The organism is Chitinophaga sp. OAE865 (assembly GCF_040546735.1).
Taxonomy (GTDB): Bacteria; Bacteroidota; Bacteroidia; order Chitinophagales; family Chitinophagaceae; genus Chitinophaga; species Chitinophaga polysaccharea_A.
Map to the genome: position 1 here is coordinate 6474201 of NZ_JBEPOF010000001.1, position 461373 is coordinate 6935573.

Consider the following 461373-nt stretch of genomic DNA (forward strand, 5'->3'; position numbering starts at 1 on the left):
GCAAGATCCCTTGCAGAAGGCGCATTCAGTGGCAGGCCATAGGCGCGTCTTCTCACCTGGTTAAATGCTTCCAGCGCTTCTGCACTTCCGGGGCTCGACATATACAACGCTTCTGCAAACATCAGCAGCACGTCGGCATAACGGACAATGTAATAGTTATTACCACCATCGTTCACATTCAGCGCCGCAGGATCTTTAAACTTGGCCACGTAGTAAGGATTTTTAATCGTGGCAGGCGCTTTGGGATCTGTAGTATAGGAATACTTTATCACGTTTACATCTTTCCTGAGATCCCCTTCAGGGTAAGCATCATAATGATTTTTTGTAACCGGGTTATCGCCGTTGCCGCCAAACCCCGGCCGTTTATCAAATGAAGGACGGTAAAAGCCCGCATAGCTGCTGGGGATATTACCGGAACCGCTGAGGAACTGCACTTCAAAGATGGATTCAGTTTTGTTTTCATTGGCGATCAGGAATACATCCTGGTAGGAAGGCCAGAGCGAATAACGGCCCGGCGCCATCACTTTTCTTGCTTCTTCCACGGCTTTTGTATATTCCTTCCGGGTAAGGTATGTTTTTACGAGCATGGCCATGGCAGCGCCACTGGTGGCCCTTCCCGCATTAACCGCATCATATGTTTCCGGTAAGTTTTCTTCGCCAAACCGGAAGTCGGCAATGATCTGGGCATATATCTCTTCTGCTGAAGATCTTTTTATGGCAAGGTTATCCAGCGAAGTAGTAGGCTGCAGCAACAACGGCACTCCTCCGAAAAGGCGTACCAGGTTGAAATACATCAGCCCCCGCACAAAACGGGCTTCTCCCTGCATGCGTTTCTTTTTTTCAGTGCCAACGGCGGTCATCGCACCAATATTTTCCACCGCTGCATTGGCACGGTTGATCACCTGGTAGGAAGTGCTCCAGAACTGGTAGAACAGGTTGGTGCCGGCATCAAAATTGAATTTATCCAGCGCCGTTTTATCGGTGTTGCTGGTATTGCGGCCAAATCCCCATTCGCAGTCGTCTGTTCCCTGCGACTGTATCACTTCCATAAACTGGTTATACAGGTAAGAGCTGGTCAGGCCGGAATACACAGCATTAACGGCAGATACGGCATCTGCTTCCGTTTTGTAAAAATTGTCTGTGGTGTAAGTGCCTTCCGGAACGCCGTCGAGCTTGGCGCAGCCCACTGCCGCCAGCGTAAAAAATATGATGATGAAATAAACTGCAGATCTCATGACAAATGATTTTGATTAGAAGCTGGCATTGATACCAAAAGAAATCGTGCGCGCATTGGGATAAGCGCCGGAATCGAAGCCGGGACTTACATTGTCCGACCCATAACGGCTTACTTCCGGATCAAGCCCCGAATAGTTCGTGATGGTGAACAGGTTCTGTACATTCACATATACTTTAAGCCCCGCGAGTTTAATGCGGTGCAGTGTTTCCTTCGACAGGTTGTATCCTAACTGTACTGTTTTAACCCGCAGGTAAGAGCCGTCTTCCACCAGCCGGTCCCAGGAACGGGAAGTTGGCTTTACCGTAGTAGCGCGCGGAATATTGGTGTCGGTATGATCAGGCGTCCAGCGGTCGAGCGTAGTAGTGCTCTGGTTTTGCAGGCCGGTAAGATTTTCCAGCGTAGCGGTATTTACGTTATACAGTTTGTTGCCGTAAACGCCCTGGAGCAATACCATCAGGTCAAATCCTTTCATGGAAAAAGTATTACTGAAACCGAAAGAGAATTTCGGCTGGGCATTACCCAACAGCACACGGTCGTCGTCGTTGATCTTTTTATCGCCATTCACATCCCTGAACCGGATATCGCCTGGTTTCGCGGTTTTCTGAGCCGAGGCATCCACTTCTTCCTTCGACTTAAAAATTCCATCGCTGGCAAAACCAAAGAAGGAGCCCAATGGCTGGCCTACCTGCACAACGGTGCTCTGGTTAGGGCCCTGGCCTGCGAAAAGGCGGTCGACACCGGCGAGGTCCAGCACTTTGTTCCTGTTGAAAGAAATATTAAAACCTGTTTCCCAACGTAAGCCCTGCTCTATGGGAGTAGCGTTTACGGTGAACTCTATCCCTTTATTCTCCACCTGTCCCCTGTTCTGCAATGAAGTGGAGAAACCCGATGTAGTAGGAATTTTCACATACAGCAGCAGGTCGCTTGTTTTTTTGTAGTATACATCCGTGATGAAGTTGAGCCTGTTGTCAAAAAATCCCAGCTCAAGACCAATATCCGATTGCGCGGTGGATTCCCAGCGCAGATCAGGATTCCCTACCTGTGAAGGCATAAGCCCTATCACGTTCACCCCGCCGATGGAATAGTTGGCTTTGCCCATCAGATCCAGGGAAGGATAATTGCCTATACCGTCCTGGTTGCCCGTAAGGCCATGGCTCACCCTTAATTTCAGGTTGCTGAAAACATGCAGGCTGCGTATAAACGGCTCCTGGTCCAGCTTCCAGCCAACGGCTACTGAAGGGAAAAAGCCGAAGCGGTTGTTTTTTCCAAAACGGGAAGAGCCGTCGTACCTGCCTGTAAGCGTGAGCAGGTATTTATTTTTGAAGCTATAGTTGGCCCTGCCCAAAAAGCTGAGCAGCGCCCATCTCGCAATGCTGGAAGAAGAAGGCTGTACAGCTGCCGCATTGCCCAGTGCGTTGGTACCCAGGTTATCGTTCAGGAAGCCCTGTGCTTCAGCGCCTAGCGACTGGTACGAAGAGCTCTGCTGGGTAAAACCACCAAGCAGGTTAAGCTGGTGCTCATCTTTGTTCAGGTTGTAGGTCAGCGTATTTTCATTCAGCCAGGTAAAGGTTTGGTTGGTGGATACGGATGCATTTCCGCCCACCTGGGAACCTGAGTATACCGCCTGCGGAAGATAAATATCATTGCGTGCGAAGTTTACATCAGCGCCCCAGAGCGTTTTGAAAGTAAGTCCTTTAACGATGTCTATACTCGCATACACATTTCCCAGCGTGCGGAAAACGTTATTAAAGTTCTTGTAATTCCCGATCAGCGCCACGGGGTTATCAAACGGCGCGCCCTGGTTATTCAGCTCCGTAAAACTTCCGTCCGGCTGGTAGATGGGCAGATTAGGCGCCGTAGTGGCCATGGTGAACAATGACCCGCTGTTCACCCGGTTGGTGCGTACATTACTGATGGTAAGACTGCTACCCAGTTTAATATTATCCCGGATATCTTTATCGAGATTAGCCCGTAACGAATACCGCTTCAGGTCAGACGCCCGCACAATTCCCTGCTGATCGAAATAATTGGCTGTAACGAGAAAACGGGTCTTCGGATCCCCACCGGAAAACGACAGGGAATAACTCTGAATAGGAGCCGTTCTGAAAATGGCATCCTGCCAATCGGTGGTAGCAGGGGTTTTGCTGAGGTCATACAGCTCGGGGCCGTTTTCAGCAATACTCGCCTCGTTGGCCAGCTGCTCAAACTGCGACGCATTCAGCAACGAATATTTTTTAAGGATGTGCTGCGTACCGTAGTAAGAATCAAAAGTAATGCGGGACATGCCACGTTGTCCGCGGGAAGTGGTGATGAGCACCACGCCGTTGCCGCCGCGGGAACCATAGATAGCCGTGGCAGATGCATCTTTCAAAATCTCAATAGATGCTATATCGGTAGGACTGATACTGTTCAAAGGATTAAGCGAAGTACCATCACTGCCCTGGTCAGCAAATACCGGCACTCCATCAATTACGTACAAAGGTTCATTGCTGCCGTTGATGGAGTTGCCGCCGCGCACACGAATAGAAGACCCTGCGCCGGGCATGCCCGAGTTCTGTACAAAGGTAACACCGGCCACCCTGCCCTGCAGGGCCTGGTCCACAGAACGGATAGGCGTTCCATCCAGCGTTTTGGTGTTCACTGAAGCGATGGCGCCGGTTACATCTCCCCGGCGTTGTGTACCATAACCTACTACTATGAAATCCGTCAGCGCCGTGTTTTCCATTACAAGCGTTACCGCTAAGGTTTTCCGGCCGTTCACCGCCACATCCATCGCCTTGTAGCCGATCATGCTGAAATGCAGTATGGCTGTAGGCGGTACCGACAACACAAATTCACCGTTGTCGTTTGTAACAGCTCCTTTTGAAGCGCCGGGCACCGAAACGGTTACACCCGGAAGGGGCTTTCCATCCGCATCTGTTACTCTACCGCGTACCTCAATGGCGGGATCGGCCGCCACGGGCGCTTTTTGCTTTACAACGATAGTTTTTCCCAGGATGGTGTAAGTCAGCTCAAATGGCCTGAAACAAAGCTCTACGGCTTCCTGCAGGGTACCTTCCGAAATATCGACATTTACCCTTTTCGACTGGTCGAGAAGAGCATAGTCGAGGAAAAATACGTAGCCGGATTGCCGTTCGATTTTCCTGATCAGGTTTTCGAGCGATGCGTTTTTTTCATGAAGCGTGACCTTTTGCGCGTAGCTGCTGGCGTGGACCTGGCAAAAGCATGCCAGCAAAAGAAAGTATGTCAGTTTCATAATGAGCCTGATTTTTCTGCCTGGTAACAGGCGGAATCGCCTTGTAAAAGGCAAATGTTTCCCGTTCAGGTTTTTGACGAGACCTGATAATTGCATAAATTCGATTTGTTTAGGTGAGATAATCAATCTTTCATACACGGAATATTGTAATGATAACCTGGACATAACGGAGGTGGTAACGACACCTCCGTTTTTTGGTTATATTACCACTGCTGTCATTTCATAAGTGGAAATAGTTGGTTGTTTTTAATGATGAATAATAATTGTATCGCCTCTCATGGAATATGGAATATTACTTAGTTCAAGTATTTTAAGCGCCTCGCTCAGCTTCACATTCCTCGGTATTTTACCCCAGAACTCCCTTTTAACAATATTGCCTTCATAACGGACCTCCACATTATACCATCGCTGCAACTGCCTCATTACATCGGTTAGCGGCGCCCTGTTAAACTGGAAGTAGCCTTCTTTCCAGGAAACAGCTTCCTCTGTATCTGCCCGGCCTGTAACGATGTTGCCATCTGCCTCCCAGCTGGCCTGCTGCCCCGGGACAAGGCGAACTGTTTGCGACTGATGGGTCACTTTCACCGCGCCCTCCAGCAGGGTGGTTTTTGCATTCGCTTCATTCGGGTAAGCCATCACGTTAAAGTGTGTGCCCAGCACTTCCACCATACCATTGCCTAACTGCACTTTAAAGGGCATATTATCCCTGTGCGCCACTTCAAAGTAGCCTTCGCCGTTAAGTATTACGGTACGTTCTTTACCATTAAAAGCCGTGGGAAAACGAAGGGATGATGCTGCGTTAAGCCATACCAGCGTGCCATCCGGCAGTTCTATTTTGAACTGGCCGCCCCTTGGTGTAGCGAGGGTGTTATATACCACGGCAGCATTGGTTGCCTGGCCTGCATCATACTTTAACTGCCCGTTTATCCGGATCACTTTTGTGGCGCCCTGGCTGGGAATCGCATCATTTACAGTACTGTCCAGTATGATGGTGGCGCCATTGGCCAGCGTAAGACTTGCCTTGTTTCCCCCAGGCAATACATCCCGGTGGGCTTCCACCAGGGTAGGTACCGGCCTTGTATTCTTTGTTGTGTGGTAATATTGCCAGCCGGCAGTAGCAATCGCCAGCAGCAGCACCGCCGCTGCCGCTACAGGTAGCCACTTTTTATAGAAAGAAACCACTTTTACCGGTTGTGTGGCAAGAAGAAGTTTTTCCTTTACCCTCTCCTGCCAGGAACCTGTGTGCCCGGTTGCGGGCCGGCCAAAGGAGGCATTCATTTCTTCCAGCAACACGCGGTTGGAAGCGTCCTGTTGCAGGAAGTCGAGCAGCTCCGCGGTTTCAGCGGGAGTACAGTTGTTATCCAGAAAACGTTGCAGCAGTTGCCGGTAATGATCCTTTTCCTTTGACATGTATCAGTTTTATGCATGCGGTACGTGGCCCCGCTTTTATTATATACTGTTGCCGGAAAAAAAAGGGTGGGTAGGTTGATAAATAAATTTCATCATAATATGTAGCCTCTTAAAAAACGTGCATCAAAAGCAGCACGGCCAGGGAAAGATCCCCATGCCGGTAGAAATAGGCCTTGATATCCTTAAGTGCCATCACCATATGTTCTTTCACGGTATTGCGGGAAATGCCCAGCTCCTTTGCTGCCTCTTCATAACTTTTGCCCTCCTGCCGGCATAATGTAAATACCCTTTGACGCTGGTAAGGCAACTGCGTAACTGCGTTGTTAAGCATCTCCTGGTACTGCGCCCAGAGCGTTTGGTGATAGGGCGATTCCGTTATTTCGCCGATGCGCTGCATGATCCGGAGGCGGGTAGCTTCATCGGAAGCATTCTTTTTAAGGAAAGTAAAGGTTTTGTTACGGCTGATCTTATAGAGATAGGCGGGAAATGATTGCGTAGGATCAATCCGGTCACGAACTTCCCATATTTTCAGGAATACATCCTGCACGATGTCTTCCGCATAGGCAGGCACTTTTACAAAACGCAGCACCCATCCATAGACGTGCGCACTGTATTGGTCGTACAGCTGCATATATGCGGCCACATCCCCTTTCCGGAGCCGCTCCAGGTATTCTGCTTCAGTGTTCGTGGAATCCCCCATTTGGCTATAAATGTAATAAAATTGGCACAAACCCACTTTCTTTTGACACGAATGCCCCCCTTTGCAGAACGTAAAAAATCAGACATTTAGAAAAAAATAAAATGAATACCACCAATAACAAGCAACTCATGCAGTTTATATTCCGGGAACTGTCAGAAGGCAACGATGAGCCCTTTCTTGACGCCATGGCAGACGACATGCAATGGACATGGATGGGCTCAGGTCCATGGTCCCGGACCTTTAAGGGCAAACAATCCGTTCTTGATGAGTTGTGGGCTTCAGTAAGAACTACCCTGAAACCACCCTATAGAACAGTGGCGAACCAGTTTATTGCGGATGGCGATTACGTAGTAGTAGAAGCCATCGGGCAAAATACCACACCTGATGGAAAAGTATACAATAATAAATACTGCTGGGTATGCCGCCTCTCGGCCGGCAAGCTGCATGAGCTGCGGGAATATATGGACACACAATTGGTAACGGAAACATTCCGGGGAAATGGATAAATCTGAAAATTCCGGGACAGGAGCGCAAATTCGTATGATAAGGAGTAAATGAAGGATAAGGAAAGCAATATTTCATTATAAAGTCTATAGCCAACCAGCATCTATCCACGTACTGGTAGCTCTTTGCGACAACAAACACCAGGGAATTGTAAAAGTGCCTGGTGTTTGTTGTCGCCGGAAGCCGATACATTGGTGCCGTGTAGTTTACTGCGCCACCTTAATCTCATAATCATCTGTCAATCCATACTCATACAGATCATACTCATTCCCGGGAGGCTGGGTTTTAATATTATACCATTTACCGGGATCCACCAAACCGGGAGCCGGCTTGTTATAAAAGGGCCCTAAAACATTCTTCAAACTGCCAATTACGGTGACCTCAATCTTATTCGTTCCTTTTCTTACAAATTCCCCGATGGCGAGTGTGTTAGGTTCGGCAGTGATCACACCTGCAAACACATCATTCACTTTTACAGCGGCCACCGTACCTTTCCACTTGCCCAATTCCACGGCATATGATTTAGCCGGCGTATCTGCTGTAAATGTTTTCGTATAGGTAACACCGTTACCATATAAAGGCAGGCCCTGCTTATTCCAGTAATCCAGCTGTAATGGCTGTGGCTTAACAATGCCCCAGCCCTGCGTTGCGGCTTCCAGGTTAAAATCACCTAAGATATACACCGGTTCAATTTCTGCATAAACGCTCATAGGCGAAACTGTAATGGCCAATTCATTATCCCCGGCTTTTACATAACGGCCTATCCGGTATACGCCGAAAGAGCGATCCAGCCACCACTGCCCGGGTTCATTTTTGATGGCTACACCATTAATTTTTACATCATGCCAAAGCCCTGGTTGTTCTGTTACGGCTTTGAACCCGCTGACGTCAACACCATCTTTCACCGTAAAATGATAAACAGCGGTATATCCCGTTCCGGTAGAAAAAGTATCGCGCTTAACGATCGCATCTTTAAACTGGGTGCGGTTATTCCATGGATTGCCTACACCATCTGCAAACCCATGATGTTTAAAGGCAGTATTGGAAGCCAGGCCAACATGCATATGTGTATAAACAATATCCGGCCGCTGCAGATGAAGATCGCAGAAGTCAATTGTAAGACTGTTATCCGACGATCTGCTCACAGTTGTCGTAGAGGCGTTTACGATAGTCCATTTCCCCGGTGATGCAGCCGGTTTATAACCCGATAATTTTTTATCCGCAATAAAGAACATCCGGCTACCTGCAGGCGGAACATCAAAGCTGAAATGCACATCCTGGCTATGTTCTGAATAGCTATAGCGGGAAATATTCCCGGTGTTCAGGTCCATCTGCAGCACATCCCGCCCCCGCATACTAATGGCCCCTGAAGATGTTTCCGTCATGCTGGCATTGGTGAGTAGTAGCAACTCTCCATTGGCCAGCTTACGGCGCTGGTGATAAATATTGCCACCTCTGTTTTCAATGCTAAAGTCCTTATTATGAAACAACGCCTTCAATTCATCCCGGTTTACTTCATGGATCCTCTCCAGCTGTTTGATAGCAGCAAGTTCCTCATTAGCAGCACCGTCTACCAAACGCAATTGCTCAAAACAAATCACTTCTCCCCCACCGGCAACAAATGCTTTCAGTAAACGGAAAGTAGCGCTGTTGATACTTTCCATCCCCGGTGGTATCACTACCGTTTTATATGCCCGTTTTCCAATTACAAAACTATTTCCATCCACACGTCCGTTATCTTTGATGATGTTTTCTGAACCGAGGTCATACTCCAGGTAGGATCGCTGCATCATGGTCACAAAATCGTTAAACCGCTTGGTGATATCGAAGAAACGCTTATGTTCCGCATCCCTGGCGTAGTACATCCAGGCAGAAGTAGTGGGCTCAATCACCAGGATGTTGTTGTATTGCTGCCCCTGGGATAACAGGTAAGAAAGACGTGTAAAGTAATGATTCATGAAACGGTAATAGGGCCACCATGGTTCATGATAAGAGAAGCTTGGCGGATAATCATATTTACGTGCACCCGTTAACGTCATGAACGATAAGTGCTGGTTCAGGAAGTTCACCCCCAATACAAACTCCCAATCAGCCAGGCGTTTCATATCCTTAAAAGTAAGCTCCCAACCGGCGCCCCCATAGGTTTCAGACAGGGTGCGTGTTTTACCCAGTTGGTTAGCTACGCTTCCCAGTTCACGCACCGCGCGGATATTGCCAAACTGCACGGGCTTATCTTCATTAAACTGGTTAAACAACATATCAATACCCGGCATCTGGTGCCATGCATACATGGCCATATTATCCGGGCCATGATAAGGACTTGGCCAGCCATGTTCCCAGTAATGCCCGGTCCATGTAAGCTGATGATCCTTCATATAGGCGTACACGGGTTTAGACCAGCGGTCAACAAACAACTCCAGTAACACCTGGTAGTAATTATGGCGTACCCGTTTCCAGTCGCCCACTTCTTTAAACAACGACGGCAAATGTAACCTTAGGTCATAATGCCAGTCCTGGTAAAACCGTTCGAACAGATCTGGGGTCCAGCGTACACAGTTACGCCCTTCATTAATGATGGTAGGCTCATCAGAAAAAACGCCTTTGATCGTCTTCCCAAATTCTTTACCAACCACTTTTTCATACCCTTTATAAGTAACGTCAATAAATTTATCCGTAACGCCTTTCGCCATCAGGTCTACATAAGACACACCAATGGGGCCTGCTACCGAGCCGCGGTTCGACCTTTGATAATTTACTTTCCTGAACAACTGGTAATGCCCTCTCTTTCCGGCTTCTTCCTGTACATGACCGGTAATATCTTTATAAACTCCTTTTTCTTCTTTCAAACATAAAAAAAACGGGGAAACATCCGCGGGCAACTGCGTGGTATCTTCCATATACAACATTTGCCCCTGGTTGTAAGCTTCAGGCATTTGCTCTCCTACCAATCCACCGGCAAAACCGGTGGGATAAGAGTTCTCATCGTAGATCCAGATATTAAGCCCCAGCTTTTTCCCTTGCTGTACGGAATATTCAAATAAGTTGAACCACTCTTTTGACAAATATTCGGTAATCAGCCCCGGCCGGGGATGAATGATGATGCCACCAAAATCATTTTTCCGGTAGTCATTCAGCATGGAATCGATGTTGCTTTTGGTGATCTTCGTATTCCATACCCAGAATGGTACCGTTCCATAATCCCGGCCAGGACTTTTAAAACCGGCAGCTACCTTTTCAAAGCGTTCTAATGGCTGCTGTGCTTTTACACCGGAACCAACAAATACAGCAACGATAGTTAAAACACGAAACAGGAATTGGCAGATGCTCTTGTGCATAGGTTATTATTTATTTTCAGATTTATGACTGTTATCCAATACGGTGCGTGTAACAATACTTCTGCGGCCGGCAGGAGTAATAACGACGGTTTTAAGGGTAATGGTTTTCCCCTTGGGAACGGTGATAGTTACCGGTGCGGTGTATTCGTGATCATAATCACCCGGAGGCCGGTTGTTCAGCGTGTAATAGATCCTGGCGCCCTGTACCGGCGGCTGCGCTACCTCAAACCGGAAACTGCCGGTTGCAATAGTAGAATCAGTATAATTAAAAACCGTGGGCACACGGTAATTGATACCGGCTTTGTCGAAACGCTCCAGGTGCAATGGTAATGCTGTGCCGGCGAAACGAGGATAGGCCTTTGCCGTTTCATCCGACCATCCTGTTTCGGCCAGCGCCAGCATACGTGGAAGCATCATATATTGGAGCTTGGAAACATCAGGAATGTTTTCTGTCCATATACAGGCTTCCACGCCCATAATATGTTTACGTTCTTTTGCAGACAATGAAGAATATTCGGGGTTATATTGATACGCTTTCCAGGCCGGCGCATCGCCGCCATGACTGGAGGGTTCCTGGTCCGATGTACTTTGGGCATAATCAAAATAAAGCCCGTTGCCGCCCGGCGCCAGCACTATATCAAGCCCTTTCCTGATTTGCGAAATGGCGGCCTTTTCGCCAAACCTGCTCATTATTGTAATACTGTCTTTCACATCACCTTCTGCTACTTCATCCCAGGCAATCAGTTTTTTATGTTTGGACTGAATGATCTTATTCAATCTTAAAATAAAATAGCTTTGCAGTTCATGGGTATTTTTGATATGATGCATTTTCATAAAGGACTGCACAGCGGCATCTTTCTCCCAAAATCCTTTATAACATTCATCTCCACCGATATGAATATACAGGTAGGGAAATAATGCAGCTACCTCTCCGAATACTTTGTCGAGAAATGTATACACCCGTTCATCAGTGGGATTGAGTGAATTGTCCTCATACATTTCATAGCTGCCATTGGGAAACCATTTGGCAAAACTGCTGCCGGGGTTTACTTTAATATCTTTATTACGTGTTACGCACAACTCCGGATATGCGGCAATAGCGGCCATTGAATGGCCCGGCACATCAATTTCCGGCAGTATTTCAATATGTCTTTCGGCCGCATAGCGGATGATATCTTTCACCTGTTCCTGTGTATAGAATCCTCCATCAGTGGCTTTTTCGCCGGGCTGGGGCGGTAATGTATTTCCTCCAAATTCAATACGTGGCACACGCCAGGCGCCCACCTGTGTTAGCTCCGGGCAGCTTTTGATTTCCAGTCGCCAGCCCTGGTCGTCGGTAAGATGCCAGTGAAAACGATTCAGCTTATAATAAGCCATCATGTCCAGCAGGTCTTTGATCTGTTCTACTGTAAAGAAATGCCGGGAAACATCCAGCATCAACCCACGGTAACCAAAACGGGGAGCGTCTTCTATTGTAACGCAGGGAATAGCAACAGCTCCGTTCGCTGGTTCGGGGAATAATTGTAATAAGGTTTGCATACCATAAAACAAGCCCACATTGCGGCCTGTAAGAGTAATGCCGGCAGGTGTTACCGATAACCGGTAGCCTTCATCCGGTAATTGTTCTGCACCATTGGTAGTAATAACCAGCCCTCCATCTCCTGTGGTACCCGTTGCTACTTTGTTGTTAAATTTCCAGCGACTAAAAAGCTGGCCGGTGAAATAATCAACAGCATGCTGCTCTTTCACATCGGTCCGGATCAATGTGCCAGCATTGAAAATAAAACTGCCGGTATCCGTTTTTACGGAGCGCGGCATGGGGATCAGCGCTGGCCCAGCCTGTTGCGCGGCGCTGTTCCCGGCACAAAAGCCAAGTAAAGCCAGGCAGCAGGTATATATCTTTACATATTTGCTAAAGTACATCACTGATAATTGTCGTAAACTATTTTCACTTTATAAAAACAGGCGCCGTTCACTATTCTTGATCCCTGCCATTGGCCACCTGATGTATAGAAATCAACTGTGCTGGACGACCAGTTATTGAGCGAACAACTCACTGCAGGGCGTGGATTTTTATTGGCATCCGGGCGCACCAGTACAATTTGTCCGCTGGGTTGATTTCCCATTCCTTTCACAAAAGTGAGATTATTGGTAGGGGCCATGGAAAAGGTTTTCGTAGTTTTATTGAAGACGTATTCCCCTCCGTTGGTAGTAACCCACAGCAAATTAGTATTGCCGTAATACGCGCTTACTTCATGCCCCCAGGCAGTGGGCAATGTAACCCGGTACTGTTTTAATTCGGTCAGCTCCGGGTTGGCATCAGTGCCACCAACTGCCAGCGCTGTGAGGATATGCGCATTGTTGGTTAAATCCTGACCCGTAACCCATAATCCATTAATCACGGGGTCCCACAGCACGGCATGTGCTGCACCCAAAGTAAACTCCGCATAGGTATTGTTATCCGCACCCTGCGAAGCAGCATACACCCTGATCCAGTTACCATCAGAAGCTGCCAGGGCGATATTGCCGTTGGGCAGCAGTTCTGCCGAATGCAGGTTGCCACTGATCAATTTTGACCACACCCGCTGCCCCGACGGATAAGCTATCAAAGCAGCCATACCGTTATCGCTGATAGCTGCATAAGTGGCGTCCTGCCGGGTTTTCATTTTCCGCACTTTAAAATCGGTACCACCTCCGAAGCTTTTGATTTCATTGGCGCTGAAACCCAACCCTGTGGTGGGCGACCAGGCCCACTTTTTTGCCTCTGTGGTGTTCCAGTCTGTCACCATCGGATCATACAGCTCTATCTGTTTAGAGGCGTCGTTGGTTAATGCCAGTTGTAACCCCGGGTAAGGAACCGGGGTTACAACTGGCGGGTTAGTTGGAGGACCGGGAGTATCTGCTCCCTGTTTTTTACTGCAGGCCATTTGAGAAACAACCAAAGCAACTGCAACACCTGACAGTATTAGTCTTCTTATCATATCAATAATAGTTTGGATCGAATGCTTTCGCTTTATAAATAGCAGCTCCGCTTACGGTACGGGAACCGGCAGCAGCGCCAGTGCTGGCATTATAAAAATTAACCACGGAAGTGCACCAGTTATTGCCAGGAGCCAGCGGGCATCCTGAGCTGGGTTGTGTTTCTATTAATATATTCTGATCCGGCTGACGGCTAACGGATTTTACAAAAGTTCTGAATGCCGCTCCTGGTATGGAGTCGAAGGTACCGGTGGAAATATGGAAAGTATACACACCTCCATTGGTACTAAGCAACAGCTGATCCGGGTTATCAGGGTTAGCAGAAAGGTCGTGGCCCCAGGCGCTTGGCAAACTTGGATAAGTGGTATCTAAACGCAGCTTGGGATTGGTAATGGTCCCGCCGGATCCGGGGGGATTATAGCTATATTTTCTCAGCTGGTTTCCCAATGCCCAAAGCACCTGGTGCGTATTGTCCCAAAGCACCCCATGAGCGGAGGTGAAATAGTACTGCGTATTTACTCCATGATTGGGCGAAGGCTGCGATGATGAATAGATACGGATCCACCCCTGCGGCCATTCTTTGCCCGCACTCGCTACCACGCAATTGCCATCAGGCAATATTTCCATGGCATGCAAACTGGTGGTGTCATTAAAACCCATTACCCACAGTTTTTCTCCCTTTAAACCGGTGCCCGTATAGCGCGCGATAGTAGCCAGCCTGTATGAAGTGGCGGTGATCACCTGCGCGGTATTCGCAAACACTGTATTATTCCTCACCTTAATATCGGTGGGCGCAGTCCAGAGCGGTAATTCACTGGTGGCATTGTAAGACAATGCCGTGCTGGGTTTCCAGCTCCACTTCCTTGTAGTGGAAGTCCAGGAAGCATCAGCAGGATCATATACCTCGATGGTATTTCCTACTTCGTTGGTAAGCGCCACCCAGCAACAGGTAGCCAGTTCTGTTTTGGGCTGTACTTTTCCCGCTGCCTCTTCCGGGTGTTGCAGCTGATCTGCCTGCCGGGAGCAGGAAACTACCGTTAAAGCCAATACAATCGCCATCCAATTCACACAGGTAGATCTTAAGCAGGCGTTACCTGCTTTCATCATAGTGTTTTGCATGAGGGTGAGTTTTTAGTGATTAGTAACCTGGGTTCTGCGTAAGTTTATCGTTTAGTAATATCTCTGCATTTGGTATCGGGAACAGCAAGCGGTCCTGTGTAACATTATAGCTGCCCGGCTGCAGGTAACTGTACTGCGCTTTTTGTTTAACGCCAAAGGCATTCATGATGGTGATGGCGTTACCGGTACGTACCAGGTCCAGCCAGCGCTTATTTTCAAAGGCCAGCTCCACGCGTCTTTCCTTTAAAAGAATGGTTTGTAACGCCACCTGGTTAGTAGCGGTAATGTTATGGGTAGCGTCGCCAAAAGCACGTTCCCTTACGGCGTTCAGGTAAGGCAATGCTTCGCCTGATTTGCCTTGCTGGTTCAGGCTTTCCGCCAGCAACAGCAGCACTTCCGAATAACGGTACACCGGCCAGTCGTCGTTGGTTTGGTTACCGATCGTATGTGCGTGCAGGTATTTCTTTGGAAACGGCCGGCCTACTTTGCCCGGAGGCGCTACATAACCTACTACTGACTTAACAGCGGTTGCGGTAAAATCATCTGTGGCATTGAAGGTGCCTTCAGCTATAGCGATAGACGCATCCAGGCGCTGATCGCCTGCTTCATAGGCATCGATCAGGTCTTGCGTAGGCGTATTAAAACCGCCAACGGTGGTAACACTGTTGAAGTTTACACCGGTTACTACGGTAGTATTCACCATGCGCGGCAGAAAGTTGTAGATAGAAGCTTCCGTGTTGGCCTGCGGTACTGCCAGCCCGGTATTGAACTGGATCTCAAATACAGATTCCCTGCCGTTCTTGTTAGCCAGTTCAAATGCATCCCCATATTTCGGGAACAAGCTATAACCCATGGCTGTTACCTGTTTTAAGGCGCCTTCAGCGAGATCATATTTTTTCAGGGTAAGATATACATCTCCCAGCAGGGTAAGCGCTGCGCCTTTGGTAGCACGGCCGGTTTGCGGGAAAGAAGGCACGCCCAGCTTAGCCACCGCATCGGTAGCATCAGCAATGATCAGGTCATACACCTCCTGTACAGAAGCGCGGGGAATATAGGTTTCCTCACGGCTAAGCGGTGCACGCTTATAAATGGGCACGCCGCCATAAAAACGCACCAGGTCAAAGTACACAAGCGCACGGATAAATTTCGCCTGGCCCAGGATGGAATTACGGCTGGCATCCGATAGTTTGATATCGTCAATATGATCAATGATCACATTGACAGCTGATATCGCATTGAAACCAAGATTCCATTTCGGAGGCGTCTGGTTATTATATTTATCATCCAGGAAATCGGCCACCGCCAATCGGTTCATGGTGGCTACTGCCTGGTCGGATGATTTATAGTCGTAGTGCGTATTGTCCGAACGCATTTCTCCCATTACCCAGGCGCTCCTGTTGTTATACATTCCGCGTAACTGGGCGTAGGCGCCGTTCACGGCCAGGTCATAATCGTTCTGGGTTTTAAAATAACTATTCAGGTTTACATTGTTCGGATTGACTTCATCCAGAAATTTTTTACAGGATATAGCTGCCAAACTCAGTACCACTAATATTATACAAGAGATCTTTTTCATTTTTACAGATTTTTAAAGCCCAAGGTTCAAGCCAAACGTAAATGTTCTTTGCAGTGGATAAGCGCCCAGGTCCTGTCCCTGCTGTGTCACAAATGCGAGTCCGCCGGCGCTCACTTCCGGGTTGCCCGGGTAACTGGTGAAGATGTATACATTTTGTGCAGACGCATATACTCTTAAACTCTTGATAACAGGTGTCCTGAATTTTCTCAGCGTATACCCGAGCGCGATATTGTTGATAGTGAGATGGGAAGCATCGTAAACAAACAGCGTATTATCGGTGCGATAAGCCGCAGTAGTATTAGCCAGTGTACGCGCTACCTTTCCGTTACCCGGATCGGCCTCGGAGCGCCAGCGGCCCAGCAGTTCCGGCGGACCATTGAACACACCATCCAGGTTATAGGTACTTTCCTGCATACCGTTTTTCAGTTTGTTGCCATAGGTGCCCGATACAGCAATGTTCAGATCAAAATTCCGGTACTGGAAGGTGTTGCTAAGGCCAAATATAAATTTGGGATTGGGATCACCTATCACGGTCTGATCATCCGGGAAAGTAATTTTTCCATCGCCGTTCAAATCCTTAAACCTTACTGTTCCTGCCTGAGAGAGCGTAGTAGTACCGGTTCCATAATACTTAGGCCCGGCATCTGCCTCCGCCTGGTTTTTGAAGATGCCATCAAATACATACCCGTAAAACTGGCCAATAGGCTTGCCAACAAGGGTCCGGTAATCGGTGAATTCTGATAACGTAGTCGTCGGATCAGCAGCAAAGGAAATATTATTTAAACCGATCCTTTTAACCAGGTTGCGGTTAAAGGAGATATTAAAGTCGGTGTTCCATTTAAGTTTCCCGGTAAGATTTTTTGTACTTAATGTAAACTCATGTCCCCATTGTTTAATATCGCCCAGGTTATCCTGTACGGTGGAGAAGCCGGATGACTGCGGAACAGGCAGTACAAATAACAATCCGGTGGTCATCTTACTGTAATAGTCGTAAGAGAAATTAATCCTGCCATCAAACAATCCCAGTTCCAGGCCCACATCAAACTGCCGGTTGCGCTCCCAGGCCAGGTTCTGATTACCCAAACTGGTTTGCACTTTACCCGGGGCCAGGCCGCCTGAAAAAGTATAATTGGAAATACCAATATTAGCTATACTGGAATAGTTACTGTTAGGACTGCCACCCATTTCAGAATTACCGGTTAAACCGTAGGAAGCTCTTAATTTCAGGAAGCTCAGGTTGGATACCTGTTTAAGGAAAGGCTCATCACTTACTATCCAGGCGCCGCCTATAGAAGGAAAAGTACCCCATTTGTTGTTGTCGCCGAAACGTGAGGATCCGTCTCTCCTCAGGGTTGCCTGTAAAAGGTAACGTTCCTTAAAGCTATAGTTGATACGTCCCAGGAAGGAGGCCATTGTCCAGGCAGAAAAACTGGATGTATTGGTAGTAAACCTGGTGGCTGCGCTTAAAAGGCTAATGCTGTTATCCGGGTAGTCACGGCCTACCATATCGCTTAAAAAACGGGTTGACCGCTGAGCCGTAAACCCTGCCAATACGCCTAATGAATGATCTTTACCAAACTGCTGCTGGTAGTTCAGCGTATTTTCATTCAGCCAGGTATATTCATTAGTGATCATTGATTCACCCAAAGCAGTATTATTGCCCGGTGGCGGATTTTCTATAGGTATGGCGTTAAAGCCTCCCATGGAAGTGGATGGAATAAACCTGTTGCGGGTCATATTGCCAAGATCGGTGCTACCTGATGTGCGGAAAGTCAGATTATCGGTAAGCTTTATTTCTGCGAACACATTGGCCAGTACGCGTAACCGGTTAGCATCGTCTTTTACTTCAAGTAATTGTCTTAACGGGTTGGCCCATACAAACTGGTTGGTAAACCCTGAAATACCCAGGGCCAGTGACCCATCCGGGTTGTAGGGAGAGCCCATGGTAGGTATCATGGAGGCGGAAGCAAAAATGGCCCGCTGCCCATCCACGTTAAAACCGGTTCCCTGCCTGTTGTTATGATCCATCTGGAAAGACGGCGCAACCCCAAAGCCCACCTTTACGCGTTTGCTGATGTTGAAATCACCATTGGCACGCAGGGAGAAACGCTTATAACCGGTGTTTAACAGGATACCCTGCTGGTTAAAATAACCGCCCACCAGGCTGAAAGCCGCCTTGTCGTTACCCGTATTGATAGCCAGGCTATAGTTCTGCACAGGAGCGTTCCTGGTGAGTACGCTGAACCAGTCGGTTCCCTCTCCGTATTGTTCCGGGTTTTGATACACAGCTGGTATACCACCGGTATATCCTTCGTATTTGATCTTGTCTTCATAAAAACCCTTCATGTAAGTAGCCAGCTGGGTGGCGTTCATTACAGGCGGTATCAGTTCCCGCATCATGGAGGCAGTACCGTAGTAGGAATTGAAATCTATTTGTGTAGCGCCGGCTTTTCCTCTTTTGGTAGTGATGATGATCACTCCGTTGGCGGCACGTGAACCATACAATGCAGTGGCTGCGGCGTCTTTCAGAATGGTAAACGACTCAATTTCGTCGGGGTTAATATTATTGATATTGTCCGGATCTCCTATCATCGGTTGCCCGTCTACTACTACCAGCGGGCGTACGTTGGAGGTAAATGAGGCAGCGCCACGTATGCGTAGGTCCATTCCCTGCCCGGGGCGGCCGGTGGTTTGCGCCACCTGTGCACCTGGCAGTTTGCCCTGTAACCTTTCAGCAAAGGTACCGGTTGGCTGGTCTTTCATATCGCTGGCAGACAGCTTTGACACCGAGCCCACAATTTCACGTGTGCTTTGTTTACCATAAGCTACTACCACTTCGGTCAGCTGTGAAGAGGTTTGTTCCAGCTTTACATTGATAACAGCCTGTCCATTGATGGGCACTTCTTTTGGTGTATAACCAAGATACGAGAATATCAGTACGCCGTTTTCATCCGGCACATTGAGCGTATAGCTACCATCCGCCTGTGTGGCGGTTCCCAGTTTGGAGTTTTTAAGTCGTACCGCCACTCCGATCAATGGCTCACCATTGTTGTCGGTAACGCGGCCTTTGATAGGAAAGGCTACCACCGTTGGCGCGGGGCTACGCGTTACCACAATGGTGTTTTCACGAATCGTATAGGTAAAGGGCTGATTGGCGAAGCTTTTCTTTAGTACTTCTTCCACGGTGGCATCGGTTACCTGCATGGCTACCGGTTTGGCATCCTTTAAAAGGTCCACATCCCACAATACATTATAACCGGTTTGTTTACGGATCTGGCGGAATACTTCCCGGAGAGTGATTTGCTTTGCCGACAGGGTTACCTTCTGGGCATAACTGGCGGCGCTGACTTCCATTAACACTGCGATCATTAAAACAAGGGTCAGTTTCATCATCAACAGGATTTTTTTATACGTGGCGGCGGCTTTTACCGGGCGCACGTCAGGTATGTAAAATTTCATTACATTTGGATGTTTGAGTTTAATAATCAGATAACTGTGGCTACAATGACTTTAGAAACTTGTCTTTCACAGGGTAAGCTCAAACTGTCCGGGGGCGCTGGAACGCTCCCGGTTTTTTATTGCTTCCCTTTTGTGCAGGTGTTTTATGGCATAACGATGATCCTCCTTCCTTCTATTTTAAAGTGAACGGTACCGGTTAATTCAAGCATACTTAATACTTCCGTAACATTTTTTGAGCGCGGTAAACTACCGCCGATTGCTTTTCCTGAAACATCGCCCTGGTAGCTCACTTCCACATTATACCAGCGACTGATCTGTTTCATGATGCTTTCTATTTTTTCATTATCAAATAAGAAATAGCCGTTTTTCCATGCAATAGCCGCCTCTGTATCTCCCTCTTTTACATTGATCTTACCGGAAGCCCTGTTTAATATGGCTTCCTTGCCAGGCGCCAGCAAAGCATCTGCTTTTCCGCAACCTACTTTTACCGAGCCTTCCAGCAACGTAACAATATGCTGCTGCTCATCCGGGTAAGCATTTATATTAAAATGTGTTCCCAATACCCTCACTGTCATTGGCGCGCCCGATGCCCCGTTCACCGTTACATAAAACGGACGGGATTTGTCTTTAGCCACTTCGAAATAGGCTTCACCGGTAAGCGTTACGTTTCTTTCGTTTCCGGGAAATGAGGCAGGGAAACGCAGGGAAGAACCCGCATTGAGCCATATATTGGTGCCATCCTGCAACGTGATCCTGTACTGACCGCCATAAGGCGTAACCAGTGTATTATAAACAACGTCGCCGCCCATATTACCGCTTAGTGTATTATACAACAGGCTTCCGCTGTCGGTTTTATTTACGGCCGCCTTGCCCTGTTGGGATATGACACCGTTCTCCGCGTCTTCCAGCACTACCTTATCACCATTGCCCAACATCAGAATGGCCTTATTACTACCGGGAACAATAGCGTTAACTGCTTTGGCAATAGCGGGTTGCTGTGTGGGCTGCTGTTGCTGCTGATAATAAAAAAATCCGGCAAGCCCCAGTATTACTGCAATACACGCCGCGGCAGTTATATAATACCAGCGTTGCTTTGCAGCATTGCGCCTGGTTACAGGTACATTGATCTGCTGCTGCAAATGCAGTAGCATACGCGCGCGCACCTCCTCTTCTTCATACACATTCTCCGACAACCACTCCACCTCTGTTTCGTTATGATCCTGGTACCAGGCCATTAACGTTTCCTCTTCCTCCGGCGTAATGGTACCGTCCAGGTATTTTTCGATCAGGTGATATATGTTGTTCTTCAACGGACAGATTTTATGGTTATGCAAAGAGGTACCATGAGCAGATCTTTTACCCTTAGTGGACAGATAATTTTTTTTGAAAATTTTATTACACCAGGATCTTACGCTGATAGATCCCGGCAAAAGCGTGGCTAAGGCCAGATTCATTGCTCTTCATAACATGGACATTACATAAACACTATGGCTACATGGATATGTACCACAAGCATATCTGTTACCCTTAGTGGGGGCAATATTTTTTTTGAAATTTTAACGGAGGAATGTATAGGCGAGTATAAGCACCCACAAATAGGGGCGGTTCAACCTGAGCTTCAGTACTTTTAATGCTTTGGTAAGATGCGCTTCCGCCGTTTTCTCGGCAATCCCCATTCTTTGTGCAATCTCGGGAATACTCAATCCTTCTTCCCTGCTCAGTTTAAATACCAGGCGGCATTTTTCGGGTAAAACGTCTACAATACCATTAATATGCTGCTGCAGGAACCTGCTGTAGATCTTTTCTTCATCCCAGCTGGTTAACAGGGGATCGGCGGTCTGTTCTTTTATTTCATTCCTCCGTTTCTGCCGCACATATTGTTTGAAAACAGACAACTTTACGGCAGTGGCGAGATAGGCGCTCACATGATCAATATAAAGCTCATCCCGCCTGTTCCAGAGGCCGATAAAAACTTCCTGTACAATTTCCTCTGCAATGATCTTATCCTTGCTGTGATGATAGGCGATGGCCAGTAATTTCTTCCAGTAACGATGATAAATTTCGGCAAAAGCATGATTGTCGCCCCCGCGTAAGGACGCTATCAATTCTACATCAGTTTGTGCCTGGTACCGATTCATGCGTTTGGGAATGGTCCACAAGAATATAAAAATAAACCGAGCTTTATATCAGTACATCAAAAGATAATAAAAAGGAAATATGATGGCTGATCTTCTTATTCATTCACCGGAAAAATATAATTATCCCTAATATCTTAAAAATACTATCCCGAAAATACATCGATTACTGTAATTCACCACCCAGTTTTTTTCGCTGCCCGATATACAGCCCGGCAACCACCATCAGGGTACCGGCTATAGTGTATAGCGTTATAGGCTCATCCAGCAGCCACCAGGCATAGAAGAAGCCAAAAAGCGGGCAAAGGAAAAGCCATAGGGAAGCCTTTACGGTGTCTATTTTCAATAAGTAGAACCAGCAGATCAGACCGGTCACAGAAACCGCCAGACTTAACCACAATACGGCATAAATAAACCGGTGATCCAGCTGCACGGTGGAGAAATCACTGAAAGCAAGGGTAAACGGCAGCAGGAAAACGCCGCCCAGTGTAACCTGCCAGCCATTGATCAGCAGGTTAGGCAACGCCCATTGAATACGTGCATAATATACACTGGCAAAAGAGATCGCTACCATGCTGGTCATCAGTATGGCCAGCCCTCCCAAGCTGGTTCCTCCGCTGTGGAGCAAAGGATAGGTGGCCAGCCCTATGCCGGCCATCCCGATCACGATGCTCCATAGCTCCGCCTTTTCGGGCCTGCGCCCCATCAGCCAGGAGGAAAGCAACACGATCAGTAATGGATTGGTGGAGGTAGCAAGACTACCAATTCCGGCGGCAATATATTTCATGGCATAAACATACAGGCCCAGGTAAAGCGTAGTATTTAAAAAACCAAATATGGCCAGTTGCCGCCATTCCCGGAGAGTAGGCATACGGTAACTTTTATCCCTGCTCACCAGGTAACAAAAGCCCAGTAAAACAAAGCCTGCAATAAAAAAACGGACATTGCCGAGAACAAGCGGAGGCGCCGAATGGATGCCTATCTTAGTTGCTACAGACGCCGATGCCCATAACATCGCGAACAGTAAGCCGGTAATTATGTTTTTCACGCGGCAAAGATAAGCGGCGGTCTGTTAACTACTCACCTTTTTTCTGATCAGCGCTATCAGCCCTTCGTTTTCAATAACCACCATTCCCTGCCTGTTGGTAGTAATGCCGCTTTTCAGCCGGTAAGTATACTTTGGTACATTTCCTTCCATAACGGTAGGCATGTATAGAAAACGGAAGCTTCCCCCTTTCTGTTTCAGGGCCCTGAATAATGACAATTCATTTATTTATTGTCATACAGACAAATATATTCCGGATTTCCGGAAATTTACAGTAGTGGGATATTAAAAAGAAAAACGGGTCAGTTGCCGCTGCCTTCCAGTAAATCCAGGATTTCACCCTGTAGTTCAGCACCACTTCCCGGGCTGGGTGCATTCTCATCCTTCACCTTCCCGGTCTTATCAATAAGAACGTAGCGGGGTATGCCGGAAAAATTGAATTTTGCTTCCAGCAGTATAGATTCATTCTTATCTGCATAATAATGTGCTCCACTATCAAACATCTTCTTTACAGCCGCTTCCCATAAATTTTTGTCACACTCCACTCCTATGTAAAGAAATACGACGTCTTTGTTTTTAAGCTTTTTTGCCAGCGCTTTGGAAGCCGGTATTTCGCTTACGCAGGGAGCGCACCATGGCGCCCAGAAATCGATGTATACTACCTTTCCGCTGTACGGCGCAACCAGCTTCCTGTAAAGTTGTTCCTGGTGCAGCTTAAATTCGCCATGCTCATTATTATCCGTGGAAGTACCGGCAAGCTTATGTTTTAACTGCTCATTGTCCCGCTTTACCAGGGCACAGATATCCTGGTTACCAATATGGCAGTTCATGAGCTGCATGTTCCGCAAACTAAGGGGTTGCTTAAATTGATTCAGGTAATCGCTGATGATCCTTGCCAGCATAATATCCGTTCCGATACCCGGTGGTAGCTGCTTCGCCAGGGAGTCAAGCATATTTAAGTTATTCCTGAAATTACTATACTTAACCTCGTACAGGGAAAAGAGCTTCGATACCATTGCCTCCTGGCCTGCACTTCTTTTTTTTGCGGGTATTCTAAGCGCCAGTTTCTCTCCCTCTGAAACCGGGCTGGCATCTGCTTCAATAAAAGTATATAGTTGTTCATCCGTAAGCTCCACAGGTATATACCGCCATTGCCGTTGCCACATCCCAAGGTATTCCCTTAAAAAAGCAGCGTACTTTCCTGTTACCAGTGCGTTGGAATTGTTGATGGGAATTTCGTTTAAAAAATCAAGATAGTTTTCCGATAGCCGCTCCGGCTTACCTTGCCGGTGCAACCAGCCATATCTTACCAGGTCCTCAGCAGCCCAGTAATGTATATACTCCAGCATCGCATCGTGGAAATCTTTGCCGGTATTCCATTTCCGGTTAAATTCATGCAGGGTGTCCAACATGGTTTGCATCACTGTAAGGCGATAGGATTTATAAGCTGGTTGCTCCAGTGAATCAATCATCTTCTTTTGATTGTCACTAGGAATAATGGCCATCAGTTTGGGCCAGAGGTCATTAAAATGCATATTAAAACGCGCAAAGCCACCGGAAAAACGAAGCGGGAAGGCGGTTGGAACGGGCAGTTGCTTATGGGCCTGGAATGCGGCCATGTCAAAGCAGACATTGGTGGTATGCCCCGGAGAAGCATACATCATAGCAAAATTCCCGTCTGCCAGCAGCATGATCTCCTGTGGTATTACCAACGGGAAGGTAACGCTGCCTTTCCCGCTGCTGTCTATTCCGCATATTACCGCGGTGCTAACCCCATTATAGAGCGGAAAGCAGATCAGCTTCAGAAACCTGAAAGTGTTCATTTTGGGATTATATCCTTCGAAGAAAATATTAATGGTAACCTCCCGGGAGCTAAGAGGAACATGAGTGCCGGATGAATGCAATGTTTGTCCTGCTGATATAAAAATAAGCAGGAAGATGATGATCATTTTTTTCATAACGGACTTACTTTGCTGGAACAATCCCCTGTTCAGGAAGATCTTACTGAAAGCTACAGAAAATAAGTGTTACTTTAACAATAAAAAATCATCGAAAAAAAACATTGTACTTCATGATCGGTGAGATGTTGATTTATTTTAGCTGCTGCCTACTGTCCATTTAACGCCAGGTGTTTTTTTAAACTTCTTTCGTAGTCTTTCACTGAGCAGACTTCCTGAAAATGGAAATGTTACCCGTGCTGTTCCTGGCGTTTAAATTTAACCTCTGAAATAAGAGTGCCGACGAAAATAAGCAGCCCGCCGATAAATAAACGCCAGGACAGGTTTTCCCCCAACATAAAGATCGCAGCCAGCGCCGCGAAAACCGGTTCAAACATGTAAATGATGGCTACCTTCTCTGCCTGTATGTAACGTTGTGAAAGATTGGATACCGTATACATATAGGCAGTTGAAAACAATGCGCAATATGCAATCCCTATCCAAAAGCCCTGGCCTGCAGGAAGCCAGTTGGCAGTAGTATCTGTTATCGCAATAAAGAACATGATAAGGGCACAGGTTGCAAACATAGGGATGATAGTAGGCAGTATATCATTTGCCATGCTGTACTTTTCAACTTTGATCAGGTATACAGCAAAACCGACTGCACCAATGATCGTATAGAGATCACCTATACCGACAGATAGGTTTTCTTTAACAGAGATAACAAGAAGCCCGGCAAGCGAGAGGAGCGCAGCCGCCCATATATTAAGCGCTACAGATGTTTTATAGATAAACACTTTTAACAGCGGTATGATCACTACGCAGGTACCTGCTACAAATGCGCATTGGGAAGCAGAAGTATGTTTGATACCCAGGGTCTGAAAGTAAATACCCAATATAAGCGGTATAGCGAGCGTGGCTCCGGTAACTATGGCCTGCCGGTTTATTTTCTTCAACTGTTTAGATAAAACCAAAGCCAGGACACCGGTAGCCGCTATAAACCGGTAGAGCAAAAATGTAGACTGGGAAACAGTTCCAACAGCCATTTTTGTAACGGGAAATGAAATTCCCCAGAATGCAGTTCCAAGAATTAATAAGAATAAAAAAAGATATTTCCGCTCCATCGTTGCTTAAAGGTCGTTTGATTATAATTTCTTTCTCATCATTAAATCGGTTTGCTCATCGTTTCCCAATTTGAATATATGTTTATCGAATGTAACAAAACCATTCTTTTCATAGAACCGGATTGCCCTTTGGTTTTCTTCCCACACTCCCAGCCATACATAAACCGCGTTTTGGCTATAAGCAACTTCTATTGCTTTTTCATAAAGGATCTGGCCTGCTTTTTTGCCATGAAATTCCCTGAGCACATAGATCCTTTCAATTTCAAGAGCATTATCATCCTGCAATTCTGTTTGAGATGAGCCGGAGTTTAGTTTTAAATAACCAATGATCTGTTCGTCAAGTACAGCAAAATAAAAAGCTGAATTTTTATTATTGATTTCAGCTGTCAGCTTCTCCAGGGAAAATCCTTCTTCCAGGTATTTCTCCAGGTTTTCTGCCATATTACCTTTTGCAAAGGTTTCAGAAAAAGTTTCTTTGCCTATTTTCTGCAGTTGAACAACATCAGCCGGTACTACTTTTCTTACTATAATATTATCCATTTCAATATTTTATTATCCGTTTCATAATTTAGTCATTCCCGTTTTCTTTCGCTCCTAAATTATTATAAAATCTTTTACCGGCATTACTTCCCGCTGCCATCATATTCTTCTACCTTAATATTAAGGTATCATTATCATTCCCCTCATGATAAAAATATGCTGCAATTATTTCTAATTTCATTCCATGGAAAACAACAATTTGTTAGTCCAGCTAACTAATAAAACCAATGGTATTCTATATTTCAGCGAATCTGAATACCCGTTAACCATTGAGCAATGGGGCGTTTTACCGGCTGCTGAAGTGCCGGGCAAAATAGCCGCATTGAATAATGTTTCACCCGGAGGTTTTAAAATTTGTGGATGAGGAAGTATTTTTTAACCATATCATGGCAGCTGCCGATCCAAATGATGCACTAATTACAGCCAACGCTCAAAAGTTCAATGCACTCCGGCAATTTCTGCAGGACAACCTCACCGGCTTGCAAGTAACCCGCGTAGAAGCAGGCGCCCGCATTCCCATTTATATTACCGGTCACCAGGCTGATGGCAACTGTATTGCCCTGACAACTATCGCAATCGAATCCTAGCGCATTTCCGATAACCCATAAAAAACCTGCATTATGAAACCATTCATCAGGCATATCCTTGCTATATGCTTTGGCGGTGTATTGCTTGCTTCCTGTAAAAAGGAAGCCGCCATCCAACCCGTGGAAACCCAATCCCAGGATCGTAAAGCTACTACAGAACTGACCACCCTGCTAACAGAAAACTTTGAATCCGGCACTAAAACAGCCTATGCCAGCGGAACAGCCACCCTGTCAAGCGGCGCCTGGACACTGGACGACGCCCTGATCGGCAACCTGTCTGCCGACCTGAAAAAAGGCGCCAAATCAGTACGCATCCGGAACACCGGTACACTCACTACCAATTTTAATGTCACCGGTGGCTCAGGCGCCGTTACCGTTACGGTATATCATGGCACTTATGGTACCGACGCTGCCAGCAGCTGGCAATTGTGGACCTCAGGCGATAACGGTCAAACCTGGCAGCAACAGGGCAGTAACGTTACCACTTCCGGCACCCTGCAGGCCGCTACCTTTACTTTCACTGCCACGGCCAGTATGCGCATCAGTATCCGGAAAGTTTCAGGCGGCTCTTCCAGGATCAACATCGATGATATCAGCATTACAGCCGGCGACGGTGGCGGCAATCCTCCACCGGCTGCCGGTGATAACGACAATATGTTACTGGGCAATCCCAGCAATGCACCGGCAGATATCTCCGCAGAGAATAATTACCTGATGGTAAAAACTTACTATGCTTTATCGTATAACCGCAACCGTGGTACCCCCAACTGGGTAAGCTGGCACATACAATCGTCAGACCTCGGTTCCGTATCCCGCAGTGATGACTTCAGGGCTGACAATACATTGCCCGCCGGGTGGTACCAGGTGCAGAGCAGCAGCTACAGCGGCTCAGGATTTGACCGTGGGCATAACTGCCCTTCCGGCGACAGAACCGCCACCACCGACGCCAATTCAGCCACCTTCCTGATGACCAATATGATGCCCCAGGCTCCCAACAACAATCAGCAAACATGGGCCAACCTGGAGAACTATACCCGCAGCCTTGTTAACGCCGGCAATGAAGTGTACGTGATAGATGGCTGTTATGGGCAGGGAGGCACCGGTTCCCTGGGAGGTGTTACCACCACCATTAACAACGGGAATGTAACCGTTCCATCCAATATCTGGAAAGTGGTTGTAGTGCTGCCGGCCGGTAATAACGATTTAAACAGGATTAACGGGTCCACCCGGGTAATTGCTATAAATACCCCTAATGTTAACAGCATAAATTCCGACTGGACCCAGTACAGAACAACAGTACGCAATATTGAAAACGCCACCGGTTATAATTTACTTTCCAATTTGCGGGTAAGCCTGCAGGACAGCCTGGAAACAAAAATGGATAACCAGGAATAAATTAAGGTATAAAGGTTTAACCAGGAAATGACCTGCCATGAGCAGGTCATTTCTTATTATGGACCATGAGTTTTTATTACACGGGCAATATGTTGAAAATTAACACATTACACACTAATATAAATATAAGCATATAAAACTACATCAAAAACAAACGGGAGGCTTATCACTGGCTGCCAGATGCTCCTCCGTTTTGGTTTGATGTTACAGATGACTGGGATACACTTAATGCCCACTTCCTGGCCTATATCAACTTTGGCGGATACCCTGAAGTCATTTTCAATAAAGATATTCAACAGGATCCAGGCAGGTTTATCAGGAGTGATATTATTGACAAAGTCCTGTTGCGGGATCTCCCAAGTTTATATGGAATAAGGGATGTACAGGAACTCAACTCCCTGTTCAATGTTATTGCTTATAATTCAGGTAATGAGTTTAACCTGGAAAGTCTTTCCCAGGAATCGGGCGTTGATAAACAAACTATCAGAAGATACCTGGAATACCTGGAGGCCGCATTCCTGATAAAGATCCTTTACCCGGTGGGCATCAATACAAAAAGGTTTCAACGGGACAGCAGGTTTAAAATTTATCTTACCAATCCGAGCATGCGTTGTGCACTATTTGCCCCGATTACTTTTACGGACGACCATTTTGGACAAATGGTGGAAACAGCCATTGTTGCCCAATGGATGCACAGAGGGGATGTTCCGCTTCACTTTGCTGCATGGGCGGGTGGGGATGTCGATCTTGTGATGGTTGCTCCATCTCAGAAACCATTGTTTGTAGTAGAAATTAAATGGAGCAACCAGTATGTCAGCAATCCCGGCAAACTCAAATCTCTGTTAAAATATGCCAGGGAGAATAAAAAGAAAGTGGTTTGGGTAACAAGTATAGATAAGGTCAGTCGCAAAACTCATGAAAATACTGAGCTTTGTTATATACCCGCAGCATCCTATTGCTTTTCTGTAGGTAAATATAGTTTCACAGGTAAGACTACCGATAATCTGACCCAATTTTCCTAACATACTCATTCGCTTTTTATAAACTGCCAGGGAACAATAAACTAATGGTTGATGTGAAAAAATGCCGGGGGATCAACGCTTACAAACCTTTCCTGCCTGGTATAATTCATGACATTGTTCCTTAATAAATATTCCATTCCCACACGCCTTTAACTCCCCTGGTAATGCGGATCCTTAAATACCTCGCTTTGATGCCGCATATATCTGAATGGGGAGATTGGATCTTAAGATCATCATGTCCACCGCACAACGACCAATGTATACCATCTGCAGAATACTCTAAAACATAAGCCTGCCCCGCCGTGGGCCTCACAAAATAAACTTCGCTCCGCTTTATGCGTTTTATTTTGCCCAGGTCGGCCATTAGCCAGCATGCGGTATCGTCCGGTAAGGCCATCCAGCGCGATCCATTTGATCCGTCAAATGCAAACGATGGTACAAAATATTCTACCCGGTTTAATAAAGGATCTTTTGCCGGTTTAATTTTTCTTTCACTACAAGTACTGGAAGCCAATGCTTCTACTACTTTCAGAGGCTGATCCGTTTTCACCTGGTGAAGCGCTCCTACACCCGTCATTGTAAGGTCTACAGGCCGGATAGACCCATCTTCATTAAACAGGAGCCTGTTAACATACGTTTGCCTGTTGGTGCTACCCCTTCCATACTCAAGGTAGGCGAAATAATAATCATCGGTGCCGGGCACATTGAAAACACATCCATGTCCGGGGCCAAAAATCCCGCGCTGGTGATTTGTGGTAGCAATGATGTCATTCTTTACAGGAAAGCTGAAAGGGCCCAGCGGAGATGCTTTGCCTGAAACATAAGCATACTGGTAGGCTTCGTCTCCGCCAAGTGTATACAAATAATAGTAAATACCCTTGCGCTTAAAAAAAATGGGGCCTTCAGAATATCCGTTCCTGGAAGTAGGAATAGTAACAGTATTGGTATCCACGGTAGTCATATCACTGTTAAGCCTCGCAGCATGCCTTAATTGCCAGAACAAATATGCCTGCTTATCGTCGTCCACAAAAACTTCTGCATCAATACCAACAGGTCCTTTTGGCGTTTTTTTCTTTAACAGCGTATTAGGTGAATAGGGTTTGATAAAAACATCAGGGCCTTCGGCCAGATGAAATGGCCCCTTGGGCGAATCGGAAACGGCGGCATACATGTACCCGTTAACCGTCGGATACAGATAATACTTTCCATTGGCTTTAATAGCTTTACTGGGCGCCCAATACAGCTGGCCCACAGCAGATGGGAAACAGGTTCCCGAAAAGCTCCAGTGCACAAAATCCTTCGAGGTCCAGACTACGGGAGGGCCAGAAGAACTAAGACCGGCATCATACCCATCTGTGGTTACATAGCAATAAAACATGCCGTCTATTTCCTGGATGCTCACATCAGCTACCATATCGGGAATAAGCGCATTCCCAAATGGATTGGCCTGGGATTTTACTGACAATGGGATGTATAGTATTAACAATAATACGGTATATACTTTCCTGGCATACGACATAAGACTGAAGATATTATTATGAAGATGATAATCACTGGTAAACTATGGCGCTTTAAGAAGACGTACCTCCATAATGCGCGGTGTTATTTTCCCGGAAGCAGCCCTGAAAAGCACTTTTACAGTACCGGCTGCTGTTATCGGGCTTGGTATATCCACAATTGTAGTAAGGTCTTCTGTTGGCCCGCCGGCGTTAGCGCACAGCTCCGCAAGGGTTTTGTTCCCTACGATAACGCTGCCACAGTCGCCCGCACCGGTATAACGGTAACGGATATACAATTTATAGTTTCCTGCTGCTGCTGCCTGCAGCGTATAGGCGAACCAGTTACGGGTTACCCTGAAGTGCTGATCGCCTAATGTTCCGGTACTGCTGCCATCGCTCTCCAGCTGATGGTCTGTTTCCGGCTGTTGTTCGCCGGCATACACACGGTCGGTAGTGAGACTATCGAGGCGCTGCACTTCCGCCTCCTCCGGCGCCTGCTGCTTGTTGGATGCCGCTTTACCTGCATAAGGCCAGTAGAGCATATACCGGGTATCATGTATGCGATAAAAAGGTACCAGTTTAAGTGTACGGAAAACCGGCTGGGAGATCAGCTGCCCTGCGGTAAATTCCAGTGGCCTGCCTGTATTTTGTAATGCAACTACACCAGGGCCATCCAGTTGCAGTTCCGGTGCGGCCGACATTGGGCGTAGGTTCCCGCGGGCAATATGGCCCCAGCGGCTGGTGTCTGCATACAAACCAGGCATATTGAGTGTATCCGTAGCGGCGGCCAGTACAACCGGGCCGTACAGGAAAGATACCCAATGGGTGCTGTCGGGTAATCCTTCCGTGCGCACCTCCATGGGAAGATGGATCTTTACAACATCACCATTTTTCCAGGTGCGGCGAATATACATATAGCCGGAGGCGCCACTGGTACTGGCGGCGTGCTGCCCGTTAACAGTAACGGCCATACTATCCTTAACCCATGTGGGGATACGTATGGCAATGGTCAGCAGTTCCGGTTTTTTCAAAGAGAGCTTCAGTACAGATGCGTCCTCTTCAGGAAACCTGGTTTCCTGTGTCAGCTGCAGTGATTTGTTCTTCCACTGCAGCACAGAAGGAATGAAGAGGTTTACATAAAGCGAATCCTTTGACCGGGCATAGATCAGTTCCGCATACTTCCCATGGTTTTCGAGCCCAGTGCCAACGCAACACCAGAAAGCATTTGGAGAGGTGGAATATACCCTGTAGTGCATAGGATGTATGGGAGTGAAATATACAAATCCGCCATTAGGGTGCTGTGATGCCAGGATATGATTATACAATGTACGCTCATAATAATCCATGTATTTATTGCTGGGATCATTCAGGAAAAGCAGCCGGGTAAGTTTCAGCATATTATAGCTGTTACAGGTTTCCGGTCCTTCCGGGCTTTCCAGCATAGCGCGGAAATTATTTTCCGCATGGAAATGTTCGCGTACGCTGTTTCCGCCTATAGAGATGCTTCTGCGCTGAACCACCGTATTCCAGAAGAAAGCGGAAGCATCTTCCAGGGCAGCATCATGGCCAACTATACCGGTTCGCATGAAACCTACCACTTTGGGGATCTGGGTATTGGCATGCAGCCCGGTGAGGGCATCGGTATGCGCGATAAGCGGATCCAGTATTTTTTTATGGGTAAAGCGCCTGGCCATGTAAAGCCAGGAGGTATCACCGGTTTGTTCCGCTACGGCAGCAAAAATTTCGTTCATGCCGCCAAATTCCGTCTGCAACATCAGCTGCATTTGCTCATCGCTGAGATTGGCCGTAACATCCTTGCTCCAGCGGCATAGCCGCAGCAATATATCCCGGGCCTGTGTACTGCCGGTGAGCGTCCAGGCGTCGAGTAAACCATTCAATGTTTTGTGCACGTTGTACCAGGGCACCCATCGTTTTGTAACTGCATCTCCCCTGCCTTCCGCTACCTGTTTCCAGAGTTGCTTCCCGTCAGGAACTCCACCCAGGTATCCGTTACCATTCTTTAGCTGGCACTGTTCCATCTGGTCCAGCATATAATGTAACCGCTGGAGGTACACCTGCTTACCGGTGGCTGTATACATCAGTGATAGGGCCGAGAGGTAATGCCCTGCTATATGTCCGTCCAGGCCCCAGCTCTCCCAGTTCCCATAATTTTCCTTCTTTACAGGAATGCCGGCATCTTTCAGAAATGGCGCCAGCAGGCGGTCCGGATCAAGGGATAAAATATATTTTTCATCCGTATGCTGGGCATCAAGGAAAAGCCCGGGTAGCAGCCTGACTTCGCCGGGAGCAAATGTTTGCAATTGAGTGGGCTGTGCCGCAGCAATAAAAGGGATATATGCCAAAAGGCAAATGAATAACTTTTTCATATACACGTGGAAATAATTGTCAATTTAACAATTAATTTCCAATTGTGCAAGCCCCTATGCAATGGGGCAACTGTAACCTGCTGCTATCGCGGAGACAAATATCCCCGAAATGCTGCCGGAGCAGCTATTTTGCATATTGAAAAACAAGGAAATGCAGAGGCTCCCCTATAGAAGCTATCTCTTCTTCAGAGGGATCAAATATTATACAAAGGCATAAAACGCAGTTAACCCATATCTAAAAGATACGGGATATATACGGCGTAAATACGGCGTAAATATGGGGTATATACGGCTAAACCGGGGAGTATCCATACCGTGGCCCGGGAGTAGCTATACAATATCCTGAAATCCTAATACTCCATGGCAGCACTTAATAAGTGATCACTCCATTTTCAAGCTTTTCACCGGGTCGGCAACTGCTGCTTTTATTGCCTGGTAACCAACAGTAAGCCAGGCGATCAATTGGGAAATAAGAATAGTTAGCAGGAATATTCCGGCACCAATATTTATCCTGTAGGCAAAATGCTCCAACCATTGATGCATTAAATAATAGGCCAGTGGAGCAGCAATTAAAAATGCAACACCAATAAGCAGAGTAAATTCTTTAGACATCAAATGAACAATGTTGATTACTGATGCGCCCAGCACCTTTCTAATGCCTATTTCTTTATTACGCTGCACAGCCATGAATGAAACAAATCCATACAAACCAAGACAGGAAATAAATATGGCAATGCCTGCAGCTATTTTATATAATTGTGAAAGCTGACTTTCCTGCTTGTAAAAGCTGGCAATCTTATCGTCGAGGAACTGGTATTCATAAACAAAATCAGGATTTACCTTGGTCCAGAGCCGTTCTATTGCTGCCAGCGTTTCCTTCATATGTTGCGGTTGCAGTTTTATGTTGATTAACCGGTATACCATTTTGAATGAACCAAGCACTATAGGCGTCCTTTCACTTTTCAGTGAATAGCCGTTAAAGTCTTTTACTACTCCCACAACAGGCGCAGTTATATTTCCATCCCAAAAACTTACTTTTTTACCAATGATGTCTGCGGGATTTTTAAACCCTAATTTCTTTGTCATCATTTCATTTACCACAAACCCGTTTACTGTGTCGGCCGGGTTATACGGTGCTCCTGCGATGAACCGGATACCATACGTTTTAAAGTAATCAGCATCCGCCCATTTAAAATCGGCCTTGAAGCCCGATTTCTTCACCGAGTTCTCAAATTTAAAATCACTGTCCCACCCCGCTTTATCCATAGGGCTAAATGCGCTGAAGCTTACATTTTTCACCCCCGACAGCTGCATCAGTTCCATTTTAAAGGCCTCCATCTTGGACTGGCCCACAGTATCATGCGCGAAAGGCACCATAACAATGGCATCTTTATCAAAACCCATAGGTGCATTCTGAAAATAGTTCATCTGGCTCACAATAATCAATGTGCCCATTATCAACGCCTGTGCAATGGCAAACTGGAAAACAACCAGCGCTCTTCTCATGGAAAGTCCGCCTGTAGTGTTATTGGTAAATTTGCTTTTCAGCACAGTGATTGGATTAAATCCTGATAACACGATGGCAGGATAGAAGCCTGATAAAAACGTAACGATTATAGTAATGCCGCATAGAAATGCCACCAGAGCCAGGTTGAACTGTATTTTCAGCGGTGTTTGTAAAATATTGTTAAGCAACGGCAATGCAATAAATGCAAACAATATTGCTGTAACCACCGAAGCAAGTGTGATGAGAAAGGTTTCACTTAAAAACTGAATAACCAGCTGTTTTTTGCTACTGCCCAACACTTTCCTGATACCTACTTCTTTTGAGCGGTTTACCGACTGTGCAGTAGCAAGATTGATAAAGTTGATACAGGCAATAATTAAAAGAAACGAACCTATTAAACTTAACGCGGTGATCAACACCCTGCTAAAGGTGCTTCCTCTATAAGTTCCAAACTCGCTCTCATAATGTATATTACTTAACGGCTGCAATATATAGCCCTGGTTCGCGTACTCAACAGGGGTATGTTTCTTTACGAAAGTTTCAAGGTTATTATTGAATTGCTGCGCCGACATATTTTCCGGAAGCACCAGGAAAGTGTTTAAAGATCCATCCTGGCCTACCCAATCCGTTAGCATGTCTTCGTGACTGCTAGTTTTAAAGGAAAGCACAATTTGCAGGGGGAAGTCGGTATTGGCAGGCGTATTTTTGAGAATGCCAGTTACCTTGCAAACCACTTCATTATTATACTTAATAAATTTACCTATGGCATTATGCCAATCTCCGAAATACTTATTGGCTATTTCCTGTGTAAGTACTACAGTGTTAGGTTCTGATAATGCAGTTTTAGCATCACCGGCAAGAAAAGGAAAATTGAATATGTCAAAAAATTCAGGCTCAGCAAAAAAAACATTCTCTTTAAATTTCTCCTCCGGTGCATCAGCCTTATCATTTAATACGGTTATCCGCTGAGCATCCCTTCCATATACACGTGCTACATGTTCCAGTTGCGGATAATCCATCCGTAAAGCTTCTGCCACCGGATAGGCACTGGCTTTTGAATAATTCATCCCCTCCGGGGTTTTGGTGGCTGCTACTACTCTATAAATGCGTTCTTTGTTATTATGAAAATTATCAAAGCTTGTTTCATATTGAACCAATAAGAAAATAAGCAGGCAGGCGGCAATTCCTACGGCCAACCCTATAGTATTAATTGCGACATAAGTTTTATTGCCGCGCAGGTTCTGCCATGCGGTTTTCAAATAATTTTTTAACATAGCGGAGTATATTAAACATTGAGTAAGAATGACTTGCCAGGGCGCCAATAAAAATGCCACTTACTTATTATAATGAGAGATAGAAGAATATGGATTTATTAAAATAAATATATGTTCGGTTTTGATACAGTAATTGTTCACTTATAAAATAGGCGCCACATTCTTACAGGCTTAGGAATTTCATGTCTCAATTAATCATACAAAAATCATTTCCCTATAATTTCCCTGCGATGCTTTATCCCCCACTCTGTGAGGTTATTAATAATAGTCTGCAACGTTTTTCCGTGTGCAGTAAGCTCATACTGAACCGTTACCGGCTGTGTATCCAGTACGGTGCGCTTCACCAGTTTGTTTAACTCCAATTCCTTTAATTCTTTACTCAGCATCTTGTTGGAAATGCCGTCTATATCTCCCAGAATATCAGAAAATCTTCTTTTATTATAATAGCAGATAGAAGAGATGATGGATATTTTCCATTTTCCGTTTAATACGTCCATTGAATCCTGGACGGCTCTCATCTCTTTTTTGTGGTCTTTTTCAAAATCTTCGCAGTTCATAATAAGTTACTTTGTTACCCCGAGGTTACTGTTACTTTTGGATACAAAGTAACTAAAATAAATTAACCTGATCTAACTTTGCTGCTCACGAATAAAAAATTAGAAAATGGACAAACTAAAGAATAAAGTAGCCGTAGTAACAGGTGCATCAAAAGGGATAGGAGCATCTATTGCTAAATACTTTGCGGCAGAAGGAGCCAAAGTGGTGGTGAATTACGCCACAAGCAAAGAAGATGCAGACAAAGTTGTTAAGGTGATAACAGATAACGGGGGTACGGCCATCGCAGTGCAGGGCGATGTGGCCAAAGAAGCCGATATAACCAGGCTGTTTGAAGAAACGAAAAATGCTTTCGGCGCATTGGATATCCTGGTAAACAACGCCGGCATATATACTTACGAACCAATTGAGCAGGTATCGGAAAAAACATTTCTACGGCAATTCAACATCAATGTACTGGGGCCTGTGTTCGCTATCCAGGCCGCATTAAAATTGTTTGGAGATAAGGGAGGCAATATTATCAATATCAGCTCAGAGGCGGGTAAAACACCGCTTCCTACAGGATCGGTATACTCTGCTACCAAAGCGGCACTGGATGCCATTACGATTTCTTTGTCGAAGGAATTCAGCGGGAAAAACATCCGTATCAATTCTATTCTGCCCGGCGTTGTGGAAACAGAAGGCTCGCACAGCGCGGGCTTTATTGGTAGTGATGCTGAAAAAAAATTAGTGGCTAATACACCGCTTGGCCGCACCGGGCAACCTGAAGATATTGCAAAAGTAGCTGTCTTTCTTGCCTCCGATGATGCGGCATGGATCACGGGAGAAAAAATTTCCGTTTCAGGAGGTATTTACGGTGTATAAATAATTAATGAACTTAAGAAGATAAAAATGGATAAGCTAAAAAATAAAGTAGCCGTAATTACAGGCGGCAATAGTGGTATCGGGTTCGGCATTGCAGAAGCGTTCAGCAACGAAGGCGCGGTTGGTACCATTACCGGCAGAAATGAGGCCACATTAAACAGTGCTGCAAAAGCATTGGGCGGCGGTTTTATTGGCATTAAAGGAGATGTTACAAACATCAGCGATCTCAATAAAACATTCAGGGAAACCGCTGATAAATTTGGGAAAATTGATGTATTGGTAGTGAATGCAGGCGGCGTTGTGGACGGGTTTCCCCTGGCAGCTATCAACGATGTTACGGAAGAGAACTATGACCGCTACATGGATCTTAATTTAAAGAGTGTTTACTTCACTGTACAAAAGTCACTTCCATATTTAAATGACGGCGCTTCCATCATACTGATCGGATCCAGCGCTGCGCATCGTGCAGTGCCGGGAATGGCCATTTACAGTGCGGCAAAAGCAGCCATCATATCATTGGCGAAAGGATTATCGCTGGATCTGTTATCAAGAAAAATACGGGTGAATACGCTTTCTCCCGGCTCCATTGATACTCCTGTTTTTGGCAAAATTGTACCACAGGAACAGGTGGAACAGGTGAAAAAAGTTTGGATAGATATTACACCTGCGGGCAGGCAGGGACTTCCATCCGATATTGGCAAGGCTGCTGTATTCCTGGCATCGGATGATTCGGCTTTTATAGTGGGCACCGAAATTCTTTCAGATGGTGGTCTTACCAATATCAGCCTGATGAAATAATTATTCAAAAAGCAAAGCCGCCTAAATCCTTTGGTTTAGGCGGCCTTGATACAGCATGCCATAATCATTGCTGCCACTACCCTGCTAAGCATTCATGATCTTTATCCAGGTCTTCACAATATTCTGGATATTCGTTTTGTTATCTTTTATTTCTTTCATAGAGTGAAGCTTCAAATAGGCTTTGCCTTTAGGCGCCGGTTCAAGTAATCCACTTTTATCTTTTATCAATTCACCTTTATGGAAAATGAAAACAACATAATCGGTTATCCTTGGGTTCATTGTGGCCATTGGCTCCTTATAGTCAAAGCTGGGGCCGCCCCATTTTACATCCTCTTCCAGGTTGTTGCTTGCGCCACGGATTACTTTTATTGCTTCTTCAATTTCAGCTTTCAGCGGGTGTTTGAGTTTGGTTACAAACTCGTCTATTTTGTTCGCCATACTCATTTTATTTATCTTGCTAATATTGTGAATATTGTAATGACTGCACTAAAAAGCACACCGGTTATAAGTCCGCCTGCAATGCCTGTAATGATGTAGTTCTTAGTATAGCCCCAGGCTTTTGCCTGTCTGTTCCGGGTTAAAAATTCCTGTTTTAAGTGGTTAATCCTGGGCTGGAATCTGGGTAGGGTCCATGAAAAATATTTCCCAGGTGTGGCCGTCGGGGTCTTCTATTCTCCGTAGTTGCATAAACCCGTAGTCGGTCATAGGCATAGGTTCTGTTCCACCTGCTTTTAATCCATGCTCAACAATTTCATTTACCTGGTCTACGCTTTCCACTGATAAAGCAAACAGGCCGGCAATATTGCTCCTGGTGTCGGCTATTGGTTTTTTCGTAAATGTCTTAAACTTTTCGTGGCTCATAATCATCACGAAAATGGCATCGCTCCAAACCATGCATTTGCCCTGGTCATCCGAAAACTGCGGATTGATTTCAAACCCAAGTTGGGTATAAAAGCCCATTGATTTTTCAACGTCTTTCACTGCGAGATTGATAAATACCTGTTTCATTTTTTTGAAGTTTAGTATTGGTTACAGATGCAAAGATGAAAAGGCAAAAATGAAAAAGCCTTTACAAATGTTGAGAAAGTGAAAATTTATTTGCTGTAACCAAAAATCCGGCTTAGTTGTGTAGGGGTAATACCGAGGTATGCGGCGATCTGATGTTTCTTCAGTCTTTTTACAAGGTCGGGGTATTTTCGTAAAAAATCGGCATAGCGGACTTTAGCCGAATCACTTCGCAGCGAAACTTCATAAGGTTCCTTATCTATCACCCAATGCTGTTCCAGGTAACGGATATAAAACGCTGCTATATCCTGAAATGTTGAAACCAGTCTTTTAAACTCATTATAATTATATTCAAGAACAGTGGTTTCTTCAAGTGCAATAATGTCAAATAAACTTTCTGAGTGTGTTAATGTTGCGGGGATTGAGCCGGCGATTCTGCCTTCCGGGAAAAAGTACTTTATAACTGTTTCTCCGTTATCGTTAAAGTAGTATTGTGCAAAAAGTCCTTTTACAACATATGCAACTTTTTGAGGGGTTTGCCCTATCCGTACAAAGTAATCTCCTTTTTCATAGGTCTTTTCTACGAGCAGGCTCTGCCAGGCATTTTCGGCTCCTTCTGAAAGGTTGGTGTAGGTTCTTATTTTTTTGAAAAATTGCTCGGTTGCCATTTGGTTGTGTTGTATGACGTGTTTACAACTGGTTTCTCAAATATACAAAAGGTTTCAAATACCTGAATGGCATATATTGCTGAAAGGAAAACTACGACTCGGCTCTGGCAGATAAAAACCAGGTAAAGATACAGTTGCCAAAAATGCTGTTGTGTATTACCTTTGCGGCGATATACATAAAATACATGAGTCAATTTCCGCATATAAATCTGCCATTACAGAGTAAACTGACATTTACTGCCAACCCGGTAAACGTAGTGCCATTGCCCAACGGAGAGATCCTGATGAACTTTGCCAGTCAGCCGCTGATTACAAAGCTCAATGCCAACCTCGAAATTGTTTGGGAGAAAATTATCCAGGGACGGAATGCAAACTATGTTAGCAGCAGGCTATCGGCTTCTTCTGATGGGCGCATGATCGCTATTGCGGGTATGACCGATATACGCATTCTTGATGCGGAAGGCAGTATGATATTACATACCGTGGAACATGGCTCCTGGAGCTGGTTCCTGGGTGCTGCCTGTTATTTCGCCAGGGATAATAAAACGATCTGGTATGTATTGCCAGGTGATGAAAACGCCCCAGACGAGCTGCAGGTAATGGATATAGCTACTTTTGAAGTAACAGCTTCTCACCCGCTGCTGGAAAGCCAGCAATACACCTATGCATTTCATGCAACGCCAGGCAATAACACCATCCTCCTGGAAGCAGCTGCCGGCCAGGAGAAATCCATCCTGATGCAGCTACAGCTAAACGACGGTACCATCTCCCTTACTGAACTTCCCCAGTGTGAGGATGTGATCATGGGCAACTTTGCGCCATCAGGAAAAGAGTTTATCATGGCTCCTCATGAAGATGGACCGTTAGTAATTTACTCCTTCCCTGAAATTGCCAGGGTAGCAGAACAGGATCAGGAGAGTATTTTCGATGGCAGTAAAGATTTTCCCGCCGCTGAACCGGATAATATCAACTACAGTGTATTTTTTGTTGATGATAATAATATCCTTGTAGTTTCCCAGTTTGGAAGATTGTTATTACTTGACAGAAAAGATTTACGTTGCAAGGCAGAGGTAATGCCGGAGGGCATTGAATTTACGGCATATAACCTGGATGGAAATCCTACTACCAACCCTGATTACATCTTTGATTACAGCAGTAATATTATCAATGTAATGATTGTGCACGACAAGCTGCTGCTGACCACCGGTGATGGCCAGTTGCGGAGTTATGGATTGCCTGTATGATAATTAGCCAATAGTAGTTTGGCACTGTGAAACAATTTGAACTCCGATCGGCGTAAATTAATTTTTATAATATTCAATCGCATTACATTATCACATTCCCCGGACAAGTGTAACCATAGCGAAGGTTATTGTTTTGAGTAAAGGTCATGGCTTGCGGTAATGCAGGATCTGCACACCTGAAGCCAGCGACCGGCTGTCTACGAATTGAAGCGGTTGTCGCTGAGGCAAACTCTGTCCGGCAAACATACGGCTGTTACCTCCTCCTGCAATCACGGATTGTACTGAAAAATAATATTCATCCACGAGCCCGAGCCGGGTCAGCTCACCAACAAGGCCCGGGCTTCCGATCGTCAGGAGGTTTTTATCCTGGTCTTCTTTCATTTTATCAATGAGCGCAACATCCAGTATTTCAATGGAGGAATTTGCCCAGGTGGTTTCTTTCAATGTTGTTGAAAAGGCAATTTTATTGATATCATTCAACGCCTGTGCCATACGGCTTTGCGATTCGGGGCTATCCGGATTGGCTAGTACCGTTGGCCAGATCTGCTGGAATAATTCAAAGCTGTTGCGGCCAAAACCGACGCTATGCGCACCGGCAAGCAGCATGTGTACGAACTCATGAAATTCGGCATTAGCATTAACATACTGGCTGTCAAAAAAGCCATCAGGAGTAACGTTGATCAGTGAAATAAGCTTTCCCATTGATTTTATTTTTAGATATGAAGATATTTTCCGCGAATGATCCCGCATAATAGCCGGCACTCACCGATATTTCCGGCAGCACCGCTGTTTACCGGGGATAGCAAGAACAGAGGATGGCACCGGGCTGCCCGTCCCATTCATCGTTGGCTAAAGATTGCTGCGTGCTGCTCCGCAAATTGTGAAAAGGTAGTTGGCCTTAAGCCGAACAGCTGATGCGTGCTGGTATCAACGATCGCTTCGGGGTTACGGACCCGCTCAGCAGCTTGTGCTGCAAGCGCATCAAGGAAGTAACCCGGTAAGCCTGCAGCCGATAGCGCTGCTTTCCTTTCATTCCAGCTGACCGGCACATAACGGATCACTTTACCTGTTACACCGGACAGGATGCCGGCGATATCTGACATAGATAAGGCTTCAGGGCCGGTAATACGGAACGAGACTCCGGTATGTCCACCTTCGGCCAGCAGGGCTGCAGCAACCCTTGCCACATCGCGCAGATCCACTGGTGACATACGGATCGCTTCCAGGGGTAAACGCAGTTCATTACTTCTGCCAATAGCTGCTGCCTCACGGAGATATACCTGCATAAACTGGCCAGGGCGAAGGTGTGTCCACTTCAGGCCTGACTGTTCCAGGTAATCCTCGATCTCCTCATGTTCGCGGGTAAAACGGAACCGCTGCGGATCGTAGCCCTGCTGCGCTTCTTCACCGGAAAATTTAATCACATGGTCTACCCCTGCTTCTTTACAGGCATCGATAAAAGCGCATTGGGTTTCTACCATACGATCATTTGCAGATGAGATCAGCAAAGCGCGCTCCACGCCGTCCAGCGCGGCCTTCAAGGTATTTTTCACAAGCATATCGCCGGGATATAGTGCTATACCGGGAAGGGCTGTCAGATCTTTTGCGTTGACCGCATCGCGCACCAGGGCACGAACCGGTTGCTGCCGCGCAGCCAATGCCCGCAGGATCAGGGTACCGCTTTGGCCTGCTGCTCCGCTGACCAGGATGTTAATGTTTTTCATGAAGGCAAAATTAGAACGCCGGCAGCTTTTCAATGGGGTGTACATTTAGCAATTTAAGGGGTCTTTTGTACAAATTTTGAATGCTATCTTAGCCTGATGAAACAGGTAACCTTTTTGATCGCGGACGGTGTTTTAAAACCAAGCAGTCTTTTTAACGCCATCGAGATATTTGAGAAAGCCAATGAGTTCGCGGAACAGCAGACCGGCCGGCCTTATTATGATATCCGGCTTGCAGGAACCAATCTGGAGCAGCCTTTAGTGAACGGAATATTCACTCTCCGGGTGCAGCCGTTAAAGACGGCGGAAAAAGCTGATTTGATTATTCTTCCAAGCTTCGCCGAGCAGGACGACTTTGCCATCCGCAAAAGCCATGAGGCACTGGATTGGGTCATCACGCAATACCAGGCCGGCGCTGAGGTTGCCAGCCTGTGCACCGGAACATTCCTGCTGGCCGCCACGGGTCTGTTGGAAGGGAAACCTTGTGCAACGCACTGGAAAGCGGCGGCCTATTTCCGCCGGTTGTTCCCGGAATTAAAGCTGCATACAAATAAGATCGTAACCGACCAGGAAGGTGTTTATACTGCGGGAGGCGCCATATCAAGCCTGAACCTGGCCCTGCATATCATTGAGAAATATAACGGCCGCGAAACAGCTTTGTACTGCGCCCGGGTTTTGCAGATCGATATTGATCGTAATTCCCAGTCGCCATTTATGATATTTGAAGGCCTGAAAGATCACAAGGATGAAGTAATACGCAGTATCCAGGATTTTATTGAGGAGCATGTTGGCAACCGGCTGACTGTGGAACAACTGGCATCACAAAGCGCAATGGACCGCATTAATTTCACCAGGCGCTTCAAGAAAGCGACCCAATTGTCACCCGCCGATTACGTACAGCGTATCAAAGTGGAAAGCGCCAAGCGGCTTTTTGAGTCGACCGGTATGCAGATAAGCGAAGTAATGTACGAAGTGGGTTATGGCGATGTTAAAGCTTTTCGCGAAACCTTTAAAAAAATTGCAGGAATGACGCCGGGTGACTACCGTAATAAATTCAATAAGATAATCTGAATATAATCACCCAATGGAGTGATGATTATTTAACCTCGTTTAGAACTTTTAGTAATTTATTTAACTTTACCTGTATAGAAATCGAACTATTTATTATATTGTTTGTAAGCATTACCGTCTATAGGTCATTAAATCCCCGGCGCTAATGTTTCGAAGCCCGCCTATTCTTAATCCGACACAAGACTTACCATTCTAATACGCCCAAATGTTATCAGATGGTTAATCCCTTTTTGTTCTGTTGATTGATTCACTTCAACATGTCTGTTCTTTTAACTTATCAGCTCAATGATAAAGGTATAATCACCGTTGTTGAACGACAATAACAAAAAATTTATGAATGAAAAGGCTTACAAAGATTGGCTATTAGAATTAAAGAACAAAGTACGCCAAGCTCAACTAAAGGCGGCTGCGAATTTCAATATTGCTTTGATTGAGCTTTATTGGGAACTAGGATTTGATTCATGATTTGTCTGACGATAATATTCGAATCTTTCATCTGGATGTGCGCCTAACGGATATCCAACATGAGCGTAATATATTTGACCAGCTATCTCGTAACGCCTTCTAATGTTCATTTTTATGATTTTAAAATACTACTTTACTATTATACACATTCGAATCCCGTAAGTACTAAAAAGTCGGTATTGTATCATCCAATCATCTGACCTTCCCATATAACCCTACCTCCAAATTATCATGATAGCAATTTCCAAAGTCCGTAATTACGGTTTACGTAGGACATCGCAATCCATTTCAGAAAGTCAATCAAATTTTGTAAAAATATTTTTTTGATTGACTTTTGTTATATATTTGTACTGTAACGATGCTTTATGGAAGCTTTTGGAATACGTTTAAAAGAATTAAGAGAAAAATATCAGATGACTCTGCAACAACTTGCAGATCAGCTGAACATATCTAAACAGGCAGTACATAGACTCGAAAGTGGTGAAATGAAACCCAGCAGCGAACTGCTCTTAAATGTCTGTGAAATATTCAACAAACCCTATGAATATTTCCGCGACAATATTGATAAGCGTTATCAACTTGAACAAATATGCTTTAGACATAACAGTGAAAAGGAGGTGAAACTGGTAACACTCCTCGAGATCAAACAAGAAATACTTGATGAGGTTACTTATTTTATTAACCTGGAAAATTTGCTAGGAATTGAGCGCACGTTTGAAAACCCTTTGGCAGATTTGGGAATAAATAATAAAAAGGATGTAGAAAAGGCTGCAAAACAGCTACGTAAAAAATGGAGACTCGGTAGCGTTCCAATTGCAGATGTTGTGGAAACACTAGAAAACAAAGGCATATACGTAGTCGAAGTTCAACACAATGAAGAATTCAGCGGATTAAGCACAATGATGAATGATGAAATTCCGGTGATCGTTCTGAACAAAAACGTAAAATCAATTGAGAGAAAGCGTTTGACGGCGATTCACGAACTGGGGCATCTAATTCTAAAGTTTTCCAAGCACCTCAATGAAGAAACAATAGAACGCTATTGTAACCATTTTGCAGGTGCGGTCTTACTTCCCGAAGAGATGCTTTGGGAAGAATTGGGGAAAAAGCGCCTAGGAATATCTTTCAGTGAGTTAAAGCGGATCAAAGAAACTTATGGAATATCTATTCAAGCAATCATTTTTCGGGCTAGTGAAACAGGATATATTTCTTCAAGCGATCTGAGTTCTTGGCTGAATAATTATGAAGACTGGAAGAATAATGAAATGAAGATAATCGGTTCAGGAAATTTTCTTGCACGAGAAAAACCAATACGCAAAGAAAATCTTTTGATACGTGCGTTGGCAGAGAAAAGGATCATGTGGTCTAAAGCCGCCCAAATAATGCATTCCAATATTGATACACTTAAAATGGCGTTCGGTTCAGCCGTACTGGAGATTCGGAATTAAATGTATATCGTCAACGATATGAGCCTATTACTCTGCCTAGCAAAATTCAGGTTACTTGACCTGTTGCCAAGCGGATCTATTGTGATCTCCAAATTCAAAATATTTGACTACGGGGCAACCACTAAGCGGCAACTTTTAAATTATCCACAAATAGAACAACAATCCATAGATGATTTAGAATTGTTTGAAAGCTGGCGTTCGGGGAAAAACCTGCAGCTGAGTGATGGTGATCTAAGTACGATTTACATCGCTATGAAAAATCCGCCACTAATTGTGCTTACATCGGATGACGATCTATTCCTTTCCGACATATGCGACAGGTGTGGTGTACATCATAAGAAATGGGATGAAGTAATGCGAGAAATAGCAGATGAAAGAACTCTTGAATTATATAAATTGATCAAAATATCAAATCTATGATTTAACAAAAAAACCGATAAGCACGCTTACCGGTCAGAGAAACTAAGTTTCTTTTATTCAGGGCCCCAAAGATACATTTTTTGGGTTTAAAAAAACTAAATTTCTCCCGATCAAGTAGGCTTTATATAGTTAGCTAGTACGTAAAAACTGGCAAGGACATGTATTGTCCAATTTAAATCAATAAAGTTTATTTTAATGGGATCAAGAACAACACCGGATCGAAATATAAAAGATTCGGTTATTATCCGCGAGCCGATTGTACCAAATATCGGCCACAGCCAATCAAATCAGGATCAAGTTGCAGATGTCTGTGAAATTTCCTTTGATGTCAAGTTGGAAGAATCGCCCTTGGCGAAAATAGGTGTTCCTATAAACATCAAAAAGTCAGGAACTCATTACCATATATTGGTATTGGCATCAAGTATTGGAAAGTTAAGTACTAGACAATCAAAGATGATTGAAACATGTGCTCTTTTAGGCGTCAACTATGTGGGCAAGATTATTAAAAAATCAAACGGAATGTATGCACGCTTCACAAGGATTGTTTGATAATATCTTTTTGCCTAAATACCACTGTCAGGTACGTAATGGAGTTTACCTGCCGTACATTAAGCCAGCCGAGGCTGATTCCGTGCTTGTTAATTGTACAAATCCTTTAGGCACCAATATAGTGACTTGCCGGGATCAACGCATTCAATCTTTCCTAAATGAGGTAGATGGACTAGCTTTGAATGTTTCTCCGTCCCATACTATTCATCTTCACGATCGATATATTCCCATCTTTGACTATCGCACAATAGATCTCGCTTATGAAGTTAGCTCTAATATTGTAGGCTTAACATTGGTGGATATTCTTGCAATACCTCCGAAGATAGTAGCTGGGCATTACACTATCAAACGTATAGCATTCCGCGATGCCGCAGCTATTCGCCGTTTGTGTTTACATAAGAAAGTTGTGCTGTTTCTAACGGGAAGGGATGTTTTGATTGAAACGATCTGGCATCAACGCTCATCCTGTGAACTATTTCAACAGCTTAGCTTGATGGGCTTTTGGGCGGTTACAGGGTTTAATTTCTCGGTGTTTGGGGGGGAGTGTCCTGTCGCGCAACACTTGAATCAAAAGAAAAGCTTAATTTCTTCGATGTTGATTGAGGAAAACGGCCTTTTTACTATTCCACATGTGTATGCTGTGAACGATTTTCATATTACCAAGTACCGAGAATGGTTAAAATGCAACCCGCATATTCATTTGCTGACCATGAATTGCCAAATGCAACGTAACACAACAGATATTGAGCAAATCGTACGCGCCGTGAAAGCACTTCTTATCGTCAATGAGGAGCTCCACATCATTTTACAGGGGTTTCGATTTTCGGAAATACATCGTCTTGATGGTTTCCTAGATCGTATTCACATTGCTGAATCCAAAGCGGTAAAATATGGGCAGGTTTTCAAAAGTGTAGATCCTACTTTTATCACCCAACCCCAACAATATGCAAAAAACGCGTACATGGATCTCGTAGTTAAGAATGTAGAATTTCGCAATCATAGACTACAAAAGATTCTTAAGGGCGAATTCTGGTAAGTAACGCAGCTGAATCTCAAAACAAATTAATCAATTGATAAACTTACAAACAAAAAATCTATCTTAGTCAAGATAGTTCTGCTTTTGTACTAACATGTAAACTCAATCGCTAAACACGATCTTTATAGAGTAAATTATAGAGCAAAAAAAGAAGACCCGCACCAAGTGCAGGTCTTCAAATCTTCCAGTGATCCCCTTGGGATTTCCGATCTATTTCTTAGTCTTATCTAAGCTTACTTAAAACAACACTAACAAGTTGATTTTAAGCATTCTACAACAGCGATTCGCTTTTCTATTTCTTAATTTTATTAGAGTTGGCCCCACTTTAATAGACTAAAAAATAGACTAGTTATGTTGTTACCATTAAAATTAGTGTGCAAAAGTAGCAAGATTCGCAGGGATGGAACAAGCCTTATTTTCATCCAGTATTGTTTTAATTCCGAAAAAAGGGCATTACTTAATACCGAAATCGCCATTCCCCCCGCCTTTTGGAAAAGATCCCGAGTAGCCGCAAACGTGCCGGAAGCATTTGGCGATTCCGAAGTACTAAACAAAAGGCTTAAAGCCATGCTACGCTTAGTTGAGGACATTATATCCCATGCGGTACAAAAGAAAATAATAGACGTATTGGCCTTCGTTAAAAGCACCTTCAAACCGGACTTAAACCCCGAAACTCTTTCCCCTATTGCGGAGGAAGTTGCAGATAAACAGCCGGAAACAAATCTGGACTTTTATTTTCAAATAGATGATTACATTAGGTGCAAGACCAACAAGGTTACGCCTGGCATGTTGCGGGTATATAAAAACATGAAAGACCACTTACAGGCGTATCAGGATTATCGTAAGGCTACCATTACCTTTAACTGTCTTGATTTTAACTTTTATGAAGGACTGGTTGATTTCCTGACATTTGAGTATACCCAACGCAGGCGAAAAACTGTTGTAAAAGGTCTTAAAACGGCTACAGTAGGAAAAACCATTAAACAGCTGCGTATATTCATCCGGGATAGGGTACGCCGTAAAATCATCCCTCCTATTGATTTGTCGGATTTTAAAATACTGAATGAAGATTCAGACGCCATATACCTATCATGGAAGGAGATAAACCAGATATATAATACTGATCTATCGGATTGCCCCTCTCTCCTGCCCTATCGTGATTTATTTGTCTTGGGATGCCTTACCGGGCTTCGATTCTCGGACTTTTCCAATATAAAACCTGAAGATATACGGGAAGGGATGATCCGGAAAAAGCAGGAAAAATCGGACCACTGGGTAGTAATCCCATTAATGAACGTAGCCAATGAGATCCTTATAAATCGCTTTCAAAAGGTAATCCCCATCGTAAACAATCCGGATTTCAACGTAAATATTAAAGAAATTGGCCGATTGGCAGGCATTTGTGAAACGGTCAAGTTCTCCTATAAAAAAGGGAATCAGGATATTGAGGTAATAAAGCCAAAATATGGATGGATAACCTCCCATACCTGCCGCCGTTCTTTCTGTACCAACGAATTTCTTTCAGGCACACCAGTAGAGTTAATCATGAAAATCAGCGGTCATAAGAGTTTACAGGATTTCTATAAATATATCCGTATCAGTCCCGAAGAAGCAGGGCGAAAAATTAAGGAAATTTGGGAAAGCAGACCTACTTTAGATAAAATGGTTCGGACATAACTTGACTAAATAAACATTACTGATAACAATCATGTGAATAATCGTAATTGTTATCAGTAATATTAAATTAGCATATTTACTATTGCCTATGCTAGATTAACGCATAATCCTCATAGAATAATATTGTTATATTTTGCCCGGTAGCGTTTGAAATAGTAAAACCAGTACTATCATAAAGTAGCCCTACACCATTAGGAGAAGCTGTAGTTCCAACAAAAAAATTAGTTGATCCACTCATTTTTGTTACCTTACCTATTCCAAAAATGGCCGCTGTACCCCATTCGTTAATTGTATTGGAAGCATTGGAAGCAATAATTCGAATAAAGCTCAATGTTCTGCTTACAGATATTGAATTTAAACGATAAGAACCACCTATTCCAAGAATTATTGATTTGGCATTTTTCTTTTGTCCTAAGTAAATTGGTATATTCTCCTGCACATCCATAAGAGGGAAAATATACTCAGCAGTTACTGGAAAATTTGTTCCCTTATAGTATACAACATCAGCTGATCGGATTACCATATTCGCGATAACAGCCGTTGCCTGTTGTTGGGGTATTACATTAAATGTCTTCAGAGTTTCACAGCCATCAATATTAATACCTACTAAAGGAGGAACGGCACTGCCATATGCTATACCAACAGTACTGTCCACAATTGATACATGCCTCACATTCCTCAAAAAAATACCATTTTGGCTACCTAAAACACAGTTCTTCACTGTTACCCTATCTATCATAGTATTACCACCATGTAGGTATAACGCATAGTTATTTGCATTACTACTTTGTTCCACTCTTATATTTTCAAATGAAACATTAGATGCAGATATTGTAGCACTTGAATTCAGCGATCTATCCCATAAGACACCATGTGACCCACCCGCATAGTCATGTGTTCCTTCAAACACAACATTTGAAAGGGACGTACCAGGACGTATATAAACACATGGCCTTCTTAGAGCACCATTAGAAACCAAATATAAATCACGGAAGGTAGTAACGTCTATATCTCCCCCACCATTTGTTATTGTACCAGCAATATCAGATCCTAAAACAAGTGGAAAATCTGCCCAACTTTGTATTTCTCTAAATGTAGAAGTCTCACAGCCATTGATATCAACTCCTATGCAAGTCCCGTTCTGATTGGTAAACTCTGGTAATACATGGATATCATGCATTAAAAATTTGGTGATCCTTTTCCTTGTACTATCAGAATTCCCTAAAAGCTGAACTGCAGTCAATTTCATTGTAGAGCTACCAGAAGTAGCTGTAATAGAAAATCCACAAAACTTATTGGCAACTAATTTTCCAGCACCATCATTCAGAGGTTTGAATAAAAAACAGGGTTTATTATCAGAACTGGGAACAAAGTAAATAATTGTTGAATCAGATCCACTTCCAATGAAGGAAAAACCAGGTACATTCACTTCAATTGTTTCATTAATCGAATAACTACCAGATGGTACAAAAACAGTTCTTGAGCGTGCTATTGACTTCTGAAATCCTGCTGTATCGGACACACTGTCCTTCCCTGTTGCTCCAAACCACCTTACACTAATTAGCTCCGAATACAATCTTATCCACCTACCCGCAGGTAAAGACCCTTTAAATACCAAACCACCATCAAGATTTGCCGAACTCCCGCCATCCCAATAAAACTGCCCGCCACCGCCATCACCAATATCATTATAACCTAGCACCACACAAACATCTCCTTGTTGGGCACCAGAAACCGTCGCTAAATCAGAAATTAATTGAACTATCATAGTATTTTTTTAAGGTTAACAATATTTTCTAAATGTAAACCTTCAATACGCACTCTATTTGCGCCATAGTCAAAAAGACACAAATCTTGCGAAAATTAAAAACGGCGCAAGAGAAATCAAGCGCCGTTGTTATTAAATCATCGTGCCCCAAATGTTTACTTTGCCGCATCTCCCAAAATAGAGGCAGATAGTGCTTTTGTCACCCCCTCCCCGATCTCGCGGATCTTCTGTTTTTCGGCATTGCTCAATGCTGGTATCAACTTACCATCAACACGCCTGTCAATACCTCGCATCTTCCTATAGAACGTAGGGGTGCTATAATTACATTCCTCGCAAACCTGCTCCCTGAAAATTACGGGTAGCTTAGAAAATTCTGAATGCAGTGCGAGCAGCATGTTTGTTGGTTGTTTATTATTACTCATAAATCACATTTTAAAGGTTACTGGACTTTTTACTGTTTTAATCCGATTCTCTATGTCTAAAGAATGAAGCGTCAAGAAAAATGTCTTAAAATAATTGCCGGTAATGGCCGCTATTGTACTATCTATCCCCGTATCGCCGTCAACTAATATTTCGATATACTTATCTAAAGCTTCCTCCAATTCACACAATTCAATCCCAGATGCAAAACTTGACAATTCGTACAAATCACTTTCCAGCTCAGTTATTAGCTCCTTAGTTAAATCCTCAATATTCTCTCGTATCAGTGCATCCCGAACATTAAAAGCCGCGACAGTATTCGCGCTGAACAAAGCATAAAACATCATAAAATCGGCCCGTTGATCTGCTGACCAGCTATCAGCAGCATTACTGCCAATAACAGAAGATAGCTCGTACTCAAGTAGCTCGACAAAGCCGGATGAGGTGCCGCATGGCGTAATTTGGTTCAACGTAATTAGTAGATTCTCCATAACATTCAATTTTTAAGAGTAATTATAAATCGAGTGGTGAAATATTGCCTGATAACTTGCATAACAAGGCATATCCATATATGGATACCAAAAGAATAAGCTGCCTAATCTGATTTTGACAAATGATTCCCGAATCGGTCATTGCAACCGATTAGCCTTGATATAGAAAAATGTTTATTAATGGGAAAACAACGGGAAGTTGCCAGACGTCATTAGTATTATATAAAATACCGTAGGCGTGGCTTACTTGCAGTGTTCTACCCGCGCGCTTTGGAGAGGCCGAATAGATCTTACAAGCAAGCTCACGCCTATGGCATGAGCATTGCTGCACTACATTCTGGCCTCTCCAAAGCACGCAGAAACGTAGTAATCAATGCAGAAAATTTGATCTGCAAAATTATATTTTACGTTGCAGTAATCCAAATACCCTAATAGGGAGCATTTAGATTTATACTTTATCAAAAGTAAGAAATCATTTTCAATGTTGCAAGATCTTGTAACGATTTTTTGAAATAAAAATGCGGAATTTATCCAAAGTTCTGAAAATGAATGAGGAAAGAGATAAAAATAGATTACAGGAAATTGGGGAGCGTTTGCGTAAAATTAGAGAAAAAGAAGTTAAGATAAGCCTTGATGAACTCGCATCAAGATGCGATGTTACTAAAGGAAATATCAGTAATATCGAAAACGGAAAAAAAGATTTTACGTTTACAACATTTCTTGAAATCGCAAAGGGCTTAAATGTCCACCCCAAGCACTTGTTGGATCATAATTTTAAATTTCTGAAAGAGGATTAAAAGGAATGCGCTTTGTTCCAGGATGATTTTTCCTACAAAAGCCCAACAGGGAACTAATGCTGCAAAAATCATCCTGGAACAAAGCGCAAGCCCGCGGCAGCGGAGATCAGACAATTACTATTGTTTGCCCCGCCGGCAGGGGCGCGAGGGATGGTGCGGCGGCTGCGCCCGCCCCGCACAAACCAACCCTACCGAATCTTTCCGGCCTTGTTCCTTAGCCAAATTGCTTCTTCTTCCTTTTCCCTTGCTTCATGTAACATAGCTGCTATGCGCTGCCTTTCCTCCTCCCATTGTACAACGCTATCCCGGAAGGCTTGCGGATGCACATGATACAAGCTATCTATCGTAGACAGGAACGGGCGCAGTGGCTTTCCTGCCTGTAGCTGTATATAACGGTATTTTATATCTCCTGCCTTATAAGCCTGTAATAGGGAACGCATGTTGAATAACCACACAGTCACTAAGACAACTAACAGGAACAGGCAAGCGGAAACAATCAGCCCTGCCCTTACATGATGGTGATGTCTTATTTCCTGTACAGGCGGACGTTTCAATAGATCGTTATTTATTTCAAGATTCTGCGATAGCGCATAAACCGCCGCTGTAGGGAACTTTAGGCGCTCCGGCATTCCTGCTACATCTTCCTTTATCTGCTCTAAAGAAGTATCTACATTCTTTAACTGTTCTATGTAGTCCGGCATTTGTACTACTCCGCTATTCATATGCCGGATACCTTCATCAACTTTATTTAACTTGTCTACAATTGTCTGTAATAGCAACTCATTCATAAAACATAGTTTAATTCATTCTTAAATAGGTTTACTGCTACAAGCCCAAACCACGTTTGTTTGCTTGCTGCTGTTCTAGTGTTATCTGCTGCTGCATTGTCTTTTGCAAGCCCACTACAGAATATTTCCGGTCAATACTGCTACCTTTAAAAGCATACAAACCTTTTTTAAAACTAATGCCCTGTAATTGCTCGCTATCCCCTTTGTACTTATACTGTACATCTATGCCTTTTTTCACCAGCTCCTTTTCCAATGCTGTTAAGGTTTTACAGCGAAGCAATGCTTTTCCTATAGCCTGGAAAATTTCATAACGCGCCGTTTCTTCATGATTAAGGGCTTGTAGATTGGTAAGGGCTATTCTCTTTTCGATGGCTGGAACAAGCTGATATTCTTGGGTAAGCTGCACGGCGGCCTTCTTCCCGCGTAACCCTATCCAGTTATCACGGATTGCCTTACCCCGATTGTTGACCAAATTAGCAATAATATGCAGGTGCAAATGATTGGTATCAGTATGCTTTGTTATCACATATTGAGTGTTAGTTATGCCCAGCTTTTCAAGGTATTCACGCCCTATCTGCATCAATGCTTCATTGGTTAGTTGTTCTCCAGGATAAAAGCTAAGGATGCCATGAAAAACGGCCTTTTGCTTGTTTGGTAATTGTTGCCTGCTCATCTCAAAATCATTGCCCATATGCCGGTAGCTATAATCTCTTACCCCTTCTGACTCCAGTATTTCCGCCCGATGTTCATCTGCGCAAACGTAACGACAGCAGCCATAAAAGGATTTACCGGTAATTACTTTACTTATCACGTCTTAACCAGTTTAATAGGTTATCAATCTGCCCACGATAACTTTCAAAAAGCAGCATAGCATTCAACATGCCCTCTTTGTGGGCTTGTTTCGATACCTGATTGATATTATTTGCCATCCCTATTAACTGTTTGATATATGCCCGTTCCTCATCGTTTAACCGGGCTATAACGCCGCCAAACAATGCCATCTGACGGATATAGCCAGTGTAGCGCAAACCCGCTTTAGTGGCCTTTTCTTTCACGATAAAATACTCGGCTTTGGTAAACCGTACGCCTGTACGTATTTCTTTTCTAACGGCTTTAGGCGGCCTGCCGCCTTTGTTTTTCCTTTTCTCCTGCGTTTGTTCCATATCTGCTACATTTTAATCTTTGAGGGCTGGCAGCTTTGCTGCCCTGCCCGATCTTCCCGTACAGGTGGTAACGCCGCCTGTACTTTCTCCGCAGACGGGTAGCGTAGCTGCCCGTCATTCTCCGCTAAGATCTCCGCACTTCCCCCTTGCGACCAACGGGAGCGAGGGGGCGAGCGGTTTTTGCGCAGCAAAAACACCGCTCGCTAACGGAGCGAAGATCCGTTCGACCTCCGCAACCGGATGGCGAAGCCGCCCGGTTTATCTCCGCATACAGGTAGCGAAGCTGCCTGTATCATCTCCACGAACTGGTGGCAACGCCGCTAGTTCAATCTCCACGGAACAGATAGCGAAGCTGTCTGTTCAATCATCGCAAACGGGCAGCAAAGCTGAACGTTTAATCTTTGCTGTCTTGTTCGGGCTGTAATAGTTTTTGTATGTCATTCCAGAGAAAGAATACACGGGATTCGATTTTGTACCGCTTTAGCCTCCCATGCCTGATCCATTGGTAAATGGTGGGTTTGGTAACCTGGAATAGCTTGCAGACTTCCGCAAGCTTAAAAAGGGGCTTGTAGGTCATTCCGGGAGTTTCATAAAGAGGTTGAGTGGGTTTACTCTTTTCGGCGTTTGTAACTTCCTCCCGGATAATGAGTCTAATCCGTTGCCAATACTGGTCGGGGTCAAAGGGAAACAACATGGGGGTTACAGCTTTTTCAATTTGCACATTTTCTTTCATACACTTACTGTTTAGGCGACAAACATACGTCTACAGGCAAGCTAAAAAAAACTAAGTATACTTAAGACTGGGTATTAATACCCAAAAAGAGGCTTTACTTCTTTCTTTTTGGGGTTTCCAATTCATCCAATAACTTGATGGCCGGTGTATAGCCCAATTTTTCAAAGTAAGTCCTTGCAACTGCCATACCTTTTGCTCTTTCTGCCCGTTCCCTTAGAGTCAAAGTTTCGGGATAAAGAATCCTATGAATATTTTCTTTAATACTATCTGTATCCACACCAGTTATTCTATTGAACATCTGAGCGGAAAAAGCATCGCAAGCGATTCTATTGGCTCCTGCCATCTTGAAAAGTACATAGAGAATAGTGGTTAATGCTGGAATTTTAGATTGGGTTTTAGCACTCTTCGTCTGTGGTATTTCAATCTGCACCTTTTTGCGGTTTGCAATCAATGATTCCAACTGCGGAAGAAAAGCTGACGAAAAGAAAGGTAAATAGATAAAAAAGTAGGCTATCCAAAAACTTATGGCCCCCATCGTGCATAGTACAGATAAGTAAAGTAGATTAAAGTAAGGGCTAAAGGGTAAAATAATAAGTAGGGCAATGCCGAACAATGAAAGGAAGTGATAAAGCACATTCCTATACCAATAATGGGCAATTAGCTTTCTTCGTGTGCCTTCAATATTCCAACGGGGAATAGTCGCTATCTGTTCATTGTGAATTGTACGGAGTAGTAGCTGGTTATAGCCTACATTAAGAGGAAGATCAAAAGTGGCAAAGGATGCCAAACGCTGCAAGTTCTTTTTCATACACAAATCCTTTTTATTAAATTACGACAATGTTTCAATTCAATAAAATACTTTTTTTAACTATATGACACCTATATAACTCCCAAATCCCAGTAATCCGCCTTTCCTTGCTATAAACCCAACCAAATTGACCACACCTAATCAATACATCTCGATAAAATAGTTCAACGTGAATACAGAAAAAGATATTAAGAATTTTCTAAAGGTCGTTTGTGCGCCTGCTGATATGGAAATCGAGTTCATGGAAATCGACAATCTTCGACAATGGAGGGCTACCAATGTTAAAAAAATTATTGGCAAAGCTTTAGATATTTGCGATAATAACGGTATAACTACCAATCTCTCTGTCCATCCGAAAGTTGCATTGTCAATTATGTCCAATGCTAGCAATGAAGGAGAGCCGGAAATTCAAGATTTATGGGCAGGGTTATTTGTATCGTCGATGTCAAATAATCCAATTGAGGAAAACTTAATATATTCAAATCTTTTAAAAGAGATCACTTTACATGAGGCAAGGATAATAAAATTCATGTGTGAGAATTGCAAAGTTTCATTCCCCAATGGCAATCTTCCAATGACAACAGGAAAAAGCTTATATATGAAAGAATTTTTCCAATTTACGGGAGAATGTGATATTACTTATTTAGAATCACTGATCACACATATAAACGGCCTACGACTAAATATAATAAAATGGGGACATACTAATGAGATATTCAGGTATTCTAAATCCGAGGATGACTATGTAATACATTTAATTCCAAGTGTATTTTGCTTAAACCTATATCTCAAATGCAATGGATTTAAAGGAACTATTTCAGACTATTACAAAAAATAAAGTCAGTATGGCATACAGAGACATGATTCAAAACATCGCTAAATCAATTAACGGTAAGTTTGATCAAATATTAGCCAAATACAATTTTGATTTTGGCGACGAATTTGAAATTGCACTATGCAGATTATTGAGGGAAATATTACCTGAAAAATATGGAATTTGCAGGGGATTCGTTATTACAGAGAACGGGAATTTTGCCGGAGATGATGTAATTATTTATGCACGAGATAGATTTCCTACAATTAGAAGTTTGGAATATAGTGGGTTTGCCCAAAAAGAGCATATTCCAATTGAAGCCGTTTATTGTTACATTGAAGCAAAACACACTCTATATTTAGGAGCAGACACAGGGGGGCAAAGTTTGAATAAAGCACTTGAGCAAGTGGGGCAAATAAAATCCCTCCAAAGAGAAAAAAGATCAATTTTTTCAATTGATCCTTATACTACACTGGAAGATCAAGAAGCTTTAAATCGTGAAAATTGGCCAGACCATGATAATCCAATGTTCACTGCAATAATATCGAGATTTGTAGTTGATAATACTGCCGATTGTAATTTTGATACTACCCCTGCTAAATCAGTAGATAATATTGAAATCCCACCTGATTGTCCTCCTGACCTGATCGTTATGGGACAAAACGATATTTTGTTCCCTGGCTTGTCATCGACAAATACAATATCTTATGATTCGCCATTTTTTGTTCCAGGTAAATCAACATTAATTCATAAACGAACAGAAAATTCAGCATTAGCTATAGGCATTATTATGATTTTATATGCTCTGGATACCATTAAACTGGGTAAAATGCCATATAAAAGTATAATCCGAGCAAATCTATAAGAATGGAACGACCTGATATCAAAGCTTTTAAGTTTAACTCTTTTTGGCGTTCTTAAGTTAATGTAAATATTACTTGAAAAAATATTTTTATCCGTGGAAGATAGAGAATACTATAATATAAGGAAAGGGCATGTAAAGTTTGGAGAGGTAAGCTCGGAAATGTTCAAGAAAGCATTTCTTCTAAAGTACCGACAGTTAGATAATGCGGGCTATTTCCAGAAATACTTTGGTTTTGAATGTAGTGACGGAAGTATCATTGGAACACTTGGGGATGACGTTGCAACTGCAATTTTCCTCAAAGTAGGACAAGATAAGCTTTGGCCAATTTTTACTTATTTTGAAAGTTATTCCGATGTAGACTTTTTTACAATAATAGAAGTCCTACATGATTGTTGTTCGAAGCCAACAGAAAGTTTCTATCACAATTGGAATGATTGCGGAACACATGTTACAAAATCTGATGACGCTTTGGGCAGATTGGAATTCAGGAACACATTCAATCCATTATTAAAGCGCTACAAAAATTTAGAACTTTCAGAGAAAGGAGAAATTCTAGAAAGTATAGAAGAGGGGTTCGAGCATTTATTTGCGGCTCCCATACCGACCAGCGATGAAGAGAATATCAAATCAAAAATATCTGCAGCTAGAATTAAATTTAGAAGAGCTACTGCCAGTTTAGATGAAAGACGAGATGCCTTAAGAGACCTTGCAGATGTTTTAGAATACTTAAAACCACAGATCAAAAACCTCTTGATGAATAAGGATACAAATGAACTTTTTGAAATTGCCAATACTTTTGGGATAAGGCATCACAACGTTCGCCAGAAAACCGAATATGATAAACCTTTATGGCACTCCTGGATTTTTTACTGTTATTTATCAACAATACATCTATGCTTAAGATTGATCGAACAAGAGAATCGAAAATAGCTTCATCGAGGGATCACATAATTCGTGAAATAAAATGCTATATTCGTATAGACAAGCCAATCCGCATAAAACCAAGTAAACCGAAACAGCGAATCCGCACTTTGATAGACTAACAAATAGACCAAAAACAAAAAACCCGCGCGGCGCGCAGGTTTCAAGTTTCTCCAGTGATCCCCTTGGGACTCGAACCCAAGACCCATACATTAAAAGTGTATTGCTCTACCAACTGAGCTAGGGAATCTTTTTACCCCGTCTTTTTGTTTAACGGAGTGCAAAGATAGGAATTATTTATTTCCAGCCAAATTTTGTTGAAATTATTTTTATCACTTCCCTGTAAACACAAGCTTGTAGCGGATCACAGGGTCATCTTTTTCCTCTTCACTGAAAATATGCAACAGGTAATATTTACCCGCTACCCAGTCATTTATGCTGTTATCATAAAACGGGCTACCCGGATTTCCACTCTGCCCGCCGGGATAAATACCGTATGCTTCCGTTTTATCCGACAACTGCACCACCATACGCCAGGAAGGACCATGCGTTGATTTCGTTGCATTCACAATATGCTGTCCACCGCCAGTGTTCAAATGCAATGCGCTAAAAGCGGGAATACCGCGGGAAAGATGGTTGATATCGGTACCTCGCGCTTTCCCCAGCTCCAGCCTGCCTGCTTTGTTTAACTCGGACAGCTGTGCTACTGTGGTAGCAAACACACCCTGAACCAGCTGCGATAAAGTTTCTTTTTGCGGGGTGTTGATGTTGTCTATAAAATGGAAAGCAGTATCGCGTTGCAGCAATTGCAGTGTAGTGATAGATTGCGGATAAACCAGGATGGTAGCGTCTTTAGGATGCAGCTCATCCTGCCAGATAGTATCTTCCAGGTGCGCCCACAACGTGTTGAAGATGCTGGCGGCTTTACTGTCGGGCGTAGCCATAAAATCCCAGGATGATAACAGCTGCCAGTAAGGCTGCTGCTGTGCTGTAAGAGCGCTGGTGTCTATATGTTTCCTTATTACAGGCATCGCGGTGGCGGCAAACAGGTTCATATCGTCATTCTGCAGCTGCATCATATCCTGCGTGGTGATAGCGTTCATGGCAGTTAATCTTTCATTGATGCGCTTACCACGGAAAAGATCGTATTCACCGTACAGCGCATACGGATAAGTGCTGTCTGTAGGGCGCTGATTAGCGGAGCTCACAAACCCTCTCTCGGGATTCTTTATATGCGGCAGTTCATCATGAGGGATATATCCCTGCCAGGCATAAGTGCTGTCGCTGCCGGGCATGATCCATTTGCCCTGGTCTTTCCAGCGCAAAGGATACTGACCATTGTGCCAGATGGCTATATCGCCGGCTTTATCGGCGAATATAAAGTTTTGGGCAGGACAGGTATACCCGTTAATAGCGCTTAAATAATCATCGTAATTACGGGCTTTATTCAGCTTGATGAATGTAGCCAGCTCATTGGAAGGGTCCAGCGCCTTCCAGCGCATGGCCAGGAAGTTCTGACCGGTTGTTTTGTCGGGAAACGTATTATCAAACATAACAGGGCCAAACGTGGTGTAGGCAACGGTATCGTATACCGCGGCGCCGTCTCTTACCTTTATTTTCTCCACACGCAGGTCTGCCTTGCGGTAACTGCCGTTATACAGGTATTCAGTGCGGCCGTTGCGGAACTGCATACTGTAGTAATCTTTCACGTCTTCTTCCCCGTTGGTAACGCCCCAGGCGATATGATCATTGAAACCGATGATCACACCGGGCGCACCGGGCAGGGAAGCCCCATACACATTCATAGCAGGTGTATGGATCTGTACTTCATACCAGAGTGAAGGAAGCGACAGGCCCAGATGCGGATCATTGCAAAGGATGGGCGCACCCGAGCGGGTTTTGCTACCGGCTACCGCCCAGTTGTTGCTGCCGTTGTCCGGATCTGGCTTGTCTGTTTTAAACTTCATATATGCTGCTGCAATGGCAAGCACACTATCAGGCGGAGCGGTTGATTTTAATGTAGCTTTAGGATAGGCCGTGCCTTTCGGTATAATCGGGTCTGTAGCCTCATTAAAGTCGGGATACATCAGCTCAAAGTCCTGAAGGGAAAATAAACGGCGCGCATTGGTAGACTCGAGATCGTTAGCGGCTCCGGCAAGATCATGCGCCATGTACTTCAGTAATAAGGCCGACTTGATGATATCCCATCTCTCTGGTTTATAATCCAGGATTTTATATTCTACGGGGTAAGTAGCGGGAGTAAGTGTGGCAATATAGGCGTTAACACCAGCGGCGTAAGCCGTCACCGCCTCTTTGGTAGCCAGGTCTGCCAGCATTTCTTTTACCGTGTATTCTGCCGCATATACCATTCCCAGGCGTCGCTGTTTCCGGTCGTACTGCACCAGCTTAGGGCCGAGTATTTCGGATAAACGGCCGGCTGCAGCATATGTTTGCAGCTCCATTTGCCAGAGGCGGTCGCGCGCGGTTACATACCCCTGCACATAATAGGCATCTCCTTCATTTTCCGCGAAAATATGCGGCACCATGCGGTCGTCGTACCAAACTTCCGTTTTACCTGATAAACCAGGCAATACCAGCTGCTCATGGGGAAACTCACCGATAGGCTCTGCATTTTGCCAGAAGCCGGTTTGTGGGCTTAACAACTTTCCCAGTGGCGGTATCTGTCCCAGTTTATGACTGAAAGCATATGTAAGCGATAAGGTAACTGCTGCGGTGATAACTGCGGGGATGATTCTCATATTACAAGTCGGATGTAATATGTAAAATACATCAAATTTGTATCATAACCAGTTATGCCTGTAATACTTTTATGAGATGGGCCACCTCTGCGGAGGTATTAAAACTGTGCAACACAATGCGGAGTCGTTCTGAGCCCTTTGGCACTGTAGGATGCAGGATAGGCCGCACATCCAGGCCCTCCAGCTGCAAACGCTGCGCGATGCTGCGGGTATATTCATTGCCACGTGTAAGCACTGCCTGGATGGGCGTGGTGCCCGGCAACAGCTCCGTATTTACGATGCCGGCGCGGAACTGTGTAATGAGCGCCAGCAGATGCTCCCGTTCTGCCTGCATATAGGGGAAAGTGGCGTAACCCGCCTCTATGGCGGCCAGGGCAGCGGGTGGTAATGCGGTGGTATAGATAAATGAACGGGAGAAGTTGATAAGGTAGTCGCGCAATATCCGCGAGCCCAGCACCACGGCGCCATGACAACCTACTGCTTTCCCGAAGGTATGAATGCGCGCAAAACAGGCGGCTGTTAGCTGCAGTTGTTGTACCAGCCCTTCTCCCCTGCTGCCGATAACCCCTGTGGCATGGGCCTCATCCACTATCAGATGCGCGCCATACTGTTCGCAGATGGCGGCAATTGCGGCCAGCGGCGCCAGGTCGCCATCCATGGAATAGACGGATTCCACCGCTACAAAAATATTTCCCTGCCCGTGCTTCAGTTTTTTTTCAAGATCGTCCACATCATTATGTGCAAAGGAAAACGACTGCGCAGCCGATAAACGTACCCCATCGCGGACAGACGCATGGATCAGCTGATCGTAAATGATCGTATCACCCTTGCGGCCCAGGCAGGAAAATACGCCCAGGTTGGCATCATAACCGGAGTTATACAGCAACCCGGCTTCAGCCCCGTGAAAACCGGCCAGGTCTTTTTCCACTGATTCAATCCATTCGTAATTGCCCGCCAGCAGCCTGGACCCGGTGCTGCCATGCGCGGGATGCCTTTCTTCCATTAGGGTGTGGATATACTCCCTCACAGCGGCACTCCGGGCAAGACCGAGGTAATCGTTTGAACAAAAATCCACTTTATCTCCAGGGAGCTTCAGCTCGCGGAACGACTGCTGTTCCCGGCGCTCATCAAGCAACCGTGTTAAAAAAGAAGTATTGTCTTTATCCATGGATCTGCGTTTATCAGCGCACAATTTAAACTTTGCTGTTATCTTCGCAAAAAAGCCACAGCCTAAGCGCTGTTTTTTCTATGAGCAAAGTATCAATACTCGGACTAAAACTGCCTACTGATCCACGATGGGTTAACCTGGCCGCCATTTCATTACAGGATATTCTTACCGACCACGCGTATTGCGAGCAAAAAGCGGCATCTTCCGCTATCTCCCTGATCCAGCGCAACCCGGAAAGAACAAAACTGGTAGAAGAACTGGCGCCTATTGTTACAGAAGAATGGGGCCATTTCCGGCAGGTGCTTGCTGAAATGAAGAAACGGGGCCTTTCCTTAGGCAAACAACGGAAAGATGATTATGTAAATGCCCTCATGGATAACAGGGTAAAAGGCGGCCATCCGGACGACAGCTTCCTGGATGCCCTGCTGATCTTTGCCCTGATAGAAGCCCGCAGCTGCGAGCGCTTCCGCCTGCTGAGCGAAGGTTTGGAAGATGAATATATGCGCGATTTCTACCACCGCTTCATGGTATCTGAAGCAGGCCACTACCGCCTTTTTATTGACCTGGCCAACGAATATTTCCCCGAAGAAAGAGTGCGCACCCGCTGGCAGGAATGGCTAAACAAGGAAGCGGAAATACTGCAGAACATCGCCGTTCGCGGCGACAGGATGCACTAGATCGCCTTCGGCGATGAAAATTGTCTTGGAGCAGGATTAAACTGATTAACCGTGATTACCAGGATTTGATCATTATTGATTTTAAAAGATTAAGGGAGATAGAAGCGAATAGATTCATCCGCTTTTATCTCCCTTAATTATTATTAATCATAAAATCACAACACAATCAAATCCTGGTAATCACGGTTAATCAGTTTAATCCTGCTCCAAGACAATTTATCTCGCCGAAGGCGAGCCCTCAAAAGTTAAACCCGAGGTTTACATAGAACTTCAGCCTGCCTGACTTGTCGTTGTACATCATGGTGGCCTCCACTGGGCCGAGACGGCTGCTGTAGGCAGCACCAATGCCGTAACCGGCGAGATATTCGTACTTGTTGCCGTCGGAAATCACGCCATCATATACCGCTCCGCCTATACGGGGAATGGCGAAAAGATTCCGCATGAACTCATATTGCCAGGCTATCTGCATTACGCCTACTTTCGGCGCAATCACTTCTCCCTCGTATATGCCCACCAAAGGCACCTGGTTGCGGGTGATGTTGGTCATACCCCCTACTACAAACGCATTTACCACAGATTCCCTGTAGTTGATAGTATACCCTATGTTACCATCCAGTTCCAGGGCCGATTTACGCCCCATAGGAATATAGTATTTCATGTTCAGCGCCAGGCGTTGATAGTCGTTGAAGTTTACACCCAGCGTGTCATAGTCCTGCTCTACACCCTGTGAACTGACCTTTATGCCCGGGTGCTGGTTATAAATATGCCCGGCTTCCAGGTCCAGCAACAATCCCCTGGTAGGATATATTTTCTGGTTGAGGGAATTGATGCCAAAATTAATATAGGAGTTCAGCTGGTTGGTGCTTCCACGCACCTCCCTGAAGTTCGACAGCTGCGGTTTGTATTTAATATACTCCCAGCGCGTTCCCACTCCTACAAACATATTACGGGAGAAGGTATACTGCACGTCCATATTTATGTTGGCATACTTGCTGCGGTAGGGTTGCTGCTTGTTGAAATTGTTATCATAAAAAGTAAGCCCGTTATTTTCATAATAGGTGCCCAGCCCGAAGCCAAAGTTACGGCTGCGGCCAAGATACTTGAAGTATTCTGCCTCCAGGCGTGGGTTTTCACTGATCACCGCTGTTACAAAGGAGCGGGAGTTGGGCACAATGAAATTCCGCTGTGTTAAATTGATGATCGCATTGGCGCCGGTAAAGGTGTTATAATTGAGCGCAAATTTCACATAGGTGAGCGGGTTTTCCTCCACCTGTATATCCATCCGGCTCTTGCCGTATCCTTCCGGCACCAGGTTATAAGTGATCATTTTATAGAAACGGGTACCATATACATTGAGGATGGCGTTTCTCAGTTGGGCAGACGTATAACATCCGCCAGGTTTGAGATGCAGCCGTTGTAAAAAGAATTTCTGATCGGAATGAACCAGGCCGTTCACATGCACGCTGCTCAGCTCTATGTCGGCGGCGAATGGCAAGCGGTCTGCTGCAAAAGGTGGTTGAGGATATAGTGCATTCAGGGAATCTGCGAGGTGTTTGAAAACCGGGTACATCTCCCTCCCTTTCCGGCGACCGGCTTCAATAATAGAATCCACACTGCCAAAGCTGGCGGCCGAGTAATTTTCCAGCTCCTTGTTCATCGGCACATAAATGTCACACTGTTTTATGGCTTTGGTAAAATCGTCTGCATCTTTATAAAAACCCAGCTGGTAAAGGATATCAATAGGAGTAAGCAATTGATCGGCTTTACGCAGGCCGCCGCTTACGTTGGCGCCAATCACGATATCGGCGCCCATTTCTTTGGCGGTGATCACCGGGAAGTTGCGGACCACGCCCCCATCCACCAACTTGCGGTCGCCGATCTTCACGGCGGTGAAAATAGACGGGATAGCCATGCTGGCGCGCAGGCTGGTCACTATTTCCCCGCTGTCGAGCGTCACAATATCGCCGGTAGCCACATCGGTGGCAATGCATTTAAAAGGGATATTGAAGTCTTCAAAGTTCTTGATATCTTTCACCGGCCAGCAAAGTTTTGCCAGCTCCAGCCACAGCGCTTCGCCGGAAATTACGCCGGAAGCCAGCTTGGGCTTACCATATTCAAAAGGAATTTCGATAATGTATTTATTGTACTCCCGTTTTTCTTCATAAGAAATATCAGTAAGAACGGGCTGGTTGGAGAACAGGCTGTTCCAGTTCAGTTTACGGGCGACTTCTTCAATCTTCTTCCCGGAATACCCCATGGCATATAAAGATCCTACGATGCTTCCCATGCTGGTACCGGTGACCATATCCACCCTCAGACCGGCGCTGTCTATCGCTTCCAGGATACCGATGTGCGCAAGCCCCCTGGCCCCGCCGCCGCTGAGCGTTAATCCTATCTTAGGTTTGTTGCTGATCGTTTGCTGAGCCTTCACGGTATAGTAACACAACATAAAAGCTAACAACAATAAACTGGTACTTCGCCTGATGTGCGCTGTTGATCCCTGCTTCATTTTGAATAATTGGCCCTTATTAAAGATAAGGCTTTATAAACATTCGGGTATGTTAAGCACAAGAGATTTTTAGTTGGACATTTGCTCCCATAGTAAATATTCGTTATCTTATTCCCCACAAAAAGCTAACTAACAAAAGCAAGCGTTTACAATTAACACGTATGAAAAACTCGCTCTCTACGCAAAACATCTGGCAGGTTATAATGGCTTCGTCGGCTGGTACGCTCATTGAATGGTACGACTTTTACATCTTTGGCAGCTTATCGGCCATCATTGCTGAAAAGTTCTTCCCCCCAAGTAATCCGCAGCTGGCCTACATTGCCACGCTGGCCACCTTTGCTGTTGGCTTTATTGTGCGCCCTTTCGGGGCCATTGTATTTGGCCGCATCGGCGATATGGTAGGACGTAAATATACCTTCCTGCTTACATTGCTGATCATGGGCGGATCTACCTTTGCCATCGGTCTTATTCCCAGCTATCATACCATTGGTATACTGGCGCCCATACTGGTATTGATCCTCCGGCTGGCGCAGGGCCTGGCCCTTGGTGGTGAATATGGCGGTGCTGCTACCTATGTAGCGGAACATTCGCCGGACAACCGCCGTGGTTACTACACCAGCTTTATTCAAACTACGGCCACACTGGGGCTGTTTGTATCGCTGGGAGTGATCCTGGTGACACGCATGCTCATGTCGCCGGACGATTTCAACAACTATGGCTGGCGTATCCCCTTCCTCCTGTCGGTGCTGCTGGTAATTATGTCTTATTACATACGGATACGGCTGCACGAATCCCCTCTGTTCGCACAAATGAAGAAAGAGGGCAAAACATCCGCCAATCCCATCAAAGAAAGCTTTGCCAATAAGGAAAACCTGAAACTGGTATTGATTGCGCTGTTTGGCGCCGCCATGGGCCAGGGCGTGGTATGGTATACGGGGCAGTTCTACGCGCTCTCCTTTCTCCAGAAAACCATGAACATAGAATTTGTGCAGTCCAATATCATCATAGCCATTGCACTGCTGCTGGGCACCCCGTTCTTTATTTATTTCGGCTCACTGTCCGACCGTATAGGCCGTAAAAAGATCATGCTCACCGGCATGCTGCTGGCAGCACTTGCCTACTACCCCATCTATAAGGCCATGGACAACATCGGTAATGTAAAGCTGAAACAGGAACAGACCGAACTTTTCAGGATAGAAAGCAATTCTACCCGGAGTGAATCGGGCGAACTGGTGCTCAAATCCTTCCGGGTACACAGCTACACCGATGGCAGCATCCTGAGGGAGGCAGCGGATAAGAAAGAATTAACCGTAAGCCGCACAAATGTTGCCTGGCTGGTGATCCTGATATTTATCCAGGTATTGTTTGTAACCATGGTGTATGCACCTATCGCGGCTTTCCTGGTAGAGTTATTTCCTACCCGCATCCGGTATACGTCTATGTCGCTGCCCTATCATATTGGTAACGGTGTATTCGGCGGGTTGCTGCCCACTATTTCCACCATCCTGGTTACCAATACCGGTAACCACCTGGCCGGGCTCATTTACCCGATCGGTATTGCATTGATCTGTTTTGTAGTTGGTATTATTTATCTGAAAGATAAAAGAGGTATCCCGTTGTAAATGCGATGGAACTGGCTAAAAAGGTACATGAAGCCGTTGTAAACGCGGTTTTATGTACCTTTTTAATTTGCCTGGTTATTGAAAACGTTGCAGCAGGTCATCCAACTGCAGCTGCGGATGCGCCGTCATCAGTTGCTGCACCTTTGCAGCATAGTGATTTAAAAACTGCCGGTGTTGCGGGCTTTCGGGGTTAAAGGGCCGGTGGTTGGCGGCCCGGTTTATTTCAGCGATGCTATGCAGCAGTTCCTGGCTGGCCGCGCCTATTGCGGCTTTTATCACCTGTTCCCATACATAGTTAACCGCCAGTTCATTGGGGTGCACCATGTCTTCCTTATAAAAACGGTAATCCCGCAAATCATCTATCACCAGCTCATATGCCGGGAAATAAAACAGCCTGTTGAACTTATTTACCAGGTGATGAACTGCCTGCAATAAAATGGCTTTACTGAGGTTATTTTCCACTACTCCATCGCGGATATAGCGCACGGGGCTAACGGTGAAGAGTATATTAATTTTCCGGTTACGGAAAAACAGGCGATGCATTACATTATCCAGCGCGGTAACAACTTCATCTACCGTGAGCATGCGTTTGTAGAAGTTGCCGGCAGGCACCTTATGGCAGTTACCCACCAGGCGGTTATTTTCCTTTAAGATGTAAGCATGGGCAGATCCCAGCGTAATAATGAGCCAGTCGGCGCTTTCAATAACCTTTGTGGCGGCGGCCTGCGCCCGGTGAATGTTTTCCAGCGTGGCTTCCGGCGTAAGAGCGGAGAAACGGCTGTGATGATCCCAGCTGTTCCAGAGGTCATTGTGCATGAACAGGTCTTCACGCGTATATACTTTCCCGTCCAGATAAGTGGTGAGGGCCTGTGTGATGCTGAGCGGGTTATATAAAATACCGTGCGGGTTCACCAGGGTATTAAACCGGTGTTCCTGCAGCTTTCCACCTATTTCTTCCGCAAAGCAGGAGCCCATCAGCAACAGCTCATGATCATACCGGATAGGAGCCGGCAACGGCGTTACGGGAAAGCTTAAATGAAATTGCATGTAATTCAGTTAATCTTTAAAAACAGCATCTGCCAGTCGCTGTGCGCCTCTTAATGCGGTCATATCCAGTGTAAGCGGTTCTTTTCGCTGGTGGCAGAAGGCTATCAGGTTTTCGGTGGCCAGGTTGCCCACCAGTTCATCTTTGGCCATGGGGCATCCACCTATGCCTTTAATGGCGCTGTCGAACCGTTTACAGCCCTGTTCATAAGCAGCCTGTACCTTCTCTTCCCACTTATTGGGGGCTGCGTGGAAATGTGCACCGAACTCCACATCAGGATAAGCCGGGATAAGGTGTTTGAACAGGCTGCTGATAGTAGCCGGATCTGCTACACCTACTGTATCAGCGAGGGAGATAACGCCTATTTCCATCTTCACCATTTCAGCTACCCATTGCAGCACAATTTCCGGGCTGTACGGGTCCCCATAAGGATTACCAAATCCCATGGAAATATAGATCACCAGTTCTTTCCTGTTCTTAATGCACAGTTCCTGCATGGAATGTACCTGTTCCAGTGATTCCGCGATGGTTTTATTGGTATTTCTCAGTTGGAAAGTTTCTGATATGGAGAAGGGAAAGCCCAGGTAATTAATTTCATCGAACACCACCGCTTCTTCTGCTCCCCGCAGGTTAGCCACAATGGCCAGCAGCTTGCTTCCGGAGCCCGGCAGCTGCAGCCGGGGAATAACGTCTTTTGTATCTGCCATCTGTGGAATAGCTTTGGGAGATACAAAACTGCCGAAATCGATCGTATCAAAACCAACCTTTAACAGGGCATTCAGGTATTGTACTTTTTCATCCGTACTGATCATCCTGTGCCAGCCCTGCATGGCATCGCGTGGGCATTCAACTAATTTTAGCATAGTAAACTATTTTCGTGGCGGGCGCCCGCGGGTCCGCTAAATATTTACCGTTCTTTGTTTCAGCGCTTCGTATAAAATGATACCGGCGGCCACAGACACATTGAAAGATTCAAAATTGCCGGCCATGGGAATACGGAACAGCACATCGGAAGCCTTGATCAGCGCAGGGTATACGCCTTTATCTTCCGAACCCATGATCACTGCCACCGGTTCTTTCAGGTCGCAATCGTACAGCTTTATTTCCGTTTCCATTTCACTGGCCATTACCTTGATACCATTGAGATGCAGGGTATCAATCGCTTTGTTCAGGCTGTTCACCCGGCACACCGCGATACGCTCCAGTGCACCTGCGGATGATTTCACAGCTTCTTCATTCAGTGCGGCAATGCCTTTATCAGGAATAATGATGGCCTGGGCGCCGCAGCATACGGCGCTGCGGGCAATAGCGCCTATATTACGTACATCGGTAATACCATCCAGTATGAGGAACAGCGGTGTTTCCCCTTTTTCTGTTACATGGGAGATCACATCCTGCAGGTCCAGGTAAGTAACGTTGCCGGCAATGGCTACCACTCCCTGGTGATTGGCCTGGGTAAGCCCGTTGAGCTTTTCCACCGGCACATAGTTAATGGGAATGTTCTGGGTTTGGGCCAGTTCCCTTATTTGCGGGATAATGTCGCCGGTAGCGGTGCGCAACATAAAGATGCGCTCAATAGGCTTCCCGGTGTTCAGGGCTTCCAATAACGGCTGCCGGCCAATAATCATGGTAGATTGCTTTGGCCGCTGCGTTGCATATTTTTTGGGACCTCGCTGCCCCTCTTTTCTTTCACCTTTGAAAGCGTTAAATTTCCTTTCCATTTGCTGCAAAGGTAACGGGTTTATTTGTTTAATAAGCCTTCATAGCCCATTAGCTTTACTTTTTGTATGGCCGCTACCGATAAGGAATCAGTGATCTCAAAGTTGTTCACCATCCGGTAGGCTTCTTCAAAAGGTACTTTTTTAACGATCAGCTGCTCTGTTTCTTCCGGTTCGGCCACCCGCTGTTCCAGTCCACGGGCCAGGAACACTACTCCCTCCTCATCGGAAACGGAATTAGATAGCGCTATGCGCGTAATTTCCTCCCATTGAGATGCTACCAGGCCGGTTTCTTCCAGTAATTCCCTTCTCGCTGTGTCCAGCGCGGTTTCCAGCCCCAGTGGCGCACCTCCTTCGGGGATTTCCCAGGAAAAACGCTTTAAAGGGAAACGGTACTGGCCTACGAGATAAATATTCATATCGTCATCCAGCGCCACCACGCCTACTGCAAGATTTTTGAAATGTACCACCCCGTATATACCGGCGCTGCCGGCAGGGTTTAATCCTTCATGATGCCATACACTGATCCAGTTGTTATCATATCTGAGGTCCCGGGAGTGAATGGTCCAGGGGTTCTTTGTTGTGTCCATGCTCGTTAGCGGAGGGGATCGCCTTCGGCGATTGTCCTGGAACACTGATTACGCTGATTATGATGATTTGTTTGATGGATATGTTTTGATTTTATGTTAAGGAGAGATATAGACAAATTATCAACATCCTTCCCAACTATCAAATAAAAACCAAAAAGATAAAATCAAACAAATCATCATAATCAGCGTAATCAGTGTTCCAGGACAAATTCCGCGAGGGCGATCCGCTTTTTTAAGTACGTTGTATCAAATAAAAACAAAAAAATAAAATCAAACAAATCAGCGTAATCAGCGTTCCAAGACAAATTCCACGTCTTTAAAGTGCTTTATAATAATAGTAGGAGTTCGTGTCTTTCCTGAACCCTTCTTTTTCGTAAAGTTTTTGTGCACCGGTGTTGGCAATATACGTTTGCAACATGAGCCAGGCTGCATTGGTGGATTTACCATACGCGGCGGCTTTATCCAGCAAGGCTTTGCCGGCGCCCCTGCCGCGGTGCTCTTCCAATACATACAGGTCGTTCAGCAGCCAGCCACGTTTCATGCCCAGCGAAGTAAAGATGGGATACAGTTGGGTGAAACCAATAATTTCAGCGTCCAGCAACACTACAAATATTACACTGTCTTTTTGCGCAATCCTTTCTGAAATAAATTCCAGCGCTCCCTTGAAATCAGGCGCCTGGTCGTAATAACTGCGGTAGGCATCAAACAATACCGCCACTTCATTCGTATGTAACTCCGTTGCCTGAATAACATCCATAAAATAACTGGTTTAGTAATCTATCTCAATTTAATTCATTTCCCTTATAAAAGAAAAGATGCTCCTTCCGGTAAACACCGGGGTGAGCATCTGTCTATAAACTTCTACCTTAAAAAATTATAGCTATTACAATTCTGCAGTTGCTGCAAGACTTTTTTTACTTTTATTAACAGCGCTGTTCACCAGGTACACGCCGCCGATAGTGACCAGCGAACAGATACCCGTTAACCAGGTGAGACTTTCATGCAGGATCAGCCATCCCAGCAATACAGCCACCACAGGGTTGATATACGCATAAATGGATACCTGTGCCGGCGGTAGGTTATTCAATGCAAACACATAAGCAGAATAGGAAAACACCGATCCTACCAATACCAGGTACAGCAAACTTTCCCATAACTCCGTAGTGAAGCTTTGTATTTCCACATGCTGCCCCAGGAATAAGGTAGCCACCAGCAACATGATAACGCCGCTGAAAAACATCTGGAACCCCGCTCCATACAGGTAATTCACACCAAGCGACCACTTCGCGGTTAATACCGAACCCAGTGCCCAGAATATACAGGAGATAAAACCAATGATGATCCCGAACTGGAAATCGGGGTTCATGAGACTGGACAAATAATTATAAAAGATCCCTGCTACGCCGCCAAAACCCAGGATCATCCCAATGATGAGCTGTAAACTAAGCCGGGTGCGCTGTACCAGGAAATAACTGGTAATGGTGATCCAGATGGGAATAGTAGCCGCAATGATAGCGCCCAGCCCACTGGGAATATATCGTAATGCCCAGGTGAGCAAACCATTTCCGCCACACAACATCAGCGTACCGATCACGAACAATTTCGACAACACTATTTTTCCCGGTAACTTATATCCTTTCAGTAAAAAGAAGCCGGTGATCAGGAATCCGGCTGTTGCCTGTCTTATGCCTGCCAGCATCACCCCATGCATGTGCCTTACGCCCACACTGGATGCCAGGTAAGTGGTTCCCCAGAAAATACTTACAATGGCAAGCGCGATGTAAGCATTTGTATTTGATTTACGCATAAGTATATTTATTCACTATTTCCTCTCCCAGTACCTTCATGGTATCATAGGCCATCAATACATCTTTACTGCCGGTGCGCCAGTTCACCAACGCTGCGCGTATGGCGGAATGCCCCGCATAGGTAGTAGCCGTCATACATACCACGCCACTATTATTCAGCGCTTCCAGGAATTCCTGCACGGCCTCCTCCTCAGCTTCCGGCGCCACCTGTAATGTGAAGCACACCACGCAAAGCCGTACCGGCGACAATACCACAAAATTGGGATCTGTTTCCAGCAGGCTGCCCAGTTGCCTGGCTAATGAAATATCGTTTTCCACCAGCCAGCGATAGCCTTCTTTCCCATAGGCCATTAAAGAGAACCAGGCGGGTAAAGCGCGCTGCCTGCGCGAGTTTTCCGGTATGTAGTTAATGAAATTGAATTGCGTGGCAGGATCGCCTAAGTAGGCTGCGCCTGCATTCTGGAATACGGCCGACTGTAACTCCGGGTGCCTGCAAAAGATCATAGCGGCATCATAAGGTACATTCAACCACTTATGTGCATCTATGGTAATGCTATCGGCCTGTTCCCATCCGTTCAGCAGGTGTTTCCACTGATCGCTGCAGGCGGCGAAACCACCGAAAGCGGCATCCACATGCAGCCAGAAGCCATATTCCTTTTTCAGCTGCACCAACGCGGCGATATCATCAAAATCAACCGTGTTCACTGTGCCTGCATTGGCTACGTATATAACAGGTTCTCCTTTATGCGCTTCCAGGTATTGCCTCAAAGCAGCAATATCCACGCTTTCACGCCCTGGCAATACCGGCACCCGCACCAGGTTGTTGCGCCCGATTCCCAGCATAGACATCGCTTTACCAATACTGGAATGTGGTACAGCCGACACTACTTTCAGCCCCGGCAATGCGGCCGCGCCATCTGCTGCAATATCTACTCCATGCTGCTGCCCCACCCATTGCCTGCCGGTGGCAAGCCCTGTAAAGTTGGACATGGTAGCGCCGGATACAAAACATCCCAGGAATGCTTCCGGTAGTCCGAACAGCGCTTTCAGTAAAGCAATGGTTTCCGTTTCTATATAAAATGCAGCCGAGCTTTTATCGGATGAATTAAGATCCATGGTGGAAGCAAGCCAGTCGCCCATCAACGCGGCAGGCGTAACACCGCCTGTTACAAATCCCCAGTAGCGCGGCCCTGCGGCGGCAGTAATGCTATTACCATATTGCTGCCGGAAGGCTTCCAGTGTTGCGACCCCGCCTAACCCTGTAACGGGAACGGATGCACGGCTGCTAACCTGCACCTGTTTATCGGCTGCCAGTTTATCTATTGCTGATAAAAACCTGCTGCTGAAATCTTTGGTTAACTGTAATAACTGATCTGTATGTTTCAGGTCTTCCTGCAATTTCAATTCCATGATTACGCGTTGTTGATAGTATTTCGGGTTGTAATTCAGGAACAAAATTGAGATAAATTATTATCTGAAAACAGATGCAGTTTTTAAAATATAGACCATATCAGATGAGATCACATTAAACCGGTAAATAAATCAGTACGTTCGTGTTCCAGCAGCCACCGTTTGCGCCAGAGGCCACCGGCATAGCCCGTGAGCGAGCCATCACTGCCAATTACACGATGACAGGGCACAATGATGGCCAGCCTGTTTTTACCATTGGTGGTACCTACTGCGCGGATACTTTTGGGGTTGTTGATACGGCGCGCCAGTTGCTGGTAGGAAATAGTATGGCCGAATGGAATGGCAGTTAGCTGTTGCCACACCGTTTGCTGGAATGCTGTTCCTTCCTGGAAAATGGGCAGTTCAAATACTTTGCGGTCGCCTGCGAAATACTCATACAACTGTTGTGCACAATCCAGCAACAGCGCCGGTGCCTGGGGAAAATCCACTACGGGTTCATCTGTAAAGGAAACAGCGTTGATAAATTGTGTGGTGCCGCTGATCAGTAGCGGTCCAACGGGGGTGTCTATACGTAAATGATACAATCCGTCTTCCATAAAATAATCTATTGGGGTAATAATGACCTCCACAAATAAAATGTGGCATATGCTGCATGTTCCTTCCATGGCTTTGTATACTCCTGTAACGCTGGCATTGAAGGCTTGGCCTCCAAATTTAACCTGTTTTTTATTGCATTCTGCAAACCAACATCTTCCAGTAAAACAGATTGAGGAAAACGGCGGAACTTCATCAGCGCATAATTGGCCGACCAGTTGCCTATCCCCTTCATGGCCACCAGGCTTTCGCGGGCAGCTTCATAGCTCATGGCATTCAGGCCTGCCTCGCTGAGCGCGCCACTGGCCATTTGTTTGGCGGTTTCCACCAGGTACAGCGCCTTACTGCGGGAAAACTGCATGGGCGTAAGCTGGTCTGGTGTTAAAGCGGCAATCACCCGCGGATGAGGATACAAATAGAAATCGGTATTGTGTATGTTCACATGGTAACCAAAGTGAGTAATAAACCGTTGCCGCAGCGTGTAAGCAAAGGCAAGGTTTATTTGCTGCCCTATTACCGGCCAGGTGATGGCCTCAAAAAGATCGGGCATTCCTATGAGGCGAAGGCCATTGTATTTTTGGGCCAATCCTTTCAGCAGCGGGTCTGTTTGCGTGTAACGGTAGAAAGGCTGCAGGTCGGCATCCAGGTGCCACCAATGGGTGATATACCTTACAATGGGCGCTTCTGCTACTTCCACGCCGGCAGGCGCCAGCACGGTTACTTCGAGGAAGTCCTTTTTTGAGCCGGGCGCAATTTCCACTACCACAGGTTCTCCTCCGGACAACAACATCCTCCTTACTTTTCCTTCATGTATGTAATGCAAACATTCTTTATCCGACCTCCCCAGGAAACGCAGGCATTCTTCAAAGGAAAAATGTGCGGGGTCATTAATGGGGATCATTATTTTCTGCAAAGCCATGTTGCGAAAATACGTAAAGTGGGGATCATTGATTTACGCTTTCTTGCGGATTTGACGGATGATCTTATTATGCGTTGTTTTTTATGACAGGTACACCCAATGGTAAATACCGCCGCCCAGTAACATACCGGTTATGCCGCCAATAATACTGGCCACCGCATCCATAATGTCGTAGTGCCCTCTCCCGGTGATCAGCGACAACAGTTCAAAGCCATAGCTGACAGCTACCACCACAGCCAGTGTCATCAGGGTTGCCGACAGGAGGCGCCCCGGGAATACCAGTTCTCCGGCCACCTGCAGTACTGCTCCCATCAGGATACCCACGAAGAAATGTTTCCATTTATCAGGCATTATTCTTTTAATCATCTCTCTGTAAAAATTACCTCCGGGGAAGATAATATATATTCCCGAAGGCGCCTCCGGCAATAATATCAACCACAGGATAAATTGCTCATAATCATTATCATCCTGTGTCAGATAAAATCCGCCGGAGGCAGCCATTACCCGGTTATCCTCCTGAGTAAATGATCAGTCCCAGTCCGGCAGCAAACAACAGGAACATCCCTGCTATAAGCCCGCCGGTTCCCTTTGGCGCGGCTTTAAATTCCTTCCAGATAAACACGCCCCACAAAGCAGCAACAAGCGTAGCGCCCTGCCCCAGTCCATAGGAAACAGCGGCGCCGGCTTTTCCTGCGGCTATCAAACTGAGGGAATTACCCAATCCCCATATAACGCCACCCAGCACACCTACCATATGCGTGGAAAATTTCCCGGCAAAATAGTCGGCATACCCTGTGGGCGCCCCGGTAAAAGGACGTTTCATCAAAATGGTATTGAACAGGAAGTTGCTGATAAAAATTCCTGCGGAGAAAATGACAACGGCAGTATAAGGCGTCATTTTTCCTGCGGCGGGATGCACAAAATCCTGCAGGTCCATAGAAGCGGCGATGAACCGGTAAAAGAACGACATCAGCACGCCGGCAACTATGGATAGTATAATCCCTGTTGACGACACTTTACGGTTCTCGCCCGATGCCTTGCGATAGGCCACCGCGTTAAGTACAATTGCCACCGTTACCAGCGCCACACCCGCAAAAAGCCATACCGGATTTCCTTTTGCGGCGCCCAGGTAATTGATCACCACACCTAATACCAGGGCTAGTCCTATACCAACAGGAAAAGCTACAGACATACCGGCAATGGCAATAGCTGCTGTTAACAGGATATTGGCGGCGTTGAAAATAACCCCGCCTAACAAGGCACTGGCAATGTTGACACCGGCGGCCTGCGACAAGTCTTCCAGGAAGCTGCGGCCTTCGTTGCCATTACTGCCTATAGTAAAAGCCGACAGCAACGAAAACAGTAAGATACCTATCACATAATCCCAGTAGAATAATTCAAAGCGCCAGGTTTTGCCGGCCAGCTTCTGCGTGTTGGCCCAGGAACCCCAGCACAGCATAGTGATCACGCATAACCAGACGGCCGTTCCATAATCTTGTACAATAAACATGCGTAGTAATTCTTATTGTTTGAAATGATGCGTACCTCTTCTATTACTTAGGCTGATGCGCCATCAGCTGTTCAATCACCGACTGCACCTGTTGTGGCGGCATTTTTTCCACCAGGTAATCCTGTCCGCTGCCGCTGCTATCCCAGGTATTACTGCCATTGGGCGCTACTTTTATTTTGCCGCCCTGTAAAGTGTAGTAAGGCTCATAGCCGCGAACAGCCACCAATACAGCGGTTTCGTCCCAGCTCATTCTGCCCTGCGCATCGTCCGGCGATTGGGGGATACAGATCCTGAACACATCTTTTACAGGGCTGTTCTGAATGCTTTCGTTCGTCGACAAAGGCAGACCGGTTTTAATATTCCATCCTATTTCAAAGCCGGAGTAGATCACTTTTGTAGGCCAGTTTTCAAAGGCTGCAATGGAAGCGGTGGAGTCGCAGTATACATTAAACTCCCTTCCCTCCGGGAATTTGCCGGCCATACTCACCAGCAGCTTTACCTTCTGTGTAACCAGTTCCTTACCGCTGAGCGGGGAAATATCATCGCCTTTTGAATTCAGCAGGTTGGCCAGGTTAGTAAGAAAACCAACAGTAACAATGGTTACGCTTTGATCGGGCTGGCCGGCCAGCACTTTGCGGTACAGGGTAACGGCATCTTCTGCTTCGCTGTTGCTTTTAATGGCGTGGGGATATCTGGCCAGGATGGAATCCGTCCAGTGCTGGCTGTCGCGCATATCCACGCCGGCGCCTTTAGGCACGCCGATGGGAATATCGGGGCGTTTGAAATAAGTGTTGAATACATTCAACACGGCGGCAATACCTTCATACTTGTTACTGGCAATGGTAGCCAGGATCTTTGCTTCCCCGGAATCGGCCAGGGCATGGAGCAGGGCAATAGCGCCTGCATCATCATAGTCGGGGCCAATGTCGGAATCAAAGATAATAGCTGCTTTTTCCCCGGCGGTTTCCTTTGCCTTGTCCGACATAGCGCAGGACGCTAAAAAACCGATCATGGCAAATGACAGCGCCGCTGCTAATGCCTGCTTTTTGTGGAATTTCATATAGGTTGATATTTAATGAACTTAATTGCTGTTACCAGCCATTATTTTGTTTATAGAGCCCGTTGCTCAGATCTATCTGTTGCGTAGGCACCGGTAAATATTCATCGCGGTTCTTTGTAAAATGAGCGATCTGCAGGTAAGTTCTGCGTTTGCTTTCTACCTCAAAATAGTCATTCAGTACTTCTGCTGCAATGCCCCATCGCACCAGGTCAAAAAAGCGGGCGCCTTCCATACCAAATTCCAAACGGCGTTCCCACTGCAAAGCCCTGCGGGCGTTAGCCTGGGTCCAGGCAATGTTTTGCCCTGGCTTATACAGTTCCACATGATAATTCGAGTAGGGGTGACCGTTAGCATCCATCAATCTTGCTGTGCTGTTCTTTGCACGCTGGCGCACCTGGTTAATGATACCCAGGGCTTCATCCTGGCGGCCCAGTTCTATCAACGCCTCTGCCTTCCAGAGCAGCACATCGTCGAATTTAATGATGTCGTTGTTCATGGAACTGGCAGGATAAGCGTATCCTTTGGCTGTAGTAAGACAGGGGCAATCTGCCTGCACCACAGATTTCATCCCGGAGAAAGGCCCGTACAGTTCAGGGCCCCTGGTCCAGGAGCTGGTTTGGTATATGATATTGTTCTGGTATTTGAAAGGATGGCCGGGTAATCCCACGGTATGATCCAGGCGTGGATCAAAGGAATTATTTTTGAAGTCGGCCTCATTTTTCATTTCCACATTGTTGAACGTTTCAAATTTCGGCAGTCCATCCAGGCCGGTTTGAAAAGCATTTACCAGGTTCTGGCTGGGCCGGTGAAAAGAGCAGCAGCCATAAGCCGGGTACATGGGGTAATTCAGGGCGGTAGACATATCTATCCTGCCCACTTCTGATCCGTCGTTCAAAGACCGTTGCACCGCAAAAATGGATTCTTTCCCGTTTTCAAACTGCCACAGGTAATTCTCCGCGTAATCGCCGGAAAGCCTGTACCCGCTGCTGTTGATGATATCACTGGTGAGTGTTACCACTTCGTTCAGGCGTTGGGGGTTGATATGAGTTACGTTGTTCTGTTCGTCCTGTTCATAGGCCTGGTAGAGGCGCACTTTGGCAAGGTATGCCTTTGCGGTGTAACTGTTGGGCCGGCCTATTTGTTCCTGCTGCAGCGGCAGGTCATTCACTCCTGCCTGGAAGTCGTCAGCAATTTTACTCCATTGCTCATCGTTGGTATACTGCACATTGGAAACGGTATTGATGCTGTCCTGTGAGATCAGTTCATCAATAAAAGGTACTTTTTTGAAATGGTTTTTCAGCAGGAAATAAAAGTGCCCGCGGATAAAACGCATTTCCGCCCTGCGTTGTTTCTTTTCGGGGTAACTGCCATCGCTTAACTGGTTGATCCCTTTCAGGGCCAGGTTGGCGCGCTGCACGCCCATGAATAATCTTGTCCATAACAGGTTGCCACGGCTCTGGTTTTCCTGGATGGTGGAGAATACTTCATACTGGGTAAACTCGCCCTGGTCTGCTGTTCCAAGTCCTCCTTTATAGGCGTCGTCTGACCTCACGCTTCCATATACCCATGCGCTGGTGTAGGGCACTTCCCAGTGGTCGTTGCCCAAACTGGCATAAGCGGCTATCACCAGTTTTTCCACGCTTTCAGGCGTATTCAGGTCATCAGCGCCCACTACGCCTTTTGGCGGCACATCCAGGAACCGGCTGCATGCAGTGAGCAAAGATCCCAGGCACATCAACAGTAAACTAAACTTTATATAGTATTTCATAACGCTGCTGTTTTAAAATTCAGAATGATAAATTGAAACCAAAGGTGATCTTGCGCGGGCGTGGAAATCCATAGCCGGAATCTTCAGGGTCTGCAGAAACATAAGCATCCCTGCCTGAATTATCTTTAAAAGACAAGAGGTTCTGACCGGTTACATACACCCTGATGGGGTTCAGGTGTTTGATGTTCTTAATCAGGTATCCCAGGCTTACTTCGCGGAGCTTTACATAAGCGCCGTTTTCTATAAAATAGGATGACAATCTTCCTTCATTGTTATTATCCGCCAGTGTAACGGCGGGGATAGTGGAATTTGGATGCTGTGGCGTCCATGCGTCCAGTGTACGTTTGCCGTAATTGGTGCCAGCCCAGAGATTGGTGAAGTCTGAAAATCTTTTACGTTCGTCATATACGGAAATGCCGGCTACTCCCTGGAAAAAGATGCTCAGGGTAAATCCTTTGTATTCGCCCTGCAGGTTTAACCCGAATGAATATTGCGGGGAAGAAACACCCAGGTACCGCTGATCGAGCGTGTTGATCACACCATCGTTATTCAGGTCTGCATACCTGATCCGGCCTATGCCTTTACCTGGTTGTTCTGCGCTGTTGTCTACTTCTTTTTTGTTCTGGAAGATGCCATCCGCAACATAGCCGAAAATAGAATTCATGGAACGTCCCAGAATAGTTTGTTCAGCGTTCCCCGGATAAGAATGTACTACGTTATCGGGAAGGTCGGTGATCCTGTCGCTGTAATGCCCTACATTTCCTGTCACGGAATAGTTGAAGGCGCCCACCTGGTCTTTATAGCCCAGGGCAATTTCAAAGCCTTTTGTTTTAACAGAAGCGCCGTTTACATAGCGGGTACCGCCTTCGCCCTGCACGGCCAGGTAGGCCGGGGAAATCAGGATATCGTTGGTAGCCCGGTTAAAGTAGTCGAAAGAAGCGGTTAACTTCTGATCCAGCAAACCCACATCCAGTCCTATATTTTTTTCGGTGGTAGATTCCCAGCGAAGGTCGTCGTTTACCTTTTGTATCTGCCGGAAGCCGGATAATAAAGGACCGGAGTCTGCGCCGCCAATATCGTATGCGGTACCGTTATCAGAGGTGAATGGCATAGCGCCCAGGCCATAGTAGGTTTCATACAGTTCATACCTGGCGGTACTGGAAATTTCCTGGTTACCGGTTCTGCCCCATCCTGCTCTTAGTTTCAGGTCGGAGATGATCCGGGTATTGTCTTTAATAAAATTCTCTTCATTAATTCTCCATCCGGCACTGATAGCGGGAAATGTGCCGAAGCGGTTATTTTTCCCGAACCGCGATGACCCGTCGTAGCGCAATGTAGCGGATAGCAGGTACTTGCTGTTGTATGAATAATTGACCTTACCAAAGTAAGAGAGCAGTGAAAAACCATTAGCGCTGCCGCCTACTGTCTGGTTACCGCTACCGGCATTTTCCACGAAGTAATCCAGTGTTTCCAGCGCAAAGTTTTCTTTATAGGTAGAATTGATGGCATATTTATTTCTCACTGCTTCACTTCCCGCCAAAAAGGTAGCGCGGTGCTTTCCGGTCTCCAGGTTATACTGGATAGTGGTGTTGAGGTTCCAGTTGAATTCCTCCGATTTTGAATTTTTCAATGAGTTCACGGTGCGGCTGATGAAACCCGTGGAGAATTTGCGCTGGATATCGCGTATCTCCGTATTGGAATGCTCTACGCCAAGGGAAGCATTTACCGTGAGGTTTTTCAGGACAGATATATTTGCATAGATATTACCAAAAATATTCAGGGAATTTACACGGTCCCATTTATTCAGGTCCAGTGTCATCAGCGGATTGGGATGATCCACGAAGCTGCCTGTTACGGGGCCTGAGTATTCGCCGTTGGGCAGCTTCACCGGCAGTACCGGCTGGATCTGCAGGGCATCGGCGAAGGCCGTCGTACTGCCGTCGCCGTTATCTATCCCGTTGGAGATGGCGAGGTTTTCACCGATCTTGATCTTTCCATCGAGAAAACGGTGATGGGAGTTGACACGGAGCGACAGCTTCTGGAAATCCTTGAACTGTTCCACGTATTTATCTTTCAGGTAACCGACAGACATAAACGCACCACCATTTTTACTGCCTGAAGAAAGCGAGAGGTTGTATTCCTGGATCAGCCCTTTCCGGGTGATAGCATCGAACCAGTTGGTATTGGCAGAAGGCACGCCGGGCGCCAGTTCATCAGGAATAGTGAGCCCGTGCAACACAGCGGTGCCATCGGGGTTGCGGGACCAGTCGTACTTCACAAAAGGAATATCATCGGGGTTCAGTCCATCGTTGATAGTGGCCTGCCACTGTACCCTGGCCCGTTCTTCAGCATTCAGCAACTTTGGCGCAGTTACGAACGCGGAATGTGTAACGCGGGAGCTGAAGTTGAAGATGGTTTTATTGGTGTTCGCCTGCCGGGTGGTGACGATGATCACGCCGTTCGATGACCGGGCGCCATAAATAGCTGCGGATGAAGCGTCTTTCAGCACCTGGATGGATTCAATATCTTCCGCAGTGAGTATCTGGAATGCGCTTGATTTGCTGGGCACCCCGTCAATGATATATAACGGGTCGTTATTATTGAGCGTGCTCACACCGCGGATCCGCACAGTAGAAGCGCCGCTGGGGTTTCCGCTGGTGGTGATGAACAGCCCGGGCACCTGGCCCTGGAGCGACTGGATAGGATTACTGGTGGGGGCATTTTTCAGATTGTCGATCGCTACTACAGACACCGCCCCTGTCAGATCTACCTTACGCTGCGTTTGGTAACCTACCGTTACAATTTCATTTAACTGCGTGGAAGAAGCCAGTAACACTACCGACAGGGTACGCTGGCCTTTGTATTGAATTTCCTGGTTTTGAAAACCGATATAGGAAAACACCAGTACCTGCTGGTCGTTTACCTGGATCGTAAAATTTCCTTTTTCATCTGTGGTGGTACCGGTAGTAGTACCTTTCACCGCCACTGTAACGCCGGGCACAGGTTTGCCCTGGTTGTCCGTTACCTGGCCGGTAACTTTATCTGCCCTGTTTGGTATGATGGTTCCCTGGCCTGTTGGGGGCGTATATTTCCCCCGTGCATACAATTGCAGATGACCAACGAGAAGCAGGCTCATGGCGAGGCTGATAAACCTCCAATGTAGTTTTATTTTCATAACGGAAGAATTGGTTGATTTAAGAGTGGAAATTGATCGGAGCTTTATTTTTTCTTTAGGCCTTCTGTTTTCATGCTACTGGCAATAAATTCATTTCGGTATGGAATAGAGGATTGAGCGCCCATCCTGGTGACAGAAATAGCTGCTGCGATGTTGGCAAACTCCACGGCATCGGAAAACACTTTTCCTTCTGATAAAGCCACTGCCAGCGCGCCGTTAAACACATCTCCTGCTGCGGTGGTGTCTACTGCTTCTACCTGCTGCGCAGGGATCACCAGTGTTTTACCTTCCTGGCAAATAACTGCGCCCATGGCGCCCATAGTAACCACTACATTTTTTACACCCATGTTATAAATAGCTTTGGCGGCCTTCTTCGCGCTTTCAATATTGGTGACTTTAATACCGGAAATCATTTCCGCTTCTTTCTTATTGGGTGTAATAATGTCTGTATTTGCCAGCAGCCCGGGGCTGAGTGTATTGGCCGGTGCAGGGTTCAGGATCACCCGCACTCCTTTGGACGCCGCATAACCGGCCACAAAATGAACGGTTTCCATAGGGATCTCCAGCTGCATAAGCAGGAAACCGGCGCCTGCGATTTCCGTTAATGCGTCTTTCAGATCATCCGGGTATAGATTGCCATTGGCGCCGGAAGCCACTACAATACTGTTTTCCCCGGATTCATCCACCGTGATGAGCGCTACGCCCGAAGGCAATTCATCGTCTGACAATACATGGAAAGTATTGATGCCTTCTTCTTCAAATAACTGGGAAGATTGTTTACCGAATACATCGTTGCCTACCTTGGAAATAAAAAGCACATCCCCTCCCAAACGCGCTACGGTTACAGCCTGGTTAGCTCCCTTACCGCCCGGGTTCATTAAAAACGAGCCTCCCAGCACCGTTTCACCAGGTACGGGTATATGACTTGTTTTTACCACCATGTCCATATTTGTGCTGCCAACAACAACGATTTTTTTTATATCCATACGTGAAATTTTTCTGTTTGTTGAAGTAAAAATATCCGGTTAAGGATTTCTATTTTGACCTTTTTTTATTATTTTCCAGAATTCTACCAGATCATGTGAACAAGCAGCGATTCGCTTAAATAAATGATAATCAACCATTTTACTGTACGCAGATTACAGCTATTCCATTAATTTCAAAATATCCCGTTATGTCGCAGGCAGCAGTAATACGTTTAGTGAAGTCTTTATCAAAATCTGAAAAACGCCGTTTCAAACTTTACTCACGTAAACATGACGGCGATAAAGAATACCTTACCCTGTTTGACCTGATAGATCAGCATGAGATGATCACCAAAGAACTGCTGGATGAAAAATTCAATCATTTTCATACAGGCGTTTCCGTTGATAACACTGCCAGGTATTTACTGCAATTGCTGACCGATTGCCTGATACAATCGCGTGTAAAAGAAGACGACCAGTTCCGGCTGCTGCATGGTATGCTGCGGGTGAATATCCTGAAAGAGCGCAATTTGCCGGAAGAAGGATACAGGGAATTAAAGAAGCTGCAACAGCTGGCCATCGTTTCCCAGGAACAGTTTATAGAATATTTCTTTTACCGGTATGAGCTTAATTACCTGGCAGAATTCAACTTCCCGGGGATGACAGAAAACAAACTGGTGGAAATACAAATGAAAGCCAGGAATGCTATCAAGGATATCCGCAATACGCACGAACATCACTCCTTATATGAATTGCTTAAATACCGGCTGCTGCATACGGGGAAAGCGATATCGGAGGAAGAAAAGAAACAGCTGAACGATCTGCTGTTAAGTGAAATGAGTATCGTTAACGCCAAAACGAAGAACAGCCTGGAATCAAGAAAGCTGCACCTCCTCTTCCAATCGTCTTTCTTTACCAACATCGGCGATTATAAATCTGCCTTAAAAACTTTTTACCAGCTGAACGGGTTGTTTGAAAAGAATAAGGTATTGTGGCATCATCCGCCGCTGGACTATCACTCCGCGCTGGATGGCATCCTCGACAGCCTGCGTACAACCGGCCGTTATGAGGAAATGTCCTTTTATGTGCAGAAACTGGAGCAGCTGGACGATAAAAATTATCCTGAGTACTTCAGGTATATGGTCCGCAAATCGGCGATGATCTACCAGCTGGTGCTGTTAATGGGTACGCGGCAATTAAGCGCTGCAGTAACCTATATTGAAAACAGTGACCCTGCGTTGCTAAAAGCGTATGGCCTGGTAGATGAAGAAAGGCAATGCGAGTTATTCTTCTGCTTCGGGCTGGCGTATTTCAGGAATGGCGATTTTAAGAAGGCGCAAAAGTATATCAATGAAATTGTGCTGATAGGTAAGGCCAGCTACCAGTCGGTCATTTACAGGGTATCGCGGCTGCTGAGCATCCTCATTCATTATGAGGCCAATAACATGGAGTATCTCGATTACGAGATCAGGTCGTTCAAACGCGCGTTCCAGTACAGCGGGGTACGGCTGAAAGTGGAAAATATGATCTTTAAAACAATAAAGGCCTGCCCGAAGATGAATGCTCCAAAGAAGAATGAATTATTGTGGGAGAAAATATCACCTGTATTGATGGCTATTGAAAAAGATAAATTTGAAATGCAGCTCCGGAAATATTTTGATTTTACCGGGTGGATAAAAAGCAAGTTCCTCCCCGTTGCCCGCTAAAACCAGGGCAGCCATAAAACCGCTACCATGGCTGCCTGTAAAATATTACTTTATATTTCTCATCCGGTACGCGGAACTCACTTACCAGGGTTATTGCTTCTGTAAGCGCCAGCGCAGCGCGCTTTCATCTATTCATCGGGCAACAGTTTATAGACATCCATTCTTGCTTCCGTAAGTATATTTTTTTAAGATGATGGTTTAATAGAAGAACTGCTCATGAATAATTTTGCCATCGCGCACTTTATAAACGCAGAGCTCATTTCTTGTACGGCGGCCAATGCCGCTGATCGTAACATCCATCAGCAGCTGTACCGCGAAATAATCGTCGGCCACCACCGGTTCCGAGATCTCCAGCAGATGCCTTTCGGTGAGGCTGTTGAGAAACGCCTCTTCTTTGGCCATGATGGCTGCTAATCCGGTAGTGGTACGGCCATCAGGTTCCTGGTTCACTGCATCTTTATGAAACAGGGTCGCCTGCGCCTCGGGGAACTTCCATGCCCTGCAAAGTTGTACCAGCGTTTGTGCAATTTGTTTAACAACAGTCATGGTTGTGGATTTAGAGGCTACAAAATAACAGCAAAAAACGGCACCAAAGCAGATACAGAATTATCGATATTGAACCATAACAGATTAACTTTGGAAAGATGAAAAAGACTAACGGGTTTATATATCTGCAGCTGGCCGAAAAGATCCAGCATATGATCAGCGAAGGAGTATACAACGTGGGCGATAAGCTTCCTTCGGTAAGGTCGCTGCACCAGGAACACGGCATCAGCATCAGTACTGCCCTGCAGGTGTATACACACCTGGAAAAGAAGGGCTGGGTAGTACCGCGGGAAAAATCGGGATACTTTGTGCATTATTCAAAGAAGCTGCGCCCTGAGCTGCCGCCGGTCACCAATCCGTCCCCTGCCGCATTCAAGGTACAGATCAATGAAAAGCTGGCGATGTTCCGCAAAACCAGCGGGTCGCATAAAACCATTTCACTGATAGGCGCATCGCCGGATACTACGCTGCTCCCTGCGGTAAAACTGAAGAAAGCGCTGCAGCTGGCTGCCCGTGAGCTGGATACTTCGTTTATCCCTTACGGTGATATATATGGTCATGAGCCTTTCCGGAAACATATTGCGAGGCATTGCCTCAACTGGGGCCGGGCCGTATCGCCGCAGGATATTATTGTTACCTATGGGGCCATAGAAGCTGTCAGTCTTTGCCTGCGCGCTGTGGCCAAAGCCGGCGACACTATAGCTATTGAGTCGCCCACCTTTTTCGGGTTGCTGATGGCCATCGAAAGCCAGGGCATGAAAGCCATGGAAATCCCTACCGATCCTGTAACCGGCGTAAGCCTGGAAAAGCTGGAAGATGCCTTTAAGCAAAAGAAAGTGCAGGCCTGTCTTTTTGTTAGCAACTACAACAATCCCATGGGCTGTTGTATTCCTGATCACAGCAAGGAGCAGCTGGCAAAGCTGCTCAAGAAATACCAGGTACCGCTGATTGAGGACGATGTATACGGCGATCTGCATTTTGCACCCGAGCGGCCAAGAACGGTGAAGTCGTACGATGAAGAAGGACTGGTACTTTACTGCTCTTCCTTTTCCAAGTCCATTGCCGCAGGCCTGCGCACCGGCTGGGTTATCGGCGGCCGTTACCATGAAAAGATAGCGCAGCTGAAATTCATTACCTCCGGCAGTACGGGGATGCTGCCGCAGCTGGTGCTGAGCAAATTCCTGGATCGGCAGCGGCTGGACCTTCACCTGAAATCATTGCGGCAATCGCTGAGCGTGCAAACCATGCAGATCACGAAAGCCATACAGGAATACTTCCCGGAAGATACGCAACTGACGCGGCCCAACGGAGGTATCAGCCTGTGGGTGGTGCTTCCTGAAAAGATAAACACCTGGCAACTGCATGAAGAAGCCGTGGAGCAGGGCATCACTTTTACGCCGGGCGCCTTATTCTCCGGCCAGGACCGTTACCACCACTGCATCCGCCTCACTAACGCCAATCCCTGGAACGAGGACCAGGATTGGGCGATCCAAACACTGGGCAGACTGATAGGCGGGCAATTGCATCGCCGGGGGCGATGAGAGCGCCGAAGGCGCACAAACAGATCTAATTTTCGTACTTTTGACCAGATCAGATCATATTGCCATGATAAAAACTGCCGATCACCTGTACCTGCAGGTAGCTGATAATATTGAACAGCTGATAGAAAAAGATGTGATGAAAATCGGGGAGAAACTCCCCTCTGTACGTATGCTGAGCAAGCAGCAGGGGATCAGTTTAACCACGGCGTTCCAGGCTTATTATCACCTGGAAGCCAAAGGGCTGATTGAATCCAGGCCTAAGTCCGGTTATTATATCCGCTTTAATTCCAGGCGTATGCCTGCGATGCCTGGTACCTGTGCGCCGGTAAAGAAAGCCAGCGAAGCAACGGTGAGCGATATGGTGATGGAAGTGTTCAGTCATATGAGAAACCCGAATATCCTGAACTTCTCTGTGGCTACGCCTCCGCCCGGACTGATGCCTGCCGCTAAAATGGCGAAGGCAGTGGTACATGCCCTGCGGGAATTGCCCAACAATGGTATCGGGTATGAAGAATTACAGGGCAACCGGCTGCTGAGGGGGCAGATAGCGCGTATGTCGCTCGCATGGGGCGGCGCTTACACGGAAGACGATGTGATCACTACCAGTGGTTGTATGGATGCGCTCACACTGTGCCTGTCGGCCATCACCTGCCCCGGCGATACGATTGCCATTGAAAGCCCTGCATATTACGGCTCCATGCAGCTGGCCGAAAGCCTGGGGCTAAAAGTGCTGGAAGTGCCTACCCACCCGGTTTCCGGCGTTGACCTGGATTACCTCGACAAAGCCATTCCCCGTCATAAGATCAAGGCATGTTTGTTTGTAACCAATTACAACAACCCCCTGGGTTCCTGTATGCCGGATAAAAATAAAAAGGCATTGGTGGATATGATGGTGAAGTATGATATTGCGCTGATAGAAGATGATATTTACGGTGACCTTTATTTCAGCAAACAACGCCCTGCCAATTGCAAAACGTTTGATAAATACGGTCATGTGCTGTTGTGCAATTCTTTTTCAAAATCGCTGGCGCCGGGCTACCGCGTTGGCTGGACACTGCCTGGCAAATACAAGGAAAAGGTATTGCTGATGAAACAAAACCACTCTATTGCCTGCGCTTCACTGCCACAGGCGGCAGTGGGACATTTCCTGGAGATAGGCCGCTATGAGTTCCACCTGCGCAATTTGCGGAAGGTGCTGCACACGCAGTGTTTACGGTATTCGCAGGCCATCAGTGAGTATTTCCCCGAAAACACACGGATATCGCGGCCACAGGGAGGCTGCGTGCTCTGGGTAGAACTGGATGAATCCATTAACACCTTCGAACTGTTCCAGCAGGCGCTGAAGCATAAGATCAGTTTCTGCCCGGGCCGGATCTTCTCCTTACAAAATAAATACAACAACTGTTTACGCATCAGCTTTGGCCCTGTATGGAGCAGGCAGGTAGATGAAGGATTGAAAACGCTGGGAAAACTGATCAGGAAGATGAGCTAAAAAAGCGAAGACCGGAATAAGACTATTCCGGCCGCTGTTAAACCTACAACTTATATCTTTTTATATCTTTTAAGTTGCCGCCAGGTACCCGTATAGCAAGCGGTACCCGGCAGAACAACCCATGGGGTTTGCAAACATCCTAAACAACCGTTAACTGTAAATCGTGAGTTTTTGTCTTGGAACACTGATTACGCTGATTATAATGATTATGATTACTTTGATTTTTATTAATGGAGATGTAAGTTGAGACGTATATCTCCATTAATTATTTTATAAAAATTCAAAAATAGAATCAAAGTAATCATCATAATCAGCGTAATCAGTGTTCCAAAACAAAATCCGCGTCCTTGCCGCCGGTGCAGCATTTGCACAATGCTGCACACTGCAATGCCAGGATCATTTATTAAGCGATCAACGGGTGCACCATAAGGCCGCCGTCTACATTATATTCTGCACCTGTAATAAATGAGGCATCCGCTGATGCCAGGAAAGTGACGAGGCTGGCAATATCTTCCGGTTGCCCTAACCTGCCCAGGGGCGTGATGTTGCTGAGATGCACCCTTGCCTCATCCGGCAGCCCCGCTTTTTCCAGCAGCGGCGTACTGATAATCCCTGGATTCACTGTGTTCACCCGTATCCTTTTGTACGCCAGTTCCCTCGATAGTGTTCTGCCCAATGAGTTCAGCGCTGCTTTGCTGGCCGATAATACGGTAGCATTGGGTGTTCCTGTGTATGCGTTCAATGCAGACAGCAGTGTGATAGAACCACCATCGTTAATGAGGGGAAGTAATTGCTGTATGGTGAAATAAGCACCTTTGAAGTTAATGTTCATTAATTCATCGTATTGTGCCTCTGTTACCGTTTCAAACGGTGCTAATTTCGCCACACCAGCATTTACAAATAAGGAATCTATTTTCCCGAAACGGCCCTGCAGGTATTCATACAGGCGCCGTATATCATTCATGTCCGACTGATCTGCTTTAAAACCTTCGGCAGGGTGGCCCAGTGCGTGTACGGCCTTTTGTACCGCACCAGGCTGACGACCTGTTATCAAAACCTTTGCTCCCTTTGCCAGAAATGCCTTTGCTGTTGTATATCCTATTCCGCTGTTACCACCAGTGATAACAATTATTTTATCTTTCAGAGATGACATGAATGATGTTTGTTTGAAAAAAGGTTAACCGATTAATGGATGAGTAATGATCCCTCCGTCGATATTATATTCTGCACCTGTGATAAAAGATGCGTCGTCTGATGCCAGGAAGGAAACCAGTTTGGCTATTTCTTCCGGCTGTCCTATCCTGCCTATTGGTAATGCTTTAGCCAGTTGTTCTTCATTGATCGCTTCTTTTGGAATACCTGCCTTTTCAAGAATAGGTGTAGCTACCGGTCCGGGGTTCACAACATTCACCCGGATCTTCCTGGATGCCAGCTCCCTTGATAAGGTTCGTCCCAACGAATTAAGACCGGCTTTGCTGGCGCTGTATACCGATGCACCGGGCATACCTGCGTATGCATTTACAGACGACAGTAAAATGATGGTACCACCGTCGTTGATCAGCGGCAGCAGGTGCTGCACAGTGAAGAAGGCGCCCTTCAGGTTAATGTCCATTACCGTGTCAAATGAAGCTTCCGTTACACTGGCAAATGGCTCCAGTGCCGCCACCCCTGCATTCACAAACAGGATGTCTATTTTACCATAACGGTCGCGTACGTATTCTGCCAGTTTCTGTGAATCCTCTGTCCTGCCCTGGTCTGCAATAAAGCTGTCTGCCTTTCCCAGCGCTGCCGCGGCCTGCTGCACGGCCTCCGGCTTGCGCCCTGTAATTAATACCTTTGCTCCTTTTGCCAAAAAATCTGCTGCTGTTGCGTATCCTATACCGCTGTTACCGCCCGTGATAACAGCTGTTTTGTTTTGTAACTGTCCCATCCTATTGATTTATTTAAGTTTATCAATGTTTAACTTTCAAAAAAAAAGAGAAAACATCTCTTAATCAATCTATTAATTTAAAAGTATCAATATATAAAAGTATAAAAAAAGCTGTTGGTTACCCGCCCGGTAGTACCTCAGCCTCTTTGTACTGTATCTAACTCAACTGTAAAAAGAACATCGATAACTGTTTCATCATCTCTTTATTGAGCGTGAGCTCCAGTGATCTTCCATTTTTTATGGAATGCAGCACTCCGCTATCTACCAGGATCTTTACGTGATGCGACACCGTAGGCTGCGATAAACACGTAAACCCGCACACATCACCACAAACCAGCTTTCCCTTCTTAACAACCTCCATTATAATAGATAATCGATGTTTGTCGGCGATGGCATTTGCTGCTTTTTCTATAACTGCTAAATCCATAGAACAAAAGTAATACTATTTTTGAAATATCGAAATATTTCGATGAATTTTTTTTTCCCTGCCTCATTTTATACCCATGTATGAACATATCACCATAGTTGGACCCGATATATTTTATATTATCTTTATGTACCTGCCCTGCAGTAAAGTGTAAGGGATATGCCAAACAACTATTGCTATGAAAACCATGAAAAAGCACCTTATCTTACCCGTAACGCTCCTCACTTTTGCTGCCTGCCACGAAAGTAAACCACCCGAGGAAAAAGTTTCCACAGACGCCGCACCGCCGGTGCAAACCGTTGCAGGAAGCGCCACCCGGATTACACATCCCTGCGCTATATTGCATACACCCGACAGTATCCAGCTGGAACATCTTAAAAAAGATAACGGGGAAGAAGCCTTTTATACCATCAATGAAGATTACCAGAGCTACATGACAGATGCACGTGCTTTCCTGGAAGAAAAAGGCGTAAAGATCATTGAGCCAGCCGGGGGAAAGATCAGTTTTCATTCTGCCAGAGGAGACGTCACCACATTGAATCTCAGCGATGTAAAATACAATTGGGAAATGTGGTTATTTGACGGCGACAAACTCCATAAAATAGATATAATGGATATTGAAAACGAGTATAAGAAATATATGAAATGATTTTCAGCAGGCAGTTTCATTGTTGAAACTGCCTGCTTTTTTATTTACTCCAGTGATCATATGCCGCTTTAGCAATTTTTGCGATGGCCCCTTCCCGCTCTTCTTCGCTGGCTTTGGAATCAGACACAAATACAGTGATGGCCAAATGATGCCCGTTTGGCAGGGTAATGATACCAACATCATTGGTGGCGCGGGTTAACCCGTTCTTTGTACCGGAGGTTCCTGTTTTATGCGCTACCACTGTGCCTGCAGGCAGTAATCCTTTCAATCTCTTTGCACCCGGCTTCGATGTGATCATAAGATCCATCAAATAGTTTTTGCTGCTGTCTGACAATACCGGTTCCTTGTAAAATATTTTCAGCAGCTGCGTCATGGCCATAGGCGTGGCCCAGTTCTTATACTGGATCATTTCATTGGGCACCTGCACTTGTTCCGTGGTAGCGATAACCATCTGCTTCACACCGAGGCCATGCACATAGGCATCAGCTTTGGCAGTACCACCCAGTAAGCGTAACAATACATCACAGGCGCTGCCATCGCTGGCGCGGATATTATGACTGATCAGCTCCGATAATGTCATGTCAAAATTCCCTTCGGGATGCAGATCCCGGATCAGGCTGGCCCCATTCCGCGGTATCAGGTCGCTTTTGGCAACGTGAATGGATTGATCCAGGCGGAACCGGCGCCGGTCTACCTGGTGAAGTATAGCCATAGCGATCGGAAACTTGTATACGCTCTGCATAGGGAAATGCCCGTCGCGGTTAAACGAAACCGTATCCTTTGTTTCCAGGACTTCCGCATATACCCCAACTTTTCCTGATATATTTCCGGCGATGCCTGTAATTTGCTGACGGAGTGTTTGCTGGCCGCTGGTCATTGGGAGATATAGAACGGAGGCGGCTACTGTGGCCGCTATAAACATGGCAACGTGCTTTATCATATAGCGTGTTTAATCAATACAAAAATCAAATAAAAGGCATTTCCGGCAACCGGGATAAATTATTCATTTAGAATTTCGCCGCCTTAATATTATTTTAGGCGCCAAATAGCGCAGAAATTGAGCAAACCGATATTAGTTATAAAATTTGGAACAGCGTCGATCACCCATCAGAACGGTGACCTCGACGAGACCGTGATTGCCGGTATAGCGCGGCAGGTGGCAGAATTGCATGCAGACTATCATATTGTGCTGGTATCGTCCGGGGCGGTGGCCGCAGGGAAGCAGTTCCTGCGCCAGTACAACGGCACCATCAGCGAGCGGAAAGCCGCAGCCGCAGTGGGTAATCCGCTGCTGCTGAATAAATACAGCCGTTATTTCGCACCATATAGCATTGCTGTAGCGCAAAGTCTTTGTGAGCGCCAGCATTTTTCCGACAGGAACCAGTTCCTCCAGTTAAAACGTACTTATGAAGAGCTATGGGCCAGCAACATCATTCCCATTGCCAATGAAAATGATGTGGTGAGCAGCCTGGAACTGAAATTTTCCGACAACGATGAACTGGCCACACTCATTGCCGTAGGCTTTGGCGCATCATTGCTGCTGTTCAGCACTTCTGTTGCCGGTGTACTGGACAGGGCCGGGCAGGTAGTGCCGCAGATAGATGTGATTGACAAAGCCGCGCTTGGACTGGCCGATAAAGAAAAATCCGCCCTCGGTTTAGGTGGCATGGTATCCAAGCTCACCTTTGCCCGCCTGGCTACCAGGATGGGCATCAGGGTGGTTATTTTCGGCATCCGCACTGAAGACGGGATACTGAATGCCATTGCGGGCAAAACAGGTACCTTGTGCCTGCCACAGCCCTGCAGCATGCCGGCCCGGAAAAAGTGGCTGGCCAGCGGCAGCTTGGTTACCGGCAGGATACAGGTGGATGCAGGCGCGCAACGGGCGCTGGAAAAACGCCATAGCCTGCTTGCGGTAGGCGTGCAGGTAGTGCTGGAGAAATTTGAATGCGGGGAAGTGATTGAAATTGTAAATGAAGAAAATGTTGCCATTGCAGTAGGACGGGCAAAAATTGCTTCAGACCTGCTCGATACCCAGCCTAAGGCACAGAATATTGAAGTGGCCCATGCCGATGATATTGTGCTGTTATAAAGAAAAACAACCATGCAAACTATACAACCTTTACTGGAAAAAGCACAGCAGTCCGGCGTTTCCATCCGTACGCTCCCTGATGCACAGAAGCAGGCATTACTGCGCAAACTGGCATCCGTGATCCTGATCCGTTCGGAAGATATTATAGCGGAGAATAAAAAAGACCTGGACCGCATGGCAGACGATGATCCCAAAAAGGATCGATTGCTGCTCAACGCAGCGCGGATCCGCGACCTGGCCTCCAGCCTGGAAGATATTGCCGGCCTGCCGGATCCGGCGAATGTACTGGTACTGGAAAGAACGCTGGACAACGGCCTGCTGGTACAAAAGAAAACCGTACCTCTCGGCGTGGTGGGCGTGATCTATGAATCAAGACCCAACGTAACGGTAGATGTGGCAGCGCTCTGTATCCGCTCCGGCAACGTATGCGTGCTGCGCGGCGGTACCGATGCTTTTTATACCAATACCATACTTGTATCGCTGATACAGGAAGTATTAAAACAGTATGAGGTAAATGAACATGCCGTGCAGCTGCTGCCTGCAGACCGCAGCCTGGTAATGGAAATGCTCACTGCCGTAAAATATATTGATATTATCATTCCCCGTGGCTCTGAACAGCTGATAGAGTTTGTGCGTACCAACTCCAGGGTACCTGTCATTGAAACCGGTGCAGGAGTATGTCATACCTACGTGGAAAAATCCGCCGATCTGCCGCAGGCGGCCGCTATTGTTACCAATGCAAAAGTATCCCGCCCGTCGGTATGCAATTCGCTGGACACGGTGCTGGTAGACGAAGCAGTGGCTGCTGATTTCCTCGCCCTGCTGGGGCCACAGCTGCAGCACTACGGAGTGGACGTATATGCGGACCCGTTAGCCTTCAGCATCCTGCAGAAAAATAATTACCCGCATCTTTTTGCGGCACAGCCGGAAGATTTCGGAAGGGAATTCCTTTCGCTGAAATGTTCCGTTAAAGTGGTGCCCGGCATCGATGCGGCGCTGGCGCATATCCAGCAATATTCTTCCCGTCACTCTGAAGCGATCGTTTCCGGTAACAATGCCCTCAGCGAACGTTTTCTCAACGAAGTAGATGCCGCAGCCGTATACGTGAACGCCTCTACGCGGTTTACAGACGGCGGCGTGTTTGGCCTGGGCGCGGAAATAGGGATCTCCACGCAGAAACTTCATGCGCGGGGGCCTTTTGCTCTTGAAAAACTGGTAACGGAAAAATGGTTTGTGCGTGGCAATGGCCAGGTAAGGTGAGCGGAGGGCATTTCCCTCCACTCCTCCTGTAGTTAAGCGATCGTTATCTGTTCATTCAGGTATACATCCTGGATGGCGTTCAGCAGCGCTGCTCCTTCCGCCATAGGGCGCTGGAAGGCTTTACGCCCCGAGATCAGATCCCATACCACCGGCCCTTTTATTGATCACGGCGGTGCGCACGGCTTCTGCCAGATCTGCCTCTCCTTCAGAAGCGCCGCCTGAATTAATGAGCCCCATACGTCCCATATAACAGTTAGCCACCTGGTACCGGCACAGGTCAATCGGGTTATCTGAAGTAAGCGTGGTATAAATGCGCTCATCCAGTTTACCATAGGAAGATGAGCCGGTATTCAGCGCTTTGTAGCCGCCATTTACCACCGGCAGTTTCTGTTTGATAATATCTGCCTGTATGGTTACCCCCAGGTGGTTGGCCTGCCCGGTAAGATCCGCGGCGAGATGATAATCCACATCTTTCTTAAAAGCATCATTACGCAGGTAACACCAGAGAATAGTGGCCATTCCCAGTTCATGCGCTCTTGCAAAAGCGCGGGATACTTCCACGATCTGCCGGTCCGACTGATCGGAGCCAAAATAAATAGTGGCGCCCACTGCCACCGCGCCCAGGTTCCAGGCTTCTTCCACAGTGCCATACATCACCTGGTCAGCCCGGTTTGGATAAGTAAGCAGTTCGTTATGATTGATCTTTACAATAAAAGGAATGCGGTGTGCATAGCTGCGCGCTACAGCCGACAACACGCCAAAAGTAGAAGCTACTGCATTGCAACCGCCTTCAATGGCCAGCTTCACGATATTTTCCGGATCGAAATAAGCGGGATATTTGGCAAAAGACGCGCCTGCACTGTGCTCCACGCCCTGGTCTACCGGGAGTATAGACATATAACCGGTGCCCCCCAGCCGGCCATGGCCAAACAGCTGGCCCAAACTGCGCAGCACCTGCGGATTACGGCTGGAAGCCCGGTAAATGCTGTTCACCGTATCCGGTCCCGGCAGATGCAACAGGTCTTTGCTAATGGTTTTGCATTCATGTTGCAGCAGGGTATGGCTTTCTTTGCCCAGCAGTTCGCTGATTTTTTCGAAGGATAACATAAGCATGACTTTTTGATATACCTAATTTAAGGATTTAATACGGCAACGGCTACCCTCCGTTCAATATGGAGTGGGGCCTTTCGGACGGGGTTGTTCTTCCCTTTCCTCTGTGACCATTTCCGTGCCTTCAAATGCGCCTCCTGAACCATCATGGATAACGGGTTCCGGTTTTATTTCGCTTTCTTTCTCAACTGGCTTTTCTTCGTTGGGATCAATATTCATTTCCATAATAACAAAGGTACTGATTACTTGTAAACAGGTATAAATGTGATGAATACGCCCGGGAATTTTTAACTATTAACCCCGCTCCCTTTTATATATATTTGTTCCCCGGAAAGATTAAAAGACCCAATATGACCCAGATCGCTATTATCCGTCATGGTACCACCTCCTGGAATAAAGCCGGCAAACTGCAGGGCCATTCAGACATCCCACTGGATGAGGAAGGCATTACGCAGGCCCTTAAACTGGGACAGCGGCTCAGCGGCGAAACCTGGGACCTTATTTACTCCAGCCACCTGCTCCGCGCCAGGCAAACTGCCGCTATCATTGCGCAGGAGCTCAACATAGAAAGCGTCATTGAAGACAGCCGCATCGGGGAAGCCGGCGGCGGACTCATTGAAGGCACTACGGAAGAAGAACGTCTTCTCCGCTGGGGCCCCAGCTGGAAACTGATGGACCTGGGCATGGAAAGCAATGAAGCTGTAGTAGCAAGAGGGCTCTCCTTTATGCAGGACCTTCTTTCTGAAAACAGCGGCAAAAAGATCCTGCTGGTAAGTCATGGCAGTTTTATCCGCCAGATGCTGGACGCCCTTCTTCCGCAAATGCACCCTACTCCCGCCATGAAAAATACTTCTTTTACGAGGCTTCAGTTTTCCGATGAAAACTGGAAATGTGAGCTGTTTAATTGTGTAAGCCACCTTGAATAGGATTATATTTGTTGTTCATGAAACTATTACTGATAGAAGATGAACCTGCTGTAGTATCTGTTATTACCCGCGGCCTTTCAGAGGCAGGCTACGAAGTGAGCGTGGCTCCTGATGGCAACAGCGGGCTGCAGATGGCCCTTAATAACCCATCATTCCGGTTGATCATACTCGATGTAATGCTGCCCGGCATGAACGGGATAGAAGTATGCCGCTCCATCCGCAAAGCGCAGCTGGAAGTGCCTATATTGATGCTTACCGCATTGGGAACAACAGAAAATATAGTAATGGGCCTCGACAGTGGCGCCGACGACTACCTGGTGAAGCCGTTTAAACTGCAGGAACTGGAAGCCCGTATCCGCAGCCTTATGCGGAGAAAAAATAATACAGATATACCCGTTCCCGTTACCCCGGCTTCCATACTCAGTATGGCCGACCTGGAACTGGATACAGATACCAAATCCGCCAGCAGGAACGGGAAAAATATCCAGCTCACTGCCACAGAGTACAGGTTGCTGGAATATTTACTGAAAAACCCGAGGAAGGTGCTGTCGCGACTGGAAATACTGGAGCAGGTATGGGGCATCGAATTCAATATGAACACCAAGGTGGTAGACGTTTATATCAACTATCTCCGGAAAAAGATCAATAAATATAACCCGGCAGAACTGATACATACCGTGGTGGGACTGGGTTACATGATCAGGGAAAACAAAGCTGATGAAGATACGCACTAAGATATTGCTGTTGTTCGCGGGGTTAACCATTTCCACGATCCTCATGATGAGTGGGCTGGTGTATTATTTCACCAACCAGCACTCTTTCGAGGATTTCTACAAACGGCTGGAAATACGCGCCTATCTTACTGCAAAAGCTACCCTTCCCTATTATGAATCCGATTCCATCATCTATAACGAGATCCGGGAAGAGCACCTGGAAAAACTGCCTGCTGAAAGGGAATACTTTCTCCAGGTAGCTGCCGACGGCACTATACATAAGGATGAACAATTAACGCTCCCTCCTTCTTTTTATCAACAGGTGCTCAATGAAAGCAAGGCCACTCACCGCGAAGGCGACCGTTTCTACGAAGGCGTACTGTATAAAAGCAAACAGGGTCTGTATATCGTTATTGTATCTGCCATCAATAAATACAATGTAGAGTACCTCAGCTGGCTCCGGAAAATCCTCCTTATATGCTCTGTGGCCTCCAGCGTGATCCTGGTGGGCGCCGGTATCTTCTTCTCCAAATATATTTTAAAACCTATCCGGCAAATGATGGTGCAGGTAAAAAGCATCAGCTCCCGCAACCTGCACCTGCGGCTAAACGTAGAAGAAAGCGGCGACGAGATCAATGACCTGGCGGGCACCTTCAATAATATGCTGGATCGCCTGGAAACTGCCTTTGAAACGCAGAACAACTTTGTAAGCAATGCTTCGCATGAACTGAGCACACCGCTTACAGCTATTATTGGTGAAGCAGAACTGGCGCTTAATAAAGAACGCACCCAGGAAAAATATATCTACTCCCTGCAAAATATACTGCATGAAGCCGGGCGGTTGGAACATATCACCAAAAGCCTGCTGCACCTGGCGCAAACCGGTTTCGACGGTAAAAAACAGGAATGGGGACAGATCCGCAGCGATGAGCTTTTATTCACGGTAAAAAACACCATCGATAAACTGCATCCCGGTAATAAAGTAGAAATCGACTACAGCCTTTTTCCTGAAGAAGAAGAAAAACTGGTGATACCGGGCAACGAACAGCTGCTGGAACTGGCCCTCAGCAACATTGTAATGAATGCGGTGAAATATTCCAACAATGAACCTGTATCCATTGCGCTCGCCGCTACAGAAAAGAAAAATATTATTATCGTAAAAGACCAGGGCATCGGTATTCCACCGGAAGATCTGCCCTACATCTTTTCCCCATTCTTCCGCGCTTCCAATACCGGCCGCTTTAAAGGATACGGGATCGGGCTTCCACTGGCCATGAATATTATCCGTATGCACAAGGGAGACATCATTGTAAACAGCCGTGTGAACCAGGGAACCGAGATCAGGGTGGAGCTTCCACTGTAGGGATCGCTTTCTTACCAAATTCTTACCACATTCTTACTACCTTTTAACGCTGCTCTTACTGGTTACTTATTTCACAACAATAATTTTGTTGTTATAAAAGCTACCAGATATGAAAAATATACTCATACCAACAGATTTCTCCATCCGCTCACTCAGTTATGTTCACAACATTGTAGCACAACATCCAGGCGAGCAGGTTAACATTATATTAATGCACGCGCTGGAAATGCCCGACTCTTTATTTGACCTGATGACATACACCCGTAACAGCAGGCATATAGAGCTCATTTCGTCCGACTTCCAGGATGGCTGCGAAATTATCCGTAACAAATATTCTTCTTCCATTAACCAGCTGAAGATTGAATTCTTTCATGGCAATACCCGTGCAGCATTACGCAATTTCCTGCTGGCACAAAATATTGACCTGATCATCCAGCCTGTTGATCATGAATTTAATGCCCCTTCAAAAAGAAGCTACAATCCGGAAAAGCTGATCAGCAAATGTAACTATCCAAAGATGAAGATCCAGCTCCAGAGAAGGAAATACGTGGTAGACAGGTCTACCATCTCAGCGCTATTGCTGCCAACAGAATAAAAGAAAGGTTATGTTACTCAAGAATAATATCCCCTTAAAATATGTTTTTGGTAAAATTAAGGTAGAGATCCTGCTGGTGACCATCTACTCACTGGCCATCAATATACTTTATTACCAATACGATTTCACCAACATGGCGATCCCGATAGCGGTACCCATGGTGCTGGGAACGGTATTATCACTATTGCTCGCATTCAGATCGAACCAGGCCTACGACCGGTGGTGGGAAGCCAGGACCATCTGGGGGGCCATTGTAAATGATTCACGCTCACTGACAAGACAGGTTCTAAGCTTGATGGATGCTACTTATCAGTCGGAAGACCTCACTCTTTTCCAGGAGCGTTTTGTAAAGCGACAGGCAGCATGGTGCCATAGCCTGGGACAATCGTTACGTAAGACAGATCCGCTCAAAGGTGTAGACAGATTATTATCAAGAAGGGAATTAAACTATGTGATGAGATATGACAACGTACCGGCTGCCCTGTTGTTTTTACATGGAAAAGACCTGAAATATGCCATGGAGCAGGGATGGATCAACCAGTACCAGCAAATTGCCCTGGACCAGACCATTACAAAGCTCTGTGACTCCATGGGAAAATGCGAACGTATTAAAAATACCGTGTTCCCGGCCACTTACAGTCTTTATACACACTTTACCGTGATCTTCTTTATACTGTTATTGCCATTTGCCTTAATAGATGTGCTGGGCTTTATGGAAATACCACTAGTGGTAGCCATTGCCTCCTCTTTCCTGCTGATTGAAAAAATGGCGATCAACCTGCAGGACCCGTTTGAAAATAAACCTACAGATACACCGGTAACAACTATTGCCAGGAATATTGAAAAAGACCTCCGGCAAATGTTGCACGAGCAGGAGATCGAAAACACGCAGGAAGAGCAGGTGCCTACACCCTCTTACTACGTACTTTAAAGCTGATTTGTGTTTAAGGCGCCCTCTCCAAAAAGGGCCGTAATTTATAGCGTTAAGACAAAGGCTCCGGTATCAACCGGGGCCTTTTCTTTATAATGTAGCCCACCTTCCTGATCCCACAAGAGCTAAGCAGGCAGCAATAGCCGGCCACATCTACAGCGTAGCTAATTCTTTTTTTGATAACCATACCCATTTGCGGATGGTTCGCCGCACATAACGCGGATGCAGGTCGAGTTCCTGCCCTGTTTTTTCAAACTGAGCCCGCGCTTCACTTTTCCGGCCCTGTTTCTTTAGCAGTAACCCGTAATAATACATCGCCTCCAGTGAATGGTGCACACGGATTATTCTCTGGTATTCTTCTTCCGCCCTGGCTGTTTCCATTGTTGCTTCCAGCGCGCGGGCATACATCAGTTCATCATCTGCCTTACTCATCCGCACGCCCCTGAATGTATTCAGCTTATCGAAACTTACAATACTGGCCGCATACTGCCCGTTCAGGAACTGCCACCGCGCCAGCTGTAAAATAATACCGGGATCCTTGGTGAAGCTGTTGGCGCATTCCAGGGTGAGCTCAATGGCTTTATCGTATTGCTTTTGCTGGGCATAGGCATCTGCCAGCTGCATTTTGTTGGCAACGGTATCGGATATACGCACCCGTTTTTCCCATTCCCTGATCCGCCCGTTGGGCGACAGGAAGCGCATCAGGCTTTCGCCTGTATTGCCGCTGGTTATACCCGGCAGAATTTCCCGGATAAAATATACCACTATCCCTATTACAGGTATAAACAGGATAAAAAATAACCACTCCCTGCTCCTGCCCGATCTGAGAACATGTACAACACATACAATCTGCAGTATAATAACAAGATAATAATAGTCACTCCAAAATGGGAACATAGCGTGTCAGCAACCAGGGTTAAGAAAACTGATTCCCGGCAAAAATAATGAAATAAGATAATTTGTGGTTCGGGGCTTAAAAGGATAATCCTGAAGGAGATGTTAAAAATAAAATACGTCCGCCGCCGGTGAGCCGGTCCGGCTCACACCACACAATGAGACTTTACAATGAAGGAATGAGATGTTTTATCGAAAAAACATCCGCTTAACCTTCTATTTTTGCTCCCACCGGTTTCCCGTCTATGCTAGCCGGCTATTCCATAAATGAGATAAAGATGAGATGTAAACTTCCGGCACTGGCCTTATTCGCTTTTCTGTCAGGTATTCAACCTTCCATAGCCCAGCAGGTGCGGGCCAATATTCCCGGCGACTTTGCAGATCCTTCCATTATCAGGAAGGGAACCAGCTACTATGCCATAGGCACTTCCAGCGAATGGGGGCCTCATTTTCCCATCTTCCGGTCGAACAACCTGCAGCAATGGGAACAAACCGGGTTCTTGTTTGATAAAGCGCCTTCCTGGACTACCGCTTCCTTCTGGGCGCCTGAATATTTCTTTCATAATAATACCTACTATGTTTATTATACCGCGAAAAGAAAATCGGACGGCGTTTCCTGCATAGGCGTAGCCACCTCTTCTTATCCGGATCACGGCTTCAAAGATCATGGCATCATCATAGCACATGGCAAGGAAGCTATTGACGCCTTTGTGTTTAACGACAACGGGCAATTGTACATTAGCTGGAAAGCCTATGGCCTCGATAACCGGCCTATTGAAATACTGGGCAGCAAACTTTCCAATGACGGACTTTCACTTGAAGGCCAACCTTTCACTTTACTGAAAGATGATGCCCGCAACGGCATGGAAGGGCAAAGCATCTTAAAAAAGGATGGCTATTATTATCTCTTCTATTCTGCAGGTAATTGCTGTGGCGTATCCTGCAGTTACCAGGTACGGGTAGCGAGGGCAAAAAACATCACCGGCCCATACCTGGAAGAGGGCGCGGATAATCCTGTGCTCACCGATAGCGGCAACTGGAAATGCCCTGGACATGGCACTTTCGTACAAGACAAGACCGGTAACGATTTTTATATTTATCATGCTTATAACAAAGCCAGCAATGTATTCACCGGCAGGGAGGCGCTGATTGCGTCATTGTCGTGGAAACCAGACCAGTGGCCGGAACTGCACCCTGTTCCTGTTAGCGGCAGCAACAAAGAAAATATTCATCTCCATTACGACTTTTCCAGGACTACCGGGGAAATTTTCTGGCAATGGGATTTTAGGAATATGAGGCCCGTATTCCGGCAAAAGGATGGGGCGCTGCAATTATCCGGGACATACAACAGTGATCATCCTGCCGGGATAGCGCTTACCCTCCGTCCTTATGCAGCGGCTTATGAAATCACTACAGCGGTAACGAACAATAACAAGGCCGGCAAAGGACTGGTTATTTATGGAGATGTATCTGCCGCCGCAGGTATTGCGGTTCGCAATGATACTGTTGAGTTCTGGGTGATAAAAGATGGCAAAAGGAGTATACCCGGCAAACAGAAAATTGCTGCTGCCAATGTTCCTGTATACCTGAAAATGGCAATGCTGCCAGACTTCACCTGCAGGGTATACTGGAAGCAACAGGGCGGATGGGAAGAGCTTACCCCGGGTAAAAAAGCCTATCCCGTTAATTTCCTTCCACCGTGGGACCGTAGTCCACGCCCGGGATTGAACTTCCAGGGCATGCCCGGTGAAAATGCCGCATTCTCCTTTTTTGACATCAGGTACACAGATGAAATACCGCAATAATAAAATTACACTGGAATGAGAAAACAAACTTTAGCCACGTTATTGATGATACTGTTCACTTCCCTTGCAGGTAACAGTCAAACCTATACGAAATATGTGAACACCTTTATAGGCACGGCGCCAATGACGGATCCTAAAATACTCGGCTATGAGTTACCGCAGGGCTGGAGATCATGGGCCGGGCTTACCTTTCCCGGAAGCTCGCTGCCCAATGCCATGGTGCAGTTAAGCCCTATGACTGAATATGGCTCCGGGGCCGGTTATGAGTATGAAGACTCCGTGATTTACGGCTTCACACATACCAATAAGGGGCATTGGAACCTGTGTAATATTCCTGTGCTGCCGGTTTCAAACCCGGGTGAAAAATTCGGTTCCCGCTTCTCCCATAAAAAAGAAAGCGCAGCGCCCGGCTTCTACCAGGTGTACCTGGATGATTATAATGTGAATGTAAACCTTACCTCCACATTAAGATGCGGATATCATCAATACGAATATAAAAATAACGACAACCGCCAGATCCTTTTCGACCTGGCAAAGGCCAATAACAGGGTAAACGGCTGGAGCATTGAGCAGGTGGGCAATTCAGCGGTGCAGGGCTACCAGCAGGCCGGCGGCAGGATCTACTTCTACGCGGTGCTTAACGCCGGTATTGAAAAACTGGAAAAGAAAAATGAGGGAAAAAGCGATGGCTTTGCGCTGGTGCACATAGCCAATAGCAATAAAGGACCGGTAGAACTGAAAATAGGCATATCGTTCGTAAGCTCAGAAAACGCCAGGGAAAACCTGGAAAAAGAAATCGGCAACAGGTCTTTCAATGATATCCGTAAAGCGGCTACGCAGCAATGGGAAAAGCTGTTGTCATCCATCCAGGTAAAGTGCGGCACCAGTAAGCAAAAAGAGATGTTCTATTCCTGTCTTTACCGCTCCTTCCTGTGGCCCGCACTTCGCAGCGATGTAAACGGCCAGTATACAGACGCCAAACGGAACGTGGTAAAAGCTGATTTCAATTATTACACCGAGCCGTCTTTATGGGATACCTACCGCAATAAGGATGTGCTGTTAGGGCTTATATCGCCGCAGGTAACACTGGATGTTATTAAATCGATGAAAGATGTGGGAGATAAAACCGGTTTTATTCCCACTTTCTTCCATGGGGATCATGGTTCCTCCTCTATTGCAGGGGCTTACCTGAGGGGCATTGATGATTTCGATATAAAAGACACTTACAGGATACTGCTGAAAAACGCCACTGTAGAAGGGGGCGCCAGGCCATTTATCAAAGAATATATGGAGAAAGGGTTTATCAGCGATCCGGACGTGACTAACCCCCACGTAGAAACGAAAGGCAGGGCCGGCGTATCCAAAACGCTGGAATATTCCTACGACGATTACTCCGTTGCACAGATCGCAAAAAAACTGGGGGATACGGCCAATTACCGTATGCTGATGGCGAGATCGAAGAATTATAAGAACATGTTTGATCCATCTACCCGGTTTATGAGGGGAAAACTGGAGAACGGAGATTGGATTCAGCCCTTTAATCCACAGTATCCCTATTATGAGTACATGTACCGCGAGGCCAATGCGTGGCAGGTATCCTTTTTTGCCCCACATGATATGCCGGGCCTCATAGCGTTGTATGGCGGCCCCCGGGGCTTCGAATCAAAACTGGATTCCCTGTTCACCGTTCCCTGGAACCCCAGCTATATTGCCAGGAATGTGGAAACGATGATTGGCCAGTACTGCCACGGGAATCAGCCCGATCATGAAGCGCCTTTCGCCTACTATTTTATCGGCAAGCCTGAAAAATCACAAAAAATCATTGACACTATCTTAAATACATTATACGGCATCGGTGATAATGGCCTGGCCCTTTGTGGTATGGACGATGCAGGGGAAATGTCGTCGTGGTATGTATTCAATGCACTGGGGCTGTATACTTTTTCCGCTACCGATCCTGAATACCTGGTTACCGTTCCGTTGTTTGATGAAGTGAAATGGAGAACCAGCAACGGCAAGCTGCTCACTATATCCAAACCGGGTAAAGGCCGGAACTTAACTGCCATCAAAGTAAATGGCAAAGACAACAAAGGGTACTTTGTGCCGCACGACCTGTTTAAACAGGGAGGGAACATAGAAATTATTACGAAATAAGTTACTGCTGCCGGGCCCTCGTTTTACAATCCGGGCCCGGCAGTTTTTTATCAGTAATCCTGCACATCAAATTTCCTGTCTTTATAATAGAAATGTTTGTCCTCCTCCCCGATGGGACGCACTACGCGGCAGGGGTTCCCTACCGCCACCACGTTGGCAGGAATATCCCTGGTTACCACGCTGCCAGCGCCTATCACCGCGTTATCGCCAATGTTAACACCAGGATTTACAACGGTGTTCCCTCCAATCCAGACATTGTTGCCAATAGTGATGCCGATCCCGTATTCATAGCCGGAGTTCCGTGAGTCGGGATGGATAGGATGCCCGGCGGTGAACAATGAAACGTTGGGGCCAAACATAACGTTATCGCCAATACGCACTTTTCCCACATCCAGGATAATGCAGTTATAGTTGGCCATGAAGTTATCTCCTACTTCGATATGTTTGCCATAATCGCAATGAAATGGCGCCAGTATCAATACATTCTTACCGGCTTTGCCGAGAATGTTTCTTATATACTGTTCTATTTTTTCCGTTTCATCCGGCGGACAAAGATTATACTGGTAGATCCTCTTTTTATTTTCCAGCTGTTCTTCCGCCAGTCCATCCATCCAGGCTTTGTAAGGCAGGCCGGCCAACATTCTTTCCTTTTGATTCATAGCTGATTACTTTTTGTGAATTTATATGTTTTGGAGAGAGTTACAAACGCCCTGCAAAAACAGGCCTGATACCGTTAGCAATTTCATCCGGCATTGTTTGATAAGCCCTCTCAATATTGAGGCCCTTCCCTAAGCATGGCCCCGCAATATTTCCCGATTGCGTAAATGAATTTCCTGATCGTGAAAACCAGTAGTATGCGGGCCTCATATCTTTGATCGCCGTAATCCAACCATAAAATATGCACAAACATTTACTATTGCTATTATACATTCTGTTACAGGGGCCATGGCTTTATGCCCAGGATAAAGCAAACATAACAGGGAAGGTAACCACCTCTGACGGCCAGCCTGCTGCTGCTGTAACTGTAGTTCTGAAAAACACCCGGCGCAGCGCCACTACCAATGAAGCCGGCAATTTCATTTTCCGCAATATGGAAGCAGGCCGTTATGAACTGGAAATATCCCTCACGGGCTATCAGCCGGTAACCCGGGAAGTAACAGTGGAAAAAGAACAGCCGGCGTATGTTGTCATTACGCTCAGTATTCCTGTAAAAGCCTTACAATCTGTTACTATCACGGCCAATAAACACCGGCTTACACCGGTTAGCAGTGAATATGTAGCAAAGATGCCATTGAAGAACATAGAAAACCCGCAGGTATATACTGCCGTTACCAAAGAATTACTTCAGGAACAGGTGGTGGTAAGTTATGCAGATGCAATTAAGAATGTACCTGGTGTAGTGATGCAGCTGGAGAACAACAGCGCAGGCGGTACCGTTACTTCCAGGGGATTCTCCACACAATCTTTTCTCCGCAACGGCGTACCTGGTAATATTGGCGGCGGCACTATTGATCCTTCTAACATCGAAACACTGGAAGCCATTAAAGGGCCGTCCGGCACATTGTATGGCAGCAGCTTTGTTTCCTTTGGCGGGTTATTTAACCGGGTTACCAAAAAACCATTCGATTATTTCAAAGGCGAAGTAGGATATACCGCCGGCAGCTATGGGCTCAGCCGCTTTACCACTGATGTAAACACTCCGCTTAACAGGGAAAAAACGCTGCTGTTACGTGTAAATGCCGCCAAACATAATGAAGCCAGTTTCCAGGATGCAGGCTTTAAGAACTATGTTTTCCTGGCGCCTGTGCTCACCTATAAAATGGATGATAAAACTACGCTAACGGTAGATGCAGAATATCGCAATGAAAAAGGCAACAGTTTCTACCGCATGTTCGCAGACGGCTCTTATGCCACAGGTGTACGCAGTCCGAAGGATCTTCAGCTGGATTTCCGCAAACGCTTCAGCGGCGATGATATCACCACTGCCAACACAGCCGCCAACCTTTATCTTACACTGGACAGGCAGCTTTCCACACAATGGAGCAGTCATACCAATTTTACTTACCTCAGCTCCACTGCTAATGGTTTAAGCGGGTACCTGAGCATGAAACCCGGCAACGATTCATTGATCCGTAATATGAGCCACACGGAATACAACAATGCCAATGCTATTGATTTCCAGCAGAATTTTAACGGCGATTTTAGTATTGGCCGTATGCGGAACCGTTTGGTAGCCGGCATTGACATCTACAGCGCAACTACCAGGTCCAGCGGCTCTCCCACACTTGCATTTGATGTGATCAGTGCTGTGAAGCCCGGCGCGGCATACACCAGGCTAACCCGGCTGGCATTACTGGACCGCTTTAAAGAAATGGCCTATACCAAATCAGTAGCCCGGCAAAACATCTACAGCGTGTACATGCAGGATGTATTGAACATCACAGATCGCTTCCTGGCAATGGTTGCTGTGCGCGTTGACCGATTTGATAACCACGGCACCCAAAATATCACCCGCGATACAACTACCGGCAAATATGCACAAACAGCGGTATCGCCGAAGTTTGGGCTGGTGTACCAGGTAATAAAGGATCAACTTTCCCTGTTTGCCAACTATATGAACGGGTTCCAGAATATTGCACCTGTACTGCAGCCCGATGGCACCTTCAGCAGGTTCAAACCCAGTCAGGCGAACCAGTGGGAAGGCGGCGTTAAGGCCGCCCTGCTCGATGGCAACCTGAATGGAAGCATCAGCTACTACCGTATCAATGTAAGCGATATTACCCGTATGGATGTTCCGGAACGCCCCACTTATACTGTACAAAACGGCACCCAGTACAGCAGGGGTATAGAAGCAGAGATAACAGCTACTCCGTTTAGAGGCTTCAATATTGTAGCCGGCTATGCGTATAACGACAGCAAAATACAAAAGAGCAATCCTGCTATGGATGGCTTACGCCCTGTAAGTGCAGGTCCTGCGCATACCGTGAATACATGGCTTAGTTACCGCCTGCATAGTGGTGCGTTAAAAGGAGTTGGCCTGGGCCTGGGCGGAAATTATGCGTCGGACAATAAAGTGATCCTGAGTACTGCCGGTGAGTATGCGTTGCCCGCATATACCGTATTAAATGCCGCACTCTCTTACGACAAGCCACGGTTTTCAGTGGCTTTTAAGATTAATAATATCAGCAACCAGGATTATTGGGTGGGATGGAGCACTACCATTCCGCAAACGCCGCGTAATTTCAGCGGCAATGTTGCAGTGAAGTTTTAATCTGTCGCTAATTATAAGAAGACGTCTCATTCAACAATGAGGCGTCTTTTATTTTAAGGCCGCCGACAGCGTCTTCTGCAGATCGCTCCAGGCGCCGCCATTATACACATGCTTAAAGCCTCTTTCTTTCAGGATATTCTCCGCCTTCACACTTCTGAGCCCATGCGAGCAAACGGTGATATAGGTTTTCGAGGAATCAAGCTCCACATATCTTTCCCGGATAGTACCCAGGGAAATATTTATGGACCCTTTAATGTGCCCCGTTTCAAATTCCTGCGGCGTTCTTACATCCAGGATAACAGCGCCTTCTTTAACGAGCTTATCAAGGCCATTGTCCAGTGTGCTATACCTGTAAACCCGGTAGCTCATGTAGATAACAAGCAATACGCTTCCGGCTATGATTAAATTTCTCATATAAATTATTTAACAGAACAAAGTGCGCCTATCTGAAATAAGGCCTGTTGGCAAAGGGTGAAAACGGCCAGGGAATAACTATGAAAATAACGATCAGCGCAATGGCATACCATACCAGCATTGTTTTAAATTTCCCGTTGTCTGTTGGCTTTCGCTTTGCCAGTGCTGAGCCGATGGTAATAAGTACTATGGAGAAAAGCATCAGCGTGCTATGGATCATACCAAAGAACAACATATCAGATGATTTTCTGGCTGTACTGAAGTTGTTCAGAAAATACCTGATAACGGGACTATGAAAGTAGAACGTAATACCAATGAACAGTTGAATATGTGCAATGGTGGCCGTCCAGTGACGGGTCAGGTTATCTGCTTTTGAAAATGTTGCCCGGTTGAAATACCCTTTAGCTGCTCTGAACACCGCATAGATCAGGCTGATAAGCACCAGCCACCGGAACAGGGAATGCAGGAATGTAAGTGATTGATACATGTTAATGACGGCTTTACCGTTTTTTTAAAAACATTAAATAGCAGGGCCTGGAGAAAAACCAGGAGGCAAAGACCGGATTGCACAGCACATCCGGCTGATGATAAGCGAGCCTGTAGTAATGCCGGTACGGCTTATATACCAGTAGTATAATTATTATGAGAACCGGTGCAATGCGTGTGGCAACAGGGCTGCCGGCCATGCAGATGTTTCCCCGGGATGAATATTTGTATCCATGTTTTTGAATTTTTATCAGTATGCCGCAAAGATAAATCAAAAACATACTAACTAGTATGTTTTTTTAGATAAAAATATTTTGCTGCCTGAGCGGGAAGTTCAGCGGGTTATTTATTTTAATGTTTTAAGGTAGGACTGCAGTTGTTTAAGGTAGATAAGATAAACAGCTTTACTGTTTTCGAGCTTGCCCAGGTTTCGTATTCCCCAGTATCCCGACATGATAAAAATGGCCACTTCTTTGCCACTCACAGTGTTTTTTACAAGCTTTTTCTTTTTGCCATTTTCAATAGTATCAACAATAGCCTGCTCCCATTGGGCTGCCAGGTCATTCAGTGCCTTATTGAAATCCTTATTCCAGGCCATTTCCTGGGTAAAGTTGGATGCAGGGCAGCCGTATTCAACCTTCAGGAATTCGTTTTCCATCAGGATACTGTACATCATTGCATAAATATCATCCAGAGGATTACCTCCCTGCTGAAGCGGGGTAATAAAGGTATTTCTGAAATTGGGCTTCAGTAACTCATTGATGATAGCTACACCCATTTCATCTTTACTTTTAAAATGATGATAGAAGGCGCCCTTAGTAACCTGTGTGGTCGCTAAAATTTCATCAATGCTTGTTGTCTGGTAGCCTTTAACATATATCAGTTCAAAAGCCTTTTGCAGGATATTTAACCGGGTAGCTGCTGCCTTCTTCATAATTACTGAATGATATGTTCAGCAAAAGAACAACATTATTCATTTTCCGGCAACTCCATCTGTAAATTTGAGTATAATGGGCGTAACGGCTTTACCTCCGCCGCTTCACATCCTGCCCCTTCCTGGTATATAATACTATAGCCGGGCACGGAGGGTGCAGATCCTGGAAAACTTTAGCATAGGCAAAGGCAGACAGCGGGCAATTGGCAACATAGCTATAGCTTACCTCCACCTCATCTATAAAATATTGTATACCTCCGGAACAGGAAAGCAAGCTATTGGAGCCCCATCCCCGGGGGAGCTCCTTATTCAGAAAATCTAAAACAAAATATTCCCTTCCGGGATTTACCGGGTCTCTCAGATCAAAGGTGTAATGTTCAATAGGTTTAAACTCATCTTTAACAACATATTGCTTATTTAACGCAAGGTGCCTGTCCTTCCAACGCGCTTTTATAGTTACTTCCTTCAGTTTTTTTGTTTTGGGTATAGTATCTGGCGGATGTTCCTGCGCCATTGCTACCAGGGGTAACAAAAACAGACCAAGCATAAATATTGCACGTGTCATTATATCCAACCGGTTTTTAGGTTAAAAACATATAGCGTTCTTATATAACTACACATAGCAGCCAGATAAAGTACGCTCCTCTATGTAAAAAAGTGGCTGGCGATCAGGCTGTTGACCAAAACGCTCTCATAGTAATATTCCTGGAATCAAAAATTACAGGGCATTTTCACCCCCGTAAAACCGGGCAATAATTTCAAAAAAAATGTTCACCGGTGTACTTTCAGGCGAATACCCCCCGGCAGGCAGCGCAGCATGGAATGGGCAACTGAAGCTGAAAAAAGACGCATTTTCTGTATCTGCCGCTTTTCGCCTTGTTTTTTTACTACCTTAGACAATACAAATATGGGCTTCACCCGGCAGGGAATTGAGTGAAGGCCACTTAGCCCGTATTTTACCAATATTTTTTTGTTACAGAAATGCAGATAACATGAAAGTCATCATAAAAACATCATTAATAATCCTCTTTTCCTTAGCAATATTAAATTGCAGCGCGCAAAAAAGCACTTCATTTAAACCCAGAGTAGTTTACAAAACGGATGATCTGCTTATAACCCAGATTTCCAAAAACTCGTTTGAGCACACTTCGTATTTACAGACCCAGGATTTTGGTAACGTTCCTTGTAACGGTCTGATTGTAAGTAATAGCAATGAAGCAATTATTTTTGACACACCAACCAGCGACAAAGGTTCAGAAGAATTAATTAAATGGTTAAAAGATACACTTCACTACAAAATAAATGCGGTTATTCCAACTCACTTCCACAACGATTGTTTAGGTGGGCTAAAAGTATTTGACAAGTATAATATTCCTTCCTATGCTTATTTTAAAACAATAGATTTCGCCAGGGAAAATAATTTTCCCATTCCCAAAAACAGTTTCAAAGATCCCTTGATCCTCAAAGTGGGTAATCAATCCATTATTGCAAAATTCCTGGGGGAAGGTCATACAAGAGATAATATAGTAGGCTATTTTCCAAGTGAAAATATAATGTTCGGTGGTTGTTTAATAAAAGAGCTCAATGCAAATAAAGGTTATTTGGGAGATTCAAATGTAGACGCCTGGTCCGATACAGTTGAAAAAATTAAAAAGGAATTTCCAAACGTAAAAATTATTATCCCGGGCCACGGAGAATACGGTAACAAAAAATTACTAGACTATACAATTAAGTTATTTAAACCTGAAAAGTAGATTTTCCGTTATACACTTATGGTATAAGATCTTTAAAATCGTAAAGCCTGCTCTAATCAGCAGGCTTTAATTTTTCCCGGCAGTACTCCCGCTTCACATGCTAAAGGATATGCCTACCTGCAATGACTATACGCAGTTGATAACGGGTAGCGGGATACCTCCAGGGGATTGCGTATTAACGAAATTTTTCTATAAAAAAAAGTAAAACAAATTTTTTTAGAATCAATTCGTTTTATACTTTCGCGGCATGGAGAGTTGGCAGAGCGGTCGATTGCGGCAGTCTTGAAAACTGTTGACTGTAACAGGTCCCGGGGTTCGAATCCCTGACTCTCCGCAAGTAGTTAAAGCCTTTGGACGTTGTCTGAAGGCTTTGTTGTTTTAGGAGCTTTCGGCTGTCTTTTCATAAATGATTCTGACTGTAACAGGTCCCGGGGTCTCTCCGCAAGTAGTTAAAACCTTTGGACGTTGTCTGAAGGCTTTGTTTTTTAGGAGCTTCCGGCTGTCTTTTCGTAAATGATTCTGACTGTAACAGGTCCCGGGGTTCGAATCCCTGACTCTCCGCAAGTAGCTAAAGCCTTTGGACGTTGTCTGAAGGCTTTGTTGTTTTAGGAGCTCCCGGCTGTCTTTTCATAAATGATTCTGACTGTAACAGGTCCCTTTCGGCTGTCTCATCCCTGCTCGGCGTCACATTTTTACATGGCTTTTCCGTAAATTTAAATATGAACATATTCTTTGAAGGACCAGTATTATGGTCACAGATAGACGCCAATATGCACCTACGCCACTCAGCTTATGCCGACTTTGCTGCACAGGCGAGGTTAAGCCTCCTGGAGCAGGTAGGACTTACCGCAGTTCAGTTTATACAGCAACAACTTGGGCCTATTCTTTTCCGGGAGGAGCTGTTTTATCACAGGGAAATCAGCCCTAACGACAAAGTGCGGGTGAGCTGTGAAATGACCAAATGCCGGTCAGACGGCTCCCGCTGGTCTATCAGGCATGAAATTTTCCGGGGCGACGGCACAAAATCCGCCACTATCCTGGTAGACGGCGCATGGATTGATACCCGTAAACGCAAGCTTACAGGGCTTCCTCCTGAGCTCATGGAAAAATTCAAAGCCATTCCCCGCAGCGAAGATTTCGTAGAAGAAGCGTAGTTTGTCTAACTCAGGATTATGATGATTTCGGTGACTACGCTGATTTTATTTTAGAGTTTGAATATATTTTTGAGAGATGCTAGCGAATCCGCTCACATTTTCTTTAATTAATTACAAAATTCAAAAAAACAAAATCACCGAAATCATCATAATCCTGAGTCAGACGAAAATCCGCTCCCTTATCTCGCCGTAAGTGGCTTTGCCAGTTTATCAGATTCCAGCGCTTTAATAAACGGCAACTGGTTTTGCAGATACACCCTCGTGGATTGCTCCAGGTAATTGTCCAGCTGGAAGAATTTTGCTGCCCTGGTGGCCCCCAGCAGCTTGTTAAACTTCCGGAAATACCGCATCTGTAACCGACCGAACTCCAGGTCATTATTAATGAACTGCCTGGTAAGTGAGTTCATTTTCTTCTCATCAATAGAGGAAAACTCCTCATTGTACATCTTCAATAACGCAATACGCTCCGTTAACCACGGACTTTTCTCCGTTTCATATTCCAGGAATGCAGATTGAAACGCCCGTTCCTCTAAAGGAGAAATCTTCAAAAAATCATTCAACAACGATTCTTTGTTCTTGCCGAAAATTTGTGTTACAAGATCCTCATTAGGCAAAGTGGCTACTGCGGGCGTAATTTGGGCCGTTAACCGCCAGGCAGCACCCAGGATCATGAACAAACAGATAAGCTTTTTCATGCACTGAAAATTTAGGATTAATGGCAGGTTCAGCCACAAGCCTTTGCATTCAGGTGGTAACGGACACCAGCTCGGAACGGTGTAGTAAAATAAAAAGCAGGTGTGGGTGCCCACTATATTATGGCAGCGAATCTACCGTCTTATATAAACAATACTCGGCTATAAATGGTTGCAGATGATACCAAATAATAAAAAGGCCGCCTGAAAGCGTACTTTCAGGCGGCCCGGTTAAAAAGAATGGATCTAGTTCAGGGACTGCTGGTTGGATTTCATAAATGCATCATATGCTTCTTTTGTCCAATGTTGATAATCTTCCAGATTAATGCCCAGTCGCTCATCCCGCTCTATTTCCTTATACTCCCGGCTGTCCCAATAACCTTTTGCCAATGATTCTATATTACGGGAAACCGTGGCAGATGCTACTTCGTAATCGTCAGGATAACTCTTGTAGTTGCCAATTGCCAATACCTGGATTTCTTGTTTTACTGCTTCCTTGCTTTGCTTTGCCATGGTTAAAATTTTTAGTTCAACCATTTGAAAACAAAAATGGTTCCTGTGTGCTGTCAACCGCAGGCTTTTTAAGATTTCATTAACTTAAAATTATGTTAACAGGGTCATGGCCGGGAATACGTCACCACGTCTATACCCACGCCGTTAGGGTCTTGTATGGCAAAATGCCGGTCGCCCCACGGCTCGTTGCGGATCGATATCTTTATCTCAACTCCTTTGGCCCTGATCGCCTCATATACTTTGTCCACATCATCTACCTCAATGGTCAGGTATACCCCTTTCCCATTAAAGGCCGTTTTAAACAAGGGCTGCTGCGACGCATGCTCCGGCAGTAAAAAACTGATCTCCGCCTGTTTATCCGGTGTATGCAGCAACAGGTAAAATTCGTTTTCGAACGACACGCCAAAGTTTAATATCTCGGTATAAAATTTCCTGCTCTCCGCTAATTTAGCAGTAATAATGCCTGCATTCAGTTTCATTTTGCCGGTTTTTTCCTGTGAATAAATATTGGATATAAAAAAGAAGAAAATAAACGCTAACAGCCCTCTTTTCATATAGGTTTCAGTTTTATGACAGCAAAGTTAGGGCTGCTGCGAAACCATAAATTGTAAAAAACGGACAACTTACTTACGGAACACCTTAGCGGGCGTAAGGCCATAAAGACTTTTAAATTCGCGGATGAAGTGAGCCTGGTCGTAATAACCGGCGTCGAGGTACAGCTTGTTCTTCCGGATATGCAGGGGGGAATGGGTGAATTGCAGGATCTTCTGAAACCTTACCACCTTACTGAACGCTTTTGGCGTATCGCCGATATAGCACTCAAACAGGCGTCTCAACTGGCGGGAACTGATTCCCGGGGGCAGCTCCTTCTCAAGAGTGATCATTCCTGCCTGCTGAACGATCAGGTCCACCGCTTCCAACAGGCGATTATCTGCCGGCAATGCTTTACTGATATGTGCCAGCAGGAAGCTATCCAACAAAGATCTCAACTGAGGCATACCTGTTTCTTCATGAAAACGGTCTGCCAGGAAACGGGCTATCGCCGGCGCTACGCTGTCCAGGGCAGTAGCCTGCCTGCTTAATTCAGCAGCATTTACCGGGAACAAGCGGGGAAACATGCCCGGTAAAAACCTGATGCCAACATAATTAAAATTCCCTTCCAGGGGGAAAGAGGTATAAGCATCGCTGAACCCCATGATAAAACTTTGCCGCGGATCATGTAGTTCAAAAAAGATGTCCATACAGCCATCCGCCACCACCCGGTAATGGAAAGGCGCCGTAAGTGCGCAGGTGGTATTGAGTTGCCAGTAACAGTAAATATACTCCTGCAACCGGAGGTCCGGTAAAAATTCCCGGTACACAACCGTTTCTTCCGGCTGCGCTGCAAACGGCTGCACAGGCGCATATGAAGTACGAATATGGGTAATGGGTGTCATTCTCCGTTCAAATCAATATGCAATTATAACATAATTGCCCTGATATACGCACTTCCATAATTACCCCATTTACCAAGCACTTTTGAAATGGATTCGGAAAGCCCATTATTATCTACGGGCTTCCCTTTTACCGGCGGCTTCAGCGCTTCTTCTCTGATATCATCAACCAACACTTTGGTCGCAAACCAGGTGATATGCTCATGCGGCAAGGCTACCCCCAGGATCATACCAGGAAGACCACTAAACGATTCCGGACCGCCCGGCGTAACAATCGCATCCGTATAAAATGCCACTACATAAATAGAATCCATGATAATGGCATTTGCACGCCGGCAATCAAACCCGGCGATGTTACGGGTTTCATCAGTGATCTTCCAACGGATCTGCCGCATTGAATCCTTTACCAGGTACATCTGCTCAAATACCTGCTTCTGTGAAATACTCTGCATACTGTCCAGCCGGGAATACACCACGTTTATTTCTGCCGGGGCTGATTCCCATATCGGCTTCTTGTTATCAGGATTCTCCCTGCCTGGTTTATACAATGATGTCTGACGTGAAAATGAATAATCGAAATAAGTGACCTGGTATTGCGACATTCCCTTTTTCAACATATCTGTCCATGAACTTTCCTGTCCCTTACTCTGTTCATCCATACGGGCAAACAGGTTCACCCGCTTCTCAAATTCTATCCGGCCCTGCTCTAAAAATGTGGTATGCTGCGCCCGGGCAGGAAAAGCCACGGCTACATATAGTATAACGGTCAGGAGCATACGAATTTTCATACTGGTATTTTTCATAAAACTATTGTTTAGGGGCGCCGGCGCCTAACTTGTTAAAGTTCCAGATAAAAGACAACAGGCCATAACGGCCGATAGTACTGTATGTCCGCTGAACGATAGTATTCGTTTGCATTGATCTGCTGAAACCTATATTCTGGTTGAGGATATCATTCACAGAGAAATTAAGCTGCACCAGTTCCTTCTTTCCAAACTTTTTCGCCACGTAAGCATTCAGGATAGCGACATTATTGTTGGTGGTAAACACAGGTGTTTTCTGGCGGATATTATAGTTCATATCCGCATGCAATACAAATTTAAGCGGCAGGAAGAAGCTCACATTGGGTGAGATACTATAGGTCCAGTATTGGGTACGTAATGCTTTATTCACAGAGGATACGCTGTTGTTAAAATTAGCCTCCGCCTCAAAGGAGTACTCATATTTCTTGTCCTTGTACTTATTCACATTAATACCCAGTCCTGCATTGGAAGAATTTGTGACATTCAGCAACCCATTCACATAATTTACGTTCCTGTTCAGTCCACCGTTGGTATTTGCCCCCACTCTCAGGTCCCATGGGTTTATCTTCCAGCCTACATACAAGTTAAACCGGCCACTCCTGTTTCCATCCACATTCACTGCCTGGCTGGTACTTACACCGGATGTATCCACCACACTCCTGTCGCTGATGGCGTTGGTGGTAGATTCAAACGACACCGACGCCCAGATGCTCCTGCCTGTCATTACCTTAAAATCGGAAAAATTAATATTGAAATTATTATTGAAAGATGGTTTTAATGATGGGTTACCAATCTGCAGGTTAAGCGGATCATCATTCACGCGGATAGGTTGCAGCTGCTCAATGCCAGGCTGACGGGTATAACCGTTATATTCCACGGTAAGGCGGCGCTGCTGCGAAAAACTATACCGGAACATCGCCCGGGGATACCAGTTAACAAAATCGCGCTTCACTTCGTTATTCCGGAACATATCTTTCTGGCTGAAACTGGTAAGTCCCACGTTGCCGCCTATATTAATACGGATCTTATTTTTCGTATAGCCATAACGGATACCACCTTTGTGGGTCAGTATGTTAAAAGCATAGTCGTTACTGTATAAAGAGTCCAGGTCGCTGTATTTACCATCGGTCCGTTTGTTATAGGAGTTCCTGTTGGAATGATTGTTATCTATGTTAATGCCATAGTTAAACAACAGGGAAGACGACACCGACAAAGGCTCTGTATAAGTAAGATTGCTGATAATGCTGATGCTTTCATTATTGGTAGTTTTAAGCTGATCAATATTCTGTACAGAATCCAGCTTCCCCTGCTTATAATATTCTGTATAGGCATCCAGCATTCCTTCCCCGTTGGTCCTGGAATAATTTTCCGCAAGGTCTAGCGACAGGGTGCGTCCTTTCTTCTTCAGTTTCTTACGCCAGAGCAAATTGGCGTTCATGCTTCCAACGTCCGATACATTCGAGGTTTTACGTTCCCCGCGGTTTACCACCATATCATTCAGCTCCATACCGCTGGAGCTGAGCATATTGGATATTTTGTGATCCAGGCCCCCGTCTACCTGTAACTTGATGGAAGAAGTAGAATCAAACTGCCGCTCATAGCTGCCATTCAAACGGTTCCTGAGAATGTTGTTATGAAAATTTTCTTTGGAATGATTGTAATAGATAGTATCCTGTAAGATATTCTGCGACATGTTCTCACTGTTCCCATCTATATACAGCTTCATTATTTTATAGTTGCCATTCACATTCTGCCGGTCCCTGTCCCATTTATCTGAATAGTGCAATCCTCCGGTTTGTACCAACGGGTATCCGTCTCCCCGGTAACGGCCATCCCAGCTATCCAGCTCATCTCCCCGGAAGCTAAACTCCACATCGCCATCATCATTGAAAGAAATCTCCCCGTTGCCGGAGCCGAATTTCTCCCGGTCGCCCCAATCCAGCCCTACCTTACCGGTGTTGGACACAATGCCAAAGGCAGCCAGCTTCTTTTTTCCCCGGAATATATTCAGCATACCCTGGCTGTCGTGAAAGCCATTATCACCAGCACCTGCTGCCACTTTTCCAAAATAGCCGCGCTTCTTATCTTCTTTTAGCTGGATGTTAATGGTTTTCGACCGCTCCCCATCATCAATACCTGTAAATGCAGCCTGGTCACTTTTTTTATCATACAGTTGAACCTTATCCACCATATCCGCCCGCAGGTTCTTGGTAACCAGCGTAGGGTCATCTCCAAAAAATTCTTCTCCATCTACCAATACCTTTTTTACCGTTTCCCCCTGGGCGGTAATTTGTCCTTTACCATTTACCTGTATACCCGGCAGTTTCTTCAGCAATTCTTCCACAGACGCATTGGGGGCGGTTTTGTAGCTGTCGGCGTTGAACTCTGTAGTATCCCCCTTCATTTTTATGGCAGCTACCTTTTGCTGTATCACTACTTCATGCAATAAACGGGATTTCAGCGTCAGCATAATTTTATCCAGTTCTAACGTGGAGGTGTCCGACAACGTTAACGGCTCTACGTAATCCGCAAAAGCAGGGTAAGTGATCATCAGCAGATATTTTCCTGCCCTGAGGTTCTTTAATTCAAAATGCCCTTTCTCATCGCTCCTGGTAAATTTATATAAAATGGAATCTTTTGCCTGTAGCAGCGCTACTACTGATCTGGATAACTGCACGTGATTAAGTGTGTCTGATACATTACCCTTAACGGAGGCATGCTGCGCCAGGCAGCAATGCATAATGACCATACAGAGAATCAGTCCTGATAGTTTCTTCATTTGTGGAGTATACAGGTTATTGGGTACAGATGCTATGAAATTAAAATTCCATAATAAAAATTGAACTTATGTTGCCATGTGTGATAAACATCTGTTAAATGGACACCCTACTTATCATGTAGAGAAAGAATATTAATAAAAAGTTAACCGGTAGTAAGATGGGATAATCATGCAGCTTCATTTTTGAAATCCATATTTTATTGTATCTTTTTGAAATTATCTACTCCCGTTATGAAGCACGAAAACTCACTTAGAAGCGCCAATTGGTTTGGCCGTGAAGGCAAAGATGGTTTTATATACCGCGCCTGGCTGAAAAAGCAGGGCATTCCCCAACACGAGCTGGAAGGCAAGCCTGTTATAGGGATCTGTAACACCTGGTCCGAACTTACGCCCTGCAATTCCCATTTCAGGGAACTGGCAGAATCCGTGAAGCGGGGTGTGATTGAAGCCGGTGGCTACCCCCTGGAGTTCCCGGTGATGTCGTTAGGCGAAACACTGATCAAACCTACAGCCATGTTGTACCGCAACCTGGTGAGCATGGATGTGGAAGAATCTATCCGCGCCAATCCCATCGATGGCGTGGTACTGCTGTGCGGTTGTGATAAAACCACACCGGCATTGGTAATGGGCGCCTGCAGTGTAAACATCCCTACTATTGTGGTATCCGGGGGAGCGATGCTTACAGGCAGGCACCGGGGCAATAGTATTGGCACCAGCGATATCTGGAGGTTCAGTGAAGATGTAAGGGCCGGCAGGATGACCAACGAAGAACTGGCTATGGCTGAAGCCGGCATGTGCCGCAGCGACGGGCATTGCGCCGTAATGGGCACAGCATCTACCATGGCCTGTATGGTGGAATCCCTGGGCTTGTCGCTGCCGCAGAACGCAGCGATCCCCGCACCGGATGCCGCCCGTAAAATACTGGCACACCTGTCGGGAAGCGAGATAGTAAAAATGGTCCGGGAAAACAGGCGCTTAACAGATATCCTTACTAGGGAAGCCTTTGAAAACGCTATCCGTGTAAATGCAGCCATCGGCGGCTCCACTAATTTCGTGCTGCATTTACTGGCCATTGCCGGCCGTATAGGCGTGGAGCTGGACCTGCAGGACATGGATACATTTTCCGCCAACATCCCGCTGATCGCCAACCTCCAGCCCTCCGGCAGTTACTTCATGGAAGATCTTTATTATGCCGGCGGATTACCCGCTGTGATCAATGCCATGCTGGATCATCTTCACAAAGATTGTATCACCGTCAATGGCAAGACCATTGAGGCAAATTATACGAATGCCGTCAGTTATAACAAAGATGTCATTTCATCAATGGATAATCCTTTTAACGCGGTATCAGGCATCGTGGTCCTGAAAGGCAATATCTGCGAACAGGGTGCTGTTATCAAACCATCGGCCGCAAGCCCGCACCTGATGAAGCATACCGGCAAGGCGGTGGTGTTTGAAGATATAGACGATTACAAAAAACGGATCGATGACCCTGCACTGGATGTGGATGAAAACAGTGTGCTGGTGCTAAAAAATGTAGGACCCAAAGGTTACCCGGGAATGCCTGAAGTAGGCAACCTGGGACTGCCGGCGAAATTACTGGCCAAAGGTATTACCGATATGGTGCGCATTTCCGACGGAAGGATGAGCGGCACCGGCTTTGGCACCGTAGTACTGCACGTATCGCCGGAAGCCGCTGCAGGAGGCAATCTCGCCATCCTTCGCGATGGAGATATCATTACGCTGGATGTGCAGCAGCGCAGGTTGGAAGCCGCCGTTTCCCCCGAAGAAATTGCCCGCAGGAAAGCAGCATGGCAACCGGTTTACCCGCAATCAACGAGGGGTTATGTACAGCTGTACCAGCAACATGTGGAGCAGGCACATCTCGGCGCCGACCTCGACTTTCTCAAAGGAAGCTCCGGCAGCGAAGTAACCAGGGATTCACACTAAAAAAACGGGCTTATGACATTTGATAAGAAAGTAGCTATTGTTACCGGCGCGGGCCAGGGCATCGGGTTTGAGATCAGCAAACAACTGGCATTACAGGGAGCTACCGTTATCCTGAATGATATTGATACCGCATTGGCCCAACAGGCAGCAGAGGCCATTACCGCTGCAAAGGGATACTGCATCCCGCTGCCCGGCGATTCCGGCGATATCAGCTTTATACGGCAAATGGTGAGCACCGCTGTTACACAATTCGGCCGGCTGGACATCGTTATTGCCAACGCAGGGATCACCCTCTTCGGTGATTTTTTCACCTACACACCGGAAGCGTTTAACCGTGTGATGCAGGTAAACCTGGGCGGCACTTTTTTCCTGGCGCAGGCTGCCGCCAACCAGATGAAACAACAGGCTGAAGGCGGCTCCATTCTGTTCATGTCTTCCGTAACCGGCCACCAGGCGCATAAAGATCTTGCTGCTTACGGTATGAGCAAAGCAGCGCTGGAAATGCTCGCCAAAAATTTAGTGATTGAATTATCCCCCTACAAAATCACCGTGAACACCATTGCTCCCGGCGCTACGCTCACAGAACGTACGCTGGATGATCCTTCTTACGAAAAAACATGGTCGGGTCTCACCCCTATGGGACGCCCCGCCTATACGCAGGATATTGCCAGCGCCGCATTATTCCTGGTGTGCGGCCAGGCAAGGCATATTACCGGCCAAAGCCTTATTATTGATGGAGGATGGACCAGTATCAGTCCTTCGCCTTTCTGAGCTGCTGCTTTGCGATAAGCCCGGGCCGCCCTACTGGAAAGTGCATTACAGGCGTTCCGGGCTACCGTTCTGCAATAAGTTTCAGCAATTCCTTTGCACTCAGCTTCCCCGACTGATCGCTGCCCTCCAGCAACTGATCGGCCAGATCCCGCTTGCTGTTATGCAGTGCAATGATCTTTTCTTCTATTGTATATTGCGCCACCAGCCGGTAAATGGTTACCGGTCTGGTCTGACCAATGCGGTGCGCCCTGTCGGATGCCTGCTCTTCAATAGCCGGGTTCCACCATGGGTCCATATGGATCACGTAATCTGCTGCCGTTAAATTAAGTCCTAGTCCCCCTGCTTTGAGGCTGATCAGGAACAATTGCCCGCTACCTGCCTGGAACTCCTTTACCAGCTTATCCCGCTGCGGTATAGGCGTGCTGCCATCCAGGTAGAGATAGGTAATTCCCTGCTGATCCAATGCCGACCGCACCAGGTCGAGATGTTTTACAAACTGGCTGAACACCAGCGCGCGGTGATTGTTCGATACCAGTTCTTCTACAATTTCCCGGAACACTGTTAATTTGGAAGATGGAATATCGGCCTCAGCATCCACCAGCTGCGGGTTACAGGCCGCCATCCTCAACCGGCTGATCTCCGCCAGTGCGCGGATATGCTGCTGCGCCATACTACCCTCCTGCGCCTTGATATTTTCCAGCGCTTTCCTGCGCAGGGCTTCGTAAAACGATGCTTCATCCGGCGACAGGCTCACCAGCTTCACGATCTCCGTTTTAGGCGGCAGCTCATCCAGCACGCCCGTTTTGGTACGTCGTAATATAAACGGTGAGATCAGTTTTTTCAGGTGCTGCTTCACCGTGCTTTCCGGGTTTCTCACCGAAGGGAAAACAAATTGTTTATTGAAATGATCCAGTGAGCCCAGCAACCCGGGATTGAGGAAGTTAAACAGGTTCCAGATCTCTGCCATATGGTTTTGTATAGGCGTTCCCGTTAGCATGAGCTTAAATCCTGCCTGTAGCGACATGGCCGCTTTGGAAGTTTTTGTCTGGAAGTTCTTGATCATATGCGCTTCGTCCAGTACAAGTGTGGGCCACTTTACTGCGGCCAGCAACTTTTCTTCTGATTGCAATAAACCATAGGTAGTGATCACCACATCAAAAGGGCCGGCGCCTTTGATCAAAGCAGAACGGCGGCCGTTGTGCAGGAATATTACATTCAGTGTAGGTGCAAAGCGGCTGATCTCATTGCTCCAGTTGTTCACCACAGAGGCCGGGCAAATAACCAATGCAGGACCCTCCGTTGCCCGTTGCAGCAACAATGCAATGGCCTGTATGGTTTTACCCAATCCCATATCATCTGCCAGGCAGGCGCCGGCTCCCCAGGCGGCCAGGTGGGTCATCCAGCGGAAGCCTTCCTCCTGGTAAGGGCGTAAAGTGGTTTGGAGTGTAACCGGCACCGTTATATCCAGCGCCATGGCAGCATCCCTTTTATCTACAAAGGCTTTCCATGCAGCATCTGTAACAACGCTGCCGGCGTGCTCGAGTAGCTCATCCAGCACCGGCAGGGCATATGGCTGAATGCTTATATTATCCCGGTCAATATTAGCCACGCTGGCCATTTCGTTTAGCCGCCGGCGTAAGTCGCCCGTTAATGCCAGGTATTCCCCGTTCTGTAACGCAATAAACCTTTTCTTTACCGTACGGGTAGTATCCAGCAGGTCTTTCAGGGCAAGTACGGTAGCCTCGTCTATTTTTAATTCACCGGTACACATAAACCAGTGATCTTTTTCTTTCAGTGAAATGTGCAATTGCGGGAAGCCGGCCTGCTGTCTTATCTTATACCGTTCTCCTTCGGGCCATTCTGCCCGCACCAGTTCGGGATGCTGGTGAATTATTTCCAGCAACTGCAAACAATCCAGCGGGTCTTCAAAAATGATGGTATCGTCGGAAAGGTCCTGGTCTATAGCGCCCTGGATGAGGTGCAGCAGGGTGGTTACATTGGCTTTTTCCTTAGCCAGGTCCCGCACTGCCTGCCAGCGCTCCCCGTTACTGATACCAATAATATTATATGCTCCTGTGCCGGGTTTACAATACGGCGGATCGCTGGTAAAGGGTTTTACATAAATACCGGCCTTTAGCCCGTCGCCCAGCGGCAAAAGCTGTACAACAATGCGGCTGTCGCCCGGACGTTTGCTGATATTGGCAATATCTCCCATATCAGCGTGAATGGTAAGGTGTGCGCCAATACTTTTCAATACCTGGGTCAGCTTGTCCTTACCCGCTGCCGGCACTACAGGGATCTGTTCCAGTGTTTGTAATAGACGGCGCTGCTGGGCGGTAAGATGGATGATCTTCAGGCGGGTGTTACTTTCCTTTACAAACACCGTTTCGCTGACATAATCGTTTATGTTGGCGCTGAAAGTGTATCCGTGCCCTGACCTGTTCACGCTCAGCTCCGGCTGTGCTTTTATAATTTCTACGGAAACAGAAATATCATCTGCAGAAAATAACAGCGGGTGGCCTGCAATTTCTTCCCATACTGTTTCCGCGAAAGAATAGGATTCGCCGTCGTAGTTATAATAATGATCCTTCTGCACGGTAGCGCCTATCCTGAAATCCTGTTCTGTCATGGCTTCCGCCTTCCCTTCCTTCAGCTTTTTCAGTGCCACATTACGACCGCTGCTCCACGTATTATTGCCCTGGGAGGTTTGTAATACCGGCTGGATCTTATACCGGTCAAAATCTATCAGGTAGATTAACCGGGAAGTTGCTGCATTCTTTTCTTTTTTTGCAAGATAGGTATCAGCGCCCAGCAGGGTGTTTAATAACCGCTCCCAGTCCGGCGTTTGTTCCATCTGTGAAAAAACAGGCGGATGGCTGATCATGTTGGCAGCTTCCTGGTACACGCTTTCATATCCCTGGTAATCATCTCCTTTAAATAAATATAAATACTCGTAGGTCAGTAACCAGTAGTGACGTTCCATGCCGAGCGTCAGCAAACGCGCTGCATTAATACTGAAAGTGCGCAATAATTTACTTTTGGGGTGGAGCAGCTGCAAACACAATACCGACAGGTAACTCAGCAGGTTGCTCTCTCCTCCTTCCAGGATCAGCAGCAGCAATTGTTCTCCCTTCTCCTTCCGGCCTGCATGAAAATGCAACAGGCAAACCGCGGGAGTGATGGCAGGAAACAGCTTTCGCTCATAAGCAGTTATGATTTTAGCGATCAGCGGGTTGGTTTGTTCACCCGGCAATACCGCCAGTGTAAAGGCGTAATAAAAGGCAAACAACGGCGACAGTGGCATGGTATGCTTTTTATCGTACCGCCGTTGACGTTTGATTCCCTTTTCAAAACAGGAAAGCGCCTTTGCAGGTTGCCCGCTATATAACAGCGTCACTGCCTGCGCATACAAATCATCCGCTGTATTATCTGCCGGAGGCAGATCAAGATGCCCCTGCAACAGCAACAGCTCCGGAAAACCGGCGGCATATTGCCGGCGGAAACTTTCCAGTTCCTGCACCGGGGGCATTTTCAGCAGGTTATATTTTAAAGCGAAAGATACTATTCTATCAAGGCTCTCCCGGCTGAAAAAAGGCAACAATCCCTCGTAGGCGGGGTAATACAACAGGTAGGAAAGATAGGGCTGGTATTCATTAAGCTCCAGTTCCAGTTTCCTTACCGGCGGCAACAGCAGGGAGCGGTTACCGGTAAAGTAGGCAGTGAGCAGCTGCTGCAGATCCTGCAGCCGGGCGCTCATGCTGTAAAATGCGTGTACAGCATACCTCGTTCTTTCCAGCAGCGCTGTATAGGCAGGCTGTTTTATAATTACCGGGAAAAGCAAAAATCCCATCTCCGGCACCAGGGAGTAATTACCGGTTACATTTTTAATGGCCAATCCGGCAGCCACCAGGTGTTTCAATATTTCGCCGACCCTGAGCCCCTTCATTTCTTCCACGCAGTTCACCGCGTCGGTAATGGTAAATGTTTCCAGCGGGTACAGGTATAGCGCCATCACATCTATCACCAGCCGGGTATCCCTTTCCTGTAATTCATATTGCCTTAAATAGAAACTTTCATCGACCATAGCAACAAAAATAGCTGAAAATATTTTGGGAGGCAGACAACCTTTTCCCGGTTTTTTCCGAATACGCATAGGTACCGGTTTAGCAAACCAGGTTGTTACTGACCAACAACCCGTAATAGTGTATTATTTCAAATTTCTAAAAATTTTAACTGCATGAACTGCTTTAAAAACACCCTGCTTTCATTGATAGCCTTTAGCGGTATCGTTTCCTTCAGCGCCTGCGGCGGAAATGACGACCACCCCGACACGCCTGCACCTAAGCCCCTGGTGCAACTCAGCGCCGACGCTACTTTGGGAAATCACCTTACAGATGTGGACGGTAATTCCCTCTATTATTTCTCCAATGATTTTGATGGCAAGAACAACTGCAGCGGCGGATGTGCTGCGGTATGGCCTATTTATTACGCCGGCGACAATCTGGCACAGGCTGCGCTGGGAACAGGATTGGACATTAAAGACTTCACTACCATCACCACTATTGATGGTAAAAAACAAACTGCTTACAAAGGATGGCCGCTGTACTACTTCGCACCTGCGGTAGGTGGAGTGAACGTACGTGAAGCGCCCGGCAAAACAACCGGTGAAGGCGTGAATAACGTCTGGTATGTAGCCAAACCCGATTATACCATACAACTGATCAACGCGCAACTGGTAGGCGCCGATGGTAAAAATTACAAGGCAGACCATACCGTTGGCGACGGCAAAACATTGTACTTCACTGATGGTAAAGGCATCACGCTTTATTCTTTCAATAAAGACAGCTTTAACATCAACAAGTTTACCAAAGCTGATTTTTCCAACAATGCTGTTTGGCCTATTTATGAAACAGACCAGATAGTGGTACCTTCTACGCTTGATAAAACATTATTTGGCAGCATCACCGTTGCCGGTAAAAAACAATTGACCTACAAAGGATGGCCGCTGTACTACTTCGGACAGGATGCAGGTGTAAGAGGCTCCAACAAAGGAGTGAGCTTCCCTGCACCAGGCGTATGGCCGGTAGTTACAAAAGATGTGGCGGCTGCTCCTAAGCCATAACCATTGCCTTCAACCGTAAAAACGGAACGGCTCAGTATTCTGTATGAATGCTGAGCCGTTGTATCTGGTGAAATATGTAAACTATTCTCTTCTGCTTTCCACGGTATACACGAAGCTGTCGGCCCGGTAATACCCAAGGTTATACTCTATAGGCCGTTCGCCCTGGTCGTATACAAACCGCTTCCTCAGCAGGATGGGATGCCCGGTTTCAAGCTCCAGTTTGGCGGCAATAAATTTGTCGGCTGATTTTGCGCTGATTTCTTCTTTGGACAATGTAGCCACTGTCATGTAATCCTTTTCCAGGATATCGTATAAAGGGCGTTTGAAATCTTCCTCACCGGTTAAGCCCACCCGGGGATGAAAATACGAAATGAAATATACAAAGGGCCCTTCCGCCTTTCCTCTCAGGCGTTCCAGCTTAAGCACTTTTTTATTTGGGCTGATCTCGAAGAAATTGGCAATGGTTTCATCGGGCAATACCCAGGTGACATGCAATTCAAAATTTTTGATGATGATACCGCGTGCAGTCATCTCCTGGGTAAAGCTCAGCCAGTTCTTTGATTTGGAGCTGATAGCAGCTTCGGCTACTTTGGTGCCCACTCCTTTCTTCCTGGTCAGCAGTCCTTCGTAAACAAGTTTATTCAGGGCATGACGCAAAGTAGATCGGGAAATAGCCAGTTGCTTTGCCAGCTGTACTTCGTTAGGTAAAAATTTTCCACCACTGTACTGTGGATCTTTTATCATGTTCCGCAACAGGTTTTCCGCCTGTATATGAAGTGGTAAAGGATTTTTATGATCTATACTCAAATTCATGCCTGCAAAGCAACTGGAAATAAACAAGAAAAACAATTTTAGCCCCCCTTATTTTGGGAGTATGTATGCCCTGGCCGGAAAAACAGTATCAAAACAAAGTATCCCAACTATACCAGCCGCGCTCACATAAACATCAAATAATCAACATGTTATCCACCCCTCCAACTATTTAGGCCTTGTTAAAAACTTTTCTTGCGTTTATTAAATTATGTTTATATGTTTGTACATAATATCCGGGGCCACATTATGAAAAAATACTTTTCTATAATTCCCTTTATTGCCGGTATCACTGCTCCTGTTTTCCTTCCGGGAAACCTGGCGGCACAGGCGGGCGCCAGCTCCCTGGCGGCAACTGTAATGGCAGACAGCAGGCTGGATACGGTACAGGCCCGGGCACTACGGCTACTCACCGGTTTCTCTGCCGGTACTTCCTATGGGGAAGTATGGATCAGGGACTTCAACACTTTTATTAATGGCTCCTTACAGGTATTACCACATGACCAGGTAAAGGAAATGCTGCTGCTTTTCTTCCGTATGCAGGGGGAAGATGGAAATATTCCCGATGGCGTTATTCCAAAGGAGAAAGCCAATGTGGGCTACAAATACAGGTATTCCGGCCTTGCCCCGCAATGGGCTGCCCATAAGAATACCGTGGAAACCGACCAGGAATCATCCCTGATCCAGGCGGTTAGAAAATATGTTGCTGTTACCGGCGACCAGGACTTTCTTTTTTTGGCTGTAAATGATAAAACGATTTTGCAACGGATGGAAGCCTCTATGGCCTATCTGCTGAAAGAGCGCTGGTCGGAAAAAAACGGGCTTATCAAAGGCGCCACCACTATCGACTGGGGCGATGTGCAGCCGGAAACCGGTTGGGGCGTAGCCATCAATGAGCAAACAAAATGGGCGGTCGATATTTATGACAACGCCATGTTTGTGATGGCTATACAGGATTTCATGGCAATGAAACCTCCGGATTACAAGGCACAGCGGAGCTGGAGCAAAGTAGCAGCCGGTATACGGAGCAATGTGCGCAAATACTTATGGGACGACCGGGCGCAGAAATATATACCACATCTTTATTTGAACGGAAGCCCGTTTTCCCCCTCATTCAACGAAAAGGAGATCCTTTACACAGGAGGCACAGCCTGTGCAATACTGGCAGGATTCCATACATCCAAAGAAATAGCGGCTATCAACAGGCAAATGATGCAGGCCGCCTCTAAAGAAAAATTCGCTACCATAGGTATCACGGTATATCCTCCCTACCCGGCAAAGGAGTTCCCGAATATGCATCCTTATGTATATCAGAACGGGGGCGACTGGACCTGGTTTGGCGGACGGATGATCCAGGCCTTAATTTTAAACGGATTTATACAGGAAGCCGTAGCAGAGCTTAAACCCATGACCGACCGTGTCATTGCTCATAACGGCTTTTTCGAATGGTATGATGTTCAGACAGGCACGCCAAAAGGATCAGGAGATTTTCGCGGGGAAGCAGGCGTTTTACTGGACGCCATCGCACTTCTGAAAAAATGGGCAATTCATCAGCAGGAAGTAAACAATTAAGGCTGCTTATTTATTATTATTTATTCATCAACCGGATCTTATTAAAAAACATATCATTACCATCATCTTAAAAACCAAATTTCGCTTGTTATCAAAGGGGCTTCCACGCAGCATCCCCTTGATCACTATCAACTGAAACATTTACCGGCTATTATTACCTCATCACTAAAGACTTGTTATGAAAGCAAAACTATTTTATGTGCTTGCATGCCTGTTACTCTCCATGCATGCAACGGCCCAGATTAAAATAAGCGGTAAGGTCACCAGCGCCGCTGACGGAACTGCAATTCCCAACACCACGGTGGCCATTAAAGGTACTTCCAGCGGTACCATCGCCAATGTAGATGGCGTTTACTCCTTAACAGTGCCCAACCAAAACTCTGTACTGGTATTTTCCTTCACGGGATTTGGTACCAAAGAGGTGGTTGTAGGCAATCAAACCACTATCAACGTATCACTGGAAGTACAGGTAAACACCCTGAGCGACCTCGTGGTAATTGGTTACGGATCGGTGAAAAAATCTGACCTCACCGGTGCGGTAGCTTCTCTCAAAGGTGAACAGGTGATGGACAAACCCGTTCCTAACATCTCCCAGGCCTTACAGGGTAAAGTGGCGGGTGTAGATGTAAACATCAACAGCAGCGCGCCCGGCCAGGCGGCTAAAGTACGCGTACGTGGTATCGGTTCTATCAACTCTTTTGTGGATCCGTTGTACGTGGTAGATGGTGTGGCGGGTGTAGATGCGAATGCCCTCAACCCTAACGACATCGCCTCCATTGAAGTACTGAAAGATGCCTCCTCTACCGCCATTTATGGTGCGCGCGGCGCCAACGGTGTAATTATGATCACCACCAAACGCGGTAAGGCAGGTCCCACACAGGTAAGCTACCAGGGAGATGTGAACGTAAGCACTCTGGCCAGCCACCTTCCTACATTGAACTCAGAGCAATTTGTAAAAGTATATAACGAAGCTTTTGCCAATGCTACTAAGTTCGACCCGGATCACGGCACCTGGACCCCAACAGCCATACTGGATCATGAACATTTTCCCTTGCTGTTCGATGAAAACGATAAACCATTGTACAACACCAACTGGGAGAAGGAAACCTATAAACCGGCCGTGTCTACCAGCCACCAGGTGAACTTCCAGGGTGGTAATGACAAACTGCTCTATAGCGCCTCCCTCGGTTACCTCGATCAGAATGGTTTAATGATAGAATCCTGGTTCAGAAGATATTCTGCCAGGGCTACTTTTGATGACCAGGTAAAAGACTGGCTGAAAATTGGCGGCGCCCTTAACATCGTATCCAGTACACAAAGATTGGTATCCGATGGTAACGGTTCCTTAAACGTACCCAGGATGGTGACGGAAGAAGTACCTATTGTACCTGTAAGATATCCCGATGGCAGCTGGGCGGGTAACTATGATATACCTGGCCTGGAGGGCGGTCCAAACCCTGTACAGATAGCACAGAACAGGTATACCCTCAATAACCAGATGCATACCCTGGGCAATTTTTACATGCAATTCCAGATCACCAAAGACCTGAATTTCAAAACCGATTTTGGTTACGATCAGATCAGCAACAAAGCCAATTTCTATTCTGCCGGCGATCTTCCCCACCTGTCGCAGGACCAGGGAGGTGTAGCCAGGGTCACCACCGACTATCGCAAGTACTGGCAGTCGGAAAACTATCTTACTTATAACAAACAATTCAAAAATAATAACAGCCTAAACGCGGTAGTAGGTATTTCATTCCTGGAGTTCAGTAATGAAAACGCCCTGGCGGAAACACAGAATTTCCTGTCTGATTACTTCCAGTGGAACTCCCTGGCCGCAGGTTCGGTACGTAACAACATCACTTCAGAAACCCAGCCATGGTCTATGAACTCTTATTATGGCCGTGTTAATTATAACCTGAAGAATAAATACCTCTTTACCGCCACTGCCAGGTACGATGGTTCTTCTAAATTCAGTAAAGACAACCAGTTCGCCTTCTTCCCTTCCGTAGCAGCCGCATGGCGCGTTTCAGAGGAGGACTTCCTGAAGAACAGCAAAACCATCAATAACCTGAAGATCCGCGCCAGCTACGGTACTTCCGGTAACCAGGAAATTGGTCAGTTCCAATACTCTCCACAGTACCGTCCTGATCAAACCGTTATAGGCGGCGCCAACCAGCCTACGCTGGTACCAGGTTATATAGGTAACCCGGATCTGAAATGGGAACGCTCCAACCAGATAGATGCAGGTGTGGAACTGGTAATGGTGGATAACCGCATCAACCTGAATGTGGATTATTACAACCGTAAAACATCCGACCTGCTGCTGGCCACCCCTATTCCATGGTCCGCAGGTATGTATACTCCCAACGTATATAAAAACATTGGCGAGGTAAGAAATACCGGTCTGGAAGTAAACCTCAGTACCGTAAACATTCAGAAACCAAACTTAACCTGGACGACCACCTTCATTTTTGCGACCAATAAAAATGAGATCCTCACCCTCAACGACGGTAATGCAGATATCTTCCCCGGTCCTAACTTCCTGGGTCAAACCAATGTACTGCGTGTAGGTGAGCCTATCGGTTCTTTCTATGGCATGAACAGGCTGGGCATCTGGGGCACCGATGAAGCCGCCGAAGCAGCCAAGTACTCCCTGCTGCCCGGCGACAGGAAGTATGAATATGATGCAAACGGCAATCCGGTATATAATATCATAGGCCGCGCTTATCCGAAATGGACAGGTACTTTCAGCAGCACCCTCAAATACAAAGGATGGGACTTTAGTTTCGATATCCGTTTTGTACAGGGCGTAAATACAGCCGCTGCATTTAAACACTCTACGGAAGACCGCCAGACACTGGCCAACAGTTTGGCTACCGTACTGAATGCCTGGACCCCGGAAAACCAGAACACCCATGTTGCACAGGTACGCAGCTATAAATTTACACAGGACTCCCATTTCGATACCTGGTGGGTAGAAGATGGTTCCTATATCAGGGGACAAAACTTCACGCTCGGCTATACTTTCCCTGAATCATGGATGCAGAAAAGCAAGATCCGCAAGTTCCGCATTTACGGCAGTGTGCAAAACCTTTTCCTCATTACCAAATACACCGGTTATGATCCTGAAGTAGACACCTTCAATTTTGGTTATGGCGCCAACACCGGTTTCTCACAGAACATCGACTTCTTCCCTTATCCCCGCCCACGCGTGTGGAACCTGGGTGTGAATCTTGATTTCTGATGAAATCGTATACCCGTTGATGTGATAATCTTTTTAGTGATTAAAAATTATGAAAATGAAAACGACTAAACATATCATACTTGCGCTGCTGGTGTTATTCGCCTGTTCCTGCAAAAAATTCCTGGAACAAAAACCCACGAATTTTCTTCCGCCGGATGCCGATCTGTCCGATCCCAAAGTGGCGCGTGCGCTGGCAAACGGTTCTTACCAGTACCTCCAGGGATTTTTACAGGGGCAGCCTTCTTCCTATGGCGGTAACGTTTACAACCTGATGGAATTTATGACAGGAAAGGCCAACAGCGATCTTGGTCAAACCGGGTTTGCCACTTTCCAGAACCTTAGCTATAATACCACCTCCTTCTATGTGGATACCTGGTGGCAACGTTTATACATGGGAGTAGGCGCCTGTAACCTGGCCATAGAGAAATTGCCCCAGGCAGCAGTATCAGATGCCGATAAAACCAATATGCTGGCAGAGGCGCATACACTGCGGGCACTTTATTACTTCCATCTTGTACGGCTATACGGCGCAGTTCCCAAAGTGACCGAGGTGCCAAAAGACCTGAACCTGAACCTGCCCCGCACAGCAGCAAAGGCTATTTATGATGAGATCATTATCCCCGATCTGCTAACCGCGGCAAAATCAACGCTGCCCTGGGCAGACAGAACCGGCAAGGTATCTATGGGACTCGTTCAGTCGCTCCTGGCAGATGTATATCTTACTTATGCCGGCGCTGCCATTAACGGAGGTAACCAATACTATGCACTATCGGCCGCCGCATCCAAATCCGTGATTGCGAACGGCGGCTATTTCCTGTTCCCGGAATACACCAATATGATCAACCCCAACAATAAAAATCTCGGGGAGTTCATTTTCCAGGTACAGTATGCAGCCTCCGTACCAAGCATTAACCCGCTTACACCACTTACCATTCCAAACTATGCAGGTATCTCCAAATATTCTGATGAGTATGGATCCGTATATCCTACCCCGCAGTTTATTGCATCATTCCCTGCAGGAGATAAACGTGTACAGGAAAGACAATTCTTCTATACCAAATACAAGAAGAAAGAACCTGCTACTGATACGTTTACATTTAAAGGCCGGTATATTTACAAATGGTTTGATTCGCTTGCTGTTGTAAGCACCGCAAAATCCGATCTCAACTATACACTTTACCGCCTGGCAGATGTATACCTGATGTATGCAGAGGCATCCAACCGTGCAGAAGGCGCTCCGAATGCAGATGCCATCAAATACGTAAATGCCATCCGGGCCCGCGCTAAACTGGCGCCTATAGGCGCCATGTCACAAGCCAATTTTGAACATGAAGTATGGCTGCAACGGTATTTTGAACTATGCTTTGAAAACAAAATGTGGTTTGATATGATCCGGACCCGGAAAGTACACAACGACGTAACGGGCAACTGGGATGATTTTGTTGGACATAAAACGGTATTCGGCGCTACTTTCGCAGCAAAACAATTACTGTTCCCTGTACCTAAACAGGAAAGTGATGTGAACCCGAATTTATTGCCCAATAACCCGGGATTCTAGTAGAGATTTTTTATTTGAAAGATAAGGCTGTCTCTTTTGAGGCAGCCTTATTTATAAGGGCGCAAACATCCGCCCGGAGTCTTTTTTTGTGAGATGCCTGCCATTGTACTTATTACAAACACATCGTTCTTCTCCCGGATATCTGCTGTTATTATTATTTCTCCCAACCGATACTTCGGAATACCAATATTTTTTACCAACAACCCCATTCTTTCCAGTCCTGAAACGTCGGAATGCTAAATTATGTATGTATGTTTGTACATATGAAACATATAGTAGTCAAACTCCTTTTGTCTGCTGGGATCGCAACCAGTGTAAATGCCCTGGGGGCGGGGTTTTCCGCTACATATAACAGGGTATTGCCCTGTTCGTTAAACGCACACACACATAATAAGCACCTGGCTGCAAAGTATCATGTATTGCAACAACAGCCCATACCCTTTACCAGTATTGAGCTACAGCCTACCGTAGCCTACCTCAACCATCACGGCACCCCCGCCCGTATGGTGAGGATGCGCTTTCATGGCGGCAAAAGCTACCAGCCGGCAGTGGTATATATGCATTTTAACGGACAGGAGGACAGCCTGACGCTGGCAGCCAGCCAGGACGGCCTCGGAGAAGTAGAACTGCCCCTGCCGGGCGCGCCGGTAGATAAAGACGCCCAGCTGTTTGTACGTGTCAGCAGCGGCGGGCAAACCTACACTGCCCGCTGTATTGTGTCGCCCACCCGGCAATGGAATGTGTATATCATGCCTCATTCCCACGTAGACGTAGGATATACCAACGTACAGGCAAAAGTGCTGACCATTCACATGAACAATATCGATGAAGCCATTAAGATAGCCGCCCGTACAGCCAACTACCCGGCAGAAGCCCGCTTTAAATGGAATACGGAAGCCCTCTGGGTGGTAGATAAATACCTGGCCGCCGCCAGCGATGAAAAGAAACAGCGGTTCCGCGAAGCCGTTACAAAAGGATGGATCAACCTTGACGGCGCTTATGCTAACACCAATACCAGCGCTACCTCACCCGCACAGCTGCTGCAACTGTTTGCCACCGGCGCCCGTCTTGCAAAAGATTATGGTATTCCTATCAACACCATGTTCCAGGGAGACGTACCCGGGGCCTCCTGGGGATTGATCAGCCAGGCAGCCATTACCAGTATCCGGTATTTCCTCAGCGCTCCCAATGCCAACGACCGCATCGGCAGCTCGGGGCAATGGCGCGATAAGCCCTTCTACTGGCAGGACGCTTCGGGAAAACAACAGGTGCTCTTCTGGCAATCATCTCCCTACTCTATCGGCTATACGCTGAAAGGAAGCAAAATACCCAACTTCTTTACTGTAGAAGATCCAAAGCCTTACTATACCGGTAAGCCAAGTGAAAACTTTCTCAACCCATATCTTTTCGATTATCTGTCCCAGCTGGAACATCAGCAATTTCCCTACAACATGACCCTCCTCACCTGGGCCATGAGCGATAATGCCCCCATAGACCCCGAACTGCCGGACGCAGTAAAGGCATGGAACGAACGTTATACATCTCCCAAACTCATTATCACTTCCGTTAAACAATTTTTCCAGGACTTTGAAGCAGGGTGGAAGGATAAGATCCCGGTATTTGCAGGCGACTATACCGAATACTGGACAGACGGCGTCGCCTCCGGTGCCAAAGAAACCGCCATTAACCGGAATGCATCCGACCGGCTACAGCAGGCAGGCGCCATCTGGGCCATCAGGGGTAAAACCGGCTACCCGGCAGATTCCTTTCAACATACCTGGACCGACCTCATTATGTTCAACGAACATACCTGGGGTGCTTTCAACAGCGTATCCAACCCCCAGGATCCGAAAGCTATCGCTCAGTGGCAGTACAAACAGGCCTTTGCGCTGAACGCCCAAACCCGCTCTGAAACATTGCTGCACAGCAGCACTAACGGTAACGGATATACCAATACGGCAACACAGGCCGTTGATGTATACAATACGCTTGGGCATACCCGGACAGCCCTGGTTCGTGTTCCTGCGGTGCTCAGCACTGCCGGCAACCAGGTGAAAGATATAAACGGCAGGATACTGCCTTCGCAAAGGCTCAGCACGGGCGAACTTGCATTTCTCGCCACATCGCTGCCGCCTTTTTCCAAACAGCGGTTCACCATTCATCCCGGCGCTGCCGGAACACCGGCACAAAAGGCCACCGTTAAGGATAACAGCCTGGACAACGGCCTTTATTCCATCCGGGTAGATCCATATACCGGTAATATCATTCAACTCGTAAAAAAAGGTTATAACGGGAACCTTGCCGATTCCGCCGGGTTGAATCAATACACTTATATGCCTGGCGACTCTGCCGAAAAAATACTATACAGCGGCCCCGCCAACATCCATATCAAAGAGAAAGGACCGCTGGTGGTAAGCCTGTCTGTTACCAGCACAGCGCCGGGCGCCCGCTCCCTCACCCGTGAAATAGAGCTTGCCTCGGGTACCGACCAGGTGGCACTGGTGAATACAATAGATAAAACGGCTGTTGGCAGTAAGGAGAGTGTACACTTTGTATTCCCCTTCCGCATCCCCGGCGCACAGGTACGATACAATATACCCTGGGGAAGTATAACCGCGGAAGCAGACCAGCTGCCACATACTAACAGGAACTGGTATACGCAGCAGCGATGGGTAGATGTGTCAGGAAAAAATACGGGCGTTACCTGGTCGGGCCCCGATGCGCCCCTGTTTGAAATAGGACAATATCCCACAGCGGGGTTACTCGGCGGGCTGCATAACTCTCCCCGCTGGATTTCCTTTATGGAACAGCAGCCGCTTATTTCTTCATGGGTAATGAACAACCTGTGGCATACCAATTTTCGCAGAGACCAGGAAGGGATCACGGTTTTTCATTACTACCTGCAGGTACATGGCGCATTTGATGCCGCCGCAGCGAACAGCAAAGGCCTGGAAAATCATCAGCCACCGGTAGTTGCAGCAGCAGACGGTCCTCCGTCAGAAAGCCTGTTCTTCAACATCAGCGGCGATAATATATATGTGGAAAATCTCTACCCTGCGGCAGACGGTAACGGTGTTATCATGCAACTGGTAAATACAGCCGCTCATACGGCCACGGCTATACTATCTTCAAAAAATAAATCCACCGCTTTAAATATTTCAGAAAGCGACTTACTGGAAACAAACAAGCGCATACTTCCGGATAGTTTCCCTGTTCCCGGTAAAGGAATAATAATGATCCGCGTAGCAAAAAAATAAGATTATGATCTGGCGAGATTCAGCACAGCCCCTGCTGCCGGAACATGCAGCAGCTCCTCTCCCGGGTACCTATAACAGGTACCCGGCTCATCCGCTCGGCAATGGTAAGATACAGACCGGCTACACATCGCTGGCCAACTGGATTGTTCAGCATCCGGTGGTGGTAATAGATGGCTATGCAGGTATTTTCTGGGAAAAGATATACACGTCCCTGAAGCTGGAACTGGCCCGTATGGGCGTTAACGTTAGGTGGTACGATATGCATTGTTGTTTAAAAGACAGCCGGCATATACAAGACCTGGTGGCCCCTTTTATTGGTAACGAAGGCGATGTATGGGGCACAAAAACTTCTTTGCACATCACTGATTTTTTTGATGAAGAGAAGATCGCGGCACTGCTGCCCGAAGGTCCTTATGACCTGCATATCATATACGGAAGCGGGGCGGCACTCGCACATCCTACTGCCCCGGTTATCTACCTGGATCTTCCCAAAAACGAACTGCAGTACCGTATGCGTGCAGGCACTATTACCAACTTTGGCAACAGCACCGCCGGTGGCAGCGCTGAAATGTACAAACGCTTTTATTTCGTAGACTGGGTAGTGCTGAATAATTACAAACAAACCCTGCAGCAGCGCATCCGGATTATGGCAGATACCCAATGGCCAGATCATATAGCGTGGGCATTTAACCATGATCTGCAGGAAGGTATTTCCCGGTTGGCGCGCAGCACTTTCCGGGTAAGGCCCTGGTTTGAAGCAGGCGCCTGGGGCGGGCAGTGGCTGAAAACACATATCAACGGCATTAACACGGAAGAAATAAATTATGCCTGGTCTTTTGAGATGATTGTTCCGGAGAACGGGGTACTTTTTGAGAGCGATGGTTACCTGATGGAAATTCCCTTTGAATGGATGATGTATACACAGCATACTGCCATTCTTGGGGATCATGCAGACATCTTTCAATATGAATTCCCTATCCGGTTCGACTTCCTCGATACATTTGATGGCGGCAACCTTTCCATTCAGTGTCATCCTTCAATGGATTATATCCGGGCGCATTTCGGAGAAACCTTTACACAGGATGAAACCTATTATATCATGGATTGTAAAGACGATGCCGCTGTGTACCTGGGTTTCCGGGAGGGAATTGATCCGGAGGCATTTAAAACCAAACTGGAAAACAGCCGGGATCTTGGTATTCCGGTAGAAATAACGGATTTTGTACAAAAGCATGCGGCAGATAAACATACCCTTTTCCTGATTCCTAATGGTACGGTGCACAGCGCAGGCGCCAACAACCTGGTACTGGAAATCAGCGCCACCCCGTACATTTTCACGTTTAAAATGTACGACTGGCTGCGACCTGGACTGGATGGAAAACCCAGGGCTATCAACATCGACCATGCCTTTCATAACCTGGACTTCAGCAGGCAGGGTAAAGCAGTGAAAGATCAACTGATATCCAAGCCCGCCGTAATAGATAAGGGGGAAAACTACCAGCTGGTACACCTTCCTACACATGCCGAACATTTTTATGATGTACACAGACTGGAATTCAGCGGCAGTGTTAATATTACTACCAATGGCCTATGCCTGGTGATGATGCTGGTGGAAGGCAGTTCCGTAACGGTTACTACCGCTAACGGGCATACGACTACCTATCATTACGCTGAAACTTTTGTAATACCGGCGGCAGCAGTAAGCTGCCGGATCACCTGCAATAATGAAGGCCCGGTGAAACTGATCAAAGCGTTCTTAAAATCATCGCACCCGGTTTTTAACCAAATAGCATCCACCTGATATGCAGCAACAGCGTCAACATCTCAGCTTCATTACACTGGTAGCTTCCCTGGGCGGCTTCCTTTTTGGTTTTGATATGGCGGTGGTATCCGGCATCCTCCCGTTTGTGGAACACCGGTTTTTATTATCGCCGGCACAGCTGGGATGGTTTGTATCATCTGCGCTTGCAGGCTGTATTGCCGGGGTTATTTTTGCCGGCGACCTCAGCGACCGCTTCGGCAGGAAAAAACTATTGTTCCTGTCGGCTGCATTGTTTGTGCTTACTGCATTGGGCTGCACTTTTATACCTGCATTTTCCTGGCTCATTGCTGCACGCATTCTTGGCGGTATGGCCGTAGGCATAGCCTCCAGCGTGGTGCCGCTCTATCTCTCAGAAATTGCCCCGGATCATTTGCGGGGAAGACTGGTTACCTATTACCAGCTGGCCGTTACCATTGGCATCTTCTGCGCTTATGCCAGCAATGCACTGCTGCTGAAGTATACCGCAACGCCTTCCCAAAACGGATGGCCGCTGATCAGCCACCTGGAAGTTTGGCGTAAAATGTTCGGGGTAGGTATTTTTCCTGCACTGCTTTTTTTGCTGGGTATTATTTTTATCCCTGAAAGCCCCCGCTGGACAAAGCAACAGCACGCTACCGTAACAGGTAACGCTGCCGGCTATACGCAACTGCTGGCGCCCCGTTTCCGCCGCGCTTTGCTGATAGCGGTCCTGCTCCCGTTCTTTTCACAGTTCAGCGGTATCAATGCCATTATTTATTACGGGCCTACTATTCTGCACCAATCCGGTCTTACACTGGATAACTCCCTCATCAGCCAGTTATTTTTCGGTGCAGCCAATGTGCTCTTTACCTTCATCGCCATCTGGAAAGTAGACAGCCTTGGCAGGCGCCCCCTGTATCTATGGGGAACAGCCGGAGCAACTATCAGCCTGATGCTTACAGGCTTCTGCTTTTACACCGGCGCCGTTAATGGCATATACCTCCTGCTTTGTGTGCTTGCTTTCCTGGCCTGCTTTGCGTTTTCCATCGGTCCGCTGAAATTTGTGATCGCTGCAGAAATATTTCCCGACAGCATCCGCGCAAAAGCATTGTCGCTCAGCATTATGGTGATGTGGACCGCCGATGCGATTATGGGACAGCTCACGCCGGTTATGCTGGCTTTCGCAGGAACGCCTCAAACATTCTGGTGTTTCGCCTTATGCTGTGTGTTCGCTTTTATAACGGTATTTAAACTGGTACCGGAAACAAAGGGACAGTCGATGGAAGACATCCAGCGTCACTGGATACATTAAACAAAGCAGGCCGTACATTACAACCTGTCCTAAAAACACCTCTCCCCGAATATCAGCCCGTGGCTTTTCATCCACGTTTACAACATCTTTGTACATGAGGTTTACAGCCATCTGTCTTCTACATGCATCAACTCATCCGTCCAAAGGCCATCACAGCCATACTTACAGCAGGTGTTAGTTTCGGATTCAACATTGGTATAAATTTTAATACGCATTCTTATGGGTTATACAACTCATTAACAGTAACAGGTGCAAATGACGCTACTGCTTGAGACAATTTTGTGGACACAGGGAATTTATTTCCTGGCAACCGGTATGTGGCCGCTGGTGCATTATGGCAGCTTTGAAGCAATCACCGGTCACAAAACGGATGTATGGCTGGTCAAAACTGTGGGAATGCTATTGGCGGTTACCGGCGCAGCTCTGCTAATTGCAGTGATGGATAGAAGGCCGGTGGATGCCTTTACTTTTACTATTGGCGCTGGCACTGCCCTGGGATTGTTAACTATTGACATCATATATGTCGTAAAAAAAGTAATATCAAAAATTTATCTGCTGGATGCATGCGTTCAGCTCTTATTAATTGCATTGTGGTGTATAAATATATTCTAACCCTAATTTCACAGATATGGAAGGCGTTTCCCCTCAGGCGGCGGCAATTGACGGCATATTCAATAATCCTGAATTAAAAGAAATTTTTTACCAGCAACTTGGTAACAGCAACTGTTATGTGTATTGCGTGGGAGATGCATTATGGGTAATGACCGAATGGCCTGAAGGCGCACGTATTACCTTCAGGGCGGTATATGCCCCGCATGATAAAATTGAAATAAAAAGTACTACAAAGAAAAGGAACCAGGCCGTTTTCCAGTTGGACACGCTGGCAGCCACATACCAGGTCACCCTGGATCTTTATCACAACGGGTATCCCTGTTTTCGCTGCAGAACTACTGTCACACCAAAAGCTGCACTTGCTTTTCATTACTGGCCGCGTGACATAATGCCGTTGAATCCCGCCGGCAGCAGCGGGTTTCCTGAAGGTGATATTTATGCTTCCCAGAACGGCCCCCGCACCGGGATGATCTATTTTGGTATAAAGGCCCCTCACTCAGGCGCAGTACTGTACCTGCAAAATTTTTCTGCGCTGGGTAACTATTGCGGGCAAACGAAAACGTCTCTCAGCAACACAGTTGGCGGCACCTGGCCGGATATCGGCTTTATGCTGCCATCATCGGATAAGCAATTTTTAAAGGCAGGTAAAACTTACACCATCAGCGACGCCTTTATAGTTATGGATGCCAAAATACCTGCAAATGAAACCGAAATGTCCATACAGTTCATGGACCTGCTGGCGGAGATCTATCTGCGTCTCCCAAAGCCCAACACACAATATCATCACTGGCCGGATATAGCTGAAAAAGCATGGCACGACCTGGAGCACAGTGCGGGCAGCTGGTGCCAGGTAAACGGCCATGCCTTTTTGAATGCCTATGTATGCGATTATAAAACACCTCCCGAGCTAATGGTGCAAATGGCGGTGTTACTTCCACTAACGGAATACCGGAAATGGAGTAAGCGGGAAATGAAGATCATAAATGACCTCATAAACATAATACCGGACTTCTATGACAACAAGCTAAACACCTTCGTGCGATGGCTGCCTGCCGCTGCGCACCGGCTTGATAAATCAGAAGAGCATAAGCATCCGCTGGTTATGGATAGCTGGTATCTCCATCATCCGTTGTTAAACCTTATCCGCCTGGCAAAGCAGGGTCATAAAGGCATTATGGACAAGCTTTCCCATTCGCTGGATTTTGCTATCAGGGTAGCGCATCATTTTAACTATAAGTGGCCGGTATTCTATAATATGGAAACACTGGAAATAATAAAAGCAGAAACAGAACCTGGTAAAGGAGGTGAAAAAGATGTGCCGGGTATTTATGCCAAAACGATGCTGCTGGCATGGGAGGTGACTCAAAAAGAGGAATACCTGGAAGAAGCTAAAACAGCCTGCCTGTCATTACAGGGAGAAGGATTTGAGCTTTTTTACCAGGCCAATAATACTGCTTTCTCTGCATTCACTGCATTGAAACTGTTCACGCTTACCAAAAACGAAGTGTACTTAAATATCAGTTACCTCTGCCTGGCCAATATGTTTAAGCACGTGTGGTTGTGGAATTGCAATTACGGGTTTGCTGAAAACTATGCTACTTTTTTCGCCATGTTTCCGCTGCGGGATGCACCATATATCGCTGTTTATGAGGAAACGGAATGTTTTGCTTCTTTCAGCGATTACCTGTTACTGGCAGAGGATATTTCAATACCAGCTTCTATCCGGCTGCTGCTGGCAGAGTTTATACGCTACTATATCAACCGGGCAAACTATTACTATCCTCCCATGCTACCCGCTGATTGCATTGCAAAAAAAACCAAAACAGGGGAAGTAGCAAAAGAGTTGTGGCTTCCCATAGAAGATCTCCAGGATGGATGGGCTGAGTCCGGAACCGTAGGCCAGGAAGTATACGGGGCAGGGCTGCCTTTTACACTGGTGCCTCATCATTATTACACTATCCCGGGTGAATCACTTCTTGTATACATTGATTACCCCGCTGCGGGTTTCAGCACCAGGGGGAAAACAGCCACCTTCCGGTTGCTCGGACATAAAAAAGGCGCTTGTCATATGCGCATTATGCCCATTAAAAAGCGTAAGGAATTGCCACGTATCACGGTAACAGACGGAAGGGATGTGCTGAATGCCACTGTATGCGATAACGGGCACCTTGAATTTAAACTTAAAGGAAACCAGCAGATCGTCATCAGCTGGAAATAAACCATCTAAAATATATTCTTATGCAGCAATCTTTTTCATCAATCGCCAGGTACGAACCTGAAAGTCTAGCAGGAAAGAATATCCTGATCACCGGTGGCACTACGGGAATCGGAAGGTCTGCCGCGCTGCTGCTCGGAGCATACGGCGCCCGTGTAATGGTGTTTGGCAGGCACCAACCTGAACTGGATGATACCTTAAAGGCATTTAAAGATGCCGGTATGGAAGATAAGGTTTACGGATTCACCACAGACATTGCAGAGAAGAAAGGTATTGAAGAAACCTTCAGACAGGTAGATAAACACTTTGAAAAACTTGATGTGCTAATCAATAACGCGGCGCTACCCTTCAAGGGCATACAGGAAGGTACTTATGAAGACTGGCAGTATGTTCTCAACACTAATTTACTGGCTTACCTGGCCTGCTCAAATGAAGCGGTAAAGCGCATGAAAGAAAAAAATGGCGGGCAGATTGTATTCATTGGCTCTCTCAGCGCAGACGTAAGATCAGCCAACAGTTCGGTATATACGGCCACCAAGGCAGGTATCCAGGCTTTTTCGGAAGCCCTGCGAAAAGAAGTGCAGTCATTGAATATTAAAGTATCTCTGATTGAGCCAGGGCTTGTGGGCACCGATCTGCTGGAAATGCCGGCGGAGAAAAAAGAGGAAATGCAACAGAAGCAGGAAATGCTATTCCCTGAAGATATTGCCGCATTAGTACTGTTCCTCTTACAACAACCCTGGCGCTGCAACCTTATGACCAGCAGCTTACTTCCTGTCAACCAATCTGTTTAAGCGCAAAAAACAGCAGGTAGCCTGAACAGGCGCCTGCTGTTTTCACCTTACATTCACCATGTAACTAATCGTTACCTTCTACCTTAACGATTTTATTGTAGATCCCAAAAAGAAGGAAAGGCACCGCCCACGCTACTTCCCCTTCATCATGTTGCTGGTTCAGTATGTTTTCCATAATACCTGGTTTAAGAATGAGTAAATCTGTTTCATTCCTTTCTTAATCCTTCTTACAAAATCATGCCAGCCAATACCAGCAAACGCAGCAGCAATAAGCACTTCACAAGAAAACACATGGCATAGTTAATGAAGGGATATCAGAAAATTGCTGTTATGTTAGTACCATTTATTGCATTGCTCGTAGTTGTTATAGGAGTTATTGTTTACCTGGTAATGCAGTCCGGCAGGAAAACAAAAGACACCGGTAATAAGTGACCACATTACACCGGCAAACTGTTTCACAATTTCCTCAATAATTTCACGTAAAACCAGGATATAGCAGGTATAAGCATTGGCTTGATTTTGATATAATACCAGTATAATCATTCATCAATTTTCTACGGGTATGAAAACGAATCAAAACAAGCCATCTTACCTGAAGCGTAAAGCATACTTCCTGATAACGCTGGCCCTGTTCCTTGCATCTGTTGTATTACATTGGTATTTCGGCTGGAAAGACTACGTGAATGAGCAAATGGCCCATTCCCAGGCTCCACAGGTACCGGAATACATTGTGCAGATGATGCGTGAAACAATGGAAAACTGGCAATCAGAATTTCTCCAGCTTATCTGGCAGGTTGTGGGATTATCCTTTCTTTGGTATTGCGGTTCTCCTCAATCAAAAGAAGGTGATGACCGGAGAGAAGAAAAACTTGATTTTATTATCAGGCGCCTGGAACCGGGAAAAGCAGAAGAATTACTTGAGCAGTGGAAAATAAAATATCCGGATAAATAATCCGGATATTTTATTTTTATGCCGATAGCAATTGCGCTATACAGGAAGAGATGGACTCAAATGGCCGGTTACCGGTAAGCAGAAGGGTTTTCCCTGTACCTTTCGCCTGCAGCAATAACGAAGGAAACCGGTGAATACCACGGTACTTCGTTTCCTGCATGTCTGCCCTGAAGGCATCAATTGCCTGCTTGCAGGTTAGCTGCTTCCGGAATTTACCGGTATCAAATAATGGATTCTCTGCAGACAGTTCTTCAGCTACCGATATCAATACTTCTTTCTTTGCAATATTCTTTGCTTTCAGCATTACCGCAGTACGCAGCCTGAGAAGATACTGTGCAGCCAGATGTTCCGACTGCAAGGCCGCAGCTTTTACCGCTACACATGCAGGATATGAAGAAGCCGGCGGATCTGTAAACCAGATAGTATCATTCAGCTCTACACCAGACAACTGCCTTGCCTGCATCCATACAGGGCCCATTTGTATCGGGCGGCTTACTGCATGCAGCGTATCATGATAGTTATTCCAGCCCGACAACATTCCTCCCATACAATAGCGCATAGACAACCGCTCACCATACTCATTTACCAGGCGTTGTATAACCGGCTCAAATGCCCAGCTCCAGCAGCAAAGAGGATCAGTATAGTAAACAGCTTCCAGTCGGCAACCACTATCAGCAGGTATACCCTTCTTCCTATTTCTTTTTAGCGTGGCTTGTTTTTCCATTGGTCTTTTTTGATGTCCCGTCGTTTTTGCTGTGCTCACTCCATGATTGCTCCCCTATTTGCACCGCCATATTTATTTCTTCACTCCGCTGCAGGCTCATGCTTCTATCCAGTTCATCCACACCTTCCAGGGTCCTGTTAGTGCCAGTCGGTTCCACCTCCAGCAATCCGTTTGTTTCCAGTACATATTTAACCGGGTCCTCAATAAACTGCCATGTTTCCCCGAGCTGTGAAGATTCGCCCTCATTCCATGCCCCGCGGATATCGGCTCCGCTCGACATATTAAAATACAGGTTGCTGTACCGTGGGTCCGACTGCAATACGCCCGGAGGGAAATTGGGCTGTATGGAATCCAGAGCTGCTTCAAACATCTGGAAATGGGCCACTTCGCGGGTCATCAGGAAATTCAGGGTCTCCTTTACATAAGGATCATCTGTGAACTGCAGCAGGTATTCGTAAGTAATTTTTGCGCGTGACTCAGCGGCCATATCGGACCGGAGATCCACAGTAAGGTCACCATTACAATCTCCATTGATATAGGCGGCCGACCATGGAACGCCCTGGCTGTTCGTATAGGCAGGGCCACCACCGGAGGATACCAGCAGTTGTGGCGCTACAATCGATTTGTGGATGAACTCTTCCTTGGCTTTTTTGCCATCCAGCAATTGCATGATCTCCGATTCATCAGCTGCCTTCTTCAGGTCGCCGTTAATACCTTGTAACAACATCTGGATAGTGGCGCCCACTATCTCAAGATGACTGAACTCTTCCGTGGCAATATCCATCAGGAGATCATACTTATCGGGGAAAGGGTTCCTGGCGCCAAATGCCTGTCCGAAATACCTCAGTGCAGCGGCCAATTCCCCGTTTGCACCTCCAAACTGTTCCAATAACAAAGTAGCGAATGCAGGGTCCGGTTTTGACACCCTTGCATTAAACTGCAGGTCTTTTACATGATAGAACATATTTCATTATTTTGAGTGAAGAATACTTGGATCTGATGATTTTACACGCAAATGAGAATCCATAACTGAATTCAAATACTGCTGAAGCAATCTCAAACAACAAACGGCAGCCGCATACAGTGTCTTCATCTTCTGCCAGCCACAGCAGCAACATGAACCAATTCCTCATTGTGTCCGGGCAATGAGCAAAGTATTACACATTCTTAAGAAATATTTCATCAATCGCGCGCCAGTACCCGATTCCGGATATATATAAAACCCCACCAACAGGACACATGTGACTAACGTTATTGAATACACGTAATGTCCTTTCTCATTTGAAAATGCCGGCGGCATCAGGGAACAGTAATTGCTGTAGAAAAGGAAAACAACCGGTATGGAAAAAATTACATTAATTGATGAAAAAATTTATAAGAAGTGGTTTGCTGTAGCCCCTGGCGTATGGGGGATACATGATGTGTTAGTAAATATGTATCTCATTCATCAGCCAGCCAATAATTCCTGGGTACTGGTAGATGCCGGCCTGAAAACCTCAGCTCATAAAATTATACAGGTAGCCAGGCACCTCTTCTGGCCGCAGGTAACACCATCTGCTATTATTCTTACCCACGGGCATTTTGATCATACTGGTGCGCTCCCCGCTTTGCTGAAAGAATGGGATGTACCTGTGTATGCGCACTACCTGGAGGCCCCCTATCTTACCGGAAGATCCGCTTATCCGCCACCGGATCCGTCTGCCGGAGGTGGGTTAATGACTTTATTGTCGTGGACATTCCCCAGGCAGGGGATCAACCTCAACGGGCACCTGCTCATGCTTCCTGAAGACGGGTCCATACCGGGTCTGGAAGGCTGGAGATATATTCATACGCCCGGGCATACACCGGGGCATATAAGTCTTTACCGCGAACACGACCAGGTGCTGCTGGCCGGGGACGCGTTTGTTACCACGCAATCCGAAGCGCTGTCGCATGTAATCACCCAATCAAAAAAAATATCAGGGCCACCCAAATATTTCACACCCGACTGGATATCTGCTGAAAGCAGCGTAAAAAAACTGGCCGCGCTACAACCCCGTACAGTAGCTACGGGGCATGGTAAACCATTGGCCGGCCAGGCCATGCAACGACAGCTATTATTGCTGGCAGAGAATTTTGAAAAAGCCGCCAGGCCAACATCCGGAAGATATGTTGAAGAAGCAGCCGTTGCAGGCGTTAATGGTGTGGAATATATCCCCCCGGCCAACAACACGCGCTGGTGGCTGCTGGCCGGAGCCTTTGCACTGGCCGTTGCCGGTATCTGGTATGCCCGTAAGCCGGCCAATAATTCATATGATGCTTAAACATCATCATGGCGCTTTTTTTGATATCCGTTCCTAAAACTGTAATGATGAAAACATACCTTGTTCTAAGCGTGGCAGTGGCTGCCCTGCTATCCTGCGGGCAACAAAAAAAACCAGAACAAACAACAGAAAAAGACAGTGTACAGGCGATGAAAGAAAGTATGGACCACCTGCCTTCAGCTACTGTTAATTTTATTACTACCACAGCTGCAGCCAATCTAAAGGAAATAAGACTCGGACAGCTTGCAAAAAAGAAAGCTCAGGACAACCGTATCCGGCAATACGGCGCTATGATGGAGAAAGATCATACTGCTGCCAATGAGCAATTACAGGCTATTGCCAACAGAACAGGGGTAACCATGCCGGCCGGTCTTACAGACGATGCCAAAGCTGCTGAACAAACGCTGACCAACATCAGAAAAGAAGATTTTGACCGGGCATATATTAAGCAGATGATCGATGATCATAAGAAAACAATTTTTGAGTTCAACAATGTAACATCTTCAAAAGACACCGCTATCAGCAACTTTTCCAGGAACATGTTACCGAAGCTCAACACACACCTTGAGGAAGCAAATACCATCCTGGAAGATATGCGCAAACAAATCAACAAAAGAGATATTTCCCATAACTAGTGGATGTTTGAATAAGGCAAAAGCCATCCTTAAGGGATGGCTTCTTTAGTTATATCCGCTATGCAATCAGCCAAGCAGCGGCCGCGGATCAAATACAACCTGGAAAGACTTTATGCGCCCTTCTTCCAGCTGATACCAGCCACAGCTTAATATGGACTTGTTTTCCATAACAATATCATACCAGAGGCACACGTCATCACCGTCGGCAAACATCTTCCTGATGCTATATTTTAATTTCATCCGCTTCATGTCGTTGAAATAGGCATCAGCACCATTACGAACTCCCATCACACCGGTAAACGTAAGGTCATCTGTTACACAGCCGCGCGCTGTTTCAAAATCTTCTTCATTCAACGCATTAATAAAGCGTGATACCGTTTCTGTTGATTGTGTTGCATTCATATACTCTGCTGTTAAATGGTTAAAAACTGATACTGCAAAGGTCGGCAGATCTAACCGTTTCAACCTGTGACAATCGTCACAAAACAGTTGCCTACCTCCTGCTGCGGATACGGCTCAACGTTTCCCTTGCCACCCCAAGATACGATGCCAGCTGCGTGAGTGATACCCGTTGCAACAGGGCAGGATCATGTGTTTCCAGGAATTCATAGCGCTCCTGCGGGCTCATTAGTTTAAACATGGCCGCATGTTTTTCCTGCTTAATGGCGATCTGCTGAAGGCATTTCCTTCCCAGCGTTTCTATAGCAGGATCCCTCAGCGACACTTCCCGCAACTTCTTTTTATCAAACCGGACAACCGTCAACGGCTCCGATGCCTGGATGGTGAATAACGACTTCTCACCGGTGGCAAAACTGTGGATATTGGTGGCAATATCGTTTTCAAAAAAGAAGGCGATGTTGATATCCTGTCCGTCTTTATCCTGGAATGCCCTGCAGTACCCATTGCTTATAAAAAATAACGCATCACATACCTTGCCGGTTTCTAACAGGTACTCATCTTTAGGCAGGGTAACTTCTGTTAATGCCGGCCTCAGTGCCTGCCAGTTTTCCGGCGTAAACGGGGTAAGAGAATGAATATATCTCAATAAATTTTCCATATCCAAACATAGATAAAATCAGCAGTCATCCCCAAAAAAAAGTGCCGCCTTTTGTCCAATTTCCATCTTCCCGATCCTTATAACTGTGAAACAACTTATCCATCAATTAAAACTTGTAAGATGTCAACGCTTTCCGCTTTACTGATGTTACATTTATTGGCGCTCATCCTGATGGCAGGCACTACGTTCATCGATTTTATTAATTATCAGATGTTCTGGAAGCTGTTTAACCATCAAAGAAAACAGGCTGATGGCATCCTGTCGGCCTCAGCGAAGTTTCCAGGACTGATAGGTATTGGTGCAGGGTTCCTTATCATCACAGGGGTGGGAATGATTGCCCTGACGCATGGTGTATGGGCGCAACAATTATGGTTCAGGATCAAGATGATCTTTGTTCTTCTCCTGATCTTCAATAGTATTTTCTATGGAAACAGGCTTAGTGCCAGACTAAGGGCAGTTGTGCGCCTGGATGCGCCGGACCTGGCTCAGCAGCTGATAAATTTAAAGGGCAAACTGCGGACCTTCCACCTGCTGCAGTTGGGTTTTCTTTTGATGATCATTTTCCTGAGCGCTTATAAATTCAATTAAGCCGGTTCAGGGAAAAAGAAAAGCGACCGTTTTCACAGTCGCTTTTCTTCTGTAAAGGAAGCATTACAGCAGGTATTCCCATTGATTGTTACAGTGTTTTGTAACGGAAGTGATAATACGGGAAAGCACCGCCGGTAACCTGGTTCTGGTAAATTGAGATGATCTCAAATGCCACCACGGTAGTACCGGATTTGAACAACAGCGTACGGCCGCTTACAGGCGTAACCGTGTGGCCTGCGCTCCAGTTATAAATATACCAGCCCTTGCCATTGGCGAGCGCTGATACTGCCGGAGGTATGCCTGTTCCTACCACGGCGTTCATGCCAATAGTATTGGCAACAGGCACTGTTGCCGTGGTCCAGTCGGCGGCCACTACGCTTGAAAATGCCTTATCCACAAAACGCAGTTCGTCTGTGCCGCCAGCGGTAATATCGCCGGTAGCAACACCGGAGAATTTGATATTGTAGCTGGCAGGGGTTCCGGCGTCGTTATCTGAAAAACGCCAGAAGAATGTGCCGTTAGCCGGCTGTCCGGGATCGGTTGAATAAACCTGCTTAAAATTTTCAACACGGTAAACACTGCCGCTGCGGTATACTTTACCCTGGCCATTGTTATTGGTAATATTAACGCTGCCGCCATCAGGCACTACAACATCTGCCTGTGTCCGGCCGCCCAGCGACTGAAGATCAGGAGCGGCAACATCATTGTTTTTAGAGCAGGATGCGAGGAACATAGCTCCGGTTCCCAACAACATCCATGATAATTTTGAAAGGTTTCTGGTTAATCTGGTCATTACGATAGGGTTTAAATTAATAATGATAAAAAATGGAATACTGCTATAATAAGTTTGTGACTAATCAGTAATGGTGATCGTTACAGCGCCGGTTATCTCCACATAGTTTTTCCGCGTATTCATCCAGCTCCAGAAAGAAAAGAAATCACTGGTGCGGAGTTGTATGCCCAAGCCTTTATCGTCGAAACCGCCCAGTTCATAGGTTCCCTTCGGGAAATCGGCCGGTACCTTGTAAGTAGCTGTTGTTCCCGTAAAGCCTTCCAGGGTAAATGTGCCGATCTCCCGTTCAGACCAGTCGGCATTGTAGCCATATACCCGGGCATCCTTCATATCTATAAAGCTGGCGCCTGAAAAAGTAATGGTACCATTCCGTTTTATAGTAACAGCGGAAGTTAAAGGAGCAGCCTTTGGACGTTTGCTTTCCGGGTAGATAATGCCTATCACCGCTTCCGCAGTAACAGCCGATACCTGGTCGCTGGTAAACTTCAGTTTATACGCGCCTTCGCTGAAACTGATATTTTCAGGAACGGTCACATCTACATAGTGAATATTATTCCTAACGTTGAAGGATATACTAAGTACTTCTTCCTTGCCGGCCGGATTAACCAGGTATGCTTTTGTGCGGGTTGCATCTTCTACCAGGTATTTTACATCCCTGTTGGTATTAATGGAGAATGTACCGCCTTTTAGCACTGCGTAGGAAACATTTTCATTAAACCGGATACCGGGTTGATTGAGCACCAGCTTCAGGAAGTAGTCCCTGGCAGCACCGCTTTGTGATGTAACGGTAAATTTTGTACCTGTTACCAGCTTTACGGCAGTGCCGGAAGCCGGGGCAACGCTGGCATTATCCGAAACGCGGATCCGGGCCGATACTGTTGCAGGAAGCGTCGCATAAGCGGGCCAGTAAACCAGGATGCTGTCGCCGTTCACCGCTGCATTGATAGTCCCGTTGCCATCGGTAGTTACAGCAAAGCTTTCTATTTTATTATAGGGAGATGGAGCATGCTCTGTTTCCTTTTTACAGGAGGTTATCAGCGCCATGCCGGCGATTGATCCCAAATATATGAGCCTGACAATTTGATTCATTTCGTTGATAATTATTTCTTATTGAGAAGATGAATACGGATCGGGTTTTTCGTGGTGGCCATTTTTGCATAGGAATACACCCTGATCCTGTATAGTCCATCTGCGGGAAGCTTAGCCAGGATAGGGTCCGACTGTTCCTTATACCGTATAACGGTGAAGTCTAAACGGGTGAGATCGGTGGTATTGAATGTACTGATGTTAAGCGGGCCATACTCTTTGTTTTGTTCGTCTACCAGCATCACCCTGATCAGGTCGGGATCGGGTGCAAACCCAGCGCCGTTCAGCCCAAAGGAGAAGGAATCAAAGTCAAGATCCATATTAATGGAATAGGTATTCGGATTGGCAGGATCAGTGCTTACCTCCTCCAGGGTAAGATCCGGTTGCTGTACCTGGATATGCAGCATATAGGTTTTTACTTTCCCGTCTTTCCCTTTCACATTATATTTTATCTCGCGTCCTTTGTGGAAAACTTCCGGCAGGTCTTCTATCATGGTGCCTGAAACTGGTGTAACAGTGGCGCCTTCGCTTACTTTTATCTCCGGTTCCAGCGTGATCAGCTGCAGGTAAAATGGAAGGTACACGGTGATGGAGCTGTCGGGCTGACTGATAGCCCCATAAATAGGGCTTCCCTGCACATTCACAATTTTATATTCCAGTAACTGGTTGCCCGTTTCCGGTGTAAATGGGATGATATCCGTTTTGGTACAGGCCGGCAGTGCAAAAAAAGCTGCCAATAGTATGCAGTAAATTTTTTTCATCTCGGGATTATTGAATGTCCAGGTTTTTGCTGCCATCCATCTGGATAGCGTAACGGAAGGTGACATATCCGGGCTTGTTATCCCTGCTGGGATCCAGCGGATTGTCTTTATAAATATTTTCGATGATGATTTTGGCGTAATGACCTTTGGTGGTTTTTACAACGATCACTCTTGGCATAGCATACACTACATGTGCCTTCCTTGGATTATCCGGGAAAAGACTGCCATAGAAATCATAGTATCCCCAGCCGTCAAAATTATTCTGGAAATGATCCAGGCCTGCATCCCTTACTCCCATTTCCCCATCTGTAACAGGTACTGTTTTAACCGACCTGAATGCGGTTGTCCACAGGTCACGTGCGATGGGCAGTACCTTTGGCTTGAAGTTGATGGTATCATAATACTGTGCATCGAACTTACGGTCGGTAACTACATAGATTTTCGCGTTGCCGGGGCCCCCATATCCCGGGGAACCAACCGAAGCGCCATTATTGGGATAAATGCTGCTGTTGTAGATGCCATAAAAAACAATATCCCATTTGTTCGTCTGCTTCAGAGAAGCAGGGATCACTTTATTCTCTTCCAGGCTGTAGTAGAGCGACTCGGCATTGCCGCCGGAAGTGGCGCTGGTATCGGCTACCAGGTTCACTACCTGGTAAACGCCCGTTTTTACTGAGCCGGGATCTGTGCCCCCGGGATCTACCCTGTCGTTGTTGCCGCTCCCGGAACATGCTGTAAGAAAGCAGGCAGTTAATAGCATAGCAATAGCTGTCCGCCATGAAGTGTGCGAAATCATAATGATTGGAATTTCTGAAAGTGTTTACCTGTTTTTAAGGTTCCGGCTACCGTCTGTTTGTACAAAATAGCGGAAGGTAAGATAAGGCGCCGGCCAGAACAGGTCTGTTACTACCGGTGGATTACCTTTATAGATATTTAATAGTTCCAGTTTTGCAAAATCACCTGTTGCAGTTTTCAGCACAAAAGTCCGGTTTCTCACGGGCACGCATATATGATTATTCAGCGAATAAAAGAACCATCCCAGGCCGTTGCCATTATCCCAGCCAACGCCCGCCAGTCCCTGTTGTTGGAACACTTCATCAGAAGGCGCTGTGGTAACATTATCAAATGGTTGCTCCACTATTACCAGGTTGCCCGCTCCCGGCCCTTTATACCCCGGTGTTCCGGCTATCTTACCATTATTGATCACCACGAAAGAATTGTACTCTTTGGAGAAGGCAATGTCCCAGTCTGCATTCAGGAGATACTTCGCTGAATCAGCTGCATTACGTATCATATGTGTTTGCTGACTTTTAAAACTGAAGGTAACCGTATAAAAAGGCCGCTTCTCTTTCCCATCTACACCTTCTCCCATGGAGGCGGCCGTATCTGCAGGCAGATCGCGTATAGTAACAGCGGCATCAGCCGGTTGCACTGCATCATTGTCTTTGCCCGAGCAGGAAGCCATCAGCCACACAGCAGTAAATGGCAACAACATCTTTCCTAAAAAATTCTTCATCAGCATAGCTGTAATTGATGATGCAAAGGTGAATAATAGCAGTGACCATGACCGGAGAAAAAGCAACCACGAAAGGAAAAAACCGCTACGGCAGTTATTTTCCCGATATGGTAAATGATGTTCCCGAATAGGTGCATGACATAATCGTGACAATATTACTTTTGATGTATCAAAAAAATAAACTGACTATGAACAAGCATTTTGTGGCTATCAATTACATACAATGTAACAGCGATTATGCCGAAAGATTTGAGCAACTCTTTGCCTCAAGAGCGCATGCTATCGACACCATGCCAGGGTTTATCAACATGCATGTATTAAGGCCCGCCAAACCGGAAGATGATTACCTGATCGTAAGCTACTGGGAACATGAACAGGCGTTTAAAGACTGGACCAGATCAGAAGCCTTTATAGCCGGCCATAAGCGAGGCTTTGAAGACCTGGCAAAAGCAAAGGCGGAAGGAAAACCTGCCCCGATGCGCAGCGATTTTAAGATCTACCAGATAATCAGCGAATAATGGAAACAACATCCAGAAAACAACAACTGATCAAATGGCTGAAACGCCTTGGCTTCTGGGGATTTATATTCTTTCTCCTGAAAGGCCTTTTCTGGCTGTACCTGATATACTGGGTTGCCAGGTAAATATGGCAATAAAAGAAAAGGTAAGTCTGTGCGACTTACCTTTTCATTATACCCGGTGAAAATCCGAAATGCTTTTTGAATGCCCTGGTGAAATGGGCTGTATGCTTGTATCCCGAGAGATAAGCCACTTCCGACACACTCTTTCCTTCCGCCAGCAGCTCCCTGGCATGCGTCATTTTTATATTCTGCAGATAGCCGTATACGGTAGTACCAAATACCTGTTTGAAATGGCTTTTAAGATAAGCGTCATTAGTGCCCACCTGGTGGGAAAGGTCGATCAGCGTACATGGGCTGTTAATATTCTTCGTGATAATATCCCTTGCCAGGTACATCCTGTCTATATCCTCTTTCTTTAGTTTCCTGAGAGATGAATCTTTTGCTGAAACACCCGCCATCTGCTCATAATGCGTGAGTTGTATAGCCAGCAGTTCAATGGTTTTGGCTTTTATAAACAACTGCATATAACGCCCTTCCAGCGGGCAATTCAGCATATCGAAAAGAATGGTGCTGATGTTGGCCTGTAAGGGAAAATTATTCTTACTGAGCGGTACCGGCGTATTTTCCTGTACGCTTTTCTGGAAAACATCAAACAATGGATGCTCTTCCGGCATAAAATTGAGTAACAGCCCCGGGCTTACACCCAACTCAAATATTTCCAACTGCTCCTGTGGTTGCCAGCTGAGCTGTATTTCCTGTTCAGGAAAGAAAAGATAATTGTATTGCTGCCTGCCCATACTGGCCAGCATCGTTTTACCACTGTTTATATGATAACTTTTACTGCCGCTGAGCGTATAGCTCAGCTGAAGAAAAGGTTGCTGGTTACTGAAAACTACGCTTCCACCTTTTTCAGATTTCAGGCTGTAATAACCCAGCGTAATACCGTCGGGGCTGTACATTTCCTGGATGGTACCAATATGTCCGTGTTGGCTGAGTGCACGCTTCCGCTGCCTGAGCGTTTCCTCACCGAGGATGTTGAACGGGCAGGGATTGAATAGTTTGTTGTGGGTGTTTGCTGGTGCAGACAATGGTACTGTTATTAATTTCAGAATACAAGAACAGAACAATATTAAATCATTGACCATTCAAAGCATTTGCGCAAACAGGAACTTCTTTTACGAATACGGGAAGACCCTTTGTCATACGATATCTGACAATTCTCTTTTTCCGTTTGTGGTAACTTTTTTTCCTTCCGGGGATGGCCGCGCTCTTCGGACGCTTTCCGTAACGGGTAATACTTTCTCCATCTGTGGAGGATAGAATACTGCATCTTGCGTGATCTTAAAAGCGCCAGAGAACAAATGTGTACCAGATTCATTCTTCCCGCCTTCCTGTTGCTCACAGGAAATACTTATGCTGCCACTCCCGCTGGCGACACAACAGGTTTACAAAGGGTGCAGCAGTTGAATGGCGTTGATGTACACTCCCACTATTATAAAAAAACAGATGATCTTATTGACATAAAAAAAATTGCAGCCCCTACCCTCGTTATAGACGGCAAAACCATCCAGCGGATGGGTAGCCGGCGCCTGGATGAAGTGCTGCGTGAACAGGCCGGGATGGCCGTTGTAAGCGACCTCGGGGCTGGCAACAGGAGCATTGGTATCCAGATGCAGGGCTTCAGCTCGGCCTATGTGCTGGTACTGCTCAATGGCTTACCGCTTTCGGGGCGTTTCAACGAAAACTTCGACATCAGCCGTATCAGCGTGCAGCACATTGAACGCATAGAAATTATTAAAGGCGCTTCCAGCAGTCTTTACGGCAGCGAAGCATTAGGCGGTGTGATCAACATCATTACCCGGCAGCATGTGCACAAGCCGGAAGCCTCTCTGTCGGCCCTGTATGGCACTTATAACACCACAGATATCAGCGCTGCTGCGGAAACCCCTTTCGCACAAAAAAAAGGGTCTGTTCACCTGGCAGCCGATTACTACCGGACGGATGGATTTAATGTGAATACCGAATACCTGAAAGATGGACAAACGGCCCCACCCTATCATAGCTTCAGCGGCCAGACACGTGCGTCCTGGCAATTGAATGACCGCAATACCCTGCAACTGAGTGCAAGAGCGGCCAACCGCCATTCTATCATGACGCGCTCCTATGGCACACAACCCTTCCGCGATCAACTGGATGAAACAGATGTAAACGCAGCATTATCCCTACGTACTAACCTGAACGAATACACGCGGTTACTCACCCGCTATTATTTCACCCATTATGGTGCCAACCAGGATGTGCAGATCATAGAAACCGGGAAGCTGCTCCAGGAAAACAGGTTTTCCCAACAGATCCAGCGCCTGGAAGTTCAGGGCAGCAGGTTGTGGTATGATGGCCGCCTGAGTATAACCGGCGGTATTGGTGGGGAACTGCTGCATATGAACAACAGTACGGTAACCGGCGCTCCGGATCAGCAGAACTATTTCGGGTATATGCAGGCCAACTTTAATTCCAACCGGAAATACGCACTGATAGCGGGCCTGCGCTACGACGGCAACAGCCTATATGGCGGTAAGCTGAATCCCACCGCCGGCGTGGAATATACACCATTCAAATGGTGGCAGATAAAAGGCGCTGTAGGCCAGGGATTTAAAGCGCCCACCTATGCACAGTCATACCAGGTGTTCACCAATATCACACAAGGATACACCGTGGTAGGCGCCAATATTTTCAATACCGCTGCTGAAGATCTGAAGAAAGCGGGCCTGGTACAATCCGTATGGAGCAATGCTGCTTCTGTGAAAGCGCTGGAGGCAGAAACATCTGTATCCTGGAACCTGGGCAACCGGTTCACTATCAGTGAAGGCTATACGTTTTCTGTGAACGGCTTTTACAACAACATCCGTCACCTCATCAATACAGAACAGGTGGGCATTATGCGGAACGGGCAGCAGCTGTTCTCCTATCTCAATCTTGGTAAAGCCTACACCACAGGCCTGGAAGCATCGCTGGAACTAAGCCCGCTGCCGGGATTAAAAGTAACCGGTGGTTACCAGTACCTGGTGGCTAAAAGCCGTGATGTGGAAGACAGCATCCGAAACGGCACAGGCGCCTACGGCAAGGTGCGTTCTGATCATGGCATCCGTACTGCAGCTTCCGGCGATTACTTTGGTCTCCCCAACAGGAGCAGGCATATGGCCACCTTGCAGGTATATTACACTTTCCGCCCCTGGGCGCTGCATACTTCCATGCGTGCCAGCTATCGCAGCAAATACGGTTTCCTGGATATCGATAATAACGGGTACATCGATAACTACGACATCTTTGTAAAAGGATATACACTACTATATCTCTCTGTTCAAAAATCCCTGTTAAAAGAAAAATTGCTGTTTAAATTTTCCGTAGATAACATCGGCAATTATACCAACTACCTGATGCCAGCCCAACCTGGCCGTGTGTTTATGGGAGGCCTGAGCTACCGGTTTGGCGTAAGGGAGAAATCAGCCTACTGACAAAACCGCTTCATTAATCCTACCTGCTCTGATGCCATCTTCGTTTCATCATAAGCCAGGTACAACGTGTTCTCAGTAGCTACCCTGCCACGCCAGATGATCTTTACGTCATCGCTTACCAGGTAATCCGCTGCTATTGTTAAAGCATTGCTGTGCTTAAGTGATTTTACAATAAGGCTCATGTCTGGTATCACGCAGTGTGGTTTCATAACGGGGCGTTTGAAGAAGTTCTTTTTCCAGAACCTGCGTATAATAGCAAGATCCGTGGTATAGGCAAACCAGGGTTGCGACAATAACCAGGCTTCGGCGCTTTCCCAGTTTTCCTTCTTAATGAAATTATCAAACTCCGTGGTGTCAATTGTTTTACTGCCTGCGATAATAAAATGTTCCTGGCGGACAGGCTCAAAAACAAGGTGTCTGTAATCGGCCAGCTTCGTAGCTACCACGAAATCCAGCGCACCTCTGTGCAACTTTCCCAGCAACTCTTTGGTGCGTCCGAAAGACAAAACAAGGCTGGCATCAACGGTGCTTATTCTTTCAGCTAACACCGCCTGGAAATATTCCTGTACAACGCCCAGCCGCACAAGGGAAGGCTGCTTCTTTAAACCGGCCGCATTGAAACCAGACTCCACTTTCTCCAGTTTCTCCAATGGCTCCACTACCTGGGTATAAAACAATTTACCATAATCGGTAGGCAACAGCTTGGGTTTTCGTTCAAACAACGGCTTTCCTACATGGGCTTCCAGTAAAGAAAGATGCTGACTCACATTAGGCTGTGATATAAACAGGATCTTTGATGCAGCTGTTAGCGATCCTGTCTGATAAACGGCTTTAAATGTTCTGTACCATTCCAGATTAACCATGTAATAAAGTTATAATTATTTTTATGAGCGCTCATAAAATAAGCTATTTTACTTATATCGCACTTCTGTGGAAATTTGTTTTCAAAAGATAATAAAATGGAAATATTACCACAGGTACAGGAAGTTTTGGCTTATGTTAAGTCTGTTAATGTTACCCACATCGAAAACAAGCTGCTGGCTTCAAGAGCACTCTATGAAGAGCTGGCGCCGCTTGCCGGGGAAGAGGAAGCAGTGTTTGCAGTTGAGAACAAAACCATTGCGCTTACCGGCCGGGCAATTAATATCAGGATCTACCGGCCTGATGATAAAAAAAGATTACCCGTATTAGTCTTTTTTCATGGCGGAGGTTTCTTCAAAGGCAGTCTTGATTCGCACGACCGCCCCTTGCGGCAATTGGCTAATTTATCAGGAGTAGTGGTTATTTCGGTCGATTACCGGCTTGCTCCCGAATACCCATTTCCCCATGGGTTGAATGATTGTATTGATGCTACGCAATGGATCATGCAACATGCAGCAGAATTGGATATAGACAGCCGTTATATAGCGGTGGCAGGAGACAGTGCGGGAGGTACACTGGCTACTACTGTAGCAGGTAAGTTAAAGGACCTGGCATGCCAGATACTTATCTATCCTCTTACCGGCTGCACGCTTGATACTCCCTCCTGGCGCGCATTTGCGGAAGGCCCTGTTTTAACTTTAGAGAAAGGGATTGAGTTATGGGAATATTATACGGAAGACAGGATCAGGGCGGCGCCTATATTCAACGATGACTTATCAGGCATGCCTGATGCATTTATTATCACCGCAGAGTACGACCCGCTGCGGGACGAAGGGATGGCCTATGCCGAAAAACTTCGCCACGCGAATGTGCAGGTAACGGAAAAACTTTACCCGAAAATGATACACGGGTTCGTACAAATGGGAGGTGTAATAGATCAGGGCAAAGAAGCTATTACAGCCATAGCAGCGTATATCAGGTACAAGTTACTGCCATGAACAGGTAGTAACCTGTACCTGGTCTTAACGCCATCCCAACCCCGGCGCCACATGCTCTAAAATAGAGGAGAGCACATGCACATTGTAATCAACGCCTAAGGTATTGGGTATTGTCAGAAGTATTGTATCTGCTTCCTGGATGGCTTCATCCCCGGCTAATTCCTTTATAAGCTGGTCCGGTTCCGCAGCGTAGCTTCTCCCGAAAATGGCGCGCTTACCCGGTTCTATCACCCCGATCTTATCGGTCCGGTCGGATTCCTGTCCGAAGAAATAGCGATCCTGGTCGGTTACCAATGCGAAAATAGACCGGCTCACAGAAACCCTTGGTTCTCGCTGATGCCCCGCCTTCTTCCATGCTTCTTTGTACAACCTGATCTGTTCGGCCTGCTGTACATGGAAAGGCTTACCACTTTCATCCTGCTTCAGGGTAGAGCTTTGAAGGTACATTCCATTTTCGGCAGCCCAAACGGCAGTTGCATTTGAGGCGGCTCCCCACCAGATACGTTCCCTTAATCCTTCCGAGTGCGGTTCCAGTCGCAGCAAACCCGGTGGATTCGGGAACATCGGGTACGGGTTAGGCTGTGCAAACCCTACACCTTTTAGCTTATCCAGGAATTCCAACGCTTTGCGGCGCCCCATATCTGCGTCTGTTTCTCCTTCGGCCGGTTCATATCCAAAATACCGCCATCCGTCAATTACCTGTTCCGGCGAGCCCCTGCTGATCCCCAATTGTAACCGCCCCTCCGAGATCAGGTCGGCAGCCCCGGCATCTTCCACCATATACAGGGGATTTTCATACCGCATATCAATTACCCCCGTTCCTATCTCTATTTTGCTTGTTTTGGCGCCTATTGCTGAAAGCAATGGAAATGGCGACGCCAGCTGGGCTGCAAAATGATGTACGCGGAAATAGGCGCCGTCTAAACCGATTTCTTCGGCAGCAACAGCCAGGTCAATGGACTGCAGCAAAGTATCACCTGCCGTACGGGTTTTATAGGCAGGATGGTTAGACCAGTGCCCAAACGATAAAAATCCTATCTTCTTCATAAATCTTATTTCAGGTGAAAAGTAACTCATTATTTAATAACTAAAAAGCACCGCTAACTAACAGGTTACTGCTGCACAGGAATTTTTAGCTTTCAACATACCGAAGGGGTCAACCTGGCTATGTCCTGCTGCTCAATTTATGCTCAAATCCGGTTTTTGAGAGGTCTGATAGCTCCCCTTTACAGCTTCGGCTACTGATTTCGCGCTACCTTCACCGGCAAATTATTCATATGGTAAAAGCTTTCTTTTTATTGTTGATCTCTTTGGTATGCCTGGGTATTACACCCGGTCTTGCCCAATCAGCAAGATCTGAAAATCGGGAAAACAGGATCAATAAGTTTGTGAATACGCACCTTTTTACGATTGCTCCGGGGGCGGTAGTACTTGTGGCCCGGGGGAAAGAAATATCATACTATGAAGCCATTGGTAAAGACAACATAACAAAGAATACAAAAATGGCAAAAGACGCTGTGTTCCGGATCGGCTCTCTCACCAAACCATTTACTGCTACCGCCATCCTGATGCTGGCAGAAGAGAACAAGATCCGCCTGGATGATACTATACAGCAATATATACCCGATTTCCCGGTTAAGACCTACCCGGTAACGATAGAACACCTGCTCACCAATACATCCGGGATAAAAAATTATTTCGAAATAAAAAATCCGGCAAAGGAAAGGCAACATTATACCCCACGCGAAGCAATTTCATATTTTGAAGATGAACCATTGGAGTTCGGGCCGGGTACACAATACCGGTACAGCAACTCCAACTACTACCTGCTTGGTTATATTATCGAAAAGGTGAGCGGGTTAACTTATCCTGATTTTATCCGGCAACATATTTTTAATAAGGTAGGCATGCCGCATTCTTATTACGGACAGATTTCAGACCGGCGGTCGCAATTGGCAACCGGCTATTCCAGGTTTAATGGTAAAACAGAGAACGCCGCGTTACAGGAAATCACGTCCATTTATGCAGCCGGCGGACTGCTATCCAACGCAATGGATCTGTTACATTGGCACCAGGCGCTGTTTGACGGAAAATTAATAAGCAAAGAAATGCTAAAAAAAGCAACCAGCCCTTTTACTTTAAAAAATGGCCGCTTATCGGAATACGGTTATGGATGGTTCATATCAGGCCTTGATAGCATGACCACCATTGAGCATAGCGGCTCAACGGACGGGTACCAGGCTGACCTTATTTATATCCCCGAAAAGGATATACGCATCATTACCCTGTTCAATTGCTATAAGGCCGACCGTGAATGGGTGATGGCTACGAATGATATAGCCAGGCTTGCTATGGATAAGCCACTGCAGGAAGATATTCAGCTACCCGAAAAGGTGCTCAGGCAATATGCCGGCACCTATAGGCATAATGAGGAATGGCAGATGATATTTACCATGAAAGGAAGTGATTTGTATGTACGCTGTCCCAAAGCCGGTCTTCCTGATGTCAGGTTATATGCACTGAGAGAGAATTATTTTTATACAAAAGAAACTCCTATAAGATTTGAATTATTGAAGCAGGCAAACGGAGGTATGCTACTGGTTACTTATAACGATTCCGGCAAAGATGCAGAATGGAAACGCATTGATAACGCGAACGGGCATTAGCTCCGGAAGGCGGTTATTTCCCTTTTACAAGCCGCACCAGCCAGATAAGGATCACTGATCCTACCAATGCTACTATAAGGGAACCAATAAAGCCGTTTCCAATATGGATGCCCAGCCTGCCGAATAACCAGCCGCCCAGCCAGCCACCAACAACACCTACCAGGATATCTATGAGCACTCCAAATCCATCGCCACGCATTAATTTACCGGCAAGCCATCCTGCAATGCCGCCAATGAGTAAAGTCCATAACATAAGAAGATCTTTTTAGGAAAATTGAATGTAACAATAAATTGGCATTTGAACTTATTTTTTTAACAGCCCTCTTCCAGAATCCGGAAATATTTATTGAGATAAACAACCGCATCGATCCTTCGATCAATGCGGTTGTTATATCATTTATTTTTTGTGGAAAAACCCGTTTAATATCCCGGGTTGGGCACCAGGTTAGGGTTCAGTGCCAGCTCTATTGCCGGAATAGGGAACACACGGCGGAAAACATCCTTATCAGCCGGTTTGAAGCCCCACTTGCCTTCAAATTTACCAAAGCGGATCAGGTCATTTCTTCTCCAGGCTTCCCAGGCAAATTCGCGGGCACGCTCATCCAGGATCATAGGCAGTGTAGTGCCCACCAATGGGGTGGTGCCTGCACGGCTGCGGATCTTGTTCACCAGTACATCGGCGGTTTGCAACTCTCCTTTTACCACTGTAGGCGCAGCGCCACGGAGAATAGCCTCTGCTTTCATCATGATCACATCTGCCAGGCGCAGCACCGGAAGATCCGTGTTCTGGAAACGGGTGGCGGTATTCAGGTTTTTGTCGGGATAGTATTTGATGGAGCGCACGCCTTTCAGTTGTCCTTTAAGATCGTTACCTACATCAAGTTTGGCTTCTCCGCCCGGTTTCAGCGTTAAAGCAGGGAAAATTTCCACCCACCAGTCGATCGGCGTATCAGCACCGGGAGAAGATGCATCCAGCGTTTTGGTAGTGGTATGAACAATGTTGGGGGTACTATCTTTGTTATACTGTTTACCGGATAGCCAGGTATTGTTACGCACATCGTTCGGCTGGTTAAAATAAGCATAGAAATCAGGAATAGTGCTCAGCGCCACACTTGGCCCGAATGCCGCCGGCAGGTCAAAGCGCTCCTTCAGGAAGGGATGCAGGCAGAAACGGGTAAAGTGACAACCGGGAATGAGATTCGCATCATAAGGAATGGCGAAAATGGTTTCCTTGATCTGCGGGCCATTATCCGGTTTAAAGATAGACGCATAATCGGCATCCAGTGAATAAGGCGCATTCAGGAGGATACTGTCTGCCATCGCTACCGCATCAGTATAACGCGGTGTACCTGTATAATACTCAGCATTGAGATACATTTTTTCCAGCAATGCAAAGGCCAGCCATTTGGTAGCGCGCCCGTAGGTGCTGCCATCCACTTTGGTAGTAAGGTCCGGCAAGGCCGATTTCAGCGTGTTCTCAATAAAGGCAAATACTTCCTTACGCGGCTTGGTGGCCGGGAGCGTGTTTACCGGGAAAGTATCGATTATGGGAATATTTCCATACAGGTCCATCATAAAAAAGTAGAAGAGCGAACGCATAGCCTTCAGTTCCGCAAGAGAAGAGGATTTATAATCCCCGGCGGGTAACCCGTTTACCAGGTTGATGGCATTGTTGGCAATATTAATGCCGCCAAAACCCCATTGCCAGGAACTGATCACGTATGGATGACTGCTGCCCCAGGTATGCAGGTGCATAAAACGGTATTTTCCGCCATCGTCGTAATTACCATCACGGGCCGGGATAATGGCCTCATCGGTAGAGAACTCCTGCAACATCCAGTAGTCCACCCCGTAACTGAAACCGGTACCATTCATCCAGTAGGTAGCATCACCGGATTTGGTATTGGCAAGCTGTGAATACACGGCTCCAATGGCGGCTGCATAGGAAGCGTTATTGGAGGGAAAGTTGGAAGGCGTATATTTCGACTCTACATCTACATCCAGCTTGCTACAGGCGGTAAATGCCATTGCGGCAAGCAGGAAAATGCCAAGGATTCTTTTATAGCTCATATCTTTATTTTTAAACAGTCAGATGGATTAAAAAATAGCATTCAGACCAAAGATGAATGACCGGGTCTTAGGATAATAGTTCCTGGCGTCAATGCCCGGGGTGAGGCCACCGAGATCAATTTCAGGATCTATGCCTGTATAATCGGTAATAATAAATACATTGTTAACGTTACCGTATATACGCAGTTTACTGATGTAGTTACTTCTGATCTTGAAAGTATACCCCAGGGTCAGGTTATCCAAACGCAGGTAGGAACCATTTTCCAGGAACCTGTCGGAAATAAGGAAAGAGTTCTTATCGTTATAGGACTCCCCGGTTGTAAACTTCAGGATGTTGGTCATTTTCGCATCTGTTGGCGTGTTTAGCGCTGCAGTGGTGGCGTTGAGTATCTTGTTGCCGGATACCCCGCGGATAAAGATATTCAGATCAAACCCCTTATAGGTGAAGGTGTTGCTCCACCCGTAAGTGATACTGGGCTGCGCATTGCCGGCCTGCATCAGGTCGCCGATGCTGGGAGAGGTAGTAACCGTACCATCAGCTTTCTGGTAGGTAGACACGCCGTCCTTATCTTTTCCCAGGTAATGAAACAGGGTAAATGTACCAATGGGTTGTCCTTCCAGTATTTTCTGGCTCCAGTTACCGGACTGCCCTTTACCACCCAGGATGGCGGTGGGAATATCTTTCAACGTAAACCTTCCGCTGGAAAGTGCGCTGATGCTGTTGGTATTATGTGATACGTTGATGGAAGTTTTCCACGAGAAGTTTTTATTGCTCACCGGTTCAGCATTCAGCACTACTTCCACGCCCTTGTTACTTACTTTACCAACGTTTGCCAGTAAGGTGGTGGTAATGTATTGAGTGGTAGATACCGGGTAGTTCCAGATAAGATCTGAGGTTTGTTTATCGTAGTAGTCTACCGCACCGCTCAGCCTTCCTTTAAAGATGGCAAAGTCGATACCGGCATTAAACATGGCGGTACGTTCCCATTTCAGGTCGGGGTTAGGGTTTTGTACCGGAGCGATGGCATTGATCAGGTTACCATTATCATAATAACGGCCCGTGTTGCTGTATTGCAGCTGCGCCGCCAGCGGATCAAAGCCCAGCGAGTTACCGGATACTCCATAGCTCACCCTCAGCTTGAGGTCATCAAAAAACTCACTTTTCTGCATAAACGGCTCCTGGCTGATACGCCATCCTGCTGATACTGCCGGGAAGTAACCCCATCGGTTGTTTTTACCAAAGGCAGAAGATCCGTCATTACGCAGCGAGGCCTGGAAATAGTATTTATCGGCATACTGGTAATTGATCCTGCCATAGTAAGAGATCAAACGCAGGGTGGTAAGGGTGCTGGTAGCAGAGTTATCGAATACAACGGTGCCGGGGGGTGGGTTGCTCAGGCTGAGATTATTCCAGGAAAGCGCATCGCTGCCAAAGCCCTGTGTGCTCACGCCAAAGCCGTCGCCGTTGTGGTCTTCCTGCCAGGAATAACCGGCCAACACCTTGAAATTGTGTTTGCCAACCGTTTTATCATAGTTAAAATAAGACTCAATGATATTACGGGTGTTTGTCCAGGCCAGGCGGGTAGCTTTACCGTTAAGCCCTTTTGCGAGCACAGACAAGCTGTTGTAATATACATTTCTCGTTACCTGTTCGCGCTGGGTGGAAAGGCTCAGCGTATAGGTAAGACCGGGGAGTATTTTTACTTCTGCAAGACCATTACCCAGGAACTTGTTGATCTTCGTTTCATCGCTGTTGTTATCGATGAGTGATACCGGGTTATTGGAGCCACGGATATTACCTGCATAGTCTTCTGTATAGCTGCCGTCGGGCCGTTTTACCAGCACCGTGGGCAGGTAGTTCAGCATATTCGACAACACGGCATCCGGCACATTGTTTTGTGTAGTAGATGAGTTGAAGATGTTCACTCCCAACCGCAGGCGGTCGTTGAATGCGCGCTGATCAATGTTGGCACGGATCCCCATTCTTTTCAGCGATGAGCCTACAATGATACCGGGGTTATCGAGATAGTTGATGCTAAATCCATAGGTGGTGCTTTTTGAACCACCCATGAGCGACAGGTTATGATTATGAGAAACGGCATCCCGTTGCACTTCCTTTTGCCAGTCAGTATTTACCGGGGTAGTTGTACCGGGGTACACGTCGTTATTGGCAGCCGCGAGCACCTGGCCATTATCTGCCAGGTATTTGCGTAATTCATCGCCGGTAAGCACTTCAAGCCGTTTGGATACTTTTTCAAGACCAACATAAGCGTTATAGGCAATACGCAGCTGGTCCATTTTAGGGCGGCGGGTGGTTACCATAATTACGCCGTTGGCAGCCCTGGCCCCATAGATAGCGGTGGAAGCACCGTCCTTGAGAACGTCGATGCTTGCGATATCATCCGGCGCCACCATGTCGATAGGCGCTCCCGGCACCCCGTCGATCACGTAAAACGGTTCCTGTGCCCCGCTGCGCAAGGTAGATGGTCCTCTCAGTATTACGCTGGGGTTCTGGTTGGGGTTACCACTTTTTGTGATCGTTAAACCAGGTACTTTACCCTGCAGTAACATCGACGGAGATGCAATAACGCCCTGTGTAAATTCTCCTGATCCAACGGAGCTGATGGCCCCGATCACATTCTTTTTACTGGTTTTACCGTAACCTGTGATCACTACATCGTTCAGTTGTTTGAGCTGCGCCTTCAAAGATACATCCAGGCTATGTGCCCCGTTTATATTTACCTCTTTGCTTTCGTACCCTACAAATGCAATATGCAGGGTACTGTTACCACCGGCAACCTCTAACCGGTAATTTCCCTCCACATCCGACACCACACCGTTGCGTGTGCCAACTTCAGAAATACTTACACCCGGGAGGGGCTGATTCTTGTCGTCTGTGATCCTGCCCTGAACCCTGAATTTGTCCTGCGCCAGCGCCGGTAAGCAGGCGAAGCACAGGCATACTATCCAGCAAGGGACAGCAGTCAGCAATTTCACGGGAAATCGTAATGAAAACCTACAATAATAGATTTTGTTCATAAAGCAATCTTTAAGTGATTTGTTGTTTAATTAGTGATAATTGGTCGTTGCTGTTGATTAAATGACGGGCTACGCTAAGCCTATGGCATAACATTCGTTAAGTGATGTTTTAAAATAAATTTATGGCAGATCCCAAAAGCAAATCAGCCCGTAAAGCTAAAAATGTTGTTATTGAATTAACAGAAGGTAATGTTATCAGATTGTTACATTAGATTTTGGTTGCTTATTACATTGTTCGTAAAAGGTTTTCAAATCGGGCCTTCAGGAATTCCAGGCAAAAGTTGCTAAAACCAGCCGGTAATTAATATACAATAAATATAGGTATTGTGAGGGGAAAATAAGAGGTCAAAACAAAAAAAGAGTGCTCTTAAACCCCAATAGTATATATATTGGGGTTGCAATATTTTAAATCATAAACCCGCATAAAAAACAGCCCAATAAGAAAAGGTATTGGCTGCGAATATTAAATCAACTCTCCAGTTTTTTAGTCAGGGCTTTAATAAATCCGGTCTTATCCTTTTTCACCTCCTTCAGCATCGCTTTTCTATCTTCCGGTATAGAAAAGTATTTTTCAGCCCACAGATTTATTTCAATCATTAAGGGGAGCAAGTCAATCCCTTTGCGGGTTAACCTGTATAACACTTTGGCTTTACTATCCGGATGAGGTAATTTTTCGATGATCCTGTTTTCCTCCAGCGCCAGTAAACGGGCCGCCAGGATATTAGTGGATATTCCTTCCGCCGACTTTAAAAAATCACCATAAGTGCACTCCTTTGCGAACAACAAGTCCCTGACAATCAATAATGACCACTTATCTCCCCATATATCGAGTGAACAACTAACCGGGCAATCTGACCTCTTTTTGGCTTTAGGCATAAAAACATTTTTAGAAATCACTTGCATTTTGAAAGTAATTACTATCTTTACACTTGTAAAATGCAAGTAAAAATACAAAACAACATAAAATGAAACAAACAATTTTAGTAACGGGAGCTTCTTCAGGCTTCGGCCTTCTTATTGCCAACCGCCTGCATGAAAATGGTTACCATGTGATTGGCACCAGCCGCAACCCGGATAAATATAAAGATAAGCTGCCATTTAAATTATTAGCATTGGATATTGCCGACGATCATTCGATTGTATCTTTTGCCAGGCAACTGTTCAGTCAGATCGATCACCTCGATGTGTTGATAAATAATGCAGGGTATTTGGTAAGAGGGCTCGCTGAAGAGACTTCTGTTGAATTGGGGAAACAACAATTTGAAACAAACTTCTGGGGAACGATTAAGCTCACCAATGAACTGCTGCCGTATTTCAGAAAGCAAAAGCAGGGCAAAATAATTACCATTGGCTCTATCCTTGGTTTAATCGGGCTTCCCAATGTTGCTTACTACTCAGCTTCCAAACACGCCCTGGAGGGATATTTCAAATCACTGCGGTTTGAATTAAAGCAATTTAATATCAAAGTAAGTATGGTTGAGCCTATGGGCTTCAAAACCAACATCGGGGAAAATGCAGTTACCTCTCATGGGGAAATTAACGATTACGATATATTCCGGCAAAAAGTCGCAGTGTTCACAAAAAAGGAATTTGATAATGCAGCCGGGCCGGAGCCGGTCATAAATACTGTTCTGAAAATTGTAGATGAAGAAGATCCAAAATTCAATGCTCCTGTGGGCAAAGGCTCCTCCCTTATTCTTACACTGCAACGTTTTGCATACAGCATTTTTGAAAACTCTATTCTGAAAAGAGTTAATGGTGCACTATAATATAACTTAAAACAAGCTTTATAAAATGAAAGCATTTATTATAGATCGTTACGGCAGGAAAGAAAAATTACATATGCAGGAGATTGCGGAACCCGTTATAAAGGAAAATGACGTATTGATCAGGATATATTCCGCCAGCGTGAACTTATTGGATTCAAAGATCAAAAATGGAGAGTTTAAACTTATCCTACCCTACAAAACGCCACTTGTTCTGGGGCACGATGTTGCAGGTGTGATCATAAAAACGGGTGCGAATGTCAGCCGCTTTAAAGCAGGTGATGAGGTGTACGCACGGCCAGCAGATCATCGTATCGGTACTTTTGCCGAGCTGATTGCTGTAGATGAAGCCGACATAGCGCTCAAACCTAAAAAACTTACCATGGAAGAAGCGGCATCTATCCCCCTTGTTGCCCTAACAGCATGGCAGGCGCTTGTTGAAAAAGCAGACCTGAAAAAAGGGCAAAAAGTTTTCATCCAGGCTGGCTCCGGCGGTGTAGGAACTATTGCCATTCAATTGGCTAAATATATCGGCGCTACCGTGGCAACTACAACCGGCACAACAAATGTTGCCTGGGTAAAAGCACTCGGCGCTGATATAGTGATCGATTATAAAAAGGAAGATTTTGAAGCCATCCTGCACGATTATGATGTAGTGCTGAACAGCCAGGATACGAGCACACTCGAAAAGTCACTCCGGGTGCTAAAGCCGGGTGGAAAACTTATCTCTATTTCCGGTCCCCCCGACACCGGTTTTGCCAAAGAGATCGGGCTGGGTTGGCCACTGAAAATGCTCATGGCGCTCCTGAGCCTCGGCATACGCAGGAAAGCAAAACGCAGGGGCGTAGATTATTCCTTCCTCTTTATGCGGGCGGAAGGCAGCCAGTTAAGCAGGATCACTGCGCTTATTGATGCCGGCATCATAAATCCCGTTGTTGATAAGGTCTTCCCATTCGCAAAAACAGAAGAGGCATTGACCTATGTTGAGAGCGGGCGGGCAAAAGGTAAGGTTGTCATCAACATCAGGTAACAGCGCTGCTATTTCCTGATCACACCTGTGAGAATATGCTTCTCTATAATGTAGGGGGTAATTGGTTTCAGCTGGCGACCAAAAACTACCGGATGCTCCCCTCCCGATGTAAAGTATTCTATATTCGTGTTAATTTTAGAATACCAAACCTTTCCTATAGCCTGGTAGGTGATAGTATCGGGCCTGGTAATCTTCCTGAAGCCCTTCAACCTCATGTCATCTAACGCTATGATCATCGTATTGGGTATTTTTTCGTTACAGGGTATAGGCTCGTAATGATCTTCATGCCAATACATACAATCGCCCGAGCCCGGCGTTTTATCTTTCCACCACCACATACTGCCTGTGCCCAGCACCAGCGATAACATAACTGCGGCAGCCAGTGTTTTCGTGGATTTTCTTCCGGTTTTAGGGCTATCACTCTCCTTCTCCCCCGGAACTACCGGGTCCTTTTCAACGCCTCCGGTTAAAGGCGGGCCAACGGTGGTCGTTTCCACACCTCCCGTTTCCGGGGCGGTATTTAACACCGGCCCTGTATCCATATCATCATCACCCGAAATCTCCTTCCCTATTTCCCAGGGCCTGTCACGAAAGTCAATCAGCCATGCCAGTAGCTCAATATTCTTCTCTTCCGTGCTGTCCGACTTCCCTTTCAGGTAATTCACCAGTGGTCTGAACTTATCCGTGTCGCACCGTTGAATGATGGCGTGATAGCTTCTCGATTCGTTTAAATCACCACAGAAATCCCTGATAACCTTTTCATCCCGCCTGCTTACATCTTTGGTACATCTTTTCATACATTCATCTTTGAGCTTCGCAGGTGTGAGATGCATCAGGCCGTGTGGTAACGTATTGTTAGCCTTCTTGCGTTCATACGTGCGCATGACCAGTTGCTGGTAGTCACGAAAAATTGTTGTCATAAATGAGATTGTAGAACTGATTAATCGGAATGAATATTTCCCGCAAGTTAAGTATGGGAACAGACTGCAGAATACGGAAAACCGTATTTAAAAAAAGATGGAAAATATAGATTGGACATCCTTTTTACCAATTAAAAAAGAAAAAAACAGATTACGGTTTCCCGTAAAAAAAGGAGGTTAACGAAATATATTTTTGTTTTTCGAAATTAAAAATAACACTATGAAACAGCTGTATTATGCAAATAATAATGAACAGCCGAATGGCGATCATGAAGTTCACGTCAGCACCTGCTATTACTTTGCCGGAATGCACAACCGCATCTATTTGGGAGAATTTGAAACCTGCCAGGAAGCTATTCGTGAAGCAAAGAAACATCATCAAAAGGCAAATGGTTGTTTAACCTGTTGCAGCACCTGCCATACAAGTTAAACGCTAAACCAGTTGTTCTGTAACCCCTTTCTTTCCCGAATCATCAAGCCATGAAAATCCTATACGCCTGGCTGCTTATAAGTTATATCCACTGTAACCAGGTAACAGTATATATCTGCGACAGCAAAAGTGCTACAAGATATCATTATAATTCAAAATGCCGTGGATTAAGTAATTGTAAGCATCAAATCATCAGTATTAACCTTGAGAAAGCAATGGCAACCAGAACCCTTTGTAAGTGGGAGCAATGAACCGGATGCAATTGTAACTATATTTCAATAAATGCTAACCTGTGTTATTATGACAACTCCAAACGATGTGCCGTACAGATATTTGCAATTTAAGGGAGATCAGTTTTACAGCAGGTATATCCGGGAGGATATTCCTGCTCAATCTCCCCCAGCCAAAACCCCGGAACAGGATTTCCTGAATAGCAAATCCCATGGCAGTTATGGTGCGCTTCTGTTTCATCCCCACTGGAAAATGAAACGAAAGGAGATACTGCACCGCGATATGTATCGCTGTGTACATTGCCATAGCCACAAAGACCTGCAGGTACATCACCGGCAATATCACTTCATAGCAAGCGAGCAAAAATTCCGCCTCCCCTGGGACTACCCCGGTCACCTGCTGATCACGCTTTGCGAATCCTGTCATAATAAAGGACATAATAAATACAAAGTACCAACAATCACCATTTAATAAAATATCTATGAGCTTATTTGATATTTTCAACCGGCAACGCCAAAATGGCCATTCCCACGCCCTGGCGATCGAAAACGCAGTACCCGATATCCCCGAAACTACTTTTATTGAAAAAGAGGCGCCGGAAAAAGAGCAACCTGGCGAAAAAACTGCAGTTCCGTTCAATGGTGGCATCCATCTTCTGTACGATTTTCTCGACAAGAATTATGAATCCAAGGGGTATAACGATGCATTGATAAATCCAGATGCAACTCATCTGAATCAGAATGTGGTTGCGTTGAAAAACGACCTGGAAAGATCTATCAGGAAAGTAAAAACGTTCTACGAAGATTTTATCCGGCAAATCAATTTTCACATCACCAGCAGAAGCAGAAGTGGAATGATAGATACGGTAGAAGAGCTTGTTGTTAAAAAGGAAATTGCCGAGAGCCATATCAGTCAGGTCAAAGAAATCGAAGAGCAGGCAAAGCTAAACGAAGGTGTAGGTCATGGTATTGTTATCAGCTATACCCGCGGATTCAGGAATGGTCTTGCGGCAATTTCAAGTCATATCATCCTTAACAAAAACTTCTAAATCCGGTCTTATGAAACATCTATGGATCCGTTTCGGTTGCTTCATCACCGGGTATAACTACAACATCCTGAAAAACTGCAGTGAAGCTGCTTTTAAATCTGTGAAGAAGTATACTGCCGCTATGCTGATCGTTTGCATCCTGTGGTTTTTTATTGGTTTTACTTTTGCGCACCGTTACCTGTCGCTAAGCATGCCGGGCTGCCTGCTGGCCGGGGCCCTCTCAACTATAATCATTGTACAGGTCGAAAAGCAGATCGTCCTATCCATCCATCCCAGCCGGCTGCTGCTGATTTTCAGGGGTTGCCTGGCTTTCATGATGTCTATCCTGGGCGCGGTGATCATCGATCAGATATTGTTCGAAAAAGATATTGAGACAGAGAAAAATTTTTACATCTCAGAAAAAGTGAACAAGATACTACCCTCGAAAACGGAGGAATTGAGGAAACAGATTACCGCGCTGGATACCGCAATTAGCAAAAAAGAACAGGAGAAAGATAATTACGTGGAAGATATTACTAAACATCCAACTGCAACTGCCACAACTACAACAATGGCAACAAAAAGAATGCCTGTGCAAACAGTAACATCTTCAGGAAAAGATACCATTATCTGGAAAACGATCAGTGATCGCACTGTTGGAACAGTACTGCTGCCGAATCCTAAAATAGCATTACTACCGGCACTTGACTCCATCATTGGGGATATGCGGCAACAAAGAGTTCAAAAGGAAAACGAATTGCTTCATATCAGACCTGCACTTGAAAAAGAAATGAAAGCCAGTACAGGTTTCCTGGATGAGTTAACCATCATGAAGCAGATGTTATCCGCATCGCACGTTGCATTATGCTTCTGGGCCCTGTGGATCCTGTTTTTCCTGTTCATAGAGATGCTGGTGTTATTCAGTAAGTTGGGCGACAGGTCTAACGACTACGAAAAAGTAGTGCTCCATCATATGAACTTACAAATACGACGGCTCGATGCCCTTGGAAAAGGATTTGAATGATAAAATTTCTGACAACATTAATATCAAAAATAAACTCCGATGGATTTTAAAGATGAGATCAAACTCTTCGGCGACAAAGTCGAAAAGCTCAAAAACCAGATTCTGACAGAAGAAGCAACCAAGAATGCTTTTATCATGCCCTTTATTAAAGTACTGGGCTACGATGTATTTGACCCATTTGAAGTAATGCCGGAATTCATTGCGGATATCGGGATCAAGAAGGGTGAGAAAGTGGACTATGCGATCCTGAAAGAAGGCAAGCCTTCCATACTCATCGAATGTAAACACTGGGGAGAAAGCCTGGACCCGCACAATTCCCAGCTTTTCCGCTACTTCCATACAACACGCCGCCAAGTTCGGCCTGTTATCCAACGGGATCATCTACCGGTTTTATACAGATCTTGCAGAACAGAATAAAATGGATGAGAAACCGTTCTTTGAATTTAATGTTACGGATATAAAAGACAACCAGATCGAAGAACTAAAGAAATTCCACAAGTCATACTTCAACCTGGAAAATATTCAAACCACCGCGAGCGAGCTAAAATATATGAATGAGCTCAAAACGCTGATAAACATTGAGTTTCAAAACCCTTCAGAAGGATTGATTAAACTCTTTGCCAAACAGATATACAAGGGTATGTTAACTTCAAAAATGGTTGAGCAGTTCGGCGCTCTTACCAGGAAGTCGATTCAACAATACATTAATGACCTGATCACCGACAGACTTAAATCTGCGCTAAAAAAGGAAAATGAGGCTGAGCCATCTGATCCTGAAAAAGAATTAGCGCCCACAGGTACCGAGGAAAAGAGTGCGGTAATTGAAACTACCGAAGAGGAAAAAGAAGGTTATATGATTGTAAAAACAATTCTCCGCCAATTAATAAAGCCTGCCAGGGTAGCCTACAGGGATGCTCAATCCTATTTTGCCATATTACTGGACGACAATAACCGGAAAACAATATGCAGGCTGTATTTTAATGGTTCGCGAAAATATATAGGCACTTTTGATGAGCAAAAAAAAGAAACAAAGACAGAGATTATGACCCTCGACGACATTTTTAAATTCGAAGAGATACTTCATAAAACTGTTAACTGGTATGATTCAGAAAAAGTACAAGTGAGCTAAACAGCAAAACCACTTTAAATTTATCATGCCTGCATTTCACTTCATTCTCAGCTAAGTGCCGGTATCAATTTCCGATGTTACCATTTCACTTTCAGTTCCGAGCGCCTGTTCTGCTTGTGTTCCTCTTCACGGCAGGGCACTCCATCCTTACAGCCGTTCACCGGTTCGCGTTCGCCCTGGTTGTTGTAATACAGTTTCCTGGGGTCAATGCCTTTATTAACCAGGTAATCTATCACTGCATAACAACGCAGTGCAGAAAGATCCGTATTATACTGGTCAGGTCCGCGGCTGTCAGCAAAGGAAGCGACCATGATCTTCCAGTCTGGATGACGCTTCAGTACCGTGGCTATATGGTCCAGTATCTTGCGTGATTCGGCTAGCAGCGATGCGCTATTATAATCATAGTAGAACTTCAGCTGTTCCAGTTCTTGTTTGTCCTGCTGCTCCTCTGCGGTATGCAGCTTCTCCACAGCATGAGGCTGTTCATCTGTGACGGCGATGGGCGCTGTAGTACGATCTCTTACAGGAGATGAAGGTGTTACATGATTGACCCGGTTAAAGTACCCGGGATCTGTGAAGTAATAGATATCGTCTTTGCCCATGCCTCCCTGTTTATTGGAAGCCAGGTAGCCTTCATAACCATTGCGTTTTAAGATGAGCCCTATATCGTCTGCACCGGAGTTGAAAGGCACTTTCATGTTCTCCGGTATTCCCCAGGCGGCCCGCTCTCCTTTTACGCGGTAAATATCATAACCGCCCATGCCTGCATAACCTTTGCTGGAGAAGTACAGAATACCTTCTTCATTGACAGTGGGAAAGGTTTCTGCCGCCACTGTGTTGATCTTATCACCGCAGTTGACCGGTGCGCCCCAGGTACCATCGGCCTGCTTTTCACAATACCAGAGGTCTGTGCTTCCATAGCCTCCTGGGCGGTCAGATACAAAGTACAGCACATTACCGCCGCTGTTCAGTACTGCATGACTGGAAGAGTAACCCGCGAGATTGATGCCCGGTATAAGCGTGAGCTGCTCCCATTTGCCATTCTTCTTTACAGATTGATAGATCTGTAACTGGCGTACGCCATTTGCCGGGCCTTTGCTGGTAACCGGTATATCGTTGCCCTGTATATTAATAGTGGCGTAAAGCGTATCTTCTGTTCTATTCAGAGATACAGGGCCAATGTGATAGTCATAATCACCCAACAGGGACGGTGTCAGCTCCCGTAGGTACATACTGGTATTGCCCTGGCTGTACTGCTGGTAGGCATATGCTTTATAATAAGGCTGCTCCGTGCGCTTATCGGTGCGGGGATTAGATTCTGAGCGCCCGTTCAACGACAGCGAACGATACCCGTTAGACATCAGCAGCAGGCCTTTATCCATCACTCCGCTCACAAGATCAGAACCCTGAGTGTTCAGCTCTTTAAGAGGTTGGATCTGTATGTTAGCAGGTTGTTTTTTCCATAAAACTGCACTATCACAGCTTTGCATGGCAATATCCTTCAGTTTGAGGCTGTCTGCATTGGAGGTGGAGAACAGGGCGTATTGCTGCTTTGCAATATCATACTGTTCCAGCTGGCGCAGCACTTCTCCGTAGGCGAAATACGCTGACGCAGGCCGATCCGGTCTTGCGATGATCTGCTGATAGTAACCGGCTGCCTCTTTGAAGTTGCCGATCTCCTGGTAGCTGCGCGCCATCTTCATCCACTGGTCTACCGGCATCTTATCTCCTTTGGCGCGCGCTATCCGTTTATAGAGCGCAGCCGCTACGGCATATTCCTGCCTTACATAGGCTTCCCCGGCTGACTGTTGAACGGTTTTCTGTTCCTGGCTGTACGAGCTGGAAGTGATCAGTATTGACAGCAGGACGACAATTATTGTGCGACGTATCATACGCAAAAGAGCTAAGAGTTTAAAAATATCGGGGGTTCTGTACGGCAAACCTTTTAGATGGGAGTAAAAAGCCCAGCGATATTTCATGCGAGCCTCCCTGATAGCCTGCCATTTTATTGATGCTCAGATCATAAGAGTATCCAATGCGCAGTTGTGCTGTAGCATAGAACTCTACCATGACACTGGCGGCATCCAGTTCGCTCAAATCAGCCGGAAGATTATTTTTGCTCCATAGTTTAACGTTCGTGCGATAAGAACCACCTACCCAGAGCTTCTCTCCTATCAGAAGGAAAGCATTGATGTCTACATTGGTAGGTCCTTTAAAATCTTCCTTGATCAGGATGGAGGGTTTGAGCTGAAAATTTTCACCCAGCGGGAACATGGCCCCTGTGGTTACATACAGATGCTGGGTTTTACGGATGGTGGAATAGTTATTGCCTTTCCATGTATAACGCGAAGCATCGGTATAGAGTGAGAACAGATCCATGATGGAGGCTCCTGCGTAAAAGCGGGGGCTAAAGTAATAGATACCGAAACGTGCATCCGGCACCCAAACGCTCTTCTTCCCCAAAGGCAACGCCACATCATCATTATCAGTATACTGCAACGCATTCCCATCTATAGAATACTGGGTAACCCCGCCACCGATACCGAGGCATAACCGGCGCGTACCTTCATCATCCAATGGTATCCGGTATGAATAGGATCCATATAGCGACAAAGCATCCTGCGGCCCCAGCTTATCAAACAGCATTTGCACCCCCAGCCCCACCTTGTTGTCACTGGAGGGCGTGACCCCGTCCAGGGATATCCCGCCGGTGCGGGGCGCACCGGGAAAGCCGGCCCACTGGTGCCGGTAGGTGGCATTCAGGTACAGGTCTTCCTTATACCCTGCATATGCCGGGTTAACACTTAACCCGTTGAACACATACTGACTGAACTGTATATTCTGTTGCGCTATCGCGCGGCTTCCTATGATGAGCAGCAAGACCATAATGCCTGCGTTGCGTAGTGTTTGCATCTTTTTCACTTTTAAGATCAGCAGTTAATAAGGTGTCAATTATCTTATGATGGTTACCCAGCCTTTATACTTTTTGATACCATCGGGTTTCTTCACTTCCAGGATATAGAAATAGGTTCCTTCATTCAGATCCGAACCGTTCCAGTCATTATTGTAATTTTTAGACTGGTACACTCCTCCGCCCCATCGGTTGAAGATATAGAGCGCCGAGCCAGGGTATTTTTCCAGCCCGCCGATAATGAACTTCTCGTTCTTGCCATCTCCGTTCGGAGTGAAAACGTTCGGGAATGAAACATCAGAGCCCTCTATTGCCACACTTAATACTGCCTTATTATTGGTAAGGTCGGCGTCTGTAGTTCCACTCGTTGCAACGGCGCCTGTCACCATCTGGCCGCCTTCTGTTATCCTGCAGGTTACCTCCAGGTATACAGTGGCGCCGGGCGCAATGTCTCCGATCGTCCATATCACTTTCCTGTCTGCCGCAGATACTGACACCGCTCCTCTTTCCGCCGAAGTGCGTGCAGGAACCGCCAGCTGCAGCGGTAGTGAATCTGTTACCACTACGCCGGTTGCCAGGCCCGCACCAATATTAGCTACCCTGATACGGTATGTGATATCCTGTCCCAGCCGGTAAGGTCCTGTTGCCGGTTGCACGATCTCTTTGGTTATCATCAGGTCACCGCTTTCGATATCCTCGCTGGTGATTGTTACTTCCGCCTGGCCGGCCGCTCCCACGGTGTAGGTATAACCGGCAGACTCACCACCGGTGATGCGGAGTATTACTGTCTCCGGAGATTCTACGCTGCTATCATCGATCACTTGTACCGGAACAGTAACCGAGCTTGCGTCGGCCGGTATCGTAACTGACCCTGTAAGCGTCGTATAGTCGGCGCCGGGAGTTGCTGTACCGCTGATGGTATAATGAACAGTAAGTGCTTCTGCAGTCCGTTTACCACCTGCAAGGCTGATCGTGAAAGCGCCGTTTGTGGCAGGTTCCGCAGCAGCAGGTGTAGTGGCCGCTACCTGCAGGTTGAGGTTCGTGTTGTCATCATCCGCAATATTCACCGTTGCACTGCTGGCAGCGCCTATGGTAAAGTTGATGCCGGAAGAAGATGCACCTGTAAGATTCATGATCACTGTTTCAACAGGTTCTATCAGGTCATCATCCAGTGCATGCACCGGCACGCTAACGCTGTTGCTGCCTGCCGGGATCACCACAGTACCAGTCAGGGTCGTGTAGTCCGAACCCGCAGTGGCAGTACCGCTGATAGTATAGGTAACGGTAATATCCGCAACCGGCACCTTACCTCCTGCTACGCTGATAGTAAACGCGCCGTTCGTTCCGTTTTCTGCCGCAGCAGGTATACCCGCGCTAACTATTACATCTGCATTGTTGTCATCATCCTTAATGACCACCGTGCCACTGGTACCTGCTGTGAAGACTAGCCCGGTAGCATCGCTGCCACCCGTAATAGCCAGGACCGCTGTTTCATCCCCTTCTATAATCTTGTCATCTGTTACGGCCACCGGTATACTGATGCCATTCTGGCCTGCCGGTATCAACACGCTACCAGTCAGATTCGTATAATCAGTACCGTTAGTTCCGGTACCGGAGATAGAGTAATTCACTGTAATATCAACTGATGAAGTGATATTGTTGGGCAGGTTGATATTGAAGCTGCCATCAGTACCTGGTTCCGCCGCGTCCCCTCCCTTGCTTGCATTCAGCACAAGGTTGGCGGGTATTGCATCATCATCCATGATGTTCACCGTAGCATTGCCGGTACCGGTGAAGGTAAGGCTGCCGGATGTGCCGCCATTGAGGGTGAGTATCACTGTTTCAGGCGATTCGATCACCTGGTCATTTATTGCGGTAACCGGAACGGATATACTGGTTTGACCAGCCGGAATCACAGCGGTACCGCTGAGGGCCGTGTAATCCGTGCCTGCATTTGCTGTGCCGCTGATGGTGTAATTCACGGTTATGGCTTCAGAAGAAGTGATACCACCCGGCAGGCTGATAGTAAAGCTGCCGTTGGCACCTGATTCGAATGCATCGCCGCCTTTGCTGACTGTCAGCTGAAGATTGGCTGGCACTGTGCTTTCATCATCTGCAATATCCACTGTTGCACTGCCTGTACCCGTAAAGGTATAGCTGGCGCTGCTGCCACCTGCCAGCGTCATGATCACGGTTTCTGTTCCTTCGATCACCTGGTCGTTAACAATCGTCACGGGAACGGTTACACTATTTTGTCCCGCAGGAATTGTAACGGCTGCGGTGATGGCGGCGTAGTCATCGCCTGCAGTAGCAGTACCACTGACAGTATAATTCACCGTTACATCTTCGGCAGAGGATATGCCTGCCGGCAGGCTGATAGTGAAGCTGCCGTTGGTGCCCGGTTCTGCGCCATCAGCGCCTTTGCTGACAGTGAGTAACAGGTTGGTGGTATTGTCATTGTCTGCAATATCCAATGTCGCATTGCCTGTTCCGGTGAAGGTGAAGCTGGCGGAACTGCCGCCGGTGATCGTCATTCTTACTGTTTCTGTCACTTCTATCGTCTGATCATCGGTTACGGTAACGGGAACGCTTACACTGTTCTGGCCTGCGGGGATCACCACGCTGCCGCTCAGTGCTGTGTAATCCGAGCCAGCGGTAGCTGTGCCGTCTATCGTGTAATTCACTGTTATATCTTCAGCAGCCTGAATGCCTGTAGGCAAACTAACCGTAAAGCTGCCGTTGGTACCCGGTTCCGATGCATCCCCTCCTTTGGCTACATTCAGCACAAGGTTGGCGGATGTCGCATCATCATCCACGATGTTCACCACAGCGTTGCCGGTACCAGTGAAGATTAAGCTGCCGGATGTACCGCCATTGAGGGTGAGTATTACTGTTTCAGGCGATTCGATCACCTGGTCATTTATTGCGGTAACCGGAACGGATATACTGGTTTGACCAGCCGGGATCACAGCGGTACCGCTGAGGGTCGCGTAATCCGTGCCTGCATTTGCTGTGCCGCTGATGGTGTAATTCACGGTTATAGCTTCAGCTGCCGTAATACCCGCAGGCAGGCTGATAGTAAAGCTGCCATTGGCACCTGATTCGAAGGCATCGCCGCCTTTGCTGACTGTCAGCTGAAGATTGGCTGGCACTGTGCTTTCATCGTCTGTGATGTTCACTATGGCATTGCCCGTGCCTGCGAAGGTAAAGTTTGCGCTGGCGCCACCGGTGAGGGTGGCTATTACTGTTTCTGTTGATTCAAGAATATTATCGTTCGTCACGGTAACAGGAAGGCTCACGCTGTTCTGGCCTGCAGGAATAGTTACGGTGCCTGTAAGGGTGGTATAGTCCACGCCCGCTGTAGCGTTACCTGATATCATATAATTAACAGTGATATCCTCTGGCACCGTCACGCCTGCAGGAAGACCGATGCTGAAGCTACCGTTAGTGCCAGGTTCTGCTGCATCCGTGGCTTTCTTGATGCTGAGCACCAGGTTTTCCGGTACATTGTCATCGTCCGCAATATCCAGCGTTGCGTTGCTGCCGGCAGTAAAAGTGAAACTGGTGCTGCTGCCGCCGGTAACCCCAATCGTTATTGTTTCTGTGTTCTCGATCAACTGATCATCTATTACTGTCAACAACACATCTACGCTGTTACTTCCTGCGGGGATCACTGCTACGCCGGATAGCGAGCTATAATCCTGGTTGCTAATGGCCGTACCGGTGATGGTATAATTAACCGTGATATCTTCCGGTGCAGTCAAACCTGCCGGCAGTGCGATATTAAATGCTCCATTAGTGGAGGGTTCTGCTGCATCGGTAGTTTTTGTCACATTCAGCACCCGGTTAGCCGGAATATTGTCGTCGTCTGTAACATGAACCAGTGCGCTGCCGGTTCCGGTGAAAGTAAAGCTGGCGCTGTTACCGCCGTTAAGTGATACGACCACGGTCTCCGGGTTTTCTATCAGCTGGTCATCTATTATAGCTACCGGAATGCTCACGCTGCTCCGCCCTGGCAAAATAACCGCTGTACCCGTGAACGCAACGTAGTCTGTGCCTGCAGTGGCCGTGCCTGCCACTGTGTAGTTCACTGTAATGGCTTCAGTTGCCGTAATACCCGCAGGAAGGCTGATGGTAAAGCTGCCGTCTGTGCCAGGTTCCTCCGCATCACCGCTATTGGCAATGCTTAAAGCCAGGTTGGCCGGCGTAGTGCTTTCGTCGTCTGCAATATCTACTGTTGCACTGCCTGTACCCGTAAAGGTATAGCTGGCGCTGCTGCCACCTGCCAGCGTCATGATCACGGTTTCTGTTCCTTCGATCACCTGGTCGTTAACAATGGTCACGGGAACGGTTACACTATTTTGTCCCGCAGGGATTGTAACGGCTGCGGTGATGGCGGCGTAGTCATCGCCCGCAGTAGCAGTACCACTGACAGTATAATTCACCGTTACATCTTCGGCAGAGGATATGCCTGCCGGCAGGCTGATAGTGAAGCTGCCGTTGGCGCCGGGTTCTGCGCCATCAGCACCTTTGCTGACAGCGAGTAACAGGCTGGTGGTATTGTCATTGTCTGCAATATCCAATGTTGCATCGCCTGTACCAGTGAAGGTAAAGCTGGCAGAGCTGCCGCCGGTGACCGTCAGTCTTACTGTTTCTGTCACTTCTATCGTCTGATCATCGGTTACGATAACGGGAACGCTTACACTGTTCTGGCCTGCGGGGATCACCACGCTGCCGCTCAGTGCTGTGTAATCCGTGCCTGCGGTAGCAGTGCCGTCTATCGTGTAATTCACTGTTATATCTTCAGCAGCCTGAATGCCTGTAGGCAAACTAACCGTAAAGCTGCCGTTGGTGCCCGGCTCTGCTGCGTCAGCACCTTTAGTACTGGTGAGGATACGGTTGGCGGCTGTATTATCATCATCATTGATCACTACGGTACCGCTGCCGTTGGTCGTACTGGGTACGAGCGTAAAGCTGGCGGAAGTCGCGCCTGATATTGTCAGCATTACGGTCTCAGCGGGTTCCAGGATGGCGTCATCTGTTACGCTGACTATTACAGGTACGCTGGTTTGCCCGGCGGGTATTACTACCGTACCACTCAGAGCGCTATAATCGCTGCCGGCTGTAGCGGTGCCGCCAACTGTATAAGCTACAGTGATATCTTCTGAAGCGGTATAGCCAAAAGGCAGGCTTACCGTAATTGCTCCGTTGGCGCCTGGTTCTGAGGCATCGGTCGTAGTCGTTACGCTTACAATAAGGTTGCTTCCAACGTTATCATTATCCAGGATGTCCACGGTTGCTTCGCCGTCTGTGCTGCTGGCAGTGAATGCCATACCGGCGGAAGCGCCGTCTGTGATCTTTAATACTACAGTTTCGGTGGTTTCTATCAATTGGTCGTCTATCACCGGAACATCTACCGTTATGCCGTTCTGCCCGGCCGGGATCACCACTGAAGCGCCAATGTCTGTATAATCGGTACCTGCAATGGCTGTTCCGCTCACGGTATAATTCACGGTAATGTCGTCTGCAGCAATTACACCTGCAGGCAGGCTAATGGTGAACGTACCTTTGGTAGCGGTTTCCGCCGCGTCGGTCGTTTTTTCCACGCTTAATACGCGGTTGGCCGGCACATCATCATTGTCCAGAATGTCGGCTGTAGCCGTACCTTCTGAGGGATCAGGGGTAAAGGTAAAGCTGCTGGATGAAGCGCTGGTGATGGTAACGATAATGTTTTCCGTACCTTCTATGATCGCGTCGTCTACAATGTTACCTACAACGGCAGTACCTGAACCACCCGCTGAAATTATTGCTGTGCCGCTGAAATGTGCCGGAGTGATACCATTATAATCCGTGCCTTTTACAGCGGTACCTGTAACCGTATAATTAATCGTTACCGGCTCTGAAGAAACCACTGTTCCCGATGGGAACCCGAAATCAAACCTGACAGAAGTACCATCTTCTGTACCATCACGATTTTTCACCACTCTTACCATACGGTTGGCCGGTATATTGTCATCGTCTGTGATATCAGCTGTGGCCTGGAACGATGTAACATCACGGGTGTAGCTAAAGCTATTGCCATCGGTGCCTGCAGTAGCATTCAGCGTGAGGATGGCAGTTTCCGTATTTTCAATGATCTTGTCATCTGTTACAGCCAGCGGGATGGTCACACTGTTCTGGTAGGCAGGCAGGGTTACCGTTGTTACCTGGTAATCCGTATTACGGATAGCGGTGCCGCTCATCACATAACTGAATGTAATATCCGAACCGGCGGTGTAACCTGCTGGCAGGCTAACAGTGTAACTGCCCTGTGTAGCGGGTTCGGCTGCATCAGATGTCTTTACCACTTTCAGTACCTGGTTGGCGCTGGTAGCGTCGTTATCGGCTATGTTTACTGTGATGCTTCCGTTCGCGGGGTCTGGCGGGAAGATGAAGGCATTTCCTCCTCCATAGGTTCCGCCCGAGAGCAGTTTAAAGGTCATTGTTTCGGTAGGCTCTATCACCTGGTCGTCCAGCACATTGAGATTCACGGTGACGCTGTTGGCGTTGGCCGGGATGGTGATCGTTCCAATATTTTGATAATCTACGCCTGACGTAGCAGTGCCGGAAAGGGTGTAGCCAATGGTAACCGGCCATGCAGATGTAGCAACACCTGCCAGTTTCACGGTGAAGGTACCAGGCACTGAAGGCTCCGCAGCATTGGTGCCGGCAATTACCTGCACTGGTGTGCTGCTGGCGGCGTTGGCATCAATGATGTTTACAGTACCGCCGTTACTGGAAGGATCAATAACGAAAGGATGGCTGGTAGAAGTAGCGCCTGTGAGTGTGAGCACCACATTCTCAGGTCCTTCTACCACGCCGTCATTTGTGGCGTCAATATCAACAAATACTTCATTGGCCCCTGCCGGTATTACAATATTACCGCCGCTGAGCCCAAGTATGTTATAATCTGTGCCGCTCGTTGCACTACCGGCAACACTGAAGCTTACCGTCACATCTTCCGCACTGGTAACACCTGGTTGAAGCGAAACGCGGAATTGCCCTTTGGTATCACCCTCTATGGCATCGGATACTTTTGTGAACAGCACGATGTTGCTGTTACCTGCAAAATCATTGTCTGCAATATTGATAGTTGCGCTAGCGTCTGTAGTGCTCAGGGTATAAGTAACGCTGGCTGATGTAGCGGCAGACAAGGTGGCTATAACCGTTTCGGTGCCTTCTATCACCAGGTTGTCAATAACAGTAACCGCAACGTCTGTACCGTTTGTTCCGGCGGCTATAGTGGCAGTGCCTGATAATGTACTATAGTCTGATCCGGGAGTAGCAGTGCCCGTTACATTGTACGTGACTGTGATATTCTCTGAAGCCATCACGCCTGTGGGAAGGCTAATACGGAATCCACCGGATGTAGCTGGTTCCGCTGCATCGCCGGTTTTGGAGATGCTCAGCACACGATTGGCTGTCGTGTTATCATCGTCCGCAATATTCACCGTGGCGCTGCCAGCCGTAGTACTTGCCGCGAATGCGAAGCTGGCCGAAGTGCCATTGTTTATTGTCAGGATCACTGTTTCATCTGCCTCCACGAGGGCATCGTCCGTAACAGTAACAGGTACCACCACGCTGTTCTGGCCCGCGGGGATCACTGCAGTGCCGGAAATGGTAGTATAATCGGTGCCGTTCAATGCAGTACCGCTTATGGTATAATTCACAGTAACCGGCTCTGTAACGGTAATGGTTGCCGGCAGGCTGATCGTGAACGAGCTGTTGGTAGATGGTTCCGCGGCATTGCCATTGGCCGTAACGCTAAGTGTGCGGTTAGCGACTGTATTATCATTGTCATTGAGAGGCAGGGTAGCGCTGCTCTGTGTGGCCGCCGGTGTAAAATTGCCAAGCGTGGCCGTAGTGCCACCCGTGATCGTTACAACAATGTTTTCAGTTCCTTCTATGATCTTATCGTCTATTGTATTCAACAGGAATTCAGCATAATCCTGACCCGCTGGCATAACAACGGTGCCGCTCAGCGTATTATAGTCTGTGCCGTTGAGCGCAGTACCGCCCAGCGTATAGCTAATGGTTATGTCCTCGGAAGTCTTTACCCCTGCCGACAATCTCATCCGGATCAGGGCCGGGAAAGGACCTTCGGTAACGGAACTTGAGGTGACTACCGTCAACACTCTGCTGGCAGTGGTATTATCGTCATCCGCTATATTTACAATGGCATTGCCATTGGTCGTACTGAGGGTATATGTATAATTGCTGCTTGTGGCGCCGCTCAACGTCACCTGAACGGTTTCTGTTGGCTCAATGAAATAATCGTCGGTAACGGTTACCGGCAGGGCAACACTATTTTGTCCTGCAATGATGGTAGCAGTACCACTTAATGGTGCATAGTCTGATGCGCCGGCGGTGCCGCCAACGGTATAATTGACCGTGATGTTCTCAGCAGCCATTACGCCCGCCGGCAGGCTGATGGTAAAACCACCATTGGAGGAACCTTCCTGTGCATCGGCTGTTTTAGAAACGGACAGCACACGTTTGGCGGGTGTGAACCCGTCTACTGTAACGGTTACTTTACGTGCTGAATCACAACCCTGTGGGCTGGTAACAGTATAAATGATGTCGGCAACGCCGGCGGTTACGCCGGACACTACACCGGTATTGCTTACCGTGGCGATGGCTGTATTGCTACTGCTCCATACGCCGCCGGGTGTAGTATTGCTCAGGGTAGTGGTGCCGCCCTGGAATACTTTCTGCGTACCGGTGATATTATTTACCGCGGGTATTGCATTTACCGTAACGGTGGCTGTCTGGCTGGCACTGCAACCGTTGCTGTTAGTAACAGTATAAGTGATGGTGGCGGTGCCGGGCGTAACGCCGGTCACTACCCCGCTGGCATTCACTGTGGCAATGGCCGCATCGCTGGTGCTCCAGGTGCCGCCGGCGGTAGTGCTCTGCAATGTGGTGGTTTTTCTTTCACATACAGCGGTGGTGCCCGTAACCGGGTTTACCGTTACGGTGCTCTTAGTGATGACAATGGCATCTGAAATGGAGCAGCCGTCAGGATATTTTACGGTTACGCTGTAAGTACCTCCATTGGTAACAGACAGCGTTTTACCAGTGCTGCCACCAGTCCACAGGTAAGTAGCGGAAGGGCCGGCAAAAAAACCATCTGTGTTCAACACGATGGGAAACCCTTCGGCGCAAACTGTACGGTCAGGGCCGAGGCCGGTGATGGTAGCAGAATTGTCATATGGTGAAATATCCCAGTTCACATTGCCACCAAGGTCAACGGAATGTTCCCTTGCCTTGAAGGGCGTAACACCTGCCGCGGTTATGCGGTTCAGGCGGATATAATCGAAATCTACCGTACCGCTGGTTTTGGTGACCGTAGCGTTCGCAGTTGTTGATGAGCTGATGATCTGCGTGGGACTACAGGGTGAGCCGCTGCCATACCATGCCTCGGCGATGGTGGTATTGGTGCCTGCCGCGAACGTGTAGATCTTGCCGGGAGCGAATATCAGCGTATCAATGATATTGCCGGTGGCCTGGATGGCTCCTCTTCCCCTAAACTCCAGCCTGTTGATGATATTGTTGCCGCGGATCCACGCCTGGGAAGCGGTGCTGGTATTACTGAACAACAGGTTGTCTATAGTGGCGTTGCCGATATCCATGTTGGTATCCCCAGCGCCCGTCATCTCAACTTTGTTATATACCCCCTTGTTGACCCTGAATATATCACCGACTATCGTGGAGCCGGCAGCCTGCACAGCAGTGCTGGCGCCTAAAGCATGCCATCCGCCGTTGATGGTGGCATTGGTAATATTTAAATTGACCGGATTCTCGGGTGTACTGGCGCTATTATCCGAGATCCAGTCCATGGTTATTGTACGGCCGCTGAGATCGAGACCACCGCCGCGTACTTCCATGTTCGTATTCGCATTGATATAGTTATCGGTGAGTGTTACCTTAGCGCCATTCGATTTAAAGATGGCAAAATCGAAATTGCCCAGCCCGGCGCCATTGGAAGTAATAGTACTGTTGGTCGTGCCGGTAAAAAGCACCACGGGTCTTTGCGCGGCGGAAATGGGCGTACTCATCGTGACAACTGGGTTCATTACGAGGTTGCCCCAGATCTCCAGGTTAAAGGAGGGATTTTTAGTAAATGTAGGGGCGAAAGCGGCTCCTGTCCAGTCCATATTGCGGCAGTAAGCATTGCCCTGGTTGATCGTTACGGCGCTACTGCCGCTGCTGAAGCTGCTTGCGTTGAAAAACACATCATTGGACACTGTAGGAATACATGCTCCACCCGATCCCCCACTGGTAGTGCTCCAATGCGCCGCGTCGTTCCAGTCGCCGGAACCTCCTACCCAATAGCGGGCGCCGCCGGAAGTAGCGGTGAAATTAAAGCCGGAATTGCCGCCTGCATCCGCGCCGGTTACCGTAACGGGTACACCCGTGCCAGTTGCGGCCATATTTTCCAGCAGCACATTCTGTATATCTTTAGTCGAAGACGGCCCGAAATTGAGCGTAGTACCTGCTCCAAGACCTCTCATTTCTCCCAAGCCGGAACAATCCGGGTTGTTGTACCGGAAAATGCCGTTGATTGTTTGGGTATTCCTGAAATTATAATTGCGGGACGGGGCCAGCAACAAGTTTGTAATGGTATTGTTCCCCCGTATCTCCGCTGCTCCTTTCAATTCGAGTGTACCAATGGTATTACCACCGCTAATCGCAATCATACCGAAAACGAGGCCGGTATTGGTAAATAACAGGTCAGTTATATTGGCGTTAACAATGCTTATATTATTGCCAACTCCGTCAATCTGCACTTTCGGATAAGTGAGGCCATTGGTAACGAACCGGGATTTTGCAATGATAAAAGATCCAGCTCCGTTGTTCACCCAGGTATTGTTACTGGAATTAGTCAGCCATTCATACTCCAACGTGATCGTTGAATTGGAAATATCCAAAGTTCTGACGCCACTGGTTTCAGTACTAAGCTGGGAAATATGCATTGTACGGTTAGGCAGCAGCAACTTACCGGAATTGTGGAAGATCCGGAATCCGGTATGAGTAATATTGTCCGCTAAAGTTATTCCTCCATTAGTGCCGGTTCTTTCAACGCGGAAAACAGGACTACCCAGATTGAAGCCGTTGGCGGTCAATGTACCGGCTTCCGTTCCTTTAAAGGACAAATTGCCATACATGGTAAGCGTAGGATCCAGCGCGAGGGAGCCGTATATATAGAGGAAGGCTCCACGGTTGTCAAATACCGGGGAACCTGTAAGATTGGTCCAGGTCATATTATGGCACCAGGCAGTACCAGTAGTAGCAGTAACCGTATTGTTGCCCGCTGTGAAGCCGCTGTTAGCATCAAATATAACATTATCGCCGGTGAACGGCACGCAATAACCACCAGCGCCGCCGCTGGAGGATGACCAGTGGCCCTTATCATTCCAGTCTCCGGCGCCGCCCACCCAATACAATGTAGTACCTGTTGAGCGCGGCTGGAAATCCCAGCCTGTATTGCCGCCGCCATCTGCGCCGGTTACCGTAATAGGAAGCGTGACGCTACCTGCCGCGGCCAGGTTGGTCATTAATACATTTCTTATATCTACCGTTGCACCGGGGGCGAAGGTAATAGTAGCGCCGGCACCATAACCAAGTATCTGCGACAGGGCGTTACAATCCGGTGTGTTAGCATGCAGGGATCCAGTGATCGTATTATTGCCTACAAATGAAAATCCCGGATTGCTTGGTGCAATGTAAAGGTCTTTAATAGTGTTTCCGCCACCCGCAATCGAGCCCCCGCTTTTATACTCAAGCCGGTCTATCGTATTGCCTGCACCGATCCGCACAGTTTGAGAAGGAGATAGCGTGCTCGTAAACGTGAGCTCGCCAAATGTGGTATTATTGATCACCATCGAGGCATTGCCCGCGGCAGTCACGTCCACTTTAGGAAAACTGAAGCGGTCCGAAAAGAACCGCTGTGCAGTGATGGTGGAATTTGTTGTATTGATAGTGTTATTAGTGCCTCTATAGTCCCAGGTATCCCTCAGAATTATCGTAGCATTACTTATATCCAGGTTTCTTGTGTTAGTGTTGTTACCGGCAAAATCGGTTATTGTGTGCGTAAAATCAGACATATCAAGGGTGCCGGCCGTCAGGGTGACTGTAGTAACCACTAACGCATCCGGAATACCATCCAAAAGGGTAAGGGAAGACCCCGGTTTATTGACCGAAATCGGATTATACCATCCTGCAGCAGGATACCTGCCCGCTCCATTCATTTTCAAAGTCGCCGCACTGCTACCCACAAAGTTTAACCCCTGCGTACCATAATAAACGGAAGCTGCCAGCTCCACGCTACCATAAATGTATAATGGCTGGCCCCGATTAATTAGCCTTGCGGTAACAGTTATCCCTGTCCAGGTCATGTTACGGCAGTAGGCCGGGCTTGAAGTAGGTAGATCTACGTTAGTGGTATTGGTAAACCCGCTATTGGCATCGAAATGCACATCATCGTTCAGGTTGGGAACAATAGACTGATTGGGAACCCCACCCGAGGTGGTAGACCAGTGGTTAAGATCACTCCACGAACCGGCGCCTCCTACCCAATAAAAGTCAGTGGCAAAAGCACGGGAAAATAACAACATCAACAGGATAGAGAACGATATAAATTTTCTCATTATATACAGGATATGAATATGGCAATGAAATCACTATCGCCGGCGTCGCAGCGAAAGAGGAACGTGTTAATTCTCAAAGTTTATAACAGGAATGTAAAAGTTATCACATAGGAATAGTTTTACGGAACAATCTTTATAGTCATGCCGTCAAATCTAAACGAAAAGCATCAAACCACTTGTAGCTATACTACTACAATGATGTAGTGATATTCTACAATTTAGATCCTATAATATTCTACAGAGTGAATTATGTGATACTCTACAGTATTTTAAATCTATTTGTATATAAGTGCAAGTATATCTAAAGTTGTATGCTGACTTTTATCAGGAAACCACTTTCATCAGTCCTGCTTTATAACTTTCACGCAGGAGTTATAGACGTTGAATTTCTTCAACGCACGAAACGCTAAACAAGACGACTGTAAAGTTGTGGCATACCTTGCGAAAAATATGCGATAGCATTTAGAGGCAAATACCATCCCATGTATTTCGTCGGATAAATTCCTGCTGCTTCTTTATGTAATAATTTTATGTTTACGCTGTCATCAACATTTCACCAAAGAAACAGGCGATTTTACAGGGTTCTCCAATCTGATGAAGTACCCCGGTATAGACTGGGGCTACGAGGTACGTTTCTATTGATCAACATAAATACACAGACCAATAATCTGAGATACCATGTAGAAGCGGATTGATGTTCAAAAGTAAAAAGCCGTCCCATTTTGGAGACGGCTTCAGCTTAATTATTATACTTATGGTAAATCTAAAATATCAACCCTATCTTAAACGTTCTTTTGAATGAAGGTTTCTTATGTCTGTGTTTGATATGATCAGGATACCTCGGTGTTTAAAAGATGCTCCCGGATAAAAATCATCACCCAGGAATATATTGAACCCATTGGTTTTCCAATACAATAAATCAAAATCGCCACCGTCGAGACTTTCCTGGTTAACATTTCGCGGCATCCCCAATCCTTTCGTTAAGGAATTCAACCCGGAGCTGCCTGTATTTAAAACCAGATAAAGGCTTGAAACATTTTGACTGTCCACATACGCGTAGACGCGATCTATAGGTAATCCGAAAATGGAATAAGGAACCTTTAAGCTATTTAGGACCCTATTGAATTTATAACCATACAAAGAGTGATTTTGTGCTAACTGATCGGCCAAACTCACGTATGTCTCCGAAAAATTATTCTTTATAAACTCGCGGATATCGATTTCATTGGATATTACTTTTTCTATTTCCATAAAGGTTGTTGTATCAGACTGTGAGTACACATTATAAGCTTGAAAAGTGACGAGAAAAAACAACAACAAGGCTTTTGGCATCATTTTGCTTTTGATTTAAGCAAACTTACGATCATTTTTAGCTAAAATCTACTCGCAATCATATGGGTCAGAATAATCACTTCTAATTTCTTCCATAAAAAGGATAGTCGGTGCGCCGCTACCTGTAACCCCCGCTGTGCCGCCGCTTTGAAGCATATAAGCATTTACCCTCGTTTTGAAATAGGCTATTACGGTTGCGTCACTAGGCACACTAGGGGTTTCGTCAAATTCCAGATAGGTATCGAACTTTGCGGATTGTGTAGCACGGGCGGCTATAACAGCTGCTTTACCTGGCGACACCACCTGCCCATTTGCGTAAGTAATTGGAAGTCCATAAACGATATGATTTACCCAAACAGTCCTCGTTAATCCTCCTGTTGAACCACCTTTCCATACCCATTTTAACCGAATATTATTCATGCCGGATTCCTGCCAATTTGCTGTTGTTGTTTTCAAAAAATTAAACGAACCACAATCAGTTCCGGCGGGCGCATCTGCTTCTCCGGGTTCATATCCCCAAGTTCCACCATCACCTGAACCGCCAGTCCCCCCACCACCGGTCCCCCCACCGCCAGTGCCTCCACCGGGGGCAATATCATTACATCCATAATCTATGTAATTCTCAGTTTGCGTTGACACAACAAAGTCCCACCCATTATTTATTAAGACTGTCTGATTCCATATTTGAGAAATTGCACCAGCTAATGTTGCATAATCCATTTGATAACTGCTGTACTTGATTATATTATAGTTGCCCGCTGAGGTACCATAATAAGGCCCGTTCAAATATGTCCAGCTTCCTGGAAGGTACAGATCAAGAAAATTGTGAAGCTCAGTCATGAATGCAGAATTTACCTGTGCTGAGGTTGGATAAATGGCACTAGCATACAGCAGGTAAGAAATTTGGAAATGCATCGTACAAGTTTGTTCACCTGTTAATGTGCTGAGATTCCTTTTGTTTGATGTTGTATCTGACCCTAGGCGACTGAGTCTCACCATCGGCCTTTGGGATAGTGCTTTACTCGCGTCTTCTAAAAGTTTCTTTGTAGAATCAATCCGAATTTCAGAGGGCAGATGTACCCTGGCTTTAGATAGCATCAGCAAATCCCTAGCGATAGTTGTCTTGATGGATGGGTTATTACTTCGTGTATAATCCTGAGCAAGATTATACAAACCAGCATAAAACAGTGAATCGTTTGGTTTGAGGCTAATATGAATATATTTGCTAACAATGTCCGACGATGCTGTAATTGGAATAAGCAAATGGGTTAAAGTATCCCCGATCGAACCGTACATCACATAATTATCCCATTTCAACTGCTCCGTAGGATCCAATTTACTAAGATCTCTAATGACGTTGTTGGTCGATAGCTGGGCGATAACGTCCTTGATGGATTTGTTTTTTCCGTGATATTTGGTTAACAAAACCAGGCCATCAGGCTGATTTAGGCTGTTTCTTTGGCAAGAATTGACAAGAAACAGGCTCAGAAAAAGGAACAGGTAATGGATTCTCTTCATAGAAATAAGTGTTTAGTGAATAATTGCTACTTGTATTAGGGTAAAAAAGTTTATTAAGAAAAGGGGGTAACCTTCCTCAAATTTTAGATAAATGGTTTTCGTTTTATAAAACAACTAACCCGTCTTTTTATACCGTATAATTATTACCATGATAATTTTGTTATTGGGAAACAATTAGCCAAATGGGGGATTGTGGCGGTTGAACGATAAATTGAAAAGTTTTCTCAAGTACTTTTAAATAATCAAGATTCGAATAAAAAAGCAGCCCCAAACACTATCGGGGTTGCATGTCAAATCTTTTGTAAAAATGAGTGTAACTATAATACCAAATTATTTGGAATTGACCTGCACTCCGGAAGGAAGAGCTCTTAGTAGCCGTTCGCTCTGAAATGGATGTACGGGAGATTTTTGAAGGTCTTAATGTCGACAAACTAATAATAAGCGCCCCGCACTACGCCCCGTTTTCCGGAAGTATATTAAGATCTGCCAAAGTCCTATTGGAGATAAACAGCTGCTCCACTGCTCCATGATATCATTTTCATGTCCTGAATATTCCAGCTTTAAATATTGATAAAACTTCTCTTTGGTTGTAACTGTTTCCCAGTCCATCGCGGTAAATACCGCCGGATATTTCTTTATGTTCACTATAAAACCATACAGTGCAAGATAGGTTGGGGCGTAATATAGTGCATTTTTTATGAGCTTTGCATAAAGATCTGGACTAAGAGCAAGCTCCAGATCACAGATAAACTTACTCGACATTACTGAACTTAAGCCGGACCGTAAAATGGAGGCAAAATCCGGTAGCCCTTCATCTGAAAAAAAGTAAATAAGTCTTCGTTAAACAGTTCTTCTGTCTGATCAACAGATGTCCTTTGTGTAATATTCATAACTCGCCTTGAATCTGGCTAAGGCGAAATCCTCACTCAGATTATCGCTTATCAGCGTAATAACGTTTTCTTCGAAGGCTATACTCTCCGCTACAGTAGAAAATTTAACCATCCCGGCAAAATTGATCTGGTATTTCTTTTTGGAAAAGAGGTCGAAATAATAGCATTTAAATACTGCGTTATATCGCTTAAAAACCACCCTTACATAAATTGGATGGGTAAGTGTACCGTGATAGTCTACCGGCTTTAAGCGGGTGTTCAAAAAATGAACTGGCTTAGAAATCGTTGAAGAAGAAGCTAAAGTCATCCGCTTATTTATGAAATGTATCTAAAAGATTTCCCATTAATAGTAATTAAAAATAAGGTGAAGGCAATGGGCTTTCTGCGCAAAGGTAACATGGCAGTTGAAAGGGTATTGGCGAACCCGTTTATGCAGGCTTAAACTATACCAAGGCATTTAAAGGGTATCCGGGTGGGCTATTTCCAGCACTAAACGAAAGATAATAGACTTTCCAATATGGCAAGCTGCCCAATCGAAAAAGATCCGGGCAGAAAAACCAAGAACATCATTAGATGAAAATCTGCCATTAAGGGGAGTTCTCAAATGTCATTGTGGTAATCCTATTTCCCGCGCTCCTTCCCGTGGGCGGCATGGCGGCTTATTTTACTACTATAAATGTAAACACAGCGGCCACAATAACATTAGCGCCCTAAAATCACATGAGCAGTTTTTAGGTGCATGGCGCTTGATGAGTGTTCCAAAAAAAATCGTGAAAATTATGTTTAAGAATACGGAAGCATTAATTGAAAAAGAATTAAGTGAAACCAACCAAAAGATAAAGATTAAAAAAGTCGAACTTGAAAAAGAGCAATCTAATATGGTATCGCTAGAAGGCAAATACATTGCAAACGAAATAAGCCGTGATACTTATGAGAGATGGAACGCTTCAATAACCAATAACATTAGAAATATAAATGCAGCTATCGAACGGTACAGCCAAGATCCAAACAAGGTATGGAAGATTCTAAATAAAAACATTGAGCTAATAACTGATATGGGATATGTCTATGAAAACATTGATGTTTTAGAGAAGAGAGATCTTGTAAAGATCGTGTTCGACAGCAATTTGTACTATCAAATGGTGTCTATCGAACCCCTGCAATGTTAAATATTTTCGCTCATAACGCACTGGAAATGAAGGAGAAAAACTATCTCATGTATGAAAAAAAAGGGATAACTTTTCAGTTATCCCTCACAGCGGAGAGTCAGGGATTCGAACCCCGGGACCTGTTACAGTCAACAGTTTTCAAGACTGCCGCAATCGACCGCTCTGCCAACTCTCCAGGGACGCAAAAGTATAAAAGAAATTGAAAATAAAAAAAATTTGAGCCATTATTTTTCAAACCCCACACCAGCAAGGCTTTCAGCAATAAAAAATCCCGGTTTACTGACCGTAAACCGGGATGATATGATGAAAATGACGGACCTAAGCGATCTGATGATTCTATTGCTCTGCTGATGGTCTACCCGCTTGGATCCGTCATTTGCAAAGGCTATTTCCAGCCACCGCCCAGGGAGCGGTACAGATCTACCATAGCGCTGAGGCGTTGGCGGTCTATATCTGCCTGGGCCAGTTCAGCCTGCAGGGAGCGTGATTGTGCCGTAATTACTTCCAGGTAATTAGCCATACCGCTGCGGAACAGGAGCTGGGCCTGTTGCACTGCCAGCTGTGAAGTATTTACCTGGCGGATGGCGATTTCCTGCTGCACTTTCACTTTATCCAGTTTCACCAGTGCATCACTTACCTCTCCTACTGCATTCAGGGCCGATTGCTTAAACTGGATCACCGCCTGTTCACGCTGTATTTTCGCTACCTCCAGTTGTGTTTTTAACTGGCGGCGCTGGAAGATAGGCTGGGCCACGCTTCCGGCTACTGTACCAAACAGCGAGGCCGGTAAATTAAACCAGTTGCTGGCTTTAAAAGCATTCACTCCTCCGCTGCCGGTAATGGTAAGCGTAGGGTACATACTACCTTGTGCCACGCCTACCTGTGCATTGGCGGCTACCAGTCCCATTTCGCTGGCACGTACATCCGGGCGGCGGCTGATCATGGCCGCAGGGATACCTGCCGGCAATGAATCGGTAACCTGTAAATCGCTCAGTTTAGTACTGCGTGTAATCGTTGACGGTAGTTCACCGGTTAAAATGCGCAGGGCATTTTCCTGGATAGCAATACCCTGTTCCAGCTGAGGTATCAGCAGTTCGGCAGTTTGCTGCTGTGAAATGGCCTGTTGAACACCCAGCTCTGTTACATCGCCGGCTGCTTTCTGCAGGCGGATCATTTTCACAATGGTATCGCTGAGTGCAAGATTCCTGCGCGCTACGCTGAGTTGGTTGTCCAGCATCAGCAGGTTGAAGTAGCTGTTGGCAATAGCTGCCACCAGCCCGGTTTGCACCGCATGCTGGCCTTCGTACGACTGCAAATAGGTAGCTAATGCCGCTTCCTTCTGACGCTTTATTTTACCCCAGATATCTATCTCCCACGACATACCCACACCTATACTGAAATCCTCAATATGATCACCAAGATTATTAACGGAAAGGTTCAATCCATTGAAACTGTTCTTGGAAGGGAAGTTGGTACTACCCGATGCCGTTGCTGTAAAAGCCGGTAACCAGGCTACTTTCGCCTGTTTCAGGTAGGCCTGCGCCGTCTCTACCCTCTTTACTGCCAGCTGCAGATCATAGTTGCCGGTAAGTGCCTGGCTGATCAGCTGCTGTAAGGTAGCATCTGTAAAAAATTTCTTCCATTCTATTTCTGCTATACTGCTGGTGTCTGAAGGCGCAGTGTCATTATTGAACTGCTGTGGCAGCGCCACCGGCGGCCGCTCGTAATTGCGGCCTACCCGGCATGCTGCTAACCCTACAACTAAGGAGAACAACAAAAAGTAAAATGAGCTATAACTTGTTTTCATTTGTCTTTTTTCTGATTCTGATAATAGATAATATTTTAGTGTACCAGTTTTGCCTCATGTTCTGCTTCCAATTCCACTATCGGCTTACTGCTGATTTTCTCTTGCAGGAACTGGAAAATTACAAACAGCACGGGTATGATGAATACCCCCAGGACCACCCCGGTAAACATGCCACCTACAGTACTCCAACCAATTGAATGATTACCTTTGGCAGATGCACCTTGTGTAAAGATTAATGGCAACATACCAACAATAAAGGCAAAGGAAGTCATCAATATCGGACGAAGACGAAGCTGTGCTGCTTCCAAAGCTGCCTGAACAAGCTTATAGCCTGCCCTTCGCCGTTGTATGGCAAACTCCACGATCAGGATCGCATTTTTAGCCAATAATCCTATCAGCATGATCATACCAATTTGTACGTAGATATTGCCCTCTATGCCGCTAAGGCCAATGAAACTATATACACCCAATATACCCGTAGGTACGGTAAGGATTACTGCCAGTGGCAGGATATAGCTTTCATACTGTGCAGCCAGCAGGAAGAATACGAACAATACACTCAATAAAAACACGAACGCAGTTTGGTTCCCTGCTCTTATCTCTTCCCTTGTAATACCTGTAAACTCGTAGGCATATCCCTGTGGTAATGCCTTTTTCGATACTTCTCCAATGGCTTTAATTACATCACCGGTACTATAACCTGGTTTGGGTGTAGCATTAATGGTAACAGCAGTATACAGGTTGTTTCGTGTAACTGTTTCCGGACCATATACACGTGTGAATTTGGCCACTGTACTTACCGGTACCATCGTACCCAGGTTGTTCTTTACATAAATAGCATCCAATGAACTTTTATCCATCCGGTATGAAATATCGGCCTGCGCCATTACGCGGCTATATTTACCGAAACGGTTAAAGTCCGAAACGAAACTACTACCATAATATGTTTGCATCGTACTCAACAAATCACCAACAGATACACCCAACTGTTTCACTTTTACTTCATCTATATCAATGGTGTATTGTGGATTCCCCGTATTAAAAGTAGTGAACGCACTTGCCACTTCCGGCCGTTGACTTAATGCACCAACAAAACCCCATGCAGTTCCCGCTAATTTCTCCAGCGATCCGTTTGTTCTGTCCTGCAACATCATTTCTACCCCGCTCACGTTACCGAAACCCTGTATTGTTGGAAAACCAACAAAAAAAGTCAGGGCATCATGTACTTGCATTGATTTGCCTAACAAGCCGCCTGCAATTGCAGTCGGGTCTTTTATAACACCTCTCTCCTTACGATCTTTTAACCTCACAAATATCGCAGCATTAGGGGAAGCGTTCGCATTTGTTACGAAGTTCATCCCATTTGCAGCCCATACATCGCTCACTCCCTCATCTTTCATCGTAATTTTACTGATCTGGCTCGTTGCATTCTCCGTTCTGCTAAGTGAACTACCGGGAGGTGTTTGGGTAATACCAACTACAAACCCCTGGTCTTCATCCGGAATAAACCCGGTGGGTGTCGTTTTGATCAGCCAGAATGTTGCAACCACCACAAGTAATAATCCGGTAATGGCCACCCATCTGTTTTTCAGCAGGAATTTGATGCTCCGTATATATCTTGCCGTCATGGCATTAAAAGCGGTATTGAACGCATCGAAGAAGCGGGCGCCAAAACCTTTTTTCTTTCCACCTTCGCCTATATGCTGGTTCTTTAAGAATAAAGCACACAACGCCGGGCTTAGCGTTAACGCATTCACCGCAGAAATAAAGATAGCAATGGCCAGTGTAAAGGCGAATTGTTTATAGAATACGCCTGCAGGACCCTGTACAAAGCTCACTGGTACAAACACCGCTGCCATTACCAATGTGATCGAAACAATCGCACCGGATATCTCGCTCATCGTTTTAACTGTTGCCTCTCTTGCCGGCAAATGCTCACGTTCCATCGTTGAGTGCACGGCCTCTACCACCACAATGGCATCATCCACCACAATACCGATAGCCAGTACCAATGCGAACAATGTAAGCAGGTTAATGCTAAAACCGAATAATTGTAAGAAGAAGAAGGTACCTATAATTGAAACAGGAACAGCAATTACCGGGATCAATGTAGAGCGGAAATCCTGCAGGAAAACGAAAACCACGATGGCCACAAGGATGAACGCAATGATCAGTGTTTCTTTTACCTGGTCGATAGATGCATCCAAAAATTCCTTCGAATTATACATGATCTTAAACTTCATACCATCGGGCAACGCCTTATCAAATTCTCCAATCTGTCGCTCCAGTTCTGTAAGAATTTCATTGGCATTGGAACCCGGTGTCTGCACAATACCAAAACCAGTAGCCGGTTTGCCGTCGAGCAAATTCGAGGCAGTATAAGTATAGCCGCCAAGTTCAACCCTGGCCAAATCTTTAAGACGAAGAACAGAACCATCGTTCTTTGCCTTAATCACCATATTTTCATACTCTTCAGGCTTATTTAACTTTCCCTTGTATTTAATAATATACTCGAAAGATTCTTTACTGCTTTGTCCCAAACGGCCTGGTGCAGCTTCTACGTTCTGATCTCTGATCGCATTCATCACTTCTGCTGTAGAAAGATTATTAGCAACAAGCCTGTCTGGTTTCAACCAGATACGCATCGAATAATCCTTTGAACCAAATGGCTGTACCTGAGCCACCCCTGGTATACGTTGTAACTGAGGGATGATATTAATCCTTGCATAGTTATTTAAGAACAGTTCGTTGTACTTAACGCTATCCTCGCTATATATCGCCACAAACATCAGGAAGCTGCTCTGCACTTTCTGTGTAGAAAGCCCGGCCTGTAATACTTCGGGAGGTAGCTGGCTATTAGCTTTGGATACGCGGTTTTGTACGTTTACCGCTGCAATATCAGGATCCGTTCCCTGTTTAAAAAAAACTGTCAGAACATAGCTACCATCGTTATTGGAATTGGAGGTCATGTATGTCATGTTCTCCACACCATTTACCGATTCTTCTATGGGGATAGCAACTGTACGGGCTATCACCTCCCCGTTGGCGCCAGGGTAATTGGCTATAACCTGTACAGATGGCGGCGCAATCTCAGGAAATAAAGCCGTAGGCAGGGAGAATAAAGACAACCCTCCCAGTATAACCAATATGATAGAAATAACCGTTGATAATACCGGTCTTTCAATAAATCGTTTTAACATAAATATCAATTATGGGTTGCGGTATGTCCGCACGAGCACAGACAGTGCATGTGTGTAATAACACTGCCTGCGTCGCAATTTGAATAATGTTTTGTGTAAACGTTTTAACACCAGCGTGTTTTCACGCTTAATTATTTTAAAGCAGCGGCTTTGCTTTCAACAAACTATCTATAGATACCATCTCTGGATGAATAACAACGCCATCTTTTAAACCACCCATCATCATGGTAGATTGAGAAGATAATACAATCTTATCTCCCACCTTTACGCCATCAGTAACAAAATAATAATTAGACGTTTTGCCGGAAATGGTTAGTGGTTTTGTAACGATTTTATTGCTATCGGCCACGGTATAAACGAACACTTTGTCCTGCAATTCAAACGTGGCTTCCTGAGGAATTACCAATGCAGAAGCATGTAAAGTAGGTACTCTGACCTTACCGGTGATACCACTTCTGAGTACTCCCTGGGCATTAGGAAAGCTGGCACGTAAACTAATTGCACCAATAGTTTTGTCAAACTGCCCTTCCACTATTTCAACTTTTCCTTTTTCAGGATAAACGCTTCCATCTGCCAGGATTAATTCTACCGGCGGCATTCCTTTTACTTTTTCAGCAACGCTGTTACCTGGGTATTTTTCCTTGAATTTGAGGAAATCGGTTTCACTCAAAGAAAAATAAACACGCATATCCTTTACTTCAGAAATAGTGGTCAATGCGCCTGCCATTCCCCTGCTAACAAGACTTCCGGTTTTGAAGGGAATAGTACCTACATAACCATCGCTGGGTGCGCTGATATTTGTGAACCCAAGATTAATGCGGGCGGCTTCTACCTGGGCCTGTGCCTGGGCAACAGTAGCTTTCGCTGAATTGTAACTTGCTTCGGCCGATTTTAATTGAACATCCGATACCACATTATTACTAAGTAGCGGTTTCAATTTATCAACGTTGATTTTTGCATTCTCTAATGCCGCTGTTGCAGCTTGTAAATTTGCAGTGGCATTGTTAAGTTGCTCTACATAAGGTCTTCTGTCGATCGTGAAAAGTGTTTGCCCTTTTCTGACGTAAGCACCTTCATCTACCGAAATATTCGTTAGATAGCCGTCTACCTGCGGTCTTATTTCCACATCACGGGTTCCCTCTACCGAAGCAGGGAAATCCTGAAACGTTGTAGCAGGTAATGTAACTGCTTTAATTACAGGTAAAGATGCTGGTGGCGGTGCTTCATTCTTCGCCTGCGATGTGCTGCAGGCAGACAATACGGAAAGAACTATAAAACTATAAAGTAAGCCTGCCGGCAAATTTGTAAATGTTGATTTCAATGGTTTCATTACTACTTTGTTTTAAATTACTAACAATAAAATTCCCCCGTGCGGTCAAGGCAGGTAACGGCAGCCTTGCTTCGCAGCAATCAATATCAGTGACAGCAATCGGGTTGTGAAATACAGGTAGGTAGCCCGCAATACTCAGACACCTATAATGTTACAGCACATTATACGTTTGAGCACAGCAATTTGTTACTACTGTAAAAAGAAATTGAAGATTTGCGGTTGGCCGCTAAAAAATTCTCATCGGTTTTCAAATTTTGAATGATGCACGGGCGACATCATTATTTTAAACACAATGCAAAAATAGATATTTAAAGTTAACGGACGTTTAAATTATTACGGGTTTAATTGTACTTTTCACGGATACTCTTTTGAAATGATGCAGGAGTGAATCCGGAATGCTTTTTAAAGAAACGGTTAAAATAGGCATCATCTTCAAAATTCAACCGCGCTGCTATCTGCTTAATAGAGTGCTCACCCCAATACAGTAGCCGTTTTGCTTCCATAATGCGCTTTTCATCGATGATGAATTTTGCATTTCTTCCAAGCAACGCTTTTACGGTATCATTTAAATGTCCCGGTGAAACGTACAACATTTCTGCATAGTCAGATACCTGCGCTTTTTCATGAAAATGCTGATCAACCAGTATCTTAAACTGCCGCGCCATATTATATTGTGAACTTTCTGCATTCATCCAGTTACCGGATGGCTCAGAAATACGCCCACATGCAATAACGAAGGCATTCAACAGATTACGGATAATCGCTTCCTTACGCAGCTTGTCGCCGTTGTATTCTTTCCTGATCAGGTCTGCATACGACAATACTTCTTCCAGCTGCTCCTCATTCAACGGCACCATACCTGAACTGAACACACAGCGCCAGCAACTCACCACTCCCTGCATTTCGGGCACCAGGAAGTCGTTGGTGAAATATATATTAATTAACTCCGCATCTTCACTCATTTCATGCTGGTGTACCTGGTTAGGCTCCATCAGCATCAGCGCCGGCGCCGTCATATCATATCTTTTAAAATCGATCGACTGCCGTATGCTGCCCTTTATCAATATATCTATGCTATATCCGTTATGACGATGGGGAACATTCATATCACCCATACATTCAAGTCCGTTCCATTCACTCATGAAAAAATTAGCCCCTTCTGCGTAGTCGCAGTTATAAACCTGTACATCCGAATTTCGTGTTACAACACGTTCTAATAGTTCCATTGGTTTACTAATTTATAGGTGACCACCATTAAAATTTGAGGAGTAAAGGTAGTTGAATAAACATGGTTGCTCCAACTATACCGCTTATAGATAATTTCTATATTGCCTCCTTCTATATCATTTCCCTTCCTCAACCTTTTCCGCAGGTTTTTCCTGCACCAGTACAAGATCGCTCAGCTTCACATTGATAGGAATATTACCGATCTTTACAATAGCACGCTTGTCGCGTATCTCCAGCACCTTACCTACCTGCCGGTTGGTAACTATCTTCACCTGGGTACCTACTTCTATCTGTCCTTTGATCTCCTCAAATTTGTCCTGCACTTTTTTATTGAGATGTTCTGTATGCTGTTTCTCGCGGCGGCGGAACAACAGGATCTCCGCCTGCTTCATTACTTTCTCCTTGTCATCGGCGCGTTTCCACTCTACCACAATCTGCTTCAGCTTACGTTCCATATCTTTCAGGTACTGCAGGTCATCTTCCTTGATCTGGTTCTGTAATTTCAGCAAAGTATACTGCTGCTGCTTACGTTCTTTATCTGCCAGGATCTCGTATTCCTTTTTCAAACGCTCATTTTCCTTCAGTAATTTCTGCAGCTCTTTCTCTTTATGTTCTATTTGCTGCAGATCCTGTTCAGCTTTGTTCAGCAGCTTATCCAGCTGGAAATGGCCTTCATCCACCAGTTTCTTGGCCCGCGCAATAAGCGAGGGATGCAAACCGATCCTTTCAGCAATGGAGAATGTATAGGAACTGCCTGGTTTACCCACCATCAGTTTATACATAGGCATCAGGGTTTGTTCATCAAAGCCCATAGCCCCGTTAACGATCCCTTTTACCTTGTTGGCCATTACCTTCAGGTTCAGGTAGTGCGTGGTAACCACTCCATACGCATGCTTTTTCGCCAGCTCCTCCATGATCACCTCCGCAAAAGCACCGCCCAGGTTTGGATCGGATCCGCTTCCCAGCTCATCTATAAAGAACAGGGTTCTGCCATTGGCGTTTTCCATGAAGTATTTCATGTTCTTGAGATGGGAACTGTAGGTGCTCAGCTCAAATTCAAGCGATTGCGTGTCCCCGATATGGATCATCAGCTGTTTAAAAATGCCGATCTGAGACGACGGGTGTACCGGCACCAGCAGGCCCGACTGCAGCATCAGCTGGATAAGCCCTATGGTTTTCAGGGTCACCGTTTTACCGCCCGCATTAGGCCCGCTGATCACCAGGATATGTGCATCCTTATCCAGGTTAATGCTCACCGGGATGGTAGGCTTCTGGTTTTTCCGGTTATAAAGCAGCAGCAACGGGTGATAGGCCTGTATAAGATTGAGCTGAGAATGCGGTACCAGCATGGGGTAATTGGCATCCATATCCAGCGCCAGTTTGGCTTTTCCCCGGATAAAATCGAAGGTGCCAAGTATCTCATGATAGCCGTTCAACAGGAAGGAAAACCCGCTTAAGGCGGCTGTCATGGCTTTGAGGATACGGTATACCTCGCGGCCTTCCTCCCTTTCAAGCGACTGTATATCATTATTAAGCTCTATGGTTTCTTCGGGTTCCAGGAAGGAAGTCTTACGTGTGTCAGATTCCCCGTGAATGATCCCCTTTACCATGCGCTTATTTTCCGCATAAATGGCCACTACCCTGCGCCCGTTGAGGAAAGCTTCCTCCTGGTCGGCCAGGTAGTTGAGTTTCTGCAGCTTCTGCAGGATGCGGTCAAACACACGCCGTAATTCCGTACGCTTGCGATACAGCGAAATACGGATACGGGCCAGTTCCTGGGAAGCATTGTCCCTTACCTGCCCGGTTTCATCCAGCACCTCATCGATGGTAGCAGTGATCTTTTTTTCATAATGGGTTTCTTTGATCACCTCAAACAATGCGGGATACTGGGTACGGCGGTCGTGGTCAAAAAAGCGGACAATGCTATGCATGCTTTCTGCCAGTTTACGCAGCAGCATGGCCTGTTCCCCGGTTAGCACCGCGCCTTCGATAGACAGCAGGCGCAGTTCCCTTTTGAGGTTCAGTATAAAATCGTTCGGAAAGTTTTCCTGTAACAGGGTGAGTTGTTTATATTCATGTGCCTGTTGCAGGGCAGTTTTTACGTAATCTATATGCGTGTGCAGGCGGAGCGCTGCGGCCATTTCCTTGCCCAGCTCAGTTTTGCAATGCTCTTGCAGCAAAGCCTGTACTTTGTCGAATTCCAACTGCATCAACGCAGATTCAGGAAAATATTTCAAGTGTTATTTATTTAAAGTAAAAAGGCACCAACAATCGGGTATTGTTCGTGTCTGCGTAAAAGGTTTACGTTCATATGCGCGCAAAGGCGCTGCCAATATAGTGGCGGAGAAAGCTGATCCGGGAAAATTGATTAATTCTTGTTCATCTTTATTGTCATTATGCTATCAAACGTTATCCGGCAATTCCGGCTTACTATCGGTTCCTGCTGCTGCTGACGTATGCTTCTAAGCGTTTTCCGGGGCGCTCCTAAGTTCCCGGAAACTGCAAAAGAATGTTAAAGTTACTTAACTTGTCCGTCTCCTCCATCATATATTACGTAAATTATAAAAAGGAAAGGCTTTTCAAAGATGCCCGGAATAGCTGCAACGCCTTAACAGCAGGGATTCCGGACATATAAAAAAAAGCTGCATCTTTGAAATATTATTTTTATGAGAAAGTATTCAATATTCATTTGCCTGGTTGCCCTGGCGTTTTCTGCCTGCGCCCAGCAAAAAAAAGACAAAGTGCCAGGAGATATGGAAGTAAGCAAGAATGAAAAAACGGCTACAGCCACCTTCGGAGGCGGTTGCTTCTGGTGTACAGAAGCCCAGTTCCAGTACCTCGACGGGGTAATTAAAGTACAATCCGGCTATGCCGGGGGTAATGTGCCCAATCCTACCTACGAGCAGGTGTGCACCGGCACCACCGGCCATGCAGAAGTGATCCGGGTTACCTACGATCCCGCCAGGATCAGCTATGAGGAACTGCTCCAGGCCTTCTGGCTAAGCCACGACCCCACCCAGCTGAACAGGCAGGGGAATGATGTGGGAACACAGTATCGCAGCGTGATCTTCTATAATAATGAGGACCAGAAAGAGAAAGCGGAATTTTATAAGAAGAAGCTGCAGGAATCCGGGGCATACGACAAACCCATTGTAACGGAAATTGCGCCGCTTACTACCTTTTATGAGGCGGAAGACTACCACCAGAACTATTATAACCAGAACGGGTCCCAGCCATATTGCACCTTTGTGATCAAGCCCAAGCTGGAAAAGTTCAAAAAAGCGTTTGCGGGGCATCTGAAAAAGCAGCCGTGAAGCGGCATTACAGCACCCGCCGGTTTTTCCAGGTAATAAAACCAGGGGAAGCTAACTGTAAAGCTTACGCTGTATTTAATACGTCAACTGTAAGGTTTTCAGTACTAAAACACCGGCAGGTCACTGTATGGATAGAGCATAGCTCCGGTATGGATACTCCCGGTTTCCGCCGTATTTCCGCCGTAGATACGCCATATTTCCGCCGTAGATACCCTGTATCTATATAAATACGGCTTATCTACGTCGGATCATTATTTGTCACCCAGGTATAATCTTCCTCTTACTGCCTTTATAGTTATAGCTGAAACCTGGAAAACTTTCATTAACTTATGCAGCAGTTAAATAAAAAGTTCCACCATTAATGAGCACTGTACAAGTATGTCCCTGGTGTGGGAGCACGGATATTATCCGTACCATACCGGAAAAAGACCCTTTTAACGTATTGGTTATCTGCCAAAGCTGTCAAAAGGTAATTATAGACGAAACGTCCCCGGAGAAACGGAAAAATTCAGCTACTAAACGTACCATAGAAGAAAAAACCATACAACTGAGCCTGCATTCCGGGAAATTGCACGCCATTAAGTACTACCTGACAGAAATGAATAAGCTTCCGGGCACCAATATCGGCCTCCTGGAAGCCAAAGAAGCCGTGGAAGCCCTGATTGGCGCCCGTGGAGTGGCCAGCGCCGTAAAACAGCCCAGCCGGAACGGTTGCGTGATCGCCCTTATTATACTTGTGCTCATCATTGCCAGCATCGTTTACTTCTATACCCACAGATAAATTTTTCCGTTCCCTCCTATTATTGTACTTTTGTACTGTAATAAAGTAGATTACAGAATGAACAACGGAAGATTTCCCATATCACTGCATATTCTCACGCTGCTGGCCAGCGCGGAAGGGGAACTCCTGTCGTCCGACTATATTGCCGGCAGCATTAATATTAACCCCGTACTGGTACGGAAGGAAATCAGCAACCTTCGCAACCACGGGCTTATAGAAAGCAAGGAAGGTAAAAACGGGGGCGCCACACTGGCTAAACCAGCCGAAAAGATCCGGCTGGCCGACGTATACCACGCCGTACAACAGGCTTCGCTGCTGGGAAACAGTAAGAATAAGCCTAACCCCGATTGCCCCGTAGGAAAACAGATCAATCAGCATCTGGACCACCTCTACCAGGAAATTGAGGGCGCCCTGCTGCATAAACTGGAAAAAATGAGCCTGGCCGACTTCTTACGCCAGTTCGCATAAATTTTATCATCAAAGGCATTGCTGCCACCAGGAGGAATAGCATGCAACTCAACGATCTCAGGAATATCACCGGCGAATTTAAAAACAGCGCCCGTATGCCCGTCATGTTTATCGGGCACGGAAATCCAATGAACGGTATCATGGATAACCCTTTTACACGGGCGCTGGGTAGCATGGGACAGGATTTACCTCAAAAGCCCAGTGCCATCCTGGTAATATCCGCCCACTGGCTCACGAAAGGCACCCACGTGCTGGTAGCGCCCCAACCGGAAACCATCCACGACTTTGGCGGGTTCCCGGAGGCGTTATATGCCGTACAGTACCCTGCGCCCGGCGCACCGGAACTGGCACGGGAAACCAAAGAACTGATTACCTCCACCAACGTGATAGAAGACGATCACTGGGGGCTGGACCACGGTTCATGGACGGTACTGAAACATATGTACCCCATGGCGGATATCCCTGTGTTCCAGTTAAGCATCGATTATCACCAGCCACCGGAATATCATTTTAAACTGGCTGCTGAACTGAAAGCACTGCGGAATAAAGGCGTACTGATCATGGGAAGCGGTAATATTGTGCATAACCTCCGGCAGGTACTGTTCACGGATAATGCAAAACCATTCGACTGGGCCGTTTCCTTTGACCAAACCGTGAAGCACAAACTGGAACAGGGCGCATTCGCCGATCTGGTGAATTATCATTCCCTGGGCAGGGAAGCGCAACTGTCGGTTCCAACCAACGATCATTATCTCCCAATGATCTATACACTGGGACTGGTCGGTAAAAACGAGGAAATAAAATTTACTTACGAAGAAATACAAAACGGCAGTATCAGCATGCGATGCTTTAAAACTGCTTAAGTGACCATAGAAACCGATTAAAACGCAAAATGAAGGCTTTGGGATTCGTTTAAATGATGGCCCCATAAGGCAGGAATGCAAACAGGGGCAGACCATACTTTTAGGTCTGCCCCTGTTTTTATTCAGCCCTTAAACTCTTCACTGGATTGGCCAGCGCTGCTTTCATTGCATGAAAACTTACAGTGGCCAGTGCTATTACTACCACAGCGCCGCCGGTAAGCACAAACACCCAGATGCTGATGCCCGCGTGATAGGCAAAGTTATTCAGCCACCGGTCCATGATCCACCAGGTAACAGGGAACGCCACTACTGCAGCGATGAGCAACAACTGCAGGAAATCTTTCGACAATAATTTCACAATATTACCGGTACTGGCACCCAGCGTTTTGCGCACACCTATTTCTTTTGTCCGCTGTACAGCAGTGAAAGCAGCCAGGCCAAAGAGCCCCAGGCAGGCAATGAACAATGCCAGCACAGCAAACAACATAAATATGGTTTCCTGTTTCTGCTCTCCGGCATATTGTTTCGCAAAATTCTGGTCTATGAAACTATAATCGAACTGATGGCCCGGATCAAAGGAATGGAATACCTTTTCGATATAGGCAACGGTAGCAGGAATATTGGTCTTGCTCACTTTTACATATATATTGTCCTCCATACTGGGGAAAGGAGGCATTTCCAGTACCAGCGGCGCTATTTTATGCTGCAGGGAATAGATATGAAAGTCTTTCATAACGCCTATGACTACACGCTCAGCGCGGTTGCCTTCCTGGTCTATTTTGAACTGTACGCGCTTTCCGATCGGATTGTCCCAGTTCAGTGTTTTGGCAAGTGTTTCATTGATCAGTACTGCATGGTGCATATCGGACTCACCGGTATCTGAAAAATTACGACCGCTTTGCAGGGTAATACCCAGTGTTTTCAGGTAATCCGCATCTACCATATAGTTCTGCGCAATAACAGAAGCCTCGGAAATACTACCGTTCTGCTCAAAGAAAAAGCCATGGCCGCCAATGTTGTTCCGGCCAATGGGGTTGCTGGCTGCAGCTACCTGCTGTACCTGCGGATTGCGCAACAACTGTTCTTTCAGCACCGGGATCTTATTCCGCATCTGTTGATCCGGTAAGTGAAAAGACAATACCTGGTCTTTATTGAAGCCGAGATTCTTATGCATCATGTACTGCAGCTGGTCATATGCTACCATGGTGCTGCCCGTTAAAATAATGGCTATCACAAACTGGAAAGTAACCAGTCCTTTGCGGAAACCAGCATGGCCGCTGTTGCCCAGCTTACCTTTCAGGGAATTGATCACCTTAAAGCCAGACATAAATACCGCCGGGTAAACTCCTGCCAGCAATCCCGTTAATAAAGCCAGCAATAACATCACCACGATGGTCTTTAACACGCCGAACTGCCACAGCTGCACCTGCGACCCGGTAAAGCTATTGAACCAGGGCAGTAATAAGGCTACCAGCCCCATTGCCGTAAGCGCTGCAAAAAAAGTAAGCAGCATGGATTCTGTCAGGAACAGGCGTGCAATTTCCTCCCTGCCTGATCCCATACTTTTCCTTACGCCTACTTCCCGTATACGTGCGCTGGCACGGGCGGTGGCAAGGTTCATATAGTTAATACAGGCAATCAGCAATGTGAGCAAACCAATGCAAAGGAAAATATAGATGTACAGGATATTTCCATTGGCCGATATTTCATAATCGAGATGCGAATGCAGGTGAATATCTTCTACAGGCTGTAATTCCATTTTATAGGTCACCTCTCCCATGCGTGGCTTTATATAACGTTCAAAGAACGCCGGCAGCTTGCTTTCCAGCGCTTTGGCATCTGCGCCGTCCCGGAGTAACAGGTAAGTATATACGTCGAAATTCTGCCAGCCGTTGGCATTATAATCAGGAGGCATTACTCTCAGTGCGCTGAAAGAAAAATGCGAGTTAGACGGAACATCTTCCATTACAGCGCTCACGGTATAAGCGGTGCTGTCGTCCGTAAGAATAGTCTTTCCTACTGCTTCTTCAGGGCCGCCAATAAGTTTTTGGGCGAGGCTGCGTGTAAGCACCAGTGAATTAGGCTGGGCCAGGGCAGCAGCAGCATCTCCTGCCGCGATCGGGAAATTGAACACCTCAAAAAAGGTGGTGTCTACGAAAAACATGTCCCCTACTTCCAGTTTCTTTTGTCCGTATTTCAATGCGGCGCCGCCGTCTGCTTCTACCCTGGTGATCTGCTCTATTTCAGGGTAATCTTTTTTCAATACTGCGGCAAAGGGTGCGGAGGTGGAGGCCAGGTGCAGGTTGCCGCCGGACCATGTGGCATGGTTAACGGCCCTGTATATACGATTTGCCTGCGGGTAAAAATTATCATAACTGGTTTCCCGTTGTACGTAAAGCAGCAGCAGCCAGCAAGCTGCCATGCCTATAGAGAGCCCGGCTATATTGATCAGGGAATAATACTTGAACCTTACCAGGTTACGCCATGCTATCAGGAGATGATTTCGAAACATCGGGAGAAATTTTTTAAGTTGATGACTATCTCACACTTTCTCTTCTCCACACATGAAAAGCAAAAACATGCCATCCAGGGCGTATATTATATACCAGCATCAAACGCATATCAACAAATCACATATGTCCGGTTTCAGTACATTACCTGTACGGTATCACACCTTCAGCAGTTCTCCTTCCTGCTGCACCAGGTTATTGGCTATACTGATATCAATAGCTTTGAGGATCTCTTCTTTTATTTCTTCAGTAACACGGCTGTAGCCAAACATCCTGGCAATGAAAGGTACTGCATCTTCCTTTTGGATAGCTACGGCATCTTTCACTACTTTTTCCAGTGCCACACCTATTTCTTCTACTGCGATATAGCTGATCTTCCTGGCGGAAGCCGGCAGCTGGCTGCGGTTACGCACTACTGGTGTTGGCAAAGAAGTATGCCAGAGGAATTGTCCTTTGATCTTTATCCGCTTGCCTGCATCAGAATGGCGTACTGCATGACGCAGTATTTCACGGATGCGGGGCCCTACCCTGGTAATGCCTGCCGCTTCTACCATACGCCGCGCCAGCTCATCAAAATGCACGGGGCTTTCCACGGTAACTACCTGTTCTATCCAGTTGCATAATTTACCGATCGGGGAAAGATGGAATTCCTGCTCCCTGATTTCATCGGGCAGCACTGCCATTTCATAATCGGGTACTTCCTCTTCTGTTTCAGGCACTGCTTCCCTGGTTAATATTGCTGCTGCTTCTTTTTCTACATCTGCAGCCACCTGATCGTCGATAGCCACCGCTGCTTTTGCTTTTTCAATGGCCGCCACCAGGCGGTTCAGCTCCCGTTCAGGGTTGCGGAACCAGTCGGTGCTCCATACCCGGTGAATTTTCCACCCGATAGCTTCCAGCACCTGCTGCCGCAAACGATCACGGTCGCGGGCAGAGCGGGCGGAATGATAAGCCGCACCATCGCACTCTATCCCCAATATATAACGACCCGGATTTTCTGCATCTACAATAGCCAGGTCAATATAGAATCCCTTTGACCCTACCTGTTTACGGACGGTATAACCGAGGGCCTCCAGCTTTGCCGCTACATTTTCTTCAAAGGGGCTGTCGGCAGGAAGGTCTGTTTCCTCTGTCATATAAAGCTTTCCGTGCTGTGCGAAATACAGGAAGTTCTTCAGTGATTGTATGCCATAGCTTTTTGTCCTGTTCACATCAATATCATCGGCAGTGATATTGGTAAATACTTCACAACGCATTTTTGCCCGGGTGATCAGTACATTGAGCCTTCTTTCACCACCTTCGTTATTCAGCGGGCCAAAAGACATGGCCACATAGCCTTCCTCCGTGCGACCGTAACCGATAGATATAAAGATCACATCTCTTTCATCTCCCTGTACGTTTTCCAGGTTCTTTACAAAGAAAGGCTCGTCCTGGTGCGCTATGAAATACGATTCCAGTTCCGGCGATTTGCGGCGGCGCAATTCCAGCGCATCGCTGATCGCCTGCCGTTGCGAGGTACTGAAAGCTACTACACCCAGGCTGAGTTCCGGATGCCTGCGGGCGTGCTCCATCACCGCATCAGCCACTATCTCCGCTTCCTTTGGATTGGTACGGGTTTTACCACGATCATATGCGGTATCTTTCAAATGATGAAATACCAGTCCTTTCCGTTCTTTATTACCAGGGCTAGGGAAGATCACCAGTTTATTATCATAAAATTCATGATTCGATAAAGTGATCAGCGATTCATGCCTGCTCCTGTAATGCCAGCGCAGCATACGTTGCGGCGCGCCCTGTGCATCACATAAGCCCAGTATGCTCTGCATATCTGCGGTTACATTTTCTTCATCATCTGTTTCACGGGTAAGGGAATCGAAGAAACTGGTAGGCGGTAACTGTTTGTTATCTCCCACTACCACCAGCTGCCTGCCACGCAATATAGCTCCCAAAGCCTCTACAGGCTTTACCTGGCTGGCTTCGTCAAAAATTACGAGATCAAACTCCAGTGTAGCGGGCGGTAGAAAGTTGGCAATAGATAAAGGGCTCATCATAAACACCGGCTTAATGGCCTGTATTGCCAGTCCCGCTTCCTGCATCAGTTTGCGGATAGGCATATGCCGCGCCTTTTTATTAAACTCTGTGCGCAGGATATTTACCTGTCCGCCTGCATCTACCCTCGGCATTTGTTCCCAATGCTGCAAGGCAGCGCGGGCGCGGTTATACTGAAGATTCAGCAGGTCCAGTTTCCGGAACTGCTCCACTATTTCCTCATGGCCTGCACGTTCAAACTTACGCAGTGCCGGCTGCGACTTCACCGCTGTTTCCACCAGGTACTCATACCATGTTTTCTCCAGCGCTGTTCTCAGTAACCTGGCGCCTCCTTCCCATTCCTGTACCGGTGTAAGCAGGCATCCAAGCTGTTCCTGTATAGCCGTTTCCGTTATATTGTTCCATGCAATAAGATGATGTATCTCCGGCAGTTTATCGCTCCATGTCTGCAATTGCCATTGCTGTGCATCCAGCTGCACAGGGAACTGGCCCGCAGGCATTTCCAACCGGTTAAGCACAGCACTGTTGCGTTGCTGCTGCTCCTGTAACTGCCGGGTGAGCTGCTGCTGATCCGCAAGGGCTTCCGCTGCATTCCGGTTATTATGCAGCCATGCCACTACCTGCGGAGGGCAGGTACCTGCCGAAACGCGTGTATGCAGTTCCGTTATATACCCCGTGGCTTCCTGCAATGCCTGCCAGTCAGTATGCGACTTCTGCCACCTGCTGCCAAACAACTCACGGCCCAGGGCGGCATGTTCCTTTAAAAGTGTGTCATGTCGCCTGAACTCCATGATCGCATCCACATATTGCAGTTTATCTTCCTTATCGCGTGGCAGCTCCTGTTTACATAACGCTGCCAGCTGCCGGTTACTTCTTTTATAAGCGCCTATGAGGAACTTGTACCACTTATGACCATGTACCAGCAGGTTCTCCCTGATCTCCATTACATTCTGCTCCCAGGCTTCAGGAATAAAGACCTCCTGGTACTGCTCCTGCACAGCGGTAGCCGCTGCACCTGCAGCCAGCCATTCCGTGATGTCCTGTTTTTGCAGCAGCCAGGCCTTATTGGCTACATCTATATCGCGCAGATCGGGTTGTTGGGCCAGCAATGCACAGATATCAATAAGCATATGTACAGCGGTAATATCTTTGGGAGATGGAATACGCATCTTTCCTGCGATAGCGGAAGTTGTTTGCATCAATGCTTCCTGTGCCGTTAATGCCTCCCTGAGCAATTGCGTAAACGCAGCCTGTTCATGCGGCAACAGTACAGTAAGCCGGCTGCCACGAAAGGCAAGGTTGGCTGGTACGCCTGTTTCCTGCAGGCATGCCTGTATCCTCAATGCCATGGCAGTGGCCTTGTTCATAGCAGCGGCATCCCATTGTGTGATATCCGGTATTTGTATAGCGGGTAATGTAATGCCTGTGGTTTCTTCGTTTAACCGTAACAGGTAGCCTATTACCTGGTGGGCGGTTAAACCGCTTTTTTCTATCGCCCCGTTTATAGCAAGACAATAATCATTCAGTTCTTTTTTGTAATTATCCAGGAGCAGCACTTCTTCCTGCAACTTACGGATAGACGGCCGCCCCAGTTCCAGCACCTTTCTCAGCTCCTGGTGCAGTTCTTTTTTATTGGCTTTATGACTATGGAGCTCCAGGCAGGCTTCCCCCAGCTGTATGTTATCCAGCCGGCGTTTCACCACTTCCAGCGCCGCCATCTTTTCCGCCACGAACAATACCTTTTTCCCCCGCCCGATAGCATCAGCAATGATGTTGGTAATAGTCTGTGATTTACCTGTTCCGGGGGGGCCCTGAATCACCAGGTTACGGCCCTCCTGCACGCTCAGCATTGCCATGATCTGGGAGCTGTCTGCATCCACAACCTGGAACAGTTCATGCGCATTGGTTTCATTGTCGATGAACACATCGTCCTCCAGTTGTGGAGCAGTATCCGAAAAGCCGCCGCCAAAAAGGCTTTGAATAATAGGATGCGTTAGTATATCGTCTTCCTGCCGCCATTTGGAGGCGTCCAGGTCGTTATAGATCAGGAATTTGCCAAAAGAGAAAAAGCCCAGCTCCACTGCATCGGGGGCTACTTTCCACCCCGGGATGGGTTCTACTGCCGCAGCCACTTCTGCCAGGTAGGCGTTCACGTCAAAATCTTCTGTATCAGGAAGGTCCGGGATATCAATATTAAAATCCGCCTTCATTTTCGCCTGCAGTGAAATATTGGCGGCTACTTCTTCCAGGGAGTATTTCACCCGGAAACGTTCCCTTGCACTGGAGCGGTCCAGCAGCACCGGCACCATGATCAGCGGTGCAAAACGCGCTTCTTCACTACCGGCGGCTTCGTACCATTGCAGCATCCCCAGGGAAATGTAAAGGATGTTCACCCCTTGTTCTTCCATGCTCATCCGTGCTGCATAATAGGTATTCAGCAGCCGGGAATGCAGGGTTACCTGGGTTTCGTTGGTTTGTAAACGGGTATCGGTCAGTGCGTCTTTGGACACGGGTTCATTATACTGTACTGTTTCTTCTTCCTGTTTCTTTTCGGGGCGGCCGAGAAATGACATGGTTTTACCTTCCCGCACCAGTATGTCATAAATGGCAGCAGATTGTTCTTCTACTATATGTAAACCTTTGCCGGCCGGCAACTTGTAATTCAACAATGGATTTCTGAGGCCCAAATCCAGTAATTCCTTCCGGGAGGATTCCAGCCTGGTTAATATGGATGCGATCATAATTGGCAAAATAAAACGCTACAAATATAATTTTAATAAACGGTGAAGAAGGTGAAGAAGTATACAAACGTGGAAAATCCTGTTTACCGGGATATGCGTTACCGTGAAAACGCCTGTCTGTATATGATTATATGCCTATATTTGAGACTGAACCCAAACCCCGTTCTGCGGTGCAGAACATATACCCATATGAATACGAGATCAATTATTTCACTCTCCACCTTTGTTCTTTTAGTATTGACTGGCCTGATTATACTTGGATTATGGGGCTGCCCCCAGTACAAAGTGTACTCACAGCGCATGGAAGGGGAAGCGCTGCTGGCGCATGCGCAGGCGTCTAAAGAAGTGGCCGTGGCGGAAGCCCGCGCCAAAATGGAAAGTGCCGCCATGCTCGCCGCCGCAGATACCATCCGCGCACATGGTGTGGCCCGTTCCAACCAGATCATCGGCGAATCGCTGCGCAACAATGAAGCCTACCTGCATTGGTTGTGGATCGATAATATCGAGAAAAATCCACAGGCGGTGATTTATGTGCCTACAGAAGCGAATTTGCCTATACTGGAGGCTGGGAGAAGGCCGTGGGCGAAGGATACGGCGAGGTAGTGCATATCAAAGCAAGGATGAGATCCTTGCTTTGATTCATTATTAGTGTTCATCCGCTTATACAAAAACATGGCAACATAAGCGGCGATAAAAAGAAAAAGTTGCGTAGTCTATTTTCGATTCCTGACCACTATTATTCGCTTTTTTTTACTGGTAAACAATAGCTGCATCGCAATTAGATTTATATTGCGTCCTATCAAAAATCCAGGGATGAATCTTGACAAATATGATTGTTTTACAGATACAGCATATGCCAGTTTCTCTTTTGACAGTATTGGCCCCAATGGCACAATAAAAAAAATTGTGAACTACCAACCAATCCCTGATGCTGTGTGGCCCGATGGCAGGCAGGTTATTAATTTAGGATTTGGAGATTGGAATGAGGAAGAACAAAAAGTAGATGACTCGACGGGTTCTAACAACCAGGATAGGGATAAAGTTCTTGCAACAGTTGCTTGTACAATAATCTCTTATTGTGATAAGCACGGAAATCTACCAATCTTCGCTCAAGGGAGCTCCCCTGCCAGAACCAGGCTTTATCAAATGGGAATTAACGCACATCTGGTGGAAGTAGAAAAATTGTTCATTGTATATGGGCTTTTTAATGGCGTGTGGAAAACATTTGAACCAGGCTTCAATTATGACGCATTTCTGGTTGTTAAAAAATAATGTTAACTTTACCTGGGTTAAAATAGGAGTTTTATGTTTTCTAAATTTTTAAAGAAGAAAAAAGAAAAAGCTCTCAAAAGGGGAAGTGCTAAAGTCCGCAAGTCAATGAAGGATTATAGCAATGAGGATTTTTTTGTAAAAAAAGTTGAAGCAGCGAAAGAGGTGTTAGGTAAATGGGGGCTTCCCAATGAGTTGTCTAAATAATAGATTAAGCTTATAAAATAATGAGAGTGTCTCACATTTCGAGTTACCCTTATTATTTTTAGAAAACAGGCTATAAATAAAGATTTGAAGATAGTAAGTTGTTTCTCCCAGCTAAACTCTATGATCCTAAGCTTGGTATCCCAAAATAAATCCTGTAAATCTTGTCCAAGGTCCTTAAATCCTCTATTGGCTATTCGAATATTCTCTAGTTTTTGTAATCCATTTTTCTTAAGTTTGAAATCCCCATTAATAAAACGTAATATCGTCTCATATCTCTGCCTTCCATCTACAACTTCCACACTTTTCAAATTACGGTAATAAATTAATGGAGGTATCTCTGTACCTATCAAAATACTTTCGATAAAGTACGTTGCTTTTTCATCATCCCAAACATAGTTCCGTTGATAGAATGGTTTGTAGTTAGTATTATTAACCCGGTCAGGATTATTAAATAGGCTCTCGATTGACATAACCGTGGGTTCAATCTTAATTCTATTCTCAAATATCTCTCTTATTCCACCATCGTTCTATGAAGTTTTATTAAACAGCTAATAGATACTTTAAAATACTACAAATATGGCATTAAACGTACTTCACCTCTTTTTATCCTATCCCCCAACTTTTCAACTTGATCCCTTTTCTTTTAAGGTAAATGAAAGACAATAGCCATTGATAATGGTTCATTTAACACTCTAAACAAAAAGAGGAAAACCGCTTTCGCAATTTTCCTCTTCTTTCGTGTCCCGGATTGGATTCGAACCAATGGCCTACTGCTTAGAAGGCAGTTGCTCTATCCAGCTGAGCTACCGAGACTTATCTTTAAATGTGAAATAAAATGTTATATTTATCTCGCATTTTGGGAGTGCAAATTTATGCAAAAAACTCCCAATAAATCAAATTTAATTTATTTTTCTTTAAATACCATTATGGACGTACAAATAGAATCAAGCTGGAAGGAAGCGCTGAAAGATGAATTTCACAAGTCTTATTTCGATCAGATCGTAATGTTCCTTAAACATGAGAAAGCACTGGGTAAAGTGATCTATCCCGCCGGCAACCTGATCTTTAATGCTTTTGAAAAAACGCCGATAGATAAAGTAAAAGTAGTGATACTAGGCCAGGACCCTTACCACGGCCCGGGACAGGCGCATGGGCTCAGCTTTTCCGTGCCTGATGGCGTAAAGCCACCTCCTTCACTGGTGAATATTTACAAGGAAATGAAAACAGACCTTGGCCTGGAAATACCCACCAGCGGCAATCTTACCAAATGGGCAGAAAACGGCGTAATGTTGTTGAACGCCTTTCTTACCGTAAGAGCAGGAGAGCCTGCCTCACACAGCAAAATAGGATGGGGCGATTTTACAGATGCGGTGATCCGCAAAATTTCCGATCTGCGCAGTGATGTCGTATTCCTGCTCTGGGGCCGCTTCGCGCAGGATAAACAATACCTGATAGACGCAACAAAACATCATATACTGCAGGCCGCACATCCCTCTCCTTTCAGCGCAGATAAAGGCTTTTTTGGATGCAGGCATTTTTCACGGACCAATGAAATACTCGGAAAAGCAGGCATAGCACCGGTAGACTGGAGACTGTAAAAACCAAGCCTATGTTTAAAAATATCTTCGGCAGAATATTCGCAGCATGGATGCTGGTGATGTTTGCGCTCACGATGCTGGTAATATTCATTCCCGTATGGATCATTTCTTATATGCCGGAACCACGGAGAACAAAGGGATTTCTTTTCTTCGGAAGATTATGGATGAAGGTATATATGCCGCTGATCGGCTGCCCTGTACGAAAAAAAGGGCTGGAACATTTTGCGCCCGGTCAAACCTATGTTGTAGTATGTAATCACAATTCACTGATCGATGTTCCGGTAACTTCTGCAGAAATTCCAGGTATCAATAAAACACTTGCTAAAGCATCGCTTGCCAAAGTACCCCTGTTTGGAGTGTTGTACCGCATAGGTGGTATCCTGGTAGACCGCAGCAGTGAAGCCAGCCGCAAACAAAGCGTTGTAGAAATGAAAAAAGCGCTCAGCCTGGGCATACACATCCTGTTGTATCCTGAAGGCACGCGCAACCGTACAGATCAGCCTTTAAAGAATTTTTACGACGGCGCCTTTGCGCTGGCTATCGACACACAAACACCGCTGATGCCATCACTGCTCTTTCACACAAAAAAAATATTACCTGTAGGAAAGAAATTCTTTGCATGGCCTCATCGTATCGATTATCATTTCCTGCCTCCATTACCAACTGCGGGAATGACAAGAGATGACCTTCCCGCGTTCAAAGAAAAAGTATTCCGCCTGATGTGGGATTATTACCGGGATAACAATATAAAATAATGCAAACTTAAAGGGGGATGGCCAATAGCCATCCCCCTTTAAGTTAAAGATCCTGGAACTGTCTCGATCGGTTTATCCGCAGATCACGCAAAATACCCGCCTTCGGGTTAATGGTGATACTAAACTGCCTGAACGTACCAAACGGAATAAGGTTAATGGACATCTGCCAGCAGTGCAGATCCCGTGAGATGTACATATTTGTATAGGCGATCTGCATATTGGTGAAATCAAAACCACTGTTCAACCCTATCTTCCATTTAGGCGTAAGACTGAAATCGCCATTAAAGCTTACATATTGGGTAATACGCTTTACTACACCGCCGGAATCCGGTATAATAGTATTGGTATAAGACAAGCTATAGGAAAGATCCACCCGCCACGGGATATCAAAATCCACGTATTCGCCGGGATTGTTGCGTACCATCTGCAGCTGCCGCTGTTGTGCAGCAAAAGCGGCGTCTGCGTTCTGCGCATTCTCCAGGGAATCTATCTTCTGTTCCTTCTGCTGGCTCTTTTTATCCTTCGACTGGAAGGAGGTGCTCATGGAAATACTGGCGTTGGTGAGGCGGCCCAGGCTGATCTTGCCCTGTTGCCACACGTATTTATCGAGGCGGCGGCCGCGGGCATCCACCTGGTATGGATCAATGTTCCCGCTGGCAGAGATATTCAGTTTGTCGAACAGGTTGGTACGGGCGTACAGGTTGAAGGTCGACAGCTTAAAGGAATCGGCCACCAGGTTGTAACTACCGGTGATCCCGAAACCATCCAGCAGCTTTATTTTCTTTTCATGGTTTCCCGTGGTATCTTTCTTCGAAAACACTTTCATCTCCAGGTTATTATCCAGCCCGAAGTTCAAACCTCCAAATGCCCCCGGAGACGGTACCCCGATGATGGCACCATCAAAGTCGGATACCATTTGCTTGTCGCCCGCAGCATTATACTGCAGCTCATGGTAATATTTGCTGGACAGGTCCGGACGATAACTGGCGCTCAGCGTGGGTCGCATCACATGCCGGATCGCCTTTATCTTAGAGGTCTTTTTGAATGTGTACATACCGTATATAGCGGTCGATAACGACATGCTGGCACTGATATCACGTGCACTGTAAAAACCCGGAATATAAGTAGTGTCAATGGCGCCTGATGTGTCAAGCCCCGGGTTCCACTTGTTGGGATCCCATTTACGCACAAATTTCTTGGTGTACCAATACTCTGTATAGTTAATACCCGGCGATAAGGTAAAAGTTTTAAATACCGGGATGGAGAACGAGATCGGGATATTATGCTGCATGCCTGTTTGCATGGCATCGAACATGGCCTGCTTGCCAAACAGGGAATCCTTGAAATTAGCCTGGTTACGCAGGATGGTATTATAGGAAACACCTATTTTCTCATACCATTTTGGCGCGCCTACCATTTCCTTTGGCTGGAAAGGGTAAATGGTGTTCACCGTGAAGGTAGCGTCCGGAAAGGAGATAGACACATCGCGGGTACTGAGGTTCTGGGAGTGGTTCAAACCCATGGTAAGATTATAGGGTTTGCCCTGCCAGGTTTTGGAAAAGGTGATAGACGACCCGATGTTATTATTTACACGGGTATTGTAGTCGTACACATTGTATTTGTTATAGGAAGATGTTCCGAAATTCACTGCCGCACCAAAGTTCACACCGGGGCGGGCTTTACTGTCCATGCTATGGTTCCAGGTAACACGGAAGTCCTTGGAAGTAGCGAACTCCGATTTAACCGCAGGGTCGCCAAAGCGGGTATTGGCAAAGCTGAGGTTAAGCCCTCCGTTGTATTTATAGCGTTTCCGGTAGGTAGGGCTGGCAGTAAGGCTCCAGCTTCCGTAGGAATACACATCCCCCCGCATGGTGAGATCAAAATGATCGCCTAACCCGATATAGTAACCGCCGTTTTCCAGGCCAATACCTTTCTGCTGGTTCACCACATACTGTGGTGGAAGTATCCCCGAACGTTGCCCCTGGGTGATGGGGAATATGGCAAATGGTATATACAGCGGTGTGGGAATGCCTTCAATTTCCAGGTTAGCCGGTCCGGAGATCACCAGTTTATCCGGGATTACCTTTATTTTACGGGCTCTGAAGCTAAAGTGAGGTGTATCCAGGTTACAGGTGGTATACCCGTTCTTAAAGCCGAAAATGGTATTATCTGCCGCTTTTTTGGTCTGCTGGCTGTGAATGTAGCCTTCGCCATACTGGGAGCGGGTATTGTAGATCTTTGCTTTCTGGGAGGTAAAATTGTACTTGAGGGTGTCCGATTCAAAGCTTTGTCCCCCGTCGTTCATTACGGGGCCCCCGAATAGCTTGCCGGCAGTATCTTTAGCGTTGGTGGCTTCAAGAATACCGGTTTCCTGGTCGAAATTCATTTTTTCGGCAGAAAGATCAATCGTTTTGTATTTTGTGTTGGCAGTACCATATAAATAGAAGCGCTTATCAGGCACCATCAGGATAATGGAGTCTTTCGCTTTATAATTTACCGGTGCATCCAGCGTGTCTTTTGATATCTTTGGCACAAACAGGGTATCTACGGTTGCTTCCCCGGTGGTATCCACACCTTTGATTAATTGGGTGGAATCGGCAGAATCAGGGGAAATAGCAGCAGGTTTGGGTATTTTACCTGTATCTTTCCGGGCCGGCGGCGTGGTATCTGCCAAACTTTTGTTAAAATACGTATCAACTTGTGGCCTTGCGCCCGCAACTGCATCTATAATAAAGGGAATGGCGATGAACATACCGGCAAAAACCAGGTATGTATGCCGAAAAAACTTTTTATAATTATTTTTGTAGCTAGCGTTCATGTGTTATGGCGGCAAACCTACAAGATTTTATACAATTTATTACAAATGGTAACTTGTATTGTTTGTAATATAATATAATAAAAGCTGGCGGAAACTCGCGTGGAACAAGCGGATTATTAATTTAACAGATAAACTTATTTTTTTATTTTTTGTGAAAAACAGCACCCATTAAAATGAGAATCATGCGCTGGAACCGATTTTGGATTTTAGGACTGGGAACACTACTCACCTGTACCTTATTTATTCAGGCCAAAACAAATCCCGTTTCCGATAAACAGGACAAGCCAATACGAACGATTATAATTGATGCCGGCCACGGCGGTGAAGATCCCGGCGCCAAAGGCAGCTACTCTACCGAAAAACAGGTGACCCTTGAGGTAGCGCTGAAACTGGGAAAGATCCTCGAAGAAAATATGCCCGATGTAAAGGTAGTGTATACACGAAAAACAGACCGCTTCGACGATCCCCGTAAAAAAGCCCAGATCGCCAACGATAACAAAGGGGAACTTTTTGTATCCATCCACTGTAATTCTACCGGGAAAATCCGCAAGGTAACCGGTTACAAAACCGTTTACCGTAAGAAAGGGAAAAGGAAAATAGCCGTTAAACAGCCTATTTACGCCTACTACCCCAGCAATGCCAAAGGCACGGAAACGTATATATGGGCCACCAGTAAAAACAACGCGAAGATGGAGTCCCTGAAACAGAACTCCGTGATCGTGCTGGACGCCAACTCAGAAGAAACGAAACAGCTGATGGACGATACAGATCCTGAAACCTTCATCCTGCTGAATACACTGAGAAACGCCTACTTTGACCAGAGCCTCCGCCTTTCTACCCTCATTGAGGATGAATTTACACGGGTAGGACGTATCAGCCGCGGCGCAAGACAAAGAAATGAAAAAGGTATCTGGGTACTGTCTGCCACCGCAATGCCAAGCGTACTGGTGGAACTGGGTTTTATCAGCAATCCTGAAGAGGAAGATTACCTCAATTCCAATAACGGGCAGCAGGAACTGGCCAATTGTATCTATAAAGCCATCAAGCGTTACCGTGATGAACTCGACAGGTTTACCACAAACCGTAATACCCAGCCTTCTACTACCAGGGTATCAGTCAAAGGCGGTAACAATACCAGCGCATACCTGAACAGCGGCAATGGCAGCAGCAAGCAGGCGCCCTTATCAGCCAGCAGCTATTGCGTGCAACTCATGATCACAGATAAATTCTATAAACCGGGAGCTTCCATTTTCAGGAAGCTCCACGGTGACGTTAACCGCCAACCGGTGGTGATGAATAAAAAAAAACTCAACAAATATATCCTGGGGCGGTTTAAAACCGACCAACAAGCCTCCGGCGCCATGCGCAAAGCCCGCAAACTGGGCTTTAAAGACGCTTTCGTAACCGCCTGCTAATCACCACTGCCTCCCCCTTACCCCTCCCCTTTCCTCTTTTTATTACTAACATTTTCGTACGATCACTTCCCGTGCATGCTTTTTGATTATTTTTGCGTGAACGTATACGAATCTCATGCTCAAATTATCTAATGAAACCAAAGTAGGTGTATTAACTGTGCTGGGTATAACCTTACTTGTGCTGGGCTTTAATTTATTGAAAGGAAAAAGCCTGTTTTCACATAATAAAACCATTTATGCCGTTTATCACCAGGTAAATGGTTTACAGCCAGCCAATGCAGTACAGGTAAATGGCCTGGTGGTAGGTAATGTTGCTAACCTGGAGGTAATGGACAGAGATGCTTCCCGTATCCTGGTAGCCATCACTATCACCAAAAAAATAGAAATCCCCCGTAATTCCGTGGCCCGTATCAGCAGCGACCTGCTGGGTACCAAAACAGTACAGCTGGACCTGGGTAACGCCAGCGAATATCTGAAAAGCGGCGATACCATCTACGCTGCCGTAGATGGCTCTATGACCGATGCCCTGAAAGAACAGCTTAACCCGCTGGTAAAAAAACTGGAAGGTACCCTGTCTAATATCGACTCCGTACTGATGTCGGTAAACGCTATACTCGATACCACCGCAAAAGGAAACCTCCAGGATGCTATCCGCAACCTGAATACCACCATGCGCAACTTTACGCATACCTCCGCATCACTTAACAGTATGCTGGATCCCAACAACGGTAACATCCAGAAAACATTCAATAACCTGGCCGCCGTTACCGGCAACCTGAAAGATAATAACGCTAAAATTACCGGGATACTCGACAATGCCGAAAAAGCTACCGGCGCCCTGGCTAACGGCAACATCGATAAAACACTGCAGCAACTGCAGCAAACTGCCAACAGCCTTAACCAAACCATCAGTAAACTGAATACTACCGATGGTACCGCAGGTATGCTGCTGAACGACAAGAAAGTGTATAACAACCTTCAGTACTCCCTGGGTAACCTGAATAAGCTGCTGGAAGACCTGCGGGTGAATCCGAAACGCTATGTACACTTCTCCCTGTTTGGCAGAAAAGATAAAACGAAACCGTTACCTTCAGACACAGCAGCGGTACAATAATAGAATCAATGCATCGATATATAAAATCAGGGATCTTTCTGGCCGTCATCTGCCTGCTGGCAGTTACGGCCAGCGCCCAGTTTCCGGCACAACCTGCGCCGAAAACCGGGTCTGTAATTGAAATTATTCACGCCGATACACTGATCATGAATGAAAAAGATTCGATCAGTGTTACCCGCTTCATTGGTAACGCCATTTTTAAGCAGGGCACTACCCTGTTTAACTGCGACAGTGCCGTAAAAAAATAATAAAACCAATATTATCGACGCATACGGCCATATACATATTAACCAGGCCGACAGTATCCACATCTATGGTAATTACCTGAACTACGATGCCAATACCCGCATCGCCATCCTCAGGGAAGATGCAAAACTGACAGATGGTAAAGTGACCATCACCGGGCCGGAACTGCAATACGACATGAATGCCAAAATAGGCTCCTATGTTAAAACCGGGAAACTGGTAAACGGTAAAAGTGTGCTCACCAGCGATGAAGGCTACTATTACACCGATACCAAAGAAATGCATTTCATGCGGAACGTATTACTGGTAGATCCTGAATACACGCTCAGCACAGATGAACTCCTCTATAACACCGACACTAAAATAGCCACCATTGTAGCGCCTACCACTATCAACAATAACGATAAAAGCGTGATGTACGCCACCAGCGGCTATTATGATACGGAAAAAGGATACGGCAATTTCGGTAACCGCCCCACTATTGAAGACAGTACCGGCACTATCACCGCCGATAATATAGAAATGGATAAGCTCACCGGTATGGCCTACGCCACCGGTAACATGGTGTATAAGGATACCGCCCGCAAAATGTCGCTGCTGGCCAACAAAGGCATTGTAAACCAACGCGAAAAAACAGTCCTCGCCACCCAGAAGCCATTGCTTATCATGGAAAAAAATAAAGACACTATGTATATGGCAGCCGACACCCTGTTTTCAGGCGTGATCAGGCCAGACGACAGCCTGTCTATTCCTTCCGTGGCCGGGCTGAAACGCCTCCCGGAATCTCCCACCAAAAATCTCAGGTCACTGAAAAATATACGGCCTCCGGAGAAATTCACCGCCACTATATCGCCGGTCACACGGGGCGACTCCATCGCCCGGCGACAACAGGATAGTGTAGCCGCCAACGTTATGATGTTCATCGCCGACAGTACCCTCGCTCAAACCAGGCAAAAGCTGGACTCCGCGGTAAAGAACATAAAAGTGGCGCCCATACCCGATGTGGTGATGCATGATTCCCTGCCGGGTATTAAACATCATGCAGACAGTATGGCACTTTCTGCCCCTAAAGATACCAGTGAACAACGCTATATCCTTGCCTACCACCATGTAAAAATATTCTCAGATTCCCTGCAGGGTGTGGCAGACAGCGTATACTATACATCAAAAGACTCTGTATTCCGCTTCTATGGCAACCCCGTGCTGTGGTCCAACAATACCACACAGCTCAGCGGGGATACCATCCTTATGTTCACCAAAAACCAGACAGCAGATAAAATGCTGCTCAAAAACAACGGCTTTATTATCAATGAAGCCGGACCGGGTATGTTTAACCAGATCAAGGGCAATGTGATCACAGGCTATGTACTGGCGGAAACGCTCGACTGGATGCACGTGGAAGGAAATGCGGAAACCATTAATTATATCAAAGACAAGGCCGGGGCTTATATGAGCGTCAACAAGGCACAGTGCGCCATTATCAATATCTTTTTCAAAAAAGGGGAAGTAGATAAAGTAGTACTGATCAAAGACCCGGAAGGCACCGTTTACCCGTTTACACAACGTCCCAAAGACCAGCTGCTGCTGGAAAACTTTAAATGGGACATTAAACGGCAGCCCAAAACCAAATACGAGCTAATGCAATAATTTTCGTTGTGAGGATACCTGGAAATGGCTGCTTCACCGCAGCCATTTCCAATATAATATCTCCCGGAAATATTTTTTTACCAAAAAGAAATGCTGTGATCAAAAACTCTATTAACATCATCCGGAAAACACTGATATCCCCTATTCATACTTTCCTGAAAGATAGCCGTGCGGTAGGAATAGTACTCATTGTATGTACGATTGTATCAATGGTACTGGCCAATACCGGTGCACAGGAAGATTATATAGGGTTCTGGAATACATTATTTGATCCTGCAGGCGGCCATCATTATGAATACCGCTTTTTACACCTGCCTAACTCCTGGCTGCTGTGGATAAACGACGGCATGATGGTGCTGTTCTTTTTCCTGGTGGGCATGGAAATAAAAAGAGAGCTTACCGTGGGGGAACTATCCTCCCTGCGCAAATCCGTTTTACCCGTGCTGGCGGCTGTAGGCGGCATGTTATTCCCTGCACTGATCTTCACTATCTTCAACAAGAACACTCCTTATGCACATGGCTGGGGAATCCCGATGGCCACTGATATTGCTTTCTCACTGGGTATCTTATCTCTGCTGGGCAGAAGGGTGCCGGTAAGCCTTAAAATTTTCCTGATGGCCCTGGCTATTATCGACGACCTTGGCGCCATATTAACCATTGCCATCTTCTATACTCCACACCTCGATGTAAAATATTTACTGATTGGCGGCGGCGTATTACTGATCCCGTTGCTGCTGAATTTTTTAAAAGTACAACGGCTCATCCTTTACTATATCCCCGGTGTGGTGCTCTGGTATTGCCTCTTTAATTCAGGCGTACATGCCACTATTGCCGGTGTGCTGCTGGCGTTTTGTATTCCCCAGGAGCGTATCGCCGGACTGGTGCATAGTTTACATGACCCGGTGAATTTTATTATCATGCCTGTGTTTGCACTGGCCAATACTGCCATCCTTTTACCTGCAGATATTACAGGCGCACTGACAAATAACATCAGCTATGGCATTATTGCCGGACTGATACTGGGAAAGCCACTTGGTATTTTCGCGTTTTCCTTTGCCGCCGTAAAGCTTAAGCTGGCGGCACTGCCTTCAAAATCGGGCTGGCTGCAGCTTCTGAGCGTTGGCCTCATTGCCGGTATTGGCTTTACCATGTCTATTTTTATTTCTTCACTGGCCTACCAGGAAAGGGAATTACAGATCATAGCTATCATGTCTGTAATTGTTGCTTCTCTTACTGCGGGTATTGCCGGGTTTATTTTTCTGCGGCTGATCAAACCGGTTGGCATTGTTCTTGCAAAGCAACCCTGAAATTAATTTCGTCGTGTATATACTTTAGAGAATAAGCCAACGTTTCTCACGTATTTTTTAAGTTTCATTCAAACAACAGATCTATGAAAAAAGTCGTGTTACTTTTCAGCCTTATTGCTATCGTCGCAGTCCAGGCAAACGCGCAGAAGAAAAAAAGTTACCAGAGCAGCGATCCTTCCAATTACGAAACTGCATTGGGTGTTCGCCTGAATCCATGGGTGGTGGGCTTTACCATCAAACATTTTATCCAGGGGCCTCATGCCATTGAAGGATTGGTAACTACCAACCACTCTCATAAAACAAACGTTACTTTCACCGCGTTGTATGAATACAACTGGAATATTGGCGTACCTGAACTGAATATGTATGCAGGTGGTGGCGCACACGTAGGCTTCTACGACCGCCGCGATTACGATTGGGACCGTTATGTCGACAAAGGCAAGGGCACATATGTATCTCCGGGCCTGGACGGTATCATTGGTATCGAATACACTTTCAAGAAAATTCCTTTAAATATCAGTGCCGATCTGAAACCTTACGTACAGTTTGTTGGACCCACCAACTATCTTGGTGAGGAGATCGGCGGTGTGTCTGCCAGATATACTTTTTAATCCCCGGCGACCACTTCATTACAAACGGATCATGAGGCAAGCATGGTCCGTTTTTTTATGTTCCCTATTTTGAAGTATTTTTAGTGTTCAACCAACGGATATGAAAATCTTCTCCGCTGCACAGATCAGGGAGGCCGACGCCTTCACTATCGCTCATGAACCGGTTAGCAGTACCGGCCTCATGGAACGGGCCGCCGGCGCCTGTGCAGCCTGGCTGGAAGATCATTATTCTCCTGCTCATCCTGTTTATATTTTTTGCGGGAAAGGAAATAACGGGGGAGATGGATTAGTGATTGCCCGTTTAATGCTCGGGCATGGTTACGAGGTACACACCTGCATATTGCAGCACAGCAGCAAAGCCAGCCCTGATCATGAACATCAGCTCCATACATTGCAAGAACTTTATCCCACCGGAATTTATAGTATCGGTGATGTATCCGACTTCCCTGAATTACCTCCCCATGCCATCATAATAGACGCCATTTTTGGCACCGGTATGAGCCGGCCGGTAGACGGATGGATAGCGGGTATCATTCACCGCATAAATGAACAACGGCATAAGCATCCCATTATAGCCATAGACATGCCATCCGGCCTCATGGCCGATGAAAGCAGCGTACATAACCCCGTTATACAGGCGCATACTACGTTAAGCTTTGAATTTTATAAGCTGGCCTTCCTGTTACCGGAAAATGCCTCCTGCACGGGAGAAGTGCATATACTGCCTATAGGGCTGCATCCCGGTTATATAACGCAAACGCCGGTACGATATCTCCTGACCGACCGGGAAATAATACGCACTATTTACAAACCCCGTGAGCCTTTCGCCCACAAGGGCACTTATGGCCACGCATTGCTGATAGCCGGCAGCTATGGTAAAATGGGTGCCGCAGTATTGAGCGCACGCGCCTGTTTGCGTGCGGGAGTGGGCTTGCTTACCTGTCATGTGCCGCAGTGTGGCACCCAGATCATGCAGATCAGCGAGCCGGCTGCCATGTGCATCACCGACGAGGATCCGCATTACAGCACTCATTTCCACAAAGGAGTGAGCACTGCCGGCTACAAGGCCATAGGTATAGGCCCTGGTATAGACAGGCAACCGGGAACTGCCAGATCAATGGAAATGCTGATGGACGCCTGGCAAGGCCCTATGGTGATAGATGCTGACGCTCTTAACCTGCTTTCCGTATATCCATACCTGTTATACAAGGTGCCAAAAGGATCGATGCTCACGCCCCATCCGAAGGAATTTGAGCGGTTATTTGGTAAAACTGCCAACGATATAGCGCGGCTGGAATTATTATCAGCCAAAGCTGTGGAACTGCAACTGTACATTTTATTAAAAGGACGATACACTGCCATTGCCTGCCCCGACGGGGCGGTTTATTTTAACCATACCGGCAATCCTGGTATGGCCACCGGCGGCAGCGGGGATGTGCTTACCGGCATCCTGACCGGTTTGCTGGCACAGGGTTATACCCCGAAAGCCGCCATGCTGCTGGGGGTATGGCTGCATGGCTATGCCGGCGACCTGGCAGCAACGGAGCTGTCGCAGGAAGCCATGACGGCATCAGATATCATTACCTCACTGGGCAAAGCCTTCCGGGAAGGGATCTGAGCACTTTATTTTTTTTCGGCTGAAATACTTACTCATGGCTCATGTGTACAATAATTTTATTTACCGCGTACACAATTAATAATTTATGTTTTATATTCATTTGAATATTTTTTTTTGGAATCCTATTATTTTTTATTACTAAACGTTTTCGTCAACCACGTATTTATAAATTTCGCTTACATGAATATAGTTTACCTCGTTCCATGTTTTGGATTATTGGCTTTACTGTTTACGGCTGTTAAAAGCTCCTGGGTATCGCGCCAGGATGCAGGTAACGACAAGATGAAAGAGATAGCCCAGCATATTGCTGAAGGCGCTATGGCATTTCTGAAGGCTGAGTATAAAGTCCTTATTTACTTTGTGATTATTGCTGCCCTGTTGCTTGGATACATGGGCGCCACGCATGCCAACTCCCACTGGTCTATTGCACTGGCTTTTATTATCGGAGCGGTTTTTTCAGCCACTGCAGGCTTTATAGGCATGCGGATAGCTACCAAAGCCAATGTGCGTACCGCGCATGCAGCGCGTACCAGCCTGGCCAAAGCCCTGCAGGTATCATTTACCGGCGGTTCTGTAATGGGAATGGGCGTTGCCGGTTTGGCTGTTCTCGGACTGGGTTCCTTATTTATTATACTGAAATCATATTTCGGGGCGGAAGCCAATACTGCTGAAATGATCAAGACCATCGAGGTGCTCACTGGTTTTTCGTTAGGCGCGGAAAGTATTGCCCTGTTTGCCCGTGTGGGTGGCGGTATTTACACTAAAGCCGCCGATGTGGGCGCCGACCTGGTAGGTAAAGTGGAAGCCGGCATCCCGGAAGATGATCCGCGGAACCCGGCCACCATTGCAGATAACGTAGGTGATAACGTGGGCGACGTAGCCGGTATGGGCGCCGACCTGTTTGGCTCTTATGTAGCTACGGTACTGGCCACCATGGTACTGGGCTCTGAAACCGTGTCGCAGGATGCTTTCGGGGGTATTGCTCCTATCCTGCTGCCAATGATCATTGCAGGCGCCGGTATTATCTTCTCTATTATAGGTACCTTCTTTGTCCGCATCAGTGAAGACGCAGGTTTGAATACCGGCGTAGTGCAAAAAGCGCTGAACATGGGCAACTGGGGCTCTATCATATTAACCGCCGTTGTTTCCTACTTCCTGGTAAACTGGATCCTGCCGGAAAGCACTATGACCCTGCGTGGTCATGAATTTACCCGTGGACAGGTATTTGGCGCCATCATGGTAGGTTTGGCAGTAGGTACGCTGATCAGTATCATTACGGAGTATTATACTGCAATGGGTAAGCGCCCGGTAAAATCAATCATCCGCCAATCTGCTACCGGCGCCGCTACCAATATCATTGGCGGCTTGTCTGTAGGTATGGAATCCACTACCCTGCCTATCCTGGTGCTGGCAGCCGGTATTGCCGGTTCCTTTTCCCTGGCGGGGTTATATGGCGTAGCCATTGCGGCAGCTGGTATGATGGCCACTACGGCCATGCAGCTGGCTATCGACGCCTTTGGCCCTATTGCGGATAATGCCGGTGGTATTGCCGAAATGAGTGAACTGCCTAAGGAAGTAAGAGAGAAAACAGATATCCTCGATGCAGTAGGTAACACCACCGCCGCTACAGGTAAGGGTTTTGCCATTGCCTCTGCAGCATTAACCGCACTGGCGCTGTTTGCCGCCTTTGTAGGTGTAGCAGGGATCCAGGGTATTGATATCTATAAAGCGAATGTTCTTGCAGGTTTGTTTGTAGGTGGTATGATCCCCTTCATTTTCTCCTCCCTTGCTATTGCAGCAGTAGGCCGTGCAGCCATGGCTATGGTGGAGGAAGTACGCCGGCAGTTCCGTGAGATACCCGGCATTATGGAAGGTACCGGCAAACCGGAATACGATAAATGTGTGGCCATTTCCACCAAGGCATCTATCCGTGAAATGATGCTGCCTGGTGCTATTGCACTGATTTCCCCTTTACTGGTGGGCTTCCTGGCTGGTCCGGAAGTGTTAGGTGGTTTCCTGGCTGGTGCTACTGTCAGCGGCGTGCTGATGGGAATTTTCCAGAACAACGCCGGTGGCGCCTGGGATAACGCGAAAAAGTCTTTTGAAAAAGGCGTTGAAATCAACGGTGAAACCTACTACAAGAAATCTGAGCCACATAAAGCATCCGTAACCGGCGATACCGTTGGAGATCCGTTTAAAGATACCTCCGGCCCCAGCATGAACATCCTCATTAAACTGATGTCTATCGTGTCGCTGGTAATTGCGCCTACCCTGGCTGAAATGTTCCATACCAAACAACCGCCGGTGCCGCCTACTGTCAGAACAGAAACCGTGCAACCTGCTGCTAAAACAGTAACCAATAAGGCAACGGCCTACCTGGTGGAAAAGAAATAGTGCGGATTTATCTTTTCCAGGATTTTGATGATTAAAAAACTTAGGGGAGATGTAAGCGAGTGATGCTTATATCTCCCCTAAATTTTTTAATCCAATACGGATTTTATTTTTCGCGTTGGTAATTAAAATATCTTCCCTATCTTTGTACTGTAATTATTTTTATTACAGATCAAGAGATCTGTATTTTTTATCTTCATAACTGTAATATTTTTTATAACAATTAAACAATCAGCACGGGCAGACTGTATTATTATTCACTACAAAAATTAAAACCATGAAAGTTGCCATCATCGGAGCATCCGGATTTATAGGCTCAGCCATTTTAAATGAAGCACTGAGCCGGGGACATGAAGTCACCGCTATTGTTCGCCACCCTGAAAAGATAACGGTTACCAATCCGCACCTGACGGTTAAAAAGGGAGATGTTACCAACGAAGGGGAATTAACCCCGCTGCTGGCGGGCAATGAAGCAGTGATCAGCTCCTACAGCGCACACGATTCCGCTACCTATGTAAAGGCCATCAACGCTATTATTAATGCTACCAAAAAGGCCGGCATCAAAAGACTTATCGCGGTAAGCGGAGCCGGTAGCCTGGAAATAGCTCCTGGTGTGCAATTGCTGGATACCCCTGAATTCCCTGCAGAATGGAAAGGCGGTGCTTCCGCCACCCGCGATGCATTTCATGTGATCAAACAGTCTACCGACCTCGACTGGACCGTAATAAGTCCTGCTATGATGATTGAACCAGGGGAACGTACCGGTAAGTTCCGGTTGGGCAAAGACCAGGTAGTATTCAATGATAAAGGAGAGAGTAAAATTTCTTCTGCGGATTACGCAGTTGCCTTAGTGGATGAACTGGAACAACCAGCGCATATCAAACAACGCTTTACTTTGGCTTATTAACAAGATAAAAAAGAAGAGGAGCAACACAGGTTGCTCCTCTTCTTTTTAACCCCTTACTTTCCCGGGGCTTACTCCGAATTTCTTACGGAAAGCAGTACAGAAATGCTGTGGAGAGGAATATCCCGCCTGCTCTGCAATAAGCGACATAGGCAAATCCCCGTCAACAATCAGTTTCCTGGCCAGTTCCAGGCGATGATCATTTAAATAACCAAACACTGTAGTATCAAAAATGGCCTTAAAGCCCGATTTCAGTTTAAATTCATTCAATCCTGCTTTACGCGACAATTCCTCCAGGCTCAACGGCCGCTGTATATGCTGCAGCACCAGGTCCCTGGCGTAATGCAGCTTTTCCACATCCTGCGGTGTGATCTTATTTCGCAAGGGCGTACCGGTTGCCTGCACCGTTTCTATCTGTTCACATTGCAGCGCCAGCAATTCTATGGCCTTCGATTGTAAAAACAGTTTCTTCAACCCTCCCTGGAATTTGCACTGGCGTACCTCTTCCATCACCATCCGCATACGCGGGGTGATCCGGGGATTATATTTCTCTGTCAGCGTAACGGATTTGTTACCTGCCACATTATTGGCCAGTCCGTCCAGCACCCTCCCGTTATTCTCCGCCAGCTCCAGGAACCTGGAAGTGGTAAAGCTCATACCGAAAAAAAGAATGTCGCGCTGCTTCTTTACCGCCACATTCTCCGATTGCGCAGGACTAAACATAAGATTATGTTCCTGTGTGGAAAACCTGAACTTGTCTGAAATGCCCCCCAGCGACGTGGTAATATCTCCCTGCTCCATGAACAGCATCATTACACGGGGCTCCAGGTATTCCGCAAAAACATGGATATTCTCGTACACTTCCGCCTTACAACAGGCAATACTGGTGCCTTCGAAATTATATTCGTGCACCGTTGCGGAGCCAAAATCCTTGTGCAGTTCCTGGGTTTCTTCAATCATTCCCCTGGAACGGATCTTATGGTAATCAGAAGGAAATTCCTCCGAAAGCAATACCTGGTTGGCATCATCAGTAATAACTACGCCCATAAAAAAATCCGTTTCGTGTAATTGATAATCCGTCTCGTGTAACAGTTATATGGGATAACAGCAGCAAATTTGCATAAAAATATTCCGAATACTCAAAAAATTATCATCTATGTTGGGAATATTCCGTACCAATATTACAACTGTTCAGGATAGAAACAATGTCATCAGCGCCATTTCAGCACAATTTACCGTAAATGCCTGTAGCGTGGACCTGGAAGACTGTGACAAAGTATTACGTATTGTAAGCCCTCAATCATTAGCAGAACAAACTATTATAGATTTTGTAACCCGGCTCGGGTTTAACTGTGCCATCCTGGACTAAGAGGGCTCCGTATTTATTAAGAAGGAAGGCATTCAGCCTTCCTTTTTTTCGTTTAAGCATGTTATAACACGTTATGATGCAAAAAAATAATTTATCCCCGTAGGGGTAATATATTTTTGCGGCGTCTTATATGCATGCTACAAAAACGCAATAGACATTCTATAAAACTGTACCCGACTTTTATGAAAACTAAGGCAACCATGTTGCTGTCACTGCTCCTTATGATCCTGGCAGGACAATCAACAAACGCACAGCAGCAACGATATACCGTAAGCGGCTATGTAAAAGACAAAAAGAACGGAGAAAGCCTGGTAGGCATCTCCATTGGCAAAAGCGGCACCAGCCTGGGTACTGTAAGTAACCAGTATGGGTTTTATTCCCTTACGCTTCCGGCCGGAGAACATGAACTGCAGTTCTCCTATATGGGCTACGGTACCTATAAAACCACCGTTGACCTGAAAAAGAATATCACCCTGGATGTTAGCATGGAAGCTACCAGCAGCCAGCTGAACACCGTTACGGTGAATGGTCAGAAACAGGAAAGAACCGTTAATACCCTGAATACCAGTATCAATAAGCTGGATATACAACAAATGAAAAAGATGCCCACCTTCATGGGTGAGGTAGACGTGCTCCGCGCGATCCAGACCCTCCCGGGGGTTAATACCGTGGGTGAAGGCGCTTCGGGGTTCAACGTACGCGGAGGTAACAGCGATGAAAATCTTATCCTGCTGGATGAAGCTCCTGTATACAACTCTACTCACATGCTCGGTTTCTTCTCTGTTTTCAATCCTGATGCCGTTAAAAGCCTGAACCTGATCAAAGGCGGGTTCCCGGCCGAATACGGCGGCAGAACCTCTTCTGTACTGGATATCCGCATGAAAGACGGTAATAACCAGGACTTCAACGTAAACGGCGGCATTGGTAACATCTTCAGCCGCCTGTCTGTAGAAGGCCCGCTTGTAAAAGATAAATCCTCCTTTATAGTGGCTGCCAGAAGATCTTATATAGACCTGCTGATGAAACCTTTTGTTAAGGGAGATATGAAAGATACCAAGCTCAATTTCTACGACATCACCGCCAAAGCCAATTACAAATTCAATCAAAACAACTCCATATTTGTCAGCGGATACTTCGGCAGGGATGTTTTCGGTTTTGGGAAAGATATAAACATGAACTGGGGCAACAGCACCGCCACTGTAAGATGGAACCACGTTTTCACGAACCGCCTGTTCCTGAACCTCACTACTTATTATAGTAAGTACGACTACAGCCTGAAGTTCAGCAACGATTCCAAAAGAGGCGCCAATGAAGATGCACAGGGGTACGACTGGACCTCCAACATCATCAACTACGGGCTGAAACCATCTTTTACCTATTACATCAATTCCACCAATACCCTGCACTTCGGCGTACAAGGCATCTATTATACCTTTAAGCCCGGTACAGGTACCAGCACAGAAGGCGACCTTAAGCATGTAAAAGAACTGCCGGACCAGCATGCCCTGGAATCAGCCGTATATCTGGATCATGAATGGAAACCCACAAAGAAATTTGGTATCCAGTACGGTGGCCGCTTCTCCGCTTACCAGTTTATAGGAAAAGGAACTGCCTATTACTTCAACGATACCACACCGGGTATCCGCAAAACATTGATCGGCACTAAAGAATACGGCGCCAACGATCTCATCAAAGGCTATTACTACTTCGAGCCCAGGCTGAGCGCACGCTACGCATTTACAGATCAGCATGCTGTAAAGGTGGCCTATAGCAGAACCACGCAGTTCATGCACCAGCTCTCCAATACGGCATCCCCTACTCCGCTGGATATCTGGACGCCCAGCACCAACAATATCAAACCGATGGTGTCTGACCAGTATACCGCAGGTTACTTCTACAATGCGCCGAACGACGCTTATGAACTGTCGGCTGAAGTATTTTATAAGACAACAGACAACCAGCTGGATTACATCGATAACGCCAACCTGCAGCTGAATCCTTTGATCGAAGCAGATCTCCTGCCATCACAGGGACGCGCATACGGACTGGAACTATACGCGAAAAAAGATATCGGTAAAACTACAGGCTGGATAAGCTATACTTTATCCCGCACCGAAAGAAAAACCACCGGCATCAGTATGGATGAATGGTTCCTGAACCGCTACGACCGTACACACAACCTGAACCTGGTATTAACGCATACCTTTACAAAACGCACTTCCTTGTCGGCCAACTGGGTATTTGCCTCCGGTACGCCCGGCACCTTCGCTGATAACAGACTGGAGTTCCAGGATTGGGATATTCCTTATAACAGTACCGAAAAACGCAACAACTACCGCCTGCCGGCTTACCACAGGCTGGACCTGTCTGTGACGCTGAAAGGCAAACAGCTGAAACGCTGGAAAGGTGAATGGGTATTCTCCCTGTATAATGTATATGCCCGCAGAAATGCCTACACCATCTACTTTAAACAAAATGAAGACGACCCAACCAAGCGGGAAGCGGTACGTTTGTCTATCATAGGTTCCATTATTCCCGGTATCACATATAACTTCAAGTTTTAATTGTCCAAATTTCAAGACCAGATGAAAAAGTCATTATTCCTCATATTGTTTGCTGTTGCTGCAGGTTTTACCGCCTGCGAAGACAAGATTGACCTGAACATTGCGAAGGGAATATCCTATCCGGTACTGGATGCATGGATTACCAATGAAACAGGTGTACAAACCATCAGGTTTACCATGTCGGTACCTTATACGGATAACAGCCCCGCTCCCATCATCGATGATGCGAAGATCACATTGTTTGACCTGACCAGCGGCGAATCGTATCCCTTCTTGTTCAAAGACAATAAATACACCTACGATGCTTCCGCCAAAGCCATTGGTGTTATAGGCCATGGGTATAAACTGCATGTAGAACTGAAAGGTGAAATATTTGAAGCATTCGACAGTATCAAAAGGGTAACAAAAATAGATTCCATCTCCTATGAATTCAAAACAAAAGAGGAATCTATCAGCGGTAAAGAAGGCTACTATGCGAAGTTTCACGCCAAAGACCTGGCCGGTGCAACCGACTATTACTGGATCCGCTCTTACCGTAATGATACGCTCAGGCGCCTGGAAGATAACTTCTCCATTGATGGTTCTTACGACGAAGGCGTGTCTGATGGCAATACCTTTATTTTACCGATAAGGGAGGGCATCACGGATTACGATAAACCTTTCCAGGCAAATGAAAAGGCCATTGTAAGGATGCTTTCCCTTACCCACCCGAGTTACGACTTCCTGACACAGGTAAATAACCAGGTAAACTCCGGCGGATTATTTGCCAAAGTACTGGAAAATGTAAAAAGCAATGTTCATAACACCACTCCCTCGGGTAAAACAAGGATCCTGGGATGGTTTGGTACATCTGCTGTAAGTCGCGCTGAAAGAACGTTTAAATAGTAGCTGTTTTTTAATCTGAAAATGCCGCGGGAAAAGTTTCCCGTGGCATTTTTGCTTTAATTTCCCATGGGAAGCCCCGCAAAAATCGTTAACTTCCGTAACAGAAAGTTACCACGTATGCCTCCCGAACTGATCACATATGCCATCCCCGGATTTGTGCTGCTGATATTGCTGGAAATCATTTTTACGGCGATCGATAAAAAGAATATGTATGAGCCTAAAGATGCTCTCAGCAGCATCGCCATGGGACTTGGCAACGTATTTATCGGGATCTTCACCAAAGCTGTTATTTTTGGCATCTATCTTTTCCTCTACAGGTTCCGGCTGTTTACATTAGGTTTTACCTGGTGGGCATGGGTACTTTGTTTTTTTGCAGATGATTTCAGTTACTACTGGTTTCACCGCTGCAGTCATGGAATCCGTTTTTTCTGGGCCTCTCACGTAATTCATCACTCATCTGAAAAATACAATCTTGCTACCGCCCTTCGCCAAACATGGACGGGTAATTTAACAGGCACCTTTACCTTCTGGCTCTGGATGCCGCTTGTAGGCTTCCACCCGGTAATGGTGATGAGCATGCAGGCTATCAGCCTGATCTACCAGTTCTGGATCCATACAGAGGTGATCCATAAATTGCCGGCGCCCATAGAGCATATATTCAATACGCCTTCTCATCACCGTGTACATCATGGCTCCGATATTGATTACCTGGATCGTAATCATGCGGGTATCCTTATTATCTGGGATCGCATGTTTGGCACATTCACGCCGGAGAAACAACGGCCTGTTTATGGTCTTACCCAAAATATACACACCTATAATCCATTCCGTATTGCTACGCACGAATGGCTGAATATCTGGCGGGATGTGACGCATGCCCGTTCGCCCCGTGAAGCCATGCATTATATTTTTGATGCCCCCGGCTGGAGTGCTGACGGCAGCCGGAAAACCACCCGGCAGTTGCGGAGGAGGCAGGTTTAAGTATTGTTCCAGGATAAATCCGCGAAAAAAAATGTGCAAATATTTTGCAATTACGAAAACTATCGTACATTTGTTTACGAAGACATTCGTACAACAGTAATCATCATTACAAACTCATTGCTTTGAAACAGATCCGGCCTACAGAAAGTGAATTGGAAATTTTGGGTATACTCTGGGAAAGAGGCCCCAGCACCGTTCGTGAGATACATGATATCCTGTCTCAAACGAAAGATGCCGGTTATACCACTACCCTTAAGCTGATGCAGATCATGCATGAAAAAGAACTGGTAGCGCGCGATACCAGCAGCAAAACTCATGTATATACAGCCGCCATTTCACAGCAGAAAACACAACAGCAATTACTTGACAAAATGATAGATACCGTTTTTGGCGGTTCCGCTTCCCAACTGGTAATGCAGGCCCTGGGCCATCATCAGTCGTCGGAAGAAGAGCTCCAAAAGATCCGGCAATATCTCACTGCAATAGAAAAACAACAAAAGGACAACAGGTAAATCTAGTACTATGAATGTATTACCTATTACGGGCGATTTTGTACGCGCCCTGGGTTGGACCATCCTTCATTCCATGTGGCAGGCATTCTTTATTTACGCCTGCTTGCGGATAGTATTAAAGCTCTGGCCACAGGCGGGCGCCCGGATAAAGTATAACCTGTCGCTGCTGTCGCTCTCGGGCATCTTTACCTGGTTCCTTGCTACACTGTACATACATGTACAACGGCTGCAGGAGGCAAGAGAAGCCATACAACATCTCAGTGGTACCATCACCATGCAGGAACCGGTGCATATTGCAGCCGTGTATCCCAACCAGGACCCGCTGATATGGCTGTTTCCCAACCTGGAGCTTTGTTTTCCTTTCCTGGTAACATTATATATTGCAGGCATGACGGGCATGATCATTAAGTTATTGTCCGACCTGTTTCAACTCCGTAAGATCCGTACCACCCGGATAGAGCCTATGGGAGAGGCGTGGGACAAACACCTGGATAAACTGGCTGCAAGGCTGCAGATCCCCCGCAAGGTGAAGCTCCTCATCTCCAGGCATGTACAGGTACCTGTGATGCTGGGATTTATAAAACCACTCATCCTCCTGCCCGTAGCTATGGTGAACAATCTTACAGAAGCCCAGCTGGAAGCCGTGCTGCTGCACGAACTTGCCCATATCAAACGCAATGATTACCTGTTGAATATCTTCCAATCAATTGTCGAAACCATTCTTTTCTTCAATCCTTTTGTATGGCTGATTTCCAAGATCATCCGTATGGAAAGGGAACATTGTTGCGACGACCTGGTCATAGCCAGTACCGTTCAACCACTGCAATATGCACATGCACTGGTAGCGTTGGAAGAATACCGTCTTACCGCTAACCGGCTCACCATGGCTGCTGCAGACAATAAACAACATCTGTTTAATCGCATTAAACGCATCATGGAAATGAAAACTAAACATCTTAACTATAGCCAGAAATTTTTAGCCGTACTGATCATTGCCACCGGGCTGATATCCATTGCATGGCTAAACCCTGCCAAAGGAAAAAACAATAATGAACAGCAGAAACCGGCTAAGGTAAAAACCGCTGCAACAACCGGTACCTCACAGGAAAAAGTACCCGTGGCTGAACCGGATGAAACTACCCGTAAATTCCGGCAACAACTGGCTGCAGCTATCCGTGACACTGTGCTCCCGGCACCACCACCAGCACCCGTTCCGGCTGAGGCTCCGGCAAATACACCCGAACCAGCAGGCGCACCATCACCATCACCGTCTCCTGCTCCTGCACCACTGGCGCCGCTTACACCATTAAAAGAGGACCTGTCAATGGATCTTTCTGATATCCAGGTATCCGGCCAGGGCAATGTTTCCACCAATGTAAATACCAGGGTAAACGTAAATAAGAATACCAAACACACGGTAAATACCAACCATTCGCAGGTATTCAACTTCGATTACCAGTTTAATAAAGATGAAGTACGCCAGCAGATCCGCGATGCGCAGAAAAGCATACAGGAGGCCATGAAGCAGCTGAATGATGTGAATATGAAAAAAGTACAGGCAGACATAGCCGAGGCCACTAAAAATATTAAATGGGAAGAAGTATCCGCCGAAGCCCGCAAAGCACAGGAAGAGAGCTTGAATGCCCTGAAAAATATAGACTGGAGTAAGCTCAATGATGCTCAGAAAGAAGCCACTGAAGCGTTGAAAAAGATTGATTTTACTACGCTCAATAAAAACCTGCAAATGGCCTATGCCAACATGAACACAAAAGCCTTCTACGATAAAGTAAGCAAGGAAACAAAAGAAAGCCTCAAACACGCCGCCACTTCCCTGGAGGAGGCCCGTAAAAACAGGGAGGAAGCACTTGCCAATGCTGCCAGGATACGGGAAAATATAGCCAGGGACAGGGAAAATGCCAAAAGAGTTGCCGAAGGAGAACGGAGAGCAAAAGAAGGAGCTGAAAGGGCCAGAATTGCAGAAAAAATGACCCAGGAAGGTGCCAGAAGAGCAGAGGAAGGAGCTAAAAGAGCGGAAGAAGGCGCCAGGAGAGCAAAAGAAGCTGAGGAAAGAGTCCGGACAACCCAGGCCTTTTATAAGGAAATGATCTCCCAAATGGAGGCAGATAAACTCCTCGATACCCAAAAAGGCTATAAGTTGGAAAAAAATGAAAATGGCCTGTTTATCAACGGTGTTAAGCAACCCGACAATGTAGTAGATAAATATCAGAAATACCTGAAGGGAAAACAGATTACCCTGCAAAGCTCCAGCAATTTCCAGGTACAAAACTAATTTACTGCCATTCTATTGCAGATTGCATCCGTACCATTACCGTTCATACGGTAATGGTATTTTTTATTATACGGGTTCACTTATCTTTAGGTTAATTATTTAACGAGATAATATATGAAAGCATTTTGTTTAACCCTTACTATATTCATCGCCGTAGCAGCGGGGGCACAGGAGAAGGGTGTTGTAATAAGTAATCTGGGCAGCGGTAAGATCAATGCAGCCACCCCGGTTAAAAACCAGGGGATGACCGGTACCTGCTGGTCGTTCTCTTCTACTTCCATGGTAGAGTCGGAATGTTTACGCAAAGGATTACCTGAGCTGGATCTGTCTGAAATGTTCACCGCCCGTAATATCTACATAGAGAAAGCCAAAAATTATGTACGCCGCCAGGGCTTTGCCCGCTTCGACGAAGGCGGACTGGCACATGATGTGATCCACTCCATTGCCACCTATGGTATCGAACCGGAAAGCGTTTACAGCGGTTTAAAAGGCAATGCCACCACACATAACCACTCGGAAATGGTGGTGACCATGAAAAAATATCTCGATAGTATCATCAAAGTATCCCCTGTACCAGACAATTGGGTATCAGAGTTTACGGGCATCCTCGATAAATACATGGGAGCCCCTCCTGCCAGCTTTGAATATAACGGTAAAACTTATACGCCGCAAAGCTTTGCTAAAGAGGTCGTAAAGTTCAATGAAGACGACTATGTTTTCCTGACCTCCTTTACACATCATCCATTTTACAAGCCCTTCATCATTGAAGTACCCGACAATTTTTCCAATGGCGCCTACTATAACGTGCCACTGGCGGAACTTACCGGTATTACGGAAACAGCCCTGCAAAAAGGCTATACTGTATTGTGGGACGCAGATGTAAGCAATCATGGATTCACCAGCAGCAAAGGATTTGCGTTGCTTACTTCCCCTGGAACCACGTTAAAAAAAGACAGTATCGATCCGGATGTAGCAGAACCCGCTTACACACAGGACTCACGGCAAAAGCTATACGAAGAGCTGGTTACACAGGATGATCACCTGATGCACATAACCGGTATTGAAAAATCGCCAAAAGGTAAAACCTTCTTCCTGGTAAAGAACTCATGGGGCAAAAACTCCAGTCCTTTTGGGGGATACATGAATGTGTCTGAAGCTTATTTCGCTGTAAACACTATTACAATCGTTGTTCCCAAAGCGGCACTGGATAAGTCCTTCCAGAAGAAGTACACCAGCACCAACTAGTTCATGCATGACAAAAGCGCAAAGAAATTTTCACGGTTGTATTCAGTTGCTTTGCTCCGTAAAATTTCTTTGCGCCTGTTGTCTGCCGGTCACGGATAACTTTATCTGCGATTGATTGGCATAGGTAACGAAGCACCAGCTGTTACCGGACCAGGGATTTATGAATAAAGGATAGTAAACCCTTTGATATTTTGTACATCACCATCGGTGATCTCCAGTTCTTTCACGGCGGCCATTGCCGGTCCGGACCTGCACCACGCAATAAACCGTTCCATTTCTTCTGCTGTTCCCTCTGCCAGGATCCACACACTTCCATCCAGCAGATTTTTTACTTGTCCGTTTATATGCATTGAATCAGCTACCCGCTTTGCATTAGCTCTGAATCCTACTCCCTGCACCCGGCCTTTCACAATGATTTCTTTGTGTACAACTGTCCTCGTTGCCATAAATTTATAACGATTTTCCCTGTAATGTTCTTCTTCGGATGGAGTTATATTACATGAATACAGCCCCCATACAAAACATACTAAATATTCGTCAAAGATACAAACAACCGGAAAACTTATTACAGCCGGGGTAATTCAGGACATACTAAAAAAGAAGAATCAGTTAAACAAACAACCCTCTGAACCAGGATTTACCGGATTTATGATTCGCAGCAACCTATGAAATGCGCCTACGGATCTAATAACCACTGCATCTTTATAACTAACCTGTAACAGCAGCTGAAAGTTTGCAGTAGCAACAGTATGAAAGGATGGTTAACTTGAGGGAAACAAACACTGATGAAAATTGATATAGGGGATAACAAATTATTTACCCGTAACATTTCACCAATCCTGCGAATCTACCATCCGGTAATTCCTGCATCAGATTATAGTTCACTGCCTAAGCAGCAGCATAATTAAATAATGAACCTACCATGTGCTCAATATCTCCAAACACAAAATCTTTTACCCGCTCATACTTACCACCGGACGCCGGTCTTTTCAACAGGCTAAAACAGTGACAATTAAAGCTGCGTACGAAGATCTGTTGCGCCAGTAATGGCATCACCATATTTACTTCTGCATCCTGCAGACCTCTTGCCAGCATAATATGCGGTTTGAATATCTGCGGCTTCAGTTCAAAAGCCTGCATAATACTACGGTGCAAATCAATCAGCGGTTTGGGGTTAGCCACATTGATGAAAACGCTGTTATGTCCGTCTGCATGTCTCAGGGCGTCCATCTTTGCCGTATAAATAGCAAAACCAGCCTGCTTACGCGCTACATCTTCCAGCATATCTACAAAATCATCCTGGAAACGCTCAGGAAAAGCAGACCTGAACAAAGCCACATGAACCGGTGCAGCAGACATCTTCGTATCGCCTAGCTCAGTTGCTATAAACTGACGGATACGGGTAACATCTTTCGCTACCAATGCATCCGGATTCACTACCACCAAATAATCAAATATCTCTTCCGAAATTTCATAATTCGTATTCATAACCTGATATTTTAATTCTCCCTGTTAGAATGACAATACGAATATACAACCTTTTTTCAGAAATACTAATTTTTTTAGCATTATTTACTAAAAAAATACGCAGCTACTACAACTGCGTATCTCTCAATTACTTAAGACAGCTTCTCAATAATCGACACAAAATCAGCCGCCACCAGGGAAGCACCACCAATCAAACCACCGTCAACATCCTCATTGGCAAACAATTCGGCTGCATTTCCGGGTTTCGCACTGCCTCCATATAAGATAGTTGTATGCAGAGCTGCCTCACGGCCAAATTTATTAGCAATCTGCGAACGGATAAACGCGTGCATATCCTGTGCCTGTGCAGCACTTGCTGTTAAACCGGTGCCAATAGCCCAGATAGGCTCATATGCAATCACCACATTTTTCAGTTGCTCAGCAGTAAGATGGTATAAGCTTTCCTCCAGCTGCCTGGCTACATAAGCATTCTGGGTTTCAGCCTGCCTGATTTCCAGTGGCTCGCCACAGCAGAAAATTGGCTTCAAGCCGTTAGCCAGCGCCTGGTCTATCTTCTTAGCCAGCATGGCATTGCTTTCCTGGAAATATTCCCTTCTTTCTGAGTGTCCCAGGATCACATAATCAACCCCTATTGATTGCAGCATCTCTGCGGATACCTCGCCGGTAAAAGCCCCTGATTTTTCACTGTAGCAGTTCTGCGCTGCCACATAAAAACCCGGGTAATTTTTCAGCAGCGACTTCGCCTTCTGTAAATAAGGAAACGGAGTAGCCACAATTACTTCCTGTCCTTCTTTCAGTTTCAGTCCTGCCTGCAGGATATCGTTGATCAGCTGCTCACCCTGTGCCAGCGTAAGGTTCATTTTCCAGTTACCTGCAACAATTTTCTTTCTCATACTGTGATATTAAGTTTTAAGGTCTTTCTGATTTATCTGGACATATAATGCTTCCAATACCTGCCTGTCCTTTTCCGTTAGTTCCCGGCCTTTTAACGCCATCCAGCTGCCGGCATCCTTCAGGGCTTCTGCCAAACGGTAAACTCCGTCGCTCCCCCAGCTGAAAGACTTCACGAATTTTGGTGGGAAATGCCCGCCAAACACATTGCAGGATACCCCTATCACCGTACCGGTATTCAGCATGGTATTAATACCGCATCTGCTGTAATCTCCCATCAGCACCCCGCATTTTTTGCCTGCGGATACCGCTTCTCCCTGCCCTTCCATCCATACTTTCACGTCAGATACATTATTCTTCAGGTTGGAACCTGATGTATTGGCACCCAGGTTGCACCATTCCCCTATCACCGCATCCCCCAGGTAACCATCATGTCCTTTGTTGGAGTAACCAAACATCACGCTGTTCTTGATCTCACCCCCACCGGTACAATATGGCCCCAACGTAGTAGCCCCATATACTTTTGTTCCCATTTTCAATACCGCACTCTCTCCCATCGCAAAAGGCCCCCTGATCATACATCCTTCCATCACTTCCGCGTTTTTCCCGATATAAATCGGTCCTGTATCCGCATTCAGTATGCTATACGCTACTTTAGCGCCAGGCTCCACGAAAATGTCCGTATGATTGTTCTGTTGATTGGTGTGTGATAAGGTGGCAGATTCCCTGCCGGTTGTAAGCAGCTGATAATCTGCCCTGATCGCTTTATCGTTGAGCGCAAAGATATCCCAAGGCTTATAAATTCCCAGTACTTCCCCCGGATAATTTTTCCGGTTGCCCGGAGACAGTAATGCCCCACCCTCTCCCAGCACCGCTTTTGCCAGTAACTGGTTGTCTTTATACAATTCCTCCTCCGGCTGCAATTCACGGATAGCAGCTACCAGTGCAGCGTCCGGTAGTATATGTCCACTTAGTAAGATGTTAACGGTTTGGCTGTCTTTGTACAACAGGGGGAATTTATCCTGCAGGTGCGGTACGGTGAAATGACTGATACCTGTACCCAACCAATGCTCCCATTTCTCCTGTATAGTAAGTATCCCTACCCTGCAGGCGGCAATGGGTCTTGTATGTGTAAAGGGGTATAACAGCTCACGTACGGGCGTGTCAAAAAGAATGTAGTTACGCTCCATAAGGGGCTAAAATAAAAAATCCCATCGATAAGCCGATGGGATTTCCCTAAAAATATTTTACTAACAACTATGCTTTCTTAGCGTAGCGCTTGTTGAATTTATCAATACGTCCTGCAGTATCCACCAATACATTCTTACCAGTATAAAAAGGGTGAGAAGTATTGGAAATTTCCAACTTAATCAACGGATACTCATTACCATCTTCCCACTTTGCAGTTTCTTTGGAAGGAGCGGTAGAGCGGCTTAAAAAGCTCTCACCGTTTGACATATCTTTAAATATCACAAATCTGTAACTTTCTGGATGGATTCCCTGTTTCATATCAAAATTATTGTAAATACAGGGTGCAAAGTTAACCAATTTTCTTTAACACCCAAAGATTATTCTTAAAAAAAATCAGGATTTCATGTTTACATACTGCAAAGGTATACCCAGGTTGGATTCCTTGGCCTTTTGTATTACTTCCTGTAAATCATCGATCTTCTTCCCTGTTACCCGTACAATATCATCCATAATAGCCGCCTGTACCTTTAAACCGGCATCCTTGATCATTTTTACGATCTTTTTGGCATCTTCCTGTTTGATACCGTTACGTACGGGTATTTCCTTCTTAAACACCTTTCCGCTCTGGTAAGGTTCCTTGCTCATATCGTAAATGCTGGCATCCAGTCCCTGGCGCATAGTACGGCTTACCAGTACATCGAGCACCTGGCCCAGCTTCATATCGCTTTCCACTTCTATGTTCAGCACCAGTTCTTTCTTGTTCAGCTCAATCTCCACATGTGAACCCTTGAAATCAAACCTGTTGGTAATTTCTTTCTTCACCGTGTTTATAGCATTATCCAGTGTCTGTAAATCTACTTTGCTAACAATATCAAAGGACGGCATAATAAAAAATTTTATATTCGAACAACAAATATAAAAAAGAAAAAGCAGGTAGAGAACTACCTGCCGCTATATACTCTAAATCTAACTTGTTATTATATCTTACTGATTTTACCCATTCCGGATATGAATTGGGTAATACTGGGTTCTCCTTTGTATTTTACTTTTCCCATACCGGAAATCACCACATTCAGGTTCTTCTGTACAAACACATCTGCTTTACCGGTACCGGAAATACCTAGTTTGGCCTCATCCGTGGTCAGGTCCAGCGCTGAAATATCAGCTGCACCGGAAATGCCATAGTCTGCCTTGTCTGTATTTCCTTTCAGGATAATATTACTTGCCCCGGAAACACCAACCTGCAGTTCACGGGTACGGATATCGAGGTTAGCATCAGCAGCACCGCTAAATGCCAGCTGGATGCGATCGCTGGTAAGCTTACCCTTACTGGTAAAGCCACTGGCTCCGCTGGCCGATAACTTATCTACTTTCTGCAAAGTGATATACACCCTGACTTCTTTTGTAGGCTGAATATTGTAGCCTTTCTTTGAATGAATGCTTAATTCGCCACGGGATATATCTGTTATGATATATGGCAACAGGTTATCTTCTGCCTCTACCCGGATACTATGGGTATTTCCCTGTTCAATGATCACTTTGTAAACCCCGGAAGTACTGATATCTGTAAAGGCAGATGCTTCCCGGGACTCCTGTTTCACATTTCCGTTTCCTTTTATCGTTTCCTCGTATGGGCGTGTAAAGGAAAGAAGCACACTGGCGGCCAATAACAATGGCAAGGCAATAAGACAATAAGCAGCAATTCGTTTCATAGTCAGTATTATTTAAAAAGATTTAGAATGGCGTTCTGATCTGTTTAATAATTATTCAGGTTTACATCAGTGTGTGTACCACGTATTTTTATGTAGGGAGATGATTCATTCCCTCCTCCCGCCACTGCGGTATAATGCAGTGTTGAATTCCTCTTGTTCGAAACCACATTCTTCAGCTCCAGTCCACCGGTGCTCAGGTCCCCGTTTACCAGGTTCGCTTCTATATACAGCGGCTGCCTGGAACCAAACCTGATATCAACATCTGAATACGTAAGCTGGAAATCAGCCTGCTTAAAGCCGTTACTCACCTTCTCTATCTTTACATTTCCATAGGTCATATTCAGATCTATCAGCTGCTGAAGTTCTTTTATCTTTATATCGGAATAAGTACTCCGGCCTCCTACAGCTCCTGCAACGTCTATTTTATAATCATCGTAGTTAGAAGATATCTTCAGGTTGCCCACCCGGTTAAAATTATACTCACTATAGTTGGAATTGGCATCGAGCGATTCCAGCTGTTCGCCACGGATATCGGAATAGTTCCCTTTCACAGAAACCCTTCCAGCCTTGCCGATCTTACCTTTATCACAGTAATTAATTTTTAAGACAAGATCCTGCGCTTCACGGATATCAAAGGTGCAGTAGTTCATTTCCAGGGTGGCCGGGAAACTGAATTTATCTGCAATCACATCCCCAAACTGGTTTTTCACCATCAGGCTTTGCATATTTTGCGGTATATAAATATCGTAGTCAATGTTCACATAGTCTTTGGAATCCATCTTGCCTCCCCACGAAAACCAGCCGGAACTGCTCTTCGACGGGTTATAGGATGTATTCAGCAATACCATATTGTTAAGCTGGCTCGCGTTCACCTCTACCAGTTCTGCAACAGCTTTTGCCTGCTCGTCATTTTTACCGAAGCCTGTTACGGTAATGGTCGCTTTAATTTCACTTTTGTTCCACGCGTGAAAAATAACCTTACCATATTTATTAGCGATGTTTAACGTGGCATTATCATTTACATTAAACTCCTTTACAATGGTTCTTTTGTAAGCAGTAGCTCCGTTGTGGGCCTGTGCCATCAAAGGCAGCAGCAGAAATAACAAGCATTTAAATTTCAGCTTCATATCGTTTTTTTGTATGACCGGGAGTTGCATGTTTTGTCTGTAACTCCTCCAAAATTTTATCCAACAGATCCAACTTCAGCTGGTAATAGCGCACCATGGCAGCACGGATTCTTTCATTGCCCGGATTATTTTTTAATTCTTTTTCCAGTGCTTTATAAGTATCGTTGCGAAGTTCCAGTTCCTTACGGGCAGTGCTGTCCAGCCCCAGCGTTGAATCGGGATAAGCCTCTATCAGCTGTAGTTTTTCGTTTATGCGGGAAGTATAGTAAACACCCGCTTCCTGTATGTCGGGCGCTAATACAGCAAGGTCCTGCTGCTGTTGCGGCTGACGGTTTTTTGTAAAGTAAAAAAGAGCACCGGCATTGGCCAGCAATACTGCTATCACGGCCGCTCTGAACCAGTTTTTCTGTAACAGTGAAATTACCTTGCCCTTACTACTGCCCGTCAGCTCCTGCTCCAGTGCGGCCCAAACCCTCGGTGAAGGCCCCTGTTCCTCAAATTCGTCCCGGTGCTGGCGGATAAACCCTTCAAAATTGTCTGGCATTAACGAGTTACATTTTGCTGTTTTACAATTTGTCTTACCTTCTCCTTTGCACGCATATACTGCGTTTTGGCAGTGGATTCGGTGATACCCAGCATTTCTGCTATTTCCCGGTGTGAATACTCTTCAAAAAGATAGAGATTCAATACGGTACGGTATCCCTGTGGCAGTCCGTGAATGGCCGACTTTACCGCGGCAACGGTCCAGGTAAACTGGGCCTCATCAATGCCTTCTTCTGCCATCACTTCCACTTCTTCCACTTCTTCAAAATACACTTTCTTTTTACGCAGCGCATTCAAACAGTGGTTTACCACAATCCGCTTGATCCAGGCACTGAGGCTGGCAGCTTGTTCCAGCTTATTAATGCTTTTATGTACCTGGATAAAAGCCTCCTGCAAAGTGTCTTCTGCATCACTCACGTTATTGGTCATACGCAGGCAAATGTTATACATCGCAGCCGAATAGGCTTCGTACAATTCACGAAATGCACGGACATCTCCTTTTTTGCAGCGTTCTACTATATCTGCTGCTAGTGGCGTCTGATTCAAGTTAGTGGCTGATACTTTCATTATAAAGACAGTAATTGTAAAAAAGGTTGCATGAAGCTGACGGGGAAATTTCCGGTTTAGTGCGACTTTATCCGTTTAATCAACAGCAAAACTCCGTTATCTTATTAATTATTAATTATTTATAGAGAATGGATGAAAGCGGGGCCCCGGTAAATTTTTTTCAAAATTATTGTAATGGCCTGTCGCCCTGTCTCAAATTTTACCAAACTGCCATTTCCTGTGATGAAACCGGCACATCTTTATCCGGTGCAAATGGTAAGGAAAACGCAGCCCGGTAAAGGGCCACGTTTTTCCCTCCTTATATACCTAAAAAACCATCTTCACAACAGGTCCGGCCTAGTTACCGCCCTGTTTTATACGATTCTGTTCTGCTTCCAGCCCGGTTTGGCGGTTACGGGCCGCTTTTACATTGTTATTTCCGAAGCGATAGTTAAAAGTTATCCTGAACTGCTGCGCATCCCACCTGCTGGAAACGGAAGTATATTTGCCCGCATTGTCAAAGTCGCCGCGGAAATAATTGGTCTTAAACACATCCGTTACGTTCAGCTTCACCGATCCTTTTCCTTTCAGCACTTTCTTTGATACCCCCAGGTCCAGGGAACACATAGATTTCATTTTAAACAGGCCTTCTTCCGTTACCTGTGGGGATACATAAAAGAAAACGGCTTCGGCAGACAGGTCCTTGCTCAGGGTGAATGTTTGCTGGGTACGTCCGAAGAAGCCGGCAGAAGATAATTTTACCTGGTTATCATTTACCACTGTTTCAAACATTACATAGGAAACGGAAAACGTGGTAAAACTCATCCACCATTTGGTAACGGGCATCGGTACCGTTACATTCAGGCTAAAGTTGTCTGATTTTGCCACGTTCAGGTACTTGTACCGCAGGATAGACGTATCACCGGTAGATTTATCCACGTCTGCTTCCAGTATCCTTGTCATCATATCTTTGGTATGTGAATACCCTACTGAGGTGATCAGGAAATCCCTGAACGTATGCGTGATTTCAAAGTTGTTGGAATACTGTGGCCGCAGGTTAGGATTACCGGACTCCTTGGTATACCTGTCCAGATAAAATTCAAAAGGGTTCAGATCTTCATAGCTCGGGCGCTGGATACGGCGGCTGTAGGTCAGCCCCAGTGTATTATCCTTATTCAGTTTATAGGTCAGCGCCATGCTTGGAAACAGGTTGAAATAAGTGGAATCATTCTTTACCTGTGTTTGTTGCTGATCTTTCATGGAAGTGGAGATGCCGGTAATATGTGTTTGTTCACCGCGCAATCCCAGCTGCACATGCACTTTTTTAAACTGCCTGCTGTAATTAATATATGCTGCATTTACATTCTCCTTGTAAATAAAGTGATTAGAACGGTTCTCATCCAAAATCCAGTTACCCGTTCTGAGTGAGTCGAAGCGTGCATCGTTATCTGTTTTCACGAAGCTTACTTTTGCACCCACTTCAAATTTGGCCTGGTTTTTCAGTGGATGCGTGTAATCAATTTTTGCCGTTTTAATGTCAATATTGGATGGCTGGTTATTTCGGGAAGTGTCGCTGCCCAGAATTCCCTTCTCTCCTCCATCGCGGGATACGGCGTATATAGTGGCCAGTTGTTTTTGTGTATTCTTTGCATAATCCACATCAATATTCAGTTCCTTACCGGTTGTATCCAGGATACCACGATAGTTTAAGTTAAACGCATTACGGTTCCAGCTGCTGATTTCATTTGTATGGGTTTTCAGCACCGAGTCCACTTGTTTGCCGTTGCCAATGCGGGTAGTAGCAAAACTGGGAATGTTGCGGTCGCCGCCGGATAGATCAGCCATTACGCCGATGGTATGTCCTTTACTGATAAAGTAGTCGGCTCCTATTTTACCGGCTTTGTAATTGGATTTCGTGTGCATATTGTTTGTCTGGTCATATACACGGTACTGGTTGTTTTCAGTAAGGGAGCGGAACAGGCCAATATCTTGCTGTTGTTCACGGTGACTGTAATTGCCCGAACCGTAAATATTAAATTTTTCATTGCGGTGGTTCAGGTTCAGGGCGCCGTTCCAGCGGGGCCAGGTACCATAGCCTGCACCTACGGTTACGTTACCATTAGTACCGTAGTTTGTATTCTTTTTCAGTTTAAGGTTAATGATCCCAGCGTTGCCGGCTGCGTCATACCTGGCGGAAGGATTAGCGATCAGCTCTATCTGGTCTACATTAGTAGCTGGCATACTTTTCAGCAGCTCGGCAACGTCCTGGGAGCTCATATTGGTTGGTTTGCCATCTATCATAATTACCACCCCGCTTTTACCTTTCATGGAAATATTACCGTCTTTGTCTACCGTTACAGTAGGGGATTTTTCCAGTACTTCCATAGCGGAGCCGCCGGATGCGGTGATGCTGTTTTCCACATTCACCACCATTTTGTCGGCTTTCTGCTCTACAAAAGGTTTGCGGGCAGTTACGTCCACTCCTTTTAATGTTTTGGATGCTGCTTCCAGTGTTACAGCCGGCACTTTTACGGAGCTGGCGGCTACTTCGAATGCGGGGCTGTAACGTTTGGTCATACCAACTGAAACCGCAGCGATCAGGTATTTTCCCTGTTTTACCTGTTCAAATTCATATTTGCCATCTATATCTGCAATGGCTCCTTTTACTAAAGAGGAGTCTTTGGCTTTTAATAAGGTTACAGTAGCAAACTCTACAGGTTTGTTGCCGGGCTGGGTTATTTGTCCGGTTACTTTTGGGGCAGTTTGCGCAAACGAAGTCAAAGCAGTAACTAACACGCTCATTGTTAATGTTATAGCTTTAAAATTTGCTTTCATATATGGGTGATTTAGAGTTTAAAGGTTGTCGATTCAGATTTCTTTAGTTCTTTAGTTTATATACTACAGTAGTTAAACTACTACAGTAGATCATCAACTACAATGTAAAAGTAGGTATTATGTATTACACAGTACATAGCATTACACAAGCGGTCTATAGATAGGGACGAATGGTAAAAAGCTATGGAACGATTAAAAGACGACTGGGGAAAAAGAATGTTTCATGGGGATTGGGCCTAAATTAAATAGTGGTGTTAATAGAGGATGACCGGTATTATAACATGACTAATTCTTCGGCTTCTTGTTTTCAGACCAACGGGATTACTGAAAGAACGATAAGCCAGGCCGCCGGTATTGAAATGGAATCATACGGTTGAGGTATACCCGAGCCATCCGGAAGAGCTGTTTATTGGATTAACAGAATAAACCGTTTTTTAGGGAGATATTCAACGGGGCCAGCCATTCTTTAATTCAACCGTTCATCAACCCTGATAATTTTCCGGTAACCGGACTTACGGCGATGATGGTAATGATTCATTACATAAGCAAATAACATTGTGCAAAAAAGCACCGATAACATGGAGAGCGTATTCCTTAAACCAGATAGCAGGTTGTCAATCGATAGCATTTTACCAGATAAAGAAGCTGCTGCAGGCGTCCAGCGGGTAAACTGATCTGTACGTGGATTATAATCAGCATAGCGGTTTCCCGGCGTGAAACGGGCGGCACCGGCTATTACCGTCAATTGCTTTTTAATTTGCTCCAGCTCTGTCACCTTGCCTATTGCCGTGAAGCATAGGGCTCCTTTTCTGCCCAATAACCTTAATTCATAATTCAGCATAGGTGCTTCGTTCTTACCAAAATGTAAAATGCGCGCCCAACACAGGGAGTGATTGCCTTTATTATAATAAGGAGTAAAGGCCCAGTCCATACCTGAAATCGGCCCGGCGCCCTTTCTGCTTCTCAAAAGATTTTCGTTCTTCAACTCCTCTTTCATTTCCGCCAGCAACTTCGTGTAATCGATTTTCCGGATCTCCGTCTCCTCCATAAAACCAGATGGTTCAAAGGAAATCACAACTCCACGGAAATCTTTATCCATAGGCCCCATCCTGTCGGGCAACAATACTCCGAGGGTATTCGGGTTTTCCGGGTTGCCCCACAAGTGCTCTACAAGCACACGGCTTTGTGCAGCATCGAGCAGGCGGTAGCCTTCAGGTACATTTAATATTGTACCCTGCCCTAACTCTTGTTCACCTGCTTTATAATGAAAGGAAGCAGCCACCATTTCAGACGAATCCAGCTTATCATACCGGCTAAGGCTGTCTTCCCTGGATAAACCCAGGGCGCTGAAACTAACAGCCAGGCAACCCGATACAATCACACTGCAAAAGAACGTACGCATAACACCAATTAAATAGCCAAGGTTATTTACCAGCCTAACAAACAGGATAAACCGCTATAAAATTTACAGATAATTATTGAGGCTATATTACAGATACATAACGCTACTATAACTCTACCGAAAAAATAGTGCTTAATTCAAAAAGTGTCAATAACACGTTAAATACATTTATGGTTGCTCCAGTTTGAGATCATCAAGTATATGCGGCAGCTCATTTTGCAACAGCTCAAAAAACTCCCGCTCCTCTTTGCGGATATGCGCTTCCAGGCTGCAGGCCAGTATATCCATTGCGGCATCCATATCTGCGCTGTCTGTTAGGGTACTATACATACGGGAAATAATCAGGTGTTCTTCCTGCAGTTCCCGGATCATTGCGTCAATTGCTTCATGCCTGCCGGCGCACTTCTCAAAAAGATATTCCTCCTTTTGAATATGCGGTACCATCAACTCATGGAATACTTTTACGATATACTCAAACCTTGCCTGCGTTTCGAGGGGAAATCCTTCGTATGGCGCGGCATCTTTTTTTAAATAGCGGCATACAAAGAGAAGACGCTTGTGCTCGTGCGACAAGGGCACTAATGAAGTGTGACGTTGCATAGACTAAATCAGGAAAGCTTATTTGCAGCAGTATTATTTTTACGATAGATGCCAATCAATATAATACCGGCAATAACCAGGAGCGTGGAAATAATTTCGGCCTGTGTAGGATGAAAACCAAAAATGTCATACCTGGTATCTACCCTGATCTTCTCTATAAAAAAACGCTCCACTCCATTTAATATCAGGTAAATACCAAAAATAACACCGGGTATCTTTATTTTTTTGCGGATGGCCCAGAGAATTCCGAACAATACCAGGCAAACAATAATTTCATATAACGGTGTAGGATATACGGCAATTGGCAGCACTTTACAATACTGGCCGTCGCAGCCGGCAAGCTGTATGCCTTCTTTAATAACATTGTGCGGATAACCGTAGGCAAAGAGCCAGTCTGGCAGAAATCCCAATGCCGCCGGTTTTTCAAACGCTGCATGCGGGATCTTCTCTGCTGCTGCATATTGCTGCTGAAAAAAACCTGCATTTTTCTGAACCATATCCTGGAATGTGGCTGGTGCCATTTTCACAGTATGCCCGGTTGCTGCGTCCACAGCATACGCGCTGTTGTAAATTCCCCAGTCGCCATCACCTGAAAAATGGCAACCCATTCTTCCGATCGCATAAGCCAGCATCAGCGCAGGCGCTGCGCTATCGATCAGCGCACGGATATTGAATTGCTTTTTGCGGGCATAGCTAATGATCACGATAGCTGCTACTATCAGGCCACCATAGAAGGTTAAGCCGCTGAACGACAGTAAAGCTCCAACAGGATCCTGTACGAAATCGCTCCAGTTTTCGAGGTTGTGGAATATTTTGGCGCCTATTAACCCTGCGATGGCGGCCATTACAATAATATCCGGCACCCGGTGGTGCGGCATTACCATCACCGTTTCCTCTTTGGGTTTGGGAAGTGCCTGTTTCTTTTTCGTATAATATTTATATCCCGCCATGGCTGCAGCCACAAGGATACCTGCAACAAAACTGCCCTGGCCTGAAAATACAAACGACTGCAAATCCTGGGAAGCAGTATCCCACTGAAAAAAGATCCCAAGAATCTTGTATCCTATTATAAACCCTACTACTGCGTTTCCGATCAGTTCTCCCTGCGAAGCCGGAAGCCCGGTAACTATTTTTTCAGGTATTCCTTTCAGCAATCCAAGCGCTTCATAGCGTTTGAGCTCACGCGTTAAAATATAGGCGCCGGCCAGAAAGGCTATCGCAACAAAAAAACCAAACGTCTGGAAAATCTTTAAAAACGGAATCTCTAAGCCAAGCAGATCTCTGAACGCGTAATATAGATTAGGATACATAGCCGAAAAAAAATTGGTGATCTGAATCTTCCTATGAACAAAGCCGAATTTAATCAAAAGGAAAATCAAACCACCAAAGTACGATGCAATTTCGAATTTCTAAATCGGAATTTAGAAATGTGAATATTTAGCAATACTGTTCAAAAGCGTCAGCCAGGTTTGCAGCAATCATTTGCGCAGAACGGCCTTCGATCATATGGCGCTCTATAAAATGCACCAGTTCACCATTTTTAAACAGGGCTATCGCCGGAGAAGAAGGAGGATAAGGCATCAGGTGAGTACGGATCTGTTTTACCGCTTCACCATCAAAACCTGCAAAGCTGGTAGTGAGCCTGTCGGGTTTCTTTTCGCTGTGCGCTACTGCCAGCAATACGCCCGGACGGGCTGTACCTGCAGAACAACCACATACAGAGTTGATCACAACAAGCGTGGTACCTTCCTTCTGCAATGTGCTATCAACGCTTTCCGGTGTCAGCAATTCTTCAAAGCCATTATCTGTTAATTCTGCCTTCATTGGCATTACTAGTTCCGCTGGATACATATAATTTGAGTTTTTTCTGTTTGTATTTTTTACAAAGTTAGTCATATGTACCCAAAAAGTAAACAATTGGATGATCAAATAGACTTTTTGACACAAAGAATACAATTAATACGTCATAATGTCATAATCTGTAACCTTTTTACTAACAAAATAGCAGTTTTCATGGCATGGTATCCCATTTGATCTGTACCGGATATCAGACAATAAAATTGATTTCACACTAAAAAAATTTTATAGCAACTATGACACACATTAAATTTAACCACAGCCCGCTTCCCAAATCATTTGGTGGATTAGTAGAAGATATTCTCAATGGAGGATTAAATAAGTATGTAAAGGATGATTTTCTGACCAACGATTTCTTTACCACTCATCCTCCGGTAAACATTGTTGAAACTCCTGAAGCTTTCGTTGTAGACGTGGTAGCACCCGGTTTCCTGAAAGAAGACTTCAAGATCAGTGCAGATGACAAGACAATTACCATCAGCGCTGAGAAAAAAGCAGAAACAAAGAATGAAGGTGATAAACAGGTACGCCGTGAATTCAACTTCAGATCTTTCAAACGCTCCTTCACTATCAGTGAACTGGTAGACGCAGGTAAGATTAATGCAAAATATGAGAATGGAATCCTGAAAGTGACCCTTGGTAAAAAGGAAAACAAACAGGATGCCCCGAAAGAAATAGTAGTGGAATAAGGGAAGCAGGCTTCCTGCAAAGGAAGTCAGCTGTAGTAACATGAGGGTTAAGAGGGATGCCTGTAAAGGCGTCCCTTTTTTAGTGTATAATTCACACAAACGTTGAATCTTCTATTGTTTATTATACAATAATTTGCCTGTCTAAGCACGCACTCATGACAAAGCGCTTCCCGAAAGGCTGGTTACTCATAAAAAGCATTTACCTGGTCACTGAAAAAGCAGTGATCGGCAACATGCTTCTTCATACAGAAAATACATACGAACAGGCGAAGATCAGACTGATCTTTGATTACGCATTCTTTTATATCGTGCTGCTGCTTAGTTTCCTGTTTGTAAATATGCTCAGCAGGAATACAGTAAATATGATCATCATTCCCATGATCATTCTCGACCTGGCCGTTTGCCTGCTACTACTGAGAAAAGGGGTGAATGCCAGAACAGTAGGGTTGTTTGGCTCCTTTTCCACATTGGTACTTCCTATGCTTTCCTCCTTTCTGAATAACCAGGACCTTGGGCCCAAATACACGTTGATATGGGTAATGAGCATCCTTATCTGCTACATTACCGTAAACCTGTTCACAGCCCTTATATGGAGCCTGATCCTTTGCGCCTACCTCATTGCCGTTGCATGGATCAAGATCAATAATGTAATGATATTCGTCACCCCTGGCTATTCATCGGCCTCTCAATACCTGGCCAATCCGTTTACAGTGGGAATGTACCTATGGTTCTTCATCAGGGCACTGGGCCAATACTACCGCAATCTTATTTCCATGGAGCAAATGAGAACAGCCGAAAAACAAAAACAGCATTTATCGCTGATCAACCAGCACCTTACCAAACAGTTCCTGCTGGTGAAGGGCTTTTCTGCATCCGGGAAAACAGCTATTATAAAGGGAGAAACAGAGCTGCTCGACAGCTGCTTCAGTGAAATTGAAAAGCATTGCGGCTCAGCCATCGATTATCTCAATGATTCCCAGGGCAAATAAATACCTACACATAGGTGTTATAAAAGAATGCTGCCGGGTTGATACTATTCCTGCTATACTAATATGTAAATATTAGCAATTGCATTTTTTTCAGGCATTATGATAATAAATTCATCATTCTTCAGGAAATCAGCCCAAAAACAGATTAGAAAAAATTACAACTTTTAGGGCTTACCCATGCTTCGCGATAACACTATCTTTGGCGCATCAAATATTCATCTCCTATTTTCCTTATGCCGGATGAATATCATCTAACCTATGCCATGATAGGGCTTTCAGTAATGGAAGCCTTTTTTTATCATACTGAGAGAAGAAAAAATGAAAAAAAATAAGCCCCCCGAATAATCGGGGGGCTTTCAGTAGGATTACTAACCCATTTTTTTAATAACCCAAAATTTTCAACATGCTCTGGGCGGTTTGCTCTTTGGCATATAACCAATCTTTCAACTGCCCGTTCTTGTCATATCCCACAATCACATGTTTGGGTGAAGGAATAAGACAGTGCTTGATGCCGCCGTATCCGCTGAGCTGATCCTGATAGGCCCCTGTATGGAAAAATCCGATATACAGCGGTTCTCCGGATGCCTGTTGCTTTGGCAGGAATACTGCGTTAATATGTTCTTCAGATGTATAAAAATCGTATCCGTCGCAGGTAAGTCCGCCAAGATGCACCTCCTGGTATTCCTGGTCCCATTTATTAATTGGCAACATCAGGAACTTTTCTCCGATCCCCCAGGTATCAGGTAACGTGGTAATGAAAGAGCTATCGATCATATACCAGGATTCCCTGTCGTTCTGCATCTTCTCTCCAATTACGCTATATATTACCGCACCGCTTTCTCCAACTGTAAAGGAACCAAACTCTGTGTAAATGTTCGGTACAGGTACCTTGTTCTTTTTACACATGCTCTTGATATTGGCAACTATCTCGTTTACGATATAATTGTAATCATAATCGAAGCCCAGAGAGTGTTTGATCGGGAAACCACCGCCAATATTGATGCTGTCCAGTTCAGGGCAGATCTTCTTCAGCTGGCAGTAGAGGTTTATTACACGGTTAAACTGGCTCCAGTAATAAATATCGTCCTTAATCCCCTTGTTCATGAAAAAGTGCAGCATTTTCAGCTCAAACTTCTCATTCCCTTTTATCTTGTCCACATAATATTCAAGAATATCACGGGGAGGAATACCCAGCCGGGAAGTATAAAAATCAAAACTTGGCTCTTCTTCTGCAGCTACCCTCAACCCAAGTTTCACCTTATCCTTGCTCCTGATATTCCGTTTATAATCTTCCAGCTCTTCCTTATTGTCAAGCACCGGGATCACATTCCTGAACCCGCTGTTGATCAGCCTTGCTATCGCCCTGGTATATGCCTTGGTTTTAAAGCCATTACAAATTACATAGGTCTCTTTATTTATCTTCTTGCGCTCGTATAATTTATTGACGATATCAATATCGTAAGCAAAAGAAGTTTCAATATGTACCCCATGCTTCAGGGTTTCCTCCATAATAAAGGAGAAATGCGAGCTTTTAGTACAATAGCAGTAGAAGTATTCACCTTCGTACCTGTTTTTCTTAATGGCGTCATGGAACATTTTTTTCGCCTTATTGATCTGCATCCCTATTTTGGGAAGAAAGGTCAGCTTAAACGGTGTTCCATACTTGTCGATCAATGCCTTAATATCCAAACCATTGAATTCCAGGTAGTTGTCTTTTACATCAAAGCCCTCCTGGGGAAACTCAAAGGTCTGTTTTACCAGGTCTGTGTAGGTGTTGTTCATTTAGTACTGCAAATGAATTTTAGGAATTAGTAATAGAAAAAAATAACAGGATAACAATCCATTTTTCCCTCACTGGGAAACTCCTGGTTTACACACCTACGTCAGTTCGAACCCCAGCAAAATAGGTTGCAAATCTAAAGATTTTGTTGATTGCCACCTTTAATTTTTTTCGGGAGGTAGAGGCTCCAAAAGCACAATTACCCGGGCAAATATACAAACAATTACAAGTCAACAAGTTAAATAATATTATTCACAGGTTTACCGGTCATTTTTCAATATTTCCAAAGACTGTTTCCCTTCACAGAAAAGCAGGTCAAGAATGCTCAGTCCGGGGATAAAACCAGTACGTTCCTGGAACACCTGCGTATAGCCGGGCTCGCCTTGTATTACCGGCCCCGGCAATATGCTTTCCCTGGCATCTGTTACACCGGGCACTACCTTTTCATAGCTCTCCGTATAGATCACCGGCACTTTAATGCCGAGCTTGCTGTTCATCCATTCGAAGCATGCCATGTTCCAATCCATTAAAAAATGAAATGGTTTTTCAAACAAGCCCTGCAGATCTTCCTCATAATATTCGAACCAGGGCGAACGCCTGTAGGCAGACACGAGCGTTTTCCAATGCAAGCCCTGCCATTTCTCCTCGTTACTGATCCTGACATCCTTCATCACCGTCCGCTGATTTTTTCCTCTTGCCAGGGGAACGCTTAAAATCATACGGCCGTTTGGCCCGGCAACGTAACAACGGTTCCTGTAACTGAGCTTTTGATAGTGCTCATATTTCTCTATCTTTAATATATCATGCTTAACTAAAGCTTTGTATGAATCAATTGGCGGAAAATATTGAGATTCAATCAGTAATATCTTCTCTTTCGCGTTCTCTGTCATAATGTCAAAATTTTGGATGCAGATGTTGAAATTCCGTTTGTTTCACGTGACAATCACTTATACCTAAATACTTAACAATTAATTTTAAGTAGATGAGAAACAATTCATAGAATTATTAATCATATGCTAAATAAATTAGCACATAGTACTTCCGGTAAAAAATCACCGAAGTGCAAAAATACTAAAGAAATTAGTGAGTTTCTTGCCCAATTTTAGCGGGCTCAGGAAGGAAAACAAAGATAGTGCTTTTCTATAAAGAAATCTTTTATTTATATGTGTTTTATGCATTACCCATTTAAGCGGTCTCCCCCGTTCTTAATATTGCCTCCGTTAAAAGTTTCCCAATTCAACCCTGATTTTTTGATAACTAAATGCTTTGCTGTAGGTTTACAAAAATTAAAATACCTGGTCAGCCGATGAAAGTGTTCCGATTATTAGCCGTTGTTTTTGTCATCTGGGGAGTAGCAAGCTCCTGCGAAAAAAACAAGGATATCCAGTTTGTGAGAGTAGCCGGTATTAGTATGGATGAGCTGGGTATGTCCAAAAGTATTGTACGGATGACCCTGGCATATTATAATCCAAACAACTATCGTCTCCAGTTAAAAGATGCCAACTTCGACCTTTTTTTTGACGACACCCAGGTAGGCCACTCCCTCCAGGATACCACCATTTCCATCCCGGCAAGAGATACTTTTTACTTCCCGGTGAAACTGGAGGTAAATATGGCCAATGTATTTAAAAATGCACTTACCGCTTTCGCCAATAAAGAAGTAACTATCAAAGCCACCGGAAATTGCAAAGTGGGTAAGGCTGGCATTTTTCTTCCTTTCCCGATAAAATGTGAAACCAGGCAGGCGCTGAATTTCTTTTAGTCCTGCTTCAATAAGGCAATAACTTCCAGAATATGCCCGCTTTCGCTGATGCTCCTTAACGGGGACAACCGTAACTCTTTTCTTACACGGTTCAGATCTGCCAGCAGATCTTTTGTAAGCAAATGATGCTGTGCCGCTGCCTGGTAAGCCAGCGCTGTTTTAAGCGCCGATGCCTTTACACGGAAAGTATGCGGGCTATAACGCCCTGGATGCAGGTGGATATAGTGGGCCTTATCTTCTGCCAACCGCAAAATCCACACAGAAGCATCCGATAACACCACTTCTATATAACCACCATTTTTAGCCAACAGTGCCTCATAGTCCGCTCTCGTATTCACCCCTGCCAATCTTAATTGCCCCCTTATTTCATTGAAAATTGCCTCCGGCGTCAGCGACCCAGTATACATATCCATCTGCGAGCCTCCAAGAGAAAGCAGGCGCGTATTCATTTCAGTAGGATCTGACTGGGCAAGCATTTGCCTGAGCGTAGAAAAATGATGCTTCAGCGGATTAAACAGTATCGGAATGGTGGTAAGCTTTTTAAATATTAAACGGCTTTCATTTTTGCCAGGGAAACTGCAGAAACAGACCCGGCCTAATCGATGCCAACAGAGATACCGGGGAAAACAAAGTTAATGACTGTTCCGGGATGCCGGTGTAGGGAAACACCGGTAGAAAGTGTTTATTTATTCCGGAGCATTCTCCACTTTAGCGCCTGCAGGAAAAGGGACTTTCATTTTAATGCCTGTAAACAAGCAGGCTTTATACACAACCGGAAACAATTCAGCCTTTGGCAAACCCGGCCATCGCCGTGCACCAAAGGCTGAAACAGTATGATTAATGCTTTTTCTTCGGATCCATTCCACCTCCGTCTTCCGGCTTCTTGCAGCAGGTAGGCAGTTTGGCGTATGATTCAGGGTTGGCAGTTACATTATCCGCATCATACCCCGCATTTGCAATACCTGTTTTGATGTTCTCAATATTGGTACGGTCGGTATAATATTTTACCGTCGTAATATGCTTTTTGAAATCCACTTTCACTGATTGAACCCCTTCTTCCTGCGACATATACCTTTCAATGCGGTTCTTGCACGATTCACATTGCACAGTTGGCGTGCTGATCTTCGCTGTTTCCACAGCCTTCTGCTTTTGTTGTGCCATTGCCACGCCAACGCCGGCAAACAGGAACAACACTACTAATTTTAGGATACGCATAGTTGTAATATTATTACCCGAATATACAAAAAAAGTGATATACAATTTTCACTACTTACCCCACTGATCCGGTGCGCTTCTCCAGGCCTGCAACGTGGCAATTTCATCGGCAGATACAATCCCTTTTTCTTCAGCAAGCGCAATCATCGCAGAATAATTGCTAAGCGAATAAAATGGTACGCCCGCCGCCTCAAAGGCTTTCACCGCCACATCAAAACCATAGTTAAAAATAGATACCATGCCTGTTACTTCACCGCCAGCGGCACGTATGGCCTGTACGGCCTCCAGGCTGCTTTTACCCGTTGAAATCAGGTCTTCTATTACCACCACAGGCTGCCCTGGCTGTAATACCCCTTCAATCTGGTTGCCCATACCATGCTCTTTCGGCTTGGATCTTACATAAATAAATGGCAGCTTCAGCTGATCCGCTACCAGCGCTCCGTGTGGAATACCTGCTGTAGCCACTCCTGCAATTACAGCGGCATCAGGGAAAGTTTCAAACACCAGGTTGCACAACTCTGATTTAATATAGTCGCGCACATAAGGGAAAGATAAAATCTTCCTGTTATCGCAATAGATCGGTGATTTCCAGCCGGATGCCCACGTAAAAGGCTGGGCAGGGCTTAATTTAACGGCCTGCACCTGCAGTAATTTTTCTGCAACTTGTTTTTCGCTTACTTTATTCATACAAGCGCCAAAAGTACTATCATTTTGGAATAAACGGACATACATTTTGGAATAACATTATTCTGCCTGAGCTATGCCAAACGAATTCAGGCAGCGCGCCTTGAACCGGTTTTACATCTTCCTAAATTCTCAATTCGTAATTCACAATTCGTAATTACATTTGCGGCATGCAAGCAAATATTACGATCTACCTCAACGAACGTCCGCTCCTGCTGAGTGCTGATACCACCTCCATTCCGGCCCGCCTCAATGGCGCCAAAGTATACGATAACCCGGATACAAAAAAGATGGAAAATGTATTACAAAAGCTGGAAGATGGGAAAAAAGACGCAGCAGTGTTTATTGCACCGGATATAAAACAGCTCTTCAAAAAAGTATCTCTTCATTTCACTACACTGGTAGCGGCGGGCGGCCTGGTAACCAACCCGGCAGGCGAAGTGCTGATGATGTTTCGTCGCGGCAAATGGGACCTGCCCAAAGGAAAACAGGATCCGGGGGAGGATCTCGAAACCTGCGCATTACGTGAAGTAGCCGAAGAAACAGGCCTTCACAACGTTTCGCTGGAACATAAGATCACGGAAACGTTCCACTACTATCCCATGAAAAATAAAAAAGTACTGAAACATACCTATTGGTACCGGATGTTGTTTACCGGCACCGAATTAACCGTTCCGCAGATAGAAGAGGATATCCAGGACCTGCAATGGATCAAACCGGGAAACGTGGACAAATACCTTAAATACTCCTATGAAAATATAAGAGAGGTTTTCAGGGCGGCAGATATCTGATGCCATTTATCTTTTAGCCAGAATGGCCACTGTAAGCCGGCTTACACATACCAGCTTATGCTGGTCGTCCGTGATACGGATATCCCATACATGGCTGGTACTGCCTATATGCAAAGGCCGGGCACAGGCATGTACATAGCCTTCCCTCACACCTTTTATATGGTTGGCATTGATCTCTATACCCACGCATATTTGCTTTTCAGGGTCAATGATCAGGCCGGATGCCATGCTGCCCACGGTTTCAGCCAGGGCCGCAGAAGCGCCGCCATGCAATAAACCATACGGTTGTATGGTTCTGTGATCCACCGGCATCATCATTTTCAGATAATCCGGACCTATTTCGGTAAACTCCATCCCCAAACATGTAGCCATGGTGGTGCCTCCCATTTCATTTAACTGGTCCAGTGAGATCTTGGTATTGTGCCAGATCGTTTTCATAATATCTGCTTTAAAAATTATTGCTTCAAACGTTTGATGCCTTCAAGTACCGCCTGTGGCAGGAATGGCGTTACATCACCTCCATACTTATAAATATCCCTCACCAGCGTGGAGGCAATGCTGGAATACTGGGGAACCGTTGTTAAAAAGATGGTTTCAATTTCGGGCGCCACAGTGCGGTTCACATCGGCAATCGCTTTCTCGTATTCAAAATCACTCACGTAGCGGATCCCCCTTAAAATAAAACGTGCGTTTAACTGTCTGCAGAAATCTACGGTCAGCCCGGAGTAAGAGGCTACCTCCACCCGCGGATCATCTTTATACATCTCCCTGATCCAGCTCATCCGCTCCTCCAGTGCAAACATAGGCGTTTTGCTGCTGTTTACGCCGATGCCTATCACCAGCCGGTCAAACAGTTCAAGCCCGCGATGAATGATATCTGTATGGCCCAGTGTAATAGGATCAAATGTGCCTGGGAATAAACAAGTCCTCATATGAGTGTAATTAAGTTATCGGTAAGTGGTCAGCGTTTCAATTCCTCCCGGTTAATAAATATGGAGAACACCGTTGCCCCATAGTTCCTTTCAGAGCGGTAGTAAGAATAATCCTGGAACTTCTTATGCTGCGTGTGTTCCACCACCAGCCAGCCTTCGGGGTTCAGCAACTCTTTTTCAAACACCAGCAGGGGCAGCTGATCCAGCGTTTCCATCATATAGGGAGGATCAGCAAAAATGAAGTCGAACTTTTCCGTGCATTGCTGAAGGTATTTGAAAACATCCATTTTCACCGTTTTAAGGTGCTCTATTCCCAATGCCAGGGCTGTTTTACTAATAAAAGCAGCCATTGCCGGGTCTTTCTCCACAATGGTCATATCTGTTGCGCCCCTGGAAGCGAGTTCAAAACTGATGCTCCCTGTACCGCCAAAAATATCCAGTGTTTTTAAAGATGGAATATCCAGGTTATTTTCGATGATATTAAACAACCCTCCTTTCGCAATATCTGTAGTAGGTCGGGTATGCGGCATTTTTGCAGGTGGTTGTATCTTTCGTCCCCCTCTCGTTCCTCCTATTATACGCATAGCGCTAACGCATATAAGTTATGAAAATAATAGCCTGGTATTTCCTGCATTTTGGTGATATAACTGAAGCCAGGTATCCTCTGTATCCACTCCAGGTGCGGTATGAACTTATACATTTCCTGGTATACACCGGCATCAGTAGCTACTGCCCCTCCCAACTTCACTTTTACGAGCTGCTCATCCAGTTCCAGCTGACGGAGCGTGCTCACCAGGGTATATACCACATCCAGCCCCGACTGGTAATCGCCTTCCTGCTGGATCAGGAGCTTACCACCGGCATAAACCGTCATTGTAAACCGCTGCTGGTCTACTTCCACGAAGGCAATGCCATCTTTTGCCTGGAAATCCAGGTCCTTCGGGTACGACTGCAACAGGGCGGAATTGGCATGTATCACCAGGTCTGTAGAAAACTCTTTGCGTAAAAAGCCAAGCAGGTCTTTATCCACACTGTACACATTCACCATCGGCAACGACGGCAGCAGGTCAGACAGTACCGCTTCCTGCATCTTTTCCGGTACAGCCAGGTGCAGAAAATCCTTTTTCATCGACGGCGTATAGTACATATGCGGCACCAGCACGCCTCCGCCGGTATTAAAGGCCAGCAGGATAGATTTAAAGGCAGTAAATAGCAGTTTGTCGGTGTCAAATACCTGTTCTATCATCTCCAGGTCGGCCAGGGCCAGCTTCCTGGGGGTAAAATGATAGGATTTCAACGCCAGGAATTTCCTTGTAGCCGGATCAAACACTACATAGCTGAATGTTCCGTTTCCTACCAGTACCAGTAAATTACAGGCAGTGAGATCAGTTTCCAGCAGTGTTTCATCGTCTACTGTAAATGCAGGATGGATGTTATAAGCCACGGGCATATTTAACCTTTCAAATGAATTACAATAATACTCTTTTTAGTTAATTGGTGAGGGCGTTTTGTTGTTTTATATAGGGGAGATGATCAGCAGATACACCTATCTTTGTCCTATACCTACGATTCATGCAACTGGAAGTCAACACCCGGCAGATTATCAAAATAGCAGGACCTATATGCCTGGCGCTTATTATCCCGCAGATCAACCACATTACCAATACTGCCTTTGTAGGGCGCCTGGGCGAATTTGAACTGGCCGCCAATGGGATTGCGGGTATCTATTACCTGGTAATGTACATGATTGCCTATGGCCTTAACAATGGGATGCAGGTACTTATTGCCCGGAGGGCCGGCCAGCAGCAATATGCCGGTATAGGGCAATTGTTTTCCAACGGTATACAGGTGGGGCTCTTTTTTTCCGGGCTGGCCATCCTGCTCACATTGCTGGCTGCTCCCTGGTTCTTTTCCAAAAGCCTCCACGACACCCAAATCATTTCGGCAGCTGTTTCGTTTATCCGTATCCGTATATGGGGGCTTCCTTTTCTTATGCTGCTGAATATGGCCAATGCATTTTATATAGGCAGCGGACATTCAAAGGTGCTCGCGGTTACCTCCCTCTTCCAGGAAATGATGAACATTTTTTTTGACTATGTACTTATTTTCGGAAAGCTCGGGCTGCCTGCCATGGGGCTCAACGGCGCTGCTACCGCTTCGGTTATTGCTGAGATCACCGGCTGCAGCGTAGCGTTCAGTATCCTGTTCATCCGGCGGTATCACCTGCAGTACAGCCTGTTCAGTTATCTGCGGCTCAACTGGGGCATTATCCGGAATATACTGAATGTATCGGCGCCGCTGATTGTTCAGTTCCTCTTTAGTATAGGCGGGTGGTTTGTGTTCTTTATTTTTATTGAGCACCTGGGCGAGCGTCCGCTGGCAGTATCCAATATGCTCCGCAGTATCTTTGGTTTCTTTGGCATCTTCACCTGGGCGCTGGCAGCAGCCTGCAATACCATGGTGAGCAATATCATAGGACAGGGGCGTCCCGAACAGGTATTTCCCATTATCCGGAAAATTGTGGTCATCAGTGCCGGATGTGCTATGGCCATGTGTATTGTGGTGAACCTGTTCCCTTATACGTTGCTTCATATCTATACCAACAGCGCCGACCTGATCACCATGGCTATACCATCTATCAGGGTGATTACCCTGAGCACAATACTTATGGCGGTGGCAGCGGTGGTAATGAGTGGCGTGGTAGGTACCGGCAATACAAGAATTAACCTGGTAACGGAAATAATCGCGGTTCTCGGCTACCTGTTGTATTGCGATATCGTTATTGAAAGAATGCGCAGCGAGCTGCACTGGGCCTGGGGAGCTGATTTCATCTACTGGATCATTATCTTCGGCATAAGCTACTGGTACCTTCGCAGTGGCAGGTGGAAAGGAAAGGAGATCTGAAAAACTTCTGATTCTCCCTTAAATTTCAGCATTTAAAAAACAAAATCCGTGTAATCAGCGAAATCATTATTATCCTGAGTCAGACAAGATCCGTGTTATTGCAGATCGTCCAGCATTTTTTTGCAATCCGCTTTGATGCTGGCATCATCCTGGGTGATGTTACGTAACGTAAGCGCTTTTTTCAGCACTTCAATGGCCTTTTCCTGCTGATCATCTGCTTTATAGGCGCGGGCCAGTTCGTAGTAGTTGAGAATAAAAGCGGGGTCGAGCTGGCGGCACTTTTCATAATTGCTGATGGCATTTGCCAGCGAGCCATCGGGTAAGCCTCCAAACAGCATTTTGGCTGCACCTCTTTCAAAGGCATTCAGGTTGGCCACTTCAAAATTCCATTTGCCTAAAACATGATAACCCTGTGCCAGGGAAGGATTGAACTTAATAGACAGTTCTGCGTACTTCTTTACATCCTTGGAGGCAGCTACTTTATCTTTTGCGCCGGAGATCAATGCCATGCGCCCCATGGCAATGGCCATGGACAGATTAGATTCGGGGCTGTTGGGATTTACCTTAAGCGCCTGCTGGGCATAGCTTTTAGCAAGATTGAAATAGCTGATTTTATCTTCCTTGTTTTTTTGCCGGTTGCCGATGCGGGAACATAGCTGGCTGGCCTGGTTCAGGGCATCCAGTTCAGCAGGTTGTATTTTGAGGATTTCCTTATCTTTTTCAAATGCTTCGCTTTCCTTCATTTGTTTCTCCAGCTGCCTGGCTTCATCCATCATTTCACTGACACTCTGGGCCTGTACATACAGTACCGCTGATAATAAAAAGCAAACTGCCATGATCCGTTTCAACATAGGACAGGTTTTTACAGCGTAAGAATTTGTTGATTAACTTATAGCTATAAATTTACGGAAACATCATACATATCCCAAAAAATAGTGCTTAGTAGTCTTTCTCCAGCGACACGAGCGAATTGCGGATAGTAGCGCCCATGGGGGGATTCATTTTACGGAGGGTAACTGTGCTGTGCTGGATACCTGGATACCGTTGCTTAAGCGCATCGGTTAGCTCATATACCACTTCCTCCAGTAAAGGCCGTGGAACAGCCATCACTTCCTTAGCTACTTCATAGATACCCTGGTAGTTAATTGTTTCTGATAAATCATCCACCGGCACGGTACCGGGTATACGAACTGCCACATCCAGCACGAAGTGGTTACCAATAATGGTTTCTTCCGGGTATAAACCATGGTAAGCATAGAAAGTGGCCTGTTCGAGTGCGATCGTAAGCATAAAAGGAAATTAGGCATAATGAGCAATGGATCTGCAGGGATATCTTTCCCACAGATCCACTATTCATTTACAATTTATTATTGGTGGTGTTCTTTTGCCGACAAGTACCTTTCTGCATCCAGCGCGGCCATACATCCGCTGCCGGCGGCAGTTACCGCCTGGCGGTAAATTTTATCCTGTACATCGCCGCAGGCAAACACGCCTTCCACGCTGGTACGGCTGGAGCCTGGCTCTGTAACAATGTATTCCTGTTCATCCAGGGTCAGGTAGTTTTTAAAGATACCGGAATTGGGCTGGTGGCCAATAGCCACGAAGAACGCGCTCACCGGTATTTCTTTCTTTTCACCTGTTTTGTTATTCAGGATACGAAGACCTTCCACTTTGTTCTCGCCCAATACTTCATCTGTTTCAGAATTCCAGTACACGATAATGTTGGAGGTTTTCAGTACACGGTCCTGCATTACTTTGGAAGCCCGCATTTCATGGCGGCGTACCAGCATATGCACGGTGCTGCACATTTTAGAAAGATAAAGCGCTTCTTCTGCTGCGGTATCGCCGGCGCCTACAATAGCCACCTCTTTACCACGGAAGAAGAACCCGTCGCAAACAGCGCAGGCGCTTACGCCGCTGCCATTCAAACGTTGCTCTGAAGGAAGTCCAAGCCATTTGGCGGAAGCGCCGGTAGCGATAATGATCGCATCTGCGGTGATTTCCTTCTCTTCGTCGATCGTTACTTTATAAGGCTGTTTACTGAAATCCACGGAAGTTGCCATTCCATAGCGGATATCGGCGCCCATACGGACAGCCTGTTTTTCAAAATCCACCATCATTTCCGGTCCCTGGATACCTTCGGGGTAACCGGGATAGTTTTCGACTTCAGTAGTGATGGTTAATTGTCCGCCGGGTTGAATCCCCTGGTATAATACTGGTTTAAGGTTGGCTCTTGCAGCATAGATAGCAGCGGTATAACCGGCAGGGCCGGAACCGATGATCAATAAATGCACATGCTCCTGTTGCTTGTTTTCCATTTTGTTTGCTGTATGTATAATTACCTGCTAATAATAATTGTTTTATAGGTTACTGTATAGCCGCCCCAGTAGCCTAATGCGCCGGGTATATTCCCTAATATCTTTGTGGGCGATGCAAAAGGACTACCATTACTGTTGAAAGCGAAATCCAGTGTTCTCCAGAAATCCCAGGTTGCTTTGTCAATATTACAAAACTTCAGGGTAACGGTATCGCCCGGTGCAAAGAACTGATCCTCCCTGTCATCCGGGTCCAGGTTCTTATTTACCCCGGCGTCCACAGGAATTTCAAATGTTGTGCCGTTCACCAGCTTATCGTCTATCACAGAGCTCTGTCCCGGCAGGAACACTTCACTGTTCCGCTTTGTAAAATATCTTCCATAGTTCCCAAATGCAGGAGCATCCGTTATCTTCACCCATAAGCGGGCCTTTACAGAATCATCTACTGTCACTAATGTCCACCAAAGGGAGTCCAGCTGCATGCCACGCGCCGGTATAGTTGTCACGGACTCATATGCCTTATTGTCAGCGTTAACGCGTAAGGTATAGGTACCCGGCACTTTCCCGGTGAAGTTACCGGATGGTTGTGAAAGATCCGGCAGGTATGCAAAGAACTTCATGCCTCCGGTATCTATCGACTGTTCTTTCAGTGTCATGGTCCTATTGCCGTCGGAAACGGTAACAGTAGCATTATGTACAAAGACATTTGATAATGCAGCCGGATCTATCTGTGAAAAATAGTTAAGGCTATGCGTGAGTATTACCACCGGATAAGACCCGCTTTCAAACCTGCCTTCCACTACCAGTTGCGGCTCCTGCACCGGCAGGGCAACACTGATATCTTTCTCGCAGGCGGCAAAGATCATGGTGAACATGATAAAGAAGAGCGGTATACGCATGAGTGCAAAAATAAGGGCTGTTCACTAAATAAGAACACCGGCCATGTATTTACAAGGCCGGTGTTCTTATAGAATAAAGAGGATTAGTAGATTTATTCTTTCGTTAGTGTTAACTCAGCGAATAAAGGTATTTTATCCCAGGTATGATTTCAGGGCGCCACTATAGCGGGCTTTTTGCAGCCTTTTAATAGCGCGTTCTTTAATCTGCCTGATTCTTTCTTTTGTCAGATCGTATTTCTGACCGATTTGTTCGATTGTTGCGCCATTTTCACCATCCAGACCAAAATAGGCATTCACAATTTCAGCTTCGCGTGGGCTCAGGGATTTTAATACCCGGCGTATTTCCTCGCGGAGTGAATCTCTCATCACGTCATCGTCAGTAATATCTCCACCTTCCAGCAAATCGCCCATGGCTACATCTTCTGCTTCGTGCACGGGTGCATCCAGCGACATGTGACGGGTGTTGCTCTGGAAAATATTGTTAATTTCTGATTCAGACATCTCCAGGATTTCTGCGAGTTCCTCGGTAGAAGGTTCACGCTCGTTTTCCTGTTCAAATGCCATATAAGCTTTGTTAGCTTTGTTATAAGTGCCAATTTTATTTTGCGGAAGACGAACAAGACGACCCTGTTCAGCCAATGCCTGCAGAATGGATTGGCGAATCCACCATACTGCATAAGAGATAAATTTGAAACCTTTGGTTTCATCGAAACGCTGCGCCGCCTTGATCAAGCCGAGATTACCTTCGTTAATCAGGTCACTCAGGCTAAGGCCCTGGTGCTGATACTGCTTCGCAACAGAAACAACGAAACGTAAGTTTCCTGTAGTCAATCTTTCAAGAGCCTTTTGATCGCCCATTTTAATGCGCTGCGCCAAAACGGTCTCTTCCTCAGGTGTTAACAAAGGGATCTTCGAGATTTCCTGCAGGTATTTTTCTACCGCCTGCGAATCACGATTGGTGATCTGGGTGGCAATTTTAAGTTGCCTCATATGAAAAATTGTATTGGTTTATAAATAAATAACAGCGAAAGAAAATTTTTGTTCGGAACTTTTAAAATTATTAACTTACAAAGTTTCCCGCGCTTTATTGTTTGTTTCGAAATAAGTCTGCAAAGATCGTGCTAACCAATCACTCTACCAAATCCTTCTTATATTTGCCAGCCATATAACAAAGTACAGTTTTAAAACGGAATTTTATAGTGCTTTAGTCCCTCTGCGGTGCTGGTTTATACAAATTTTAACAATTGATAAAGAATCATATTTAAATTAACATCTTAACTAATTTAATTGTTAAGCCGTTGCAAATTTTTCAATAAAATGATTGACTTTAGAAGCGACACTTTTACACGTCCCGGCCCTGGCATGTTACAGGCGATGCTGCAGGCAGAAACCGGTGATGACGTTTTCGGTGAAGACCCCAGCATCAACAAACTGGAAGCCATGATGGCAGAATACTTTGGCAAACCGGCAGCCTTGTACTGTCCTTCCGGCACAATGAGTAACCAGATCGCCATTAAAGTACATACGTTGCCAGGGGATGAAGTGGTTTGCAGTAACCTCGCCCACGTATATATTTATGAAGGAGGCGGCATCGCCTTCAACTCCGGCGCCCAGGTACATGCCCTCGTCGGCGACCGTGGCATGATCCGCGCCACCCAGGTAGAAGCAGCCATCAACCCGGATGATGTACATAAAGCCCGCACCAGCCTTGTTTGTCTTGAAAATACCTCCAACCGCGGCGGCGGATGCTGCTACGACTGGGACGAAATGGTAAAGATCGGCGACGTTTGCAAAAAACACGGGCTAGCACTGCACCTCGACGGCGCCCGTCTCTTTAACGCACTGGTAGCCACCGGCCAGGCCCCTAAGGCATACGGGCAACTGTTCGACAGCATTTCCGTTTGCCTCAACAAAGGAATGGGCTGCCCCATGGGCTCTGTTCTGCTGGGCAGCGAAACCTTTATCAAAGCCGCAAGACGTATCCGCAAGAAATTGGGGGGCGGCCTCCGCCAGGCCGGGTTCATGGCGGCCACCGGTATCTATGCCATGGAAAACAATATAGCCAGGCTCGCCGAAGACCATCTCCACGCCAAACAAATTGCCCAGGCCCTGCTGGAAAAATCCTTCATCGGCCACATGCTCCCGGTGGAAACCAATATCCTCATTTTTGAAGTAACCGGCGACTGGTCCCCGCAGCTCTTTGCCGACTACCTTAAAAAACAAGGCATCCTCGTTATGCCTATTTCCCCCTCACAGGTCAGGATAGTCACCCACCTCGATGTTACACCGGAAATGATTGCGCAAACCTGCGAAATCATCGCAGAGATGGCATAACCAAAACGATAACACAATTTAAAGGGCAAGGATTCCTGCCCTTTAAATTTCCATCTCTCCCTAATCTCCGTTATTTTTGCCACCTTATATTATGAATAGCATGGAACTTTCGAAAAATTACCTGCCTGCAACGGTTGAAGAAAAATGGTATCAACAATGGATGGACAAAGGCTACTTCCGCTCCAAACCGGATGGCCGCCAACCCTTTACTGTCGTCATCCCCCCGCCAAATGTGACCGGAGTACTGCATCTTGGCCATACCCTCAATGAAACCGTCCAGGATATCCTGGTGCGCCGGGCTCGTATGAGCGGCTTCAACGCCTGCTGGGTTCCAGGTTCCGACCACGCCTCCATTGCCACGGAAGCCAAGGTGGTAAATATGCTCAAACAGGAAAAAGGCATCGAAAAATCACAACTCACCCGCGAAGAATTTCTCAAATATGCCTTCGAATGGAAAGATAAATATGGAGATATCATCTATCACCAGATAAAAAAACTCGGCTGCAGCTGCGACTGGGACCGCGTTACCTTTACCATGGACGATCACTACTACAAAGCTGTGATCACCGTTTTTATCGATCTTTATAAAAAAGGCGTGATCTACCGAGGCGCGCGCATGATCAACTGGGATCCCAAGGCCAAAACAGCTTTGAGCGACGAAGAAGTAGAATACAAAGACCTGCAGGGTAAGCTCTATCACGTAAAATACGCCATTACGGATGCTAAAGGCATTGCTACCGGCGAATATATCACCATCGCCACCCAGCGCCCTGAAACCATCATGGGCGATACCGCCATCTGCGTAAACCCGGATGATGAAAGATACGCCCACCTCAAAGGACACTTTGCTGTAGTGCCGCTGGTGAACCGCAGCGTGCCCATTATATTTGATACCTACGTAGACAAAGAATTCGGTACCGGTGCGCTGAAAGTAACACCTGCGCATGATATCAACGACTATAACCTGGGTCTGAAACATAACCTGGAAATAGTGGATACCCTCAACGACGACGGTACGCTTAGTCCGGCCGCTGTAGTATTTGTAGGGGAAGACCGCTTCATTGCCCGTAAAAAAGTAGTAGCCGCCCTGGCGGAACAGGGGCTGCTCGTAAAGGAGCAGGAATATACCACCCGCCTCGGTTACAGCCAGCGTAATCCCGACACGGTAGTGGAGCCCCGCATCTCCACCCAGTGGTTTGTAAAAATGGCGGAAATGGCCAAACCGGCCCTGGATGCAGTGGTAAACGGTGATGTGAAGATCCATCCCGGCGACCGCTTCCTGGCGACCTACAAATATTGGATGGAAAATGTGAAAGACTGGTGTATTTCCCGCCAGCTTTGGTGGGGCCAGCAAATCCCTGCCTGGTATGCGCCTGATGGCTCCTTTGAGGTTGCCGCCACCGCAGCCGAAGCAGTACAGCAGTTTGCTGCCCGCAGCATCACCGTGTCTGCCGCTGAGCTCAAACAGGACGAGGATTGCCTGGACACCTGGTTCAGCTCCTGGCTCTGGCCAATGGAAGTGTTCAATGGCATATCCCAACCGGATAATGAAGATATCAATTACTACTACCCTACCTCCGTACTGGTAACCGGGCAGGATATCATCTTCTTCTGGGTAGCCCGTATGATCATGGCCGGACTGGAATACAAGGAGGTAAAACCTTTTGCCGACGTATATTTCACCGGGATGGTGCGCGACAAACAAGGCCGTAAAATGAGTAAACAGCTCGGTAATTCACCAGACCTGCTGGAGCTTATCCATGCCTATGGCGCAGATGCCGTTCGTTTCGGTATCATGATCTCCTCTCCTGCCGGTAACGACCTCCTGTACGACGATTCCAGCTGTGAACAGGGGCGCAACTTCTGTAATAAAATATGGAATGCCCTGAAACTGGTGAAGATGTGGGAACAACGCCAGGAAGAAGATAACAACACCGCTGCAGATAACTTCGCTGTGAAGTGGTTTGAAAGCAGGTTGAATGAAGTTCAATCGGAAGTAGCGGCACTGCATAAGGATTTCCGCCTCAGCGAAGGCCTCAAAGCCATTTACAGCCTGGTATGGGACGACTTCTGCAGCTGGTACCTGGAATGGGTTAAACCGGGTTTTGAACAACCGATCCCTGCGTCCATTTATCGTAAAACCATTTACTTCTTCGAACAGCTGATGCAGCTGCTGCACCCATATATGCCTTTTATTACAGAAGAAATATACCAGCAGCTCACCACCCGCGCGGAAGATGATTCCCTGATGATGAAGCAGTTCACCACACCGCAGGCGCCGGTACATGCCACCCTGCTGGAAGGTACGCTGGCCAAGGAAGTGATCAGCAGCATCCGCGATGCTCGTAATAAACACCAGATAAAACCAAAAGATCCGATCGTACTGCACATTGAAACCAAACACGATAACGCGTTCAAACAAATTGAAAGCATGCTCGCCAAACAGGTGAATGCAAAAGCCATTCATTATGTACAGGAACCCGTGCCAGGTTGCATTACCCTTGTGATCCAGAAAGATAAATTCTACCTGGGAACAGAAACCGCACTGGACACTACCGCCCAGAAAGCAGCACTCACCAAAGACCTGGAATACCTCAAAGGATTCCTGGCCTCTGTAGAAAAGAAACTCAGCAATGAGCGCTTCGTACAGAACGCTAAAGCAGAAGCCGTGGACGCAGAGCGTCAGAAAAAAGCAGATGCCGAAGCAAAGATTGCTGTTATAGAGGAAAGTTTAAAGACCTTATAATTTTTAAGATCGCCCGGTCGTTACTATACCGGGCGATCTTTTTATATCTCCGGTACTATCATGCAAAAACATCTGTTACTTAGTTTCTTATTAGCCACTGCTGTTGCACCGGTATTTGCACAATCCGCAAAGAAACCAGCTACCGCCGCAGCAAGTAAAAGACCCATGAAACTCCGCAGCAGCTGGGGCATTTACCTGAGCGATACCCTCCCAAAAAGTGAAGTGATTAAATTGCTGGACTCTGCGCTGATAGTGCGCGACGAAAAGAATATCAAATACCCGGTGCAGTCTTTCGCTTTTACCTATGAAAGACATGAGCCTTATCTTAATGATACTACCGGGCAACCCGCTATATACAAAGATTTTACCGGCGATAATTTCAAGAAGGCCGCCCTGCCTGCCGCATGGAGCAAAAGCCTGAAAGAAACCCTGCAAACGGGAGACGTGCTTTACTTCGATGAGATCATCATCAAATACACAGAAGACAAGTTATACAAAGCCCCATCCATCCAGATAAACGTGAAGTGATCTGTCTTCCTAATAATTAAACAACTGCTGGATCGGTACAATAAAATCCACCCGGTTCTGCGCATTGTCTGCCGGATCCTCGTCGAACAGGTGACTGAAACGCACGCCGAATGTAAAAGGCAACGCATTCCCTATGCGGGTATCAAAAAACAATTCCGTTCCTGCCGAAGTAAAGCGGGTATTGGTATTCACGTTGTTACGGGAAAACCTGGCCATGCTGTAATCATAAAACAGGTTAGCCCTGATGCGGTTAAAATACAGGATCTGTGCAAATCCCCAATCGGGATACGCCAACGGCAAATGATAGTTTGCCCCGAGCTTATAGATACTGGTGTACAAAGGTGTATTATACCCCCTCGCATATACGAAATTATCAGTGAAGGTATAATTAAAGGCATTGTCCCGCTGCTGGTAAGCACCCTGCAACACCAGGCTGTGATTTTGCCATAATCCCGGTAAATACTGATCCAGCCTGGCGTACAGCTGCTCTGCATACAGACCCGTTACGGAGCTGTTATACTGCACCGCCAGGTACTGCCCGAAGTGTGTATAAATGTTCTGTACTGCTTTGATCCGCTGGTTATTGAAGATGATGGTGTTAGTCAGGAATTGCAGGTCGTTTCCTTTATACCTGGCATCGAGATAACGATGACGGATATTGTAATTACTGCCGAAAGACAGACTACGGCTGTAAAGGCCCGATGAGAAATTCAACGGAACGCTGAAGCCCACATGCGCGGTGGCCTCATTCCAGTACACACGCTGCCGGTTCTGATCAAGGCCGTTACGGTTAATGGTATAATCCGCCCCAACAGACAGTACAGGGAACCATCCCGCGAAAGTAAAGGCGGCGGCAATATCAGAACTTCCTTCATTCCTGTTATACGTATAGCCGATACTGGTAGAGGTAGTGCTCAGTATATTCTCCCCTATCAGTGATATGCTGTAATCCGGATCATTAAAGGAGGGCACCCAGCTGTGGAAGTTAAACGGGCGGGTGAACTGGGGGTATTTTTTTACTGGCAGGGAATCATGCGCCAGCTCCAGGATGTTACCGCCTTCCTTAAAATGAGGCTGCAGCCAGGCACTGCGCCTGTTCCCGCTTACATCTACCGGTTCCCAGGGCGCCTTGTTCAGCGCTGCATGATACAGCTTGTATCCCTTCACGGTGAATTCACTGAAAACGAGGCTGTCGCCGGACTGGTCTACTGCCATATGCAGCGCACTGTTGTCCCTGTCGGTCACTTCGTATGTTTTCCTGTCTGATAACGTGATGGCATATACGTTATTCACATCTTTCAGTCCGCTGGTAAAATAAACCGTATCGCCGCTCACCACCGGTATGCCTATTACGGTATAACTGAAAGGCGTAAGCACTGTGCTTTCTCCCGTAGCCAGCGATTGCCGTACCAGCGCCATCTCTCCCTTACTATTCCTTACCGCGCTGATCACCGCCTGTTCTCTTTCAGCAAAACGGGGATAGGTATAGTACCAGTTTTCCGGGTTGGGCAGTTGCTTCTCCACTGCTGCAGTACGTGTGTTGATCAGTTGCAGGCTGTATTTCATAGCGGTGGTGATAGATACGGCTACTACGTGCTCCCCGTTTTCGCTGATGTCCGGGGAGAAGACTTTCCCCTTCGGAGAAACTGTTTTCGTATGCCCGGTAGCGTTATCCCATACCCTGATCACTGAAAAATCCTTCCAACCCCAGCGGGCATCAAAGCGGGCAGCGGCCCAGGCGATACGCCCATTCCGGTAACTGAAGAAATCGTCATATAAAATACCCGGGCGTACCAACAGGCTTTCTTTACCTGTAGCATCCAGGCGGTAAATACCCGGTACTTTGTTCCAGGCATTTTTTAATACTACCCATTCGTTTTTTCCGGCACTGTATATATAGTTATAGTTGGTCACCGGTTTTGCTACCGGCAGCAGAGGCTGCGCCGGTGTAGTGTCCGGCCTTGCGGCGTAGCTGTTCCACAGCGGCTGGTATTCTTTCAGCATGGCATTATAAAAGCCGGTTACGTTCATGCCTGTTCTTTTCTTCAGGCTATGCGATAACGGGTAAAATACCCCGCGGAAACGGACCGCATCGCTGGTCACATCTTTCCAGAAAGTTTGGCCGTAATGCTCCCGGCCGTAGGTAGTCATCAGGTAGCCCAGTGGGTAGTGATCCGGCACATAATCCACATAGGAACCATTGCGGATTTTCATATAGGCGTAACGTTTACCTGCCAGTGAAAGGCTGCGGAAGCCATCGAAGAAACCTGGCAGCCTTCCCCTGCCCTGTGGCGTCAACGCTGTTTCCATCACCACGGCATCTCCTTCCCAGAACCAGTTAGGTACTGCAATATTGGTTATGGCCGCCTGTCCCAGTTGTCCGCCGAGAATAGAAAAAACTTTGGATACTCCCTGCCGGAAGTTCATATTCTGTAACACGTGCCGGTATTCGTGTACTGCCAGCTGATCTACCCAGTTCAGGGAGCCGAGGTCCAGCGAGTTAGGCGGTGGTGCAAGATAAAATTCAGAACGGAAGGGGCCCAGTTGTACATATCCGTTGGATTGCAGGGTTTGATTCTGTAGTACGATGCTTACTTTTTTTTGCAGCCCGCCGATGGAGGAACGGGTATAACGGTTAAGATAGTGGACCAGGCCGGCCACTCGTTCTCCCTGGGCAGTCATGCCATGGGGAAAGATCACCCGCACCGTATCGGTGTTGATCTGCTGCCATTTCAGCGAAGGTGGGTTACCTCCGAATTGTTGCGCCGATAAAGAAAGGGAAAAGGAAAACAGCGTAATGGCAAGAAGAAGACGCATAAAAAATAACGAATTACGGATCTAAAGCAGATGATGATAACGTATAAACGAAAATATGGTTCTTTCCTTATATTATAACCGATATTCGCTGTAATCTGCTTTTAAATCTGTAATTCGTTACCAGGTATCTTTTAACACTCAGGAAGACTGATTGGAATATTCACTGCCAGGCCTCCGTCGGAAGTTTCCTTATATTTTGAGTTCATATCCTGTGCTGTTTCCCACATGGTTTTCACCACAGCATCGAGGGAAACCTTTGCCAGTTCGGGGTTGCTTTGCAGCGCCAGCTGGGATGCGGTAATTGCTTTGATAGCGCCCATGGTGTTCCTTTCAATGCAGGGCACCTGTACCAGGCCGCCGATAGGATCGCAGGTAAGGCCCAGGTGATGCTCCATGGCTATTTCCGCTGCCATCAGCACCTGCCGCTGGGAGCCGCCCAGGCATTCCGTGAGGGCAGCTGCCGCCATGGCGGATGACACTCCTATTTCTGCCTGGCATCCACCCATCGCGGCAGAAATAGTGGAGCGCTTTTTAAAGATGCTGCCTATTTCTGAAGCCGTAAGCAGGAACTGCTGGATCTTTTCTTCCTGGAAACCATCGCAGAAAGCGATGAAATACTGCAAAACTGCCGGAATTACGCCCGCAGCGCCATTGGTAGGCGCAGTTACCACTCTTCCGAAAGATGCATTCTCTTCATTTACGGCCAGTGCAAAACAGCTCACCCAGTCGAGCGTATAGCTGAAATGCTCTCCGCCTGCCCTGATGGCGTCAATCCATGAGGCATAATCTGTATAGGTACGGCCTTTCAGTAATTTTTTATTGAGCACTGCAGCGCGGCGGCCCACTTTTAATCCACCGGGTAATTCCCCGCCGGTATGACAGCCGCGGTAGGTACATTCCTGCATCACGCGCCAGATGTTCAGCAGTCCTGCCCTGGTTTGTTCCTCGGGGCGCCAGGCCAGTTCATTTTCCAGTACCAGTTCGGAAATACTGTATCCTGTTTTTATACACCATTGCAGCAGCTGACGGGCAGTATCAATCGGGAAGGGCAGATCCACCTGTTGTGCGCTACTGCCGGCAGCTCCTTCCTGTACTACGAAACCGCCACCTATGGAATACCAGGTGGAAGCCAGTTGCTCACCATCCATAAAAGTAACGAGGAAGGTAAGGGCGTTGGGATGGAAAGGCAGTGATTCTTCAAAAAGGAAATCAATATCTTCAACAGGGTCGAAATCTATTTCATACTTACCTGCTATCTTCATTCTGCGGTTGCGGCGGATATCGTCCATTTTGGAATTGATCTGGTTCACATCAAAGGTTACCGGATCGTCCCCGCAGAGGCCCAGCTGTACAGCAATGTCTGTACCGTGGCCGTGGCCTGTTTTGGCAAGGGAGCCATATAATAGTACCTGCATCTTATTTACAGCCGCCAGTTTGCCTGCCTGTTCCAGCTGATCCAGGAAATGCAGGGCTGCGCGCCAGGGGCCGAGGGTATGGGAGCTCGAAGGGCCAACGCCTATCTTAAAAATGTCGAATACGGAAATACATTCGTGTGCCACTAATTTTTTATTTATCTGTAAAATTAACGGAAAGCGGGGGAATAATACAAATGCAAAAGCGGTACCGGCATAACCGGTACCGCTTTCAGTATGTGGGCGTTAATTATTTATTAACGTAATCTTTCAGCTTTACATTGAACAACAGCACGGAGTTCGCAGGGATCTTAGGGTAAGCGCTCGGGCCATAGGCATAGATAGAAGGCAGGATCAGGTTAATTTCGCCTCCCTTACGGATCTTAGGGATACCGATGGTCCATCCGGAGATCACTCTGTTCAGGTCGAACCTGGCGCTGTCGCTGCTGTCAAAAACCGTTTTATCCAGCAACTGGCCTTTATAGGATACCCATACATTGGCAGCTGCATTAACAGAATCGCCTGTTCCTTTGGTAACGATCTGGTAAAAAATACCGCGGGGCTCATGTTGTACATTGGTAATATTATTGGCGGCTATATATGCTACAATTTTTGCGGAATCAGCATCATACTGTGCAATAGCGTCATAGGCAGGTGCGTCATCTTTCTTTGAACAGGCAGCAAGCACTAACAGGAATAACCCTCCCAACAGGAAAACTTTCTTCATACAGTTACGGTTTCAGTTTTATGATAATTAAAAGGTGACGATACAATGGGCATAAGATAATACATCTACCGGATACTTACCAGCTCCAGGTCAGAAATAAGGATGGCATTAGGGGGAATTATACCTGCAATGCCTACGGTGCCGTAAGCCAGGTAGGAAGGGATATATAACCTGATCTTTCCTCCCTGTGATATTTTCTGCAGTCCTATCTGCCAGCCCGGGATATGGTTCTTCAGCATCCGGTGATCGAAATCGGTAGGTCCCAGGGAGGTACCCACTATTTCGCCTGTAACTAAATAATTGGTGTATATAACAGTGGGAATGGAAGTCGCTTTTACGAAATGGGTGCTGTCGCCCGGCTTCTGCACGGTATAATAGAGCCCGGAAACGTCCCTGGTGGCAATTTCATTATGATCCAGCAGGTAACGCTGAATGGTGTTTTCGGCCCCGGCATCCGCCTGTAGCAGTTCATTGGAGGTGCTTTTTCTGCAGGCTCCTGATATTAAAAGCAGGCTTACGCAAATTATTTTTACAACTGTATTCATCCGCTTCTGTTTACTATCTCGTTGTTAAACGGAGATCGGGTGATAAAGTTACAGCGGAAAAGTGATCCGCATAAAAAAACTCCTGCAGCACCAGGTCTGCAGGAGTTTGTATGTTTTTATCAGCTGAGATTAGTAGTCCATGCCCATACCGTGGCCACCACCGCCCATAGCAGGAGCAGCAGCTTTTGGTTCTGGTTTGTCTGCGATTACACATTCGGTAGTCAGCAGCATGGAAGCGATAGACGCAGCGTTTTCCAGTGCAATACGGGTAACTTTAGTTGGATCGATAACACCTGCAGCCAGTAAGTTTTCATAAACTTCTGTACGTGCGTTGAAACCGAAATCAGCTTTACCTTCTTTCACTTTCTGTACTACGATAGAACCTTCGATACCTGCGTTGGCAGTGATCTGGCGTAATGGTTCTTCGATAGCGCGTTTAACGATGGAAATACCGGTCTGTTCGTCGTTGTTATCACCTTTCAGTGAACCCAGGGCTTCGATAGCGCGGATGTAAGCCACACCACCACCAGGTACGATACCTTCTTCAACCGCAGCGCGGGTAGCGTGTAAAGCATCGTCTACGCGGTCTTTCTTTTCTTTCATTTCTACTTCAGTAGCAGCACCAACGTACAGTACAGCCACACCACCGCTTAATTTAGCCAGGCGTTCCTGTAATTTTTCGCGGTCGTAGTCGGAAGTAGTTACTTCGATTTGCGCTTTGATCTGTCCGATACGGGCCTGGATCGCGTCTTTTTCACCTTTACCACCTACGATGGTAGTGTTGTCTTTATCTATAGTGATGGATTCTGCTTTACCGAGGTAAGTCAGGTCAGCATTTTCCAGTTTGTAACCTTGTTCTTCGCTGATAACGATACCACCGGTGAGGGTAGCGATGTCCTGCAGCATATCCTTTCTTCTGTCGCCGAAGCCAGGAGCTTTTACAGCGGCTACTTTCAGGGTACCACGCAGTTTGTTTACCACCAGGGTAGCCAGTGCTTCACCTTCCAGATCTTCGGAGATGATAACCAGCGGAGCGCCCTGCTGAGCTACTTTTTCCAGGATGTGCAGGATATCCTTCATAGTGCTGATCTTTTTGTCGTAGATCAGGATATAAGGGTTAGACAGCTCAGCCTGCATTTTTTCGCTGTTGGTAATGAAGTAAGGGGACAGGTAACCACGGTCGAACTGCATACCTTCCACTACTTCTACAGTAGTATCAGTACCTTTTGCTTCTTCAACGGTGATAACGCCATCTTTGGTTACTTTCTGCATTGCTTCCGCAATCAGTTTACCGATTTCAGCGTCGTTGTTGGCAGAGATAGAAGCCACCTGTTCGATTTTGCGGGTATCGTTACCTACTTTTTCGGACTGTTTCTTCAGGTTTTCAACAACTGCTTTTACAGCTTTGTCGATACCGCGTTTCAGGTCCATTGGGTTTGCACCGGCAGCTACGTTTTTCAAACCGTCGCCGATGATAGCCTGTGCCAGAACGGTAGCAGTAGTAGTACCATCACCTGCCAGGTCAGCAGTTTTGGAAGCTACTTCCTTCACCATTTGTGCACCCATGTTTTCGATTGCGTCTTCGAGCTCAATTTCTTTTGCTACGGAAACACCATCTTTAGTTACGCCGGGAGCACCGAATTTTTTCTCGATTACTACGTTACGGCCTTTAGGACCCAGGGTTACTTTAACAGCATCAGCCAGAGTGTCAACGCCTTTCTTCATTTTGTTGCGGGCGTCTATATTAAAGAAGATTTGTTTTGCCATAATACTTTAAGATTTTTCTTTTAGGAATTAATACATATCACGGACAGCGCTTAAACGATTGCCAGGATATCAGATTCACGCATGATTAAGTAATCTTCGCCTTCGATAGGGAGTTCCTGACCAGAGTATTTACCATAGAGTACGGTATCGCCTACCTTCACAGTGATGGGTTCATCTTTTTTACCGGGTCCGGCAGCCACCACGGTGCCTCTCACAGGTTTTTCTTTCGCAGTATCGGGGATGATGATACCGCCAGCTGTTTTCTCTTCTGCTGCTGCAGGTTTCACGATTACCCTGTCAGCTAAAGGTTTAATACTTAATTGTTTAGCCATAGTAGTTTTTATTTAAAAAAGATGTTTGTGAATTTTGTTCTTCCGTCCACGAGAATTATGCCAATGGCCTTTTCGGGTCAAATTTGCAGGTCACGAAGGTATCGACTTGCTTTCACACTGACAAATCATGACGAGCAACCCGAAAAAATGACAGGAATGCGGAGTTTGTCTGACTCAGGATTATGATGATTTTAATTATTAGCCGGATATTCTTTGAGCGAAGGGTTGTCTGACGCGGGGTTTGTCTGGCTCAGGATTATGATGATTTTAATGACTACGTTGATCTTTTTGAGTTTTATAATAATAAAGGGAGATATGAACGATATACTCATTTTTATCTCCGTTAACTGCATTTAAAAGAAATTAAAAAATATCAATATAATCATTTAAATCATCATAATCCTGGGTCAGACAAAATCCGCGAATATGAAAATTTTTCTCTACTTTTGCGCCCTTATACCAGTTCTTTTTTATAAGATGATCAGTAGAAGAAATATCCGGGTAAAAGTAATGCAAACACTTTACGCCCTGGAAACGATGGAGCAAAGCAGTATTAAGCCAGGTACGGCCACCAGACTTTTAAATGAAAAGCTGGACCAAACCTGCCAGATCTTTACCTACTTACTTAACTCAGTGGTACAGGTAGCACAGTACGCTGAAATTGACGCGCAAACCCGTGCTTCCAAACACTTACCCTCTGCCGAGGACCTGCAGGTGAACACAAAAATTGCAGGAAATGAATTTATTTACCAGATAACCAGCGACAAAGGTTTCCAGGTAAACCTGGAGCAATGGAAAATGAAGCTGCAAACAGATGATGATCTGCTCAGAAAGCTTTATAACCAACTCATTGTTACAGATACCTACAAAGCCTATATAGCAGACGGTAGCCGTACCAAAGCAGGTGAAAAGGAAATACTGGAATTCATCTATAAAGAAATACTGGCGAAAAGCGAGCCGTTCCAGCAACACATGGAGGATACTTTCCTTCACTGGGGCGACGACGAAGAAATGATGGGCATCCTGATAAATAACTATTTCAATAAGCCGCATCTCTTCAATTTCCTCCAGCTGATCAGTAAGGAAAAACTGGACTATGCAAAGGAGCTCCTGCTCACGGTAACAGACAAAAAGGAATACTGCCTCGAACTGATCAAGCCTAAGTTACAAAACTGGGACTCTGAACGTATCGCCGCAGTGGATATGTTGCTGATGGAAATGGGGGTATGTGAATTCCTCTATTTTCCTACCATTCCCACCAAAGTAACGATCAACGAATATATAGACCTGGCGAAAGCCTACAGCACCCCTCAGAGCGGACAGTTCATCAACGGTATCCTGGATAATATCCTGAAAGACCTTGAAAAAGAACAGCTGGTGCAAAAACAGGACCGTCCGAAAAAGTAAGTGGGAAAAGTTATTTTTACGGTAAAATAGTAAGCCATGAAAAAACTGTTCTGTTTACTCGCCTGTGGAAGCCTGCTGGTGGCGGCTTGTAACAATAATGCAAAAAACAATACCGCTGCCGCTGCAGCCGGGAACGGGCAAAAAAATGAAGCTGGGCAATCTTCCGCGCTTACCTTTGAAGAAAAGGTGCATAACTTTGGAGAAATTACAGCCGGTGAAAAAGTGGAATATTCCTTTAAATTCACCAATACAGGCACCAGCCCGCTGCTCATTGAAGACGCCATTTCCAGCTGCGGTTGTACCGTACCGGAATGGCCAAAAGAACCTATCAAACCCGGTCAATCCGGTTATATGAAGGTAGTTTTCGACAGTCACGGAAAATCAGGTTATACTGAAAAAGAAATTTCTGTTAAAATCAACAATAATGACGGTTATGTGGTAGGACCAAAAATCCAGTGCAATATCATTACCAAATAGTCCGGACTAAACTATTAAATCAATTATAGAAATGAACATCCTGAACATTTTATTAATGGCGCCCCAGGGCGGTGCCCAAGGCGGTGGTAACTCCTGGGTTTCTTTCCTGTTCTTTGGCGGTATGATCCTTGTCATGTGGCTCTTCATGATCAGACCTCAAACTAAAAAGGCAAAACTGCAGAAACAATTTATCGATAACCTGAAAGAAGGTGATAAAATCGTCACTATTGCCGGTATCCATGGTAAAGTGAAGAAAATGAACGATAACAACACCGTTCTCATGGAAGTAAGCCCAGGTACCAGCTTCACCATCGAGCGTTCTGCCATCAGCATGGAATATACTACAGCCCAGCAAAAAGCGGCTGAAACCAAATAAGGATTACGTTAAAGTAATTACTGCTACGGAGTTACAGACAGATAACAGGCAGGGATCCAGGTCCCCCGGTATCTGCCCGTAACTCCGTAATTCATATGGGTAGTTCGTAATTTTTTATAAATTGGGACCATGTTAAAGATTGGAATCACCGGGGGAATTGGCTCCGGCAAAAGCACCGTTAGCAGAATATTTGAATTACTCGGCGTTCCCGTATACTACGCGGACGACCGGGCGAAAGATATCATGGTCCGTGACCCGGAACTGGCCGCACAGGTAAAACACCACTTTGGCGAAGAAGTATACGACGCCGGGGGCGCACTGAACCGTAAACTCCTGGGAAATATTGTATTCAACGACAAAGACAAGCTGGCCCTCCTGAATTCGCTCGTACATCCCGCCACCATCCGCGATTCAGATAACTGGGCCCAACAGCAGCGCACACCCTATGTATTAAAGGAAGCCGCCCTGCTATTTGAAACAGAATCGTTTCATCATCTCGATAAGGTGATCTCCGTTTTTGCCCCCCAGCCCTTACGTGTACACCGCGTTATGAAGCGCGACAACGTAACCCGCAATGAAGTGCTGGCGCGCATCCACAAACAAATTGATGAAACCATTAAAATGAAATTGAGCGATTACGTGATCTATAACGATGAACAGCATATGGTGATCCCCCAGGTGCTGGCCCTTCACAAAAGCTTCCTGGAACTCGCCACCACAAAGTAATACCGCTTCAAGTCCACCTCACAGGCAGGAACACAGCAAAAACAAAGCCTGCGCCCTCCTGGTGCCCGGCTATTTGCATATACCCGCCAGTTACCTGCTGTATACCACATGGCCCAACCACCCATGGTTTTCCCTAACTTTGGCAAAAACATGGATAATGGATAGCGCGAACAGAAGTCCCATTCAACTCACCCCCGGTGCGGCAGAAGTAGTGAAGCAATTGTTACAGGGTAATACAGAAGCTCCCTACCTACGGGTAGGCGTAAAGGGCGGAGGCTGCTCAGGGGTGGCTTATATGCTGGGTTTTGATGCGCTCATGGAAGATGACGATCTGTTTGAGGTATCAGGTATCCCGGTGATCATGAAAAAAGCCCATGGCATGTACCTTATGGGAATGGAAATAGATTACCAGCAGGGAAGTGATGCCACAGGGTTTGTATTCAGGCAGCCAGCCGGCTAATCCTCATCTTCATAAAAGATACTGCATAAAAAAACCTCCTGGCTTACCAGGAGGTTTTTATTTATCAAACATTATTTCAGTAACGTCTTACTTATTTGGCAGCAGAAGCTGTTTTCTTTGCAGTTACTTCCACTGAATCGCTTTCATTCGACAGCTGGTTCTTCTTGTCAAAGTCAACCAGTACAGGCGCCGCAACAAAGATAGAAGAGTAAGTACCGGTGATCACACCGATCAGCATTGCAAAGGCGAAACCGCGGGTTACTTCACCACCGAATACAAACAGGATCAGGATAGTGAGGAACACTGTCAGAGACGTCATAATGGTACGGCTCAGGGTATCGTTGATCGCTTTATTGATCACGGTGTTCCTGTCGCGGCCATGAGCGCCGGTCCTGAAGTATTCACGGATACGGTCAAACACGATCACGGTATCGTTCATGGAGAAACCGATCACTGTCAGGATCGCAGCAATAAAGTGCTGGTCAATTTCCAGTGTGAACGGTACAAAAGACCGGCACCAGGAGAATACTGCCAGTGTAACCAGTACGTCGTGCAGCAAAGAGAAGATAGTACCGATAGAGTACTGCCATTTGCTGAAACGCAGCAGGATATACAGGAAGATCACCACGATAGACAGGATGGTTGCCTTCACAGCTCCTGCGCGCAGGTCGTCGGAAATGGTAGGCGATACTGTTTGTGATCCCACTATATAACGGGAAGCAAATACATCCGGCGTTACGGAAGCGTCATAGAACTTCTTCAGGCCATTGTATAATTTATCGGCTACTTCCTTATCAACGGCCAGGCTCTGCTGCTCAATTTTATAAGCAGTAGTAATGCTCAGCTGGTTGGTGCTGCCAATGGTTTTAACGAATACTTCAGAGTTAAATTCTTTCTTCAGTACGTCGGCCACTTCCTCGCGGTTCATCGGGTGCTCGAAGCGTACAGTGTAGCTGCGGCCTCCGGAGAAATCGATACCGTGGTCAAAACCGTGGAAGAAAGAGGAAACACCTGCCACCATTACGATCGCAGAAATGATATAAGCATATTTACGTTTGCCTACGAAATCGAAAGCCACATGTTTAAATACCTTACGCGAAATAGGCGTGAAGTATTCAAAATGTCTTTTTCTCTTCATCCAGAAATCGGTTACCATACGGGAAACCAGGATACCGCAGAACAGTGACAGGAACAAACCTATGATCTGGGTAGTGGCAAAGCCGAGTACAGGGCCTAAACCGAAATAGAACAGGATGAAGGCTGTGAGCAGGGAGGTAACGTGACCATCGAGCACCGGTGCATAGGAGCGTTTATAACCGTCTGCCACCGCGTCGTGGTACGACTTACCATGCGATAGTTCGTCTTTGATCCTTTCAAATATGATTACGTTAGTGTCTACCGCCATACCGATGGTGAGTACCATACCGGCAATACCGGCCATTGTTAACGTGGCGCCCATGGAGGCCAGGATACCAAAGGTAAACAGCAGGTTCAGTACCAGTGCGATATTTGCTACCCAGCCGGCGGTGTTGTAGTACACCAGCATGAGCACGAAGATAACGCCAAAGGAGATCATAAAGGATTTGGCGCCGGCTGCAATGGATTCAGCACCCAGGGTTGGTCCTACGATCTGTTCCTGTACAATTTGCGCAGGAGCCGGCATCTTACCGGATTTCAGGATGTTGGCGAGGTCATTTGCTTCTTCAATGGTAAAGCTACCGCTGATAGAGGAACGGCCACCGGCAATTTCACCCTGTATGGAAGGAGCAGAGTAAACGATATTATCGAGCACTACTGCTACGTAGTTAAATGTAGCGGGATCTTTTGGATTGGTTGGAGCCAGTTCACCGGTCAGTTTTTTCCACTGGTGGGCACCTTCGTTATCCATTGTCATGCTGATTTCCGGCTGGTTGTTCTGGTCCATGTCCTGGCGGGCATCAACGATGCTGGCGCCGCCAACACGGGGCTCAGGATTAGCAGGGTTTACTTTCAGCGCATATACGGCCAGGGGGCCGTGTTTGTCTTCTTTATTTTCAGCACCAAACGCAAAAACCAGGTCTTTAGGCAGGATAGCCTTTACAGCCGGCAGTTCTGCGTAACGGTTGAAAGTAGCGGTATCTTTTGGTAAGATCCTTCCGATAGACGGGCCGGGGAAAACGGAGCCGGACTGTGGGTCTACGTTAGGGAACAACACCATGAACAGTGGGTTCTGCTGCTGTTGTTCTTTCAGCTGCAGTTCTTTGCTGGCGTTTTTGCTGGTATCTTTTTTAGAGAGATAATCGGTCAGGCTGCCATCTTTACTGGTATCTTTAGCGGCAGCTGCAGTCGCTGCAGTAGCTGCAGCAGTTGTATCAGTTGTTGCAGCAGAGGATGTAGCAGGAGCAGCGGTAACCGCAGCTTTTGAATTCCTGATCGCATCGTTCATCGGTGACAATACGTTCTGGATAAAGTCGGGAGAGTTCTTGTATACTTCCCTGAATTCCAGGTTGGCAGTTGCCTGCAGGTATTTGTGCACGCGGGCGGCATTATCAACACCGGCCAGTTCCACGGAGATCAGTCCTTTATTTTCATCCAGGCTGATGTTGGGTTGTGCCACACCGAATTTATCAATACGTTTTTGCAGTACGATATAGGTATTCTTAATGGCAACCCGTGATTCCTTGCGGATCATGTCCAGCACCTGCTGATTGGAGGAATTGAAAGTGATATCCTTCTGGTAGGCATTTGCAAAAATAGACGCCAGTTTGCCCTGTGGTGCTACCTCGGTGTATGCTTGTCCGAACAAGGTAACAAAATCGGCCTGGTTAGTTTTCTTCAGCTCATTTGCTCTTTCCAGCGCTTTGTTGAAAGCGGCATCCTTGGATTGACCGGATAAGGCGCGGATAACATCTTCCACGCTTACTTCCAGTACCACGTTCATACCACCTACCAGGTCCAGACCGAGATTCAGTTCTTTCTCTTTGGCCTTGGTATAGGTAACATTCCATGGGAAGCCTGCAATCTTTGTGCTGCTGGTACTGTCCACAATCTCTTGTCTCCTCTGTTTAATAAACCCTTTGAGGGTATCTGAGTAGAAGCCCTGCAGTTCCGAACTGCCTGGATATTTCTTTTCAGGTGTAGGGTATTGCTTGGCCACATCGTTCTCGGCCTGCTGCTCTATCTTCTTCTCATAGTTCCGCACCAAAAACGTGAAGGACAATTGGTACAAAGAGATAAGGATCAGTGCGATGGCAAAAAATCTTACCAGTCCTTTAAGTTGCATACTGTTTGTTTCGGGTTTATAAAAAAAAATTTTAAGAGTTGCAAAGATAGAATTTAAATCGATATATTAAAGTCTTAGTTAAAAGACGCGCAAAATCAATATGCGCCTGCCTTTGCAGGTTGGTTGGCACACTTTTTTTAAATCTGCAGCTCCCGGATTCTGGTCTTTTATGTATATTCCTTTGCTTTACAATCTATAACAACGACAAATATATGCAAACCCAACATTATCCGGCAACAGATAATTTCCTGGAAGCTTTGCTGAAAAGTCAAAAAAGCCGGCTAGGCGCCATATTCAGCGATCCTTCCACTTACCGTTTACAGATCATTTTTACCCGTATAGACCGGGACGAGCAGCAGCGGCCTCATTTTTCGGACTATTACTATGGCGTTTCCCCTGATACCTACTTCTACCCTGCGTCTACCATAAAACTGCCGGCTGCCGCCCTGGCGCTGGAAAAGCTGAACGACCTGCAGATCCCGGGCCTTGACCGTGATACCCCTTTCTTTACTTCCCCCCTCACAGGGATCAACACCGGCGTGCGCCACGACCGTTCCGCCGCCTCCGGCCTTCCGTCGGTTGCCCATTATATAAAAAAAATATTCCTTATCAGCGATAACGATGCCTATAACCGGCTCTACGAGCTCATCGGGCAGGAGCCGTTTAACCGGAGGTTATGGGAAATGGGGTACACGGAGGCTCAAATCCGCCACCGGGTGGGGCTTCCTCTCTATGAAGAGGCCAACAGGCATACAAATGCCGTAAGCTTCCGGGAGGGAGACCGGATCCTGTACCAGCAGCCCGCAGCGTACAGCCCCCTCGAGTTTGCACCACGGGAAGATTTCGCCGGGAAAGCCTGGTACAATCACCTCGACCGCCTGGAACATCGGCCCATGAACTTCTCCCACCGCAATAAACTTCCCCTTTCCAGTCTTCATAACATTATGCGCAGCATAATTTTTCCGGAAGCTGTAACAAATCGTCAACGTTTCCGTTTAACAGGGAAAGATTACCTTTTTTTGTACAGATGTATGTCCCAGCACCCGGACGAATCAACGGACCCGGCTTATGACCAGGAACAATACTATCAGGCATATACCAGGTTCTTACTTTTTGGGGGTGACCGGAACAGCCGGATACCGGCACATATCAGGATATTCAACAAACCGGGATGGGCATACGGATTTCTGACTGATACAGCATATATTGTGGATTTTGCCAACAAAACAGAGTTCCTGCTGTCTGCCAGTATTTTTGTAAACACCACTGGTATTTTGGGAGATGATCAGCAGGCTTTTGAAAAAACAGGTAAACCTTTTCTCAAAACATTGGGGGAAGTTATTTACGAATCCGAAGCAGGGCGTCAAAAGAACATCTTACCGGACCTGTCACGCTTTGAACCAAATGATAAAAAAACAACCGATCAATAACACAATTTAAAAACTGAGAGCAAAATGCTAACCAAGAAAAATCGCGTATGGGCAGTTGTGGCCCTGTTGACAGGAATCATCGGATTTTCTTCCTGCCTGAAGAATGATAACAATTATACGCCCCAGAGACCACAGGCGCAGATTGCGATATTGGGCAGTTCCACCAGCATGATCCCGGGTATTTTCTATGATAACGACCAGAAAGTAACCGAAACTGAATTCAATTATAATTTCTACGCCAGGTACGCTGTTTACGGAGGCCTGCACAAATTTGACCTGAAGAAGAAAGGAGGCGACAGCTTATTTACTTCCACTACTTACAATTTCGACTCTACACAATACTATACTTACCTGATCTGGGATAAAGCCCCTGTCAGGTCTGCCATTATCAAAACTGATCAATCCAACTACAGCCGCGATAAAATTGGTATCCGTTTCCTGAACCTGAGCCAGAACGCAGGTCCGGTAGATGTGTATATCGGTGCAGAGAAGATTGACAGCAACCGTGTTTATTTTGACGGTAATGTGAGCGCCGCCAGTGCATTCAAACTTTACAGCTCTTTCAGCACAGGCTCTTCTATCTCCATTAAGGAAGCCGGTACCACCAATGAACTGGCCAAAGTTAGCGGCGCTGATCTGAGAATCGGTAATTTCAATACCGGTTACTACTACACCATTTATCTCATGGGTGTTAAAGGAAGCAGCGGTACCGATAAACTGGTAACCAACGCAATTTTCAGCCTCTACTAAACAAACAGGCTGCTGTAAAAAGCAACAACATAAAACGCAGAACGGGCCGGATAACCGGCCCGTTCTGCGTTTGTACAGCAGCCCGGAACGATCTTTCCATGTATTATCTGGTTTTTTTCTGTACGTTTGCTCCGGTCAATTCAATGTAATGATATGAATCAACTAGCAGACAGGCTGTCACGGATTTCCGAGCCGCAAACAATTAAAATGGCTAAACTCAGCCGTGAATTAAAAGCCCAGGGCATAGATATCGTAGACCTCAGCATCGGAGAACCGGACTTTGATACTCCCGTACATATCCGGGAAGCCGCCAAAAAGGCGATAGATGAAGGATTTACACACTATACCCCCGTGGCAGGCTACCCGGAAGTAAGAAAAGCAATAGTACACAAATTAAAGAGGGATAACGGTCTTGACTATACGCCGGAACAGATAGTGGTGTCTACAGGCGCCAAGCAATGCCTGGCCAACGCAGTACTGAGCATTGTGAACCCCGGCGACGAAGTGATCATCCCCACCCCTTACTGGGTTACCTATTCAGAACAGGTGAGCCTTTGCCAGGGTGAAGTAGTATTTGTTCCCTGCAGTATTGAAAACAATTATAAGATTACACCAGAGCAACTGGAGGCAGCCATCACACCAAAAACAAAGCTGTTCATGTTCTCCTCCCCATGCAACCCTACCGGCTCTGTATATTCCGGAAAAGAACTGGAAGCACTGGCCGCCGTATTTGCAAAGCATCCCGGGATCTTTATCATCTCCGACGAAATATACGAGTACATCAACTACGAGGGCAAACATGAAAGCATTGCGCAATTCGGAGACCTCATTAACCGCACCATCCTCATCAATGGTTTGAGCAAAGGCTTTGCCATGACCGGCTGGCGCCTTGGTTATCTCGCTGCCCCACTGGACATTGCCAAAGCCTGCGATAAGATACAGAGCCAATTTACCTCTGCCACCTGTTCTATCACCCAGCGCGCCGCCATCACTGCCCTTACCGGCGAACTGACCACCGCAGTGGAAATGGTAGCTGAATTCAAAAAACGCCGCGCGTTTATTCATGAAGCCCTGAAAGCCATACCCGGCTTAAAGGTAAATGACCCTGAAGGCGCCTTCTATATGTTCCCTGATATGAGCGCGTTCTTCAACAAATCATTTGAAGACATGCACATCAAAAACGCCGACGATCTTTGCATGTTCCTCCTCCATAAGGCCAACGTATCTACCGTTACCGGCAGCGCTTTCCAGCAGCCCAACTGCATCCGGATATCGTACGCCACCAGCATGGACAAACTGGAAAAAGGAGTGGAAAGAATGAAAACCTGGCTGGGGAAACTCGCTTAATAAACAATCAACTCCGTGATTAATATGATTACCGGCAGATGTTTACCTTTACATCTCCCGGTAATCGTTTAATTTTAAACACTATCATACAATATATAAATATCTTTATATATATTTGTGCGCATAAAGAAATAAGATGGGCAGCCTTGACTTGAATACACTACTATACATAGCGCTCGCCGTAGGTGCAGTGGCTATTGTTTACCCAACAATAAAAGATCTTTTTAAGAAAAATAAAACAACCGGCACAACAACAGACAATAAAGAACAACCGGTAAATCCGGCCGTACTTCCTTTACAGTTGCAGGCATACGAGAGAATGGCGCTTTATGTGGACCGTATCACCCCTCAAAGCCTGATAGGACGCATCTATCAGCCGGGATTAACCGCAGTGGACATGCAGATATCCATGGTACAGCAGATCAAAGCGGAATACGAACATAATGTTACCCAGCAGATCTATGTATCGGCTATGACATGGGAAGCAGTGAAAACATTGAAGGAACAAACCATTTCCGTGATCAACCAGGTGGCCGTGCAGCTGCCGCCGGATGCCCCTGCAATGGAACTGAACAAACAGATACTGGAAGTATTTTTACAGGCGGGCGAATCCCCTGCTGAACTGACCTCGCAGATCATTAACGCGGAAGCAAAAAGACTGATGCGGTAATCACTTCGCCTTTATCACTTCATTCAGCAAATAACTTTTCCCGTTAAACAGGATATATAACGGCTTACCCTGGTACCATGGGATGCCCTCCTTTTTTGCATGTACCTGGATATGCAGGTGAGGCTCTGAGCTGAAGCCGGAATTACCCACACAACCCAGCGGTTCACCCTGTTTTACATACTGCCCCTCGTGTACAATCACGCTGCCCATTTTCAGATGTCCCATGAACACATAGTACCCCGGGGTTTCCAGCAATACCTGGTTGGTGTTCTTCGGGCCGCGGTCCATTGCAGGCGGTATATTGTCGGGGTTATTGCTGTAGGCTCTCATCACAAGGCCATCACAGGGGGCATATACGGTATCCCCGAAGATCAGGTAATCTTCCAGGCGACGGGAAAATATCTTCCCTGCACGACCGCCGTAATTATTCAGCTTTACAATATCCATCGCATAAATGGCTCCGCGTAAACTGAAGTGGAAAACATTGGTAGGCAATCCTTTGCCGCCCTGCAATACAAAATAGTTACCTGGCTTAAAGGGGAATGCCAGTGCCACCCGATCGGGTTTACCAGTAGTACCGGTAAAGTACAACACAGACATCACCACGAAAACAAAAGTAAGCACGCCATTGCTCCGGCGCTTCCATAAAGGTGTGGGCCTGGCTGCATGATCATGCTTACGCATGGTATAAGCAGCCATATTCAGGATTAACAATCCGCCAAAAACATATTTGGTGTAAATAGACAGGTACACCCAGGTGCCATATAAATACAGGAACCCTCCCAGTGAAAGGCCCAGCAGCAAATAGCTGTAAGTAGCGGCCAGCGGACGGCTTCCCGCTTTCCAGACAAGATATAAGCTATACAATGCCAGTGCGATCGTTGCGCCTAATAAACAGTAAATGACCATAGTATCCTGTCAACTTTAACACAAAATATCAATATTTTTCTCAGCGGCGAAGTACCATAATAATTATGTAACATTGCAACGCTAGTTTTAGATACCATGGAAAAAACCATTCAAACCGATTCAGGCATTGTAATAGCACCGGTATATACACAACCGGTGAAGATGGAAGAACTGCCCGGCGCTTTTCCCTACACCCGTGGCATACATGCTACCATGTACCGCGATAAACTGTGGACCATGCGGCAATATGCAGGATTCAGCACCGCGGAAGAATCGAATAAAAGGTATCATTACCTGCTCAGCCAGGGAGTTATGGGCCTGAGCGTGGCTTTTGACCTCCCTACGCAGATCGGCTATGATTCGGATCACCCCATGTCTGAAGGCGAAGTGGGAAAAGTAGGCGTAGCCATAGATTCCCTGGAAGATATGGAAATACTGTTCAAAGATATTTCCCTGGAACAGATCTCTACCTCCATGACCATCAACGCCACAGGGTTTATCCTACTGGCATTTTACATAGCGTTGGCCAAACGGCAGGGTGCCGACCTGAAAAAGATTTCCGGTACCATCCAGAACGATATCCTGAAAGAATACGCCGCCAGGGGCACCTTTATTTATCCGCCCAAACCTTCTATGCGGCTTATCACCGATATTTTTGCGTATTGCAGCAAAGAGGTGCCGAAGTGGAATACCATCTCCATTTCCGGCTATCATATCCGCGAGGCCGGCGCCAATGCCGTACAGGAACTGGCTTTCACGCTGGCTAACGGGAAGGCCTATCTGAAAGCGGCACTGGATACAGGCCTGGATATCAATGTATTTGCCAAGCGCCTGTCTTTCTTTTTCAACGCACACAACCACCTCTTTGAAGAAGTGGCCAAATTCCGTGCGGCAAGGCGCATGTGGGCAAATATTACACAATCGCTCGGCGCCACCGATCCCAAAGCGCAGATGCTGCGGTTTCACACTCAAACCGGCGGCAGCACCCTTACTGCACAGCAACCGCAGAACAACATCGTACGCGTAGCCATTCAAACGCTCGCTGCCACTATGGGCGGTACCCAGTCGTTACATACCAACGGCTACGACGAAGCACTGTCGTTACCTACAGAAGAAGCAGCGCGCATCGCCCTCCGCACCCAGCAGATTGTGGGTTATGAAAGCGGTGTGGCCGATACCGTAGATCCGCTGGCGGGTTCCTTCTATGTAGAAGCGCTTACCAATGAAGTGGAAAATAAAGCCTGGGAACTGATCCATAAAATTGACGCTATGGGTGGCGCTGTTAGCGCCATAGAACAGGGCTTCATCCAGGATGAAATAGCAAAGAGCGCCTACCGGTACCAGCAGGAAATTGAAAATAATGAGAAAATAATCATTGGCGTCAATAAATTTACAGCGGCAGATCAGGCCTCTCCGGAGGTATTCCGTATAGACGACAGCATCCGGGCAGTACAATCCGAACGCCTGAAATCCTTACGGGAACGCCGTGATAACGCCGCTGTGCAAAATGCACTGGCGCAGATCAGGCAGGCCGCCGGTACCAACGAAAACCTGATGCCCCTGGTAGTAACAGCAGTAGAGCACCTGTGCACCCTCGGAGAAATTGCAGATGTACTGAGAGATGTATGGGGAGAATATAAATAATTGTATAAGCGTATTCAATAGTCAAATGAGTTTAATTTATCACAACACCTGTCCGCTTTGTGGATCATCGCAGATACATGAAGCGATTGCTGCCAAAGACTACACCGTATCAAAGGAAACATTCAACATCTTCCACTGCGGGGGCTGTGGCGGCCGCTTTACACAAAATGTGCCCGACAGCGCGCATATTGGGCGGTATTACCAATCACAGGAATATATTTCCCATTCTGAAACAAAGCAGGGACTTATTAACCGCTTATATCACAGTGTCAGGAAAATTACGCTGCGCTCCAAGCAAAACTGGGTACGCAATGCTTCCGGCATCAAAACCGGCGCCCTGCTGGATATAGGCAGCGGTACCGGCGCATTTCTACACTATATGAAAACCAGCGGCTGGACTGTAACAGGGTTGGAACCAGATGAAAACGCACGCAGGAACGCCAAAGAAATTTACGGAGTGGAAGCATTGCCTATTGAACAGTTATACGCTCTGGCTCCGCAGCAGTTTGATGCTATCACCATGTGGCATGTGCTGGAACATGTGCACGACCTGCACGGTTACCTGGATCATATCCGCACCCTGCTGAAACCTGGCGGTTCCTTACTCATCGCCGTTCCCAACTATACCTCCTCCGACGCCGACTACTATAAAGAATACTGGGCTGCCTATGATGTGCCCAGGCATCTTTATCACTTCTCTCCCGGCTCCATGGAAAAACTATTATCACAACATCACATTAAACTGTCAAAAAAGCACCCTATGGTGTTCGACGGTTTCTATGTAAGTCTTCTCAGCGAAAAATACAAAACCGGTAAAAGCCGGTTGCTGCAAGGGTTCTTTCACGGGTTCCGCTCCTATCGCAAAGGCCTGAAAACAGTAGACCGCTGCAGTTCTATTGTGTACGAGTGCAAAATATAACGCGGCTCGCCTTCGGCGCGGAGTTTGTCTGACTCAGGATTAAACTGATTACGCTGATTACGCTGATTGGATTTTGTAATGATTAAAAAAGATTTGGGGAGATAGAAGCGGATTCGCTTAAATCTCCCCAAATCATTTTAATCCAAAGTAATCCAATCAGCGTAATCAGCGTAATCAGTTTAATCCTGAGTCAGACAAACTCCGCTTAGAGCAATTTCATTTCGTCGATCAATCGCGTACAACCAGCGTATTTGTCTACAATAAACAGCACATAGCGGATATCCACCATGATATTACGGCAAATGGCCGGGTCAAAATTAATATCGCTCATGGTGCCTTCCCAGGTGCGGTCGAAGTTCAATCCTATCAGGCGGCCATAGGCGTCCAGTGCAGGGCTGCCGGAATTACCACCGGTAGTGTGGTTGGAGGCGATAAAACAAACCGGCATCCTGCCATTCACCCCGTAACGGCCGTAGTCTTTCTTTTTATAAAGCTCAATCAGGCGTGCCGGCACATCAAATTCGTAATCACCCGGAATATATTTTTCCATGACGCCATCGAGGTAGGTATAAAAATCGTAGTGAATGGCATCACGCGGATTGTACCCGTCTACCTTTCCATAGGTAACTCTCAGCGTGCTGTTGGCATCGGGGTAAAAAACCTTTTTGCTGCCCATTACATCCATCTGTGCCTGCATATAGATGCGCTGCAGGTTGTTGATGTTGGATTGAAGATCAGCCAGGGGGCGACTTATATTATCCACATAACCTTTACGCATAGCCATCACCAGCCGCGTAGCAGGATCCTTCCACATCTGCGCCACCACCGTATTATATGGCTGCTGCACAAAAGCGGTGAGTTTATCCATAGAGGTTAGTCCTGATGCCGCATACAGCTTATCAGACAGCACACGGCTGTTTTTATTGTTCTCCTGCCAGATCTGCGCAAACTCCGCTCCTGCCAACTGTGCGGGAACGCCTTTGGCATAGAGGGCGATCAGGCTTACCGCCACATCATGATCTACGCTGGCATTATAGTTCTGGTAAAATCCCTGCATGGAGGCAAGGAACTGTTGCCGCATGGTTTCATATTGCGCCTCCCCTCTTTCATGTACATCGTTGAGGAAACTGATCAGGCGATCGCCTACGGTGAACAGCTCCACGTTCCTTACCAATTCACTATAGTAATCACGGGCCTGGGCATAAGGTTGTATCTGCTGGTAGTAGCCGTTGAGGGAATCCAGTACACCTCCGTATTGCTGTTTCCATGCAGGATTGGTTTCCAACTGCTGCCGGTAGGCATCTTCGTACTGCAGCTTTTTGCCTACGCCATTGGTTTGTTTTACGCCCTGCATTTCTCCCATCCACTTCTTCCAGTAGTTGGCAGTACCGGCAAATTTTGCGGCATACTGGATCTTTATCTGTGGATCTTTACGCATGTAGCCATCCATGATTTTGAGAGCGGCGTCGCGCATTTCAACTTTAGCAGCATCCAATACATCCACCGTTTGCTTTACGCCTTCAGAAGGCAGGTATTCGCTGGTGCGGCCGGGAAAACCCATCACCATGGTAAAATCGTTCTGTTTTACTCCCTTCAGGGAAATCGTAAGCGCATATTTGGGCTTTAAAGGCACATTATCCTTTGAATAAGGCGCCGGGCGACCATCCTTACCGGCATAAATACGAAACATCGAGAAATCGCCTGTATGACGCGGCCATACCCAATTATCCGTATCGGACCCGAACTTACCGATAGAGGAAGGCGGTGCGCCTACCAGGCGTACATCCCGGTAAGTTTCCGTTACAAACAGGAAATACTGGTTGCCCTCGTAGAAAGGTTTAATCATCGTTTCCTGCCAGCTTTCGTGGCGGGCCTGCTGCCGGATCTCGTTCAGGCGCCTGTCGATGGCCGACTGCCGCTCTCTTTCACTCATACCGGGCGTTACATCCTGCAGCGCAGCTTTGGTAACATCATCAATACGCACAATGAAGGTGGCAAATAAACCGGGGTTAGGCAGCTCTTCCACTGCCGACTTTGCCCAGAAACCGTTTTCCAGGAAGTTATTCTGCAGGGAGGAGTGCTTCTGGATGGCGTCATAGCCGCAGTGATGATTGGTGAGCAGCAATCCCTGTCCGGAAATCACCTCCGCCGTACAAAAACCGCCGAAGCTCACGATGGCATCTTTCAGGCTGCCTTTGTTGATACTATAGATATCCGCGGCAGTAATTTTCATACCCATTCCCTTCATCTCTTTCTCATTAAGACCGGAAAGCAGCTGTGGCAGCCACATTCCCTCCGTAGCATAAGTGTGCCTGGCCAGTACGAGAAGAAGTACCACTAACAGCACCGGTTTCATGATTCGTTGCAACATATCTGATATTCTTTTTATAAAAGAGGCAATTTACTATAATTCGGGCAGCGGTGAAAAGATAACCCGGTGTTTCCGATCATTCATCGACATAAACCAGCGATTTACAGAGAAAGCAATCGCTATCCGGTAAGAAAGTCTGAATTTCAGCCCTATATCTATCTGTCGCAAATGTTCCGCTTAAAATCTTCGGTAGTAATCGCACACATCACGGGGTGGCTGATATGCCTGGGTTTACCCCTGCTGTTCATCAGCGGGCAAACAGGCGACCGTAAAGCGCTCTCCATCTTATTCTCAACAGATTACCTGGTGTTCCTGGTAACGTATGTAGCACTGTTCTATTTTCACACTACTTTTCTATTTCCCAGGCTGTATTTCCGGAAACAGTACATCCTTTATTTCCTTTCTGTGCTGCTGTTACTGGTAATGGTGAACTATATGCGCCCCTACGACCACCTGTTTTCCAGGCTGCGGCATCCACACGGGGAAACCAGGTGGCGCCCGCCAATGCCCCCGGAAGGCCCCAGGCCGGAAGCCATAGAGCCACCCGTGCGGGTGGATATTGTGAGCGATTTCCTTTTCCTGCTCACCATTGCACTCAGTATCGCCATTGAAACCACCCATCGCTGGCGCCAAACCGAAAAAAGAGCACTGTACGCAGAAACCCGGAAAACCCAGGCGGAGCTATCGTTCCTCAAGGCCCAGATCAATCCGCATTTCCTGTTCAATACCCTTAACAATATTTACTCCCTCGCTATCACACGCAGCGATAACACCGCTATGAGCATCATGAAACTGTCCAACATGCTGCGCTATGTAACAGAAGATACCAGGGATGATTATGTGCTGCTGGAAAGCGAAATTGAATGTCTGCGGGATTATATCGATCTCCAGAAACTACGGCTCACTACCAAAACAAAAGTCAATTTTGCTGTTACCGGCAGCCCGGGCATCAAATGCATTGCCCCGCTGGTTCTGCTGCCATTCCTCGAAAACGCATTCAAGTACGGGGTAAGCAATCATGAACCTTCAGAAATTAATATCCTGCTGCAAACATCAGATAACAGCATCCATTTTTACTGCAGCAATAAATTATTCAGGATAACACCGGATACAAACCGCACCGGTATTGGTATTGCCAACACCAGGCAAAGACTGGATCACCTTTACCCTGACAAATATGAATTGCAGATCAGCGAAGACAATGGCGCCTATGCTATTTCTTTACAATTACAGGTATAACTGATGGAGATTAAATTTATAGTGATAGATGATGAGCCGCCTGCTATACAGGTTATCAAAACCTATGCGCAGGAATTTCCCTGGCTGAAACTGTTGCATACTTTCACTGATGCCATTTCCGCAGCAGAATATCTGAGGCATAGCCGGGTGGATCTCCTGTTCCTCGATATCAACATGCCTGACATCAATGGGCTGGATCTGGCCAGGGGATTGGATCCCCACTCCATGATTATTTTTACTACCGCCTATAAGCAATATGCTTTCGATGGGTTTGACCTGGATGCGATCGACTATCTGCTTAAGCCCATCCCTTTCCTGCGTTTTGAAAAAGCTGTGCAGAAAGCACAACAGCATTGCCAGCAACAACTGCTGCCGGCGGAAACAGAAAGTCTCGTAGTACATTCATCTTATCACATGGTGAAAATTCCCCTGCACGAAATTATTTATATAGAAAGCCTGGAGGACTATGTCCGGATACACCTCGCCCAACAGGCGCCGGTGCTAACGCTGATGACACTTAAAAAGATGCAGGAGAAGCTGCCGGCGTCCCGCTTCCGGCGGATACACCGCAGTTATATTGTTGCTGTTGATAAGGTGAAGTCAGTAGTTAACCGCAAAGTCAGGCTCAGCTCATCGGTACAGTTGCCGGTGAGCGATAGTTACAGCGATTTTATCCGCGAATGGAAGAACGGATTTTGTCTGACCCAGGGTTATGATGATTAGTTTGATCTTAATTTCAGGATTCCTCACTATAATTACAGATAGAGATATCGTCGTTCAGTTTTAAAATGAACGTATCTGTGGTATCATATAGTATGGCCACTTTGTGCTGCTGCCTGTCGTGAATGCTCGAACTGATTATTTTAAACTGGTGCCGTTCAAACGGCAACTGTATATTGCCGTGTGTGTATCCCATGTACCGGGCATGCCAGATGTCGACCCTCGCATTGGCAAGTGGCTTACAGTTGTTGTTCGTGTTCAGTACATTGATGGTGATATGTAATGGGGTGCCTGTTTTACCGTCGGTGATATCTACCCGCCGGATAGAGGATCCTCTGCTGGCAAACAAAGGATAAGGGCCATCTGTTTCTTCAGGGGAAACGGTGCAGCTGCCGCTGCTGGTTGTGTCAACGTCTGTGGTATCACTTTTCTTACAGGCTTCAATCAGTACCAGTACGGCCGTAGCACTGATGAACAGTTGTTTCAGGAATTGTTTACGGGTGTTTTCCATCTTATCGTTTTTGATCTGTTATAAAGATTTTGATTCTGTAACAGATCAGCAAAAAAGATAGATGAACAGGCATTATGTACCGGAGAATAGTATTTCCGGGGCAGAACAGATGACCACAGGAAATTTAATTCAAAGAATTCGGAGGAAATCCTTTCCCTGCAGTAAAAAATTCCGGCCCCGGAAATACGTCAACAGATTAACTCATGCAACGATTAGTGATACAGATAATTCAGCGCAATAATATCATTGGCATTAAACGTACGGTTTCCGCCATTGGAGCAGGCCAGCATCCAGGAGTTGGCATCCGGTCCGGATGGGGTGCCCGGAATATACACTGCACCTATGTTGCTTGCACCTTCGTTTGTTGGAGTACCACCACAGCTGTAGGAACGGTCCATGTAATCGGTATGGCGCATACCAATGCAGTGACCAATTTCATGCTGGATCACAGAGCCTACATACAGTACGTTTGGATTAGATCCATACGCATACTGGTTAGTGTTCATTTTAATCGTGCTGTAAGGGTTGCCACTGCTGGTAGGGAACCCGGAAGAGCCCAGTGTAATGTAACCACCACTTGGTCCCTGGTTGAAACCCTTGATCGTAATTTCAGCAGCGCCACTGGCTACACGCTGAAAGGTCATACGTAATCCTAACCTGTTGTAACGCGCAATAGCCGTGTCTGTACCGGCAATAAAAGCGGTACCAAGACCGGTTACTTTAATCCTGATAACGCGGGGCAATGCTGTTACCAGGTAATTGGTACGGTACTGCTCTGTTTTGGCTATTCTTAAAACAGGACTGCTAACTGATTCTTTCAGCTGTTCAGCTGTAAGCAGTATGTCACCTTCCACCAGGTAACCATCTTCGGTTTTTACCACGTTCTCTGTACTGAAGCCGTTTGCTTTGATCTGGGCTAATACTTCTGCTGATACAGGATCTGGCTGCACTTCTTTTTTTGCATCGTTCTTCTGACAGGACGCAAAGAGGAAAGCTACTGCCATGCAGCAGAGTACAGGAATTGATTGTGCTCTCATAGTTCAGATTTTTGGTTTTGTTTAGAAAAAAAATTCAGACTCTTGGTTTAGGTTTTTAAAAAAAGATATCCTTTCGCCTGTTCCTGTAAACAAGCAATTGTTAACAACATTAAATGCCCATACTACTCTGCAGCCGGATCAGGTATAAAACAGCTATAACACTGTATCCTGGGACACAGCTGCTTTTCATTCTCCTGCTGCAGATGCAATCGTTTAGCTTTGACTATCTTCCTGAAAACTACAATTACACAGTACTCTCGTTTTCGGGTACATACAATAGCTAATTTGCCCTGCTATAGCATAGCATCAGATTTTAATGGCTTGGTAATGATTCAGTAATACCGGTTGTTCCGGTGATTCAGATTTGCGCTATAAATTGATTGTTCGTGAAACAGTTTACAGATCGTTGCTCAGATTTTGTTGAATTTTATCCTAAGGATTTCCTGTTTCAATATTACAACATTCGTTTTACTTAAAAAAAATTTTTGTTGTAGAGATGATAAAAAATTGTGTTGAAAAACTAAATACAGTAGCTTTAGGTGGCAACACTAAACCAGGATCACATACCATTTTTCAACGCCTCCATGCGGATAAAACCCTTCAAAATATGGCTAATGCTGCTTCTGCAGTTATGTTATTATTGCTATGCAAAAGCGCAGCAGCAGTACTATACAGACAGCATGGTGCAACGATACGCTACAGATACTTTTTCGATGCAACGGAAAAGCGGGCCATTCCTGGTGAAGTTTTCAAAGCTGCCGGACGAACGGCAACTCCGGCAATGGGGACTTATGCAACCGATTTCCCGTTACCATTATATATTACAACATGCGCCAAACGACAGCACCATCCTGTATTGTTACAGCGCGGGTTATAATTTCAAAGCAAGTATTCCCCTGTTACAACAACTGGAAAAAACAGCTGCACAGGATAGCATCCTCATACAGGTATCATACATGCCTTCAGAAAAACAACCGGCATATGCACGGGTACAGTCGTACTCCACCCGATACCATGTGGCTGTAGCAAAGGTTAAAAAGCAGGACTGGCCCTTGTTCATCAGTCAGCCGGCTATACAGTTTGCAGACCTTATCCGCCGCCCTTCTCCTGAAATCATTATCAATACCGGCAACATGGTATTGAACAGGATCACATTTGCACAACAGCAGTTTCCCCTTATCACAGGTGAGCGTGTAACCGTTTCCGTTAAAGAGGATATGTTTGATACAACAGACATCGATTTACAGGGACGGTACATTTCATCTTCCTATAATTCTACGCTTAAAACCGCCCACGCCCTGATCATGGCCACGCTGATTGGCGGTGCGGGCAACAGCGGCGCCGGCGGCAAAGGTGCCGCGCCTGGGGTAAAGCTCAGTTCATCTGACTACAACAGCAGTTTATTCCCTGATGAAGACGCTTATTATCATCAATCCGGCGCCACCGTGCAAAACCATTCCTATGGTACCGACATCGAAAACTATTATGGTGCAGAAGCAGCGGCTTATGATCAGCAGATCTATACATCAGATACCATCGTGCATGTATATTCTTCCGGTAATATTGGAACGTCGCCCGCGACAGGCGGCCGTTACCAGGGCATTGCCGGCTACGCTAATTTATCCGGCAATTTCAAGCAGGCAAAAAATATCCTTATAGCCGGCGGTACTGATGATGCCGCCCGGCTAATGGGCCTCAGCTCCAAAGGCCCTGCTTACGATGGCCGTATAGTGCCGCATGTTACTGCATATGGTGAAGACGGCACTTCCGGTGCCGCAGCGCTTACCAGCGGCGTAATGGCCCTGTTGCAGGATACCTGGCGCATGCTGCATGGCAGCGCCGCCCCTTCTGCCCTTCTTAAAGCGGTGATTATTAACAGTGCATCGCGGGCGGCAGATGTACATCCGTCGTTTGGCGGCGGATATGGCAACCTCCATGCCTTCGCTGCCATAAAAACGATACAGGATAACCGGTTGTTGCAGGGAAATGTAAGCAACCATACAGCTACCACCTTCAATATCGCCATTCCGGAGGGCATACAGGAAGTAAAAGTAACCTTGTGCTGGAACGATCCGCCAGCCGCAGTAAACGCCGTTAAAGCACTTATAAACGATCTTGATATCACCGCCACTACTTCCGATGGTAAATCGTGGCAGCCCTGGATACTGAGCACCTATCCATCGGCCGATTCCCTGAAGCTGCCCGCAACGCGCGGCAGGGACAGCATCAACAATACAGAACAGATCAGCATTGAACATCCCGCAGCGGGCAATATGCGGATAAGCGTATCCGGCGCACAGGTGACAGCTGGTCCACAATCTTTTTACCTGGCCTATGAAATGGTTCCTGCCAGCACCTTCCAGTGGCAAAACCCCGCAAACGGCGCTGTAACGGCCGCCGGCCAGTTGCTGCCACTGCAATGGCAAACTACGTATAAGGGTAACAGTGACCTCTCCTACAGCAGCGACAGTGGCCATACCTGGCTGCCTGTTGTGCAAAACATTGCAGTGGAAAACGGGCAATATAAATGGGTGGCGCCGGATATTTTCGGTCCGGTAATACTGAAACTAACGTTAACGGATACTTCGTTTATCAGCCCAACCCTGTATGTTTCACCGCTGCTCACCATGCACGCAGGATTCAATTGTACGGATACGGTGCTGCTATACTGGAACGGACTGCCCGGCGCTACAGCTTACCAGTTGTACACCATGGGCAATACAGAACTGAAGCCTTACCGGCAGGTACGCGATACCTTCATCTTTATTCCCAAAGCAACCGCTTCATCGCTATATTTTGCGGTAAGCCCGGTTGCCCCTGCCGGGTGGACCGGCCTTCGCAGCTATGCCGTTAACTATACACAACAGGGCGTTGGCTGCTATGTACAAACCCTGCTGGCTGATCCTACCACCGACAATAAAGTGGCGTTATCCCTTACACTCGGAAGCACCTGGCAGCTACAAACGGTTTACTGGGAACGGTTAACTCGGGAAGGCTGGGTAACGCTGGAGCAACAGCCTGTTGGCAATGCTTTGAACTTTAATTATCTCGACAACAACGCGCCGGAAGGGTTACTGCGCTATCGTGTAAAACTACTTACCAGCGGCGGACAGGCTATTTATGCGGATCCTGTAACGGTAACCATTATTGCAGATAACCATATTCTACTTTTCCCCAACCCTGTGAGCAACCAGTTCACTGTTCTGGATGGCACCATGCGCAGCCGCAGGCTGGTGATCACAGATATGAGCGGACGGATAGTATTGCAGCGAAACCTCGAAGCCACCCAGGAAACTGTAGAAGTGCAACGTTTGGCGAATGGTATTTATAACTGTAGTATTTATGCAGATAATAAACGGATCTATTCCACACAAGTGGTGAAACAGAACTAGCGGCTGCAGGCATGCGAAAATCCACTGCCGCTGTAATGCTCATGTCCGGTACCAGGCGTTTCTTCCCACGCCTTTAAACTTCCAGCTCTCTTTAAAAGGCAATATTCATCAGTAACGGTTAAAGTTCCCGGGGCAATAAGCCCTCAATAATAGGCTACGAACCATAATACTCATGGCGGCGGATGGATAGTCAACAGCGCTACAGTAGCATCCACTGCTACAGGACCGCCACTTTACGGGCGAAAAACCGGAGTACCACACCTGGTGTATATTATCTGCGGGCAAGCGGCAGCAATCAGACGGCCACCCCGGAAACTCATCATCACGGATTAATGATACCATTAAAACAAAACAGCTGCTCCGGTAAACCGGAACAGCTGTTTCTATACTTACAATGAGGTAAAAATTACAGGTGAATTGCTTCGCCGTAAGCTACTTCTATAGCGTCTTTTACAGATTCGCTCATAGTTGGGTGAGGGTGGATGGAATCCAGCACCTCCTGGTAAGTAGTTTCCAGCTTACGCGCTACTACTGTTTCAGCGATGATCTCAGTAACGTTGGCACCAATCATGTGCGTGCCTAACCACTCGCCGTATTTAGCGTCGAAGATCACTTTTACAAAACCTTCAGTAGCGCCGGCTGCTGAAGCTTTACCGGAAGCAGAGAAGGGGAATTTACCCACTTTCACTTCGTAACCAGCTTCTTTTGCCGCTTTTTCAGTATAACCTACAGAAGCAATTTCAGGTGCGCAATAAGTACAGCCCGGAATGTTCATGTAGTCCAGTGGCTCTGGTTTGTGCGCATATTTCTTTTCATTATATGCGATGGCTTCCACGCAAACGATACCTTCTTTGGAAGCTACGTGTGCAAGCGCCTGGCCGGGAACCATATCACCGATAGCGTAAACGCCCGGGATATTTGTCTGGTAATATTTATCTACCAGTACACGGCCCTTGTCGGTTTTGATACCCAATCCTTCCAGGCCGATGTTTTCAATATTGGCAGCAATACCTACCGCGCTCAGTACCACATCTGCTTCCAGGGTGATTTCGCCGGTCTGGGTTTTTACTTTTGCCTTTACACCGTTACCACTTGCTTCCACTGCTTCCACAGAGGAGTTGGTCATGATCTCGATGCCTTTCTTTTTGTATATTTTTTCCAGTTCTTTGGAGATATCCTCATCTTCCACTGGTACAATGCGTGGGAGGAACTCAACGATGGTTACTTTAGTGCCCAGGGTAGCGTAGAAGTAAGCAAATTCAACGCCGATAGCGCCGGAACCCACAACGATCATGGATTTAGGCTGCTGCGGAAGCACCATGGCTTCACGGTAGCCGATCACTTTCTTACCATCAATTTTCAGGTTAGGCAGTTCACGTGCACGTGCGCCTGTAGCGAGAATAATATGTTTTGCTTCGTGTACAGTGGCTTTACCATCTTTATCGGTTACTTCCACCTGGCCTTTGGATTTTACCTTTCCATTGCCCATTAACACGTCGATCTTATTTTTCTTCATGAGGAACTGAACGCCCCTGCTCATTTTATCGGCAACACCGCGACTACGTTTGATCACCGCTTCAAAATCCACCTTTGCATCACTTACAGTGATACCATAATCTTTTGAATGCTGCGTATATTCAAAAACCTGTGCCGTTTTTAACAAAGCCTTCGTTGGAATACAGCCCCAGTTTAAACAGATACCACCCAGACTCTCTCTTTCAACTACTGCAGTTTTAAATCCCAGCTGAGAAGCACGGATAGCAGCCACATATCCGCCGGGCCCACTACCAATTACGATTACGTCGTATGCCATATTGTTTAATTTTAAATTGAACTTGCCAAAGGTAAATAAATAAGCAGAAAGCACAAAGCCTATTGCAAAAAGCCACCGGAGCGGAAACAACGGCGGTAATTTGTTGTATTTACCGCGGTTATCTGCGCTCCGGTGGCCTTTATAATGAAAATCTTATACTAGCGGAGATCTACCACTTCCACGCCGGGATAGTTCTTGGCGTCAAAAGTAAAAGTAGCATCGCTCAGGTTGGTATTTGGTGTGAAATTGGTGATTTCGTAGGTATAATGATTGCCATTCTTCTCAAACACCTTCATTTTGGCAATGCTCTGACTCTTTTTATCTACGGAAACAATCACTTTAAAAATGTTCTTGGATTTATCTGTAGGCGTAAGCTCTATATTCTGTAATACCTTTCCTTTTTCAATACTTTCAGGTTCCAGTTTATACAGGTAATCCTTGTCGTAGAAGTTGGTGAACAGTTTGGCCGGTGTCATAGCGCCACTGCTCTGATCCACGTTATTTACGGTTACTTCATTCACATCTTTCGCATATGTCCAGGAGGTTTTGTTATCACTGATAATTTCCTGTCCGGGCAGTGTTACTTTATATTTGGCCCCTTTTAGATAAACGATCCCTTTTTTAGAATCAGTTACACTGTTATTGGCGCCTTCTATCTTTAATACAAAATTAGCGACTACTGTTTTTAATGATTTGAATTTATTACTAACACCATCCAGAACGGTTTTTGCCTTTGGATCTGAAGCGCCCCTGGATTGTGCCATGCCGCTGAAAATAATACCACTCAACAACATTCCGGTTAATACAAATTTCTTCATCGTAGTTTTTTTTAGTTTGTGCTATCCAACAAAGACAAATGCCATGCCGGTATAGCCGTGTAGGTTTTTACAGGGTGCAAAATTGATCATATTTCCTGAAAAAGGGTAATAAATTCAGGCGGCTTTAACATATTATAACAAATTATTAAGGATTTCGTTCAGCTCGCTTTCCGTTTTTACCAACACATCCCTGGCCTTGCTCCCCATATTAGGGCCTACTATATTGGCGGCTTCCAGCTGATCCATAAGACGTCCGGCCCGGTTATACCCGAGCTTCATCCTGCGTTGCAGCAGCGAAGTGGAGCCCTGCTGGGTGGAAACAATCACCTGGGCGGCCTCTTCAAACAGCGGATCCCTGTCGGCAATGCTTAATTCACGGCCATCCGGGTCTTTATCATCCACATACTCCGGCAACAGGAAGGCATCGGGATAACCTTTCTGGTTGCCGATAAATTCAGCAACGCTTTCCACTTCCGGCGTATCCACAAAGGCGCATTGAAGACGCACCAGCTCCCCGTTGAAGGAAACCAGCATATCCCCCTGCCCTATCAGCTGCTCGGCGCCGCCGATATCCAGGATAGTACGGGAATCTATTTTGGAAGATACCTTAAAGGCTACACGGGCCGGGAAGTTGGCCTTGATAGTACCGGTAATGATGTTTACAGACGGGCGCTGCGTGGCAATGATCAGGTGAATACCCACGGCACGGGCCAGCTGGGCCAAACGGGCAATTGGCATCTCCACTTCCTTACCCGCTGTCATGATCAGATCCGCGAACTCATCCACCACCAGCACAATGAACGGCAGGTAACGGTGGCCTTTCAGCGGGTTCAAACGGCGCTGGGTGAATTTATTATTGTATTCACGGATATTACGGGTACCGGCTTCCTTGAGCAGGTCGTAACGCAGGTCCATTTCAATACAAAGCGCATTCAGGGTATGGATTACCTTCTTCGTATCGGTAATAATAGCGTCGTCCTCGCCTGGTAATTTAGCCAGGAAGTGCTTCTCAATAAGCTTGTAGAGCGACAGCTCCACTTTCTTCGGATCCACCAGCACAAACTTCAGCTGTGAAGGATGCTTTTTGTACAGCAAAGATACCAGCAAAGTGTTGATACCAACGGATTTACCCTGACCGGTAGCACCTGCCATCAGGAGGTGTGGCATTTTCGCCAGGTCGGCAATGAAGTTCTCGTTGTCGATCTTTTTGCCGATGGCAATAGGCAGATCCATGGTACTGGTCTGGAACTTTTCCGAAGCCAGCATATTTTTGAGAGATACGATGGTCTTCTTCACATTAGGTACCTCAATACCAATGGTGCCTTTTCCTGGAATAGGCGCAATGATACGGATCCCCAGGGCCGACAGGCTTAATGCGATATCGTCTTCGAGGTTTTTTATACGGGAGATACGAACACCCGCAGCTGGTACAATTTCGTACAGGGTAACGGTAGGCCCTACGGTGGCGCTGATCTTCTGGATAGAAATATCGTAATTCTTCAGAGTATCAATGATCTGGTTCTTATTCTTTTCCAGTTCTGAGGTATCCTGTACAATCACTTTATCTGCATTATGATTCTCCAGCAGGTCCAGCGTCGGGAATTTGTAATCCCTCAGGTCCAGCGACGGATCGTAAGGATCCACCGGTTCCACCGGCCTTACCGGCGCTATTTCTTCTACTTCGTCTTCCTCGTCCTGGTAAGTAGGTTTTATTTCGAAGGTCACTTCTACCGGCTCCCCTTTCTTTTTGCCTGTGGGGGCCAGTGGTTGCTCAGGTGTTTCTTCTATATACAGCAATGGTCCCGGGTCTTCCTCTTCCTCCTCCTCTTCTTCTTCCTCAGCCGGAAGCTCGTTTTCATAGGAAGGCTCCGGTGTTTCCTGTGGCAGGTAGGCAGCGTGTGCGGATGGGATCACGGTAATGTCTTCCCTTTCCACCAGTTGCATAGGCGGCAGCTCTTCGCTGTCTTCCTCCTCTGCATGGGGAGGGATCACCATTACGCCGCCTTCTTCGCGGAGGCCATTCCTGCGCGGGTCTTCCTTTGAAGCGGCAGGTGCGGCTGCCGCAGTGGCAGGCTGCATTACAGGGGCGGCCGGCGCCGCTGCGGGAACGGGCTTTGGCGGTTTCACCTTTTTCTCAGGCCATTTGAAATCGAAATTGAATTTCCAGATAAGCCAGGAGAGGCCCACCACGAGCAACAGCAGCGCTGTTCCCGTTTTACCCACAAAACCGGTAGTCCATTTGTTCAGTGCATCACCCAGGGCGCCGCCCCAGGGGAAATCGCCGCCACCCACGGCAAAGGCCATGGTCATACTGATAAACAGCAACCCGAACAGAATATATTTTATGCTGCGCCAGATACGGAATACCCGGCGGCCTACGATGAAATTTACACCGATAATAAAAAAGAAGTAACAGAACAGGTAAGCCGCAATACCTACTCCATAAAAGAAGAAGTTATGCGACACATAAGCGCCCAGGCGGCCGAGCAGGTTATCTACTTTTACATCTCCAAAAAATAATTCCCTGGTAGAATAATGGAAAATTTTATCCTGGTCATCTTCCCAGGTAAAAAGATAGGAAGTGAAAGCTATAAAACAATAAACAGACAGTAAAAGGAAGAACACGCCCAGTACTTTGTGAGTGCGTTCATCTTTCACCAGCTCTTTCACCTTTACCTCGGGCTCCTTGTCCTTCTTCAGTACATCAGGATTCGCTGCGGGGGCTTTAGGTGGTTTTTTGCTTTCCGGTTTTTCAGTTTTCAGTTTATTCTTGGACATATTATAATTTCAGATTTGGGACTACCTGTCCTCCTGCGGCGGCAACTGTAAGATCCAGTGTGCCATAAACGCGGGGACCAGGGGATCAATGGTTTGCTCCAGCTCTCCGTATTCGTTCACTTCACATGTTTTGCAGCGTTGAAACAAATGATTTAATCCATCAAACTTACGGATTGTTGTGAGCAGATTACCATTTTCGTTCAATGCGCGTTCAATTTCTTTCAGATTTGCGTTGGCATCCACCTGTATATCTGCCGTACCGTTGATCGCCATAAACGGACATTTGATCTGTTTGAGGTAGGTCAGCGGCTTGTATCTTAATAACGATATAGTTTCGGGTCTCATAACGGATGCCCGTACCAGTTCATCTTCTGTTTGTCCTTTCTTAACGTCTTCACTTGAATTACGGTATATATTCCGCAAAATTTCCTGCGCTTTGGGGGTAACGACAGCAATATCGCTGTCGCTTGCCAGCAGATCCCAGTATGGTTTCATTCGTGCCTGGTCTGCCAGGATCAGGCTATCCGATTTACCGGCCATTTTTCCTTTGGCAGCCGATTGCTGGTCTATCAGTTCCCGGCCGCTCACGCCCACACCTCCCATTGATATTACAAAAGCCACCGCCGGATTGTTTGCTGCTGTGATCTGCGCTACCACAGCGCCTTCACTATGGCCGAGTAAGCCTATACGCGCAGGATCCACATCCTTCCTCGTTTTCAGATACTTCAATGCTGTGAGGGCATCGTGCGAAAAATCATAAATATCAGAAGTGTCAAAATCCCCCGTAGAACCGGCAAAACCCCTGTCGTCATAACGGAGGGAGGCAATACCATTCCGTGCAAAATAATCGGCCAGTACAAGGAACAGCTTGTGACCTGCTATTTCCTCGTTCCTGTCCTGCGGGCCTGAGCCAGACAACATCAGTACCACCGGGTATTTGCCCTGCGCAGCGGGGCGGGTAAACGTTCCGGCGAGGGTAACACTGTCTTTTATGTTATTGAACTTTACCTGTTCTGTGTAATACGGGAACGGTGGTTTAGGCTCCTGTGGCCTTTTATACATTTCAGCAGCAGTAATTTCTTTCCGGCCAAGGTCTGAATGACTCTGATCATCTGCAAAACCGGTAATACCCCTGAATTGATTCACAGCAGGATCCCATACGCCGGTAAAGGAAAAACGCAATGCATCAATACGCAGCAGCAGGGTGTCTTTCCGGTATACCACCGTTTCCAGTTCGAAGTAATCGTTGTCCGACATCTCCGGCAACTGGAGGGTACCCTTATAGCCTGCCCCGTCTTTCTGCAGATCAATGATCATACGGTATTTATCGCCATAATAAAGTTTGAAGGTGCCATACCATTTACCGGCAATATTTGCATTATCCTGTGCCATCGTCACTGAACCGGTCAGTAAAATCACTATCAACACCCATAAACGGCTATACATATAGAAGACTGCTTTATGCTTTTAACTTTAAAATACCTGCCAGCAGGCAGATCCAACCGGCTATAAAAAATACGCCGCCAATGGGCGTAATAATACCTATACCTCTTAAACCTACGTTGCCGGTAGCTTTAAGCATGGTGAGCAGGTACAGCGAGCCGGAGAACAACAGGATTCCTATAATAAAGCATCTGCCTGCCCATACCAGCTGGCTGCCGGGCACATGAGCAAATAAGATGCCGGTAGCAATTAATGCGAATACATGATAGAACTGGTAAGTAACGCCCGTCTGAAAAGTAGATACGGTTTCAGGAGGCACCAGCTCTTTCAGTTTATGCGCGCCAAATGCGCCTAAAACCACTGCCAAAGCGCCTAATACCGCTGCCCAAACTAAAAAACTCTTATGCATATCAGAAATTTTGCGTAAAGGTATCCAATGAAATATTATCCGATGTAATTATATGCCTTGACTGCTGGTAGAAAGGGAGTCGCTCCGCCATCTTCTTTTCCACAAATCCCACCAGGTCTTCATCTTCCAGGTCGGCAATCAGCGGCCGTTTGGATTTTTTGCGTTGCAGGCGCTCTACCATGGTTTCCACGGAAGGATTGATCCACACGGTAGTGCCATGTTCATTCATAAAATCCATGTTCTCCTGGAAACAGGGCGTTCCTCCCCCGCAGGAGATGAGGAAGTTATCCTGTTTGGATAATTCCCGCAGCAGCTGGCTTTCCTTCTCACGGAAATAATCTTCTCCTTTGGTAGCAAAGATATCGGCAATTGCCATTTCTTCCGCTTCTACAATCACCTCATCCAGGTCGTAGTAAGGCAGTTGCCAGTGATCTGCCAGTTGCTTGCCCCAATAGGATTTTCCGGCACCCATAAAACCGAGTAAATAAATCTTCATAAATAACGCGACAGTGCTTAATAAAATCTTTCCTCACGCAGGATGAGTCCATGCCAGGCATAGGTCATTTTCCATAATATATTGCAAATATAAACGGGTATTTGTATCCTGTTTGTTAAAATCGGCAGTGATGAAACCAGCCTGCTGAAAAACAAAGGGATGCAGTTTCATATTCTCTTTAAAATCAACGCTTCCCCGGCCATACCATTTAAACATCGCTTCTTTGGCGCTCCAGCAGATCGTTTTATGCGACAGCTCATGCGCAGGATCAATAAACGACCTTTCTGCCGGCGACAGGAACTTATGCGACACCAACTCAATTTTAGGTTTCACCTCTTCAATATCGATGCCTACCGCAGCTTTGGTGCTTACAATAGCAGCGGCATAATCAGCGCAATGAGAAATGGAAAAATGATGACTATCACAGGCCAGTACAGGTTTACGGCTATTGGTGACCATAATTTCCTTAACGGGAAACTCCGGAAAAAGCGTTACCAGCAAATATCTGCCCGCAAAATGCTGCAGGCGTTTATGAGGATGGTGAATAGCCCGGCTGATATTCACCTTCTCCTGGAAAAAGCTTTCCGTTTCTGTTATCTTCCATACACCCAGCTTCGTTTCCGGATCAATTTGTATCGTTCGTATTAATGGCATATCTTGCCAAATTAAAGCAAAAAAGCAGAAAAAACAGCTTTTGGCAACAGGTCTTTAACTAAATGCCAACAGCTGAAAATAAATAGCTAACAATACAGCTCACTAAAACTAAACGAACCTAAGCATGATTCTGTCAGACAAACGGATATTGGAGGAAATTGAAAAAGGCACTATCGTCATTGCTCCCTATGACCGGAAATACCTGGGTACCAATTCCTATGATGTACACCTGGGTAAATACCTGGCTACCTACAAAGACCGTGTGCTGGATGCGCGCAAGCACAATGAAATCGATCATTTCGAGATTCCGGAGGAAGGGTTTGTGTTGCAGCCCGGCACCCTTTACCTCGGCGTAACAGAGGAATATACCGAAACGCATGCACATGTTCCGTTCCTGGAAGGTAAATCCAGTACGGGCCGGCTGGGTATCGACATTCATGCCACTGCCGGTAAGGGCGATGTGGGCTTCTGCAACACCTGGACCCTGGAAATTTCCTGTGCACAACCTGTACGCATATACGCAGGAATGCCGGTAGGCCAGCTGATCTACTTCGTGGTAGAAGGCGAAGTGGAAACTTTCTACAATAAAAAAGGAAACGCCAAATACAATGGCCGCACGGTAAAACCGGTGGAAAGCATGATGTGGCGGAATGAATTTTAATAAAAGCAATGGTCAGCAGTAGCCAATGGCTAACTGCTGACCGCTATTTTCAGTTCGTGCGCTTCTGCACTGGTAGGCACTTCCAGCTTCCTGATCAACCGCTCCATCGCTGCCGCCGGCACCACTGCTTCCCGTTGCCGGTTTTGCTGCAACAACTTCGCCGCCGGCACTTCCACATATACAATCGTTACTGCCGCCCCATATGCTGTAAAAAGACTGATCAATTGTTCCCTCATCTGTTTTGTGATGTTGGTAGCGTTCCACACAAAGGATCTTTTTTCCCGGAGATATATCCTGGCTTGTTCCTTTGCGGCCTGGATCACGGTGCCATTACCACTTTTATCGGTAGGGCTTATTTTCATAGCCTGCCGGATATTATCCAGGGAGATGACCGGCAGTTGCTGGTAATGCCGACGGATGTAGGTGTCCTTTCCTGCGCCCGGCAGGCCGCTCATCAGAATCACCGGCGTTTGCAGCGTTTCAAAAGGCACATAGTCCGGCGAGCCGCCCGTTTTGAGCAGGTACTCCATCCGGGCCTGAGGGCTGGCAAACGGACGTGGCTGGCCCCAGCAGTTGTTTTCCCTGCACAGTTCTTCGAAGCAATCCAGCCGGTACAGCAAATCCGCCTGGTCGGTGCAGATACGGCCCAGCGCATCGGCACGTGCCAGCAACGCCAGCAGCTGCGTATTCACTTCCAGGCTGGCCGTGATCAGCGCTTTCTGCGGATCCGGTTTTTCAAAGATCCAGAGCGGCAGGCCATGATACCTCACCAGTTTGGCGATCTGTTCACGTACAGGAAAAGGCGCCGGCACTTCCCGGTAAAGGATCTGCCGGGCACGTACTTCGCCTTTGCGGGCATGGCCTGCAGAGGTGATAGCGCCACTGGGTTCTATTACAGTGGTGCTGTACTTTTCCACATCATGCAGCAATGCCGCTGCCCACATCAACTCCCGGTCTGCCGGCGGCAATTCTTTATAGCCTTGTAGCAGCTGCAGCGCTTCCAGTACCATCTGCGTGTGTACGGCTACGTTACCCTCTGCATGGTGCCGCGCATCCTGCGGCACTTCCTGCATTACCCGCACCCATTCAAATGTATGTTCCAGGTGCTTCCAGTCTTTATTTTCACTGAGCTGCCACATAATTACCTCCTTCGTTGTTTAACCTGGCACGGCGCCAATTACGGGTCCAGTGCCGGTCTGTTTTTACATGCCCTTTACGCACATATTTAAACACGTTATCTGCAAAATCGCTCACGGCATAGCCGTTGGCATTGCGGGATACGATACCCTCCATAGTAGCCGGCAGGCCGGTATGCACATCATGCGGATCAAAAGCGCCGTGACCATTCACCAGTGAAAGCAGATCCTCTTCAAAGTCGCGGCGTATAGCCGGCGGCGTTATCCGCTTGATTTCCGGCACCAGGGGCAGGCCGAGCATAGCCGCATAAAAACCGGTTTCTTCCCAACTGAGCCACTGATCGCCTTCCCGGATGCCAAACACATAAAAGTGATGATCCAGGTTATGATATTCAATGGAGTGCACAGCGTAGAGGTTCTCAAGAAAGATCTCCAGATCTCCCAGGTCGTTCTTTATACTTTGCCAGTAACGGCGGATACTTTCCGTCCACGGAGAAGTAGTGGGCGCTGCATGAGAGCGCGCAAATACCCCGTAGCGGGATAAACAATTATTTTCACCGTCCAGTTTTTCCGTGTGGATCAGCACCGGTATCTGCTGCAGCGAATGCCAGTATTCATGCCGGATACGGTCATCGCTTGTAGTACCGGGTGAAAACGGATAATGCCAGGTACGGCCATATTTCTGAGAAATTGCCATGTTATCAGGGTTTAAATTAAAACAATAGTTTCACAGGCCTGTTCCGGGAAGGAACGGCGAAAGGAATAAGTTAATATGCCTGTGACATTACATGGCGCAAGTGTTTGCAGTTTAATTAATGAGCCGCAAAAGTAAAGAAAATAATTAAATAGTATATTACACAGGCTTTTGAAAAAACAACAATAATCCTCTGCAATGAAAAAACTCCTCCTTTGCGCTACTGCTGCAGCTGCGCTTGCAGCCTGCAACAACGGCAGCAGCAGCACCCAAACCAGTAGTACCGACAGTACGCTGAACAATGCTTTCGGTAAATACCAGGAACATTTTATTGATGCCCTCTGGAAAGAGAACCCCGACTGGGCTACCAGTGTAGGTTATCATAAGTATGATTCCGTGCTGGTGGTACCCGACAGCACAGCAACCGCAGCCCGCCTGGCATTTGCACAGCAGCAGCTGGATTCGCTGAAGTCATACGACCTGGCTTCGCTGAGCGACGCCAATAAAATTGATTACCAGCTGATACAGAATTACCTGGAATCAGTACAATGGAACATTAAGGAACAGAAGAGCAATGAATGGGATCCATCTTCCTATAACGTAAGTAACACGTTTGCCTTTATCCTGAACGAAAACTACGCTCCCCTGGAAACAAGGCTGCGCAGCTTTGGCAGCAGGTTGCAGAACATCCCGGCTTATTATGAAGCCGCAAAAAAACAGATCAAGGATCCGGTACCGGAACTTACTTCACTGGCTATAGACCAGAACAACGGCGGCTTATCGGTATTTGAAAAAGACTTTGCAGATTCCCTGAAGAAAACCAGCATTCCGGCAGCAGAGCAGGCGGCTATGCTGGCCAGTACAAAAACGGCTACCACGGCAATCCGTGAGTATACCTCATGGCTGAAAGCACTGAAACCGGAGCATCCGCGCAGCTTCCGTTTAGGTAAAGCATTGTACGATCAGAAATTCAAATACGACATACAATCGTCCTTTACCGCAGGGCAGATCTACGATTCAGCCATTGCACGCAAGGCGTTTGTACATGGCGAAATGACAAAGATCAGCCGGCAGTTATGGCCGAAATATTTTGGCAATACGCCTATGCCTGCCGATTCACTGGAACTTATAGGCCGCATGATCGATACACTATCTGTACAACATGTGAAGCCGGAAGAATTCCAGTCGGCCATAGAAAAACAGTTGCCTGCGCTCATCTCATTTATCAAGAAAAAAGACCTGTTATACATTGATCCGTCCAAGCCGCTGGTAGTGCGTAAAGAACCTGCTTACATGGCGGGTGTGGCGGGTGCATCTATCAGTGCGCCCGGCCCCTACGATAAAGGCGGCAATACCTACTACAACGTAGGCAGCCTGGAAGGATGGCCAAAAGATAAAGCAGAAAGTTACCTGCGTGAATACAATCATTATATCCTCCAGATCCTGGATATCCATGAAGCTATCCCCGGCCATTATACACAGCTGGTGTATGCCAATCAATCACCCAGCCTGATTAAGTCGCTCATGAGCAATGGCGCTATGATTGAAGGATGGGCTGTATACACTGAGCAGATGATGCTTGAAAACGGTTATGGAAACAATGCGCCTGAAATGTGGCTGATGTGGTACAAGTGGAACCTTCGCACGGTATGTAACACGATCCTGGATTACAGTGTGCATGTAAAAGATATGAGTAAGGAAGATGCCATTCATCTGCTTACCAAAGAAGCCTTCCAGCAGGCCGCAGAAGCAGAAGGCAAATGGAAAAGGGTAAGTGTAACAAGTGTGCAGCTCACCAGCTATTTCACCGGTTACAAGGAAATCATTGACCTGCGCGAAGCCTATAAACAAAAGCAGGGCAAGGATTACAACCTGAAAACATTTAATGAAAAGTTCCTGAGCTATGGCAGCGCACCGGTGAAATATATCCGCCAGCTGATGCTTTAAGCGGAGTTTGTCGCGGAGGTTGTCTGACTCAGGATTAAACTGATTATACTGATTAGACTGATTGATTACTTTGGATTTAAAAAGATTCGGGGAGATATAAGCGGATATTTTTTCGCTTATATCTCCCCGAATCCTTTTAAAATCAGTTATAAAATTCAAAAAAATAAAATCAGTCTAATCAGTATAATCAGTTTAATCCTGAGTCAGACAACCTCCGCGACAAACTCCGCTCATGGAAAAATGGTACCCGATTTGCCTTACCAGCTATAAACGCCTTTATATGAGTAAGCGATCATTGTCTGTACTGGCTGTCTTCCTGTTGTTTGTGGCGGCAAGCTGTGTACCGCCAAGAAGACCACCCCGGCCACCGAAGCCGCCACGTCCGCATCATCACGTTATTTTGCCTTCTTCGCTCCCGGCCGGTGTTGCAGCAGGTGGAGGATCTTATTCAGTTTAACGGGATCATTGATGTAGGGCGACAGGTCAAACAGTTCTACTTTCCGGAAGGCCACCGGGTGACTTTCACTTTGCAGGGAAATGGAGCCTTCGGTCAGCAGTTTGCCTTCCTGTAACAGCCCCGGTTGCGGATCGGATACAGCACCGCCACCCATCTGCGGTTTATTGTATACAATAACGGTATCTCCCTCCACAATGTGTTTGATCACAGAGTCGCGCAATACGAGGGCTTCTGCATGTACCCATACATCCCCATGATAGGTTTTGGAAGTGGAGCTGATGCAGTGGTCTGTAATAAGTTTTCCATTCATTACCACATTAGTGCCAGGGGTGCAGAGATTTGCGGTAGAACGGGGATCTTTTCCATTGCCACCCAGGAGTTGTTCTTCCAGGGAGATGGGAAAATTCTGGTTCTTGGTCATGGTAGCTGCGGTTTGCCCGTGAAGCATGATACCACTGTTGCGGAAGGCCCATCCGGGGCCGCCTTTCACCTGTTCTCCCGTGAATTTGTATTCCACAACTACCAGGTAAGCGGAGAAATTCTTTTTATAGAAGATGTGCCCGTATTGTTCTTTAAACTCATCGTATTGATCATAGCTTACTTTCAGCATGCCGCTGTCTACCCGGAAGGTGTTGCCGTAGTTATCGTTCAGGTCATGCCCGGTTATTTTAATGTCCCAGTCTTTCAGGTCCTTGCCATTAAAGAGTTTCAGCCATTTATCAGGGGCAATTTCCTTTTGCGCTGAGCTTTGAAGGCCGGCCAGCAGCAGTAACGCGGTCAATACTTTTTTCATGTATTCTTTTATTTAAAGGGTTAAGATACCCCTTCGCCCAGAGAAATGCAAGACGCATCTGGCATATAATTCGTTAAAACAGCTGAAACTGACGTACTTTCTTATGCAAACACTATTACGTTTACCTTTCCTTTTCTGGGTATTGGTGGCCCCAGCTGCTTACGGACAGGAGAATAACAACTGGCAGCAGGTGCTGGAGCAGCAGCTGCAGGTACTGGAATCTGCAGAACCCGCAGCCTGGCCCCCCAGGATAGATACGCTTATCGGGCTGGCGGAAGCGCATCCGGAAGAATGGCTCCTACAATATTACGCCGGCTGGGCAGCTACACAGTTATCCTTCAAATCAGATAAAAAAGAAGCCGAGGCATTATGCCAGGAAGCCGGGCCCTTTGTAAAGAAGGCATTGCAAATGCAGCCGGGTAATACCGAAACGCTAGCATTGATGGGCTACTGGCTGTCGGCCAGGATCAACGCCTCCCCATCCCGGGGAGCTTCCCTGGGCGCGCAAAGCAGGAGTTATGCAGAAAAGGCGATAGTGGCCGATTCCACCAACCCCAGGGCCTGGCTGGTAAAAGCACTGAATATCTATTATACCCCGGCTATTTTCGGCGGCGGTAAGCAACGGGCCAAGCCCACTGTTGATATTACAGCTGCCCGGTTTGCTGCATTCAAACCGGATAGTGCATTGGCGCCTAACTGGGGACAACAGATTTTTAATGTGTTGATGGCTTCCTACCGGTGAAAAATGTTTCTACGGCTACCTGTAGGCTATGCCGCCGGGAAAACATTATTTATGCCACTGTGTAAGAAATTACGCACCGTGACAGATGCGCCACAGGATCATAATGGTTGTTTTAATATTTATCTTACTAAAAATCAATAAATTACTACATTCTTAATAAAAGTGCAGGGTTTTAGCTGTAAGTTCCCCAAACTGTATATATGAGTTCCTTAACACAACAACTTCAATTGCAAGATCCACAACAACCAAAAGCAGGGTCCTTATATGATAGCTCTAATATCATCAATGTTACACCCGAAGGCAGGATTGTGTCCATTTTCACTGGCGCATGGCTGGTAGGCAATGCGATCAGCAAGGTAGACAAATCGCCCATATCCAGCCTTTTTAAACTGCTGGGAGCCGGTTACCTGTTGTACAGGGGCATCAGTGGCAACGACCTGGTAAACGGCCTTCTCGGTAAGCGGAAACCCGACAGGCATACTTCCTCTGTAAATATCAGGACTACCATTTCCATTGATAATCCGAAGGAAGAAGTATATTATTTCTGGCGGCAGCTGAACAACCTGCCGGTATTTATGAAGCATTTGCAGTCGGTAGAAGAAACAGATCCATTCCACTCCCATTGGGTAGTAAAAGGACCGGGAGGCATTGGTACACTTGAGTGGGACGCTGAAATTGTGAAAGAGGTACCGGGAGAACTGATTGGCTGGCGGTCATTGCCGGGATCTTCCATCGCTACGGCGGGTAGGGTTACTTTCCGCGAGGCCTTTAATGGCGGAACTGAAATTGATGTGATGATCACCTACCGGCCACCAGCGGGTTATGTAGGCTCAGGCCTGGCCTGGCTGTTGAATCCGGCGTTTGAAAATATGCTGGTGAAAGATATCAGGCGTTTTAAAAACTATATGGAAACCGGCGAAATCCTTAAATAATTTGAGAGAAGAAGGAAGCGGAGATAATGAACTATATGTTTATTATCTCCGCTTTTTTTATGTAAACCATCATTATGATAATGCTTCTCTTTTGAACCTGTTGTATACGCCCTGGCTCTTATTGATCAATTTGAGCACCCTTTGGCGTACATCGTCCTGCAAACCGGTTATTTCATGTTCGAATACTTCTTTCAGATCAGACAAATCCTCTCCTCCTTTTCCAACCAGGCCGTTGATCTTATGACGCCAGTCATCTGCCGTTGTTTTAATTTTTTTGCGTGTTTTATCACCACTATCGGGGGCGGTCAATAATCCGATCACCAAACCGGTAGTTAAACCGGCTATAGCACCTGCAAGAAATTTCGTTGTAGACATAGTTTCTGGATTTTTATGGTTTAACAAATGATCGGTGTGCATGGTTCATTCACACTGCAAAGCTAGTTTTTCAAATATCAGGCCATTAAAAACCGGCAAGAGAAGATCCGATCATAAGGAAATGTTATAGTAAGATTGAAGAGGGAAGAAAACCACCTGCTAAAGGAGAGTAAATGTACCAGTATCAATATCGTGAAAAAATCGAAGGAACGCTATCCAGGACAATATCAGAGTTGACATTGTCCCGGCAGGTGGATAAGATAAGCGTATTAGATAATGGAATTTATAAAAGGTCAAACGGAGCAGTAAAATAATTACATTCTGGTATTTTTCAAACCTTTTTGAAAGAAATGAAATAATAAATTTTATTAAAAAGTGAATCCTCCCCGGAAAACAAATACCAGAGAGGATTCGTGTGTTCCGGCACAATATTATAGAATTATACAATATCTTCGATATAATATCTTTTTAGCCCGAATATCTGAAAAACACCAGGTATGAAAACGGAATGTTAACAGGAAAATAATTTGTCTGACTTAGGATTAGGATGATGTATGATGATCTGATCATTTTTGATTTAAAAGATTTGGGGAGATAGAAGTGAATAACCACTTTTATCTCCCCAAACCTTTAAATTAAACTCAAAAATAAAAATCAGCGTAATCATCATAATCATCCTAATCCTGAGTCAGACAAGATCCGCGTAGCTGATACCTGGCAGTAGCTTAGCTTTTGCTTATGTCATACTCAGCCCGTGCATTTAACGTGGGCCAGAGGTGGACATGATCTGTACTAATTTGCATCCAGCATATTGGAAACCAGGCGGTTAAAGTCGGCCTGGAATTGCTCATAATGCTCACCTGTTCCGGGACCTGAAAAGCCTGTGTGTACTTCCTGTACGTTTCCTTTTTTATCTATGAAGATGGTGGTAGGAAAGCCTTTGATACCGGTAAGCTGCGGGAGCGTTTTCTCCCCTTTTTCAGGATCAGCGGGCGTTACACCGGTGATCAGTACCGGGTAGCGCACATCAAAGCGTTTCAGGAAGCCTTCCAGGGCGCGTTTGGACTTGTCGAAGTCCGTAGTGCGTTCATAGGCAAGCCCTATCACTTCCACGCCGCGGTCTTTGTTCTTCTCGTACCATTTGCTGAGGAAGCCGGTTTCGTCCATGCAATTGGGGCACCAGGAGCCCATGAGAGTAATGATAACCACTTTATTTTTGAAGCGGTCGTCTTTGATGCTTACTTTATTGCCATTAAGATCAGGGAAGCTGAAATCCAGTTGCTGCTGGCCTGGTTTCATAGTGGCAATGGTCCTTTCATCCTGGAGTTTGGCGGTATCATTTTTCACGGCGGTCCAGTATTCCAGCCCATCGCCGATGCCGGCAAAGAAACGGCCGCCGGTGATGCTGTCTTTCTCCACGCGGGCCGTAAAGAGGTATGCATGGGAGCCATCGAAGGTGGAAAGACGGAGACTATCGCCGTCTACTACCCCGTCGAGGAAGCGGTAATCGCCGGTGGTGGTGAGGAAAGTACCGTGTACCGTATTGCCGGATTGTTTGAACTCACCGATAGCGGTGGACGGCTCTTTGTCTTTGTCCTTTGAAGATACGAACCGGGTTACCCAGCGGCCGGACACGTTGGCCGTGGCCGGTGTGTTAACCGGGAAACGTTCTGATTTACCTGCTATGGCGGAGAATGGAATGCTTACATCCTTATCGGCCAGGTGCCTGATCCAGAGGCCTTCTGCGGCGCTGTCGGAGCTAAGCTTTGCCTTGAATTCCGAATCAAAGAAAGGCATTTTGATCAGGAGTGAATCGCCTGTTACGGTCACTTCATCTACCAGTAATTTATCTGTTGCATTAAGTACATAGAGTACTTTTTTGCCGGCGGTATCTTTTACTTCAAAATTGAAAACAATGTCTGCCCCGTCGTTGCGGTGCAGTTTTGCCTGCCACACACCATTGGCAAGACTTTTAGCGGTATGACCGGTATTGCAGGCGGTGAAAGCCAGGCCCATACCGGCCATGAAGATGGATAATTTTCTCATAAGACTACGATTTTGAATAGTTCCTTTCTCCAAAGAGCAGGCTGCCGATACGTACCAGGGTGCTCCCCTCCTGCAGGGCGAGGTGATAGTCGGCGCTCATACCAATGGACAGTTCTTTAAAATACGGTTCGTTATTAAAATAAGTGGCTTTAACAGATCCGAATAATTCGTGGAGCTGGTGGAACTCTTCGCGGATCTGTGTTTCATTGGTGGTATTGGTGGCCATGCCCATCATTCCGGCAATGCGCACCTGTGCAAAAGCAGATGGGTTGGCCTGGTAAGTTTGCAACAGTTGCTGTAACTCCTCTGCATCCATACCAAACTTTGTTTCTTCTGCCGCAATATGTACCTGTAACAGGCAGTGAATGACCCGTTGATGTTTGGCGGCCTGTTTATTGATTTCCTGCAGTAGTTTTAAACTATCTACCGCGTGAATGGTATGTACAAACGGCGCAATGAACTTAACCTTATTGGATTGCAGGTGACCAATAAAATGCCATTCTATGTCTGCCGGTAAAAGCGCCTGTTTTTCAGTTAGTTCCTGTACGTAGTTTTCCCCGAAGATCCTTTGTCCTGCTGCATAGAACGCAGCAATATCCTCTGCCGGTTTCGTTTTCGAAACGGCCACCAGCCGGGCATGGAATGGTTTTAGCCGGCTGAGTACTTCGTGGTATGCTTCTAAATTGATTGCCATCGCGCAAAGATACGCGCGAATTTTGTCTTGGAACACTGATTACGCCGATTTTGATGATTTCATTGATTTTTACTTTTGATTTTTTGTTGTTTTAGATGTTGTTTAAAATAGGTAAGGGAGATAAAAGCGAATCCGCTTTTATCTCCCTTAATTATTTATCAAACTTCAAAAAATAAAATCAATGAAATCATCAAAATCAGCGTAATCAGTGTTCCAAGACAACATCCGCGTAAACTATGCGAGGATACTTCTGCTGATAACGATGCGTTGTACTTCGGAGGTGCCTTCATAGATCTGGGTGATCTTGGCATCGCGCATAAGCCGCTCCACGTGGTATTCCTTTACGTAGCCATAGCCGCCGTGCACCTGTACTGCTTCGGTGGTTACCCACATAGCGGTTTCAGAGGCAAACACCTTAGCCATGGAGCTGCTGAGGGTATAGTCGAGCTGCTGATCTTTATCCCATGCCGCTTTGAGGCATAGCAGGCGCGCGCTTTCTATGCGGGTGGCCATGTCGGCCAGTTTGAACTGGATAGCCTGGTGCTGGGATATTTCCTTACCAAATGCTTTTCTTTCCCTGGAGTATTTAAGGGCCAGTTCATATGCGCCACTGGCGATACCCAGCGCCTGGGAGGCGATACCGATGCGGCCGCCGGCAAGGGTTTTCATAGCAAATTTAAACCCGAAGCCATCCTCTCCTATCCTGTTTTCCTTGGGTACTTTTACATCCTGGAACATGACGCTGTGGGTATCGCTGCCACGGATACCCAGTTTATTTTCCTTGGCGCCGATAGTGATACCGGGCATTTCTTTTTCCACGATGAGAGCATTGATGCCCTTACTTCCTTTTTCGGGGTGAGTTTGGGCCATTACCAGGTATACGCTGGCGGAGTTGCCGTTGGTGATCCAGTTTTTGGTACCGTTGAGCAGGTAGTGATCTCCTTTGTCTTCAGCGATGGTACGCTGGGAAGTGGCGTCCGATCCGGCTTCCGGCTCACTGAGCATGAATGCACCGATGATCTGCCCGGATGCCAGGGGCACCAGGTACTTCTGTTTCTGTTCTTCTGTACCAAAAGTTTCGAGGCCCCAGCACACCAGGGAATTATTTACGCTCATAACCACAGAGGCGGAAGCATCTATCTTGGATATTTCTTCCATTGCCAGCACATAAGAGATCGCGTCCAGTCCGGCCCCACCATACTTAGGGCTTACCATCATACCGAGGAAACCAAGTTCTCCCAGTTTTTTAATCTGTTCTGCAGGAAACTTCTGGTGCTCATCTCTTTCTATTACTCCGGGCAACAGCTCATTGACAGCAAAATCACGCGCTGCCTTTTGTATCATCAGATGTTCTTCCGTCAATTGAAAATCCATGGTGTATAATTTTATAAGGTAATCCACTCAAATTATTTATAAATCAGCAGCTAAAAAAATAGCCCTGTTAAAATTCAATGTTGTCAACCAGAACCGGGTAAATATTGAACAAATCGCTACAATAACGCTACTGTATTGGATTTGGTTCAGATATTATATGCAAGTTTTTCACCATTACATGTTTGGCTGCTTTGGGCGTTCACATAAAATCCTGTAGCTTGCCTTTAATGCTATTTTTATGAAGAACATTAAAATAATAGAAGTAAAATCAGAAATAGGAGCAGGTACGCGTGGCGCCAGTTTGGGAGTAGATGCGATTAAGATTGCCGCGCTGGACTTTATGAGCAACTTTTTTGTACACTTCCCCACTGAAGCAATTGAAACGGAAAATAAACTGTTGTTTGAACCTATTGAATCGCCTTATGCCAAAAGGATCAAAGGCACATTTAACATGTATGAGCGCATCAGTAAAAGTGTATGCGAAACGGTAAAGGCCAACTGGTTCCCTGTACTGCTTTCAGGCGACCATAGCACGGCGGGCGCCACCATTGCCGGTTTAAAGATGGCACATCCAAAGGCCAAGCTGGGGGTGATATGGATAGATGCGCATGCCGACCTGCATACGCCTTATACCACGCCATCCGGCAATATGCATGGAATGCCGCTGGCTACAGCTATTGCGGAAGACAATATGGACTGCAAGGTGCACGACCTGGATGAAAATACCGCCAAAATGTGGAATGCCCTGAAGAACATCGGGAAAATAGCCCCGAAGGTGCTTCCTGAAGATATTGTGTTCATCTCCCTCCGGGATTATGAGAAAGAGGAAGATTACCTGATCAAGCAATATGGAATGAAGGTGATCACTACCAGTGAAGTACGCCGCAAAGGACCGGAAAATATTTCCCGTTCCGTATTCCGTTACCTGAGCGATTGCGAGTATATCTATGTTTCGTTTGATGTGGACAGCCTGGATGCTTCTATTTCCAAAGGCACCGGCACGCCGGTAAGTAACGGCCTGCGCGAGCGGGAGGCGGAAGATCTGATCGCCAAGTTCATGCAGCACCGCAAGATCTGCTGCTTTGAGATCACGGAAGTAAATCCTACGCTGGACCGGGAAAACCTGATGGCGGAAATAGCCTTTAATATCCTGCAGCGCAGCGTGAACGTGCTGATGATGAACTAAAGCTTGTTATAGTTTGAAATAGGCGATAAGCCAGCCGGTTACTTCGCTGTAACTGCGTATACCCTTGTCCTGCTTGTTGGCTTTGAGGTAGCGGTCGTACAGGAAAGAAGAGTAGGCATCTACTTTCCCGGTATAAGGCTCATAGAAATCGATGATAGCTTTATAATCAGCCTTTACGCCCGGGAGCGCCCTTTGCCAGATATTATGGGCAAGCGTGGTATCCCGGCGCGCCAGCTGACGCACACTATAAAGGAACATATCAAAATTGGCGGCATAACGGAAATGGCTATCCGGAATACTGGTAGCCGCCAGGTAACCTACAAAATTAGCTTCTTCTTCAGGCGCATAACCGATCTGGTGTGCAATTTCATGACAGGAAACAAATGGCAGCAATACATCCGGAACAGTAGTGTTCACCTGTGCTTCGTTGGTGAACGGGTTAAGATAACCTGTAACACCGGGGTAATTAAGCCAGTGCCCGAATAAGGCCGGCTTGATGCTGGGCGCCCTGTAACGCAGGGCAGGCCACGTTTTTGCCGCAGCGTCGTAAGCGGCAACAGCGCGCTCAAAAACGGGTTTGCCGGTGGTATCTGTTTTCATGATACCGGTTGTATCGCCGGTATTGGCTTTTTCCAGGTTAACCAGCTGTAACAAGGTGTCCGACAATTGATAGAGTTGCTGCGTGTTATAGTTGCCGGTAACCAGGCGGGTATCGCGGGCAAGGGAATTGCGCCCGTAATTAAAACCCCATAGCACCAGGAAGGCCAGGTAAACATTCAATAGGAACTGCACCCCGCGGAGCAGCTGGAAACCCAGGTCCTCCCAACGGGCACGGATGAGTTTATAACATAGTTTTAACAAATAGAGTATTCCTCCGATAATCCAGGCAGTATATATTACATCGCCAATACTAAATGGAACTATACCTGTTACTTGTCTGAACGCCAAACTACTCCAGTTGTACCACCTGTGAAAGTAGAAATCGCCGAAGCGGTTACTCCAGGCGAATAATCCTTTCAACAACAGTATAGCCGTAAGTGTTAGTACAATACGGACGATTTTCTTTTTAATCCGGACTTTTGTCTCCATATAATGTGGCGGATCATGATAGATGAAATTCTACAAAAACAGTTAAGCGCGGCACTTTCCGAACAATTGAAAGTAAAAATACATATTAATGAAGCAAAAACCGTGCATGGTGGCGATATTAACGAATCTTTTCGTATAGCCACCAACGAGGGTTATTTTTTTATTAAGATGAACGATGCGGTGAAATACCCGGATATGTTCAGGCAGGAGCATGCGGGCCTGCTGGAGCTGCAGGGCGCCAAAGCGCTGCATACACCAAAGCCGCTGGCATATGGCAGCGTAAGCGGACGGGCTTACCTGTTGCAGGAGTTCCTGACCAAGGGGCAGGCTGTGGCTGATTTCTGGGACGACTTTGCCGTATCGCTGGCGAAGCAGCATCGTGTAACACAGCCCCACTATGGGTATGCCGGAACAAATTATGTGGGGAGCCTGAAGCAGTATAATACGCCTTACAGCAGCTGGCCTGTATTTTATGCGTTTAACCGTTTGTTGCCGCTGATCCGGATGGCGTACGATCAGCAGCTGGTTGACAGGCAGCTGGTACAGCAGGTAGAGCGGCTATGCCGGCAGCTGCCACAGCTGTTCCCGGCAGAGGCGCCTGCATTACTGCATGGCGATCTGTGGTCGGGCAATTTTATGGTGGGAAGCAACGGGTGCGCCTGCATTTTTGACCCCGCGGTGTATTACGGGCACCGGGAAATGGACCTGGCCATGACCCGCCTTTTCGGGGGTTTTGACACGAGGTTCTATTATGCCTACCAGGCCGCTTATCCTTTGCAGCCGGGATGGCAGCAACGGATTGGCGTTTGCCAGTTATACCCCTTGATGGTACATTTCATTTTATTTGGCGGTAATTATTACAACAGTATCAGAGAGGTGCTGCAATCGTACTGATCATTCCCCGTGCGTATCAATAAAATCGCGCATCTTACCATATTCTTCTTCCACTACAGGATAGTAACGGTTTACATCTGCAGTGATTTCATCAAAAAGCCGGCAGATCTCGGTACTATGCAGGTCCTGGTTGATACGGAGATAATTTTCCAGCTCCTGCATTTTGGCGCTGATCCAGGTGAGGCCTACCATCGCGAAATTTGGTTTTAGCTTATGCACCTGGAATTTCATAGCTTCCCATTCATGGTTATCCACCATTGTTTGCAGTTTGGCGATTTCATCACGGATAGTTCTGATAAAAATTTCAAACAGGTCAGCGGCATAGGAAATATTGCTCTCATATAGATCTGTGAGATACTTGACGTCCAAATCATTATTAAACTCAAATCCGCTTAAATTCTGCACTTCTTCCATTATTAGTTCTGTTTCTTCTTCGTTGAGATATTTATTAAAAATCTGTAGTAACTGATCCGGTGTATAAGGTTTAGTAAGTATGTCTGTTATGCCGGCAGCCCTTGCCATAGTAGCCGTACTTTCCATCGCTACCGCAGTGGTAGCGATCACCGGTGTGGCTACATTGGGCTGTGCTTCATCTGCCCTGATCTTTTGTGCCAGTTCCATGCCATTCATGCCGGGAATACGGATATCCATCAGGATAAGGTCGTATTGCCGTGATTCCAGGAACCAGGTAGCGTCCGGGCCATTGGTAGCGAGCTGGTAATTGATCCTGTATTTTTCCAGCAGGCTCATAATATAGCGCAGGTTCATCTGGTTATCTTCCACCACCAGTACCCTGGCGTTTTCGAATGACCTTTGCAGAAGTTTCCTGCTCAGTTTACCGGTATTTACGGTAAGCGGCCGGCGGCTATCCAGGAACGGGATATTAAAACTGAAGCAGGTGTTAAACCCGGGGAGCTCTTCCACGGTGATAGTACCACCCTGGATTTCCACGAGTTGTTTTACGATGGCGAGCCCCAGGCCTGTGCCGCCATATTTTTCACGGATATCGCCTTCCGCCTGTTTATAGTTCCTGAAGATGAGTTCCAGTTTATCCTTTTTGATACCGATGCCTGTATCACTTACCCGGAAGCGTATCCAGAGCTTGTTATCCTGCCAGCTTTCCTGGATGGCAGTGATAGCAATTTCACCTTCATTGGTGAACTTCTCTGCATTACCTAACAAATTGATTAGTATTTGGTTCAGTAGTACGTCGTCGCCAATAAGCCAGGTATTGAGGGCGGCATCCAGTTCAGCGGTTATTTTCACCGGGCGGCGGCCCAGTTTGAGCTCAAAGGTATTGCGTAAAGACTGGATCAGTTCACGAAGGTTGAATTCGCGTTGGTTAACCTGTATTTCCCTGGCTTCTATGCGGGAAATATCGAGAATATCACTGACTATGCCCAGCAGTATGCCTGAGGAATTTTTGAGGATATTCACATATTCCTGCTGCTGCGGGTCCAGCTGTGTTTCCTCCAGCAGATGTGCCATGCCGATGATGGCATTGAGAGGGGTCCGGATCTCGTGGCTCATACTGGCCAGGAAATCTTTCTGGGCGCGCTGGGCATCTTCCGCCTGGCGGCGCGCTGTTTCCAGTTCCTGCTGCAGTTTTTTCTGGTCCGTAATATCCATATGGATACCTGCCCCGCCGGTGATATTGCCATGACGGTCATATATATTGGCGGAACTGGCGAGGATCCAGCGGTTGGAGCCGTCTTTCAGCTTTATTTCCATGTCGTACACAAGGGGCATGTTCTCTTCGAGACGCTTTTTGCGGAGGGCGCGGGCATAGGCCCGGTTATTTTCCGGCACAAATACGTCGGTGATATTTTTACCGATAAGCTCTTCCTCTTTATACCCTGAGAGGCGGCAGAAACTTTCGTATACACGGGTTATATTTCCCTGTACATCCGTTTCGCACATGGCCGCGTTGAGGTTATTGAGGATCACCCTGAACTTTTCTTCGTTTCGTTTTATTTCCTCCTGAACATTATGCCGGCGGGTGATATTTACCGCCTGCCAGATACTGCCACTGAAAGTTTTGCCGTTGAAAACGGGAAGATAATTGACTTCCCAGGTTTGCCCGTTGCGGAAAGGCACTTCCCACCCGAACCAGGGCTTTTTTTCCCGGCGGAGGGACTTCATTTTTGATTCCAGGGGCAGGTGCTCGGCCACCATGGGCTTAAAATAGCGTATCAGTTCAGGGAAAGTGCAGTTGAGAGGGGTATTCCCTTCCATATAACGGCTGAAGGCTTCATTTACCCATATACAGCGGTGTTTTTCATTGGTTACCAATAACCCGGCGCTATTGCTGTTGAGCCAGGCCGTTATGGGCAGGGAAAAGATATCCGGGGCCCCGTTTAGCGGCAGGCCGGTACTATCAGTAGCAGTTATTTTCTTACTGTATCTTCCTGTGGCCTTCATTTTGCTGATGGAATGGGGATACGGGTTTTCAATAAATCATTAATTGTGAAAATCCGGTATAAGATAAAAGCTAATTACGTACCTTTGCGCCTCACGCCTGGATGTTCACCACATCAATATGGCTGATATTTTATGATATAAATATATATATAAATAAGATATCGTTAGTGAACAAATTTATGAAATTTTTGCAATTGCAAATATTTAATTACCTTTGCATCCCTCTAAAAGTGAGGATATTGATATGAAACCACTCCGCGAATTTGATATAGCCTTTGTAGGATTACACCCAGGGGAACATTCATTTCAGTATGCAATCGGAGAGCGTTTCTTTGATAATTTCGAGGAGCCGAGGGATTTCAGTAACTGTGAAGTGAGCGTAAATCTCACTTTAGACAAGAAGAGTAACTTTTTCTTACTGAAATTTGCGATAGGCGGCAAGGTAACTGTTACCTGCGACCGGTGCGGAGAGCCCTTTGAGATGCAGCTGTGGGATGACTTTAACCAGATTGTAAAACTGGTGGAGAACCCTGAAGAGCTGGCAAGTGAAGAAGAAGATCCGGATGTATCGTATATACAGAAAACAGAAAGCCATTTGAACGTGGCAGCGTATATATACGAATTCATTCACCTGAGCATTCCAATGCAAAGGATACATCCCGACGATGCCAATGGCAAAAGCGGTTGTAATCCGAAAGTGATTGAAATGCTGGAGCAAATGAACCAGCAGGCAAAAGAAAACGATAACCCAATCTGGAAAGGATTGGATAAATTTAAGGACAATTAAAAATTAAATAAAATGCCAAATCCTAAACGCAGACATTCTCAGCAAAGATCAGCAAAGAGAAGAACGCATTATAAGGCGGTAGCGGATACATTAAGCACAGACAGCGCAACCGGTGAAGTGCACCTGAGACACCGTGCTCATTGGGTGGAAAACAAACTGTACTACAGAGGAAAAGTAGTGTTGGAAAAACAGAGCGCAGCTAAATAATTATTTTACTATTTTTACCCGAGCTAACAAGACAAACCTTGAGTTACATGAGAATCGGGCTTGATATGATGGGTGGCGATTTCGCGCCCACAGAAGCAGTAAAAGGAGTAAAATTATATTTAGACACTGTTGCATCTGAAGTGCACCTGGTTCTAATTGGAGATGAGCAACAGTTAACTCCGTTATTAGCAGCGGCACAGCTGGACCAATCAAAATATTCAGTTGTTCATTCATCCCAGGTAATCGGGATGGATGAACACCCTACCAAGGCGCTGAAAGAGAAGCCACAATCCTCCATCTCTATCGGTTTTCATTTACTGAAAAATGAAAAAATAGATGCTTTCATCAGCGCAGGTAATACCGGCGCCATGATGGTGGGCACCTATTATTCCATTAAAGCCATAGAAGGAGTGCAACGTCCTACTATATCTACTCTGGTACCCCGTGAAAACGGTACGTACGGCCTTTTGCTTGATGTAGGTATCAACGCCGACTGCAAACCTGAAAACCTGGCCCAATTTGCCCTTCTTGGATCCCTATATTCCAAACATATTCTTCAGGTACCCAATCCTAAAGTTGGTTTACTGAATATCGGCGAAGAAGAAGGCAAAGGCAACCTGCTCGCGCAGGCAACTTACCCGCTGTTAAAAGAAAGCAAACAAATTAATTTCATCGGCAACATCGAAGGAAGGGACATTTTCTCCGAAAAAGCGGATGTTATTGTATGTGAAGGCTTTACCGGGAACATTGTCCTTAAAATGGCCGAATCATTCCACGATATTGCTTTAAGACGCAATATCCAGGATGATTACATGAAGAAATTTGATTCTGAATCATATGGCGGCACTCCTGTTCTGGGCGTTTCCAAACCAGTAATTATTGGTCATGGTATTTCCCAGGAAACTGCCTTCAAAAACATGATACAGCTGTCGCAGCAAATGATCGAAAGCAAACTGCTGGAAAAAATTAAAGAAAGCTTTGTAGTGTCGAAGGATGACGCACAATAAAAGCATCAGGAAATTATTAACGAACGCTCCGGGATTCCGGGGCGTTTTTTTTTGTGCGCGAAGGTTGTCTGACTCAGGATTAAACTGATTACGCTGATTACGCTGATTTGATTACTTTGGATTTTATAGATGATTTTAAAAGATTAGGGGAGAAATAAGCGAAAGTATCCGCTTAAATCTCCCCGAATCATTTTAAATCCAAAGTAATCAAATCAGCGTAATCAGCGTAATCAGTTTAATCCTGAGTCAGACAACCTTCGCGCTGCATTAATGCCCCAGCAACGGCAGCTTCACATAAAAAGTAGTGCCTTCATTCAGCTTGGTTTCAAACCAGATCTCTCCTCTCGACTGTTCGGCGATATTTTTACACATAGCCAGGCCCAGGCCGGTACCGGATGATTTAGTGGTGAAGTTAGGAACAAAAATGCGGGACTGCACTTCTGTGGAAATGCCTTCCCCATTATCAGATACGCTCACAATAACGTGGCTGTCGGATGTTAGCTGCATACGTACCACGATCTGCCCTTTGCGGTCTTCAGGAATAGCCTGGATGGCATTCAGCAGCAGGTTGGTGAACAACCTGTTCATCTGTGTTTTGTCTGCGTATAAATAAAAATCATGCGCAGGCTGCACATAGGTTACCTCGCAGTCTTCATGTCCCTGGTACAACGAGGTAAGGGAATACAATACTTCATTGAGCAGGAACTCTTCATTGTTCGGTTCACCGATCCGGGCAAAGGCCGAGAAATCAGACGCAATATTTGAAAGGTGCTCGATCTGTTCTACAAGCGTACCGGCCACTTTGCGCGACAGCTCCTTCACATTCGGCGAATCGCCGGCGATAGCGCGCTGGAGATATTGAATGCTCAGCTTCATAGGCGTAAGCGGGTTCTTGATCTCATGGGCTACCTGCCTCGCCATTTCACGCCAGGCCCCTTCCCTTTCACTCTTCGCCAGCCGAACGGCGCTCACTTCCAGCTTGCGTACCATCTTATTATATTCTTTTACCAGCGCACCGATCTCATCATCCTTATCCCATTCTATTTCATCATTACGCTGGCCGAGGTTCACATGCCTGAGCTTCTCCGTTACCAGCGAGAAGGAACGGGTAATGGAGTTAGTGATCAGCAGCGCCACCATTCCCGCAATGAGGAAAATGAAAGCATTGAAATTGATCAGGGCTACCAGGAAGTTGGAGATCTGCTGGTTCAGTTCCGTTTGTGTTGCGAAATAAGGAACGTTGAGATAAGCGATCACTTCATGCGTATCATGATTACGCAAAGGCATATAACCCGACAGGAAAGGCATTATCCCGATATACTCCGTATGGATAAACTGGATCTGCTCCATCCGGTATAAGCTGTAGAACGCCTGCGGATCAATTTTGGCGGAGATCAGGCCTTTGTCGGTCATCATGGGCTGAGTGGTGAGCTGCAGGTTCCCATCGCGGTCGTAGATGTTGATGTCCAGCGCCCTCTCATTGGCTATATCCGACAGGGAAGAAGTGAGCCTTTTCACCAGTTCCGAATCATACATATCCCCTACCTGGTCCAGGTCGCGTTGATTCTCGAATACCTTCTCCACATCTTTGGCTACATCTCTCATTGTTTTGCTGAGCCGTTCGCGGTTCTGCATTTCAGAGCGGTAGATAAAGAATTTGATGGTGGTGATACCAAGTATCAGGAAAGAGAAGATAACAACAAAGATGATAGTGCCATGTACCTTTTTACGGATACTGATATCGATCAGCGCACGGAGGTTGCTGAGCCGCATCCTTGCTTTGATAAGCAGGTCGAATGCCTTGTATACTGCAATGATGAGCAGGAATAAGCAGAACATGTAGGCAAACAACGTGATGAATTCCACGAACATCCTGTTTTCCTTTACCACTACCACCACTTTTTCAGGAGTGGCCTTGTAGATCAGTTCCGAGTAGCCTTTGATGGATTTTATGCTAACATCTGCCGCAGGCAGCTCATGTGCATATAAACGGATAGGAAAAGGAAAATCATTGTTGTTTGTTACAAGGATACCTTTATCATATACAGCGTATGAATAGGTGCCTGCATATTCCCGGCCGGGATCGCCCATATCACCTTCCACCAGCAGTTCAGGGTATAGTCTTTCACTGCTTACCGGCTTTGGCGCCAGCGTGTATACCAGCCAGCCGGTCACTTCCCCGTTGGCGTTATGAAATTCTTTTTTGGCGATATAGCTGTAATCGTTGAAGCTGCGCTCATAATAGTAAAGATCGTTACCAGGCACCAGTGCCGGAGAGGCTTCTGATTCGGTAAATATCTGCCGGTTAAAGGTTAGCAGGCTAACGGTATCTGCAGAAAACAACGAGGCGCCGTTTTCATCGTAAGCATAAATATTTACGCGGAACCGGCTCAGGTAACCCTGGAAATACTTTAACAGTAGGCTGTCGAATGCCGATTTGCGATGGCTCCTGCTACTGTGGTCCTGGAAAAAATACTGGATAGCCTCATCATGTTCTATCTTCTTACCAATATCATTCAGCAGCATTTCCAGGTAAGGGTCCTTTTGTTTGGACAGGTCTTCCGCCAGCTTCTGGCGCGCATACAGTTCCTTATGATTATTATAATGTACCAGTGCCCCGGAGGTGGTAATGGTGAGCAGGAAAAGCCAGAATAAAAAAGGTACAGTGGCCATGCTGCTTTCAAAACGGTCGGCCAGGAAATCGAGCAGCACAATATACAGCAGCAGCCATATCACCATTGTAACGGAGAAGGGCAGTTCCGGGTTATGGATACGGAACAGCAGCCAGATAATGCCTACAGCGGCCAGCCATATGTATTTGGTGCGGTACTGGAAATTGGTAAGCTCATTCAGCAGGTAGTTGATGATCTGTGAAAAGAATAAAAAGCTGAACGAGATAAAGCCCAGTACCATGAAGCCGATAATGCTGTAGATGATACTGTATTCCGTAAGACTGAAAGGATTGGTTACATCAAAAGAGATCTTGGAGTCTATTACAAGGCTTTGAATAAGATCTGCCAGGAACTGTTCCACGATATAGAGTATGAGGCTGGCAACGATGATCACCAGACTTTGCGCCCATCGTTTTTTCAGTACCGGGGGGTTAATGGTTTTTACATGCTCCCGGAAGAAGAGGATCATCCAGAAGGTAAGCAATACGTTGATGAGCAGATCGCCCAGCGAGTAGAAGATCTCATCTTTTGCATAGATCCTGGGATCGAAGATATTGAGCTCTTTCAGGTTAAATGGGAACGGGTATACGTAGCTGAGCACCCGCATACCGAATACGATAAGGAACAGGAACAGGAAGCCATATAGCGGGTTGGTGGTTTTAGCCAGCAGGGTGGCAAAGAGGTTCAGGAATATGAGCACGCAGATGCAGCCTAATACCCGCAGCAATATGCTCAGGTTATTGGAAGGATGCACGTGCATACCCGAGTTATAGTCCAGGTAAAACAACGTTTGGCCCTTCCCGTTATTCACCGGGAGGGTAATATGTTCCGATACCAGCAGCTGTGGTTGTTCCCGGAGGATGCTGTACTCTTCCCCCAGTTCTTCCTTATTGTAGAAGTGATTGACCAGATAGTTGTTTTTAATGGCATACTCCATGCGCACGGGGATGGCTGCCACCAGGTATTGGGCTCGGCCGGGGCCTGATTTCACCTTACGGGTAATGACCTCATAGTAGCCGTTTTTCAGCTTCATGAACCGGTCGCCTTCTTCCAGTGTGGCCTGAAGCTCTTCCGGCTGCACCTGGCTGGTGTTCCAGAAAGTAAGCCAGGCGCCGGTGCTGTTGGAATCGTAGGCAAAGAGGTAATACTCCATGCCTGTGAGTTTGTCCAGTGTTTTCTGGTCGTAGCTGCGCTGGAAGAGGGAGCTGGTGATAGCGGTATCCTCTGCCAGTTCTTCGAATGATCTTTCCCGCTGATGGATACTTTTTTCCATGCTGCGTTTCACGCCCTGCGGGGAGGAGTAGTAAGACCAGTAGTTGCTGAACAGGAAGGCGAAGGTGAACAACCAGGCAGCAATGATCAGGAGATAGCCGTGGCGCAGGAAAAAAAGCCGTATTTCTTTAGTATCGATCAATGCGGGTGTATTAAAGAAAGATTTACAATTGCTCTGTGGCTTTCACCTTATTCCAGAGTGTATCCATTTCCGTTAAGGTCATATCGTTGAGGGTGCGGCCCTGTTCGAGCGCCAGTGCTTCCATTGCCTGGAAGCGGCGCTGGAATTTCTTGTTGGTGCGTTCGAGGGCATTTTCCGCGTCGATATTAAGGAACCTGGAATAGTTCACCAAAGAGAACATCACATCACCGAATTCATCTTCCATATCATTGATGTTGCCGCTTTTAACGGCGGTTTCCAGTTCATTTACTTCTTCCTTTACCTTATCCCATACCTGTTCGGTATTATCCCATTCGAAACCGGTTTGTTTTGCTTTTTCCTGGAGGCGCATGGCTTTTACCAGGGCGGGCAGCGACAGCGGAACGCCACTGAGCACGGATTTCTTTCCTTCTTTCAGTTTGAGCTTTTCCCAGTTTTGTTTTACCTGTTCTTCTGTTTCCGCCTGTACATCGCCATAAATATGTGGGTGGCGGTGGATGAGTTTATCGCATACGCCGTTGATAACGTCGTTGATATCAAATTTTTGTTGCTCCGAGCCTATTTTGGCGTAGAACACAATGTGGAGGAGGATGTCGCCCAGTTCTTCTTTGATAGATTTCCAGTCCTCATCCGTAATGGCATCCGCCAGCTCATAGGTTTCCTCGATGGTGAGCTGACGAAGCGTTTGAATGGTTTGCTTGCGGTCCCAGGGGCACTTTTCCCTTAAATCGTCCATGATCTGCAGGAGACGATCGAATGTAGCTGTCTTTTCCATATTTTGTAAAAATAGGGATCATTTGGGGATTTTGATATTCAGCCATTAATCCGGACCCGAACCGCCCCCCGGAACCAGATGCAGGCGTATAAAAATGGGGAATACTTTTTCTTGGTAAAAAGGCCATTTTAATTACATTTGCGAGCTATTAAAAGGTAGCGATTTCATGATCCGGGGAGCAGTGATCTGTAGTTACGAAAGCTGTTGTCCGACCATCAAAAAATCCCAAAATGTATTGATTTATGAATCCGAAACACATTGCGCTTATTTCATCGGAGCTGGGTATTTCCGGTAAACAGGCAGAAAATACAATGGCCCTGTTATCTGAAGGATCTACGGTTCCCTTCATCAGCCGTTACCGTAAAGAGGTGACCGGCAGCCTGGATGAGGTGCAGATAGGCCGTATTGAAGACCTGCAGAAGCGCTACAAGGAGGTGGATGACCGTCGTGATTTTATTATCAAAACGATCACAGAGCAGCAAAAAATGACGCCTGAGTTGTTGGCCAAACTGGAAAACACATGGGCGCTGGCTGAGCTGGAAGATATTTACCTGCCTTATAAACCCAAGCGTAAAACCCGCGCCACCGTGGCCATTGAGAAAGGGCTGGAACCGCTGGCCACCCTGTTGTTTGAGCAGCAGGACGGCGATATTGCAGCGGCGGAAACATTTATCAATGAGCAGGTAGCTACTTCTGAGGAAGCATTAAAAGGCGCGCGTGACATTATTGCGGAATGGATCAACGAAAATGCGGAGTGCCGTGATAAACTGCGTAAGCTGTTTTCCAATACTGCCAAACTCACATCTAAAGTAGTAGAAGGAAAAGAAGCCGAAGGCGATAAGTATAAAGATTATTTCGAGTTTTCAGAAGACCTGCGGGAGATGCCCTCCCACCGTGTACTGGCGATATTACGCGCTGAGCACGAGGGTATTTTGTTCAGCTCTATTGCACCGGAGGAAGAAGAGGCGAATGCGCTGATCAATAAGCAATTTGTAACAGGCAAAGGCAAAGCGGCAGAGCAGGTAACCAAAGCGGCAGCGGATGCCTACAAGCGTTTGCTGCGCCCGTCCCTCGAGAATGAATTCAGGGCAGCGGCCAAAGAAAAAGCAGACCAGGAAGCGATTGAAGTATTCGCGGAAAACCTGCGTCAGCTGTTACTGGCAGCGCCACTAGGCCCTAAAGGCGTTATTGCCATTGATCCTGGTTACAGAACGGGTTGTAAAGTGGTGGCACTGGATAACCAAGGCAACATGCTGGACAACGATGTTATTTTCCCCCTGGAAAAAAATTACAAGAGAGATGATGCCGAAGCCCTGCTGAAGAAGTGGGTTTCCAGGTACGATACCGAAGCCATTGCAGTTGGTAATGGCACCGCGGGCCGGGAAACGGAGGAGTTTGTGAAGAAAATTGATTTTGGTAAAAAGATCAATGTATTCATGGTAAATGAAAGCGGCGCCTCGGTATATTCCGCATCGGAAGTAGCGCGTGAAGAGTTTCCCGATCATGATGTAACCGTACGCGGGGCCGTTTCCATTGGCCGCAGGCTGATAGACCCGCTGGCAGAGCTGGTGAAGATAGACCCAAAAGCGATTGGCGTAGGGCAGTACCAGCATGACGTGAACCAGTCGTCGCTGAAACAAAGCCTCGATCGTGTGGTGGTAAGCTGCGTGAACAATGTAGGCGTGAACCTGAATACTGCTTCCAAGCACCTGCTGGCCTATATTTCCGGTTTGGGACCATCTCTTGCGGAGAACATTGTGAAGTACCGTAAAGAAAACGGCGCATTCAGCAACCGTATGCAGCTGAAGAAAGTACACCGTTTGGGTGAAAAGGCATTTGAGCAGTGCGCGGGCTTTTTGCGTATTGAAAATGGCGATAACCCGCTGGATAATTCCGCGGTGCATCCTGAGCGCTACGATCTGATCAAAGAAATGGCCGACAAGCAGCACAGCACTGTGCAGGACCTGATGGCGAAAGAAGAATTACGGAAGAAGATCAATCCAAAAGATTATGTAAGCCCGGAAGTAGGTTTGGTTACTTTGGAAGATATATTGAAGGAGCTGGCCAAGCCGAGCCGCGATCCGCGCGACGAGATCTCTATTTTTGAATATGCCGAAGGCATTCATAAAATAGAGGATGTGAAGCCGGGTATGGTATTACCGGGCGTAGTGACCAACATTACTGCATTTGGTGCATTTGTGGATATTGGCGTGAAGCAGGATGGGTTGGTGCATATCTCCCATCTTTCCAATAAATTTATCAGCAATCCGAATGAGGCGGTAAAACTGAATCAGAAAGTACAGGTAACTGTGCTGGAAATTGATGTAGCGCGTAAGCGTATCTCCTTGTCGATGAAAGATAATGAGAAAGGCGGCGGCGGTGCACGTCAGCAGGGAGGAAGAGATTCCCGCGGCGAACAGCAACAGCAGAAAAGGCCGAACAGGCCGGCGGCAAAAGAAGCGCCGCTGAACGATTTCCAGGCTAAGCTGGCAGCATTGAAGAATAAATTTGATAATTAAGATAAAGCAGCAAGGAAGACCGGTGGTCTTCCTTGCCATTTTCAGCGCTCATATTTCTGCATCCACTGCAGGAATTTTTCCGGGTAGTCGGTATCTCCTTTTTCGCTGAAGAGCATCAGCTCCCTGTTCACTGTGAAGCCGATGTAAATAATATCCCGGTCCATATCGATGGCAATAACGGCTTCATCGTAGCCTGATTTGCCCGGCATATAACCTTCATTAAAGAGTATTTTATTTTCCACTTCTATAGGCGGCGTTACTTTTAACCGTTCAAAAAAAGATTTACGCGCTTTGCCTACCAATGCAGTGAGCCTGCTTTTCAGTGGCTCAGTTTCAAAGAGACCACTTTCCGGGGCGTATTTGCCGTTGAATTGCAGGAAACTGTTCCAGGAAGCTACCATATCTGTCTGGATAGTATCGCCACCGGCGATCATGGTATCAGTTGGCGGCAGGTTGGCCTGGTCGGCAAGTATGATGGCCCTTGCTTTCTGGGCGGGGCTGTTACAGGCGAACGCATAGAAAGTGAATGATAAAAGTGATGCAACAGGAATCCTTCTCGCAGTCATGGTTAAATTTTTAATTTTATACAACCGGGGCGAACAACAACTATCGGGCTCCACTTTCCCGGCAGTTAACAACATAGTTTTATCAGTGGAAGGTCAACAAATCAGATAATAATAGAGTTTAATGGTTTTCAATAAAGTTCTGTGCTATTTTCCTTTGAATACAGGAGCTCTTTTTTCAATAAACGCCTGCATGCCTTCCTTCTGATCTTCAGATGCAAAGAGAAGATAAAAATTTTTACGTTCAAAATGTAATCCTTCTTCCAGGCTGGTGTCAAAAGCCTTTAAAACGGCTTCTTTTGCCATTTTAAGGGCTACCGGGCTCATGGCAGCCGTTTCTGTAGCCAGTTTAATGGCTTCTTTAAGAAATATCTCTACGGGCACAATACGGTTAATGAGGCCGGCACGGAGAGCTTCTTCCGCGGTAATAAAGCGGCCGGTGAGCACCATTTCCATGGCCAGGGCCTTCCCCACTGCGCGTGTAAGGCGTTGAGTACCACCCGCTCCGGGCATAATGCCCAGCTTGATTTCCGGCTGGCCGAAGCGGGCTGTTTCGCTGGCGACGATCATATCGCAAAGCATCATGAGCTCACAACCGCCGCCAAGGGCGAAGCCGCTTACAGCGGCGATAATGGGTTTCTTTATTTTTTTGATGGTATCCCAGGTACTGAACTGGTCGATATTGTACATATCTATGGCCGACTGCCCCGCCATCTGCCTGATATCGGCACCGGCAGCAAAGGCTTTCTCGTTGCCACTGAGCACTATTGCGCGTACCTCATCATCCGCATCAAGCATTTTCAGGGCATCTCTCAGCTCGCCCATAAGCTGTAAGTTCAATGCGTTCAGTTCTTTGGGCCGATTCAATTGGATGTGGGCCACATAAGGCGCCACTTGCTGGTGTATGATAATAAATTCCGGTTGCATCTTTTAAAGTTAAAGAAATATCGTCAATACCTGTAAAACGCTGCAAAGGAATAATTCCGGGAGATTTGAATATTTTTGATAATAAGCGCAGGAGGAAATATACCCGGATAAAGTCCGGTTAAAAAATTTTAATATGATTTTTGCGTTTTACCTTGGGTCTCGCAAAGGGAAAAGGAGCAAAGGAAATTATTAAGCTTAATAAATAATCTTTGGCTCTTTGCGGGATACTTTAAATATTTCAAAATCAGCGATTTTACGGCATGAAGAAAACGATTCTACTGGCACTGGGTATACTGGCATTTGCGACCAGTGGTTTTAGTCAATATTACTTCCAGGATATTTACAATACACAGCAAACAGTGGCTACCATGGCGCTGCTGAAAGAAAACAAGGTAAAGACCCAACAGGTGCTGACGCTGGACGCCGATATGCAGCCGGACCGGGATTTCCGTTGTGAACGCACCCTGAGCCCCACTTACCGGCAGATGAAAGCGCAAACACAATCCAGCTCCACCGGTTACTCCGCCATGACCTCTACGTTTTCCACCAAAGGGCAACTAACAAAAACGGTAGACAGCTCCGGCGCCAGTATTACTACTACGTTGTACCGTTATGATGAAGGCGGACGTTTGCAGTATATCAGCAGTACCTCTGCAGCGCGCGACAGCAAGCTGCGTTTTGATGAAAGCCGGACCTACCGTTACGACAGTGCAGGACATTTGCAGCAGCTGATACAGCGCAAGGGCGGCGATTCCACTATAGTAATGTTTAAAACAGACAGCGCCGGCAATGTGATTGAAGAGCTGGACAAGCGGCGTGGTACACGGGTATATTATAACTACGACAAAGCAGGGCGGTTAACAGATGTATACCGTTACCAGCCTGCGAAAAAGCGTATGTTGCCAGACTATATTTTTGAGTATAATACGCAGGGAAAGCTGGTAAAAATGACTACCGTGAACGCACAAACGTCGTCGTATACGATCTGGCAATATGAATATCAGCCGAATGGCTTACCTTTGCGTGAAACGTGCTATGGCAAAGGGAAAGAGTTAATGGGCATGGTGAAATATGCCTATGAGCTGAATCCTTAGATACAGTTAAAAAAAAAGGAATTCGTAAAATATTTTAATTCAACGGGAGAAAAATTTTGCAGCTTCAAAAAGATTGCTATCTTTGCAATCCCAACGAAAAAAGTTCTTAAAATAATGCGAAAGTAGCTCATTTGGTAGAGCACGACCTTGCCAAGGTCGGGGTGGCCGGTTCGAGCCCGGTCTTTCGCTCTGATTATTCCCTACAAACCCTGGTGGTGGAATTGGTAGACACGCGGGACTTAAAATCCCGTTCGCAGCAATGCGAGTGTGGGTTCAACTCCCATCTGGGGTACTTGAAACCGTCATAACTACTTGAAAGACAGTAGATTATGGCGGTTTTTTTATTCTTCAACTTTTCGAGCTTTTCTCTCATTTTATACACATGATTTTCGTTTCTAGCCACTTACGCGTTCAACTCCCATCTGGCTTAAATGCTCTCCCAGCTGAAATAAACTAAGGAAGAATAGATCCTGTCCTACAAATGAATAGCAATACTTTTTTCTGTCTTTCTCTCTGATCTTTGAGAAGTCCGTCCAGTCAGCTTTTACGGCATCTTCAACTTTTTTACCACAACAATGACATGAATGCGTAACGGCTAATTCATCGTTTAGCCCTTCCAGTGATACTGTCATATCAAATCCACAATCAGCACACTTTTGTGTAGGCGTATCATAGCGCCTTCCATCAGTATCTACCACCACTCTAGGTAGATAATTCTTTACACATTCGAAAACAAATAAGACCGGATGATCTTCCATATCAAAGAAGTAGGTACAGAACCGCATAGGTAAGCCACAAACATCGCATGTAATATGCTTAGGGATTGGCAACCGGTCAATAAGCAACTCCTTCATTTCATCACTGTCGATCATTTCCTGTACTGCCAGGTGCTTAATATTACTCCTTTGAATTGCCATCGTTTTGTATAGGTTGAATTCAAGGTCAGGACTAGAGGATTCATCCGATATACTTTGCAACAAGGCAATTGTATGATTATCGTAACAGTCAAGATAACTGCTGTCTATCTTGCGGAATTTTGCTTTTGCTTTCATATCTGAACTATTTTAGGGTGAGAAGATCTTGAAACAAATCCTTCCTATAGTTAACAGCCAAAGCAGGATGGATAGCCGAAGTAAGAAACAGTTTACCGTCGAATTCCAGTGACTCAGGAAAAATCAGTTTCATCAATTTAAATTTCTCCGCCTCTCCACATGTAGCAAAAAACTCATTCAGCCCCATCATCATCTCCCCTGCCCTATTGAGCGTCTCCACTTTAAGATACTGTTCCTTCATGAGGATATTCGTTACAGCCTCCCAATGTGCCTTATCCAGACCACAATCGGCATAGGCGCGATTGTATATACTGGTTGAAATCACCCCATTTACCAGAGCAATTTGGAGATAGCTAATCTTTTGATTTATTGCCTTTATCCGATCAACGCACATTTTTATCTGTGTACTTTGATTCTTCCGGTATTCCCGCAACCAGGTCACAACCTTATTTCGAATCAGGTCAAAGTCGGCGGGTGTGAAGGAAAGTTGCTTTAGAATTTTATTAAACATCAGATGTAAGGTGTCTCCAGGAAAATTATAGGTCCGCTCCTTTGAACGGAAATAATATAGATACGTCCGCCGATTACGGCCACCAGAATAGCTCCCAGAGATTGCAGCACCACATGGACATCTTAACAGGCCACGCAAAGGAATAATCTGCTTATGTTTACTGGCAATTGGCTTATGCCTTCTTTTCAATAAATCCTGCGCTGAATTAAACATTGATAGCGATATTATTGATTGATGTACCCCCTTTATAAGCCTCTCCGGCTGGCTTGCGCTCTTTGATATCCTGATAAAGCCTGCATACACAATAATTTCCAAAACATGTTGGATGCTGTTATGACCTGTTCGATTGAACCCCTGATTCCTGGCTTCTTCATAAATCAGAAAAAATGGGACACCTGCTATATACTGTTGAAAAATTAACCTGACTATTTCGGCTTCTTTAGCTACAACTTCCAGTATTGGTAACCCTGACCTATCCTTTTTATTTCTATAACCGAAAGGAGCGTGATGAGTAAACCGCCCTGATTCTTTGGCCTGCAATATGGCATTAGCTGTACGGCTTCGTATAAGGATTAGCTCATTATTCGCAACAAGCAGCTTTATTCCACGTACCAGAAAGCTACTGGAAGATGAAGTATCTTGTGATATCGACTCACTCACCGCCACCACACGGACTTTGTACTTTTGGTATGGTTCATCGATCTTTTGGGAAGCCTTAATTAGATCCCTGCTGAAGCGATCCAGCTCCGCGACAACCAGGAATTGAACCAAATCCTTATGTTTTTGAATAAATTCTTCTAAAGCCTTCCAGTTGGGGCGATTAAAAGTATCACTGCTCTCACCATCGTCACGGAAAAAGGCGACAAGAGTTAGATTATTTTGTTCACAGTAACGCTTTATGGCATACTCTTGATATAAGAGGGAATAGCTTGATTGGTCTTTGATACTGATGCGGGCGTAGCCGATGGCAAAATGATGTGAATTTTTCATAACAATGATTTTACCTTAATTACAAAGGCTAGCCACAGGTAAATTGTTAAACTATTCAATGTCGTAAGAAGAAAATAAATGTGTATGAAATACACACTGTCAAAATTGCATTTGCATTCGATTGACACACACATATTGCATCTGACTGCATTCTTGTCTCCAAATACTGCCATTCCTACAATTACACAATCTATAGATTGTCAAACACTTAAGTCAAATAAAGGATAAGCCTGTTAACTGGCCTGCCATTTGAATACTTTCAAATCATTCAAGAATGTCCCCTGTGCAAAAACTGTGGACCCCGATTAAAAACAAATATTCTAGTAAAATTGATAAACTTATGGGTAATAACGTGGTCCCAAGGCAACAGGGCGACGCCTATCAGGCTATGCACTTTTGGCTGAATGCAGGAAAACTATTTCAACCTCATACATATGTCACCCAGGTATCCTGGGAGGCCGATAATACAGGAGGTTTTGATGACGTAATAGTACATTACAGAGAGGGTCACCTATTACATGGCGTACCAATTATTCGAGAATGTATATCAGTTAAACATCACGTAAGTAATGAGCGCGGTTTCGATTATAGGGCATTAATTGATCCATCATTCATCAACTCCCAAAAATCGACTATCCTGTCACGCTTATTTGACGCTTATAAAGAAGACCCCAATATAGCCTCGCATACCGTTTTTCATATGATCAATACCTGGGGGCTTGACTTAAACGACCCATTCTGTAAGCTAATTAGCAACGCCGGTCAAATCATTTTAGATAAATTATTTGATGGAACGACCGACGGTTCTAAACATGGTATAATCCGTAAAGCACTCCGAGAGCATATTGGTGTAGATGACACCACCTTAAAAGAAGTATTGCGTCCATTGAGAATCTCCGCGTCCTACGATGACGTAACTAGGATTGTAGATCGTGTTAATGACAAATTGCAAGCTATTAATTTCCAAACTATGGATGCGGGCAAAAGGGCATCCGGGTATGTTGAACTAATACAGCGGCTACACGCTGAAGGGGTCAAGGATTTCACACAAGAAAAACTGCACGAAATCTGCGACAAAGAAGGATTGATAATAGTAAAAGAGTCGCTGACACAAGAATTTCACATCATTGGATTACGTAGCTTTCGTAAAGGAGCTGAAGATCTCGTTAATAAGGTACACACCTTATCTTGCCATCTCAATAAATTCAATGACAGGTTTTTAGAGCCTCCCCATACATGGGAAGCGGTATCTGCAGAAGTAAAGGCACTGGCAGACGCTGGACTCGCAACTAAAAAGCCGCTTAAACTGTATCTCGATACTCACCTATCCCTTGCATTTGTGTTAGGCTATGAACTTAATCCTAAAGTTGGCGCTCAGGTATCTATTGTACAACGTACTTTGAACGCTGAGCTTCTGTTTCAATCTGCCCCTATTGAGGTTGAAAAATTTCCTCGGCCAATATGGGGGTCCAATTTTATACCTCTAAATCCTGATGGGAAAGATTTAGCTGTAGCTATTGGGGCAACTCATGATATCACAAATGAGGTTCTACACTATGTGTCTACCTCCCTTCCCGATGCAATTGGTTTACTTGTATTTAATGCTCTACCCAAACCATCCAGTACTGTATTTCAAAATGGGAGTCACATAGCTGCAGCAGCGCAGGATATAATAGAAGAAGTTCGCAAACAAAAAGGTTCTATAAAAATGAGAGGTGGTATTTGTCATATCTTCATGGCAGCTCCTGTATCATTTGCATTTTCTCTTGGCCAACAGTCAATGTCCTTGAGCAAACTTATAGTTTATGAGTTTGACTTTCAATCCAAACGTGACGGAGGTTACCACCCAGGAGTTCGATTACCACTATAAATCAAAACTATATGAATATTGTAGGCTATTTTAATGATTTTTTGGCCGATATACGGCTGACACAAAACCAAAAATCTGACCTTAAAAAAGGCCATAATACTTTGAGAGACCGGATTTGGGCAGATGATACGCTGAAAAAGATAATTGTAAACACCTTTCTCCAAGGAAGCTATAAACGTGGTACCGCCATTCGTCCAGTAGGCGACAAAAGAGCAGATGTGGATGTCATCGTTGTAACTAATCTTGATCGTAATAAAGTTACTCCGGAAGAAGTAATTGGATACTTCGAACCATTTTTGGAGAAACATTACAAAGGAAAATACCAAATACAAGGCAGATCGATTGGTATTGAGCTTTCATATGTAGACCTAGATATCGTTGTAACATCCGCGCCTTCAGAAGTCGATAAGGCAGCATATAATTCTAGAAGTGTCCAAACAGAATTGTCATTGGACGACTTTTCAGCAACCTGGCCGTGGAAATTAAATAAATCATGGCTTGAACCAGATATTTCAAAAGCTTATAATTCTCTTGCATTAAATGATGCAGTTCGAAAAGAAGCTGAATGGAAGCTTGAACCTCTATATATCCCTGACAGAGATGCAAAACAATGGGTTCAAACTCATCCTTTAGCACAAATACAATACAGTAGAGATCTAAATGCTCAGACTCAGGGCTGCTATATAAATGTCGTGAAAGCTCTAAAGTGGTGGAAGCTTGTTAAACTACCAGACCCTAAACATCCAAAAGGATATCCTTTAGAACATGTAATTAGTATTTATTGCCCAAGCACTATTTCGTCTGTTCCCGAAGGAGTAGTTTTATCCTTGGAAAAATTTTTATCGGCAAACTTACCTTATCGGCAAGCACAGTCATGTCCATTTTTCTCCGACCATGGTGTTCCATCCCATGACGTATGGAAACGGATTAGTAATGAAGATTTTGTCGCATTCTACGATGCAGTTAAAAGTGCATCTGACCTAGCAAGAAAAGCCTTTGATGCAGAATCAATCAGCGAGCAAGTAAAATTATGGAAAGGGTTTTTTGGATCAAAATTTCCTGATCCGCCAGCAGAGAAGAAGGAAACTAATTCCAATGGAGGCTTTACCGAACGAACATCTGCAACTAAATTGGGTGATACACCAAGATTCGCGTGATGGTAGTAAATGATGATTTAAGAACAGCGAGAAGGGCAATACTAGATCTCCATGAATTTGAGCTAATAGAAGATTTTGTATGGTATCCGACGGAAAACGGTTGGTTATTACAATTTAATTTAAAATTTGATAGTCAACCGCATCCACTAATCCCCCAATCCACAGCTTGGTGTGCGTTAGTCAGTAATAATTATCCTAAAGGTGATATCGATGTTTTCCCGGCCAAGGTAGCTGGTATTACTGCCACATTCCAACACCAGAGCTATAATTCAGATGGCAATAAACTTCTGCCTTGGAGAGATGGATTAATCTGTTTAAAAGTTCCCGGCAATATCTGGAGTAGAGTTGATATGCGTAACGAGTCATTCGAACCAGAAGAACGACTTCGTTGGCATATAATTCGAGCCATCGACTGGATAAAAGCTGCAAGTGAAGGAAGGCTTGTTAACAATGGAGACTATTTTGAGCTTCCTCCATTTCCAACTTCTAAATATAACTATTACATCGCCTTTAACGAATCTGCGGCTAGCTATATCGAGTGGCAGCACATGCCCGATAGAGGTTTACTGAAGTTAAAGTCACTACCAGGAAATACGCAAATGCTTGTCATTACCGAATTTAGCAATAGACAAGAAAAAGTCACTTTGCATTGGGGCAATGCAATTAATCATGCAAAAAAAGAAGTTCATGGCCTTTGGTTGAAGTTGCCTAAAATTCCTGTTAAGCAACCATGGGAGATCCCTAAAAAATGGAATGAATTACTAGAGATACTCCAAGAGATGAATATTGATCTTAAAGAAATCTTATGTAGTCTTTGGACAAAAAACATTAAGCTTAACCCAACTGTACTTTTAATCGGTTTCAACATTCCAGAAAAAATAGGGGCGCCAGAATCTGTGGTTCATTGGTATGCAATTGAACTAACAGTCCCCTCTCGAGCAAAAGGGTTTCATTCCCAACATGCAATTTTGAAACATACCGTAAATATACAGTGTGCAACCGGCAAAAACATTCCATGGATAAACACTATAAACTGGCATAAAGATCAAATTACTACAAGAGGCCGAATGCCAATCATTAGCGGTCCTGAACTTAAAGCCATTATCGGTGTAGGAGCCATAGGGTCGCAGTTAGCTGAATCATTGATCAGATTAGGATGCGAACGTTTATTACTCATTGATCCAGATGTACTTGATGCCGGAAATATTGCCAGACATACTCTGACAATGCAAGAAACTGGAATGAAGAAAGCCAAAGCATTGGCACAGAAGCTAAATAATACCTTTCCGTTTGCCCAAGTATCTCACGAAAGCATTTCTGTTGAGCAAGTCATAATGAAAAAACCTTCAATACTAGATGAAGCCAAAATAATATTTGAAGTCACGGGTTCTGACGAAGTACTAAGAATTCTAAAGGAATTACCAGACGACCCACAAAAGCAATTAGTGTCAATATCAACGGACGCATTTGGAGATCGTCTGTATTGCTTTATAACAACTAGAGCAAATACTCAAAAATCGATTTATACATTTTACGACAAAATGGAAGCTTTTCTAGTTAAAGATAGGAATACGTTGGAAGGAAAAAAACTTCCACAAGAAAGTATCGGATGCTGGAATCCTATATCTCCAATTCGGCTCGATGATATTCAAATGCTATTGGGTGCTGCCATTAAACCTATGGAAAATGCAATTGAGAACTATTCTGTGGACTCGCTGATTGTCATCCATAAGACATACAATGAAAAGACTGAATTTACCGGAGTTCATATTGAATCCATTTAAACATGAGAAAGTTTATTTCCAATGATAAACGGTTTGAAGTTCAACTGCCTTCTAAAATCATAACAAAAATTATTGGTCTGATAGCTGCAGCTGGCAAAAAGGAAACCGGCGGTATCATTATTGGCAGCTATTCTTTAGATAGGTCATGCGCAATTGTGTCATATGTAAGTGGCCCTCCAAAAGACTCAAAATCAGGATTCAATTGGTTTCAGCGTGGAAAATTAGGTCTTCAGACATTGCTAAATCGACAATGGGAAAAGGAGGAGCAAACTTACTATCTAGGCGAATGGCATTTTCATCCATTTTCCAGCCCTGATCCCAGCTTCCAAGACAAACTAGCAATGTCTAAAATTTCTGAAGCAGCAGAGTATAATTGCCCAGAGCCTATACTACTAATTATTGGAGGTCATAAAAATGATTACAAACTCCAGTTATTTGTTATATCACGCTCTGAAGGGTTTATACCATTAAAAAATGATTTTTAGAAAATGTTGTCAGTTCTAGAACACAAAAACATTATAAAATAATTACACATAAATAGATATATGAACTACTCAAACGATATCTATTATTGGTTTTAAAGAATCCTAAAACGTTATTCTTTAATTTCATAGTCCTTCAAATATTAAGTATATTTATCAGAAAATGTCACAGATGAATGATTCATTAAAACAAAAAATAAATTCAAACCCCGACCTTAAAAAGAAACTCGATTTAATTGTCATAAACTATTTCCCTATTCTGCCTGAAGGCTTAAGGGTGGAGCTTTCTGATCTAGGAAAAAATAAGGAGACTATGCAGAAAATAAAAAATGAAGTCATGGCCCTTGAAGGTCTCAGTGAGTCTGAAAAGCGAGAATTATTGGATCACTTTCCCAAGCTGTATATTAATATTTTAAACGACCATAATAAAAAGGTACAAGAGCAAAATCCTTCTTGAACACAATAATTACATACCGTTATCCCCAGTAAATACATAAACTGTTTTATATTGACTCCATGAACATATGACTGGTAATGAGAAAAAGATAATCATTATCCAAAGTCTCACATCAGTTCAAGTTTCACGTTCGTGATATTCTGGATTTCTGACAAAAATGACATAATCGGTTCCAAATAAATCCCATCTGGGGTACAATGCAGTGCCGGCGCACTGAAATTATTAAAGGCATCGCGAGAGCGGTGCCTTTTTTTGTTTGTATTCAATGAGTTATAGATTTGAATTGGGTTTCCAAGTCCCAAATGGTGATGTAGCTTTCAGTTTGTATTACTATGTTGGTTTAATAAATTAAGCCATAGAAAACTGACCATCATTTTTCGCAAGTATCCGACTGCTCGATATCCAAATTAGAGTCAGGTTTCTCAATTTCTTTCATAGCAATCTCACATACAAGAAGAGCTATTTTTCTATCGCTCTCATAAAATAAAATATCACTAAATATTGTAGCAATTTTATGCTAAATTATTTAGCTTTCAGATAATGGAATAAATATAAAAATTGTTACATTCCGTAATTTACTGAAAATCAATATTAATTATCGTTGAGGGTTTTGACTCTAAAGGATATTTCAATTAAATCAGCCAGGTCCGATCTTTTTGTGAATTCCAATTTGGTTACAGGAAAATTCAAGTTTTTGTCACTTGCGACATCCTTAATCATCAATATATAATCATCGCCAGCAGTTACCCAGGAATATGCTGCATATCCATACATGCGCCCAATGGATGTCTGCCCGGTTGTATATTCATTACCGATTCGTTCTTTTAATGTGTCAATCAAGGTATCAGTGGAATCATCAATGATAAGAATAATTCTTTTGATGGTACCTTTTGAATCGACATATGCAAAAGCATATCTCACTGTAGTGCCCGAATCCTTGATATTACTGAGAGGGATATTATAGAAGTTTACTTTGGGGCTTGCATAGAATAACTTCTCCTGCGAATACTCGTTAAACTTAACAGCTCCCTGATAGGCGCTAATTGGTTTTCCGAGTTCCAATCTACCGATTCCGTTTCCTTTTATTTGGGCACTTACATCCATAAATAAAGTGAATTGTAGCAACGTAACTATGATAAAATATATTTTCATTCCAGTAACATCTGATTAGTTACCGGAGTAGCACCCTATTTGCTACTCCGGAAATATTATTAGTCGCAGTTCCAGCCAAAGACTCCGCTGTATTGGGCAACGCTGGGAGTAATATCACCAATTGAATTACCCAAACCAGGTGTGATAGTCACCTTCCCTCCTTTTTGCTCGGCATATTTATTCAATGCCTTCCTATATGCAACATTCATTCCCTCCCAGTCAATATCCACTCTGTTAAGTTCATAATATTGCATAACATCACCAAGCGCCAATTTATCAATTTCAACGGCCATTTCTGCGGCTTTGTCCTTGGAATAGAATGTGCCGTCTTTCCTTATTACCGGAAAACCAAAATAAAGAACCGGACCAGGTGAAATAATTCTGGCTTGCCCGCGAGAATCGAGTAGATTCATGTGAATTCCCATCACAGCTGCGATCTGCCATCCACCTTTACCTTGCGCATCGAGGTCAATAACCTTTGAAAACTTGAAAGATTTAGAGCAAATCTGCAGAACCCCAAGTGGCTCAGCATCCGCTCTTTGGGGACGCCCGCCACTTGAAGGTGGCGTGTATACTGGATTGCCATGTGCGTCTACTCTTTGAGCTACAGTGCTGGGAGGCATCCCTCCACCAGGATCTCCTGCTCCGGGATTCCCGCTGGAGCCTCCATCAGGAAGTTCAATACATCTGGTAGAGGAATAATTATATTGGCATATCTCAGGGTAATTACCCATATGGGTACACGTATACCAATCAATAGTTTCACATACAGTCCCTCTGGCATACATGTTTGGAGCGGTAATTTCCATTGCCAGCCGGGAAATTTGACCACCAAAGTGCTGATAACCTCTTAGAATAGTGCCATCCCATTTTTCGACCATAGTAACTCCACTGAACTTGTCAGGCGTACTGGAATTATCTGGAATGATATACATCATTTCCGTTGTTAACTCGTTATTCCGTTTAGGATCGCGGAAAACAAGCATGAAAGCAATGTTTTGAAGTGGTAGCATTGCATCCTTTCCGATCATTTTTACACTATATCTCAGTTGCAAAAGATACATTGACTATACGTCGCGCCAGCAAGGCCCCCAAACGAATTTCCTCCTGGGATGATATAGAAGATTAAATCATTAGTTGTTCACCTTCAATACCGGACATCTGTGGGCGGGGCCCCCACCAATCTTCCGCCCACAGAGTCAGGTAAATAGGAAGCAACAATACGAGAATAAATTAAAGTTTTTCCCTGTCAAATATAATTTACGCCAAAAAATGTCGTAATATTGTCGCAAATCGCCCAAAAATGTCGTAATAAATTATGGCCCAAATTCGCGCTATAAATGATATATTATTAAATGCAATTGGTCAATTCCAGAATGGCGCATCCATTGAGGATATCATTTCCCGGAGTGGTTTGCAGTTAAACACCCGCACCTTACAAAGACGGCTGAATGATTTACGTACAGCCGGCCATATCACAACTACAGGCCAAACCCGGGGACTTCGTTATCATCTGGCCAGTCAAAATAAATTGGAGAATGGAGGCAATTTGACTGATGTTTTATTATCCGATCCTGCTCAGGAAATTCTTACAATTATCCAAAAGCCTGTACAACAACGTCGCCCGGTTGGATATAATCGCAGATTTCTGGAGAAGTACCAACCTAATATTACTAATTATCTATCTCCAACAGAACTCCAAAAGCTGGCAGCGTTAGGTAATACTGCCCGACTAAACGAACCTGCGGGTACTTATGCAAAAGAAATCCTAAACAGGCTATTAATCGACTTGTCCTGGAACTCCAGCCGCCTGGAAGGTAACACCTATTCTCTTCTGGACACCGAACGACTGATTTCTTCAGGACAGGTTGCAGATAATAAGTCCGCCAAGGAAGCACAGATGATTCTTAATCACAAGGATGCCATTGAATTCATAGTACAGTTAGCAGATGAAATTGGATTTAACAGATATACCCTGTTAAACCTTCATTCTCTGCTGTCCAATAATCTATTGGCTAACCCTGCCGCATCAGGAAGGCTAAGGCATATTCCTGTTGGCATTCAAAATAGTGTCTACACTCCATTGGCTGTTCCTCAGCTCATTGAAGAAATGTTTGACCTAATGCTTGACAAAGCCTCTCGAATCGAGAATCCTTTTGAACAGGCATTTTTCATCATGGTACATATACCTTATTTACAGCCTTTTGATGATGTAAATAAAAGAGTATCCAGATTAGCGTCTAACATTTCATTGAATAAACACAACCTGGCTCCTTTATCCTTCATTGATGTACCGAATGAATTGTATACCAAAGGCCTGATTGGGGTTTACGAACTAAATAGAGTTGAATTACTAAAAGATGTCTTTCTCTGGGCTTATGAACGTTCAGCAGCCCAATACTCTGTACTCAGACAATCACTGGGCGAGCCAGATCCCTTCCGACTTAAATACCGCGATCAAATCCGGTCCATCATCCGGAAAATAATATCTGAGGCAATGCCAAGAATTCAAGTAGAGCCGTTTCTACAAGATCAAGCAAGAGAGCTACCTGAAACAGACAGACACAAATTAATCGAAGTAGTGGAAACCGAACTACTATCGTTACATGAGGGAAATTTCGCAAGGTATATGGTACGCCCGTCCGAATTCAAGAAATGGCAGGAAGAATGGAAACATTAAGTATCTGCAGTGGTAATCATAATATCCTGTATTTTGGATAACAAAGAGATGATATTTTCCGAATAACTCCCATCTGGGGTACAACGCGGACGCGTTTAGAAGGCATCGATTTGCATCGATGCCTTTTTTTGTTTATATTACTTATTGAAACATTAAGTTGATAATCTCAATATCAACGCACTTCGTTCTGAAAGTGCATTCCAACGTTGCCTTTATACTACATCAGAAGAAAACAAATACTACGTTTTTTATACCATATTAAATCATCCATCATGCCCATTAAACTTAATGTACCTTTTAATCAGAAAGATGAAGCAAAAAATTTAGGTGCTATATAGATCCCAGATGTAAAGATCTGGGCTATTCCTGATAGTATCGGGAATATAAATCCATTTAAACCATGGCTGCCACTGCCATCATTCGGAGGTTGTATTATTAAATACCCGTATTTTGTTGCAAAGGACAATCGAAAATGCTGGAAGTGTCATAAAGAAACTCCTTTGATCGCATTTGACTCAAAAAACTACTTTACTACTGCTTTTAACTCTCCGAAAGATGTATTGTGGGAAAAATATGACCATCCTGCTTTTATTGATTAAGGCTGAAGCAGCTATCAGTCTTCGTGGGAATGGGGCCGGGGATATCCCTTTAACTCTGATCCGGAAACGTGCCGGCCTGCCTGAGCTGCAAGGATCAGGAATGGACGAACTGAAGAAACAAGGGCGCTGTGAGCTTGCAGGCGAATTTGCCAACAGACACAGAGATCTGGTCCGCTGGAATGATGCCGCAGCCACCTATGCGCAACCGCTCCATGATTCCAAAGGCAAAGTGATATGGGCTGTGAGCAGATTTGACCCTAAAGCGCATGATATCTGGTTAGTGCCACAGCGTGAGATAGATAACAGCAAGGGGGTATTAAACAGAATGAAGGCTGGTAGGTTACTGTCATCACCGCACTGCGGTGAATTTGTTTCCGGATGGGCATACCTAAACATAATAAAATGTGTCGCTTTTCTTGAATTACTCAGGACTGGCGCACCAGCAATTTATTGGTGAGTGCAAGAAGGTTTTCTTTCCGCTTGAATGGTACGTCCACCATATCCAGACAATTGAAAGCCGTTGCAGTATATTGCGAAATTTTGCCGGTTGCCCATTCGTCTACTTTGCAGCCTTTGTAAATCTCTAATACTGCTGCTACTCTCTCACCTTTATTTTTCGACATGGCGTTCAGTAATTCTTTTTTTTGTACGGAAGTACTCCTTTCCCAGGCTTTAATCAATAATGCCGTTTTCTTATTTTCCAGGATGTCGCCACCAGGTTGCTTACCGGTTACAGACGGTTCGCCAAAAGCGTCCAGGTAATCATCCTGTATCTGAAAAGCAATACCAAGATTTTTACCAAAGTCGTAGAGATAGGCTTGTTGCTGTAGATCTGCTCCGCCAATGATAGCTCCTATTTTGATGCTGGCAGCCAGCAAAACAGATGTTTTAAGGATGATCATTTTCAGGTAGTCCGGAAAGCTAATCTGGTCCAGGTCCATTTTTTCAAAATCAACATCCATTTGCTGTCCTTCGCAAATTTGAAGTATGGTTGCAGAGAATAGTGCATGTATTTGTTGTTTGTATTGCTCCTGCACATTACTAATGTGTTGGAAAGCATTGACCAAAAGAACATCTCCTGTCAGTATTGCCGTGGGTACATTATATTTGACATGTATTGTTTGTTTGCCACGCCGTAAGGGAGAATGGTCCATAATATCATCGTGTACCAAAGAACAATTATGAAATAATTCAATGGCGTTGCCTGCATGAAAGCTATCCTGGTGAATGTCTCCAAACAGCTCGTTTCCCAAAAGACATAATACAGGCCGGATTCTTTTTCCACCTCCTTCTAAAAAATAACGGATGGCGCTATAGAGGTTATGAGGTTCTTCCGGAAAGTTGAGCTGGCTGCAACATGAGTTATACTGTACTATCAGGTCATTGAGGGAATTCATATGTTGTTAGTTATCAATAGTCCGGTAATAAATGAGGCGGCAAAAGCCCCTGTGTTCAGGCGTTTCCCGTCATCACGTGTGCTCCGGCCGCCTGGTTTATCAGAGGGGTGCGCCAGCCCAAACCAGGCACAGAATAGGGTGTTTCGTCAGCCGTTTTTAACAGTACAACACGCACCAGGCTATCATTTCAGCTTGCCCTCCCGATTAGCCTGAAAATGCCTGATCTCTACCCTTTCCAGCGTCTCGCCTTTCCCATTTGGCGGCACAGGAAATGCCCCCGGGTCATATCTGCCCGTTCCGCTTCTATAATACCAATCATTTAAACCGCTGATCATTTGTTTTATGTGGTAAATAAAATCTTCTGTCTGTTTTTGGTAGGGGCTAAAATCCGGCAGATGGTTTGATAATGTCACAAATTCATCTACAAACTCGTCATGGACCCTCATTGCCTCTGTACAGGCTTCATCAAAAGATATTTTATAGTGACGTTGTAATAATATGATGCTGTTAAGAAATTCTGATTCTATCGATAGCTCTTTCCCTATAGTCGCAAAATCGTTCTGAAGCGCAACAATGATTGACTGTAGTAAGACCAGCCGCTGGATAATGGTATGATTATAAATATCGTCAGGTAAAGCAAAACCAATCAAAGGACATATCTGGTCAACAAATGGTATCATGCCTATGGAGTTGGCGCGGATCAGATGAAAGAGGGACATTGGGGGAGCCTCCATACTGGCCTTATACTTCGATTCTCCCATGATCCCGTCAATAACAAAGTGGTGCTTATAATTTTTAGCAATCCGTTCAATCCAGAAGTCGGGCATCCCAAACTCAATCCATTCTTTTCTGTTCGTTTGTATTTGACGAAATATCCCTTTTTCGCCCGGACGGGGATCGTCTCCCATCATCACTTCAAATATCCGGTCCCCGAAAGCCGCTATCTCCTTTACCGGTAAAAGTTCTGCATAGTCGTCAGTTACTGTCATATAAATTACAAAACGCGCCACAGAGGTTACTTTTTTCCGGTCGGTAACAGTAGGCACCATAAAAGCACCAACATCAACCAACCGGTGCCTGTGATAGCTTACCAGCGCCTCCGGTGACAGAAATTGATAGTCCTGATCATACCAATTTCTTTCTTCTTCATAAAGACTTCCGACAAAAGGGCTTTGAGCGGTTGACCAGGGGTATACCGGCATGGGTACATTAAATTGCTTTTTCATGTATTCAATATTTAGTAAAAATTCCTATCCGCTGTTTGTTCACCAATGGCACCTGTCCAAATTAGTTAAGCAGGCTGCAATTCACATGCAGGCAGATTTATAGTTAGGAACATTTTTCTCTGCGAATGCTTTGCATTACGCATCATTATTTTGACTTGTTAAATATTTTCATGGTTATGACCCAACAAATACTTTCCATGTTTCGCTACCCGTTCCCGACGCTGAAGAACCCCTTTGCTGAGGCGCTCCAGGAGCTGACAGAGAATGAGTGGATCGACAATGAATACCGCTGGCTATACCAGGATGATGAATCCACGAGGTTAAAGTATAAGAAAACCAAAACCGCGCACATTGCTTCGCAATGGTTTCCCACTGCAAACTATGAACGGTTAAAGCCTGTTTGCCGGCTTATGCTATGGACACTCTATAACGATGACATGTACGAAGAAGCCACCCCGGAAGAGATAAGCCTGGTGCACAAAAATACGGTCGCCATATTGAAAGGAGAGATAACCGCAGAGGAATCCGGGTTGCCGCTTGGCCGGTTATTATCTTCGTTGAGGGCAGAATTGTTAACGTTGCTTACCCCGGAATCATTACACCGTTTTGTGACTGCCCTCAGCGGTTATTTTACAGGCCTTGAGCAGGAAATGATCTATAAGGCAAGGAAGGCTTTTCCGAGTGTAGAAGACTGCCTGGCCATCAGGGAAAGCTCGCTCTGTCTTCGTCCTTTCCTTGAGCTGGCGGACATAGAGACCCGGCAACCACTGCCCGATGAAATACATCATCACCCGGTAATGCAACGGCTCATGTCCCTTGCTATCCGCATGATGGTATGCTTTAATGAAGTACAGTCTGTAGCAAAAGATGAAGCCACGGATGGCATCTATTACAATTTGGTAAAGGCAATTCAGCATAATCGCAACCTTTCGCTCGAAGATGCCTGTATGGAGGATCTGCGCATACATAGCGAATACCTGCGGGAATTTATTTATCTTCAGTCGTTTCTGCCGGATTTTGGCAATTGGCAGGATGCGGTAGTTAACCGGGTACACTATATAAGCATGACCCTAAGCGGCTGGAAATCCATCTCCTTTAACCTGCCGCGATATAATAGTACAGACGGTTTCCCCGCCGTCAGCGCATTGAAGCAGTATAAATGGATTCATCAATAGCGCAACTTGTTAAGCAAAAGCATGTTTGATCTTTTTTCTTATGAGTTCGTATGTTTGAAGCACATGGCTTCAAGAATGATGTAACTTTCATTATAGCTCCTTCCACTAATGACAATAAAACCGTTCCCGGCGCGGGTTCTCATATGTAAGCGGCCGCCACGTCTTTGAGAACGCTAATATTCTCAAGGTCGTTTGGATTGATGTTTGAGATCAGTAGTGTTTCGTTAAGAATAATAGTCATTTCTTTGAAAATCCTGATTCGCCAGTATTTCAGAATAAATTAGTCGCGTGACGATTTGAAACCTCCATTTATATAAACTTCCAATGAGTTATTATCAGCAACCGGCAAAAAGCAATAGCCGCGTTCAAAGAAAGGACGGACTACATGTTGCTGTTTGAGAGCCAGGAAGCAATACGTACAATGCAGCCTAACCTTGATATTAGGGTAATCCAAAAAAAAACGCTACATTTAACCATCTGCATTATGAAGGAGAGCGGCGCACCTGGCATAAAGCCAAACAACGCTGATTTTACATTTTATATGCAAGTATACCCAGAAAGACTAAAACCCTCAAAATATGAAAACACATCTGTTAGCAGGCTTCCTACTTAGGAAGGCCCCACTGTTAGCTCTGTTCATGTTCCTTATGACTACGTTTTCCTACGCACAAAAAGTCTATGTCAGCAGTCAGGGTACTCAAATTTATGGATTATGTATAGGCTGTTTTGTTCAAGATCCGCAAAATGCTGTCGGCCCTGATGAACTCAATTATTCTTCCATGCAAATTCCCATAGGACTTATTGGAAGAATTGAACAAACACTGATTTTCCCTTCTGTAAAAAATTACACAAAAGTTGTCATTGGCATAGGCACAAACCAGTCCGGGTTATCTGCACAATTACTGGCAGGAGTTTCCGTGGAAACATTTAACGGGAACACGTCAAATAACGACTACCGGATCGTGGACAGTGAAATGCTCAGAATTAGAATACTAAGTCCGGGCTCGAGCCAAGGCAATATTGAATTTTCTACAACCAAACCTTATGACCGGATCAAAATAACGCTCAATGCAGGACTCCTGAACCTCAATGGAGGGCTTAATGTTTATTATGCCTATCAGTTGGATAAAAGAGTCTATGCAAACAGAGAAGATCATGTGGGTAATATTCAAAATCCACAGAACGCAGTAGGCCCCAATGAAAATGATTTCTCGAAGTTGATCCCATATGCCAGCCAAACGCTCTTCTTTCCTGCCGATAAAGCTAATACAAAACTTGTGATTGGTGTTGGCAGCGATAATAAGCCTATTGAACAATTGACAGGATTGACAATTAAGACAACGGAATGGTTCCATTTCTTCAAGATAAAACCAGATCCTCAAAATCCCTACAGGGGAACAATAGAATTAACGACTTACGTACCTTATAATAGCGTCGAACTTTGGCTGAGCGACTCCACTGGATCAGGCTCAGATTTAAAAATTTATTATGCTTATCAGGAAGAGTATAGTCTTGACGTCTGTAAAAATATGCCATTTGATCCCTTTTATTATTTTTCCTTTAATGGAAATACCAATAGTACAAAACCCGGATTTAACCTTACTGCATCTACGCCTTTTCCCGAATACAAATATAATATAGCGTGCAACCAAGGCCTTACCTCAACCACTTCATCCTATACGCTCGAAAGCCCCGATATCTCGCCATTGCTTTATTCCGGAGACCTTACCATCGCTTTCTGGGCTGATATTAGAGATGGCGATCCGCTTATTCCAGATCCGGAGAATCCCGGAGAGTATCTTCCTCCTACAAGGCCACAACCTTTTCTTCAGCTAGAAGCTTTTAGTCAAACGTTCAAGATGACTAATCAGGGCATCCTGATTAAAGAGGAGGGACCGGACGGCGGGGAAATTATGGAAAATGCAACGGGCCATGTTCATTGTGTATTGGTATTAAAGGAACAGCCACAGATCGACAATGCCTGCATTTATATTAACGGATATCTAAGCGACGGAAACGATAATTGCACTGTATGGATGCAGCAGGAACGAATCAATCATAAAAAGATTAAAATTGTCCTCGACCGGGCGGATATCGACGAGCTGGCTATTTATAACCGCGCCCTTAGCGAACCGGAAATATCCCTGCTGGCAAACTCCTATCATATATCTACCAACACGGCAATCACAGCTCCGGCATCAATGTCAAAGCAAATGAAAACTGTTTCTGTGAAAGAAACGCTGGCCATGTCGCCTAACCCAACTACAGGACGGATTACATTACAAGGAAACCTTCCTTTACAGGATGCGGAGATTTCTGTAAGAAATGCTTCCGGAGCAGAGGTTTATCATTCCAAAGTAAGCTCTAACGTTATTAATTTGCCACCATCATTACCGGCAGGAATTTATATACTCACCTTGCAGGCTAAAGATAAAAGAGTATTTATCAACAAAGTTGTTCTGACAAGATAAGTGAAGATTTAGTAAACAGCGTCCAGGTGAGTAACTATACAAACCAGAACGGTAGATGCACAACATCCAACGAATTTCAGGAAACTCTACAACATTTGTAAAGGAATCTCTGAAAAAGAAGTAAATAGTCAGAACAATTTTCAGTGTTATCCGATATATGTCTTATTCCCTGGAATGCTGACCGTGAAATCATACCAATTAAGGGGACTGTTAAGCTTGATGGCCTGTGTGACAGACTGCATGCCTGCACGGCCAGCATTCAACGACTTATTCCATTCCTCTGATCTTACATTAACAAGATTGATAGATCTGATTATTTCCGGAATAAGCATAGTTGAAGGGGAAAAGGTATCTCTATTACATGAATCTGACCGTTTCAATAATACATCAACAACTGGGTAATCGATCCCCACACCTGAACAGGTGAAGAGAAATCATTAATGATGCCCAATAGCTGCAGCGGGATAGTCGGATGACTAGCCCGTTTTACCAAACAAACAAATTGTCATTTATTATAATTTAATACTTGATACCGGCCTGATGGCTCAAAAGGGGTGCTATTACCTCTGCATTCCTAATCAACCAGGAAAAGTTGTGGATTTTGATACCCCAAACTCCAGCTATTTCCGTGTTTTGCCTGCATAACAACAGACGCGGCGATAGCTGAACTAACGGCCGGGGCAATTCTTCATCCGGTCTTTTCTAACTACTTAATTGTTAATCACAAATAAATTTTGATTCATACTGGGTAAAAAAATGATGTCGATGTATCTTATGTATGAGTAGCATAAATAGACAGATTATAGGCAACAACCTTAATTGGTTTGATCCGGAAGACATGAATTCTCGGTCCTCCCTTATTTAACCTTTTAGGACAATATAGGATAAATAACGATTTGGCTAATCGTACAGAAAAATGAAAATAGATATGGTTTTAGCTGTAAAGCACAGATGATCTCATCAGTGCTTTGTTCATTTAAATCCATGCTCTGGTAATCACTGCCGCGGTTATTCCTCCTCCTTTATGGCCGTTCATTTCAGAACCCGGCAGACTAGAGGTCACCACTTAATGACAATTCAATTTATATCGATGTCAATTGAAAAAAGCATTAGGGACCTGTCATCATTTTATTTGTATGTGTGAGTACACGCACTCAAACATTCCGGTCATCAGCAAAATTGACCATCAGTGGCTATATTTCCGATAAAAAAAGTAGTGAGCGACTGTTTCAACAAATTGCAGCTTTTTTAAGTATAATACTATTTAAATTATATATATGATAAATATATCACATTACAACTATTATAGTATTATTCTCTCCATAAAGCTGCAAAACAAAATCAGCTGCGTGAAAAAGCGGTTCTAATAAATCTCCGTTCCCGGTACATTTAGAGTTTTCGGCAAAACTCAGAAAAGGCTGCTCTTTTGAGCAGCCTTTTTCTTTTATATCCAGGTAGTTAGCCATTAAGCCGGATGTAATAAGTTGATTCCATGTCCCGCTTCAAGTATGAGACAGGCAGCGCCTCTTTCAGATCACGGTTACTGCGGACACAATAGGCCCTATCTCCCTGTCCTGTAATCATTGAAGTTTACCGGCTTTATAGGCAAGCAATGCATCCTCAAACCCTTTGATAGTTCCCGGTAAAATGGCGCTGGCATATTTACCGGATGCCAGTGCATCCTTTCCTTCTTTTATGGCCTTTTCTTCACAGGCTACCGCATTTGTAAAATCACCTTTCTCAGCATGTAACGTAGCCATCAGGTGGTAAGCCTGTGGAATGATCGTTCCCGGTTTACTCAATGATCCTGCTGCACATTCCAGTGCAAAAGTATACATATCTTTAGAGAGCCCTAAAAGACGGGAAATAATATCGGGCAATATATTTTCCGCAGCCGGTTGTTCTTTCCTCCACTCCTTCGCGAAATCAAGTGCCTGCTGTTCGCTGAAATGCTCCAGCAAAGTGGTGAATTTCATATAACGCAGCTTTGTATCCATGATGGTTTTCCTGGTGAGCGCACGGTCTATCTCTGCGATCGCCTTTTTGTAATCCTTTGCCTCCAGTGCATCGTTCACCGGTTGCAGAATAGCCATATACCCGGCCATAGCTGCAGCACTGGCACTTGCCTTCTTTGAATATTCAGAAGCAAACTTCGCTTCATCGAACTTCCCGGAGATCACGTTATCCATTACTTCTTCCAGGTTGGAAGGGTGCCCGATCCATATGATATTTCCTTCTTTAATGAGGAACGTAGCAGGTATCCCCGAAAGGCCAGCGGCTTTCATCCACCGGTTAGCCATATACTGGCTTTTGTTATCTGCTGCTACGTTATATGCCATATCATCTCCCATATTCTTTACAAATTGCTCCACTGCCGGCAACGCACTTTCATATGGTTTGTCTCCCGTTTTCTCCCAAATGTCTATTCCTACAAACACTGCCTTCCCGGCATACTTTGCCGCAAGTTCAGACAGATGAGGCATTGCAGCTTTGCAAGGCCCACACCAGGTAGCCCAGAATTCGAGCACATATAACTTATCCTTTTCGTAACGTGTAACCGGTGTTCCTTTGAGCCATTTTACAGTTTGGATGACGGGTGCCGGATCTCCTATCCTCAACGTATCCCCTGCTTTGGCGTATGTGATCGATACCAGTAAACAAAATGCGAGGCATTTCAAATAATGTTGTCCATTCATGTTAGTAAGTATTTTGTTTGATGATACCATTGCTGGTCACTATATCTACATTATTGATCGGCAATGCGTACTTTCTTGAATTTTTCTCCAGCGTATAATTGATGGGGGGTTCATTGCCACTGATAGCAGTTGCAGTGAATTTGAAGAACGATTTGGTAACTGTCACATCATCATTCGGATCATCGTTATTGTTATAGCGGCGCAGATCGAACCAACGCTGCGTAAATGGTATCTCACGACGGCGTTCCAGCAATATTTTTTTGATCGCATCTGCTTTATCTACAGCAGCAAGGTTTACCCATGGTCCCGGCTTCATGCGTTTGGCACGCAATATATTCAGAGTGGCTATACCTCCATTAAAATCACCCAGCCGTGCCTGGCATTCTGCTTTAACAAGATACATTTCTCCTGTTGTGATGCCGCTGGGTAATGCTGTGATGTAGTAAAATACATATCCCGGGTAATCAAAAGCCGGGTTTACCGCTCCTACCATGTAAGAAAGATGTTCTACCACGTTATATTTATACCGCAGATCATTTGCCGTATCGTATGCTGCGAGGAGATCACTGCTTGGAAAGCTAAAATTTCCATCGAGCACACGGATATACATATTCTCTTTCCATGCGATGCGCGTGGTATAATCTACAGGGCTCGTAGTGAACATTGACGGGAATTGCAATGGTATCGGCCCCTGACCGGGAACGTTTATATTGAATGTGAACCCGAAGTTCACGCCGGTATTATAATCTACCAGTGTATTGTATTCTGCCAGCGCGGCGTCTGCATATTTCATAGCCACCTGGTAGTTATTAAGATTGAGATAATACCTTGCGGCAAACCCATTGATACCGGCAGTATTTGCCCTCCAATGCTGGGCCGCGCCATTCTGTACCAACGCCTGTTTGCTTTTCAGCGCTTCCTGCAGATCAGCCTCTATAAATTTATATGTATCTTCCAGCGTTGCTCTGCCAACAGGTTCTTCGAAGCTGGTAGATGTTTTCAGGGGAAGGCCCATTTCTCCTTTATTCGCTTCCGTGTATGGCAGGCAGTAGGTATTAGCCAGTACCCAGTAACTGTAAGCCCTGATAAAATGCGCTTCTGCTTTGAGACGCGCCTTTTCATCTTCCATACCGCTCACTTTATCTATTGCATTCAATACCATATTCGCTCTGAATATTTTACTGAATTCTTTGGACCAGAAGTCGTCGGACTGTGCATTGATAAGGTTATTGTAATCCCACACAGCAGCTTGCAAACCAACGATCGCAGCGCCGGAATAAAAGCCGGGAGCAGATTTATACAAGCCGGTCAACAAAGCCACATCATCACTGGCATATATATTGGCCTTGTTAGCTTCCGCCCAAAAGTCGCGGTAATTAGCCAGTATCGCATCCAGCTGCGCTGTATTGGTCAATGGCAGCGAGCTACTCTTGGATGGCAATTCATCCAGGAATTTGTCTGTGCACGACACAAAGCCCAATATACTTCCCAATAGCAGGCAGGTCACTATACTTCGTTTGTTCATTCGTTTCATCATCAGCATATTAAAATGTCAGTTTGAATCCGAAGGTGAACTTCGGTTGTGGCCGGATGGTGCCAAGCGGGTACTCCGGATCTTCATGATACCTGTTCGATGTAAGGATGAAAAGGTTGTTGCCCTGTGCATACAGTTGCGCATTGCGGATGCCTGTTCTCCGGAGTGCAGTGGGAGGAACGTTGTACGTGAGATTGACCTCCTGCATCCTTATATGCCCGGCATTATCAGTGAGATAATCCATGTAAGACACGATGTTGGCCCAGAAATAATAAGAAGGCTCATTGGCGTTCATCGGCAGGGGAACGATCTTCATCGGGTCTCCATTCATCACTTCTGAAAGCCTTGCATTCGGCAGTAATTTTCCATTCCAAAGGATCGGGTAATTAAAGGAATTATGCCGGAAAACATGCCCGAATTTCCCGGTGATGATAAAAGACAGATCGAAGTCGTACACAGAGAACTGGCTGGTAAACCCGGCAGTATAAGGCGCTACTGTAGTTCCCATAGCTGCCATATAGGTCAGTGGATTTCCGGTAGGGTAAGATGCCAATGCATAGCGGGTCTTGTCATCCGCGCCTTTGATCATCGGCTGCCAGTTGGGTGCAGCATCAGTACCGAGGTTGTAAATGCCGGCATACTGATAAGCCCATAATGTATTGGAGTTTTTTCCCTGCACATACGCTGCTGTTCCGCCATTCGTCAGATCGGACGGCAGGTAATTGGCTACATACAGATCAGTGATCCGGTTATCGTTATAAGCAAAGCTCAGATTGCCACGCCAGCGTATTTTGTCTCCCAGGATATTCGACGAACTTCCTATCTCCAGTTCAATACCCCTGTTCAGCATCCTTGCATTGTTAAACTTCTGGCGGGTAGTTCCATTCACAGAAGGAATGGAAATATTGGCGATCAGGTCCATCCCCATCTTACGATAAACATCCAGCTTGCCGGACAACTTTCCGTGAAACAGGCTGTAGTCCATGCCTATGTTGATAGTACCTACCTTTTCCCAACGCAGTGTAGGATTACCAAAGCTGGCAATAGTAGCCGTATATTGCTGTGTATAGATGTCTGGCGAAGCATTCAATGATATCAATGGCATGAATGCTGTGCTTTTATCGACATTCCCATTATAACCATAAGTAGCTCTCAACGCCAATCTGTCTACCCAGTTCACCTGCCGCATAAAAGTTTCTTCTGACAGCTGCCAGCTTGCACCTGCTGACCAGAAAGGAGAATAGCGGTATGCAGGATCATCTGAGATAAGGTTGGAAGCATCCGTGCGGGCGCTTCCCGAGATCGTATATTTATCACGGTAGGTATATGCAATATTCCCAAACCAGGAAGAATAACGATCTGTAGTATAACTGAACGTATTTACATAATTAAATACAAGGTTATTCCCCATCCAGTCTTTCAACGGAAAGAACGTGCCTCCGGGGCCATTGGGAAATGTTCCTACAGTAAGCGTGTTATCGTTGTAGCCATATGCAGTAGGCGAACCAAAGGTTTGCATATTACGGCTGGAGAGCTCCATCCCTGCAATGGCATTTATATCATGATCGCCAAAGGTACGGCTGAAGTTAAGCTGGTTGCGGATATTATAGCTTCGCAATTCTGCCCGTTGCTGATCAAGGATGCTACCCTTCGGAAGATTTGCTTTGATAGCGTTCGTGCTCTGCGTCCAGGAAGAGGTAGTGTTCAGGAGGCTACGTACTTTGTAGGTTTCCTCATTATACAAATTTCTCCTGCTGGAATTAAATATCTCGTATTGTGCCCTTGTATCGAGCGTAAGACCTTTGAGTATTTTGAATGTCAGCCCCGCCTGCAATCTTGCGTTCGTGGCTTTGCCGCCAATATCACGGTTCTTCATTTCACGAAGGGGATTGAACGTCCAGTCCGCATACGGAAAAGACGCCATTGGCACATATCTTTTCAATGTGGGCTGATACAGATCGTTGATCACGTTTGTATAAGATCCGTCTGTATTCAGCAACATGTCGTAAGGAGACAATCCCTTGATATAATCCAATCCATATCCGCTGCTATCCGCTTTGATCTGTTGCAGCATACCGGAAAAATTAAAGTCCAGCCATTTGAAAATATTAGCAGATGTTTTATAGTTGATCAGGAATTGATTGGTTTTCATTTCCCGGAAATTGGACTGGCTGTTACCGAACAGGAACGAGATGATATGAGAGCTGCGTTGCCCGCCTGCGGAGATAGTAAGGTTATATTGCTGATCTACCGGATTCTGAAGGAAGTTATCGCGGATCTGCTGCCGGTTATCGCTTGCTGCAAGTTGCGCCAGGAGCGCATCCCGCTGCTGGCTGGTCATAAACCCAAGAAATTGTTCATTAAGTGCGGTAGAAGCCTGGGACCATGCCCTGATATAATCGAGATTGGCTAAACTTCCGGAGTTGGTTTTTGCGCCCCATTTGCCATACGCCTGCCTTTCGAAAGCGACGGTTTCTGTTGAACTTGCAAGTGGATTTACATAGTCGAGGTCCAGCTTTCCGCCTACACGCACAAAGGAATTTAATTCTACTTTCAGTGCTTCGCCTTTGTTTTTCTTAGTAGTCACCACAATCACTCCATTGGCTGAACGTGCTCCCCAGATAGATGCAGCGGCCGCATCCTTCAATACAGTGATACTTTCTACGATGTTAGGATTGATCGTAGAAAAATCTCCTTCCACAGGAAACCCATCCACCACTATCAGCGGCCCTGCGTTAGCGAACAGGCTTGTTTTCCCACGTATCTCAAATGACGGATTTCCATCTGCATCCATATTCGATTGAATACCGGCGATAGTGCCTATCAGTCGTTGTGAAATATTTGTTGAAGGCTTATCCAGCTGCCGGCTATTCAGCGAACCGAAAGACCCGGTTGCCCGTTCCCGGGGAAGTGTCTGGTAACCGGTGCTTATCACCGTTACTTCGTCGATAATATTATTACTTCTTTGCAGGATGATCTTACCTATTGAATTCCCTGTCACTTTCACTTCTTTCTTCTGAAACCCTACATAAGAGATGACCAGTACGTCACCAGAATTTGCAGAGATGGAAAACCGCCCTTCGCTATCCGCCATTACAGCTGTTTGAGTGCCTTTCACCACTATGCTGGCGCCGGGTAACAGTATGCCGGATGAGCTAACAATGATCCCTGTAACCGGTGATTGGATATCTCCATGCACTTCAGCGGGGGCGGGGCCTGCAGCCTTTTTTCGGATAAGTATGGATCTGTCGCGGATAAGATATTCCAGCGACTGGCCTTTGAGTACTGTATCCAGGAACTGGCGAAGCGGAATACTACTGGTATTGAGGGATACTTCGCGTGCATTTTCCAGCAAGGTATAATCGCAAAAGATAACATACCCGGTTTGTTGTTCCACACTGGTGAATACTTTCTGTAATGGTACATTCCGGCCGGAGAAACTAACTGTTTGTGCATAGCTGGTGGCTGTTGCATTCAGACAAGCCACCATTACAAGAAGACAAAAAGCGATCCGCCTGATCTGCCTTATTTTTTTGAAAGAGAAACGATGTCCCGGAGCCCGGGTGGAAGGGCCTTCACAAAAGCCTTCATCCCGGCACCTTAAAAGCGCCCTTATTTGCATAAATTTGCAGTGTTTGGGTTTAATGAATCAATTTTTAGAGGGTTGTAGCAGTTACAACCTGGAACTGTCACCGGTGGTACAGGTCTTAATCGGCTCCCGGTATTTTTCACCTGCCTGATACTTTCTGTCAGATATTGTACATATTTTTTTGGTTGATTGAATAAGAACTCTCCGGAGCAATGCTACCGGCATATAATTGAATAGCTATTCCCTTACTGCGATACGACGATCTTTTTACCTTCCAGTTTTGCATTCAATCCTGATCCCTGCAGAAACTCAAGTACCTCTACCAGTTTAAGCTCCCGCTGGATCTTTCCCCAGAACTTACGCTGTGGCACAGGCCCGTTATACACTACATCCACATCATACCAGCGGGATAATTGACTCATAACACCAGGAACATCCACCTGGTTAAAATTGAATATCCCGTTCTTCCATGCCAATACCTGCTCTACATCCACATTTGTTCTCATTTTTATGTTTCCATTATCAACAATAGCCTGCTGGCCTGGTGCCAGTTGCTGTGTACGGCCATCAGTGAGAACACGCACAGCCCCTTCAATCAATGTAGTAGTGATACCCTGTTCATCTTTATAGGCATGTATATTGAAGTGGGTACCTAATACTTCCGTTATTGAATGCCCTGATTGAACAATGAATTTTTTTTCAGGCTGTCTCGTTACCTCAAAATAGGCCTCACCTGTAAGGAACACCTTTCTTTCATTGCCAGTAAAAGCAACCGGATAAGTAATAGAAGATCCTACATTCACCCATACTTTCGTCCCATCGGATAATGTGACACAAACGGGCCGGCTTCCATTCGGATTAGTTAATATATTATATGGCATAGTTCCCGGCGAACCGGAATTATCAGCCTGGTAAGTAATCTGCCCGTTCGACTGCTTAGTCAACTTTACATCATCCTGCAAAACCACCTGGCCGTTATTCAGGCTATCCAAAGGAATATTATTACCGTTCGATAAAGTGATCCGCGCACGATTGATTTGCGGTGCCACTATATCCGTTTCGCTTTTAGACACCAGCATTACGGGCGCCTGCGGACGTAGTAACCAATATAGTCCCACCCCCATGACCAGCAAAACGGAGGCTGCGGCCCACCAACCGCGGAAGAAGGCAATACTGCGTGTCCGGGATCCTTTTGTTCCGGTCTGTCTCTTCGCGAGTATGGCAGAAAAAACTTCTTCAGCACGCTGCTCTGATATTAAAACGGATGTATCCGCAAATTCCATCTCCTGATCTATCCAGCTGAATACGTCTAATTCATTCTCCGGGTCACCAAAAGCCATTAGCAATTGCTGACGTTCTTCCGGACTTAGCCGACCATGTTGATATTGGTTTAATAGATAATTAAGATATTCATTGGCCATATTAACTATGACGCACGAACAATCAAATAGGGGAAGAAAAAAGGAAAAAAAATTTAACGCGTATAGATATACAGTAAAATGCCGGTTTGCATCAATATTGGGAAACGATGGAGATTCCCCCGGATAGTACGCAAAGCATCACTGATGTGTTTTTTTACAGTTTCCCGTTGCATATTCAACATTTCGGCAATCTCCGGATGTGATAACCCCTGTATCCGGCTCAATTCGAATACCTTTCGCTGCTGGTTCGTCAGAAGCCCCAAAGCTGTGTTAAGAGCCTCCTGCAGCTCCTTAGCCTCCACTTTACTGAATACATCCGGGCCGGTTTCACTCTCCTGCTGTTCTTCTATTTTTTCCAACAGTAGGGAATTATTGGCCATTTTCCGGAAATGGCTGTAAATCAGATTACGGGAAACGGTATTAAGATAGGCTTTAAAATTCTGGATGCCTGCCATGCGATCACGGTAGCGCCAGATCTGAAGAAATACATCCTGTAAGATATCTTCAGCCAGCACTGGTGTTTTCATGAAATGAAGTGCTTTTGCATACACCATGTCCCGATACTGATCAAACAGCTCCCGGAACACCAGCTCATCCCCTTCTGCAAGTCGCCGCAGCAGTTCTCTTTCTTTATATAATTCGTTAGTAGACAATAGACTATCTTCTTATTGAAATGCAAACTACGGTAAATTTACAATAAACGTTATAACGGGCTAAAATGCACGTTGATACGACATTATGGAGAATGGAAGAGGAAAATAAGGGAAACACTTCCTAACCATCCATCTTCATACGATCCCTCAAAATACCCGGACAAGCAACTTATACTGTTAACACAAATTTCCTCAAATTCCAAAGTATTTGCAAAGAGCTCTTAAGAACTTAAATAATTTAACCAATTTTCAGGTTTACCTCGTTTGTGCTCAAGATAACTTGTTTACAAAATCGTTGGCCCGGTTGTAAATAAATAAAAACAAAGGAATAATCAGATCTTCAATGGAGTTTCTCAAAAAGTGGAGTCTTAAGTGATCCGGAAAATCAGGTAACCAGGTTGGTTAGTAAATGTCAAACTAAAAACACATTAAACAAAAAATAAAATCAGCTGCGCGAGGAAGCGGTTCCATTGAATTCACATTCCCCGCACTTTTGAAGCGGACGCTCTTAAATTTTGAAAGGCACCGCGGGAGCGATGCTTTTTTTGCTTATAGCTGAAATCACTGGAACGGATACACGAAAGTAATATCATGCAGAATATCATAACCTGTTCTTTACAGCTACTCTTATTAAAGAAAAGCTATAGCTAAGTGTTGGATTACCGTCCCTATTATTCTCCTATCCTGAACTGCTAACTCTCTCTTTACATAGAATTTGTTCTTCACTTCATAGCTTTAAGCTTTTATTTGCAATTACCCAGTCCTGTCAAATGCTGATTTTTCAGTTGAAAATAAAATGTCTTATTTTTACACAAATATTCATTTTCAGCCAACATGGATAAAACAAGACATATCGTAATACTGGTGCCTCCGCAAACCTCATTGTTAGACGTAGCGGGCCCATTGGAAGTTTTTTCCAAAACCTCCGACTATATGGCAAGGCACAGAAAGGCAAAAGATAAATGCTATACTACACACCTGGTATCGATGGATAATACGATGGCTGTTCCTACTTCATCCGGAATGCCGGTCATTTGCGAAGGGGGTATTTCAGGGATCCGCTACCCGATAGATACCGTGATCATTGCCGGCAGGGGAGAATACAGGAAGGGAGGACCGGCCCATGTACTGAAATGGATTCAAAAAATCAATAAGAACAAACCAAAAACCCGCATCGCCTCTATTTGTGCAGGAGCTTTTATCCTGGCGGAAACCGGGCTGCTGGATGGCAGGCGCGCCACCACTCACTGGCAGCTACACGAGAAACTGGCCGAGAAATTTCCGTTGGTCAGGGTAGAGAAAGATCCTATCTACATCAAACAGGGAAATATTTACACGTCCGCGGGGATATCCACCGGCATTGATCTTACACTGGCGCTGGTAGAAGAAGACCTGGGAAGAGATGTGGCCATTGAGGTATCCAGGATACTGGTATTATACCTGAAGCGACCCGGTAACCAGTCGCAGTTCAGCAATATCCTCATGACGCAAAAAACAGATTACAGGCCGGTAAAAGATAGTTTGCAGTGGATCCAGGAACACCTTGACGAAGATCTATCTGTTGAACAACTGGCAGTCAGGGCCTCCATGAGCGCCCGGAATTTCTCCCGGGTGTTTTACCGGGAGGCGGGGGTAACGCCTGCCAAGTTCGTTGAAAAAGCCAGGGTGGAAGCTGCCCGCCGCCGACTGGAAGAAACCCGTTTAAGCCTCGAAGAAATAGCAGCAGAATGCGGAACCGGCGACGCCAACGGCTTAAGGCGGCTTTTTATCCGCCACCTTAATACCACCCCGGCTGCCTACCGGAAAAGCTTTGCCTGATTTATATATTGCCGAAGCTGATCAATAACCTTGTTAACTGGGAAACGAATGACATTTCATTATCATACCAGGAAACGGTTTTGAGCAGTTGCTTATCCCCTATCCCCGTAATTTTGGTTTGAGTAGCGTCGAACAAGGAACCATAACTCATTCCCACTATATCCTGCGAAACGATGGGATCTTCGTTATAGCCGTATGATTCGTTGGCTGCGCCTTTCATTACCTCGTTTATTTCTTTTTCACTGGTTGTTTTACTCAATAAAGTATACAATTCCACCACTGAACCTGAATGAACGGGAACACGCTGGGAAGCGCCATCCAGTTTTCCGTTCAGCTCAGGTATTACCAGGCCTATGGCTTTGGCTGCACCCGTGGTATAAGGAACAATACTGTCGGCCGCTGCTCTCGATTTACGGAAGCCATTTTTAGGATCAGGTGTATCCATCAGGGGCTGTGAATTGGTATAGGCGTGAATGGTATTCATCTGGCCGGTAATAATGCCGAAATGGTCATTTAATACTTTAGCCATAGGCGCCAGGCAGTTGGTAGTACATGATGCCGCGCTGATCAATACATCTTCCTTATTCAGCAGCTGGTGGTTAACATTGTATACAATCGTTTTCACATCCTTGTCGGAAGGTGCTGATATGATCACTTTCTTAGCGCCCGCTTTTAAATGCAGTGCTGCTTTGTCTTTCGATTCAAAGATTCCCGTACACTCCAGTACCACATCTATCCCCAGTTTTTTCCAGGGCAGGTTCTCAAGATTCCTTTCTGCATATACCGCTACTTCCTTTCCATCAACCGTCAGTGATTTCTCCGTGCTGCTTATAGTATTGGGAAATACGCCATGCACGGAATCATATTTCAGTAAATATGCGAGCATTTCAGGGGTGCTCAGATCGTTTAATGCAACTACTTCCACTTCATTGTTACCAAACAGTTTCCTGAATGTCATTCTGCCGATTCTTCCGAATCCGTTTATTGCAACTTTTATCATACTATTTGATTTTAGTCTGTATGACAAAGGTAACTTTTGTACGGTTTGTCTTAAATGACAAATTTCATTCAATTTAGGACAACAGGTAAAAAGCGGACATGGGGATCACTTAACCATTTTTGATAACTAAGCTAAACAAAACGGCCTCGTATATTTCAATTCCAATATGGAATAAGAGGTAATATTCTTTGCAAATGGAGAAGCCCCCTTATGAAACTAAAGTATAGCTTAATTCAGCCTATCGGGACTTCTTTGAAGATTTCTTTGAAGTAACAACTGTGGTATCTGAAATCTTCCTGGAATTGTTATGCTTCACCCCGCGGGAATTATACCAAACAGCAAAACAAAATGAAAGCCCGCCTATCACCAATAAAGTTCCTATTATTCTCAGCATTGTTTCAAAAGCAGGAATGATTACAGATTTCCGGTAGGAACTAAAGCGTTGTAATCCACCTTCTCCTCTTCTGTAAAAACGATTTCTGCTGACGTAAATACGGAACGCCATACCAATAACGATCATCAATATCCCTACAACCAGAACAGTAATTTCACTTTTCGCCATTTGACAGGAGTAATTTAAGTTATCAGAAATAGGAAACTGTAGAACTGGATTAACTTATAGTGTTAATGAATTTAGCAAAAAAAAGAGAAAAATTCATCAAAAAAATCTACCTGGAAAACTTCAGATAAAAACAACAAAAAAAGGGTGCCTCCAAACGAAGACACCCCTTAAAAATTTATATCTCCCTCCTATTGATTCGCCAGTGTAATCATCGCTGACACCTCCGCCACAGCTGCATCATCACCACCACTAAATCCGGTGAAACGGAACCTGATATTACCTTTTCCATCAATCACAAACTTGGTAGGAATACCTTTTACTTTATAGCTATCTACCACTTTATTCACGCCGGTTTCAGGATCTTTCAAATCCATCAGTACTTCAAACGGATAGTTGTTACCTGTAACAAATTTCTTAGCCTTAGCGGTTGCATCTGCTTCTTTTTCCCAGGTGTGCACAAACAGGAATTTCACATCAGGATCGCTCTTATACTTTTCCATTGCTTTCTTCATGGCAGGGAATGATGCTTTACATGGCCCGCACCAGGTGGCCCAGAAATCCAGTACAATTGTTTTCCCTTTGTAATCTGCCAGGGACACAGTGTTACCATCTACATCCTTCAAGGTGAATCCGGGAGCTGGTTCTGTAATGATCTGCTTTGCGAACTCCTCGCGCATTTTTACATCCAAACCACTTTTCAGTGAGTCGATATAGCCTTCCAGGTTATTGTCGTTGCGAACCTTGGCATAAGCGGCGGCCAGCAATTCTTTATTACTGTTGTTCAGTTTGCCTTGTGCAGCAATTTCACTCATACGGGTGTATGCTTCGTTATAGCTTCCTTTTGCGATGAGCACCTTTGCATACATTTCGTTTACCTGTGGTCTTACCGGTGTTTCGGCTTGTTCAGCACGTTTAAGGTATACCAGTGCAGAATCGTATTCTTTATCATTGAACAGCAACTGCGCATAGCTGCTCAGGTAGCCGGGATAGCCTATAGCAGCGAATTTTGCTCCCATTTCATTCTTACGGGTTGTTCTGAATTCCCAGGCATCATCGATGGCCTTTTTCAGCAGTACTTTTGCTTCAGCGCTATGTCCTTTTTTGATAAGACGTTCTGCCGTTCCTACCCATCCCTGTCCCTTCCAGAAAGGGGAAACGATGCTATTGGCATATTCCAGCGCTTTAGGCACATTATCCACCTGGGTATATGCAATACCTACGTTATTACGGGCATAATCGTAAATGATCATATCATCATTCAGTTTGCCCTGGGGGAATTTTTTAATCCATGCTTTATAGAGCGCTTCCTTCTTCACCGGATCACTTTCATCATAGATTGTTTGTAGCTGTTTATCCCTGACTGTGATGCCTGCGGGGAATTTCTTTTCAGCTGCCAGGGTGATGGAGTCCGACACTTTTGCCATCTTCAACTGGTAGAAGAAACGGGAAGCGGTGAGCCATTCGGTTTCTTTTTTACTTTTGGTGAGTGCATACATTTTATCTGCCAGCAGGCTTTTGTCTGTATCGCTGCCCTGCGCAAGCCTGGCGTAATATCTCATTAGCGAGTCCTGGCTGATTTTTGCCTGGCCTTGTGATGGCAAGGCTGCTGCAAAAAGACCAGCGCTCAGCATAACCGGGAGAACTTTTTTCATAATACGGATGGTTGGTTTAAGATTAGTTTGTATAACCTGGGTTCTGTGTCAATGCCGGGTTGGCAACGCGTTGCCCGTCAGGAATGGGGTACAGTATGTCGGTGCTGCTCCATGTTGCAGGGCGCATACCACCAATCACTTCATCTGCACGGGTTTTGCCTGCCCCGGAAATAGCCGGTGTGCGCTTCAGGTCAAACCACCTGTGCCCCCACTCGCCAAACAGTTCTGCCTTTCTTTCTTTTTCGATGGCAAGCAGCAGGTTAGCCTGGGAGATGTTGTTATCCAGCGCAGGAAGACCAGCCTTTGCCCTGATGGTATCTACATCGGCAATGGCGCCGCTGAGATTTCCCTGTTGGGCACGCGCTTCTGCTCTTATAAGATATTGTTCAGCCAGGCGAAGCATCACGTTGAACTCATTACCGGTACTGGCGCCTGATGCCAGGACCCGCAGTTTGTACTTGGTGATCACCTTATAGTTCTTTCCGCCGATATCAGTTGCAGCTATCCAGCTGGTTTTACGCTGATCTCCGGTTTCCAGGGAGTTATATAGTGTATCCGTTAACGTTACTGCAGGAATGGTGCCGGCTGCAGCCGCGTAGCTGCCGCCGTTGGCATCCCTATTGGTGGTATAGGTAGATATTCCTGTAAGGGTGGCCAGTTGCCATATCACTTCATTGCTGGTGTTACTGAAAGTGGTGTTCAGGTCTTTATTGAGACTATAAACACCGGAACTGATCACATTACCGGCGGCAGTTTCCGCATTGGCCCATTGTTTCTGGTACAGGTATGCCCTTGCCAGCAGGGCATTGGCGGTTTGCCGGTTAATTCTTGTTCTCAATGCGGCCGGGTAGGCATCTGTTAAAACTCCCTGTGCTTCTGTAAGATCCTTGATGATCTGCGCCCATACCTGGACCGCCGGAGTACGTGCCAGCGTAGCGTTGGCAAGAGGATCATCTGTCACCGGCATGGGCACATCGCCAAACATATTTACCAGGTACATGTTAATAAAAGCCCTCCACACTTTTGTTTCTCCCATCAACTGGTTTTTCACAGGAGCCGACAATGCCGTGCTGCGGGTAATACCATCCAGCATGGCATTGGCCTGCGCAATAGTGGAATAGGAATATCCCCAGAGCACTGTGCTGATCACACTGTTAGTGATAGATATACTGTTTGTTTTAAATTCATCGAACGCAGGGCTGGAAACATTATTCTGCAATTCATCGGCAGAAAGACCTGGCATTTCGCTCAACGGGAAAAGTACATCCCTCGTAAAACTGGCATTATAAATACCCAGCACCGCGCTGGTAGCCGTAGCATCAGAGGAAAAAGCCTGGTCGAGGCCCACCTGCGTGGTTGGCGGGCCTATTTCCACCAGTCTTTTACAGGAAGAAAAAACAATCCCTGTCAGTAATATGGCTGTTGTTATCTTTCTATTTATTGTGAAGCAAAACATCAGAATCAGATTTAGAATGAACAGTTAATACCAAATACAATAGTCCTCAAAGGCGGCATGGCGATCATACCGGTACCGAGTCCCGGAGGGCCTCCGGAAACGCTGGTTTCGGGATCATAGATGTATTTATTCTTAGCCCAGGTAAACAGGTTCTGTCCTTCTGCATATACTTTCAGATTACTGATCCGGGCTTTCGAGATCCATGCTTTCGGGAATGTATAGGAAAGAGAAGCTGATCTCAGTTTCATATAGCTGGCATCACCCCACAAAGCGGTGGAGCTGGAATACTGCGTATAGCCGAGATAGATAGGCGTTCCAGGGGTGGAAGTAGCTGCGGGATAGGTAGCATTATCTCCAGGTTGACGCCATCTGTCGAGCAGGGAGGTATTCTGATTACTTCTGCTGCTGCCAACAGGCGTACTGATAGTATTGGTAGATCCTTTCCTGTGATGGAATTGCAGGAAGAAGCTCAGGTCCCAGTTCCTATAATTGAAACTATTGTTCAATCCGCCAAAGAAAGGATTGCCGGGTTTAATGACCTGGCGGTCGTTGTTGAAATCAACAGCCCCGTCTTTATTCACATCAACATACCGGGGAATACCTGTATTGGGATCATAGCCGGTATATACATATCTCCGCACCACATCAACAGGTTGTCCTATAAGATAGCTGCTGGCATAAAAAGATTTTTCAATCCCCGGAAATTCCACGAGTTTATTCCTGTAAAATGTTACGTTCAGCGAGGATCTCCAACCGAAGTTCCATGTTTTAAGGTTAAGGGTATTCAGCTCCAGTTCTACACCACTGTTTTGTATCAGTGCGGGCAGGTTTACGTTATAGCTGTTATACCCCGACTGGGTAGGCAACGCAGCCGACAGGAGCTGATCGGCAGAACGGTTGCGGTAGTAGTTACCGGTAAATGACGCCCGGTCATTCTTCAACCCCAGCTCCAGGCCAAATTCCAGCTTACGGGTAGTTTCCCATTTAATGCCCGGGTTAGGCAGTGTAACACGATAGAGCGCTGAAGATCCCAGGTAAGTGCCGGCCGACGACAATAACGGCAGATAAAGGTAATTATTGATCTGGTCGTTACCAGTGGTTCCATAACTGGCTCTCAGCTTACCAAGCCCCAGCCACGGAAGTGCCTCTTTAATGAAATCCTCTTCAGAAAACAACCAGGCGGCGCCTGCTGCGCCAAAGTCGGCGTATATATTATCCGGTCCAAACCTGGAAGATGCGTCGCGACGGAAAGTTACATTCAACAGGTACTTCTGTTTGTAATCGTAATTGATACGGCCAAACACAGAGGCAAAGCGGTAATCGAAGTAATTACTGGAATTCAACACAATAGTGCCGGCGCCCACCAGGGATCCTAAAAGAGCTTCATTGCTGTAATTCCGGCCATCTACACTCTGACCGGTACTGAGGCTCCGCTGATACGTACCTCCTGCCAGCAAACTTAGTCTGCCCTGTTTCATATCAATACTATAATCGAGGGTTGGTTCTACGATGTAGTTCTGCGACCTGGTGTTTGCAAAAGTGGCCAGTGACTGCGGATTGTTGACCGGGTTTTGTGTAGACGCCGGCTGCGGGTTTACCTGGTCCAGCGATGTATTCGTATAGCCGAGATTTACCTTAAAGTTCAGGTTTCTAATGATGGTATAGCGCAGGTTGGCGTTTGTCATCAGGTTACCCGTTGTGCTGGTGTACCGGCGTTGCAGAAGCGCCAATGGGTTACTAAAGCCGCTGGACCATGCTAATTTGCCGGTACTGTCATACAATGGCATGTTAGGCGGCAGGTTGTACATGGAAATAACATCAGATGACGGCAAAACGCTTTTATCATTAGAATAGTTGGCAGTAACAGCCACATAGAATTTATCATTGGAAGAAGTATGATCTGCAGATAAACGGCCGGTAAAGCGCTGGCTGTTAAAATCAGAAGGATACACGGTGGTTTCCTTATGAAAACCGCCGCTGAACATAAAATGCGTCCTGGCATCTCCTCCTGAAACAGAAGCCTGCGCATCAGTGGTTCTTGCGGTTCCGCCTACCAGGAGTTTCTGCCAGTCGGTATAAGCATGCTGGTCCCATACAGTAAGCTCCGGCGCATTCGCTGTATTCGGAGTAAGACCATCATTTTTAAAAGCTTCCCGTCTCAGGTCCAGGTATTGCTGCGTATTCATCATAGGAATGAAATGGCCCACTTTTCCCGATCCTGTATAGGCATTGAGGTTTACCCTTGTTTTGCCGGCTTTGCCCTTCTTCGTGGTGATGAGGATCACACCGTTCGCGCCCCTTGCACCATAAATAGCGGTGGCATCTGCATCTTTCAGGATATCCATCCTTTCAATATCATCCGGGTTGATCATGCTGAAAGGGCTGATACCGCCGTTTGCGCCGGTAGTGCCTAATGCGTTAAGATTATCTGTAGGCGGATAAGAGCCGTTATAGTTCGTGAAGGGCACTCCATCAATCACATACAAAGGCAAAGTGCCGGAGCTGAGGGAACCCTGGCCCCTGATCTGCACAACAGCAGCACTACCCGGCAAACCATTCTGTTGTGTGATCTGCACACCAGGGATACGTCCGGGCAGGGCTGCAAGCACGTTGGAAACGGGTTGCGCTTCAATATCCTTTGCTGTAATACTGCTCACAGAACCGGTGTTCATTCTTTTGGTAGTAGTACCATACCCGATCACTACTGCTTCCAGCAATGAATTTACCTGCTGTTTTAAAACAATATCCACAACAGTGCGTCCTTTAACAGCTATGCGCTGTGTTTCATAAGAAATATAGGATACCACCAGCTGTGCTTCTGCCGGGGCCCGGTTGATCACATATTCCCCGTTTTCATTGGTCATTGCCCCGAAAGGAGTACCCGGGATCACCACGGATGCTGAAGGAACAGGATTCCCTTTCTCATCCGTTACTTTCCCCCGGATAGTAATATCGTTGTTAGGTTTTGTTTCATTGCCCGGGGCATTCTTTGCCCTGATGGCAATAAATTTACCGGACATGGAATAAGTGAATGGTTGATTGCTGAACAGCATTTTTAACACTACATCCAGCTCCTGGTCTTTAACAGAAATATTTACAGGTATAGCCTGGCTGATTTGTTTTTTCCCGTAAATAAAATTGTACCCGGTTTGCTTTTCTATTTCCTGGAATGCCTTTTCCAGGGAACCGGATTTCATATCCACAGATACCTTCTGTGCAAAGCTCTGGGAGGCTATCAGCAGGCATCCCAACAATAAAATAGTCCCAAAGAAGTTCGCGCCCCATCTTCTATCCCTTAATTTCGAAAGGTATAGCGCGTTAGTTAGCTTTCCTGAAAGCATAGGTTCTGGTTGATTTTTGATGAATAAATACCGCCCCGACGGACCGGTTTACTAATAACAATCCTTTTCTTTCCTGCAAGGTGGCCAGCCCCGCAGGGATCCAAAATCCTGGTTGGTGTATGTACTATTTTATTACGGTAATTTTCCGTCCTTCAATTTTAAAATGAACGAGATTGGTCATCTCCAGTAAATTCAATATCTGAGATACCGGAACGTCTCTCGGAATTTTTGCGACAAAAAAGTCTTTAACATCGGTCTGAAAGTCGACGTCTATATTATAATATCGTTGCAGTTCTGACATTATGGTAGTGATATCAGCGCCATTAAAGAAAAACATTCCTTCCTTCCAGGCGGTTACCTGTTGTAAATCTGCGTTGGCTATAAGCTGTATAGCGCCTCCGGTTGTTGCTGCAGCCTGCTCTCCAGGGTGCAGCAGTTGTGAAGCGCCGGCGGTGTTTACTTTCACCGCACCGCTAACAAGTGTCACCTTCGTTTCTTCTTCATCCTTAAAGGAACGGAGATTAAAGGCGGTTCCCAATACTTCAATGGTGGTTTTGCTGGTGGCCGATTTTACTACGAAAGGTTGATTACTGTTTTGTGTTACTTCAAAATAAACCTGTCCGGCAGCAGACACTTCGCGCTTTGTACCATTAAAGGCAGCGGGATAAGTAAGCGCAGAACCTGCATCTATCCATACTTTGGTACCGTCGCCCAGCACAACGGCGAGTGGTTTACTCCCATTGGGTACCTGTATGGTGTTGAAACCAACATCATTACCCGCACCATTATAAATGATCTGGCCATTGGCATTTTTGGAAACGCTGGTTTGTCCCTGTATAGCAAGAGTGCCATTGCCGGCAGTATCCAACAGGATCTGCTGACCGTTCCCCAGCGTAAGCACTGCATGATTACCAGCAGGGGCAACAATATCATTCTTAAAGCGGATGGCCTGCGGCGCCAGTACTGCCGGTTGCCGATGTCCGTAAAAGTAGTAGCCTGTGCCAAATAACAGCGCTACGGCTGCTGCGGCTGCCCATTTATACCAACCTGTCACCCACCCGGATCGCCTGCGTTCAAGCACCGGCTGCAACCGCTGGCGGATGGCGCTTTCCAGTTGCTGTTTGTTACCCAGCAAAGATTCATCCCAGCCGCCCTGCTGCTGAAAAGCATTGAACAGCTGGTTGTATTGCAACAGCTCTTCGTCGGTAGCGGTACCGGATACCACTTTTTCCGCCAATAATATTGCTTCTTCTTTTGTCATATGCAGCCTGTCATATACATAGGCAGTTCTAAAAGGACATACCCTTAAAAAGGATCTCAATTTTTTTTGAGACAGGTCGTTTTAACTATAATGGGTTACCACGGGGAGTAGCAACAAAGCCAGCAGATGGGGGTCCACTGCCGCACGGATACGCTTCAGCGCTATTGTTTTCTGCGCCTCAACGGTTTTTATTGAAATATTAAGTAAGTCTGCTATCTGTTGATTGGTAAGCTGTCCGTCCCTGCTGAGGAGAAATATTTCACGGCATTTTTCCGGCAGATTGCTGATCACCTGTCCGATGATCGATTTCAGGTCGTTTAACTCCATAAAGTCCTGCGGACCGGGAGTTTCGGGTAAGGATAAACCTGCCAGCGCCGCATAAAATTCTTCCCTTACCTTCCCGGAACGGATATAATTGGCTACTTTAAACCGCACTGCGCTCCGCAGGTAGGAAGGAACTGCCTGTATATCCAGCTGCTCCCGCTTTTCCCATAACCATGCAAAAATGTCCTGTATAATGTCCATACAGGCATCCTGGTCTCTCAACAGGTAAAAGGCTGCCTGGTACATACCAGGCCAATGACGGGTGTAAAGCAGATCAAATGCAGTCACATCACCTCGCTTCAGCAGACTAATCAGCTCCTGGTCACTATACGAATTGCCGCTTATCAAATTGCTTCTTTTCTTCCGCTAAATTAAAGAAAGCATGGTAGATTGAGAAAACATATGTCATAATCAACATATCTCACCCCACAAAAAAAGCCTTTACCTGGCAGGTAAAGGCTTTCAACAATTCATCCTTATAGCTGAAAATGTACTTAATGATTATAAGGCGTTACCACCAGCTTATACTTTCCATCCTTCAACAATTTTTTTTCAAATGCGATCTCTACCCGCTTCTTCTCCCTTTTCAACAAGGTAAAATAGTTATCATTCATCACTGCAGGTAATACGCGTTCGTTGTTATCTGCCCTTAGTAGTTGCACATGCACGGCAAATGCAGGAACAGAAGCGGGATTGGTGATAGTAGCAATAATGCGGGTACTATCGCCGTGCTGTTCCAATATGGAAGCTGTTTTCAGCTGTGCAGGCGGTAGCTTGTCCAGCGCTGTATAATCAGTCATACGGCTGCTTCTCCAATAGAAGTTCTCCGATTGTAATTTTCCCCGGGCGTCTTTCAGCAACAGGCGGATAAACTGCACATCGGTTAACGACTTGCTGCGTTTGCCATACACTTCCATATCAAACAAGGAATAGCCCCATGAAGTGGCCCGTTTGCGGCCGAGCATACGTACATACCGTGCTTTCACCGGTTTAATGGTAATAGTTTCAATGCCTCCTTTACCAGCGTCGGTGGTGTACACATCCTTCCATTGCTTTGCATCATCAGATACCTGCAGGTTATAGGCGCTGGCATATGCGTCTTCCCAATGCAGCATTACGCTGCTGATATTTTCCGCAGTGCCTAAATCAACATATACCCATTCATTATCTGTGTAATTACTGCTCCATCTTGAACCGGTGCTGCCATCCGCCACGGCGCCCGCACCAGCGCTTTCCGGCGAAGAAGAGGAGGCCACTGCCGGTTTCTTAAACGCCAGGTTATCTACATTGAAGTTTAAATCAAAGCAGGGTGTGGCAGTGTTGGAAGCAGCATCAATGGTTGCCTTCCTGCCGAATGTTGGCGCGGGCATTCCATCCATATTGTACACAATCGCTTCTGCCTGTAAGCCCTGGTACTGTTCCCGCGTGGTGTTGATCACTTTTACGGAATTATCTGCTGCGCTCCATTGAATATGCAATGGCTCGCAGGCTTTTTTAACGCCCCAGTAAGCACCGGTGAGGTCGTAGTAATAATCATAGGTTTGCCATACCAGGCTCGGGTAAGCGCTTTGGCTCATCCAGGTCATTACACCGGAAGCATCGCTCCACATATGATGCAGCCAGCCTTCATATAAGGCCTTGTTGGTTTCTATATTTACCAGTTGTGCTTTGCGGCAATAGTCTTCAATGCCGGTGGCTTTCCCGTAACTTTTGTTGATGGCATCGTCGTACCTGTCCGGGCCTGCATTAGCGGCTGAAGGGCCAAAGAAATGAAGATCCCACATTTTATTACGCGGCCACCAGCTGCTGTCCGGCATAAATTTTTTAAAGCTTTCGAAAGAAGTAAAAACGGCAGTACCTATTTCAGTGCGCATACCCCAGCCGGGTGTTCCGCCAAAGCCATTGGGATACTTTGTGAAGTACCAGGCTGGCATAAAGTTAGCCCAGGGGCCACTGCCCGTTAATCCATCCGAATGTGAATTAGCCTGGTAAAGACGGTCGTTGCCATCATACGTGGCTACATTCTCTTTTAGCCAGCCATTCAGCGGCGGTAAAGGATAGCCTTCATTGTCTCCGCACCATACAGCTATGCTGGGATGGTTGCGCAGTCGTTTGATCTTTTCCACTGCGTTCTTATTAAAGGCAAAAACATCTTTAGGCAGGTTGGGATGTGAGTTCAGCCAGAAGTCGTCCCACACCAGCATACCATATTTATCACAGGCATCATAAAACTCTTCGTCGGTGGTACTGCCTATCCAGTTGCGGATCATGTTAAAGTTCATTTCCTTGTGCAGGCGCACCTTCGTATTATACTCTTCGCCGCGGCAACGCAGCATGTATTCAGACATACCCCAGTTACCCCCTTTTATAAATATGCGTTTACCATTTACGCTGATGTGCAGCACACCGCCAAGGGTATCGTAACTATATTGTTTTATGCCGAAAGTTATCTTTTTACTATCGGAAGTTTCTCCACCGGATATAAACTGTAACTGGCAGGTATAGAGCGGCTGACTGCCATAACCATTCGGCCACCACAATTGCGGATCTGCTATTTCCGGGTGAAACGATACCTGCTCCGATTGCCCTGCCGGTAATTTTATTTTTTTAGAAAAACGGATATTACCGGGCTGAATAACACCTGACACTTCTCCTTCCTGCACAGCGGTGGAATGATTATCCAGGTCCATGCTGATGCTTAGCTTTGCGCGTAATGAATCTTCCAAAGCTGTACGTATCCAGGGATCTGCAATGGTAACCTGCCCGGAGCTGCTAAGATATACATCGTCTGTAATTCCCATATTAAGACCAGGCACATAAGGCATCCAATCCCAGCTGGCGCTGGAAATATAAGTTGGACTGGAATAATTCACAATAGGGGTACCCGGCCAGCGCACCAGTAACAGGAGCACGTTAGACTGATCATATCTCAACAGATCCGTTACATCAAATTTACCCCGGTCCATAAAACCATCCAGCGCGCCTATACGCCGGCCATTCAGGTATACTTCCGCTTTGCGGTTCACCCCTTCGAAATTCAGCCACTGCTTTTCCGCAGTATTACGTGTAGGCGTAAACGTGGCACGGTACCAGAAATCGCGGTCATATTTTTTCTTATCCACCTGGTAAATATTATCACCAAAGTTGGGATCTTTTTCCAGGCCCGCTTCAACAAACGCACCGAATACAGTGCCCGGCACTACCCCGTTTACCCAACTGTTATCGTTATACCCGGGCGTATAAATACCCGGCTCCTGCCCCACTTCCGATGCGGCTTTTACTTTCCAGTGCACAGTTTTGTTACTGCTGTTTAAGCTGAACGTCTTTTCCTGTGCTTTTAATGCCAGCCCTGTTATCATCAACAAGGCCAGCATTTTTTTTCCTTTGCTATTGAACATGATTTACTATTTCCAATTGAATACCCGTACGAAATATGGCCGGTACCTGTCTGCACTACCAGGACTGTTAAAGTTGGTAGCAAAATCAGTAGGATTAATATTGTAAGAGATCACCAGTTCTCCCTGCCTGCTTAGCGCATGATGCACAAAGGCGTTGTAGGTGATCATATCCCCCGTGTATTGATCAGGTATGTGATAGATGGTGCGCTTGTTGGTCCAGGGGCCAACAGGCGTACTGGATTCAAGAATATAGATATCGAGCCCGAAAATGATCTGCTGCGATACCAGGTAATACTTTCCATCTTTATAAAATACGTTAGGCTGGCTGATATCATTGCAAACATTATACTTCACCGGGGTATTGCTCCACCCGCTGCCGTTGTAATATTCCCAGGCGCCGGTAAGGTCCTGTCCAGCTACACGGGCCACATACATGGAAGAAGTAAGGAAACCATTCTCCGTGCTGTACATATACGTATAGCCGTCCGGCGCCTTCATACTCCCCGCGCTATAGTTGCTAAGCACATCCTTATCTTTTATTATCTGGCTAAGCTGCATGGAGGGCAAATCAAAAATGGCGAGGTCTGTGCTTGTATGTGCAAAATCCCAGGTGCCGTTACCTGTTTTCCTGACATGACTCAGCAGCATCTGGAATTTATTATTATGTACCTGCCCGGCTCCTGGCCAGTACCAGTCCTGGTCTTCCGCGGCATTGCCATATTTGATCCAGGTTTCACTGGCGCTGCCGGTGCCGGGGTTCAGCTGGATGAAGCTCTGTAAAGACGTATCCAGCTGCAGGTGTGCAGCATTGCGGCGCATTACGTTGTTGGTGCGGTTACGATCGGCGCTCACCTGCCCGAAAAAGCTGTCCTGGAATGACCATACAATGCGGCCGTCCGGCAACAGGGCAGAATAGCATCCGTCGCCGCCGTTCCAGTTCTGGTAACGGGTAAGGTAATCGTTATAATCCAGGTCGCTGTACACAGTTACATTCGGGTCCCAACGGCCATTGTTAGGCAGCAGTTGCAACCGCGGACCGGCAGCCTCGTTTGCTTTTTTAAGGATGCGCACATACCAGTATTTCTGTATACCTGCTTCGGAAGTAACGCGGTATGTATACCGGTTACCGTTCTTCGCGAAATCCACTTTCACGCCCGGCGCAGGAAGCACGGTAGCGCTTTTGGAAACGGTTACCAGCGGACTAACCGCACTCAGGTCTACATCATCCTCCACCCATAGGGTAACGGTGGCGGAATCTGTCCCGTTTACAATTTCTGATGCGCCTACCTGGCCCTGTGGCAACCGGAAGGAAATGATGGCCCGTTCCTGGCTCTTGTAACCATTGAGCGGGTTTTTCATACAGGAAGAGAAAATACCGCTGGTCATCAACAGCAATAGCAGTTTATTCATGAGGATATTATTTAAAGCCGATTTGAATACCCAGGTTGATCACCCGCTGGTTGATATATGCATCTCCTGCGGAGTTACTGGCTACTTCGGGATCCTGCTGGTACTTATCGTAGTTGGTCCAGGTGAACAGGTTATATGCGCTCATGTAAAGACGGGCATTATTTATCCGTGCAGGCAACCAGCGGCTGGGCAGCTGGTAGCCTAAGTCCACTGTTTTCAGTCGCACGTAACGTGCATCAATCAACCAGAAATCCGACATATATGTGCGTGCACTGTTGATAGTGGTAGGGTTGCTGGTAAGCCGCGGGAACTGTGCATTCGCCGCATTTTCCGGCGTCCAGCGTTGTTGATGTATAGGCTGGAACTGGCTCTGGAATGTTTCGATACCGGTGCCCACCACGCTGAAGCTATACCCGAACGATCCCTGGAACAGGAGGTTTACGCTAAAACCTTTATAACTGGCGCCCAATGTAAGTCCCAGTACCGTGCTGGCCAGGTTGGGTTTACCAATAGGTCCCTGGTCGTTGTTATCGATCACCCCATCGCCATTGATATCCTTATATTTCAGGTCACCCGCCTGGATAGGATATTCACTGAGCGGAGTAGCAGGTTTATCGTGTGTATTGGCCTGGATCTTCTGAACATCTTCCGGTGTGTAGTAACCGATAAAAGTGTATCCGAATGGCTGATCGATGGGAAGACCTGTTTGCCGCAGCCATGGATAGGCTGGCTGTGCTTCATCTCTAAACAGTACCTTATTTTTAAAATACTGGAATACGAGGCTTGTATTAAAAAATACCTGGCGGATATTACTGCGGTAGTTAATCTGCCCGTCGAAGCCCTGGTTGCTGGTTCTGGCCACGTTGGTAGGACTATACCCGATACCTATTATATTTGGCACAGAGCCTTTGCGTACCAGCTGATCAAAGCGGATATCGTGAAAATAATCTACCGTGAAAGATAGTTTGTCTTTAAAGAGATTTACGTCGAGCCCTATGTCTGCTTTTTTTGCTTTCTCCCATGTAACATCCATATTACCGAGATCGCCTTCGTAGATAGAACCATTCTGCGTATCATTTTCACCAAAAGAATAACCGCCGCCGTTCACATACTCCTGGCGGTACAGGTAACGGTTACCTGAAGTAACATCGGAACCTACCACACCGTATGACCCGCGTATTTTCAGCAGGCTTACAAAGGAGATATTATTTTTAAAGAAGGGCTCTTCGGAAATGCTCCAGCCTGCGCCCACAGCCGGGAAGAAGCCGTTCCTCTTTTTTGCCTGGAACCTGTCGGACCCATTGTATGCGCCGTTGAAATCGAGCAGGTACTTTTGTTTATAGTTGTAACCCACCTTAAAGGAGAAGCCCCTGAAGTTAGCAGGGATATCTGCCTTCGACGTATAGCTTTGCCTGTTATACAGGGCCAGCCCGTTAAAGGAATGATCACCGAAAATACGGTTATAGCTGAGGAAAGCCTGTGTATTTACATTCCGGCTGTAGAGATCCGTATTGCCTGTAACCCGGTACTTCTGCAGGCGGTAGTTGCCGCGCGGATCGAGGGTATACGACTGGTCTGCCGGGTTGTAATAGTAAGAAGGCGGCTCCGCTTCACGGAACAGGTTCCTCGCGTATTGTTCTATACCGCCATATGCAATACGGCCGGTAAGCGACAATCCCTTTGTGAGGAAGTCCAGCTGCTGCGTTATATCATACAGCACATCAAAATCTGTTCTCTTAGTGCGGCTATAACCGCCGTTGGCCAGCCTTGCATTGAGCGTTGGCAGCGCATCCTTTGTATCTGCTGCATAAGCATAGCTGCCATTGGGGTTCATCATCGGCGCAGAGTAGGGATGTATTTTTTCGAAATTATATACCTCAGATACCACGTTGGCCGATTTGGGCTGGTTAATATCACCAAAGCGGGTAGTGAGATTGAGCCTCATCGTTAACGTTTTGGTAGCGCGCATATCCAGGTTGGAGCGGAAATTATACCTGCGGAAGAAGTAGTTGGTGTTCACCTCGTTCCTGGGATCAGAAAAATCTTTCACCAACCCGTTTTGCGTAAGGAAACCTCCGGAGATAAAATACTTCACGGCATCCGTGCCACCGGAAACATCCACGTTGGTATTGGCCTGGTATGCATGCTTTTTGAATACCGCATCATACCAGTTGATATCAGGATGACCGTAAGGATCGGCGCCGCTTTTAAACAGTTCAAGATCCTGCGCGGTGAACTTAGGCGCAAGACCATCGTTCTTGTACGCTTCATTTACAAGCGTGGCCGCGTCATAGGAGTTCAGGAACTTCGGCGTTTTAACAGGCGATTGCTGGCCGGACTCCACGCGCACATTCACCTGTGGAAGCCCTGCTTTACCGCGACGGGTAGCCACTACCAGTACACCATTTGCACCTTTGATACCATAGATCGCTGTAGTAGATGCATCTTTCAGGATGGAAATACTTTCAATCTCGTTTACGTTGATCTGTTGTAACTGGTCGTAGGAATATTCAATATCATCTACAATGATCAGCGGCTTATTACCATCAGTATTCAGGGAGCTAACCCCGCGGATGAAGAAGTCGGACGCATCCTTTCCCGGCTGGCCGGAACGCTGCTGGGATACGAACCCCGGCAGTTTTCCCATGAGCGCATTCTGCACATTGGCAGTAGGCACGTTGCGGATTTCCGAACCGGTGATGGCGCTTACCGCACCGGTACTGGTAATACGCTTGGCGGTATTGAAACCTACCACTACCACCTCATCGATGCCCTGTGTGGATGATTGCAGCACTACATCAACGGCATCGCGGCCGGCCACATCCACTTCCCGGGCGGAAAACCCGATGAGCTTTACGATCAGCGTATGGGAAGTACCTTTCAGCGTGAGTTTGAACCGGCCGTTGGCATCGGCTATCACACCGTTTGCGGGCATGCCCTTTTCCGAAATGGAAGCGCCGGGCAGTACGCCGTTCATATCTTTTACCGTACCGCTTACAATTCTTTGCTGGGCCGTTGCGAGGAACGGTGCAGTGAGCAGCAGCAGGAGAAACAGTATACTATTTTTCATCTTCAGTCAGTTAAATTTCTTGTAAGGGATATGACTTTACCAGCCTGGATTCTGACGCATGTTATCATTCTTCACCACTTCATCATACGGGATCGGGTACAGGTACATCTTTGGCGCAATAAAAACAGGTTTGAACACCTCGGTTACATTGTAGTTAAAGCCCGGTCCTTCCTTGATGATGCTCATACCGTGGAGCGCTTTACTGTATACCTGCTGCGCAATTTTCCAGCGGCGGATATCCCAGAAACGGTGCTCTTCAAAAGCCAGTTCTATCCTTCTTTCGTTACGTATTACATTGCGCATCTCATCTGCCGACATATTCTCCCTGAGGCCGTACATACCATTATCACCGGGAGCGATGCCGGCACGGGCGCGCAGGTCTTTCAGCACCTGGTATACGGCTGCAGTAGGGCCGTTGTATTCATTCTCCGCTTCGGCAAAATTGAGCAGCACTTCAGTGTAACGCAGTATGATCCAGTCGTGGCTGGTATTGCTGTATTGTGTAGCGTTTTCAAAGTTGCCCATGAACTTGCGCATGTAATACGATGTTTTGGTGCCTGGTTCTGCACCCCCTGGCCGGTTCTGCCCTCCTTCAAATGTTTGCAGCTCTGTATTCAGCCAACGGGCGCCGTTGTAAAGGATGGTCATTGCCAGGCGCGGATCGCGGTTGGCATAAGGATTACCGGGGTTATAACCCGATGCAGGATCTGTTACAGGCACACCGGTATTGGCAGGGAAAGCATTTACCAGTTCCTGGGTGGGATTGGTGCGCCCTCTCGCTACCGCGGCAAAACCTACCGGTCCGTTGGCGCTTTCAATTTCCGTAGTATTTCCCCCCTGGCGGAAGAAGATCACCTCACTGTTGTTTTGAGTAATAAATACGTCTTTGAAATTAGGCAGCAACGAAAAGGTTTTTTCATTGATCAGGTCGCGGGCAGCATCTGCCGCCAGTTTCCACCGTTCTTTATCATAGCTGGCATATCCAGTAAGCGCATTGCCTGCTTCTATATTCTGCCCGTTGAACAATGGGCTGGCTGCGTATAACAGCACACGCGCCTTTAATGCCAGTGCGGCGCCTCTTGTAACACGGTGGCTGTTCAGTTCCGGCGCTACTACAGGATTGGGGCGCAGACTGTCCTTAATAGCATCGCATTCGTTTACAATATAGCTTACGCATTCTGCAAAAGAACTGCGTGGTATCTGTACATCATCTCCCAATTCCCTTACCTTATCTCCCATCAACGGTATACCTCCATAGCGCTTCAGCAGTTCAAAATAAAACAACGCCCTGATGAAACGGGCTTCTGCTTTCCAGGCATAACGGATGGAAGCGCCGTTGGGCAATTTTTCCTTCACAGGAGATACATCGATGTTGGACACAAAAAGACTGGCAGCACGGATGGCAGCGTAGCAATTGTTCCAGGGCGATTCATCTGCAATAGTAGCATACGAAGTATAAGCGCCCGTTGCCAGCTGCGATACGGAAGAAGTACCTGTGAGACCGGAGATGGCATCATCAGAGGCAGCATCCAGGAGATCGCCCCCTACGCGGTTATAGCCGCCGGGCAGTTTTGAATAAATACTGTTGAGAAATTTATTGGCATAAGTGCCCAGGGAATCATCCTGGTCAAATACATACTCGATAGTCACCTTTTCAAGCGGAATAACTTCGTAATCTTTCCTGCAGCTGATAATAGCAGTCATACAGCCGGCCAGGAAGATCAATATGCGGAAATGTTTCATGATGCTTTGTTTAGAATTTTATGTTGATACCGGTGTTCAATACCCGCTGGATAGGATATGCTCCTACGCCTACTTCGGGATCAACAAAATCATATGCTGCATGTGTAAACAGGTTCTGTCCATTTGCAAACACCTTTACGCTGCCCAGCTTCACACGGCTTGTCCACCTGTAAGGAAGATTATACGCCACGTTTATATTCTTCAGCCGGAAGTAATTGCCGTTACGTATCCAAAAAGAAGATGCCACCTTGTTATAGGTATTGTTGGCATCAGCAGTTAAGCGCGGATACGTGGCCGTAGCAGCCGATTCAGGCGTCCAGCGGCCGGTGATCTGCTCATAAGCCTGACCGTAAGTAAAATTCATAAACTGGAACCCTGCTTCGGTAGCGCCGTTATCTATATAATTAACCCTGTTGGCCACACCTTGTAGTAATGCGCTTGCTTCTATTCCTTTCCAGGAAAATCCAATGTTAACACCATAATAGATGCGTGGTTTATATGTACCAATAGGCGCTTCATCAAACTGGTTAATGGTGCCGTCGCCATTCAGGTCTTTGTAGCGTATATCGCCGGGCAACGGTTTGTAGCCGGCAATGGTGGCGCTGCCTGCGGCTTCTTCGGCCGACTGGAAAAATCCGTCCGCAATGTAGCCGAAGCGCATACCTACCGGTTGTCCTGTTCTTTTGTTCCATTCATAATCACGGCGTTGTTCATCCATAAACACCACTTTGGTGCCTTCTATACTGCCGTTGGCGGTGATGAAGTAATTGAAGTCTTTCACCCTGCCCTGGTAAGTAACAGTAAGCTCTCCGCCCTGGTACAGGTTAACACCTATATTTTCAGGCGGGTAAGCGGCGCCGGAAAGTGCGATGCTTTTTCCACGTATCTGCAAAAGATCCCCGTAACGATCGTGATAATAATCACCTGTTACCTGCAGCTTGTTACCAAACAGGGAAACATCTATTCCCACATCCATTTTGCGGGCAGTTTCCCAGGAGATATTCACATTGGCCAAACCGTTTTCCTTAAAGCCGGAAGCCGGGGAACGGGCCGTTCCCTGCGAGTATATACCACCTCCTATGCCATTATCTTCGCTAAAATCCTGGCGCCAGAGATAATAGCCGGAGTTATCGATCCCATTACCGGTATGTGCATAGGTGGCTCTCAGTTTCAACTGGTTCAGCCAGCTGCTGTTTTCTTTGAGAAAGCTTTCCTGTGCAAGATCCCACCCGATGCCACCGGCGAAGAAAGTACCATACTGTTTGCCGGGCAGGTATCGGTTAAATCCACTCCGGTTAACAGCGCCTTCTATGAAATATTTATCTGCATAGTTATATGCCACTTTACCGGAGAGATTGGTGGACTTGCCCGGGAGGTCATAGTTAAATATAGTTTGCCTGGTATCTGCCAGCACTATGGCGTTCACACCATGACGGCCAAACTGCCGCTCGTAGTTCAGTGATACCTGACCGAAAAAATACTGTGCATTAAAAACAGAGATGAAATTATTCTGTTGTGCCATGGCATCGCCGTACTTTGCATACAGCGTATCTTCCTGGTCGATGGACACCTTGTATACCAGGTCCCTTTTACTGCGGTCTATTGCATTGGCCGATTGAATAGACAGGTTGCCCTTGCCTTTTACAGAAAGCCCCGGCAGCCAGTCGCCCAGGTTATAGCGCAGGTCCACGTTGGCCATTACATCTTTACTATTGTCCTGGATATAGCCGCTGTTAAATGTTTGCGACAGGAGGTTGGTCGTGAGGTTATTGGTGCCGCCCCAGCTGCCGTTGGGATTGTAAATAGGATAAGCGCCATTAGGTGTGGACAGCAATCCGCCCAATACATTACCAATACCAGCACCGGGTTGTGTTCCCTCCTGGAGGCGGCCAAAGAGCTGCATGCCTACATTGAAGTTCCTGCTCACATCAATATTCACATCCGTATTGATAAGGTAACGTTTCAGTCCGGCGTTGGTGTTATAATTATTGGCAGAAGAAGTATTAAAAATACCCTGCTGGCCGGTATAGTTCAGCGATACGGAATAGCGTGCGGTATTGCTGCCTCCATTGATGTTCAGGTTGTAGCGCGACATGGGCGCGTTATCGCGCAGGACAGCGTCGTACCAGTTTACATCCGGGTGGGTATATGGCTTTGAGTGATCGCGGAAAGCGATAAAATCGGCTTCTTTATATAGAGGTTCCTTTCCATCGTTTTGCAGGGCTTCGTTCAGCAGGTAAGCGTATTGCCAGGAGGGCAACGGCTTTGGCAGTGCGAGCGACTGCTGGATACCTGTTTGCGCGGTGAAAGAAACGCGTGGCTTACCGGCACGGGCGCGTTTGGTGGTTACCAGTAATACGCCGCGGGAACTGCGCTGCCCCAGCATGATGGTAGATAGCCCATCTTTCAGTACGGAAATGGATTCTATATTTTCAGGGTCTATAGAAAAGAGGTCGCGTTGTATGCCGTCTACAATAGTAACCGGTACCTGCCCGCGCAATGATAAATTCATTTCTGTATTATCGCTTGGTTCCGATGCGCCGGGCTTTGGAATGTTCCCGATGAAGATATCCACATCGAAATTATTGGCAGTACCCGGGTTCCGGAACCCGCTTACCTGCTGCGTGTACAGGCCCGCCAAACGGCCAGGCAACGCATAGGCATACAACGTAGCGGGAGTAGTGGAGAGCTGATTTGTATATACCGTAGCGATAGAGCCTACTGAGCTTTTCGGAGATGCTTCCCCGTAAAGCACGGGTATACGTTGCGGCAGGGGGATAAACAGTTCATCCATACGCAGGGTAAGCGTAGTATCCTGCACCTTCTGTTCTATTTCCCTGTAGCCGGGACGCCGGAAAACCAGTGTGGTATTCCGTGCAGCGCGTATGGTAAATACGCCATTGGCATTGGTGCTGGTACTGTCGCCGGTATTTTTTATGAAGATGGCAACCCCTGCGAGCGGCTGGCCATAATTATCTATCAACCTGCCGGAGATGGCGCCGGTTTGCTGGGCCTGCGCGTTCCCGCAAAGAGCAAGTACAAAACAGGCAAAGGCTGGGATATATTTTTTGATGTAGCTGTGAGCCATTGTATCAGTTTTATGGAACGGAGGTTATTGACATTTGAATGTATACACGAAAGGAGCAGTGGTGTTGCCAAATCCTACCTTTACGGTGCCGGTGGCATCTGTAAAGAAGTATTCGATCTTCTCCAGTGTTTGTCCTTCCTGCAGGTTGAAGTATGCACGGGGCCAAAAGGTGATGGCGGATTTTTTACCGGTGTATGGTATCAGTTTGGTACCGTCTGTTTGTGTGCATACTTCAAGCACCTGCCCGTTGCTGGTATAGCCTTTTGCGCACAGGTAAATATTACCTGCACCATTAAGGGCGGTTTGCACCACATCAGGGTCAAAGCTCACAGTGAGGAAATCGTTGTCCGTAGCAGAACCTGGCGTTACTGCCGCTATCTGCGGGTTACAGAAATCGATGAGATCGCCCTGGCCATCTGTAATGGAGAAGCAGTCTTTGAACTGGCACTTATATACGTTATTGGAACCGAATACATCGCTAAGCCCGTCGCTGCTGGTGCCCAGGAAGTAACCGGTTTTAAACTGCATATTTTCCGGGCCGGGTTTGATCACCATCGTTACATCGATATTATCTTTTACGCCCTGTGGTACGTTATAGGACTGTTCTGTCCAGAACACTACCCATTCCAGGTCGTCTGTCATGTAGTTGCCGCCCATACCGAACCGGTCTTTCAGTGCGGCAGGCCATGTTTTCCCGTTAACGGTAACCGTTGAGGGCACGGGCACCATTTTACCGTTGCCATATGAATGAGTGGTAAAAGTAATTTTTGAATTAGCGGTGGCTGCCCAGCTTTTAGGCGCGAGGAAACCGACGATCAGCCGTACGCCGGAGCGTCCGCCATCCGCTACATCGATGCGGTTATGCATGGTGATGGTCATTTCCTGGTCTGCCTTCGCAGAGGAGGGCTGGTCCACACCATCAAGGAATACGCAACCGGCCAGCAGGAGCAGGAACAGGACGATACCGTAAGTATATTTTTTCATAACGCGTTGCATTGTGTTGGATCAGGGATTTAATCTTTCAAGAGTGTAGAGGTAGGTATTGGCGGTGCAACCGGGGCTGAACGAAAAGCTCATATTCCGTTTCCCGTTTACCACCGGGTAGGAAAATGTAGTGCTTACCGGTGTGCTGTTACCTGTTTGGCTGAAGCTGATCCGGAATGGATATTTTGGATCATCCAGTGAATAGCTGCCATTTTTGCTGACCACAAAGGGCAGTGGATTCTCGATGGTGTATTGCAGATCGGTGGTGAAGCGGATCCTGAACTTGGTGAAATCGGTGAGGCTGGTGATATCCACACCGTTGCGGACTGCCTTAACAATACGCCACTCGCCGGCTATATCTTTTACCGGTTCAGGCACCATTATTTCATTGCGGTGGCAGGAGTTGATGATGAGTACCAGTATCGGCATCAGTAAACATACCAGGAATCTTGATTTCATGTTTGTACTTTTTACCAGGAAGGATTTTGTTTTAGCTCGGGAGATTTGGCTGTTTCACCCTGCGGGATGGCCCACAGGTACATGGCGTCGCGGAAATTATGTTTGCGTACAGGAAAGATGGTATAGGTTACATTAGCGCCATTGCGTCTTACTTCCATGCCCGTCATTTGTTTATTTTCCGTTTGTGCGGCTATTTTCCATCTTCTCACATCCCAGAAGCGGTGACCTTCAAAAGCCAGCTCCACTCTTCTTTCCGCGTGAATGGCTTCCCGCATCTGTTCTTTTGTAAGTCCTGCCGGAAGTTCGTAAGGCGACAACCCTGCACGTTTACGCACCAGTGCCACTGCGTTATACACTTCGGCAACCGGGCCGGCGTATTCGTTCTGTGCTTCGGCGTAGTTCAACAATACCTCTGCGTAGCGCATCAGCGGGAAGCAGCGTTGCGAACCATGTATAAAGTTGGCAGCAATATTTTCATCAAGCATTTTGTTGGTATAATAACCGGTAGGCGTTCCCGCGTGTACGGCATCCTGGCTCACGCCCTTGCCATCAGGTCCAAGGAAAATATTCACGGGTTCTTTCAGCCCGGTGTTCTGTATCAGCGGCGTTTGATCACGGATCACGGAGTAAGCCAAACGGGGATCACGGTTGCTGTATGGGTTGGCCGGATCATAACCGGACGACGGGTCCGTAATGGCTTTACCATTTGCCATCCCGAAGGCGTCTACAAAGTCCTGGTATGGGAAACCGCCCTGGGCGCCGTTCCGTGATGGAGGTTGCCAGGCCGATTCCAGTTCACGGTTACCACCCTGCATTTTAGCGAGGATATATTCTGTATTGACCCTCAGGGTAAATACTTTATAGAAACCATAACCGGGAGCAGTGCTATTGTCTTCGTTCAGGGAATAGGCAGCCGTGTTCATCACCGCGGCAGCGGCATCAGCAGCCAGTTTCCAGCGTTCCGGTACATTGTCGGGATAGCAGGTGGCGGCATCGGCCTTATTAATACCACCGCCGTTGAAGAGCGGGCTGGCGGCGTACAGCAGCACTCTTGCCTTCAGGGCCATAGCAGCGCCTCCGCTGGCCCGGCCATAGTCTTCCCTGATCCTTACCAACGGCAATGCTGCAGCAGCGGCATCACACTCTGATACGATATAGTCTACGCATTCCTTATAGGAATTGCGCACGGCAGGGATCTTATCTTCCACCTTATATACTGAGTCGCCTATCAGTGGAATACCGCCATAGTGCTTTAATAGGTCGGCATAATACCAGGCCCTCAGGAAGCGGGCTTCCGCGCTCATCACGGTACGGATATGCGGCGGGATGGGCGAGCCGGGCAGGTGCTTCAGCAGCTGGTTCACCCGGCGGATATTGGTATAGGGCGTATTCCAGGCATCAGCGCTGATGATGGAAGGATTAACGGTGCCCGTGGCAAACTGGACAGAGGTGGTGACTGTAGCAGACTTTTGCGGTTCGGCTTCATCGCAGGACGCGTCGAGGCCTCCGTTACCAAAACGGGTGGCGCTTTCCGCGAAGCCAATGTCGATGTAAATGTTGGTAAGGAAAGCAACTGTACGGGCACTGTCGGAAAATACCGTTTGCTCGTCCAGGTTAGTTGTTTCCGTCTGGTCCAGGAAGTTCTTTTTACCACAGGAAACCAGGGTAAATATTCCTATGCATAGGCATACAGGAGCAGTGAATGCGAATTTCATTTTCATAACGTTAATACGTGTTTGCATCCGGCTTTGGTGATAAAATTTACATACGTGGCATGCCATCCCCTGTCTGCAGAAGCAGTCTTCTGCAGCAGGGGCGACGCGGGATATTTTCTGATTGGTTACTGTAGTCCCTATGGTAATGACACCTTAGAAAAGCGGTACCGCCATCCTTCCAATAATTTTTTTATTTAATTCCCCAATTCTCCGCGGGCTGGCTACCCATTTCCAGTACCAGGGTTCCACCGGCGATAATATCAGCATGATCAATATAGCAGTGAGGGTATGGTCTCCCGTTTAACCAGGCTCGCTGGATATAACGGTTAACAGGTGAATTATTACGGGTGCTGATCACAAACTGTTTACCTTTTGCGTAAGCAGGATCAAGAGAGATGGTAATGCTGTTGAACACGGGGCTGGTGATCTCATACCGGGGACTTCCGGGGCACAGGGGATGTAATCCGCTGGCGGCCAGTACATACCAGGCGGACATCTGCCCTACATCTTCATTTCCTACCAGTCCTTCTACGGAATTATGATAAGCGCGGGCGCAGATTTCACGGGTCCATCGCTGGGTAAGCCAGGGCGCGCCCAGGCGGTTGAACAGGAAAGGCACATGATGCACCGGCTCATTGGCGTGATTATAATAATCGTTCCACATCATATTTTCCGGTACTTTCTCAAAAAACAACTCCAGGTCGGACAATACTTTTTTCTTTCCGCCCATGAGGGCTACCATACCCGGTACATCCTGCGGTACAAACCAGCCTTGCTGATAGGGGCTGCTTTCAATAGTGCCATAACCCTGCCTCATGCGGCCATCTTCCGGCCAGGGTTGCCAGCTGCCATCATCGTTGCGGGGACGGAACCAGCCTTTTGCGGTATCAAATACATTCCTGTAATTGGCGCCACGGGCCAGGTATATTTTCTCATCGTTTTTCTTACCAAGTGAGCCGGCAAGTTTGCCCAGGCACCAGTCGAAGTAAGCATATTCCAATGTGAGCGATACGCTTAACCCGCCAGCGGAATATCCCTTGCTGCCATTGCCAAATTTCTCCACGGAATTTTTGGCGAAGGCATATCCTTTATTGATATCAAATCCCCGTATTCCCTTCGCCCAGGCATCGGCCATTACAGATACAGCAGGGTTGCCAATCATGCAGCCGCTGTAAGCATTCAGGAATTCCCAGCGCTCCAGGTAGTGGTTGCCGGTTTCATCTGCCAGCGTTACCAGCGAATTTAGCATGTCGTTCACCACACGCGGATTAATGATGGTTTGCAACGGCATCTGGCTGCGGAATACATCCCAGCCACTGAAGATGGTACGTTTGCTGAAGTTTTTAACGGCATGTGCTTTCCCATCTCCCCCAATATATTTTCCATCCACATCAGAAAAATTACGTGGGTCGATCATGGTATGATACAGCGCTGTATAAAACACTTTCTTTTCCTCTTCCGTACCACCGGTGATCATCATTTTCCCCAGGGCTTTGTTCCATGAATCAAACGCCTGTTGCTTTACCCTGTCAAAATTCCAGTCTTTTATTTCCGTTTCCAGGTTACTTTTTGCGCCTTCAATACTTACGAAAGAAATACCTGCTTTCATCAGTACGGCTTCCTGTTCCGTGGTGGAAAACTCTGTGTAGAAGCCAAGATGTTTACCTGCTTTTTCTTTCGTACCAGGCGTTACAGCGGCCTTTGCGATTTGTTGCTGGTAGCGGGCGCTTTCAACATCTTCGCGTTTGCGCGACCATCCGTCGGGGATATCGGCGCTCCAGGTACCATATTTTGAAAGCGGTTTACTGAATTGTGCATAGAAGTAAACGGTGTAATTGGCTTTTCCATCGCCATTGCCCCAGCCGCCACCTTCCGGTGTGCACTGCATGTAGCCGGCAATGGTACTGTCGTTGATCACTTTTATCTCCTGCCAGGTGGAAGTACCTCCTACCCTGCGGGCCAGGTCAATTTGAATGCGCGACTGCCCATTAGCTGGAAAGGTAAAGCGCATGATACCGCTATGTGGAGCGGCAGTCATTTCCCCGGTAATATTGTGTTCCGTTAACTTAACGCTGTAATACCCCGCGCTGGCTTTTTCCGTTTGTTTGGAATAAGGGGAACGGTAGCCTTCTTCCGGATGTTGCCGGCTGCCTGCAGCCGTTTGCAACGGACCGGTGGCGGGCATCACGAGGAAATTACCCAGGTCGCCAAACCAGCCTATGCCGCTCATCTGCGTAAAGGCAAACCCTTCTATGGTAGTATGCTCATAACTATATCCTGAGCCATTATCACCGCCGGTAATGGTATTGGGGCTGAGCTGCACCATGCCAAAAGGCGTGGCGGCCCCGGGAAAAGTTTTACCAAGACCGTGATAAATACCTGCTGCGCCTTCACTGGTGCTGGCACCTATAAAGGGATTCACATATGCAGCCGGGCCCTGTGCCTGGCCGCTGACAGCGGCAAATAAAAGGGCTGAAAAAAATATAGAAGCAGTTTTCATCTTTACAATTTAACGATCTCAATTTTATGGAGGGCCGGTTTATTGATGGTGTAGATCAGGTGAATGATCGTATCAATTTCCTGCTGCCATACAGCACGCAGTTCCTTATACATGGCGGTTTCGTAAATTTCTTCGTGATGCCGCAATGCCCAGTCTGATTTCGTATAGGCGCGGGCGCTATCCAGTGCAGCGGCATTATCCTGCAATAGTAAATGCTTTTTATCAAAGAAGTTGCTCTGCACCCAATAGTAGCTGCGGAACCGGCTTTCCACCTCTGCACGGCGAAGGTTGAGCTGCATCACAGACAGCGCCTGTTTATACTGCGGCGTTTCGGGAACGGTAGCCAGGTTGATGCCCTGTGCAAATGCGCCGGCGGACCATTTACCAACAGCATGACCATCTATCAGTAAAGTATAATCCCCGGAAGATAATCCATCTACCTGTAATATTTCCCTGTTAAAATCTTCTGTGAAAGGGATCCAGTTCAACGCATCGGATTGTTTCTGGTTGTTGCCCCAGATGCGGGCCACCGTATCAATTGGAAAAGGCAATGAAGCAGCCAGGTAACCAAAGCTCACTTTACCGGCAGAGGCATTCAGCTGGCTGATATTGCAATTCACCACCTGTTGTAATTTACCATTAGCTGCGTTGATATGTACTTCCGCCACCGGTTTACCGCTCAGGCCCTGGCTTTTCAGGAAAAGGGAGGCCATTACCAGGTGGCCTGCATTACCCGGATGTATGCGGTCGGAACCTATCATGGTAAAAGTGGAATCCTTCTGTTGCAGCTGTTCATTAATGGCAGTCATAGGACGGAAAAGATCTGTAAAGGCCCAGTTATTTTTCCGTGCCGCCTCTTCCTGGAATTTCACGATTTCCAGCATGGCTTTATGTTTACCGGGAAAAATATTCCCGTTGAACTTAGAAGTCTCGTCATACGGCGACGAAGACATCAGTACTTTTTGTATGGCCGGTAATTTCAAAAGCCGTTGTTCTATCTGCCCGTAACTGCGGCGGGAAGCTGCGATCCGCTCCGCGGCGGTTTTAGCCGCATCGCTGTTATTGAACTCAAAATAACCGGTGTCATTCATTCCAAAAGTAAGCACCAGCACACTCGGCTTTTTAGCCAGTACATCATATTCAAGGCGGCGGTAAATATCTGATGCTTTATCTCCCCCGATCCCACCATTCATGATCACCATTTTTCTACCCGGGAAATGGGTCATATAGTAGAGATAGATGTAAGAAACATAGGCGCCTGCTTCGGTAATACTGTTACCTACAAACACCACGCGATCGTTTTGCTGAAAGGGTTTTACCTGCGCCTGTGCAAACACGGCAGCAACACTTAACCCAAAGGAATACAATAGCTTTTTCATATAGTAGTTTAATAATTTACAGATACATTTTTCAGGCGGATGGTGCGGATACCAAAACGTGGTATGCCCAGGCGGATAATTGTTTTACCGGAGGCTTTTCTTTGTGGCAGTATTTTTCCTGCATCCCCATTCAGTTGTTCCATCACAGCTGCTGTGGCAGCGCCGTTGAAGGTGAGCAAACTTTCGCTGTTGTTCCCACCAGGGTTATACAACCTGATCAGCAGATCCTTCCCATCCATGAGCAGGGCAGATACCTGCCAGTGCTTATTCTGCAAAGCAAGTAATGAAAAATCCCTGCCCCCTTTTGCCGGCAATACCTGCAACGGTTCGCACCAGCCTGTTTCCTCGTTGCTGATGCCGCCGGTTTCCCAGTTGCCTTTATGAGGCACAATGGCATAGCTTACTTCCGTAGGCCCGGTAATATCGTAATTACGGCCCCAGAGCGCCCGGCCGGCGTATTGCAGGGTAAGGCCCAGCGGGTAATCCTTCCCGTGCACATAGCTGGAAGTATGATCGGTGAGCAAGGCCAGGCCATTGTTACCATCGGTTACATCCACCCAATGCAGGATCACATTATTCCTGATACTGTCCCAGCTGCTGAAAAAAGTGCTTTCCAGGCGGCTGTTGGTCACATCAAAAGGCGCGTCTTTACTTAGCTGTTGGGTTGTAAGATGCAGCGGGAACAATACCTGCAGTTTACAACTGTCGTTATAAAATGCTTTCTGATATGCTTCTGCACTGTAATTATCTGCCTGTGAATATGCACCTATACCTGGATTGCCTTTCCAGTCTATTTTTACTTTCATATCAATTCTTCGCTGGCCGTTGGTGAATATTACCTGTTGTGTAAAAGGATGCCCGGCAATAAAACCATCGATCTCTACAGATGTACATGCCTTATTGTGTTCCGTGATACGCACAGCGGCAGCGGTGTCCATACTGGTGCGCCATGTGTTTTCATTATAAAAATATCCTCTCAGTTCATTGAATCCGCGGCTGTTCCTTTTGTCTACCATTTCCTTGCCGGTGGCTTTCACTACCAGGCTGGTGATAACGCCACCCCTTGCAGGATCTATTTCTGCGTGGTAGAGATCTGTTTCTATTTGAAGAAGATGATCTTCTTCGCGTACCGGCTGGCTGTTTTTTCCCGTTGCCGGCTGCAGCTTATAAACGCTGAACCCCATCGGGGGCACCGTTACTTTAATTCGCCCCTGCTGTGTTTCCACCGGCTTGCCCTTACTGTTGGTCACTTCCCATTGCCGGCCTTCCGGCAACTGCACCCATTCACTGCGGGGCTGTGCGGTAGTGTTCAATACACGGATGTATGTTGTTTCGCGGTTGTTTTGTTGTAAGATGTTATTGCTTACGAAGAGGGTATTATCTGTCCAATGCTGTACTTTATCGATCCATGTATCACCTTCGCGGCCATTGTAGGGAACAATCCAGCAATCGTGGTGCTGGGCCAGCAGCAGTGTTTTCCAGGCAGTATCCAGTTGTTGCCGGGGCCAGGCAGTATTATCACAGAGCGTGGCGATGGCCGCATACTTTTCTGCGTTTACCAGTTTATTTTCTGCGGCTCTCACCTGCTGCGCAATACGTTGTAATACCTGTGCGCCCCATACCAGGCTTACCTGTATATCTTCCTGGCTTACTTTCCATACCGGTACATTACTGTGGTTAGCGATGTTGCCGATATAATTCCTCCAGGTTTCATATTTCGCGTGTTGTTTCAGCCAGGGACCGTTGCGCCAGCCGGCGTCCTGCAGGCACATGCCTACGGGGTGTGCAATACCCGCAGCGCGGGCAGAACTTATATATTCCCTGCCGTTATTCCAGGCAGTGGTTTGCCAGGTGGAATTAGGCAGCAGAGCCTCTGAACTGTAGCGGGGCACGGTGAGCAGCTGGCTCCCATCAGGGCCCTGCCATTGTACCAGTTCACCGCCAAAGGCGCGGGTGTAGCCACCCCAGCAGGTATTGGGGTTTTTCAGGGAAGCGTATTTAAACCCGAATGAGCGCAGCACCTGCGGCAGGGCGCTGGTAAAGCAGGGCTCTTCACTTGAATAGGTAGTGAATACGGCGCCGGGGAAATGTTCTTTCAGTTTTTGTATACCATAGCTGAACTGCCGTATCATGCTTTCACCCGAGCCGGTGTACAAATAGCTCTGGCCATAGGCAGGATTTACATATTCAATGCGGCCGCCGGCCGATTGGTCGGCAAACAAGTGTTTGAAGCCGGCATATGCTTCCGGTTCTTCCGTCCTTACCCTGTCCCAGGTTTCAGGCTCTATTTCCAGGTTAATTTTCCAGTAAGGGTTTGCCTTCAGCTGGCTGGTTACAAATTGCGTATACCCATGGGGGTAGTGCCCGTAAACGCCACCGTGATAGCCATCAATAAAGTAATGCTCCTGGGCAAAAGATGTCTGTGCCGCAGCGGTGAGTAAAGCCGCCAGGCAAATATTCTTCAGTTTCATGCTGTTGTTAAAGGGCCAAGTCCGGGTTTTTCTGAACTTCAGCTAATGGTAATGGAAATTGAAAATCTGTTTCTTCGAAACTCCGCAGGTGATTCGGGGCTTTGTACCCAACCAGGCTTGTCATGCTGCCACGCGCCACATCAAAGGCTTTGCGGGTACGCAGCATATCGTACCATGTCTGGAATTCAAAACAAAGTTCCCAGTATCTTTCCTTCAGAATATCATCTGTTGTTAATGTAGTTGGTTTAGGCTCCGCAGGAAATGCCCGGTGGTGTACCGCATAAAATGCATCGATCGCAGTAGCATCTGATGTAGTACCGCCGTCAACAACGCTTTTGGCTTCTGCGCACAGCAGCAATATATCTGCATAACGTATAAGCGGGAAATTAGCGCCGGAGCGGCCGGTCTTCTCTGCTTCATCATCCCAGAACTTAAAAACATAAGGATCGGGGAAGAAAACTGTTTCTGCCGGATTACCGTAACGCGTATGTTTGGTATAGAAAAAAGCCTGCTCCTGTTTACGTTCATCGTTAGCTGTGAATGAATTATAAAATGCAGCAGTGGGCGCCATTGCCCCGCCGTAGGCCGACTGTATGGAAATGGGCTGACTGGGATATGGCAGGTATGCCCAGTGAATGTTGCTCACCGCCACGGTGGGGTGGCGCTGCAGCATGAAGATATGCTCCCTCGTATTCTGCACTACCGGGTTACGCAGGTCGCTGTATTGTTCAAACAGGGAAAACTGGTGGCTGTCTACCACTTCCATCGCCTTATCGTAGGCAAGCTGGTAATAAGGCTTCCCTTTCTGCAACGGGTAGCCGGCCATGGTAATGTATACCTTTGCCAGCAGTGATTTCACTGCCCCAAGGCTTACATGCCCGCTCTGGTCTATCCACGGAAGCCCTGCGTTTTCCGCTGCTTTCAGGTCTTTCACGATCTGTTCGTACACTGCTTCTTTAGGAGAACGGCGTATCCTTACATCATTGATATCTTTGGTAGTGGTAAGTTTCAGGGGGATATCGCCAAAAAGCCGTACTGCCTGGAAATAATACCATGCCCGCAGGAAATACGCTTCGCCGAGATAACGTTGTTTGGTTATTTCATCAACCACCGAAGTGATGCTTACGTTTTCGATCACGCTGTTGCAATTCTCCACGGGATAATAGGTGGCATTCCACCATCCCTGCAATCTTGAGTTGGCGTTATCGAGCCGGTCTAACCGCAGGAACTGGTCATCTTCAAACCCTGATGGCCTTGGCCTGCGGCTGTACCCGGTGATATATTCCAGCGAATACACAGGGCTTACTGCTACGCCTATGTTGATCACAAAGGGCGTGGCAAGGCCGTCGTATGTACCGTTCACCGCAGCGCTCACCTGTTCAGGCGTTTTATAGTAGTGCGACTGGTTGAGAGAACCGGAGGGCTCTTCTTCCAGGAATTTGTTACAGGAAGAAACCAGTAGTATCATCCCCAACATTACCAGTTGTTTCATATTTCAGCTCCTTTTCAGAATGTAACATTCAGTGTAAACGACAGCGTTTTTGCTTTCGGATACTGGTACAGATCCACTCCCTGGTTAAAGTCGCCATCGAATGAGGAGGCTTCAGGATCGTACCCTTTATATTTTGTGAACAGGAAATAGTTTTCCGCACTGGCAGTGATCACGGCAGATTTGATATGATACCGTGCGAGCCAGTCTTCCTTCAGCCGGTACGCCAGTGCAATATTGCGTATACGGAGGAAAGTGCCTTTTTCTATATAGTAACTGTCCATTTCATTATCAAGCCCGTCCTGTGGCAGCCGCAGTGCTGCGTTCATGCCTCCCTGGTGTTGCGGCGTCCATGCGTTGAGCAGGTTGCTGTAACTATTCGTAGTGGGCGCAGCGTTTTCCATGATCATCCTGGTAAAGTTTGCCAGGCTATGGCCATAGATCGTTTGCAGATCTACCAGCAGGGAAAATTTTTTATAGGTAAATGTGTTTGTCATTCCAGCTTCAAAATCTGGCATGCCGTTGCCAAGCACGGTACGGTCGTTGGCATCTTTCACTTTATTATTATTCAGATCTGCGTACTTCAGATCCCCGGGCTTTTTACCATAGGTGGCTGCTTCCGCTGCTTCATCTGTTCCCCAGGTACCCAGCCGGCGGTAACCATAAAATTCATTCAGCGGACGGCCTTCCATGATACGCCCTGCCCAGGGATACATGATGTCGCCATTCAGTTCCAGTACGCGGGAGCGGTTCATGGAATAGATCAGCGAGGTATTCCATGAGAATTGTTTACGCCGGATATTGTTGGTGACCAGCGATAATTCCAGGCCCCTGTTCCGGATGGAGCCGATATTGTCAAACACGCCTTCATAACCGGTGGTGGCGGGCATCAGCCGGTAGTACAGCAGGTCTTTTGTTACGCGGTTATATACATCAGCGGTGAACTGCAGCCGGTTGTCGAACAACGAAACATCCAATCCTATATTCAGCTGGTGGGCTTTTTCCCATTTAAGGTTCCTGTTGCCCAACGCGGACAATGTAACTGCCGGCGCCACCTGGCCATTGAATGCCACCTGGCTGCTTTTCAGCTTGTCCTGCGTTACATAATCGCCAATATCTGCGTTACCCACAATGCCATAGCTGCCGCGCAACTTCAGGTCGCTGATGCTGTGCACATCGCGCAGGAACGGTTCTGAAGATAAACGCCATGCCCCCGAGAAGCTGGGGAAATAGCCGTATACGTTATTGGCGCCAAAGCGCGAGGAGCCATCTGCGCGGAAAGAAAACCCGAACAGGTAACGGCTGTCGTAGTCGTAATTGAACCGCATATAATACGAGTTCATCGCCGTATTACTTGTTCCCGATTCCGGCTGTTGCGGTACCAGCCCTGTTTGCAGGCTGTTATAGGAAAAGAAATCATCAAAGAAACCTTCGCTTCCCGCCTTGGTGCTCATATTCCCGAAATAATACCAGCTGGCCCCGGCAACGGCTGTTACCTTATGTTTACCATACTGGTTGTTCCAGGTCAGATAGTCTTCCGTAGTCCAGGAACCTGAGTTCCCATTTGTGCGTGTAGCCACGCCCTGTTGTGTATCCGAATACCCGCGGATATCACGGCCGGAGTAATACAGGTTGTAGGTAGCGCCGGTTTGTCCGCTCAACCCTGCGGTAATATGCAGTTTGCTGTTAAGGCGGATGGTTGTTACCAGGTTGCCCATGGTATATGTTTTCCCTGCTACTGACTTCACTTCCCTCATTAATCTCACCGGGTTTTCAGATTCTTCTGCGCCGGGATAATCCCCTTTGCGGGAATAGGTACCGTCGGCATATTGCACCGGGAGAAAAGGCAGGAACTCATAGATCTGCCGTACTGCATTCAGCCCGAATGTATTGATGTCTACATTATTCTGTTTTGATGCCCCGCTGTTGATCACCGCCTGTACATGCAGCCACCGGGATACATCCCAGCCGAGGTTAATAAACCCGTTCACCTGCCGTGAGTAGCTGTTGATGAGAATGCCCTGCTGATCGTTGTAAGAAAGATTGACCAGTGCGGAGAAGCCATCCTTTCCGGCCGACAGCGACAGGGAATGCTCATGCGACACTGCCAGGCGGCTTGCTTCCTCCTGCCAGTCGGTATTATATTTCGGAGAGCCGTCGGCGTTAAACAATTCTTCCTTCCGTACAAACTGCCATGACGGATCCAGGTGCGGCGCTGTGCGGCCGGGCAGGTATTCGTATTCCCGCTTAAACATTTCCAGCGCCTGGCCGGCATCCATCAGTTTCACTTTGCGGGCAAGCGTACCAAAGCTCACTGTATTGCGGAATGTAACACCCGGACTGCTTTTGGTGCCTTTCCTGGTGGTGATCACGATCACCCCGTTGGATCCCCTTGCCCCATAAATGGCGGAGGCGGCAGCATCTTTCAGCACATCCACCGATGCTACGATGTTGGGATCAATGATCAGCGGATCGGCCCCCACTATGCCATCCACCACGTATAGCGGGCCATTGTAGGCATTGATAGAACCGGTGCCTCTTATTTTTACGATGGGATTCCCGCCTGGTTTACCGGAATTCATCATCACGCTTACCCCGGCTACTTTTCCCGCCAGCCCCTGCATCAGGTTCATAGTAGTAGGGCGTTCCTTTATGGCATCGCCGCTTACCGTACCGATGGCGGTAGTAAGCTTTTCCTTGCTGGAAGTACCGTAGCCGATCACCACTACTTCCTTCAGGGAAGAATATCGCGGCGAGAGGGACACATACAACATGTTCACTCTTTCCACCGGGACTTCCTGTTCACCAAAACCCGGGAGGGCAAAACGCAGGGTATCTCCCTGTTCTGCATGGATACTGAAGGTGCCATCCGCATCCGTCATCAAACGGGGCGGCGCTCCTTTCCGCATCACGTATACACCGGACAAGGGGTTGCCGTTGGTATCAGTGACCCTGCCTGTCAGTATCGAGGCCTGGTTTGCAGGCTGCGGTTCTTTCCGTGTGATAAGTATGTTCCTGCCGCGTAACTCATATTGCAATCCTGCCGGCAGAAGTTTCAGCACCTGGTCCACGGAAATATTTCTTTTATTAACAGTTACTTTTCCACTTTTTGTGATGTCGGAGGGGCTGTATACAAACCTGAATGTAGTAGCTGCTTCCACCTGTTCAAACACTTTGTCGAGCGTTTCGCCGGTAACATGCACATCTACCACAGTGTGTTTCAATTCCTCGGTTACGCCGGATTGCGCAGCTATGCGCGACGGGTACAGGCAGCACAATACCAGCACCAGGCAGGTAAACCACCCGGGCACCATGTGCAGGCACTCCGCTGTTTTCACTTTCATAACCCGAATTTATCACGCCCTAAGGCTAACCCCATCCGTTTTTATTTATTTGGTTGTCCCTTTTTTATATACCAGGTATTCGTTGCTGCCGGGCTCCTGCCGGTAGCTGCACCCATAAATTTCACATAGCATGCCCAGCACGTTCTTAAACGGTACGTTGGCATCAAACCGTGCGGTGATCAGTGAATTGGCAATCTGTTCACTGGCAAACCGGATACGTACATTATACCGGCGTTCCAGTTTATAGGCGATATCGCGGAACAGGGCTTTTTTAAAGATCAGCTGCCCCTGTGTCCAGGCGCTGGCATCTGCTGCTGCGATATCATTCTTTTCCAGTTGGTCCGTTGCAGTGAGATAAACCGCCTGCTGGTTGGCAACAAGCGTGGCAGTGTTATGCCCATTATTGCCTACGGCTATTTTACCACTGGCTACTGTTACGGTTACTTTTGCCGCCGGCGTATAGGCATCGATGTTAAAACTGGTACCAAGCACATTCACCTCCAGTTTACCGGCATGCACCAGGAAAGGATCATTCTGGCGGGAAGTTACTTCAAAATATCCTTCTCCCTCCAGCCAGATCTCCCGGGCTTTATGTTCATCATATCTTACCTTACTGTCTACATTCAGCCATACCAGGCTGCCATCCGGCAGGGTGATCTTTTTAATGCCGTCTCCCCCGGTTTGCGCTGTTACCATTGCCTTTGCAATTTGAGGCCGGGCGCTGCGCTCGCGGGCCAGGTAAAAACCTCCTGCAGCGATGAGCAGGGCGATCGTAGCGGCTACCAACCAGCGAACAGACCTATGGCTCACCTTCATCCGCGGTTCAGCATCCTCCACCTGACGGCTGATACGCAGGAAGATCAGTTGTTCCAGCGCGGTGCGTTGCTCGGGGCTGAATTGCGAAGTGAGGCCCGGATCATTTTCGAAAGACCTGTACCAGCTGTCCACCTTACTGATTTCTTTATCAGTGGCAGTACCGTCCAGGTATTTATCCAATAATTCTTTTAACCGGGTGTTATTCATATCCATAAGTCTCTCTAACATTAGACACCTGAAAAATGGCTTACCGCCATTACAGGCCAAAATAGTTTGAAATCTGCCCACACATCAGCAACAGCGACACGAGGCACCAGAGCAGTAAATAATGATATTGCTTCAGGTGCGAGCGTAATATTTTCAGGGCTTTTACCATATGCTTCTCCACTGTATTCACCGAAATATTGAGCTGCCGGGCAATATGCTGGTACGAGAGCTGCTCTCTCCTGCTCAGGTAAAATACTTCGCGGCACTTCTCAGGCATGCTGGCGCAGGATTCATCGATATGCCGCTGCAGTTCCTTCAGCTGCAGGGTGCTGGCGGCGTCGGACTGGTAAAGACCGCTGTCGTTCAGCACATGCTGCTGGTAAGTGTTACGCACCAGTTGTGAGCGTATATTATTCAGTATCCTGTTTTTCAGCGAGGTATGCAGGTAATTACGAAGCGAGGTATTAAGGGAAATGGTATCCCTTTTCAGGTAAAGGTCTACCAAAAGGTTTTGAACAAGCTCCATGGCCGCTTCCTGCACTTTTACGCGCCGGTAGGCGGCGTCCAGCAACTCCTGCCAGAAGCGTTTGTAGATATCCTCAAACGCGTCTTTGTGCCCCTGCTTCACCAGCAGGAACAACTCTTCATCTGTATACGTGGAAAAATCTTTTCGCATCGGCATCAATTCGAACTACGGGCTAATTTAATCGTTTCGCCACTATTTTCTTAATGCCGGTACGAAAATTACCGGCAGCCGCGTTTTCAGCGGCTGCTCAGTGAAAAGGGTTTATCCTCATTGGCTGTGCCCCGGTTAACCGCCGGTTGGCTGCCCATTTCCAGGTGGAGTATACCACCGTTCATGATATCGGCATGCCGCAGCCAGTTATGCGGCCAGGGCTTGCCATTGAGCGTGGCCGACTGGATATACACATTCTCCGGGCTGTTGTTGCGGGCTTCCACTACAAACTGTTTCCCGTTTTCAAGTGTCACCGTCATTTTCGGGAACAGTGGGCTGCCAATCACATATTGATCCGTGCCGGGGCATACACTGTAGAAGCCCATGGCGCTCATGACGTACCACGACGACATCTGGCCCTGGTCTTCATCTCCCGGGTACCCGTTTTCACCTGCGCTGTATAATTTCTCCATTACTTTCCTGACATGCGCCTGTGTTTTCCAGGGCTGCCCCGCGTAATTATACAGGTAAATCATATGTTGTATAGGCTGATTACCGTGTGCATACTGCCCCATATTGGCATTTACCATTTCCGTCATTTCATGGATCATTTGTTTGTACCAGCCCACGTTCACTTTATTGGGCGCGCTGAATACGGAATCCAGTTTTGTGATAAAAGGCGCATCTCCACCCATCAGGCGAATGAGGCCCTGTATATCGTGGAATACCGACCATTGCCAGTGCCAGGCATTTCCTTCCGTGTAGGGGCCACCCCATTCGTAGGGATCAAAATTTTCCAGCCAGCTGCCATCCAGCTTGCGGCCACGCATAAACCCGGTCGCAGAATCATACAGGTTCTTATAGTTATACATGGTGCGGCCGAAAACATATTGGTAGAAATCATTACCGGTGAGTTTCGCCAACTGGTAACCACAGAAGTCGTCGTAAGCATATTCCAGTGTTTGCGAGGTACTGCCATGCGATTCCGGAAAACTTACATAGCCCAGCTGGTAGTATTCCTTCCATCCGGCGCGGCCATTGGCGCCACCCCAGGGGCCCTTATTCATGGCTTCATGAAAATAGGCGTCCAGCGCTTTTTTGGGGTCAAAGGTCCGGATACCTTTTACCCAGGCATCGGTTAAGAGTGAGATAGCGTGATTGCCCAGCATACCGCCTGTTTCACCAGGAAACGACCAGGCCGGGAACCAGCCGCATTGCTGTTGCGCATCCAGCAGCGCCTGCATATAGCGCCCTTCCATGGTGGGATGCAGGATAGTGTTTAAAGGGAACTGTGCGCGGAAAGTGTCCCAGAAACCATTATCGGTGTACATGTAGCCGTTATGCACTTTACCGTCATAAGGACTATAATAATAAGGTTCTCCTTTGCTGTTGTATTCAAAAAAGATATGTGAGAAAAGATTTGCGCGAAACAGGCAGGAATAAAAAGTAGCTTTGTCTTTTTCCGATCCGCCTTCCGCCAGTACCCTGCCAAACAGGGTATTCCATACTTTTGCAGCTGCAGCTTTTGTTTGTTCCAGCCTCGTAAAGGATTTAAGCTCCTGCTGCCAGGTAAGCTCCGCCTGTTCCGGACTGATATAGGAAGATGCAACCCTCGCCTGTACCGTAGCGCCGTTTTTAAAACGGATATATGCGCCGGCGCCTTTTCCTTCTGCCGACAGGCTATCTGCAAAAACCCGGTTGTTTACGTTCTCCCAGGTACCACTGCCTTCGAAAGGCTGATCGAACACGATGACGAAATAATTCTTAAACCCTTTTGGTATAAAGCGCCCGTTGGTGACGTACCCGGTGATCTTTCTCTCTGCCGGGAATATCTGTACACCGCTTAATGCGTTATACCCATCCAGCACCACATAGGCCGGCTTTTTGGCGGGAAAGGAAAAACGCAGGTGAGCGCCTCTTTCAGTGGGCGATAATTCGGTGGTAATATTATTGGCCAAAGTTACCTTGTAGTAATCCGGGCGGGCTATTTCATTGGCATGACTGAACGCGGTGGCACGTTCGTTTTCCCCTACTGTAAGTTTCCCGGTAACCGGCATGAGGCTGAACACGGCGTAATCGCCTACCCATGGGCTGCACTGGTGCGTTTGCTGAAAACCCCGGATGGTATTTGCTTTGTACTGGTATTTCCAGCCATCGCCGTTTTTACCTGTTTGTGCAGACCAGGCATGCATGCCAAAAGGCAATGCTGTGGAAGGATGAGTGTTACCGTTGCTGAGCGCAAACTCAGAATTGGTTCCCTGTAAGGTATTGGCGTAAGACACCAGCTCATTTCGCTGGGCCGTTACTGCAAGCGTGGAACTGCAAAATAAAATAGTGAACAACCGGCGGGTGTTGCTGATACGTGGTAACTGCATTGTTTATACATCTGCTTTACAACTAGACACCCCCGGAGCCGGTTACCGCCACTTGCAGGCAATTTTTATATCAGTTACCGTATTCTTTCTTCAATCTTTTTTCAAACACAAATGGCACAAAAGGCAACAGCGATCCCACGAAAAAGCCTGCCACGCGGAGGATGCTCCATTTGTATTTTATCCAGCAGGCAAGCAGGAGTACAACAAACAGGATAAATAGTACGCCATGCGCCCACCCGAAATATTTTACCGGTTCAGGAAAAGAGAACAGGTATTTCAATGGCATGGCTATAAATAATAAAATGAGATAAGAAATCCCTTCGATCAGCGCTGTTTTACGATATAAGTTTATCATCTTATAAAAAATCTAAAGGCCTTTAACCCCTGTTAAAATAATTGCCCGAAGATAAGTTAAGAAGCGGACTTTGATCCCCATATTTAATCCGGATTTCTTTGTACGGAATTATAACAATAACTATATTCGCGGCGTAATATGAATGCAATCATCAATACAGTTTAACCCTTTTCAATAATAAAAACCTTTATTTATGTCTGTTTATGCACGATTCGGCATCGTATGCGCTGCAAGCCTGTCATTTGCCCTGACCTCGAATGCACAATTAAAATTAAACACTAAAACACTTGGCGCCGGCGCTAAAGCAGTGAAAGCTGCCACGCTTAGCGACGATGATGTGATCAGGTATACCAAAGAGTATATCCAGTGGATGGATGAGCACAACCCCGTAGCCCCCTCCGATGATCCGATGGCACAGCGCCTGAAAAAATTAACCGACCCCGTAACCGGTTATGAGGGCATGAACCTTAACTTTAAGGTATACCTGGTAAGGGATATCAATGCCTTTGCCTGTGCAGATGGCAGTGTGCGCGTGTGTGCCGGCCTATTACAAACCATGACGGACGATGAAGTAATGGGTGTAATAGGACATGAAATTGGGCATGTAAAAAACAAGGACTCCAAAGATGCGTTCAAAACTGCGCTGATGACATCCGCACTGAAAGACGGTGTTTCTTCACAGGGTGGCACCGCGGGCGCCCTGAGCGATTCCCAGCTGGGCGATTTAGGAGAAGCAGTGGCCAATTCCGCTTATTCCCGTAACCAGGAAAGCCAGGCGGATAGTTATGGTTATGAATTCCTGAAAGCGGCGAAGCTCAATCCATGGGGCATGTCTATGGCTTTTGAAAAATTGTGGAAAGCATCACAGGAAAGCAGTGGTGAAAAAAAGAAAGGCTCCCAGTTATTCTCTTCTCATCCCGATACAGAGAAAAGAATGAACACCATGGCCGAGAAAGCGAAGAAAGATGGCTATGAAAAGCCGGCGGTAGCAGCGAAATAATTATTTTTTAAGGAGATAGCCGGGTGGGATTAAGGAGATCCTGCCTGGCTATTTTTATTTAACGGAAGTACCTGCTGTTACCCATATCAGGGAAAAAATCCGGCAATCTGCTCAAACTGTTCCACAATACCCTTCCTCCTAACCGCCCCTTATAGCTATTCATTATACAGGTATCATTTATGCAGTGATCACCCAAAAAAGACAGGCATATGTTTATAAAAGCAGCATTAAATGGTTCCAGGTCCAAGGCCGACCATCCGGCCATACCCATTACTACCGATGAACTGGTGGCCGCCGCCAGGAACGCCGTTCTGGCAGGTGCAAACGCCATCCATTTTCACGTGCGCGACCGCGATGGCAAAGAAACACTGGAAGCAGCCTTCGTAAATGAACAGGTGAAGGCGGTAAAGGCAGCAGTGCCCGATACTCCGGTAGGCATCAGTACCGGGGCCTGGATAGAACCGGATATCAGTAAAAGAGTGGAGCTTATCCGCCAATGGGAAATACTTCCCAATTTTGTATCCGTGAACGGACATGAACCCGGATTTGAAGAGGTTGTACAGGAAATACTGAAAAAACAGATCGGTGTGGAAGCCGGGCTTAACAGTGCACAGGCGGTAGAAAACTTCATCAGCAAGGGTTTACTGAAGGAATGCTTCCGCCTGCTGATTGAACCGGAAGAACAGGAACTGAACATAGCCCTGGCAACGGTGAAAGCTATTGAAGACAAACTGACGGATAAACTACCTCATCAAACAGTGGTGTTACATGGCGTAGATAACACCTGCTGGGAAATACTGAAAGTAGCCAAATATAAGGGATACGATCTGAGGATAGGATTTGAAGATACTTTGCACGACCCCTCCGGCGCCATTGCGGAAAGCAATGAAGCATTGGTGAAAGCCGCATTCCACTGGGATTTGTAAAATGATTATTCCAGGCTCAGCACATTAGCGCCCAACGGTTCTTCAAATACCCGTTCCAGCCGCTGCGGATGTACAATAATAGTTATCTCCAGCGATCCGGTGCTCACGGTACCGCCGAGCATATGCCCCCCGAAGGCGCTAAAATCCTTACTGGTAACGGTTCCATGTGTATGCAGTGAAACCTTGCCCTTCTGCCATGCGATAGATCCGTTCATACCTGACAGCTCCATATTATTGAATTCCTTAGGCTCATATTTCTTCGTATCCCGGTTAAAGTAACCGAAAGTAACATTCACAAATCCAAAGCCTGTGAAACTGGCAGAAGGGATCTTTTCCTTTTCAGCAAAGGCTTCCAGTTGTTTAAAGATATCATCTCCCTGCCTGAGCACCATCAGGTAGCCTGTGCCGGTTTTAACATAGCGGGTGGTATCCTGCGCAGTAGCTGTAGCCATGAGGAACAAGTTGATGAGTAAAAAGAATATCGTTTTCATATGAAGAAGCATCGCATTTAGCGTGCCACCTGCACTCCTTCGGAGGTCATAATTACCCGTTTCATTGTGTCGTCGCCGTTATAATACAGGTAATCGATGCATACAGAACGCCTGTGGCTGCCGCCGTTCTTCAACCCTCCATTGTGATAAATAAAATAAGACCTGTCTTTGAAATCAATGATTGCAGGCCGGTTTGTTTCACAGTTCCCTGCGAGCTCATTTAGTATTCCCTTAAACTCCCAGGGGCCTTCTATGTTACGGCTCATGGCGTAAGCTACTTTTTCCGGCATCTGGTAGCCATAGGAAAGGTAATACCAGCCATTGCGCTGATGTATGTGAGCGCCTTCCTCAAATCCAGGCAGATCCAATGTGTTTATAGGACCATCCAACTCCACCAGGTTGCTTTTTAATTTTGCATAAAAACATTGTTTGTTGCCCCAGAAGATATATGCCTGCCCGTTATCGTCCACTATTACAGACGGATCCAGGTTAGCTTTTTCATGCACGTGGGAAGGCAGCATATCAAGAGTAACCAGCGCCGATCCGCGGGCATCTTTAAACGGACCTGATGGGTTACCCGCTTCGGCTACGCCAATGGCAGAACCTTTAATGGAAGCATGCGCCACGGCTACATACCAATAAAACTTACCATTATGTGCTATTACCTTTGAAGCATAGGCATTGCCACTGGCCCAGGAGAAATCGGTGGCTTTCAGTGGTACCGGATGCTCTGTCCATTCTGCGAGGTTGGCCGATGAAAAGCAGAGCCATTCGTTCATTATGTAGGCTTCCGTTCCGGGCGGCGCTTCATCATGGCCGGTGTACAGATATACGGTATCGTTATGGACCAGCGCGGTAGGGTCGGCGGTGAATTTATGGCGGATGATTGGGTTGTTGGATGTGGGTTGCATAAACTGACTTTTTTCTTAACAGGGGATGCTATCGAGAATTGTGCCATGAGACTTCTCAAATCGTAACATCCTTTATAAGTTTCATATTGCAGAGAACTTATAAGAATCCGGTAAACAAAACATCTTCGTAACCTTATCCAGTTCCGGCTTATTCGGCTATGATATTCTCCTTTTCAGAGCTGAACTCCTTTTTATTATACCGGGCATTGAGTATCAGAAAAATGATCAACGGAATAATATTAACCGCAACTCTCAGATCATGCCGGGTACTGTCGTATGATAAATTAAACCTAAGATTAAAAATATCATATTTAACCCCAAGGCTCACCTTCTCGCTATACAACAGGTAAAGCGCTACTTCCATGCCCAATACTATTTTAAAAGAAATACTTAACAGCGTCAATTGTACCATTTGGACAAAGTTCATCCAGATATTAAACTGCAAATGGAGCTTCTTAACCACTTTACTAAACAGCATGCAAAAATTAGTATATAGATAATATACCAAAAAAACAGTTACCAAAACCGCAATAAATAACTGGCCGTTTGTCATATCCCGATAGGCTTCTATAACCGATCGGATGAATAGAAATAAACTGACAATACCTATCGCAATCTGATAAAGACTAATAAAAATTAGCATATTGAATTATTGTTTTAGGACTGGGATATACTTTTCCGGATTCATACTCTGGTCCATCTCGTTTTTTGGTACTTCTCATGAGACCATTCAGATTTGTATATTACTCTTCAAATAGGGAATATAAGAGGATATTCAGGTGATGTAAAAGAATTCTTGTTAGGATAATTATCTCCTAAAAGTATTAACTCCTTTCCTGAAACAGGACAATATTTCCAGGTAAATCCTTCATTACAGGTTCTGTCAATATCAACCCAATAATAGAGCTCCCTGGTATCCACCGTCTTATTAAGCTGAATTAACGCAGTAATAATTGACCAATTAACCTGATCACGAATATTATAGATATCGCCACTGATAAAAAACAATACTTCATAGCCAGGTTATTATACTGATTCTCCATCTGTCCTCCGCTAAATATATTCTATTACACACAGCACCAGGGGTTACACTTCAATTCGTTACTAAATTATAATAAATATCCAAACTCCGGAATCCTTTTTCAATATCTACCAGTTTATTATTTTCTTTTACATCTCCCTTAAAAGAAAAAAGATGGCCATAGCCGGGATATGGTTTCAGCAGGCAAATTTGGCAACCATCCAGGCAAATCCATAAAGCAACAGATCTGTCTTCCCGGAAAGAAAAAAACAGGTATATTAATGAAAACGACAATTACAGAAAACAGGTGTTTACTGATGAAATATATCCGGGTTTCGGTTTCTGCCAAAATTACCCCAAATTGCAGCCTTATCCACCTAACAGACATTGACCAGCACAAACCAAACAACCGAAGAAAAAAGCCTTAAAAGAGGATTACAGAACAGGCATATCCAGTTGATCGCCCTCGGCGGCGCCATTGGCACCGGCTTATTCCTGGGCATAGGCCCTGCCGCGGTACTGGCAGGCCCCTCTGTGATTTTAGGCTACGCCCTGGCCGGCATTATTGCTTTCTTTATCATGCGCCAGCTGGGCGAAATGGTGGTGGAAGAACCGGTTTCCGGCAGCTTCAGTCACTTTGCCTATAAATACTGGGGCTCATTTGCAGGTTTTTCTTCCGGGTGGAATTACTGGATCCTTTATATCCTGGTGAGCATGTCGGAACTTACAGCCATAGGTGTATATGTACATTTCTGGTGGCCGGAGATTCCCCTATGGTGCTCCAGCCTTTTCTTTTTTGTGGCTATTAATGCATTAAACCTCAGCTCTGTTAAAGTATATGGAGAAGCCGAGTTCTGGTTTTCGATCATAAAAGTAGTGGCTATAATAGCCATGATCGCTTTTGGCATCTATCTGCTGGTAAGCGGCAGCGGCGGCGAACAAGCCAGTATACAAAACCTTTGGAACGACGGTGGCTTCTTCCCACGGGGATTATTAGCCGCCGATGGCAAGGGCGGCTTCCAGGGATTATTTGCCGCCATTGCGCTCATCATGTTTTCTTTCGGCGGACTGGAATTAATCGGTATCACCGCAGCGGAGGCCGACCGGCCGGAGAAAACCATACCCAAAGCTACCAACCAGGTCATTTACCGCATCCTGATCTTCTATGTAGGCGCTCTCGTCATTCTGTTTTCACTGTCGCCCTGGAAAAGCATTACTACAAACAGCAGCCCGTTTGTAATGGTATTTGAAAGCCTGAAAGGCTTTCAGTTCAGCCTCTTTGGTAAAACTGTCTATTTCACCAGCCTTATCGCAAATGTGCTGAACCTGATCGTTCTCACGGCAGCGCTTTCTGTGTACAATAGCTGCGTATATAGCAACAGCAGGATGTTATATGGTTTGTCGAAACAAGGCAACGCGCCCGCTTTCCTGTCTCACCTGAACAAAAATCATGTACCGGTAAAAGCAATCCTGGTATCAGGACTGTTTGCTGCTATCTGCATAGTGATAAATAAAGTGATCCCTGAAAAAGCGCTCGAGGTACTGATGTCGCTGGTGGTATCAACACTCATCATCAACTGGCTGATGATCACCGTAGTGCACCTGAAATTCAGGCAAAGTAAAAAAGCAGATAACATCCGTACTAAATTCCCTTCTTTTATATACCCTGCCTCTAATTACATTTGCCTGGTATTCCTGGTAGGCATACTGGCGCTGATGTGGATCACCGGCATGAAACTGCCGGTGGAACTGATCCCGGTGTGGATGGTGTTTTTGTATGTGTGTTTTTTGTTAGTGAAGAGGAATAAGAGGTCTGCCACGGCCACTACTTCATGACCTGGTTAAATCCATATCTCAAATTAATACTCGCTATAAACGCACTGAAAGGATCTTTCTCTTTCAGGTAATTATCAATACCCGCTTCCGCCACGATCCAGATGCTTTTAGAGACCCGGAACTCGGTACCAAAATTAAACAACAGGGATTTTTCAAAGCCGTCGTAGTTCTGGTACTTAAACTGCGTTTCGGCAAATCCCCTGAAGCTGGCGGTGCCCAGGTAGTAACGCACATTCACAGTTGCATTGATAGCGGTAGTGTCTTTAAACTCCGACCGGGGCAAACTGAAGCTACCGCCCAATAATAACTGGCTGCTTTTCCCGATACCTAATGCCCAGGTGACCCAGGTGTTGAAAGAGGCAAAGCCGGCGTTCTTGATCAGTGAATCGCGCGACTGTCCCACCCAGGCAATAGCGCCATCCAGGCGGCTGGTGTTCCAATGCTCGCTTTTAAACTTTTCTATAAGACTATCTACAGCAGTGTAGTATTTTTTCTTATCCTTGTCATATCCTTTTTTAAAGGCATCATAACTTGCCTGTAAGGCGGTATCCGGGTTTTCTTTGAGATATTCTTCTGCTTTGTTTTCCGCGAAATCCCAGAATTCGGCATCATGGTCTTTTCCATACTGCGCGCGTTCTGCCGGAGGTATTTCTTTGTGAACAATAATGATCCAGTTATTCTTAAACTCTCTTAGCGCCAGTTGCTCCTGTTGTTGTGCAATAAATACCTCCTTTCTTCTGGCGGCATTCAATAACAGGTCGTCCCTTTTCCGGACAATGGAAAACCGGTAGCCGACAGCCAGCCTGGAAGATACATTCCCCGAATCAACGATAGCGCCTATACTAAAAGAGGAGTTATACCAGAATCTTCTTTTCCCATAATCTTCCAGTGTCCAGTTTTTGCTGGCCAGTTTTCCGGGAGAAAATTCCACGGCAAAATTGCGGGGAATCACGCCCTGTCCGTTTGAATAAAACGGCGATAAGCTAAGGGCAAACTTTTGAATATCTGAAGGGCGTAACACATTGGATGGATCAGTGCCCAGCGCCTTAAACGCAGGCATGTCCGGAACGGAAAAGTTCAACAGGTAATACTCTGTACTATCTGTTTTAAACTGCGCGGATGCCTGGAAGGACACAAGCAGCAGTAACAGGCACATCTTTCTAAATGGTAACATACAAGGGTTTTAAAGAAATGGAATCAATTTTTTTTGGCAGACAGTTGCAGCAGGATATCTTCTGTTTTACCGGTAACATCGTCGCCTAAAATAGCGGTAGCGCCATAACCAATTTGGTCGCTCCCTATTACTTTCGCAGTATCAAAATCATCTCCCTGTAACACGCTTACCTTTAACTTATACCCGTTATCATCCTTATATCTTCTCACTCTGAAAGAGATATCCAGTACTCTTTTATCAAAATTTATCAACGGTTCTCCGGGTTTATAATCATTTTGCACCAGGTAGTAGTCCGGCTGGGGAAGTTCGTTACTGTTTTGCCGGAGGGGCTTTGTTAAAATAGGCAGTTCATCGGCGGTAGCTGCCCACATCTGGTAAATGTAAGTAATAAAATAGATGCCGGTCATTTCGATCCTTATCCATAGTCTTCCGCCATTCGGGTCATAGGATACCTTTTTCATGATATACAGATTAGGACCTAAAAATAGATATTTAAATTTATTCTTCTTTGCTGCTGACATAAGGTTGTCATTCCCTCATTCTACTTTTACATCACACCATAAAAATACAAATATGCTAAGAGGATTTGCCACACAAACGTTTTTTGCCGCCGACCATGAAGCTGCAAAAAAATGGTATACAGCGCTAACCGGTATCCCACCTTACTTTGAAAGGCCCGGCTATGCCGAGTTTCGCCTGGGCGATTACCAGCATGAACTGGGTATCATCGACAGTAAATATGCGCCTGCTCAGGCCGGCAAAGGCCCCGGTGGCGCCATTACTTACTGGCATGTGGATAATATACAGGCAGGTTTGGAAAAATTGCTTGGCTTAGGCGCTACCGTATTTGAACCTGTTACGGAACGGGGCCATGGGTTTGTAACGGCTTCTGTTGTAGATCCTTTTGGCAATATCCTGGGCATCATGTACAACCCTCACTATGTGGAAGTGCTGAACGCCAACAACAAATAGCGCCTCAATGTGCTGCTTCTACTACCAGCACCCGGTCGTTCCCTGCGCCGGTGGCAGGCGGCGTAAAGGTAACAGCCGGTGCCTGTTTTATAACGCCGATACTTGCTTTCTCCGCACTGCGTGGATTAAACCACCAGCAGTTATTGCTGCAGTTCAATCACGGTGCCGTTTTTCGTAAAGCGGGTATCCTTTACGGCGCCGGTGCCGGAAAACCGGTATTGTACGCCTACAATATCGGAAGGTGGATTGGAGAAGGTCAGCTCAGCGGCGGAGCTGTCATTCACATAAAACTGCATATGCCTGTTTTGGGTAACCACACGCAGCTTTACCCACTGTGCGAGGTTGGCGCCAAATTTAGAAAGGTCGGTATTCCGGCTGTCGATGGTCGTGCCTGCGGCAAACAGGGAAAGCTCTCCTACACAGCCAGGCGCACACAAGGGGATAAAGATCACATCATTTTTACACAGGATCAGCACTTCCACCCGCTGGCAGGCGGCAGTGCCCTGCCGGAAACCACTCTTAAGTGTAGTTTCAAAAGTAAAGTCATCATTCCGGAGGTCGCCGAACGATTGCACATAAAAAAAACGCAGTGCCGGTGGATCAGGTTGCAGGGGCAGATGGTATTGTGATAACAACGCTTCCTCCACTTCCACACCATTTCCTTTCATCACTTCGTTCTTCCGGAAATACAATGGGGTACCGGATTGCTGCTCTACCAATGCGAGCCATCCACCGGAGCCTATCATCAGGTCATGCTCTTTTACAATTTGTTTATTGACTATTAATTTCGCCCTGAAATAACCTGGTGTATAGTATATAGTGGTAAAGGTGTTTTCTTTTGCAGGTACCGGTACCTTCCTTCTTATGTCCCAGCTTTGCGAAATGAAAACGGAATCTTTTCCTGCCGCAGCAGCGTTGTAGTTGAAAACAACGGAATTGGGAACTCCCTCTCTCACTATTTTGTTGCTGCTGAATGAAAAATCGGCGGTGTTAAGCGGTTTCCCGGGTTTGGTATTGGATAACAGTAAAGCATATACGAGGATGCCCAGCGGTAACAGGGCCAGCAGCCAGTACGTCCATTTGCGGTGTTTTCGCGGTGCTGCAATCGGTGAAATGCCGGCACCGGTTGTTTGGTGGCCGTTTGTAGTAATCCCTGCCGAAATATGACCGGATGTTGCACCAGCCAACGTATTGGCCGATGTGACCTCGGTACCTGCTACAATATATGACGTATCAGCCACCTTATTATTAGCGTCGGCACCTGCGGCAATATGCAACGTATCATTAGCCAACATAGCATCATTACCCGCTGCAATATCACCGGGTAATGGCCCGGCCACCGTATTGGCCGTTGCTTCCGCATCGCCTGGCAATGACCTCTGCTCACCGGCTTCCCCCGGTGTAGCATCCCCTGTTGCCAGGGAAGCCCCCGGCGCCAGCACTATAAGGCGTTTAAACTCCCGCCAGTCGGTATACCCGGCAAACTGCGCCAGCGTATTCAACGTAGTGGTAGCCGGCATATTGGTGTATTTCAGCTTCCCCCACAACCGTTTCAGGGTAGTAACACTCAGCATTACCCCGGTGGCTTCTTCTATCGCCTCACTTAGTTTTTCAAAATCATAGGTGGTCCACTCGCTGCCGTCACCACGGTTTAACCGGGCTTCTGCCAGCTCCAGGCACTTTCTTATATAATTTATTTCAAAACTATTATTCATTTCCAGGTAATCTGTTAGAAGCTTGCACGGATTTGCACATACTTGATGCGCCGATGTTTCGCCCTGAAATTAGTTATTATTCAGATTTGCCGGAGCATTTAAAATAAAAAACAACCGTCATGACAAAAACCCACACCGCGTGCCTATTCCTGTTGCTCCCTTTATGCGCAGCAGCACAAAAAAAGAAAAACGGTCCCCAGGATGTTATCAAGGTACCACTCCAGGCCGAACATTGGTCGTTCCAGCCAGGCACCGTGGAGTTTATCACCTATAAGTCGGTCCCGGCCATGAAGCTGCTCAACAGGAGCGATACCGTTGTGTCGAAACAACTTGATTTCGCAAACGGTACCATCGAATACGATGTGCTGGCCACATCGCCGTTCTCTTCGTTCTACTTCAGGCGCATCAGCAGTAAAGAGAATGAGTGCTTTTATTTCCGTATCCCTTCATCAGGGAAAGGCGATGCCGTGCAGTATGCTCCCACCCTGGATGCTATTAACATGTGGGATATGCTGCCACAATACCAAACCGCCGCATGGATCAATAAGGACGACTGGAACCATGTGAAACTGGTCATTTCCGGCAGGCAGATGCGGGTATATGTGAATGATACCGGGAAGCCGGCGCTGGAAGTGCCTTACCTGGAAGGCAATACCTGGCATGGCGGCATCGCATTCGACGGGCAGGCCATTATTGCAAACGTGGTAGTGAAGCCTGATCAAACGGAAGGACTGCCCCCCGGCGAAGGAACCGATATCACCAACAATGATCCCTCCTACCTGCGCACCTGGCAAATCACACAGCCAATGACCACCCCTGAAAAAATAGATTTCAGCAAGGCCTGGATACCAGGTAAGGATGCTCCCTGGGAAACCATCCGGGCCGAAAGAAGGGGACTGGTCAATGTGACCCGGAAGTTTGGCAGCGCAGAAAACCGCGCCCGGCGCATCGTGTGGCTGAAAACAAATATCCGTTCCACCGTGGCGCAAACACGGCAGGTACAACTCGGATTTAGTGATGAAGTATGGGTGTTTGTAAACGATAAGCCGCTGTATACAGATAAAAACCTCTACGGTTACCCGATACTAAAACAACCGGATGGCCGTTGTTCCGTTGAAAACGCATCCTTTGCGCTGCCGCTGGTTGCCGGCAACAACGAAGTGCTGATTGGCCTGGCCAACGATTTTTACGGCTGGGGAATCATGGCCAAACTGGACAAATTCGAAAATATGACTTTTGATAAATAACCCTCCTCCCGCCAGGCAGCCCCCGTGCCGGCTGCCTGGATCTTCAGGGACTATCACATCCCGTCTTCTCCCGGAAAAATAACCGCTCAAAAAAATATCACACAGAAATAAGTACCTGGATAGTGGAAGTTTATTTTGTTTCCAATAACTTTAGGTACCATGAAACAAACATTGGCAGATACTGAGCTCACCGGGCCGGTAAGGCAAATGAAATATGCTACCACAGACCCCGATGGCAAATACTACGGGTATGAGCTTTCCTTTTTTGATGAAAAAGGATTACTGCTCAAATGGGAGGATTATACCGCAAGCCATCAGCTGGATAAAACCCTCTTGTATACTTTTGACGACAATGGCAACCTGCTGGAAAAAACACTGACCTCCGCCACCAAAGGCCCTATCTATAAAAACAGTTACTTCGAAAACGGGGAGCTGAAAGATTGTACAGAGTATTATGGGGAAGATACCTATTATACCCGGTACGATGAATCCGGCAATGTACTGCAACAAATGGAAAACAATGACCCTATACCGCCGGAGGAAGATCCATACAACGAGCAATGGGAAACCAATACCCATACGGATACCGATGGATGCCGGGTAGAAATTACCCGCTATTACTCCTTCGGCGCATTGCAGGAAATCACCAGGTGTAAATACAATACCCGCCAGCAACTGCTGGAGGAATATAAATTCCAGGACACTACCGGTTTTGACGATAACAATGCCGTGGAAACCACTACCTGCCAGTATAATGAACAGGGGCATCTCACAACAAAAATATCCGACAGGATCACTACCTCCGGTACGGTGGAAAGAACGGTATACCGGTATGAATTTACCTACGACCTCCACCACAACTGGATAGAAAAAGTTGAGATCATGAATAATAAAGTAACGGATTATAAAGACAAAGTCCGCTTTATCCGCCGGAGAGAGATCTTATATGCTCCATAAAATTTGCGCACATGCTATCTAACCGTCACCAGATCTTTATGGAAGTAGCCCACCAGAAAAGCTTTTCAAAAGCCAGCCAGGCCTTATTCATTTCCCAGCCCGCTGTAAGCACCCATATTAAAGGACTGGAAGAACAGTATAAAACCAAACTGTTTGAAAGAAAAGGATTACAGATAGAACTGACCGAAGCAGGCCAGCTGCTGTACAACCGCTTGCTTACAGTACGCCATATTCAGCAGGAAACGGAATTTGATATTTCGGTGATCCACGACAAACAACAGGCTACCGGCATGCTCAACCTGGGCGCCAGCACCACCGCCGCACTGTATATATTACCCAAAGTGATGTCTGCCTTTCACCGGGAATACCCCCTGGTGGATATTTCCCTGCTCAACCGGAACAGTGAAATAGTATTGCAGGCGCTGCTCGACAAAGAAATCAATATCGGCGTTACGGAAGAAAAAGGACAACTGAGCAATATCACCTACCAGCCTTTTCTGAAAGACCGGATTGTAGCCGTGTGCAGTCATGATAACCCCCTGGCCCGCAAAAAGAACTACCCGCTGAAAGATATCCTGCAAATGCCCGTCGCCATCAGGGAACGTGGCAGCGGCACACTGGAAGCGCTCAAAAAAGGACTTCAGAAAAGCAGGATCCGGCTGAACGATCTCAAAATAAAAGTAAGACTGGGAGGAACCGAAGCCCTGAAAAATTTCCTGCTGGAATCCGGCTGTGTAGGATTCCTCTCTACACGCTCTATTGCAAAAGAACTGCAGCACGGGGAACTGACCATCCTCAGCTTCGATACACTGCGGATAGAACGCAGCTTTTATTTTATACAGCGCAAAGGCGAAACCAGCGATCTCAATAAACGCTTCATCAAAATGGCCAGGTCCATTTATAATTATTAATTATAGGTCATAATATTTTCATATAGCCAGGATTATAAGCTAAGGGCTACATTTGAGCCATACAAATAACCTGCTGACATGAACATGCTTTTTTATTACGACGAATTATACAAAGCTGCTGTAGAAAGAATTAATAAGCTGGTAGATATTTCTGTTGCCCAGAAAAACGCCCTGATCCAGCGGTTGAAAAGCCAGGCGCCATTTCTGGCTACCACTACAGAAGATATAGATCTCGTAGCCCAGAAGATGATGAACTCACTGGGCATGGTACTGTGCCCGGATGCCGCTGCAGACTTTGCCGGAGGCAGCAAGCTCCTCGAAATGGAAATGCTGAACAACGGCGAATAAGCCGTCGCCTCTTTTTGCGGTTAAAATTTCCCCCTGCCGGGGAAATTTACCAGGTCCCGGGCAACCTGATCAATGTACCGGGAAAGCACCTGTTAATGCACCCGGAATTTCCCCCTTTCCACGAAAGAACCTATCATTGTACCGGCGGAAAAGGTTCTGCCATGGCGCGCTCAAAAGCAATGAACGGCGTTCCGGCGGCTACACGTGCCGGCCAATCGGGGTTGGCGAGTGCCGCCTTTCCAAGGGAAATAAGATCAGCATGCCCTTCCGATAATGCCCTTCCGGCCACGGCCAGTTCCTCCATACCGCCGTTGGCAATTACCGGCACCTGAACTATACGTTTAGCCATTCCCGTAAGGGTTTCCCCGTGCGCATAGGCGCCCAGCTTTTCCCAGGTGCTGCCTTCTCCTGAAATATGCACATAATCCGGGGCCGTCTTTTTCACTTCTTCCAGCAGGGCAGTAGCAGTAACGGCGCCATCCGGCCAGCGATAGCTGAAGTTATTCACTTTGCCTTCGGACAAGCGCAGCCCGATAATAAACTGCTGAGGCACCACCTGCCTGATGGCAGTGATAATTTCGGCTATGATACGGAAACGGTTGGCTACCGATCCACCGTATTCATCCTGCCGCAGGTTGGTGTATGCCGTTAAAAACTGATCGGGCAGGTACCCGTTGGCGGCATGTACCTCTATCCCGTGAAAACCGGCAGCTACCGCGTTAACAGCCGCCGCGGCATATCCTTTCACCGCAGTGGCAATATCAGCATGCGTCATAGCGGCAGGCACCGGGAAAGGGCCATCGCCACCGCCATAGGAGCGCAGCTTACGGCCCAATGGTACTACTGCAGAAGGCGCCAGCGTATGCTGTAAATGCTGTGATAAGGCGCCGGCATGCATCAGTTGCGCAATAAATAAACTGCCATGCGCCTTTATTTTCCCTGCCAGCTCCCGCCAGCCTGCCACCTGTTGGGGAGTGGCCAATCCCGGCTGATGCGGATATGCCTGGCTGGCTACTGTATCTGTATATAATCCCTCCGTGATAATGATCCCAAAGCCACCGGCAGCAAAGCGTTCATAGTAATCGTGCATAGCCGCGGTGGGAGTACCCTGCAATGTAGCGCTGGCGCGACTCATAGGCGCCAGTACAACCCTGTTCTTAATGGTTTGCTGCGCCAGCGTAAGCGGCGCCAATACCGGATGTGTGCTCATATATAAAAACTTTAGGGCAAAGTTGTGCACTCCCCCACCTCTGAAAAATGATAAATGATAAGAAATCGTGGTTATAACGATTCCTTTGCGATCTTATGCCGTAAACGGCTCAATGATTCAGGGGTAATACCCAGGTACGCCGCCACCTGGTGCTGGGGCAGGCGTGTTTCCAGGAAAGGGTACCGGCTTACAAAACTGCGGTACCGTTCTATGGCCGGCTTTTGCAGCGACAGGATACGGCGCTGCAGGGAGACATAGCCACGCTGGGAAATAATGCGGTAATAACGCTCCACTGCGGGTATATCGTCAAACAATTGTTCCAGCTGCTGCCGGGTGATACGAAGTACCTCGCCCCCTTCCAGCACGTCGATATTAAACAGGGAGGGAGCCCCGGTAAGCAGGCTGTCGAGATCAGTGATCCACCAGCCTTCTATACTGAACTGTAATACATTTTCCCTGCCGGCAGCGTCTCTTTCGTATTGACGGCAACAACCTTTCAATACAAAAAACTCGTGCCGGCAAACATCGCCTTCCCGCAACAGGAACTGCCGGCGCCGGGTACGCACAGGCTCAAAATAACCGGGAATACGTTTCATATCCGCTTCGCTCAGCGATACATGTTGAAGGATACTGTTGATCAGCAGGTTCATTTTTCAAAGATAGCCCCGCGCAGGAATGCTTCAAAGAAATAATCCTGCCGCACTTACATCTCCCGTAAAATAATTACTGCTGTACCGGACAAATATCTTTCTTTAATATCTCCCCTTCCTTCATGCCACGCGTAGTGAATGGAATGGTTTCCATGCGTCGGCCACCGGGATAGTGGATACGGATCTCATAGTCGGTATCTTTTTCCAGCGTGAGCGTGATTTCACGGCCGGGCTGCCCGATAAAGCACCAGCCAATTTGCCGTTGTTTGTTATAGATATAAATACACGCTTCGGCCAATGGCGCACAAACGGTACCTGTGAAGGGGATCACCAGGCCGGGAGATACGTGGTTAGGCGTATACGTATATATGGGAGGCGTGGTAATACTATAGATATCATCACTTCCTTTGCCGCCGGTCCGGTTGGAAGCAAAGTAAGTGTTCCCGTTAGCTTCGGCTACAAAATAAAAATCATCGCCGGGGGAATTGGTCGGGTAACGGAGATTTTCCGGTGCGCTCCACTGTGCTTTACTACCTGAGCTATGGAAGATATCAAAACCACCCATGCCTGGCCACCCTTTACTGGAGAAGTACAGGCTGCCATCGGGCGCTATAGTGGGAAATTCTTCTGCTTCAGGTGTATTGATGCCTGGCCCGCAGTTGACCGGCGCTCCCCATTTCCCATCCCCTTGCTTTTCGCTGTACCAGATATCCGTAGCGCCTTGTCCGCCGGGCATATCAGCTGCAAAATAAAGCGTGTTGCCATCGTTACTGAGTGCGGCATGGCCTACAGAATATTCATCAGGTTTGTTATAGGGAAAGGGGATCAGTTCTCCCCATTTGCCGTTTGCGTCTTTGACAGAGGAAAATAATTCCAGGCGGCGGTAGCCATACCTCACCTTATTTTCCTTTACGGCAGGAATACGGCGGTCGGCGTTTGTCATGGTTACATACGCAGTGCGGTAATCTTTATCAAAAACAGCCGGCCCCACATGGTATTTCGACCGGTTAAACGCCGGCGAGAAATCATTGATATATACATTCCCGTAATTGGCTGTATCGCCTATATAAAGTCGCTGGTAATCGGTACGGGTACGGCCGTATACATTCCTGTTGAAATGGCTGCCATTCTGCAGCTGGTTACGGTACAATGAATCCGATACAAACACAATGCCGCCGGGATAACCGGTGGCGCCCCAGTCGGACCCGACAGTGTTGAGCCTTTCCACATTGCGGATGGCCACCGGTGTGGGCGCCTGTATCCATTCCTGTGCGGCGTCGCATCCGGCAATGCGGTTTTTCACCCGTTCCTGGTTACCTGTTTGTGCATACTGTGTGTAAGCGGCTTTTGCTTCGGCGTATTTACCGGCGCTTTTCAGCATATCACCATAATACAGCCTTGCATCCGCCGGGGCATCGGAACGGGCAAGCAGTTTGGCATACCAGCCGGCGGCGGTTTCATATTCATTTATATGCCGGTAGGAATCGGCCAGTCGCTCCAGCACCAGGGTGCTGGTTTTATCCTTTTTCTTTGCGGCAATCCTTTCATACAGGGATGCCGCTTTCGCATAGTCGTATTTATCGTAATAAACAGCCGCCTGCTTATCCAGCGATAATTGTTCCTGTGCCTGTAAAAACTGTATGGAGAAAGTAAGCAGTATTATGCCAGCATATTTTTTCATAGCGTCTGTTTAAATGAATAGCCTGTTTTAGAAGTATCTCGGACTGATCACCCTGGCTTTTTTACCGGGGAATAAATAACCGATGGATAGTTCATGTGATCCGCTCTGGAAAGACGACATTTTGCTTACTGTAAGATCATAGGCGTATCCTAACCTGAATTGATTGGTGATATTAAACTGTACCAATATGCTGGCCGCGTCCAGCTGTTCAAGGTCCTTATCCAGCGCCGGCTTGCTCCATATTTTCACACCGGTGCGGTAAGAGCCGCCCGCCCATAGCCGGTCGGCAATAAGGAACAACGCGGTAAGATCCACATTGGTAGGTCCTTTAAAATCTTCTTTTACCAGGATAGATGGTTTGAACTTTACCGTTTCAGACAGGTCGAACATTATACCGGCGTTTACATAGAGGTGCTGTGTTTTACGGATGGTTTTATACTGGTATCCTTTCCAGTAGTAGCGGGACGCATCCGTGTAAAGAGAAAAAAGGTCCATTACGGAGGCTCCCACGTAAAATTTAGGGGTAAAGTAATAGATGCCAAACCTTGCATCAGGGACCCAGGTAGATGCCTTGCCCATAGGAATGGTAGGATCGTTGTCGTCGTTGTATACAAGGGCATTGCCATCAATGGCGTATTGGGTAACACCCGCTCCCACCCCCAGGCATAAACGTTTGTCGCCGTCTTCATTCAGCGGTATACGGTAGGAGTACATCCCGTAAATAGAGGTAGCGTCCTGCGGGCCAAGCTTATCGTACATTACCTGCAGGCCCAGTCCTACCCGGTTATCCCTGGAAGCGTTCAGGGAGCCATCTAAAGATACGCCACCTGTTCGAGGCCCACCCGGGAAATTCACCCATTGTTTCCTGTAAATGGCATTGGCAAACAGGTCTTCCTTGTAACCTGCATAGGCGGGGTTCACGCTCAGCATATTAAAAACATACTGGCTGAACTGTAAGTTCTGCTGCGCCTGGGTTAATACCGGCTTATACAGGAGCCCCGAAAAAATCAACAACAGCATTAACTTTGACGTCATGTTCATGCTCATACGAAATCCTTTAAGATATCAGTAAGTAAAAAATGACCCAGGTAACCGGGTGCTGCTAACAGTGCTGTACATTCTTTCAGTATGCAGAAGTAATATCATTATTGAGGTCTTTTCAGTCCGGACATCCTGAAACCGCCATCTTCGTTCGGGGTATTAAATGGGGACGAAGTTCACTATGCTGCTTTTGGCCGACAGCATTCTTTTCATCAGATCTTTCAGGATAATAATAGTTATACTTGCCTTTCTTCCATAGAATATGAGCTACCAATCTGTTTTGCGTACAGCAACGCAAGATACCTTCATAGCAACCTGAAGAGTACCTTACAGCCATTACAACAATAAAACCGGTAAAAGGTTTAGTAAATTTTTTACCGGGGGAAATTAACTTTATAATTACGCAGGAATCCTTCCTATAAGTGCGGCCCGGTAAAAGACACTTACCTGTTACAACAGGTACAACAGCATGGCCGTAATAGCGCCAAACAAAGTATTTCCAAAGTTCACTGTATCATTGCCAATGATGTGTTTCCGCTCCAGTGTAGCACCCAGCAGGGAATCCACCAGGTTGCCCGCAATACCTGCAATGGCTACAAACCATACGCTTTCGTCCATACCAAAACAGATACCGTAAAGCAGTGCCAGGATACCCGCTCCCGCTGCACCCAGCAGGGTGCCTTCCAGGCTAACCACGCCGTCCAATCCTTTGGCTTCTTTTTTAAAGGTAAGGATATTGTAGAAGTTACGGCCGTATACCATTCCCAGCTCTGACGACAACGTATCTGCGGTTGCCGCAGCCAGGCTGGCCGCCAGCATCATCTGGTACATATCGTCGATATCGGGATTTATTAATGCCAGCAAAGCCATGATGGCGGCTACTCCTCCATTGGCAAACACCTGGCCGGCGCTCCGTTGCTCCGGGTGGGTTTGCCCGGGTAATATTTTCAGCTGTTTTTTGTGAGAGGTGGCGGCTACGCCCATTATAAAAAAGGCGCCAAGCAATAATAACCCGCCATAGCCGGTACCGGCTACCACCAGCAGGCCCACAACGGCCGCCATTACGCCACCGCCGGGAGTGAGCTTACGCTTTTTCACGCACAGCAGGGCGATGGCGATAATAACGGCCAATGTGATAATTGTTTCGAAGAAAAAAGATAAATGCATAATGAGCCGCAAAACTATGCAAATATCCTGTAGTTCGGGATCTATTCTTCCAGCAACCCGATCATGGTATTTAATTCTGTTATTAAGGCATCATCATTACCGGCAAATCCACCGGAACGGAAACGGATGTTCCCCTTTTTATCAAGTACTACTTTATAGGGTACACTTGGCACCCTGAAGTGGGTAAATGCTTTAAAATTGGTTTCTCCTTTCAGGGGTTCGTCTATTAAGTATCGGAAAGGAAATTGCTTTTCATGGCTGAACTGTTTTACTTTCTGCAATGCATCGCCGGTTTCAAACGTGGCAATGAAAAGGAACACCACCTCCGGGTGCTGCTGCATTACCTGCTGCATAGCAGGAAACGACTGTATACAGGGTTTACACCAGGTAGCCCAGAAATCAAGTACTATGATCTTCCCTTTGAAATCCGACAGCTGTACGGTTTGGCCCCCGGTATCCAGCAGGCTGATATCCCCCACGGATTCTTTTAACATACTTTCCTTCAGCGATTGCTTTTCCTTATTACCTGCCGGTGGCATCAAACCTGCCAAGTATTGCTGGTAAGGCAGTATGTTACCCGTTTTTTCGTATAGTTCTTTGAGTTGTGCTTTCATTTCTACGGAGGCCTCTCCATGCTGAACGGCGTTTTCGATCAGCGCTTGCGCCACGGCAGGCTTACCGGCTGCCACCAGCAGTTTCACGTATAGTATGGCAGCTTCTTTGTTTTTCGTATGTGCGTATGCGGTAGCTGCCAGTGGGAGCCCCTTATCATATTGTTGCTGTTCCAGCCTGGCAGAGGCCAGTGCCAGGTAAGCATCCCAGCCATAAACAGAACTGGTATCCGTGATCTGTACACCACGCTCCGCCCATTTCACAGCCGCCTGCAGTTGCTGCTGTGAAAGATAATACCGGGCGGTCCGGGCGAAGAAAGCAACTTTGTCATTCCGTTGTTGCAATTGCGCAATATACTTCTCAGCGGCCGTCTCGTTCCCGCTTTCAATGGCAGCCGTCCCCATTTCCTGGTACAGCCGTGTATATTGGTAATCCGGCTTCCCTTTAGCAGCAGGCTCGGGGAACTGTTTGATAAACTGGTTGAACAGCGCTGTTTTTCTTCCGAAATCTTTTTCCTGGTTCACGGCCAGTATATATTCTTCCCGCACAAATATCCCTGTGGGGAACCTATGGCGTAACAATGTTGCCAGTGAATCGGCCGCATGCTTTTCACCAAGGAACAGAAAGTAACGCTGGTTCAGCGTAAGTTCTGCCTCATTGTCCGTTTTCCAGGCCAGCAGCTTATGCAGCAGCAGAGCTTTATCTTCCGGCTCAGGGGAGTTGGCCAGCATATTGAAATAAACGCCTCTCAACTGCGGCTCCGCAACGGGATTAACAGCTATCTCTTTTTTCAGGTACATCAGCTCTCCCGCAGGATCTTTCTTCAATGACGAGGCGCCGGATACCAGCACCGACATTCGATAGTAAGCAAATGGCAAGGGTTTACCATTTGCATACACCGGGAACATATACCCCTTGCCGTTATTGTCATCGGTTTCTTTGCCGGCTGCCGGTGTCACCTGCAGTAACACCGCTCTCTCCGGCACCGTTATAGCAGCGCTCCATTGTTGCCCATCCCGTTGCAGCATAACTGTTTCTTCACTAAGCTGCCGGTCTTTGTCAAACCATGCCAATACCGCTTTCAGCTGCTGCTCCCCTGCCAGCAAAGCACCGGCTGGAGCATATGTCATTTTCACGGAATGGCCTGCCTCCGGAGGCGCCTCCAATTGCACCCTCGTTTGTGCCGCTGTGTGCAGCAAAGCAATGCTGCAGCATATGGCCAGGAATAATCTCTTCATACAATGTTTACCTGAAAAGTGATTTTATTTTTTCGTCCAGTTCATTGCCTATCAGGTTAGAGGAAATAATTTTTCCTTCCTGATCGATGATTACATTGGCGGGAATACCCAGTACCGGGTAGCTTTTAATAACAGGGCTTTTATCGGCCAGCAGATCCGATACATTGGGCCAGTTCATGTTCTCCTTCGCGGAAGCCTTTTGCCAGGCAATACGGCTGTTATCCATCGAAAACGAAACGATCTCAAAGCCTTTGGCGTGATAATCAGCATAAAGCTGCTTCAGCATTGGTATTTCTGCCCGGCATGGTACACACCACGAGGCCCAGAACTGCAACAAGGTGTATTTACTTGCTTTCACCCTGTCGCCTAAACGAAGCATTTCGCCGTTTACCGCCGGCGCTGTAAAGTCAATAAATGGTTCGTTGATCATTTTTCCCTGGCGGCGGGCAATAGCAGCCGCCTGCTCTTTGTCCATCCGGCGTGCGGTGCGAACTATAAAACTGCTGTCGCCCAAACGTCTGGCAGCAGCATTTACAATGGCCATCGATTTTTCGCGGTCGGGTTCCAGCTCCAGCAAAACAGCAGCGATCACGGCTGCGGTCTGGTCTTTGCCGTTGTTGAGCACCTGCTGCAGATAACGGCTCCTGATATCAAAGCGTTCCATAAAGACCTGTATAGATGCCCATTCCGCCTCTCCTCCCCTCGGAGCGCCGGGTTGCCGTGATTCCCAGAGGGCCTTATCGGCGCGGATGTAAGCAGTATCCCTTTGATAGCCCAGCAGCCAGTTATTATAGTGGGCGCCGGTTACCTGTGAAAGACCGGTGGATGTAACACGGAAAGTTACCTTTCCCTTTTCCAGGATCACGGGATAGTGAAATGTTTCCCGGTTACGCCGGTAAGCCACCGAAATATTCATTACTTCCTTTACCTGGCATTGCAGGTGAAAATGCCCGTTACGAACCGTATCTGTAGCCAGGGTCTCAGCGTCGCCATATGGATCCCGTACCAGTTTTATTTCCAATCCCTCCGCCTCTTTTATTTCTCCTTTAAGGTCAAACACCGGCGAATTGCCCCCGTACTTAAAAGCAAAGAGGAAGGTAGCCAGCACCATGATAAGGATCACGGGCTGGTACTTTTTGTTGCGTATGTGGTTCATGTTATCTTGGGTTTTGTATGATTTCCGGGTTTAATGCAATATATTTTCTACCAATGGGCAATGTGCTCCTGTTACTGTTGGGCACTACCGCGAAAGTGCCGTCGCTGAGTGTATGCGTTACTGTTATACCGGCGTTATCCACGGCATTATACCTGCGGATATCGAACCAGCGGCTGCCACGGAAAGCCATCTCCCTCCTGCGCTCCGCCTTTACGATGGTAAGCGCTTCCGCCGGGCTGCCGGCGCTGAGCGTATAATTGATGCCTGTTTTATAGCGCATGCTCCGCAACAGGTTGACATCGGCCATGGCGTTACCCGCATTTCCCAGCCGGGCACTGCTTTCTGCACGGATCAGGTACGTTTCGGGTACAGACGGGCCTTTGGCAGGTTGCCGTCCTGCCCATTCGTTACTGAAGCGGCCAAAGTTGAGCCCGAAAGCGGCATCATTAAAGAAATAAGTGCCGTAACGCAAATCACTGGCGGCATCATACATCTCCAGCAAAGAAGCGGAAGCATAACAAACAGGGCTGAGCATAGGGCCTGTTTTTTCCATCAGTGTTTCCTTGTTCTGGAAATTATTGGGGTACTGTAATACCTCCGGGTAAGCGGCATTTGGTGGTAGGGTGTTATAGTCCACCAATGTATGATAATACTTCAGCGATGAATCCGCATTGGCATATGCCGCGGCTGCATCATTTTTAAACAGCGCTGTTTTAGCCAGCAATGAAAATGCAGTGGGCTTTACCGGCCTGTTGGTGGCGGCTGCGTCGGGCGTAGCGGGCAAATCGGGTATCGCGGTGTTCAGATCTTCCGAAATAAAATTATAGACTTCGGCTACACTGGCCCGTGGTAACAATTCTTCAAAATCAAGTCCCTTTCGTATAGGCACACCCGGATCGGTCGCTGCGGTACCTGCGGTATATTGTTTGGCATACAGGTTCACCAGGATAAAATAAGCATAGGCGCGATGCACTTTTGCTTCCGCCATCAGCTGCCGTTTCTGCGCATCAGTACCGCCTTTGGAATCCATTACCTGTGCAATAACCAGGTTAGTGGTATAAACCTGGTTGTACATCGCTTCCCAGTCTTTATCCGATTCATAGTCCAGGTAGATATGTTCCGCAAAACGGAAGGCGCTCAATGCGTTGGCATTGTAATAAGTTAAGGAAAAGGGATTGATGGACATGTCATCATCCAGCATAACATCCATGCCATAGGTAGTAAAAAAGCCATTCGACTTTTCAGTGACAGACGTTGCATCCAGCAACAACCGGTAGTCTGATGTTTTCTCCGGAATAAAGGCCCCTTTAGGTTTTATATCGAGATATTTCTTGCAGGAAACTGCAGTGGCCATGAGCCATCCACACACCAGGAAATAGCATATCTTTCTCATCAGTCTGATTTTTTAGAAGTTAGCCTTGATGCTGAATGTAAACTCAGCAGGAGGCGCCAATAGATAATTACCGGTACTCAGATCTGTAGCATATTCCGGATCAATTTTCTGTTTATTGAAGAGGTATACGCCAAGATTCCGGGCCTGTAACCCCAGGTTGATCCGGCTGGCATGCAGGCCGGAAGCAAGCTGTTTGGGCAGCGTATAGTTAAGCAGCAATTCGTTAAAACGTATAGCCGACGCCGTAGCCACGTTAATATCTGCATTCGCCGTATAGCTGTCGTATATATTCAGGCCCGTCTGGCTGGCCGGCATAGCCGGTATATTGGTGTGCAGCTCATCACCAGGTTTCTGCCACCGGGCATCCCAGTCTTTATGTACCTGGGCCACGTTCTCAAACAGCGTCCTGTACTGCAGTTGTGGCACACGGAAATGGTTTCCCATTTTATAAATAAACCCGGCGGTGAGCATCAGTCCCTTATAGCCTACATCGAAGAACAACCCGCCGTAATGCGGTGGCACGGTGGTTCCCTGGTACACCAGGGCCACGGTATTATTCATTTCCTTCGTATATCCTGTTACGTTACCTTTCTCGTCAAACACCTGCGGAGCGCCGGTGTTACTTAATCCTGCCCAGCGGTAACTATACAGGTAATGCAACGGCAGGCCGGCCTGTGCCACCCCCGCGGTATAAGCCCCTACTGTTTGGTTAGGGAAATCCACCGCTACTACTTTATTGGCGTTGTAGCTATAGTTCAGCGTGGTGGTAAATGTTACGGCACGGTTCACGATAAGCGCTGAAATGGTGGCATCCAGCCCTTTATTACGCATACTCGCATAGTTCACATAAGCGCTGTTAAAACCGTAGGTACCATTGATAGTGGCATCACCCAGCAGATCAGTACTATAGCGGTGGTAGTATTCAATACTACCCCTGAGGCGATTGTTCTTTAATGCATAATCGATACCAATATTTGTAACGGTGGTTTTCTCCCATCGCAGCAAAGGGTTGGCCGGATTGGAAATGTAGCCGTAGTTAAGGTTGGTTTGCGGGTCTTTCGCCACTTTGGCAATAAGGAAGGGGCTGGTGCTGCGATCCACGTTACCGTTAATACCGTAGGTAGCCCGGACGATCAGCGTACTGAACGGGCTGTTATACATAAAGTCTTCCTTATGCGCCTGCCAGCTCACACCAGACGACCATAACCATACATTGCGGTACTTGTCGCTGGAGCCGAACAGGTTGGTTTTATCCAGTCTTGCAGACGCGTTTAGCGAATATTTATCATTGAACGTATATCCCGCGTTAGAGTATATGGAAACGAAGCGGTTCCTCGTATCTGTAAAAACGGAAGCATCGCGGATATACACTTTGCTGCCCAGGATATTCGTATAGGCGTTAATGTAATCCAGGTTGGCAAACTGCAACGTTTCGGGATCGTAACCATACTTCATCTGGCTGGAAGTATTGCCGCTCACTTCGCGTATTTCCAGACCGCCAATGGCTGTGAGCTGATGTAGCGGGTTACCCAGGTCCCCGTCAAATTTCAGCTGGCTCCGCAGCGTATGTGTTTGCAGCTTTGATTCCGCCAGGCTATAAATACTTCCTTTAGGGAGGCCGCTCACAGGCATACCGTTTTTAATTATCGTGGAAAAATTCACCTGGTTACGCACATCATACAGCTCTTCATTCTGCAGAACAGTATTGGTGCTCCCATAGTTTTCATACTGGTAAGAAGTATTAAAAGCAAAGCCCTTTGAAATAAGATAAGTGATCCCTGCTATCGCCGTGATGTTACGACTACGTGTCTGGTTATCCTGGTTACGGAATTCCTGTACCAGGTTATAATCCCAGTTGTAGGGATAGCCTGCTGCTACAAGGGCGTCTTTATCGGCCTGGTAAAATGTGCGTGGCTGCGGCAGGTAATTACCGTTGGCATCCAGCAATTGCTGGTAGGGCAGCAACTTCGACATATCATTGAGCGCAAGACCGTTGTCAGCGCTGTTGATCATCACGAAGTTGAAGCCCATATCCAGGTGCAATTGCTTTGTGATGGCGGCGGTTTGAAAGAGGTCTGCCGAAAAGCGCTCATCACCCGTCCTTTTCATATAGGAAGGTGTGTTATCGTAATTAAAGGAAGCGCGGGAGCTGCTCTTCTCTCCCTTAGTGCCTATAGAAATGCCGTATTGCTGCCGCAGGGCATTGCGCATAAACAAGCGGTTGAAATCATCATAAGCATTATACCGGCCCAGTGAATCAGCGATGTGATCTGCATTCGCGGGGTTATTGAGATAAGCGTCTGCAACAGGAGTGAGCGCATTACGGGGCTTCCCGAAAAAAGTAGTAAGCTTATTATCTACCTTATATTTTTCAAAACCTATAAAGGAAGATGAAGATGCAAGTGGTAGCTTCGACAGGTCAGGCTTTGCTGCAATAGACACAGAAGAATTAAAGCTCACATCGATAGATTTACGGGAAGCGGCCCCCCTTTTTGTTTGTATCACAATTACGCCGTTGGCGGCTCTTACTCCCCAGATAGAAGCGGCTGATGCATCTTTCAATACGGTGATGCTTTCCACATCGTTGGGGTTGACGGTGTTCAGGTCCCGCTCTACCGGGAAGCCGTCTATCACAATAAGTGGAGAGGCATCGGCATGCAGGGTGCTTGTACCGCGGATGGTCATGCTGCCGTTTGTATTGGTCAGCAGCCCCGGTACCTGGCCCTGCAGATAAGTTTGTATATTAAAGTTGCTTCTTTTATCGAGGCTCGCCTGGTTAATAACGCTGAAAGACCCCGCAGCGCGTTCGCGGGGAAGACGCTGGTAACCCGTATTCACCACGGTTATTTCCATGAGCTTTGCTACAGACAGTTTTAGCTGCAGGTTACCCAGTTGTAATGCTTCATTGTTACCTACTTCCACTGACAGCGTAAAGCGTTCATATCCTACGGAAGTAATTTCCAGCATATACGCCCCCGGGGGAATATCTTTAAAACTAAAGCCGCCGGTTTCGTCTGTAATGGCGCCCTTCCCCAGCGGCAGCAGCTTCACTGTAGCCTGCGGCAACGGCTGGCCGGTATTATCCAACACTGTACCGGTTACCGGCTGTAAGGTAAAAGCAGCAGGCAAACGAAGCGGGCCTGCCGTTGTTTTACGCCGCAGGTAGATGTTTTTATTCACCATTTCCCAGGTGAAGGGCTGATCCTTAAAACAGCTGTCCAGCGCCATTTTCAACGACACATTATGTAGTGATACGGTAATGGTGGCATCCCGTTGCAGCAGGGCATCATCATAAAAGAAAACATACCCCGTTTGTTTTTTTACTTCCCTGAATAATTGCTGAAACGGCGCTTTATGGAGGGAAAGGCTCACCTGCTGTGCATAGCTGCCGGCAGCTACCTGCAGGGCGATCAGCATTAAAAAGGCAATCTTGTTCATAAGCCATAAAATTTTGAAAAGCCGTGAACGGCAAACCGGGATAAAGCCGGAAACGATCCCGATACCGGGGTTGACCGGTATAAGCAATAATTTCATAATTTTGGTTTGGGTAGAGAAATAAAAATCACACACGTTTTTTGTTGGCAAACCCACTCATATACCGGAAGTGTTCGCGCACTTCCGGTTTTTTAACAGGCAGCCGCTTCCAATGCCCCGCAGGGTCATTGCATGTTGGCTAATGTTTCATAATGGTTGATTTAAAATAAACTTATGGAACGATAATAATATTTCTGCCTTCTCTTCTGTAATTAATTCCGCTGACAGACAATCCTTTTAACACCTCAGATAAATTGGAAGCGCGTGAAATTTCCCCGCTGAATTTCTTTTCTGGTATCTTTCCTTCATAGCTCACGTTCACATCATACCAGCGTGCAATTTGCTGCATCACTGTTTTTATACCCGCCTGATTGAACCGGAAATAGCCGTTCATCCAGGCCACCGCGGCTTCTGTATCAGCATCTTTCAGAAGGGATACAGGGTGCTCACCCGCCCCGCTGCCGGATACCGCCTGTTGCCCCGGTTGCAGCAATACAGCTCCCTCATTGCTCACTCTCACTTTTCCCTGCAGCAGGGTGGTCCGGATAAGCGGTTCATCGGTATAGGCGCTGATATTAAAATGGGTGCCCAATACATCTATGCGGGTATTGCTGTTGGCTACAGCCACCTGGAAAGGTTGCCGTTCATTGGCAGCTATTTCAAAATATACTTCTCCCGTAATACTCACCTTTCTTTCATTACCGGTAAAGGTGGCGGGGAATTTTATAGACGACATTGCATTCAGCCATACTTCAGAGCCATCGGGCAATACCAGGCGGTACTGGCCTCCCCTTGGCGTGGTAAGGGTATTATACGCTACAGATTCATTACCGGCTGTACCTCCGGCCTGGTATACAAGCTGCCCCCCGGCCCTTTTACTGATACGGCTGCTGCCCTGTTGGGCAATATTCTCTTCTGCGGCCTGGTCCAGTGGGATAGTTTGTCCATTGGCCAGTGTAAGTACTGCTTTATTGCTTCCGGGCATAATTTCCGCTACCGGTACTGTTTCCTGCTTAGGTTGTTTCCTTAAAAAGAACAGTGCAGATGCACCTGCCAGGAAAAAAAGCACTGCTGCATAACGCAGCCAGCTGCGTTGCCAAATAGGACGGGACTGTGTAAAGCCCAGCTGCCGGTCGATCCGCAATTTCATAGCCTGCTGCGCTTCCAACCTGCGGGCGCCTTCCATGCTCCAGCCGGATTCTTCCAGCAAACCGGTATACCATTGCTCCACCTGCTCCCGTTCTTCCGGTGTACAGCGGTCTTCCAGGTACCTGTTCAACAACTTTACTGCCTCATTTTTGTCCATGACAATACATTTCCTTTTAAGTTAGTGACGTGAGGGAAGGAATAGTGGTAGATGGAAGGAAAAAAAATTTCAGCTGTGAATATGCGGTATTAAAGACAGCAGGAAGACAAGCCCGGCAGGGGCATATCCTACCTGTATGCGCAGGCGGTTGAGCGCATTACTGACCTGCTTTTTTACAGTTTCCTCGCTAACGCCTAACTGTATTGCTATTTCGCGGTACGACAACTGTTGTTTCCGGCTTAAGTTAAAGATCTCCTTCATTTTCCCCGGCAGGCTTTCAATAGCCTGTTCTATTCTTTCTTCCAGTTCACGCATATGCAGGAGGGTTTCAGGGGATGGTACCCCGCCGTTGTCTATCTGGTCAGATAACCGTTGCAGGTAATTGGAACGGGTTAGGTTCTTTTCAATATTCCTGATGGCCATGTAGCGGCCGCTGTTAAAGAGGTAGGTACTAAGGGCCGCCCGGATTTCCAGGCGGGCCCTGTTTTTCCAGATTGAAACAAATATTTCCTGGACAATATCTTCTGCTTCCGAATAGATCCTCACCGCTTTCATTACATGCTGCATCAGCGGATACCAGTATTTATTATAAATAGTGGTAAAGGCTTCCTGATCATCCTTCTTCATCAACTCCAATAGCGATGCATCATCAAGGTCAGCGTAACTTATCATTCACAATAATTGATTAAGGGGATAAAAGTAGAAAGAAAGCCCCAATTATTTTGCATACCAGTCGCGCAGCCTCACATCAATTCCTTTGTTGCCCGCATCCACCAGGCTTTTGAACTTATTTACATCACTGAGCCCGTCTTTACCGCGGTAATGATAAGGATATACTACCTTGGGCGCAAAGGCCAGTACAGCATCTGCAGCTTCTGTTACATCCATTGTATAGGGCAGGTTCATACACACAAAAGCCACGTCAATATTTTTCAGCGCCCTCATTTCAGGAATGCCCTGGGTATCGCCGGAGATATAAATGGATTTGCCACCTGCTTTCAGCACATACCCGTTACCCCTGCCTTTGGTATGCATGGCAGTGGCGCTTTCAGGAAGATTGTACATCGGGATGGCGTTGATGGAAATTCCTTCCACCTTTTTTGACTCACCATTCTTCAGGGTAATCACCTGGGCAGCAGGGATGCCTTCCAATTTGGCGGTTACCACTGCCGGCGCAATAATAAGTGTGTGAGCCTTTTTCAGGGCATTGATGGTAGCCGGGTCGAAATGATCGCCATGAATATCCGTTACCAGGATGATATCCGGCGCCGCCAGGCCTTTATGTGGTTCAGCGCCACCCGCGGGGTCCACATAAATGGTTTTACCGGCTACTGACAACACAAGATCCGCATGATTAACGGGCTGGATGGTAAGCGGGCCTTTAGAGGTAGAGATCACGTCTGGCGTAACTCTCTGTGCCATGGCATTGCCGGTGGCAAGCAATAATAAAAGTGCGAAGAAACAGTTTTTCATACTACTGATAATTATAGCCATAAAGTTAAACAATTCCGGCGCTGCTCCTCTTTAAAAAAATACTACATTCGTGCTCTCTGCAAAGTATTTACACTGATGGGATTCCGGCTTATTTTTCTTTTACTGTTTGTTTCTTCTTCCTGCCTACAGGCGCAGTCCGACAGCAGCCTGCCCGTTATTCAGGCAGACAGCAACCATACAAATATCAAATCCGGCGATACCCTGATACGGTACCGCATAAACGGCGTTTACCTGGGCAGCATCTGGCAGGATTTAAAATACACAGTGGCAAGGCCTGCGCACTGGCAGAAAAAGGACTATATCCGGCTGGGCGTAGTGGCCGGTGTAACGGGCGTGTTGCTGGCAGGGGATTATGGTACAAAACAGTTCTTTGTGCGTCATCAGTCGAACTTTGTTACCAGTGTAACCGACCAGATAGAGCCCTTTGGCAATGCCTATTCCCCCTATCTTGTAGCCGGCATGTATGTAGCGGGCGTTATTATAAAAGACCGCAACCTGGAGCACGGCGGACTGATGGCTGCTAAATCGCTGATCATCTCCACTGCCATTTATGCTACCCTGAAAAGTATCATAAGAAGAGGGCGTCCTACCTATTATGATTCTCCGTTCAGCTTTAACGCTCCTTTCAGTAAAGATAAACAACATACCTCCTTTCCTTCAGGCCATAGCCTCACCGTAATGACCGTAGCCACCGCCTTTGCAGAGCTGTATGGAAAAGATCATCCCTGGGTACCGTGGGTATCTTATGGTATTGCCGGTCTCACCGGCGCCACCCGTCTGTACGAGAACCGGCACTGGAGCAGCGATGTATGGGTAGGCCTGGCATTAGGCCATTTTGTAACAAAAAGCGTTTTCCGGCATCACCGGGAACTGGAGCATAAAAAGGCTATGCAGCTGAGGCTGGCGCCGTGATGCGGATTTTGTCTGAGTCAGACAAAATCCGCGTATCTTTCCATAAATTTTAATTCCAAAAGTATTGTATGAAGAAGATCGCAGCGGTTCTTTTATCCGTATTTGCCTACAGCGTTTGTTTTTCCCAGGAAGATGGAACCTGGGTAGAGCCCAGCAAGGAAAGCCAGGCTTATCACGAATACCGCCTGAAAATAAGCAGACCGCCGGATGGACTGGAAAAAGTACTGGCCCTGGTGGCCAAAGCCGGATCAGATGAAAACGACAATGTTGCTTTGTCCCAAAAGGAATATATGGCGTTATCCATGCGGGAAAAGCTCACTTATCACCTGATCCATGCTGAATCGTATAGTCAGAACTGTGATGCCATGCCTCCTGTCCCGGATGAACATAAAAAGATCTTTGCGCAACTACCGGATGCCTTCGGCGAATACAGCTGGAGTCAGCGCCAATCGCGCTTCCTGGCGGCTAACCGCGATTCCGCCATTGCGCTCATCAGCGCTTCCGTCCAGCGAAGCAACCGGGTAGGCGTTAATTATAAGAAGGCGATCATTGAGGTCAATGGCCGGGAAATGATCCCGCTGCTCATCAGCACCTATAACAAGGATCATAAAGATCATGATATACTTACCCTGCTGATGATACTGATGAAGAATAATGAATATGCGCCTTTCCTCTCCTCTTCCTCCTACAAAAAACTGTATGCCGATGAAAGTACCAGTTACCAGGCGTTCCTGAACTTCAACGCTGCCAATGAAGCGCTGATCATTGAGCGGGCTACTGCATTTTACAATGGGCTTCCTAAAAAAGGTTAGTACTGCATTACTGGTGCTGGGCAGCTACTGCTGCTTTGCGCAAACGCCGGGTGGTTACGTGCTGGTACCTGCCGGCAGTTACCATGTTGGCGGGCAGCGGCATATGCTCAACCCGGCGCGGCGGGTAACCGTGGATAGCTTTTATATTTCCGTATACGAAACCACCAACCGGCAGTTTGCTGCTTTTGTGGCAGCTACCGGTTATATCACCGATGCAGAGCAACGGCATGATGCATTGGTATTTGCCCCGGGCCTGCGGGAGTTTGAATGGAACAATGATTCTACCGCCTGCTGGCGGTTTCCCAATGGTGTAAGCGCCGGTGGCATTGAAAATAAAATGGAGCATCCCGTTACCTGCATCAGTTACAACGATGCGGTAGCCTATTGCAAATGGGCCGGGGTAAGGCTTCCCACGTTGGATGAATGGGAAATTGCTTCCCGGGCAGGCACCGCCACTACTTATTTTTTCGGAGAGAAAAAAGCGTCCATAGGCCGCTATGCCAACATATGGCATGGAAAGGACCATTTGCAGGCCGACAGTTCAGATGGCTACCTGTACACGGCGCCCGTTGGCAGCTTTCAGCCCAATGCCTGGGGCCTGTATGATATGTACGGGAATGTATTCGAATTTTGTTCCGGTAAAATAAAACCGGATGAAAGCCCTGCCCTGGCCCATGCCCGCGGCGGGTCCTGGTGGTGCAGCCAGGCTTCCTGCTCCTTCTTCAACTCTGTGGATATAGGCCGTGTGCATAAACGGGCCTCTTTCAGCAACCAGGGTTTCAGAACGGTAAAATAATTATGGCCTTACTTCCACCGGCAAGTCTGTTTTCACCGTTTTAGTTTTCATGTCCTGCAACAATACCATTGGTTTAAAAGGTACCTGCCATTCATTGCCGTTTATTTTTACCCCTTCACAGGCGGTAAGCCGGAAAGCAGGCCGTGGCGCGCCCGTGGACAGGAAGTTGTTCAGCCAGGTAACACGGTTACGGGTAAACGATAAATTGCCGGTACTGCGGGCTGTTAACACAGGGTAGTCGTAGATCCTGAATTCATTATCTTCTATCCTGATGTTATGATGCACCATGTAGCCCTTTAGTAACTGGTGGTTTTCCGGTGCGATGGCAATCACATAATTATTATCCGGCGACAGGTTATACCCGCATCCTTCAAAGGTATTGCCGCTGATCTCCACATCTGTTACCGGCCCTGATTCAAACCAGCTGGCCGCATCATCTGCAATGAGGATGGCATGCATGCCTGTCCGGTAAAACCGGTTCCCCGCTATCACCACTTTTTTACGGGTAGTTACCAGCAATCCCCTTGTATTCACCGCCTCAAACAGGCAATTCCGTACCGTGAGCGATGGCACCCAGGTGATATTCTCAAGACAGTCGCCGGTAATGATGCTTTCCGGCATATCTTTGTCCAGCGTTACTTCCATTTCCCTTTCATTGATCATGCGGGCTGCGGTCACCCGGCCTTTGGCGTATCCTTCCAACGTAGCCGCATGTACGAAACTGATGCTGTCGCCGGCAAAGAATGCCTGGAACCCATACGTCTGGTGGTGCATAAAACGCAGTTTCAGTACCCGTGGGCCAGGTTTGCCGGTAATGACCAGGTGAGTGCCATGCACATTCACCGGATCATCGTGCAGCCCTTTAAAATGCGAATCTGTAATAGTAATATCCCCTTTGCAGCCGGAGAAGTGCATCCCATCGGCAAAAGCAGCCATCACGCGGCCGCTGTTTTCACCCGGCATAATCTGTATATGACTGTAGTTAAGATCTTCAGAGAACTGCGATACAATACCAAGACCATGCATATAACGCATATTGATATGTTCCAGCTGAACGTTACGGCAATGATTGATGAAGGCGCCTACCTGGTCGCGGATACCATCTCTCACCGTAAATATATTGCCGGGCCCGCCTTTGAAGCCGGAGAAATCGCCGGTGAACTGCACCGTATGGGGAGCTATGGTAACGGCTCTACTTTTTTGAAACGGGGCCCAGGAAGAATAGGAGTAGACACCTTTAGCCGTATCGGCCAGTACTGCATGGAATATCTTCATGCCCCAGCGGGGACCATGCCATTCCAGGTGCTGATCAATAATACTGTACCTGGAATCGGGATGTATGGTGGCAATCACCATTTGGGGAGTGACTGTTTTCAGCGTCATCTCCGACATGGAAGGACGTTCCGCATCTATGGTTACATGCCGCATAGTGATATGTTCGCAATGGTCAAATACCCAGGTAGTCATCTTTCCATGAAAAACAAATTCCGCTCCATTGCCTTCAATGGTAAGATCTTTGAAGTGCTCAAAGAACAACCCGATGGTCTTCGTTTTCTCAGGCACTTCTGTTTCGCTGGAGGTGTTGGAAATAAAATATACTTTCTTCACGGCGCTGTCCGGGTAAAAGTCGTAACGTCCGGGGGCAAACTCCAGTATAGCCCCGGGTTTATCTTTACAGGCTGCAATGGCCTGCTGCACGCGCGTGGTGGCGTCTGTAAAAGTATTCGGCGCCAGACCAAAACTATTTACGTGTATACGTTCCTGTGAGATAGCGGTTAAAGAGAACACGATACCGGTACCGGTAAATACCTTTCTTAAAATATTCATTTCGCTGGCAGTGATTAAAAATATCAAAAACGGGAAATCAGAACAGGAACCAGATCATGGCTACCGCGGCGGCGGTCATTAGTAACAGGGTAAGCCCGCCGAGGATATTGGACAACTTCGAATTGGTATGTTCTTTCATGATCTTCTTATTATTACCTATATGCATGATCATCACAATCATTACCGGGGCTGTAAGCCCATAGGCAATAGCGGTGTACAACAACGCCTTTATGGGGCTCACACCCAGGAAATCGAGCGATAGCCCTACTATCAGGGAAATGATGATAGAAATATAAAACGGTTTGGCCTGGGAAAACTTTTTATCCAGGCCGGCCTGCCACCCCAGTGTTTCTGCCAGCATATACGATTGAGAGCCTGCCAATACAGGGATGGCCAGCAGCCCCGTACCCAGCACCCCGGTGGCAAAGATCAGGTAAGTAAGCTTACCTGCCAGTGGTTCCAGTGCTTTAGCGGCCTGGTCAACCGTATCTATTTCCCTTACACCGGCGGGAAACAGCACGCTGCCGGCGGTGAGGATAATAAAGAACATAACCATATTGGAGAATAACATCCCGGTATTCACATCTGTTTTCATTTCGCCCAGTACCCTTTTATCTACTACAATGCCTTTACCGTTGTGTGCCTGGTCTTCTGCTTCCATAGTGGTTTGCCAGAAAAAGAGGTAAGGCGAGATGGTGGTGCCAAGAATAGCCACGATGATAGAAAAGAAATCCTTGTTATACTGGATAGTGGGAATAAAAGTATGTTTGGCAATATCGCCCCAGTCCTGCTTTATCATAAAGGGTACGATGACGTACAGGAGCAGCGACAGGCAAAGCCATTTCAGGATCATCGCAATTTTCTCATAGGAAAACTGTATGATCACGAACATCATAGCAGCAGTGATCACCACACAAAAAACTGACACCGGCACTGCCGGGAAAATCATGTTGCAAACAGCGCCCATGCCCTGGATATCGGCGCCTATGTTCAGCGTAATAGCGGGGAAGCTGAACAGCAGCATAATGTACAGTACCGGCCGGGGATAATTATTTTTAAGCGTAACGGTCAGGCCCTGGCTGGTAACGAGCCCAATGCGGGCGCACATGCCCTGGATAGCCGCCATCAGCGGGAAGGTGAGCAGGGAAGTCCATAAAGTAGCCAGCCCGAATTGTGCGCCGGCCTGCGAATAAGTGGCAATACCGGACGGATCATCGTCACTGGCGCCGGTAATAAGCCCGGGGCCCAGCTTTTTAAAGAATACAGTCAGCTTGTTGGGAGCAGCTTTTTTATCCATACAGCAAGTTAATGGAAATCCATCGTTTTTACTAACCAGATCCTAAGGCGCTCGCTCCCACTGTGGGGGTCGGCTGGTCTGTGTTTTATTGCAGATACTGCCGCGGAAGAAATTCCGCGGAGTTAAGTTGCTGCAAATAGATATCCCGGAAGCCGGAATTGTTGACCACACGGGTGCCACCGGTAAAACCCGCTCTATTTACTTCCGGGATCCCAATGGCAACCTGCCGGAGGTAAGTAATTATATTTCAAAATAAACATCCTGCGTAATATTGTTTTTATCCCAAAAACGGTATACTTTTATGCTGCTAATGAGAATCATCCAGTTTGTTTGCAGCTTTTACCCGCTGTAACTGAACATGGACCCTATAACCAAAATTTGAACATGCTGTACTGATTGTTTTTGCTGATTAATTTACCGTAGATATCCATGGTGGTGGCGTTGCCAGCTACGGCCGGGTTTCTTTTATTAAGTCATTTACATAACAGATCAATGCACTGGTTCCTGTAAGGTTCCGGGAAATATTTCTGTTGAACAACAAGATCATCTTTAAACCAAAATCTGAATAACATGAATAAGGCGGGCGCCCATGCTACATAATACCCGATGAATTAATAAACCAAAATCTGAGGCAAGGCTGCCCGCCACAATATTTCTTATATATCTAAACCAAATTGAAACCGTATGAAAAAAGGTTTACTACTATGGCTTTTACTAGCCATCGGTGTGGTGCATGCCTATGCCCAGACCCGAACGATTACAGGTAAGGTAACAGATGCATCGGATGGTATGGAACTGCCAGGCGTATCTGTTATTATCAAAGGCACCAAAACCGGCGTGGTATCTGGCCCCGACGGTAAATTTTCCATCCAGGCAGATGCCGGTGCCATCTTACAATTTTCTTTCGTGGGTTATGAAACAAGAGAAGAAAAAGCAGGCAACCGCCAGAACATCCAGGTTGCTTTAAGCAGCAGTAATAAAGTACTGAGCGAAATACTGGTAACCGGTTATGGAGAACTGAAAAGAAAAGATGTTACCTCTTCTGTGAGCCATGTATCAGCCGGACTTGTAAATAACCGCCCTGCCACCAGCTTTGACCAGGCCCTCACCGGCCGCGCTGCCGGTGTGAATATCAGCACCAACTCCGGTGTGCTGGGCGATAACGTGAACATCCGCATCAGGGGTATCAACTCTATTACTAACAGCTCTCAGCCACTGGTAATAGTAGATGGTATACCGGTGAATTCTGTTACTAACCTGAACGTTTTCAACAGTGGTAACGGTACCCGTTATAACCCGCTGGCAGACATCAACCCGAACGACATCGAGTCTGTAGACGTACTGAAAGATGCCGCCGCCAGTGCCCTGTATGGTTCCCGCGCTGCTGCCGGTGTTATTATCATTACCACCAAAAGAGGTAAGAACGGCACTGTCAATGTAAACTACAACGCATATGTAGGTGCCAGCACCGCAGTACGTTTACCTAAACTGCTGAACGGCGACGATTTTACCATTATCCAGAATGAAAAAGCAAAGAATGCCACCAAAACAGGCGGTACTGCACCTATCCTGGCTAAAGACATTGACCTCAATGGCGATGGTAAAGCAGACCGCACCAACTGGCTGGATGAGGTGTTCCGCACCGGTATTATCCAGAATCACCAGTTATCACTAACAGGCGGTACCGAGAAAGCAAAATTTTATGCTTCCGGTGAATATGCCGACCAGCAAGGTATGGTGCTCGTTAACCGCCTGCGCAGGGGGAGCATCCGTATGAACCTGGATGTTACACCTAAAAAATGGCTGAAATCAGGTATCTCCGTATACAGCTCCAAATCGCTGAACAACGGCGTACTGTCCGACGGATATCTTGCAGGATCTACCTTCTCTGCATACAACGCAATGCCCAACGTACCGGTTTACGACAAAAACGGTAACCTGTATATTAAGTCCAGCAACGGTGACCTTGCAGATGGTAACAACATCACTACCAATAAACTGAACCGCTTCTTCCACCCACTGTCTAACCTGGAATTCGGAAGAAACGACAACACTTCCACCCGTGTGCTTTCCAACGCCTACGTGGAAATTGAACCTATTGCCGGTTTAAAGATCACTTCCCGTTTTGGGGTTGACTTACTCCAGAACTTTGAGGACCAGTACAGCGGTCCTTTACAGGCAGGTCTGGGATTAGGCAACAACGGCCTGGTACAGGAAAACCTCTTCCGGCAGAACCTGTGGAACTGGTCTAACTTCGCCACCTATACGAAAGCTATCAACAATCTGCACTTCATCAGTGCTACTATAGGCCAGGAATCGCAGCATACCGAGCAGAAACAATTATACACCGGCCAGGGTAACCTGGCAGACTCTTATTTTAAAGAGATCTATGACGGTTTATTTGCCGGTTCAGATAACAGTTATACCGGTGGCGGCAGGAATGCCAACTCCTTCGAATCCTTCTTCGGTAAAGTAGGTTATAACTACGGATCAAAATATTATTTTGATGCAACCCTGAGAGCGGATGCTTATTCCGACTTTGGTTCCAATAACCGCCGTGGTTATTTCCCTGGTGTATCCGTGGGTTGGAGGATTTCTGAAGAAGGTTTCTTCAAAGACAATATTTCTGTGATCAGCGACCTGAAACTCCGGGCCAGCTACGGTATGGTAGGTAACTCCAATATCCGCGCCTATGCTTTCCGTTCCCTGTATGGAGGCGGACAATACGGTGATATAAACGGATTTGGCGTTGCACAGATCGGTGACCCTAACCTCCAATGGGAAAAATCAAAGAAACTGGATATAGGCGTTGACGTTACCCTGCTGAGAAACAGGATCACTTTTGTGGCAGACTACTTCCACAGCAACATCGACCACCTGATCCTTGATGCGCCTATCCTGGCCACCGTGGGTACTCCATGGGATCCCGTTACCGGCGCTGTTGGTTCTATCCTCACCACCAACATTGGTACCATGTGGAACAAAGGGCTTGAATTAACGCTCAATACCCAGAACATCGCTACAAAGGATTTCACCTGGAACTCCAGCATCAACTTCACCTTTATCAAAAACAGGGTAACAGCTACCGCCGATGGATCAGACATCATCAAAACCAATAACAGGGTGAGCGTGGGTAAAACCATGGGCGTTTTCAAACTGATCAAATGGGGCGGCGTAAACCCGGATAACGGTAACCCGATGTACTACAATGCTAAAGGCGAACTGGTAATGTATAACCTGGATCCTAACGTACCTACCGCCAGAAAATGGACCTCTCCCGACGGCACCAAACAAATGGCTGCTGTTACTGCTTCCGACGCGCAATACATGGATAAATCCGGCTACCCTACCTGGTATGGCGGTTTCAATAACACCTTCAGCTACAAAGGCATTGACCTGAGCATCCTGCTGCAATACAGCGGTGGTAACTATGTATACAATGCAACCAGAGCTGCCCTTATGAGCAACTATTTCCAGAACAACCTGGAAGAGATCAAAAACAGATGGACTCCTGAAAATAAAAACACAGACGTTCCAAAACTGGTACTCTCCGATGCACCTACCAACCAGGCGTCTACCCGCTGGCTGGAAAAAGGCGACTTCCTGAGAGCGCGTGAGATCAGCCTCGGTTATACCTTCCCTGGTATCAAGGAAAAGATCGGTTTAAGCAGCCTGCGTTTATACGCCCTCGTTCAGAATGCCTTTATCATCACCAAATATAAAGGCGCAGATCCTGAGATCAATACCAACCGTGAAAGCAATATCAACTACGGTACTGATAACAGGGGTATGCCTTTGCCAAGAATATACATGCTGGGCTTAAATGTTGGATTCTAATTGTTAGCGATTAAAAAAACTGAATTATGGAATTAAAATATAAACCGAACTTCCGGAAAAGAACAAACATCAGCCTGGTCATTGGCGCGGTGGCAATAGCTTCCTCGATGCTGTTTTCCTGCTCCAAGGTAAATGACCAGATCCCTTTCTCCAAACTAACGCCTGATGAGGCGTTCAGCACACCGGAAAGGATAGAGAAATCGGCTATCGGTATGTATGATGCTCTGCAGAACGCAGAGTTCCTGGG

General features: G+C 46.4%; 370 protein-coding genes, 6 tRNA genes and 1 pseudogene (2 of these 377 running past the window's edge). 151 read left to right on the plus strand and 226 right to left on the minus strand.

Annotated features, from left to right (window positions below):
* The 4 genes from ABIE50_RS25845 to ABIE50_RS25860 all read right to left on the minus strand — a co-directional run.
* On the minus strand, positions 1-1235 hold the 5' portion of the coding sequence (locus tag ABIE50_RS25845; protein WP_209865333.1) for a RagB/SusD family nutrient uptake outer membrane protein. 229 nt of this gene lie to the left of the window's left edge; the window shows 1235 of its 1464 coding nt (coding positions 1-1235); it begins with the start codon at positions 1233-1235; the stop codon falls past the left edge of the window.
* A gap of 15 nt (positions 1236-1250) precedes the next feature.
* On the minus strand, positions 1251-4493 hold the full coding sequence (locus ABIE50_RS25850) for a TonB-dependent receptor (RefSeq protein WP_209865336.1): 3243 nt from the start codon (positions 4491-4493) through the stop codon (positions 1251-1253).
* Positions 4494-4739: 246 nt separating this feature from the next.
* Positions 4740-5903 carry a FecR family protein gene (locus ABIE50_RS25855; RefSeq protein WP_209865338.1) on the minus strand — a complete coding sequence of 388 codons (1164 nt, stop codon included), beginning with the start codon at positions 5901-5903 and terminating at the stop codon, positions 4740-4742.
* A 109-nt stretch (positions 5904-6012) separates the two neighbouring features.
* Positions 6013-6603 (minus strand): RNA polymerase sigma factor, encoded by a 591-nt coding sequence (locus ABIE50_RS25860; RefSeq protein ID WP_209865341.1) that lies wholly within the window; start codon positions 6601-6603, stop codon positions 6013-6015.
* 101 nt (positions 6604-6704) lie between these two features.
* Here ABIE50_RS25860 and ABIE50_RS25865 point away from each other — a divergent pair, with 101 nt between their 5' ends.
* Positions 6705-7109 (plus strand): nuclear transport factor 2 family protein, encoded by a 405-nt coding sequence (locus tag ABIE50_RS25865; RefSeq protein WP_209865344.1) that lies wholly within the window; start codon positions 6705-6707, stop codon positions 7107-7109.
* Positions 7110-7313: 204 nt separating this feature from the next.
* Here ABIE50_RS25865 and ABIE50_RS25870 read toward each other — a convergent pair whose 3' ends face one another.
* From ABIE50_RS25870 to ABIE50_RS25930, 13 genes are all read right to left on the minus strand, one after another.
* Positions 7314-10442 (minus strand): glycosyl hydrolase, encoded by a 3129-nt coding sequence (locus ABIE50_RS25870; RefSeq protein ID WP_209865347.1) that lies wholly within the window; start codon positions 10440-10442, stop codon positions 7314-7316.
* Positions 10443-10448: 6 nt separating this feature from the next.
* A complete protein-coding gene (locus ABIE50_RS25875; protein WP_209865350.1) occupies positions 10449-12365 on the minus strand; it encodes a beta-N-acetylhexosaminidase in 1917 nt (638 codons plus the stop codon).
* Positions 12365-13423 carry a DUF6528 family protein gene (locus tag ABIE50_RS25880; RefSeq protein WP_209865353.1) on the minus strand — a complete coding sequence of 353 codons (1059 nt, stop codon included), beginning with the start codon at positions 13421-13423 and terminating at the stop codon, positions 12365-12367. Before ABIE50_RS25880 ends, ABIE50_RS25875 begins: the two co-directional genes overlap by 1 nt.
* 1 nt (position 13424) lies before the next feature.
* On the minus strand, positions 13425-14540 hold the full coding sequence (locus ABIE50_RS25885; protein WP_209865355.1) for a DUF6528 family protein: 1116 nt from the start codon (positions 14538-14540) through the stop codon (positions 13425-13427).
* A gap of 19 nt (positions 14541-14559) precedes the next feature.
* The gene (locus tag ABIE50_RS25890) at positions 14560-16116 is read right to left on the minus strand and encodes a RagB/SusD family nutrient uptake outer membrane protein (RefSeq protein ID WP_209865358.1); all 1557 of its coding nucleotides are present in this window, start codon (positions 16114-16116) and stop codon (positions 14560-14562) included.
* 12 nt (positions 16117-16128) lie between these two features.
* Entirely contained in the window at positions 16129-19575 is a 3447-nt protein-coding gene (locus tag ABIE50_RS25895) for a TonB-dependent receptor (protein ID WP_209865362.1), read from the minus strand.
* A gap of 143 nt (positions 19576-19718) precedes the next feature.
* Positions 19719-20885 carry a FecR family protein gene (locus ABIE50_RS25900; RefSeq protein WP_209865365.1) on the minus strand — a complete coding sequence of 389 codons (1167 nt, stop codon included), beginning with the start codon at positions 20883-20885 and terminating at the stop codon, positions 19719-19721.
* 246 nt (positions 20886-21131) lie between these two features.
* Complete coding sequence (locus tag ABIE50_RS25905) at positions 21132-21713, minus strand: RNA polymerase sigma-70 factor (protein WP_209865368.1); 582 nt, start codon at positions 21711-21713, stop codon at positions 21132-21134.
* Between the two features lie 163 nt (positions 21714-21876).
* Entirely contained in the window at positions 21877-22758 is an 882-nt protein-coding gene (locus tag ABIE50_RS25910; protein ID WP_354028177.1) for a DMT family transporter, read from the minus strand.
* Positions 22759-22782: 24 nt separating this feature from the next.
* On the minus strand, positions 22783-22974 hold the full coding sequence (locus tag ABIE50_RS25915; RefSeq protein WP_209865371.1) for a hypothetical protein: 192 nt from the start codon (positions 22972-22974) through the stop codon (positions 22783-22785).
* A gap of 83 nt (positions 22975-23057) precedes the next feature.
* Entirely contained in the window at positions 23058-24713 is a 1656-nt protein-coding gene (locus ABIE50_RS25920; RefSeq protein ID WP_209865374.1) for a TlpA family protein disulfide reductase, read from the minus strand.
* A gap of 230 nt (positions 24714-24943) precedes the next feature.
* Positions 24944-25816 (minus strand): DMT family transporter, encoded by an 873-nt coding sequence (locus ABIE50_RS25925; protein WP_209865377.1) that lies wholly within the window; start codon positions 25814-25816, stop codon positions 24944-24946.
* A gap of 21 nt (positions 25817-25837) precedes the next feature.
* Entirely contained in the window at positions 25838-26356 is a 519-nt protein-coding gene (locus tag ABIE50_RS25930) for a GNAT family N-acetyltransferase (RefSeq protein ID WP_209865380.1), read from the minus strand.
* Positions 26357-26540: 184 nt separating this feature from the next.
* On the opposite strand from ABIE50_RS25930, the gene ABIE50_RS25935 reads away from it, so the two are divergent.
* The 4 genes from ABIE50_RS25935 (at position 26541) to ABIE50_RS25950 (ending at position 29360) form a co-directional block, all read left to right on the plus strand.
* Entirely contained in the window at positions 26541-26720 is a 180-nt protein-coding gene (locus ABIE50_RS25935; RefSeq protein WP_354028178.1) for a nuclease A inhibitor family protein, read from the plus strand.
* Positions 26713-26943, plus strand: coding sequence for a nuclease A inhibitor family protein (locus ABIE50_RS25940; protein WP_354028179.1), 231 nt, complete (start codon positions 26713-26715; stop codon positions 26941-26943). Before ABIE50_RS25935 ends, ABIE50_RS25940 begins: the two co-directional genes overlap by 8 nt.
* Before the next feature lie 33 nt (positions 26944-26976).
* Positions 26977-28338: a DNA/RNA non-specific endonuclease gene (locus ABIE50_RS25945; protein WP_209865387.1), complete on the plus strand. Its 1362-nt coding sequence runs from the start codon at positions 26977-26979 to the stop codon at positions 28336-28338.
* Between the two features lie 239 nt (positions 28339-28577).
* Positions 28578-29360, plus strand: coding sequence for an ATP-binding protein (locus ABIE50_RS25950; protein ID WP_502913962.1), 783 nt, complete (start codon positions 28578-28580; stop codon positions 29358-29360).
* A 121-nt stretch (positions 29361-29481) separates the two neighbouring features.
* Here ABIE50_RS25950 and ABIE50_RS25955 read toward each other — a convergent pair whose 3' ends face one another.
* From ABIE50_RS25955 to ABIE50_RS25970, 4 genes are all read right to left on the minus strand, one after another.
* Positions 29482-30879, minus strand: coding sequence for a family 43 glycosylhydrolase (locus tag ABIE50_RS25955; protein ID WP_354028180.1), 1398 nt, complete (start codon positions 30877-30879; stop codon positions 29482-29484).
* A gap of 42 nt (positions 30880-30921) precedes the next feature.
* Positions 30922-33246: a beta-L-arabinofuranosidase domain-containing protein gene (locus ABIE50_RS25960; protein WP_209865398.1), complete on the minus strand. Its 2325-nt coding sequence runs from the start codon at positions 33244-33246 to the stop codon at positions 30922-30924.
* 381 nt (positions 33247-33627) lie between these two features.
* Complete coding sequence (locus ABIE50_RS25965) at positions 33628-36027, minus strand: ABC transporter permease (protein ID WP_209865401.1); 2400 nt, start codon at positions 36025-36027, stop codon at positions 33628-33630.
* Between the two features lie 206 nt (positions 36028-36233).
* Positions 36234-36584 (minus strand): winged helix-turn-helix transcriptional regulator, encoded by a 351-nt coding sequence (locus ABIE50_RS25970; protein WP_142687798.1) that lies wholly within the window; start codon positions 36582-36584, stop codon positions 36234-36236.
* A gap of 106 nt (positions 36585-36690) precedes the next feature.
* On the opposite strand from ABIE50_RS25970, the gene ABIE50_RS25975 reads away from it, so the two are divergent.
* Together ABIE50_RS25975 and ABIE50_RS25980 are read left to right on the plus strand one after the other, a co-directional pair.
* Complete coding sequence (locus ABIE50_RS25975; protein WP_209865405.1) at positions 36691-37446, plus strand: SDR family NAD(P)-dependent oxidoreductase; 756 nt, start codon at positions 36691-36693, stop codon at positions 37444-37446.
* A 27-nt stretch (positions 37447-37473) separates the two neighbouring features.
* The gene (locus tag ABIE50_RS25980; protein WP_209865408.1) at positions 37474-38244 is read left to right on the plus strand and encodes an SDR family oxidoreductase; all 771 of its coding nucleotides are present in this window, start codon (positions 37474-37476) and stop codon (positions 38242-38244) included.
* An 84-nt stretch (positions 38245-38328) separates the two neighbouring features.
* Here the strand turns inward: ABIE50_RS25980 and ABIE50_RS25985 are convergent, their stop codons facing one another.
* From ABIE50_RS25985 to ABIE50_RS25995, 3 genes are all read right to left on the minus strand, one after another.
* Positions 38329-38682: a DUF1801 domain-containing protein gene (locus ABIE50_RS25985; protein WP_209865411.1), complete on the minus strand. Its 354-nt coding sequence runs from the start codon at positions 38680-38682 to the stop codon at positions 38329-38331.
* A 162-nt stretch (positions 38683-38844) separates the two neighbouring features.
* Positions 38845-39252 (minus strand): VOC family protein, encoded by a 408-nt coding sequence (locus ABIE50_RS25990; RefSeq protein ID WP_209865414.1) that lies wholly within the window; start codon positions 39250-39252, stop codon positions 38845-38847.
* Positions 39253-39338: 86 nt separating this feature from the next.
* Positions 39339-39917 carry a Crp/Fnr family transcriptional regulator gene (locus ABIE50_RS25995; RefSeq protein WP_209865417.1) on the minus strand — a complete coding sequence of 193 codons (579 nt, stop codon included), beginning with the start codon at positions 39915-39917 and terminating at the stop codon, positions 39339-39341.
* Between the two features lie 185 nt (positions 39918-40102).
* Here ABIE50_RS25995 and ABIE50_RS26000 point away from each other — a divergent pair, with 185 nt between their 5' ends.
* Entirely contained in the window at positions 40103-41161 is a 1059-nt protein-coding gene (locus ABIE50_RS26000) for a hypothetical protein (protein ID WP_209865420.1), read from the plus strand.
* A gap of 144 nt (positions 41162-41305) precedes the next feature.
* On the opposite strand, the gene ABIE50_RS26005 is transcribed toward ABIE50_RS26000, so the two are convergent.
* Together ABIE50_RS26005 and ABIE50_RS26010 are read right to left on the minus strand one after the other, a co-directional pair.
* Positions 41306-41863, minus strand: a complete 558-nt coding sequence (locus tag ABIE50_RS26005; protein ID WP_209865423.1) for a dihydrofolate reductase family protein — start codon at positions 41861-41863, stop codon at positions 41306-41308.
* Positions 41864-42000: 137 nt separating this feature from the next.
* Positions 42001-42885, minus strand: coding sequence for an NmrA family NAD(P)-binding protein (locus tag ABIE50_RS26010; RefSeq protein WP_209865426.1), 885 nt, complete (start codon positions 42883-42885; stop codon positions 42001-42003).
* A 96-nt stretch (positions 42886-42981) separates the two neighbouring features.
* On the opposite strand from ABIE50_RS26010, the gene ABIE50_RS26015 reads away from it, so the two are divergent.
* From ABIE50_RS26015 to ABIE50_RS26045, 7 genes are all read left to right on the plus strand, one after another.
* On the plus strand, positions 42982-43953 hold the full coding sequence (locus ABIE50_RS26015) for a GlxA family transcriptional regulator (protein ID WP_209865429.1): 972 nt from the start codon (positions 42982-42984) through the stop codon (positions 43951-43953).
* 333 nt (positions 43954-44286) lie between these two features.
* Positions 44287-44418: a DUF1016 N-terminal domain-containing protein gene (locus ABIE50_RS26020; RefSeq protein WP_354028181.1), complete on the plus strand. Its 132-nt coding sequence runs from the start codon at positions 44287-44289 to the stop codon at positions 44416-44418.
* Between the two features lie 365 nt (positions 44419-44783).
* Entirely contained in the window at positions 44784-45866 is a 1083-nt protein-coding gene (locus tag ABIE50_RS26025) for a helix-turn-helix domain-containing protein (RefSeq protein ID WP_209865432.1), read from the plus strand.
* Positions 45867-45884: 18 nt separating this feature from the next.
* Positions 45885-46286: a hypothetical protein gene (locus tag ABIE50_RS26030; RefSeq protein WP_209865436.1), complete on the plus strand. Its 402-nt coding sequence runs from the start codon at positions 45885-45887 to the stop codon at positions 46284-46286.
* A 195-nt stretch (positions 46287-46481) separates the two neighbouring features.
* Positions 46482-46835, plus strand: a complete 354-nt coding sequence (locus ABIE50_RS26035; protein WP_209865438.1) for a hypothetical protein — start codon at positions 46482-46484, stop codon at positions 46833-46835.
* Positions 46810-47871, plus strand: coding sequence for a hypothetical protein (locus ABIE50_RS26040; protein WP_209865441.1), 1062 nt, complete (start codon positions 46810-46812; stop codon positions 47869-47871). The genes ABIE50_RS26035 and ABIE50_RS26040 overlap by 26 nt, the downstream gene beginning before the upstream one ends.
* A 351-nt stretch (positions 47872-48222) precedes the next feature.
* Positions 48223-49548 carry a site-specific integrase gene (locus ABIE50_RS26045; protein ID WP_209865444.1) on the plus strand — a complete coding sequence of 442 codons (1326 nt, stop codon included), beginning with the start codon at positions 48223-48225 and terminating at the stop codon, positions 49546-49548.
* A 91-nt stretch (positions 49549-49639) separates the two neighbouring features.
* Here ABIE50_RS26045 and ABIE50_RS26050 read toward each other — a convergent pair whose 3' ends face one another.
* The 3 genes from ABIE50_RS26050 to ABIE50_RS26060 all read right to left on the minus strand — a co-directional run bounded on the left by ABIE50_RS26050 (position 49640) and on the right by ABIE50_RS26060 (position 52227).
* Entirely contained in the window at positions 49640-51316 is a 1677-nt protein-coding gene (locus ABIE50_RS26050; protein WP_209865446.1) for a putative phage tail protein, read from the minus strand.
* Positions 51317-51471: 155 nt separating this feature from the next.
* Positions 51472-51738, minus strand: a complete 267-nt coding sequence (locus ABIE50_RS26055) for a hypothetical protein (protein WP_209865449.1) — start codon at positions 51736-51738, stop codon at positions 51472-51474.
* A gap of 3 nt (positions 51739-51741) precedes the next feature.
* On the minus strand, positions 51742-52227 hold the full coding sequence (locus tag ABIE50_RS26060) for a hypothetical protein (protein WP_209865452.1): 486 nt from the start codon (positions 52225-52227) through the stop codon (positions 51742-51744).
* 545 nt (positions 52228-52772) lie between these two features.
* Here ABIE50_RS26060 and ABIE50_RS26065 point away from each other — a divergent pair.
* The gene (locus ABIE50_RS26065; RefSeq protein WP_169192297.1) at positions 52773-53024 is read left to right on the plus strand and encodes a helix-turn-helix domain-containing protein; all 252 of its coding nucleotides are present in this window, start codon (positions 52773-52775) and stop codon (positions 53022-53024) included.
* Between the two features lie 188 nt (positions 53025-53212).
* On the opposite strand, the gene ABIE50_RS26070 is transcribed toward ABIE50_RS26065, so the two are convergent.
* The 5 genes from ABIE50_RS26070 to ABIE50_RS26090 form a co-directional block, all read right to left on the minus strand.
* Positions 53213-53812, minus strand: coding sequence for a hypothetical protein (locus tag ABIE50_RS26070; RefSeq protein WP_209865455.1), 600 nt, complete (start codon positions 53810-53812; stop codon positions 53213-53215).
* Between the two features lie 37 nt (positions 53813-53849).
* A complete protein-coding gene (locus tag ABIE50_RS26075; protein WP_209865457.1) occupies positions 53850-54623 on the minus strand; it encodes a relaxase/mobilization nuclease domain-containing protein in 774 nt (257 codons plus the stop codon).
* A complete protein-coding gene (locus ABIE50_RS26080) occupies positions 54613-54975 on the minus strand; it encodes a plasmid mobilization protein (RefSeq protein WP_209865460.1) in 363 nt (120 codons plus the stop codon). The genes ABIE50_RS26075 and ABIE50_RS26080 overlap by 11 nt, the downstream gene beginning before the upstream one ends.
* A gap of 394 nt (positions 54976-55369) precedes the next feature.
* Positions 55370-55708 carry a helix-turn-helix domain-containing protein gene (locus ABIE50_RS26085; protein WP_209865464.1) on the minus strand — a complete coding sequence of 113 codons (339 nt, stop codon included), beginning with the start codon at positions 55706-55708 and terminating at the stop codon, positions 55370-55372.
* A 94-nt stretch (positions 55709-55802) separates the two neighbouring features.
* A complete protein-coding gene (locus tag ABIE50_RS26090; RefSeq protein WP_209865467.1) occupies positions 55803-56516 on the minus strand; it encodes a hypothetical protein in 714 nt (237 codons plus the stop codon).
* A 169-nt stretch (positions 56517-56685) separates the two neighbouring features.
* Between ABIE50_RS26090 and ABIE50_RS26095 the strand changes: the two genes are divergently transcribed.
* The 3 genes from ABIE50_RS26095 to ABIE50_RS26105 all read left to right on the plus strand — a co-directional run bounded on the left by ABIE50_RS26095 (position 56686) and on the right by ABIE50_RS26105 (position 59125).
* Positions 56686-57354: an Abi-alpha family protein gene (locus ABIE50_RS26095; RefSeq protein ID WP_209865470.1), complete on the plus strand. Its 669-nt coding sequence runs from the start codon at positions 56686-56688 to the stop codon at positions 57352-57354.
* A 7-nt stretch (positions 57355-57361) separates the two neighbouring features.
* On the plus strand, positions 57362-58195 hold the full coding sequence (locus tag ABIE50_RS26100; RefSeq protein ID WP_209865473.1) for a DUF6602 domain-containing protein: 834 nt from the start codon (positions 57362-57364) through the stop codon (positions 58193-58195).
* Positions 58196-58288: 93 nt separating this feature from the next.
* A complete protein-coding gene (locus ABIE50_RS26105) occupies positions 58289-59125 on the plus strand; it encodes an SCO family protein (RefSeq protein WP_209865474.1) in 837 nt (278 codons plus the stop codon).
* Positions 59126-59293: 168 nt separating this feature from the next.
* Here ABIE50_RS26105 and ABIE50_RS26110 read toward each other — a convergent pair.
* From ABIE50_RS26110 to ABIE50_RS26120, 3 genes are all read right to left on the minus strand, one after another.
* Positions 59294-59366: transfer RNA gene (locus tag ABIE50_RS26110), tRNA-Lys, on the minus strand.
* Positions 59367-59448: 82 nt separating this feature from the next.
* Complete coding sequence (locus ABIE50_RS26115) at positions 59449-61875, minus strand: penicillin acylase family protein (protein ID WP_209865475.1); 2427 nt, start codon at positions 61873-61875, stop codon at positions 59449-59451.
* A gap of 52 nt (positions 61876-61927) precedes the next feature.
* The gene (locus tag ABIE50_RS26120; protein WP_209865476.1) at positions 61928-63043 is read right to left on the minus strand and encodes an aminotransferase class I/II-fold pyridoxal phosphate-dependent enzyme; all 1116 of its coding nucleotides are present in this window, start codon (positions 63041-63043) and stop codon (positions 61928-61930) included.
* Between the two features lie 80 nt (positions 63044-63123).
* On the opposite strand from ABIE50_RS26120, the gene ABIE50_RS26125 reads away from it, so the two are divergent.
* The gene (locus tag ABIE50_RS26125; RefSeq protein WP_142687772.1) at positions 63124-63720 is read left to right on the plus strand and encodes a MiaE family protein; all 597 of its coding nucleotides are present in this window, start codon (positions 63124-63126) and stop codon (positions 63718-63720) included.
* A 238-nt stretch (positions 63721-63958) separates the two neighbouring features.
* Here the strand turns inward: ABIE50_RS26125 and ABIE50_RS26130 are convergent, their stop codons facing one another.
* Positions 63959-66229: a patatin-like phospholipase family protein gene (locus ABIE50_RS26130; protein WP_209865477.1), complete on the minus strand. Its 2271-nt coding sequence runs from the start codon at positions 66227-66229 to the stop codon at positions 63959-63961.
* A gap of 161 nt (positions 66230-66390) precedes the next feature.
* On the opposite strand from ABIE50_RS26130, the gene ABIE50_RS26135 reads away from it, so the two are divergent.
* Positions 66391-67851, plus strand: a complete 1461-nt coding sequence (locus tag ABIE50_RS26135; RefSeq protein ID WP_209865478.1) for an MFS transporter — start codon at positions 66391-66393, stop codon at positions 67849-67851.
* A gap of 75 nt (positions 67852-67926) precedes the next feature.
* Here ABIE50_RS26135 and ABIE50_RS26140 read toward each other — a convergent pair whose 3' ends face one another.
* The 15 genes from ABIE50_RS26140 to rbsK all read right to left on the minus strand — a co-directional run bounded on the left by ABIE50_RS26140 (position 67927) and on the right by rbsK (position 84434).
* A complete protein-coding gene (locus tag ABIE50_RS26140; RefSeq protein ID WP_209865479.1) occupies positions 67927-68898 on the minus strand; it encodes a GSCFA domain-containing protein in 972 nt (323 codons plus the stop codon).
* A gap of 9 nt (positions 68899-68907) precedes the next feature.
* Complete coding sequence (locus ABIE50_RS26145) at positions 68908-69759, minus strand: hydroxymethylglutaryl-CoA lyase (protein WP_209865480.1); 852 nt, start codon at positions 69757-69759, stop codon at positions 68908-68910.
* A gap of 36 nt (positions 69760-69795) precedes the next feature.
* On the minus strand, positions 69796-70617 hold the full coding sequence (gene rlmB / locus ABIE50_RS26150; RefSeq protein WP_354028182.1) for a 23S rRNA (guanosine(2251)-2'-O)-methyltransferase RlmB: 822 nt from the start codon (positions 70615-70617) through the stop codon (positions 69796-69798).
* Positions 70618-70637: 20 nt separating this feature from the next.
* Positions 70638-71204, minus strand: coding sequence for an NUDIX domain-containing protein (locus ABIE50_RS26155; RefSeq protein ID WP_209865481.1), 567 nt, complete (start codon positions 71202-71204; stop codon positions 70638-70640).
* Between the two features lie 316 nt (positions 71205-71520).
* Positions 71521-71961, minus strand: a complete 441-nt coding sequence (locus tag ABIE50_RS26160; protein WP_209865483.1) for a GNAT family N-acetyltransferase — start codon at positions 71959-71961, stop codon at positions 71521-71523.
* Positions 71962-72087: 126 nt separating this feature from the next.
* Positions 72088-73011 carry an EamA family transporter gene (locus ABIE50_RS26165; protein ID WP_209865485.1) on the minus strand — a complete coding sequence of 308 codons (924 nt, stop codon included), beginning with the start codon at positions 73009-73011 and terminating at the stop codon, positions 72088-72090.
* A complete protein-coding gene (locus tag ABIE50_RS26170; protein ID WP_209865487.1) occupies positions 73004-74422 on the minus strand; it encodes a pyridoxal phosphate-dependent decarboxylase family protein in 1419 nt (472 codons plus the stop codon). The genes ABIE50_RS26165 and ABIE50_RS26170 overlap by 8 nt, the downstream gene beginning before the upstream one ends.
* A 110-nt stretch (positions 74423-74532) precedes the next feature.
* Positions 74533-75018, minus strand: coding sequence for a methylated-DNA--[protein]-cysteine S-methyltransferase (locus ABIE50_RS26175; RefSeq protein WP_209865489.1), 486 nt, complete (start codon positions 75016-75018; stop codon positions 74533-74535).
* An 8-nt stretch (positions 75019-75026) separates the two neighbouring features.
* Positions 75027-75935 (minus strand): DNA-3-methyladenine glycosylase family protein, encoded by a 909-nt coding sequence (locus ABIE50_RS26180; RefSeq protein WP_209865491.1) that lies wholly within the window; start codon positions 75933-75935, stop codon positions 75027-75029.
* A gap of 81 nt (positions 75936-76016) precedes the next feature.
* Positions 76017-76301 (minus strand): hypothetical protein, encoded by a 285-nt coding sequence (locus tag ABIE50_RS26185; RefSeq protein WP_209865493.1) that lies wholly within the window; start codon positions 76299-76301, stop codon positions 76017-76019.
* A gap of 142 nt (positions 76302-76443) precedes the next feature.
* Positions 76444-77445, minus strand: coding sequence for a GRP family sugar transporter (locus tag ABIE50_RS26190; RefSeq protein WP_209865495.1), 1002 nt, complete (start codon positions 77443-77445; stop codon positions 76444-76446).
* 43 nt (positions 77446-77488) lie between these two features.
* Positions 77489-78505, minus strand: a complete 1017-nt coding sequence (locus ABIE50_RS26195) for a nucleoside hydrolase (RefSeq protein WP_354028183.1) — start codon at positions 78503-78505, stop codon at positions 77489-77491.
* Between the two features lie 31 nt (positions 78506-78536).
* Positions 78537-80273 (minus strand): RagB/SusD family nutrient uptake outer membrane protein, encoded by a 1737-nt coding sequence (locus ABIE50_RS26200; RefSeq protein WP_354028184.1) that lies wholly within the window; start codon positions 80271-80273, stop codon positions 78537-78539.
* 19 nt (positions 80274-80292) lie between these two features.
* Positions 80293-83448 (minus strand): SusC/RagA family TonB-linked outer membrane protein, encoded by a 3156-nt coding sequence (locus ABIE50_RS26205; RefSeq protein WP_209865497.1) that lies wholly within the window; start codon positions 83446-83448, stop codon positions 80293-80295.
* A gap of 44 nt (positions 83449-83492) precedes the next feature.
* The gene (gene rbsK, locus ABIE50_RS26210; RefSeq protein ID WP_209865498.1) at positions 83493-84434 is read right to left on the minus strand and encodes a ribokinase; all 942 of its coding nucleotides are present in this window, start codon (positions 84432-84434) and stop codon (positions 83493-83495) included.
* Positions 84435-84622: 188 nt separating this feature from the next.
* Between rbsK and ABIE50_RS26215 the strand changes: the two genes are divergently transcribed.
* Complete coding sequence (locus tag ABIE50_RS26215; protein ID WP_209865499.1) at positions 84623-86119, plus strand: hypothetical protein; 1497 nt, start codon at positions 84623-84625, stop codon at positions 86117-86119.
* A 198-nt stretch (positions 86120-86317) separates the two neighbouring features.
* Here the strand turns inward: ABIE50_RS26215 and ABIE50_RS26220 are convergent, their stop codons facing one another.
* The gene (locus ABIE50_RS26220; RefSeq protein WP_209865500.1) at positions 86318-86665 is read right to left on the minus strand and encodes a SnoaL-like domain-containing protein; all 348 of its coding nucleotides are present in this window, start codon (positions 86663-86665) and stop codon (positions 86318-86320) included.
* 98 nt (positions 86666-86763) lie between these two features.
* On the opposite strand from ABIE50_RS26220, the gene ABIE50_RS26225 reads away from it, so the two are divergent.
* Together ABIE50_RS26225 and ABIE50_RS26230 are read left to right on the plus strand one after the other, a co-directional pair.
* A complete protein-coding gene (locus ABIE50_RS26225; RefSeq protein ID WP_209865501.1) occupies positions 86764-88206 on the plus strand; it encodes an aminotransferase-like domain-containing protein in 1443 nt (480 codons plus the stop codon).
* Positions 88207-88246: 40 nt separating this feature from the next.
* Positions 88247-89698, plus strand: coding sequence for an aminotransferase-like domain-containing protein (locus ABIE50_RS26230; protein ID WP_354028185.1), 1452 nt, complete (start codon positions 88247-88249; stop codon positions 89696-89698).
* A gap of 403 nt (positions 89699-90101) precedes the next feature.
* On the opposite strand, the gene ABIE50_RS26235 is transcribed toward ABIE50_RS26230, so the two are convergent.
* From ABIE50_RS26235 to ABIE50_RS26245, 3 genes are all read right to left on the minus strand, one after another.
* A complete protein-coding gene (locus ABIE50_RS26235; protein WP_209865503.1) occupies positions 90102-90851 on the minus strand; it encodes an SDR family oxidoreductase in 750 nt (249 codons plus the stop codon).
* A 24-nt stretch (positions 90852-90875) separates the two neighbouring features.
* On the minus strand, positions 90876-91628 hold the full coding sequence (locus tag ABIE50_RS26240; RefSeq protein ID WP_142687751.1) for a glucose 1-dehydrogenase: 753 nt from the start codon (positions 91626-91628) through the stop codon (positions 90876-90878).
* 157 nt (positions 91629-91785) lie between these two features.
* Positions 91786-92055, minus strand: coding sequence for an ArsR/SmtB family transcription factor (locus ABIE50_RS26245; protein WP_142687750.1), 270 nt, complete (start codon positions 92053-92055; stop codon positions 91786-91788).
* Between the two features lie 178 nt (positions 92056-92233).
* Between ABIE50_RS26245 and ABIE50_RS26250 the strand changes: the two genes are divergently transcribed.
* Positions 92234-92704 carry a hypothetical protein gene (locus ABIE50_RS26250; RefSeq protein WP_354028186.1) on the plus strand — a complete coding sequence of 157 codons (471 nt, stop codon included), beginning with the start codon at positions 92234-92236 and terminating at the stop codon, positions 92702-92704.
* A gap of 40 nt (positions 92705-92744) precedes the next feature.
* On the opposite strand, the gene bla (ABIE50_RS26255) is transcribed toward ABIE50_RS26250, so the two are convergent.
* Positions 92745-93644: a class A beta-lactamase gene (gene bla, locus ABIE50_RS26255; protein WP_209865507.1), complete on the minus strand. Its 900-nt coding sequence runs from the start codon at positions 93642-93644 to the stop codon at positions 92745-92747.
* A gap of 117 nt (positions 93645-93761) precedes the next feature.
* Between bla (ABIE50_RS26255) and proB the strand changes: the two genes are divergently transcribed.
* Both proB and ABIE50_RS26265 read left to right on the plus strand, forming a co-directional pair.
* Entirely contained in the window at positions 93762-94796 is a 1035-nt protein-coding gene (gene proB / locus ABIE50_RS26260) for a glutamate 5-kinase (protein ID WP_209865510.1), read from the plus strand.
* A gap of 12 nt (positions 94797-94808) precedes the next feature.
* A complete protein-coding gene (locus tag ABIE50_RS26265) occupies positions 94809-96056 on the plus strand; it encodes a glutamate-5-semialdehyde dehydrogenase (RefSeq protein WP_209865513.1) in 1248 nt (415 codons plus the stop codon).
* Positions 96057-96176: 120 nt separating this feature from the next.
* Here ABIE50_RS26265 and ABIE50_RS26270 read toward each other — a convergent pair whose 3' ends face one another.
* Positions 96177-97163, minus strand: a complete 987-nt coding sequence (locus ABIE50_RS26270; protein ID WP_354028187.1) for a class I fructose-bisphosphate aldolase — start codon at positions 97161-97163, stop codon at positions 96177-96179.
* 60 nt (positions 97164-97223) lie between these two features.
* Positions 97224-97391, minus strand: a complete 168-nt coding sequence (locus ABIE50_RS26275) for a hypothetical protein (protein WP_185937385.1) — start codon at positions 97389-97391, stop codon at positions 97224-97226.
* A gap of 125 nt (positions 97392-97516) precedes the next feature.
* Between ABIE50_RS26275 and ABIE50_RS26280 the strand changes: the two genes are divergently transcribed.
* The 5 genes from ABIE50_RS26280 (at position 97517) to ABIE50_RS26300 (ending at position 101694) form a co-directional block, all read left to right on the plus strand.
* Positions 97517-98092, plus strand: a complete 576-nt coding sequence (locus ABIE50_RS26280) for a histidine phosphatase family protein (protein ID WP_209865519.1) — start codon at positions 97517-97519, stop codon at positions 98090-98092.
* Between the two features lie 17 nt (positions 98093-98109).
* Positions 98110-98826 (plus strand): response regulator transcription factor, encoded by a 717-nt coding sequence (locus tag ABIE50_RS26285; protein ID WP_209865522.1) that lies wholly within the window; start codon positions 98110-98112, stop codon positions 98824-98826.
* The gene (locus ABIE50_RS26290) at positions 98810-100168 is read left to right on the plus strand and encodes a HAMP domain-containing sensor histidine kinase (RefSeq protein ID WP_209865525.1); all 1359 of its coding nucleotides are present in this window, start codon (positions 98810-98812) and stop codon (positions 100166-100168) included. The genes ABIE50_RS26285 and ABIE50_RS26290 overlap by 17 nt, the downstream gene beginning before the upstream one ends.
* Before the next feature lie 109 nt (positions 100169-100277).
* Positions 100278-100763, plus strand: coding sequence for a hypothetical protein (locus tag ABIE50_RS26295; protein ID WP_142687741.1), 486 nt, complete (start codon positions 100278-100280; stop codon positions 100761-100763).
* Between the two features lie 10 nt (positions 100764-100773).
* The gene (locus tag ABIE50_RS26300; RefSeq protein ID WP_209865529.1) at positions 100774-101694 is read left to right on the plus strand and encodes a bestrophin family protein; all 921 of its coding nucleotides are present in this window, start codon (positions 100774-100776) and stop codon (positions 101692-101694) included.
* Positions 101695-101847: 153 nt separating this feature from the next.
* Here ABIE50_RS26300 and ABIE50_RS26305 read toward each other — a convergent pair whose 3' ends face one another.
* On the minus strand, positions 101848-102459 hold the full coding sequence (locus ABIE50_RS26305; protein ID WP_209865531.1) for a tetratricopeptide repeat protein: 612 nt from the start codon (positions 102457-102459) through the stop codon (positions 101848-101850).
* A gap of 407 nt (positions 102460-102866) precedes the next feature.
* Here ABIE50_RS26305 and ABIE50_RS26310 point away from each other — a divergent pair, with 407 nt between their 5' ends.
* Positions 102867-104393 carry a glycoside hydrolase family 43 protein gene (locus ABIE50_RS26310; protein WP_209865534.1) on the plus strand — a complete coding sequence of 509 codons (1527 nt, stop codon included), beginning with the start codon at positions 102867-102869 and terminating at the stop codon, positions 104391-104393.
* A gap of 15 nt (positions 104394-104408) precedes the next feature.
* Complete coding sequence (locus ABIE50_RS26315) at positions 104409-106547, plus strand: GH92 family glycosyl hydrolase (RefSeq protein WP_209865537.1); 2139 nt, start codon at positions 104409-104411, stop codon at positions 106545-106547.
* 50 nt (positions 106548-106597) lie between these two features.
* Here ABIE50_RS26315 and ABIE50_RS26320 read toward each other — a convergent pair whose 3' ends face one another.
* Complete coding sequence (locus ABIE50_RS26320) at positions 106598-107206, minus strand: sugar O-acetyltransferase (protein WP_209865540.1); 609 nt, start codon at positions 107204-107206, stop codon at positions 106598-106600.
* A 239-nt stretch (positions 107207-107445) separates the two neighbouring features.
* Here ABIE50_RS26320 and ABIE50_RS26325 point away from each other — a divergent pair, with 239 nt between their 5' ends.
* Positions 107446-109818 carry a TonB-dependent siderophore receptor gene (locus ABIE50_RS26325; RefSeq protein WP_209865543.1) on the plus strand — a complete coding sequence of 791 codons (2373 nt, stop codon included), beginning with the start codon at positions 107446-107448 and terminating at the stop codon, positions 109816-109818.
* Between the two features lie 48 nt (positions 109819-109866).
* Here the strand turns inward: ABIE50_RS26325 and ABIE50_RS26330 are convergent, their stop codons facing one another.
* The 4 genes from ABIE50_RS26330 to ABIE50_RS26345 form a co-directional block, all read right to left on the minus strand.
* The gene (locus tag ABIE50_RS26330; RefSeq protein WP_354028188.1) at positions 109867-110232 is read right to left on the minus strand and encodes a rhodanese-like domain-containing protein; all 366 of its coding nucleotides are present in this window, start codon (positions 110230-110232) and stop codon (positions 109867-109869) included.
* A 28-nt stretch (positions 110233-110260) separates the two neighbouring features.
* Entirely contained in the window at positions 110261-110719 is a 459-nt protein-coding gene (locus tag ABIE50_RS26335) for a hypothetical protein (protein WP_209865546.1), read from the minus strand.
* Between the two features lie 345 nt (positions 110720-111064).
* The gene (locus tag ABIE50_RS26340) at positions 111065-111652 is read right to left on the minus strand and encodes a TetR/AcrR family transcriptional regulator (RefSeq protein ID WP_209865549.1); all 588 of its coding nucleotides are present in this window, start codon (positions 111650-111652) and stop codon (positions 111065-111067) included.
* 91 nt (positions 111653-111743) lie between these two features.
* The gene (locus ABIE50_RS26345) at positions 111744-112217 is read right to left on the minus strand and encodes a hypothetical protein (RefSeq protein ID WP_209865552.1); all 474 of its coding nucleotides are present in this window, start codon (positions 112215-112217) and stop codon (positions 111744-111746) included.
* Between the two features lie 427 nt (positions 112218-112644).
* Between ABIE50_RS26345 and bla (ABIE50_RS26350) the strand changes: the two genes are divergently transcribed.
* From bla (ABIE50_RS26350) to ABIE50_RS26360, 3 genes are all read left to right on the plus strand, one after another.
* Complete coding sequence (bla, locus tag ABIE50_RS26350; protein WP_209865555.1) at positions 112645-113406, plus strand: subclass B1 metallo-beta-lactamase; 762 nt, start codon at positions 112645-112647, stop codon at positions 113404-113406.
* A 249-nt stretch (positions 113407-113655) separates the two neighbouring features.
* Positions 113656-113740: transfer RNA gene (locus ABIE50_RS26355), tRNA-Ser, on the plus strand.
* Positions 113741-114125: 385 nt separating this feature from the next.
* Positions 114126-114560: an acyl-CoA thioesterase gene (locus tag ABIE50_RS26360; protein WP_209865557.1), complete on the plus strand. Its 435-nt coding sequence runs from the start codon at positions 114126-114128 to the stop codon at positions 114558-114560.
* Between the two features lie 179 nt (positions 114561-114739).
* Here the strand turns inward: ABIE50_RS26360 and ABIE50_RS26365 are convergent, their stop codons facing one another.
* The 6 genes from ABIE50_RS26365 to ABIE50_RS26390 all read right to left on the minus strand — a co-directional run bounded on the left by ABIE50_RS26365 (position 114740) and on the right by ABIE50_RS26390 (position 120780).
* Positions 114740-115255, minus strand: coding sequence for a hypothetical protein (locus ABIE50_RS26365; RefSeq protein WP_209865559.1), 516 nt, complete (start codon positions 115253-115255; stop codon positions 114740-114742).
* A gap of 243 nt (positions 115256-115498) precedes the next feature.
* The gene (locus ABIE50_RS26370) at positions 115499-115765 is read right to left on the minus strand and encodes a hypothetical protein (protein WP_142687727.1); all 267 of its coding nucleotides are present in this window, start codon (positions 115763-115765) and stop codon (positions 115499-115501) included.
* Between the two features lie 104 nt (positions 115766-115869).
* A complete protein-coding gene (locus tag ABIE50_RS26375) occupies positions 115870-116319 on the minus strand; it encodes a VOC family protein (RefSeq protein ID WP_209865562.1) in 450 nt (149 codons plus the stop codon).
* 69 nt (positions 116320-116388) lie between these two features.
* Complete coding sequence (locus tag ABIE50_RS26380; protein WP_209865565.1) at positions 116389-117201, minus strand: AraC family transcriptional regulator; 813 nt, start codon at positions 117199-117201, stop codon at positions 116389-116391.
* A gap of 23 nt (positions 117202-117224) precedes the next feature.
* A complete protein-coding gene (locus ABIE50_RS26385; protein ID WP_209865567.1) occupies positions 117225-117986 on the minus strand; it encodes a GLPGLI family protein in 762 nt (253 codons plus the stop codon).
* Positions 117987-118005: 19 nt separating this feature from the next.
* Complete coding sequence (locus ABIE50_RS26390; protein WP_209865569.1) at positions 118006-120780, minus strand: outer membrane beta-barrel protein; 2775 nt, start codon at positions 120778-120780, stop codon at positions 118006-118008.
* Positions 120781-121011: 231 nt separating this feature from the next.
* On the opposite strand from ABIE50_RS26390, the gene ABIE50_RS26395 reads away from it, so the two are divergent.
* Both ABIE50_RS26395 and ABIE50_RS26400 read left to right on the plus strand, forming a co-directional pair.
* The gene (locus tag ABIE50_RS26395; protein WP_209865571.1) at positions 121012-122730 is read left to right on the plus strand and encodes an IlvD/Edd family dehydratase; all 1719 of its coding nucleotides are present in this window, start codon (positions 121012-121014) and stop codon (positions 122728-122730) included.
* Between the two features lie 12 nt (positions 122731-122742).
* Positions 122743-123501 carry an SDR family NAD(P)-dependent oxidoreductase gene (locus ABIE50_RS26400; RefSeq protein ID WP_209865574.1) on the plus strand — a complete coding sequence of 253 codons (759 nt, stop codon included), beginning with the start codon at positions 122743-122745 and terminating at the stop codon, positions 123499-123501.
* A gap of 61 nt (positions 123502-123562) precedes the next feature.
* Here the strand turns inward: ABIE50_RS26400 and ABIE50_RS26405 are convergent, their stop codons facing one another.
* Complete coding sequence (locus ABIE50_RS26405; RefSeq protein WP_209865577.1) at positions 123563-127654, minus strand: DEAD/DEAH box helicase; 4092 nt, start codon at positions 127652-127654, stop codon at positions 123563-123565.
* Positions 127655-127738: 84 nt separating this feature from the next.
* Between ABIE50_RS26405 and ABIE50_RS26410 the strand changes: the two genes are divergently transcribed.
* Complete coding sequence (locus tag ABIE50_RS26410; RefSeq protein ID WP_209865580.1) at positions 127739-128623, plus strand: COG4315 family predicted lipoprotein; 885 nt, start codon at positions 127739-127741, stop codon at positions 128621-128623.
* 81 nt (positions 128624-128704) lie between these two features.
* Here the strand turns inward: ABIE50_RS26410 and ABIE50_RS26415 are convergent, their stop codons facing one another.
* Positions 128705-129436: a GntR family transcriptional regulator gene (locus ABIE50_RS26415; RefSeq protein ID WP_142687720.1), complete on the minus strand. Its 732-nt coding sequence runs from the start codon at positions 129434-129436 to the stop codon at positions 128705-128707.
* A 246-nt stretch (positions 129437-129682) separates the two neighbouring features.
* Between ABIE50_RS26415 and ABIE50_RS26420 the strand changes: the two genes are divergently transcribed.
* The 10 genes from ABIE50_RS26420 to ABIE50_RS26465 all read left to right on the plus strand — a co-directional run bounded on the left by ABIE50_RS26420 (position 129683) and on the right by ABIE50_RS26465 (position 146732).
* A complete protein-coding gene (locus ABIE50_RS26420) occupies positions 129683-131005 on the plus strand; it encodes an MGH1-like glycoside hydrolase domain-containing protein (protein ID WP_209865583.1) in 1323 nt (440 codons plus the stop codon).
* A gap of 178 nt (positions 131006-131183) precedes the next feature.
* Positions 131184-134252: a SusC/RagA family TonB-linked outer membrane protein gene (locus tag ABIE50_RS26425; protein WP_209865586.1), complete on the plus strand. Its 3069-nt coding sequence runs from the start codon at positions 131184-131186 to the stop codon at positions 134250-134252.
* Positions 134253-134307: 55 nt separating this feature from the next.
* Complete coding sequence (locus tag ABIE50_RS26430; RefSeq protein WP_209865589.1) at positions 134308-135810, plus strand: RagB/SusD family nutrient uptake outer membrane protein; 1503 nt, start codon at positions 134308-134310, stop codon at positions 135808-135810.
* A gap of 251 nt (positions 135811-136061) precedes the next feature.
* Positions 136062-139067 (plus strand): glycoside hydrolase family 38 N-terminal domain-containing protein, encoded by a 3006-nt coding sequence (locus ABIE50_RS26435; RefSeq protein WP_354028189.1) that lies wholly within the window; start codon positions 136062-136064, stop codon positions 139065-139067.
* A gap of 4 nt (positions 139068-139071) precedes the next feature.
* A complete protein-coding gene (locus ABIE50_RS26440; protein ID WP_209865591.1) occupies positions 139072-140868 on the plus strand; it encodes a class I mannose-6-phosphate isomerase in 1797 nt (598 codons plus the stop codon).
* Position 140869: 1 nt separating this feature from the next.
* On the plus strand, positions 140870-142159 hold the full coding sequence (locus ABIE50_RS26445; RefSeq protein WP_209865594.1) for an MFS transporter: 1290 nt from the start codon (positions 140870-140872) through the stop codon (positions 142157-142159).
* A 255-nt stretch (positions 142160-142414) separates the two neighbouring features.
* A complete protein-coding gene (locus ABIE50_RS26450) occupies positions 142415-142771 on the plus strand; it encodes a hypothetical protein (protein ID WP_209865597.1) in 357 nt (118 codons plus the stop codon).
* 16 nt (positions 142772-142787) lie between these two features.
* Positions 142788-144989, plus strand: a complete 2202-nt coding sequence (locus tag ABIE50_RS26455; protein ID WP_209865600.1) for a hypothetical protein — start codon at positions 142788-142790, stop codon at positions 144987-144989.
* 20 nt (positions 144990-145009) lie between these two features.
* Positions 145010-145780, plus strand: a complete 771-nt coding sequence (locus ABIE50_RS26460; protein ID WP_209865603.1) for an SDR family oxidoreductase — start codon at positions 145010-145012, stop codon at positions 145778-145780.
* Positions 145781-146342: 562 nt separating this feature from the next.
* Entirely contained in the window at positions 146343-146732 is a 390-nt protein-coding gene (locus ABIE50_RS26465) for a DUF6766 family protein (protein WP_209865606.1), read from the plus strand.
* A 16-nt stretch (positions 146733-146748) separates the two neighbouring features.
* On the opposite strand, the gene ABIE50_RS26470 is transcribed toward ABIE50_RS26465, so the two are convergent.
* Together ABIE50_RS26470 and ABIE50_RS26475 are read right to left on the minus strand one after the other, a co-directional pair.
* Entirely contained in the window at positions 146749-147456 is a 708-nt protein-coding gene (locus ABIE50_RS26470) for a DsbA family protein (protein WP_209865609.1), read from the minus strand.
* The gene (locus ABIE50_RS26475) at positions 147425-148420 is read right to left on the minus strand and encodes a manganese catalase family protein (protein WP_209865612.1); all 996 of its coding nucleotides are present in this window, start codon (positions 148418-148420) and stop codon (positions 147425-147427) included. Before ABIE50_RS26475 ends, ABIE50_RS26470 begins: the two co-directional genes overlap by 32 nt.
* 376 nt (positions 148421-148796) lie before the next feature.
* On the opposite strand from ABIE50_RS26475, the gene ABIE50_RS26480 reads away from it, so the two are divergent.
* Both ABIE50_RS26480 and ABIE50_RS26485 read left to right on the plus strand, forming a co-directional pair.
* A complete protein-coding gene (locus ABIE50_RS26480) occupies positions 148797-149759 on the plus strand; it encodes an MBL fold metallo-hydrolase (RefSeq protein WP_209865616.1) in 963 nt (320 codons plus the stop codon).
* A 47-nt stretch (positions 149760-149806) separates the two neighbouring features.
* Positions 149807-150394, plus strand: coding sequence for a DUF4142 domain-containing protein (locus ABIE50_RS26485; RefSeq protein ID WP_209865619.1), 588 nt, complete (start codon positions 149807-149809; stop codon positions 150392-150394).
* Positions 150395-150460: 66 nt separating this feature from the next.
* Here the strand turns inward: ABIE50_RS26485 and ABIE50_RS26490 are convergent, their stop codons facing one another.
* Positions 150461-150796 carry a nuclear transport factor 2 family protein gene (locus tag ABIE50_RS26490; protein WP_209865622.1) on the minus strand — a complete coding sequence of 112 codons (336 nt, stop codon included), beginning with the start codon at positions 150794-150796 and terminating at the stop codon, positions 150461-150463.
* A 91-nt stretch (positions 150797-150887) separates the two neighbouring features.
* Positions 150888-151451 (minus strand): Crp/Fnr family transcriptional regulator, encoded by a 564-nt coding sequence (locus ABIE50_RS26495; RefSeq protein ID WP_209865625.1) that lies wholly within the window; start codon positions 151449-151451, stop codon positions 150888-150890.
* A 120-nt stretch (positions 151452-151571) separates the two neighbouring features.
* Between ABIE50_RS26495 and ABIE50_RS26500 the strand changes: the two genes are divergently transcribed.
* Positions 151572-152039 carry a hypothetical protein gene (locus ABIE50_RS26500; protein ID WP_209865628.1) on the plus strand — a complete coding sequence of 156 codons (468 nt, stop codon included), beginning with the start codon at positions 151572-151574 and terminating at the stop codon, positions 152037-152039.
* An 88-nt stretch (positions 152040-152127) separates the two neighbouring features.
* On the opposite strand, the gene ABIE50_RS26505 is transcribed toward ABIE50_RS26500, so the two are convergent.
* From ABIE50_RS26505 to ABIE50_RS26525, 5 genes are read right to left on the minus strand one after another with little or no spacing between them, the layout of a single operon-like run.
* Complete coding sequence (locus ABIE50_RS26505; RefSeq protein WP_209865631.1) at positions 152128-152832, minus strand: hypothetical protein; 705 nt, start codon at positions 152830-152832, stop codon at positions 152128-152130.
* A 60-nt stretch (positions 152833-152892) separates the two neighbouring features.
* On the minus strand, positions 152893-153876 hold the full coding sequence (locus ABIE50_RS26510) for an SGBP N-terminal domain-containing protein (protein WP_209865634.1): 984 nt from the start codon (positions 153874-153876) through the stop codon (positions 152893-152895).
* A 56-nt stretch (positions 153877-153932) separates the two neighbouring features.
* Positions 153933-154679: an SGBP N-terminal domain-containing protein gene (locus tag ABIE50_RS26515; RefSeq protein ID WP_209865638.1), complete on the minus strand. Its 747-nt coding sequence runs from the start codon at positions 154677-154679 to the stop codon at positions 153933-153935.
* A gap of 7 nt (positions 154680-154686) precedes the next feature.
* Positions 154687-155475 (minus strand): HmuY family protein, encoded by a 789-nt coding sequence (locus ABIE50_RS26520; RefSeq protein ID WP_209865641.1) that lies wholly within the window; start codon positions 155473-155475, stop codon positions 154687-154689.
* A 24-nt stretch (positions 155476-155499) separates the two neighbouring features.
* Complete coding sequence (locus ABIE50_RS26525) at positions 155500-156195, minus strand: HmuY family protein (RefSeq protein ID WP_209865644.1); 696 nt, start codon at positions 156193-156195, stop codon at positions 155500-155502.
* A gap of 188 nt (positions 156196-156383) precedes the next feature.
* Here ABIE50_RS26525 and ABIE50_RS26530 point away from each other — a divergent pair, with 188 nt between their 5' ends.
* A complete protein-coding gene (locus ABIE50_RS26530) occupies positions 156384-156713 on the plus strand; it encodes an antibiotic biosynthesis monooxygenase family protein (protein ID WP_209865647.1) in 330 nt (109 codons plus the stop codon).
* Complete coding sequence (locus ABIE50_RS26535) at positions 156713-156838, plus strand: alanyl-tRNA synthetase (RefSeq protein WP_142687696.1); 126 nt, start codon at positions 156713-156715, stop codon at positions 156836-156838. Before ABIE50_RS26530 ends, ABIE50_RS26535 begins: the two co-directional genes overlap by 1 nt.
* Before the next feature lie 35 nt (positions 156839-156873).
* Here the strand turns inward: ABIE50_RS26535 and ABIE50_RS26540 are convergent, their stop codons facing one another.
* Complete coding sequence (locus tag ABIE50_RS26540) at positions 156874-157863, minus strand: helix-turn-helix transcriptional regulator (protein WP_209865650.1); 990 nt, start codon at positions 157861-157863, stop codon at positions 156874-156876.
* 273 nt (positions 157864-158136) lie between these two features.
* On the opposite strand from ABIE50_RS26540, the gene ABIE50_RS26545 reads away from it, so the two are divergent.
* Positions 158137-160287 (plus strand): TonB-dependent receptor plug domain-containing protein, encoded by a 2151-nt coding sequence (locus ABIE50_RS26545; protein WP_209865653.1) that lies wholly within the window; start codon positions 158137-158139, stop codon positions 160285-160287.
* On the opposite strand, the gene ABIE50_RS26550 is transcribed toward ABIE50_RS26545, so the two are convergent.
* Positions 160281-161150 (minus strand): LysR family transcriptional regulator, encoded by an 870-nt coding sequence (locus ABIE50_RS26550; protein WP_209865655.1) that lies wholly within the window; start codon positions 161148-161150, stop codon positions 160281-160283. The two genes, ABIE50_RS26545 and ABIE50_RS26550, sit on opposite strands and share 7 nt — an antisense overlap.
* Before the next feature lie 96 nt (positions 161151-161246).
* Here ABIE50_RS26550 and ABIE50_RS26555 point away from each other — a divergent pair, with 96 nt between their 5' ends.
* Positions 161247-162146: an alpha/beta hydrolase gene (locus ABIE50_RS26555; protein ID WP_209865658.1), complete on the plus strand. Its 900-nt coding sequence runs from the start codon at positions 161247-161249 to the stop codon at positions 162144-162146.
* A 24-nt stretch (positions 162147-162170) separates the two neighbouring features.
* Here ABIE50_RS26555 and ABIE50_RS26560 read toward each other — a convergent pair whose 3' ends face one another.
* Positions 162171-163193, minus strand: coding sequence for an LLM class flavin-dependent oxidoreductase (locus ABIE50_RS26560; protein WP_209865661.1), 1023 nt, complete (start codon positions 163191-163193; stop codon positions 162171-162173).
* Between the two features lie 230 nt (positions 163194-163423).
* On the opposite strand from ABIE50_RS26560, the gene ABIE50_RS26565 reads away from it, so the two are divergent.
* Positions 163424-164812, plus strand: coding sequence for a serine hydrolase domain-containing protein (locus ABIE50_RS26565; RefSeq protein WP_209865664.1), 1389 nt, complete (start codon positions 163424-163426; stop codon positions 164810-164812).
* 13 nt (positions 164813-164825) lie between these two features.
* Here the strand turns inward: ABIE50_RS26565 and ABIE50_RS26570 are convergent, their stop codons facing one another.
* The 4 genes from ABIE50_RS26570 to ABIE50_RS26585 form a co-directional block, all read right to left on the minus strand.
* Positions 164826-165065, minus strand: a complete 240-nt coding sequence (locus ABIE50_RS26570; protein ID WP_209865667.1) for a GlsB/YeaQ/YmgE family stress response membrane protein — start codon at positions 165063-165065, stop codon at positions 164826-164828.
* 167 nt (positions 165066-165232) lie between these two features.
* Positions 165233-166882: a RagB/SusD family nutrient uptake outer membrane protein gene (locus ABIE50_RS26575; RefSeq protein ID WP_354028190.1), complete on the minus strand. Its 1650-nt coding sequence runs from the start codon at positions 166880-166882 to the stop codon at positions 165233-165235.
* 27 nt (positions 166883-166909) lie between these two features.
* Positions 166910-169879 carry a SusC/RagA family TonB-linked outer membrane protein gene (locus ABIE50_RS26580; protein ID WP_209865670.1) on the minus strand — a complete coding sequence of 990 codons (2970 nt, stop codon included), beginning with the start codon at positions 169877-169879 and terminating at the stop codon, positions 166910-166912.
* A gap of 510 nt (positions 169880-170389) precedes the next feature.
* Positions 170390-170797, minus strand: a complete 408-nt coding sequence (locus ABIE50_RS26585) for a winged helix-turn-helix transcriptional regulator (RefSeq protein ID WP_142687687.1) — start codon at positions 170795-170797, stop codon at positions 170390-170392.
* A gap of 89 nt (positions 170798-170886) precedes the next feature.
* Between ABIE50_RS26585 and ABIE50_RS26590 the strand changes: the two genes are divergently transcribed.
* Together ABIE50_RS26590 and ABIE50_RS26595 are read left to right on the plus strand one after the other, a co-directional pair.
* Positions 170887-171690, plus strand: coding sequence for an SDR family oxidoreductase (locus tag ABIE50_RS26590; protein WP_209865683.1), 804 nt, complete (start codon positions 170887-170889; stop codon positions 171688-171690).
* Between the two features lie 25 nt (positions 171691-171715).
* Positions 171716-172717, plus strand: a complete 1002-nt coding sequence (locus ABIE50_RS26595) for an NADP-dependent oxidoreductase (protein WP_209865687.1) — start codon at positions 171716-171718, stop codon at positions 172715-172717.
* 8 nt (positions 172718-172725) lie between these two features.
* Here the strand turns inward: ABIE50_RS26595 and ABIE50_RS26600 are convergent, their stop codons facing one another.
* Positions 172726-173637, minus strand: a complete 912-nt coding sequence (locus ABIE50_RS26600) for a hypothetical protein (RefSeq protein WP_209865690.1) — start codon at positions 173635-173637, stop codon at positions 172726-172728.
* A gap of 220 nt (positions 173638-173857) precedes the next feature.
* On the opposite strand from ABIE50_RS26600, the gene ABIE50_RS26605 reads away from it, so the two are divergent.
* The 6 genes from ABIE50_RS26605 to ABIE50_RS26630 all read left to right on the plus strand — a co-directional run bounded on the left by ABIE50_RS26605 (position 173858) and on the right by ABIE50_RS26630 (position 177478).
* Positions 173858-174067, plus strand: a complete 210-nt coding sequence (locus tag ABIE50_RS26605) for a hypothetical protein (protein WP_209865693.1) — start codon at positions 173858-173860, stop codon at positions 174065-174067.
* 300 nt (positions 174068-174367) lie between these two features.
* Positions 174368-174769, plus strand: a complete 402-nt coding sequence (locus ABIE50_RS26610; RefSeq protein ID WP_354028191.1) for a hypothetical protein — start codon at positions 174368-174370, stop codon at positions 174767-174769.
* Between the two features lie 10 nt (positions 174770-174779).
* Positions 174780-175346, plus strand: a complete 567-nt coding sequence (locus ABIE50_RS26615; RefSeq protein ID WP_209865695.1) for a hypothetical protein — start codon at positions 174780-174782, stop codon at positions 175344-175346.
* Positions 175347-175356: 10 nt separating this feature from the next.
* Positions 175357-176349 (plus strand): DUF4407 domain-containing protein, encoded by a 993-nt coding sequence (locus ABIE50_RS26620; protein ID WP_209865698.1) that lies wholly within the window; start codon positions 175357-175359, stop codon positions 176347-176349.
* Positions 176350-176388: 39 nt separating this feature from the next.
* On the plus strand, positions 176389-176766 hold the full coding sequence (locus ABIE50_RS26625) for a hypothetical protein (RefSeq protein ID WP_354028192.1): 378 nt from the start codon (positions 176389-176391) through the stop codon (positions 176764-176766).
* A 1-nt stretch (position 176767) separates the two neighbouring features.
* Entirely contained in the window at positions 176768-177478 is a 711-nt protein-coding gene (locus ABIE50_RS26630; protein ID WP_354028193.1) for a hypothetical protein, read from the plus strand.
* Between the two features lie 77 nt (positions 177479-177555).
* On the opposite strand, the gene ABIE50_RS26635 is transcribed toward ABIE50_RS26630, so the two are convergent.
* The 6 genes from ABIE50_RS26635 to ABIE50_RS26660 form a co-directional block, all read right to left on the minus strand.
* Positions 177556-179370 carry an OmpA family protein gene (locus ABIE50_RS26635; protein ID WP_209865705.1) on the minus strand — a complete coding sequence of 605 codons (1815 nt, stop codon included), beginning with the start codon at positions 179368-179370 and terminating at the stop codon, positions 177556-177558.
* Between the two features lie 19 nt (positions 179371-179389).
* On the minus strand, positions 179390-180391 hold the full coding sequence (locus ABIE50_RS26640) for a PorP/SprF family type IX secretion system membrane protein (RefSeq protein WP_209865708.1): 1002 nt from the start codon (positions 180389-180391) through the stop codon (positions 179390-179392).
* Between the two features lie 39 nt (positions 180392-180430).
* On the minus strand, positions 180431-193078 hold the full coding sequence (locus tag ABIE50_RS26645; RefSeq protein ID WP_209865711.1) for a Calx-beta domain-containing protein: 12648 nt from the start codon (positions 193076-193078) through the stop codon (positions 180431-180433).
* Positions 193079-193855: 777 nt separating this feature from the next.
* Positions 193856-194413: a hypothetical protein gene (locus tag ABIE50_RS26650; RefSeq protein WP_354028194.1), complete on the minus strand. Its 558-nt coding sequence runs from the start codon at positions 194411-194413 to the stop codon at positions 193856-193858.
* A 45-nt stretch (positions 194414-194458) separates the two neighbouring features.
* Positions 194459-195928, minus strand: a complete 1470-nt coding sequence (locus ABIE50_RS26655) for a hypothetical protein (protein WP_209865716.1) — start codon at positions 195926-195928, stop codon at positions 194459-194461.
* A gap of 417 nt (positions 195929-196345) precedes the next feature.
* Positions 196346-196690 carry a hypothetical protein gene (locus tag ABIE50_RS26660; protein ID WP_209865719.1) on the minus strand — a complete coding sequence of 115 codons (345 nt, stop codon included), beginning with the start codon at positions 196688-196690 and terminating at the stop codon, positions 196346-196348.
* A 907-nt stretch (positions 196691-197597) separates the two neighbouring features.
* Between ABIE50_RS26660 and ABIE50_RS26665 the strand changes: the two genes are divergently transcribed.
* Complete coding sequence (locus ABIE50_RS26665) at positions 197598-197987, plus strand: hypothetical protein (RefSeq protein WP_209865723.1); 390 nt, start codon at positions 197598-197600, stop codon at positions 197985-197987.
* A gap of 90 nt (positions 197988-198077) precedes the next feature.
* Here the strand turns inward: ABIE50_RS26665 and ABIE50_RS26670 are convergent.
* From ABIE50_RS26670 to ABIE50_RS26695, 6 genes are all read right to left on the minus strand, one after another.
* Positions 198078-198162: transfer RNA gene (locus tag ABIE50_RS26670), tRNA-Ser, on the minus strand.
* Between the two features lie 210 nt (positions 198163-198372).
* A complete protein-coding gene (locus tag ABIE50_RS26675) occupies positions 198373-199794 on the minus strand; it encodes an efflux transporter outer membrane subunit (protein ID WP_209865726.1) in 1422 nt (473 codons plus the stop codon).
* 35 nt (positions 199795-199829) lie between these two features.
* Positions 199830-202994, minus strand: a complete 3165-nt coding sequence (locus ABIE50_RS26680) for an efflux RND transporter permease subunit (RefSeq protein WP_209865731.1) — start codon at positions 202992-202994, stop codon at positions 199830-199832.
* A 136-nt stretch (positions 202995-203130) separates the two neighbouring features.
* Positions 203131-204324: an efflux RND transporter periplasmic adaptor subunit gene (locus ABIE50_RS26685; protein ID WP_209865733.1), complete on the minus strand. Its 1194-nt coding sequence runs from the start codon at positions 204322-204324 to the stop codon at positions 203131-203133.
* 341 nt (positions 204325-204665) lie between these two features.
* The gene (locus ABIE50_RS26690) at positions 204666-205550 is read right to left on the minus strand and encodes a helix-turn-helix domain-containing protein (RefSeq protein WP_209865736.1); all 885 of its coding nucleotides are present in this window, start codon (positions 205548-205550) and stop codon (positions 204666-204668) included.
* 117 nt (positions 205551-205667) lie between these two features.
* Positions 205668-207788 carry an endonuclease MutS2 gene (locus ABIE50_RS26695; RefSeq protein WP_209865739.1) on the minus strand — a complete coding sequence of 707 codons (2121 nt, stop codon included), beginning with the start codon at positions 207786-207788 and terminating at the stop codon, positions 205668-205670.
* A 429-nt stretch (positions 207789-208217) separates the two neighbouring features.
* Between ABIE50_RS26695 and msrA the strand changes: the two genes are divergently transcribed.
* The 4 genes from msrA to ygiD all read left to right on the plus strand — a co-directional run bounded on the left by msrA (position 208218) and on the right by ygiD (position 210977).
* Positions 208218-208865, plus strand: a complete 648-nt coding sequence (gene msrA, locus ABIE50_RS26700; RefSeq protein ID WP_502913936.1) for a peptide-methionine (S)-S-oxide reductase MsrA — start codon at positions 208218-208220, stop codon at positions 208863-208865.
* 361 nt (positions 208866-209226) lie between these two features.
* Entirely contained in the window at positions 209227-209646 is a 420-nt protein-coding gene (locus ABIE50_RS26705; protein WP_209865743.1) for a hypothetical protein, read from the plus strand.
* Positions 209647-209703: 57 nt separating this feature from the next.
* Positions 209704-210114, plus strand: a complete 411-nt coding sequence (locus tag ABIE50_RS26710) for an Rrf2 family transcriptional regulator (RefSeq protein ID WP_209865748.1) — start codon at positions 209704-209706, stop codon at positions 210112-210114.
* 41 nt (positions 210115-210155) lie between these two features.
* Positions 210156-210977: a 4,5-DOPA-extradiol-dioxygenase gene (gene ygiD, locus ABIE50_RS26715; protein ID WP_209865751.1), complete on the plus strand. Its 822-nt coding sequence runs from the start codon at positions 210156-210158 to the stop codon at positions 210975-210977.
* A 118-nt stretch (positions 210978-211095) separates the two neighbouring features.
* On the opposite strand, the gene ABIE50_RS26720 is transcribed toward ygiD, so the two are convergent.
* Positions 211096-213489 carry an ABC transporter permease gene (locus ABIE50_RS26720; protein ID WP_209865754.1) on the minus strand — a complete coding sequence of 798 codons (2394 nt, stop codon included), beginning with the start codon at positions 213487-213489 and terminating at the stop codon, positions 211096-211098.
* A gap of 156 nt (positions 213490-213645) precedes the next feature.
* Complete coding sequence (gene proA / locus ABIE50_RS26725; protein ID WP_209865757.1) at positions 213646-218277, minus strand: anti-phage protein ProA; 4632 nt, start codon at positions 218275-218277, stop codon at positions 213646-213648.
* Between the two features lie 189 nt (positions 218278-218466).
* Between proA and ABIE50_RS26730 the strand changes: the two genes are divergently transcribed.
* From ABIE50_RS26730 to ABIE50_RS26740, 3 genes are all read left to right on the plus strand, one after another.
* Positions 218467-218880, plus strand: a complete 414-nt coding sequence (locus ABIE50_RS26730) for an SPFH domain-containing protein (RefSeq protein WP_142687658.1) — start codon at positions 218467-218469, stop codon at positions 218878-218880.
* 210 nt (positions 218881-219090) lie between these two features.
* A complete protein-coding gene (locus ABIE50_RS26735; protein ID WP_209865760.1) occupies positions 219091-219549 on the plus strand; it encodes a DUF6934 family protein in 459 nt (152 codons plus the stop codon).
* A 33-nt stretch (positions 219550-219582) separates the two neighbouring features.
* A complete protein-coding gene (locus ABIE50_RS26740; protein WP_354028307.1) occupies positions 219583-219753 on the plus strand; it encodes a hypothetical protein in 171 nt (56 codons plus the stop codon).
* Between the two features lie 104 nt (positions 219754-219857).
* On the opposite strand, the pseudogene ABIE50_RS26745 reads toward ABIE50_RS26740, so the two are convergent.
* Positions 219858-220223: pseudogene (locus ABIE50_RS26745) on the minus strand (DUF262 domain-containing protein); the annotation flags it as partial.
* Positions 220224-220492: 269 nt separating this feature from the next.
* A tRNA-Arg gene (locus ABIE50_RS26750) sits at positions 220493-220566 on the minus strand.
* A 113-nt stretch (positions 220567-220679) separates the two neighbouring features.
* On the opposite strand from ABIE50_RS26750, the gene ung reads away from it, so the two are divergent.
* Together ung and ABIE50_RS26760 are read left to right on the plus strand one after the other, a co-directional pair.
* A complete protein-coding gene (gene ung, locus ABIE50_RS26755; RefSeq protein ID WP_142687653.1) occupies positions 220680-221351 on the plus strand; it encodes a uracil-DNA glycosylase in 672 nt (223 codons plus the stop codon).
* An 11-nt stretch (positions 221352-221362) separates the two neighbouring features.
* The gene (locus ABIE50_RS26760) at positions 221363-222106 is read left to right on the plus strand and encodes a lysophospholipid acyltransferase family protein (RefSeq protein WP_209865765.1); all 744 of its coding nucleotides are present in this window, start codon (positions 221363-221365) and stop codon (positions 222104-222106) included.
* A gap of 43 nt (positions 222107-222149) precedes the next feature.
* On the opposite strand, the gene ABIE50_RS26765 is transcribed toward ABIE50_RS26760, so the two are convergent.
* Complete coding sequence (locus tag ABIE50_RS26765) at positions 222150-224924, minus strand: putative LPS assembly protein LptD (RefSeq protein ID WP_209865768.1); 2775 nt, start codon at positions 224922-224924, stop codon at positions 222150-222152.
* 182 nt (positions 224925-225106) lie between these two features.
* Here ABIE50_RS26765 and ABIE50_RS26770 point away from each other — a divergent pair, with 182 nt between their 5' ends.
* The 9 genes from ABIE50_RS26770 (at position 225107) to ABIE50_RS26810 (ending at position 236180) form a co-directional block, all read left to right on the plus strand.
* Positions 225107-226339 carry an N-acetylmuramoyl-L-alanine amidase family protein gene (locus tag ABIE50_RS26770; protein ID WP_209865770.1) on the plus strand — a complete coding sequence of 411 codons (1233 nt, stop codon included), beginning with the start codon at positions 225107-225109 and terminating at the stop codon, positions 226337-226339.
* A gap of 115 nt (positions 226340-226454) precedes the next feature.
* Entirely contained in the window at positions 226455-227453 is a 999-nt protein-coding gene (locus ABIE50_RS26775) for an MlaD family protein (protein WP_209865773.1), read from the plus strand.
* 8 nt (positions 227454-227461) lie between these two features.
* Positions 227462-227701, plus strand: a complete 240-nt coding sequence (locus tag ABIE50_RS26780) for a hypothetical protein (RefSeq protein WP_354028195.1) — start codon at positions 227462-227464, stop codon at positions 227699-227701.
* A gap of 10 nt (positions 227702-227711) precedes the next feature.
* On the plus strand, positions 227712-229346 hold the full coding sequence (locus tag ABIE50_RS26785; protein WP_354028298.1) for an OstA-like protein: 1635 nt from the start codon (positions 227712-227714) through the stop codon (positions 229344-229346).
* 95 nt (positions 229347-229441) lie between these two features.
* A complete protein-coding gene (gene nhaA, locus ABIE50_RS26790) occupies positions 229442-230653 on the plus strand; it encodes a Na+/H+ antiporter NhaA (RefSeq protein ID WP_354028196.1) in 1212 nt (403 codons plus the stop codon).
* An 83-nt stretch (positions 230654-230736) separates the two neighbouring features.
* Positions 230737-231264 carry a hypothetical protein gene (locus tag ABIE50_RS26795; protein WP_209865779.1) on the plus strand — a complete coding sequence of 176 codons (528 nt, stop codon included), beginning with the start codon at positions 230737-230739 and terminating at the stop codon, positions 231262-231264.
* A gap of 100 nt (positions 231265-231364) precedes the next feature.
* Positions 231365-232882 (plus strand): NAD(P)H-hydrate dehydratase, encoded by a 1518-nt coding sequence (locus ABIE50_RS26800; protein WP_209865782.1) that lies wholly within the window; start codon positions 231365-231367, stop codon positions 232880-232882.
* A gap of 180 nt (positions 232883-233062) precedes the next feature.
* Entirely contained in the window at positions 233063-235276 is a 2214-nt protein-coding gene (locus tag ABIE50_RS26805; RefSeq protein ID WP_209865785.1) for a sodium-translocating pyrophosphatase, read from the plus strand.
* Positions 235277-235550: 274 nt separating this feature from the next.
* On the plus strand, positions 235551-236180 hold the full coding sequence (locus ABIE50_RS26810) for an NAD(P)-dependent oxidoreductase (protein WP_209865788.1): 630 nt from the start codon (positions 235551-235553) through the stop codon (positions 236178-236180).
* A 45-nt stretch (positions 236181-236225) separates the two neighbouring features.
* Here the strand turns inward: ABIE50_RS26810 and ABIE50_RS26815 are convergent, their stop codons facing one another.
* Positions 236226-237224 carry a helix-turn-helix transcriptional regulator gene (locus tag ABIE50_RS26815; protein WP_209865791.1) on the minus strand — a complete coding sequence of 333 codons (999 nt, stop codon included), beginning with the start codon at positions 237222-237224 and terminating at the stop codon, positions 236226-236228.
* A 109-nt stretch (positions 237225-237333) separates the two neighbouring features.
* On the opposite strand from ABIE50_RS26815, the gene ABIE50_RS26820 reads away from it, so the two are divergent.
* The 7 genes from ABIE50_RS26820 to ABIE50_RS26850 all read left to right on the plus strand — a co-directional run bounded on the left by ABIE50_RS26820 (position 237334) and on the right by ABIE50_RS26850 (position 246023).
* The gene (locus ABIE50_RS26820) at positions 237334-237546 is read left to right on the plus strand and encodes a hypothetical protein (protein ID WP_142687642.1); all 213 of its coding nucleotides are present in this window, start codon (positions 237334-237336) and stop codon (positions 237544-237546) included.
* Between the two features lie 182 nt (positions 237547-237728).
* Entirely contained in the window at positions 237729-240110 is a 2382-nt protein-coding gene (locus tag ABIE50_RS26825) for a TonB-dependent receptor (RefSeq protein WP_209865794.1), read from the plus strand.
* Between the two features lie 21 nt (positions 240111-240131).
* Complete coding sequence (locus tag ABIE50_RS26830; RefSeq protein ID WP_209865796.1) at positions 240132-240995, plus strand: DUF4249 domain-containing protein; 864 nt, start codon at positions 240132-240134, stop codon at positions 240993-240995.
* Positions 240996-241112: 117 nt separating this feature from the next.
* Entirely contained in the window at positions 241113-241976 is an 864-nt protein-coding gene (locus tag ABIE50_RS26835) for a sterol desaturase family protein (RefSeq protein ID WP_209865799.1), read from the plus strand.
* A gap of 122 nt (positions 241977-242098) precedes the next feature.
* Positions 242099-242488: a BlaI/MecI/CopY family transcriptional regulator gene (locus ABIE50_RS26840; RefSeq protein WP_312847240.1), complete on the plus strand. Its 390-nt coding sequence runs from the start codon at positions 242099-242101 to the stop codon at positions 242486-242488.
* 10 nt (positions 242489-242498) lie between these two features.
* Positions 242499-244778: a M56 family metallopeptidase gene (locus ABIE50_RS26845; RefSeq protein ID WP_209865801.1), complete on the plus strand. Its 2280-nt coding sequence runs from the start codon at positions 242499-242501 to the stop codon at positions 244776-244778.
* A gap of 114 nt (positions 244779-244892) precedes the next feature.
* Entirely contained in the window at positions 244893-246023 is a 1131-nt protein-coding gene (locus ABIE50_RS26850) for a C1 family peptidase (protein ID WP_209865803.1), read from the plus strand.
* Positions 246024-246181: 158 nt separating this feature from the next.
* Here the strand turns inward: ABIE50_RS26850 and ABIE50_RS26855 are convergent, their stop codons facing one another.
* The 15 genes from ABIE50_RS26855 to ABIE50_RS26925 all read right to left on the minus strand — a co-directional run bounded on the left by ABIE50_RS26855 (position 246182) and on the right by ABIE50_RS26925 (position 260254).
* The gene (locus ABIE50_RS26855) at positions 246182-246469 is read right to left on the minus strand and encodes an acylphosphatase (RefSeq protein WP_209865806.1); all 288 of its coding nucleotides are present in this window, start codon (positions 246467-246469) and stop codon (positions 246182-246184) included.
* Between the two features lie 442 nt (positions 246470-246911).
* On the minus strand, positions 246912-247511 hold the full coding sequence (locus tag ABIE50_RS26860) for a 2'-5' RNA ligase family protein (RefSeq protein ID WP_209865809.1): 600 nt from the start codon (positions 247509-247511) through the stop codon (positions 246912-246914).
* 131 nt (positions 247512-247642) lie between these two features.
* Positions 247643-248404 (minus strand): triose-phosphate isomerase, encoded by a 762-nt coding sequence (tpiA, locus tag ABIE50_RS26865; RefSeq protein ID WP_209865812.1) that lies wholly within the window; start codon positions 248402-248404, stop codon positions 247643-247645.
* 9 nt (positions 248405-248413) lie between these two features.
* Positions 248414-249592 (minus strand): putative sugar nucleotidyl transferase, encoded by a 1179-nt coding sequence (locus ABIE50_RS26870; RefSeq protein ID WP_209865815.1) that lies wholly within the window; start codon positions 249590-249592, stop codon positions 248414-248416.
* Positions 249593-249659: 67 nt separating this feature from the next.
* A complete protein-coding gene (locus tag ABIE50_RS26875; RefSeq protein ID WP_079473370.1) occupies positions 249660-249911 on the minus strand; it encodes a type B 50S ribosomal protein L31 in 252 nt (83 codons plus the stop codon).
* A 75-nt stretch (positions 249912-249986) separates the two neighbouring features.
* Positions 249987-250478 carry a YajQ family cyclic di-GMP-binding protein gene (locus ABIE50_RS26880; RefSeq protein WP_209865818.1) on the minus strand — a complete coding sequence of 164 codons (492 nt, stop codon included), beginning with the start codon at positions 250476-250478 and terminating at the stop codon, positions 249987-249989.
* A gap of 92 nt (positions 250479-250570) precedes the next feature.
* A complete protein-coding gene (locus ABIE50_RS26885; RefSeq protein WP_142687632.1) occupies positions 250571-251305 on the minus strand; it encodes a head GIN domain-containing protein in 735 nt (244 codons plus the stop codon).
* 44 nt (positions 251306-251349) lie between these two features.
* Positions 251350-252432 carry a hypothetical protein gene (locus ABIE50_RS26890; protein ID WP_209865821.1) on the minus strand — a complete coding sequence of 361 codons (1083 nt, stop codon included), beginning with the start codon at positions 252430-252432 and terminating at the stop codon, positions 251350-251352.
* A complete protein-coding gene (locus tag ABIE50_RS26895; protein WP_209865824.1) occupies positions 252416-252976 on the minus strand; it encodes a hypothetical protein in 561 nt (186 codons plus the stop codon). The genes ABIE50_RS26890 and ABIE50_RS26895 overlap by 17 nt, the downstream gene beginning before the upstream one ends.
* A complete protein-coding gene (locus ABIE50_RS26900) occupies positions 252976-253542 on the minus strand; it encodes an RNA polymerase sigma factor (protein WP_209865827.1) in 567 nt (188 codons plus the stop codon). The genes ABIE50_RS26895 and ABIE50_RS26900 overlap by 1 nt, the downstream gene beginning before the upstream one ends.
* Positions 253543-253878: 336 nt before the next feature.
* A complete protein-coding gene (locus ABIE50_RS26905) occupies positions 253879-256356 on the minus strand; it encodes a TonB-dependent receptor domain-containing protein (protein ID WP_209865831.1) in 2478 nt (825 codons plus the stop codon).
* A 466-nt stretch (positions 256357-256822) separates the two neighbouring features.
* Positions 256823-257758: a DUF2167 domain-containing protein gene (locus tag ABIE50_RS26910; protein ID WP_209865834.1), complete on the minus strand. Its 936-nt coding sequence runs from the start codon at positions 257756-257758 to the stop codon at positions 256823-256825.
* Positions 257759-257926: 168 nt separating this feature from the next.
* Positions 257927-258358 carry a hemerythrin domain-containing protein gene (locus ABIE50_RS26915; protein WP_209865837.1) on the minus strand — a complete coding sequence of 144 codons (432 nt, stop codon included), beginning with the start codon at positions 258356-258358 and terminating at the stop codon, positions 257927-257929.
* Between the two features lie 8 nt (positions 258359-258366).
* Positions 258367-259668, minus strand: coding sequence for a prolipoprotein diacylglyceryl transferase (locus ABIE50_RS26920; RefSeq protein WP_209865841.1), 1302 nt, complete (start codon positions 259666-259668; stop codon positions 258367-258369).
* 127 nt (positions 259669-259795) lie between these two features.
* On the minus strand, positions 259796-260254 hold the full coding sequence (locus ABIE50_RS26925; RefSeq protein ID WP_354028197.1) for a BrxA/BrxB family bacilliredoxin: 459 nt from the start codon (positions 260252-260254) through the stop codon (positions 259796-259798).
* Between the two features lie 197 nt (positions 260255-260451).
* Here ABIE50_RS26925 and ABIE50_RS26930 point away from each other — a divergent pair, with 197 nt between their 5' ends.
* Both ABIE50_RS26930 and ABIE50_RS26935 read left to right on the plus strand, forming a co-directional pair.
* Entirely contained in the window at positions 260452-260904 is a 453-nt protein-coding gene (locus tag ABIE50_RS26930; protein WP_142687623.1) for an Hsp20/alpha crystallin family protein, read from the plus strand.
* A gap of 155 nt (positions 260905-261059) precedes the next feature.
* Entirely contained in the window at positions 261060-261893 is an 834-nt protein-coding gene (locus ABIE50_RS26935) for a hypothetical protein (protein ID WP_209865844.1), read from the plus strand.
* Positions 261894-262274: 381 nt separating this feature from the next.
* On the opposite strand, the gene ABIE50_RS26940 is transcribed toward ABIE50_RS26935, so the two are convergent.
* Entirely contained in the window at positions 262275-263675 is a 1401-nt protein-coding gene (locus tag ABIE50_RS26940) for a type III PLP-dependent enzyme domain-containing protein (protein WP_142687621.1), read from the minus strand.
* Between the two features lie 258 nt (positions 263676-263933).
* Entirely contained in the window at positions 263934-264563 is a 630-nt protein-coding gene (locus ABIE50_RS26945) for a WbqC family protein (RefSeq protein WP_209865847.1), read from the minus strand.
* 416 nt (positions 264564-264979) lie between these two features.
* On the opposite strand from ABIE50_RS26945, the gene ABIE50_RS26950 reads away from it, so the two are divergent.
* Entirely contained in the window at positions 264980-265435 is a 456-nt protein-coding gene (locus ABIE50_RS26950) for an LEA/WHy family protein (RefSeq protein ID WP_209865850.1), read from the plus strand.
* On the opposite strand, the gene ABIE50_RS26955 is transcribed toward ABIE50_RS26950, so the two are convergent.
* The 3 genes from ABIE50_RS26955 to pyrE form a co-directional block, all read right to left on the minus strand.
* Positions 265432-265884 (minus strand): hypothetical protein, encoded by a 453-nt coding sequence (locus ABIE50_RS26955; RefSeq protein WP_209865853.1) that lies wholly within the window; start codon positions 265882-265884, stop codon positions 265432-265434. The genes ABIE50_RS26950 and ABIE50_RS26955 overlap by 4 nt on opposite strands.
* A 388-nt stretch (positions 265885-266272) precedes the next feature.
* On the minus strand, positions 266273-266650 hold the full coding sequence (locus tag ABIE50_RS26960) for a heavy-metal-associated domain-containing protein (RefSeq protein WP_209865856.1): 378 nt from the start codon (positions 266648-266650) through the stop codon (positions 266273-266275).
* A gap of 51 nt (positions 266651-266701) precedes the next feature.
* Positions 266702-267337 (minus strand): orotate phosphoribosyltransferase, encoded by a 636-nt coding sequence (gene pyrE / locus ABIE50_RS26965; protein ID WP_142687616.1) that lies wholly within the window; start codon positions 267335-267337, stop codon positions 266702-266704.
* Positions 267338-267504: 167 nt separating this feature from the next.
* On the opposite strand from pyrE, the gene ABIE50_RS26970 reads away from it, so the two are divergent.
* Positions 267505-268125: an NUDIX hydrolase gene (locus tag ABIE50_RS26970; protein ID WP_142687615.1), complete on the plus strand. Its 621-nt coding sequence runs from the start codon at positions 267505-267507 to the stop codon at positions 268123-268125.
* 6 nt (positions 268126-268131) lie between these two features.
* Here ABIE50_RS26970 and ABIE50_RS26975 read toward each other — a convergent pair whose 3' ends face one another.
* The 4 genes from ABIE50_RS26975 to ABIE50_RS26990 are packed head-to-tail and all read right to left on the minus strand — an operon-like array spanning position 268132 to position 270501.
* On the minus strand, positions 268132-268563 hold the full coding sequence (locus tag ABIE50_RS26975) for a hotdog fold thioesterase (RefSeq protein WP_209865859.1): 432 nt from the start codon (positions 268561-268563) through the stop codon (positions 268132-268134).
* A 17-nt stretch (positions 268564-268580) separates the two neighbouring features.
* Complete coding sequence (coaD, locus tag ABIE50_RS26980) at positions 268581-269057, minus strand: pantetheine-phosphate adenylyltransferase (protein ID WP_142687613.1); 477 nt, start codon at positions 269055-269057, stop codon at positions 268581-268583.
* A gap of 29 nt (positions 269058-269086) precedes the next feature.
* Positions 269087-269641, minus strand: a complete 555-nt coding sequence (locus tag ABIE50_RS26985) for an RsmD family RNA methyltransferase (RefSeq protein ID WP_142687612.1) — start codon at positions 269639-269641, stop codon at positions 269087-269089.
* Entirely contained in the window at positions 269632-270501 is an 870-nt protein-coding gene (locus tag ABIE50_RS26990) for a DUF3822 family protein (protein WP_209865862.1), read from the minus strand. Before ABIE50_RS26990 ends, ABIE50_RS26985 begins: the two co-directional genes overlap by 10 nt.
* Positions 270502-270629: 128 nt before the next feature.
* On the opposite strand from ABIE50_RS26990, the gene ABIE50_RS26995 reads away from it, so the two are divergent.
* Positions 270630-271961, plus strand: coding sequence for an MATE family efflux transporter (locus ABIE50_RS26995; RefSeq protein ID WP_209865866.1), 1332 nt, complete (start codon positions 270630-270632; stop codon positions 271959-271961).
* Positions 271962-272056: 95 nt separating this feature from the next.
* On the opposite strand, the gene ABIE50_RS27000 is transcribed toward ABIE50_RS26995, so the two are convergent.
* The 5 genes from ABIE50_RS27000 to ABIE50_RS27020 all read right to left on the minus strand — a co-directional run bounded on the left by ABIE50_RS27000 (position 272057) and on the right by ABIE50_RS27020 (position 276165).
* Entirely contained in the window at positions 272057-272812 is a 756-nt protein-coding gene (locus ABIE50_RS27000) for a tetratricopeptide repeat protein (protein WP_142687609.1), read from the minus strand.
* 88 nt (positions 272813-272900) lie between these two features.
* A complete protein-coding gene (folB, locus tag ABIE50_RS27005) occupies positions 272901-273251 on the minus strand; it encodes a dihydroneopterin aldolase (RefSeq protein WP_209865868.1) in 351 nt (116 codons plus the stop codon).
* 77 nt (positions 273252-273328) lie between these two features.
* Positions 273329-274279 carry a thioredoxin-disulfide reductase gene (trxB, locus tag ABIE50_RS27010; RefSeq protein WP_209865871.1) on the minus strand — a complete coding sequence of 317 codons (951 nt, stop codon included), beginning with the start codon at positions 274277-274279 and terminating at the stop codon, positions 273329-273331.
* A 20-nt stretch (positions 274280-274299) separates the two neighbouring features.
* Positions 274300-275175: a DUF4249 domain-containing protein gene (locus ABIE50_RS27015; RefSeq protein WP_209865875.1), complete on the minus strand. Its 876-nt coding sequence runs from the start codon at positions 275173-275175 to the stop codon at positions 274300-274302.
* 132 nt (positions 275176-275307) lie between these two features.
* A complete protein-coding gene (locus ABIE50_RS27020; protein WP_012793808.1) occupies positions 275308-276165 on the minus strand; it encodes a sigma-70 family RNA polymerase sigma factor in 858 nt (285 codons plus the stop codon).
* A gap of 327 nt (positions 276166-276492) precedes the next feature.
* On the opposite strand from ABIE50_RS27020, the gene ABIE50_RS27025 reads away from it, so the two are divergent.
* From ABIE50_RS27025 to ABIE50_RS27035, 3 genes are all read left to right on the plus strand, one after another.
* On the plus strand, positions 276493-277509 hold the full coding sequence (locus tag ABIE50_RS27025; protein WP_209865877.1) for a threonine aldolase family protein: 1017 nt from the start codon (positions 276493-276495) through the stop codon (positions 277507-277509).
* A 100-nt stretch (positions 277510-277609) separates the two neighbouring features.
* Positions 277610-280255: a valine--tRNA ligase gene (locus ABIE50_RS27030; protein WP_209865890.1), complete on the plus strand. Its 2646-nt coding sequence runs from the start codon at positions 277610-277612 to the stop codon at positions 280253-280255.
* 60 nt (positions 280256-280315) lie between these two features.
* Complete coding sequence (locus ABIE50_RS27035; RefSeq protein ID WP_209865892.1) at positions 280316-280783, plus strand: hypothetical protein; 468 nt, start codon at positions 280316-280318, stop codon at positions 280781-280783.
* 9 nt (positions 280784-280792) lie between these two features.
* Here the strand turns inward: ABIE50_RS27035 and ABIE50_RS27040 are convergent, their stop codons facing one another.
* The 6 genes from ABIE50_RS27040 to ABIE50_RS27065 all read right to left on the minus strand — a co-directional run bounded on the left by ABIE50_RS27040 (position 280793) and on the right by ABIE50_RS27065 (position 288383).
* Entirely contained in the window at positions 280793-283600 is a 2808-nt protein-coding gene (locus ABIE50_RS27040; protein WP_209865895.1) for a BamA/TamA family outer membrane protein, read from the minus strand.
* A 131-nt stretch (positions 283601-283731) separates the two neighbouring features.
* Positions 283732-285159: an L-serine ammonia-lyase gene (locus ABIE50_RS27045; RefSeq protein WP_209865898.1), complete on the minus strand. Its 1428-nt coding sequence runs from the start codon at positions 285157-285159 to the stop codon at positions 283732-283734.
* A 103-nt stretch (positions 285160-285262) separates the two neighbouring features.
* Positions 285263-285739, minus strand: coding sequence for an FKBP-type peptidyl-prolyl cis-trans isomerase (locus ABIE50_RS27050; protein WP_142687600.1), 477 nt, complete (start codon positions 285737-285739; stop codon positions 285263-285265).
* 65 nt (positions 285740-285804) lie between these two features.
* The gene (locus ABIE50_RS27055) at positions 285805-286284 is read right to left on the minus strand and encodes an FKBP-type peptidyl-prolyl cis-trans isomerase (protein ID WP_209865903.1); all 480 of its coding nucleotides are present in this window, start codon (positions 286282-286284) and stop codon (positions 285805-285807) included.
* Between the two features lie 129 nt (positions 286285-286413).
* On the minus strand, positions 286414-288051 hold the full coding sequence (gene groL, locus ABIE50_RS27060) for a chaperonin GroEL (RefSeq protein ID WP_142687598.1): 1638 nt from the start codon (positions 288049-288051) through the stop codon (positions 286414-286416).
* A gap of 50 nt (positions 288052-288101) precedes the next feature.
* A complete protein-coding gene (locus ABIE50_RS27065; protein ID WP_079473337.1) occupies positions 288102-288383 on the minus strand; it encodes a co-chaperone GroES in 282 nt (93 codons plus the stop codon).
* A 477-nt stretch (positions 288384-288860) separates the two neighbouring features.
* Between ABIE50_RS27065 and nusB the strand changes: the two genes are divergently transcribed.
* From nusB to ABIE50_RS27090, 5 genes are all read left to right on the plus strand, one after another.
* A complete protein-coding gene (nusB, locus tag ABIE50_RS27070) occupies positions 288861-289790 on the plus strand; it encodes a transcription antitermination factor NusB (RefSeq protein WP_209865906.1) in 930 nt (309 codons plus the stop codon).
* Between the two features lie 36 nt (positions 289791-289826).
* Positions 289827-290267 (plus strand): DUF1573 domain-containing protein, encoded by a 441-nt coding sequence (locus ABIE50_RS27075; protein ID WP_142687597.1) that lies wholly within the window; start codon positions 289827-289829, stop codon positions 290265-290267.
* A 31-nt stretch (positions 290268-290298) separates the two neighbouring features.
* Complete coding sequence (gene yajC, locus ABIE50_RS27080; protein ID WP_260607582.1) at positions 290299-290643, plus strand: preprotein translocase subunit YajC; 345 nt, start codon at positions 290299-290301, stop codon at positions 290641-290643.
* A 129-nt stretch (positions 290644-290772) separates the two neighbouring features.
* Entirely contained in the window at positions 290773-291369 is a 597-nt protein-coding gene (gene coaE, locus ABIE50_RS27085; protein WP_209865909.1) for a dephospho-CoA kinase, read from the plus strand.
* Positions 291370-291526: 157 nt separating this feature from the next.
* Positions 291527-291829: a HesB/IscA family protein gene (locus ABIE50_RS27090; RefSeq protein ID WP_142687594.1), complete on the plus strand. Its 303-nt coding sequence runs from the start codon at positions 291527-291529 to the stop codon at positions 291827-291829.
* Between the two features lie 91 nt (positions 291830-291920).
* Here the strand turns inward: ABIE50_RS27090 and secDF are convergent, their stop codons facing one another.
* On the minus strand, positions 291921-295091 hold the full coding sequence (secDF, locus tag ABIE50_RS27095) for a protein translocase subunit SecDF (RefSeq protein WP_209865911.1): 3171 nt from the start codon (positions 295089-295091) through the stop codon (positions 291921-291923).
* Between the two features lie 212 nt (positions 295092-295303).
* Here secDF and ABIE50_RS27100 point away from each other — a divergent pair, with 212 nt between their 5' ends.
* The 4 genes from ABIE50_RS27100 to ABIE50_RS27115 all read left to right on the plus strand — a co-directional run bounded on the left by ABIE50_RS27100 (position 295304) and on the right by ABIE50_RS27115 (position 299288).
* Positions 295304-296521 carry a serine hydrolase gene (locus tag ABIE50_RS27100; protein ID WP_209865914.1) on the plus strand — a complete coding sequence of 406 codons (1218 nt, stop codon included), beginning with the start codon at positions 295304-295306 and terminating at the stop codon, positions 296519-296521.
* Between the two features lie 24 nt (positions 296522-296545).
* A complete protein-coding gene (locus ABIE50_RS27105; protein ID WP_209865917.1) occupies positions 296546-297271 on the plus strand; it encodes a DUF4397 domain-containing protein in 726 nt (241 codons plus the stop codon).
* Between the two features lie 153 nt (positions 297272-297424).
* Complete coding sequence (locus tag ABIE50_RS27110) at positions 297425-298618, plus strand: pyridoxal phosphate-dependent aminotransferase (protein WP_142687588.1); 1194 nt, start codon at positions 297425-297427, stop codon at positions 298616-298618.
* Between the two features lie 136 nt (positions 298619-298754).
* Positions 298755-299288: a DUF7935 family protein gene (locus ABIE50_RS27115; protein ID WP_209865928.1), complete on the plus strand. Its 534-nt coding sequence runs from the start codon at positions 298755-298757 to the stop codon at positions 299286-299288.
* Here the strand turns inward: ABIE50_RS27115 and ABIE50_RS27120 are convergent, their stop codons facing one another.
* Complete coding sequence (locus ABIE50_RS27120; RefSeq protein WP_209865931.1) at positions 299289-300197, minus strand: M23 family metallopeptidase; 909 nt, start codon at positions 300195-300197, stop codon at positions 299289-299291.
* A gap of 96 nt (positions 300198-300293) precedes the next feature.
* Between ABIE50_RS27120 and ABIE50_RS27125 the strand changes: the two genes are divergently transcribed.
* Together ABIE50_RS27125 and ABIE50_RS27130 are read left to right on the plus strand one after the other, a co-directional pair.
* Complete coding sequence (locus tag ABIE50_RS27125; protein WP_209865933.1) at positions 300294-301841, plus strand: acyl-CoA mutase large subunit family protein; 1548 nt, start codon at positions 300294-300296, stop codon at positions 301839-301841.
* Between the two features lie 25 nt (positions 301842-301866).
* Complete coding sequence (locus ABIE50_RS27130; protein ID WP_142687584.1) at positions 301867-302760, plus strand: class I SAM-dependent methyltransferase; 894 nt, start codon at positions 301867-301869, stop codon at positions 302758-302760.
* Positions 302761-302965: 205 nt separating this feature from the next.
* On the opposite strand, the gene ABIE50_RS27135 is transcribed toward ABIE50_RS27130, so the two are convergent.
* Entirely contained in the window at positions 302966-305131 is a 2166-nt protein-coding gene (locus ABIE50_RS27135) for a S46 family peptidase (protein WP_354028198.1), read from the minus strand.
* A gap of 168 nt (positions 305132-305299) precedes the next feature.
* Here ABIE50_RS27135 and ABIE50_RS27140 point away from each other — a divergent pair, with 168 nt between their 5' ends.
* Together ABIE50_RS27140 and ABIE50_RS27145 are read left to right on the plus strand one after the other, a co-directional pair.
* Positions 305300-306370 carry a sensor histidine kinase gene (locus tag ABIE50_RS27140; RefSeq protein WP_209865937.1) on the plus strand — a complete coding sequence of 357 codons (1071 nt, stop codon included), beginning with the start codon at positions 305300-305302 and terminating at the stop codon, positions 306368-306370.
* 3 nt (positions 306371-306373) lie between these two features.
* Positions 306374-307093, plus strand: coding sequence for a LytR/AlgR family response regulator transcription factor (locus ABIE50_RS27145; protein WP_209865940.1), 720 nt, complete (start codon positions 306374-306376; stop codon positions 307091-307093).
* 13 nt (positions 307094-307106) lie between these two features.
* Here the strand turns inward: ABIE50_RS27145 and ABIE50_RS27150 are convergent, their stop codons facing one another.
* Together ABIE50_RS27150 and ABIE50_RS27155 are read right to left on the minus strand one after the other, a co-directional pair.
* Complete coding sequence (locus ABIE50_RS27150; RefSeq protein WP_209865943.1) at positions 307107-307601, minus strand: peptidase associated/transthyretin-like domain-containing protein; 495 nt, start codon at positions 307599-307601, stop codon at positions 307107-307109.
* A 212-nt stretch (positions 307602-307813) separates the two neighbouring features.
* The gene (locus ABIE50_RS27155; protein ID WP_209865945.1) at positions 307814-308638 is read right to left on the minus strand and encodes a M57 family metalloprotease; all 825 of its coding nucleotides are present in this window, start codon (positions 308636-308638) and stop codon (positions 307814-307816) included.
* Between the two features lie 614 nt (positions 308639-309252).
* On the opposite strand from ABIE50_RS27155, the gene ABIE50_RS27160 reads away from it, so the two are divergent.
* The gene (locus ABIE50_RS27160; RefSeq protein ID WP_209865948.1) at positions 309253-312030 is read left to right on the plus strand and encodes a S8 family serine peptidase; all 2778 of its coding nucleotides are present in this window, start codon (positions 309253-309255) and stop codon (positions 312028-312030) included.
* 406 nt (positions 312031-312436) lie between these two features.
* On the opposite strand, the gene lpdA is transcribed toward ABIE50_RS27160, so the two are convergent.
* The 7 genes from lpdA to ABIE50_RS27195 form a co-directional block, all read right to left on the minus strand.
* Entirely contained in the window at positions 312437-313843 is a 1407-nt protein-coding gene (gene lpdA / locus ABIE50_RS27165) for a dihydrolipoyl dehydrogenase (RefSeq protein ID WP_142687577.1), read from the minus strand.
* Positions 313844-314001: 158 nt separating this feature from the next.
* Positions 314002-314661: an outer membrane lipoprotein periplasmic chaperone LolA1 gene (gene lolA1 / locus ABIE50_RS27170; protein ID WP_209865953.1), complete on the minus strand. Its 660-nt coding sequence runs from the start codon at positions 314659-314661 to the stop codon at positions 314002-314004.
* Positions 314662-314793: 132 nt separating this feature from the next.
* A complete protein-coding gene (locus ABIE50_RS27175) occupies positions 314794-317439 on the minus strand; it encodes a DNA translocase FtsK (RefSeq protein ID WP_209865956.1) in 2646 nt (881 codons plus the stop codon).
* Between the two features lie 21 nt (positions 317440-317460).
* Positions 317461-318885 (minus strand): alpha/beta hydrolase family protein, encoded by a 1425-nt coding sequence (locus ABIE50_RS27180; RefSeq protein WP_209865959.1) that lies wholly within the window; start codon positions 318883-318885, stop codon positions 317461-317463.
* Positions 318886-318898: 13 nt separating this feature from the next.
* Positions 318899-319291: a DUF423 domain-containing protein gene (locus ABIE50_RS27185; protein WP_142687573.1), complete on the minus strand. Its 393-nt coding sequence runs from the start codon at positions 319289-319291 to the stop codon at positions 318899-318901.
* Between the two features lies 1 nt (position 319292).
* Positions 319293-319787 carry a shikimate kinase gene (locus ABIE50_RS27190; protein WP_142687572.1) on the minus strand — a complete coding sequence of 165 codons (495 nt, stop codon included), beginning with the start codon at positions 319785-319787 and terminating at the stop codon, positions 319293-319295.
* Between the two features lie 33 nt (positions 319788-319820).
* Positions 319821-320441 carry a 4'-phosphopantetheinyl transferase family protein gene (locus tag ABIE50_RS27195; RefSeq protein ID WP_209865973.1) on the minus strand — a complete coding sequence of 207 codons (621 nt, stop codon included), beginning with the start codon at positions 320439-320441 and terminating at the stop codon, positions 319821-319823.
* Positions 320442-320565: 124 nt separating this feature from the next.
* On the opposite strand from ABIE50_RS27195, the gene dcd reads away from it, so the two are divergent.
* Complete coding sequence (gene dcd / locus ABIE50_RS27200; RefSeq protein WP_142687570.1) at positions 320566-321102, plus strand: dCTP deaminase; 537 nt, start codon at positions 320566-320568, stop codon at positions 321100-321102.
* 29 nt (positions 321103-321131) lie between these two features.
* On the opposite strand, the gene ABIE50_RS27205 is transcribed toward dcd, so the two are convergent.
* A complete protein-coding gene (locus ABIE50_RS27205; RefSeq protein WP_209865977.1) occupies positions 321132-322241 on the minus strand; it encodes an AAA family ATPase in 1110 nt (369 codons plus the stop codon).
* On the minus strand, positions 322225-322935 hold the full coding sequence (locus tag ABIE50_RS27210; RefSeq protein ID WP_209865980.1) for an RNA ligase family protein: 711 nt from the start codon (positions 322933-322935) through the stop codon (positions 322225-322227). Before ABIE50_RS27210 ends, ABIE50_RS27205 begins: the two co-directional genes overlap by 17 nt.
* A 195-nt stretch (positions 322936-323130) precedes the next feature.
* On the opposite strand from ABIE50_RS27210, the gene ABIE50_RS27215 reads away from it, so the two are divergent.
* Positions 323131-324879: a DUF885 domain-containing protein gene (locus ABIE50_RS27215; protein ID WP_209865983.1), complete on the plus strand. Its 1749-nt coding sequence runs from the start codon at positions 323131-323133 to the stop codon at positions 324877-324879.
* 395 nt (positions 324880-325274) lie between these two features.
* On the opposite strand, the gene ABIE50_RS27220 is transcribed toward ABIE50_RS27215, so the two are convergent.
* Positions 325275-326129, minus strand: a complete 855-nt coding sequence (locus tag ABIE50_RS27220) for a 3-keto-disaccharide hydrolase (RefSeq protein ID WP_209865986.1) — start codon at positions 326127-326129, stop codon at positions 325275-325277.
* Between the two features lie 103 nt (positions 326130-326232).
* Between ABIE50_RS27220 and ABIE50_RS27225 the strand changes: the two genes are divergently transcribed.
* Both ABIE50_RS27225 and ABIE50_RS27230 read left to right on the plus strand, forming a co-directional pair.
* The gene (locus tag ABIE50_RS27225) at positions 326233-326871 is read left to right on the plus strand and encodes a hypothetical protein (protein WP_209865988.1); all 639 of its coding nucleotides are present in this window, start codon (positions 326233-326235) and stop codon (positions 326869-326871) included.
* A gap of 200 nt (positions 326872-327071) precedes the next feature.
* Positions 327072-327803, plus strand: coding sequence for an SRPBCC family protein (locus ABIE50_RS27230; protein WP_209865991.1), 732 nt, complete (start codon positions 327072-327074; stop codon positions 327801-327803).
* 72 nt (positions 327804-327875) lie between these two features.
* On the opposite strand, the gene ABIE50_RS27235 is transcribed toward ABIE50_RS27230, so the two are convergent.
* The 4 genes from ABIE50_RS27235 to ABIE50_RS27250 all read right to left on the minus strand — a co-directional run bounded on the left by ABIE50_RS27235 (position 327876) and on the right by ABIE50_RS27250 (position 332292).
* Complete coding sequence (locus tag ABIE50_RS27235; protein ID WP_209865993.1) at positions 327876-328178, minus strand: YtxH domain-containing protein; 303 nt, start codon at positions 328176-328178, stop codon at positions 327876-327878.
* 792 nt (positions 328179-328970) lie between these two features.
* Positions 328971-330224, minus strand: a complete 1254-nt coding sequence (locus ABIE50_RS27240) for a TlpA disulfide reductase family protein (RefSeq protein ID WP_209865996.1) — start codon at positions 330222-330224, stop codon at positions 328971-328973.
* Between the two features lie 4 nt (positions 330225-330228).
* Entirely contained in the window at positions 330229-330918 is a 690-nt protein-coding gene (locus ABIE50_RS27245; protein WP_209865999.1) for a YggS family pyridoxal phosphate-dependent enzyme, read from the minus strand.
* 234 nt (positions 330919-331152) lie between these two features.
* Entirely contained in the window at positions 331153-332292 is a 1140-nt protein-coding gene (locus tag ABIE50_RS27250) for an acyl-CoA dehydrogenase (protein ID WP_209866002.1), read from the minus strand.
* 238 nt (positions 332293-332530) lie between these two features.
* On the opposite strand from ABIE50_RS27250, the gene ABIE50_RS27255 reads away from it, so the two are divergent.
* Complete coding sequence (locus tag ABIE50_RS27255; RefSeq protein ID WP_079473296.1) at positions 332531-333478, plus strand: arginase; 948 nt, start codon at positions 332531-332533, stop codon at positions 333476-333478.
* Between the two features lie 6 nt (positions 333479-333484).
* Here ABIE50_RS27255 and ABIE50_RS27260 read toward each other — a convergent pair whose 3' ends face one another.
* Complete coding sequence (locus tag ABIE50_RS27260; protein WP_209866005.1) at positions 333485-334567, minus strand: DUF3810 domain-containing protein; 1083 nt, start codon at positions 334565-334567, stop codon at positions 333485-333487.
* A gap of 15 nt (positions 334568-334582) precedes the next feature.
* On the opposite strand from ABIE50_RS27260, the gene ABIE50_RS27265 reads away from it, so the two are divergent.
* A complete protein-coding gene (locus tag ABIE50_RS27265) occupies positions 334583-335461 on the plus strand; it encodes a fructosamine kinase family protein (RefSeq protein ID WP_209866008.1) in 879 nt (292 codons plus the stop codon).
* Here ABIE50_RS27265 and ABIE50_RS27270 read toward each other — a convergent pair whose 3' ends face one another.
* The gene (locus tag ABIE50_RS27270; RefSeq protein WP_209866012.1) at positions 335462-337882 is read right to left on the minus strand and encodes a PAS domain-containing hybrid sensor histidine kinase/response regulator; all 2421 of its coding nucleotides are present in this window, start codon (positions 337880-337882) and stop codon (positions 335462-335464) included.
* 244 nt (positions 337883-338126) lie between these two features.
* On the opposite strand from ABIE50_RS27270, the gene ABIE50_RS27275 reads away from it, so the two are divergent.
* From ABIE50_RS27275 to plsX, 3 genes are read left to right on the plus strand one after another with little or no spacing between them, the layout of a single operon-like run.
* Entirely contained in the window at positions 338127-338669 is a 543-nt protein-coding gene (locus ABIE50_RS27275) for a YceD family protein (RefSeq protein ID WP_142687555.1), read from the plus strand.
* Positions 338670-338681: 12 nt separating this feature from the next.
* The gene (rpmF, locus tag ABIE50_RS27280; protein ID WP_079473289.1) at positions 338682-338876 is read left to right on the plus strand and encodes a 50S ribosomal protein L32; all 195 of its coding nucleotides are present in this window, start codon (positions 338682-338684) and stop codon (positions 338874-338876) included.
* Between the two features lie 47 nt (positions 338877-338923).
* Entirely contained in the window at positions 338924-339883 is a 960-nt protein-coding gene (gene plsX / locus ABIE50_RS27285) for a phosphate acyltransferase PlsX (RefSeq protein ID WP_142687554.1), read from the plus strand.
* Between the two features lie 267 nt (positions 339884-340150).
* On the opposite strand, the gene ABIE50_RS27290 is transcribed toward plsX, so the two are convergent.
* Positions 340151-343969: a sensor histidine kinase gene (locus tag ABIE50_RS27290; protein WP_209866015.1), complete on the minus strand. Its 3819-nt coding sequence runs from the start codon at positions 343967-343969 to the stop codon at positions 340151-340153.
* Positions 343970-343991: 22 nt separating this feature from the next.
* Entirely contained in the window at positions 343992-344762 is a 771-nt protein-coding gene (mazG, locus tag ABIE50_RS27295; RefSeq protein ID WP_209866018.1) for a nucleoside triphosphate pyrophosphohydrolase, read from the minus strand.
* Positions 344763-345004: 242 nt separating this feature from the next.
* Here mazG and ABIE50_RS27300 point away from each other — a divergent pair, with 242 nt between their 5' ends.
* Positions 345005-347281: a Tex family protein gene (locus ABIE50_RS27300; protein ID WP_209866021.1), complete on the plus strand. Its 2277-nt coding sequence runs from the start codon at positions 345005-345007 to the stop codon at positions 347279-347281.
* 41 nt (positions 347282-347322) lie between these two features.
* Here ABIE50_RS27300 and ABIE50_RS27305 read toward each other — a convergent pair whose 3' ends face one another.
* Together ABIE50_RS27305 and ABIE50_RS27310 are read right to left on the minus strand one after the other, a co-directional pair.
* Positions 347323-347847, minus strand: coding sequence for an Ivy family c-type lysozyme inhibitor (locus tag ABIE50_RS27305; protein ID WP_209866023.1), 525 nt, complete (start codon positions 347845-347847; stop codon positions 347323-347325).
* Positions 347848-347991: 144 nt separating this feature from the next.
* On the minus strand, positions 347992-348771 hold the full coding sequence (locus ABIE50_RS27310; RefSeq protein ID WP_209866026.1) for an enoyl-CoA hydratase-related protein: 780 nt from the start codon (positions 348769-348771) through the stop codon (positions 347992-347994).
* A gap of 260 nt (positions 348772-349031) precedes the next feature.
* On the opposite strand from ABIE50_RS27310, the gene ABIE50_RS27315 reads away from it, so the two are divergent.
* The 3 genes from ABIE50_RS27315 (at position 349032) to ABIE50_RS27325 (ending at position 350157) form a co-directional block, all read left to right on the plus strand.
* On the plus strand, positions 349032-349865 hold the full coding sequence (locus tag ABIE50_RS27315; RefSeq protein WP_209866029.1) for an RHS repeat domain-containing protein: 834 nt from the start codon (positions 349032-349034) through the stop codon (positions 349863-349865).
* A 116-nt stretch (positions 349866-349981) separates the two neighbouring features.
* A tRNA-Gly gene (locus ABIE50_RS27320) sits at positions 349982-350054 on the plus strand.
* Between the two features lie 17 nt (positions 350055-350071).
* Positions 350072-350157 (plus strand) — tRNA-Leu (locus ABIE50_RS27325).
* 103 nt (positions 350158-350260) lie between these two features.
* Here ABIE50_RS27325 and ABIE50_RS27330 read toward each other — a convergent pair.
* The gene (locus ABIE50_RS27330) at positions 350261-350917 is read right to left on the minus strand and encodes a hypothetical protein (protein ID WP_209866032.1); all 657 of its coding nucleotides are present in this window, start codon (positions 350915-350917) and stop codon (positions 350261-350263) included.
* Positions 350918-350924: 7 nt separating this feature from the next.
* Positions 350925-352418: a recombinase family protein gene (locus ABIE50_RS27335; RefSeq protein WP_209866035.1), complete on the minus strand. Its 1494-nt coding sequence runs from the start codon at positions 352416-352418 to the stop codon at positions 350925-350927.
* 340 nt (positions 352419-352758) lie between these two features.
* Here ABIE50_RS27335 and ABIE50_RS27340 point away from each other — a divergent pair, with 340 nt between their 5' ends.
* The 5 genes from ABIE50_RS27340 to ABIE50_RS27360 all read left to right on the plus strand — a co-directional run bounded on the left by ABIE50_RS27340 (position 352759) and on the right by ABIE50_RS27360 (position 358168).
* Positions 352759-354288 carry an SAVED domain-containing protein gene (locus ABIE50_RS27340; protein ID WP_209866039.1) on the plus strand — a complete coding sequence of 510 codons (1530 nt, stop codon included), beginning with the start codon at positions 352759-352761 and terminating at the stop codon, positions 354286-354288.
* An 11-nt stretch (positions 354289-354299) separates the two neighbouring features.
* Positions 354300-355445 (plus strand): SMODS domain-containing nucleotidyltransferase, encoded by a 1146-nt coding sequence (locus ABIE50_RS27345; protein ID WP_209866042.1) that lies wholly within the window; start codon positions 354300-354302, stop codon positions 355443-355445.
* On the plus strand, positions 355445-357229 hold the full coding sequence (locus ABIE50_RS27350) for a ThiF family adenylyltransferase (RefSeq protein ID WP_354028199.1): 1785 nt from the start codon (positions 355445-355447) through the stop codon (positions 357227-357229). The genes ABIE50_RS27345 and ABIE50_RS27350 overlap by 1 nt, the downstream gene beginning before the upstream one ends.
* Positions 357230-357231: 2 nt before the next feature.
* Entirely contained in the window at positions 357232-357714 is a 483-nt protein-coding gene (locus tag ABIE50_RS27355) for a Mov34/MPN/PAD-1 family protein (protein ID WP_209866060.1), read from the plus strand.
* Between the two features lie 169 nt (positions 357715-357883).
* Complete coding sequence (locus ABIE50_RS27360; protein ID WP_209866063.1) at positions 357884-358168, plus strand: hypothetical protein; 285 nt, start codon at positions 357884-357886, stop codon at positions 358166-358168.
* Between the two features lie 591 nt (positions 358169-358759).
* Here the strand turns inward: ABIE50_RS27360 and ABIE50_RS27365 are convergent.
* Together ABIE50_RS27365 and ABIE50_RS27370 are read right to left on the minus strand one after the other, a co-directional pair.
* The gene (locus ABIE50_RS27365; protein WP_209866066.1) at positions 358760-359272 is read right to left on the minus strand and encodes a hypothetical protein; all 513 of its coding nucleotides are present in this window, start codon (positions 359270-359272) and stop codon (positions 358760-358762) included.
* A gap of 107 nt (positions 359273-359379) precedes the next feature.
* Positions 359380-360351 (minus strand): hypothetical protein, encoded by a 972-nt coding sequence (locus ABIE50_RS27370; RefSeq protein ID WP_209866070.1) that lies wholly within the window; start codon positions 360349-360351, stop codon positions 359380-359382.
* 287 nt (positions 360352-360638) lie between these two features.
* Between ABIE50_RS27370 and ABIE50_RS27375 the strand changes: the two genes are divergently transcribed.
* Together ABIE50_RS27375 and ABIE50_RS27380 are read left to right on the plus strand one after the other, a co-directional pair.
* Positions 360639-362000: a Fic family protein gene (locus ABIE50_RS27375; protein ID WP_209866073.1), complete on the plus strand. Its 1362-nt coding sequence runs from the start codon at positions 360639-360641 to the stop codon at positions 361998-362000.
* 573 nt (positions 362001-362573) lie between these two features.
* A complete protein-coding gene (locus ABIE50_RS27380; protein ID WP_209866076.1) occupies positions 362574-363056 on the plus strand; it encodes a RagB/SusD family nutrient uptake outer membrane protein in 483 nt (160 codons plus the stop codon).
* On the opposite strand, the gene ABIE50_RS27385 is transcribed toward ABIE50_RS27380, so the two are convergent.
* Positions 363025-363996, minus strand: a complete 972-nt coding sequence (locus ABIE50_RS27385) for a polyprenyl synthetase family protein (RefSeq protein ID WP_209866079.1) — start codon at positions 363994-363996, stop codon at positions 363025-363027. The two genes, ABIE50_RS27380 and ABIE50_RS27385, sit on opposite strands and share 32 nt — an antisense overlap.
* 182 nt (positions 363997-364178) lie before the next feature.
* On the minus strand, positions 364179-365222 hold the full coding sequence (locus tag ABIE50_RS27390; RefSeq protein WP_209866082.1) for a terpene synthase family protein: 1044 nt from the start codon (positions 365220-365222) through the stop codon (positions 364179-364181).
* Between the two features lie 176 nt (positions 365223-365398).
* Between ABIE50_RS27390 and ABIE50_RS27395 the strand changes: the two genes are divergently transcribed.
* Together ABIE50_RS27395 and ABIE50_RS27400 are read left to right on the plus strand one after the other, a co-directional pair.
* Positions 365399-366397 carry a terpene synthase family protein gene (locus ABIE50_RS27395; protein ID WP_209866097.1) on the plus strand — a complete coding sequence of 333 codons (999 nt, stop codon included), beginning with the start codon at positions 365399-365401 and terminating at the stop codon, positions 366395-366397.
* Between the two features lie 578 nt (positions 366398-366975).
* Entirely contained in the window at positions 366976-368868 is a 1893-nt protein-coding gene (locus tag ABIE50_RS27400; protein ID WP_209866101.1) for a T9SS type A sorting domain-containing protein, read from the plus strand.
* A gap of 1289 nt (positions 368869-370157) precedes the next feature.
* Here ABIE50_RS27400 and ABIE50_RS27405 read toward each other — a convergent pair.
* From ABIE50_RS27405 to ABIE50_RS27430, 6 genes are all read right to left on the minus strand, one after another.
* Entirely contained in the window at positions 370158-370334 is a 177-nt protein-coding gene (locus ABIE50_RS27405; RefSeq protein ID WP_209866103.1) for a hypothetical protein, read from the minus strand.
* A gap of 114 nt (positions 370335-370448) precedes the next feature.
* Positions 370449-371564 (minus strand): TlpA family protein disulfide reductase, encoded by a 1116-nt coding sequence (locus tag ABIE50_RS27410; RefSeq protein WP_209866107.1) that lies wholly within the window; start codon positions 371562-371564, stop codon positions 370449-370451.
* A gap of 1 nt (position 371565) precedes the next feature.
* Positions 371566-373098: a RagB/SusD family nutrient uptake outer membrane protein gene (locus ABIE50_RS27415; RefSeq protein WP_209866112.1), complete on the minus strand. Its 1533-nt coding sequence runs from the start codon at positions 373096-373098 to the stop codon at positions 371566-371568.
* A gap of 10 nt (positions 373099-373108) precedes the next feature.
* On the minus strand, positions 373109-376720 hold the full coding sequence (locus ABIE50_RS27420) for a SusC/RagA family TonB-linked outer membrane protein (RefSeq protein ID WP_209866116.1): 3612 nt from the start codon (positions 376718-376720) through the stop codon (positions 373109-373111).
* Between the two features lie 212 nt (positions 376721-376932).
* Positions 376933-378027, minus strand: coding sequence for a FecR family protein (locus ABIE50_RS27425; RefSeq protein ID WP_209866118.1), 1095 nt, complete (start codon positions 378025-378027; stop codon positions 376933-376935).
* A gap of 134 nt (positions 378028-378161) precedes the next feature.
* A complete protein-coding gene (locus ABIE50_RS27430) occupies positions 378162-378761 on the minus strand; it encodes an RNA polymerase sigma factor (protein ID WP_209866121.1) in 600 nt (199 codons plus the stop codon).
* A gap of 834 nt (positions 378762-379595) precedes the next feature.
* Here ABIE50_RS27430 and ABIE50_RS27435 point away from each other — a divergent pair.
* Positions 379596-380579 (plus strand): GlxA family transcriptional regulator, encoded by a 984-nt coding sequence (locus tag ABIE50_RS27435; protein ID WP_209866123.1) that lies wholly within the window; start codon positions 379596-379598, stop codon positions 380577-380579.
* A 1-nt stretch (position 380580) separates the two neighbouring features.
* Here the strand turns inward: ABIE50_RS27435 and gap are convergent, their stop codons facing one another.
* The 24 genes from gap to ABIE50_RS27555 form a co-directional block, all read right to left on the minus strand.
* A complete protein-coding gene (gene gap, locus ABIE50_RS27440) occupies positions 380581-381579 on the minus strand; it encodes a type I glyceraldehyde-3-phosphate dehydrogenase (protein WP_209866126.1) in 999 nt (332 codons plus the stop codon).
* Positions 381580-381817: 238 nt separating this feature from the next.
* On the minus strand, positions 381818-382141 hold the full coding sequence (locus ABIE50_RS27445) for a hypothetical protein (RefSeq protein WP_209866128.1): 324 nt from the start codon (positions 382139-382141) through the stop codon (positions 381818-381820).
* A 188-nt stretch (positions 382142-382329) separates the two neighbouring features.
* The gene (locus ABIE50_RS27450; protein WP_209866131.1) at positions 382330-383793 is read right to left on the minus strand and encodes a redoxin domain-containing protein; all 1464 of its coding nucleotides are present in this window, start codon (positions 383791-383793) and stop codon (positions 382330-382332) included.
* Between the two features lie 22 nt (positions 383794-383815).
* Entirely contained in the window at positions 383816-385249 is a 1434-nt protein-coding gene (locus tag ABIE50_RS27455) for a RagB/SusD family nutrient uptake outer membrane protein (protein ID WP_209866134.1), read from the minus strand.
* Between the two features lie 11 nt (positions 385250-385260).
* Complete coding sequence (locus ABIE50_RS27460; RefSeq protein ID WP_209866137.1) at positions 385261-388590, minus strand: TonB-dependent receptor; 3330 nt, start codon at positions 388588-388590, stop codon at positions 385261-385263.
* A 124-nt stretch (positions 388591-388714) separates the two neighbouring features.
* Complete coding sequence (locus ABIE50_RS27465) at positions 388715-389851, minus strand: FecR family protein (protein ID WP_209866140.1); 1137 nt, start codon at positions 389849-389851, stop codon at positions 388715-388717.
* Positions 389852-389932: 81 nt separating this feature from the next.
* Complete coding sequence (locus ABIE50_RS27470; protein ID WP_209866143.1) at positions 389933-390463, minus strand: RNA polymerase sigma-70 factor; 531 nt, start codon at positions 390461-390463, stop codon at positions 389933-389935.
* A gap of 206 nt (positions 390464-390669) precedes the next feature.
* Positions 390670-393573, minus strand: coding sequence for a discoidin domain-containing protein (locus ABIE50_RS27475; RefSeq protein ID WP_209866146.1), 2904 nt, complete (start codon positions 393571-393573; stop codon positions 390670-390672).
* A gap of 6 nt (positions 393574-393579) precedes the next feature.
* Positions 393580-394983, minus strand: coding sequence for a DUF5005 domain-containing protein (locus ABIE50_RS27480; RefSeq protein WP_209866149.1), 1404 nt, complete (start codon positions 394981-394983; stop codon positions 393580-393582).
* A 7-nt stretch (positions 394984-394990) separates the two neighbouring features.
* The gene (locus tag ABIE50_RS27485; RefSeq protein ID WP_209866152.1) at positions 394991-398053 is read right to left on the minus strand and encodes a SusC/RagA family TonB-linked outer membrane protein; all 3063 of its coding nucleotides are present in this window, start codon (positions 398051-398053) and stop codon (positions 394991-394993) included.
* Between the two features lie 36 nt (positions 398054-398089).
* Positions 398090-399796, minus strand: coding sequence for a RagB/SusD family nutrient uptake outer membrane protein (locus tag ABIE50_RS27490; protein ID WP_209866156.1), 1707 nt, complete (start codon positions 399794-399796; stop codon positions 398090-398092).
* 10 nt (positions 399797-399806) lie between these two features.
* On the minus strand, positions 399807-402884 hold the full coding sequence (locus tag ABIE50_RS27495) for a SusC/RagA family TonB-linked outer membrane protein (RefSeq protein ID WP_209866160.1): 3078 nt from the start codon (positions 402882-402884) through the stop codon (positions 399807-399809).
* A gap of 24 nt (positions 402885-402908) precedes the next feature.
* Positions 402909-403868 (minus strand): DUF4961 domain-containing protein, encoded by a 960-nt coding sequence (locus tag ABIE50_RS27500; RefSeq protein WP_209866163.1) that lies wholly within the window; start codon positions 403866-403868, stop codon positions 402909-402911.
* A 21-nt stretch (positions 403869-403889) separates the two neighbouring features.
* Complete coding sequence (locus ABIE50_RS27505; RefSeq protein WP_209866166.1) at positions 403890-404327, minus strand: DUF5004 domain-containing protein; 438 nt, start codon at positions 404325-404327, stop codon at positions 403890-403892.
* Between the two features lie 11 nt (positions 404328-404338).
* The gene (locus tag ABIE50_RS27510; protein WP_354028200.1) at positions 404339-406048 is read right to left on the minus strand and encodes a RagB/SusD family nutrient uptake outer membrane protein; all 1710 of its coding nucleotides are present in this window, start codon (positions 406046-406048) and stop codon (positions 404339-404341) included.
* 184 nt (positions 406049-406232) lie between these two features.
* Positions 406233-408542, minus strand: a complete 2310-nt coding sequence (locus ABIE50_RS27515) for a GH92 family glycosyl hydrolase (RefSeq protein WP_209866169.1) — start codon at positions 408540-408542, stop codon at positions 406233-406235.
* Positions 408543-408544: 2 nt separating this feature from the next.
* Complete coding sequence (locus ABIE50_RS27520; protein ID WP_209866172.1) at positions 408545-409921, minus strand: SGNH/GDSL hydrolase family protein; 1377 nt, start codon at positions 409919-409921, stop codon at positions 408545-408547.
* 8 nt (positions 409922-409929) lie between these two features.
* Positions 409930-412392 (minus strand): glycoside hydrolase family 38 C-terminal domain-containing protein, encoded by a 2463-nt coding sequence (locus ABIE50_RS27525; protein ID WP_209866175.1) that lies wholly within the window; start codon positions 412390-412392, stop codon positions 409930-409932.
* A gap of 7 nt (positions 412393-412399) precedes the next feature.
* Positions 412400-413884: a RagB/SusD family nutrient uptake outer membrane protein gene (locus ABIE50_RS27530; RefSeq protein WP_209866178.1), complete on the minus strand. Its 1485-nt coding sequence runs from the start codon at positions 413882-413884 to the stop codon at positions 412400-412402.
* A 14-nt stretch (positions 413885-413898) separates the two neighbouring features.
* On the minus strand, positions 413899-417225 hold the full coding sequence (locus ABIE50_RS27535) for a TonB-dependent receptor (RefSeq protein WP_209866181.1): 3327 nt from the start codon (positions 417223-417225) through the stop codon (positions 413899-413901).
* 45 nt (positions 417226-417270) lie between these two features.
* Positions 417271-418269, minus strand: coding sequence for a FecR family protein (locus ABIE50_RS27540; RefSeq protein ID WP_354028201.1), 999 nt, complete (start codon positions 418267-418269; stop codon positions 417271-417273).
* A 28-nt stretch (positions 418270-418297) separates the two neighbouring features.
* On the minus strand, positions 418298-418924 hold the full coding sequence (locus ABIE50_RS27545; protein ID WP_185937363.1) for an RNA polymerase sigma-70 factor: 627 nt from the start codon (positions 418922-418924) through the stop codon (positions 418298-418300).
* Between the two features lie 86 nt (positions 418925-419010).
* A complete protein-coding gene (locus tag ABIE50_RS27550) occupies positions 419011-421299 on the minus strand; it encodes a GH92 family glycosyl hydrolase (protein WP_209866186.1) in 2289 nt (762 codons plus the stop codon).
* A gap of 70 nt (positions 421300-421369) precedes the next feature.
* The gene (locus tag ABIE50_RS27555) at positions 421370-421654 is read right to left on the minus strand and encodes a DUF3817 domain-containing protein (RefSeq protein ID WP_142687510.1); all 285 of its coding nucleotides are present in this window, start codon (positions 421652-421654) and stop codon (positions 421370-421372) included.
* A gap of 193 nt (positions 421655-421847) precedes the next feature.
* Between ABIE50_RS27555 and ABIE50_RS27560 the strand changes: the two genes are divergently transcribed.
* On the plus strand, positions 421848-422654 hold the full coding sequence (locus ABIE50_RS27560; RefSeq protein ID WP_209866189.1) for a M48 family metallopeptidase: 807 nt from the start codon (positions 421848-421850) through the stop codon (positions 422652-422654).
* 209 nt (positions 422655-422863) lie between these two features.
* Positions 422864-423580, plus strand: coding sequence for a 3-keto-5-aminohexanoate cleavage protein (locus ABIE50_RS27565; RefSeq protein WP_209866203.1), 717 nt, complete (start codon positions 422864-422866; stop codon positions 423578-423580).
* 5 nt (positions 423581-423585) lie between these two features.
* On the opposite strand, the gene ABIE50_RS27570 is transcribed toward ABIE50_RS27565, so the two are convergent.
* The 3 genes from ABIE50_RS27570 to ABIE50_RS27580 form a co-directional block, all read right to left on the minus strand.
* Positions 423586-424071, minus strand: a complete 486-nt coding sequence (locus tag ABIE50_RS27570; RefSeq protein WP_209866207.1) for a PPC domain-containing DNA-binding protein — start codon at positions 424069-424071, stop codon at positions 423586-423588.
* 17 nt (positions 424072-424088) lie between these two features.
* On the minus strand, positions 424089-424982 hold the full coding sequence (locus tag ABIE50_RS27575; RefSeq protein WP_209866210.1) for a glycoside hydrolase family 43 protein: 894 nt from the start codon (positions 424980-424982) through the stop codon (positions 424089-424091).
* Positions 424983-425130: 148 nt separating this feature from the next.
* The gene (locus ABIE50_RS27580) at positions 425131-425394 is read right to left on the minus strand and encodes a hypothetical protein (protein ID WP_209866213.1); all 264 of its coding nucleotides are present in this window, start codon (positions 425392-425394) and stop codon (positions 425131-425133) included.
* A 996-nt stretch (positions 425395-426390) separates the two neighbouring features.
* On the opposite strand from ABIE50_RS27580, the gene ABIE50_RS27585 reads away from it, so the two are divergent.
* Complete coding sequence (locus tag ABIE50_RS27585) at positions 426391-427839, plus strand: amino acid permease (RefSeq protein WP_209866216.1); 1449 nt, start codon at positions 426391-426393, stop codon at positions 427837-427839.
* Here ABIE50_RS27585 and ABIE50_RS27590 read toward each other — a convergent pair.
* Positions 427829-429013 carry a hypothetical protein gene (locus ABIE50_RS27590; protein ID WP_209866219.1) on the minus strand — a complete coding sequence of 395 codons (1185 nt, stop codon included), beginning with the start codon at positions 429011-429013 and terminating at the stop codon, positions 427829-427831. The two genes, ABIE50_RS27585 and ABIE50_RS27590, sit on opposite strands and share 11 nt — an antisense overlap.
* A 23-nt stretch (positions 429014-429036) precedes the next feature.
* On the minus strand, positions 429037-429474 hold the full coding sequence (locus tag ABIE50_RS27595) for a hypothetical protein (RefSeq protein ID WP_209866221.1): 438 nt from the start codon (positions 429472-429474) through the stop codon (positions 429037-429039).
* Between the two features lie 112 nt (positions 429475-429586).
* Here ABIE50_RS27595 and ABIE50_RS27600 point away from each other — a divergent pair, with 112 nt between their 5' ends.
* Positions 429587-429985, plus strand: coding sequence for a VOC family protein (locus ABIE50_RS27600; protein ID WP_209866224.1), 399 nt, complete (start codon positions 429587-429589; stop codon positions 429983-429985).
* A 4-nt stretch (positions 429986-429989) separates the two neighbouring features.
* Here ABIE50_RS27600 and ABIE50_RS27605 read toward each other — a convergent pair whose 3' ends face one another.
* Together ABIE50_RS27605 and ABIE50_RS27610 are read right to left on the minus strand one after the other, a co-directional pair.
* Positions 429990-430142, minus strand: a complete 153-nt coding sequence (locus ABIE50_RS27605; protein WP_209866228.1) for a putative collagen-binding domain-containing protein — start codon at positions 430140-430142, stop codon at positions 429990-429992.
* Positions 430126-431700 (minus strand): hypothetical protein, encoded by a 1575-nt coding sequence (locus tag ABIE50_RS27610; RefSeq protein ID WP_209866230.1) that lies wholly within the window; start codon positions 431698-431700, stop codon positions 430126-430128. Before ABIE50_RS27610 ends, ABIE50_RS27605 begins: the two co-directional genes overlap by 17 nt.
* Positions 431701-431819: 119 nt before the next feature.
* Here ABIE50_RS27610 and ABIE50_RS27615 point away from each other — a divergent pair, with 119 nt between their 5' ends.
* The 4 genes from ABIE50_RS27615 to ABIE50_RS27630 all read left to right on the plus strand — a co-directional run bounded on the left by ABIE50_RS27615 (position 431820) and on the right by ABIE50_RS27630 (position 435163).
* On the plus strand, positions 431820-432947 hold the full coding sequence (locus tag ABIE50_RS27615; protein WP_209866232.1) for a LamG-like jellyroll fold domain-containing protein: 1128 nt from the start codon (positions 431820-431822) through the stop codon (positions 432945-432947).
* Between the two features lie 159 nt (positions 432948-433106).
* A complete protein-coding gene (locus ABIE50_RS27620; RefSeq protein ID WP_209866235.1) occupies positions 433107-433904 on the plus strand; it encodes a hypothetical protein in 798 nt (265 codons plus the stop codon).
* Between the two features lie 11 nt (positions 433905-433915).
* Positions 433916-434815 (plus strand): LysR substrate-binding domain-containing protein, encoded by a 900-nt coding sequence (locus tag ABIE50_RS27625; RefSeq protein WP_209866238.1) that lies wholly within the window; start codon positions 433916-433918, stop codon positions 434813-434815.
* Positions 434816-434893: 78 nt separating this feature from the next.
* A complete protein-coding gene (locus tag ABIE50_RS27630; protein WP_142686602.1) occupies positions 434894-435163 on the plus strand; it encodes a hypothetical protein in 270 nt (89 codons plus the stop codon).
* Between the two features lie 133 nt (positions 435164-435296).
* On the opposite strand, the gene ABIE50_RS27635 is transcribed toward ABIE50_RS27630, so the two are convergent.
* From ABIE50_RS27635 to ABIE50_RS27690, 12 genes are all read right to left on the minus strand, one after another.
* Positions 435297-436373: an oxidoreductase gene (locus tag ABIE50_RS27635; RefSeq protein WP_209866243.1), complete on the minus strand. Its 1077-nt coding sequence runs from the start codon at positions 436371-436373 to the stop codon at positions 435297-435299.
* Positions 436374-436444: 71 nt separating this feature from the next.
* Entirely contained in the window at positions 436445-437023 is a 579-nt protein-coding gene (locus tag ABIE50_RS27640; protein WP_209866247.1) for a Crp/Fnr family transcriptional regulator, read from the minus strand.
* Between the two features lie 73 nt (positions 437024-437096).
* Entirely contained in the window at positions 437097-438704 is a 1608-nt protein-coding gene (locus ABIE50_RS27645; protein WP_209866250.1) for a tetratricopeptide repeat protein, read from the minus strand.
* A gap of 27 nt (positions 438705-438731) precedes the next feature.
* Positions 438732-439751, minus strand: coding sequence for a PorP/SprF family type IX secretion system membrane protein (locus ABIE50_RS27650; RefSeq protein WP_209866253.1), 1020 nt, complete (start codon positions 439749-439751; stop codon positions 438732-438734).
* A gap of 444 nt (positions 439752-440195) precedes the next feature.
* Positions 440196-440912: a DUF92 domain-containing protein gene (locus ABIE50_RS27655; RefSeq protein ID WP_209866256.1), complete on the minus strand. Its 717-nt coding sequence runs from the start codon at positions 440910-440912 to the stop codon at positions 440196-440198.
* A 41-nt stretch (positions 440913-440953) separates the two neighbouring features.
* Positions 440954-442762, minus strand: a complete 1809-nt coding sequence (locus tag ABIE50_RS27660) for a redoxin domain-containing protein (protein ID WP_209866259.1) — start codon at positions 442760-442762, stop codon at positions 440954-440956.
* Positions 442763-442769: 7 nt separating this feature from the next.
* Positions 442770-443918: a redoxin domain-containing protein gene (locus ABIE50_RS27665; RefSeq protein ID WP_209866262.1), complete on the minus strand. Its 1149-nt coding sequence runs from the start codon at positions 443916-443918 to the stop codon at positions 442770-442772.
* 1 nt (position 443919) lies between these two features.
* Positions 443920-445311, minus strand: coding sequence for a RagB/SusD family nutrient uptake outer membrane protein (locus tag ABIE50_RS27670; protein ID WP_209866265.1), 1392 nt, complete (start codon positions 445309-445311; stop codon positions 443920-443922).
* Positions 445312-445323: 12 nt separating this feature from the next.
* Positions 445324-448749 (minus strand): SusC/RagA family TonB-linked outer membrane protein, encoded by a 3426-nt coding sequence (locus ABIE50_RS27675; RefSeq protein WP_209866270.1) that lies wholly within the window; start codon positions 448747-448749, stop codon positions 445324-445326.
* Positions 448750-449017: 268 nt separating this feature from the next.
* A complete protein-coding gene (locus tag ABIE50_RS27680; RefSeq protein WP_209866273.1) occupies positions 449018-450151 on the minus strand; it encodes a FecR family protein in 1134 nt (377 codons plus the stop codon).
* 69 nt (positions 450152-450220) lie between these two features.
* Positions 450221-450823 carry an RNA polymerase sigma factor gene (locus ABIE50_RS27685; RefSeq protein WP_209866276.1) on the minus strand — a complete coding sequence of 201 codons (603 nt, stop codon included), beginning with the start codon at positions 450821-450823 and terminating at the stop codon, positions 450221-450223.
* Between the two features lie 45 nt (positions 450824-450868).
* Positions 450869-451624, minus strand: a complete 756-nt coding sequence (locus ABIE50_RS27690; RefSeq protein ID WP_209866278.1) for an MBL fold metallo-hydrolase — start codon at positions 451622-451624, stop codon at positions 450869-450871.
* A 96-nt stretch (positions 451625-451720) separates the two neighbouring features.
* Between ABIE50_RS27690 and ABIE50_RS27695 the strand changes: the two genes are divergently transcribed.
* The 3 genes from ABIE50_RS27695 to ABIE50_RS27705 all read left to right on the plus strand — a co-directional run bounded on the left by ABIE50_RS27695 (position 451721) and on the right by ABIE50_RS27705 (position 454165).
* Positions 451721-452557: a phosphatase PAP2 family protein gene (locus tag ABIE50_RS27695; RefSeq protein WP_209866280.1), complete on the plus strand. Its 837-nt coding sequence runs from the start codon at positions 451721-451723 to the stop codon at positions 452555-452557.
* A gap of 68 nt (positions 452558-452625) precedes the next feature.
* Positions 452626-453369 carry a hypothetical protein gene (locus ABIE50_RS27700; protein WP_209866283.1) on the plus strand — a complete coding sequence of 248 codons (744 nt, stop codon included), beginning with the start codon at positions 452626-452628 and terminating at the stop codon, positions 453367-453369.
* The gene (locus ABIE50_RS27705) at positions 453347-454165 is read left to right on the plus strand and encodes an SUMF1/EgtB/PvdO family nonheme iron enzyme (RefSeq protein ID WP_209866297.1); all 819 of its coding nucleotides are present in this window, start codon (positions 453347-453349) and stop codon (positions 454163-454165) included. Before ABIE50_RS27700 ends, ABIE50_RS27705 begins: the two co-directional genes overlap by 23 nt.
* On the opposite strand, the gene ABIE50_RS27710 is transcribed toward ABIE50_RS27705, so the two are convergent.
* Both ABIE50_RS27710 and ABIE50_RS27715 read right to left on the minus strand, forming a co-directional pair.
* Positions 454166-455992 (minus strand): alpha-1,3-galactosidase-related protein, encoded by a 1827-nt coding sequence (locus ABIE50_RS27710; protein ID WP_209866300.1) that lies wholly within the window; start codon positions 455990-455992, stop codon positions 454166-454168.
* Between the two features lie 37 nt (positions 455993-456029).
* Complete coding sequence (locus ABIE50_RS27715; protein WP_209866303.1) at positions 456030-457289, minus strand: NRAMP family divalent metal transporter; 1260 nt, start codon at positions 457287-457289, stop codon at positions 456030-456032.
* 684 nt (positions 457290-457973) lie between these two features.
* On the opposite strand from ABIE50_RS27715, the gene ABIE50_RS27720 reads away from it, so the two are divergent.
* Entirely contained in the window at positions 457974-461126 is a 3153-nt protein-coding gene (locus ABIE50_RS27720) for a SusC/RagA family TonB-linked outer membrane protein (RefSeq protein WP_209866306.1), read from the plus strand.
* Positions 461127-461152: 26 nt separating this feature from the next.
* Positions 461153-461373, plus strand: partial view of a RagB/SusD family nutrient uptake outer membrane protein gene (locus ABIE50_RS27725; protein ID WP_209866309.1) — the beginning only. It continues 1258 nt past the right edge of the window; 221 of the gene's 1479 nt are visible here — the first part of the coding sequence; it begins with the start codon at positions 461153-461155; its stop codon lies off the right edge, out of view.

Bases quoted from the DNA above. Each gene is read 5' to 3' on its own strand.
- ABIE50_RS26910 (WP_209865834.1), bottom strand. From the start codon at position 257,758: ATGCGTACGTTCTTTTGCAGTGTGATTGTATCGGGTTGCCTGGCTGTT.
- ABIE50_RS25895 (WP_209865362.1), bottom strand. From the start codon at position 19,575: ATGAAATTTTACATACCTGACGTGCGCCCGGTAAAAGCCGCCGCCACG.
- ABIE50_RS25965 (WP_209865401.1), bottom strand. From the start codon at position 36,027: ATGTTAAAAAATTATTTGAAAACCGCATGGCAGAACCTGCGCGGCAAT.
- ABIE50_RS26470 (WP_209865609.1), bottom strand. From the start codon at position 147,456: ATGGAAAAACAAGCCACGCTAAAAAGAAATAGGAAGAAGGGTATACCT.
- ABIE50_RS27695 (WP_209866280.1), top strand. From the start codon at position 451,721: ATGGGATTCCGGCTTATTTTTCTTTTACTGTTTGTTTCTTCTTCCTGC.
- ABIE50_RS27315 (WP_209866029.1), top strand. From the start codon at position 349,032: ATGAAGAAAACGATTCTACTGGCACTGGGTATACTGGCATTTGCGACC.
- ABIE50_RS26225 (WP_209865501.1), top strand. From the start codon at position 86,764: ATGAAAAAGACTAACGGGTTTATATATCTGCAGCTGGCCGAAAAGATC.
- ABIE50_RS27530 (WP_209866178.1), bottom strand. From the start codon at position 413,884: ATGAAACAACTGGTAATGTTGGGGATGATACTACTGGTTTCTTCCTGT.
- ABIE50_RS26590 (WP_209865683.1), top strand. From the start codon at position 170,887: ATGAAACAAACAATTTTAGTAACGGGAGCTTCTTCAGGCTTCGGCCTT.
- ABIE50_RS27040 (WP_209865895.1), bottom strand. From the start codon at position 283,600: ATGCGTCTTCTTCTTGCCATTACGCTGTTTTCCTTTTCCCTTTCTTTA.
- ABIE50_RS27205 (WP_209865977.1), bottom strand. From the start codon at position 322,241: ATGTGGCAGCTCAGTGAAAATAAAGACTGGAAGCACCTGGAACATACA.
- yajC (WP_260607582.1), top strand. From the start codon at position 290,299: ATGAACATCCTGAACATTTTATTAATGGCGCCCCAGGGCGGTGCCCAA.
- ABIE50_RS27160 (WP_209865948.1), top strand. From the start codon at position 309,253: ATGCTGCTTCTGCAGTTATGTTATTATTGCTATGCAAAAGCGCAGCAG.
- ABIE50_RS25975 (WP_209865405.1), top strand. From the start codon at position 36,691: ATGGACAAACTAAAGAATAAAGTAGCCGTAGTAACAGGTGCATCAAAA.
- ABIE50_RS27055 (WP_209865903.1), bottom strand. From the start codon at position 286,284: ATGAATACAGTTGTAAAAATAATTTGCGTAAGCCTGCTTTTAATATCA.
- ABIE50_RS26315 (WP_209865537.1), top strand. From the start codon at position 104,409: ATGAGAAAACAAACTTTAGCCACGTTATTGATGATACTGTTCACTTCC.
- ABIE50_RS26575 (WP_354028190.1), bottom strand. From the start codon at position 166,882: ATGAGCTATAAAAGAATCCTTGGCATTTTCCTGCTTGCCGCAATGGCA.
- ABIE50_RS25875 (WP_209865350.1), bottom strand. From the start codon at position 12,365: ATGTACTTTAGCAAATATGTAAAGATATATACCTGCTGCCTGGCTTTA.
- ABIE50_RS26195 (WP_354028183.1), bottom strand. From the start codon at position 78,505: ATGAAATTCCACAAAAAGCAGGCATTAGCAGCGGCGCTGTCATTTGCC.
- ABIE50_RS27335 (WP_209866035.1), bottom strand. From the start codon at position 352,418: ATGAAAAATTCACATCATTTTGCCATCGGCTACGCCCGCATCAGTATC.
- ABIE50_RS26960 (WP_209865856.1), bottom strand. From the start codon at position 266,650: ATGCGTATCCTAAAATTAGTAGTGTTGTTCCTGTTTGCCGGCGTTGGC.
- ABIE50_RS26135 (WP_209865478.1), top strand. From the start codon at position 66,391: ATGAAAAACTCGCTCTCTACGCAAAACATCTGGCAGGTTATAATGGCT.
- ABIE50_RS27630 (WP_142686602.1), top strand. From the start codon at position 434,894: ATGAACATGCTTTTTTATTACGACGAATTATACAAAGCTGCTGTAGAA.
- ABIE50_RS27135 (WP_354028198.1), bottom strand. From the start codon at position 305,131: ATGTTGCAACGAATCATGAAACCGGTGCTGTTAGTGGTACTTCTTCTC.
- ABIE50_RS27340 (WP_209866039.1), top strand. From the start codon at position 352,759: ATGGGTAATAACGTGGTCCCAAGGCAACAGGGCGACGCCTATCAGGCT.
- ABIE50_RS26185 (WP_209865493.1), bottom strand. From the start codon at position 76,301: ATGATTAAAAGAATAATGCCTGATAAATGGAAACATTTCTTCGTGGGT.
- ABIE50_RS26740 (WP_354028307.1), top strand. From the start codon at position 219,583: ATGTTTTCTAAATTTTTAAAGAAGAAAAAAGAAAAAGCTCTCAAAAGG.
- ABIE50_RS27020 (WP_012793808.1), bottom strand. From the start codon at position 276,165: ATGAGGCAACTTAAAATTGCCACCCAGATCACCAATCGTGATTCGCAG.
- ABIE50_RS26180 (WP_209865491.1), bottom strand. From the start codon at position 75,935: ATGGCTTTGCAGAAAATAATGATCCCCATTAATGACCCCGCACATTTT.
- ABIE50_RS26050 (WP_209865446.1), bottom strand. From the start codon at position 51,316: ATGATAGTTCAATTAATTTCTGATTTAGCGACGGTTTCTGGTGCCCAA.
- ABIE50_RS26240 (WP_142687751.1), bottom strand. From the start codon at position 91,628: ATGGGACAGTTACAAAACAAAACAGCTGTTATCACGGGCGGTAACAGC.
- ABIE50_RS26160 (WP_209865483.1), bottom strand. From the start codon at position 71,961: ATGGATGTTATTCAGGCAACGGAGTTACATACGAATGAAGTGGCGGTA.
- ABIE50_RS26375 (WP_209865562.1), bottom strand. From the start codon at position 116,319: ATGAAAAGAGGGCTGTTAGCGTTTATTTTCTTCTTTTTTATATCCAAT.
- ABIE50_RS27515 (WP_209866169.1), bottom strand. From the start codon at position 408,542: ATGAAAACTGCTTCTATATTTTTTTCAGCCCTTTTATTTGCCGCTGTC.
- ABIE50_RS25955 (WP_354028180.1), bottom strand. From the start codon at position 30,879: ATGTCGTATGCCAGGAAAGTATATACCGTATTATTGTTAATACTATAC.
- ABIE50_RS27645 (WP_209866250.1), bottom strand. From the start codon at position 438,704: ATGAAAAAATATGCTGGCATAATACTGCTTACTTTCTCCATACAGTTT.
- folB (WP_209865868.1), bottom strand. From the start codon at position 273,251: ATGCTTACGATCGCACTCGAACAGGCCACTTTCTATGCTTACCATGGT.
- ABIE50_RS26705 (WP_209865743.1), top strand. From the start codon at position 209,227: ATGAGCACTGTACAAGTATGTCCCTGGTGTGGGAGCACGGATATTATC.
- ABIE50_RS26345 (WP_209865552.1), bottom strand. From the start codon at position 112,217: ATGACACGTGCAATATTTATGCTTGGTCTGTTTTTGTTACCCCTGGTA.
- ABIE50_RS27465 (WP_209866140.1), bottom strand. From the start codon at position 389,851: ATGACAAAAGAAGAAGCAATATTATTGGCGGAAAAAGTGGTATCCGGT.
- ABIE50_RS26460 (WP_209865603.1), top strand. From the start codon at position 145,010: ATGCAGCAATCTTTTTCATCAATCGCCAGGTACGAACCTGAAAGTCTA.
- ABIE50_RS27445 (WP_209866128.1), bottom strand. From the start codon at position 382,141: ATGGCGAAAAGTGAAATTACTGTTCTGGTTGTAGGGATATTGATGATC.
- ABIE50_RS27105 (WP_209865917.1), top strand. From the start codon at position 296,546: ATGCTAACCAAGAAAAATCGCGTATGGGCAGTTGTGGCCCTGTTGACA.
- ABIE50_RS26605 (WP_209865693.1), top strand. From the start codon at position 173,858: ATGAAACAGCTGTATTATGCAAATAATAATGAACAGCCGAATGGCGAT.
- ABIE50_RS26030 (WP_209865436.1), top strand. From the start codon at position 45,885: ATGAGCCTATTACTCTGCCTAGCAAAATTCAGGTTACTTGACCTGTTG.
- plsX (WP_142687554.1), top strand. From the start codon at position 338,924: ATGAGAATCGGGCTTGATATGATGGGTGGCGATTTCGCGCCCACAGAA.
- ABIE50_RS26925 (WP_354028197.1), bottom strand. From the start codon at position 260,254: ATGACTAACTTTGTAAAAAATACAAACAGAAAAAACTCAAATTATATG.
- ABIE50_RS27195 (WP_209865973.1), bottom strand. From the start codon at position 320,441: ATGCCATTAATACGAACGATACAAATTGATCCGGAAACGAAGCTGGGT.
- ABIE50_RS26635 (WP_209865705.1), bottom strand. From the start codon at position 179,370: ATGATACGTCGCACAATAATTGTCGTCCTGCTGTCAATACTGATCACT.
- ABIE50_RS26060 (WP_209865452.1), bottom strand. From the start codon at position 52,227: ATGGAGAATCTACTAATTACGTTGAACCAAATTACGCCATGCGGCACC.
- ABIE50_RS26395 (WP_209865571.1), top strand. From the start codon at position 121,012: ATGAAGCACGAAAACTCACTTAGAAGCGCCAATTGGTTTGGCCGTGAA.
- bla (WP_209865507.1), bottom strand. From the start codon at position 93,644: ATGATAAAGCACGTTGCCATGTTTATAGCGGCCACAGTAGCCGCCTCC.
- ABIE50_RS27565 (WP_209866203.1), top strand. From the start codon at position 422,864: ATGTTTATAAAAGCAGCATTAAATGGTTCCAGGTCCAAGGCCGACCAT.
- ABIE50_RS26175 (WP_209865489.1), bottom strand. From the start codon at position 75,018: ATGGAAGACGGATTGTATCATTTACGTATAGACACCCCCGTTGGACCG.
- ABIE50_RS27690 (WP_209866278.1), bottom strand. From the start codon at position 451,624: ATGAAAAACTGTTTCTTCGCACTTTTATTATTGCTTGCCACCGGCAAT.
- ABIE50_RS26880 (WP_209865818.1), bottom strand. From the start codon at position 250,478: ATGCCGTCCTTTGATATTGTTAGCAAAGTAGATTTACAGACACTGGAT.
- ABIE50_RS26795 (WP_209865779.1), top strand. From the start codon at position 230,737: ATGAAAAAAGTCGTGTTACTTTTCAGCCTTATTGCTATCGTCGCAGTC.
- ABIE50_RS27665 (WP_209866262.1), bottom strand. From the start codon at position 443,918: ATGAACCACATACGCAACAAAAAGTACCAGCCCGTGATCCTTATCATG.
- ABIE50_RS26930 (WP_142687623.1), top strand. From the start codon at position 260,452: ATGACACACATTAAATTTAACCACAGCCCGCTTCCCAAATCATTTGGT.
- ABIE50_RS26430 (WP_209865589.1), top strand. From the start codon at position 134,308: ATGAAAACGACTAAACATATCATACTTGCGCTGCTGGTGTTATTCGCC.
- ABIE50_RS26300 (WP_209865529.1), top strand. From the start codon at position 100,774: ATGTTACTCAAGAATAATATCCCCTTAAAATATGTTTTTGGTAAAATT.
- ABIE50_RS26325 (WP_209865543.1), top strand. From the start codon at position 107,446: ATGCACAAACATTTACTATTGCTATTATACATTCTGTTACAGGGGCCA.
- ABIE50_RS27270 (WP_209866012.1), bottom strand. From the start codon at position 337,882: ATGAAGGCCACAGGAAGATACAGTAAGAAAATAACTGCTACTGATAGT.
- ABIE50_RS27540 (WP_354028201.1), bottom strand. From the start codon at position 418,269: ATGTTAGAGAGACTTATGGATATGAATAACACCCGGTTAAAAGAATTA.
- ABIE50_RS27255 (WP_079473296.1), top strand. From the start codon at position 332,531: ATGAAGAACATTAAAATAATAGAAGTAAAATCAGAAATAGGAGCAGGT.
- ABIE50_RS27535 (WP_209866181.1), bottom strand. From the start codon at position 417,225: ATGAAAGTGAAAACAGCGGAGTGCCTGCACATGGTGCCCGGGTGGTTT.
- ABIE50_RS26220 (WP_209865500.1), bottom strand. From the start codon at position 86,665: ATGACTGTTGTTAAACAAATTGCACAAACGCTGGTACAACTTTGCAGG.
- ABIE50_RS27610 (WP_209866230.1), bottom strand. From the start codon at position 431,700: ATGAATAATAGTTTTGAAATAAATTATATAAGAAAGTGCCTGGAGCTG.
- ABIE50_RS26235 (WP_209865503.1), bottom strand. From the start codon at position 90,851: ATGTCATCTCTGAAAGATAAAATAATTGTTATCACTGGTGGTAACAGC.
- secDF (WP_209865911.1), bottom strand. From the start codon at position 295,091: ATGCAACTTAAAGGACTGGTAAGATTTTTTGCCATCGCACTGATCCTT.
- ABIE50_RS27390 (WP_209866082.1), bottom strand. From the start codon at position 365,222: ATGAAAAAGCAATTTAATGTACCCATGCCGGTATACCCCTGGTCAACC.
- ABIE50_RS26070 (WP_209865455.1), bottom strand. From the start codon at position 53,812: ATGAATGAGTTGCTATTACAGACAATTGTAGACAAGTTAAATAAAGTT.
- ABIE50_RS26735 (WP_209865760.1), top strand. From the start codon at position 219,091: ATGAATCTTGACAAATATGATTGTTTTACAGATACAGCATATGCCAGT.
- ABIE50_RS26280 (WP_209865519.1), top strand. From the start codon at position 97,517: ATGACCCAGATCGCTATTATCCGTCATGGTACCACCTCCTGGAATAAA.
- ABIE50_RS27190 (WP_142687572.1), bottom strand. From the start codon at position 319,787: ATGAAGATTTATTTACTCGGTTTTATGGGTGCCGGAAAATCCTATTGG.
- ABIE50_RS26665 (WP_209865723.1), top strand. From the start codon at position 197,598: ATGTTTAAGAATACGGAAGCATTAATTGAAAAAGAATTAAGTGAAACC.
- ABIE50_RS27560 (WP_209866189.1), top strand. From the start codon at position 421,848: ATGTCTGTTTATGCACGATTCGGCATCGTATGCGCTGCAAGCCTGTCA.
- ABIE50_RS27130 (WP_142687584.1), top strand. From the start codon at position 301,867: ATGAGTTTAATTTATCACAACACCTGTCCGCTTTGTGGATCATCGCAG.
- ABIE50_RS25885 (WP_209865355.1), bottom strand. From the start codon at position 14,540: ATGCAAAACACTATGATGAAAGCAGGTAACGCCTGCTTAAGATCTACC.
- ABIE50_RS27245 (WP_209865999.1), bottom strand. From the start codon at position 330,918: ATGGCAATCAATTTAGAAGCATACCACGAAGTACTCAGCCGGCTAAAA.
- ABIE50_RS27090 (WP_142687594.1), top strand. From the start codon at position 291,527: ATGGATAGCGCGAACAGAAGTCCCATTCAACTCACCCCCGGTGCGGCA.
- ABIE50_RS27360 (WP_209866063.1), top strand. From the start codon at position 357,884: ATGAATGATTCATTAAAACAAAAAATAAATTCAAACCCCGACCTTAAA.
- ABIE50_RS27030 (WP_209865890.1), top strand. From the start codon at position 277,610: ATGGAACTTTCGAAAAATTACCTGCCTGCAACGGTTGAAGAAAAATGG.
- ABIE50_RS27075 (WP_142687597.1), top strand. From the start codon at position 289,827: ATGAAAAAACTGTTCTGTTTACTCGCCTGTGGAAGCCTGCTGGTGGCG.
- ABIE50_RS27570 (WP_209866207.1), bottom strand. From the start codon at position 424,071: ATGAAAACGATATTCTTTTTACTCATCAACTTGTTCCTCATGGCTACA.
- ABIE50_RS26480 (WP_209865616.1), top strand. From the start codon at position 148,797: ATGGAAAAAATTACATTAATTGATGAAAAAATTTATAAGAAGTGGTTT.
- ABIE50_RS27240 (WP_209865996.1), bottom strand. From the start codon at position 330,224: ATGAGAAAATTATCCATCTTCATGGCCGGTATGGGCCTGGCTTTCACC.
- ABIE50_RS25990 (WP_209865414.1), bottom strand. From the start codon at position 39,252: ATGAAACAGGTATTTATCAATCTCGCAGTGAAAGACGTTGAAAAATCA.
- ABIE50_RS25960 (WP_209865398.1), bottom strand. From the start codon at position 33,246: ATGAAAAAGTTATTCATTTGCCTTTTGGCATATATCCCTTTTATTGCT.
- ABIE50_RS27125 (WP_209865933.1), top strand. From the start codon at position 300,294: ATGGAAAAAACCATTCAAACCGATTCAGGCATTGTAATAGCACCGGTA.
- ABIE50_RS26820 (WP_142687642.1), top strand. From the start codon at position 237,334: ATGTTGGGAATATTCCGTACCAATATTACAACTGTTCAGGATAGAAAC.
- ABIE50_RS26285 (WP_209865522.1), top strand. From the start codon at position 98,110: ATGAAACTATTACTGATAGAAGATGAACCTGCTGTAGTATCTGTTATT.
- ABIE50_RS26770 (WP_209865770.1), top strand. From the start codon at position 225,107: ATGCGCTGGAACCGATTTTGGATTTTAGGACTGGGAACACTACTCACC.
- ABIE50_RS26915 (WP_209865837.1), bottom strand. From the start codon at position 258,358: ATGCAACGTCACACTTCATTAGTGCCCTTGTCGCACGAGCACAAGCGT.
- ABIE50_RS27235 (WP_209865993.1), bottom strand. From the start codon at position 328,178: ATGTCTACAACGAAATTTCTTGCAGGTGCTATAGCCGGTTTAACTACC.
- ABIE50_RS26215 (WP_209865499.1), top strand. From the start codon at position 84,623: ATGTCGCAGGCAGCAGTAATACGTTTAGTGAAGTCTTTATCAAAATCT.
- ABIE50_RS26475 (WP_209865612.1), bottom strand. From the start codon at position 148,420: ATGTTCTATCATGTAAAAGACCTGCAGTTTAATGCAAGGGTGTCAAAA.
- ABIE50_RS26610 (WP_354028191.1), top strand. From the start codon at position 174,368: ATGACAACTCCAAACGATGTGCCGTACAGATATTTGCAATTTAAGGGA.
- ABIE50_RS26385 (WP_209865567.1), bottom strand. From the start codon at position 117,986: ATGAAAATTCGTATGCTCCTGACCGTTATACTATATGTAGCCGTGGCT.
- ABIE50_RS27490 (WP_209866156.1), bottom strand. From the start codon at position 399,796: ATGAAACATTTCCGCATATTGATCTTCCTGGCCGGCTGTATGACTGCT.
- ABIE50_RS26660 (WP_209865719.1), bottom strand. From the start codon at position 196,690: ATGTCGAGTAAGTTTATCTGTGATCTGGAGCTTGCTCTTAGTCCAGAT.
- ABIE50_RS26555 (WP_209865658.1), top strand. From the start codon at position 161,247: ATGGAAATATTACCACAGGTACAGGAAGTTTTGGCTTATGTTAAGTCT.
- ABIE50_RS26780 (WP_354028195.1), top strand. From the start codon at position 227,462: ATGCATCGATATATAAAATCAGGGATCTTTCTGGCCGTCATCTGCCTG.
- ABIE50_RS26835 (WP_209865799.1), top strand. From the start codon at position 241,113: ATGCCTCCCGAACTGATCACATATGCCATCCCCGGATTTGTGCTGCTG.
- ABIE50_RS26090 (WP_209865467.1), bottom strand. From the start codon at position 56,516: ATGAAAAAGAACTTGCAGCGTTTGGCATCCTTTGCCACTTTTGATCTT.
- ABIE50_RS26015 (WP_209865429.1), top strand. From the start codon at position 42,982: ATGAAACAGGTAACCTTTTTGATCGCGGACGGTGTTTTAAAACCAAGC.
- ABIE50_RS27330 (WP_209866032.1), bottom strand. From the start codon at position 350,917: ATGAAAGCAAAAGCAAAATTCCGCAAGATAGACAGCAGTTATCTTGAC.
- gap (WP_209866126.1), bottom strand. From the start codon at position 381,579: ATGATAAAAGTTGCAATAAACGGATTCGGAAGAATCGGCAGAATGACA.
- trxB (WP_209865871.1), bottom strand. From the start codon at position 274,279: ATGGAAAACAAGCAACAGGAGCATGTGCATTTATTGATCATCGGTTCC.
- ABIE50_RS26405 (WP_209865577.1), bottom strand. From the start codon at position 127,654: ATGCGTATTCGGAAAAAACCGGGAAAAGGTTGTCTGCCTCCCAAAATA.
- groL (WP_142687598.1), bottom strand. From the start codon at position 288,051: ATGGCAAAACAAATCTTCTTTAATATAGACGCCCGCAACAAAATGAAG.
- ABIE50_RS26145 (WP_209865480.1), bottom strand. From the start codon at position 69,759: ATGCTAAAATTAGTTGAATGCCCACGCGATGCCATGCAGGGCTGGCAC.
- ABIE50_RS27495 (WP_209866160.1), bottom strand. From the start codon at position 402,884: ATGGCTCACAGCTACATCAAAAAATATATCCCAGCCTTTGCCTGTTTT.
- ABIE50_RS25865 (WP_209865344.1), top strand. From the start codon at position 6,705: ATGAATACCACCAATAACAAGCAACTCATGCAGTTTATATTCCGGGAA.
- ABIE50_RS26365 (WP_209865559.1), bottom strand. From the start codon at position 115,255: ATGAAAAAGCTTATCTGTTTGTTCATGATCCTGGGTGCTGCCTGGCGG.
- ABIE50_RS26505 (WP_209865631.1), bottom strand. From the start codon at position 152,832: ATGACCAGATTAACCAGAAACCTTTCAAAATTATCATGGATGTTGTTG.
- ABIE50_RS26455 (WP_209865600.1), top strand. From the start codon at position 142,788: ATGGAAGGCGTTTCCCCTCAGGCGGCGGCAATTGACGGCATATTCAAT.
- ABIE50_RS26710 (WP_209865748.1), top strand. From the start codon at position 209,704: ATGAACAACGGAAGATTTCCCATATCACTGCATATTCTCACGCTGCTG.
- ABIE50_RS26995 (WP_209865866.1), top strand. From the start codon at position 270,630: ATGCAACTGGAAGTCAACACCCGGCAGATTATCAAAATAGCAGGACCT.
- ABIE50_RS27685 (WP_209866276.1), bottom strand. From the start codon at position 450,823: ATGATAAGTTACGCTGACCTTGATGATGCATCGCTATTGGAGTTGATG.
- ABIE50_RS26085 (WP_209865464.1), bottom strand. From the start codon at position 55,708: ATGAAAGAAAATGTGCAAATTGAAAAAGCTGTAACCCCCATGTTGTTT.
- ABIE50_RS26550 (WP_209865655.1), bottom strand. From the start codon at position 161,150: ATGGTTAATCTGGAATGGTACAGAACATTTAAAGCCGTTTATCAGACA.
- ABIE50_RS26855 (WP_209865806.1), bottom strand. From the start codon at position 246,469: ATGGCAACGAGGACAGTTGTACACAAAGAAATCATTGTGAAAGGCCGG.
- ABIE50_RS27025 (WP_209865877.1), top strand. From the start codon at position 276,493: ATGATTGACTTTAGAAGCGACACTTTTACACGTCCCGGCCCTGGCATG.
- ABIE50_RS27600 (WP_209866224.1), top strand. From the start codon at position 429,587: ATGCTAAGAGGATTTGCCACACAAACGTTTTTTGCCGCCGACCATGAA.
- ABIE50_RS27300 (WP_209866021.1), top strand. From the start codon at position 345,005: ATGAATCCGAAACACATTGCGCTTATTTCATCGGAGCTGGGTATTTCC.
- ABIE50_RS26190 (WP_209865495.1), bottom strand. From the start codon at position 77,445: ATGTTTATTGTACAAGATTATGGAACGGCCGTCTGGTTATGCGTGATC.
- ABIE50_RS26290 (WP_209865525.1), top strand. From the start codon at position 98,810: ATGAAGATACGCACTAAGATATTGCTGTTGTTCGCGGGGTTAACCATT.
- ABIE50_RS26765 (WP_209865768.1), bottom strand. From the start codon at position 224,924: ATGAACGCTAGCTACAAAAATAATTATAAAAAGTTTTTTCGGCATACA.
- coaE (WP_209865909.1), top strand. From the start codon at position 290,773: ATGTTAAAGATTGGAATCACCGGGGGAATTGGCTCCGGCAAAAGCACC.
- ABIE50_RS26850 (WP_209865803.1), top strand. From the start codon at position 244,893: ATGAAAGCATTTTGTTTAACCCTTACTATATTCATCGCCGTAGCAGCG.
- ABIE50_RS27510 (WP_354028200.1), bottom strand. From the start codon at position 406,048: ATGAAAATGAAATTCGCATTCACTGCTCCTGTATGCCTATGCATAGGA.
- lpdA (WP_142687577.1), bottom strand. From the start codon at position 313,843: ATGGCATACGACGTAATCGTAATTGGTAGTGGGCCCGGCGGATATGTG.
- ABIE50_RS26000 (WP_209865420.1), top strand. From the start codon at position 40,103: ATGAGTCAATTTCCGCATATAAATCTGCCATTACAGAGTAAACTGACA.
- ABIE50_RS26935 (WP_209865844.1), top strand. From the start codon at position 261,060: ATGACAAAGCGCTTCCCGAAAGGCTGGTTACTCATAAAAAGCATTTAC.
- lolA1 (WP_209865953.1), bottom strand. From the start codon at position 314,661: ATGAAGAAATTTGTATTAACCGGAATGTTGTTGAGTGGTATTATTTTC.
- ABIE50_RS27705 (WP_209866297.1), top strand. From the start codon at position 453,347: ATGGGCTTCCTAAAAAAGGTTAGTACTGCATTACTGGTGCTGGGCAGC.
- ABIE50_RS25870 (WP_209865347.1), bottom strand. From the start codon at position 10,442: ATGCACAAGAGCATCTGCCAATTCCTGTTTCGTGTTTTAACTATCGTT.
- dcd (WP_142687570.1), top strand. From the start codon at position 320,566: ATGATTCTGTCAGACAAACGGATATTGGAGGAAATTGAAAAAGGCACT.
- ABIE50_RS26655 (WP_209865716.1), bottom strand. From the start codon at position 195,928: ATGAAGAGAATCCATTACCTGTTCCTTTTTCTGAGCCTGTTTCTTGTC.
- ABIE50_RS26645 (WP_209865711.1), bottom strand. From the start codon at position 193,078: ATGAGAAAATTTATATCGTTCTCTATCCTGTTGATGTTGTTATTTTCC.
- ABIE50_RS26140 (WP_209865479.1), bottom strand. From the start codon at position 68,898: ATGCAATTTCATTTAAGCTTTCCCGTAACGCCGTTGCCGGCTCCTATC.
- ABIE50_RS26675 (WP_209865726.1), bottom strand. From the start codon at position 199,794: ATGAAAACAAGTTATAGCTCATTTTACTTTTTGTTGTTCTCCTTAGTT.
- ABIE50_RS27595 (WP_209866221.1), bottom strand. From the start codon at position 429,474: ATGAAAAAGGTATCCTATGACCCGAATGGCGGAAGACTATGGATAAGG.
- ABIE50_RS27500 (WP_209866163.1), bottom strand. From the start codon at position 403,868: ATGAAAAAATATACTTACGGTATCGTCCTGTTCCTGCTCCTGCTGGCC.
- ABIE50_RS27720 (WP_209866306.1), top strand. From the start codon at position 457,974: ATGAAAAAAGGTTTACTACTATGGCTTTTACTAGCCATCGGTGTGGTG.
- ABIE50_RS26435 (WP_354028189.1), top strand. From the start codon at position 136,062: ATGTTTGTACATATGAAACATATAGTAGTCAAACTCCTTTTGTCTGCT.
- ABIE50_RS26170 (WP_209865487.1), bottom strand. From the start codon at position 74,422: ATGGAATTGAAATTGCAGGAAGACCTGAAACATACAGATCAGTTATTA.
- ABIE50_RS27715 (WP_209866303.1), bottom strand. From the start codon at position 457,289: ATGGATAAAAAAGCTGCTCCCAACAAGCTGACTGTATTCTTTAAAAAG.
- ABIE50_RS26920 (WP_209865841.1), bottom strand. From the start codon at position 259,668: ATGTATCCTAATCTATATTACGCGTTCAGAGATCTGCTTGGCTTAGAG.
- ABIE50_RS25985 (WP_209865411.1), bottom strand. From the start codon at position 38,682: ATGGCGAACAAAATAGACGAGTTTGTAACCAAACTCAAACACCCGCTG.
- ABIE50_RS27265 (WP_209866008.1), top strand. From the start codon at position 334,583: ATGATAGATGAAATTCTACAAAAACAGTTAAGCGCGGCACTTTCCGAA.
- nusB (WP_209865906.1), top strand. From the start codon at position 288,861: ATGATCAGTAGAAGAAATATCCGGGTAAAAGTAATGCAAACACTTTAC.
- ABIE50_RS25980 (WP_209865408.1), top strand. From the start codon at position 37,474: ATGGATAAGCTAAAAAATAAAGTAGCCGTAATTACAGGCGGCAATAGT.
- ABIE50_RS27150 (WP_209865943.1), bottom strand. From the start codon at position 307,601: ATGGAAAACACCCGTAAACAATTCCTGAAACAACTGTTCATCAGTGCT.
- ABIE50_RS26265 (WP_209865513.1), top strand. From the start codon at position 94,809: ATGCAAACTATACAACCTTTACTGGAAAAAGCACAGCAGTCCGGCGTT.
- ABIE50_RS27575 (WP_209866210.1), bottom strand. From the start codon at position 424,982: ATGCAACCCACATCCAACAACCCAATCATCCGCCATAAATTCACCGCC.
- ABIE50_RS27660 (WP_209866259.1), bottom strand. From the start codon at position 442,762: ATGAAGAGATTATTCCTGGCCATATGCTGCAGCATTGCTTTGCTGCAC.
- ABIE50_RS25855 (WP_209865338.1), bottom strand. From the start codon at position 5,903: ATGTCAAAGGAAAAGGATCATTACCGGCAACTGCTGCAACGTTTTCTG.
- ABIE50_RS26620 (WP_209865698.1), top strand. From the start codon at position 175,357: ATGAAACATCTATGGATCCGTTTCGGTTGCTTCATCACCGGGTATAAC.
- ABIE50_RS26445 (WP_209865594.1), top strand. From the start codon at position 140,870: ATGCAGCAACAGCGTCAACATCTCAGCTTCATTACACTGGTAGCTTCC.
- ABIE50_RS26035 (WP_209865438.1), top strand. From the start codon at position 46,482: ATGGGATCAAGAACAACACCGGATCGAAATATAAAAGATTCGGTTATT.
- ABIE50_RS26890 (WP_209865821.1), bottom strand. From the start codon at position 252,432: ATGAAGCTGAAATTTAAATGCTTGTTATTTCTGCTGCTGCCTTTGATG.
- ABIE50_RS27670 (WP_209866265.1), bottom strand. From the start codon at position 445,311: ATGAGAAAGATATGCTATTTCCTGGTGTGTGGATGGCTCATGGCCACT.
- ABIE50_RS27655 (WP_209866256.1), bottom strand. From the start codon at position 440,912: ATGCATTTATCTTTTTTCTTCGAAACAATTATCACATTGGCCGTTATT.
- ABIE50_RS27435 (WP_209866123.1), top strand. From the start codon at position 379,596: ATGGATAAAACAAGACATATCGTAATACTGGTGCCTCCGCAAACCTCA.
- ABIE50_RS26005 (WP_209865423.1), bottom strand. From the start codon at position 41,863: ATGGGAAAGCTTATTTCACTGATCAACGTTACTCCTGATGGCTTTTTT.
- ABIE50_RS27710 (WP_209866300.1), bottom strand. From the start codon at position 455,992: ATGAATATTTTAAGAAAGGTATTTACCGGTACCGGTATCGTGTTCTCT.
- ABIE50_RS27545 (WP_185937363.1), bottom strand. From the start codon at position 418,924: ATGCGAAAAGATTTTTCCACGTATACAGATGAAGAGTTGTTCCTGCTG.
- ABIE50_RS26205 (WP_209865497.1), bottom strand. From the start codon at position 83,448: ATGAAAATAAAACTACATTGGAGGTTTATCAGCCTCGCCATGAGCCTG.
- ABIE50_RS26905 (WP_209865831.1), bottom strand. From the start codon at position 256,356: ATGAAAGCAAATTTTAAAGCTATAACATTAACAATGAGCGTGTTAGTT.
- ABIE50_RS27450 (WP_209866131.1), bottom strand. From the start codon at position 383,793: ATGAAAAAAGTTCTCCCGGTTATGCTGAGCGCTGGTCTTTTTGCAGCA.
- ABIE50_RS27485 (WP_209866152.1), bottom strand. From the start codon at position 398,053: ATGAAAAATAGTATACTGTTTCTCCTGCTGCTGCTCACTGCACCGTTC.
- rlmB (WP_354028182.1), bottom strand. From the start codon at position 70,617: ATGGAAAGGAAATTTAACGCTTTCAAAGGTGAAAGAAAAGAGGGGCAG.
- ABIE50_RS26360 (WP_209865557.1), top strand. From the start codon at position 114,126: ATGAACATATTCTTTGAAGGACCAGTATTATGGTCACAGATAGACGCC.
- ABIE50_RS26330 (WP_354028188.1), bottom strand. From the start codon at position 110,232: ATGAGAAATTTAATCATAGCCGGAAGCGTATTGCTTGTTATCTACATG.
- ABIE50_RS26730 (WP_142687658.1), top strand. From the start codon at position 218,467: ATGAATACGAGATCAATTATTTCACTCTCCACCTTTGTTCTTTTAGTA.
- ABIE50_RS26845 (WP_209865801.1), top strand. From the start codon at position 242,499: ATGAATGTATTACCTATTACGGGCGATTTTGTACGCGCCCTGGGTTGG.
- ABIE50_RS26495 (WP_209865625.1), bottom strand. From the start codon at position 151,451: ATGGAAAATTTATTGAGATATATTCATTCTCTTACCCCGTTTACGCCG.
- ABIE50_RS26530 (WP_209865647.1), top strand. From the start codon at position 156,384: ATGAACAAGCATTTTGTGGCTATCAATTACATACAATGTAACAGCGAT.
- ABIE50_RS26895 (WP_209865824.1), bottom strand. From the start codon at position 252,976: ATGCCAGACAATTTTGAAGGGTTTATCCGCCAGCACCGGGACGAATTT.
- proA (WP_209865757.1), bottom strand. From the start codon at position 218,277: ATGATCGCATCCATATTAACCAGGCTGGAATCCTCCCGGAAGGAATTA.
- ABIE50_RS26800 (WP_209865782.1), top strand. From the start codon at position 231,365: ATGAAAATCTTCTCCGCTGCACAGATCAGGGAGGCCGACGCCTTCACT.
- ABIE50_RS27220 (WP_209865986.1), bottom strand. From the start codon at position 326,129: ATGAAAAAAGTATTGACCGCGTTACTGCTGCTGGCCGGCCTTCAAAGC.
- ABIE50_RS26685 (WP_209865733.1), bottom strand. From the start codon at position 204,324: ATGAAACCATTGAAATCAACATTTACAAATTTGCCGGCAGGCTTACTT.
- ABIE50_RS27065 (WP_079473337.1), bottom strand. From the start codon at position 288,383: ATGGCTAAACAATTAAGTATTAAACCTTTAGCTGACAGGGTAATCGTG.
- ABIE50_RS26055 (WP_209865449.1), bottom strand. From the start codon at position 51,738: ATGAGTAATAATAAACAACCAACAAACATGCTGCTCGCACTGCATTCA.
- ABIE50_RS26115 (WP_209865475.1), bottom strand. From the start codon at position 61,875: ATGAGAATCATCCCCGCAGTTATCACCGCAGCAGTTACCTTATCGCTT.
- ABIE50_RS26565 (WP_209865664.1), top strand. From the start codon at position 163,424: ATGGTAAAAGCTTTCTTTTTATTGTTGATCTCTTTGGTATGCCTGGGT.
- ABIE50_RS26650 (WP_354028194.1), bottom strand. From the start codon at position 194,413: ATGATGCCAAAAGCCTTGTTGTTGTTTTTTCTCGTCACTTTTCAAGCT.
- ABIE50_RS27380 (WP_209866076.1), top strand. From the start codon at position 362,574: ATGACCATCCTGCTTTTATTGATTAAGGCTGAAGCAGCTATCAGTCTT.
- ABIE50_RS27405 (WP_209866103.1), bottom strand. From the start codon at position 370,334: ATGGCTAACTACCTGGATATAAAAGAAAAAGGCTGCTCAAAAGAGCAG.
- ABIE50_RS26450 (WP_209865597.1), top strand. From the start codon at position 142,415: ATGACGCTACTGCTTGAGACAATTTTGTGGACACAGGGAATTTATTTC.
- ABIE50_RS25995 (WP_209865417.1), bottom strand. From the start codon at position 39,917: ATGGCAACCGAGCAATTTTTCAAAAAAATAAGAACCTACACCAACCTT.
- ABIE50_RS26625 (WP_354028192.1), top strand. From the start codon at position 176,389: ATGGATTTTAAAGATGAGATCAAACTCTTCGGCGACAAAGTCGAAAAG.
- ABIE50_RS27520 (WP_209866172.1), bottom strand. From the start codon at position 409,921: ATGAAAAAGCTATTGTATTCCTTTGGGTTAAGTGTTGCTGCCGTGTTT.
- ABIE50_RS26270 (WP_354028187.1), bottom strand. From the start codon at position 97,163: ATGTTATCCTTCGAAAAAATCAGCGAACTGCTGGGCAAAGAAAGCCAT.
- ABIE50_RS26490 (WP_209865622.1), bottom strand. From the start codon at position 150,796: ATGAATGCAACACAATCAACAGAAACGGTATCACGCTTTATTAATGCG.
- ABIE50_RS25925 (WP_209865377.1), bottom strand. From the start codon at position 25,816: ATGGAGCGGAAATATCTTTTTTTATTCTTATTAATTCTTGGAACTGCA.
- ABIE50_RS27410 (WP_209866107.1), bottom strand. From the start codon at position 371,564: ATGAATGGACAACATTATTTGAAATGCCTCGCATTTTGTTTACTGGTA.
- ABIE50_RS26390 (WP_209865569.1), bottom strand. From the start codon at position 120,780: ATGAAGAAACTATCAGGACTGATTCTCTGTATGGTCATTATGCATTGC.
- ABIE50_RS26810 (WP_209865788.1), top strand. From the start codon at position 235,551: ATGAAAGTTGCCATCATCGGAGCATCCGGATTTATAGGCTCAGCCATT.
- ABIE50_RS26370 (WP_142687727.1), bottom strand. From the start codon at position 115,765: ATGGCAAAGCAAAGCAAGGAAGCAGTAAAACAAGAAATCCAGGTATTG.
- ABIE50_RS26465 (WP_209865606.1), top strand. From the start codon at position 146,343: ATGAAAACGAATCAAAACAAGCCATCTTACCTGAAGCGTAAAGCATAC.
- ABIE50_RS26900 (WP_209865827.1), bottom strand. From the start codon at position 253,542: ATGAAAGTATCAGCCACTAACTTGAATCAGACGCCACTAGCAGCAGAT.
- msrA (WP_502913936.1), top strand. From the start codon at position 208,218: ATGAGAAAGTATTCAATATTCATTTGCCTGGTTGCCCTGGCGTTTTCT.
- ABIE50_RS26970 (WP_142687615.1), top strand. From the start codon at position 267,505: ATGCAAGCAAATATTACGATCTACCTCAACGAACGTCCGCTCCTGCTG.
- ABIE50_RS27185 (WP_142687573.1), bottom strand. From the start codon at position 319,291: ATGCATAAGAGTTTTTTAGTTTGGGCAGCGGTATTAGGCGCTTTGGCA.
- ABIE50_RS27550 (WP_209866186.1), bottom strand. From the start codon at position 421,299: ATGCAGTTACCACGTATCAGCAACACCCGCCGGTTGTTCACTATTTTA.
- ABIE50_RS27100 (WP_209865914.1), top strand. From the start codon at position 295,304: ATGCAAACCCAACATTATCCGGCAACAGATAATTTCCTGGAAGCTTTG.
- ung (WP_142687653.1), top strand. From the start codon at position 220,680: ATGGACGTACAAATAGAATCAAGCTGGAAGGAAGCGCTGAAAGATGAA.
- ABIE50_RS27000 (WP_142687609.1), bottom strand. From the start codon at position 272,812: ATGTTGAAACGGATCATGGCAGTTTGCTTTTTATTATCAGCGGTACTG.
- ABIE50_RS26985 (WP_142687612.1), bottom strand. From the start codon at position 269,641: ATGCGTATAATAGGAGGAACGAGAGGGGGACGAAAGATACAACCACCT.
- ABIE50_RS26560 (WP_209865661.1), bottom strand. From the start codon at position 163,193: ATGAAGAAGATAGGATTTTTATCGTTTGGGCACTGGTCTAACCATCCT.
- ABIE50_RS25930 (WP_209865380.1), bottom strand. From the start codon at position 26,356: ATGGATAATATTATAGTAAGAAAAGTAGTACCGGCTGATGTTGTTCAA.
- rpmF (WP_079473289.1), top strand. From the start codon at position 338,682: ATGCCAAATCCTAAACGCAGACATTCTCAGCAAAGATCAGCAAAGAGA.
- ABIE50_RS27305 (WP_209866023.1), bottom strand. From the start codon at position 347,847: ATGACTGCGAGAAGGATTCCTGTTGCATCACTTTTATCATTCACTTTC.
- ABIE50_RS27175 (WP_209865956.1), bottom strand. From the start codon at position 317,439: ATGTCCAAGAATAAACTGAAAACTGAAAAACCGGAAAGCAAAAAACCA.
- ABIE50_RS26250 (WP_354028186.1), top strand. From the start codon at position 92,234: ATGAAAACCATGAAAAAGCACCTTATCTTACCCGTAACGCTCCTCACT.
- ABIE50_RS25890 (WP_209865358.1), bottom strand. From the start codon at position 16,116: ATGAAAAAGATCTCTTGTATAATATTAGTGGTACTGAGTTTGGCAGCT.
- ABIE50_RS27505 (WP_209866166.1), bottom strand. From the start codon at position 404,327: ATGAAATCAAGATTCCTGGTATGTTTACTGATGCCGATACTGGTACTC.
- coaD (WP_142687613.1), bottom strand. From the start codon at position 269,057: ATGAGGACTTGTTTATTCCCAGGCACATTTGATCCTATTACACTGGGC.
- ABIE50_RS26860 (WP_209865809.1), bottom strand. From the start codon at position 247,511: ATGAATACGAATTATGAAATTTCGGAAGAGATATTTGATTATTTGGTG.
- ABIE50_RS27625 (WP_209866238.1), top strand. From the start codon at position 433,916: ATGCTATCTAACCGTCACCAGATCTTTATGGAAGTAGCCCACCAGAAA.
- ABIE50_RS27345 (WP_209866042.1), top strand. From the start codon at position 354,300: ATGAATATTGTAGGCTATTTTAATGATTTTTTGGCCGATATACGGCTG.
- ABIE50_RS26975 (WP_209865859.1), bottom strand. From the start codon at position 268,563: ATGAAAACGATCTGGCACAATACCAAGATCTCACTGGACCAGTTAAAT.
- ABIE50_RS27310 (WP_209866026.1), bottom strand. From the start codon at position 348,771: ATGCAACCGGAATTTATTATCATACACCAGCAAGTGGCGCCTTATGTG.
- ABIE50_RS27110 (WP_142687588.1), top strand. From the start codon at position 297,425: ATGAATCAACTAGCAGACAGGCTGTCACGGATTTCCGAGCCGCAAACA.
- ABIE50_RS26025 (WP_209865432.1), top strand. From the start codon at position 44,784: ATGGAAGCTTTTGGAATACGTTTAAAAGAATTAAGAGAAAAATATCAG.
- ABIE50_RS26410 (WP_209865580.1), top strand. From the start codon at position 127,739: ATGAACTGCTTTAAAAACACCCTGCTTTCATTGATAGCCTTTAGCGGT.
- ABIE50_RS25935 (WP_354028178.1), top strand. From the start codon at position 26,541: ATGGAAAACAACAATTTGTTAGTCCAGCTAACTAATAAAACCAATGGT.
- ABIE50_RS26420 (WP_209865583.1), top strand. From the start codon at position 129,683: ATGAAAAAATACTTTTCTATAATTCCCTTTATTGCCGGTATCACTGCT.
- ABIE50_RS27035 (WP_209865892.1), top strand. From the start codon at position 280,316: ATGCAAAAACATCTGTTACTTAGTTTCTTATTAGCCACTGCTGTTGCA.
- ABIE50_RS26680 (WP_209865731.1), bottom strand. From the start codon at position 202,994: ATGTTAAAACGATTTATTGAAAGACCGGTATTATCAACGGTTATTTCT.
- tpiA (WP_209865812.1), bottom strand. From the start codon at position 248,404: ATGAGAAAGAAAATTGTTGCAGGTAACTGGAAAATGAACCTTACGCTG.
- ABIE50_RS27225 (WP_209865988.1), top strand. From the start codon at position 326,233: ATGCAAACACTATTACGTTTACCTTTCCTTTTCTGGGTATTGGTGGCC.
- ABIE50_RS27460 (WP_209866137.1), bottom strand. From the start codon at position 388,590: ATGCTTTCAGGAAAGCTAACTAACGCGCTATACCTTTCGAAATTAAGG.
- ABIE50_RS27680 (WP_209866273.1), bottom strand. From the start codon at position 450,151: ATGGACAAAAATGAGGCAGTAAAGTTGTTGAACAGGTACCTGGAAGAC.
- ABIE50_RS26520 (WP_209865641.1), bottom strand. From the start codon at position 155,475: ATGATTTCGCACACTTCATGGCGGACAGCTATTGCTATGCTATTAACT.
- ABIE50_RS26295 (WP_142687741.1), top strand. From the start codon at position 100,278: ATGAAAAATATACTCATACCAACAGATTTCTCCATCCGCTCACTCAGT.
- ABIE50_RS26775 (WP_209865773.1), top strand. From the start codon at position 226,455: ATGCTCAAATTATCTAATGAAACCAAAGTAGGTGTATTAACTGTGCTG.
- ABIE50_RS26020 (WP_354028181.1), top strand. From the start codon at position 44,287: ATGAATGAAAAGGCTTACAAAGATTGGCTATTAGAATTAAAGAACAAA.
- ABIE50_RS27475 (WP_209866146.1), bottom strand. From the start codon at position 393,573: ATGTTCAATAGCAAAGGAAAAAAAATGCTGGCCTTGTTGATGATAACA.
- ABIE50_RS26615 (WP_209865695.1), top strand. From the start codon at position 174,780: ATGAGCTTATTTGATATTTTCAACCGGCAACGCCAAAATGGCCATTCC.
- ABIE50_RS27370 (WP_209866070.1), bottom strand. From the start codon at position 360,351: ATGATCGGAAAGGATGCAATGCTACCACTTCAAAACATTGCTTTCATG.
- ABIE50_RS26815 (WP_209865791.1), bottom strand. From the start codon at position 237,224: ATGGGCGTAGTTATTACTGATGATGCCAACCAGGTATTGCTTTCGGAG.
- ABIE50_RS26380 (WP_209865565.1), bottom strand. From the start codon at position 117,201: ATGACACCCATTACCCATATTCGTACTTCATATGCGCCTGTGCAGCCG.
- ABIE50_RS26950 (WP_209865850.1), top strand. From the start codon at position 264,980: ATGAAAGTGTTCCGATTATTAGCCGTTGTTTTTGTCATCTGGGGAGTA.
- ABIE50_RS26485 (WP_209865619.1), top strand. From the start codon at position 149,807: ATGAAAACATACCTTGTTCTAAGCGTGGCAGTGGCTGCCCTGCTATCC.
- mazG (WP_209866018.1), bottom strand. From the start codon at position 344,762: ATGGAAAAGACAGCTACATTCGATCGTCTCCTGCAGATCATGGACGAT.
- ABIE50_RS26760 (WP_209865765.1), top strand. From the start codon at position 221,363: ATGTTTAAAAATATCTTCGGCAGAATATTCGCAGCATGGATGCTGGTG.
- ABIE50_RS26525 (WP_209865644.1), bottom strand. From the start codon at position 156,195: ATGAAGAATTTTTTAGGAAAGATGTTGTTGCCATTTACTGCTGTGTGG.
- ABIE50_RS26955 (WP_209865853.1), bottom strand. From the start codon at position 265,884: ATGAATACGCGCCTGCTTTCTCTTGGAGGCTCGCAGATGGATATGTAT.
- ABIE50_RS26690 (WP_209865736.1), bottom strand. From the start codon at position 205,550: ATGGAACTATTAGAACGTGTTGTAACACGAAATTCGGATGTACAGGTT.
- ABIE50_RS26310 (WP_209865534.1), top strand. From the start codon at position 102,867: ATGAGATGTAAACTTCCGGCACTGGCCTTATTCGCTTTTCTGTCAGGT.
- ABIE50_RS26335 (WP_209865546.1), bottom strand. From the start codon at position 110,719: ATGTATCAATCACTTACATTCCTGCATTCCCTGTTCCGGTGGCTGGTG.
- rbsK (WP_209865498.1), bottom strand. From the start codon at position 84,434: ATGGATATAAAAAAAATCGTTGTTGTTGGCAGCACAAATATGGACATG.
- ABIE50_RS26120 (WP_209865476.1), bottom strand. From the start codon at position 63,043: ATGGATAAAGACAATACTTCTTTTTTAACACGGTTGCTTGATGAGCGC.
- ABIE50_RS26155 (WP_209865481.1), bottom strand. From the start codon at position 71,204: ATGGACACAACAAAGAACCCCTGGACCATTCACTCCCGGGACCTCAGA.
- ABIE50_RS27580 (WP_209866213.1), bottom strand. From the start codon at position 425,394: ATGGTACAATTGACGCTGTTAAGTATTTCTTTTAAAATAGTATTGGGC.
- ABIE50_RS26320 (WP_209865540.1), bottom strand. From the start codon at position 107,206: ATGAATCAAAAGGAAAGAATGTTGGCCGGCCTGCCTTACAAAGCCTGG.
- ABIE50_RS25850 (WP_209865336.1), bottom strand. From the start codon at position 4,493: ATGAAACTGACATACTTTCTTTTGCTGGCATGCTTTTGCCAGGTCCAC.
- ABIE50_RS27635 (WP_209866243.1), bottom strand. From the start codon at position 436,373: ATGAGCACACATCCGGTATTGGCGCCGCTTACGCTGGCGCAGCAAACC.
- ABIE50_RS26100 (WP_209865473.1), top strand. From the start codon at position 57,362: ATGGCATACAGAGACATGATTCAAAACATCGCTAAATCAATTAACGGT.
- ABIE50_RS27700 (WP_209866283.1), top strand. From the start codon at position 452,626: ATGAAGAAGATCGCAGCGGTTCTTTTATCCGTATTTGCCTACAGCGTT.
- ABIE50_RS26875 (WP_079473370.1), bottom strand. From the start codon at position 249,911: ATGAAACAGGGAATCCATCCAGAAAGTTACAGATTTGTGATATTTAAA.
- ABIE50_RS27555 (WP_142687510.1), bottom strand. From the start codon at position 421,654: ATGATAAACTTATATCGTAAAACAGCGCTGATCGAAGGGATTTCTTAT.
- ABIE50_RS27015 (WP_209865875.1), bottom strand. From the start codon at position 275,175: ATGCGTATACCGCTCTTCTTTATCATGTTCACCATGATCTTTGCCGCC.
- ABIE50_RS27385 (WP_209866079.1), bottom strand. From the start codon at position 363,996: ATGAATTCCCTCAATGACCTGATAGTACAGTATAACTCATGTTGCAGC.
- ABIE50_RS26870 (WP_209865815.1), bottom strand. From the start codon at position 249,592: ATGGAGCGTAACTACATTCTTTTTGACACGCCCGTACGTGAGCTGTTA.
- ABIE50_RS27355 (WP_209866060.1), top strand. From the start codon at position 357,232: ATGAGAAAGTTTATTTCCAATGATAAACGGTTTGAAGTTCAACTGCCT.
- ABIE50_RS25860 (WP_209865341.1), bottom strand. From the start codon at position 6,603: ATGGGGGATTCCACGAACACTGAAGCAGAATACCTGGAGCGGCTCCGG.
- ABIE50_RS27115 (WP_209865928.1), top strand. From the start codon at position 298,755: ATGGGCAGCCTTGACTTGAATACACTACTATACATAGCGCTCGCCGTA.
- ABIE50_RS25880 (WP_209865353.1), bottom strand. From the start codon at position 13,423: ATGATAAGAAGACTAATACTGTCAGGTGTTGCAGTTGCTTTGGTTGTT.
- ABIE50_RS27260 (WP_209866005.1), bottom strand. From the start codon at position 334,567: ATGGAGACAAAAGTCCGGATTAAAAAGAAAATCGTCCGTATTGTACTA.
- ABIE50_RS26805 (WP_209865785.1), top strand. From the start codon at position 233,063: ATGAATATAGTTTACCTCGTTCCATGTTTTGGATTATTGGCTTTACTG.
- ABIE50_RS27050 (WP_142687600.1), bottom strand. From the start codon at position 285,739: ATGAAGAAAGTTTTCCTGTTGGGAGGGTTATTCCTGTTAGTGCTTGCT.
- ABIE50_RS26010 (WP_209865426.1), bottom strand. From the start codon at position 42,885: ATGAAAAACATTAACATCCTGGTCAGCGGAGCAGCAGGCCAAAGCGGT.
- ygiD (WP_209865751.1), top strand. From the start codon at position 210,156: ATGCAACTCAACGATCTCAGGAATATCACCGGCGAATTTAAAAACAGC.
- ABIE50_RS26040 (WP_209865441.1), top strand. From the start codon at position 46,810: ATGCACGCTTCACAAGGATTGTTTGATAATATCTTTTTGCCTAAATAC.
- ABIE50_RS26940 (WP_142687621.1), bottom strand. From the start codon at position 263,675: ATGAACAACACCTACACAGACCTGGTAAAACAGACCTTTGAGTTTCCC.
- ABIE50_RS25970 (WP_142687798.1), bottom strand. From the start codon at position 36,584: ATGAACTGCGAAGATTTTGAAAAAGACCACAAAAAAGAGATGAGAGCC.
- ABIE50_RS26065 (WP_169192297.1), top strand. From the start codon at position 52,773: ATGAATGAGGAAAGAGATAAAAATAGATTACAGGAAATTGGGGAGCGT.
- ABIE50_RS26585 (WP_142687687.1), bottom strand. From the start codon at position 170,797: ATGCCTAAAGCCAAAAAGAGGTCAGATTGCCCGGTTAGTTGTTCACTC.
- ABIE50_RS26570 (WP_209865667.1), bottom strand. From the start codon at position 165,065: ATGTTATGGACTTTACTCATTGGCGGCATTGCAGGATGGCTTGCCGGT.
- ABIE50_RS27145 (WP_209865940.1), top strand. From the start codon at position 306,374: ATGGAGATTAAATTTATAGTGATAGATGATGAGCCGCCTGCTATACAG.
- ABIE50_RS27615 (WP_209866232.1), top strand. From the start codon at position 431,820: ATGACAAAAACCCACACCGCGTGCCTATTCCTGTTGCTCCCTTTATGC.
- ABIE50_RS27480 (WP_209866149.1), bottom strand. From the start codon at position 394,983: ATGAATAAACTGCTATTGCTGTTGATGACCAGCGGTATTTTCTCTTCC.
- ABIE50_RS26600 (WP_209865690.1), bottom strand. From the start codon at position 173,637: ATGACAACAATTTTTCGTGACTACCAGCAACTGGTCATGCGCACGTAT.
- ABIE50_RS26510 (WP_209865634.1), bottom strand. From the start codon at position 153,876: ATGGCGCTGATAACCTCCTGTAAAAAGGAAACAGAGCATGCTCCATCT.
- ABIE50_RS26825 (WP_209865794.1), top strand. From the start codon at position 237,729: ATGAAAACTAAGGCAACCATGTTGCTGTCACTGCTCCTTATGATCCTG.
- ABIE50_RS26945 (WP_209865847.1), bottom strand. From the start codon at position 264,563: ATGACAGAGAACGCGAAAGAGAAGATATTACTGATTGAATCTCAATAT.
- ABIE50_RS27210 (WP_209865980.1), bottom strand. From the start codon at position 322,935: ATGGCAATTTCTCAGAAATATGGCCGTACCTGGCATTATCCGTTTTCA.
- ABIE50_RS27215 (WP_209865983.1), top strand. From the start codon at position 323,131: ATGAAAAAACTCCTCCTTTGCGCTACTGCTGCAGCTGCGCTTGCAGCC.
- ABIE50_RS26545 (WP_209865653.1), top strand. From the start codon at position 158,137: ATGTGTACCAGATTCATTCTTCCCGCCTTCCTGTTGCTCACAGGAAAT.
- ABIE50_RS27230 (WP_209865991.1), top strand. From the start codon at position 327,072: ATGAGTTCCTTAACACAACAACTTCAATTGCAAGATCCACAACAACCA.
- ABIE50_RS27675 (WP_209866270.1), bottom strand. From the start codon at position 448,749: ATGAACAAGATTGCCTTTTTAATGCTGATCGCCCTGCAGGTAGCTGCC.
- ABIE50_RS26515 (WP_209865638.1), bottom strand. From the start codon at position 154,679: ATGAAAAAAATTTACTGCATACTATTGGCAGCTTTTTTTGCACTGCCG.
- ABIE50_RS26125 (WP_142687772.1), top strand. From the start codon at position 63,124: ATGAGCAAAGTATCAATACTCGGACTAAAACTGCCTACTGATCCACGA.
- pyrE (WP_142687616.1), bottom strand. From the start codon at position 267,337: ATGAATAAAGTAAGCGAAAAACAAGTTGCAGAAAAATTACTGCAGGTG.
- ABIE50_RS25905 (WP_209865368.1), bottom strand. From the start codon at position 21,713: ATGAATCGGTACCAGGCACAAACTGATGTAGAATTGATAGCGTCCTTA.
- ABIE50_RS27275 (WP_142687555.1), top strand. From the start codon at position 338,127: ATGAAACCACTCCGCGAATTTGATATAGCCTTTGTAGGATTACACCCA.
- ABIE50_RS26425 (WP_209865586.1), top strand. From the start codon at position 131,184: ATGAAAGCAAAACTATTTTATGTGCTTGCATGCCTGTTACTCTCCATG.
- ABIE50_RS26630 (WP_354028193.1), top strand. From the start codon at position 176,768: ATGGATGAGAAACCGTTCTTTGAATTTAATGTTACGGATATAAAAGAC.
- ABIE50_RS26245 (WP_142687750.1), bottom strand. From the start codon at position 92,055: ATGGATTTAGCAGTTATAGAAAAAGCAGCAAATGCCATCGCCGACAAA.
- ABIE50_RS27590 (WP_209866219.1), bottom strand. From the start codon at position 429,013: ATGTTACCATTTAGAAAGATGTGCCTGTTACTGCTGCTTGTGTCCTTC.
- ABIE50_RS27155 (WP_209865945.1), bottom strand. From the start codon at position 308,638: ATGAGAGCACAATCAATTCCTGTACTCTGCTGCATGGCAGTAGCTTTC.
- ABIE50_RS26400 (WP_209865574.1), top strand. From the start codon at position 122,743: ATGACATTTGATAAGAAAGTAGCTATTGTTACCGGCGCGGGCCAGGGC.
- ABIE50_RS27365 (WP_209866066.1), bottom strand. From the start codon at position 359,272: ATGGATGTAAGTGCCCAAATAAAAGGAAACGGAATCGGTAGATTGGAA.
- ABIE50_RS26500 (WP_209865628.1), top strand. From the start codon at position 151,572: ATGTCAACGCTTTCCGCTTTACTGATGTTACATTTATTGGCGCTCATC.
- ABIE50_RS26130 (WP_209865477.1), bottom strand. From the start codon at position 66,229: ATGAAGCAGGGATCAACAGCGCACATCAGGCGAAGTACCAGTTTATTG.
- ABIE50_RS25920 (WP_209865374.1), bottom strand. From the start codon at position 24,713: ATGAAAAAAATGATCATCATCTTCCTGCTTATTTTTATATCAGCAGGA.
- ABIE50_RS26165 (WP_209865485.1), bottom strand. From the start codon at position 73,011: ATGCGTAAATCAAATACAAATGCTTACATCGCGCTTGCCATTGTAAGT.
- ABIE50_RS27650 (WP_209866253.1), bottom strand. From the start codon at position 439,751: ATGAGCATGAACATGACGTCAAAGTTAATGCTGTTGTTGATTTTTTCG.
- ABIE50_RS27400 (WP_209866101.1), top strand. From the start codon at position 366,976: ATGAAAACACATCTGTTAGCAGGCTTCCTACTTAGGAAGGCCCCACTG.
- ABIE50_RS25945 (WP_209865387.1), top strand. From the start codon at position 26,977: ATGAAACCATTCATCAGGCATATCCTTGCTATATGCTTTGGCGGTGTA.
- ABIE50_RS27350 (WP_354028199.1), top strand. From the start codon at position 355,445: ATGGTAGTAAATGATGATTTAAGAACAGCGAGAAGGGCAATACTAGAT.
- ABIE50_RS26275 (WP_185937385.1), bottom strand. From the start codon at position 97,391: ATGGAAATGAATATTGATCCCAACGAAGAAAAGCCAGTTGAGAAAGAA.
- ABIE50_RS27395 (WP_209866097.1), top strand. From the start codon at position 365,399: ATGACCCAACAAATACTTTCCATGTTTCGCTACCCGTTCCCGACGCTG.
- ABIE50_RS27420 (WP_209866116.1), bottom strand. From the start codon at position 376,720: ATGCAAATAAGGGCGCTTTTAAGGTGCCGGGATGAAGGCTTTTGTGAA.
- ABIE50_RS27180 (WP_209865959.1), bottom strand. From the start codon at position 318,885: ATGTATAGCCGTTTATGGGTGTTGATAGTGATTTTACTGACCGGTTCA.
- ABIE50_RS26535 (WP_142687696.1), top strand. From the start codon at position 156,713: ATGGAAACAACATCCAGAAAACAACAACTGATCAAATGGCTGAAACGC.
- ABIE50_RS27120 (WP_209865931.1), bottom strand. From the start codon at position 300,197: ATGGTCATTTACTGTTTATTAGGCGCAACGATCGCACTGGCATTGTAT.
- ABIE50_RS27455 (WP_209866134.1), bottom strand. From the start codon at position 385,249: ATGTTTTGCTTCACAATAAATAGAAAGATAACAACAGCCATATTACTG.
- ABIE50_RS26080 (WP_209865460.1), bottom strand. From the start codon at position 54,975: ATGGAACAAACGCAGGAGAAAAGGAAAAACAAAGGCGGCAGGCCGCCT.
- ABIE50_RS26830 (WP_209865796.1), top strand. From the start codon at position 240,132: ATGAAAAAGTCATTATTCCTCATATTGTTTGCTGTTGCTGCAGGTTTT.
- ABIE50_RS26440 (WP_209865591.1), top strand. From the start codon at position 139,072: ATGATCTGGCGAGATTCAGCACAGCCCCTGCTGCCGGAACATGCAGCA.
- ABIE50_RS26200 (WP_354028184.1), bottom strand. From the start codon at position 80,273: ATGAAATACTATATAAAGTTTAGTTTACTGTTGATGTGCCTGGGATCT.
- ABIE50_RS27425 (WP_209866118.1), bottom strand. From the start codon at position 378,027: ATGGCTTTTGGTGACCCGGAGAATGAATTAGACGTATTCAGCTGGATA.
- ABIE50_RS26595 (WP_209865687.1), top strand. From the start codon at position 171,716: ATGAAAGCATTTATTATAGATCGTTACGGCAGGAAAGAAAAATTACAT.
- ABIE50_RS27250 (WP_209866002.1), bottom strand. From the start codon at position 332,292: ATGGATTTTCAATTGACGGAAGAACATCTGATGATACAAAAGGCAGCG.
- bla (WP_209865555.1), top strand. From the start codon at position 112,645: ATGAAAGTCATCATAAAAACATCATTAATAATCCTCTTTTCCTTAGCA.
- ABIE50_RS27415 (WP_209866112.1), bottom strand. From the start codon at position 373,098: ATGAAACGAATGAACAAACGAAGTATAGTGACCTGCCTGCTATTGGGA.
- ABIE50_RS26045 (WP_209865444.1), top strand. From the start codon at position 48,223: ATGTTGTTACCATTAAAATTAGTGTGCAAAAGTAGCAAGATTCGCAGG.
- ABIE50_RS26415 (WP_142687720.1), bottom strand. From the start codon at position 129,436: ATGAATTTGAGTATAGATCATAAAAATCCTTTACCACTTCATATACAG.
- ABIE50_RS26340 (WP_209865549.1), bottom strand. From the start codon at position 111,652: ATGAAGAAGGCAGCAGCTACCCGGTTAAATATCCTGCAAAAGGCTTTT.
- ABIE50_RS26720 (WP_209865754.1), bottom strand. From the start codon at position 213,489: ATGTTTCGAAATCATCTCCTGATAGCATGGCGTAACCTGGTAAGGTTC.
- ABIE50_RS27525 (WP_209866175.1), bottom strand. From the start codon at position 412,392: ATGAAACTGAAGAATATTTGCCTGGCGGCTTTACTCACCGCTGCGGCA.
- ABIE50_RS26640 (WP_209865708.1), bottom strand. From the start codon at position 180,391: ATGCAAACACTACGCAACGCAGGCATTATGGTCTTGCTGCTCATCATA.
- ABIE50_RS26885 (WP_142687632.1), bottom strand. From the start codon at position 251,305: ATGAAACGAATTGCTGCTTATTGTCTTATTGCCTTGCCATTGTTATTG.
- ABIE50_RS27620 (WP_209866235.1), top strand. From the start codon at position 433,107: ATGAAACAAACATTGGCAGATACTGAGCTCACCGGGCCGGTAAGGCAA.
- ABIE50_RS27375 (WP_209866073.1), top strand. From the start codon at position 360,639: ATGGCCCAAATTCGCGCTATAAATGATATATTATTAAATGCAATTGGT.
- ABIE50_RS27140 (WP_209865937.1), top strand. From the start codon at position 305,300: ATGTTCCGCTTAAAATCTTCGGTAGTAATCGCACACATCACGGGGTGG.
- ABIE50_RS27640 (WP_209866247.1), bottom strand. From the start codon at position 437,023: ATGAACCTGCTGATCAACAGTATCCTTCAACATGTATCGCTGAGCGAA.